At 62.4% G+C, this 457,341-nt stretch carries 418 protein-coding genes, 4 tRNA genes and 1 pseudogene (2 of these 423 running past the window's edge); 162 read left to right on the plus strand and 261 right to left on the minus strand.

The genetic code is table 11. From position 1 onward, the window contains the following. The 12 genes from rpsC to hutH all read right to left on the minus strand — a co-directional run. Positions 1–622 carry the 5' portion of a 30S ribosomal protein S3 gene (rpsC, locus tag ESZ53_RS07170; protein WP_129072200.1) on the minus strand. 209 nt of this gene lie to the left of the window's left edge, so the window shows 622 of its 831 coding nt (coding positions 1–622); it begins with the start codon at positions 620–622; the stop codon falls past the left edge of the window. Continuing rightward, positions 622–1,014: a 50S ribosomal protein L22 gene (gene rplV / locus ESZ53_RS07175; RefSeq protein ID WP_129072201.1), complete on the minus strand. Its 393-nt coding sequence runs from the start codon at positions 1,012–1,014 to the stop codon at positions 622–624. The genes rpsC and rplV overlap by 1 nt, the downstream gene beginning before the upstream one ends. 24 nt (positions 1,015–1,038) lie before the next feature. After that, a complete protein-coding gene (rpsS, locus tag ESZ53_RS07180) occupies positions 1,039–1,320 on the minus strand; it encodes a 30S ribosomal protein S19 (RefSeq protein WP_009773127.1) in 282 nt (93 codons plus the stop codon). Positions 1,321–1,335: 15 nt separating this feature from the next. After that, positions 1,336–2,175: a 50S ribosomal protein L2 gene (gene rplB, locus ESZ53_RS07185; protein ID WP_129072202.1), complete on the minus strand. Its 840-nt coding sequence runs from the start codon at positions 2,173–2,175 to the stop codon at positions 1,336–1,338. A gap of 17 nt (positions 2,176–2,192) precedes the next feature. Then, entirely contained in the window at positions 2,193–2,492 is a 300-nt protein-coding gene (gene rplW, locus ESZ53_RS07190; protein ID WP_010203832.1) for a 50S ribosomal protein L23, read from the minus strand. After that, positions 2,489–3,148, minus strand: coding sequence for a 50S ribosomal protein L4 (rplD, locus tag ESZ53_RS07195; RefSeq protein WP_129072203.1), 660 nt, complete (start codon positions 3,146–3,148; stop codon positions 2,489–2,491). Before rplD ends, rplW begins: the two co-directional genes overlap by 4 nt. 5 nt (positions 3,149–3,153) lie before the next feature. Then, complete coding sequence (gene rplC / locus ESZ53_RS07200) at positions 3,154–3,804, minus strand: 50S ribosomal protein L3 (protein WP_129072204.1); 651 nt, start codon at positions 3,802–3,804, stop codon at positions 3,154–3,156. 40 nt (positions 3,805–3,844) lie between these two features. Beyond that, positions 3,845–4,153, minus strand: a complete 309-nt coding sequence (gene rpsJ / locus ESZ53_RS07205; protein ID WP_009773132.1) for a 30S ribosomal protein S10 — start codon at positions 4,151–4,153, stop codon at positions 3,845–3,847. Positions 4,154–4,671: 518 nt separating this feature from the next. Then, positions 4,672–5,835: an imidazolonepropionase gene (gene hutI / locus ESZ53_RS07210; RefSeq protein ID WP_129072205.1), complete on the minus strand. Its 1,164-nt coding sequence runs from the start codon at positions 5,833–5,835 to the stop codon at positions 4,672–4,674. Continuing rightward, the gene (locus tag ESZ53_RS07215) at positions 5,832–6,689 is read right to left on the minus strand and encodes an arginase family protein (RefSeq protein ID WP_129072206.1); all 858 of its coding nucleotides are present in this window, start codon (positions 6,687–6,689) and stop codon (positions 5,832–5,834) included. Before ESZ53_RS07215 ends, hutI begins: the two co-directional genes overlap by 4 nt. Further along, positions 6,676–8,340, minus strand: a complete 1,665-nt coding sequence (gene hutU, locus ESZ53_RS07220) for a urocanate hydratase (RefSeq protein WP_129072207.1) — start codon at positions 8,338–8,340, stop codon at positions 6,676–6,678. The genes ESZ53_RS07215 and hutU overlap by 14 nt, the downstream gene beginning before the upstream one ends. A gap of 8 nt (positions 8,341–8,348) precedes the next feature. After that, the gene (gene hutH, locus ESZ53_RS07225; protein ID WP_129072208.1) at positions 8,349–9,893 is read right to left on the minus strand and encodes a histidine ammonia-lyase; all 1,545 of its coding nucleotides are present in this window, start codon (positions 9,891–9,893) and stop codon (positions 8,349–8,351) included. Here hutH and ESZ53_RS07230 point away from each other — a divergent pair. Further along, positions 9,892–10,740 carry an IclR family transcriptional regulator gene (locus ESZ53_RS07230; protein WP_246837244.1) on the plus strand — a complete coding sequence of 283 codons (849 nt, stop codon included), beginning with the start codon at positions 9,892–9,894 and terminating at the stop codon, positions 10,738–10,740. The two genes, hutH and ESZ53_RS07230, sit on opposite strands and share 2 nt — an antisense overlap. Before the next feature lie 109 nt (positions 10,741–10,849). On the opposite strand, the gene tuf is transcribed toward ESZ53_RS07230, so the two are convergent. The 17 genes from tuf to ESZ53_RS07315 all read right to left on the minus strand — a co-directional run bounded on the left by tuf (position 10,850) and on the right by ESZ53_RS07315 (position 30,178). Beyond that, positions 10,850–12,043, minus strand: a complete 1,194-nt coding sequence (gene tuf / locus ESZ53_RS07235) for an elongation factor Tu (RefSeq protein ID WP_129072209.1) — start codon at positions 12,041–12,043, stop codon at positions 10,850–10,852. Positions 12,044–12,152: 109 nt separating this feature from the next. After that, complete coding sequence (fusA, locus tag ESZ53_RS07240; RefSeq protein WP_129072210.1) at positions 12,153–14,267, minus strand: elongation factor G; 2,115 nt, start codon at positions 14,265–14,267, stop codon at positions 12,153–12,155. Positions 14,268–14,356: 89 nt separating this feature from the next. Next, positions 14,357–14,827 carry a 30S ribosomal protein S7 gene (rpsG, locus tag ESZ53_RS07245; RefSeq protein ID WP_100388182.1) on the minus strand — a complete coding sequence of 157 codons (471 nt, stop codon included), beginning with the start codon at positions 14,825–14,827 and terminating at the stop codon, positions 14,357–14,359. Beyond that, entirely contained in the window at positions 14,827–15,201 is a 375-nt protein-coding gene (gene rpsL / locus ESZ53_RS07250; protein ID WP_097060154.1) for a 30S ribosomal protein S12, read from the minus strand. Before rpsL ends, rpsG begins: the two co-directional genes overlap by 1 nt. Before the next feature lie 352 nt (positions 15,202–15,553). Beyond that, positions 15,554–16,453: a hypothetical protein gene (locus ESZ53_RS07255; protein WP_129072211.1), complete on the minus strand. Its 900-nt coding sequence runs from the start codon at positions 16,451–16,453 to the stop codon at positions 15,554–15,556. A gap of 123 nt (positions 16,454–16,576) precedes the next feature. Next, a complete protein-coding gene (locus tag ESZ53_RS07260; protein WP_129072212.1) occupies positions 16,577–17,278 on the minus strand; it encodes a hypothetical protein in 702 nt (233 codons plus the stop codon). Continuing rightward, the gene (locus ESZ53_RS07265) at positions 17,275–18,039 is read right to left on the minus strand and encodes a fimbrial assembly protein (RefSeq protein ID WP_168187197.1); all 765 of its coding nucleotides are present in this window, start codon (positions 18,037–18,039) and stop codon (positions 17,275–17,277) included. Before ESZ53_RS07265 ends, ESZ53_RS07260 begins: the two co-directional genes overlap by 4 nt. Next, entirely contained in the window at positions 18,036–19,076 is a 1,041-nt protein-coding gene (gene pilM, locus ESZ53_RS07270) for a type IV pilus assembly protein PilM (protein ID WP_129072213.1), read from the minus strand. The genes ESZ53_RS07265 and pilM overlap by 4 nt, the downstream gene beginning before the upstream one ends. Positions 19,077–19,095: 19 nt before the next feature. After that, a complete protein-coding gene (locus ESZ53_RS07275; protein WP_129072214.1) occupies positions 19,096–19,899 on the minus strand; it encodes an A24 family peptidase in 804 nt (267 codons plus the stop codon). Further along, complete coding sequence (locus tag ESZ53_RS07280; protein ID WP_129072215.1) at positions 19,896–21,650, minus strand: hypothetical protein; 1,755 nt, start codon at positions 21,648–21,650, stop codon at positions 19,896–19,898. The genes ESZ53_RS07275 and ESZ53_RS07280 overlap by 4 nt, the downstream gene beginning before the upstream one ends. Next, positions 21,647–22,360, minus strand: coding sequence for a Tfp pilus assembly protein FimT/FimU (locus ESZ53_RS07285; protein ID WP_129072216.1), 714 nt, complete (start codon positions 22,358–22,360; stop codon positions 21,647–21,649). The genes ESZ53_RS07280 and ESZ53_RS07285 overlap by 4 nt, the downstream gene beginning before the upstream one ends. Continuing rightward, a complete protein-coding gene (locus ESZ53_RS07290; protein ID WP_129072217.1) occupies positions 22,360–23,742 on the minus strand; it encodes a prepilin-type N-terminal cleavage/methylation domain-containing protein in 1,383 nt (460 codons plus the stop codon). The genes ESZ53_RS07285 and ESZ53_RS07290 overlap by 1 nt, the downstream gene beginning before the upstream one ends. Positions 23,743–23,879: 137 nt before the next feature. Continuing rightward, complete coding sequence (locus tag ESZ53_RS14555) at positions 23,880–24,317, minus strand: prepilin-type N-terminal cleavage/methylation domain-containing protein (RefSeq protein ID WP_129072218.1); 438 nt, start codon at positions 24,315–24,317, stop codon at positions 23,880–23,882. Positions 24,318–24,606: 289 nt separating this feature from the next. Next, positions 24,607–25,848: a type II secretion system F family protein gene (locus ESZ53_RS07300; RefSeq protein ID WP_129072219.1), complete on the minus strand. Its 1,242-nt coding sequence runs from the start codon at positions 25,846–25,848 to the stop codon at positions 24,607–24,609. After that, positions 25,848–27,944 (minus strand): PilT/PilU family type 4a pilus ATPase, encoded by a 2,097-nt coding sequence (locus tag ESZ53_RS14560; RefSeq protein WP_305794114.1) that lies wholly within the window; start codon positions 27,942–27,944, stop codon positions 25,848–25,850. The genes ESZ53_RS07300 and ESZ53_RS14560 overlap by 1 nt, the downstream gene beginning before the upstream one ends. A gap of 21 nt (positions 27,945–27,965) precedes the next feature. Then, positions 27,966–29,639: a GspE/PulE family protein gene (locus tag ESZ53_RS07310; protein ID WP_129072220.1), complete on the minus strand. Its 1,674-nt coding sequence runs from the start codon at positions 29,637–29,639 to the stop codon at positions 27,966–27,968. 92 nt (positions 29,640–29,731) lie between these two features. Next, positions 29,732–30,178 carry a hypothetical protein gene (locus ESZ53_RS07315; RefSeq protein WP_129072221.1) on the minus strand — a complete coding sequence of 149 codons (447 nt, stop codon included), beginning with the start codon at positions 30,176–30,178 and terminating at the stop codon, positions 29,732–29,734. Positions 30,179–30,405: 227 nt separating this feature from the next. Between ESZ53_RS07315 and ESZ53_RS07320 the strand changes: the two genes are divergently transcribed. From ESZ53_RS07320 to ESZ53_RS07330, 3 genes are read left to right on the plus strand one after another with little or no spacing between them, the layout of a single operon-like run. Then, a complete protein-coding gene (locus ESZ53_RS07320; protein ID WP_246837245.1) occupies positions 30,406–31,023 on the plus strand; it encodes a response regulator transcription factor in 618 nt (205 codons plus the stop codon). A gap of 14 nt (positions 31,024–31,037) precedes the next feature. Next, positions 31,038–32,237, plus strand: a complete 1,200-nt coding sequence (locus ESZ53_RS07325; protein ID WP_129072223.1) for a sensor histidine kinase — start codon at positions 31,038–31,040, stop codon at positions 32,235–32,237. Continuing rightward, positions 32,234–33,232 carry a hypothetical protein gene (locus ESZ53_RS07330; RefSeq protein ID WP_129072224.1) on the plus strand — a complete coding sequence of 333 codons (999 nt, stop codon included), beginning with the start codon at positions 32,234–32,236 and terminating at the stop codon, positions 33,230–33,232. The genes ESZ53_RS07325 and ESZ53_RS07330 overlap by 4 nt, the downstream gene beginning before the upstream one ends. 87 nt (positions 33,233–33,319) lie before the next feature. On the opposite strand, the gene ESZ53_RS07335 is transcribed toward ESZ53_RS07330, so the two are convergent. The 3 genes from ESZ53_RS07335 to speB (ESZ53_RS07345) all read right to left on the minus strand — a co-directional run bounded on the left by ESZ53_RS07335 (position 33,320) and on the right by speB (ESZ53_RS07345) (position 41,995). Beyond that, a complete protein-coding gene (locus ESZ53_RS07335) occupies positions 33,320–37,201 on the minus strand; it encodes a DNA-directed RNA polymerase subunit beta' (protein ID WP_129072225.1) in 3,882 nt (1,293 codons plus the stop codon). A gap of 44 nt (positions 37,202–37,245) precedes the next feature. Next, on the minus strand, positions 37,246–40,770 hold the full coding sequence (rpoB, locus tag ESZ53_RS07340; protein ID WP_129072226.1) for a DNA-directed RNA polymerase subunit beta: 3,525 nt from the start codon (positions 40,768–40,770) through the stop codon (positions 37,246–37,248). A gap of 211 nt (positions 40,771–40,981) precedes the next feature. Continuing rightward, positions 40,982–41,995: an agmatinase gene (gene speB, locus ESZ53_RS07345; protein ID WP_129072227.1), complete on the minus strand. Its 1,014-nt coding sequence runs from the start codon at positions 41,993–41,995 to the stop codon at positions 40,982–40,984. 79 nt (positions 41,996–42,074) lie between these two features. Here speB (ESZ53_RS07345) and ESZ53_RS07350 point away from each other — a divergent pair, with 79 nt between their 5' ends. From ESZ53_RS07350 to ESZ53_RS07385, 8 genes are all read left to right on the plus strand, one after another. Next, a complete protein-coding gene (locus tag ESZ53_RS07350) occupies positions 42,075–42,941 on the plus strand; it encodes a spermidine synthase (protein ID WP_129073536.1) in 867 nt (288 codons plus the stop codon). 347 nt (positions 42,942–43,288) lie between these two features. Further along, positions 43,289–43,831, plus strand: coding sequence for an alternate-type signal peptide domain-containing protein (locus ESZ53_RS07355; RefSeq protein WP_129072228.1), 543 nt, complete (start codon positions 43,289–43,291; stop codon positions 43,829–43,831). A 94-nt stretch (positions 43,832–43,925) separates the two neighbouring features. Continuing rightward, positions 43,926–44,507 (plus strand): TasA family protein, encoded by a 582-nt coding sequence (locus ESZ53_RS07360; RefSeq protein ID WP_129072229.1) that lies wholly within the window; start codon positions 43,926–43,928, stop codon positions 44,505–44,507. Between the two features lie 41 nt (positions 44,508–44,548). Further along, positions 44,549–45,457 (plus strand): hypothetical protein, encoded by a 909-nt coding sequence (locus ESZ53_RS07365; protein WP_210403776.1) that lies wholly within the window; start codon positions 44,549–44,551, stop codon positions 45,455–45,457. After that, positions 45,448–46,314 carry a hypothetical protein gene (locus ESZ53_RS07370; protein WP_129072231.1) on the plus strand — a complete coding sequence of 289 codons (867 nt, stop codon included), beginning with the start codon at positions 45,448–45,450 and terminating at the stop codon, positions 46,312–46,314. The genes ESZ53_RS07365 and ESZ53_RS07370 overlap by 10 nt, the downstream gene beginning before the upstream one ends. Next, positions 46,307–46,999, plus strand: a complete 693-nt coding sequence (locus tag ESZ53_RS07375; protein WP_129072232.1) for a signal peptidase I — start codon at positions 46,307–46,309, stop codon at positions 46,997–46,999. The genes ESZ53_RS07370 and ESZ53_RS07375 overlap by 8 nt, the downstream gene beginning before the upstream one ends. Before the next feature lie 24 nt (positions 47,000–47,023). Beyond that, positions 47,024–47,491 carry a SprT-like domain-containing protein gene (locus ESZ53_RS07380; protein WP_129072233.1) on the plus strand — a complete coding sequence of 156 codons (468 nt, stop codon included), beginning with the start codon at positions 47,024–47,026 and terminating at the stop codon, positions 47,489–47,491. 111 nt (positions 47,492–47,602) lie between these two features. Next, positions 47,603–48,265, plus strand: a complete 663-nt coding sequence (locus tag ESZ53_RS07385) for a CGNR zinc finger domain-containing protein (protein ID WP_129072234.1) — start codon at positions 47,603–47,605, stop codon at positions 48,263–48,265. 32 nt (positions 48,266–48,297) lie between these two features. Here ESZ53_RS07385 and ESZ53_RS07390 read toward each other — a convergent pair whose 3' ends face one another. Next, entirely contained in the window at positions 48,298–48,600 is a 303-nt protein-coding gene (locus tag ESZ53_RS07390) for a DUF427 domain-containing protein (protein ID WP_129072235.1), read from the minus strand. Between the two features lie 86 nt (positions 48,601–48,686). Beyond that, positions 48,687–49,229: a 2-phosphosulfolactate phosphatase gene (locus ESZ53_RS07395; protein ID WP_129072236.1), complete on the minus strand. Its 543-nt coding sequence runs from the start codon at positions 49,227–49,229 to the stop codon at positions 48,687–48,689. A gap of 71 nt (positions 49,230–49,300) precedes the next feature. On the opposite strand from ESZ53_RS07395, the gene ESZ53_RS07400 reads away from it, so the two are divergent. The 4 genes from ESZ53_RS07400 to ESZ53_RS07415 all read left to right on the plus strand — a co-directional run bounded on the left by ESZ53_RS07400 (position 49,301) and on the right by ESZ53_RS07415 (position 53,472). Further along, positions 49,301–49,801, plus strand: a complete 501-nt coding sequence (locus ESZ53_RS07400; protein ID WP_129072237.1) for a hypothetical protein — start codon at positions 49,301–49,303, stop codon at positions 49,799–49,801. Between the two features lie 64 nt (positions 49,802–49,865). Next, positions 49,866–50,861, plus strand: coding sequence for a DNA topoisomerase IB (locus ESZ53_RS07405; RefSeq protein WP_129072238.1), 996 nt, complete (start codon positions 49,866–49,868; stop codon positions 50,859–50,861). 34 nt (positions 50,862–50,895) lie between these two features. Then, the gene (locus ESZ53_RS07410; RefSeq protein WP_129072239.1) at positions 50,896–51,498 is read left to right on the plus strand and encodes a DUF1684 domain-containing protein; all 603 of its coding nucleotides are present in this window, start codon (positions 50,896–50,898) and stop codon (positions 51,496–51,498) included. A gap of 297 nt (positions 51,499–51,795) precedes the next feature. Further along, on the plus strand, positions 51,796–53,472 hold the full coding sequence (locus ESZ53_RS07415) for a DEAD/DEAH box helicase (RefSeq protein ID WP_129072240.1): 1,677 nt from the start codon (positions 51,796–51,798) through the stop codon (positions 53,470–53,472). 653 nt (positions 53,473–54,125) lie between these two features. On the opposite strand, the gene ESZ53_RS07420 is transcribed toward ESZ53_RS07415, so the two are convergent. Beyond that, positions 54,126–54,665: an NUDIX hydrolase family protein gene (locus tag ESZ53_RS07420; RefSeq protein WP_129072241.1), complete on the minus strand. Its 540-nt coding sequence runs from the start codon at positions 54,663–54,665 to the stop codon at positions 54,126–54,128. Positions 54,666–54,767: 102 nt separating this feature from the next. Between ESZ53_RS07420 and ESZ53_RS07425 the strand changes: the two genes are divergently transcribed. The 15 genes from ESZ53_RS07425 (at position 54,768) to ESZ53_RS07495 (ending at position 75,436) form a co-directional block, all read left to right on the plus strand. After that, the gene (locus tag ESZ53_RS07425) at positions 54,768–55,550 is read left to right on the plus strand and encodes a hypothetical protein (RefSeq protein ID WP_129072242.1); all 783 of its coding nucleotides are present in this window, start codon (positions 54,768–54,770) and stop codon (positions 55,548–55,550) included. A 119-nt stretch (positions 55,551–55,669) separates the two neighbouring features. After that, on the plus strand, positions 55,670–56,530 hold the full coding sequence (locus ESZ53_RS07430; protein ID WP_129072243.1) for a hypothetical protein: 861 nt from the start codon (positions 55,670–55,672) through the stop codon (positions 56,528–56,530). Between the two features lie 22 nt (positions 56,531–56,552). After that, positions 56,553–57,176: an alpha/beta hydrolase gene (locus ESZ53_RS07435; RefSeq protein WP_129072244.1), complete on the plus strand. Its 624-nt coding sequence runs from the start codon at positions 56,553–56,555 to the stop codon at positions 57,174–57,176. A 140-nt stretch (positions 57,177–57,316) separates the two neighbouring features. Continuing rightward, positions 57,317–62,050: an ATP-dependent helicase gene (locus ESZ53_RS07440; protein ID WP_129072245.1), complete on the plus strand. Its 4,734-nt coding sequence runs from the start codon at positions 57,317–57,319 to the stop codon at positions 62,048–62,050. After that, positions 62,043–62,903 (plus strand): DNA-formamidopyrimidine glycosylase family protein, encoded by an 861-nt coding sequence (locus ESZ53_RS07445; RefSeq protein ID WP_129072246.1) that lies wholly within the window; start codon positions 62,043–62,045, stop codon positions 62,901–62,903. Before ESZ53_RS07440 ends, ESZ53_RS07445 begins: the two co-directional genes overlap by 8 nt. Positions 62,904–63,503: 600 nt before the next feature. Next, a complete protein-coding gene (locus tag ESZ53_RS07450) occupies positions 63,504–63,902 on the plus strand; it encodes a (deoxy)nucleoside triphosphate pyrophosphohydrolase (protein ID WP_129072247.1) in 399 nt (132 codons plus the stop codon). Next, the gene (locus tag ESZ53_RS07455; RefSeq protein WP_168187198.1) at positions 63,902–66,814 is read left to right on the plus strand and encodes a DUF3427 domain-containing protein; all 2,913 of its coding nucleotides are present in this window, start codon (positions 63,902–63,904) and stop codon (positions 66,812–66,814) included. The genes ESZ53_RS07450 and ESZ53_RS07455 overlap by 1 nt, the downstream gene beginning before the upstream one ends. A gap of 68 nt (positions 66,815–66,882) precedes the next feature. Continuing rightward, complete coding sequence (locus ESZ53_RS07460; protein ID WP_129072248.1) at positions 66,883–69,084, plus strand: RecQ family ATP-dependent DNA helicase; 2,202 nt, start codon at positions 66,883–66,885, stop codon at positions 69,082–69,084. A 122-nt stretch (positions 69,085–69,206) separates the two neighbouring features. Further along, positions 69,207–70,052, plus strand: a complete 846-nt coding sequence (locus tag ESZ53_RS07465) for a hypothetical protein (RefSeq protein WP_210403777.1) — start codon at positions 69,207–69,209, stop codon at positions 70,050–70,052. 148 nt (positions 70,053–70,200) lie between these two features. Beyond that, complete coding sequence (locus ESZ53_RS07470; RefSeq protein WP_129072249.1) at positions 70,201–70,776, plus strand: hypothetical protein; 576 nt, start codon at positions 70,201–70,203, stop codon at positions 70,774–70,776. Between the two features lie 92 nt (positions 70,777–70,868). After that, positions 70,869–71,261 carry a hypothetical protein gene (locus tag ESZ53_RS07475; protein WP_129072250.1) on the plus strand — a complete coding sequence of 131 codons (393 nt, stop codon included), beginning with the start codon at positions 70,869–70,871 and terminating at the stop codon, positions 71,259–71,261. Between the two features lie 102 nt (positions 71,262–71,363). Beyond that, complete coding sequence (locus ESZ53_RS07480) at positions 71,364–71,645, plus strand: metal-sensitive transcriptional regulator (RefSeq protein WP_129072251.1); 282 nt, start codon at positions 71,364–71,366, stop codon at positions 71,643–71,645. A 60-nt stretch (positions 71,646–71,705) separates the two neighbouring features. After that, complete coding sequence (locus ESZ53_RS07485; protein WP_129072252.1) at positions 71,706–71,930, plus strand: heavy-metal-associated domain-containing protein; 225 nt, start codon at positions 71,706–71,708, stop codon at positions 71,928–71,930. After that, complete coding sequence (locus ESZ53_RS07490) at positions 71,930–74,248, plus strand: cation-translocating P-type ATPase (protein WP_246837246.1); 2,319 nt, start codon at positions 71,930–71,932, stop codon at positions 74,246–74,248. The genes ESZ53_RS07485 and ESZ53_RS07490 overlap by 1 nt, the downstream gene beginning before the upstream one ends. A 39-nt stretch (positions 74,249–74,287) precedes the next feature. Further along, the gene (locus ESZ53_RS07495; protein WP_129072253.1) at positions 74,288–75,436 is read left to right on the plus strand and encodes a sorbosone dehydrogenase family protein; all 1,149 of its coding nucleotides are present in this window, start codon (positions 74,288–74,290) and stop codon (positions 75,434–75,436) included. Here ESZ53_RS07495 and ESZ53_RS07500 read toward each other — a convergent pair. From ESZ53_RS07500 to ESZ53_RS07510, 3 genes are all read right to left on the minus strand, one after another. Next, positions 75,426–76,427, minus strand: a complete 1,002-nt coding sequence (locus ESZ53_RS07500) for a YihY/virulence factor BrkB family protein (protein WP_129072254.1) — start codon at positions 76,425–76,427, stop codon at positions 75,426–75,428. The two genes, ESZ53_RS07495 and ESZ53_RS07500, sit on opposite strands and share 11 nt — an antisense overlap. 94 nt (positions 76,428–76,521) lie before the next feature. Next, positions 76,522–77,163, minus strand: coding sequence for a GyrI-like domain-containing protein (locus ESZ53_RS07505; RefSeq protein ID WP_129072255.1), 642 nt, complete (start codon positions 77,161–77,163; stop codon positions 76,522–76,524). 44 nt (positions 77,164–77,207) lie between these two features. Then, the gene (locus tag ESZ53_RS07510) at positions 77,208–77,579 is read right to left on the minus strand and encodes a PH domain-containing protein (RefSeq protein WP_129072256.1); all 372 of its coding nucleotides are present in this window, start codon (positions 77,577–77,579) and stop codon (positions 77,208–77,210) included. 151 nt (positions 77,580–77,730) lie between these two features. On the opposite strand from ESZ53_RS07510, the gene ESZ53_RS07515 reads away from it, so the two are divergent. Together ESZ53_RS07515 and ESZ53_RS07520 are read left to right on the plus strand one after the other, a co-directional pair. Beyond that, positions 77,731–78,975 (plus strand): ThiF family adenylyltransferase, encoded by a 1,245-nt coding sequence (locus ESZ53_RS07515; protein ID WP_129072257.1) that lies wholly within the window; start codon positions 77,731–77,733, stop codon positions 78,973–78,975. Between the two features lie 2 nt (positions 78,976–78,977). Then, positions 78,978–79,403 (plus strand): molybdenum cofactor biosynthesis protein MoaE, encoded by a 426-nt coding sequence (locus ESZ53_RS07520; RefSeq protein WP_129072258.1) that lies wholly within the window; start codon positions 78,978–78,980, stop codon positions 79,401–79,403. Between the two features lie 130 nt (positions 79,404–79,533). On the opposite strand, the gene ESZ53_RS07525 is transcribed toward ESZ53_RS07520, so the two are convergent. From ESZ53_RS07525 to ESZ53_RS07560, 8 genes are all read right to left on the minus strand, one after another. Then, positions 79,534–79,779, minus strand: coding sequence for a MoaD/ThiS family protein (locus tag ESZ53_RS07525; protein ID WP_371683513.1), 246 nt, complete (start codon positions 79,777–79,779; stop codon positions 79,534–79,536). A 1-nt stretch (position 79,780) separates the two neighbouring features. Then, positions 79,781–80,887 (minus strand): GTP 3',8-cyclase MoaA, encoded by a 1,107-nt coding sequence (gene moaA / locus ESZ53_RS07530; RefSeq protein WP_129072260.1) that lies wholly within the window; start codon positions 80,885–80,887, stop codon positions 79,781–79,783. A 9-nt stretch (positions 80,888–80,896) separates the two neighbouring features. Next, positions 80,897–81,724, minus strand: coding sequence for an MOSC domain-containing protein (locus tag ESZ53_RS07535; RefSeq protein ID WP_129072261.1), 828 nt, complete (start codon positions 81,722–81,724; stop codon positions 80,897–80,899). Between the two features lie 99 nt (positions 81,725–81,823). After that, complete coding sequence (locus tag ESZ53_RS07540; RefSeq protein ID WP_129072262.1) at positions 81,824–83,104, minus strand: ABC transporter ATP-binding protein; 1,281 nt, start codon at positions 83,102–83,104, stop codon at positions 81,824–81,826. A gap of 3 nt (positions 83,105–83,107) precedes the next feature. Then, complete coding sequence (locus ESZ53_RS07545; RefSeq protein ID WP_129072263.1) at positions 83,108–83,932, minus strand: ABC transporter permease; 825 nt, start codon at positions 83,930–83,932, stop codon at positions 83,108–83,110. Next, on the minus strand, positions 83,929–84,705 hold the full coding sequence (modA, locus tag ESZ53_RS07550; protein WP_246837248.1) for a molybdate ABC transporter substrate-binding protein: 777 nt from the start codon (positions 84,703–84,705) through the stop codon (positions 83,929–83,931). The genes ESZ53_RS07545 and modA overlap by 4 nt, the downstream gene beginning before the upstream one ends. Positions 84,706–84,764: 59 nt before the next feature. Then, positions 84,765–85,178, minus strand: coding sequence for a molybdopterin-binding protein (locus ESZ53_RS07555; protein ID WP_129072264.1), 414 nt, complete (start codon positions 85,176–85,178; stop codon positions 84,765–84,767). Between the two features lie 224 nt (positions 85,179–85,402). Next, positions 85,403–86,797: an OFA family MFS transporter gene (locus ESZ53_RS07560; RefSeq protein WP_129072265.1), complete on the minus strand. Its 1,395-nt coding sequence runs from the start codon at positions 86,795–86,797 to the stop codon at positions 85,403–85,405. Between the two features lie 155 nt (positions 86,798–86,952). On the opposite strand from ESZ53_RS07560, the gene ESZ53_RS07565 reads away from it, so the two are divergent. Then, positions 86,953–89,268 (plus strand): FdhF/YdeP family oxidoreductase, encoded by a 2,316-nt coding sequence (locus ESZ53_RS07565; RefSeq protein ID WP_129072266.1) that lies wholly within the window; start codon positions 86,953–86,955, stop codon positions 89,266–89,268. A gap of 15 nt (positions 89,269–89,283) precedes the next feature. On the opposite strand, the gene fdhD is transcribed toward ESZ53_RS07565, so the two are convergent. Further along, a complete protein-coding gene (gene fdhD / locus ESZ53_RS07570) occupies positions 89,284–90,135 on the minus strand; it encodes a formate dehydrogenase accessory sulfurtransferase FdhD (RefSeq protein WP_129072267.1) in 852 nt (283 codons plus the stop codon). Positions 90,136–90,275: 140 nt separating this feature from the next. On the opposite strand from fdhD, the gene ESZ53_RS07575 reads away from it, so the two are divergent. Genes ESZ53_RS07575 through moaC form a run of 4 tightly spaced genes read left to right on the plus strand, consistent with a single transcriptional unit; the run spans position 90,276 to position 93,038 of the window. Next, positions 90,276–90,905, plus strand: a complete 630-nt coding sequence (locus ESZ53_RS07575) for a molybdenum cofactor guanylyltransferase (protein ID WP_129072268.1) — start codon at positions 90,276–90,278, stop codon at positions 90,903–90,905. Then, positions 90,902–91,318, plus strand: coding sequence for a DUF6457 domain-containing protein (locus tag ESZ53_RS07580; RefSeq protein WP_129072269.1), 417 nt, complete (start codon positions 90,902–90,904; stop codon positions 91,316–91,318). The genes ESZ53_RS07575 and ESZ53_RS07580 overlap by 4 nt, the downstream gene beginning before the upstream one ends. Further along, positions 91,318–92,562 carry a gephyrin-like molybdotransferase Glp gene (glp, locus tag ESZ53_RS07585; protein ID WP_129072270.1) on the plus strand — a complete coding sequence of 415 codons (1,245 nt, stop codon included), beginning with the start codon at positions 91,318–91,320 and terminating at the stop codon, positions 92,560–92,562. The genes ESZ53_RS07580 and glp overlap by 1 nt, the downstream gene beginning before the upstream one ends. Continuing rightward, positions 92,559–93,038 (plus strand): cyclic pyranopterin monophosphate synthase MoaC, encoded by a 480-nt coding sequence (moaC, locus tag ESZ53_RS07590; RefSeq protein ID WP_129072271.1) that lies wholly within the window; start codon positions 92,559–92,561, stop codon positions 93,036–93,038. The genes glp and moaC overlap by 4 nt, the downstream gene beginning before the upstream one ends. Positions 93,039–93,098: 60 nt before the next feature. On the opposite strand, the gene ESZ53_RS07595 is transcribed toward moaC, so the two are convergent. The 4 genes from ESZ53_RS07595 to ESZ53_RS07610 all read right to left on the minus strand — a co-directional run bounded on the left by ESZ53_RS07595 (position 93,099) and on the right by ESZ53_RS07610 (position 95,564). Then, entirely contained in the window at positions 93,099–93,581 is a 483-nt protein-coding gene (locus ESZ53_RS07595; RefSeq protein ID WP_129072272.1) for a molybdenum cofactor biosynthesis protein B, read from the minus strand. An 87-nt stretch (positions 93,582–93,668) separates the two neighbouring features. Continuing rightward, entirely contained in the window at positions 93,669–94,019 is a 351-nt protein-coding gene (locus ESZ53_RS07600) for a hypothetical protein (protein WP_129072273.1), read from the minus strand. Next, the gene (locus ESZ53_RS07605; protein ID WP_129072274.1) at positions 94,019–94,297 is read right to left on the minus strand and encodes a hypothetical protein; all 279 of its coding nucleotides are present in this window, start codon (positions 94,295–94,297) and stop codon (positions 94,019–94,021) included. Before ESZ53_RS07605 ends, ESZ53_RS07600 begins: the two co-directional genes overlap by 1 nt. Before the next feature lie 34 nt (positions 94,298–94,331). Beyond that, positions 94,332–95,564, minus strand: a complete 1,233-nt coding sequence (locus ESZ53_RS07610; RefSeq protein ID WP_168187199.1) for a M10 family metallopeptidase domain-containing protein — start codon at positions 95,562–95,564, stop codon at positions 94,332–94,334. A 183-nt stretch (positions 95,565–95,747) separates the two neighbouring features. On the opposite strand from ESZ53_RS07610, the gene ESZ53_RS07615 reads away from it, so the two are divergent. Then, positions 95,748–96,257: an N-acetyltransferase gene (locus ESZ53_RS07615; protein WP_129072276.1), complete on the plus strand. Its 510-nt coding sequence runs from the start codon at positions 95,748–95,750 to the stop codon at positions 96,255–96,257. A 71-nt stretch (positions 96,258–96,328) separates the two neighbouring features. Here ESZ53_RS07615 and ESZ53_RS07620 read toward each other — a convergent pair whose 3' ends face one another. Genes ESZ53_RS07620 through ESZ53_RS07630 form a run of 3 tightly spaced genes read right to left on the minus strand, consistent with a single transcriptional unit; the run spans position 96,329 to position 100,547 of the window. Then, complete coding sequence (locus ESZ53_RS07620; protein ID WP_129072277.1) at positions 96,329–98,107, minus strand: amidase; 1,779 nt, start codon at positions 98,105–98,107, stop codon at positions 96,329–96,331. Continuing rightward, on the minus strand, positions 98,104–99,183 hold the full coding sequence (locus tag ESZ53_RS07625; RefSeq protein WP_129072278.1) for an agmatine/peptidylarginine deiminase: 1,080 nt from the start codon (positions 99,181–99,183) through the stop codon (positions 98,104–98,106). Before ESZ53_RS07625 ends, ESZ53_RS07620 begins: the two co-directional genes overlap by 4 nt. A 2-nt stretch (positions 99,184–99,185) precedes the next feature. Continuing rightward, the gene (locus ESZ53_RS07630) at positions 99,186–100,547 is read right to left on the minus strand and encodes an NAD(P)/FAD-dependent oxidoreductase (RefSeq protein WP_129072279.1); all 1,362 of its coding nucleotides are present in this window, start codon (positions 100,545–100,547) and stop codon (positions 99,186–99,188) included. Positions 100,548–100,602: 55 nt separating this feature from the next. Between ESZ53_RS07630 and ESZ53_RS07635 the strand changes: the two genes are divergently transcribed. After that, on the plus strand, positions 100,603–101,205 hold the full coding sequence (locus ESZ53_RS07635; RefSeq protein WP_129072280.1) for a TetR/AcrR family transcriptional regulator: 603 nt from the start codon (positions 100,603–100,605) through the stop codon (positions 101,203–101,205). Between the two features lie 276 nt (positions 101,206–101,481). Continuing rightward, positions 101,482–102,501: a TerC family protein gene (locus tag ESZ53_RS07640; RefSeq protein WP_129072281.1), complete on the plus strand. Its 1,020-nt coding sequence runs from the start codon at positions 101,482–101,484 to the stop codon at positions 102,499–102,501. Positions 102,502–102,586: 85 nt separating this feature from the next. Here the strand turns inward: ESZ53_RS07640 and ESZ53_RS07645 are convergent, their stop codons facing one another. The 4 genes from ESZ53_RS07645 to ESZ53_RS07660 all read right to left on the minus strand — a co-directional run bounded on the left by ESZ53_RS07645 (position 102,587) and on the right by ESZ53_RS07660 (position 105,259). Further along, positions 102,587–103,996 carry a cell wall-binding repeat-containing protein gene (locus tag ESZ53_RS07645; RefSeq protein ID WP_168187200.1) on the minus strand — a complete coding sequence of 470 codons (1,410 nt, stop codon included), beginning with the start codon at positions 103,994–103,996 and terminating at the stop codon, positions 102,587–102,589. A 229-nt stretch (positions 103,997–104,225) separates the two neighbouring features. Beyond that, positions 104,226–104,681, minus strand: coding sequence for a nuclear transport factor 2 family protein (locus ESZ53_RS07650; protein WP_168187201.1), 456 nt, complete (start codon positions 104,679–104,681; stop codon positions 104,226–104,228). Between the two features lie 182 nt (positions 104,682–104,863). Further along, positions 104,864–104,953: transfer RNA gene (locus tag ESZ53_RS07655), tRNA-Ser, on the minus strand. 36 nt (positions 104,954–104,989) lie between these two features. Continuing rightward, positions 104,990–105,259: a hypothetical protein gene (locus tag ESZ53_RS07660; protein ID WP_129072284.1), complete on the minus strand. Its 270-nt coding sequence runs from the start codon at positions 105,257–105,259 to the stop codon at positions 104,990–104,992. Here ESZ53_RS07660 and ESZ53_RS07665 point away from each other — a divergent pair. The 5 genes from ESZ53_RS07665 (at position 105,237) to radA (ending at position 109,467) form a co-directional block, all read left to right on the plus strand. Continuing rightward, positions 105,237–105,536, plus strand: a complete 300-nt coding sequence (locus ESZ53_RS07665; RefSeq protein WP_129072285.1) for a hypothetical protein — start codon at positions 105,237–105,239, stop codon at positions 105,534–105,536. The two genes, ESZ53_RS07660 and ESZ53_RS07665, sit on opposite strands and share 23 nt — an antisense overlap. Before the next feature lie 191 nt (positions 105,537–105,727). Then, positions 105,728–107,383, plus strand: a complete 1,656-nt coding sequence (locus ESZ53_RS07670; protein WP_129072286.1) for an FAD-dependent oxidoreductase — start codon at positions 105,728–105,730, stop codon at positions 107,381–107,383. Between the two features lie 59 nt (positions 107,384–107,442). After that, a complete protein-coding gene (locus ESZ53_RS07675; RefSeq protein WP_129072287.1) occupies positions 107,443–107,745 on the plus strand; it encodes a rhodanese-like domain-containing protein in 303 nt (100 codons plus the stop codon). 2 nt (positions 107,746–107,747) lie between these two features. Beyond that, a complete protein-coding gene (locus ESZ53_RS07680; RefSeq protein ID WP_129073540.1) occupies positions 107,748–108,080 on the plus strand; it encodes a metal-sensitive transcriptional regulator in 333 nt (110 codons plus the stop codon). Between the two features lie 31 nt (positions 108,081–108,111). Then, positions 108,112–109,467, plus strand: a complete 1,356-nt coding sequence (gene radA, locus ESZ53_RS07685; RefSeq protein WP_129072288.1) for a DNA repair protein RadA — start codon at positions 108,112–108,114, stop codon at positions 109,465–109,467. Between the two features lie 165 nt (positions 109,468–109,632). On the opposite strand, the gene ESZ53_RS07690 is transcribed toward radA, so the two are convergent. The 7 genes from ESZ53_RS07690 to ESZ53_RS07720 form a co-directional block, all read right to left on the minus strand. Further along, positions 109,633–110,742: a DUF2510 domain-containing protein gene (locus ESZ53_RS07690; protein ID WP_129072289.1), complete on the minus strand. Its 1,110-nt coding sequence runs from the start codon at positions 110,740–110,742 to the stop codon at positions 109,633–109,635. A 206-nt stretch (positions 110,743–110,948) separates the two neighbouring features. Continuing rightward, positions 110,949–111,374: an SseB family protein gene (locus ESZ53_RS07695; protein ID WP_129072290.1), complete on the minus strand. Its 426-nt coding sequence runs from the start codon at positions 111,372–111,374 to the stop codon at positions 110,949–110,951. Between the two features lie 12 nt (positions 111,375–111,386). Then, the gene (locus ESZ53_RS07700) at positions 111,387–112,004 is read right to left on the minus strand and encodes a hypothetical protein (RefSeq protein ID WP_129072291.1); all 618 of its coding nucleotides are present in this window, start codon (positions 112,002–112,004) and stop codon (positions 111,387–111,389) included. 26 nt (positions 112,005–112,030) lie between these two features. Continuing rightward, positions 112,031–112,534 carry an amino-acid N-acetyltransferase gene (locus ESZ53_RS07705; RefSeq protein ID WP_129072292.1) on the minus strand — a complete coding sequence of 168 codons (504 nt, stop codon included), beginning with the start codon at positions 112,532–112,534 and terminating at the stop codon, positions 112,031–112,033. A gap of 165 nt (positions 112,535–112,699) precedes the next feature. After that, the gene (locus ESZ53_RS07710; protein ID WP_129072293.1) at positions 112,700–115,177 is read right to left on the minus strand and encodes an ATP-dependent Clp protease ATP-binding subunit; all 2,478 of its coding nucleotides are present in this window, start codon (positions 115,175–115,177) and stop codon (positions 112,700–112,702) included. Between the two features lie 106 nt (positions 115,178–115,283). Beyond that, positions 115,284–116,360: a hypothetical protein gene (locus tag ESZ53_RS07715; protein WP_129072294.1), complete on the minus strand. Its 1,077-nt coding sequence runs from the start codon at positions 116,358–116,360 to the stop codon at positions 115,284–115,286. A 54-nt stretch (positions 116,361–116,414) separates the two neighbouring features. Next, complete coding sequence (locus tag ESZ53_RS07720) at positions 116,415–117,539, minus strand: hypothetical protein (RefSeq protein ID WP_129072295.1); 1,125 nt, start codon at positions 117,537–117,539, stop codon at positions 116,415–116,417. A 126-nt stretch (positions 117,540–117,665) separates the two neighbouring features. Here ESZ53_RS07720 and ESZ53_RS07725 point away from each other — a divergent pair, with 126 nt between their 5' ends. The 8 genes from ESZ53_RS07725 (at position 117,666) to ESZ53_RS07760 (ending at position 126,884) form a co-directional block, all read left to right on the plus strand. After that, entirely contained in the window at positions 117,666–118,283 is a 618-nt protein-coding gene (locus ESZ53_RS07725; protein WP_129072296.1) for a hypothetical protein, read from the plus strand. Continuing rightward, positions 118,283–118,516: a helix-turn-helix transcriptional regulator gene (locus ESZ53_RS07730; protein WP_129072297.1), complete on the plus strand. Its 234-nt coding sequence runs from the start codon at positions 118,283–118,285 to the stop codon at positions 118,514–118,516. Before ESZ53_RS07725 ends, ESZ53_RS07730 begins: the two co-directional genes overlap by 1 nt. A 76-nt stretch (positions 118,517–118,592) precedes the next feature. Beyond that, a complete protein-coding gene (locus tag ESZ53_RS07735; RefSeq protein ID WP_129072298.1) occupies positions 118,593–121,265 on the plus strand; it encodes an ABC transporter substrate-binding protein in 2,673 nt (890 codons plus the stop codon). Between the two features lie 3 nt (positions 121,266–121,268). Next, the gene (locus ESZ53_RS07740) at positions 121,269–122,258 is read left to right on the plus strand and encodes an ABC transporter permease (protein WP_129072299.1); all 990 of its coding nucleotides are present in this window, start codon (positions 121,269–121,271) and stop codon (positions 122,256–122,258) included. Continuing rightward, entirely contained in the window at positions 122,255–123,112 is an 858-nt protein-coding gene (locus ESZ53_RS07745) for an ABC transporter permease (RefSeq protein ID WP_129072300.1), read from the plus strand. Before ESZ53_RS07740 ends, ESZ53_RS07745 begins: the two co-directional genes overlap by 4 nt. Next, positions 123,109–124,731 (plus strand): ABC transporter ATP-binding protein, encoded by a 1,623-nt coding sequence (locus tag ESZ53_RS07750; protein ID WP_129072301.1) that lies wholly within the window; start codon positions 123,109–123,111, stop codon positions 124,729–124,731. Before ESZ53_RS07745 ends, ESZ53_RS07750 begins: the two co-directional genes overlap by 4 nt. 41 nt (positions 124,732–124,772) lie before the next feature. After that, on the plus strand, positions 124,773–125,903 hold the full coding sequence (locus ESZ53_RS07755) for a peptidase C39 family protein (protein ID WP_246837249.1): 1,131 nt from the start codon (positions 124,773–124,775) through the stop codon (positions 125,901–125,903). Positions 125,904–125,927: 24 nt separating this feature from the next. Next, positions 125,928–126,884 (plus strand): pirin family protein, encoded by a 957-nt coding sequence (locus ESZ53_RS07760; protein WP_129072302.1) that lies wholly within the window; start codon positions 125,928–125,930, stop codon positions 126,882–126,884. Positions 126,885–126,891: 7 nt separating this feature from the next. On the opposite strand, the gene ESZ53_RS07765 is transcribed toward ESZ53_RS07760, so the two are convergent. The 5 genes from ESZ53_RS07765 to ESZ53_RS07785 form a co-directional block, all read right to left on the minus strand. After that, the gene (locus ESZ53_RS07765; RefSeq protein WP_129072303.1) at positions 126,892–129,099 is read right to left on the minus strand and encodes an alpha-galactosidase; all 2,208 of its coding nucleotides are present in this window, start codon (positions 129,097–129,099) and stop codon (positions 126,892–126,894) included. Further along, positions 129,083–130,417 carry an ABC transporter substrate-binding protein gene (locus ESZ53_RS07770; RefSeq protein ID WP_129072304.1) on the minus strand — a complete coding sequence of 445 codons (1,335 nt, stop codon included), beginning with the start codon at positions 130,415–130,417 and terminating at the stop codon, positions 129,083–129,085. The genes ESZ53_RS07765 and ESZ53_RS07770 overlap by 17 nt, the downstream gene beginning before the upstream one ends. A gap of 70 nt (positions 130,418–130,487) precedes the next feature. Next, positions 130,488–131,366: a carbohydrate ABC transporter permease gene (locus ESZ53_RS07775; RefSeq protein WP_197130328.1), complete on the minus strand. Its 879-nt coding sequence runs from the start codon at positions 131,364–131,366 to the stop codon at positions 130,488–130,490. After that, on the minus strand, positions 131,366–132,298 hold the full coding sequence (locus ESZ53_RS07780) for a carbohydrate ABC transporter permease (protein WP_129072305.1): 933 nt from the start codon (positions 132,296–132,298) through the stop codon (positions 131,366–131,368). The genes ESZ53_RS07775 and ESZ53_RS07780 overlap by 1 nt, the downstream gene beginning before the upstream one ends. Further along, complete coding sequence (locus ESZ53_RS07785) at positions 132,295–134,334, minus strand: beta-galactosidase (RefSeq protein ID WP_129072306.1); 2,040 nt, start codon at positions 134,332–134,334, stop codon at positions 132,295–132,297. Before ESZ53_RS07785 ends, ESZ53_RS07780 begins: the two co-directional genes overlap by 4 nt. Positions 134,335–134,568: 234 nt before the next feature. Here ESZ53_RS07785 and ESZ53_RS07790 point away from each other — a divergent pair, with 234 nt between their 5' ends. Next, positions 134,569–135,591 (plus strand): LacI family DNA-binding transcriptional regulator, encoded by a 1,023-nt coding sequence (locus tag ESZ53_RS07790; protein WP_129072307.1) that lies wholly within the window; start codon positions 134,569–134,571, stop codon positions 135,589–135,591. 48 nt (positions 135,592–135,639) lie between these two features. Here the strand turns inward: ESZ53_RS07790 and ESZ53_RS14330 are convergent, their stop codons facing one another. The 13 genes from ESZ53_RS14330 to ftsH all read right to left on the minus strand — a co-directional run bounded on the left by ESZ53_RS14330 (position 135,640) and on the right by ftsH (position 146,315). Next, positions 135,640–135,816 carry a hypothetical protein gene (locus ESZ53_RS14330; RefSeq protein ID WP_168187202.1) on the minus strand — a complete coding sequence of 59 codons (177 nt, stop codon included), beginning with the start codon at positions 135,814–135,816 and terminating at the stop codon, positions 135,640–135,642. A 98-nt stretch (positions 135,817–135,914) separates the two neighbouring features. Continuing rightward, positions 135,915–136,133 carry a hypothetical protein gene (locus tag ESZ53_RS07795; protein ID WP_129072308.1) on the minus strand — a complete coding sequence of 73 codons (219 nt, stop codon included), beginning with the start codon at positions 136,131–136,133 and terminating at the stop codon, positions 135,915–135,917. An 11-nt stretch (positions 136,134–136,144) separates the two neighbouring features. Beyond that, the gene (gene lysS, locus ESZ53_RS07800) at positions 136,145–137,644 is read right to left on the minus strand and encodes a lysine--tRNA ligase (protein ID WP_129072309.1); all 1,500 of its coding nucleotides are present in this window, start codon (positions 137,642–137,644) and stop codon (positions 136,145–136,147) included. Between the two features lie 58 nt (positions 137,645–137,702). Continuing rightward, positions 137,703–138,566, minus strand: a complete 864-nt coding sequence (gene panC / locus ESZ53_RS07805; RefSeq protein WP_129072310.1) for a pantoate--beta-alanine ligase — start codon at positions 138,564–138,566, stop codon at positions 137,703–137,705. Next, positions 138,563–139,312 carry a Rossmann-like and DUF2520 domain-containing protein gene (locus ESZ53_RS07810; RefSeq protein WP_129072311.1) on the minus strand — a complete coding sequence of 250 codons (750 nt, stop codon included), beginning with the start codon at positions 139,310–139,312 and terminating at the stop codon, positions 138,563–138,565. Before ESZ53_RS07810 ends, panC begins: the two co-directional genes overlap by 4 nt. Beyond that, entirely contained in the window at positions 139,312–141,000 is a 1,689-nt protein-coding gene (locus tag ESZ53_RS07815) for a PH domain-containing protein (protein WP_246837250.1), read from the minus strand. Before ESZ53_RS07815 ends, ESZ53_RS07810 begins: the two co-directional genes overlap by 1 nt. Next, on the minus strand, positions 140,997–141,482 hold the full coding sequence (locus ESZ53_RS07820; RefSeq protein ID WP_129072312.1) for a PH domain-containing protein: 486 nt from the start codon (positions 141,480–141,482) through the stop codon (positions 140,997–140,999). Before ESZ53_RS07820 ends, ESZ53_RS07815 begins: the two co-directional genes overlap by 4 nt. After that, the gene (locus ESZ53_RS07825; protein WP_129072313.1) at positions 141,479–141,967 is read right to left on the minus strand and encodes a DUF3180 domain-containing protein; all 489 of its coding nucleotides are present in this window, start codon (positions 141,965–141,967) and stop codon (positions 141,479–141,481) included. Before ESZ53_RS07825 ends, ESZ53_RS07820 begins: the two co-directional genes overlap by 4 nt. Beyond that, a complete protein-coding gene (gene folK, locus ESZ53_RS07830) occupies positions 141,961–142,488 on the minus strand; it encodes a 2-amino-4-hydroxy-6-hydroxymethyldihydropteridine diphosphokinase (protein WP_129072314.1) in 528 nt (175 codons plus the stop codon). The genes ESZ53_RS07825 and folK overlap by 7 nt, the downstream gene beginning before the upstream one ends. After that, positions 142,488–142,907, minus strand: a complete 420-nt coding sequence (gene folB / locus ESZ53_RS07835; RefSeq protein ID WP_129072315.1) for a dihydroneopterin aldolase — start codon at positions 142,905–142,907, stop codon at positions 142,488–142,490. Before folB ends, folK begins: the two co-directional genes overlap by 1 nt. After that, positions 142,904–143,713: a dihydropteroate synthase gene (gene folP, locus ESZ53_RS07840; protein ID WP_246837251.1), complete on the minus strand. Its 810-nt coding sequence runs from the start codon at positions 143,711–143,713 to the stop codon at positions 142,904–142,906. Before folP ends, folB begins: the two co-directional genes overlap by 4 nt. 10 nt (positions 143,714–143,723) lie before the next feature. Continuing rightward, on the minus strand, positions 143,724–144,308 hold the full coding sequence (gene folE / locus ESZ53_RS07845) for a GTP cyclohydrolase I FolE (RefSeq protein WP_129072316.1): 585 nt from the start codon (positions 144,306–144,308) through the stop codon (positions 143,724–143,726). Positions 144,309–144,314: 6 nt separating this feature from the next. After that, positions 144,315–146,315: an ATP-dependent zinc metalloprotease FtsH gene (gene ftsH / locus ESZ53_RS07850; RefSeq protein ID WP_129072317.1), complete on the minus strand. Its 2,001-nt coding sequence runs from the start codon at positions 146,313–146,315 to the stop codon at positions 144,315–144,317. Positions 146,316–146,435: 120 nt separating this feature from the next. Between ftsH and ESZ53_RS14335 the strand changes: the two genes are divergently transcribed. From ESZ53_RS14335 to ESZ53_RS14470, 4 genes are all read left to right on the plus strand, one after another. Beyond that, positions 146,436–146,696 (plus strand): hypothetical protein, encoded by a 261-nt coding sequence (locus ESZ53_RS14335; protein ID WP_129072318.1) that lies wholly within the window; start codon positions 146,436–146,438, stop codon positions 146,694–146,696. A gap of 401 nt (positions 146,697–147,097) precedes the next feature. Further along, a complete protein-coding gene (locus ESZ53_RS07860) occupies positions 147,098–148,291 on the plus strand; it encodes a tetratricopeptide repeat protein (protein ID WP_168187203.1) in 1,194 nt (397 codons plus the stop codon). Beyond that, positions 148,288–149,472 carry an MFS transporter gene (locus ESZ53_RS07865; protein WP_129072320.1) on the plus strand — a complete coding sequence of 395 codons (1,185 nt, stop codon included), beginning with the start codon at positions 148,288–148,290 and terminating at the stop codon, positions 149,470–149,472. Before ESZ53_RS07860 ends, ESZ53_RS07865 begins: the two co-directional genes overlap by 4 nt. Before the next feature lie 894 nt (positions 149,473–150,366). Next, the gene (locus ESZ53_RS14470) at positions 150,367–151,164 is read left to right on the plus strand and encodes a S9 family peptidase (RefSeq protein WP_246837430.1); all 798 of its coding nucleotides are present in this window, start codon (positions 150,367–150,369) and stop codon (positions 151,162–151,164) included. An 11-nt stretch (positions 151,165–151,175) separates the two neighbouring features. Here the strand turns inward: ESZ53_RS14470 and ESZ53_RS07875 are convergent, their stop codons facing one another. From ESZ53_RS07875 to tilS, 3 genes are read right to left on the minus strand one after another with little or no spacing between them, the layout of a single operon-like run. Further along, entirely contained in the window at positions 151,176–152,609 is a 1,434-nt protein-coding gene (locus tag ESZ53_RS07875) for a serine hydrolase (protein WP_129072322.1), read from the minus strand. 10 nt (positions 152,610–152,619) lie between these two features. After that, positions 152,620–153,171, minus strand: coding sequence for a hypoxanthine phosphoribosyltransferase (gene hpt, locus ESZ53_RS07880; RefSeq protein ID WP_129072323.1), 552 nt, complete (start codon positions 153,169–153,171; stop codon positions 152,620–152,622). After that, positions 153,161–154,183 carry a tRNA lysidine(34) synthetase TilS gene (tilS, locus tag ESZ53_RS07885; RefSeq protein ID WP_129072324.1) on the minus strand — a complete coding sequence of 341 codons (1,023 nt, stop codon included), beginning with the start codon at positions 154,181–154,183 and terminating at the stop codon, positions 153,161–153,163. The genes hpt and tilS overlap by 11 nt, the downstream gene beginning before the upstream one ends. A gap of 48 nt (positions 154,184–154,231) precedes the next feature. Between tilS and ESZ53_RS07890 the strand changes: the two genes are divergently transcribed. Beyond that, positions 154,232–154,723, plus strand: a complete 492-nt coding sequence (locus ESZ53_RS07890) for an inorganic diphosphatase (protein WP_129072325.1) — start codon at positions 154,232–154,234, stop codon at positions 154,721–154,723. Positions 154,724–154,827: 104 nt separating this feature from the next. Here ESZ53_RS07890 and ESZ53_RS07895 read toward each other — a convergent pair whose 3' ends face one another. The 3 genes from ESZ53_RS07895 to ESZ53_RS07905 all read right to left on the minus strand — a co-directional run bounded on the left by ESZ53_RS07895 (position 154,828) and on the right by ESZ53_RS07905 (position 158,472). Continuing rightward, positions 154,828–155,646, minus strand: coding sequence for an SDR family NAD(P)-dependent oxidoreductase (locus ESZ53_RS07895; RefSeq protein ID WP_129072326.1), 819 nt, complete (start codon positions 155,644–155,646; stop codon positions 154,828–154,830). A 51-nt stretch (positions 155,647–155,697) separates the two neighbouring features. Then, positions 155,698–156,975, minus strand: coding sequence for a M23 family metallopeptidase (locus ESZ53_RS07900; protein ID WP_246837252.1), 1,278 nt, complete (start codon positions 156,973–156,975; stop codon positions 155,698–155,700). A gap of 276 nt (positions 156,976–157,251) precedes the next feature. Beyond that, positions 157,252–158,472: a M23 family metallopeptidase gene (locus tag ESZ53_RS07905; protein WP_246837253.1), complete on the minus strand. Its 1,221-nt coding sequence runs from the start codon at positions 158,470–158,472 to the stop codon at positions 157,252–157,254. 310 nt (positions 158,473–158,782) lie between these two features. Here ESZ53_RS07905 and ESZ53_RS07910 point away from each other — a divergent pair. The 3 genes from ESZ53_RS07910 (at position 158,783) to ESZ53_RS07920 (ending at position 159,107) form a co-directional block, all read left to right on the plus strand. Then, positions 158,783–158,858, plus strand: a tRNA-Glu gene (locus ESZ53_RS07910). A 24-nt stretch (positions 158,859–158,882) separates the two neighbouring features. Then, a tRNA-Asp gene (locus ESZ53_RS07915) sits at positions 158,883–158,956 on the plus strand. Positions 158,957–159,034: 78 nt separating this feature from the next. Further along, positions 159,035–159,107, plus strand: a tRNA-Phe gene (locus ESZ53_RS07920). Between the two features lie 105 nt (positions 159,108–159,212). Here the strand turns inward: ESZ53_RS07920 and ESZ53_RS07925 are convergent. Next, positions 159,213–160,079, minus strand: a complete 867-nt coding sequence (locus ESZ53_RS07925) for a neutral zinc metallopeptidase (protein WP_129072329.1) — start codon at positions 160,077–160,079, stop codon at positions 159,213–159,215. 129 nt (positions 160,080–160,208) lie between these two features. On the opposite strand from ESZ53_RS07925, the gene ESZ53_RS07930 reads away from it, so the two are divergent. From ESZ53_RS07930 to ESZ53_RS07940, 4 genes are all read left to right on the plus strand, one after another. Then, positions 160,209–161,222, plus strand: coding sequence for a formylglycine-generating enzyme family protein (locus ESZ53_RS07930; RefSeq protein WP_246837254.1), 1,014 nt, complete (start codon positions 160,209–160,211; stop codon positions 161,220–161,222). Positions 161,223–161,250: 28 nt separating this feature from the next. Then, positions 161,251–161,382: a hypothetical protein gene (locus tag ESZ53_RS14530; protein ID WP_256386339.1), complete on the plus strand. Its 132-nt coding sequence runs from the start codon at positions 161,251–161,253 to the stop codon at positions 161,380–161,382. Positions 161,383–161,522: 140 nt separating this feature from the next. After that, complete coding sequence (locus ESZ53_RS07935) at positions 161,523–162,320, plus strand: tryptophan-rich sensory protein (RefSeq protein WP_129072330.1); 798 nt, start codon at positions 161,523–161,525, stop codon at positions 162,318–162,320. Next, complete coding sequence (locus ESZ53_RS07940) at positions 162,317–163,939, plus strand: DHA2 family efflux MFS transporter permease subunit (RefSeq protein WP_129072331.1); 1,623 nt, start codon at positions 162,317–162,319, stop codon at positions 163,937–163,939. The genes ESZ53_RS07935 and ESZ53_RS07940 overlap by 4 nt, the downstream gene beginning before the upstream one ends. A gap of 115 nt (positions 163,940–164,054) precedes the next feature. Here ESZ53_RS07940 and ESZ53_RS07945 read toward each other — a convergent pair whose 3' ends face one another. Further along, the gene (locus tag ESZ53_RS07945; RefSeq protein ID WP_129072332.1) at positions 164,055–166,178 is read right to left on the minus strand and encodes an acyl-CoA dehydrogenase; all 2,124 of its coding nucleotides are present in this window, start codon (positions 166,176–166,178) and stop codon (positions 164,055–164,057) included. Positions 166,179–166,408: 230 nt separating this feature from the next. Here ESZ53_RS07945 and trxA point away from each other — a divergent pair, with 230 nt between their 5' ends. Beyond that, on the plus strand, positions 166,409–166,810 hold the full coding sequence (gene trxA, locus ESZ53_RS07950) for a thioredoxin (protein ID WP_129072333.1): 402 nt from the start codon (positions 166,409–166,411) through the stop codon (positions 166,808–166,810). Between the two features lie 120 nt (positions 166,811–166,930). Here trxA and ESZ53_RS07955 read toward each other — a convergent pair whose 3' ends face one another. The 7 genes from ESZ53_RS07955 to ESZ53_RS07985 all read right to left on the minus strand — a co-directional run bounded on the left by ESZ53_RS07955 (position 166,931) and on the right by ESZ53_RS07985 (position 173,315). Further along, positions 166,931–167,941: an iron-siderophore ABC transporter substrate-binding protein gene (locus ESZ53_RS07955; protein ID WP_129072334.1), complete on the minus strand. Its 1,011-nt coding sequence runs from the start codon at positions 167,939–167,941 to the stop codon at positions 166,931–166,933. Between the two features lie 132 nt (positions 167,942–168,073). Further along, positions 168,074–168,871 (minus strand): ABC transporter ATP-binding protein, encoded by a 798-nt coding sequence (locus ESZ53_RS07960; RefSeq protein WP_129072335.1) that lies wholly within the window; start codon positions 168,869–168,871, stop codon positions 168,074–168,076. Beyond that, the gene (locus tag ESZ53_RS07965; protein ID WP_210403779.1) at positions 168,868–169,917 is read right to left on the minus strand and encodes an iron chelate uptake ABC transporter family permease subunit; all 1,050 of its coding nucleotides are present in this window, start codon (positions 169,915–169,917) and stop codon (positions 168,868–168,870) included. The genes ESZ53_RS07960 and ESZ53_RS07965 overlap by 4 nt, the downstream gene beginning before the upstream one ends. Then, entirely contained in the window at positions 169,914–170,951 is a 1,038-nt protein-coding gene (locus ESZ53_RS07970) for an iron ABC transporter permease (RefSeq protein WP_129072336.1), read from the minus strand. The genes ESZ53_RS07965 and ESZ53_RS07970 overlap by 4 nt, the downstream gene beginning before the upstream one ends. Positions 170,952–170,972: 21 nt before the next feature. Further along, a complete protein-coding gene (locus ESZ53_RS07975; protein ID WP_129072337.1) occupies positions 170,973–171,926 on the minus strand; it encodes a siderophore-interacting protein in 954 nt (317 codons plus the stop codon). A gap of 52 nt (positions 171,927–171,978) precedes the next feature. Continuing rightward, a complete protein-coding gene (locus tag ESZ53_RS07980) occupies positions 171,979–172,518 on the minus strand; it encodes a helix-turn-helix domain-containing protein (RefSeq protein WP_129072338.1) in 540 nt (179 codons plus the stop codon). Positions 172,519–172,625: 107 nt separating this feature from the next. Beyond that, on the minus strand, positions 172,626–173,315 hold the full coding sequence (locus tag ESZ53_RS07985; protein WP_168187204.1) for a DUF2202 domain-containing protein: 690 nt from the start codon (positions 173,313–173,315) through the stop codon (positions 172,626–172,628). 117 nt (positions 173,316–173,432) lie between these two features. Between ESZ53_RS07985 and ESZ53_RS07990 the strand changes: the two genes are divergently transcribed. Continuing rightward, a complete protein-coding gene (locus tag ESZ53_RS07990) occupies positions 173,433–174,125 on the plus strand; it encodes a response regulator transcription factor (RefSeq protein ID WP_129072340.1) in 693 nt (230 codons plus the stop codon). Beyond that, complete coding sequence (locus tag ESZ53_RS07995; RefSeq protein WP_129072341.1) at positions 174,122–175,483, plus strand: cell wall metabolism sensor histidine kinase WalK; 1,362 nt, start codon at positions 174,122–174,124, stop codon at positions 175,481–175,483. The genes ESZ53_RS07990 and ESZ53_RS07995 overlap by 4 nt, the downstream gene beginning before the upstream one ends. Here the strand turns inward: ESZ53_RS07995 and recQ are convergent. Further along, complete coding sequence (gene recQ, locus ESZ53_RS08000) at positions 175,480–177,576, minus strand: DNA helicase RecQ (protein ID WP_371683517.1); 2,097 nt, start codon at positions 177,574–177,576, stop codon at positions 175,480–175,482. The genes ESZ53_RS07995 and recQ overlap by 4 nt on opposite strands. 32 nt (positions 177,577–177,608) lie before the next feature. On the opposite strand from recQ, the gene ESZ53_RS08005 reads away from it, so the two are divergent. Beyond that, positions 177,609–178,487, plus strand: a complete 879-nt coding sequence (locus ESZ53_RS08005) for a DMT family transporter (RefSeq protein WP_129072342.1) — start codon at positions 177,609–177,611, stop codon at positions 178,485–178,487. Between the two features lie 18 nt (positions 178,488–178,505). Here ESZ53_RS08005 and ESZ53_RS08010 read toward each other — a convergent pair whose 3' ends face one another. The 3 genes from ESZ53_RS08010 to ESZ53_RS08020 form a co-directional block, all read right to left on the minus strand. Next, positions 178,506–179,474, minus strand: coding sequence for a carbohydrate ABC transporter permease (locus tag ESZ53_RS08010; RefSeq protein ID WP_129072343.1), 969 nt, complete (start codon positions 179,472–179,474; stop codon positions 178,506–178,508). After that, the gene (locus ESZ53_RS08015) at positions 179,471–180,604 is read right to left on the minus strand and encodes a carbohydrate ABC transporter permease (protein WP_129072344.1); all 1,134 of its coding nucleotides are present in this window, start codon (positions 180,602–180,604) and stop codon (positions 179,471–179,473) included. The genes ESZ53_RS08010 and ESZ53_RS08015 overlap by 4 nt, the downstream gene beginning before the upstream one ends. 64 nt (positions 180,605–180,668) lie before the next feature. Beyond that, positions 180,669–182,000, minus strand: coding sequence for an ABC transporter substrate-binding protein (locus ESZ53_RS08020; protein ID WP_129072345.1), 1,332 nt, complete (start codon positions 181,998–182,000; stop codon positions 180,669–180,671). Between the two features lie 262 nt (positions 182,001–182,262). Here ESZ53_RS08020 and ESZ53_RS08025 point away from each other — a divergent pair, with 262 nt between their 5' ends. Beyond that, complete coding sequence (locus tag ESZ53_RS08025) at positions 182,263–182,976, plus strand: DUF981 domain-containing protein (protein ID WP_231595129.1); 714 nt, start codon at positions 182,263–182,265, stop codon at positions 182,974–182,976. A gap of 20 nt (positions 182,977–182,996) precedes the next feature. Here ESZ53_RS08025 and ESZ53_RS08030 read toward each other — a convergent pair whose 3' ends face one another. The 5 genes from ESZ53_RS08030 to ESZ53_RS08050 all read right to left on the minus strand — a co-directional run bounded on the left by ESZ53_RS08030 (position 182,997) and on the right by ESZ53_RS08050 (position 191,018). Then, the gene (locus ESZ53_RS08030; RefSeq protein ID WP_129072346.1) at positions 182,997–184,055 is read right to left on the minus strand and encodes an ABC transporter permease; all 1,059 of its coding nucleotides are present in this window, start codon (positions 184,053–184,055) and stop codon (positions 182,997–182,999) included. After that, entirely contained in the window at positions 184,052–185,008 is a 957-nt protein-coding gene (locus ESZ53_RS08035) for an ABC transporter ATP-binding protein (protein ID WP_129072347.1), read from the minus strand. Before ESZ53_RS08035 ends, ESZ53_RS08030 begins: the two co-directional genes overlap by 4 nt. A 77-nt stretch (positions 185,009–185,085) precedes the next feature. Then, positions 185,086–185,655, minus strand: a complete 570-nt coding sequence (gene cysE / locus ESZ53_RS08040) for a serine O-acetyltransferase (RefSeq protein ID WP_129072348.1) — start codon at positions 185,653–185,655, stop codon at positions 185,086–185,088. A 54-nt stretch (positions 185,656–185,709) separates the two neighbouring features. After that, positions 185,710–186,648, minus strand: a complete 939-nt coding sequence (gene cysK, locus ESZ53_RS08045) for a cysteine synthase A (RefSeq protein ID WP_129072349.1) — start codon at positions 186,646–186,648, stop codon at positions 185,710–185,712. Positions 186,649–186,827: 179 nt separating this feature from the next. After that, positions 186,828–191,018: an ExeM/NucH family extracellular endonuclease gene (locus ESZ53_RS08050; protein WP_246837255.1), complete on the minus strand. Its 4,191-nt coding sequence runs from the start codon at positions 191,016–191,018 to the stop codon at positions 186,828–186,830. Positions 191,019–191,301: 283 nt separating this feature from the next. Here ESZ53_RS08050 and ESZ53_RS08055 point away from each other — a divergent pair, with 283 nt between their 5' ends. Both ESZ53_RS08055 and ESZ53_RS08060 read left to right on the plus strand, forming a co-directional pair. Beyond that, on the plus strand, positions 191,302–191,547 hold the full coding sequence (locus ESZ53_RS08055; protein ID WP_129072351.1) for a hypothetical protein: 246 nt from the start codon (positions 191,302–191,304) through the stop codon (positions 191,545–191,547). Then, positions 191,544–192,542, plus strand: a complete 999-nt coding sequence (locus tag ESZ53_RS08060) for an SRPBCC domain-containing protein (RefSeq protein ID WP_129072352.1) — start codon at positions 191,544–191,546, stop codon at positions 192,540–192,542. The genes ESZ53_RS08055 and ESZ53_RS08060 overlap by 4 nt, the downstream gene beginning before the upstream one ends. A 49-nt stretch (positions 192,543–192,591) precedes the next feature. On the opposite strand, the gene ESZ53_RS08065 is transcribed toward ESZ53_RS08060, so the two are convergent. The 5 genes from ESZ53_RS08065 to ESZ53_RS08085 all read right to left on the minus strand — a co-directional run bounded on the left by ESZ53_RS08065 (position 192,592) and on the right by ESZ53_RS08085 (position 197,012). After that, on the minus strand, positions 192,592–193,410 hold the full coding sequence (locus ESZ53_RS08065) for a PaaX family transcriptional regulator C-terminal domain-containing protein (RefSeq protein WP_129072353.1): 819 nt from the start codon (positions 193,408–193,410) through the stop codon (positions 192,592–192,594). A 6-nt stretch (positions 193,411–193,416) separates the two neighbouring features. Next, positions 193,417–194,652 (minus strand): kynureninase, encoded by a 1,236-nt coding sequence (locus ESZ53_RS08070; RefSeq protein WP_129072354.1) that lies wholly within the window; start codon positions 194,650–194,652, stop codon positions 193,417–193,419. Then, positions 194,649–195,797, minus strand: a complete 1,149-nt coding sequence (locus tag ESZ53_RS08075) for an amidohydrolase (RefSeq protein WP_129072355.1) — start codon at positions 195,795–195,797, stop codon at positions 194,649–194,651. Before ESZ53_RS08075 ends, ESZ53_RS08070 begins: the two co-directional genes overlap by 4 nt. Continuing rightward, positions 195,794–196,651: a tryptophan 2,3-dioxygenase gene (gene kynA, locus ESZ53_RS08080; protein ID WP_129072356.1), complete on the minus strand. Its 858-nt coding sequence runs from the start codon at positions 196,649–196,651 to the stop codon at positions 195,794–195,796. The genes ESZ53_RS08075 and kynA overlap by 4 nt, the downstream gene beginning before the upstream one ends. Before the next feature lie 136 nt (positions 196,652–196,787). Then, positions 196,788–197,012, minus strand: coding sequence for a hypothetical protein (locus ESZ53_RS08085; RefSeq protein ID WP_129072357.1), 225 nt, complete (start codon positions 197,010–197,012; stop codon positions 196,788–196,790). A gap of 87 nt (positions 197,013–197,099) precedes the next feature. On the opposite strand from ESZ53_RS08085, the gene ESZ53_RS08090 reads away from it, so the two are divergent. After that, positions 197,100–197,630: an NUDIX hydrolase gene (locus ESZ53_RS08090; protein WP_129072358.1), complete on the plus strand. Its 531-nt coding sequence runs from the start codon at positions 197,100–197,102 to the stop codon at positions 197,628–197,630. Between the two features lie 119 nt (positions 197,631–197,749). Here the strand turns inward: ESZ53_RS08090 and ESZ53_RS08095 are convergent, their stop codons facing one another. The 5 genes from ESZ53_RS08095 to ESZ53_RS08115 all read right to left on the minus strand — a co-directional run bounded on the left by ESZ53_RS08095 (position 197,750) and on the right by ESZ53_RS08115 (position 203,362). Then, the gene (locus tag ESZ53_RS08095; protein WP_129072359.1) at positions 197,750–199,015 is read right to left on the minus strand and encodes an allantoate amidohydrolase; all 1,266 of its coding nucleotides are present in this window, start codon (positions 199,013–199,015) and stop codon (positions 197,750–197,752) included. Between the two features lie 15 nt (positions 199,016–199,030). Beyond that, positions 199,031–200,149: an FAD-dependent oxidoreductase gene (locus ESZ53_RS08100; protein WP_129072360.1), complete on the minus strand. Its 1,119-nt coding sequence runs from the start codon at positions 200,147–200,149 to the stop codon at positions 199,031–199,033. Then, positions 200,146–200,724, minus strand: a complete 579-nt coding sequence (locus tag ESZ53_RS08105) for a HutD family protein (protein ID WP_129072361.1) — start codon at positions 200,722–200,724, stop codon at positions 200,146–200,148. The genes ESZ53_RS08100 and ESZ53_RS08105 overlap by 4 nt, the downstream gene beginning before the upstream one ends. Before the next feature lie 2 nt (positions 200,725–200,726). Then, positions 200,727–201,995, minus strand: coding sequence for an ammonium transporter (locus ESZ53_RS08110; protein ID WP_129072362.1), 1,269 nt, complete (start codon positions 201,993–201,995; stop codon positions 200,727–200,729). A gap of 200 nt (positions 201,996–202,195) precedes the next feature. Then, positions 202,196–203,362 carry a tyramine oxidase subunit B gene (locus tag ESZ53_RS08115; protein ID WP_246837256.1) on the minus strand — a complete coding sequence of 389 codons (1,167 nt, stop codon included), beginning with the start codon at positions 203,360–203,362 and terminating at the stop codon, positions 202,196–202,198. A 147-nt stretch (positions 203,363–203,509) separates the two neighbouring features. Here ESZ53_RS08115 and ESZ53_RS08120 point away from each other — a divergent pair, with 147 nt between their 5' ends. After that, entirely contained in the window at positions 203,510–204,418 is a 909-nt protein-coding gene (locus ESZ53_RS08120) for a LysR family transcriptional regulator (protein WP_168187205.1), read from the plus strand. A gap of 4 nt (positions 204,419–204,422) precedes the next feature. Here ESZ53_RS08120 and ESZ53_RS08125 read toward each other — a convergent pair whose 3' ends face one another. From ESZ53_RS08125 to ESZ53_RS08135, 3 genes are all read right to left on the minus strand, one after another. Beyond that, positions 204,423–204,887, minus strand: coding sequence for a PGPGW domain-containing protein (locus ESZ53_RS08125; protein WP_246837257.1), 465 nt, complete (start codon positions 204,885–204,887; stop codon positions 204,423–204,425). 144 nt (positions 204,888–205,031) lie between these two features. Next, positions 205,032–207,416, minus strand: a complete 2,385-nt coding sequence (locus ESZ53_RS08130) for a DEAD/DEAH box helicase (protein WP_129072365.1) — start codon at positions 207,414–207,416, stop codon at positions 205,032–205,034. 324 nt (positions 207,417–207,740) lie between these two features. Further along, complete coding sequence (locus ESZ53_RS08135; protein WP_246837258.1) at positions 207,741–208,748, minus strand: hypothetical protein; 1,008 nt, start codon at positions 208,746–208,748, stop codon at positions 207,741–207,743. Between ESZ53_RS08135 and ESZ53_RS14475 the strand changes: the two genes are divergently transcribed. Both ESZ53_RS14475 and ESZ53_RS08140 read left to right on the plus strand, forming a co-directional pair. After that, on the plus strand, positions 208,735–208,896 hold the full coding sequence (locus ESZ53_RS14475; protein ID WP_246837259.1) for a hypothetical protein: 162 nt from the start codon (positions 208,735–208,737) through the stop codon (positions 208,894–208,896). The genes ESZ53_RS08135 and ESZ53_RS14475 overlap by 14 nt on opposite strands. An 82-nt stretch (positions 208,897–208,978) precedes the next feature. Then, positions 208,979–209,452 carry an ASCH domain-containing protein gene (locus ESZ53_RS08140; RefSeq protein WP_129072367.1) on the plus strand — a complete coding sequence of 158 codons (474 nt, stop codon included), beginning with the start codon at positions 208,979–208,981 and terminating at the stop codon, positions 209,450–209,452. A gap of 80 nt (positions 209,453–209,532) precedes the next feature. Here ESZ53_RS08140 and ESZ53_RS08145 read toward each other — a convergent pair whose 3' ends face one another. Together ESZ53_RS08145 and ESZ53_RS08150 are read right to left on the minus strand one after the other, a co-directional pair. Then, complete coding sequence (locus ESZ53_RS08145; protein WP_129072368.1) at positions 209,533–212,688, minus strand: efflux RND transporter permease subunit; 3,156 nt, start codon at positions 212,686–212,688, stop codon at positions 209,533–209,535. Between the two features lie 179 nt (positions 212,689–212,867). Then, on the minus strand, positions 212,868–214,289 hold the full coding sequence (locus ESZ53_RS08150) for a PLP-dependent aminotransferase family protein (RefSeq protein WP_129072369.1): 1,422 nt from the start codon (positions 214,287–214,289) through the stop codon (positions 212,868–212,870). 61 nt (positions 214,290–214,350) lie between these two features. Here ESZ53_RS08150 and ESZ53_RS08155 point away from each other — a divergent pair, with 61 nt between their 5' ends. Further along, entirely contained in the window at positions 214,351–214,998 is a 648-nt protein-coding gene (locus ESZ53_RS08155; RefSeq protein ID WP_168187206.1) for a YitT family protein, read from the plus strand. A 100-nt stretch (positions 214,999–215,098) separates the two neighbouring features. Here the strand turns inward: ESZ53_RS08155 and ESZ53_RS08160 are convergent, their stop codons facing one another. Continuing rightward, positions 215,099–215,740, minus strand: a complete 642-nt coding sequence (locus ESZ53_RS08160) for a hypothetical protein (protein WP_129072370.1) — start codon at positions 215,738–215,740, stop codon at positions 215,099–215,101. Between the two features lie 125 nt (positions 215,741–215,865). Here ESZ53_RS08160 and ESZ53_RS08165 point away from each other — a divergent pair, with 125 nt between their 5' ends. After that, entirely contained in the window at positions 215,866–216,261 is a 396-nt protein-coding gene (locus ESZ53_RS08165) for a CrcB family protein (protein WP_129072371.1), read from the plus strand. After that, a complete protein-coding gene (locus ESZ53_RS08170; protein ID WP_129072372.1) occupies positions 216,258–216,635 on the plus strand; it encodes a CrcB family protein in 378 nt (125 codons plus the stop codon). The genes ESZ53_RS08165 and ESZ53_RS08170 overlap by 4 nt, the downstream gene beginning before the upstream one ends. Positions 216,636–216,677: 42 nt before the next feature. Here the strand turns inward: ESZ53_RS08170 and ESZ53_RS08175 are convergent, their stop codons facing one another. Genes ESZ53_RS08175 through ESZ53_RS08185 form a run of 3 tightly spaced genes read right to left on the minus strand, consistent with a single transcriptional unit; the run spans position 216,678 to position 219,113 of the window. After that, positions 216,678–217,295, minus strand: a complete 618-nt coding sequence (locus tag ESZ53_RS08175) for a phosphoribosylanthranilate isomerase (RefSeq protein ID WP_129072373.1) — start codon at positions 217,293–217,295, stop codon at positions 216,678–216,680. Continuing rightward, positions 217,295–218,284, minus strand: a complete 990-nt coding sequence (locus tag ESZ53_RS08180) for a carbohydrate kinase family protein (protein ID WP_246837260.1) — start codon at positions 218,282–218,284, stop codon at positions 217,295–217,297. The genes ESZ53_RS08175 and ESZ53_RS08180 overlap by 1 nt, the downstream gene beginning before the upstream one ends. Beyond that, the gene (locus tag ESZ53_RS08185) at positions 218,202–219,113 is read right to left on the minus strand and encodes a pseudouridine-5'-phosphate glycosidase (RefSeq protein WP_129072375.1); all 912 of its coding nucleotides are present in this window, start codon (positions 219,111–219,113) and stop codon (positions 218,202–218,204) included. The genes ESZ53_RS08180 and ESZ53_RS08185 overlap by 83 nt, the downstream gene beginning before the upstream one ends. Before the next feature lie 125 nt (positions 219,114–219,238). Between ESZ53_RS08185 and ESZ53_RS08190 the strand changes: the two genes are divergently transcribed. Beyond that, positions 219,239–220,132 carry a LysR family transcriptional regulator gene (locus ESZ53_RS08190; protein ID WP_129072376.1) on the plus strand — a complete coding sequence of 298 codons (894 nt, stop codon included), beginning with the start codon at positions 219,239–219,241 and terminating at the stop codon, positions 220,130–220,132. On the opposite strand, the gene ESZ53_RS08195 is transcribed toward ESZ53_RS08190, so the two are convergent. Then, complete coding sequence (locus ESZ53_RS08195; RefSeq protein ID WP_129072377.1) at positions 220,133–221,254, minus strand: NAD(P)-binding domain-containing protein; 1,122 nt, start codon at positions 221,252–221,254, stop codon at positions 220,133–220,135. It lies immediately after the preceding gene. Between the two features lie 155 nt (positions 221,255–221,409). On the opposite strand from ESZ53_RS08195, the gene ESZ53_RS08200 reads away from it, so the two are divergent. Next, positions 221,410–221,640, plus strand: coding sequence for a DUF3073 domain-containing protein (locus ESZ53_RS08200; protein ID WP_129072378.1), 231 nt, complete (start codon positions 221,410–221,412; stop codon positions 221,638–221,640). Positions 221,641–221,758: 118 nt separating this feature from the next. Here the strand turns inward: ESZ53_RS08200 and ESZ53_RS08205 are convergent, their stop codons facing one another. The 3 genes from ESZ53_RS08205 to purM form a co-directional block, all read right to left on the minus strand. Then, a complete protein-coding gene (locus ESZ53_RS08205; RefSeq protein ID WP_168187207.1) occupies positions 221,759–223,153 on the minus strand; it encodes an aminotransferase class V-fold PLP-dependent enzyme in 1,395 nt (464 codons plus the stop codon). A 71-nt stretch (positions 223,154–223,224) separates the two neighbouring features. Beyond that, entirely contained in the window at positions 223,225–224,133 is a 909-nt protein-coding gene (locus ESZ53_RS08210) for an EamA family transporter (RefSeq protein ID WP_129072380.1), read from the minus strand. A gap of 69 nt (positions 224,134–224,202) precedes the next feature. Further along, a complete protein-coding gene (gene purM / locus ESZ53_RS08215; protein WP_129072381.1) occupies positions 224,203–225,309 on the minus strand; it encodes a phosphoribosylformylglycinamidine cyclo-ligase in 1,107 nt (368 codons plus the stop codon). 198 nt (positions 225,310–225,507) lie between these two features. On the opposite strand from purM, the gene purF reads away from it, so the two are divergent. Next, positions 225,508–226,965 carry an amidophosphoribosyltransferase gene (purF, locus tag ESZ53_RS08220; RefSeq protein WP_129072382.1) on the plus strand — a complete coding sequence of 486 codons (1,458 nt, stop codon included), beginning with the start codon at positions 225,508–225,510 and terminating at the stop codon, positions 226,963–226,965. A gap of 74 nt (positions 226,966–227,039) precedes the next feature. On the opposite strand, the gene ESZ53_RS08225 is transcribed toward purF, so the two are convergent. Together ESZ53_RS08225 and ESZ53_RS08230 are read right to left on the minus strand one after the other, a co-directional pair. Further along, the gene (locus ESZ53_RS08225; protein WP_129072383.1) at positions 227,040–227,402 is read right to left on the minus strand and encodes a hypothetical protein; all 363 of its coding nucleotides are present in this window, start codon (positions 227,400–227,402) and stop codon (positions 227,040–227,042) included. Between the two features lie 14 nt (positions 227,403–227,416). Continuing rightward, entirely contained in the window at positions 227,417–227,770 is a 354-nt protein-coding gene (locus ESZ53_RS08230) for a sterol carrier family protein (RefSeq protein ID WP_129072384.1), read from the minus strand. A 67-nt stretch (positions 227,771–227,837) separates the two neighbouring features. Between ESZ53_RS08230 and purD the strand changes: the two genes are divergently transcribed. After that, positions 227,838–229,088, plus strand: coding sequence for a phosphoribosylamine--glycine ligase (gene purD, locus ESZ53_RS08235; protein WP_129072385.1), 1,251 nt, complete (start codon positions 227,838–227,840; stop codon positions 229,086–229,088). Next, on the plus strand, positions 229,085–229,960 hold the full coding sequence (locus ESZ53_RS08240; RefSeq protein WP_246837261.1) for a phosphoribosylaminoimidazolesuccinocarboxamide synthase: 876 nt from the start codon (positions 229,085–229,087) through the stop codon (positions 229,958–229,960). The genes purD and ESZ53_RS08240 overlap by 4 nt, the downstream gene beginning before the upstream one ends. 63 nt (positions 229,961–230,023) lie before the next feature. Here the strand turns inward: ESZ53_RS08240 and ESZ53_RS08245 are convergent, their stop codons facing one another. The 4 genes from ESZ53_RS08245 to ESZ53_RS08260 all read right to left on the minus strand — a co-directional run bounded on the left by ESZ53_RS08245 (position 230,024) and on the right by ESZ53_RS08260 (position 232,377). Continuing rightward, entirely contained in the window at positions 230,024–230,536 is a 513-nt protein-coding gene (locus tag ESZ53_RS08245; RefSeq protein ID WP_129072386.1) for a GNAT family N-acetyltransferase, read from the minus strand. Positions 230,537–230,594: 58 nt separating this feature from the next. Next, positions 230,595–231,425: a hypothetical protein gene (locus ESZ53_RS08250; RefSeq protein ID WP_129072387.1), complete on the minus strand. Its 831-nt coding sequence runs from the start codon at positions 231,423–231,425 to the stop codon at positions 230,595–230,597. A gap of 2 nt (positions 231,426–231,427) precedes the next feature. Then, positions 231,428–231,784, minus strand: a complete 357-nt coding sequence (locus tag ESZ53_RS08255; protein WP_168187208.1) for a PadR family transcriptional regulator — start codon at positions 231,782–231,784, stop codon at positions 231,428–231,430. Between the two features lie 119 nt (positions 231,785–231,903). After that, positions 231,904–232,377 carry a hypothetical protein gene (locus ESZ53_RS08260; protein ID WP_129072389.1) on the minus strand — a complete coding sequence of 158 codons (474 nt, stop codon included), beginning with the start codon at positions 232,375–232,377 and terminating at the stop codon, positions 231,904–231,906. A gap of 20 nt (positions 232,378–232,397) precedes the next feature. On the opposite strand from ESZ53_RS08260, the gene ESZ53_RS14535 reads away from it, so the two are divergent. From ESZ53_RS14535 to ESZ53_RS08270, 3 genes are read left to right on the plus strand one after another with little or no spacing between them, the layout of a single operon-like run. Then, positions 232,398–232,526 carry a hypothetical protein gene (locus ESZ53_RS14535; RefSeq protein ID WP_256386341.1) on the plus strand — a complete coding sequence of 43 codons (129 nt, stop codon included), beginning with the start codon at positions 232,398–232,400 and terminating at the stop codon, positions 232,524–232,526. Positions 232,527–232,554: 28 nt separating this feature from the next. Continuing rightward, positions 232,555–233,793, plus strand: a complete 1,239-nt coding sequence (locus ESZ53_RS08265; protein WP_129072390.1) for a sensor histidine kinase — start codon at positions 232,555–232,557, stop codon at positions 233,791–233,793. Continuing rightward, entirely contained in the window at positions 233,790–234,449 is a 660-nt protein-coding gene (locus ESZ53_RS08270; RefSeq protein WP_129072391.1) for a DNA-binding response regulator, read from the plus strand. Before ESZ53_RS08265 ends, ESZ53_RS08270 begins: the two co-directional genes overlap by 4 nt. Before the next feature lie 186 nt (positions 234,450–234,635). On the opposite strand, the gene ESZ53_RS08275 is transcribed toward ESZ53_RS08270, so the two are convergent. The 5 genes from ESZ53_RS08275 to ESZ53_RS08295 form a co-directional block, all read right to left on the minus strand. After that, positions 234,636–234,965, minus strand: a complete 330-nt coding sequence (locus ESZ53_RS08275; protein ID WP_168187209.1) for an HAD family hydrolase — start codon at positions 234,963–234,965, stop codon at positions 234,636–234,638. A gap of 21 nt (positions 234,966–234,986) precedes the next feature. After that, positions 234,987–235,274: a hypothetical protein gene (locus ESZ53_RS08280; protein ID WP_129072393.1), complete on the minus strand. Its 288-nt coding sequence runs from the start codon at positions 235,272–235,274 to the stop codon at positions 234,987–234,989. 36 nt (positions 235,275–235,310) lie between these two features. Further along, a complete protein-coding gene (locus tag ESZ53_RS08285) occupies positions 235,311–235,637 on the minus strand; it encodes a hypothetical protein (protein WP_129072394.1) in 327 nt (108 codons plus the stop codon). A 66-nt stretch (positions 235,638–235,703) separates the two neighbouring features. Then, positions 235,704–236,318, minus strand: a complete 615-nt coding sequence (locus ESZ53_RS08290; RefSeq protein ID WP_246837263.1) for a DUF4166 domain-containing protein — start codon at positions 236,316–236,318, stop codon at positions 235,704–235,706. Positions 236,319–236,358: 40 nt separating this feature from the next. Beyond that, positions 236,359–238,011 carry a molybdopterin-dependent oxidoreductase gene (locus tag ESZ53_RS08295; protein WP_129072395.1) on the minus strand — a complete coding sequence of 551 codons (1,653 nt, stop codon included), beginning with the start codon at positions 238,009–238,011 and terminating at the stop codon, positions 236,359–236,361. Between the two features lie 215 nt (positions 238,012–238,226). On the opposite strand from ESZ53_RS08295, the gene ESZ53_RS08300 reads away from it, so the two are divergent. The 6 genes from ESZ53_RS08300 (at position 238,227) to ESZ53_RS08325 (ending at position 241,705) form a co-directional block, all read left to right on the plus strand. Continuing rightward, complete coding sequence (locus tag ESZ53_RS08300; protein WP_129072396.1) at positions 238,227–238,445, plus strand: helix-turn-helix domain-containing protein; 219 nt, start codon at positions 238,227–238,229, stop codon at positions 238,443–238,445. Next, positions 238,435–238,899 carry a Clp protease N-terminal domain-containing protein gene (locus ESZ53_RS08305; protein ID WP_246837264.1) on the plus strand — a complete coding sequence of 155 codons (465 nt, stop codon included), beginning with the start codon at positions 238,435–238,437 and terminating at the stop codon, positions 238,897–238,899. The genes ESZ53_RS08300 and ESZ53_RS08305 overlap by 11 nt, the downstream gene beginning before the upstream one ends. A 125-nt stretch (positions 238,900–239,024) precedes the next feature. After that, positions 239,025–239,441: a hypothetical protein gene (locus ESZ53_RS08310; protein ID WP_129072397.1), complete on the plus strand. Its 417-nt coding sequence runs from the start codon at positions 239,025–239,027 to the stop codon at positions 239,439–239,441. Positions 239,442–239,491: 50 nt separating this feature from the next. Beyond that, complete coding sequence (locus tag ESZ53_RS08315; RefSeq protein ID WP_129072398.1) at positions 239,492–240,013, plus strand: hypothetical protein; 522 nt, start codon at positions 239,492–239,494, stop codon at positions 240,011–240,013. A 48-nt stretch (positions 240,014–240,061) separates the two neighbouring features. Further along, entirely contained in the window at positions 240,062–240,550 is a 489-nt protein-coding gene (locus ESZ53_RS08320) for an N-acetyltransferase (RefSeq protein WP_129072399.1), read from the plus strand. A gap of 78 nt (positions 240,551–240,628) precedes the next feature. Further along, the gene (locus ESZ53_RS08325) at positions 240,629–241,705 is read left to right on the plus strand and encodes an alkene reductase (RefSeq protein WP_129072400.1); all 1,077 of its coding nucleotides are present in this window, start codon (positions 240,629–240,631) and stop codon (positions 241,703–241,705) included. A gap of 35 nt (positions 241,706–241,740) precedes the next feature. Here the strand turns inward: ESZ53_RS08325 and ESZ53_RS08330 are convergent, their stop codons facing one another. Both ESZ53_RS08330 and ESZ53_RS08335 read right to left on the minus strand, forming a co-directional pair. Then, complete coding sequence (locus ESZ53_RS08330; RefSeq protein WP_129072401.1) at positions 241,741–242,724, minus strand: oxidoreductase; 984 nt, start codon at positions 242,722–242,724, stop codon at positions 241,741–241,743. Between the two features lie 181 nt (positions 242,725–242,905). Next, positions 242,906–244,516: an ABC transporter substrate-binding protein gene (locus ESZ53_RS08335; RefSeq protein WP_129072402.1), complete on the minus strand. Its 1,611-nt coding sequence runs from the start codon at positions 244,514–244,516 to the stop codon at positions 242,906–242,908. A gap of 253 nt (positions 244,517–244,769) precedes the next feature. Here ESZ53_RS08335 and ESZ53_RS08340 point away from each other — a divergent pair, with 253 nt between their 5' ends. From ESZ53_RS08340 to ESZ53_RS08360, 5 genes are all read left to right on the plus strand, one after another. Next, positions 244,770–245,930, plus strand: a complete 1,161-nt coding sequence (locus ESZ53_RS08340; RefSeq protein WP_129072403.1) for a Xaa-Pro peptidase family protein — start codon at positions 244,770–244,772, stop codon at positions 245,928–245,930. 2 nt (positions 245,931–245,932) lie between these two features. After that, a complete protein-coding gene (locus ESZ53_RS08345; protein WP_129072404.1) occupies positions 245,933–247,282 on the plus strand; it encodes a M20/M25/M40 family metallo-hydrolase in 1,350 nt (449 codons plus the stop codon). Continuing rightward, entirely contained in the window at positions 247,275–247,814 is a 540-nt protein-coding gene (locus ESZ53_RS08350) for an Lrp/AsnC family transcriptional regulator (protein ID WP_129072405.1), read from the plus strand. Before ESZ53_RS08345 ends, ESZ53_RS08350 begins: the two co-directional genes overlap by 8 nt. Positions 247,815–247,837: 23 nt before the next feature. Then, positions 247,838–249,040 (plus strand): pyridoxal phosphate-dependent aminotransferase, encoded by a 1,203-nt coding sequence (locus ESZ53_RS08355; protein WP_129072406.1) that lies wholly within the window; start codon positions 247,838–247,840, stop codon positions 249,038–249,040. Positions 249,041–249,126: 86 nt separating this feature from the next. Next, positions 249,127–249,987 carry a VOC family protein gene (locus ESZ53_RS08360; protein ID WP_129072407.1) on the plus strand — a complete coding sequence of 287 codons (861 nt, stop codon included), beginning with the start codon at positions 249,127–249,129 and terminating at the stop codon, positions 249,985–249,987. A gap of 30 nt (positions 249,988–250,017) precedes the next feature. On the opposite strand, the gene ESZ53_RS08365 is transcribed toward ESZ53_RS08360, so the two are convergent. Beyond that, positions 250,018–251,028 (minus strand): serine hydrolase, encoded by a 1,011-nt coding sequence (locus ESZ53_RS08365; protein WP_129072408.1) that lies wholly within the window; start codon positions 251,026–251,028, stop codon positions 250,018–250,020. A 71-nt stretch (positions 251,029–251,099) separates the two neighbouring features. On the opposite strand from ESZ53_RS08365, the gene ESZ53_RS08370 reads away from it, so the two are divergent. Then, a complete protein-coding gene (locus ESZ53_RS08370) occupies positions 251,100–251,657 on the plus strand; it encodes a YceI family protein (RefSeq protein ID WP_129072409.1) in 558 nt (185 codons plus the stop codon). Here the strand turns inward: ESZ53_RS08370 and ESZ53_RS08375 are convergent. The 4 genes from ESZ53_RS08375 to ESZ53_RS08390 are packed head-to-tail and all read right to left on the minus strand — an operon-like array spanning position 251,617 to position 255,967. Further along, on the minus strand, positions 251,617–252,882 hold the full coding sequence (locus tag ESZ53_RS08375; protein ID WP_246837265.1) for an MFS transporter: 1,266 nt from the start codon (positions 252,880–252,882) through the stop codon (positions 251,617–251,619). The two genes, ESZ53_RS08370 and ESZ53_RS08375, sit on opposite strands and share 41 nt — an antisense overlap. A 57-nt stretch (positions 252,883–252,939) precedes the next feature. Then, positions 252,940–253,905: a hypothetical protein gene (locus tag ESZ53_RS08380; RefSeq protein WP_129072410.1), complete on the minus strand. Its 966-nt coding sequence runs from the start codon at positions 253,903–253,905 to the stop codon at positions 252,940–252,942. Then, positions 253,895–254,572, minus strand: a complete 678-nt coding sequence (locus tag ESZ53_RS08385; protein ID WP_129072411.1) for a low molecular weight phosphatase family protein — start codon at positions 254,570–254,572, stop codon at positions 253,895–253,897. The genes ESZ53_RS08380 and ESZ53_RS08385 overlap by 11 nt, the downstream gene beginning before the upstream one ends. 3 nt (positions 254,573–254,575) lie before the next feature. Next, positions 254,576–255,967, minus strand: coding sequence for a polysaccharide biosynthesis tyrosine autokinase (locus ESZ53_RS08390; protein ID WP_129072412.1), 1,392 nt, complete (start codon positions 255,965–255,967; stop codon positions 254,576–254,578). A gap of 281 nt (positions 255,968–256,248) precedes the next feature. Here ESZ53_RS08390 and purS point away from each other — a divergent pair, with 281 nt between their 5' ends. From purS to ESZ53_RS08405, 3 genes are read left to right on the plus strand one after another with little or no spacing between them, the layout of a single operon-like run. Further along, the gene (gene purS / locus ESZ53_RS08395; protein ID WP_129072413.1) at positions 256,249–256,521 is read left to right on the plus strand and encodes a phosphoribosylformylglycinamidine synthase subunit PurS; all 273 of its coding nucleotides are present in this window, start codon (positions 256,249–256,251) and stop codon (positions 256,519–256,521) included. Further along, a complete protein-coding gene (purQ, locus tag ESZ53_RS08400; protein ID WP_129072414.1) occupies positions 256,521–257,219 on the plus strand; it encodes a phosphoribosylformylglycinamidine synthase subunit PurQ in 699 nt (232 codons plus the stop codon). Before purS ends, purQ begins: the two co-directional genes overlap by 1 nt. A gap of 18 nt (positions 257,220–257,237) precedes the next feature. Continuing rightward, positions 257,238–257,702 carry a DUF3817 domain-containing protein gene (locus ESZ53_RS08405; RefSeq protein WP_129072415.1) on the plus strand — a complete coding sequence of 155 codons (465 nt, stop codon included), beginning with the start codon at positions 257,238–257,240 and terminating at the stop codon, positions 257,700–257,702. Between the two features lie 63 nt (positions 257,703–257,765). Here the strand turns inward: ESZ53_RS08405 and ESZ53_RS08410 are convergent, their stop codons facing one another. Beyond that, the gene (locus ESZ53_RS08410; RefSeq protein ID WP_129072416.1) at positions 257,766–258,608 is read right to left on the minus strand and encodes a type II CAAX prenyl endopeptidase Rce1 family protein; all 843 of its coding nucleotides are present in this window, start codon (positions 258,606–258,608) and stop codon (positions 257,766–257,768) included. Between the two features lie 5 nt (positions 258,609–258,613). Further along, a complete protein-coding gene (locus ESZ53_RS08415) occupies positions 258,614–259,831 on the minus strand; it encodes a mechanosensitive ion channel family protein (protein ID WP_129072417.1) in 1,218 nt (405 codons plus the stop codon). Between the two features lie 96 nt (positions 259,832–259,927). Between ESZ53_RS08415 and ESZ53_RS08420 the strand changes: the two genes are divergently transcribed. Together ESZ53_RS08420 and ESZ53_RS08425 are read left to right on the plus strand one after the other, a co-directional pair. Next, a complete protein-coding gene (locus tag ESZ53_RS08420) occupies positions 259,928–261,310 on the plus strand; it encodes a DUF2254 domain-containing protein (RefSeq protein ID WP_129072418.1) in 1,383 nt (460 codons plus the stop codon). A 69-nt stretch (positions 261,311–261,379) separates the two neighbouring features. Further along, positions 261,380–262,843 carry a glycosyltransferase gene (locus ESZ53_RS08425; protein WP_129072419.1) on the plus strand — a complete coding sequence of 488 codons (1,464 nt, stop codon included), beginning with the start codon at positions 261,380–261,382 and terminating at the stop codon, positions 262,841–262,843. 31 nt (positions 262,844–262,874) lie between these two features. Here the strand turns inward: ESZ53_RS08425 and ESZ53_RS08430 are convergent, their stop codons facing one another. Beyond that, positions 262,875–265,028 (minus strand): beta-glucosidase, encoded by a 2,154-nt coding sequence (locus ESZ53_RS08430; RefSeq protein ID WP_129072420.1) that lies wholly within the window; start codon positions 265,026–265,028, stop codon positions 262,875–262,877. 195 nt (positions 265,029–265,223) lie between these two features. Here ESZ53_RS08430 and ESZ53_RS14565 point away from each other — a divergent pair, with 195 nt between their 5' ends. The 3 genes from ESZ53_RS14565 (at position 265,224) to ESZ53_RS08445 (ending at position 267,599) form a co-directional block, all read left to right on the plus strand. Beyond that, positions 265,224–266,237, plus strand: a complete 1,014-nt coding sequence (locus ESZ53_RS14565; protein ID WP_129072421.1) for a tail fiber protein — start codon at positions 265,224–265,226, stop codon at positions 266,235–266,237. Positions 266,238–266,301: 64 nt separating this feature from the next. After that, entirely contained in the window at positions 266,302–266,766 is a 465-nt protein-coding gene (locus ESZ53_RS08440) for a GNAT family N-acetyltransferase (protein ID WP_129072422.1), read from the plus strand. A gap of 92 nt (positions 266,767–266,858) precedes the next feature. Beyond that, positions 266,859–267,599: a sulfite exporter TauE/SafE family protein gene (locus ESZ53_RS08445; RefSeq protein ID WP_129072423.1), complete on the plus strand. Its 741-nt coding sequence runs from the start codon at positions 266,859–266,861 to the stop codon at positions 267,597–267,599. A gap of 171 nt (positions 267,600–267,770) precedes the next feature. On the opposite strand, the gene ESZ53_RS08450 is transcribed toward ESZ53_RS08445, so the two are convergent. Then, positions 267,771–269,270: a catalase gene (locus ESZ53_RS08450; RefSeq protein ID WP_129072424.1), complete on the minus strand. Its 1,500-nt coding sequence runs from the start codon at positions 269,268–269,270 to the stop codon at positions 267,771–267,773. A 77-nt stretch (positions 269,271–269,347) separates the two neighbouring features. Then, complete coding sequence (locus ESZ53_RS08455) at positions 269,348–269,797, minus strand: Fur family transcriptional regulator (RefSeq protein WP_129072425.1); 450 nt, start codon at positions 269,795–269,797, stop codon at positions 269,348–269,350. A gap of 133 nt (positions 269,798–269,930) precedes the next feature. Here ESZ53_RS08455 and ESZ53_RS08460 point away from each other — a divergent pair, with 133 nt between their 5' ends. From ESZ53_RS08460 to ESZ53_RS08495, 7 genes are all read left to right on the plus strand, one after another. Beyond that, complete coding sequence (locus ESZ53_RS08460) at positions 269,931–270,602, plus strand: FadR/GntR family transcriptional regulator (protein ID WP_129072426.1); 672 nt, start codon at positions 269,931–269,933, stop codon at positions 270,600–270,602. Next, positions 270,599–271,471, plus strand: coding sequence for an ABC transporter ATP-binding protein (locus ESZ53_RS08465; protein ID WP_210403780.1), 873 nt, complete (start codon positions 270,599–270,601; stop codon positions 271,469–271,471). The genes ESZ53_RS08460 and ESZ53_RS08465 overlap by 4 nt, the downstream gene beginning before the upstream one ends. A gap of 106 nt (positions 271,472–271,577) precedes the next feature. After that, positions 271,578–272,045, plus strand: a complete 468-nt coding sequence (locus ESZ53_RS08470; protein ID WP_129072427.1) for a hypothetical protein — start codon at positions 271,578–271,580, stop codon at positions 272,043–272,045. Further along, positions 272,035–272,340 carry a transcriptional regulator gene (locus ESZ53_RS08475; protein WP_129072428.1) on the plus strand — a complete coding sequence of 102 codons (306 nt, stop codon included), beginning with the start codon at positions 272,035–272,037 and terminating at the stop codon, positions 272,338–272,340. Before ESZ53_RS08470 ends, ESZ53_RS08475 begins: the two co-directional genes overlap by 11 nt. A gap of 254 nt (positions 272,341–272,594) precedes the next feature. After that, positions 272,595–272,996 (plus strand): hypothetical protein, encoded by a 402-nt coding sequence (locus ESZ53_RS08485; RefSeq protein WP_129072429.1) that lies wholly within the window; start codon positions 272,595–272,597, stop codon positions 272,994–272,996. A gap of 222 nt (positions 272,997–273,218) precedes the next feature. Then, positions 273,219–273,500 (plus strand): helix-turn-helix domain-containing protein, encoded by a 282-nt coding sequence (locus ESZ53_RS08490; RefSeq protein WP_129072430.1) that lies wholly within the window; start codon positions 273,219–273,221, stop codon positions 273,498–273,500. Then, a complete protein-coding gene (locus tag ESZ53_RS08495; RefSeq protein WP_129072431.1) occupies positions 273,490–274,764 on the plus strand; it encodes a type II toxin-antitoxin system HipA family toxin in 1,275 nt (424 codons plus the stop codon). Before ESZ53_RS08490 ends, ESZ53_RS08495 begins: the two co-directional genes overlap by 11 nt. 111 nt (positions 274,765–274,875) lie before the next feature. Here the strand turns inward: ESZ53_RS08495 and ESZ53_RS08500 are convergent, their stop codons facing one another. Genes ESZ53_RS08500 through ESZ53_RS08510 form a run of 3 tightly spaced genes read right to left on the minus strand, consistent with a single transcriptional unit; the run spans position 274,876 to position 277,074 of the window. Beyond that, positions 274,876–275,709, minus strand: a complete 834-nt coding sequence (locus tag ESZ53_RS08500) for a phosphotransferase family protein (protein ID WP_129072432.1) — start codon at positions 275,707–275,709, stop codon at positions 274,876–274,878. A 1-nt stretch (position 275,710) separates the two neighbouring features. Continuing rightward, positions 275,711–276,721 carry a hypothetical protein gene (locus tag ESZ53_RS08505; protein ID WP_129072433.1) on the minus strand — a complete coding sequence of 337 codons (1,011 nt, stop codon included), beginning with the start codon at positions 276,719–276,721 and terminating at the stop codon, positions 275,711–275,713. Beyond that, a complete protein-coding gene (locus ESZ53_RS08510) occupies positions 276,718–277,074 on the minus strand; it encodes a GntR family transcriptional regulator (RefSeq protein ID WP_129072434.1) in 357 nt (118 codons plus the stop codon). The genes ESZ53_RS08505 and ESZ53_RS08510 overlap by 4 nt, the downstream gene beginning before the upstream one ends. A gap of 192 nt (positions 277,075–277,266) precedes the next feature. Here ESZ53_RS08510 and ESZ53_RS08515 point away from each other — a divergent pair, with 192 nt between their 5' ends. After that, on the plus strand, positions 277,267–277,851 hold the full coding sequence (locus ESZ53_RS08515; RefSeq protein WP_246837266.1) for a GNAT family N-acetyltransferase: 585 nt from the start codon (positions 277,267–277,269) through the stop codon (positions 277,849–277,851). Between the two features lie 25 nt (positions 277,852–277,876). Continuing rightward, entirely contained in the window at positions 277,877–278,272 is a 396-nt protein-coding gene (locus ESZ53_RS08520; RefSeq protein ID WP_168187210.1) for a hypothetical protein, read from the plus strand. Between the two features lie 89 nt (positions 278,273–278,361). On the opposite strand, the gene ESZ53_RS08525 is transcribed toward ESZ53_RS08520, so the two are convergent. Both ESZ53_RS08525 and ESZ53_RS08530 read right to left on the minus strand, forming a co-directional pair. Next, a complete protein-coding gene (locus ESZ53_RS08525) occupies positions 278,362–279,012 on the minus strand; it encodes a hypothetical protein (protein WP_129072435.1) in 651 nt (216 codons plus the stop codon). Then, positions 279,005–279,343: a PadR family transcriptional regulator gene (locus tag ESZ53_RS08530; RefSeq protein ID WP_129072436.1), complete on the minus strand. Its 339-nt coding sequence runs from the start codon at positions 279,341–279,343 to the stop codon at positions 279,005–279,007. The genes ESZ53_RS08525 and ESZ53_RS08530 overlap by 8 nt, the downstream gene beginning before the upstream one ends. Before the next feature lie 210 nt (positions 279,344–279,553). Here ESZ53_RS08530 and purL point away from each other — a divergent pair, with 210 nt between their 5' ends. Then, positions 279,554–281,806, plus strand: a complete 2,253-nt coding sequence (gene purL / locus ESZ53_RS08535) for a phosphoribosylformylglycinamidine synthase subunit PurL (protein ID WP_210403884.1) — start codon at positions 279,554–279,556, stop codon at positions 281,804–281,806. Between the two features lies 1 nt (position 281,807). Next, positions 281,808–282,644: a redoxin domain-containing protein gene (locus ESZ53_RS08540; protein WP_129072437.1), complete on the plus strand. Its 837-nt coding sequence runs from the start codon at positions 281,808–281,810 to the stop codon at positions 282,642–282,644. 75 nt (positions 282,645–282,719) lie between these two features. Here ESZ53_RS08540 and ESZ53_RS08545 read toward each other — a convergent pair whose 3' ends face one another. Then, positions 282,720–283,064 carry a chorismate mutase gene (locus tag ESZ53_RS08545; RefSeq protein WP_210403781.1) on the minus strand — a complete coding sequence of 115 codons (345 nt, stop codon included), beginning with the start codon at positions 283,062–283,064 and terminating at the stop codon, positions 282,720–282,722. A gap of 82 nt (positions 283,065–283,146) precedes the next feature. Here ESZ53_RS08545 and pgm point away from each other — a divergent pair, with 82 nt between their 5' ends. Next, complete coding sequence (pgm, locus tag ESZ53_RS08550) at positions 283,147–284,805, plus strand: phosphoglucomutase (alpha-D-glucose-1,6-bisphosphate-dependent) (protein ID WP_129072438.1); 1,659 nt, start codon at positions 283,147–283,149, stop codon at positions 284,803–284,805. Positions 284,806–284,826: 21 nt separating this feature from the next. Here the strand turns inward: pgm and ESZ53_RS08555 are convergent, their stop codons facing one another. The 5 genes from ESZ53_RS08555 to ESZ53_RS08575 form a co-directional block, all read right to left on the minus strand. Continuing rightward, the gene (locus ESZ53_RS08555) at positions 284,827–285,729 is read right to left on the minus strand and encodes an amidase domain-containing protein (RefSeq protein ID WP_168187211.1); all 903 of its coding nucleotides are present in this window, start codon (positions 285,727–285,729) and stop codon (positions 284,827–284,829) included. 129 nt (positions 285,730–285,858) lie between these two features. Further along, positions 285,859–286,842, minus strand: coding sequence for a DMT family transporter (locus ESZ53_RS08560; protein ID WP_129072440.1), 984 nt, complete (start codon positions 286,840–286,842; stop codon positions 285,859–285,861). Then, entirely contained in the window at positions 286,839–287,459 is a 621-nt protein-coding gene (locus ESZ53_RS08565; protein WP_129072441.1) for a GNAT family N-acetyltransferase, read from the minus strand. The genes ESZ53_RS08560 and ESZ53_RS08565 overlap by 4 nt, the downstream gene beginning before the upstream one ends. Positions 287,460–287,554: 95 nt before the next feature. Further along, entirely contained in the window at positions 287,555–287,992 is a 438-nt protein-coding gene (locus ESZ53_RS08570) for a hypothetical protein (RefSeq protein WP_129072442.1), read from the minus strand. Between the two features lie 150 nt (positions 287,993–288,142). Then, positions 288,143–289,429 (minus strand): adenylosuccinate synthase, encoded by a 1,287-nt coding sequence (locus ESZ53_RS08575; RefSeq protein WP_129072443.1) that lies wholly within the window; start codon positions 289,427–289,429, stop codon positions 288,143–288,145. A 182-nt stretch (positions 289,430–289,611) separates the two neighbouring features. Here ESZ53_RS08575 and ESZ53_RS08580 point away from each other — a divergent pair, with 182 nt between their 5' ends. Together ESZ53_RS08580 and ESZ53_RS08585 are read left to right on the plus strand one after the other, a co-directional pair. Further along, positions 289,612–290,718, plus strand: a complete 1,107-nt coding sequence (locus tag ESZ53_RS08580) for a M4 family metallopeptidase (RefSeq protein ID WP_129072444.1) — start codon at positions 289,612–289,614, stop codon at positions 290,716–290,718. Positions 290,719–290,780: 62 nt separating this feature from the next. Further along, the gene (locus tag ESZ53_RS08585; RefSeq protein ID WP_210403782.1) at positions 290,781–291,194 is read left to right on the plus strand and encodes a protealysin inhibitor emfourin; all 414 of its coding nucleotides are present in this window, start codon (positions 290,781–290,783) and stop codon (positions 291,192–291,194) included. 18 nt (positions 291,195–291,212) lie between these two features. Here ESZ53_RS08585 and ESZ53_RS08590 read toward each other — a convergent pair whose 3' ends face one another. From ESZ53_RS08590 to ESZ53_RS08645, 12 genes and pseudogenes are all read right to left on the minus strand, one after another. Next, complete coding sequence (locus ESZ53_RS08590) at positions 291,213–292,103, minus strand: hypothetical protein (protein ID WP_129072445.1); 891 nt, start codon at positions 292,101–292,103, stop codon at positions 291,213–291,215. Continuing rightward, positions 292,100–292,759 carry a signal peptidase I gene (locus ESZ53_RS08595; protein ID WP_129072446.1) on the minus strand — a complete coding sequence of 220 codons (660 nt, stop codon included), beginning with the start codon at positions 292,757–292,759 and terminating at the stop codon, positions 292,100–292,102. Before ESZ53_RS08595 ends, ESZ53_RS08590 begins: the two co-directional genes overlap by 4 nt. 71 nt (positions 292,760–292,830) lie before the next feature. Continuing rightward, the gene (locus ESZ53_RS08600; protein WP_129072447.1) at positions 292,831–293,337 is read right to left on the minus strand and encodes a hypothetical protein; all 507 of its coding nucleotides are present in this window, start codon (positions 293,335–293,337) and stop codon (positions 292,831–292,833) included. Positions 293,338–293,464: 127 nt separating this feature from the next. After that, positions 293,465–294,712 carry an FAD-binding oxidoreductase gene (locus ESZ53_RS08605; RefSeq protein WP_129072448.1) on the minus strand — a complete coding sequence of 416 codons (1,248 nt, stop codon included), beginning with the start codon at positions 294,710–294,712 and terminating at the stop codon, positions 293,465–293,467. A 72-nt stretch (positions 294,713–294,784) separates the two neighbouring features. Continuing rightward, positions 294,785–295,843, minus strand: coding sequence for a D-2-hydroxyacid dehydrogenase (locus ESZ53_RS08610; RefSeq protein WP_246837267.1), 1,059 nt, complete (start codon positions 295,841–295,843; stop codon positions 294,785–294,787). 69 nt (positions 295,844–295,912) lie between these two features. Further along, complete coding sequence (locus tag ESZ53_RS08615; protein WP_129072449.1) at positions 295,913–296,392, minus strand: ribose-5-phosphate isomerase; 480 nt, start codon at positions 296,390–296,392, stop codon at positions 295,913–295,915. Beyond that, positions 296,389–298,104 carry a dihydroxyacetone kinase family protein gene (locus ESZ53_RS08620; RefSeq protein WP_129072450.1) on the minus strand — a complete coding sequence of 572 codons (1,716 nt, stop codon included), beginning with the start codon at positions 298,102–298,104 and terminating at the stop codon, positions 296,389–296,391. Before ESZ53_RS08620 ends, ESZ53_RS08615 begins: the two co-directional genes overlap by 4 nt. Next, positions 298,101–299,018, minus strand: a pseudogene (locus ESZ53_RS08625) (NAD(P)-dependent oxidoreductase); the annotation flags it as partial. The pseudogene ESZ53_RS08625 and the gene ESZ53_RS08620, both read right to left, overlap by 4 nt. Further along, positions 298,988–299,956 (minus strand): sugar phosphate isomerase/epimerase, encoded by a 969-nt coding sequence (locus ESZ53_RS08630; protein ID WP_129072452.1) that lies wholly within the window; start codon positions 299,954–299,956, stop codon positions 298,988–298,990. The pseudogene ESZ53_RS08625 and the gene ESZ53_RS08630, both read right to left, overlap by 31 nt. Further along, a complete protein-coding gene (locus ESZ53_RS08635) occupies positions 299,953–300,870 on the minus strand; it encodes a carbohydrate ABC transporter permease (RefSeq protein WP_210403783.1) in 918 nt (305 codons plus the stop codon). Before ESZ53_RS08635 ends, ESZ53_RS08630 begins: the two co-directional genes overlap by 4 nt. Next, positions 300,870–301,811, minus strand: a complete 942-nt coding sequence (locus tag ESZ53_RS08640) for a carbohydrate ABC transporter permease (protein ID WP_129072453.1) — start codon at positions 301,809–301,811, stop codon at positions 300,870–300,872. The genes ESZ53_RS08635 and ESZ53_RS08640 overlap by 1 nt, the downstream gene beginning before the upstream one ends. Then, positions 301,808–303,076, minus strand: coding sequence for an extracellular solute-binding protein (locus ESZ53_RS08645; protein ID WP_168187212.1), 1,269 nt, complete (start codon positions 303,074–303,076; stop codon positions 301,808–301,810). Before ESZ53_RS08645 ends, ESZ53_RS08640 begins: the two co-directional genes overlap by 4 nt. Positions 303,077–303,298: 222 nt before the next feature. On the opposite strand from ESZ53_RS08645, the gene ESZ53_RS08650 reads away from it, so the two are divergent. Beyond that, a complete protein-coding gene (locus ESZ53_RS08650) occupies positions 303,299–304,333 on the plus strand; it encodes a LacI family DNA-binding transcriptional regulator (RefSeq protein ID WP_129072455.1) in 1,035 nt (344 codons plus the stop codon). Continuing rightward, the gene (locus ESZ53_RS08655) at positions 304,330–306,663 is read left to right on the plus strand and encodes a glycoside hydrolase family 3 N-terminal domain-containing protein (RefSeq protein ID WP_129072456.1); all 2,334 of its coding nucleotides are present in this window, start codon (positions 304,330–304,332) and stop codon (positions 306,661–306,663) included. Before ESZ53_RS08650 ends, ESZ53_RS08655 begins: the two co-directional genes overlap by 4 nt. Positions 306,664–306,700: 37 nt before the next feature. Here ESZ53_RS08655 and ESZ53_RS08660 read toward each other — a convergent pair whose 3' ends face one another. The 3 genes from ESZ53_RS08660 to ESZ53_RS08670 form a co-directional block, all read right to left on the minus strand. Further along, positions 306,701–307,339: a TrmH family RNA methyltransferase gene (locus tag ESZ53_RS08660; RefSeq protein WP_129072457.1), complete on the minus strand. Its 639-nt coding sequence runs from the start codon at positions 307,337–307,339 to the stop codon at positions 306,701–306,703. Positions 307,340–307,427: 88 nt separating this feature from the next. Next, positions 307,428–307,880 carry a hypothetical protein gene (locus ESZ53_RS08665; protein WP_129072458.1) on the minus strand — a complete coding sequence of 151 codons (453 nt, stop codon included), beginning with the start codon at positions 307,878–307,880 and terminating at the stop codon, positions 307,428–307,430. Next, positions 307,877–326,119 carry a DUF11 domain-containing protein gene (locus tag ESZ53_RS08670; protein WP_210403784.1) on the minus strand — a complete coding sequence of 6,081 codons (18,243 nt, stop codon included), beginning with the start codon at positions 326,117–326,119 and terminating at the stop codon, positions 307,877–307,879. Before ESZ53_RS08670 ends, ESZ53_RS08665 begins: the two co-directional genes overlap by 4 nt. 229 nt (positions 326,120–326,348) lie before the next feature. Between ESZ53_RS08670 and ESZ53_RS08675 the strand changes: the two genes are divergently transcribed. Both ESZ53_RS08675 and ESZ53_RS08680 read left to right on the plus strand, forming a co-directional pair. Then, entirely contained in the window at positions 326,349–327,209 is an 861-nt protein-coding gene (locus ESZ53_RS08675) for a site-specific DNA-methyltransferase (protein WP_129072459.1), read from the plus strand. Then, the gene (locus ESZ53_RS08680) at positions 327,206–327,979 is read left to right on the plus strand and encodes an HAD-IIA family hydrolase (RefSeq protein WP_129072460.1); all 774 of its coding nucleotides are present in this window, start codon (positions 327,206–327,208) and stop codon (positions 327,977–327,979) included. Before ESZ53_RS08675 ends, ESZ53_RS08680 begins: the two co-directional genes overlap by 4 nt. A 76-nt stretch (positions 327,980–328,055) precedes the next feature. Here the strand turns inward: ESZ53_RS08680 and ESZ53_RS08685 are convergent, their stop codons facing one another. Genes ESZ53_RS08685 through ESZ53_RS14340 form a run of 3 tightly spaced genes read right to left on the minus strand, consistent with a single transcriptional unit; the run spans position 328,056 to position 330,364 of the window. Beyond that, positions 328,056–329,612 (minus strand): septum formation family protein, encoded by a 1,557-nt coding sequence (locus ESZ53_RS08685; protein ID WP_246837268.1) that lies wholly within the window; start codon positions 329,610–329,612, stop codon positions 328,056–328,058. Next, complete coding sequence (pyrE, locus tag ESZ53_RS08690) at positions 329,609–330,160, minus strand: orotate phosphoribosyltransferase (RefSeq protein ID WP_129072461.1); 552 nt, start codon at positions 330,158–330,160, stop codon at positions 329,609–329,611. The genes ESZ53_RS08685 and pyrE overlap by 4 nt, the downstream gene beginning before the upstream one ends. 30 nt (positions 330,161–330,190) lie before the next feature. Then, positions 330,191–330,364, minus strand: a complete 174-nt coding sequence (locus tag ESZ53_RS14340) for a hypothetical protein (protein WP_168187213.1) — start codon at positions 330,362–330,364, stop codon at positions 330,191–330,193. Between the two features lie 71 nt (positions 330,365–330,435). On the opposite strand from ESZ53_RS14340, the gene ESZ53_RS08695 reads away from it, so the two are divergent. Then, the gene (locus tag ESZ53_RS08695; protein ID WP_129072462.1) at positions 330,436–331,272 is read left to right on the plus strand and encodes an exodeoxyribonuclease III; all 837 of its coding nucleotides are present in this window, start codon (positions 330,436–330,438) and stop codon (positions 331,270–331,272) included. Between the two features lie 52 nt (positions 331,273–331,324). Here ESZ53_RS08695 and ESZ53_RS08700 read toward each other — a convergent pair whose 3' ends face one another. Next, positions 331,325–333,487: an ATP-dependent Clp protease ATP-binding subunit gene (locus ESZ53_RS08700; RefSeq protein WP_129072463.1), complete on the minus strand. Its 2,163-nt coding sequence runs from the start codon at positions 333,485–333,487 to the stop codon at positions 331,325–331,327. 118 nt (positions 333,488–333,605) lie between these two features. Between ESZ53_RS08700 and ESZ53_RS08705 the strand changes: the two genes are divergently transcribed. The 3 genes from ESZ53_RS08705 (at position 333,606) to ESZ53_RS08715 (ending at position 340,031) form a co-directional block, all read left to right on the plus strand. After that, the gene (locus ESZ53_RS08705) at positions 333,606–335,465 is read left to right on the plus strand and encodes an HSP90 family protein (RefSeq protein WP_129072464.1); all 1,860 of its coding nucleotides are present in this window, start codon (positions 333,606–333,608) and stop codon (positions 335,463–335,465) included. Continuing rightward, a complete protein-coding gene (locus ESZ53_RS08710) occupies positions 335,462–338,266 on the plus strand; it encodes a hypothetical protein (protein WP_129072465.1) in 2,805 nt (934 codons plus the stop codon). Before ESZ53_RS08705 ends, ESZ53_RS08710 begins: the two co-directional genes overlap by 4 nt. A 103-nt stretch (positions 338,267–338,369) precedes the next feature. Then, positions 338,370–340,031: a hypothetical protein gene (locus tag ESZ53_RS08715; protein ID WP_129072466.1), complete on the plus strand. Its 1,662-nt coding sequence runs from the start codon at positions 338,370–338,372 to the stop codon at positions 340,029–340,031. Positions 340,032–340,105: 74 nt separating this feature from the next. Here ESZ53_RS08715 and ESZ53_RS08720 read toward each other — a convergent pair whose 3' ends face one another. Both ESZ53_RS08720 and ESZ53_RS08725 read right to left on the minus strand, forming a co-directional pair. Beyond that, a complete protein-coding gene (locus ESZ53_RS08720; protein ID WP_129072467.1) occupies positions 340,106–341,470 on the minus strand; it encodes an NAD-dependent succinate-semialdehyde dehydrogenase in 1,365 nt (454 codons plus the stop codon). 85 nt (positions 341,471–341,555) lie between these two features. After that, a complete protein-coding gene (locus ESZ53_RS08725; RefSeq protein WP_129072468.1) occupies positions 341,556–343,124 on the minus strand; it encodes a PucR family transcriptional regulator in 1,569 nt (522 codons plus the stop codon). Positions 343,125–343,287: 163 nt separating this feature from the next. On the opposite strand from ESZ53_RS08725, the gene gabT reads away from it, so the two are divergent. The 3 genes from gabT (at position 343,288) to ESZ53_RS08740 (ending at position 347,594) form a co-directional block, all read left to right on the plus strand. Then, a complete protein-coding gene (gene gabT / locus ESZ53_RS08730) occupies positions 343,288–344,664 on the plus strand; it encodes a 4-aminobutyrate--2-oxoglutarate transaminase (protein WP_129072469.1) in 1,377 nt (458 codons plus the stop codon). 118 nt (positions 344,665–344,782) lie between these two features. Beyond that, positions 344,783–346,249 carry an NAD-dependent succinate-semialdehyde dehydrogenase gene (locus ESZ53_RS08735; RefSeq protein WP_129072470.1) on the plus strand — a complete coding sequence of 489 codons (1,467 nt, stop codon included), beginning with the start codon at positions 344,783–344,785 and terminating at the stop codon, positions 346,247–346,249. Between the two features lie 208 nt (positions 346,250–346,457). Continuing rightward, the gene (locus tag ESZ53_RS08740; RefSeq protein ID WP_129072471.1) at positions 346,458–347,594 is read left to right on the plus strand and encodes a class I SAM-dependent methyltransferase; all 1,137 of its coding nucleotides are present in this window, start codon (positions 346,458–346,460) and stop codon (positions 347,592–347,594) included. Between the two features lie 148 nt (positions 347,595–347,742). Here ESZ53_RS08740 and ESZ53_RS08745 read toward each other — a convergent pair whose 3' ends face one another. Next, positions 347,743–348,720 (minus strand): serine hydrolase, encoded by a 978-nt coding sequence (locus tag ESZ53_RS08745; protein WP_129072472.1) that lies wholly within the window; start codon positions 348,718–348,720, stop codon positions 347,743–347,745. A 263-nt stretch (positions 348,721–348,983) separates the two neighbouring features. Here ESZ53_RS08745 and ESZ53_RS08750 point away from each other — a divergent pair, with 263 nt between their 5' ends. The 6 genes from ESZ53_RS08750 (at position 348,984) to ESZ53_RS08775 (ending at position 353,371) form a co-directional block, all read left to right on the plus strand. Continuing rightward, a complete protein-coding gene (locus ESZ53_RS08750) occupies positions 348,984–350,204 on the plus strand; it encodes a Fic family protein (RefSeq protein ID WP_129072473.1) in 1,221 nt (406 codons plus the stop codon). 287 nt (positions 350,205–350,491) lie between these two features. Then, on the plus strand, positions 350,492–350,992 hold the full coding sequence (locus ESZ53_RS08755) for an RNA polymerase sigma factor (protein WP_246837269.1): 501 nt from the start codon (positions 350,492–350,494) through the stop codon (positions 350,990–350,992). A gap of 46 nt (positions 350,993–351,038) precedes the next feature. Beyond that, positions 351,039–352,139: a CU044_5270 family protein gene (locus ESZ53_RS08760; protein WP_129072474.1), complete on the plus strand. Its 1,101-nt coding sequence runs from the start codon at positions 351,039–351,041 to the stop codon at positions 352,137–352,139. Between the two features lie 59 nt (positions 352,140–352,198). Next, a complete protein-coding gene (locus ESZ53_RS08765; protein WP_129072475.1) occupies positions 352,199–352,789 on the plus strand; it encodes a GNAT family N-acetyltransferase in 591 nt (196 codons plus the stop codon). After that, positions 352,786–353,034, plus strand: coding sequence for a hypothetical protein (locus tag ESZ53_RS08770; RefSeq protein WP_129072476.1), 249 nt, complete (start codon positions 352,786–352,788; stop codon positions 353,032–353,034). Before ESZ53_RS08765 ends, ESZ53_RS08770 begins: the two co-directional genes overlap by 4 nt. Positions 353,035–353,107: 73 nt before the next feature. After that, positions 353,108–353,371 carry a hypothetical protein gene (locus ESZ53_RS08775; RefSeq protein ID WP_246837270.1) on the plus strand — a complete coding sequence of 88 codons (264 nt, stop codon included), beginning with the start codon at positions 353,108–353,110 and terminating at the stop codon, positions 353,369–353,371. Positions 353,372–353,413: 42 nt separating this feature from the next. Here the strand turns inward: ESZ53_RS08775 and ESZ53_RS08780 are convergent, their stop codons facing one another. Beyond that, positions 353,414–353,905 (minus strand): MarR family winged helix-turn-helix transcriptional regulator, encoded by a 492-nt coding sequence (locus tag ESZ53_RS08780; protein ID WP_129072477.1) that lies wholly within the window; start codon positions 353,903–353,905, stop codon positions 353,414–353,416. A gap of 105 nt (positions 353,906–354,010) precedes the next feature. Here ESZ53_RS08780 and ESZ53_RS08785 point away from each other — a divergent pair, with 105 nt between their 5' ends. The 4 genes from ESZ53_RS08785 (at position 354,011) to ESZ53_RS08800 (ending at position 357,134) form a co-directional block, all read left to right on the plus strand. Then, positions 354,011–354,592 carry an NADPH-dependent FMN reductase gene (locus tag ESZ53_RS08785; RefSeq protein ID WP_129072478.1) on the plus strand — a complete coding sequence of 194 codons (582 nt, stop codon included), beginning with the start codon at positions 354,011–354,013 and terminating at the stop codon, positions 354,590–354,592. Between the two features lie 137 nt (positions 354,593–354,729). Continuing rightward, positions 354,730–354,939, plus strand: a complete 210-nt coding sequence (locus ESZ53_RS08790; RefSeq protein ID WP_129072479.1) for a type II toxin-antitoxin system VapB family antitoxin — start codon at positions 354,730–354,732, stop codon at positions 354,937–354,939. Beyond that, on the plus strand, positions 354,939–355,343 hold the full coding sequence (locus tag ESZ53_RS08795) for a PIN domain-containing protein (RefSeq protein ID WP_129072480.1): 405 nt from the start codon (positions 354,939–354,941) through the stop codon (positions 355,341–355,343). Before ESZ53_RS08790 ends, ESZ53_RS08795 begins: the two co-directional genes overlap by 1 nt. Positions 355,344–355,736: 393 nt before the next feature. Continuing rightward, complete coding sequence (locus ESZ53_RS08800) at positions 355,737–357,134, plus strand: reverse transcriptase family protein (RefSeq protein ID WP_129072481.1); 1,398 nt, start codon at positions 355,737–355,739, stop codon at positions 357,132–357,134. A 44-nt stretch (positions 357,135–357,178) separates the two neighbouring features. Here ESZ53_RS08800 and ESZ53_RS08805 read toward each other — a convergent pair whose 3' ends face one another. From ESZ53_RS08805 to ESZ53_RS08875, 15 genes are all read right to left on the minus strand, one after another. Continuing rightward, complete coding sequence (locus ESZ53_RS08805) at positions 357,179–358,504, minus strand: aspartate aminotransferase family protein (protein ID WP_129072482.1); 1,326 nt, start codon at positions 358,502–358,504, stop codon at positions 357,179–357,181. 133 nt (positions 358,505–358,637) lie between these two features. After that, on the minus strand, positions 358,638–359,789 hold the full coding sequence (locus ESZ53_RS08810) for an ABC transporter substrate-binding protein (protein ID WP_129072483.1): 1,152 nt from the start codon (positions 359,787–359,789) through the stop codon (positions 358,638–358,640). Between the two features lie 114 nt (positions 359,790–359,903). Further along, on the minus strand, positions 359,904–360,755 hold the full coding sequence (locus ESZ53_RS08815; protein ID WP_129072484.1) for an ABC transporter permease: 852 nt from the start codon (positions 360,753–360,755) through the stop codon (positions 359,904–359,906). Further along, on the minus strand, positions 360,752–361,645 hold the full coding sequence (locus tag ESZ53_RS08820; RefSeq protein ID WP_129072485.1) for an ABC transporter ATP-binding protein: 894 nt from the start codon (positions 361,643–361,645) through the stop codon (positions 360,752–360,754). Before ESZ53_RS08820 ends, ESZ53_RS08815 begins: the two co-directional genes overlap by 4 nt. Further along, on the minus strand, positions 361,642–362,595 hold the full coding sequence (locus ESZ53_RS08825) for an ABC transporter permease (protein ID WP_129072486.1): 954 nt from the start codon (positions 362,593–362,595) through the stop codon (positions 361,642–361,644). Before ESZ53_RS08825 ends, ESZ53_RS08820 begins: the two co-directional genes overlap by 4 nt. 4 nt (positions 362,596–362,599) lie before the next feature. Next, positions 362,600–363,616: a TIGR03842 family LLM class F420-dependent oxidoreductase gene (locus ESZ53_RS08830; protein WP_129072487.1), complete on the minus strand. Its 1,017-nt coding sequence runs from the start codon at positions 363,614–363,616 to the stop codon at positions 362,600–362,602. Between the two features lie 82 nt (positions 363,617–363,698). Further along, complete coding sequence (hydA, locus tag ESZ53_RS08835; protein ID WP_129072488.1) at positions 363,699–365,162, minus strand: dihydropyrimidinase; 1,464 nt, start codon at positions 365,160–365,162, stop codon at positions 363,699–363,701. Positions 365,163–365,235: 73 nt separating this feature from the next. Next, a complete protein-coding gene (locus ESZ53_RS08840) occupies positions 365,236–366,081 on the minus strand; it encodes a nitrilase-related carbon-nitrogen hydrolase (protein ID WP_129072489.1) in 846 nt (281 codons plus the stop codon). 241 nt (positions 366,082–366,322) lie between these two features. Further along, positions 366,323–367,105, minus strand: a complete 783-nt coding sequence (locus ESZ53_RS08845) for a YqjF family protein (protein ID WP_129072490.1) — start codon at positions 367,103–367,105, stop codon at positions 366,323–366,325. Between the two features lie 49 nt (positions 367,106–367,154). Continuing rightward, positions 367,155–367,589, minus strand: coding sequence for a heat shock protein transcriptional repressor HspR (locus tag ESZ53_RS08850; RefSeq protein WP_129072491.1), 435 nt, complete (start codon positions 367,587–367,589; stop codon positions 367,155–367,157). A 5-nt stretch (positions 367,590–367,594) separates the two neighbouring features. Next, the gene (locus ESZ53_RS08855) at positions 367,595–368,593 is read right to left on the minus strand and encodes a DnaJ C-terminal domain-containing protein (RefSeq protein WP_129072492.1); all 999 of its coding nucleotides are present in this window, start codon (positions 368,591–368,593) and stop codon (positions 367,595–367,597) included. Between the two features lie 18 nt (positions 368,594–368,611). Continuing rightward, positions 368,612–369,262 (minus strand): nucleotide exchange factor GrpE, encoded by a 651-nt coding sequence (locus tag ESZ53_RS08860; RefSeq protein ID WP_246837271.1) that lies wholly within the window; start codon positions 369,260–369,262, stop codon positions 368,612–368,614. Continuing rightward, positions 369,262–371,130, minus strand: a complete 1,869-nt coding sequence (gene dnaK, locus ESZ53_RS08865) for a molecular chaperone DnaK (RefSeq protein ID WP_129072493.1) — start codon at positions 371,128–371,130, stop codon at positions 369,262–369,264. The genes ESZ53_RS08860 and dnaK overlap by 1 nt, the downstream gene beginning before the upstream one ends. 214 nt (positions 371,131–371,344) lie before the next feature. Then, positions 371,345–378,622, minus strand: a complete 7,278-nt coding sequence (locus ESZ53_RS08870; RefSeq protein ID WP_168187214.1) for an SdrD B-like domain-containing protein — start codon at positions 378,620–378,622, stop codon at positions 371,345–371,347. A gap of 328 nt (positions 378,623–378,950) precedes the next feature. Beyond that, a complete protein-coding gene (locus ESZ53_RS08875; RefSeq protein WP_129072495.1) occupies positions 378,951–386,219 on the minus strand; it encodes an SdrD B-like domain-containing protein in 7,269 nt (2,422 codons plus the stop codon). Positions 386,220–386,641: 422 nt separating this feature from the next. Between ESZ53_RS08875 and ESZ53_RS08880 the strand changes: the two genes are divergently transcribed. After that, positions 386,642–388,099: an MFS transporter gene (locus ESZ53_RS08880; RefSeq protein WP_129072496.1), complete on the plus strand. Its 1,458-nt coding sequence runs from the start codon at positions 386,642–386,644 to the stop codon at positions 388,097–388,099. A 69-nt stretch (positions 388,100–388,168) separates the two neighbouring features. Continuing rightward, the gene (locus ESZ53_RS08885; RefSeq protein WP_129072497.1) at positions 388,169–388,645 is read left to right on the plus strand and encodes a MarR family winged helix-turn-helix transcriptional regulator; all 477 of its coding nucleotides are present in this window, start codon (positions 388,169–388,171) and stop codon (positions 388,643–388,645) included. A 37-nt stretch (positions 388,646–388,682) separates the two neighbouring features. On the opposite strand, the gene ESZ53_RS08890 is transcribed toward ESZ53_RS08885, so the two are convergent. From ESZ53_RS08890 to ESZ53_RS08970, 17 genes are all read right to left on the minus strand, one after another. Next, positions 388,683–389,207, minus strand: coding sequence for a VanZ family protein (locus ESZ53_RS08890; RefSeq protein ID WP_129072498.1), 525 nt, complete (start codon positions 389,205–389,207; stop codon positions 388,683–388,685). 131 nt (positions 389,208–389,338) lie between these two features. Then, positions 389,339–390,721, minus strand: a complete 1,383-nt coding sequence (locus tag ESZ53_RS08895) for a hypothetical protein (RefSeq protein ID WP_145963170.1) — start codon at positions 390,719–390,721, stop codon at positions 389,339–389,341. Positions 390,722–390,768: 47 nt separating this feature from the next. Then, positions 390,769–392,007, minus strand: coding sequence for a glycosyltransferase family 4 protein (locus ESZ53_RS08900; protein WP_129072500.1), 1,239 nt, complete (start codon positions 392,005–392,007; stop codon positions 390,769–390,771). Continuing rightward, on the minus strand, positions 392,004–393,308 hold the full coding sequence (locus ESZ53_RS08905; RefSeq protein WP_129072501.1) for a lipopolysaccharide biosynthesis protein: 1,305 nt from the start codon (positions 393,306–393,308) through the stop codon (positions 392,004–392,006). The genes ESZ53_RS08900 and ESZ53_RS08905 overlap by 4 nt, the downstream gene beginning before the upstream one ends. Further along, a complete protein-coding gene (locus ESZ53_RS08910) occupies positions 393,305–394,432 on the minus strand; it encodes a glycosyltransferase (RefSeq protein ID WP_168187216.1) in 1,128 nt (375 codons plus the stop codon). The genes ESZ53_RS08905 and ESZ53_RS08910 overlap by 4 nt, the downstream gene beginning before the upstream one ends. Before the next feature lie 178 nt (positions 394,433–394,610). Next, positions 394,611–395,180: a GNAT family N-acetyltransferase gene (locus tag ESZ53_RS08915; RefSeq protein ID WP_129072503.1), complete on the minus strand. Its 570-nt coding sequence runs from the start codon at positions 395,178–395,180 to the stop codon at positions 394,611–394,613. Further along, positions 395,173–395,817 (minus strand): sugar transferase, encoded by a 645-nt coding sequence (locus ESZ53_RS08920; protein ID WP_129072504.1) that lies wholly within the window; start codon positions 395,815–395,817, stop codon positions 395,173–395,175. Before ESZ53_RS08920 ends, ESZ53_RS08915 begins: the two co-directional genes overlap by 8 nt. Then, entirely contained in the window at positions 395,814–396,845 is a 1,032-nt protein-coding gene (locus tag ESZ53_RS08925; RefSeq protein WP_129072505.1) for a GNAT family N-acetyltransferase, read from the minus strand. The genes ESZ53_RS08920 and ESZ53_RS08925 overlap by 4 nt, the downstream gene beginning before the upstream one ends. Further along, positions 396,842–397,888: a hypothetical protein gene (locus ESZ53_RS08930; protein WP_129072506.1), complete on the minus strand. Its 1,047-nt coding sequence runs from the start codon at positions 397,886–397,888 to the stop codon at positions 396,842–396,844. Before ESZ53_RS08930 ends, ESZ53_RS08925 begins: the two co-directional genes overlap by 4 nt. A gap of 120 nt (positions 397,889–398,008) precedes the next feature. Beyond that, entirely contained in the window at positions 398,009–399,160 is a 1,152-nt protein-coding gene (locus tag ESZ53_RS08935; RefSeq protein ID WP_246837272.1) for a DegT/DnrJ/EryC1/StrS aminotransferase family protein, read from the minus strand. After that, positions 399,157–401,004 carry a nucleoside-diphosphate sugar epimerase/dehydratase gene (locus ESZ53_RS08940; RefSeq protein ID WP_246837273.1) on the minus strand — a complete coding sequence of 616 codons (1,848 nt, stop codon included), beginning with the start codon at positions 401,002–401,004 and terminating at the stop codon, positions 399,157–399,159. The genes ESZ53_RS08935 and ESZ53_RS08940 overlap by 4 nt, the downstream gene beginning before the upstream one ends. A 249-nt stretch (positions 401,005–401,253) precedes the next feature. Then, positions 401,254–402,270, minus strand: a complete 1,017-nt coding sequence (locus ESZ53_RS08945; RefSeq protein WP_129072507.1) for an LCP family protein — start codon at positions 402,268–402,270, stop codon at positions 401,254–401,256. Between the two features lie 82 nt (positions 402,271–402,352). Continuing rightward, positions 402,353–403,210 carry a prenyltransferase gene (locus ESZ53_RS08950; protein ID WP_129072508.1) on the minus strand — a complete coding sequence of 286 codons (858 nt, stop codon included), beginning with the start codon at positions 403,208–403,210 and terminating at the stop codon, positions 402,353–402,355. Next, positions 403,203–403,514: a lycopene cyclase domain-containing protein gene (locus ESZ53_RS08955; protein WP_129072509.1), complete on the minus strand. Its 312-nt coding sequence runs from the start codon at positions 403,512–403,514 to the stop codon at positions 403,203–403,205. Before ESZ53_RS08955 ends, ESZ53_RS08950 begins: the two co-directional genes overlap by 8 nt. Then, positions 403,511–403,843 carry a lycopene cyclase domain-containing protein gene (locus ESZ53_RS08960; protein ID WP_129072510.1) on the minus strand — a complete coding sequence of 111 codons (333 nt, stop codon included), beginning with the start codon at positions 403,841–403,843 and terminating at the stop codon, positions 403,511–403,513. Before ESZ53_RS08960 ends, ESZ53_RS08955 begins: the two co-directional genes overlap by 4 nt. A 2-nt stretch (positions 403,844–403,845) precedes the next feature. After that, the gene (gene crtI / locus ESZ53_RS08965) at positions 403,846–405,435 is read right to left on the minus strand and encodes a phytoene desaturase family protein (RefSeq protein WP_129072511.1); all 1,590 of its coding nucleotides are present in this window, start codon (positions 405,433–405,435) and stop codon (positions 403,846–403,848) included. Next, positions 405,432–406,298, minus strand: coding sequence for a squalene/phytoene synthase family protein (locus ESZ53_RS08970; protein WP_129072512.1), 867 nt, complete (start codon positions 406,296–406,298; stop codon positions 405,432–405,434). The genes crtI and ESZ53_RS08970 overlap by 4 nt, the downstream gene beginning before the upstream one ends. Positions 406,299–406,404: 106 nt before the next feature. Between ESZ53_RS08970 and idi the strand changes: the two genes are divergently transcribed. Next, positions 406,405–406,944 carry an isopentenyl-diphosphate Delta-isomerase gene (gene idi, locus ESZ53_RS08975; RefSeq protein ID WP_129072513.1) on the plus strand — a complete coding sequence of 180 codons (540 nt, stop codon included), beginning with the start codon at positions 406,405–406,407 and terminating at the stop codon, positions 406,942–406,944. A 47-nt stretch (positions 406,945–406,991) separates the two neighbouring features. Here the strand turns inward: idi and ESZ53_RS08980 are convergent, their stop codons facing one another. The 4 genes from ESZ53_RS08980 to ESZ53_RS08995 all read right to left on the minus strand — a co-directional run bounded on the left by ESZ53_RS08980 (position 406,992) and on the right by ESZ53_RS08995 (position 409,424). Beyond that, on the minus strand, positions 406,992–407,660 hold the full coding sequence (locus ESZ53_RS08980; protein WP_129072514.1) for a hypothetical protein: 669 nt from the start codon (positions 407,658–407,660) through the stop codon (positions 406,992–406,994). Between the two features lie 88 nt (positions 407,661–407,748). Beyond that, entirely contained in the window at positions 407,749–408,354 is a 606-nt protein-coding gene (gene dcd / locus ESZ53_RS08985) for a dCTP deaminase (protein ID WP_129072515.1), read from the minus strand. Positions 408,355–408,419: 65 nt separating this feature from the next. Beyond that, complete coding sequence (locus tag ESZ53_RS08990) at positions 408,420–408,863, minus strand: riboflavin kinase (RefSeq protein ID WP_129072516.1); 444 nt, start codon at positions 408,861–408,863, stop codon at positions 408,420–408,422. Positions 408,864–408,929: 66 nt separating this feature from the next. Then, the gene (locus ESZ53_RS08995) at positions 408,930–409,424 is read right to left on the minus strand and encodes a flavin reductase family protein (protein ID WP_129072517.1); all 495 of its coding nucleotides are present in this window, start codon (positions 409,422–409,424) and stop codon (positions 408,930–408,932) included. A 141-nt stretch (positions 409,425–409,565) separates the two neighbouring features. Between ESZ53_RS08995 and ESZ53_RS09000 the strand changes: the two genes are divergently transcribed. Then, complete coding sequence (locus ESZ53_RS09000) at positions 409,566–410,165, plus strand: PadR family transcriptional regulator (protein ID WP_129072518.1); 600 nt, start codon at positions 409,566–409,568, stop codon at positions 410,163–410,165. On the opposite strand, the gene ESZ53_RS09005 is transcribed toward ESZ53_RS09000, so the two are convergent. The 9 genes from ESZ53_RS09005 to ESZ53_RS09045 all read right to left on the minus strand — a co-directional run bounded on the left by ESZ53_RS09005 (position 410,162) and on the right by ESZ53_RS09045 (position 418,480). After that, the gene (locus ESZ53_RS09005) at positions 410,162–411,529 is read right to left on the minus strand and encodes an NtaA/DmoA family FMN-dependent monooxygenase (RefSeq protein WP_129072519.1); all 1,368 of its coding nucleotides are present in this window, start codon (positions 411,527–411,529) and stop codon (positions 410,162–410,164) included. The genes ESZ53_RS09000 and ESZ53_RS09005 overlap by 4 nt on opposite strands. 82 nt (positions 411,530–411,611) lie before the next feature. Beyond that, positions 411,612–412,469, minus strand: coding sequence for an ABC transporter permease (locus ESZ53_RS09010; RefSeq protein ID WP_129072520.1), 858 nt, complete (start codon positions 412,467–412,469; stop codon positions 411,612–411,614). A 22-nt stretch (positions 412,470–412,491) separates the two neighbouring features. Further along, positions 412,492–413,292, minus strand: a complete 801-nt coding sequence (locus ESZ53_RS09015) for an ABC transporter ATP-binding protein (RefSeq protein WP_129072521.1) — start codon at positions 413,290–413,292, stop codon at positions 412,492–412,494. Positions 413,293–413,365: 73 nt separating this feature from the next. Further along, positions 413,366–414,469 carry an ABC transporter substrate-binding protein gene (locus tag ESZ53_RS09020; protein WP_129072522.1) on the minus strand — a complete coding sequence of 368 codons (1,104 nt, stop codon included), beginning with the start codon at positions 414,467–414,469 and terminating at the stop codon, positions 413,366–413,368. 213 nt (positions 414,470–414,682) lie between these two features. Beyond that, a complete protein-coding gene (locus tag ESZ53_RS09025; protein WP_129072523.1) occupies positions 414,683–415,336 on the minus strand; it encodes a hypothetical protein in 654 nt (217 codons plus the stop codon). Between the two features lie 114 nt (positions 415,337–415,450). Beyond that, positions 415,451–416,116 (minus strand): hypothetical protein, encoded by a 666-nt coding sequence (locus ESZ53_RS09030; protein ID WP_129072524.1) that lies wholly within the window; start codon positions 416,114–416,116, stop codon positions 415,451–415,453. A gap of 75 nt (positions 416,117–416,191) precedes the next feature. After that, positions 416,192–416,869: a hypothetical protein gene (locus ESZ53_RS09035; protein ID WP_129072525.1), complete on the minus strand. Its 678-nt coding sequence runs from the start codon at positions 416,867–416,869 to the stop codon at positions 416,192–416,194. 56 nt (positions 416,870–416,925) lie between these two features. After that, complete coding sequence (locus ESZ53_RS09040) at positions 416,926–417,774, minus strand: Crp/Fnr family transcriptional regulator (RefSeq protein ID WP_231595118.1); 849 nt, start codon at positions 417,772–417,774, stop codon at positions 416,926–416,928. After that, a complete protein-coding gene (locus ESZ53_RS09045; RefSeq protein ID WP_129072526.1) occupies positions 417,731–418,480 on the minus strand; it encodes a flavodoxin family protein in 750 nt (249 codons plus the stop codon). Before ESZ53_RS09045 ends, ESZ53_RS09040 begins: the two co-directional genes overlap by 44 nt. A gap of 118 nt (positions 418,481–418,598) precedes the next feature. Here ESZ53_RS09045 and ESZ53_RS09050 point away from each other — a divergent pair, with 118 nt between their 5' ends. Then, a complete protein-coding gene (locus ESZ53_RS09050) occupies positions 418,599–420,056 on the plus strand; it encodes an NAD(P)/FAD-dependent oxidoreductase (protein WP_129072527.1) in 1,458 nt (485 codons plus the stop codon). Positions 420,057–420,079: 23 nt separating this feature from the next. Here the strand turns inward: ESZ53_RS09050 and ESZ53_RS09055 are convergent, their stop codons facing one another. Continuing rightward, the gene (locus tag ESZ53_RS09055) at positions 420,080–420,724 is read right to left on the minus strand and encodes a CDP-alcohol phosphatidyltransferase family protein (RefSeq protein WP_129072528.1); all 645 of its coding nucleotides are present in this window, start codon (positions 420,722–420,724) and stop codon (positions 420,080–420,082) included. Between the two features lie 2 nt (positions 420,725–420,726). Continuing rightward, positions 420,727–421,533 carry a TVP38/TMEM64 family protein gene (locus tag ESZ53_RS09060; protein ID WP_129072529.1) on the minus strand — a complete coding sequence of 269 codons (807 nt, stop codon included), beginning with the start codon at positions 421,531–421,533 and terminating at the stop codon, positions 420,727–420,729. 146 nt (positions 421,534–421,679) lie between these two features. On the opposite strand from ESZ53_RS09060, the gene ESZ53_RS09065 reads away from it, so the two are divergent. The 5 genes from ESZ53_RS09065 to ESZ53_RS09085 all read left to right on the plus strand — a co-directional run bounded on the left by ESZ53_RS09065 (position 421,680) and on the right by ESZ53_RS09085 (position 426,784). Continuing rightward, entirely contained in the window at positions 421,680–422,969 is a 1,290-nt protein-coding gene (locus ESZ53_RS09065) for an ABC transporter substrate-binding protein (protein WP_129072530.1), read from the plus strand. Then, positions 422,966–423,895 (plus strand): ABC transporter permease, encoded by a 930-nt coding sequence (locus ESZ53_RS09070; RefSeq protein ID WP_246837274.1) that lies wholly within the window; start codon positions 422,966–422,968, stop codon positions 423,893–423,895. Before ESZ53_RS09065 ends, ESZ53_RS09070 begins: the two co-directional genes overlap by 4 nt. Then, positions 423,892–424,788 carry an ABC transporter permease gene (locus ESZ53_RS09075; protein WP_246837434.1) on the plus strand — a complete coding sequence of 299 codons (897 nt, stop codon included), beginning with the start codon at positions 423,892–423,894 and terminating at the stop codon, positions 424,786–424,788. Before ESZ53_RS09070 ends, ESZ53_RS09075 begins: the two co-directional genes overlap by 4 nt. Beyond that, positions 424,785–425,939, plus strand: a complete 1,155-nt coding sequence (locus ESZ53_RS09080) for an ABC transporter ATP-binding protein (protein WP_129072532.1) — start codon at positions 424,785–424,787, stop codon at positions 425,937–425,939. The genes ESZ53_RS09075 and ESZ53_RS09080 overlap by 4 nt, the downstream gene beginning before the upstream one ends. 71 nt (positions 425,940–426,010) lie before the next feature. Continuing rightward, complete coding sequence (locus tag ESZ53_RS09085) at positions 426,011–426,784, plus strand: 1-acyl-sn-glycerol-3-phosphate acyltransferase (RefSeq protein ID WP_129072533.1); 774 nt, start codon at positions 426,011–426,013, stop codon at positions 426,782–426,784. 17 nt (positions 426,785–426,801) lie between these two features. Here the strand turns inward: ESZ53_RS09085 and ESZ53_RS09090 are convergent, their stop codons facing one another. Continuing rightward, positions 426,802–427,326 (minus strand): hypothetical protein, encoded by a 525-nt coding sequence (locus ESZ53_RS09090; RefSeq protein ID WP_129072534.1) that lies wholly within the window; start codon positions 427,324–427,326, stop codon positions 426,802–426,804. 190 nt (positions 427,327–427,516) lie between these two features. On the opposite strand from ESZ53_RS09090, the gene mgrA reads away from it, so the two are divergent. Next, entirely contained in the window at positions 427,517–428,545 is a 1,029-nt protein-coding gene (mgrA, locus tag ESZ53_RS09095; RefSeq protein WP_129072535.1) for an L-glyceraldehyde 3-phosphate reductase, read from the plus strand. A 39-nt stretch (positions 428,546–428,584) separates the two neighbouring features. Here mgrA and ESZ53_RS09100 read toward each other — a convergent pair whose 3' ends face one another. Beyond that, positions 428,585–428,803, minus strand: coding sequence for a hypothetical protein (locus tag ESZ53_RS09100; protein ID WP_129072536.1), 219 nt, complete (start codon positions 428,801–428,803; stop codon positions 428,585–428,587). A gap of 362 nt (positions 428,804–429,165) precedes the next feature. Next, the gene (locus tag ESZ53_RS09105; protein WP_129072537.1) at positions 429,166–429,807 is read right to left on the minus strand and encodes a nucleotidyltransferase domain-containing protein; all 642 of its coding nucleotides are present in this window, start codon (positions 429,805–429,807) and stop codon (positions 429,166–429,168) included. Between the two features lie 219 nt (positions 429,808–430,026). On the opposite strand from ESZ53_RS09105, the gene ESZ53_RS09110 reads away from it, so the two are divergent. Further along, on the plus strand, positions 430,027–431,055 hold the full coding sequence (locus ESZ53_RS09110; protein ID WP_129072538.1) for a DUF3179 domain-containing protein: 1,029 nt from the start codon (positions 430,027–430,029) through the stop codon (positions 431,053–431,055). A 20-nt stretch (positions 431,056–431,075) separates the two neighbouring features. Here the strand turns inward: ESZ53_RS09110 and ESZ53_RS09115 are convergent, their stop codons facing one another. From ESZ53_RS09115 to speB (ESZ53_RS09130), 4 genes are read right to left on the minus strand one after another with little or no spacing between them, the layout of a single operon-like run. Continuing rightward, positions 431,076–432,062, minus strand: coding sequence for a carbon-nitrogen hydrolase family protein (locus tag ESZ53_RS09115; protein ID WP_129072539.1), 987 nt, complete (start codon positions 432,060–432,062; stop codon positions 431,076–431,078). Beyond that, complete coding sequence (locus ESZ53_RS09120; RefSeq protein ID WP_129072540.1) at positions 432,049–432,903, minus strand: nitrilase family protein; 855 nt, start codon at positions 432,901–432,903, stop codon at positions 432,049–432,051. The genes ESZ53_RS09115 and ESZ53_RS09120 overlap by 14 nt, the downstream gene beginning before the upstream one ends. Positions 432,904–432,931: 28 nt before the next feature. Continuing rightward, positions 432,932–434,386, minus strand: coding sequence for a cytosine permease (locus ESZ53_RS09125; RefSeq protein ID WP_246837275.1), 1,455 nt, complete (start codon positions 434,384–434,386; stop codon positions 432,932–432,934). Between the two features lie 32 nt (positions 434,387–434,418). Further along, positions 434,419–435,393: an agmatinase gene (gene speB, locus ESZ53_RS09130; protein WP_129072541.1), complete on the minus strand. Its 975-nt coding sequence runs from the start codon at positions 435,391–435,393 to the stop codon at positions 434,419–434,421. 146 nt (positions 435,394–435,539) lie between these two features. Between speB (ESZ53_RS09130) and ESZ53_RS09135 the strand changes: the two genes are divergently transcribed. After that, entirely contained in the window at positions 435,540–436,124 is a 585-nt protein-coding gene (locus ESZ53_RS09135; RefSeq protein WP_129072542.1) for a helix-turn-helix domain-containing protein, read from the plus strand. Here ESZ53_RS09135 and ESZ53_RS09140 read toward each other — a convergent pair. Further along, entirely contained in the window at positions 436,121–436,858 is a 738-nt protein-coding gene (locus ESZ53_RS09140) for an IclR family transcriptional regulator (protein ID WP_129072543.1), read from the minus strand. The genes ESZ53_RS09135 and ESZ53_RS09140 overlap by 4 nt on opposite strands. 89 nt (positions 436,859–436,947) lie before the next feature. Here ESZ53_RS09140 and ESZ53_RS09145 point away from each other — a divergent pair, with 89 nt between their 5' ends. Together ESZ53_RS09145 and ESZ53_RS09150 are read left to right on the plus strand one after the other, a co-directional pair. Continuing rightward, positions 436,948–437,868: a sugar kinase gene (locus tag ESZ53_RS09145; protein ID WP_129072544.1), complete on the plus strand. Its 921-nt coding sequence runs from the start codon at positions 436,948–436,950 to the stop codon at positions 437,866–437,868. Positions 437,869–437,910: 42 nt separating this feature from the next. Next, positions 437,911–438,528, plus strand: coding sequence for a bifunctional 4-hydroxy-2-oxoglutarate aldolase/2-dehydro-3-deoxy-phosphogluconate aldolase (locus ESZ53_RS09150; protein ID WP_129072545.1), 618 nt, complete (start codon positions 437,911–437,913; stop codon positions 438,526–438,528). A gap of 52 nt (positions 438,529–438,580) precedes the next feature. Here ESZ53_RS09150 and ESZ53_RS09155 read toward each other — a convergent pair whose 3' ends face one another. The 16 genes from ESZ53_RS09155 to ESZ53_RS09230 form a co-directional block, all read right to left on the minus strand. Then, positions 438,581–439,345: an SGNH/GDSL hydrolase family protein gene (locus ESZ53_RS09155; protein ID WP_129072546.1), complete on the minus strand. Its 765-nt coding sequence runs from the start codon at positions 439,343–439,345 to the stop codon at positions 438,581–438,583. A 61-nt stretch (positions 439,346–439,406) separates the two neighbouring features. After that, positions 439,407–440,279 (minus strand): SMP-30/gluconolactonase/LRE family protein, encoded by an 873-nt coding sequence (locus tag ESZ53_RS09160; protein ID WP_129072547.1) that lies wholly within the window; start codon positions 440,277–440,279, stop codon positions 439,407–439,409. A gap of 51 nt (positions 440,280–440,330) precedes the next feature. Next, on the minus strand, positions 440,331–440,975 hold the full coding sequence (locus ESZ53_RS09165; RefSeq protein ID WP_129072548.1) for a peroxiredoxin-like family protein: 645 nt from the start codon (positions 440,973–440,975) through the stop codon (positions 440,331–440,333). 169 nt (positions 440,976–441,144) lie between these two features. Further along, complete coding sequence (locus ESZ53_RS09170; protein WP_129072549.1) at positions 441,145–442,461, minus strand: L-fuconate dehydratase; 1,317 nt, start codon at positions 442,459–442,461, stop codon at positions 441,145–441,147. A gap of 96 nt (positions 442,462–442,557) precedes the next feature. After that, entirely contained in the window at positions 442,558–442,881 is a 324-nt protein-coding gene (locus ESZ53_RS09175; RefSeq protein WP_129072550.1) for an L-rhamnose mutarotase, read from the minus strand. 2 nt (positions 442,882–442,883) lie between these two features. Continuing rightward, a complete protein-coding gene (locus ESZ53_RS09180) occupies positions 442,884–443,813 on the minus strand; it encodes a carbohydrate ABC transporter permease (RefSeq protein ID WP_129072551.1) in 930 nt (309 codons plus the stop codon). Next, a complete protein-coding gene (locus tag ESZ53_RS09185; protein ID WP_246837276.1) occupies positions 443,810–444,673 on the minus strand; it encodes a carbohydrate ABC transporter permease in 864 nt (287 codons plus the stop codon). The genes ESZ53_RS09180 and ESZ53_RS09185 overlap by 4 nt, the downstream gene beginning before the upstream one ends. Positions 444,674–444,882: 209 nt before the next feature. Further along, complete coding sequence (locus tag ESZ53_RS14490) at positions 444,883–445,737, minus strand: hypothetical protein (protein WP_246837277.1); 855 nt, start codon at positions 445,735–445,737, stop codon at positions 444,883–444,885. A gap of 634 nt (positions 445,738–446,371) precedes the next feature. Further along, entirely contained in the window at positions 446,372–447,238 is an 867-nt protein-coding gene (locus ESZ53_RS09195; RefSeq protein WP_129072553.1) for an amidohydrolase, read from the minus strand. A 26-nt stretch (positions 447,239–447,264) separates the two neighbouring features. After that, positions 447,265–447,960, minus strand: a complete 696-nt coding sequence (locus ESZ53_RS09200) for an RraA family protein (protein ID WP_129072554.1) — start codon at positions 447,958–447,960, stop codon at positions 447,265–447,267. Further along, positions 447,947–449,116 (minus strand): mandelate racemase/muconate lactonizing enzyme family protein, encoded by a 1,170-nt coding sequence (locus ESZ53_RS09205; RefSeq protein ID WP_129072555.1) that lies wholly within the window; start codon positions 449,114–449,116, stop codon positions 447,947–447,949. The genes ESZ53_RS09200 and ESZ53_RS09205 overlap by 14 nt, the downstream gene beginning before the upstream one ends. A gap of 111 nt (positions 449,117–449,227) precedes the next feature. Beyond that, the gene (locus ESZ53_RS09210; RefSeq protein ID WP_129072556.1) at positions 449,228–450,199 is read right to left on the minus strand and encodes an aldo/keto reductase; all 972 of its coding nucleotides are present in this window, start codon (positions 450,197–450,199) and stop codon (positions 449,228–449,230) included. A 21-nt stretch (positions 450,200–450,220) separates the two neighbouring features. Further along, the gene (locus ESZ53_RS09215) at positions 450,221–451,234 is read right to left on the minus strand and encodes a LacI family DNA-binding transcriptional regulator (RefSeq protein WP_129072557.1); all 1,014 of its coding nucleotides are present in this window, start codon (positions 451,232–451,234) and stop codon (positions 450,221–450,223) included. Positions 451,235–451,256: 22 nt separating this feature from the next. Then, positions 451,257–451,727, minus strand: a complete 471-nt coding sequence (locus ESZ53_RS09220) for a MaoC/PaaZ C-terminal domain-containing protein (RefSeq protein WP_129072558.1) — start codon at positions 451,725–451,727, stop codon at positions 451,257–451,259. Beyond that, positions 451,712–452,845, minus strand: a complete 1,134-nt coding sequence (locus ESZ53_RS09225) for an extracellular solute-binding protein (RefSeq protein ID WP_129072559.1) — start codon at positions 452,843–452,845, stop codon at positions 451,712–451,714. Before ESZ53_RS09225 ends, ESZ53_RS09220 begins: the two co-directional genes overlap by 16 nt. After that, on the minus strand, positions 452,842–454,125 hold the full coding sequence (locus ESZ53_RS09230) for a CaiB/BaiF CoA-transferase family protein (protein ID WP_129072560.1): 1,284 nt from the start codon (positions 454,123–454,125) through the stop codon (positions 452,842–452,844). Before ESZ53_RS09230 ends, ESZ53_RS09225 begins: the two co-directional genes overlap by 4 nt. Before the next feature lie 159 nt (positions 454,126–454,284). On the opposite strand from ESZ53_RS09230, the gene ESZ53_RS09235 reads away from it, so the two are divergent. Together ESZ53_RS09235 and ESZ53_RS09240 are read left to right on the plus strand one after the other, a co-directional pair. Then, positions 454,285–455,307 carry a zinc-binding dehydrogenase gene (locus ESZ53_RS09235; protein ID WP_129072561.1) on the plus strand — a complete coding sequence of 341 codons (1,023 nt, stop codon included), beginning with the start codon at positions 454,285–454,287 and terminating at the stop codon, positions 455,305–455,307. 23 nt (positions 455,308–455,330) lie between these two features. Continuing rightward, positions 455,331–456,089 (plus strand): SDR family oxidoreductase, encoded by a 759-nt coding sequence (locus ESZ53_RS09240; RefSeq protein WP_129072562.1) that lies wholly within the window; start codon positions 455,331–455,333, stop codon positions 456,087–456,089. 141 nt (positions 456,090–456,230) lie between these two features. Here the strand turns inward: ESZ53_RS09240 and ESZ53_RS09245 are convergent, their stop codons facing one another. Both ESZ53_RS09245 and ESZ53_RS09250 read right to left on the minus strand, forming a co-directional pair. Further along, positions 456,231–456,497: a type II toxin-antitoxin system RelE/ParE family toxin gene (locus ESZ53_RS09245; protein WP_129072563.1), complete on the minus strand. Its 267-nt coding sequence runs from the start codon at positions 456,495–456,497 to the stop codon at positions 456,231–456,233. Next, a complete protein-coding gene (locus ESZ53_RS09250; RefSeq protein WP_010204458.1) occupies positions 456,494–456,712 on the minus strand; it encodes a TraY domain-containing protein in 219 nt (72 codons plus the stop codon). Before ESZ53_RS09250 ends, ESZ53_RS09245 begins: the two co-directional genes overlap by 4 nt. Positions 456,713–456,854: 142 nt before the next feature. Here ESZ53_RS09250 and ESZ53_RS09255 point away from each other — a divergent pair, with 142 nt between their 5' ends. Further along, a complete protein-coding gene (locus tag ESZ53_RS09255) occupies positions 456,855–457,130 on the plus strand; it encodes a hypothetical protein (RefSeq protein WP_010204459.1) in 276 nt (91 codons plus the stop codon). A 90-nt stretch (positions 457,131–457,220) separates the two neighbouring features. On the opposite strand, the gene ESZ53_RS09260 is transcribed toward ESZ53_RS09255, so the two are convergent. Beyond that, positions 457,221–457,341, minus strand: partial view of a MarR family winged helix-turn-helix transcriptional regulator gene (locus ESZ53_RS09260; RefSeq protein ID WP_129072564.1) — the 3' end only. It continues 362 nt past the right edge of the window; the window shows 121 of its 483 coding nt (coding positions 363–483); its start codon lies beyond the right edge, outside the window; its stop codon occupies positions 457,221–457,223.

Here is a 457,341-nt window from a genome sequence, read left to right on the forward strand (position 1 = left end):
AGACCCACACCTTGACACCGATACGACCGAACGTGGTCTTGGCCTCGTAGAAGCCGTAGTCGATGTTTGCACGCAGCGTGTGCAGCGGAACGCGACCTTCGCGGTAGTACTCCGAGCGGCTCATTTCTGCGCCACCCAAACGACCCGATACCTGGATGCGAACACCCTTGACCGAACCAACGCGCTGGGCGCCCTGAAGGCCCTTGCGCATTGCACGACGGAAAGCGACACGAGCAGCAAGCTGCTCTGCGATTCCCTGAGCAACGAGCTGAGCTTCAGCCTCGGGGTTCTTGACCTCGAGGATGTTGAGCTGAATCTGCTTGCCGGAGAGCTTTTCGAGCTCTCCACGGATGCGCTCTGCCTCGGCGCCGCGGCGGCCAATCACGATACCCGGACGGGCAGTGTGAATGTCTACGCGAACGCGGTCACGGGTGCGCTCGATTTCAATGCGAGCAACACCTGCGCGGTCGAGGTTCGACTTGAGCAGGTTACGGATTTTTACATCCTCTGCCACATAGTCGCTATAACGCTGACCCGGCTTGGTGCTGTCAGAGAACCAACGCGACACGTGGTCGGTGGTGATTCCCAAACGGAAACCGTAGGGGTTTACCTTCTGTCCCATTACTTCTTCCCTGCCTTGTCGGCCTCGGCTTCAACGACGTGGTCTGGCGTGGCCAGAACGACGGTGATGTGGCTAGTGCGCTTCAGGATCTGGAACGCGCGGCCCTGGGCACGCGGCTGGAAACGCTTGAGCGTTGCTCCATCGTCAACGAAAGCCTTCGAGATGATCAGGTCCTGCTCATCCAAGAAGCTGTTCGTCTTGTCTGCCTTGACTCGCGCATTAGCGATTGCGGATGCAACCAGCTTGTACACGGGCTCGCTTGCGCCCTGAGGTGCGAACTTCAGGATTGCAAGTGCCTCATGTGCCTGCTTGCCGCGGATCATGTTGACAACGCGACGAGCCTTCATAGGGGTCACGCGGATGTGACGCACACGTGCGATCGACTCCACCATTTCTCTACCTCCTACGCCACCGCGTTAGCGGCGACGACCCTTCTTGTCGTCCTTCACGTGTCCACGGAAGGTGCGAGTCGGCGAGAATTCGCCGAGCTTGTGACCAACCATGGTTTCGGTGATGAACACCGGAATGTGCTTGCGACCATCGTGAACCGCGATCGTGTGACCCAGCATTGCTGGAACGATCATTGAGCGGCGCGACCAGGTCTTGATTACGTTTTTGCTCTTGGCCTCATTCGCCTTGACAACCTTTTGTAGGAGGTGGTCGTCGACGAAGGGGCCCTTCTTCAGACTGCGTGGCATCTTCTGACTCTCCTACTACTTGCGCTTCTTGCCGACATTGCGGCGGCGAACGATGAGCTTGTCGCTGGGCAGTTTGCGCTTACGAGTGCGCCCCTCTGCCTGGCCCCAAGGGGAAACGGGGTGACGTCCACCGGACGTCTTACCTTCTCCACCACCGTGAGGGTGGTCGACAGGGTTCATGGCAACACCACGGACGGTCGGGCGAACGCCCTTCCAGCGCATGCGGCCGGCCTTACCCCAGTTGATGTTCGACTGCTCGGCATTGCCGACCTCGCCGATCGTTGCACGGCAACGAACGTCAACGTTGCGGATTTCTCCGGAGGGCAAACGCAGCTGGGCGTAAGGGCCTTCCTTTGCAACGAGTCGAACCGAGGCTCCAGCGGAACGGGCCATCTTGGCGCCGCCACCGGGGCGAAGCTCAATCATGTGGATAACCGTACCGACGGGGATGTTCTTCATCGGGAGGTTGTTACCGGGCTTGATGTCAGCACCGGCACCCGACTCGATGATGTCGCCCTGCTTGAGCTTGTTAGGAGCAACGATGTAGCGCTTGGTTCCATCAACGAAGTGAAGGAGAGCGATACGTGCGGTGCGGTTGGGGTCGTACTCGATCTCGGCAACGCGGGCGTTTACGCCATCTTTGTCGCTGCGCTTGAAGTCGATGACGCGGTACTGGCGCTTGTGGCCACCACCAACGTGACGGCTCGTGATGCGACCTGCGTTGTTGCGGCCACCAGTCTTGGGCAGAGGGCGCAAAAGCGACTTCTCTGGCGTCGAACGAGTGATCTCAGCAAAGTCTGCAACCGAGGAACCACGGCGACCAGGCGTCGTGGGCTTGTACTTGCGAATAGCCATTAGTTTCTCCTTGGTCCTTAGCCGACAGCGGTGAAGATGTCGATAGAACCGGACTTGAGCGTGACGATGGCGCGCTTGGTGTCCTTGCGCTTTCCCATGCCGAAACGAGTGCGACGGGTCTTGCCCGTGCGGTTCAACGTGTTGACCGAGTCGACCTTGACGCTGAAGATCTTCTCAATAGCGAGCTTGATCTCGGTCTTGTTCGCACGGGGGTCAACCTCGAAGGTGTACTTTCCCATGTCGATCAGGTTGTAGCTCTTCTCGGAAACCACGGGAGCGATGATGATGTCGCGTGGGTCCTTGTACGTGACGGTCATGCGCTGACCTCTTCCTTGTTCGAAGACTTGGTGTTGAACGCAACGAACGCGTCGAACGCGCCCTTGCTGAACACGATGTCGTCGCTGACGACAACGTCGTAGGCGTTGAGCTGGTCGTAGGTCAACACGTGAACGGTGTCGAGGTTACGGATGCTCTTGATGCTGGTTGCATCGTCACGCTGAAGAACAACGAGAACGTTCTTGCTCGGTGCGATGTTGTTCAGCAGCGCGAGAACACTCTTCGTCGACGGCTTGCCGTCTACAGCGAAAGCGTCGATGACGTGAATGCGCTCACCGCGGGCCCGGTCAGACAACGTACCGCGAAGGGCGGCAGCAATCATCTTCTTGGGGGTGCGCTGTGAGTAGTCACGCGGGTGTGGACCGTGAACGATTCCACCACCCTTCATCTGAGGAGCACGGATCGAGCCCTGACGAGCGCGACCGGTTCCCTTCTGCTTGAACGGCTTGCGACCGGCACCCGAAACTTCACCGCGGCGCAGGGTGTTGTGCGTACCCTGACGAGCAGCTGCACGCTGTGCAACTACAACCTGGTGGATGAGGGGAACGTTGGTCTGCACGTCGAAGATCTCGGCGGGAAGTTCGACAGAGTCAACCTTCTTGCCCTTGGCGTCGATGACGTCGATGGAGGTAGCCATGTGTACTACGCCCCCTTCACTGCGTTGCGGACGAAGACGATACGGCCACGAGCACCGGGAACAGCGCCCTTGATGAGCACGAGTCCCTTCTCGAGGTCGATCGAGTGGACAGCGAGGTTCATGACCGTTACACGGTCACCACCCATACGACCGGCCATGCGCATGCCCTTGAAGACACGGCTGGGGGTCGACGAGGCACCAATGGAACCAGGCTTACGGTGGTTACGGTGCGCACCGTGGCTTGCAGATACACCCTTGAAGTTGTGACGCTTCATAACACCGGCGAAACCTTTACCCTTGCTCGTGCCGACGACGTCGACCTTTGCACCGGGGGTGAAGATGTCGACAGCGAGTTCCTGGCCAACGGTGTACTCCGCGGCGTCGGGGGTGCGAATCTCAGTGAGGTGACGGCGAGGCGTAACGCCTGCCTTGTCGAAGTGACCGGCGAGGGGCTTGGTGACCTTACGAGGGTCAATCTGGCCGTACGCGATCTGAACAGCGCTGTATCCATCAACCTCGGGGGTACGCAGCTGCGTAACCACGTTCGGGGTGATTTCGACAACGGTCACGGGTACGAGCTTGTTGTTCTCGTCCCAAACCTGCGTCATGCCGAGCTTCTTGCCCAGCAGACCCTTGGTCGTCTTAGTTGTAGACATTATTTTCCTTATCGGCTCTGTCGCTCAATAACTGCGCGAGCTAAAGCTTGATCTCGATGTTGACGTCGGCCGGCAGGTCGAGACGCATGAGCGAGTCCACAGCCTTGGGCGTCGGGTCGATGATGTCGATGAGCCGCTTGTGGGTGCGCTTCTCGAAGTGCTCGCGGCTGTCCTTGTACTTGTGGGGAGAACGGATAACTGCAATCACGTTCTTCTCTGTGGGCAGCGGCACCGGGCCAACTACCGTGGCACCCGCGCGGGTAACCGTGTCAACAATTTTGCGTGCCGACGAGTCGATGACCTCGTGGTCGTACGACTTAAGTCGAATGCGGATTTTTTGTCCCGCCATGACTGGCTCTCTTCCCTTAGTACTTTGGCTGCACTGCGTGCACCTGGGCTGTTCGACGCCGGATGTTGCCACCCGAAGACGCTCAGCACTTTTGCTTTCGCACCACTATTTATCTGTCAAGTTCTTGCTGTCACTGCTTGTGATACCAACCCGCGAAGCCGCGAGGAGCACATACCAACGAACTGGCACGCGCGTCTCCCGCAGCACAAACTCTTTCGAGTTGATATTGGGGAGTTGGTTAAGCTTGGTTCTGCTCCCCGCGGCCTAGCTGCTACACGGTGTGTGATTCACGCTTTGCATGAGTCACACGATGTGGAACTAGGCACTGACTGGAAGTGATCCGCACGCACGTGGCGGCGAAATGTTGAACTAGAAGAGTTTGTCACATCGCGGCACTTACTGCAACCCGGGCGTGTCGGATTTGTGCGGCGTCGCGCCGGGGCACGAAACACTCCGCAATCTTGTGCGATTCGAGCATCCGCTGCCGCCTAACTACGGGAGTTTGGGCACGTTTCGGCCTACGCTCGCACTTGCTCGCGAATGCCATCCAGAAAGACGCTGGTGACCAACGGAACCCCTGGCCGGTACGCCAGATGACGGTAGTGCGGGGCATCCAGAATCTGGGCATTTGCTCTCGCACCGAGTCGCAAGTGGCCCACGTCATCGCGCTGCAACGACCGTGCTCCGCCGAGGGTCGCTGCAGTGACCGCTTCAGTCGACGTCATGCCCATCTCGCGCACGGCGAGAGCGATACAGAAGGGAAGGGACGACGTGAAACTGGAGCCGGGATTGCAGTCGCTGGCGAGAGCCACAGCGACTCCCGCGTCGAGCAGGCGCCGTGCATCCACGAAAGGATGTTTGGTCGAGAACTCGACGCCGGGCAAGAGGCCAACGCTCGTGGTGCTGCCGGCGAGCGCGTCTACGTCGTCATCGGAGAGATAGGTGCAGTGATCGACGCTTGCGGCACCGAGTTCGACGGCGAGCTGCACCGCACCCGATTCGCCCAGTTGCGCGCCGTGGAGGCGAGCGCCCAGGCCCTGGGCCTGCCCCGCCGTGATGATCGCGCGCGTCTCTGCCTCGGAGAAAGCACCGTCGTCGCAGAACACGTCGATCCAGCGCGCGTGCGGGGCACAGGCCTTGAGCATCTCCCCCATCACGAGGGAAACGTAGGCGGCGCGGTTATCGGCGTATTCGGTCGGCACCACATGGGCGCCCAAGAACGTGGTGTCGTCGGTGAGCGTGGAGGCGAGACGAAGCATCCGCGCCTCATCGCGCACGCTGAGCCCGTAGCCACTTTTGATCTCGATAGTGGTCGTGCCCTGCCGGCGCATCTCCGCGACTAACACCGTGGCATTTGCGAGCAACTCGTCGTCGCTCGCCTCCCGCGAGAGAGCGACGGTGCGACGGATGCCACCCGCCTCGTAGCGATGCCCTGCCATCCGAGCTTCGAACTCTTGCGAGCGGTCGCCCGCGAACAGCAGGTGACTGTGACTGTCGACGAAGCCCGGAAGCACGCAGCGACCAGCGGCATCGACATGGAGGTCGGCAGCGGGCGCTTCGGCGGTTGGGCCCCACCAGGCCACTAGGCCACCTTCGAAGACGATTGCGGCGTCCTCAATTTCGGGCCGCTCGTGGTCATGAGTGAGGAGCAGCCCGATGTTTGTGATGACCGTACTTGTCATCGCAGTGCCACTCCCGAGATCGCTTCGAGAACGCACAAGGCCACGAGGCGCACCGTGCGCTCGTCGTCGGCGTCAGCCGCGGCATCCACTTCGACAAGGTCAATTGAACAGACTGACGGGTGCGCAGCCGCAGCACGGGCGGCAACGCGCAGGTCTATCGCCGCAATGCCCCCCGGCACCGAGGCGGGGCAACCGGGGGTAACCGCGCGGTCGCAGACATCCACATCGAGATCGACATGGATCGGGCCCCCTGCAGCCCCGGCGATCTCGAGCGCCTGCGCCATGACATCGTCCATCGACCGCGAGCGCAGTTCGTCGCGAGTAATGACGGTGATACCCGCCTCGCGCGCGCGGTCAGCGTAGGCGAGTGAATTTGCCAGCGGCTCAATACCAATCTGCACCACACGGCTCCCATCGAGGCCGGCTTCGAGCAGGCGTCGCACCGGCGAACCGTTACTCGTACCGTCCCGCAAGTCGTAATGCGCATCGAGCGTGATGAGGCCGGCGGTGGCAATCTGCGTGCCCCAGCGACCGAGAGCCGTCGGCACCGTAGCCGCGTTATCGCCACCGAGGGCAATGACGATCTCAGCGCGCAGACCAGCGACCGCCTCGACGGCACCTTCTTCATTGAGGTCAGGCTCGCGCACGTTGCCGGCGTCGACGATCCGAAGATCGGACAGCGCGGCATAACGGCGCAAGGCCTCCCGCACCGCCTGGGGCGTCGTGTGCGCTTGGGTCGGCGAGAGCGAGGTACGCGAGGTTGGCAGACCGATGAGGGCGACATCCGCCCACTCGTCGGCGACCGGCGCGGGCCAGTCGCCCGCGCGCGGCCAGAGCGGATCAGCGTTGAGCATGGTCACCCTTCGTGAGCGGAGCCTCGTTCATGGGGATGCGAACGCCGAGATCATCAGCGACCGCGATGGCTTCATCGTAACCAGCATCGACGTGACGGATCACGCCCATTCCTGGATCGTTCGTGAGCACGCGCTCAAGTTTCTGGGCGGCGAGCTCGGTTCCATCGGCGACCGTCACCTGTCCGGCGTGGATCGAACGGCCGATGCCAACGCCGCCGCCATGATGGATCGACACCCACGTGGCACCCGACGAGGTATTGACGAGAGCGTTCAGCAACGGCCAGTCGGCGATCGCATCCGAACCATCTTTCATTGCTTCTGTCTCGCGGTAGGGAGACGCTACCGAGCCGCTATCAAGGTGATCGCGGCCGATCGCGAGCGGCGCTTCGAGTTCACCCGATGCGACCATCTCATTGAACTTGATACCGGCCTTGTCGCGCTCGCCATAGCCGAGCCAGCAGATGCGCGCGGGCAGACCTTGGAAGTGCACCCGCTCCCCTGCGAGCTTGATCCAGCGCGCGAGCGATTCGTTCTCGGGGAACAACTCGAGAATCGCCTTGTCTGTCTTGTGGATGTCGCTGGCTTCGCCACTGAGGGCGGCCCACCGGAACGGCCCCTTACCCTCCGCAAACAATGGACGGATGTAGGCCGGCACGAATCCCGGAAACGCGAAGGCATCCGCGTAGCCCGCCGCCCGCGCTTCGGTGCGCAGATTGTTGCCGTAGTCGAACACCTCGGCCCCCTGACGCTGAAAGCCCACCATCGCTTCAACGTGAATCGCCATCGACTCGCGAGCACGCTGGGCGAAGTCGGGGTGGGTGCGCGCGCTCTCCCACTCGTGAAAGTCCACGCCGAGGGGGAGGTACGCCAGCGGGTCATGTGCGCTGGTCTGGTCGGTGACGATATCAATGGGCGCACCCATCGCGAGTAGCTCAGGCACGGCCGCGGCCGCATTCGCGAGCACGCCGATCGAGAGCGCCTTCTTCGCGTCGCGTGCAGCCACCGCGAGCTCGACGGCATGCGCGAGCGACTTCGCCTCGACATCGAGGTAGCCGTGATCGATGCGCCGGGTGATGCGGCTCTGGTCAACATCGATGCAGATCGCAACACCGTCGTTCATGGTCACGGCGAGCGGCTGAGCGCCCCCCATGCCTCCGAGGCCGGCCGTGAGAGTGATGGTGCCCGCCAGGGTTCCGCCGAATCGTTTCGCCGCGACCGCAGAGAACGTTTCGTAGGTACCCTGCAGAATGCCCTGCGTGCCGATGTAGATCCACGATCCGGCCGTCATCTGGCCGTACATCGTGAGCCCCAGCTGCTCAAGCCGACGGAACTCATCCCAGTTCGCCCAATCCCCCACGAGGTTGGAGTTGGCGAGCAGTACGCGCGGCGCCCACTCATGCGTCTGCATCACACCAACAGGCTTGCCCGACTGCACGAGCAGCGTCTCGTCACCCTTGAGCGTCGTGAGCGAACGCACGATCGCGTGATAGCTCGGCCAGTCTCGGGCGGCCTTTCCTGTGCCACCGTAAACCACGAGATCTTCGGGGTGCTCCGCGACCTCCGGGTCGAGGTTGTTCTGCAGCATGCGCAGAGCGCCCTCTTGCTGCCAGCCGAGAGTGGTGAGGGTTGAACCGCGCTGTGCCTGAATCATGACTACTCCTAGTGAAGTTCGGTGACGGAACGTGCTGCTGAGACGAGGGCCCCCGACTGCACGAGCTCGACGCTCGCGGCAATGTCAGGGGCGAGATAGCGGTCGGGACCTGCCCCGGGTACGCGCTCCCGCAGAGTCGTGATGACGGCGGCCGATACTGGCGACGGCTTCTCACCGCGCATCTCAATGCCGCGCGCAGAGGTCAGCAGCTCGATCGCCAGAACGCGCGAGAGGCCGTCGATGCTGCGTCGCAGTTTCAGTCCGGCGCTCCAGCCCATCGACACGTGGTCTTCCTGCATGGCGCTGGTGGGGATCGAGTCGACGGATGCCGGAGCCGCCAACCGCTTCAACTCACTGACGATCCCGGCTTGGGTGTATTGCGCGATCATGTGCCCGGAGTCGACCCCGGGATCCGCGGCAAGGAACGCGTTCAAACCGCCGTTGCGGTTGCTGTCGAGGAACCGGTCAGTGCGACGTTCGCTCATGCTCGCGACGTCGGCCGCCACGATAGCGAGGAAGTCCAGGGCGTACCCCACGGGCGCTCCGTGGAAGTTGCCGTTCGACTCCAAACGGCCATCGAGGGTGACCACGGGATTGTCGATCGCGCTCTGCAGCTCTCGCTCGGCGACTCGTCTCGTATGGTCGACCGTGTCGCGCGCCGCACCGTGCACCTGCGGTGCGCAGCGCAAGGAATAGGCATCCTGCACCCGGGTGAAGCCGTTGGTGGCGTGCGCTGCGATCGCTCCCGAGTCGCGCAACACCGCGCGCATGTTGCCGGCGGACACTTGCTGGCCGGGGTGGGGTCGGAGGGCGTGGAGATCTTCAGCGAAGACACGATCTGTTCCCGCGAGACCCTCGACGCTGAGCGCCGCCGAGAGGTCGGCAGTGGTGAGCAACGCGCTCAGATCGGTGATGGCCATCGCCAGCATGCCGAGCATCCCATCCGTGCCATTGATGAGGGCGAGGCCCTCTTTTTCATGCAGCACGACTGGGTCGATGCCGGCCGCTTTCAGCGCGGTGGATGCCGGCATCAACTCTCCGGCGACACGCACGTCTCCTTCGCCCATGACCGCCAACGCGCAATGCGCCAGCGGAGCGAGGTCACCCGAGCAGCCCAAGCTGCCGTACTCCCCCACGATCGGAGTGATGTCGGCGTTGAGCAGCGCGGCGTAGGTTTCTGCAACGACCGGGCGCACTCCGGTGCGGCCGGTCGTCATCGTGGAGAGACGCAGCAGCATGGTTGCCCGCACGACCTCGGCGTCAATCTCGGCACCGGAGCTGGCAGCGTGGCTGCGAACCAGCGAGCGTTGCAACTGCACGCGTTGCTCGAGAGCGATGTGTTTTGTGGCGAGGGCACCGAAACCTGTAGACACCCCGTAATGCGGCCGAACGTCGTTCGCGAGAGCCTCAATAACTGCCCGTGATGCCTCTATTTCTGCGATGGCGTGGGGCGAGATCGAGACTCGCGCGTGATGGCGCGCAACCGCGACGACCTCGGCGATGCTGACGGGGCCAACGCCGAGAGAGACAGGCTTCGGGGTTTCGGGGTTCATGATCCCAGTGAACGCTGATCGCCCTTCTGCTGCGATAGTGATTCGCGATATGGTGTCTGAGATCTCAGACAGGGGAATCGTGCCGAGCATCCCAGCCGCGCGCAACACCATGGCGGTGCTGCGCCATCTCGCGTCCCGCAAAGGACCGGTCCCCGCCTCAGCCCTCGCCCGCGAACTCGGCCTGCCCCGGTCATCCGTCTATCAACTGCTCGCCGTCATGGTCGATGAGGGTTTCGTCGTGCATTACCCCGAGGATCGCACCTACGGCCTCAGCGCGCTTGTCGCCCAGATTGGCACCTCAGCGTTGCGCAGCGAGCGGCTCTCCGCTCTCGCCACGCCGCTCATGCGCACGCTTGCTCGCGAAGCGCCGATACCGGTCGTGGCCCACCTCGCCGTTTTGAGTGGGTCGGATGTCAGCTACGCCGCCCGAGTGCAAGGACCCCGGGCGCCCACGACCGTGTCGGCCGTCGGCGTGCGCCTGCCCGCGCACCTCACTGCTACCGGACGCGCCATACTTTCACACCTCACCCCACCTCAAGTGCGCGCGCTGTATCCGATGCGGGCTTCACTCACGCGTCGACAGTCCGCCGGACCCCAGACTCTCGCTGAACTGGATCGGATGCTGGATGCTGCCCGCACGCGCGGCTGGGCGAGCGAGATCGGCGACGTCACCGCCGACTATTCGTCGGTCGGAGCAGCGGCTCTCGATCGCAACGAGTACCCCACGGCCGCGATCGGACTCACCTTTCGCACGGATGCCGTGGGCGAGAACTGGGAGGACCTCGGCACCGCAACGGTGGCGGCCGCTCGCGCCCTCACGAGCCGACTTACCGGGCGGTCGAGCTGACCCAGCTCGCACGGGCGGGAGCGCGAGAACATGGCTGTGCGACTGTGGTCGTTAAACGACGAAGGGCCGAGCCTTTCGGCCCGACCCTCGTCGTAATTAGTTACTGAGCTTACGCCAGAACCTTGGTTACCTTACCGGCACCTACGGTACGTCCACCCTCACGGATGGCGAAGCCGAGGCCCTCTTCCATGGCGATGGGCTGAATAAGCTCAACGGTCATGTCAGTGGTGTCGCCAGGCATAACCATCTCGGTGCCCTCGGGCAACGTGATGACGCCGGTGACGTCGGTGGTGCGGAAGTAGAACTGCGGACGGTAGTTCGCGTAGAACGGGTTGTGACGCCCACCCTCATCCTTGGACAGGATGTATGCGGTTCCCTCGAAGTTCGTGTGAGGAGTAACGGAACCAGGCTTAACAACAACCTGTCCACGCTCTACATCTTCACGCTTGGTTCCACGAAGAAGCAGACCACAGTTCTCGCCAGCCCATGCTTCGTCGAGCTGCTTGTGGAACATCTCGATACCAGTGACCGTGGTCTTCTGGGTCGGGCGGATTCCAACAATCTCAACGTCAGAGTTGATCGAAAGCGTTCCACGCTCGGCGCGGCCCGTAACAACGGTTCCACGACCAGTGATCGTGAAGACGTCTTCAACCGGCATCAAGAACGGCTTGTCCTTGTCGCGGATGGGGTCCGGAACGCTTGCGTCAACAGCATCCATGAGGTCAAGGATGGACTGCTCCCACTTGGGGTCGCCCTCAAGTGCCTTGAGGCCTGAGACCTGGATAACGGGAGCGTTGTCGCCGTCGAAGCCCTGGCTGGAGAGGAGTTCGCGAACCTCGAGCTCAACGAGCTCAAGGATCTCTTCGTCATCAACCATGTCGGACTTGTTCAGTGCGACCATCAGGTAAGGAACACCAACCTGCTTCGCGAGCAGAACGTGCTCGCGAGTCTGGGCCATGGGGCCGTCGGTCGCTGCAACCACGAGGATTGCACCGTCCATCTGAGCAGCACCGGTGATCATGTTCTTGATGTAGTCAGCGTGGCCCGGAGCGTCTACGTGTGCGTAGTGGCGCTTGGGGGTCTCGTACTCAACGTGCGAGATGTTAATGGTGATGCCGCGCTGACGCTCTTCCGGAGCCGAGTCAATCGACGAGAAGTCACGCTGGACGTTGGTTGCCGAAGGGAACTTGTCTGCAAGTACCTTCGAGATCGCTGCCGTGAGCGTGGTCTTTCCGTGGTCAACGTGACCGATGGTTCCGATGTTTACGTGCGGCTTGGTCCGCTCGAACTTGGCCTTAGCCACTGTGGGTCCTCCTCAGGACTCGGTTGCTTCGCATCCGACGACTTACTACTGCCGAATGATCTGCAAGTTGGTGTGTATCTATGTTAGTTGCGCGCTGGTAGTGCAGCGATTACTCGCCCTTGTTCTTTGCAACAATCTCGTCAGCTACCGCGCGGGGAACCTCAGAGTAACTGTCGAACGTCATCGAGTACACCGCGCGACCGGAGGTCTTGGACCTCAAGTCACCGACATAGCCGAACATTTCCGACAGTGGTACGTGGGCACGAACGACCTTGACGCCGGTCGCGTCCTCCATGGACTGGATCTGTCCGCGGCGACTGTTAAGGTCACCGATGACGTCTCCCATGTACTCCTCTGGAGTACGAACCTCGACCGCCATGAGCGGCTCGAGGAGAACTGGGTCAGCCTTGCGTGCTGCTTCCTTGAATGCCATGGTTCCCGCGATCTTGAACGCCATTTCTGACGAGTCAACATCGTGAGCAGCACCATCGAGGATGATTCCCTTGACGCCGACCATCGGGAATCCAGCAAGGATTCCGACGTTCATCGAGGCCTGGAAACCCTGATCGATCGAGCCGATGTATTCACGAGGAATACGGCCACCGGTGACCTTATTTACGAATTCGTAAATCTTGTCGCCTTCGACCTCCATGGGCTCGAGCGAAATCTGGACCTTAGCGAACTGTCCCGATCCACCAGTCTGCTTCTTGTGGGTGTAGTCGTGCTTGTCCACAATGCGACGAATGGTCTCGCGGTACGCAACCTGCGGCTTACCAACGTTGGCTTCAACGTTGAATTCGCGCTTCATGCGGTCGACGAGGATATCGAGGTGAAGTTCACCCATTCCCTTGATTACCGTCTGGCCAGTTTCCTGGTTCTGTTCGGTACGGAACGTGGGGTCTTCTTCAGCAAGCTTCTGAATAGCAATACCAAGTTTTTCTTGGTCAGCCTTCGTCTTCGGCTCGATTGCAACCTCAATAACCGGCTCCGGGAACGTCATCGACTCGAGAACGACCTGGTCGTTCAAGTCGCACAGCGTGTCACCGGTAGTGGTGTCCTTGAGGCCGATTACGGCGTAGATGTGACCAGCGGTAACGCTGTCGACAGGGATTTCCTTGTTAGCAGCCATCTGGAAGATCTTTCCGATGCGCTCCTTCTTGCCCTTAGTGGAGTTAGCTACCGCTCCACCAGAGTCAAGGTGGCCCGAGTACACGCGAATGTACGTAAGGCGACCGAAGAAGGGGTGCACAGCAACCTTGAACGCGAGAGCCGAGAACGGCTCGTTAGCGTCAGGCTTGCGGATGATGATCTTCTCTTCATCGCGGGGGTCAGTTGCTTCCATAGGAGGCACGTCAACCGGCGAAGGAAGGTAGTCGATAACAGCATCGAGCATCGGCTGAACGCCACGGTTCTTGAAAGCAGAACCACAAAGGACCGGGTAGATCTCGCTGTTGACGGTGAGCTTACGAATCGCAGCCTTGATCTCTGCAACTGTGATCTCTTCGCCGCCGAAGTAACGCTCCATGATGGCGTCGTCAGTTTCAGCAACAACCTCGAGAAGAGCGGTGCGGTATTCCGCAGCCTTTTCCTTGAGGTCTTCAGGGATCTCTTCGATGGCGTATTTAGCGCCCATCTCGACGTCACCCTTGGAGTCTCCACGCCACGTGAGTGCACGCATCTCGACGAGGTCTACAACACCCTCAAACTCGGACTCGAGTCCGATCGGGAGCTGAAGAACCAACGGACGAGCGCCGAGGCGGTTAACAATGGTGTCTACCGTGTAGTAAAAGTCCGCGCCCATCTTGTCCATCTTGTTGACGAAGCAGATGCGGGGAACGTCGTACTTGTCGGCCTGGCGCCATACAGTCTCCGACTGCGGCTCCACACCCTCTTTACCGTCGAACACAGCGACAGCACCGTCGAGAACGCGGAGCGAACGCTCCACCTCAACCGTGAAGTCAACGTGGCCGGGGGTGTCGATGATGTTGATCTGGTTTTTGTTCCAGTAACAGGTCACAGCAGCGGACGTGATCGTGATGCCACGTTCTTGCTCCTGCTCCATCCAGTCAGTAGTCGACGCACCATCGTGAGTTTCACCAATTTTGTGGTTTACACCCGTGTAAAACAGGATGCGCTCAGTCGTAGTGGTCTTGCCGGCATCGATGTGAGCCATGATGCCAATGTTGCGGACCTTAGTCAGGTCGGTGAGCACGTCCTGTGCCACAGGTTCCTCCGAAGTATGTTGGTGAAGCGAAAATCTCACGAGTGAAGCGAGCCAGACAGCGCCTGACTCGCTTCACTGCGAGGTGCTGACTACCAGCGGTAGTGAGCGAATGCCTTGTTCGACTCGGCCATCTTGTGGGTGTCTTCACGACGCTTTACAGCGGCGCCAAGCCCATTCGATGCGTCCAAGATCTCGTTGGTGAGACGCTCAGTCATCGTCTTTTCACGACGACCCTTGGCGTAGCTCGTGAGCCAGCGCAGTGCGAGCGTGTTTGCTCGGTGCGACTTGACTTCAACAGGAACCTGGTAAGTCGATCCACCGACACGACGCGACTTGACCTCGAGGGTCGGGCGTACGTTGTCGAGAGCCTTCTTGAGAGTGACTACGGCGTCTTGGCCGGTCTTCTCTGCCACGCCGGCGAGTGCTCCGTAAACGATGCGCTCAGCGAGGCCCTTCTTGCCATCAAGAAGAATCTTGTTGACAAGCTGGCTGACGATGGGTGCGCCGTAAACCGGATCCGCGACTACGGGACGCTTTGGTGCTGGTCCTTTACGAGGCATTACTTCTTATCCTTCTTTGCGCCGTAGAGGCTACGAGCCTGCTTACGGTTCTTAACGGCCTGGGTGTCGAGCGCTCCACGAACGATCTTGTAGCGAACACCGGGGAGGTCCTTTACACGACCACCGCGGATGAGCACCATCGAGTGCTCCTGAAGGTTGTGACCTTCGCCGGGAATGTAGGCCGTGACCTCGGTACCGTTAGAAAGCTTGACACGAGCAACCTTACGAAGAGCCGAGTTCGGCTTCTTCGGAGTTGTTGTGTAAACACGCGTGCAAACGCCGCGCTGCTGCGGGTTGGACTTAAGGGCGGGAGCCTTGGTCTTGACGACCTTCGGCGAGCGTCCCTTACGCACCAACTGCTGAATGGTGGGCACTAAATTACTCCTTGTATTTGCTGCACGGTGACAGCGTCTTGATGGTTAGCATTCGCTGTTCTTTTCAGAACACCGAGTTCATCTGGACCCACGCCCCGGCCACACAACTCAAATGAACGAGCTCTGCGGATGGTTTATGGATATGCCGTGGGGGTCAACCAGAAGGTTGAACCCTGTGGTGCGGAGTTACATGCACCCGAACTCCGCTAACGCGGTGACCCTCAACAGGCATAGTTCAAGCGCACAGCAAAGCGCACACCTCAGAAAGAATAGCCCCCCGGGTGTACCGGGGTCAAATGATCACAGCGCACACGCAGGCTCCAGAACAGGGCACGCAACGGCGCATGTGCCGTTAGCGCTGAGCAGCAGTTTTCTCGGCGAGCTCGGCTTCCCACCGCGACCGCGAGTCGGCGTTGCGCAGCGTAACCTTGCGGCCCCGCTTAGCCACCAGCGCACCAGTCCACAGCGACACTTCACGGCCGAGCAACCCGGCAGCAATGATGAACGGATCGGCCAACGCGCCCGCGAACAACACTTGCGCTTGTTCAGGCGTGGTCTGGATGACGCCGTTGATGAGCAAGAGCGCGCCGATGGTGCCGAAGTACACCACGAGGCCAACAATAATGCTCGAGAACACGTGAGCGGCCCAACCGGCACGGTTCACGATCAGAGCGACAACGATCGCCCCCAGAGCGAAGAATGCCACCGGAACATAAAAGGAGGGGGCTTGAACGAACGCGAGAGCGATGCGGCCGGTTGCTGCCGCGCTAATGGTTGCGACAACGATGGCAAAAATAAGCGCGAACACGAGCGTCGAGGCAAGCGCAATGAACACGCCGAAGCCACGATTGCCTGAAACCTTGGGCGGGGTCGGTGCCGTGACGTAGACGACGCGTGGTTCACCGGATGCCATGCCAGCGGCGGCCGTGGCGACGGCCGGCTCTGGTTCAGGGTGGGGCTCTGGCTGAGGTTCTGCGTGAGTTTCTGGCTGTGGTTCAAAGTCGGACTCGGCGCTAATCTCAGGCGCGTCGACGACGACGGGGGTGGCCATCGGCTCAACTTCCGCCTCGAGCGTGGAGTCGTCGTGAACCAGGGTGGCCGCGGGAGCTGCAGGCTCCGCAACGGGCTCTACGAGGGGCGCGGCCGCAGGCGAAGCATCCGCTTCGGACGTCGTCTCGTCGACCACTACAGCATCCTCAATGTTGTCGTCGTTCTCGGTTGAAGAACCACGCTCTACAGATGGATCGGTCATGACTGTTGCCTCCTCGTGCCAGCGACTGATGCTCTCAGTGTACTGAAGCAATTCCCAGAAACGAGAAGAACGCCACGACCAAGAGGTCGTGGCGTTCTTCAGAGCTATTCGAAGCACTACACGCTAGTTGACTTCTCCGCCCGAAGTGCCGGTCGCTGCGAGCGGTCCACCGCTAGTTGACAATACGTACACAGCACCCTCGAGGTCGAGTTCGTAACCACCATCGTCTCCGCCAGCTTGCAAGTTCGTTGACGTAACGGAGAACGCTCGCTGGTAAAGCTGGACGCTATTGATGAACTTCAGAAGGTCCGATCGAGAGCCCGACGCCCTGATCGAGACTCCGACCGAGACGAGGCCGGGCACTGACTGGATCGCGGTTGGGCCAGCGGGGGCTTCAGCTTCTGCCACGGGTTCCGCCCCCTCAGCAGTTTCGCCACCGTCCTCAGGAGCTGCGCTTACAGCAACCTCGGCCTCGGGCGCCAATGCTTCAGTGACCGACGAGTAGGAGAGCTCCGTAAAAGTAGCGCCCGCCGAAGTCGCGAGATTACTGACTTGACGCGCAAACTCTGAAGAAAGCTGAGTTCCCGGAATGGCAATTTGAGCTTCTGCAAGATCCGCAAACAACTGGTCGGAATCCGCTGCCAGAGCTTTCAGCGCCGCAAGCTCATTTGTCTTCACCTGATTCTGCGCTTCGACTGCGACAAGTTCCTCATCGGCGATCACCGCGTCGGCGAGGGCGGGGGAAACTCCCACCACATAACCGAGCAACAGGATTAGCAGTACCGCCGCAACACCAATTACGTTCCACATTCGCGTCATGGTCATGAGCCGCTCTCCTCTTCACTCGTCTCGGAATCCGGTTCTGGGGACTCAGTTGGTGTCGGCTCAGCTTCTTCTGGGGCAGCTTCCTCGCCGTCTATCACTTCATCGAACCGATGGAGCAGAGCTTTGTCCCCGATAAGCACAACTACTGAACCCGAGAAGGTGCCTCCCTCTTCAACCGCAGTCGACAGCAGGGTGGACTGCACGACGCCATCTACGCTTGAGAGCTTGCGCACCCAGTCATCGATATCTCCCACTGAATTGGCGCCAATTTCGAGGGAAAATGCCGCCATGGACTGCTGATCCAGCGGTGATGAAGCCGGCGCAAAGCCCTGAAGCGGGTTTGCCGTGTCGAAGTTATAACCAGAGATCGTCATCCCGGAACTGAGCTTCGAGTTCATCTGGTCGATTAAGAACTTAAGGGACACCTCCGTGGAATAGGCGAACAAGCGAGCGGCTTGAGTCGTACTCAATAGTTGGTTTGCTGAGCGCACTTCGTTGTACTCGCCCTGTTGAGTCGTTAACGAGAGTGTCAAGGACCGCGCATTCTCGAGAGCTACCCCACGCTGCAATGAATAGACGTTCGCGCCCGCAGCAGCCAGAATCGCAATTCCAACCGCCACAAGGGCTACAAAGATCGCTCGACCTCGCGAACGGGCTGCGGACTTGCGCATTCCGACTTCTGGGGGCAACAAGTTGACCGAAGGCGGGTAAGCGATGGCAACTTTTACTTCGCGCCGTGCTGTGGGCTTTTTCTCACTCATGCGGATACTCCTGTTACCAATCCCAGAGCCACAGACATATCTTGCGCATCTCCCGTGCCCCGAAGTCCTCGCGCTGCCGTGGCGAGCGAGAACGGATCGGGCTGTGTCGTCGGTACCTTTGTAAACTCACCGACTGTCTCAGCGAGACCGAGAAGTCGAGACCCGCCACCGCTCATCACAATGCGGTCGATCGCACGATTGTTTCGCGCATTCTGGAAGTACTGAATAGTGGCGCGAATCGCCAAGAGCGTTTCGTTGACCAGCTCAAACGACACTTCAAGAGCGGGCCGTTGCTCGGCGGTTGCGCGAGCCGCAACGACTCCGACAGAACGCTTGATCGCTTCAGCATCCCTCATTGAGATATCGAGCCTCTGAGAGATTCCCTTGGTGATATCTGCGCCTCCGTTAGGTAAGAACCGAATGAAGTGGGGCACATGACCCTCCAACGCGACGAGAGTCGTCGTCGCAGCGCCGATGTGAACCAGGAGACTCGTGGTGTTCGCCGCCTCGCCTCCCGCGAATAAACGCGTAAGCGCGAAAGCCGAAAGATCGACGTTCGCAGGCTGAACGGAGGCTGCGCTTGCAGCGTTGACGTTAACCAGAAGCGGTGCTTTGATCGCAGCGACGAGCATGCCCTGGAGCATCGGCCCGGTCTCCCCCTCGAACTCGCTCGCAGGATAGAAATCGAGCAACGCATCCGACGCCGGAACTGGTAGCAGGTCCTGGACTTGAAAGGGAAGCGACTCCCGAACTTGGTTCAGAGGCAAGCGGGGCACCGTAATGTCTCGCGCAAGCACCTTCGAGTTGCCAACTCCCATCACGACATCGCGCGTTTTGAAGCCTCCGGCAGACCAGAGCTTACGAATCGCAGCCGTCACGGTAGCCGAGTCAACTACTTCACCCGCTTTGACGGCGCCCTCGGGCAGCGGAATTTCTCCGAATCGGAGAATTGTCGGTCGTTGTTGGTGCGGACTATCGACTTCCACAGCGCGTACCGCTGTGGAACCGATGTCCAACCCCACTAGTTTCTTTCCCATTTTTTCCCCCAGACGACGATCAGCTAAGACCGACAGCCACCAGATATCCATTCCACATTTGTGCGCCGAACGCTATGCCAATCCAGGCTCCAGCGATCATCCACGGACCGAACGGGATCGCCGACCGGCGACCCGCCTTTTTGAATACTAAAAGTGCAATTGCGAACAGCCCACCCAACAGGAACGCCGCAAAAGCCCCCACTGCCACCGTTCCCCAACCGAGCCAACCGAGATAAAGCCCGATCACAGCGGACAATTTGACGTCGCCCATCCCCATTCCGCGCGGGGAAACTACGGCCACGATGAAGTAGAAGATAAAAAGCGCGAGCGAGCCGAGCACTGCTCCCAGGAGCGCGTACCAGTTGCCCGTGCCAGCGCTTGCCATAGCTAGCAATGCGAGCCCCACGAGGATTGATGGGAGCACGATCTTGTTAGGCAGCGTCTGAGTATCCAGATCGATGAGCGTCAGGGCGATTGAAATCGCTGCGAAGTAGAGGAATGCTGGCAATGCCCACACCATGCTCGTTTCGGCGCCAATCACCGCAGCGATGATGCCGAACGATATCGCCGTCGCGGCTTCGACGACTGGATAACGAAGCGAGATCGGCTCTCCGCAGTCTCGACATTTTCCACGCAAGAATAACCAGCTGATCACAGGGACGTTGTCGTACGAGCGGATTGCGTGATCGCACTTCGGGCAGGCGCTCGGGGGCGTAGAAAGCTTTCCTCCATGCGGCACTCGCCACACCACAACGTTGAGAAATGATCCCACCGCTAAGCCCAGAAGGCTCGCGAAGATGGTCACGAGTAGTGTCGCGGTCATGGCGTGGGAGTGCCGTCCGCGCTGTATGCCGGCTTGACTTCAATCCACACGTTTACACCGTAGGTGGTTGTCACCGGGGACAAGAACTTCGGCGGGGCTGTGAACTTGAGCCGCTCGTCGTAGACGTAATCCTTGGCGTAACCACCACCGTTGCTGGACACAATTCCGCGGAACTTCTGCGCAATAGCGCCGTTGACCGTGAGCACAGCGTTTGAGGGCGCGTATGCAGGATTTTGGACCAGAAAAGTGTGCGAGACCGAGAGGATCGCCGCGTCGATTCGACGACTCTTGTCGCTGACGATGGGCTGGTAGCTACCGCCCCACCAACTCGACACATACTTCACAGGGTTCCAGACCCAGACCGCGTCGTTGCCGACTAGACCGAGCAAGTCAGCCTCGGGATCGTTGTAGGTGATGTCACCGATCACGTAAACGTAGTGCTCCGCGGAGAGCGTCGTTTGGCCATTGAGCGTCCCTTCAACAAAAAGATCGCCGACGCGGCATCCGTACGCTCCAGACGCTGCGCTTTCGAACTTGACAGGGTAACCGATCCCGTTTCCAGTACCTCCCGCCGCCCCTTCGCACTTCAGGCCGCTGGGGGTCTTGTTCCATGCCCAGTAGTTAGGGTCACTTGACACTGTGGGTACGTTCTGCACGTAAATCACATTATTGGCGGGAAGAGCAAATGGCGTGCCGGAAGCTAGTTGAGCAGGGGTGCCGCATTCTGTGTTCGGCGATGCAGCGGAAGCCGGAGAGCCCAGAGTTCTCGTTGCTTTGGTCCAAGGAGAAGTAACTGAGATTTTTCCATTCGCCATCAAGACTATTTCGGTGGGTCCGGTGTACAGGCAACCAGGGCGAGGAACCCCATCTGAAGTCAAGTCCGCGCGGGTCTCGCGGAGGTGCTCCGAGTTGGTCGCGGGCATTCCGATGTATTCCTTGAAGGACGGTCCCGCGTAATCCCCGAAGTTTTGATCGCCGCAAGCTTGGCCGTTGGATTTTTGCGCTGTGTAACGAATATCCGAGGGGTTTTCGGGCGCATATGCCGTTGTCAGTTCACCCAAAAAAGTAGCTTCGCAAATTCGGATGGTGTCGTTCGAGTGCGCAGGACCTTTAATAGTGTCGCCGCCGTCGAAAGCAATTTCTCCACAACTCACGCCGAACTTGTCGCGGCCGGCCCACCAGTGCTTCACGCAACTGTCTGACTTGCCGGTATACGCAGGATCTTGCATTTCATAGTCTGTGAAATAGAGAAAGTCGATAAAGCCGTCTTGACGCAAATCAGCAACGATCGATCGTGTTTCGCCGCCCACTTTTCCCGTTGACTGAATGCGAACATTTCCGGTGCCCGCGTAGTTGGAGTTGTCTACCTCGTATCGAAAGTAGGAATCCCCGACACCACCGGGCACAGCCTGCCAAGCGGCATCCACAGCCACGTTGAAAGCGTCGTTCTTTTGCGCTGCCGCTGGAAGCTTGACGCTGCTTCCCGTGGAGAGGGTGAACTTCGAAGCGGGATTGCCGTACTGCACGTACGAGGTGTCTTCCGAGAGTCTGCTCTGATAGTCCTCTACGCCGGCATAAGCCGCCGCGAGAGATGCGGACCACTCCTCCGTCGCCGCGGACTGACGGAATCCGCCCGTCGCGTATGTAACAGCTGTGGTCACGAGGAGTCCAAGGACGACCGTGATACCGATCACCATCGGTAACGCTGCGCCGCGTTCGCCAGCGATTCGGGTGCGCAAAAAACGGATCATGGTGTGAATCCAATTCTAGGAACGTCAAGGTTCGGGATACCGACGGTGTTTTGAAGAGTTGCAGTTTTCGCAGCGCCGGAGGGGTCGGTTTGGACGGTCATCGTCACCGTTACCGCAAGAATTTTCGAGTAAGGATCGCCGTCGTTCCAGACGATTTCAGTAGGAGCTCCGGGCTCTCGCACGGTCACCGCCTTTAGATACGAGAAGACGGGCTTCCCGCCGGCAGCGATCTGACGGACCACAGTGCGCTCAGAAGTCGGCGAGTCCAGATCGAAAGTGAACACCCCTTTACTCTCGCCCGTCGGTTCCCACCGAGTCTCGACCAGAGTGCGCTCAGGCGTGACCTCGAACATCACTCTCACTGGTTGGGGCGAAGCCGCTTCCGTGTCTAAATAGGCTGTGAGTACGACTCGCTCGGCGGTAGCCTCGCTAAAGACAGGGGTAAGTGCACCACTGGCCAACTTCAATTGGGTTCCGGAACGCAGCACGCGCGTTAGCTCATTCATCGCGACTGTGGCGGATGCCGTGTTGTTGGAAGCCGAACGGTCGCTCGTGAAGGAACGCGTGAAGCTGATGAAGATAGTCATCACCATTGCGAGCATCATCGTGAGCAGCGCGATCGTGACGATGAGCTCCGCGAGCGTAACACCGCGTTCATCTGCTCGAATACGCCGTATTCGAGTCGATAGCGTAATGCGCATACGGTTCATTACGACGCTACTCTCGGGTCGACGATCACTGTTTCTGACGCGACTGAGCCGCCGCCGAGTATCGGAGACAAGATACTTCCCAGCACCCCCCACTTCGACCCGGTCAGCTTTTCAATTTTCCAGGTGCCGTACGGCAATGCGATGTGAGTAGTACCCGATTCGACCTTTAGATAGGTCAAGATGTCACCTTGGGTGCAGCCAGGATCACCGCTGCCGTCCACCGCCGGCTGGGAGACCGCCCGAATATAAGAGCCGGAGAGACCAGAGATCGGCACGAGCCCCATAGGCACCACCGCATTGGCCGTGCCACCCGGCTCAGCGGCAGTGACTACATTGGGCGGAGAGCTGTAAGTAACTCCGGCTTGAACGACATCGGGCCAAGCTGCGGGGTTAGTCGACAGGCAGTACTTTTCGCCACTTGAGGTGTCTTGCGGCTGTGGGATATACCGACCCGCAAAAACCTCATATCCAGAACGCCAAGGGAAAAGCTCGACGCTGTTACGAAAAAATTCTGCCTTTGAATTCGCTGCTGGACTAATAAAAGGTCCGTAGGAACTCAGCATTGTCGTAGCCAAGTTCGAAGGCATTTGAACCTTCGAAGGCGCTGTCGCTGCCACATAGTCGAGACGGTAGTCAACGGCATCGTCGTAGTTAAAGGAAATCGAAACGGCTTTGCCAGCGGCCACGCTCGCCAACTTGTTCGGCGCCGAATTTTGACCATCGTCAGTGACGAAGCCGGATCGAGAAACCGTGACGTCGTAGTTACCCGGCACGACCTTAAGAATGAACGTGCAGCCCTGCACATTGGTATTTGCGATCGTTTTTGTCGGCGTTTGAGCGCCCGCAGCCGGCGATGACGGCTTAGCGCTGACGGACACGCCAGCGATGCCGTCGCCCGCGCCTCCGGTGACAGAGACAAGGATTGTGCCCAGCGCAGGATCGTTGATCCGGTTGTTCGGCGCGAGGAGAGTGTCGAAGCGAACCGGTTCCGTTCCAGGCCGCATGTTGGGCCACGTGACTTCGACGTTGATTCGTTTGTAGCGCAAAGCGCCGCCACCGGCGCTGCACGCAACGGTGTCATCACCAGCGGAAACCCAGCCGGTGGAGCGCACGACGGTGAAGTCGTCGCCGTTAAGAGTTTTGGTGTATGAGGCATCGAACAGCTGGAAGACATCTTCGGCGCTGCGGGCCAAGTCAATTTCTTGAGACGCAAGATTTGTAGCAACGACTCGTGCGCGGTTATCGCGTGTGACCGTAAGCACTGTTGTGAGTGACTGGAGCACTCCGAGCGAGACGATCGCAAAGATCATCATCGCAACGACGACTTCAAGGAGGCTCATGCCGGCGTCGGAGCTACGCAGTCGCTGCAAAACCTTGTGCATGATGAGCCCTTTCGTTCGGGTGTTAAGGGTTGTAGGTAGTGCAAGAGAGATGGGTTTCTCTCGGGAGAGCGATCACTCTCCCACCGGGAAAGGGGCGCCGCCGCGTGGCGACGCCCCTTCGTTAGAACTCAGTCAGACTATTCAGTCTTCTCGGTGGTTCCGTCTGAGCTGGTGTAGGTCCAGGTCGGGCCGTCGTAGTCCTCGTGGTTGAACACGAGAACGTAATCCGTGGCCGTCGGCGTGATAGAAGTCAGCGTAACGCGAGGTGTCGGCTTGTAGCCGTTGGCCTCAAGCTGGTTCGCCTCACCATCGGGACCAGCGAGTTCGAGTCCGGTGAACGAGCCGTTCTCACCAATCGCGTAAGTCTCAGCAGCGATCACTGCGTTCGCGATGTCCGACTTGACCTGTGATTCCCAAGCGCCCTGGCGCTGGTTCAGGAAGAAGGGGATAGCGATCGCGGCAAGGATGCCGATGATCAGTACGACAACGAGGAGCTCAACAAGGGTGAAGCCCTTCTGGTCGTTCTCGAGGTCGGAGCGCTTGCTGCGCAGTGCTTCATTCAAACGTGCAATCATTGTGGTTTTCCTGTCTAGTGTTCGGATCTTGGACAGGGGCCCCCAGAAAAAAATAGCTTCTCAGCCCCCCACAAAAAATAATGCCAACATGTGGGCAACCTGAGAATCCCACAAACGGGGGTGAACCGCCTGATTTCTGGCCCCAGTCTGAGGGGGAACAGGCGAGTCGCGGTGACTTTTGCGCCCAGTTTAGGGGTAGGTGCCGGCTCGTTAAATGCCAAACGGGGGCACCACGACTCGGGTCGCGATGCCCCCCGCCTGGGGCTGCTAGGTGCCTATTTCTCCGGGACTATTTGATCTGATCGAAGATGGCAAAGATGGGCATGTACAGGGCGATAACCATCACACCGACGATCGCACCGATCACGCCGATCATGAGCGGCTCAATGAGCGCGGTGAGCTGTTCTGTAGTCTTCAGCACCTCGTCGTCGTAGAAGTCAGCGATCTTCGAAAGCATGACCTCCATCGACCCCGAGTCTTCACCGACGGACACCATCTGCGTCACCATCGACGGAAACACTGGCTCCCGCATAAGTGGACCGGAGACAGACTGTCCTTGGCGCACAGAATCCGCTACCCGCCGCAAGGCTTCTTCGATGACGTAGTTGCCCGAGGTCTCTCCCACGATCGACAATGCCTGCAGGATCGGCACACCGGCGCCCAGCATCGTTCCGAAGTTGCGCGTGAAGCGCGAGATGGATACCTTGCGGAAGAGCGGGCCGAACACCGGCATCCGCAGTTTCCAGGGGTCCACGAATTTACGAACACGCTCGGTGTGCTTGTTCTTGCCCCACCACACGGAGAACGCGATTCCACCGACTACCAGCACGGGTGCGATGAACTTCATCGCGGAGGACGCCCACACGAGCATTTGGGTGAGCAGCGGAAGCTCTCCGCCGAGGTCTGCGAACATCTGCTCAAACACGGGAACGATGAACAGCAACATGCCGACCACCGCAGCGATCGCCATGATCAGCACCACGACCGGGTAGGTCAGCGCCGACTTGATCGTTCCGCGAAGCTTGACTTCGCTCTCAAAGTTGTTGGCGATCGACTCCAGCGCGTTGTCGAGGAATCCGCCCGTCTCACCCGCACGAACCAGGTGAATCATGATGGGCGGAAAGACGGTGCCATGCTTAGCGAACGCATCCGACAGCGTGCCACCGGTCTCGACCTCGACGCGAATTTGACTCAAAGCTTTCGCCAGAGTCGGGTTTTCGGTCTGCTCCGACAGGATCACGAGAGCCCGAATCAGCGACAGTCCCGAGGAGATCATCGTCGACATCTGACGGCTCATCACCGCGAGATCGTCGAGTCCCACCCCCTTCTGCAAGAAGGCGATGTTGATTTCCTTGTTGAGGCCTGTCCCAGAGCCACCCTCGGTCACCGAAATGGGGCTTACCCCCATCGACCGCAGTCGAGCCAGAACCTGATTCTCGTTGGCAGCGTCGATGCGCCCCTTGACGACCTTGCCGGCTTGATCGCGCGCCTTGTAGTCGTAGGACTTTGTCGCGGATGTTGTCGCAGCCATTAGTGCCCCGCTCCCGAGCTCTCGCCCATCAGTCGGTGCATGCCCTCAGGGTCGTGCGCCTTGGCCATTGCGGCCTCTTCAGTAATCGCACCCGACTTGGCGAGGCCAGCGAGGTGTTGGTCCATGGTGTGCATACCGATACCTCGACCGGCCTGCATCGCCGACGGAATTTGGTAGATCTTGCCCTCACGAATGAGGTTTCCGATAGCCGGCGTCATCGTGAGCACTTCAGTAGCGGCGACTCGCCCCTTACCGCTCGCGCGGCGAACCAGCGTCTGACACACGATGCCCTGCAGCACCGCCGCAAGCTGCGTGCGAACCTGGCCCTGCTGGTGCGGCGGGAAGACGTCAATGATGCGGTCAACGGTTTGCGCAGCATCCTGAGTGTGCAGGGTGGCAAAGACGAGGTGGCCAGTTTCAGCCGCCGTCAGCGCGATCGAGATGGTTTCGAGGTCTCGAAGCTCACCAATCAGGATGACGTCGGGGTCTTGACGCAGAACGTGCTTGAGCGCGTTCGTGAACGAGTGGGTATCGCGGCCAACCTCGCGCTGGTTGACCAGCGACTTCTGGTTGCCGTGAAGGAACTCAATCGGGTCTTCAACGGTCACGATGTGGTCCGCACGGGTGCGGTTCACAAGGTCGATGAGCGCCGCAAGAGTCGTCGACTTTCCCGAACCGGTTGGTCCGGTAACGAGCACGAGTCCACGCGGCAGAGTGGAGAAATTTCCCACCGATTCCTGAATACCAAGATCCTTGAGCTGCTTGATCTCGGTCGGAATGATTCGGAAAGCTGCGCCCATGTTGCCGCGGTCCATGTAGTAGTTCACACGGAAACGAGCGGCCTCAGACAGTTCGAACGCGAAGTCGAGCTCGAGAACTTCGAGAAACTGTTCCTCTTGCTTCTGGTCGAGGATGCTGAACAGCGCGTCGCGGGTGCGGTCTTTGTCCCACTCCCCCATGCCCTTGAGCGGCTGGAGGCCACCATCGACACGGATCATCGGCACGGCGCCAGAAGAAATGTGGAGGTCGGAGGCGCCGGTGTAGACAACCTCTTTGAGAGCGTCGAGCAGCTCGGGGTTAGAACCCTCGCGCGCCGTCAGCTCCATCTCGGGACGCATTTCGCGGTCCTCTTCGACAATCTTGGGCACAGAGAGAAGCTGCGATTCTTGGTTCAACGGTGAGTCGGGTGCGCCGAAACCACTCGTGAAGCTCAGTAGACCTTCGTCGGCTCCGGGAGGCGGGAAGTTCAAGTCGCCATCAGCGGCCGGCGCGATGTCGGGCAGGTCAAGTAGCCCGCCATCAGCCGCAGACTGCGCGGGGAACTTGACGGTCGGGGTGTCTGACGACACGGTGTCCATGATGCGGGTCGGAGCCTCGGGCTGCGGAGTCGCGGTGTCTTCGGTGAAATACGGGACTTCAGCAGCGGTCGGCGACGGAGTCGGAGCGGCTTCGCTGACGGGTGCGTCAGGCGCGGGCACAGATGCTGCGGCCGCGGGTGCGGCCGCTGCAGCAGGCACTGGTGCCGGAACCTCAGGCGCGGCGGCTTCTGGGACCGGAAGCGACGCCCCCGCAGCCGACGTTGCGGCCGAGGTCTGCGACATGGCGCCAGCGGCGGCCTGGCGGAAGAGTTCGTCGAGGGAATCGATCGAGGTGACAGGCTCGGTAGCCATGCGGCGCGCGCGGCGTCCACCTTCAGTGGCATCCGCCGCCGGCGTTGCGGCGTGCGCCTCAGCCGGGGCTGGCTCGGAGTGAGCGGCCGGAGCGTGAGCTGCCGAAACCGGCGGTGCCGGAGGCGCGGTCACACCAGCAGTGTCGGTGCTCTTGATCGAACCGGAAGGCGGCGGGATCGTCGGAAGCGGTGAGGCCGGAACGGTCGCAGCTGAGGCCGACGGTGCGGCCCCCGTCTGCGCCCACTCCGGGAACGGTGATGGAGCCGCCGCAGCCTGCGGGCTGTCAACACCGGGAACGCTTGTGCCCGGCATGGGCGGTGGTGCGTCGGTCGGGACGCTCTGCCCCGAAGGCGCGCTCTGCCCCTTCGGTGTGAACAAACTTTCGTCTACCGATTGCGACGGGATGTCATAAATCCGCTTAGCCATAATTCCCCCAGGTACTGCGTCTTAGGCGACGACGCGCAAAATCTCTTCGATGGATGTCAAGCCCAATTGAGCCTTCGCCCAACCGTCCATGCGCAGAGTGCGCATGCCCTGATCGATCGCGACGCGGTTAATTTCCGCGCTCGACGAACGAGCAACAGCAAGACGTTCAATCTCTTCAGTCACTGCCATCACTTCGTGCAGTGCAATACGACCGCGGTATCCCGTCTTGGAACACACGGTGCACCCGACGGGTGCGTACAAGGTCGGCATCGGGCCTTCTGGGTTGAAGCCGACCTTCAAGTTAACGAGGTCCTGCGGGTTATGAACCGCAGGCTGCTTGCAGCGGTCACAGAGGCGACGCGCGAGTCGCTGAGCGACTACACAGTCGATAGCGGACCCGACCAAGAAGGGTTCAATATCCATCTCGATCAGTCGCGTAATTGCGGCCGGTGCGCCGTTGGTGTGCAGAGTGCTCAGCACAAGGTGGCCGGTGAGCGCGGCTTCGATGGCGATTTGCGCCGTCTCTTGGTCTCGGATCTCACCGATGAGAACAACATCCGGGTCAGAACGCAGAATCGAGCGCAGAGCACTCGCGAACGTGAGGCCCGCCTTCGGGTTGACCTGAACCTGGTTGATGCCCGCCATGCGGTACTCCACCGGGTCTTCCACCGTAATGACGTTGATCTCCGGGCGAGCAACGGCATTGAGGGTGGTGTAGAGCGTGGTCGACTTACCGGAACCCGTAGGCCCGGTCACAAGGATCATGCCGTAGGGCTTGGAGTACGCCTCTTTGTAAATCTTGGCGTTGTGCTCGAGCAGGTAGAGCTGGCTCAGATCGAGAGTCGTGTTCGAGTTGTCGAGAATACGCATAACGACTTTTTCGCCGTACACGGTCGGCAGCGTGGCGACACGAAGGTCGATCTTTTTTTGACCGTGGATAACGGAGATACGGCCATCCTGAGGCTTACGACGCTCAGCGATGTCCATTTCGGCCATGATCTTGAGGCGAGAAATGACGCCGTTCTGAATCTGGCGCGGGGCACGCTGCATCTCGTGCAGCACACCGTCAATGCGGTAGCGAACACCGAGGTCGTGCTCACCGGGCTCGATGTGAATATCGGATGCCTTGTCCTGGATGCCCTGGCTGATGAGCAAGTTCACGAAGCGAACGATCGGTGCGTCGTCTTCGGTCGGTTCGTTGCTGTTTGTGGCGAGAGCGACATCCGTCGTCGTCGCTTCTTGCTCAAGTTCGTTGCTCAGGCTGGAAAGCTCACCGTCAGCGCGGTGGAAGCGGTCGAGTGCCGTTTGCAGGTCGCTGCGCTCAGCAACCACGACGCGAATCTGGCGGCCCGTAGCCGAGCGGATGTCATCGAGGGCAAAGATGTTGCCGGGGTCAACCATCGCCAAGACGAGGTAGCCCTCGCTGAAGGCGATCGGTAGAACCTCGTGACGGCGGCAAATTGCCGCGGGCGCGAGGGCGACAGCCTGGTTATCGACGGCGAAGTCGACGAGTTCGACGAACGGAACTCCCGCCTGTGCTGCACGCGCCGAAGCGAGCTGGGCCGGCGAGATCGTGCCGCTGTCGAGTAAGTTTCGGACGAGTGCTTCCTCGTCGGTGTGTGACGTTCCCACAGAATCAATGCTCTCAATCGGCATCATTCCGCGAAGAATCAGTACTTCAGCAAGTGTTGTCACGCGTGCCTCCCCCCAAGGTCTTAGCGAAGTCCAACGCTAATCGAGTCACATGAGCACCACTAGACCCACGTGTGAGGGGTAGTCAGGTCGTTTCAGGAAGCCCATTCGCCGCGAGTCGCAGCATTGAGTGCCAAATTGATGCTTTTTTCGATGTACGCCGCCAGTCGGGGCATCGCGCACTCCGAAATCACATCGGAGATGTCTTGAGCATGGCGTTGGGCGCACGCGTGAACCGTTGCGCGCGCGGTCGAGAAGCACCCGGAGCACGGCTTCGTCGAGCGCGCATCTTCGCCACGGCAATGACGTTCCTCATGAAGGGATACGGCCAGCTGAAAAGTGACGACGTCTAGAGTCTCCACAAAAGAGTGGATGAGGTCGTGCGGCCACTGCCCGGAATGATCGAACGCGGCGAAGGTTGAATCGCGGCACGACACGCAGCCGGCTTCGGTGCCCGAGACGGGCTGGCGCCACTCCGCAACAAGGCGATACCAGCGCTGAAGAGAACAGTCGACGAGATCGTTCACCGCATGACGATTCATACGTAATTCCCCCGCCCTCGATTGCTGACTTACCGATAGTCGCATCGCGCGAGGTTTTGCGGCAGTCGTCAGTATCAATGACACCCGTTTGGGGGACAGACAGAAAGTTCCGGTAGATTTGTGGTTGGCAACCCGAAATTAGTGCCACTCTCATGCTTACCCTGATCCGAACGGGGACACCCTTGTCAGAGCACGACCCACCGCCACGCACCTATCGAATAGGGCATGTGGACGATCACGAGACGGTGCAATTGGGCTTTGCGTCCCTGCTCTCCCACAGCCCCGACATCATCCTGCACAGTTCCGCCGCGAGCGTGCGTGACTTGGAGTCCGTCGCCTCCGAACTCGACCTCGTCGTTCTGGATGTCCGCCTCTCCGACGGCAGCACCGTCGACGAGAACGTGGCGTGGCTGCGCGAGCGCGGTCTCAACGTTCTCGTCTTCACCGCAGCAGACAACGCTACAGAAGTACGTGCAGCATCCCGGGCCGGAGTTCTCGGTATCGTGCGCAAGTCGGAATCCCGCGACGTCATTGTCGACGCTGTGCGGGAGGCCGCTCTCGGCAACCCCGTCGTCACTACAGATTGGGCCGCCGCGCTCGACTCCGACCCAGAACTCGCTGCCGCGGGGCTCAGCCCCAAAGAGCAAGAGGTACTCGCGCACTATGCGTCCGGAGATAAGTCGGTCGCTGTCGCGCACCGGGCGGGGCTCTCGGCAAGCACCGTCGCGGAATATGTGCGTCGCATCCGCCACAAGTACGCGATGGCTGGCAGGCCCGCCGCCACCAAAGTCGACCTCTACAAGCGTGCTGTCGAAGACGGCATCCTGCCTCCTCCCCACTCGTGAGTAGTACAGGCCGGGTGAACGACGCCGCGGTGACGCCCCGCGACGAGGGTGGGGCCGAACTCGCCGTCATACGGATCATGACGCTCATTTTCGCCGCCGCCGCGGTTATGTTTTTGGCTCTTTCTGCACCCTCGTTCTTTGAGCAGGCCGACTACCTCATTCCTCATTGGCAACTTGCCGCGGGCATTGCAATATTCGGAACGCCCTTAGTCATCGCCGCGGTCGCACCGTGGAGTTCACTGCGTCAACTTCGCATTCTGCATGGGGCATATGCCGCAATTTTCACGGTCACCGTGCTCAGCTGGATCCCCGCCTTCATCAACGGCCCCATGTCTCCCGAGGCAGCACCGTGGGTCGTGGGGTTGACCGCTCTGGGCACCACCCCCGCCGCAATCGCGTGGCGGCCGGTTGCCGCCTGGTTGTTTTTATTGGCGTCGTCAATGGTGATCGCTCCGATCCGGATCATCGCCGACGGTGGTGCGGATGTCTCACTCGCGATTCAGTTCGCCTTCTTTACGATCACCGTCTGCGCGGCCTTCACCGCGGTGGCCACCGTCGCGATAGCGGCCGGCCGAGAAGTGGATGCCGCAAGCGTTGCCGCCCGCGCCTCATCGATGCGCGCCGCCGCCCTCACCGCTCGCGGCGAAGAGCAGGCTCACCTTGATGCCCTTGTGCACGACGAAGTGATCGCCACGATCTTCGCTGCTGCGGGGGCCGGACGCAGCGAATCGGCGTCGACCCGTGCGCAAGCGGCGCGCACCATCGCACGCCTCAGCGAACTGAGCGACACCAGTGCGACCGTTCCCGAACTCATCCACATGGACTACTTCGTGCAGGGGCTCGCCTCGTCCGTCGCCGAGACTACGGATTCCGCGACGTTCACCGTGATCGGCGAGCGGTATGCCGCGCTCCCCTCGCCGATCGCAACCGCACTGATCGAAGCCACAGTCGAGGCGCTGCGCAACAGCGTCGTGCACGCCGGCGGAGAAGCAGCACCCGTCGTCCGAGAGGTGCGTTTCACGCTGCGCCCCGACGGAGTGGAAATTACGATCATCGACGATGGCAAAGGGTTCGACCCGGCAGCGGTACCTGCCAACAGACTGGGTATCGTCGTCAGCATCCTGGGTCGCGTCAACTCCCTGCCCTGCGGCCGCGCCTCAGTGTGGTCGCAGCCTGATAAGGGCACCCGAGTAACAGTGGGGTGGAGCGAATGACTCGAGAAACTACGCCACGAGGGCGGCTCGATCTGCCCCAGATCACCGGACTCGGCGCTCACCTTCTGATCTGGAACTACTTCGTCACCATCTCAGTGTTGGCACTTTTGTCGCTCGACGATGTGCACTCCGCTGTTCCCGTGTGGATTTCTATAGCCCTGTTCGGCTCAGTTTGGTTCGTTTTGACTCACGACGCTCAACCCCGCGTCGGTCTGGGTGTGAGCATCTACGTCAGCGTCGCCTGCGTGGTGTCCACCGCTATCTCGTCCAATAATTCCATCGTCGGCGGGTTCTCCCAGTGGTATGTCGGCGCCGGAGCGTTGGCAATGTTCTACCTCAGCCTGCGTCGACGCGATCTGGTCGCGTGGCTGGGATTTGTCGGCATCGCCATCACGGTTCTTCTCTGGGGGCTCTCGACAGACGGCCGCCTGCTCGAAGCGATATTGCTCGTCGCGCGCCAAGCACCCTACGTGCTCGTCGGTTCCCTGTTTTCCTTTGGCATGAGGCGCACGCGGCACCGTCTGGATGACATCCGCTCGATCGAAACGTCACGAGCAGCCGCCGAGGCAGCAGCGCTCGCACGCACGGCCGAGCGCTCCCGCAGGCTTGCGGGCCTCGACGCTGCCGTCGGCGCCCAGTTGCAGCGGATTGCCGATGGCGTTGAACTGACGGATGACGACCGCGCTGAACTTGTGATCGCCGAGGCCCGTCTGCGTGACAGCCTTCGTGCGCGTCAGCTCGATCTGCCTGAGATCGTCTCGGCGGTACAACGCGCGCGACGCCGTGGCGCCACGGTAGTGCTGCTCGACGACCGCTACCCGCTGCCGCTTCCTAGCGCTGCTCTCGCCGCCGTCACAGAGGCGGCCGTTCGTACTCTGGACGACGCCGTTACGGGGGCGGTGACTATCCGGCTCCTGCCCGCCGGCCGCGCACTCGTAGCGACAATGGTGACGGATGACGCTGGCTTCTCCCGCATCGAAATTCCTGCGCCGTAGCACCGCGCTATTCACCAACGACAAAGGGCCCCCGTCGCGATGACGGGGGCCCTTCGTGGTATCACCCGGAGGTGATGCCGAGACTACTTAGTTGTAGGTTCCCGGCGTGGAATCGTTCGAGCTGAAGCTGTCGAAGTCGACGAAGCTCAAGTCGCTCTCGGTGAGGCTTGCATCATCAGCGAAGATGCGGTTGGGGTAACGTTCGGCTTTCGCCTCTTCCGTTGCCTCGACCGACACATCGCGGTAGCGAGCCAATCCCGTACCAGCCGGGATGAGCTTACCGATGATGACGTTCTCCTTGAGTCCCATGAGCGGGTCAGACTTGCCTTCCATGGCCGCCTGCGTAAGAACGCGGGTGGTCTCCTGGAACGACGCGGCCGACAGCCACGACTCGGTCGCCAGCGAAGCCTTGGTGATACCCAAGATCTCCTGACGAGCGGATGCCGTTGCCTTGCCCTCGGTGAGAACACCGCGGTTGAGCTCGTTGTACTTCGAACGGTCGACCAGCTCACCCGGGAGGAGCCCGGTGTCACCGTGGTCAACAACAGTCACCTTGCGGAGCATCTGACGAACGATGACCTCAATGTGCTTATCGTGAATCGGTACACCCTGCGAGCGGTAAACGCCCTGGACACCATCAACGAGGTGCTGCTGCACGGCACGGACACCGCGGACACGAAGAACTTCCTTCGGGTCAACGTTTCCGACGTGAAGCTGCGTGCCGAGCTCAACGTGCTCGCCGTCCTCAATGAGGAGGGTTGCACGACGCAGTACCGGGTAAGCGATGGGCTCGTCGCCATTGTCAGGCGTGAGGATCAGCTTGCGGCTGCGGTCGGTGTCTTCGATCGTGACGCGACCAGCGGCTTCTGCGATGGGGCTTGCACCCTTAGGGGTACGAGCTTCGAAGAGTTCCGTAACGCGGGGAAGACCCTGCGTAATGTCGTCTGCCGAAGCAACACCACCGGTGTGGAAGGTACGCATGGTCAGCTGGGTACCGGGCTCACCGATCGACTGTGCGGCGATAATTCCGACAGCCTCACCGATGTCAACGAGAAGACCGGTTGCGAGCGAGCGGCCGTAGCAGACGGCACACACACCAACAGCGGACTCACACGTGAGTACCGAACGAACCTTGATGCTGTGAACACCGGCTGCAACGAGCTTCTCGAGCAGAACGTCTCCGACGTCTGCACCAGCAGCGGCGACGACATCGCCCTTCTCGTTGGTGGCATCCGCAGCAAGGCTGCGAGCGTAGACCGAGTTCTCAACGTTGTCGTCGAGGATCCACTTGCCATCAGCGTCCTGCGCTGCGATGGGCATGTCCAGTCCCTTGCGGGTGCCACAGTCGTTTTCACGAATGATGACATCCTGCGACACGTCAACGAGTCGACGCGTGAGGTATCCGGAGTCTGCAGTACGCAGTGCGGTGTCGGCCAGTCCCTTACGAGCACCGTGAGTCGAGATGAAGTACTCGGCTACGGTCAGGCCTTCCTTGTACGAGTGAACGATCGGGCGAGGGATGATCTCACCCTTCGGGTTCGATACCAGACCACGCATACCGGCGATCTGACGAACCTGCATCCAGTTACCACGAGCACCAGACGACACCATGCGGTTGATGTTGTTGTCAGTGCGGAAGTTGGACTGCATGGCAGTCGCTACTTCTGCGGTCGCCTTGTTCCAGATCTCGATGAGCTCCTGACGACGCTCGGCGTCGGTCGTGAGTCCCTTCTCGTACTGGCCCTGAACCTTCGCTGCGATCTTCTCGTAGCGGCCGATGATTTCCGGCTTGGTCGGCGGGGTCACAATGTCGGACAGCGCAACGGTTACACCGGAGCGAGTCGCCCAGTGGAATCCAGCGTCCTTGATCGCGTCAAGAGCCGAAGCAACATCCACCTTCACGTACCGCTCAGCGAGGTCGTTGACGATGGCCGAAATCTGGCCCTTGTCAGCGAGTGCCTCGATGTACGGGTAGTCCTTCGGGAGCGCCTCGTTGAAGAGAGCGCGACCGAGGGTCGTTTCCATGAGCTTGGACTGTCCCTGAACGAATCCCTCGGGAGCGTCTTCCTCAGCGAGGTGGACGCCGTCGAGACGGAGACGTACCTTCGCGTTGAGGTCGAGCGAGTGCTGGTCGAACGCGAAGATCGCTTCAGCGACCGACGAGAACGCACGGCCTTCGCCGACAGCACCCTCCGTGAGCGTGGTCAGGTGGTGCAGACCGATGATCATGTCCTGTGTGGGCAGGGTCACCGGGCGACCGTCAGACGGCTTGAGGATGTTGTTGCTGGCGAGCATCAGGATGCGAGCTTCAGCCTGTGCTTCAACCGACAACGGAAGGTGAACAGCCATCTGGTCACCATCGAAGTCAGCGTTGAACGCAGCACAGACGAGGGGGTGAAGCTGAATAGCCTTACCCTCAACGAGCTGAGGTTCGAATGCCTGGATGCCCAAACGGTGCAGTGTTGGTGCACGGTTCAGCAGCACGGGGCGCTCGCGAATGATCTCTTCGAGTACGTCCCAGACCTGCGGACGTGCACGCTCAACCATGCGCTTGGCGCTCTTGATGTTCTGCGCGTGGCTCAAGTCGATCAGGCGCTTGATAACAAACGGCTTGAACAGCTCGAGAGCCATCTGCTTGGGAAGACCACACTGGTGCAGTTTGAGCTGCGGTCCAACGATGATCACCGAACGACCGGAGTAGTCAACGCGCTTTCCGAGCAGGTTCTGGCGGAAACGACCCTGCTTACCCTTGAGCATGTCGCTCAAGGACTTGAGGGCACGGTTGCCAGTTCCCGTTACGGGGCGACCACGACGACCGTTGTCGAACAGTGCGTCAACGGCTTCCTGAAGCATGCGCTTCTCGTTGTTGACGATGATCTCGGGGGCACCGAGGTCAAGGAGTCGACGCAGACGGTTGTTGCGGTTGATCACACGACGGTAGAGGTCGTTGAGGTCGGAGGTCGCGAAGCGGCCACCATCCAGCTGAACCATCGGGCGAAGCTCCGGAGGAATAACCGGAACGACGTCGAGAACCATCGCGGCCGGCGAGTTGCCGGTCTGGAGGAACGAGTTCACTACACGCAGGCGCTTGATGGCGCGGATCTTCTTCTGACCCTTACCGTTAGCGATCTGGTCGTGCAGTTCAACGCTTTCGAGCGCCAGGTCGAAGGCTTCAAGACGCTTCTTGATTGCCTCGGCACCCATGAACGCCTCGAAGTAGCTACCGAAACGGTCCTGCAGTTCCTGGAAGACGGAGTCTTCAGGCTTCAGGTCACCGATCTTGAGGGTGCGGAAGTCTTCCCACACGCGCTCAAGCTGCGAGATCTGCTCATCGATCGACTTGCGCAGCTGAGACATTTCTTTCTCAGCAGCATCCTTGACGCGGCGCTTCTGGTCAGCCTTCGCACCCTCTTCTTCAAGAGCGGCGAGGTCTTCCTCGAACTTGGTCAAGCGGTCAGCGATGCGGGAATCGCGCTGGCCCTCAAGCGTCTTGATTTCGAGACGGATCTCGTTCTCAAGCGCAGGCAGGTCAGCGTGACGGCCTTCTTCGTCAACCGAAATGATCATGTATGCAGCGAAGTAGATGACCTTTTCGAGGTCCTTCGGTGCCATGTCAAGCAGGTAACCGAGACGGCTCGGAACACCCTTGAAGTACCAGATGTGGGTAACCGGAGCGGCGAGCTCGATGTGGCCCATGCGCTCACGGCGCACAGCCGACTTGGTTACTTCAACACCACAGCGCTCACAAACGATGCCCTTAAAGCGGACACGCTTGTACTTGCCACAGGAGCACTCCCAGTCGCGCGAAGGTCCGAAGATCTGTTCGCCGAACAGACCATCTTTCTCCGGCTTGAGTGTGCGGTAGTTAATGGTCTCTGGCTTTTTTACCTCACCGTGCGACCAGCGACGAATGTCGTCGGCGGTAGCGAGACCGATTTTGATTTCATCAAACGCGTGAACGTCGAGCAATTTATCTTCTCTCTTCGAAAGTTCTGCAGTCGTGGTCGGTCGAGTTAAATCTCGTCAACAGACGAGGACTCGAACCGCGCGGAAATGTTGATGCCCAACTCTTCGGCGGCACGGAACGCTTCATCGTCCGAGTCGCGCAAGTTGACCGTTGAACCGTCAGCCGAAAGAACTTCGACGTTGAGGCACAGCGACTGCATTTCCTTGATGAGAACCTTGAAGCTCTCGGGGATACCGGGCTCCTGAATGTTCTCGCCCTTAACGATGGCTTCGTATACCTTGACGCGACCGAGGATGTCGTCCGACTTGATCGTCAGAAGTTCCTGCAGAGCGTATGCGGCACCATAGGCCTCGAGCGCCCACACTTCCATCTCACCGAAGCGCTGTCCACCGAACTGAGCCTTACCACCGAGTGGCTGCTGAGTAATCATGGAGTACGGACCGGTTGAACGAGCGTGGATCTTGTCGTCAACGAGGTGGTGCAGCTTGAGGATGTACATGTAACCGACCGAAACGGGAGCCGGGAACGGCTCACCCGAACGACCATCGAACAACGGGGTCTTACCCGTGTGGTCGATGAGACGAACGCCATCACGAGTAGGAGTCGTGGAGTCAAGAAGACCCGCGATCTCCTCTTCGTACGCACCGTCGAATACAGGGGTAGCAACCTTGGTTCCGGGAGCAGCGCTGAACGCTTCCTCCGGAAGGTTCTTGGCCCACTCCGGCTTGCCTTCAACTTCCCAACCCTGCTTCGCAACCCAACCGAGGTGAGTTTCGAGAACCTGACCGAAGTTCATTCGACCGGGGATACCGAGCGGGTTCAGGATGATGTCGACCGGGGTTCCATCGGCCAAGAACGGCATGTCTTCGACAGGCAGAATCTTGGAGATAACACCCTTGTTGCCGTGACGACCAGCGAGCTTGTCACCTTCGGTGATCTTGCGCTTCTGGGCGATGTACACAACAACACGCTGGTTGACGCCCGAGCCAAGCTCGTCATCGTTGTCTGCGGAGAATTCCTTGACAGCGATGATCGTGCCCTGCTCACCGTGGGGAACCTTCAGCGAGGTGTCGCGAACTTCGCGGCTCTTCTCGTTGAAGATGGCACGGAGCAAACGCTCTTCAGCCGAAAGCTCAGTCTCACCCTTAGGCGTGACCTTGCCGACGAGGATGTCGCCGGGGCGAACCTCAGCACCGATACGGATGATTCCACGCTCGTCGAGGTCAGCCAAAAGTTCTGGGCTAACGTTCGGCAGATCGCGCGTGATCTCTTCTTTACCGAGCTTGGTGTCGCGAGCATCCACTTCGTATTCTTCGATGTGGATCGACGACAGTACGTCATCCTTGACCAGGTTCTGGCTCAGGATGATCGCGTCCTCGAAGTTGTGACCCTCCCACGGCATGAATGCCACGAGGAGGTTCTTTCCGAGGGCGAGCTCGCCGTTTTCGGTTGCCGGACCATCAGCGATGACCTGGCCAACTTCGACGCGCTCTCCGGCGCTGACGATGACACGGTGGTTGTAGCTCGTGCCCTGGTTAGAGCGGTTGAACTTGCGCAGGAAGTATTCCTGCGTTCCGCCCTCATCGAGCTGAACAACAACGACGTCTGCAGAAACCTCAGAGACGACACCGGCCTTGAGCGTGGTGACAACGTCACCAGAGTCAATAGCGGCGAAGGCTTCCATACCGGTTCCGACAAGCGGGCTCTCGCTGCGCAGCAGCGGGACAGCCTGACGCTGCATGTTGGCACCCATGAGTGCGCGGTTTGCATCGTCGTGCTCGAGGAAGGGGATGATCGAGGTCGCTACCGACACCATCTGGCGCGGCGAGACATCCATGTAGGCAATGTCTTCAACGGGAACGAGGTCAACCTCGCCACCCTTCTTACGGGCAAGAACGCGGGGCTCAGCGAACCGCATGTCCTTGGTAAGAGGCGCGTTTGCCTGCGCAACGATGAAGTCATCTTCATCGCTTGCAGTCAGGTAATCGATGGTTGTCGAAACAACGCCGTCGATCAAACGACGGTACGGGGTCTCGATGAAACCGAAGGCGTTAATACGGGCGAACGAAGCGAGCGAACCGATCAGACCAATGTTGGGGCCTTCAGGAGTCTCAATCGGGCACATACGGCCGTAGTGAGAGGGGTGAACGTCTCGAACTTCAACGCCAGCGCGCTCACGGCTCAAACCACCAGGGCCCAGCGCCGAAAGGCGACGCTTGTGGGTCAGTCCCGCGAGCGGGTTGTTCTGGTCCATGAACTGCGAGAGCTGCGACGTACCGAAGAACTCCTTGATCGCAGCGACGACGGGGCGCACGTTGATCAGAGTCTGCGGGGTGATCGCTTCGATGTCCTGCGTGGTCATGCGCTCGCGAACGACACGTTCCATACGGCTGAGGCCGGTACGAACCTGGTTCTGGATGAGCTCACCCACGGCACGGATACGACGGTTACCGAAGTGGTCGATGTCGTCGATGTCGATACGAAGGTCGACCTTCTTGCCGTCGCGAACACCCTTGACGCTGGCTACGCCGCTGTCACTGACAGAAACGTTGGGAGCAGAGGTGTCGTGGAGCGACACCATGTACTTGATGGTGGCGATGATGTCTTCAACGGTGAGGACCGACTCTTTAATGTCGGTGTCGAGGCCAAGCTTGCGGTTGATCTTGTAACGACCAACCTTCGCGAGGTCGTAACGCTTCGAGTTGAAGTAGAAGTTGTCGAGAAGCGCGCGTGCGGCTTCTGCAGCTACCTGCTCGCCCGGACGGAGCTTGCGGTAGATGTCCTTGAGCGCCTCTTCCTTGGTAAGGATGTTGTCCTTTTCCAAGGTGGCCTCGATCGACGGGAAGCCCTTGAACTCCTCGAGGATCTCTTCGCTGGACAGGCCGAGGGCCTTCAGGAAGACCGTGACCGACTGCTTGCGCTTGCGGTCGATGCGAACGCCGACCTGGTCGCGCTTGTCGATCTCGAACTCAAGCCAAGCACCGCGGCTCGGAATGATGCGAGCCGAGTAGATGTCTTTGTCGGAGAGCTTCTCGGGCTGGCGGTCGAAGTACACACCGGGCGAACGAACGAGCTGAGAAACAACAACACGCTCGGTTCCGTTGATGATGAAGGTACCGCGAGCCGTCATGAGCGGGAAGTCACCCATGAAGACGGTCTGAGTCTTGATCTCACCGGTGAGGTGGTTCATGAACTCAGCGTTGACGTACAGAGGCGCAGCGAAAGTCTTGCCGCGCTCTTTGCACTCATCAATGGAGTACTTCGGCTCTTCGAGCTCTGGATCGGTGAACGACAGTTGCATCGTCTCACCGAGGTCTTCAATCGGCGAGATCTCTTCAAAGATTTCGTCGAGACCACTGCGTGTGGGCAGATCGGTGCGGCCAGCGGCAACACCATCCGTTACACGAGTTTTCCAGCTGTCGTTGCCGACGAGCCAGTCAAAGCTCTCGGTCTGCAATGCAAGCAGATCGGGAACCGTGAGTGTGTCAGTAATTTTAGCGAAAGAAAGCCGCGAAGCTGCGCGGCCATTCTTGGGGGACTTATTGGTGGACGCATCGCGCGCAGCAGCCAAGGAACAACCTCCGTGAACCCCGTCGGGTTCGTCTGTCAAGATGATTGACGGTCGGTAATGAAATGCTCACCAGAAACGCCCCGCCGCTATACTCGGGGCACCCAGCTGTCCGCAATATGACCGCTTAATTTGTCTGGGAGCGCAAGGATCTACTATAAGCCGGTTTGGCACGCCGTGTCCACCCGATTCTTGACCTATCTGAGATTTTCCACTAGGGGTTTGCTGTGAGTCCCGTTGCTCGCTTCTTCGCCGCCATCGCCCCGAAGGCCTCCCAGATGAGCCGGTGGGCGTTGTTTACGGTGATGTCGGCGTGGTCATAGGCCGGCGCAACCTCCATGACGTCGAAGCCCACGACATCCGTTTCGAGCACAATTTGGCGCACAATGCGCAGCAAGTCAATGGGCGCGAAGCCGCCGGGCTCAGGGGTGCCGGTCGCCGGCGCGAAGCCCGGGTCGAGCACATCGATGTCGATCGAGATATAAACCTTGGATGCTCGCGCCTTCGCCGCCGCGATGATCTCGGGGATCATCTCCTTGACGCCGCGTTCCCAAAACTCTTGCATCATGAAGTGCTTGAGGCCGTTATCGCGCATCCACTTCTGGTCTTCTTCTCCTGGCCAGTAGCCGCGGAGGCCGACCTGCAAGAAATTGGGACCGGGGATCGCGCCCGACTCGATGAGACGGCGCATCGGGGTTCCGTGGCTGGCGAGGTTGCCCTCGAGAATGTTGGCAGTGTCAGCGTGCGCATCGAAATGGATCATGACGACGTTGCCGAAACCGTGGTGCTCGGCGACCGCCGTGGCTGCCGGCCAAGTGATCGAGTGGTCGCCACCAATGATGAACGGGACGATACCGCGACTGGCGACCTGCGAGACGCGCTCGTGAATCGCAGCCCGCGATAGCTCCCACATTCCGTGGCTAGTGATGGCATCCCCGTAGTCGACAACATCGAGGTGGTCGAAGATCTCGACACCGAGATCGAGGTGATAGGTGCCAGGGTCGTAGGCGCTGGCGCGCAACGCACGCGGGCCAAAGCGAGCGCCCGGGCGATTGGTGGTGCTGTCATCCCACGGAGCGCCGACGACCGCGACATCCGGCTTCCAGGAATCAAGCTGCTCGGGCTCGCTCAGCATCGGTCGCATTCCGAACGTCGCGGGCCCCACATAGGACTGCGCGTTCAATTGCGCCTGGAGGTGGGGAGGAAGTTCGCGGTTCGTATCGGCCATGCTTCACCGTAGCGCTCAGCAGTTCTGGAACCCGCGAGCGCGACTGCATGTCACGACGGAGTGTGGCAAAGTCAATGCCATGGCCGAGCATCCCAGCACCACCCTGAAATTGAGCGGCCACTTTGCCGAGATCGCCCCTGACCGTTGGCAGGACGGCGCGTTCACCCTCACAGTGGACGGCACTCCGCAATCGCACGTGAATATGGATGACCCGAGCCAGCTGTTCTTCGAATACGTGCAGCGCATGGGACACGTCATTGACCAGCTCTCTGAACCCGGCGCCCCCATCAGCGCGGTTCACCTCGGCGGTGGCGCCCTCACCCTGCCCCGCTACGTCGAAGCCACGCGCCCCGGCTCGCGCCAACAGGTTGTCGAGTTGGAATCGGATCTCGTGGACTTTGTTCGTGCGGAGCTTCCGTGGTCGAAACGGGCCTCCATCCGCGTTCGTCACGGCGATGCCCGCGAAGTACTAGCGAAGTTTCCGGCGGGAATGCGCGGAGCCGTGGACCTTCTCGTCGTGGATGTCTTCAGCGGCGCCCGCACTCCGGCCCACGTGACGAGTGTTGAGTTCTACGAGGAAGCGATGACACTGCTCGCTCCGGAAGGCGTTGTCGTCGTCAACGTTGCCGACGGCCCAGGGCTAGCCTTTGCGCGCAGCCAGGCCGCAACACTCAAGCACACGGTGGGACATGTGGCCGCTCTCGCCGAGACTCAGATTCTCAAAGGACGCCGTTTTGGCAACATCGTGCTCGTCGGTTCTCCGTCGGCACTCCCCCTGCACTGGATGCCGCGGCTTCTCGCCGGCGGTCCGCACCCCTCAAAAGTGGTTGCCGGTGTGGAACTTTTGGACTTTATTGGAAGCTCTCCGGTCGTCACAGACGCCACTGCGGTGAAATCTCCACCCCCATCCAAAAATATTTTTCAGGTCAAACCGGGTAGAGGATAGACAGATCTGTCCCTTTGTACCCCGGTTTTTCTGAGACTTTCGGGGTACAAGCGCTGTACCCTTTTCGCGGTTTTTGGGCGACAACCCCGTAAAAACGGGGTATTTCGTCCCCCAAATGAGTGTGTCTAGTCCCCCATGGTGCGGACATGGGGTGCCCCCCATTACTGGGGACTGTCCTCCTTAGTGAGGACATATAGATTCGTTTTTAGGAAGTTGAGAGCGAGGCCCGAACCTCGTTTCTACTCACCTGAGATGCAGGAACCCGAAACCGGCACACAGCTTCTTGAATCCCGATAACCCGAACCACATTCATCCCGGCCAGCCTTGCTGCGCCGCGAAAGGACATCATGAACAAGCTCGTCAAAGGCTCCATCGCAGGTGCAGCAGGAATCGCTCTTCTCCTCGGCGGAGCAGGAACGCTCGCCTCGTGGAACGCATCAGCAACGGTCGCTTCCGAATCAGCCATCACCGCCGGAACATTGAACATCAAGGCTGCCGACGCCGGCGTCTGGGTTTTCAACAACGAGAAGGTTGACCTCAAGGACATCAAGATCGTTCCGGGCGACAAGCTCACGTACACGAGCACCTTCGAGGTCACCGCCACCGGTGACAACCTCAAGGCCACCGCCGATATCGGCAAGGCTTCGATCTCCGCGCTTAACTTCGAGTCCGACGCGGACGTCAATCTCGCTACGAAGCTCGAAACCAGTGCAGCGTTCACCGTCAACGGCAAGGCGACCGACGCAATCGTCACCAACCAGGGAACTCAGAAAGTGGTCGTCACCGTCACGATCACCTTCCCGAACGAAGGCGCCGGCGACGAGAACAAGGCAATGACCGGATCGGTCAACCTTAACGACTTCACCGTCACGCTCTCGCAGAAGAACTAGTTTTACCCGGCGGGGTGTGCGGTCTGGGGGGACGCACACCCCGCAATCCTCTTCACAGTATGTAGATAGCAAGCTCATCGAAAGGCGGTGCACCATGAACTCGACAACAGTCCGAGGGTCGCACCGCCTTGACATGGTTAACGGCCGCCACCAGCGCCGTTCCGCATCACCACTCGCCACTCTCGGCAAGGGCACCTTCGGCGCCATCAAAGCACTGGCCATTGTGGCCATCGCCGTGTCAATCGGCCTCGTCGGCACCGGCGGCACGTACGCCTACCTCAATGCTTCGGCTACCGCGGCACCCGGCGCGACCGTCACGGCTGGCACTGCAGGTCTCAAGGTAAGCAGCCAGGCGTTGAACTGGTCGGCTCTTGCGCCGGGCAAGACAGTAACTGGCACTTTCACCGTGACGAACACCGGTGATGTGCCCCTCGTACTTTCCGCTGCGATTGCAGCGAAGATGACCCCGTCATCCGCCACCAATCCATTCACGATCACGGTCGCCAACGGCGCGTGCCCCACGTCTGGTGTTCCCTCCGGAACACTGAACAGCACCGTCGCCGCCGGAGCCAGCACGAGCGCCTGCCTCGTCGTCGCTCTGCCGGCGAACGCACCCGCGAGTGCGCAATCCGCGAGCGCCGCGATCACCGCGACCATCTCTGGGGTGCAGAAATAATGCACACAGCAAATCGCCGATCGCCTGTGGGCTACCAAGGAATGAAGTCATCCACTCGGATCTCTTTCATCGCTGGCTTCGTTGTTTTTCTTTCGCTCGTCTCGGGTGTCAGCTTCGCCGCGTGGAGCGCCTCGTCAACACAGACCGCTACCGCTTCAGCCGGTGCCGTCGCCCTGACGACAGCGACCGCTAGCGGCGCATCCACGATCTCCGCACTCGGACCGCACACCTACACCGCGAGCAATCAGTCGCTCACCAAGGCCATTACGGTTCGCAACACCGGAACGGTCGAAGCAACGGTCTCCACCATCGCTATTACGCGCTCCGGAACACTCGGCGGTGATCAGATTGCCGTGAAGTTCTGGGTTGGCACGAACTCCTCGTGCGCCGCAACAACTCCGGTTGTATCGGCGACACTGGCCGGCGGGACCGTATCGCTGAGCACCCTCAAGATGAAGCTGGCTTCGACCGGCAGCGCCATCCTGTGCACCTCGACCACTTTCACGGGCAGCCTCGTTAGCCAAGCAGGCAAGACGACCACCGCGACGTTCGCTATCAACTCGAGCGCTGGCACCAATTGGAATGCCACCGATGTTGTCGCCGAAGCAGGGCGCTCGTTCACTCAGTCGATCTTCCAGACCAAAGCACCCAACGCTCCCACAGGAACGATGTGCGTCAACGAACGCAGCGACTACACGGTCACCGTCTCGTGGAACGCTCCCGCCGGATTCACCACACCCAACGGCGGATACAACGTCTACTACGACGGCAGCCTGATCGGGAACTCTACGACTACCACCGCTTCCATCACAGGCAACGCCACCTGGGCAGATATTACAATCCGCGCTGTCGCGTCAGACGGAACAATGTCGGTCGACTCAGCAGATATCCCGGTTCGCCCTCGCGGTTACGAATACCGCTCCGGCTACTACGGAATCGCATGCAACTAGCACTTCGCCGCACTGTCGGCATCACCGCAGCAGCAGCATTGAGCCTCTTTCTCGGAGTGGCACCGGCAAGCGCCGCAACGGGCGGCGGCGACATTGAACTCAGCGCTGACGGCGTGAGCTTTGCCAGCACCTACCCGGGCGCAGTGTTCGACAGCGTCGCTTTGCTCAGCCCGGGCGATAGCCAGACCGAGACTATCTACGTGCGCAACACCGGCACCGCCGCGGGTTATTTGCGAGTCACGATGCGCGATGTTTCATTCTCCGATACGACCTACGCGGATGCCCTGACCGTGACCACGAGCGCGCCCAGCAGCGCTGGCTCCTCACACTCCCTCAGCGCAGCAGCACCGTGCCTCGTTACCCACGAAGGGACGGTCATTGCCGCTGGCCAGACCGTGCCCGTGACGGCGACGCTCGACCTTGGCGAACTGACTGGATTGCAGGGGCAGGGAGCCACGGCATCCGTTTCGCTTCGCTTCACGCTGTCGGACACCACACCCGGCAGCCTCCCGGCCACGCAGTGCGCGAACTCTGGTTCAACGGCTGTGCTCGTGCCGGCGTCGCCCAGCTCACCGAATACACCCAGCAGCCTTGACGGCACTGCGGTCGCCGGAAGCGTAACGGCCTTGACTCTCCCGACTCCGAGCCCGAGTCCGAGCCCCGCGCTTGCCGGCCCCGAAGTCGACTCGGCAAACGGACTTACCCCGACCTTCCCGAGTGGATTTACTCTCGACCCCAACTCATGGCGGCTCTACCAGGAGTACCTTGTACTCATCCTGTTCTTGGCCGCACTGGTCGGCGCCGGCATCTCGTGGATAGTCGGCCTACGCACACGAAAGGACGCTGACGATGTCTGACCTCTCGACTCGTGCAGCCGCCCGTGACACCGCCAACGCTGACGAAGAAAAGTCCCGCGGAATTCTTTACTACCTGGGCATGGGTATTAGTGGCGGCCTCTTCGCTCTGGTGCTGCTGGTGGGGGCGCTCGTCATCATCGTTCCCAACCTCGCGGGCGCATTGCCTCTGACAGTGCTGACAAGCTCGATGGAGCCGAACCTGCCGCCCGGCACGCTCATCGTCGTCAAGCCGCTCGAGACTGATGCGATCGTCGTGGGAGACGTCATCACCTACCAAATCGAATCTGGCAAGGCGGGCGTCATCACGCACCGCGTTACCGGAATCACCAACTCAAGCGACGGCAGCCGCACCTTCACTTTGAAGGGCGACAACAACGACGTCGCCGACGAGCTGCAAGTTTTGCCCGTTCAGGTGCAGGGCAAGCTCTGGTACAGCGTTCCGTGGATCGGTTACGTCAGCAATTTCGTCAACGGCAATGCGAAGAGCTGGCTCATACCCGTGATCGCCATCGGCCTCTTCGTCTACGCCGGGTTCATGATCGCCAGCGGAATCATTTCGGGCGCCCGCAAGCGCAAGCGTCGCCGGGCCCGCGCTCAGCGTGAAGCCGAGCGTGCAGCATCCATCGCAGCAGCAACCGAAGCGGATGCGGTCGAGCCAGCCGATAACCGCGTGCGGTTCGACTAGCCGCCCATCCATTAGCCTCGACAGGTGGCTGAACTTTCCCGAGTGCGCGTGTGGGCGGATGCTCTCATTCGATTGCACTTGGATGACAGTTGGCAGTTCACCTTCGACAACGCCAAAACGCGGGCCGGGCTCTGCAACTTCACGCACAAGCGCATTTCGGTGTCGCGATATTTGGCGGCGCGGTACGAGGATGACGAGATTCACCAGATTCTGCTGCACGAGATCGCGCACGCCATGGCTGGCTCCGGTGCCGGGCACGGAGCGCAATGGAAGGCCGTAGCGAAAGAGCTCGGCTACGAGGGCAAGCGACTGCACGGTGGAGCGATCGCCGATGAGTTTGCACCTTGGGTTGGCACCTGCCCGGCCGGTCACCAGCATCACCGCTATCGCAAACCGACCCGTGTTCTCGCGTGCGGGCTCTGCTCGCGCAAGTTCAGCACGGCCAATCGCATTGACTGGGTGCACCGGGTGGTGGCGCGGCCGCGCGGTTAGGCAATCCAGCTGAGACGCTGCCCGCAGAGTGGTGGCCGATGCCTGACGCGAGAGGCCAGCCGCGAGCGCGACCGGTCATCGGGGCATCCCGTAACCGGCGATAATGGTTAGGTGCCTCATCCCGAAACCACTGCTCCTACTGTCACGCCCGCAACTACGCCCGCCCCCACGCCCACCGCCGATAATGCCGGTGGCGCCACTGGCCAGTGGTTCACCTCGAGCACGTCACGGCAGTGGTGGTTTGACTCGGGTGCGCGTGCCCTCGACTTCGCCTACACCGGCGCGATGGGCAACAATCCCGCGTGGGAACGACTGAACACTCCTGCCGATCTGGCGACCTGGCTCGAGGGCCGCTTTGAGGCCTGCGATGGCACGGTGACCGATCGCGACCTCACTGACGCGAAGGGCTTGCGCGAAGCGATTGCCTCGATCGCCACCACGCTTAGCGTGAACGGCACTCCCGACTCTCGCCAGGTCGACATCATCAATCTTTTTGCTGCGACCCCGGATGTTCCGCCCCGGCTGACCGGCGGAAGCCTGCAGGCCGGCCGCACCCGCGTTCGCACCGGTCAGGCGCTCGCGACCCTGGCGCGCGAAGCGGTCTTTCTCTTTGGCGACGACCAGCTCGAACGCATCCGCGAATGTGCTGCTGACGACTGCGCCCTCGTCTTCTACGACGAATCACGCTCGAACAACCGCCGCTGGTGCTCGATGCAGCGCTGCGGTAACCGCGCAAAAGTGCGCAGCCACCGTGCTCGCAATGCGGCACGCTGACTGCGCACTAAAGGGGTGCTCTCAGCCGTCGATTAGTCGACGAACTGAACCTCTTTCCAGAAGGTGACGTAGTTCGAGAAGTCCTTGCCGACGCGCTCTGCGGCGCCCGGGAGGATGTTCGGGTAGCTGAACGCGCGGTCTTGGTACTTCTGGCCGTTGGCGCTGACTACGAAGTACTGGCAGTCACCCTTCCACGGGCAGTGGTACGGGGTGGGGCTCTTTTCGAGCAGTTCGTGGTTCACGCTGGCCGGTGGGAAGTACCAGTTGCCCTCAATCTTGAGGAGATCTTCCTTGGGTGCTTCTGCGATGACGGTGTCGCCGATTACTGCCTTCATACTGTCCTCCATTGAGTTGGTCGGGGTGAGTCAGTGACAGGTAACGCAGTCAGTGACCCTCCGGTTCAACGCTCACGGAGCAATGGTCATTCCCGAACGAGTTCCCGGCTGTGCTGAACGATGGCAAAACTGGCTGAAGCATTGCTGACAATGGCCGCATCGAGGGCGCCGCGTCCGGCATCCTGAATCAGCAGCTGACCCGCCGTGCTCGCGGACAACAAGTGGTTGTGGGCTGACTTGAGGCCAGTGAAAGCGGCGACAGCGGATGCCGCTTCCGGAGAAATGTAATCAATTCCGGCATCCGCGAGAGCATCCACAATCGCGCCTCCAGCCAGGAGGTCGTCGACGGTGAACCCGCCGTCCGCAGTTCCGGCAGCAATAACGGCGACGGTGAAGCGGTCACCTTTGAGCTCTTGTTGCGCGATAACCCATTCGGCGACGGCTGTGGCTGCCCCGGTGCCGGCGCTGAGAATCGCGAACGGTCCGGGCAGCTCGGGGGCGGGCGTGGAACCGTCGGCGAGAGCATCCGCCCACACGACAACATCGGCGCCGTCGCTCAACTCGTGCGCTTGCGCGCGACCGAAGCCAAAGCGGACTTGGTACTGGGGTTGGGTGCGCGGATCGTTCATTTCTCGAGGCTAAATGGTTTTGATTCGAGCCAACGCTGGATTACTGAATGTGACAAGAGGACACTAGAGGAATGCGCGTGCTCCTGAAGTTTGAACTCGATTGTGCCCCCGACGATGCGTGGCGCGCCATCCGCAGTCCTTCCGTATTTCAGGAGGTCTCGGCCCCGCTCTCGACTTTCACTTCGCTCGAGGTCGGTGGCTTTCCCGAACTGTGGGGCGCGGGCGAGCATCCGGTGCGGATGTCTGCTGCCGGGCAGTTCCCTGTTGGCCGACAGGTGATTGATGTGTCATTCCCGGATGCCCCTGACGGGGTTCGAATCATGCGTGACAGTGGCCGCGGGCTCAGTGGGCCTCTCGCTCTCGTCACGCAGTGGGAACACTCCATGGCGATCAGCGCCGCCCCCGGAGGAAAGACCCTCTACCGCGACCAACTCGTGTTCAGCGCAGGCATTCTCACTCCCCTGATGTGGCCGCTGTATTGGGCGTTCTGGCAGTGGCGCGGCATAGCACTCCGACGTCTTGCGCCGTCTTGGGGTTGGGGCACAACTAGGAGAAGTAATCTCAGCCTTTAGGTTGACCGTTCTGGCTTCAGCCGTCGGCTAGCGAGCCGAATCGTGGGCGCGAAAGGAACATGCGGTGCCTCGACTGCGGCGGAGCAATACAACAGGGCGCGGGTACTCGCGCAAGCGATCAGGTAAGGGATTTAGCTACAGCGACCCTGCGGGCGCAACGGTTACCGAATCAGAGCTGAAGACCCGGTTTGCCGCGCTCGGCATCCCGCCCGCCTGGACCGACGTGTGGATCTGCCCCTACGAAAACGGGCACGTTCTGGCCACCGGTTTCGATGAAGCGGGCCGCCGCCAGTACATCTACCACCCGGCCTGGCGCGAACGTCAAGATCGCGTGAAGTTTGACCGCGCCCTCGAGCTTGCCGCTGTACTGCCCGGTGCGCGCGGCGTCGTCACTCGCACGCTGCGTGCGAGCGAGGACCCTCGCGAACGCACCCTGGCCGCAGCCTTTCGGATGCTCGACACGGGCTCCCTGCGCGTCGGCAGCGAACGTTATGCCGAAGAGCACGGCAGTCACGGCCTTTCCACGCTGCTGTGCGATCACGTCACCGTGATCGGAGACCGCGTACAGCTCTGCTTCCCCGCCAAGAGCGGGCAACAGTGGGAAAGTGAAATTGTGGATGCCGACCTCGCCGAGTTCATCCGGCGTCGCCTTCGCAGCGCTCCCGATGCTTCGGTTCTCTCGTGGCGCGAAGGCCGCGAGCGCCGTGCCCTCACCGCGGTGGACATCAATGCCTACGTTCGCGAACGCACGGGCGGCGACTTTACGGCGAAAGACTTTCGCACGCTGCGTGGCACGATTGCGGCGGCGTCGAGTCTGGCGGTGAGCACGGCTGCTACCGACGTGGCCGTGAAGAAACTAAGCCAACGGGCGCGCGCGGGATTGATTCGGCAAGCGATGGAGGCCGCCGCCGAAGTGCTCGGCAATACTCCGGCTATCGCCAAGAAGAGCTACGTCGACCCTCGAATCGTTGACCTGTTCTCGGCGGGCGAGACTATCGATGCTCGGCGGCTCGCCTCCGCCGAGAGTGAAGTGCGGGCGCTGCTCTCCCGAGACAAGTAACGGCCTAGTCGGCGGCGCGGGTTAGCCTGAACCCATGACCGCTCTTCAGGTAGCCGACTGGCGCCGCCGCAACTTTGCTCTCTACGCCGCTATTCGTGAGAACCCGGATGCCGCGAGCGCCCACGCCGACTGGCGTGCGGGACGAGATGAGATGTTCGCCACGCATCCAGCCTCGCCGCTGTTGCCGGAGGACCTGCGCGATTTCACCGGGCTGCCGTTTGAGCCGTACGATTCCGCCTGGCGCTTCGAGGCATCCATTGTTCCGGGCGACGGTCGCCGTATGGACGTCGAGACGGGAACGGATGGCGTGGTGCCGTTCGACCTACTCGGTACGGTCGAAATTGAGTCGGTTGGCTCGCTCGATGTGTGGCGTCTGGCCTCGTATGGCGGCGGTATCTTCATCCCCGTGAAGGATGCTCTTTCTCGCGTGAAAGGCGGAACCTACGGTGGTGGCCGCTACCTTCTCGACACCGTGAAGGGTGCCGATCTGGGGCCGGGCAGCACGCCCGAGTCGCTCGTGCTCGACTTCAACTTTGCGTACAACCCGTCTTGCGCCTACGACCCCGCGTGGGCGTGCCCGCTCGCCCAAGCCGGCAATACTCTGGCTGGGCAAGTGCCGGTAGGCGAGCGTTACTAGGGGCGTTGCTGCTACGCTGGGGTTACTTGCGAAACAAATATGTTTCCCTGCGTCGTAGAACGCTTCCCTCTTCTCGCCCACGTCAATCAGAAACGTGTGGCTCGTAGAAAACTTTCTCCGGCGAACTGGAGTAATCCGCGCCGAACGTAAGTTCGAGATCTGACCTGTGTGCCGCATCCGTGCGAAACGCCTGATTGGGTCGGTGTAGATCAGCACTGCCACGTTCAATTCGAACTGTGCGTGTGCGCCTCCGGTGTAACGCCCATCTGTTACTTATGCCCGAAAGGCACCACCGTTTTGACTGAACAAACTTTTAGCTCGCTTGGCGTACCCGCCCCTCTCGTTGCTGCTCTTGCAGCCGATGGCAAGACCACGCCGTTCCCCATCCAGCTCGACACCCTTCCCGACACCCTCAACGGCCGCGACGTACTCGGCCGCGGTAAGACGGGCTCGGGCAAGACCCTCGCCTTCTCGCTTCCCATGGTTGCTCGCCTCGGCGGCAAGCTTTCGGGTGGCAAGCGCCGCCCGGGTCGCCCGCTGGGACTCGTACTCGCCCCGACCCGTGAACTCGCCACGCAGATCTCTGCTGTGATCGAACCTCTCGCTGCCGCGTATGGCCTCAACACCACCACGATCTTCGGTGGCGTCAGCCAGAACCGCCAGGTTGCGGCTCTCAAGGCCGGCGTCGACATCGTCGTTGCCTGCCCCGGTCGCCTCGAAGACCTCATGAAGCAGGGCTTCGTGAGCCTCGACGCGATCGAGATCACCGTGCTTGACGAGGCCGACCACATGGCCGACCTCGGCTTCTTGCCCGTCGTCACCCGCATCCTCGACAAGACCCCGAGCAATGGACAGCGCATGCTGTTCAGCGCCACCCTCGACAACGGTGTAGACAAGCTGGTTCGCCGCTTCCTGCACAACGAGGTTCTGCACTCGGTCGACGAAGCAAACTCGCACGTCTCCGCCATGACCCACCACGTCTTCGAGACCGAAAGCGTTGAATCGAAGCGCGTTCTCATCGAAAAGCTTGCTTCGGGCACCGGCCGCCGCATCCTCTTCATGCGCACCAAGCACCACGCCAAGAAGCTGGCACGCCAGTTGACGGACGCCGGAATCCCCGCCGTCGACCTCCACGGAAACCTCTCGCAGGTTGCCCGTGACCGCAACCTCGCCGCGTTCTCCGCTGGCGACGTGAAGGTGCTTGTTGCTACGGACGTCGCAGCGCGCGGCGTGCACGTGGACAACATTGAGCTGGTCATCCACGTTGACCCGCCGGCCGAACACAAGGCGTACCTGCACCGCAGTGGCCGTACCGCTCGTGCCGGAGAAGAGGGCGACGTCGTGACGATCGTTCTTCCAACCCAGCGCAAAGACACTGCAGCACTGTTGCGTAAGGCCGCCATCACGGTGACCCCGCAGCACGTCAACGCCAAGTCAGAAGCCGTTGTGGCCCTGACCGGTGAGGTCGCCGAATACGTGAAGCCTGAGCCTCGCGCCGCAGCTCCCGCCCGTGGCCAGTCGCAGGGTGGACGCTCGCAGGGTGCCAACGCCCAGCGCAAGCGTTCGCGCCGCGGTGGCGAAGGTGCCGGATTCTACGAAGGCGAACGCGATGGTGGCCGTGAGGGTGGCCGTGGTGGCGCCGGTGGTCGTGGCGGCAACGGTGGCGGTGGCGCTCGTGGCGGCCGTAACGGTGCAGCACGCGATGGTGCTCGTGAGGGTGCTCGTGAGGGTGGCCGCGACGGTGCTCGCGGTGGCCAGCAGCGTAACGATCGTCAAGGCTCCGGCCGTGGCGCAGTCGTTGCCGGTTCGGGTTCGAGCGAACAGCGTTCGACTCACCAGCCTCGCCAGCAGCAGTCCGAAGCCCCCTCGCGTCCGCGCGGTGGCAAGGGTCGCGCTCAGGCCGGCAACGGTGGACCGGTTCGCGTCGGCCAGGTCGTACGACCCAACCGTCGTGCCTCGAGCAGCGGGCGCTAAGCCTTAGCTCTTTCTGGTGCGCGTGAGCGCGCTGCCGGGCACGCGTGAGCGCGTCGGGCACGCGTAAGTGTGTCCGCGAGCACGCGTAAGCGTGCCACAGTTTCACCGTCGAGGGCGGCGAATCCCCTCCAGCAGCGCTGGAGGTGGGGTTCGTCGCCCTTCCGCGTTTAAGGGCGCTCTCTCTGACTGGGTCGCTGGGTGCTGGGCGGCTAGCTTGGCAGCTCGCTGTTCGGGTGACCTGCCGGCCAGACAGCCCGCCTGATCAACCTTTGGAAATTCAGGAAATTCTGTTTCGACGCACGTTCACGGGCGCCAGCGCGCCCGGATTTCGGGGCATCCAAGCTGGCAGCCCAGGCGCGCGCATCAGATTTCCTGAATTTCCAACGTTGCACAGCTCCAGTACGAGCGGCGGGCGCGCAATGCGCAGCACAGCGCCCAACGGCTGCCGGCCGGCGCACAACGACTCTCCGGCCGCAACCGCGGTCACGCTGGTCTACGGAAACTCAGGAAACTCTGTTGAACCGACCGCGTGCACGGCATTACTCCCGCAGAGTTCTGCGCTTTTTGCGTGACCGAGCGCGAACGCGCGAACGGATTTCCTGAATTTCCAAAGCCTGCCCTCAGCAGACTGACGGGCAGGAGCTAGCGGGCAGTTACGGCAGAACGCCGACGGAGGCGAGGGCGGCGCGCAGCAGTGCTCCGCGGCCGCCTTCCATATCGGCGGTCACGTCGTCGGCTACCGCCGCGGCGGGGCTCAACCAGGTGAGCTCGAGCGCATCCTGACGCGGTTCGCACGTGCCGGTGACGGGAACGACGTAGGCCATCGAGACGGCGTGCTGGCGGGGATCCGTGAACTGGCTTTCGCCGGGCCACGGAAAGTATTCGGCGACCATGAACGGGGTCGGGCTCGCGGGCAAAAGCGGGAAGGCCATCGGGCCCAGATCCTTTTCCAAATGACGGAACAGAGCGTCGCGCAACGTCTCGCCAAACATGACACGGCCCGAGACGAGCGTGCGAGTGATCTCACCATCGTTGCCGCGCACCAGGGTGCCGACCTCGGTGACGCGACCCAGCCCATCCACGCGTACCGGAACGGCCTCAACGTAGAGAAGCGGTAAGCGTCTGCGTGTCTCAGCGAGCTCTTCGTCTGATAGCCACGAGGAGTTGGGGTCTGGTGTGCCGACGGAGCTCATGCTCCATTGTCACCCATCACGGAACGTTTAGTGCGCGCCAACGTCGCGCCGATTCGCTAACATTCCTCAGATGGGCATGCGCCCTTTCGTTGAGAGGGCACCATGACTGATGAGACACCGCACGGTTCGGCACCCGAAGAGGTACCGGTGAACACTGCCGACAACACGGCTGCCAAGTCGGGCCTGCCCGGCTGGGCCTGGGCTCTGATCATCGCCGGCGCACTGTTCGTCATCGGGATTATTGTCACCGTTGTAATCGTTGCCGTCGTCATCGTCGGTGTCGCGAACAAAGAGGATTGCAGCCTTCCCGGTAGCTGCGGGCAAGGCCTGCCGCCTATCTCCGCCGAAGAACCAGCGGAGCCCGCTAGCGGCGACCGCATCACCCTCGACGGCAACGCCAACTTCGGTGAGCCGCCCGTCTGGGGCGTACCGTTGGATGCCGACTGGGAGATCAAGGTTTTCGACGAGGATGGCATCAATAGTTTTGGAGATCCCACCACGGGCTGCAACATCGTCACCTCCCAACGTCAGACTGCGGTGAGCACTCCCGCCGGAGGCGATCTCGCAGCATCCCAAGCAGCGATGCAGGAAGAACTCGACGCCCTCATGTTGAACGGCGTTTCGATGCAAGAGCTGGATTCGGGCGTAGTCGACATCGCGGTGGCATCCGAGTCCAGCGGCGTCAGCATTGAATTCTTGACCACAGCCCAGTACCAGGAATCTTCTGAAGGAACTTCTCGGGTCTCAGAGCTTCTGGTGCGGGGTATGCCCGCGTCGGGCAGCATCATGGCTGCGCTGGTTTTGTGCGAAACATCGGTCTACGAAGCTGGGGAGTCACCGTTCAACGACCTCGTCAGCGGGCTCGCTGTGACGGCCAGTTACTAGTCGTCCACACCCTGACATGCGCCGCCGCAGTGCACAATTCTCGCGGTTCCGGGTGGCGGTAGCTACCCCCATAACTAGCGTTCCTTTGCGGGCACTCGCCTGCAGTGCGAAAGGGAACCATGACCGAGAACGCCTCCACTTCTGCCGAGCCCTCAAGCCCGGCGCCGCCAGACGCTGAGCACCCAGCTCACACACCGCCTATTACCGCTGGGCAGGAGCATCCCGATCACGCGAGCACCGTTGTGATCTCAACCGTTCGGCGTCGTTGGCCCTGGTGGGCATGGGCGTTACTCATCGGCATTCCCGTGATGATCGTGTCAGGTATCGCCAATACGCTTATTGCCAACGTTGTTCTCGACCGCGCACTACAGACCGTAATTTGTTACGCCGATGGATACTGTGGGGTCGACAATGATGCTTCTGCGGGTTCTGCCGAAGATCCGAGTGGCGAGGTATCGGCAACGAATCACGTCCCCATCGACGGCAGCGCGATCTTCGAGGGCAACCCGGTGTGGGCGTTGACCCTCGACCCGACCTGGCAGCCCCTTGACCTCGATCTGGTCGGCCTCGCGGCGTATCGAGACGATGCCACCGGGTGCGAGCTGATCGCTTCGCAGAGCTTCGCTGCACCAAACGCCGAGGATGCTGGGGATGCCGTGCTCTCCGCTGATCTGCTTTCTCAGGAGCTCGACGCACTGACGGCCGGCAATTCTGAGGCGTTGGTGATCAATGCCGGCGCAGCGACCAGCATTCCCGTCGTCGCTGCCGAAAGCGGGTCAACGATCGACTTCCTGTCGGCGACTATCAGCCAAAGAAACGCTGACGATGTCGCCATGAGCACTGAAATCGTCGCGCGGTCAATGCCAAATTCTGGCGGCGCTCTTGTCGCAATGCTGACGTGCGAGACCGCTACGATCCCGACGTTCGGCGAGAAGTTCAACTTCTTCTCTACGGCACTTGCCGTCACAGTCGGCCCCTAGCCGCGCCGCGTAGGCTTTGGGCATGCAGATCGATTCCTCCGCAGTGCTCTGGTCGGCCCCTGAACGCGAACGGGCCGGCCGCCCGCTCATCGTGCTGTTGCATGGGTACGGCTCCCACGAGGGCGATCTGTTCTCGCTCGCTCCCGCCCTGCCACTCGGCCCCGTGATTGCTTCACTGCGAGCACCGATCCCCGAAAGCGGCGGGTTCTCGTGGTTCCCCATCGATCTGAGCGGCGGCGGACTCCCCCAGGTTTCTGGCGTGGATGACGCAGCTAACGCCGTGCTCGAATGGCTCGATACCCAGCAGTACACGAGTGTGAGCCTCCTCGGTTTCTCGCAAGGGGCCGCCATGTCGCTCCAACTCTTGCGGCTCGCCCCGGAACGCTTCGCGAGTGCCGTCGCACTCTCCGGGTTCGTGGCCAGCGCCGAGCACCCGGGAGATGCGGCGCTCACGAGCATCCGCCCGCCCGTATTTTGGGGTCGAGGTACCGATGACCCGGTGATTCCCGCGGCGGCAATCGCGCGCACCGAAGAGTGGCTCGTCGACCACACACGCGCCGAGACCCGCATTTATGAGGGGCTCGCGCACGCAATCTCTACCGATGAGCTCAACGACTTTGTGAGCTTTATGCACGGGCACGCGTAGCGTTTCATGGTGCGGTTCGCTGTGCGGCCGCGAGTGAACGGCGGTTGCGGTGGTGCGTCGTTACCGCCGTTGGCAGTCGCGCTGCACGCCTACGGCGAAATCCGTAGGGCACTGTCAGGGGTTGCGACGAAGATAGAGATATGAGCGACGTGCTCGGCAAATTTTCGCCCGCCACCCGAGAGTGGTTCGAGGGCGCGTTCGATGCTGCCACCCCGGCCCAGCTCGGGGCATGGGATGCAATCTCTACCGGAGCCCATGCGCTCGTCGTTGCCCCGACCGGTTCGGGCAAGACGCTTGCCGCTTTCTTGTGGGCGATCGACCAGCTGGCCTCGAGTCCACCGCCCGCGAACCCCAAGCAGCGTACGCGCGTGCTGTACATTTCTCCGCTCAAAGCCCTCGGCGTTGACGTCGAGCGCAACCTTCGTGCTCCTCTCGTCGGCGTCACCCAAACCGCACGCCGGCTCGGGCTTGGTGAGACGGACATCACCGTGGGCGTGCGATCGGGAGACACGACCCAGCAAGACCGGCGTCTGCTTGCCCGACTGCCTCCCGACATCCTGATCACGACTCCTGAGTCGCTGTATTTGATGCTCACTTCGGCGGCCCGCGAGACCCTCAAGAATGTCGACACGGTAATCATCGACGAGGTGCACGCCGTCGCCGCTACTAAACGTGGTGCGCATCTGGCGTTGTCGCTCGAACGGTTGGATGCTCTGCTCGCGAAACCCGTGCAGCGCATCGGCCTCTCCGCGACCGTGCGCCCGATCGAAGAAGTTGCGCGATTCTTGGGCGGCCGCTCCCCCGTGACGATCGTGCATCCGCCGTCGACCAAGACGTTCGAGTTGAGCGTCGTCGTTCCCGTGCCCGACATGACGATTCCCGGCACGGTTGCTTCCGCGCGCGGCAAAGCCAGCGGCGGCGACGGCAGTGACGATGAAGCAACGCCCGAGTCGGCGGCATCCCTGTGGCCGCACGTCGAAGAGCGCATTGTCGATGCGATTCTCGAGCACCGCTCCACCATCGTGTTCGCGAACTCTCGGCGCCTCGCCGAACGGCTGACGGCACGCCTCAACGAGATTTACGACGAGCGAATGAACGACGGCAGCGTCGACGGCGACGCAGCCCGAGCCCGCAGCCAAGCCAGTGCGGATGCCACCGCCTACGCCGCCCCGCAACAACCGTGGAAGCCACCCTCCGACATGATGGCGCAGGGCGGATCCACGATGGGCGCCGCCCCGCTGCTCGCCCGCGCGCACCACGGTTCCGTGAGCAAGGACCAACGCGCGATCATCGAAGACGACCTCAAAACCGGAGTGCTTCGTTGCGTCGTCGCGACCAGCTCGCTCGAACTTGGCATCGATATGGGTGCCGTGGACTTGGTGATTCAGGTCGAGTCGCCGCCGTCGGTCGCGAGCGGGCTTCAGCGCATTGGGCGAGCCGGGCATCAGGTCGGAGAAATCTCCAAAGGCATGCTGTTCCCGAAGCACCGCACCGACCTCATCCACACCTCTGTTGCTGTTGAGCGGATGCGCAGCGGACAGATCGAAGCGCTCTCGGTGCCGACGAATCCGCTCGATGTGCTCGCGCAACAGACCGTCGCGGCCGTCGCCCTCGACGAGATTGAGATCGAGGACTGGTTCGACACCGTGCGCCGCAGTGCGCCGTTCTCGACCCTGCCCCGCAGTGCATTCGACGCCACCCTCGACCTGCTGAGCGGCCTCTACCCGAGCGATGAATTCTCGGAGCTGCGCCCTCGCGTGGTGTGGGATCGCGTGGCCGGCACCATCAGCGGCCGCCCCGGCTCGCAGCGCTTGGCCGTCACCTCGGGCGGCACGATCCCCGACCGCGGCCTCTTCGGCGTGTTCATGATCGGCGGCGAAGCCGGCGCTCCCGGCCGTCGCGTGGGCGAACTCGACGAAGAGATGGTCTACGAATCGCGCGTCGGCGACGTCTTCGCGCTCGGTACCACCAGCTGGCGCATCGAAGACATCACCCACGATCAAGTGCTCGTCTCGCCCGCCTTCGGGCAGCCCGGTCGCGTGCCGTTCTGGAAGGGCGATGGCCTCGGCCGCCCGGCCGAGCTGGGCGAAGCTATCGGGGCGTTCACTAAGGAAATCGCTACGGCATCCGCTGACGATGCTCGCGCTCGGGCTGAATCAATCGGGCTCGACGAGCATGCCGTGAGCAACCTCCTCGCGCTGGTTACCGAGCAGAAGGCAGCGACGGGGCACGTTCCGAGCGACACGACTCTGGTGGTGGAGCGATTCCGCGACGAGCTGGGCGACTGGCGCGTGATCTTGCATTCCCCGTACGGCATGCCCGTGCACGCACCGTGGGCCTTGGCGATTACGGCGCGCATCCGCGAACAGCTGGGAGTGGATGGCGCCGCCATGGCCGGAGACGATGGCATCGTCGTGCGCATTCCCGACACCGATGCCGCGCCGCCCGGTGCCGACCTCTTTGTGTTCGACGCTGACGAGCTCGAACAGATTGTCACGGAAGAAGTGGGCGGTTCAGCCCTCTTTGCCGCGCGCTTTAGGGAGTGCGCTGCTCGCGCCCTGCTGCTGCCGCGTCGCGACCCCGGCAAGCGTTCGCCGCTGTGGCAACAACGCCAGCGGGCCTCGCAACTGCTGGATGTGGCGCGCAAGTATCCGAGCTTTCCGATCGTGCTCGAGACCGTGCGCGAAGTGTTGCAAGACGTGTACGACCTGCCGGCGCTCACGGCGCTGACGAAGCGGATCGCGAGCCGCGGCATCCGCGTCATGGAGACCGAGACGGACGTGCCGTCGCCGTTCGCGCGCAGCCTGCTGTTCGGCTATATGGCCGCTTTCGTATACGAGGGCGATTCGCCGCTGGCCGAGCGTCGCGCGGCCGCGCTCTCGCTCGACCCGGCACTACTCGCCGAGCTTCTGGGCCGTGCCGAACTGCGCGAGCTGCTCGACCCCGATGTGATCGCCCAGACCGAGAACGAGCTGCAGCGACTGGTGCCAGAGCGTCATGCTCGGGATGCCGAGGGCATCGTCGATCTGCTGCGCGTGCTTGGCCCGCAGACCGTTGCCGAGATCGAGGCGCGCTCGCTCGTGATCGGCACTGCCCTCGCCACCGACTTGGCCGGGCTCGCGAAAGCGAACCGCGTGCTCGAAGTGACCATTGCGGGCGAACGCCGCTGGGCCGGCATCGAAGACTCCGCGCGACTGCGGGATGCGCTTGGGGTTCCGCTGCCCATTGGTGTGCCCGCCGCGTTCATCGAACCCGTTGACGATCCCGTCGGCGATCTCGTGAGTCGCTACGCCCGCACCCACGGTCCCTTCACACTCGCGGATGCCGCCGCCCGCTTCGGTCTCGGAACCGCCGTCGTGCAGGACACCCTGCGTCGCCTCGCAGCTGACCGCCGTGTCGTCGATGGGGAGTTTCGCCCCGGAGCGAGTGGCACCGAGTGGTGCTCGGTGGATGTGCTGCGACGCCTGCGCAGCCGCTCCCTTGCGGCACTACGGCAAGAGGTCGAGCCGGTGTCGCACGCGACGCTGGGACGGTTCCTGCCCGCCTGGCAACACGTTTCCGCTGCCGGTGACTCCCTGCGCGGTATTGATGGCTTGGCGCAGACCATCGACCAACTTGCTGGGTACTCGGCCCCGGCATCCGCGTGGGAGAACTTCATTCTGAGCGCGCGCGTACGCGACTACTCGCCCGCGTGGCTCGACGAACTGACGACCTCGGGTGAGGTGGTCTGGGCCGGGCAGGGTGCGCTGGCGGGTAGCGATGGCTGGATTAGTTTGCACCCGGCGGCGACCGCAGCGCTGACGTTGCCCGAGCCGGATCGCGACGGGCTAAGCGAACTGCAGCAGAACATTCTCGAGGCTCTAGCCGGTGGCGGTGCGTTCTTCTTTAGGCAGCTCTCGAACCAGGTCGGCAGCACCGATGACAAGGTGCTGCTGAAGGAGCTGTGGGATTTGGTGTGGCGTTCGCTCATCACCAATGACAGTTTTGCGCCGTTGCGCGCGCATCTCGGTGGGACGCAGCGGGCAACGCGGGCTCCTCGTCCGGCGCGGGCTCGGGCCTATCGCGGTCGCGTTTCGACGGTGGCGCAGGCCGGGCCGCCGAGCGCGTCCGGGCGCTGGGCGCTGCTCGAAACGGCCGAAGGTGACACGACGGTGCGGGCCAAGTCGACCGCCGAATTGATGCTCGAACGGCACGCTGTCGTCACGCGCGGCGCTGTCGTCAGCGAAGGCATCCGCGGTGGCTTCGCCCTGACGTACCGCGTGCTGAGCGGCTTCGAGGAAACCGGCCGGGCACGCCGCGGCTACTTCATCGACGGTCTCGGCGCCGCGCAGTTCGCGACCGGCGCGACCGTGGACCGCTTGCGTGGTTTCACTCGGGATCCGGATGCTGCGCCCGAACTTCGCGCGATCACGCTCGCCGCGACTGACCCGGCGAACCCGTACGGGGCTGCGCTGGGGTGGCCGGTGGTTGGCGGCGAGGATGCTGGGGCTGGCTCGGCGACAGGTACTCCCGCAGGGAGCGACTCGGACGCCCCCTCGTCGCCAGACGAAGGCTGGGCGACAGCCGCAAAGTCCGCCGCGGATGCTCCCAAGAAGCACCGCCCGGGCCGCAAGGCCGGCGCCGTCGTCGTGATGGTCGATGGCCACCTCGCCCTCTACTTGGAGCGCGGCGGCAAGTCCCTGCTCGCCTTCGATCTCGAGCCTGCCGTCGTGGATGCCGCGACGCGTTCACTCACGAGCACCCTCCGCGGCACCCTGCCCAAGCTGCGCATCGAGAAGGTCAACGGTGATTTCGCCGTCGGTACTCCCGTGGGCAAAGCCCTCGTAGAGGCCGGGTTCGTGGCAACACCGCAGGGGTTGAGACTTCGTGCCTGAGGGTGATTCCGTCTATAAGGCGGCCGCCAAACTGCGGGCGGCTCTCGACGGCCAGATTCTCACCCGCACCGACTTTCGGGTGCCCGCCTTCGCGACGCTCGACCTCAGCGGCCAGGTCGTCACGAGCATCGTGCCGCGCGGCAAGCACCTGCTGATTCGGGTTGCGCCGGCCGCCGACTCCGTCGCTTCAGCAGCCTCGGGCGCAGTCACCGGCTCAGGCACAGGCGCAGCCGTCGAACCCGGCGGCGGCCTCACCATCCACAGCCACCTCAAGATGGAGGGCGTGTGGCAGATTTACGGCGCCGGGGAACGGTGGCGCAAGCCCTCCTACCTGGCTCGCGGGGTGCTGAGTACCGCATCGAAAGTGGCGGTAGGTTTTGAACTGGGGCTGCTTGAGGTGGTGCCCACGGCATCCGAAGACAGCATTGTGGGGCACTTGGGCCCTGACCTTCTCGGGCCGGACTGGGATGCCGAACTCGCTTTGGCGAACCTGCTGTCAGACCCAGCGCGTCCGGTTGCGCTCGCGCTGCTCGATCAGCGGAACCTCGCCGGCCTCGGCAACGTATTCGCGAACGAGTTGAGCTTTCTGCGCGGTGTGCGCCCCCACACTCCCATCGGCGAGATCGCGGACCCGAAGCGCCTCGTCGCGCTCGGCTACAAGGCGATCATGGTGAACAAGGACCGCCCGATCCGCAATCTCACGGGCCTGCCGCGCGGCAAGCCCCGCTACTGGGTGCACGGGCGGCGCGGCGAAGCGTGCCTGCGCTGCGGCACCCGCATCGAGTCGGATCAGCTCGGCACTGGCCCCACCGACACCCGCTACATGTGGTGGTGCCCGAGCTGCCAGAAGTAGGGCTCACGCAGTAACAGGCAGTGTCGCGCTCCGCGCAGCCTGGGCTCGCCAATGCTCTGGAGCAATCCAAGCGCGTGTTTTCGACCCAGACGATTCAGCTAATCGTCGTTCCTTTGCTGCGACGAACGAAAGACCACGAACTCATCGCCCTCATACATCCTCGTACTCCGGCCATCAAAGAAAACAATGTCAACGCAATCCGACCCGTCTGGAACTAGCTCGACGATCGCTGAATCAAATTGTTCACTCCAATCGCCTTCCTCCAGCTCGAACGGGAGCGTAATCACCATCCGCCGCCCACCGGGATCGGAATCATCGAAGTCAGCGAGAACGGGTGTCATACGAGCAAGAATGCCATCGAATGGTGCGCGTTTTGCCAAGGCCTGCCGTAGCGGATTTCACTAAGCCGAGCCCAATCGCTGCATCCGACTGATATTCGACACATGTGCTGGCGCCGCAGTTGACTCAGACAGCGTTCGCTCGGGACCTGGCAGTGTCGCGCGCCGCCGCATCCCGACTCGCCCATAGGCTGAAGAACGAACAGTGCGCTGGGGCGAAGCCCCGACGCGCGCGCCTCGAGAAGCCCGAGAGAGATCATCAGTGAAGAAACAGATCAACGTCGTCGGTGCCGTCATCGTTCGCGAAGGCCTCATTCTCTGCGCCCAGCGCGGACCCCATGGGGCATTGCCCGGCATGTGGGAGTTCCCCGGCGGCAAGATCGAAGCCGGCGAGACTCCCCGCGATGCACTCGCACGGGAGATCACCGAAGAACTCGAGTGCGAGGTGGCCGTAGGCGAGCTGATCACCACCACTACTCACGAGTACGAATTCGGGATCGTCGTACTGACCACGTTCTACTGCGAGCTGCTGTCCGGCACGCCAGTGCTGACTGAACACGCTGAAGTTGTTTGGCTCTCGCCCGCAGAACTGAGCTCGCTTGAGTGGGCGCCTGCCGACATCCCGGCGGTCGAGCTGGTCCAGAAGGCGGCGAGCGCCTAGTGGTAACCGACCTTCGCGAACTCGAGCCTTTCGGCCGTGATGTCGAATTTGGGTACGTCGACAAGACCGTTCACGCTCCGCGAAGACTTCATCCTCATCTGGTTCTCAACACAGAGAACGATTCGATGCTGCGTGCGCTGCGAACTGAGCTGCAGCGAGCCACCTCTTTCACGTTTTCGGTGGCGTTCGTCTCGCCTCGTGCAATCGCATTACTCAAGCAGGAACTGATCGATTTCGAAGGTGTCGGGCGAATCATCACCTCCGACTATCTCGGCTTCAACTCGCCTGCCGCATTCTCGGAACTGCTCAATCTCAGAGAACTCGGGATAGATGTTCGCATCCACAACGAGACTGCATTTCATCCGAAGGGCTATGTCTTTCAACAGCCGAGAGGCGTCACTGCAATTCTCGGTAGCTCGAACCTGACTGAGACCGCTCTAGCGAAGAACCACGAATGGAACCTCCGAGTCTCAGCAACCCGCGATAGCGACCTCGCCGAACAATTCACCAACCTTCTTGACGATGAGCTATTCAACTCGACGCCTCTCACTCAAGACTGGATCGACGACTATGCCGCCCACTACCAACCTCCGGCGCTTCGCCCACGAGGCGGACGACGGTCGACCCCAGCACTCGATGAGCCAGAGACAGTCGGGTCGATCACTCCGAATGTCATGCAGGTCGATGCCCTTAGCGCGATAGCTACAGTCCGTGCGGCTCAGAAGGACCGAGCCCTCGTGATCTCCGCGACCGGCACAGGAAAGACAATTCTTTCTGCTTTGGATGTTCGCGCTGTCAATCCGCAACGCCTACTCTTCGTCGCCCACCGGGAGCAGATCCTCGACCGAGCCATCACCGAGTTCCAGAAAGTGCTCGGTGCGCCCAGAGCAGACTTTGGAAAGATCACCGGCAACGAGCGTGAGCCCGACAAGCGCTATGTTTTCGCCACTGTGCAAACTCTCTCGCAGCAGCACGTACTCGACAGCTTGGACCCCACCACCTTCGACTACATCCTGATCGACGAAGTACATCGTGCCGGCGCCAAGAGCTTCACGAGAGTCCTCGACCACTTTCAAGCGAAGTTCCTTCTGGGGATGACGGCTACGCCCGAGCGTACTGACGGCGAGAACATCTTTGAGTTGTTCGACTACAACGTCCCGTACGAAATCAGATTGAACACCGCTCTCGAACTGGAGATGCTCGCCCCGTTCCACTACTACGGGGTCGCTGACATCACATTTGACGACGGCTTCACCACGACCGAAACAACTTCGCTTTCACGGCTTGTAACTCGAGAACGAATCGACCTGATCCTGAAGTCCATCGAGACCTACGGTCAAGCAGGAGCAAGCCCGCGCGGCCTGATCTTCTGCAGCCGCAAAGAGGAAGCGCACGCCCTCTCTGGTGAGCTCAACAAACGGCAACTTCGCGGAAAGCAGCTGCGCACAGTCGCGCTCACCGGCCAAGATTCGATCGAAGCGCGCGAGGCTGTAGTTGAACGCCTTGAGGCGGGTGAACTCGATTACGTGCTCACAGTAGACATCTTCAACGAGGGTGTCGACATCCCCACCGTGAACCAGATCATCATGCTGCGCCACACTCAGTCGAGCATCGTGTTTGTTCAGCAGCTCGGTCGGGGCCTTAGAAAGGTCGACGGCAAGGATTACCTCGTCGTCATCGACTTCATCGGAAACTACGCGAACAACTTCCTCATCCCGATCGCGTTATTTGGTGATGACTCACTCAACAAGGAGTCGATTCGCAAGAACCTCATCGCGGCCGAGGAGGTCGGAGTTCTCGCTGGCCTTTCTAGTGTGCGCTTTGACCGCATCTCTCAGAAGCGCGTTCTTGAATCGCTTGCAACCGTCAAATTGGATAGCTTTCAGAACCTCAAGAGCGCGATCGAAAGTGTGCGGAGACGCGTCGGTCGAGTTCCGCTGCTCTCGGACTTTTTGAAGTTCGAGTCAGTCGACCCTGTTGTTCTCGCGACAAAGATGGGGAACTATCCGGCGCTACTCGCCAAGGTCAAGGTAGCCGAGAACGAGCTTTCCGAGCAGGAATCACGAGCGCTCACGGTGGTCTCGAAAGAATTACTGACGGCCAAACGACCGCATGAGCTACTGCTACTGCGCGCGCTGCTCTCCAGCGGGCGCTTAGACGAAGAGTCCGCGGCGGCGACGCTCGCGTCCGCGGGGCTATCCGTCGACAACACCACTGTCAAAGCTGTCCTCCGCAGCCTCACTCTTGAGTTCAATACTGCATCCGAAGTCGCCATGTTCAAGACGTCGGGCCCGGCGATCAGGAACGACCATGGAGTTGCGGAGCTAAGCCCAGAATTCGCAGACGCGTACCGGACACAGGCCCCGTTTCGAGCCCACCTTGACGATGTGATCGACAGCGGCCTGCAACTCACGGCAGACCGCTACTCGCTCGCTGGCCCGTTCACTCCGGGCAGTCAGTATTCACGCAAGGATGCGAGCCGCCTTCTCAACTGGCGAAGCAACATGTACTCGACTATCTACGGATACAAGGTCGATACCGACACGAGCACCTGTCCTATTTTCGTGACGCTTCACAAGTCCGAAGAAGTCTCGGAGAGCACTGCCTACGAGGATGAGCTGCTCGACTCCCACACCATGCTTTGGTACACGCGCAGCAGAACAACACTGGACACTAAAGAGGTACGCCAGATTTTGGACAACGCTGTCGACATCCACGTGTTCTCGAAGAAGAGCGACGCCGATGGCCCTGGCCACTATTACCTCGGCCAGGCAACCGCACAAAAAGCGGAGCAGACCACGATGCCGAATGGCTCAGGCAAAGAACTCTCAGTCGTTCGGATGCACTTGCGCTTCGAGAAGCCAATCCCCGCTGGCCTCTTCGACTACTTCCACACGAACTTGACTGATTAGGAGCGTTTCGGCGCGAGCGCGCTACCGCCGAGCACCGAAAAGTCAGCACCCCCTGACACACTAGCCACGTGACAGATACCCGCACTGAGGCCCTGACCGTTCTTCGCACGCTTGTCGGCAATGAGACTGCCGATTTTCATGAGGGGCAGTTTGAGGCGATCGAGACGCTCGTCGATGGGCGCCGCCGGGCGCTCGTGGTGCAGCGCACCGGGTGGGGAAAGTCCGCCGTCTACTTCGTTTCCACGCTGCTCATGCGCCGGCGAGGTGCGGGGCCTACCGTGCTTGTGTCGCCACTGCTGGCGCTGATGCGCGACCAGATTGCCGCGGCATCCCGCGCCGGAGTTCGGGCCGTCGCCATCAACTCCACCAACCCGCACGAATGGGCTGAAGTTCAGCAGCAGCTCGCCAACGACGAAGTTGATGTGCTGCTCGTCTCGCCCGAACGCCTCAACAACCCCAGCTTTCGAGACAACCAACTGCCCGCACTGATCAACCGCATCGGGATGCTCGTCGTCGACGAAGCGCACTGCATCAGCGACTGGGGCCACGACTTTCGCCCCGACTACCGCCGCCTGCGCGAACTCATCGCCACCATGCCCGCCGGCGTACCCGTGCTCGCCACCACCGCCACCGCCAACTCTCGCGTCGTCGCCGACATCGCCGCGCAGCTCGAAGGCGGGGCAAGCGGCGGTGCAGACGGCACCGCTGGCGTCGAAAACCCCGTAGGCACCACAGGTGCCGCCGAAAACACAGCCGCGGCAGGCACCGAAGTCGTCACCATCCGCGGACCGCTCGCGCGAGCATCCCTGCGGCTGGGCGTACTGAAATTGCCGGATGCCCGCGCCCGCCTCGGCTGGCTACTGAGCCACCTCGCCGAACTTCCCGGCAGCGGTATCATCTACACGCTCACAGTGTCGGCCGCCGAAGACACCGCGCGACTGCTGCGCGATAGCGGCATGGATGTGCGCGCCTACACCGGCAAAACCGACCCGCAAGAACGCGAAGAGTCCGAGCAGGCGCTCAAGAACAACACCGTCAAAGCGCTCGTGGCCACCAGTGCCCTCGGCATGGGATTCGACAAGCCCGACCTGGGCTTCGTCATCCACCTCGGTGCGCCTTCTTCTCCCGTCGCCTACTACCAACAGGTGGGCCGTGCCGGGCGTGCCACCGACAACGCCGACGTGCTGCTGATGCCCGGGCCCGAAGACCGCGACATCTGGGAATACTTCGCCACCTCATCCATGCCCGACCAAGCCAATGCCGAACTCGTGATCTCCGAGCTTACCGCCGCCGCTGACTCTGGCGCCGGGCCCATCTCCACGCCCGCGCTCGAAGCGCGCGTGAACCTGCGCCGCAGTCCCCTCGAACTGCTGCTCAAAGTGTTGGATGTCGACGGTGCCGTCGCCCGCGTGCAAGGCGGCTGGACCGCCACCGGCCAGCCCTGGAGCTACGACGCCGAACGCTACGCCGGAGTCACCGCCGCCCGCCGCGCCGAACAACAGAACATGCTCGACTACGAACAACTCCCCGCCGGCACCGAAGGCTGCCGCATGGAGTTTCTGCAACGCGCCCTCGACGACGACACCGCCACCCCCTGCGGCCGCTGCGACAACTGCGCCGGCATCTGGTACCCCACCGATATCACCACGGATGCCACCAGCCGCGCCACCGCCACCCTCGACAAAGTCGGCGTCCCCATCGAACCCCGCGCCCAATGGCCCACCGGAGCCGACAAAGTCGGCGTGCCCGTGCGCGGACGCATCAACCCCGACCAACGCTCCCTCGAAGGCCGCGCCCTCGCCCGCCTCACCGACCTCGGCTGGGGCGGCACCTTGCGCACCCTCTTCGCCCCCGGCACCCCCGACGCTGCCGCGAGCCCCGCGCTCGTTGCCGCCTGCGTGCGCGTACTCGCCGACTGGGGCTGGGATGAGCGACCCGTCGCCGTGGTCTCCATGCCGTCGCGCCGCCGCCCACAACTCGTGGCATCCGTCGCCGAAGCCCTCGCCAGCGCCGGCAAGCTCCCCTACCTCGGGTCGCTCTCGCTCACCGGTGACGGACCACAGGGTGAGCCCGGCGGCAATAGCGCCTACCGGCTCGCGAGTGTGTGGGGGCAATTCGAGTGGGCTGGTGGCAGCGAACTCCCCCGCGGCCCGATCTTGCTCGTCGATGACCTCGTCGACTCCCGCTGGACCCTCACAATCGCGGCGAAAGCGCTCCGCGACGCCGGGGCGGATGCCGTGCTGCCGTTCGCGCTTGCCCTGCGTGGGTAATCCGAAACGACTAACCCTCACCCGCCAGCAATTTCGCACTCTCCCTGCCGCTTCACCGGCAAGAAAGCTACTCTGGTAACTCGAACAACGTAGCCGTTGCGGTGCGATCGGAGGTCGCGATCATGTCAGGTCTCTCCACGAATCAGAGCCCCACCAAGCACGCGCGCTCGCTCGAACGTCACTCCGGCACCATGATCTCCGCCACCAACATCAACGGTGGCACCCTTCCCGCCGGCACCACGCCCACCGACACCACGCCCTACAACTTCGCCCTCGGAGCATTCCTCTCCCTGTTCGCGATTCCCCTCGCCCTCGCGGCTGCGATCCTTGTTGGCCTGCTGGGCTTTGGAATCGGAGCCATCTTCGGAGCGGTCGGGATGCTCACCGCCTTTCAACTTTTTGCTGTGGGCTCGCGCCAGACCGTCACACGCGGCCGTGATTTTCTGTTCGCCCTCATTGTGGGATCGATCGCCACCGCTCTCGGAGCCATCGCCGGACTGCTCTCCGGGCTCTTCAACACCTATGTATCTAACGGCGGCACGACCGGCATCATTGAAGACATCCTCACGGGGCGCACCGAGTTCCCTTTCCCCACACGGGCCGAGCAAATCACCGTTCCGTTCATCGTCACCGCTGTACTTGCCATCCTCGTCGTGGTTATGTACGCCGCCAAAGCAGTTGCGGCGCACCGCGACAGCCTGATGGCGAAAGCCAATGCTGCTGCAACTACCGCGACCACCCGATTCGAAACGTCGCGCCAAGCGCTGTCGTCCTCCGCCGCCAACTCGGCGAATGCAGCCAACAAGTTCGCCAATCACGTGATGACCATCAATGCGTCATCCCCCGGCATCATCCTCAACGGCAAACCACTCGGCGAACAAGAAACCCCGACGGGGTTCGCGTCGCGGTTGAGCGATCTCGCTCGCAAGGCAGTCACCGCGTGGTCGGGTCTCCGCACCGGACGATAGGCATTACCGTGGAATACGTCCGCGACCGTTGCGTCGCCATCATCCACGAGCCACAGGGCTCACTTTGAGAGAAATACTTAGCTATCCTGAGAGTTAGCAAGCTGGTGCCTGGCGAGAAAATCCCGCCGCACCGCGCGAGGTGATGACCATGTCAGAGATGTACCAAAACCCCGGCCCTGGCAACTATGCCCACGCTCAGGGGCGCGTATTCGAAGTCGAAGCGCAAATCGCCGCGGCTGAGCACGGCCGCGGCAACATCATCCAGCAGCCTGACGAGCCCTACCGGTACCGCCGCGGCATCCTCGTCGCCCTCCTCACTATCCCTATCGCCGCCATCCTCGCGGCCGTCTTCGGGCTCAACTCTCCGACCACGGGCGCCGCTACCTCACCGTTCGCCATCCTCATTGCGTTCGACCTCTTCGCTCGCGGATCAGGGCGATTGCCCGTCGCCGGCCGAGGATTCGCTGCCGCAACCGGTATCGGCATCGTCACCATGATCATCGCCGCCGCCATCAGCTACCCGTACAGCCTGTTCCTGACCTACCTCTACGACGGCGGCACCGGCGGCATCCTCGGCTCAGGCTTCGCGCGCTTCTTCTCGACCTGGATCGACGCCAATGTGACACTCATCCTCGTCACCATTGCCGTCGTGGCAGTAATCTCTGTCGTGATCGTGTGGAGAAAAGCACGAGCAGCCCGAGCCCACACCATCGCCGAACAGTAGTCGCGGCCCGGGACTGATCCGCCTGCTCGATCGCACCCATCCGCGATGCCCGTCGTCTCCGAATAACTCTGCACAGAGGGAAAATCGGCACCGTGCCGAGCAAAGGGGACACCATGGCGATCATCCGCTACACCGGTATCTACAACGCTGACGGCGGCGTCTGGGGAGAAACGCGCTACGTCATCGGTCACATGCTCGGCACGGCCGCCTGCTCGCTGTGCGACATCACGCACTCGCCGGTTCGCCGCAAACCCGAATGGGATGCCATGGTCCGCCGGCTCGGAGTGCCCCTCGACGTGCGCCACCGCAACGAAATCACTCGGGCCGAAATTAAGCACGTCGTTAGGACGGGGCTCCCCGTCGTGATCGCCCATCACGACGACGGCAGCATCAGCACCGTTCTGCACAGCACTGAGTTGGATGCCGTGGGCGGCTCCGTCTCAGAGTTCGAGTCGGCACTGGTCCGGCCTTCGCTCGCGGCCTAGGCACGCACACCGCTCGCGGCCGCGGTTGACTTCTCTCCGCGACAGGCGTCTAATGGAGATACCCCCAAGGGGTATCATCTGAACGCACACGCGGAGGTCTTCATGCCCGGCTACGACGACAATAAAGAGCAGCTGCTCAAGCGTCTGCGTCGCGCGGAAGGTCAGGTTCGCGGCATCCACCGCATGATCGAAGAAGACACGTACTGCATCGACGTTCTCACGCAGGTGTCGGCCGCGACGAAGGCACTCGAGTCCGTCGCGCTTGCCCTGCTCGATGATCACCTCAGCCACTGCGTTGCCGAAGCCGCGCGCGAAGGCGGCCCCGTTGCCGACGAGAAACTGCGCGAAGCGAGTGCCGCGATCGCGCGCCTCGTGCGTTCCTAGACTCGCTTTTCACTACAACTTCCGCCCGCGCCGAGCGCCTGCGGCCACAGAAGGAGAATCATGACTCACACCGCCGATTACCTGGTCGAAGGAATGACCTGCAGCCACTGCGTGAGCAGTGTCACCGAAGAACTCAGCGAAGTGGATGGCGTGACCGCCGTCACCGTTGACCTCGCCTCGGGCCTGCCCTCCACCGTTTCTGTCACGTCGGAATCACCCCTCGACGACGCCACCGTCAGCGCCGCAATCGAGGAGGCCGGCTACACGCTCGTCACGAGCCTCTGATGCCCGCCGAACCTCTCGCCGCCGGCGACATCAACCTGCTGGATGTCGAGCTCGACATCACGGGAATGACCTGCGCCTCCTGCGCGGGCCGCATCGAGCGCAAGCTCAACAAGCTCCCCGGTGTGGAGGCGACCGTGAACTACGCCACCGAGAAGGCTCGCGTTCGCGCGCCCGAGGGCACCGATACCGAGCAGTTTCTGGAAACCGTGAAGGCTGCCGGGTATAGCGCCGTCATCCCGACACCGGTGTACGAACGCGACGAAGCCGACGGCAGCGACACCGGCAGCAACAGCGCGAAAAGCAGCGATGACGACTGGGCGTCGCAGTTGCTGCGTCGCCTGCAGATCTCCACCGCGCTGGCCGTTCCGGTCGTACTCATGTCGATGATCCCGGCACTGCAGTTCACCTACTGGCAGTGGCTGGCTCTCACTCTCACGGCACCGGTTGTGGTGTGGGGCGCGTGGCCGTTCCACCGTGCCGCCGCCACCAACGCGCGCCACGGTGCCGCGACGATGGACACGCTCATTAGCCTCGGCATCACGGCTGCCTTCGGCTGGTCGCTTTACGCTCTCTTCTTCGGTGGCGCTGGGGAGCCCGGCATGCACATGACGATGACATTCTTCGGAACCCCTCACGGCGGCGCGAGCGAAATCTATCTCGAGGTCGCTGCTGCCGTCACCGTCTTCATCTTGCTCGGCAAGTACATCGAGGCGCGCGCCAGCCGCGAGTCCGGTGCGGCCCTTCGCGCCCTGCTTGAACTCGGCGCGAAGGATGCAACCGTGCTGCACGGCAGCAACGAACAGCGCGTTGCCGTCTCCTCGCTCGTCGTCGGCGATCGCGTTGTCGTTCGCCCGGGCGAGAAGATCGCCAGCGACGGCCTCGTCATCGAAGGCAACTCTGCCGTCGATGCGAGCATGCTCACGGGCGAATCGGTGCCCGTCGAAGTCGGCCCCGACGACCGCGTCACCGGTGCCACCCTCAACGTGGGCGGACGCCTCGTCATCGAAATCACCCGCGTCGGCCGCGACACCGAACTGGCCCGCCTCGGCCGCATGGTCGAAGACGCGCAGACCGGCAAAGCCGACATCCAACGTCTCGCCGATCGCGTTTCGGCGATCTTCGTTCCGGTCGTGCTCGTGCTCGCCGTGGTTGCCTTCGTCGGGTGGATGATCGCCGGCGGGCCCATCGAACTCGCTTTCACGGCCGCCGTCACCACGCTCGTCATCGCGTGCCCCTGTGCCCTCGGACTCGCAACGCCCACCGCCCTGCTCGTGGGCACCGGCCGCGGATCGCAGCTCGGCATCCTCATCAGCGGACCCCAAGTTCTTGAACAGACCCGCTCGGTTGACACCATCGTGCTCGACAAGACCGGCACCGTCACGACCGGCGAAATGCGCCTCAGCTCGATCGAGGTGCTCGCGGGCGAAAACGAGGAGCTCGTGCTGGCTCGCGCCGCCGCCGTCGAGGCTGGCTCCGAGCATCCGGTCGGCCGGGCCGTTGTTGCAGCAGCTGAAGATCGCGCGCTCGAACTGCCAGCCGTCACCGATTTCGCCGCCCACGCGGGCACCGGCGTTCAGGCCACGATTGATGGCACCGTCGTGTTCGTCGGCAAGCCGTCATGGCTCACCGCCGACCACAAACAAACGGTGTCGGATGCCGCCCTCACCCTGGTCGAGAAAGCCGAAGCTGCCGGGTCGACCGCGATGGTCATCGCGTGGGCCGGCCACGCGCGAGGCGTGCTGGTTGTCGGCGACACCGTAAAGGCAAGCAGTGCGGACGCCATTGCCGAGTTCGTCCGCCTCGGCTTGCGCCCCGTGTTGCTCACCGGCGACAACGCCGGAGCGGCAGCCTCCGTCGCTGGTGTGGTCGGAATCACCGATGTGCACGCCGGGATTACTCCGCAGGGAAAGCTCGACGTCATCCGCCAGTTGCAGGCCGAAGGCCGCGTCGTCGCAATGGTCGGTGACGGAGTGAACGACTCTGCTGCCCTCGCCGCCGCCGACCTCGGCATTGCCATGGGCGGTGGAACGGATGCCGCGATCGCCGCCAGCGACATCACCGTCGTGAGCGGAGACCTCATGGTCGTCGCGGACGCAGTTCGCCTCGCCAAGCGCACCCTCGGCATCATCCGCGGCAACCTGTTCTGGGCCTTCGCCTACAACGTGGCGGCCCTACCCATCGCGATGCTCGGGCTCCTCAACCCGCTCATCGCGGGCGCGGCAATGGCGTTCTCGTCGGTCTTCGTCGTGACGAACAGCCTGCGGTTGCGCAGCTTCAAGGGCAGCGTCCGCGTGCCGGTGCGCGGCGATCCGGCCTAAGCCCTTTCGCCCGCACCGATTGTGGGGTGGGATGGACGCATGCTTCTTCACCAGCGTGCTCGCACCCCGCGCTCGATCCCTCTGCATCTAACGGTTCTCGCCCCGCTAGCAGCCCTCGCCCTGCTCGCAGGCTGCACTCAGGCCCCGCAGTCGAATCCGCTCCCCGCCGCGACGACGGATGTTCCGCCCCAGTCGCTTTCGTCGGTAACCGTCGACGCCGAAGCGCCAACAGAAACGATCGTCACCGGCCTCGAAGCCCCCTGGTCGATGGTGCGCTTGGAGTCAGGCTCGACGCTGATCAGCGAGCGAGACACTCGGCTGGTGAAAGAACTCACCGCCGACGGCAACCTGCGAGAGGTCGGGGTGATCGGCGATGCTGCCCCCGATGGCGAAGGCGGCCTGCTCGGGCTCGCGACCCTCGATGGCGCGACGCTGTATGCCTATCTCACCACCGCGACTGACAACCGCATCCTCCGTTTCGACCTCACAGGCGAGGCCAGCAGCTACGCGCTGGGAGCCAGCACCGAAATCCTTACCGGCCTTCAGAAATCGCGGGTGCACAATGGTGGCCGCATCGCGTTCGGACCCGACGGGATGCTCTACGCCACGGTCGGCGACGCGAGCGAACCCGAGCTGGCGCAAGACCCCGACAGTCTCAATGGCAAGATTCTGCGGATGACGCCTGACGGCTCGGTTCCCGCCGATAACCCGTTCCCCGATTCGTTGGTCTACTCTCTCGGCCATCGCAATCCCCAAGGACTGGCCTGGGATGCCGACGGACAGTTGTGGGCATCCGAGTTCGGTCAAGATACCTGGGATGAGTTGAACGTCATCACTGCGGGCGCCAACTATGGCTGGCCGGTGGTGGAGGGAGATTCCGCCGACTCGCGCTTCACTGCCCCCGCGTATCAATGGGCCACCGACGATGCGAGCCCCAGCGGCCTCACCGCCGTCGAAGGCACGCTCTTCATGGCTGGTCTCGGCGGCGAACGGCTCTGGGAAATTCATCCGAACGACCCGACAGTGCCATCGAAAGGCTGGTTCACCGACGATGTGGGGCGCCTTCGCGATGTCATTCCCGGCCCCGACGGCAACCTCTGGATGCTCACCAACAACACGGATGGCCGCGGTGACCCTCGCGAAGGAGACGACCGCATCGTGCAAGTCGAGTTGCTGACTACTCCGTAGAGCGATTGCGAATCGCGATCCCCCGCGTTTCGTCCGCCGCCTGGCGACGGGCGAGCACGAGATTGCGGTAGGTGTCACGCAGCGGCAGCTGCACGGTATTTTCGGCGGGAACACCGGCTAGCAACTGACGCAGGCGCGTGAACTCGGCATCCACTTCGATACCGGCCACGAGCGCGAGGTTGCTGATGTACAACCAGATGAGAACGGCGAGTGCTCCGCCGAGCCAACCGTAGACCCGGTCGTAATTGGCGATCGTCGACACGTAAAAACCAAAGCCTGTGGTGGCGAGACCCCAGGCAATGATCGCGAACAGGGCCCCGGTGCTGACCCACCGCATCCGATCGTGGCGCACGTTGGGCGTGTAGTAGTAGAGCACCGCGATGATCATGGTGAGGATGGCGGCGAGTACTGGCCAGCGACCGTAGGCCCAGATCGTGATCCAGGGTTCGCCAAAGCCGAGGGCTTCCGCGATCGCGGTCGCGACCCGAGTAGTGGTGAGCAGCAGGGTGACGACGGCAGCGAATGCAATCAGCAAGAAGGCGGAGAGAACCAGCATCAGCCCACGGAACTTCACGAACCGGCGACCCTCTTGGATTTCGTACACACTGTTGGCGGCCCGACCGAAAGCGGTCGCATAGCTCGACAGCGACCACACGCTCAGGGCTACGCCGATGATCAACGCAAGGACAGGGCTGCCGACGGAAAACAGTTGAGTGAGCGGTTCGGTGAAGAGATCAAGCGTGGCCGGTTTCAAAATCTCATCGGCAAGATCAAGCACCGTATCGGCGGCCTGCTCTTTGCCCTGCGCGATGGCGAAAGCCGAGACGATGCTGAGCGCGGCCGGCAAAATAGTGAGCGCAGCAAAGAACGCGAGTGTGGCGGCAGAGTCGATTCCGCGGTGCAACATGAAGCCGTGGTACGCGCGGCGAAACGCATAAGCCCACTCGCGCCGCGGCGTGAGGAACGCGCCTTGCGGCTCAGAATTCTCCATCGGATCAGCCTAAACGACCGGCCGTTGCTTGGTTCGCGCGACGCGGTTGCGCGGGCCCGCTTGCTCACGCCCGCGATCGAACAGGCTCGCGTGTTTAGGCCCGCTCTACCGGCTGCCGCAGCAGGGTGCGAAGTTTGGATGCCTCGACCTTGCGAAAGTCGTTGAAGTAGATCTCGTGGTGCTTGCCGGTCATCCGCAACCCCTGCTCGGGGATGAATTCGTCGTGCAGCTGCGCCAGAATCTCGGCCTCATCGTCGTAGGGGCCGAGATGGAGTGTTTGCACGCACAGCCCCTCGGCGAGGGTCTCGAGACGAACTTTGCCGAGGTCGGCGGGCAGGCTGTCGGGAGTCTTGCTGCTGCCCGTCTTGCTCTTGGCAGCGACCACCGTCACGGCATCCTGAAACATCTGCTCGGTGATCCACTCGGGAGTCAGCAGCATCACCGTCCAGCCCCACTGCGATTTGTCGCGCCCGGTCGTGAACGCGGCCATATCCTCGGCCCACCAGAGCGCCTCGAGCGGCGGCACCACATAGTCGCGGTCGAGCGCCTCGCTCGCGAACTTCAGCGTGTAGGCCACGGGATACAGCGCGGCGATCGCGGTCGTGTATTCGCTGCCCTCACCGGGCGCCCCGTGACCGTCAACCATCAGGTATTGCTGGGGTGGGACATCCAGAATTCTGAATTCGTTGTGGCGCGCTTTATACGCGTCGAGCGTCTTCTTGAAGTCTGTTTTCATTGCCCCACCCCGTCGTATGCGCGTGCCTGTGCGTGTGCGCGGTGTTAGCTCGCGCCGATGACCACGTTGGCGATGAGCATATCGAGCTTGCGCACGTCGATGGCCTTGCCAACCTTGATCTTGATGTGGCCGGCGCGGGTCCACAGTTCGAGCTCAGCGTTGAAGTCGAGCGTTCCCGCGTTCTCAGAGGACCACATGAGCACGTTCGAGTAGGGCAGCGAGTAGAGCTCCACCTTCTTGCCCGTGATGCCTTGAGCGTCACGAACGATAAGGCGCTTGTTGGTGAACACGGCGCTGTCGCGGAACGTCTTGTACGCGGCGATGGGCTGTTCGCCCGGCAGGAGCATAGGCATGACGTCTTCGGGAATCGGCGCTTCAGAAACAAACGTCCAGGCGGCGATTACGGCGGCTTCCATGGGGTACTCCTTCTATCGGGTGGTGGGCCGAGATCTCCGGCCCGCACACACCCTATCGGTCGGCAGCGACGCTGCGATTAAGCCCGACTTCGCAGCATCCGAAACGGTAGAATCGTGGTTGTGCCGCTTTCGGCGCGGTAAGGATCGCCTCGTGACATTGCCTGCTCAGACTGACCGCCAGCCGCTCGTCGAGCCGGGCGCACCGCTCAGCTCCGAACGTCTGATTCGTTACTCACGCCAGCTGGCCAATCCTGACTTTGGTGAGATCGCCCAGCGTCGCCTTGCTCACGCGCGAGTGCTTGTCGTCGGCGCGGGTGGCCTCGGCAGCGCCACCATCCCTGCCCTCGCCGCGATGGGCGTCGGCACCATTGGTGTGATCGATACGGATGCCGTTGAGCTCTCCAATCTGCACCGCCAGCTCGCCCACGGGGTCGCCGACATCGGGCGCAGCAAACTCGATTCCATGGCGGACACGGTCGCGCAAGTCGATCCCGAGATTGGGTTCGTTGCCCATAACGTGTGGCTCGATTCCAGCAATGCTCTCGAACTTTTCGCCACCTACGACCTCGTGCTCGATGGCAGCGACAACTTCGTCACGCGCTACCTCGTCAACGACGCCGCGGCGCTTTCGGGAATACCGCTCGTGTGGGGTGCGATCCTGCGCTACGGCGGCCAAGCCGGTGTGGCGTGGGCGGGCCTAGGCCCCACCTACCGCGACCTCTTTCCTGTTCCCCCCGCGCCGGGCACCGTGCCGTCGTGCGCCGAAGGCGGAGTGCTGCCGACCGTGTGCGCGATCATCGGCGGCATCATGTGCTCCGAAACCGTGAAGCTCCTCACCGGAATCGGCGAACCACTTCTGGGCCGAGTCACTACCTACGACGCGCTCAGCGGGCGCTTTCGCGAACTTGAATACGCCGTGAGCGACGAAGTGGATGCCGTGACCGAGTTGATTGATTACGAACTGTTCTGCGGTCTGACGCCTGCTGCCATTGGTTCGAGCGGGGCCGGCGACACGAGCGCCACCGGCGCGACCGGCGCGCTTGGCGCGACGAGCGGAAGCGACGCTGCCGGCGGCGTGAGCGACGAGATCGATTCGCGCGAACTCGCGGCCCTGCTCTCCACGGAGGCTGCGCTGCAGCTGATCGATATTCGGGAGCCCTTCGAGTTTGCGATTGCCGCGATTGAGACGGCGGAGCTGATTCCGCTTGGTGGCCTTGAGGGCCGGCTTGCCGACATCCGCGCCGATATTCCAGTCGTCGTATATTGTCATCACGGAATCCGCAGCGAACGCGCTCTGCGCCTATTGCAGGGCGCCGGTTTCACCAACATCCGCCACTTGGTTGGCGGCATCGACGACTACTCGCAGGTCATTGATCCTGCGCTCGCGAGGTACTAAAAGTGAACGATCAGACCCCGGCCAGCTTCGCCCTCATCTCGGATGCCGCCATCGATGAAGCCGCGATCCGTCGCGCTGTGGAGTCCCCCGCGTCGGGCGCGGTCGTCGTGTTCTCGGGTGTGGTGCGCAATCACGACGGCGGCAATGAAGTGTGGTCGCTGGAGTACCAGGCGCATCCCGAAGCCGAGGCGCTGCTCGCTCGGTGCTGCGCTGAAGTGGCGGCCGAAACGGGCCTCGCGATTGCGGCGGCGCACCGCGTCGGGCTGCTCCAGATTGGGGACATCGCCCTCTCGGCAGCGGTCTCTGCCGCGCATCGCCGCGAAGCCTTCGAGGCGTGCGAACTGCTCGTGGAGCGCATTAAGAAGACGGTGCCGATCTGGAAACGTCAGCAGCTCGCCGGCGGCGCGACCGAATGGGTCGGGCTGTAGCGAGTCGCTCCGCGCGGACGTAGGTCGCTGAGTCACGCACAGCTGAGTCGCGTTTCCCAAGCGGCGCTGCGGGTCGTGCGTCGCTGGGTCGCGTTGCCGAAGCGGCACCGCGGGTCGGTCGCGTCTGGCCTTAGCCGCCGGCGAACGGCGGCAGCACGTCGACGCGGGCACCCACCGCGTGCGCGGGGTCGCGGCGAACAACGCCGTCGATCAGGAACGACCCCGACTCCACGACGCGCTGCATGAGGGCGCCGTAGCGTTCGATGAGCAGGGCCTTGAGCGTGCTTAGGGTGGCTCCGGCCTCGATCTCGAGGTGCTCTTCATCGCGCCCGGCAGCCTCGGCGGCAGCGGCGAAATAGCGGATGTGCAGGGTCATGTCAGCCACCAATGTACGACATTTCAATTCTCTTGGCGCCGGGCTTGGTGCCATCGGCTCCGGCTGGGCGCGGAGTGTTGAGCGAACGCAACTCTGAATAGCGGTCGGTGCGCTCTCGCCACAGGCTCGCCATGGCATCCGACAGCTGGTCGTCGGTGCAACCGTCGCGCATGAGCGCGCGCAGATCGTGGCCCGAACTCGCGAACAGGCAGGTGTAGAGCTTGCCGTCGACCGAGATACGGGCACGGGAGCACGTGTGACAGAACGACTGCGTGACGCTCGAGATCACACCGATTTCGTTGCCGCCATCGCGGTATCGCCAGCGCTGCGACGTTTCGCCGCTGTAGTTGGGGGCGACTTCTTCGAGGGGAAGCTCCGCGTTGATGCGAGCGACAACCTCAGCCGACGGCACAACCTCGCCGAGCTGCCAGCCGTTGGTGGTGCCGACATCCATGTACTCGATGAAGCGCAGGATGAACGGGGTGTCTTTGAAGTGGCGCGCCATCGCGACGATGTCTTTGTCGTTGTGCCCTTTCTTCACGACCATGTTGATCTTGATGGGGCCGAGCCCGGCGGCGTGGGCGGCATCGAGACCAGCCAAAATCTTCGCGACGGGAAACTTCACGTCGTTCATGGCTTGGAAGGTCGCGTCGTCGAGGGAGTCGAGCGATACCGTGACGCGCTTGAGCCCGGCTTCCTTCAGCGCGACCGCAAGGTGGCCGAGCGCGGAGCCATTGGTCGTGACCGCGAGGTCGAGGGGCTTGCCCGCCGGAGTCGTGAGTTTCGACAGCATTCCGACCAGCTCTGGAAGCCCTTTGCGTAGTAGCGGTTCGCCGCCAGTGAGACGAATCTTCTCCACACCGTGCAGCGCGGCAATGCGCGCCAGCCGCGTGATCTCTTCAAAACTCAGAAGCTCGTCGCGCGGCATGAACGCGTAGTCAGCCCCGAAAACTTCCTTGGGCATGCAGTACACACACCGAAAATTGCACCGGTCGGTGACCGAAAAACGGATGTCGTGCAGCGGCCGGCCGAGGGTATCCACGAGGGCGTTCGCCGCCACATCTGCGAGCGCGTTCGCAGAAGGAGGCACTACCGCGGAGGAACTCATTCCGTCACACTATCCCGCTGCGGGCTGCGAAACCTCCGAGGTCGTCGCCTCGACCGCATCGCCCACGTGAATGCGACCGCCATCAAGCGGAGCCAGGCGGATGCCGAACCACGTTTTGTGGTCGCGCTGGCGATGCTGCGCCAGGGTTCGAATCGGTTCCTTGCCGCGCTCGAGCGTGGTGGGTTCGATCGTGGTCATCACGCAGCGGTCGCAGATCATGGTGACGCGAAAGCGCACGTCGCCGATCGTGACGTGCGTCCAACTTTCTTCGACGAAGGGTTCGAGATCGTCGATGATCACGTTGGGGCGGAATCGGATCATGTCGAGCGGTTCGTCGTTCTCATCCGTCCACTCGTCGAGCTGTCGAAGCGACGCTTCGGAAGCGAGCAGCAGCGGGCCACCGTCGGCGAGCGAGACAACTTCTCCGGGCTGGCCGCCGTCTTCGGGGTCGATCGCGCGCACGGTCGGGTCGGACTGCCAGACGAGTCGTGCGTCGAGGCCGACACGTTCGCTCAACCAACGGTTGACGTCTCCGTGAGCGGCAAGCGCGGTGCCCTGCCCGTCGTGGCTCACTTCAATCGTGTCGCCGCCATCCGCCATGTCGACGGTCACGCTGGAGCCCTCGCGGTCAGAGAGCTGAACTGCCGTCTCGCTCAGGGCGTGCGCCGAGAGGCCAAGCAGCTGGTTGTGGCGGCGAGCGGTGAGAGTGTCGCCCGCGCTATCGACGATGGCCCAGCGGCGATCCTGGTCAAGACCCCACGGATTCACCGCGGCAGATTCGACGTCTTCGCCGGCAAACGACTTCACTGGATACACTCTGAGTTTCGTCACGCGCATGAGCAAATCTTAGCAACGCGCATCCCAAGAGCGACGGGACTGTTCAGAGGATTAAAAGTTCCGCTGTGTGGTGCAGATTACCCTCGCGGGGAGCGCCGATTAGCGGCGCAGATAGGCCGTGATCTGAGACGGATCGACGGACGCCACGACGCGGTCCCCCGGCGCGATGTCGCGCGCGAGCAGATCGGCGGCCGACGCCTCAGCCACGACGGTGTTGCCTAGGAGCGTGACGCGGATCCCCTTGAGTCCGGGCTCGAGCAGATCGACGGTGGCGAGCCATTCATGCGGCAGAGGCGGGGCGGATGCGGCGGGCTCGACACGTGCGGAGTCCGCGACTCCGGGCGCTGCAGTCGCAGCACCGTCGGCCCGAGCGGCACCCCGCGACTCCCGGCGCAGCGTCACCGCGGACGGCGGGAACGCGACCGAAACTTCCGTACCGACCGCCGGCACGATGCTGTCGACGGCGAGAGCACGCCCATCCGCGAGCCGCACGAGCTGGCTGGTTTCGACAATGCCGTGCAGCACGGTGAGGCCGACGAGCGCGGCCGCGAACTGGTTCACGGGCTCGCCCAGAACCCGAGCGACGTCGCCACTGTCGATGATGCGGCCAGCATCCATGATGGCGACGCGGTCGGCCAGCACCATGGCATCCACCACATCGTGCGTAACGACGATCGTGGCAGGCGCCGTCGGCGGGCGGCCACCGATTCCGATGTGGGCGGCGAAGACGCGGGCCGACAGACACTCGCGCAGCAGGGTTCGCACGAGCGAGGCGTTCTGCACATCGAGGGCAGCCATCGGCTCGTCGAAGAGCAGCACATCCGGCTCGATCGCCAGCACGCGGGCGATTGCCACACGCTGTTGCTGGCCGCCCGAGAGCTCGGCAGGTGTGCGGGCTGCGTAGTCGCTCATCCCCACGGCGTCGAGCCATTCGGATGCTCGGTCCCGCGCTTCGTCCGTTCTCATGCCGTGTGCGCGCAGCCCGAAAGCCACATTCTCGAGAGCACTCAGGTGCGGGAACAATAGCGGGTCTTGCCCGAGCAACCCGATGCGACGACGATGAGCCGGCACCACGGTCATCCGCCGACTACCAGCGTGCTCGTCACCGACGCGACCGCGACGAGCGCGCCCACGGCCAGCCCGATCGGCGGCCCGCCCAGAGGTGTGGTCAGGGGCGCTCGCAACCTCGGTCAGTACTCGACCGTCGACCGACACCGTGCCGAGCTCAGGGACGAGCAACCCCGCAATCACCGCGAGCAGCGTCGACTTTCCGGAGCCGTTCGGGCCCAGCAGAGCGAGCGTCTCGCCGGGCGCGACGGTGACGCTCGCGTCGAGGGTGAACGATCCGCGGCTCACCTGCATGGTGGCATCCAGCGTCATGGCTCAGAGCTCCGGGGTTGTGCGCCAGCTGCGCAGCAGAAGGAGGATGACGATGCCAACAACCACGAGCAGCAGCGACAGAGCGATGGCCGAATCTTGGCTCACGCCGGCGCCGTTGAACGCCGTGTAGATGGCCAGCGGCATGGTGCGGGTCGTTCCGGCAGCGTTGCCGGCGAAGAGGGCGGTGGCCCCAAATTCACCGAGGGCACGAGCGAAGCACAGCACGGTTCCGGCAATGACGCCCGGCATGATGAGCGGCAGCGTGACCCGCCGAAATACTGTCCAGCGCCCGGCGCCGAGCGTGGCCGCGACCAACTCGTAGCGGGTACCCGCGGTGCGCAGCGCGCCCTCGACGGAGATCACCAGGAACGGCAGCGCCACGAAGGATTGCGCGATCACGACCGCTCCCGTCGTGAACGGAATGCTGATGCCGAACCACAGTTCGAGCACGCTGCCGACGAGCCCGTTGCGTCCGAGAAGGTACAGCAGCGCGATGCCTCCGACTAACGGGGGCATCACGAGCGGGAGCGTGGTGAGCGCGCGCAACAGCCCCGCCAAGCGGTTGCCCGAGCGAGCGATCACGAGCGCGAGCGGAATGCCGACGATGAGACACAGCACCGTTGCGGCGAGCGCCGTCTGCAACGACAACCAGAGCGCCGACTGCGCTTCGTCCGAGACAATCGCGGCCGGAACGCTCGGCCAGTCGGCACGCAGAAACAGCCCAATGAGGGGCAAGATCAACAGGGCGAAACCGAGAGCTGCGGGCAGGTACAGCAGGCGCGGGATGCCGGAGCCGGCGGTTGCAGTCGTGCGCGAGACGGCACTCATGGCTTCACGAATCCGTAGCTCGCGAGGATGCTCTGCCCCGGCGCCGAGAGCACGAAGTCCACGAATGCCTCCGCGATGGCCGGCTGCGCAGCCTCGTTCAGCACGGCGATCGGGTAGTTGTTGCGAGCCGTTGCCGCGTCGGCGATCGCGACACCGTCGACCGCACCCGCCGCATCCTGCACATCGGTGACATAGACGAGCCCCGCATCCACTTCGCCGAGCTCAACCTTGGTGAGCACCGCTTTGACGTTCTGTTCTTCGGTCACCGGTGTGAGGTCGACCGCGGCGGCGTCGAGCAGGATGCGGGCTGCCGCACCACACGGCACCGCGGGCGCGCACAGGGCAACCTGCACGCCGGGCTCCGCCAAATCGCCCAGGGTTGTGATGTCCAGCGGGTTGCCGGGCTGCACCGCAATCTGCAATTCGTTAGTGGCGAACGCAACAGGGGCAGAAGCTAGTTCGTCACCGATCTGCTGCATCGTGGCGTCATCCGCGGAGGCGAAGACATCGGCCGGCGCACCCTCGCTGATCTGGGTGGCCAGAGTAGAGGAGCCGTCGAAGGAGATCGGCGCGATGGTGACGCCGGGATTCTCCGCGCTGAATGCCTCGGCCAGCTCGGTGAACGACGCGGTCAACGAGGCCGCCGCAAAAATCGTGAGCTCACCCTGCAGTGCGCCGTCAGAAGACGTGGATGCCGGTGCCGGGTCGGCTGCCGAGCATCCGGAAAGCCCCACCAAGCCTGCAATCGCGACGGCGGCGACCGCCGTCAGCACGCCAACTCGGCGTCGTGCCCGCCTGCCCCGTTGCCGCGGCTGTCGCGCACCCCACATCACTACGAGCCGTCTTTCGGCGCCTCAACCACGACCATCGTCGCCTTCACGACGGCGACTGCGAGCGAACCAATTTCGAGCTTCAAGTCGCGCACCGCTTCCGTCGACATGAGCGACACAATGCGATGCGGGCCGCACTGCAGCTCGACCTGAGACATCACGGTGTCGCTGAGGATGCCCGTGACGAGCCCGACCATCCGGTTGCGAGCGCTGCTCGTTGACTCGGATGCCGCTGCCGCCAGTTGGGCCTGCTGCGCACGCTCTTGAGCGCGGTGAGCAAGGTGCGCACCGTCGACCACTTGGCGACCGGCGTCGTCGAGCGCGACGGGTAGATCGTCGGTCGCGATCCAGCGCCGCACGGTGTCGTCGCTTACTCCGAGGAGCCCTGCAGCCTCACTAATCCGATATTGCGCCATAATTTACAGCGTAACACCGCAACTGCGGAGCTTTCAGGGCGTTTGCCCCGCATCTTCGATATGAGTGCTCGGCTATTCGACAGCTCACCCGCCGCTCGACCCTCGCTCGCCCGCCGCTTGCTCAGCCGAACAGCGCCGAAGCCTTCGTCATGGTCTGAAATACTCCGTAGAGCAGCGGAATACCGACCAACGCCCAGACGATCGCGAGTTGTGCTTTCTTCATGTCAGGCCTCCGCGGAGATCGTGAGGTCTTTCGACCCCACTGTGGACGGTTCATGGAAGGTGGAATTCACGGGCCGCACCATGAGGTTGGCGATGAAGCCCACGACGAGCAGTCCCACCATGGTCAGCAGCGCGGGCTGGTACGCCGCAGCGGTCAGCTCGCCAGGCGCACCCTGGGCATCCAAGAACGAGTTCACGATCAGCGGGCCAGCGATGCCAGCTGCTGACCAGGCAGTGAGCAGTCGACCGTGGATGGCGCCCACCTGGAACGTGCCGAAAAGGTCACGCAAGTACGCCGGCGCCGTGGCGAAACCGCCGCCGTAGAACGAGATGATCACAAAAGCGAGCGCCACGTACAGCGCCGTCGTGTTGGATCCCACCAGAGCCAGCAGCACGTACAGCACCGCCCCCACGCCCAAATAGATCATGTAAATGTTCTTGCGCCCGGTGATATCGGACGTGGACGACCAGACGAACCGGCCACCCATGTTGGCGATCGACAGCAAACCGACGAAACCACCGGCCACGGCGGCTGTGACCAACGATTGCCCGTCGGCCTGTCGGAAGAAGTCTTGGATCATGGGAGCCGCCTGCTCGAGGATGCCGATCCCCGCCGTGACGTTACAGAAGAGCACGATCCATACGAGCCAGAATTGGCGTGTCTTGATCGCGTTGCTCGCCGAGACGTGATTGCTAGTGACCAATGACTTTGCCTTGACCTTCGTCGGGTCGAATCCGGCCGGAGTCCAGTCGTCGGCGGGCACCCGGATCGTGAACGCGCCAAACATCATGTACGCGAGGTAGATGAGCCCGAGCGTGAGGAACAACTTGCCAACGGCATCACCGCTGGCCACCCAGCCCTCGGTTCCCGCGTTGGGATCGTAGAGCGCAAGCAATGCCGTAGAAACGGGGCTGGCGATCAGCGCGCCACCACCAAACCCCATAATGGCCATGCCGGTTGCGAGGCCCGGACGGTCCGGAAACCACTTAATCAAGGTCGACACCGGCGAGATATAGCCGATCCCGAGTCCGATACCGCCGATGAAGCCGTAGCCGACGTAGACCAACCACAACTGGTTGGAGAAGATACCGAGCGAACCGATCACAAAGCCGCTCGACCAGAACAGCGCGGCGACAAACATGGCCTTGCGCGGACCGCTGCGGTCAACCCACGTTCCCATAATCGCGGCCGATAACCCGAGCATGACGATGGCGATCGAAAAGATGACACCGATCTGAGTGAGACTCGCGTCGAAGTGATCAACGAGCGCGGTTTTATAGACGCTCGTGGCGTAGGCCTGACCGATGCTCAAGTGCACCGCCAATGCGGCCGGCGGAACAAACCAGCGATTGAAGCCGGGAGGGGCAATGGTGTGTTCTCGATCAAGCCAGCTCATGGACATTCTCCTCGGTACAAATAAGCGTGCAGGACAGCAACGTTGCTGTCGGCAAATCGGCCGCGAATCACAGGCTAACCGTTAACCTGATCAATTCTTAGATGTTTGGTCAAGATTGTCTACGAATTTCCATCGATTGGGGGCAGTATGGGGAGATGAAACGTGGAGCACCGGTTGACGACATCAATGAAGACGACCTGCTCGTCAAGAAGCCGAAAAAGTCGGCGGCCGGCGTTGAAGCCGTGCTCGTGGCCTTGGATCGGGGAATCGCGCAGGCAGGTGTGACCCGCACCGCACGCTCACTGTTGCGGCTGAACCAACGTGACGGCACGGACTGCCCCGGCTGCGCCTGGCCGGAATCGCAAGGCCATCGCAAGGTTGCGGAGTTCTGCGAAAACGGCGCCAAGGCCGTCGCCGAAGAAAGCACGCTGCGCACTGTCACTCCGGACTTCTGGGCGCAGCATTCCATCGCCGAGCTGTCGGAGAAGACCGAATACTGGCTGGGCAACCAGGGCCGCATCACGCATCCGGTCGTCATCCGCCCCGGCGACACTCACTACTCGCAGATCTCCTGGAACGACGCCTTCGAGCTCATCGGCGAGAAGATCCGCGCCACCACTCCCGAGCGCACGGTCTTCTATACCTCCGGCCGCACGGCCAATGAGTCGGCGTTTCTGTACCAACTCTTCGCGCGCTCGATCGGCACCAACAACCTGCCGGACTGCTCGAACATGTGCCACGAATCATCCGGTTCCGCTCTGAACCCCACGATTGGTATCGGTAAAGGCACCGTCTCGCTCGAAGACATCCATGAGGCTGAACTCATCTTTGTCATTGGCCAGAACCCCGGCACGAACCACCCGCGGATGCTGTCGGCGCTGGCCGAATGTAAAGACCGCGGTGGCAAGATCGTCGCCGTCAATCCGCTCCCCGAAGCCGGGCTGTTCAACTTCAAGGATCCACAAACCCCCAAGGGAGTCGTCGGGGGCGGCACCAACCTGGCCGACGAATTCCTGCAGATCAAGGTCGGTGCCGACCTCGCGCTGTTCCAGGCGCTCGGCCACTTGCTTCTGGAGGAAGAGGAGCGGGTTCCCGGCTCCGTTGTTGACCACGAGTTCATCGCAGCGAACACCGACGGCATCGATGCCTACCGGGCCGCGCGCAAGACGATCGACTGGGATGAGACCGAAGCAGCGACAGGCCTCTCTCGCCTCCAGATCGCCAAGGTTGCTCAGATGATGGTCGAGTCGAAGGCCACGATCATCTGCTGGGCACTCGGTCTCACGCAACAGCCTCATTCCGTGAACACGCTCAAGGAGATCATCAACCTGCTCCTGCTGCAGGGCAACTTCGGCAAGCCCGGCGCCGGTGCGTGCCCCGTGCGCGGCCACTCGAATGTGCAGGGCGACCGCACGATGGGTGTGTGGGAGAAGCCACACGAGTGGATGCTGGATGCCCTCGACAAGGAATTCGGAATCACTTCGCCCCGCGAGCACGGCTTCGATTCGGTCGACACCGTCGAAGCGTTCGAGAACGACAACGTCGACGTGTTCGTCTCGATGGGCGGAAACTTCGCGCTCGCCGCCTCGGACACCGAAGCGCTCGGTAACGCACTTCAGCGGGTGGGCCTAACCGTTCACGTGTCGACCAAGCCGAATCGCTCTCATGTGGTGCACGGACTCACCTCGTTGATTTTGCCCACGCTAGGTCGCACCGATACCGACGACAAGCATCCGAGCGGCCGTCAGGTGCTGTCGGTCGAAGACTCCATGTCGGTCGTGCGCAGCACCCAGGGTCGGTTGTCGCCGGTGTCAGATCACCTGCTCGCGGAACCCGTCATCATCGCCCGCATGGCCATCGCCACTCTGGGCGAGGATCACCCGGTGGATTGGAAAGCGATGGCCGAGGACTACGACGTTATCCGCGACCACATCGCACGCGTGCTGCCGGGCTTCGCCGATTTCAATGCACGGTTGAGGACCAAGAACGGGTTCGTGCTGCCTAACCCGCCCCGCGACTCCCGCAGCTTCGCCACCGACATCGGTCTGGCCCGCTTTACGGTGAGCCCGCTCGAGTATCTGACGCCGCCTCCCGGGCACTTGATTCTGCAGACGATGCGCAGCCACGACCAGTACAACACCACGTTCTACGGTCTGGATGACCGCTACCGAGGAATCTCGGGTGGTCGTCGCGTCATCCTCATCAACAAGGACGATGCCGCCGACATGGGGTTCGCCGACCGCGACCTCGTGGATGTCATCAGCACGTTCCAAGGGCAGGAGCGCCGGGCAGACAAGTTCCGCCTCGTCTTCTACCCGACCCCGCGGGGCTGCGCGGCAGCGTACTTCCCCGAAGCGAACAACCTCGTGCACCGCGAGCTCGTTGCGCGCGAATCGAATACGCCCGGCTATAAGGCGATGGCGGTGCGATTCATCCCCGCGGTGGAAGACGATGCCCCGCAGATGAGCTAGCGCGGGGCCGTACGCTCAGTTCGCGTCGACAGACTCATTCTGCACAATGCGTTCTTGCCCGGCGTAGAGCACCATCGACTGTCCGCGCAGGAAGCCGACGAGCGTCATTCCAACCTCTTCGGCAAATTCTGCGGCCAGCGAGGATGGTGCAGAGACGGCGGCCAGAACCGGGATCCCCGCCATCATGGCCTTCTGCGCGAGTTCGAAGCTCGCCCGGCTCGACACCATGAGCACGGTTCCCGACAGGGGCAGCAGATTCTGTTTAACGGCCCAGCCGATGACCTTGTCGACGGCGTTGTGCCGCCCGACGTCTTCGCGCGCCACCAGCATCTCGCCCGTCACTCCATCGAACAGCGCCGCCGCGTGCAATCCACCCGTCTTCTCGAACACGTCTTGCGCTTCGCGCAGCTTCTCGGGGAACGTCGTCAGCAGCTCAGCGTCGATTCGCGCGGCATCCTCGGCGACAGAGAACGCCGATTTGGTGCGCACGGCATCGATGCTCGCCTTGCCGCACAGTCCGCAGGAACTGGTCGTGAGGAACGATCGCTCCAGGCTGGGATCGGGGGCCGGCACGCCCGGCGCCAGGGTGACGTCAACGACGTTGTAGGTGTTCACTCCGTCGACGGTGGCACCAGCGCAGTACCGTGCGGCGAAAAAGTGCTCGCCCGAGGTAATGATTCCCTCGGAAACCAGAAAGCCCGCGACGAGGTCAAAGTCGTCACCGGGGGTGCGCATTGTGACGGCAAGCGAGCGCCCGTTGACGCGCATCTCGAGCGGCTCCTCCACCGCGAGAACATCCTCCCGGGATGCCGGAGGCGAACCGATAGTCACTCGGGTGATCTTGCGTCGTGCGGTGATTCTGCTCACGCTGCCTGCCTCCTCGGGAGCGCCGCGGATTCTGCGCCGCCCCGCAATCGAGACTATCTCGGTGGTGGCAGCTACGGCAGCAGCGACCACAACTCGCGCCGGATAGTGACGCCGATTGCACCGTCGCTTAGAGTGGCTGCATGCTGATCGATGCGGCGGTGCTCGCCGGAGGTCGCTCGTCCCGATTGGGATCTGTGGCGAAAGCAACGCTCCGCGTGCAAGGCCGCAGCCTGCTCGAGCACGCGCTCTCGGCGGCATCCAGTGTGGCGCGCACCTGCATCGTTGTCGGCCCCATTGATCCCGACCTCGTGGACACTACGGTGTTCATCACGCGCGAGAATCCGCCCTTTTCGGGGCCCGCTGCTGCGCTTGCCGCCGGCGTTCACCACCTCGCGACCAACGGCACCAGCGAGAGCGACGCCATCCTTGTTCTTGCCTGTGACATGCCGGGCATTGCTGCCCAGGTGCCAGCGCTCGTAGATGCCCTCGCTGCCGCTCCCGCCGACGTGGATGGCGTGATTTCCGTCGATGCGACTGGTCACCGTCAGCCGCTTGCCTGCCTGTATCGCCGCCGCGCCCTCCAGAGCGCCCTCGCGCGGTTCGACGCCGACGGCCTGACCGGGCTCTCGATGAGAAAACTGATTGAACCGCTGAGGCTGGAGCCCGTGGTGGCTCTGCCCGGAGCCACCGATGATGTTGATACGTGGGAAGACGCAGCTCGCCTCGGCGCCACTGAACCGACCACAGAAACGAAAGAAGCCGCACAATGAACTCCGAAGAACGCCAACGCCTCGACGACTGGGCCGCGCACCTCAGCAGCGAGCTGGGCATCGCCAGCGATGAGTTTCGTGCCGCGATGGATGTCGATGGAATTCTGGATCTCGCCGGGGTCGCTGCGCATTCAGTGATCCGGCCCGCGGCTCCCGTGACGACATTCCTTGTCGGCTACGCCGCTGGTCTGGCCGCCGCGGCCGGAACCGACCCGTCCTCGGCCATTCGAAGCGCGGATGCTCTCTCGAGAGCTGCGCTCGCCGCCGCGAGCGATGCCACCCAGCCCGCTGCTGCTGCCGCTGCGTCGGACTTGGCACCGGAGTCTGCAGCATCATCCGGCTCGGCAACATCCAGCGCAGAGCCATCGGGATCGGCGTCATCCGGTCCGGCACCGTTCGGCACGGCAGAATAATGGCGGCCTCCCCCGCATCGATCAGCATCCCGGAGCACCTCGCCCGCGTTCTGGCGAACGTCGCACCATTGCCGGTCGTCAGCGTTCCGATCGCGCAGGCGCTGGGGCTCACCCTCGCCGCCGACGTGCACGCCACGGTCGATGTTCCCAGTTTCGATAACTCCGCGATGGACGGTTATGCGCTCCGACGCGCGGATGCCGTCTCCGCCACAGCAGAGACACCGATAGCGCTCCGGGTGGTCGCTGACCTTCCCGCGGGCTCCGCCGAGAACCCGTCATTGCAGCCCGGTCAAGCTGCCCGGATCATGACTGGTGCCGCGGTGCCTACTGACGCGGACTGCATCGTGCCCATCGAAGACACCGATGAGGGCACCGACACCGTTCTTATTTTTAGCGCCCCGAATCCCGCCGCCCACATCCGCCGCACGGGTACCGATGTGCGCATGGGCGATCCCGTGCTGACGGAAGGGCGCGTTCTCGGCGCCCGTGATCTGGCGGCCGCCGCGGCATCCGGAGTCAGCATCCTGACGGTTCACCCCGCACCGCGCATCGGCGTGCTCTCGACCGGCACTGAACTGCGCAAGCCCGGAGAGCCGCTGGAGCGTGGCCAGATTCACGACTCGAACTCGCTGCTCTTGGCGGCGATGATTACCGAGTGTGGCGGCATTCCCGTTCAGCTCGGCTCGGTTGCCGATGACGATGATGCTCTGCGCGAGATGCTCGAGGAACATGCGCCCGAGGTCGATGCATTTGTCACTTCGGGCGGCGTGAGCGTCGGCGCCTACGACGTGGTGAAAGCTGTGCTCGCCCCGCTCGGCGTCTGGTTCGGACCGGTGCGGATGCAGCCCGGCAAGCCCCAAGGGTTCGGCCGGTTCCCGGTGGGCGACACCACGGGCCCCCTGATCTTCGCCCTCCCCGGCAATCCCGTGAGCGTCTTCGTGTCGTTCGAGACCTTCGTGCGCCCCGCGCTGCTCACGATGGCGGGCCGGTCAGCGGTCCACCGCCGCACTCTCACCGCCACCGTCGCGACGGGCTGGCGCAGCCCTGCGGGGCGGGCGCAAGCTATGCCGGCCGTCGTCGAACAGGATGAGGCGGGGGCTGCATCCGTTCGTCCCGCAAGCGCGGGCGGCGCCGGTTCCTATCTCGTTGCGAGCTTGGCTGGCGCCAACGCGTTGGCCTTCGTGCCCGAGGATGTGACCGAGGTACGCGAAGGCGACCTGCTGGCTGTCACACTGGTGTCATGAGCGATCAGCCTTTCACGCACCTCAATTCCGCTGGCCAAGCCCGGATGGTGGACGTCACCGCCAAGACCCCGACCGTGCGCGAAGCGACGGCGGAGGGTTTCGTTCGCTGCTCCCCCGTGATCATCGAGGCGCTGCGCTCGGGCAACGCTCCCAAGGGTGACGTTCTCGCGGTCGCTCGCATCGCTGGCATCCAAGCCGCTAAGCGCACCGCCGAACTGCTGCCGCTCGCCCACATCATCGGCGTGCACGGCGCGACCGTCGACCTTGAAGTGACGGATGACGGTGTCGCCGTCACCGCGACCGTGCGCACCGCCGACCGCACGGGCGTCGAAATGGAAGCCATGACCGCGGTGTCGGTCGCGGCTCTCGCGATCGTCGACATGGTCAAGGGCATGGACAAGACCGTGCAGATTGAGACCGTGCGGTTACTCGCGAAATCCGGTGGCCGTTCGGGCGATTGGCGTCGCCCGGAGTAGGTCGCCCGAGCGCGCTCGCACCCGGCGTTCTGTATCCGGCTCCCGAATGAAACTCGTTAGCTAGTGGTCTCCGCCATCAAGCTGCTCGAGGATGTGGCCGATTAGCGGCGCCACCACGGCGAGCCCCTCTTCGACCGCCTTGGTGGAACCGGGCAGGTTCACCACGAGAGCATTGCCCGCGATGCCGACAAGGCCACGACTCAGCACCGCCATTTTTGTGTGGCGAGCACCTTCGCGCCGCAACTCTTCGGCGATGCCGGGAATCTCTCGCGTGAGCACGGGCCGGGTTCCTTCGGGCGTGAGATCTCGAGGTGCCACTCCGGTTCCGCCGCTCGTGATGACGATGCGGGCACCGGCGGCGAGCGCGGCTCGGATGCCGGCAGTGACAGATTCCGCGCCATCCGGAATCACTGTCAACGACGCTGCATAGCCCTGCGCCGTGAGCAGCTCGACCGCGCGCGGCCCCGAAGTGTCGGCTCGCTCGCCGCGAAAGCTGCGGTCAGACACGGTGATGACGGCGGCGGGGATGAGCGCGTGATCCATACCCGCTACGGTACGCCAGCTGCGCCGAACAACGGCGCCGGCGCCGGCGCCGACGAAGTGTGCGTAAAGCAGTGGCCCTTGGGGGCCCTAGTCGAAGACCAGCACGCACCCAACAGCGTAGTTTTCTAAATCTGAAACATGAAACGTGCGCAGTCGAAAAGTGATCCGCTGACCGGAGCCACGGAACGCGCCCGGGCGAAGGTTCGACGTGGAACCCGAGCTGCCCAAATGCGCACCCCCACTGCCGACCGAGCCCAGAGTGCTGCCATCAATTTGGAACACCTCCATCGCAACACCGTTGTCGCGGTCGTAGTCAGTCAGGGGGTCGGTAAATGTGACGCTTCCCCAAGCGAGAAAACTGCGCCGACGCCCAAGATTGATTTCCGCTGTCGTCGAGCCTGAACCAAAATTCCACAGGTTCACTTGATGCGCGTCCATTATTTGGCCTTCTTCCCGGTCTTCGGCTTGCGATCAGTGACTGAGCAGACGCCTTTAGCGGGATTGACGGAGAGGGTTTTCGTGCGGTCGCTGGGGTCGAATGTCTCCGGTGCCCTCGCGACGGCTAGCTCGGAAAGTTTGCGCCCCGATTCATGGTGTGCGAGTGCGAGCACGTCAGATTCCGGTGCCGCGACCGGATCATCGTTTCCCAACTCGTAGTAGCTGGCGGTGTGCACGACCTCGCCAGTTTTCTTGTCGTAGACGATGTATATGTTCATGCTTTCGCTCCAATGATGATGGGCCCTGATGGATTCAGTCGTCGAGCACCACTATGCATCCGACTCCGTACGCTTCGAGATCCGAAGAATGGAAAGTGCTCAGCCGAAACTGCACCCGACGCCCCCGGCCCACGATTGCGCCGGGGAAGAGATTGCTTGGTGCTCCTGGTGCGCCAAGATGCTCGCCGCCGGTGCCCACCGCGGCTGGGGAAGTGCCGTCGACCGTGAAAATGTCCATGGCAATGCCGTTGTCGCGGTCGTAGTCGGTGAGGGGGTCAACGAACGTTGTCTCGCCCCATGCCAAGAACCGGCGCTCGCGCCCCAGATCGACAACCGCTGAGTGGCTTCCGCCGGCAAAAGCGTGCAGGTGCGCGACAGCAGCACGGTCTCGGAACCCCACGCGGAACGGATACAGGCTGAGGATGCCGCGAATATCTTCCTCGGCCAGAGTGTGGTCGCCATTATTGACGTACGGATACATCGACGCGCTTCCTTCGCGCGAATGTCCCAGCCCAAGTGCGTGGCCGATCTCGTGGATCGCTGTGTTGCGAAGGTCTTGCGACGAGAGAAATCTAAGCAACTCAATCGAGGGTCCGGGCCACGTAAAAGGAGGGAGGTGAGCCCAGTCCCGCCACGTCTCAGCCTCGTCAAAATGGACTCGCCCATCCTCGGGAAAGAACCCATGTGCGACCACATCACCGCGGCCGTCGAATGCAGATCCGTCACCGTGGTCTCCGGTCTCCCAACCCAACTGCATGTCGGCGCTAAGCCCACCCGTTCGCTCAAAGGTGAGCGGCGACACCGCAGCCCACACGTCGAAGGCCGCATCGATCGCATCCACCTCGCCCGCCATATCGGGGGTGGAGTTGTAGACGTTGTAGGTCAAGTCATAACGAGGCCATGGTTGTGAGTTGAACTGGATCGTGAACGGGTCGGTCTCGGGATCTCCCGCAGAACTGAGGTCTTCTGCGCGCACCACCTCAGCGGGAACGTCAGGGCACGCACAACGAATCTGTGACATCAGCTTCAACGTCTGCACGTCGATTCGACCAGACAGCGGCAGTCGAAAGAACTTCTGGTAAAGGAATACGGCTTTCTGCACGTGCTCGCAATACGACTCTTCGGGGCACTGGCACTGCTCGTCGAGAATGTAGCCCGATCGTCGCAGTCGCAACCTCAGGTCGCCAACGTGGGCGTTGAAATCCCCACGGCTGTAGACGACACGAGACTTTTCTCGTGCAACTTCTTCGTTCCAAACTGCGTTCATCAGCGCGACCCTTTGAGATTCGAGTAGAAACGCGAGACAGCTTGCAATCCGTGACATCAAACTGTCAGAGGGGGTGGAACGCTTAGTCTGCTCCTGAATACGCTCACTGTCAAGGCTCCCGCTGTCGTGCGGGCTCAGCCGCTTCAGCGTCCGCGGTCGCGCCCCGCAACTAGACTCCAGATCATGCGCACGCCAGAGTTCACGATCCGACGAACGGATGCCGACGACTGGCGCGAAGTTCGCACGCTGCGGCTTGAGATGCTCGCGGACACCCCGATGGGCTTTGCCGAGCGACTCGATAGCGCCCGCAGCGCCACCGAAGCAGACTGGCGTTTTCGAGCGGTTCGCGGTCAGAATCCGCGCGGCATCGCGATTGCGGCGATCACGACCGACGGGCGTTGGATTGGCACGATGGGGGGCTACGTCCCTGACGCCACCACGGGCCCACTCCTGGTTGGTGTGTATGTCACGCCCGACTTCCGCGGCCGCAAGGCTGGCGTGACGGATGCCCTGCTCTCGACTATCGAAGAGTGGGCAGCCACCTACGGCAGCACCCTCACGCTCGGCGTGCACGAAGACAACGCGCGGGCTCGCGCCGCCTATGAGGGTCGTGGCTACGTGCTCACGCGGCACTCGGTCCCTTACATACTCGACAAGTCCCGGCGCGAACTCGAGATGATCAAGCAGCTGTAGCGTGCAGCGTGGCAGCGGGTTCAGCTACCGGCGCGCGCAAGAGTCAATGTTTGCTAGCGCGCCGCGACTGCCTAGTCAGTCAGCGGCGGAGTACGCGGCGGCGCCACCCGACGCTGCGACACCGCTTCATACGCGACGCCGATGCGCAGCAGGTCGAGATCGGAATACGCGGCACCCGCGAAGGTGATTCCCACAGGCATCCGGATGTCGTCCATGAGCCCCATGGGAACAGTGACGGTCGGAATACCCAGGTGCCGAATCGCGAGGTTTCCGTTAGCGACCCAGACACCGTTTCGCCATCCTGCTGCTGCCGTGGCGGGGTTGGTGCCCATATCGGCGGCGCCCACATCGGCGACCGCGGGGAAGGCTACGGCGTCGAGCTGGAGCTCGCGCATCCACTCTTCAAGGTCGATGCGACGAGTTTCTTCGAGGCCGCGCACGCCCGCTTCCAACTCTGGGATGTCGGTGAATGCCGCATACGGGTGGTCGCGCACCTGCGTCGGGTACACCGCGATGTCGTCTTCGAAGCCGTCATAGTGATCGTGCGGAGTGCCCGGCGTCACCGGGAAAATCGTGCTGCCGTCGACCCCGACGATGGTGTCGAAGTTCGGGTCGCCGTTGGCCTGCAGAAAGTCTTCCCACGCCCACGCCGAGAGATCGACGATTTCGCGCTTCAAGAATTCGGGGCTCACGAGACCGCGGGTCGCGATCGTGGGGGCGCCGGCGCGGTCAGCCTCGTAGTTCGAAACGGCGGGAAAGTCGACCTCGACCACGGTGACGCCAGCGGCTTCGAGATCGCGACGCGCTTGGTCGAACAGGGTCAGGATGCTCGGGCGGGTGTCAATCGCGGTTCCTGTCGGGCCGCCGACTCCGCGCGTGCCCGAGCCCGCCTCGGTGTCGCGGTTGATATACATCCGGGGAACGCCGAAGCGCTTGCCCGCCAACGGCAGCGCGGCAGCAGCGGCATCCGCGTCATCCGCGTCAGCCGCCTCAGCCGGCGCAGCATCGCCAGCGTCAACTCCCGCATCCGAAAGCAGCGACAGATACGTCTCCGGTCGACCACTCGATGCCGCCGGAATCTCCACCCACGGCTGCGAGCGCCAAAAGTCGCCCCGAGTATCCGCATCGTCGAACACGATCACGTCGAGCACGGCGAGCAGGTCGGCCATGGTGCGGGTGTGCGGCACGACGACATCCATTGTGGGCACGAGAGGCCAGTTGCCGCGCACCGAAATCACGCCGCGCGAGGGCGTGTAAGCGCACAGGGCGTTGTTGGAGGCCGGGGCCCGGCCGCTCGACCAGGTCTCTTCACCGAGGCCGAAGGCGGCGAAACTTGCGGCCGTTGCGGTGCCCGATCCGTTCGACGATCCCGAACCATAGGCGGCGGTGAGGTACTCGGCGTTGTACGGGCTCTCGGCACGGCCGTAGACGCCGGGCTGCATTCCGCCGTTGGCCATCGGGGGCATGTTGGTGAGGCCGAGGCAGATCGCTCCGCCGTCGCGCAGGGCACCGATCGTGGCGGCATCCCGCATCGCCATCAGATCGGCGAAGGCGGGGCTGCCCGCCGCAGCGGTGAGCCCCCGGTGCAGATAGCTGTCCTTTGCCGAATACGGGATGCCGTCGAGTGACCCCCGCAGCTGACCAGCGGCCCGGCGCGCATCCGATTCGCGCGCTTCGGCGAGCGCCTCGGCGTTGGGCACCACGACGGCGTTGAGCTTGGGCCCGCTGCGGTCATAGCGATCGATCCGCTCGAGGTACGCGGTGACGAGCGCTTCACTTGTGAGGGTGCCCGCGGCGAGCGTGGCCTGCAATTCGGCGATGGACGCTTCTACGACGTTGAAGGTGCTCATACGATCGCTCCCGGTTCTTGCGCAGCAGCAGCACCGTCGCTGAGGCCGGGCCGTTGAGGTTGTTGTTGGGTGATGCAGTGGATGCCGCCACCGCGCGCAAAGATCTCGCGGGAGTCAACCATGCGCACCTCGCGGCCGGGATACGCATCGCCCAGAATTTCGGCGGCGCGAGCATCCGCCAGCTCATCGTTGAAGCCACACCCAATGACTCCCCCGTTGACGACGAGGTGGTTGACGTAGCTGTAGTCGACGAAACCGTGATCGTCGCGCAGCACAGCGGGCGCGGGCAAGTCGACGATCTCGAAGACGCGCCCGGCGGCATCCCGCTGGCTTTCGAGGCTGGCCCGAATCTCGGCCATGACCTGGTGGTCCGGATGCTCGGGGTTCGGTTGAGCGTGCAACAACACGCGCCCCGGCGACGCGATCGTCGCGACGATATCGACGTGACCGTTGGTACCGAAGTCGTCGTAGTCACGGGTGAGACCGCGCGGCAGCCAAACCGCATGAGTCGCGCCGATCGTGCGCAGCATATCGCTTTCGACGCGGGAGCGGTCGGCGAGCGGATTGCGGCGCGGGTCGAGCTGAACGGTATCGGTCAGCAGAACAGTACCTTCGCCATCAACGTGAAGTCCGCCACCCTCGGCAACGAGGAGCGAACTCACGAGTTCGGCACCAGAAGCCTCAGCCACAACACGACCGATCGCAGCCGACTTCTCCCACTCGGCCCACTCGGGCGCACCCCAGCCGTTGAAGATCCAGTCAACGGCTCCGAGAACGCCGGGACGCTCATCGTCGAGCACGAAGGTGGGCCCGATGTCGCGCATCCAAAACTCGTCAAGGGGTGCTTCGAGCAGCTCGATGCTGCTGGCGAGCATCCGCCGAGCACGAACCATTTCGGTGGGGTCAACGACCATCGAGACGGGTTCGAATTCGGCGACGACATTGGCGACGTCAGCCCAGGCCGCATAGCCGAGTTCGCGTTCAGCGTCGGTCGCGCCAAGGGTCTCCCCGATGCGGGGGAACGCCATCCAGGTGCGCTCGTGGGCGGCAGTTTCGGATGGCATTCTCCAGCTCATGGCTAGCCCTTCGGCGCGTCGATAATGGTGGATGCCAACCGGTGGCCCACCCGAATGGCGCCATCAACGTGTTGGTACCCTTCGGCCGCGAGGTCGCTGGAGCCGAACTGAATCGGGCCAACGGGCTCAAGCTGCAGCGCGCCGTAGCGGGTAAGCCCACCGAGGTCGAAGCTGGCGGCGTAGGCACCGCGCGTCCACTCTTCGGCCGCCCAGTCGCTTTCGTAGTACACGGCCGGGGTGAGTGCTTCGTCGCCGTAATAGGTGGCGAGTGATTCGAGGATGCGCTGCTTGCGGTCAGCCGGATCGAGCGCGAACAGTTCGTCGGCTTTCTCTCCCGAGACGAAGCCCACGAGGGTGCCGCGCTCTTCGCCGTGGTTGGTGTTGTCGTAGGCCTCGTGCACCATTTGGTAGGGGCTGAAGGCCGTGCCCGAAAGCCCAGCCGCTCGCCAGAACGGGGTCGCATAGGTCGCGTGCACCTTGATCACGAGCCCGAGCGACGAGTGTTGCTGCATCTGCTGACGCATGCGCGGCAGGGCCGGAACGTAGTCGATGCGGTCGTACAGGTTCGGCGGCACGGCCACGATCACGTGCTGCGACGTGACCGTAAGTCCGTCACTCGTAACGGTCGCGCCCGTGGCGTTCCACTGGATCTCACGCACCGGTTGCGACTGTCGCACGACGTCTTCGCCCAAGGCGGCAGCCATCACGAGCGGCACCTGCTGCAGGCCGCCCACGACGCGCTTGTCGAGGATAAAGTCGGCGTCGACGAGGTTGCTGAAGCTGCCGGCACTGGCCGCCATGAGCAACGCTTGCAGCAGCGAGAAGGCGTGAGCGGGCTTCGTGAGCATCGCCTCGGCAACGTAGAGGGCAATGTTGTCGATCGCTTCGACATCCGCGCTCTGGCTTTCGAGCCACGCGCGGTACGAGATGCGGTCGAATTCTGCGGCCCGCGGATGCTCCCACGGGGCCTGCAGGTCGAGCTCAGCTACGAGTTCGTCGAGTACGGCAATGAGCCGAGTGATTTCCGCTTCGGTCTCCGCCCCCGCCGGAAAGATGTCTCCTGTGAAGCGGCGAGCCACACCATCCTGCGATACGTAGATACTCTCGCCGTCGCGGTAGCGCGAGTAGGTTTCGAGGCCCAACTCGGCGAGCGTGTCGATGAGAGCGGTCTGGTCGGGGGATACCCACTGACCACCGATTTCATACATTTGACCGTCGATGGAGTTCGTCCACAGGCGTCCGCCGATGCGGTCACGCGCTTCAAGCACGATCACGGTCTTGCCGGCGGCGACAAGATCGCGTGCTGCGGTGAGGCCGGTGGCGCCGGCTCCGACAATGACGACGTCACAGTTAATGGTGTTCATCCCTCCATTATTTACCACCTGTTCAATAAGAGTCAATAGCAGCTACACTGCGAGGATGGCAGCAGGCACAACTCGACGACGAAACGCCACCGAGCGGGCATCCGAAATTCGTGACGCAGCGCAGGAGATCGCCCTGACTCGTGGCCTCGCCGCCATCTCACTGCGCAGCCTTGCCGCGCACTGCGGAGTCAGCGCGCCCCTCATCACCCACTATGAACCGAGCATGGAAACCCTCGTGGCTTCCACCTTCGCGTCGATCGCCGAGAAAGAGATCGCCGAGGTCGCACGGCACGCCCACGCCCCCGCCGACCCGCTCGACCAGCTTCGCGCTCTTCTCGAAGCTCTCGCTGATCCGACCCGCGACAACGTCGGCGAAGTCTGGGCAGACGCGTGGAGCCTCGGCCGTCGCAACGACCTCCTCGCCGCAGCCGCCCGCCAGTCAATGGACTCGTGGCACGCGCTCGCCATCGGCATCATGCGTGCGGGTCAGGATGCCGGCCAGTTCGCCCCCGTGAGCCCCGAGCGCGTCGCCCTCGTTCTTTTCGCACTCGTGGATGCCACGTCTGCCTACCAACTCGTCAACTTTCGAAGCCGCGACACCCGCGACTCTCTCGTGCGCGAGACCCTCGAAGACATGCTCGACGTCTCGTTGAAGTAGCCGCGCGAACAGCGCCCCTGCGAGCAGCGCAATCAGCGATCAGCGATCAGCCCTCTCGAAGAGCCGCACGGTCACCGGCGCAAGCTGAGAAAACACCTCATCCGGGCGCTGACCCGTTGAGCGGCATCCGGAACTATGTTTTAGTGGTGAGCACGGAGGGGAGTAGTCCCCGCGAAGCTCATCGTCATTACGGTCGTGTCATCATGGCCCGGTGCAGCTAGGGCCTGAAAAGGCTCGACGAGACCTCCAGAATTTCTAACATTCTGGAGTTGTTTCATGAACGTTCCCCTGTGGGCTTGGCTCGCTGTCGTCGGTGTCATTCTCGTGATGCTCGCGATCGACCTGATCGCACATCGCACCGCCCATGTCATCAGCGTGCGTGAAGCCGCAGCGTGGTCGGTCGTCTGGGTCGCTTCCGGCGTGACCTTCGGTGGCATCATTTGGTGGCTGTTCGGCGCAGAGTTCGGCCAGCAATACTTCGCCGGCTTCGTGATCGAGAAGTCACTCGCGGTCGACAACGTGTTCGTCTGGGCCATCATTTTCTCGGCCTTCGCCGTACCGCCGCAGTTTCAACACCGGGTGCTGTTTCTCGGCGTCATCGGCGCTCTCGTGTTCCGCGGCATCTTTATCGCCGCCGGTGCAGCGCTGCTCAGCAGCTTCGCCTGGGTGCTTTACGTGTTCGGTGCCTTCTTGGTGTTCACGGGCATCCAGATGCTTCGCAAGCGCAACGAGCATTACAACCCCGAGAAGTCGGTGGTGCTCAAGATCTTCCGTCGCCGCGTGCCAATGACGGATGCCTTCTACGACCAGAAGTTCGTCGTGCGCAAAGCGGGCGTGCTGCTTGCCACCCCGCTGCTGGCCGTCTTGGTACTCGTCGAAATCACGGACATCGTGTTTGCGGTCGACTCGATCCCAGCAATCTTCGCGGTCACCGATGAAGCCTTCCTTGTCTTCACCGCGAACGCCTTCGCGATCCTGGGCCTGCGCGCAATGTACTTTCTGCTCGCTGACCTCATGCACCGCTTCATCTACCTGAAGATTGGGCTCGCCCTCTTGCTCGTCTGGGTCGGAATCAAGATGCTCCTCCTCGACGTGTACTACATCTCCACCACGCTGTCGCTCGGTGTGATCTTCCTCATCCTCGCCACTTCCATCGGCGCGAGCCTGTGGGCAACTCGAGGGCAACCGCGTCACGCTATCGAGACGCCAGCGAGCGGCGGATTCCGGATGGCGACCGAGCTCGAAATCGCAGAGCTCGACGCGCCACAGCAGCGCGAACACTCGATTGAACGCTAAACGCTAGGCCGCAGACATTGAGAGGCAGCGGGCAACGCAAGAGCCCCGCACTCCTTGCGGAGTACGGGGCTCTTGTCAGTCGCGATTAGCGGCAGGGAGTCATGTTGGCCACTCCGTTACCGAGAGCTCCCGTTCCACCGAGCAGTACCCGGTTTGAGGTGTCGAAGTCTTTCAGGTTTCCGACGACGCTCTTCGGCACGCAGTTGCCTGGCACTACGTAGAGCGGAGCCGACGTGTTGCCCGCAAGAGCAGCTCCGGCGAGCGCATCCGCGTATCCAGTACCGACGGCGAAGAAGGCGCGCGGTGCAGTATCGAAGCTGGCGCTATTGATCGCCTGCGATGTCGCATAGCGGTCACTACCGGAATAGCGGGTGGTCGAGTCGATGCCGGGCTGGGCATCCAGAGCCTTCATGACCTTTGATGACACAACTCCGGTTCCGCCGGCAATCATGATGTCCGAGATATCGAGGCGGTCGATCAGTTTGGCTGTCGCACTGTCGATTCCCTTAGCTTTGCCATCGATGAGGATGACGGGGCTTTCCGTGCTGCCGGCTGCGGCGCTCGCACTCAGCGCATCGGGGTAGTTGGCGCCCGTCGCGAAGAATGCGGTGTCCGCGCCTTGCGGGAATGCCCGCTGGACCACGATTCGCGAGGTTTCGTAGCGGCTCGCTCCCCCGTCGCGGCGAATCTTCGGGGCGAGTTTAGAGAGCTGCGAGTAGATGGATTTCGACAGCACACCTTCACCACCGACGACGACGATGAGTGCCGGCTTGAGACGTTTGATTTCGTTCTTGACGACCGTGGGAAGCCCTGTCGGTGGCGTCAAGAGAAGAGGCCCGCCCTGCATCGCGGCGGCAGGCGCAGCGCTCAGCGCATCCGGGTAGTTGTCGCCGGTTGCGACATAGATGACGTCTACGCCGGGCTTGTATTCCTGCGAGATTGCAACCGCGGTCGAGTAGCGGTCAGCACCAGAGAGGCGCTCGACGCCACTCGGCGCAACGGCCGGTGCGGGAACGCTCTTGCCGTACTTAGCGAAGTTCTGAACGGCCCAGGTCGTGCCATTGATGGTGAGGAACGAGATACCAATGTGGGTGTAATCGCCCATGATGTTGGCGCGATGCCCGGAGGAGTCCATCCACGCATCGTGCACGGCGGTCGGTGATGTCCAGCCACGGGCAACGTTCTCAGCTGCACGAGTCCAGCCGCTCTTGATCTGCGACGAGTACTTCGGATTGTGCGCCATCACCCCGTTGGCCGCCATCTGCTTTGCCCACGCGCTCGATACCGAGCTCAGCGACGAGTCCAACTTCAACGGGCCAAGGCCCTCAGCTGCCCGTGCGTTGTTGACCAGCGAGAGGATAGTGCCCTCTCCCGATGCCGCTGCTGGCGTCGGCGAAGAGAACGCTAAGCCTGAAGCCAATACCCCCACGATCGCAAACATTCCCAATGCGCGTACGACTGTGCGTCGCGCTCGAAACCCCCCGGTTTTTCCCACGAAGTGAACGCTACGCGAGCCCTCAGCGCGCGTATAGTCCCCTCTTCCGGGGACTGGGCGTACCCAAAACGGGGCACACGGAGTGCCTAAACTAGCGGCTCTTTGGGGATTCAACCCGGCCATTCGGGGGGCAAAACCGGTTTTCCCGACCGAGCTGAAAAACCACCGGCCTCACGGCGGTCGCTGGGGCGCCTAGGTCGCCCAGGTCGCCTAGAACGCCTAAAACGCGTTAGGTCGCCGAAGGAATGATCTGGTGCACGAAGCGCGCTTCAGTGAGGATGCGTCGTCGAGAAAAAACCCAACGCCCCTCTTCGCGCACATACTCATCCTCGTACCGAATAAGAAAGTTGTGCGCGAGGTCGAACGGCAGCCGCTCGTTCTGATGAAAATCTTCATAGAGGTGATGCGCAATGCAGTAGACCTCACCCGTCGCGGTGTCGCCGTCAACCCGGATCTGCTGGGTGGTGACAGAGTGCAGGGTCTTGGCGTAGCGCTTCAGCTGGTCCCCCGGGATGCGCACCACATCGTCATATCCGCGGGGCGCCGAGGAGCCGCTCTCGAAAACCACATCGCGCGAAAACAGTGACCGCCAGATCTCGACATCATTCTTATCGAGAGCCATTGCGTAACGGTGGGAGAGGTCTCGAACGGCGAGTTCGTCGAGCAGAGTGTCAAGAGGGTTCACGGCACCACTTTCGTTCGGTTCAGAAAAGCGACTAATCGATCTGGCGATTGCACCATATCAGCCGCCTTTTCTCCGCTGAAGCCTCCCAGCCGCCGCGAGCGCTAGCGCCACCGCTCAGCCCGACCTGCCCTCCCGCGCGAACAAAAAAGCCCCAGATTCTAAAAGAATCTGGGGCTTTTCTTTGGCGGTACCGGTGGGATTTGAACCCACGGTGCGCTTTCACACACACAACTTTTCGAGAGTTGCACCTTCGGCCGCTCGGACACGGTACCGGGAGAGAGTTTAGTACAGATATCAGCGACGTGCGTTCACGAGTTCTGGCGCATCCAACTGAGACCGTGCAGGAGCAGCGCGCCGACCAGAGAAAGGGAGCCGAACGAGAACCCGATGGGCGCTACCGACTGCACTGTTGCGACCATTTCGTAACTCGCCACATCGATGTTTCCCACGCCATAAAGGATGCTGTTGGCCCACCATAAAGCGGTCGAAGCGGCCGCGAGCCCGGCGACACCGAGGGCCCACAGCGCATAGAGCCATGGGTTGCGAGCGAGGCTAGTGGGTTCGGCCGGCGCCGCCACCTCCGTCGGCTCTCCCGAGTCATCTACATATTGCGATTGCCCTGCCTGCTGGCCAGGAGAGTTCGCCGTTTCCGGTGCGAGCGACGGCGACTGGGCAGGCGACGAAGACGGTACTGGTCGCGCTGGCGGTACTGGTGGCGCTGATGGCGAAGATGGCGAAGATGGAGGCGTAGTCGTAGTCGTAGTCGTCGGCGTCGGCGTCGGCGTCGGCATCAGCGGAGCGAAGATGTCGGTCCCCGCGGCGTCGGCCTGCTCGCCAGGCTCCCCCGTTGCGTAGCCACGCTGGAATGCAGCATCGAACCGAGGATCGAAATTGTTGCTGGCCACGTGGAAGCTCCCTTGTTCGTCGCTCCATCGTAAACACGATCGGCGCAAAATCGCGCATTCCTCAGCAATCTGACAACCGCCCCGTTTCGCCCGACGAGAACACGCAGTAGGCTGCCATACCCCTAGGGGTATGCTCGACTGATGAGCACCGCCAGCACCCCACGCCCCCGCCGCATTCTCGTCATTGGTGGCGTCGCGGCCGGAATGTCCTTCGCCACCCGCATGCGTCGCCGCGATGAGCGCGCCGAAATCGTGATCTTCGAACGCAGCGGTCACGTCTCGTTCGCCAATTGCGGCCTCGCCTATTACTTGGGCGGCGTCATCACCGAGCGAGACGAGCTCCTGCTCCAAACGCCCGCCAGCCTCGGCAGCCGCTTCGGTCTCGACGTTCGTGTCAACCACGAAGTCACCACGATCAACCCGGCGGGCCACACCATCACGGTGCACAACCGCGACGACGACACCACGAACACCGAGCACTTCGACGAGCTCGTCATTGCTACCGGCGCGAGTGCGGCCATCCCGGCCATCCCCGGCAGCGAACGGATGCTCGTGCTTCGCAACATCGAAGACGTCGACGCCCTCCACTCTTCCCTCGGCGACCTCGACCCAACGACCGCGAACGTAGTCGTGCTTGGCGCTGGCTACATCGGCGTCGAAATGGCCGAGAACCTGGCCAAGCGCGGCCTCAACGTCACCCTTGTGCAGCGCCCCGCCCACATTCTGGGCACTCTCGATGCCGAGATGGTCACGCCCGTCGAAGCCCATTTGCGCGCCAACGGCATCGACTTACGCCTCGGAACAGAAGCGGTAGCGGTGGATGCCTCCTCCGTGCGCCTCAGCGATGGCACAAGCGTCGAGGCAGACGTCGTTGTCGCGGCCATCGGAGTTCGCCCCGACAATGCCCTCGCCGTACACGCTGGCCTCGCCACTGGAGCCGCGGGCGGCATCCGTGTGGGAGCCGGCTACAAGACCAGCGAGCCACACATCTATGCCGTCGGCGATGTCGCCGAAAAGGTCGGCGCGATCAGTGGCGAACACGAGCTCGTCGCCCTCGCCGGTCCGGCCAACCGCGACGGCCGCTACCTTGCCGACACCCTCGCGGGCGACGATGTGGCCTCGAAGCCCGCCCTCGGCACAGCGATCGTGGGAGTCTTCGATCTGACCGTCGCAAGCCTCGGCTCGACTGAGCGCGCGCTGCGGGCCGCCGGCCGCGACATCCGCGTCATTCACACCCACCCCGTGTCTCACGCTGGCTACTACCCCGGCGCTCAGTCGCTCTCCCTCAAGCTCATTGTCGACGCCGCGACCGACCTCATTTTGGGGGCTCAGGCCGTGGGCCAAGAGGGCGTCGACAAACGCATGGACGTTCTTGCCACCGCCACGAGCTTCGGCATTACCGCGAGCGCTCTCGCGGACCTCGAACTCGCCTACGCGCCCCAGTACGGCTCCGCCAAAGACCCCATCAACCACCTCGGTTATGTTGCGAAGAACCTTCGCGACGACCTCAGCGCCTCGGTTCAGTGGCACGAAATCGACGCTGAACTCGCGGCAGGAACGCTGCTGGTGGATGTTCGCACTGCCGCCGAATTCGAACGCGGCGCCATCCCGCACGCCGTCAACATTCCGCTGGACGAGCTTCGCGGCCGCCTCGACGAACTCGGTGACCGCCGCGTCATCGTGCACTGCCAGGTGGGCCAGCGCGGCCACACCGCCGTACGCATTCTCGCCCAGAATGGTTTCGATGCCGTGAACCTCGACGGTGGCTACCGCACGTGGAGTGCGGCCACGGCCTAGACCAGCGGCTTCGCCCTCCACCAATCGCTCACGCACCTCATTCACCCCTAAGGAACCACATGATCACCATCACCCCCAAGACACTCTCTGAACTCACCAACCCCGTCATCGTTGATGTGCGCGAACCGGTCGAATACGTTTCGGGGCATGCGCCCGCGGCGGCCAGCATTCCACTCGGTGAACTTGTCGCCCGCGTCGAAGAGATCGACCGCGATGACACCGTCTACGTCATTTGCGAAAGTGGCGGACGCAGCGCTCAGGCCGTCGAATGGCTCAGCACTCAAGGCTTCGACGCCGTCAACGTCGAAGGTGGCACGTCGGCGTGGCGCAACGCTGGCCTGCCTGTCACGAAGGGCAACTGATCATGGCGACGGATGCTGCAGCTACCGCCACCGCGGAAACCACGGCAGTTGCTGCCGATGCTGGCCACGATCCCGAAGCGATGCGCAAGGTGATGAATCGCCTCAAGCGCGCCGAGGGACAGCTTCGCGCCCTCATCGAATCGATGGGCGCGGACTCGAATTGCAAGGATGTTGTGACGCAGCTTTCGGCTGTGAGCAAGGCCCTCGATCGCGCTGGCTTCATGATCATCGCCAACGCCTTGCAGTCGTGCTCGACCGAAGACGCTGATGGTCAGGGTAGCCACGATGGGATGACGAAAGACGACATCGAGAAGCTGTTCCTCACCCTCGCGTAGCGGTGTCAGTCGTGCCGCCTACTCTTGAACCATGGCCCGAGCTGTAAGTAATTTTCGCTGCACTGAGTGCGGCTGGACCTCCATTAAATGGGTAGGCCGCTGCGGCGAATGTCAGCAGTGGGGCACTGTGACCGACGCGGGTACTGCCACCGGCATCACGAAGCGCGTCTCCACCGTCGCAGTCTCTGAGGCACGCGGCGCACGCTCGATCACCGAGATCGGCGCTGAGTCGGTCGCACACTGGCCGAGCGGCATCGCCGAGTTCGACCGGGTACTTGGCGGCGGCGTTGTTCCCGGAGCCGCCATTCTGTTGAGTGGCGAGCCCGGCGTGGGCAAATCGACGCTACTTCTTGAGGTCGCGTCGCGCGCAGCGGCATCCGGCCAGCGCGTGTTGTACGTCACAGCCGAAGAGTCAGTCAGTCAGGTGCGGCTGCGCGCCGAGCGCACCAACGCCCTGCACCCCTCGCTCTTCTTGGCGGCCGAAACCGATCTCGGCACCATCCTCGGCCAAATCGACCACGTCAAACCCCAGCTCGTCATCGTCGACTCGGTGCAGACCGTTGCCTCCGCCGCGACTGAGGGCATTGCCGGCGGGCCGTCGCAAGTGCGCGAAGTCGCCTCCACGCTCATCCGTGTCAGCAAAGACCAAAATCTGCCCATTCTGCTCGTCGGTCACGTCACTAAAGACGGCAGCATCGCGGGGCCCCGCCTGCTCGAACACCTGGTGGATGTCGTGCTGCAGTTCGAGGGCGATCGCCAGACCGCGCTGCGCTTTGTGCGCGCACACAAGAACCGTTTCGGCTCCACCGAAGAAGTTGGATGCTTTGAGATGACCGGCGAAGGCATCGCCGAAGTCTCCGACCCCAGTGGCCTGTTCCTCTCCCACGCGCGTCAGCCCGTCAGCGGCACGTGCGTGACTATCGCTCTAGAAGGCAGACGTGCCCTCCCGGTAGAGGTTCAGGCGCTCATCGTGAAATCCCAAGCTCCCCAGCCGCGACGCGTCGTGAACGGCGTTGACGCCTCGCGCGTGGCCATGCTGCTGGCGGTGCTCGAGCGGCGCGCGGGAATTCCGCTGTCTACCTTCGACGTGTATGTCTCGACGGTGGGCGGCATCCGCGTCACTGAGCCCGGCGCCGACTTGGCGATCGCTCTCGCCATTGCCAGCGCCTACAAAGACAAAGCTTTCTCGGCCACCATGGCTGTCGTCGGCGAGATCAGCCTCGCAGGCGAAATTCGCCCCGCCTCTTCGTCGAAGCAGCGGCGCGCCGAAGCAACTCGTCTCGGGTTTGGCACCGTGATCGATTCAGAGGCTGCTCATGTTCGCGAAGCGCTGCGCCTCGCCTTCGCCGGCGCCACTGACGAGCGCGTTCAGATTCCCGAGTTCTAGGCCCCGGCCTCACTTAGCTTTCACGCAGCCCCGTGGTTCGCCGCTGCAGCTGCCGTGGTCAAGCGAAGCGTTCGCCGCAACACCGTCGCCCCCCCCCTAACGCAACAACGGCGACCCGTCTGAAGACGAGTCGCCGTTGCAACTGAAACTGTGGAAGCCGAGTGGCTAGCCGAACAGGGTCCAGAGACCCCAGTCCTCTACGCGCCAGCTGATCCAGCCGTTTTCGCGCTGCAAGCTCACCAGAATCGAGTCGCTCTGCCCATTTGCGGGCTTCACTGCGCGACACGTAAAGGTGTCACCGATCAGCACCGGCGGTGTCGCCGGGCAGTCGAGTTCAATGTTTGCACCGAGCGCTGACGCCTGCGCCTGAATCGAATCTTCGATCTGACCGCTAAACGTCTGCGGGATGAGCGAAATGATGAGCCCCGGAAGAATCAGCATGCCGATTACGAGCGAGACGAGAGTTGCTGACCAAGTGGCGATCGGGGCGATGCCCTTACCGGTCTCGCGCATAGTGCGGATACCGCGCATGACCAGGTAGACCGGTGCGGTCAAGAATGCCCACGCAGCATTTGCGGGGTTCTCGTGACCCCAGACCTGCAGAAGCAGGTTGTCGTACGCGGCAAGGCCGAGAACCACAATGTAGGGAGCGATCCAGACAACGAGCAGCAGCGGCAGGTTCGCACCGAGCCCCGCACCCGCGATGAGGAACATGCTGGTCAGGAGTTGCACGAGCGGCAAAATGGCGATGAGCCACACTGCTGCGTTGTAAGTACGGTGTTGGCGGATCTCGCGCTCAGGCGCTGCCTCTTCTTCGGCATAGGAACTCAGCGTGGATGCGCCGGGCATAGTGTTCGCGTGAGCGGCGGCAGCCTTAGGCAGCAGCAGAGGTTCGTCGACTTCGCGCGTCTCGTCGGCCGGAGCTTCGAGTTCACGCAGTGTCATCGCCAGTAGAGGCTGAGCGCTGAGTTCATCATGAACGGGCGCCGTCTCTGGCTCCGGTTCGCTCAGAGTCTCGGTGGTCAGGAAGCCTTCGGCACCATCGCGATCGCTATCGCGCTGCGAGCGACGTGACGGGTACCCGCCGATGTCATCCTCGAAGTCGTCATCGTCATCCGCAAAGGCCAGCTTGGTCGCTGACGGCTGCACAACGATAGGGGCACGGGCGTCTGAGGTGTGCTCAGTCCACGCTTGGGCATCCCACCAACGCAACTGGGGCAAACCTAGAGGGTCTGGGTACCATCCCGCTGGCACACCGAAACTGTTGTCTTCCACGTGGAACAGAGTAACTGGCTCAGACAGGGGATAGAAAGGCCTGTTTATAACATTGATGGCGGCGTGAGTCTGGATGTAACCCTAAAGAGTGCCGAAATTGGCTGTAAATGGTCTATTTTGACCCATTTGTCCCCTGAACTGGGTCAGCGGTTGAACCAAACTAGTTCGGTCCCGCGGGAAGAAAAAATCAGGCGCGGCGACGCCCGTCACGAAAGTGTGAGGGCATCCAGAATGTCGTCGGCCGATGCCTGCATCGCGTGGGGACCGGCCACGTCAAACCAGACGGACTCCAGCACTCCCTTATTGGTCTCCAGAAAAGCCTGAAGGTCCTCCGCGCGGTATGCCACGACTTGGTGATCTGACTCTTCAGGAAGCATCGCCACATAGGTGTCAACAGACGAGAACAGCAACAGCATGTACTTGTCAGCATCCCCGCGCCGGAAGACCCGCACCTGAGGCTCGGCAGCATCCGCCGCACTGTCGCCGTTACCGATTTCTACCAGCATGGGAACCATCACTCGATCGTTGCGCAGTGCGAGCGCCACCGATGTCGGGTCGCCTGCTTCAAGCGCCTGCGCGAGCATGGGGGAACTAAATTCGGCGCTTTGCGCCGCAGAGGTTGAAGAAGACATGGCCTATCCGGGTTAGTTCAACAAGAACTGTTTAGTGCTTTCAGAGCTAATGTCGCCGACCGTGACCTCAAGGTGGTAACTGGCGCCCCCCGCCGATACGGCCGGTCGATCTGACTCACAGGTGTCTGTCGCGGAGCGGGTGCGATCCCACTCGATCGTGCTCGACTTCACCTCGACGCCTGGCTGCAGTTCGATGGTGCGCGGCTCGCCCTCCGTCTGGCAGTGCGTCGAATTCCAAATCTCGTCGTCACCGCTGGTGATCACGAACTCTTGAATGTCGCTGCCGGCCTCAATAGCGCACGGCTCCGTCATTGTGCTCGTTATGGAGAACGACAACTGGGGGTTCTGATTCTCGTCGTACGTTGTTTCGTCCGTTGCGGCGTCGAGCGTGAGTTTCGCGGGATCACAAATAACTGCACCCGATGCATTCGTTGCCGCGGGAGCGCTTGAAGCAACTGCCGAAGGTTCCGCGCTGGGCGAGGTCGAGGCGGGGCCAGACGAGGCCTTGGGGCCAAACACAATCAAGAGGATGATTGCGATCACAGCAACGAGCCCTAACCCGACGATCAAGCGCCGGCGCCAATAGACGCTGCTTGACTGCGGGCCGACTGGATTCCTGAACGTCGACATACCGCAAGGCTAAACGTCTGAGGCCGCTAAAGACGCTTCAGCATGCGCGTGTTGCCGAGGGTATTGGGTTTTACACGGGAAAGATCCAGAAATTCGGCCACACCCTCGTCGGGAGAGAGCGCTAACTGGGCAAAAACGGTCGGATCGACAATTTCTTCCTCGACAGGCTCGAAGCCGTGGCGTTCAAAGAATGCCGTCTCGAAGGTAAGACAAAATAGGCGGTCGAGACCCAGCGTGCGCGCATCCGCCTCGATGCGATCCATGAGCGCATGCCCGACGCCCTTGCCTAACCAGTCGGAGGCGACAGCAAGGGTGCGCACCTCAGCCAGGTCGTGCCACATCACATGCAGGGCCCCGCATCCGATCACAGAGCCGTCGGGAGCGACGGCAACACGAAACTCTTGCACCGCTTCATAAAACACGACGAGGTCTTTGCCGAGCAGGATGCGCTCGTTTACCAGAGGCTCGATGAGGCTCTGAATGGCCGGCACGTCGTGCGTTCGTGCCGGGCGGATGCTGAAGCTGGTCACGAAGCAACGGTACCGCTGGCGGAGCCCCCAGCGTCGCACCGCGCTGCGGGTTTCTCCGACACGTTGACGCTCGCAGTGCTGCTCCCCTGCCGCACATGACGAAACGGCTGGGCAAGCACCCAAAGGTGTCGCCCAGCCGTTGTCGTCTGGAGTGAGGGTTGAGGCTTAGGCCTCGACCTCGGCCGGCTCCTTTTCGGGGAGACCGGGCTGGCGGCTCGTGACGAACACGAACTTGTTGTCAACGAAGTCAACGTGCACGTGGTCACCGGCGTTGAGCTCGCCGTGGAGAATCTTCTCGCTTAGCGCGTCTTCCACTTCGTGCTGCACTGCGCGGCGAAGCGGTCGGGCACCGAGGGCGGGGTCGAACCCGACTTCGATGAGGCGCTCCTTGGCGGGGGCAGTGATCTCGACGGTGAGGTCGCGATCCATCATGCGCTCAGAGAGACGCTTGATGAAGAGGTCAACGATCTGCAGCAATTCAGGCTTGTTGAGCTGCGGGAAGACGATGGTCTCGTCAACACGGTTGAGAAACTCAGGCTTGAAGTGCTTCTTGAGTTCTTCAACGACCTTGCCGCGCATGCGGTCGTAGCTCGTTGCCGAGTCACCTTCCACTTGGAAGCCCATGGGGCCAGCGGTGATGTCCTTGGTTCCCAAGTTGGTGGTCATGATGATGACGGTGTTCTTGAAGTCCACCACGCGACCCTGGCCGTCGGTCAAGCGACCCTCTTCGAGGATCTGCAGGAGCGAGTTGAAGATGTCGGGGTGAGCCTTCTCGATTTCGTCGAAAAGCACAACGCTGAACGGCTTGCGGCGCACCTTCTCGGTGAGCTGGCCACCCTCTTCGAATCCTACGAATCCGGGAGGGGCACCAAACAGGCGCGACACGGTGTGCTTTTCGCCGTACTCACTCATGTCGAGCGAAATGAGGGCGTTCTCGTCATCAAAGAGGAACTCCGCGAGCGCCTTGGCAAGCTCGGTCTTTCCGACACCGGTCGGACCGGCAAAAATGAACGAACCACTGGGACGGTTGGGGTCCTTGAGGCCTGCACGCGTGCGACGGATGGTCTTGGAGAGAACCGAGACGGCTTCCTCCTGACCAATGACGCGCATGTGGAGTGCCTTCTCCATGAAGATAAGGCGGCTGGACTCTTCTTCGGTGAGCTTGAAGACGGGGATGCCGGTTGCTGCTGCCAAAACTTCGGCAATCAGACCTTCATCCACGATTCCGCTCGCGCCGACGTCGCCCGACTTCCACTGCTTCTCGAGGCGAAGACGCTCTCCGAGCAGCTTCTTCTCTTCGTCGCGCAGGCTAGCGGCCTTCTCGAAGTCTTGGTCTTCGATGGCGCCTTCCTTGCGCGAGCGAACGTCGGCGATCTTGTCGTCGAATTCGCGCAGCTCGGGAGGTGCCGACAGGATCGACAGTCGCAGGCGTGCGCCGGCTTCGTCGAGCAGGTCGATGGCCTTGTCGGGCAGGAAGCGGTCGGCGACGTATCGGTCGGCGAGGTTTGCTGCGGCAACGATGGCACCGTCGGTGATGGATACCTTGTGGAACGACTCGTACTTGTCGCGCAGTCCCTTGAGGATGTTGATGGTGTGCGGCAGGTTAGGTTCGTGCACCTGCACGGACTGGAAGCGGCGCTCAAGCGCGGCATCCTTCTCAAAGTGCTTGCGGTACTCGTCGAGGGTCGTTGCACCAATGGTCTGCAGCTCGCCACGAGCCAGAAGCGGCTTGAGGATGGAGGCTGCGTCGATGGCACCTTCAGCAGCGCCGGCACCGACGAGGCTGTGGATCTCGTCGATGAAGACGATGATGTCGCCGCGGGTACGGATCTCCTTGGTGACCTTCTTGAGGCGCTCTTCGAAGTCACCGCGGTAGCGGCTACCGGCAATGAGGCTTCCGAGGTCGAGCGAGTAGAGCTGCTTGTCTTTCAGCGTTTCAGGAACGTCGCCAGCAACGATCGCGTTGGCGAGGCCTTCAACAACAGCAGTCTTACCGACACCGGGTTCACCGATGAGGACGGGGTTGTTCTTGGTGCGGCGGGAGAGGATCTGCATAACGCGTTCCATCTCCTTCTCGCGACCAATTACGGGGTCGAGCTTGCCATCGCGAGCCGCCTGAGTGAGGTTGCGGCCGAACTGGTCAAGAACCTGCGATCCCTTGTCGGGCGCAGCATCGTTGCCACCAACGGCAACGGCTTCCTTGCCCTGGAAGCTACCGAGCAGCTGGATGACCTGCTGGCGCACCTTGTTGAGGTCAGCGCCGAGCTTCACGAGAACCTGAGCGGCAACGCCTTCACCCTCGCGGATGAGGCCAAGCAGAATGTGCTCGGTGCCGATGTAGTTGTGACCGAGCTGCAGCGCTTCGCGCAAGCTCAGTTCAAGTACCTTCTTGGCACGCGGCGTAAAGGGGATGTGGCCGGTCGGCTGCTGCTGACCCTGGCCAATAATGTCTTGCACTTGCTCGCGCACGGAGTCGAGCGAAATACCCAAAGACTCAAGCGCCTTAGCGGCAACGCCTTCACCCTCGTGGATGAGGCCCAGCAAAATGTGCTCAGTGCCGATGTAGTTGTGGTTGAGCATCTTGGCCTCTTCTTGGGCCAAAACGACTACACGACGGGCGCGGTCGGTAAATCTCTCAAACATCTCTTCACTCCTTAGATACCGCTACAGATTCGGTACCGATGTAAAGAGACTAACCAGAGAAATCGCGAAATAGTCCGCTGTTCGCCCTAGGCGTGACTGGGCTGGGTTACTGCTCAGGAATGCACGCGCCCGGGCCTGCGCCGGGCAGAAATTCAGCACCGCTGGCGAGTACCGCATCGAATAGTTGCCGATCCTGACTCGACTCCGCGGACGTCACGGTACAGGCGGAGGTATGAATGAGGAACTGTCTTCCTTTTTCGGTGTAGCTGAAGTTGAGATCTGGCACCCTGCTGGCGAGCACACCAGCAGCAACAACGTTTTGCCAGTCAGCCTCGCGGTATTCGTTGTGGTTGACAGCTATCGACGCCTGCGTCAGAACGGTGCCCTCACGCATCGTCGCCTGCAGCTGCAACTGCACGCCTTCGGGATACTCTTCGCCCATTCCTGAGGAGTCGGCGGAGAAATCAGCAAGGGGGATAGTGCCTCGAATCTCATCGAGCAGTGCCACCGTATCGGCGGCCGGCAGGCTCGGATAGGCCCACATTCCCGAGAAGTTCCACATCGTGGGACTGCTGGTGTCGTCAGGAACCGCGGCAAGGGCGGTAAAGTTCGCGATGACTGAGTCGGCAGTGGCAAGAGCATCCTCCCCGTCAGGCCACGTAATGGTGCGGTCGTAGAGCGCACCACTCATCGAGGCGGTAAGCGCCATCGACAGGTCCGCCTCGACGGCGCTCTCGGCGGCACGCCAGTAGGCAACGTCATCAGCAAAATTCTCATCGGAAAATTCAAAACTGCTGCGGCTGAGGACGCCAGCACCGTCGTGCGCAGCGCTCAGCGTGAGCAGCGGGGCCGCAGTTTCAAAATCGACGCTCGTGAACGTCTCCCTAGCGACAGCAGCAATTCTCCGCACTTGATCGCGCGAGAGATTATCGGCCACTACGACGTGCAATTCTGCGGCGGCGCTCTCCGGAGTATCTGAGGCAAAACGAGCGGATGCCGACCGCACTCCTGCGATACTCTCCAGCTCAACCGCAGCCGCGTCGAGCGCGCGTTGGTGAGAAAGATCCGACGCCGCGGCATCCCATAATTGCCCAGCACCCCCCACGAGCGCACAACCGCTGAGAGAAACGGAGAGCGCGAAGATCACCGCGATCGAGGCCGCATTTTGTCGAGAAGACGTCATGATCCGACCGTAGTTCGATCCCTAGTCGCGCGCTCGCCCCAGAGGGGGGGCGAATCAGTACCCATCGTCAAAGTCAGGGATGCACTGCCCCGGTGCTGCGCCATCCAGCAACGCGACGCCACTCGCCTGCACCGCGTCGAAGAGGGCTTGATCGTCGTCGGTCTTCTGGATTGTTCCCTCGCACGTCGAGGTATGAAAGGAAAAGTCTCTGTCGAAAGAGAAGTACTCGAAGCTGAACCCTGGCAGTCGAGAAGTTGCTGCGGCAGCAGCCACCAGCGCCGGCCAGTCCTCCTCTCGGTATTCCGGGAAGAGAAGATCTACTTGGCGGCTCTGCTGCAGCATCGAGTCGCTCGCCCAACGAACACTGACTCCCTCGGGGAAGCTCTCGCCGCCTTCCGGCTCCGCGGTGAGCGAGGCATTGGTTCGTAGCGGGAATAAGCTGCCGAGCCTCTCAGCCAGGTTCAACACTTCGAGGGGTGGAAGCGAACCTGATGACTGCAGACCCGGGATAGACCAGAACTCAAAAACTCCGTTGTCGGCCGTGGAGAGCGCGCCAACAGGACTATCTTCCGGTGGTGAAAGAGCCGCAAGAGCGTCATAGTTATCAATAATCTGGCGAAGCGGTTGCCGCGGGTCAGCCTCAGCGGGAGCCGAAATAGCACGCATATGTTCGTCCCGAACAAAGACGGTTGAGTGAAGATTCATCGTCATGGTGAGTTGCGTCGCGGCGGTAATTTCACGCCAGTACCGGTAGTTCTCGACGACTTCGGTGCGAGGGAGGCCTAGGCCCGACACCGTGAACTCCGCCTCGTCATCGCCAGAAAGCCTGATGCTGAACGAGATTGGCAAGCCCGCACCTTCACCGTTGCCGTCGTATCGACTCATCGTTGACGCGACGACCGCCAATTGCTGCTCCGCGAAAGCTTCGCTCACCGCAACCTCGATCGTTGCGAAACTCTCCCAGTACGAATCGGGCGTCGCGATCCACGACACTTCGCTCACTCCTGGAATCCGCCGAAGCTGCACGAGGCTTTCAGAGAAGTCGCGCTGCTCTGCCGGCGAAAACCCTTCAACGAGAAGTTCGGATGCTTCGCCGCCACCCGGAGTACAGCCTCCGAGGGCCACCGTGAGCGCGATGGCGGCCGCAACCGCCCCCAGGACCCGCCGAGGAAAATTCATGACTCAAGCTTACGTTTCGCCCACCTGCACAGAGCGCAGGTCGAGGGAACCATCTGAGGCGCACAATTGGCCCTTGCACGCCATATCGATAAGCATTATGTTAACGATTATCGTTAGGAAGCAATAATGTCCACAACCTCCCCCGCGACAGCAGCGTCTCGAAGTGACCGCTACGGCTTCTTCGTCGTCATCGCCTTCGGGCTAGCAGCGGCAGTGGTCCTGCTTGTCTTGTTGATCCAGCGCATGATCGAAATTGTTCCCAACGTCGAAGTTCCGGTCGTCGCCCCATTCGCCAGAGAAATGGCAAGCTTGCCGATCGGCCCCGATGGAGCCGAAGTCCTTGTCGACGTCGATTCCGCCATCATCCTTGTGACCGGGATGCCGCCCATCACGCTCATCTCGCTCATGCTGGCCGATGCTATCCCCGCGCTTGCCACGATCACCATGATCGTTCTCGGGTGTTTTATGGTTCGAAACTTGCTGACGGGCCGGGTGTTCAGCGCGCACAACCTCCGCCTGCTCAACGGCTTTTTCGCCGCCGCCATTACCGGGTGGGCCCTAGGGCTGCTGTTCCGCACGATGGGCACCAACGGTGCTTTCGCGACCCTCAGCGATTACAGCTACAACAACGTGCTCGCCGTATTCGCACCCGCTCCGTGGCTCGCAATCTTGGGACTCAGTGTCCTTGTTTACTTCTTCCAAGTCGGCGCACGCCTGCAGCGTGAAACCGACGGCCTCGTCTGATGGCGCCGGCAGACGAGAACGACGTCACCGGCATCCACTGTCGGCTCGATGAACTGCTTGAGCAACGGGGGATGACGCTCACGCGGTTGAGCGAAATTGTGGGGGTGAGCGTCGTGAACCTGTCGATTCTCAAGAACGACCGGGCCCGCGCCATCCGCTTCTCAACGCTGTTTGCGGTGTGCGAAGCGCTTGAGTGCGAGGTCGGTGACCTTCTCGTGACCGCCGAACGCTAGCGGCAGCGATCGCTCATAGCCAAAGTTAATCATTCCGTAACGTTATGCCGGTGGTGTTTGGCCATAAGGTGTCGTTATGCAGGACGCACCGCACGACACCGCCACCCTTGACGAACTGACGCGCGCTCTCGACCTTCACATGCTGCGCATTCTCGTTGCCATTCAAGAAACGGGCAGCGTCTCCGCGGCCGCTCGGCGACTCGGTTTCAGCCAGCCCGCCATCACCCAGCACCTCAAGCGCAGCGAAGCCCGACTGAGTATCGCCCTCGTCGCCCGCACACCACGAGGCATGGAACTCACCGAAGCCGGCACCCTGCTCGCCCGCCACGCTCCCCGCATCGACGCCGCCGTCACCGCCGCAGCGAGCGATCTCACCGCTCACCTCGGGCTCGACCGCGGCTCTGTGCGTCTCGCCGCTTTCCCCGCCGCCGTCGCCAGCATCATCGCGCCACTGCTCTCGCGCCTCGCTCGCGAGTTTCCGGGCATCCACGTCGAATTCAGCGAAGCCGAACCGGATGCCGCCCTCAGCGCCGTCGCCGATGGCCGTGCCGATATCGCCCTCGACTATCGCTACACGAGCGATCACTCGGTGGCATCGAGCTCGCACACGAGCGCCGATGGCCTTCGCTCGCGCTTCTTGCTCTCTGAAAATGTGCTCGCGATCGTTCCCCGTGCCGTTGCCGACCAGCTCGGCGCCACGGCGAGCGTCAGTGCTCTGCTCCCCTTCACGTGGGTCGGTGGCCCCGCTACCTGCACCGAGCAGCTCGTCGCCGTCGCGACCGGGCTGGGCGAAAAACCCACCCTGCGGCACGACGTGACGACCACCGGCGCAGCACTCGCGCTTGTGGCATCCGGAATCGGCGTGACGTTTTTGTCCGAACTCGCCATTGCCACCACTACCCTCCCCGACGGCGTTGTCGCCCTCGAGTTGCAGCCCAAACTTCGTCGACGCATCTATGCGACAACGCTCGACGACTCCGCCGACACTCCGAGCATCGCCGTAGCCCTCCGGCTGCTCGCCATGCGCGAGGTGGCCCGGAAAACCAGCAGTGATCGCGCGGCACTGTCACAGCACTCGCACCTCCAACGCGCGAAATTTGCATCCTCTCCTTTTACACCTCCTGTAACGCTCACCGAAAGGCACGAACTTCGCATGAGATCGACTAACTCCACCCTGGCTAAGGGGGCTCGAGCGTCAACCGTCGCCGTGGCCGCCTCCGCCCTGCTGCTCGCTGGCTGCGCCACGTCGAGCACTCCGACCGGCGACGGCAACATCGACACCATCACGGTTGCACTGCCCGGCTCCCTCTCGAGCCTCTATGTGGGCGCGGAGAGCGGCATCCTGAACTATTACATCGCCTCCATCACTCAAGAAGGCCTCGTCTCAATCGATGCCGACGGCGCCCTGCAGCCCGGCCTCGCCGAGTCGTGGGACCAGCCGGATGACGTGACTTACGTCTACGAACTGCGCGACGATGCTCAGTTCCAAGACGGCACCCCGGTCACCGCCGACGACGTCGTGTTCAGCCTCGAGCAGGCGCGCGACGAGACCAGCTCGCCCGGCCTCTCGTACTACTTGGGTGGCGTCGACACGGTAGAGAAGACCGGTGACCTTGAGGTCACCATCACGCTCTCCGCTCCCGACTCGGCCTTCGCGGCCAACATGAGCACGGGTGGCGCCGCCTTCATCACGTCGCAGAAATTCTGGGAAGAGAACGACGGCGAAGTCGGCACCAGCAGCGCGCTGCTGCTCGGTTCAGGCCCCTACAAGGTCACCGAGTTCGTTCCCGACTCGCACGTGAACTTTGAACGCGTCGACACCTGGTGGGGCGACCTTCCCGAGGTGAAGAACATCAACGTGAAGTTCATTCCGGATGAGGGCACTCGCCTTCTTGCCGCCCAGTCTGGCGACATCGACGTGGCCTTCAACGTTCCCCTCGCGCAGTCGACCCAGTGGGAAGACCTCGACAACATGCGTGTCGACTACGTCAACGACCTCTCTTACGTCGGCATGTACTTCAACACCGCCCTCGAGCCGTTCAACGACCCGAAGGTGCGCGAGGCCTTCGCCCACAGTGTTGACCGCACCACGATCGTCGACAAGCTGCTGCGCGGCCACGGCGAAGTAGCCACCGCTATCGCCACCCCCGAATCGCTCGGCAGCGTCTACAGCGCCGACGACGCTCGTGACCTGCTCGCGAGCATCCCGCAGTACGACTTCGACCTTGACGCCGCAGCGGCAGCACTGGCAGCCTCCGATCACCCGGATGGCTTCGAAACCGACATCCTGTTCCCCTCCACGGGACCGCAGCTCGGTACCGCCGCTCAGTCGCTCGCCGAGAACCTCTCCAAGATCGGCATCACGCTGAACGTTCGTGAAGTTCCCATCGAGGAATGGCTCGCCAGCCTCGAGCAAGACAGCAGCTACGGCGTTGGCCTCATGTGGTACTTCTCCACGCTGGGTGACCCCGCCGAAGTTTCGACCTACATGCTCGGTGACTACAACATCTCGAACTACGAGAACCCCGAAGTTCTCTCGCTGTTCGAACGTGTGGGCGCCGAGACCGACCCGAGCGCCCGCATCGACCTCCTCATCGAGGCCGAAACGCTGCAGGCAGAAGACGTCATCAGCGTTCCGCTCTGGTGGGGACAATCCGCCACCGCGTTCTCGAAGGACATCGACATGAGCAGCTACAGCTCATTCGCGTTCATCTCCGCGTGGCCGACCCTGCTCACCCCCGCTGGATAATCTGTGACAACCACCCCGATTGCACGCGCATCACAAGCTCGGTCCCTGGGCCGCATGCTTGTGGTGCGCGTGCTCGGCACCCTCGCAATTCTGTTGGTGCTCTCCATCATCGTGTTCTCGATGCTGCATCTCGCCCCCGGCGACATCGTCAAGAACCTGCTCGGCAACCGAGCATCCTCGCCCGAAGCGATCGCCGCCATCCGCGCGCAATACAACCTCGATCAACCGCTGTATATGCAGTACCTGATCTGGTTGGGCAACGCCCTCACCGGTGACTTCGGGCAGTCGATTCGCCTGCAAGATTCGGTCTCGAATGTGATCGGCTCGCGCCTCGGAATCACCGCCGCGCTCAGCGGACTCGCGTTTCTGCTCGCGCTCGTCGTGGCTGTTCCCCTTGGCGTTCAGAGCGCCGTTCGTTCGGGAAGCTGGATCGACCGCTTCGCTACTGGATTCGGCATCGTCGGTCTCAGTGCGCCCACCTTCGCCGTCGGCCTCCTCCTTCTCTACGTCTTCGCGTTCTACGTGCCGATCTTTCCGGTCTACGGAGCGGGCGATGGCGGCCTCGACACCCTCTGGCATCTCGTGCTGCCCGCCATTACTCTGGCGCTCGGGCTCGGCGCGATCATCCTCAAACTCACTCGCACGGCGATGCTGCGCGAACTCGAGACCGACTACGTGACCTTTGGTCGCGCGCGCGGCCTACCCGACCGCCAAGTGCATCTGATCGCTCTGCGCAACGCCGCCATTCCGATCGTCACCGGCGCCAGCCTTGTGCTGACCTTCCTCGTCGGCGGCACCGTGCTCGCCGAAACGACGTTCGCGCTGCCCGGCCTCGGCACCCTGCTGCAGGGCTCCGTGCTGTTCAAGGACATCGCGGTCGTGCAAGCGCTCACCCTGCTGGTCGCCGTGACGATTGCGATCATCGCGCTGCTGGCCGACCTCGCCTACATCTTCCTCGACCCCCGCATCCGCGCGAAGGAGAGTGCTCAGTGAGCAGCACCGAAGCTATCGTTCTCGCTAAACTTCCCCGCTCGCGCCGCCGGCATCCGGCGGCCGTCTGGTTGTCGCTCGCCCTGCTCGGCATCGTCGCCTTTTTGGTGCTCTTCGGCAACCTGATTGCCCCGGATGCAACAGCCCAGTCGATTCTCGATTCTTTGCTGCCCCCGGGCAGTCCAGGTCACCTTCTCGGCACCGACGAACTCGGTCGCGACGTGCTGGCTCTGACGATCGCGGGAGCGGCATCCGCCCTCGTTGGTCCGGTGTGTGTTGCGCTCGGATCGATGGTGCTCGGGATTCTGCTCGGCACGGTCTCTGGCTACCTTCGTGGGCCGATCGACTTCATCATTGGCCGCTGGACCGACCTGCTGTTCTCGCTGCCGCTGCTGCTAGCCGCGATCGTGGTCGCCGGCGTCTTTGGCGCTGGCTACTGGATGACCGTGCTGCTGCTCATTCTGCTGTTCTCGCCCTCGGACATCCGCATTGTGCGCGCCGGAGTCATGGAGCAGGCCGCACGGCCGTTCGTAGAGGCAGCCCAAATGCTGTCGCTTTCGAAGACGCGCATCATGTTCACGCAGGTGCTGCCGAACGTCTCGTCACTCATCATTACCAACTCGATGCTCAACGTGGCCTTCGCGCTCGTCGCCTTCTCGTCGCTCTCGTTCTTGGGTGTCGGCGTCGCTCCGGGAACTGCCGACTGGGGGCGCCAGCTCACCGACGGTCGCGCAATCATGATCGACAATCCTGCTGCTGTGCTCGTGCCAGCACTGCTCATCATCGGTGTCGCCTCGGCGGCAAACCTTGTGGGCGACTGGCTCGGCCAACGCTTGACCCGGACGGGACGCTCATGACCCAGACCCACGTGACGAACGGCGCTGCCGCCGGCACCTCCGCGACCGCGCAAGTGACCGTGACCGGCCTCTCCATCGATGGGCCAGCCGGCGTCGTTGTCGAACCGTTCGACTTTTCGATAGCGCCCGGCGAAACCCTCGCCCTCATCGGCGAATCGGGTTCGGGCAAGACGCTCTCGGCCAAAGCAATCGCCGGGCTGTTGCCTGCCGGGTTCACGGCTCGCGGAACCATCGAGCTCACGAGCGCCACGATCGAGCTGCCGGCCACGGATGCCATCTGGCGTGCCACCCGCGGTCGCCGCATCTCGCTACTGCTGCAGGATCCCTTCACGAGCCTGAGCCCCGTGCACCGCTGCGGCGCCCAAATCGCGATGACGATTCAGGCTGCGAGCGCGACTCGCCTCAGCAAGGCGGAGTGCGCCGCACTGGTCACGCAGAGTCTTGCCGAAGTGAATCTGCCCGCGGATGTCGCCCGCGCCTACCCGCACGAACTCTCCGGCGGAATGCGTCAACGGGTTGCCATCGCGGCGGCCCTCGCCACCGACCCCGAACTGCTTATCGCTGACGAGCCGACTACGGCCCTCGACGCGAGCAACCAGGGCGAGATTCTCGACCTGCTTCGCGGGCTGCAAGAAAAGCGCGGCATGGCCGCCCTGCTCATCTCGCACGACCTCGGCATGGTGCGCGGGCGCGCCGAGCACGTGCTCGTGATGCGCCACGGCGAGATTGTGGAGCGCGGGGTGACGAGCTCCGTGCTCAATGCCCCAAGCCACCCGTACACTCGGGCGCTGATCGAAGCCGACCCCTCGCTCACCGATCGCTCAGCTCGGAACGGACGTACGACATCCGGGGCAAGCGCCTCCGCTGACCCCTCGGGCGTCGGCGACCTCGTTGTCGCGACCGACGTCACCAAGAGCTTCGGCGACAAGACCGTGCTGCACGGTGTGAGCGTCACCGTCGGCCGCGGCGAAACCGTCGGCATTGTCGGCGAGAGCGGCTCGGGCAAAACCACGATCGCGCGGTGCATCGCCGGGCTTGAGCACGAGTCGAGCGGCGTGATCGCGTTCGACGGTGTCGCCCTCGCTCCGGGCCGCGCTTCTCGCGCACCCCAGCAGATGCAGATCGTGTTCCAGGATCCGTACTCCTCGCTGAACCCGATGATCAATATCGGGCGTTCGCTGAAGTTGGCGCTGCGGGTGGCCGGGCGTCCGGCATCCGACCTCAATGGCCTGCTGAAGCTCGTGGAGTTGCCGCCCGAGTTCGCTCGCAAGCGACCGGCCGAGCTCTCGGGCGGCCAGCGTCAGCGCGTGGCGATAGCTCGAGCCCTGGCAGTGCAACCCGAATTGTTGATTTGCGACGAATCAGTGTCTGCACTCGATGTGTCGGTGCAGAAACAGATTCTCGATCTGCTCGCGAAACTGCGTGTCGATCTCGGCCTCTCGATCCTGTTCATCTCCCACGACCTCGCGGTGGTGCGCCAGCTTGCCGACCGCGTCTACGTGCTGCGTCACGGCGAGGTCGTCGAGTCCGGCGAGTGCCACGACGTGCTCACCGCCCCAACACATCCCTACACCCAGGCGCTCGTCGCAGCGTCGATTCACGAAGCACCCACTCACTAAGCTCGGCGCCATAAGCGCCCGACTCGCCCCGAAAGGACCCCGTGGACACCTCCACTGCTGCTGACTCTGCCGCCGCACGCTCGACCAACGCGAGCGCGACCATTGGCACTGCTCTCGTTCAGCTCACTCCAGCCGAGCTTCCCGCCCATCTCCTCGAGGCGCTCGGCGCCGAGCGTGCGGCCCAATGGCAACGCGACCGCCAGCCGTACAACCCCCGCGTGTGGATGCTCGGCTCCCCCGCCGGCAGTGCAGCAGCTCTCACCTCCGGTCGCCCCAATACCCGCTACACGAAGCTCGTTGACCTCTGGGCCGACAGCGATGCTGCCGCCCAGAGCCTTCTCGGCGAACTGATCGCGGCTTCCGCGGAGCGAGGCGACGCCGCCCTCAAATGGCAACTCCCGCTCGACGCCGAGCTGCCGGCCTTCGCTGCCGACCTCTGTTTCGCCGAACTCCGCACCCCCATCTCCTCGGCCGACGGCACGCAGGGTGTGCGCGGCTTCGTGCTGTGGCACGGCGGTTGGCCACACGAGCAGCTGCGCTACTACGGCCAAACCACGCTGTTCACGTGTGGTGCGGTTGCCGCAATGACGGCTCTCAGCCACTTGGGCCTCGAACCCTTCGCCGACACCGAAGACGAGGATGCCCGCGAGCGCGAACTCGCCTTCTGGCGTTCGGCCACCAACTTTCCAGCCTGCGAACCCCTCGGTCTCGCCGTCGCTGTTCACGATGTGATCGCGCAGTCGGCATCCGCCATCAGTCTCGAACTGCACCTCGACACGACCGAGCCGACACTCCTCGAAACGTACGAGGGCGAAGAGCGCACGTTCCGTGAGCAGCTGCAGCAGCAGTCGCGGGCCGAAGCGGCGAGCCGCGGCATCCAGCAGCACACGGCCCCCCTGTCGATTGAGCAGATCGCCGAGCGCGTTGCCGGCGGCGAACTCGCGATCCTCTTGATCGAAGAAGAACCCATGCACGATGCCTCCACGCCGCACTGGGTCGTAGCGCACTCGGTGAAGGGCGACATCGTTCTACTAAACGACCCGTGGATCACGGCTGAGCAGGGCGAGACCTGGGTTGACTCCCACGATCTGCCCGTCTCGATCGCGGTGCTCGACCAGATGGTGGCGTTCGGCGACCCCACTTATCGCGGCGTCATTTTTGTGGCACGCTAGCTCTCACTGAGGTGAGGAGCCGCCGTGAGTAACACCGAGAAGAACCCGGCCGAAGTGTTGTGTGAAAGCGAGCAGGGCGCTGGCGTGCAGTTGCTCACGCCGCGCGAGGTTCCCCTCGGTGGCCCGCGCGCGATGAATGTGCGGCGCACTCTGCCGCAGCGTTCCCGCTCCCTCATCGGCGGATGGTGCTTCGTCGATCACTACGGACCTGAGACGACCCGGATGCACGTGCCGCCGCATCCGCATACCGGCTTGCAGACCGTGAGCTGGCTCTTCGCCGGTGACATCGAGCACCGCGATAGCGTCGGCAGTCTCGCAACCGTGCGGCCCGGAGAGCTGAATCTCATGACGGCCGGGCGTGGCATTTCGCACTCCGAGGTCTCCCCCGCCGAGCCGACGCTGCTCCATGGTGCGCAGCTCTGGGTGGCCCTGCCGAACGCGCACCGCGACACCGCGCCCGCCTTCGAGAACTACGTGCCGACGCCGTTCGAACATCAGGGCGCGACCGTGAGCGTCTTTATCGGTGAACTCGCTGGCGTCTCGTCGCCCGCCCGAGTTTTCACACCGCTTCTCGGCGCCCAGCTCGACGTGCCGGCCGGCACCAGCATCACGCTCACTCTCGACGCCCGCTTCGAACACGGCGCGCTCGTGGATGCCGGTGACGTGACCATCGCTAATGTCGAGACGCCTGAAGATCACCTCGCGTATCTCGCTCCCGGCCTCACCGAACTCACGATCACGGCGACGACGGATGCCCGGCTCCTGCTTCTCGGCGGCGAACCGCTCGGCGAAGCCATCGTCATGTGGTGGAACTTTATTGGGCGCAGTCACGACGAGATCGTGATGTTCCGCGCGCAGTGGCAGGCCGACGTGATTGAGGCCGGCAATCCCTCTGGCCGCTTCGGAACCGTGGCCAACTTTGATGGACATCCGCTGCCCGCCCCGGAACTACCCACGATCAGGCTGAAGCCGCGCCTGTGAACCGTCGTTAGACCGCGGTCACCCGCAGCACGAGTGCTTCATCAGGATGCAGAATCGGCAGCTGGAGCCCCACCGACCCGAGCACTGCGCCCGACAGCGTGAGTTCGCCCTCGTGCCACCACGCTGGCGCCGTGCCCGGATAGGTTGCCGCTTCCGCCCCCACATCGACGGGGCTGACGCGGTAATCGCGGTGCGGGTCTAAACCCGGCAATCGCCGGGAAGTCGGTACAGCATCCGACGGAGTATCGAGACAGGTCACCCAGAAGACGGCGTCGACAACGCCGGTAGCGTCATCCGCCACAATGCCGGTGACAACCGGCTGAGCAGTCTCGAGCTCGCCGCGCACGACACGTCCTGAATGAATGAGGCCGCGCAGCGAACGGTACGCCGCCGCCCACACGGGCAGAGCAGCGCGCTCCTCGGCAGTCGTTGCCGTGAGATCCCACTCGATCCCCGAATGACCCATGAGCGCGGTCGCGAGCCGGAAGCCGAGTGATAGCGAACGCCCCGACGTGTGCGCTGGCGACGATCCGACGTGCGAGCCCAGATATTCGAAGGGCACGAGCAGGTTGGTCCAGCGCATGATCGAGAAACGGTCATGAGCATCGTTGGTGTCGGATGGCCACACTCGCTGCACACGCTCGAGCACTCCGGCATCCACCCGGGCACCGCCCGAGGCGCACGACTCGATCTCCACGTGCGGGTACCGCACACGCAGTTCGTCCATCAGGCGATAGGTCGCAGCAACGTGCCGGTGCACCGAGCCACCGAGCAGGTCGCGATTCATGTCCCACTTCAGGTAGCTGATCGCATACTCGTCGAGCAGGGCGCTGATCGCATCGAGCACGTGCGCAAAAGCAGCAGGGTTGTCGAGGTCGAGCACGAACTGGTTGCGCCACGACTTCGGCAACGGCCGATCATCGTCGCGAAGAATCCAGTCCGGATGCTCGCGCGCAAGATCCGAGTCGAGAGACACCATCTCGGGCTCGACCCACAGGCCAAACTGCATCCCTCTGACGGTCACGCGATCAACGAGTGGAGTCAGACCTTCGGGCCACGACTGCTCGTCCACGGTCCAGTCGCCGAGAGCCCGCTCGTCGTCTGTGCGGTTTTTCATCCAGCCGTCATCGAGCACGAAGCGTTCGACGCCGGCATCGGCGGCCGCGTCGGCGAGCGCCGCCAGCTGCTCGAAGTTGTGGTCGAAATAGACGGCTTCCCACGTGTTGAGGGTCAGCGGGCGCGGTGTCGACGGGTGCGCGGGCAGGCCACGGAACCAGGAATGGAAACGGTCGCTCACGCCGTCGAGGCCGGCATCCGACCACGCAGCGTAGGCCCACGGTGTTTCGTACGAATCGCCCGTAGCGAGACGAATCTCACCGGGTGCGAGAAGCTCAGCGGCACCGACGGTCGTGATGCCCAAGGCCGAGCGGTCAATCCAGACCCGGGTGTCGCCACTCGTGCCGAGGTGCATCGCCCAGACCTCACCGTGGCGAAAGCCAAAGCCGGGTGTGCCCGCCACGGTGAGGTAGGAATCGTCGTGACCGCGGCGACCGTGACGAGACTCGCGCAGCCAGGTTCCGTAGTCGATAGCGGAGCGCTGGGGCTGGCGTTCGGCCGCCCAGATTCCGCTGAAGTCGAGTCGCTCGCGCGCTACGGGCGCAAGCGGAAGAACGGTAGCCAGCGACGAGAGCTCGAAGATCTCGGTGGCAGTGTTCGTGAGCTGCGAGCGGCTGCGCAGCACTCCGGCAGCAGTCAGCTCGAAAGTAATCGTGAGGCGAAGCGCGACAGCGGCGTCCGCGTCATCCGGTGTGACGCCAGCGGCATCAACCAGCGTGATGCGTACAACGCCGGGCTCCGGATGATCGATGCTCTCGGTTCGCAGTGCGGGGCGGCGCACGCGCCCACCACTGGCACCGCCAGCAGCAACGCCAGCACCAGCGGGCTGATCGTGGCGCCCCTCAAGACCGGGCAGGCCACTCCAGCCCTCGGCGAGCAAAGGAACGATGCTCAGCCGGAAGGGTTCGTCGATGGAACTCGGCCCGAGAGCCCGCTCGCGTGAATCCGCGAGCGCCGCCAATTGCGTGGCGGAGAGTTCTCCGAGGTCTGCACCCCAGTGCGTGATCGACGGCACGCCCGTGCCGCGAGCATCCAGCACGAAGCTGGTGCCCGCGGCACGGAGGTGAACGATGTCGTTCGTGTTATTCGTTGACAGCAATCGCGGCAGCCTTCATGGCGTCGATTGTCTTCTGCTGACCATCGGTCAGAGCATCCGTGAGGGTGCCTGAGCCGGAGATCGCGCCGGAGAATCCGTCTGCAACGTCGGTGTAAACCTGCGTCATAGTCGGGCCCCATGTGAAGTCAGGGTTGACCTCAGCGCCGGCAGCAGCGAACACGTCGTAAATGTTCTGTCCACCGAAGAAGTCAAGACCTTCGGAGAATGCTGGCAGGTCGCCACCCGTCTTTGTCGCCGGGTAGATGTTTGCCGTCTTGTTCATGCTGGCAAGGGCCTCAGGGTCAGTGTTCAACCAGAGTGCGAACTGTGCAGCTTCGTAGGGGTGTTCGCTTCCCTTGAGAACTGCCGTGCTCGATCCGCCCCAGTTGCCGGCGGCGGAGTCGCCTTCGTTCCACTGCGGCATCGGTGCGACAGCCCAGTTGCCTGCGGTGTCAGGTGCGCCACTCGTGATGGAGTTTGCACCCCACACTGCGGAAACCCAGCTCCAGACCTCACCAGAGTTGTAGCCGTTGTTCCACTCATCGGTCCACGCCGGAAGCGTAGCGACGAGGTCGTCGTCAAGCAGGCCCTGCCAGTAGTCAGCAACCATGATCGACTCGGGCGAGTCGAGGGTTACGTCCCATGCTTCGCCATCGTTCTTGAACCATTGGCCGTCAGCCTGCCACACGAGACCGGCGAAGGCGTTGATGTCGCTCTGCGAGAAGTTGGTGATGTAGCCACCCTCTTCACGGATCTGCTTTGCTGCCTCAGCGTATTCGTCCCAGGTCGTCGGGATGGCGATGCCAGCCTTTTCGAACAGGTCAGCACGGTAGAACAGTGCCTCGGGGCCGGTGTCCTGCGGCACTGCGTATACAGCGTCGTCTTCACCAAACGTGACCTGGCTCCAGGTCCAGTCGATGAACTGGTCCTGAGCATCCATGACTCCGGCACAGTCGGCGATGTTAACAACGCCGTCCTGAACGCGGAAGTTCGGCAGGGCGTCGTACTCAATCTGGCCGAGGTCGGGAGCGTTGCCGGCCTCGATCTGGTTGAAGAAGTTCTTGTACGTTCCACCAAGACCGTTAGGACCGGTCTGAACCTTGACCTGGATGTCGGGGTTCTTTTCGTTCCAGATTGCTGCGGCGTCTTCCATGCCGGGCAGCCACGTCGTGAAGTCGAGTGTTACGGGACCGTCTGACGGGGTGCAGGCGCCAGCGGCGTCAGTGCCGCCATCTGTGCCGGCGCCGGTTGAGCATGCTGAGAGTGCGAGCGCGGAGACGAGCACCAATGCTCCTCCAGCGCGAGCTATGCGATTAGCCATGCGATTACCTTCCTTGATTGTGATTGTGGTGCGGGATTCCCTCGGGGCAAGCCGAGTGGTCGAGAGGCGACTATTTGAGTGCGCCGGTTCCTAGCCCACTGCGCCAGAAGCGCTGCAGGCTGAGGAAAGCAATGATGAGCGGGATGATCGACAGCAGTGCGCCGATGATCACGTAGGCCCGAATTTCGGGGATCTGGTTGACCTGGCTGTTCCAGATGTACAGACCGAGGGTCACGGGGAATAGCTTCTCGTCGCGCAGCATGATCAGCGGCAAGAAGAAGTTGTTCCAAATGGTGACGAACTGGAAGAGGAAGATCGTGACCATCGCCGGGGTCATGAGTCGGGTCGCAACCGTGAAGAAGGTACGCACCTCACCTGAACCGTCGATGCGGGCAGCCTCGACGAGCTCATCCGGAACACTCGAGGTCGCGTAGATCCGAGCGAGATAGACACCAAACGGGCTCACGATGCTCGGCAGGAACACCGACCAGAAGGTGTTGGTCGCGCCGACCTGGCTGAAGACCAGGAACAACGGAAGGGCCAACGCCGTAGCCGGAACGAGCACGCCACCGAGCACAACGTTGAAGAGAGTTTCGCGACCGCGGAAATCATACTTCGCGAGGGCATAACCCATCATCGTCGCGAAAAGCGTAGCGACGGCGGCGCCAGCTCCCGCGTAAAGAATGCTGTTGAGCATCCAGCGGAAGAAAAGACCGTCGCGGTACGTGGCCAGGTTGCCGATGTTTTCGAACAGGTTGAAGTCGGCGAACCAGAGCGGTGCGCTCGTCGTAAAGTCGCTGCGATCCTTCGTCGCCGCCACGAACAACCACCAGATCGGAACCAGGAAGTAGAACGTGCAGATGGCCATGACGAGCATGGCACCGGAGCGAGAGAACAGGCTTTCGCGAGGGCCGTGGTGCTTCTTTGCGGCAGTCTTCGTGGCACTCATCAGTCAGCCTTTCGCTGGGTGAACTTGAGCACGGTGAACGAGAGCGCGAAGGTGAAGAGCGCCAGCACGACCGAGAAAGCGGCGGCCAGGTTCACGTTCGGCACCGACGCTGTCGAGTAAATGAGCAAGTTGGGGGTGAAGGTGCTGGTCACTGCCGACGTGAAGCTCTTGAAGACTTGAGGCTCAGCGAGCAATTGCAGCGTTCCGATAATCGAGAAAATAGCGGTGAGCGTGATGGCGGGGGTGATCAACGGAATCTTGATCGACCACGCGATGCGCGCCTGCGATGCTCCGTCGAGACGAGCAGCCTCGTAGATCTCGCTCGGGATAGCCAGCAGCGCCGAGTAAATGATGATCATGTTGTAGCCCACGAATACCCAGGTGACCACGTTGGCGATCGACCACAGCACGAGATCGGCACCCAAGAAGTTGATCTCCTTGGTGATCGCGGTGAACGGCGACAGGTTCGGTGAGTACAGGAAGCCCCACATGACCGCCGCGATAACACCCGGGACCGCATACGGCGCGAAGAAAGCGAGACGGAAGAAGCGCTTGCCCTTCACGAGCGGCGAGTCAAGCAACAACGCCAAGAGCAAAGCGAGCCCAAGCATCACCGGCACTTGCACGACACCAAAGCTGAGAACCCGAAGAATGGATGACCAGAAAGCCTCATCCTGGAAGACGCGCGCGTACTGCACGAAGCCGCCGAAGACCTCCGTTGGCTTGCCAAACGTGCCTTCTCGTTCGACCGTCAGCAGCGACTGATAGATCGCCACCAGAATCGGCACAATGTAGAACAGCGCGAAGAGAATCGAGAACGGCGCGATGAAGAACATCACCGCTCCCCGGTTGTTCGTGGCCTTGGTGGCACGGCGAACCTTCTTCGTCACCGCCTTCGGGGGTGTAGCGGGCTTAGCAATGTTCGAAGTCATCGCGTTGCTCCTTCTTCGACAGTCAGGCGGATGACGCGAACGCCACCAGCAGGAACAGTCACTGAACCGGTGACTGTAGTTTCCGTCAACAATTCTGCGCCGTCGGCGGGGAAAGAAATCTCATGCGCGCTGTGATTGATCACGAAGCGGAAACGATCTGTCTCGTTCGACCGCGTCACGACCTCAACGCCCTCCGGCAATTCGAGAGCATCGACTCCGGCTTCGTTGAGCGCACGACCCATCAGGTCAGCGAAACTGGCGGCGTCGAGCGCGGTAGCCACGTACCACGCGGCTCCCGAACCGAAGCGGTTGCGCGTGACGGCCGGCCCACCGGGCATGGGGCCGTTCGCGAACTCGGCTACGACATCCGCTGTGGTGGGGCGTACATGTTCGGCCCAGATGCTGGCTTGGCCGCCATCGTTGAGCAGCAGGCGAGTTTCGGGCTTCACGGGCATGAACTCTTCGGTCCACACTCCCAGCATGTCGCTGAAGGCACCGGGAGGGGTCTCGCCCGTGGAATCGAGGCGGATGCCGTCTGTCTCGTCCACAATTCCGGAGAAGAAAGTGACAACAGCGTTGCCTCCGCCCGCAACGAAGTTGCTGATGACGGCCGCGCTCGCGTCATCCACGAGGTAGAGGCTAGGAACAATGACGAGCTTGTAGTCGTCGAGCGAGGCGCCGGGAGCGACAATGTCGACCGTGACCCCGTTGGCACTCGCGGCGGCATAGGCGGCGTGAACCTGCTCGAGGTAGCGCACGGCCGACGACGGCTGGGAGTCACCTTCGGCTGCCCACCAGGATTCCCAGCTGAAGACGAGAGCGACGGACGCCTCGACCCGGGTGCCCGCGAGAGGCTCGAGGGAGTGGAGTTTCACACCCAGGTCGAGGGTCTCTCGCCACACAGCAGTGTCAGTACCGGCGTGAGGAAGCAGGGCCGAATGGAACTTCTCGGCACCCTGTCGCGACGCGCGCCACTGGAAGAAGCAGATCGTGTCTGCACCCCGAGCAACGTGCGTCAACGAGTTGCGAAGCATTTCACCCGGCTGCTTGGCCAGGTTGTGGGGCTGCCAGCTGACGGCGCTGCTGGCCTGCTCCATGAGCACCCACGGCGCACCCTGTGCGAGACCGCGTGTGAGGTCGGCTGCGAACGACAATTCGCTGTTCGGATGCGGCAGGCGGTGATCGAGGTAGTGATCGTTGGCGATGACATCCATTTCGCTCGCCCACTGCCAATAGTTCTGGCTGCGAATGTGGGCGGTGACCATGAAGTTCGTCGTGACCGGGATCGGGCTGACTTTGCGCAGCAGTTCTGCTTCGGCGCGGTAGTAGCCAAGAAGCTCGTCGGAGCTGAACCGGTTGAAGTCGAGGCGCTGCGCGGGGTTGGCCGAGGAGAGCGTGGCGCGGGGCGGCAGAATTTCGTTCCACTCGCTGTAGCGCTGGCTCCAGAAGGTAGTACCCCAGGCGGCGTTGAGGGCGTCGACGGTGCCGTAGCGCGCTTCGAGCCAGGTGCGGAAGGCGGCAGCCGACGTGTCGCAGTAGCAGTGCGCGTTGTGGCATCCGAGTTCGTTGGACACGTGCCACATCGCGAGGGCGGGGTGCTCGCTGTAGCGCTCGGCGACTGTAGCGACGAGGCCGAGAGCCGCAGTACGGAACTCAGGCGAGCTCGGGCACCATGCTTGGCGACCGCCCTGCCAGCGGCGGGTGCCGTCGGCGGCGGTAGGAAGAATGTCGGGGTGGGCGGTCGTGAGCCACGCGGGCGGCGACGAGGTGCCGGTTCCGAGGTTCACGCGGATGCCGGCAGAGTGCAACAGATCCATGATGGCGTCGAGACGATCGAAGGCGTACTGCCCCGCTCGCGGCTCGATCTCTGCCCAGCCGAAGATGTTGATGGCGACGAGGGTGACCCCGGCCTCACGCATGAGGGCGACATCCTGCTGCCACACATCCTCTGACCACTGCTCGGGGTTGTAGTCACAACCGAGAACGAGGGAATCGGGTGACCAGCTCGCGACGCGATCTGCGCGGGGTGTGGTCACGCGTGCCTCCTTTGGCAATGGATGGGGCTGTCGAGCAGCAATTCTGCCCGCCTACGTCCCGTTTCTGTGAACGTGCACAGATCGTGGTCGACAAAAACCTCGGGAGGTTTCTGGGAGCGTTCACACACTAAGCGAGCTTGTTTGGTCGTGTCAAGTATCCGGCGTGTCTGTGAACGCGCACAGCCCCACAAACGCGGGGACGTGCGCGGCCAAGGAGAGCGCTAGCATGGGGGCATGGCAATCCCTGGAGCACGGCCGCGCCGCGCGACAATCTTCGACGTCGCCGCGGAAGCGAACGTGTCTCGCGGCACCGTTTCCCGCATGCTGAACGGCGAACCTTACGTCTCCGATTCCGCCCGCGAAGCCATCGAGAAGGCCATCGCCAAAGTCGGTTACGTGCGCAACATGGCGGCCCGCAACCTCGCGACTCAACGGTCGAAGGCGATCGCCCTCATCGTGCACGAACCTCACTCCGTCTTTCTCGAGGATCCCAACATTGGCGCCATTCTGCTCGGCACCAATGAGCGTCTCTCCGAAGCCGATTACCAGCTGGTGTGCCTCATCATCGGTTCCGACCGCGACAGCAGTCGCATCGCCGAATACCTCCAGGGCGGCTTCGTGGATGGAGCCGTCATCGTCTCCGCCCGCGAGCACGACCCGATTGCCGATGCCATCGCCCACATCGGCCTGCCCGCCGTGTTCGTCGGTCACCCGATGAGCGCTCCGGATATGCCCTACGTCGGCATCGACAACCGCGGTGCCGCCCGCGACATTACCCGTGAACTTCTGGCCACCGGCCGCAAGAAAATCGGCATGATTGCCGCTGCCCTCGACCGTGACTCCGGTAGCGAACGCCTAGCCGGCTTTCGGGATGCCCTGGGCGACCAGTTCGACGAGAACCTGGTTGTCGACTTTCCGCTCTACTCACGCGAGAGCGGCGCCGAGGGAATGAAGGCGCTGCTCGAACGCGCTGGCGACCTCGACGGAGTCTTCGCGGCATCCGATGCTGTGGCTGCCGGCGCTATGGATGTGCTTCGCGAGAGCGGTCGCTCGGTCCCCGGCGACGTCGGCATCGTGGGCTTCGACGATAGCGATTGGGCACAGCGGTGCCAGCCCCAACTCTCGACAGTGCGTCAACCGGCCGACCTGCTGGGACGCGAAGCAGCATCGATGGTGCTGGAACTCGTCAACGGCATCGTGCCCGAAACTCGCGGCCGTATTCTCCCGACGGAGCTCAAACTGCGGGGCTCTGCCTAGCTAGCAAGTTCAGCCCAGCTGGCGGTTCAGCCCAGCTAGCGGTTCAGCCTAGAGTTCTGAATTTGCGGCCATCTTGGCGCGCTCTTCAGCCTCGATCTTGGCGTAGCTGCTGCGCTCGGTGCGGTCGGAGCGAATAATCGCTGCCATGACGAACCAAAAAATAGCGCCCACTGCGATCGTCGGGATGACGGAGAAGATCGCGTTAGACCAGAATTCTTGAGGCACGTCTCTAGCCTAACCGTTGACCAGGGTGACAATGGCGATGAGAACGACAAGTCCCACGAGAGTCACAGTCATGATGAGGCGTGATGATTTGCGATCCACTACTGAGCCTTCACTAATACGCCAACGAGGCCGGTCAGCACCATAAACAATCCGGCGCCAGCCACGAGAACCCAGAGCGCGATGCGCATGGGCGTAATCGTCGACTTCTTCGGCGTCTCGGCAGCAGCAGCAGCAGCAGCAGCAGCGGCATCCGGAGTCGCAGCGCCGCCTGCAGTCGCAGCGCCATCAGAAGTGTTCTCGGGCATGGGGTCGGCCATCGTCGAGCTACTTACTTGACCAGAGGGAAGAGGATGGTTTCGCGGATGCCGAGGCCCGTGATGGCCATCAGCAAACGGTCGACACCGACACCGATTCCACCGGTCGGCGGCATGCCGTGCTCGAGAGCGCGGATGAAGTCTTCGTCGAGGCGCATTGCTTCAACGTCGCCCTGACTAGCCAGGAGTGCTTGCTCCACGAAACGTTCGCGCTGAATCACGGGGTCAACAAGCTCGGAGTAGCCGGTAGCCAGTTCGAATCCACGAATGTAGAGGTCCCACTTTTCGACAACACCTTCGATGGTGCGGTGGTCGCGCACCAGTGGGCTCGTATCGACGGGAAAGTCCATGACGAAGGTCGGGAGGTCGAGGCCCGGCTTCACGTAGTGCTCCCACAGCTCTTCCACGTACTTGCCGTGGGTGGGCTGAGTGACCTCGATGCCGACAGCATCCGCCAGCACCTTCAGTTCCTCAGCGGACGTCTGCGGCGTGACGCTGAGGCCGGCCGCTTCGTTGAGGGAGTCGTACATCGAGATGCGCGCCCACTGGCCACCGAGGTCATACTCGGTGCCGTCAGCGAGTGTGACGAGCATCGATCCGGTGACAGCAACGGCGGAGTTCTGGACGAGCTCCTGCGTGAGGTCAGCCATCTGGTTGTAGTCGCCATAAGCCTGGTACGCCTCGACCATCGCGAACTCGGGCGAGTGCGTGGAGTCAGCACCCTCGTTGCGGAAGTTGCGGTTGATCTCGAACGCGCGCTCGATGCCACCGACAACGGCACGCTTCAAGAACAACTCGGGCGCAATGCGCAGGTACAGCTCGGTATCGAACGCGTTGGAGTGCGTGACGAAGGGGCGAGCGGATGCTCCACCGTGCATCGTCTGCAGCATCGGCGTTTCGACTTCGAGGTAGTCGTGCGCGGCGAACGTGGCGCGCAGGCTCGCGTTGACCTTGGCGCGAGCGCGCACCGTGAACCGGGCCTGGTCGCGAACGATGAGGTCGAGGTAGCGGCTGCGAACGCGCTGTTCGTCGCTCAATTCGGAGTGCAGGTTGGGAAGGGGAAGAACGGCCTTGGACGCGATCTTCCAGTCCTTGACCATGACGGAAAGCTCGCCGCGGCGGCTCGAAATGACCTCGCCACTCACGAACAGGTGGTCACCGAGGTCAACGAGTTCTTTCCACAGAGCGAGCGACTCGTCGCCCACTTCGCCGAGCGAAACCATGACTTGGATGCGCTGGCCGTCACCGGACTGCAGCGAGGCGAAGCACAGCTTGCCGGTGTTGCGGAGGTGCACGATGCGACCCGCGAGACCGACGACATCGCCCGTGGTCTCATCCGCTTCAAGCGACGGGTACTTCGCGCGCACGGCCGGAATGCTCGTGGTGATGGCGACGCCGACCGGGTACGCCTCAGCGCCCGAATCGATGAGTCGCTGACGCTTCTCTAACCGAACGGCTTTTTGCTCAGAAACTTCAGCTTCGGTGGGCTCGGGGGCGTTAGCAGCGTCATTCACGCCCTCAATCGTAGCCGGGATAGCCGCGCACTGCCGCGCCTCAAACTGCAGACGAAAACTAGCCGACGTAGAGGGTCGCGTTGTCGATCAAACGGGTCTCCCCCACGCGTGCGGCGACGAGCGCGACAGCTGGTCCACGGTAACCATCGGGCACCGGCATGAAGGTGTCGGTATCGACGACGGTGAAATAGTCGAGCTCGACGCCTGACGCTCCCATGAGCGCGCCCTGGGCTGCGGCGATCACGGCATCGAGGCCGCTGTCGGCGGCCGAGGTCGCCGCGTTGAGAGCGGTCGACAGGATGGAGGCGGCTTCGCGCTGGTGGTCATCCAAGAACTGGTTGCGGCTCGAGAGGGCGAGACCGTCTTCTTCGCGCACGGTTTCGATGATCTCAAGCTGCACCGGGATGTTGAGGTCGGTAATCATGCGGCGAACGAGAAAAAGTTGCTGGCCATCTTTCTGGCCGAAGGTGACGAACTGCGGGCTCGTGATCGCGAGTAGCTTGGCGACGACGGTGAGCACACCGTCGAAGTGACCGGGGCGCGTTTTGCCTTCGAACATCGTGCCGATCTGGCCGGCGGAAATTGTGGTCGAGGTCGGCCCCTTCGGATACATCTCCTCCACACTCGGAGCGAAAACGTAGGGAACACCCATCGCGCCCAGCATGTCGAGATCCTCGTCCATGGTGCGCGGATACTTGTCGAGATCTTCGCTGGCCCCGAACTGCGTGGGGTTGACGAAGATCGAGACGATGCGCACATCGGCGAGTTCGGCAGCACGCTCGACGTGAGCGAGGTGACCCTGGTGAAGCGCGCCCAGCGTGGGCGTCAAAGCAATAGTGCGGCCAGCGGCGCGCTCGTGCGCGACCACATCGCGCATACCCGCGACGGTCTCAATAACTTGCGGGCGGGGGTGTGAACTCACGAGGGGTCCTCCTGTGAATGGGGCCTCGGCTCGGGGTCGAGCAAGGAAACATCGATGCTAGTCGCTGTGGCACGCGCGAGCGCACTCTCGACCGAGGAGCGCAACAGGGGTCCTAAAACACGCGCGGGGGCATCCACCCCGACGCTGCCAAGCAAATCTAAAGATTGACGGACGATCGCGGCCGAAAAACTAGTGGCGGTACTGACCGCTTCGGCCCACGCAGCACGCTCGTCTTCGGAGATCACGATCGGCTCGGCGCCCATCTCCACGACGAGAGCTTGCGCAATCGGCAATACCGGAGTGGGCGCGCTGACGGCGCAATAGGTTTCGTGCAGGCGCGTGAGGTCAAGGCTTGTTCCCGTGAACACCATGGCCGGGTGCACGGCGAGCGGAATCGCGCCAACAGCAAGTGCCGGCGCCAAGGCCTGATAGCCGAGCCCCGGCGCGGTGTGCAGCACGAGTTGCCCCGGTTGCCACACTCCAGCATCGGCGAGACCCTTCGCGAACGACTCAATCTCGCTCTCCGGAATCGCCAGAATCACGAGCTCGCTGCGTTCAACCAGAGTCGGGATGTCGAGAACGGGAACGTCGGGAAGGATCGCGCTTGCGCGCTCAAGGTTGCGCTCTGACGTCGCCGCAATTCCCACGATTGCATGGCCTGCGCCTGCGAGGGCTGCGCCAAGAATCGGGCCGACCTTTCCCGCACCAATGATGCCGATTCCGAGCCGCCCAGCTGCCTGCGCCATTACGCGTCGTCCTCAGGGGGTATTGGTGCCGAGGACTCGGTGTTCACACCTGCACTGCGCCAGCGGTGACTCGTGTCGACGCCTGCGGCGTGCACGGCCGCGTGCTCAACCTCATCGAAGAAGCGCACAACATCGTTGCGGTCGAGCGCACCGATGGTGGCCGAAATTGGCCCTGCAACAGTGTGAATTCGCAGCTCAGCAAGACCCATGCGGCGCAGCAGCGGACCCTCGTTCATGCTGACGCTCTGCATGCGGGCTTGAGGCACAAGCACGAGGGAACGCCAGATGGCTCCCTTGCGCAGCGCGACGGCATCCGAAATCAGCACGAAACCATTGCGGCGCCAGGAGAACCAGCGCAGCCAGGCCGCCCGCTTGGGCGAGGTGACGTAGTCGTCATCGTGGGCTCCAGCGGCTAGACCGCACTCGAGCAGTTCCCGCGACTTGGCGTCAGCGAGGCTCGGCAGAATGAGTTGCAGCACGCGGTGCACATCGGCCATATCTCCGACCGGGAGCAGCGTTGTCTTGGCGGTTGCGCCGCTTGAGCTTGTTGCTTGCGAGGCCGTGTTGATCTTGATTTCCCACCAGCCGGCAGCGCGCCATAACAGCGGCTGCGATACCTCAACCGCGTGAATGCGGCCGGGCGGGAGCGTCTCATTGGTCGTCGACAACAGGCCATAACCGACACGGATGCCGTCATCCGTTGCCGCGATCGAGTACCGAAGCGAGCGCGTCAGTCTGGATGCCAAATAACCGCCGAGACCGAGAAAGCCCGGGAGGAGCGCAAAGATCCAGCCGTAGTCGCCAGTAACGATGATCGTCGTGATGATGCCGATGCCCACCAGAATCGCGATGATGGTCGCTTCGCTGAGCACGAGAGAACCGATGAGCCGCGGGATGCTGATGCGCACGATCGACTCTGGCGGCGCGGCATGGGGGTCGAGCTCTGGGGCCAAGAATTCGTTGACGCGCGACTCCACCACACCCGTGACACCGGTCGGGGCTTGTGCGGCTGCATCGGCCGCTGCTTCAGCCGCGCGAGTGCCCGAGGCGAGCTGCAAGATCGCGACTCGTAAATCGTCGGCGCCAGCGGAGCCGAGATAGGCCAGCTCAACGTTGGCGTCTTGACCTGCCACATTCACTTCGAGCTTGGCGGCCCCAAACAGGCGTGCCAAGAATGGCCGCGAAATATTGATGCCCTGGATGCGATCAAGTCGTCCACGACGGTTGGTGCGGAACAGGATGCCGCTGCGCACCTCAACAAGCTCGTCCGTGATGCGGAAGGTGTGCATCCGCCACGACAGATAAAAACCACCGACGCTCAGAATCAGGATGACGAGCACGGCGAGAATCGCCAAAATGATCAGGCTTGACTCGGCAAAACGCTCCAAGAAACGCAGTTCTCGGCTGCCGCCGCCAAAAATGGTGTCGAGAAAGACGTCGCGGGCGTTGACGATGATGACACCGATGATTGCCACGAACGCGATGCCGCCGCGCAAGAACGGCGTTGCCGGGTGCAGTCGATGCCACTCACCAAGGCGACGAGCGCTCTCGGGCACCGTGAGCGCCACGGCGGGAGCAGCAGGCTCGGCAGTGTTCAGGTTCGCAGGTTCAGTTGCGTTCACGGACTCCAGCGGTTCTCGAGGCTCCTGCGGCTCGGCGGGCTCGGCGGGCTCGCGCGGGTCGCTCACAGTCCGGCCCTGCGGCTCTCGGCCAGGGCGACGAGCGTGTCTCTCAACTCCTCAGCATCCTGCTCAGGAAGGCCAGGAATCACCACACCGGTGGATGCCGCGGCCGTCACAAACTTGAGTTCACTGAGGCCAACGGCGCGATCGAGGGGTCCGCGGTTGATGTCGACGAGCTGCATGCGGCCATAGGGCACAGCAACCACGCGGCGGAACATCAGTCCGCGACGAAAGACCAAGTCATCCTCGCGCAGCATGTAGCCGATCGCCCGCACTCGCCGCGGGGTGAGCGCGATGTTGATGACGAAGATGATGCCGAGCGAAATCGGAATTACGGCAAGCCACTGGATGCCGGTGATGAAGGTCGGGATTGACGTTCCCACCGTGAGGATAATGCCCGTAATGAGCAGCCCGACCGCTTCTACGATGGTGTACTTGCGGGAGACGCCGCGCCACTCGGCGTCGGGGAGATCAAGTCGCTCGGTCACGCTGCTCCTTGGGGGTCCATCGGGTTCTGCGACGACGGGTCGTCATCATCAGGCGGGATGGTGCACAAATATTCAGCGACCAATCCTGCGATCAGCAACACTATCGCGCCAGCCGAAACGACGAAGCTCGTGCCGATAGCGCCGGTTTCGGGAGAAACGGTGCGACTCAGCAGGTAGACCGCGATGCCGAGGGCGGTTCCGCCAAGGAGAGCCCCGGCGAAGCTCGATGCTTTCGCGAGCACGACAACGCGCAGCGCGAAGAAGGGATTCACGCGTTCTTTGCGCAGCCCGCGTGATGAGCGGTAGATGGGCACTGCCAGCACGACCACGATCACGGCGATCAAGAAGAGCGAGACCGCCAAGGCGACCGAGGGGGTCACAATCGGGTTTCCGGATGCCGTCAACAACACTTCGAGCAACCAGCCGACGGCTGCTCCCGCCGCGGCAATGGTGACCAAGTGCACGGCCGACGTGCGGGCTACCACAGGGGTTCCGCCTCACACTCGGTAGCGTCGTTCTCGATGCCCGCAAGGGCGTCAGCCGCGCTTCCGATTCCGGCGAGGTGCGCGTGGGGGTCGAGCTGCAGCAGCGGCACGAGCACGAACGATCGTTCGGCGGCCCGAGGATGCGGGATCGTCAGAAGTTCGTCATCCACTTGCAGGTGCGCGAAAGAAATGATGTCGATGTCGAGCGTGCGATCGCCCCAGCGTTCGTCGCGCACGCGACCATGCTCAGCCTCGACGCGCTGCAGCTCAGCGAGGAGAGCGTGGGGCTCCAGCGAACTGCGCGCTAACACGACCGCGTTGAGATACGCGGGAGCAGAGTGGTCGATGCCGGAGAGTTTCAGGGCCGGAGTCTGCACAATGCTGGAGGCGGCATCCACGGTCACACCGTCGATGCGGTTGATGGCGTGCACGGCGTCGCGCAGGGTGGATTCGCGGTCGCCGAGATTGCTGCCGATGGCAAGCATCACCGGCAACTCGACGTGCAGTCGTTGCTGTCGCATCACGGCAGCGGCTGCGGTTCTGCACTGAAGCCAGCAGTCTGGGCACGGGCTGCACGCTGACGAGTGATGGTGACCGAGACATCGGTGAACGGCACAGTGATGGGTGCTTCTGGTTTGTGGAGCGTGATCTTGGTGCTCACGGCGGCCTCGTGTGCAAGCACCACAGTGGCGATGCGTTCGGCAACCGTCTCGATGAGATCAACCGGGTTGCTCTCGACGGCGGCGACGATCTCTTCGGCCAAGACGCCGTAGTGGATGGTGCGGTCAAGGTCGTCGGTGCGGGCAGCGGCCGCGAAGTCGAGATACACGGTCGCGTCGATCACGAAGACTTGACCATCGCGACGCTCGTGGTCGAAGACGCCATGAAAGGCGGTGGCGCGCAAGCCAGTGAGGGTGATTTCGTCCAGTGCGGGATTCATCGTTTCTTGCCCTTCTGCATAGCTCGATACACGGAAAGTGCAATGTGCGTTGACGGAACATCGTGCACCCGAACGGCCCACACGCCCGCCTCGGCGGCGACATTGCTGATCACTGCGGTAGCCAGGTCGCGCTCGGCTGGCGGCGCATCGGCCGGAAGCATTTTTGCGAGAAAGCGTTTGCGTGACGCCCCGATGAGCACCGGATGCCCGAGCGACGCAATCTCGTCGATGCGCGCCAACAGCGCCCAGTTGTGGCGGGCGTCTTTGGCAAAGCCCAAGCCCGGATCGAGCACAACGCGGTTGGGCTTCACACCCCACACCATCATTTCTGCCAAACGCGCCTTCAGCTCGCTGCGCACGTCGTCAACCACATCGTCGTAGTGCGCGAGTTGCCCCATCGTGGTGCTGTGCCCACGCCAGTGCATCGCAATATAAAGCAGATCTGTTTCGGCAACCGTGCGGTACATCTCGGGGTCAGCAAGCCCTCCAGAGACATCATTGATGATGGATGCTCCCGCATTCGCCGCGGCCAGTGCCGTCTCGGCATTCATGGTGTCGATGCTCACGGTCACGCCTTCAGCCGTGAGCGCCTTGATCACCGGGATTACCCGCTGCTGCTCCGCCGCGGCAGAGACTCGTTCGGCACCGGGGCGAGTCGATTCGCCACCGACATCGACGACATCCGCGCCCTGGTTGCGCAGTTCGATGCCTCGCGCAATGGCGGCGTCCACATGTTCGAACTGGCCTCCGTCGCTAAAAGAATCAGGCGTGACATTGAGGATGCCCATGATTTGGGGAACCGCCACGCGAGGGTTTCTACGCATCGCCACCTCGGCCGATGAGCGCCATCACTTCAGCGCGTTCCACTGGATCGCTAAGAACCCCACGAGACGCCAAGGTCACCGTGGAGCTGGCGGTCTGGCGGGGGCCGCGAGCCGAAACGCAGCCGTGAACAGCATCAACAACAACGAGCACTCCACGCGGCGACAGCCCCGTGTTGATCGCGTCGGTGATCTCTTCGGTCAGTCGCTCCTGCAGTTGCGCGCGCGCGGCAATCGTCTCGACGACCCGCGCAATATTGCCCAGGCCGATGATGCGTTCGTCTGGAACGTAGGCAACATGGGCGACGCCCAAGAACGGCAACAGGTGATGCTCACACATGGACCGAAATTCGATGTCACGCACGAGAACCAGCTCGCCCGTCTGATCCGCCTTAGCGGTGAACTCGATGCTGTCGGAGAGGTGCACGAGAGGGTCGATCGTGTTGCCTGCGAAGAACTCGGAGTACGCCTCGGCGACCCGACGCGGGGTGGCGGTGAGGCCTGCCCGCTTCGGGTCTTCGCCGACGGCATCAAGAATCTCGGCTACCGCAGCTTCAATGCGTGCGAGGTCGATCGACATGGTGCCCTAGGCCGTTGCTACCCCGGGCGACTTGCGTGGCCGTGGGGTGCGTGCCGGCTTCGAAGGGGTGCTTTCGTCGCTGTCGCTTGCGTCAGCCTTCGGCACCTTCTTCTTGGGAACCTTGATGGGAGGCAACTGCGACACCGGGCGCGCGTCGCTCGAGAGCCACTGGGGACGCTCGGGAAGCTTGGCGATTCCCTTGAAGATCTTGTCGAGCTCCACGTGGTCGAGAGTCTCTTTCTCCATCAACTCGAGGGCGATCTTGTCGAGCACCTTGCGGTTCTCGTTGAGCATCTGCCATGCCTCGTCGTGAGCCTTATCGATCAGCAGTCGAACTTCTTCGTCAATGATCTTGGCGAGCTCGTCGGAGTATTCGCGGCTCGAGCTCATGTCGCGACCCATGAAGGGTTCGCTCGAGGCGCTGCCCAACTTCACGGAACCGACTCGGGCACTCATGCCGTATTCGGTGACCATGCGGCGCGCAATCGAGGTGGCCTTTTCGATGTCGTTGGATGCCCCGGTCGTCGGGTCGTGGAACACGATTTCTTCCGCAACCCGGCCACCCATCGCGTAGGCGAGCTGATCGAGCAGCTCGTTGCGCGACACGGAGTACTTGTCTTCGAGCGGCATCACCATCGTGTAGCCGAGGGCACGTCCGCGAGGAAGAATGGTGATCTTCGTGACGGGGTCGCTGTTGCGCATGGAGGCAGCAGCCACCGCGTGACCACCCTCGTGGTACGCCGTGACCAGCTTCTCTTTGTCGTTCATGAGGCGCGAACGGCGCTGCGGGCCGGCCATGACACGGTCAACCGCCTCGTCGAGGGCACGGTTGTCGATGAGCTGCGCGTTGGAGCGCGCGGTCAGCAACGCTGCTTCGTTGAGCACGTTCGCCAGGTCAGCACCGGTGAAGCCGGGTGTCTTGCGAGCGAGCACTTCGAGGTCAACGCCCTCGGCCATGGGCTTGCCCTTGGCGTGCACTTCGAGAATCTGCTTGCGACCGATCTTGTCGGGAGCATCCACACCAATTTGACGGTCGAAACGACCAGGGCGCAGAAGCGCGGGGTCGAGAACGTCAGGGCGGTTCGTTGCGGCGATGAGGATTACGTTGGCGTTCACGTCGAAGCCATCCATCTCGACCAGCAACTGGTTGAGAGTCTGCTCGCGCTCATCGTTACCGCCACCGATTCCGGCACCACGGTGACGACCAACAGCATCGATCTCGTCGATGAAGATGATTGCGGGAGCATTCTGCTTGGCCTGCTCGAAGAGGTCGCGAACACGGCTTGCACCGACACCCACGAACATTTCAACGAAGTCTGAACCAGAGATTGTGTAGAACGGCACTCCAGCTTCACCCGCGGTGGCCTTGGCCAGCAGGGTCTTACCGGTTCCGGGAGGGCCGTACAGCAGTACGCCCTTCGGGATGCGGGCGCCAACAGCCAAGAACTTGGCCGGTTCTTTCAGGAAGTCTTTGATTTCTTCGAGCTCTTCGATGGCCTCGTCAGCACCAGCGACATCCGCAAAAGTGGCCTGCGGGGTGTCTTTACCCACGAGCTTGGCCTTCGACTTGCCGAACTGCATAACCTTGCCACCGCCACCCTGCATGCGGCTGAAGATGAAGAAGAAGATGATGCCGATGATGAGGAACGGCAGCATGATCGAGAGGAAGGAAACGAAGAAGTTCTCCTGCGGAACCTGGTCGTTGAACTCCTTGACGTCGGCGCCGTTGACAGCAGAAACGATCTCGGTGCCACGCGGTGCTACGTAGTAGAACTGCACCTTCGTGCCGTTGTCGCCGTCGGCTTTGGAGAGCTCGAGGTCAACACGCTGCTCACCGTCAATGATGGTGGCTGATGACACCGTCGATCCCTGAAGAAGGTCGAGGCCCTCTTGAGTGGTGATCTCTTTGTAGCCCTCGCCGAGGAGAAGGCTCGCGGCGATCGAGACGGCGGCGATACCGATGATGATGTACGGAACGGGGCCGCGGAAAATGCGCTTAAAATCCATGATGTTCCGGGTCGGGTGACCCAGTGCCTCTCTCTGAAGAAACGTGCTGCAAGGTTACCGGTATCGCGCTGCAAGCGGACTGCGTGTTTTCCCTCGGCGTAATGCCTGCTGGGCTCCGCTGTGGTTGTCGCGGTTGCGGCGACCACAGTGATCGCACAGACGCACCCTCGCGAACCAAAACAAAGCCGTTCCCGCGAAGCATCTGAATTGTGGAAAACTCAAAACACTTCGCGCTCGGTTGTCTACTTTAAATTCAGGCCAGCAAACCGCTGTCCAATTCGGATAAACGACAAGGAGCCTGAAATGGAACTCAAGGTTGAAGAACCCCAAGAAGAAAAGATCGACTTCGCTGTTCTCTACGGTGGCAAAGTAGCCCTTTAAAGTGATCCTGAGCGGGCGCGGGCGATCCGTTCGCGCCCGCTCTGAAAGGCAGCGTTAGTTTGCTTACAATTTCAGCTCACAACCGAACTCCGATCTCCTACAGCGTGGTGAAAGTTATTCTGACCCACTACGGAATCAGCGGAGATAGCACCGATTGGCTAATGCAACACGGTCTTCGAGTGTTAAGACCTCTAGACCAGGAACTAGCCGAGCGAGTTCGCTCAGGAGCAGCGAGCCTCACCGACGCGGCCACGCCTGATCACCAGATCAGATTCTTTCAACAGCAGCGAGCGACAAGAAGCTATTTCAAGATCGCCGAACGGATATCACGGGATTCAGGCCATATCTCTGTGCGCGTTTCTAGCGCGCTCGAGCTCGACGACGGAAGCCGCGAGTTTCTAATGACAGCCAGCAAAGTTGCTGGCTGGTCGGTTCAACTTGAAGTCGGAGTCGTTGATGGTGCACTTAGCCATGTGCCGAGCAGAGAGGAGCAAGAGCTCCTTGAGGCCCTGAAACTTCCCAAAGTTTCGGAAAACGCAGACTACGTGTACCAGCAGGCATTCGAATACATCAACGCTGGAGACGCTTGGACTGCGCAGAAGTTGGGAACATCCCTTCAAGAAGTCGAACAATCGTCGCGCGTCTGGAATTTACTCGCCCTAGCCAATGCGATGCTAGGGCAGACGCTCAATGCAGAGCACTATTACGATAGATGGAGCCGGTCAGGCGACGTTATGGATTTCGTCCGCGCAAAGTATGGAACTGCCATGCTTTACGCACGGCATCACCCCTCAGGTCTGAGAGATCTCGAAACCAGCGCCACTCTGCTCGACGAGGCATATGACGCTCTTCACCAGCTGAATTCTGGGCGGCGAAATGGCGACGACGTAATCTTTGATGAGGTATTCAACCGAAACGGCTACGCGCTAATCCTATTCCGACGGGGGAAAGTCGAAGAGTCGATCCGGTTGTTGCGTTGGGGCATCGATACGCTTAGCGGGACAACTGAAAACATCGCGATCCACCGAACTGTGCTGATCTACAATCTCGCACAATGCTTCACCCAGCTCGAGGACTTCGACTCGGCGCTACGAACATACGAAGAACTGATCGGCGTCGACCCCCACATGCCCGAGTACCGGCTGGAAATGGCGAAGTGCTTCGCGCGAATAGGAGATCTTGACGCTGCAATATTCCAATGCAACACGGCAGTAGAATCCGACGAGACTCTCGCTGCAGCATGGGCCCAGTTAGGTGTATATGAAGGCCGAAAGGGTGAGCACGATAAAGCCGTGCTGGCGTTTCGAAGAGCCCACTCTATAAATCCAGAATCGCCGGTGCATCTAACCAACGTGGTGTACAACCTCATTCTGGCCGGCGAGCACGAGAAAGCGCTGAGCGAAATAGTGTCGTGGGACATCCACTCGCTCGCCCAGCCTGAGGTTGAGCGGCGCGTATCCCTCGCCGCGGAGGTCTTTTTGAGTAAAAACAATGTTACGAAAGCGCTCGCAATACTTACGCAGGGGCTCAAATTGTTCCCCAATTCTATTTACCTCGCGCAAAATTACGACATAATCGTGAGCACTAAGCCGTGAACGTCGACCTGCGCGTGCAGTTGAGCTTTTTCACTGCACTTTTCGCCGCCGGCATGTGGATGTCGAAGGTCGCGCAACCGCTCTATTTTGAACGCCTGGATTCGCTTCTAGCGTTTGGGGTCGGGTACGCGGTTATGGCGGTTGTTGGCGGACTGTCATTCGCGTGGGGTGCGCTAGCCGATCGAATTGGGGGGTTACGCGCTGTCAAGATAGGCACACTTATCTACGGGGTGGGCATCGCTGGGCGGCTTCTCACCGACCTTGTGCCCGTAGTCATCTTCTCCGCCATAGCTGGTTTGGGGGCTTCGCTAGTTCTGGTCGCGATCAGACCCTGGGTTCGAAGCAACGCTACCGATGATGAGCTTCCTCGGATAGTCGGGGCGCGAAACCTTGGGAATCAAATCGGCGTGGTGACGGGAACAGCCGGGGCTGCCGTTATCTTCAGCATGATCGACAGCCGCATTGACGGGCCTGCGACAGCGCTGTGGGTCGCGCCTGGACTCATCGCGCTCGCGCTGTTGTGGCTCACTTTAATGCCGCAGACAAGACTTAACCCACCCCGCCTGAGTACCCGGGGCGTCAGGGATGCACCACGAATTTCGAGCTTCCGCTCAATCGGATTCCGTCTCGCCATAATCGGGCTCATCTCTGGTTTCTATGTAAGTCTGGTGGCCCCCTATGCGCCTCTAATCCTGACGGAAGGTGGAGCCTCAGCAGCTCAAGCCGCTATCGTTCTAGCGCTTCTTAGCGGGGCGCAAATATTAGTCTCGTGGGCACTTTCACGATGGGGCTCACACAGCCGACCGTTCAGACTGTTTGCGCTTGCGGAGGTAAGCGCAGGAGCATTGGCGATTCTCTTAGGACTGAGTTTCGGACTTGGACTCTTCTGGGTCGCCCTTGTTTTTGTGCTCCGTGCAGCATTGATAGCGCTCGCGGTCGCATGCGAAGAAACGATCCAGTATGCAGTGATCCCCGCACACGCCACAGGGTTAATTTTCGGAATCTCTCAGGCTGCTTTTCTTGTCGGCGATGCGGTCGGAGGGGCGCTCGGGGCGCCTCTCTGGCTGGCAACAGGCCCAGAAGGGCTCTTGCTGACTGCGGGTTGCGCAACCCTTCTTAACGCGGTCCTGCTCCCCGTTCTGTTGAGCAAGCTCAAGACGCCTCAAGCGCCGTCGAAATAACCGATGCCTGTCGAATCGATCTTCGAAGAGGACCATCTTCGCCCGGTATTCGCTGATGAGAGTGGCTTTGTCTTTTTCAGCTCCCTCGATGGAAAGCTGTACCGAGCATCCCGCTCGACTTCTATGCGCGCTCGCTACTTTGAGTTCAAGCTTACGCCGGGGCTCGCACACTACTGCGTTCCAGGTACACCTTTCGTATACGGGGTTTTGCATACGAGGACCGCTATAACGATCACCAAGAGTGTTCTCGCCGCTTCGACGATCAGGAATGTCGACACGTGGGCTCACCAAGGTTTTCCGTCGACGGAGTTCGATATAAGAGCGTTTGTCCCAGATGCCTCAACGCAGACCATTCAGATTTTGCTCAAGCCCATCTCAGACCCTAATCAGTGCGTCTTCGTCGATCTGAACTCAGGGCAGGGAAAATCTCTACAGATGGGCGAGGCCATCCCAAAGTGTGTCCTGTCCGACGGAACGTTTATCTGCGAGTTGCCCAACAACCGATGGGCTGCCTTCGACTCTGCTGGTGGTTACCTCCATGGAGGGGACGGAAAGGTAAGTCACCCAACGACAAGCTTCGCAGTCATTAGGCAGTCTTCAAAGCAGGGTAGCCAGTTTTTCCTAGCTCGAGCTGAGGGCACCTTGAAGCTGTCTCTTCCCTCGTCGTGGTCAATAGTTGATGTTGGCGCGTCTGATCTTGAAGTATTCGCGTACGCCATACACGCGCGACTTGGCCAGTCCGTATTTCGCGCTAAGCCCGATACGTTGGATTTTGATCACTGGATCTCTCCTTGTGGTACAGCGCAGATCTTCTCCATTGGTGCCACCCAAACTCCAGTTCTGCGGCTTACTGGACTGAACATTGGATCGAGCTGGATTAGCGGCCCGCAGAAAATGTGCGGAGTCGCCGCGCCTAGATCCGACATCAAGGTCGAGTACATATCAATCGCAGGCGTCCCCTGCGTACGGGTCAGCAGGTCAGGGGTGAGATGCAAAAACCTAGTTGTGTCATTCCATGGTGGCCCTGACAGCCATGAGCTCGACGACTTAAGGTACAGCGGCGCGTATAGGGAGTGGCTTGACCGAAACGTCGATGTGCTAATTATCAACTATCCGGGATCACTAGGTTTCGGGGACGCATTTCAGACGTCCGCATGGGGTTCGTGGAGGCAGTCCGTCGAGACTGTCTCCCGCGCTATTCGTCATGCAATTGCGCGGCACCGCTATGAATCTGTCGTGGCGTTCGGCGTTAGCTTTGGTGCTTGGGTTGCAGCACAGCTAGGCGACCTCGAGGCTGTGAAGCGAGTGGTAGTCATGTCCCCGATTCTCAGCCTGACCGAGCACATCGAGCGTCACAGCCCGCACAATGAAGAGTTTTCTACGTGGGCATCCGAAAGATTCGGAGCCGACGATCTGGGTATCTCCTTGCCGTCGAATCGCTCGCACAAAGGCGCAGCACCGGTGTTCGTTTTGGCGGCAACGAATGACGAGATCGTGTCCCCCGGTTCGACGAAATCGGTCGCGGATCGAGCAACGGATCGTGGCCACCAATGGCAAATGACCGAGGTTCCAGGTAGGCACTACCCAGCAAGTACCGCTGATGCCGCGAAACGTTGGATGGTTTTGAAAGAACTAATGACTCAAATTCCGACCAAAACGGCTCAATCTAGAAGACCAATCAGCGACGTCTGACGCTCGCTGAGTTAGTGATTTTCTGTCGTGACCGTGAAGGTCTGAATGCGCGGTGGAAGCTCCGGGCTCATCAAGATGTGGCACTTGATGCGACCGCGTTCGCCGTCGATCGTCCAGTTGGTCACGGCAGGAGTGTCGCTGAGCGTGCGCGGTACTTCGGTCAGAGGCGCACCGGTGAGCGGCCCCACCTCAGCAATCGCTTTCGCAATGCCAGCGATGCGCTCTTCCCACGGAACATCGAGCGCGAGGTTGACGGCGGCAAGCGCATCCGCGGTGGGGGTATCCCACTCGCGAACGAGGCCATCAAACACGTCGCGAGCGGCCAGAGTTTCGGGCCAAGCCGGAGCTGGCGTCATCAGCTCGCCGTACGCATTCAACGCAGCCTGCAAAGCCTGAGTTGCCGGGATCGAGGATGCCGCAAACGTGCCATTCTCGAACGCCACAATGCCGAGGCCGGTTGGGGCGTGCCAGCGCATGTGGGCACTCACTCCGGGGTACCCGCCCGAGTGCGACACGATCTTCGTCGTGCCCTCATCGATGAACAGGCCGTAGCCATAACCGTGGGCTGTCGGTTCGGAAAACTCGGCAGCCTTCGACATGCCCTCGGGCACGGCGCGCTGAATCTGTTGGAGTTCGCGGCGGCTGGCAGCAGACAAGGGGCCGTCGGAGGTGTCTTCGGGGTCGAGGGCACCGGCGAGCCACAGCGACCAGCGCACCAGGTCGGTCGCGCTGGAAAACAAACCGCCCATGGAAGAAAAGACTCCGGGCCCGGTGAACGGCTGAACCTGCCACTGCCCATTGGCGAGCCGGTAGCCGAGGGCGACATCGGCATCCGGGTCCTCCTCGAAGCGGGTCGAGGTGAGGCCAAGGGGTTCGAGAATTTCGGCAGCAACGGCCTCGATGTAGGGGCGGCCCGTAATCTCGGCGATGACTTCACCCAGCAGGGCATAGCCGAGGTTCGAGTACTCAAAGCGAGTGCCTGGCGTACTCGAATAGCGGATGCCCGTCGCCATGAACTCGTCGAGTTCGGCCCGCGTCATTTCCTCGACGCGGTCGCCCCACGGGTTATCGGTCGGGAACCCCGCCGACATCGTCATGAGCTGACGGATGCTGGGCGTCACGGGAGCAGCCGCTGGCTCAAGCGGCGTGAACGCCGGAACAAAGTCAGTGATCGGCGCATCAAGGGTGAGCTGACCGCGGTCGCGCAGCATGAGCAACATCGTGCACGTGAAGCTCTTGGTGCACGACGCAATGCGGAACACCGTGTCGCGGTCGGGAGCGTTGCCCTCGCCGAGGACCTTCTCGCCGTAGCCGCCCTCCAGCACGATGCCATCGGGTCCAAAGACCGCGAAGAATGATGCTGGAGCCTTCTGTTCCGCTACTCGATTCTCAAAAAGACCAACGATCTCGTCGGTCGCCTGATCAATGGCTGCCTGCGCCCGCATTCAGCCGGCCCTACGCGTAAACGTGGGGAGCGAGCACTGCGATTCCGCGAAGGTTGCGGTACTTCTCGGCGAAGTCGAGGCCATAGCCGACCACGAAGGCGTTGGGGATGTCGAAACCGACGTACTTGACGTCAACCTCGACCTTGGCGGCATCCGGCTTGCGCAGCAGGGTGCAGATCTCTACCGAGGCAGCGCCGCGGCTGCGCAGGTTGCCGAGCAACCAGGAGAGCGTAAGGCCCGAATCGATGATGTCTTCGACGATAAGAACCTTGCGGCCTTCGAGGTCACTGTCGAGGTCTTTGAGGATGCGAACGACACCCGAGGACTGCGTGCCGGCACCGTACGAGGAGACGGCCATCCAGTCCATCTCGATCGGTAGAGCCAATTCGCGAGCCAGGTCGGCCATCACCATGACAGCACCGCGAAGCACGCCAACCAGCAGCACCTTCTCGCCGGCGTAGTCGATCTCGATCTGACGCGCCATCACGGCGATCTTCTCGTGGATCTCTTCCTGGGTCAGAAGGACCTCGCTGAGGTCTCCTTCGACATCGCTAAACTGCATCGCGTTCCTCACTGTGGGCCGAAAAGTGGAGAAGGTTCTCTCGTCGTTCAACCCTAACGCCGGGAACGTCGATCGGTCCCTGCCCCCTCCAGTCGGTGACCAGCCTCGCGATCTCCAGAGTGTGCGTTCGGCTCAGCGATACATGGAACTCGCTGGCCACCGCCAACCTAATCAAACGCTGGCGAAGAGCGGCAGGATTAGCGGCAAGCGCGCGCACCGGCAACGAGATTCCGGCCTCCGAAATCTCGGCCAAATCTTCGGCCATTTCTTCCGCAAAATGATCGAGAGCCTCGGCATCTTCGCGCGCTTGGTCGGCCGTGCGCACCAAAGCGTCGCGGATGCCGGGCCCCAGTTCACGTTCGAGCAGCGGCAATACGGTCTGCCGCACCCGCACTCGCGTGTACGAGGTGTCGAGGTTGTGCGGGTCATTCCACGCCACGATTCCGGAGTCTTCGCAGCACTGAACGGTCGTGGTTCGCGCGATGGCGAGTAGCGGCCGCAAGTATTGGCCGGTATCAGCTGCCATCCCCTTGAGGCTGCCCGCTCCGCTGCCGCGGGCAAGACCGAGCAACACTGTTTCGGCCTGATCGTCGAGGGTGTGGCCGAGCAGCACGCGGATGGCGCCGTGCTCGGCGGCGGCAGCGGCAAGCGCCGCGTAGCGCGCGTCGCGGGCAGCGGACTCGGGGCCTCCGGCGTCACCAACGAGTACCGAGCGGATGTCGACGGGATCGAGCCCAAGGTCGCGCGACTTCTGCGCGGCGGCGGCTGCGACATCCGCTGACCCGTCTTGAAGGTTGTGATTCACGATCACGGCCCCCGCTCGCATCCCCGCCCTGGACGCTTCAAAAGCCGTTGCCGCCGCCAGAGCCAGCGAATCGGGGCCACCGCTGAGGGCGACAAGAACGAGAGGTTCTGAGTCTGCGGGCACCGGCAGCGAGCCCAGCGCGGTGCGCACTGCACGCCGAACATCAGCAATTGCGGGCGTAAGACGGGGGCGCCGTTCGGAGTGCATCCAGTAACGTTATTGCAGCAACCCCATAATTTTCTTAGGAGCAGCTCTATGGCCGCATACGACGTTGTCGTTGAGATTCCGCGCGGAAGCCGGAACAAGTACGAAGTTGACCACGAAACTGGTCGCGTATTTCTCGACCGTTTTCTCTTCACGACCTTCGCTTATCCCACCGACTACGGTTTCTTCGAGAACACTCTCGGCCTCGACGGCGACCCCGTTGACGCGCTGATTCTGCTCGATGCCCCCACCTTCCCCGGTGTTGGCATCTCGGTTCGCCCGGTTGCCGTACTCAACATGAGCGACGACGGCGGCATCGACTCCAAGGTCATCTGCGTTCAGGCCAAGGACCCGCGCTGGTCGCACATTCAGGACATCAACGATGTTCCCGAATTCACGCGCAAAGAGATCGAGCACTTCTTCGAGCACTACAAAGACCTCGAGCCCGGCAAGTGGGTCAAGATCGACGGTTGGGGCGACGCCGCCGAAGCAGAGGCCATCGTTCAGGCCGGCTTCGAGAAGCTCAAGGCCGAAGGCCACTAAGCAGCACTCAACACTCCTCGCGCGCGCTGCTCACGTACCGCACGCGTCACCCCGATGGCGGATGCTCAGGCATTCGCCATCGGCGTTTAACCGGGCTGAGCGGCTCAGCGCCCGGTGAACTCATCCATTGAGTTGTAGACCTTGAAGACTCGGCCGGCCACGAAGTCCCACGCCCGAGTGGGCAGGAGGCCTTTGAGCCCGCGAGCGAGCCCTACCGTCCACGGCTTCATAAGCAGGGGCTTGCCGCGCAGCATGGCCGCCCACGCCGCCGAGGTTGCAATTTCGGGAGTCATGATCGGGGTCCAGAGCGGTCCTCGGACTCCGGCGAACATTCCGGTGCTGATGTAGCTGGGCGCAAACGTGGTCACCGCGATCTGCGCATGCCCCGCTTTGATGAGCTCAAGCCGTAGCGAATCGCTCCAGCCGATCATGGCCCACTTGGATGCCGCGTAGACGCTCATGTTCGGATTCGAGAGAGTTCCCGCCGCTGACGCAATGTTCAGGATGCGGCTGGGCGCTCCGCCCTCGATCATCGCTGGCAGCAACTCGCGCGAGAGGTACATGGCCGCAAGCGTGTTGATCTGCATGGTCGCTTCGATGTCGCGTACAGCGTCGTGCTGCCAGAAGTAGCCGCTGCGCACGATGCCCGCGTTGTTGATGAGCACGTGCGGGGTCCCGACTTCAGCGCGGATGCGTTCGGCGACAGTCTCGATCGCGGTGCGAGACGAGAGATCGACGACGTAGCTCGTGATTGAGCCGCCCGCAGCGCTCAGAGCGGCGGCTGCGACATCCAGAGCCGTAGCGTCGACGTCGAGCAACACGACCTTAGCCGCACCCTCAGCAACCGCTCGCTGAGCATAGATCTCGCCCATGCCGCGGGCAGCACCCGTGATCACGACAACGAGTCCGGCAACTGAGTGCATGGCGTGCTCCCTCTGCCCGAGACTCCGTTGCCTCAAGCGTGTGCTCAGACTTTAGCCGAGGCCAACGCCCTTACCTGACATGAATGACACGGGGTTCGTGGTGTCCCACCCGTTGGGGCGAACCTCAAAGTGCAAGTGGCAGCCGGTGGAGTTTCCGGTGGTTCCAACCTCGGCGATCTTGGCTCCCGCTGACACACTTTGGCCATACGAAACCTTGATGCCGCCGGGGGCGATGTGACCGTAGGCGGTACGAACGCCGCCAGCGTGCTCGAGGATGATGTAGTTTCCGTAGCCGCCGTTCCAGCCATAACCGGCGTACACAACTTTGCCGCTGGATGCCGCGTAAATGTTCGCGTAGCAGCCTGCGCCGATGTCCGTGCCCTTGTGGAAGCTGGAACCGTAGTTCGAGCTGTAGCCGTAGACCGACGTGATGTAGCCGTAAGCCGGCTTAGTCCAGCCATTGGAGCTCGAGGATCCGGAACCTGAACTCGAGCCTCCGCTTGAGCCGCTGCTTGAGCCACTGCTTGAGCCACTGCTTGAGCTAGCAGCCGCCGCGGCAGCCGCCGCAGCCCGATCAGCTTTAGCCTGTGCGGCGGCCTTAGCCGCGGCAGCCTTTTCGGCTGCGATGCGCTCTTCTTCACGCTTCTTCACACCGGCCTGGTAGTCGGCTTCGGTGGTCACCCGCTCTGAGGTGAGAGCGGCGAGTTGGGCGTCAAATTCAATCTTGCGTTCTTGTTGTTCGGCGACGGCAACTTCAGCTGCAGCTGCGGCCGCTTGCGCTTCTTCGAATGCCTTTTCGGCGGCAATCTTCAAAACTTCGAGCTCTGCCCGTGCCACTTCTGCGGCATCCGACAGCGACTGAGCCGTGTTTCGCGCCTGCACTGCACGATCGAACAGTGCCGAGGTCTGCTGTGAGATTTTGGATGACATGCCCAAGTTGTAGAGCAGAGCGTCTGCATCTTGAGAATTAGCAAGCAGGTTGGTCGTGACGTCTCCGCCGCCCGCACGAACGAGTCGCGAAGCTAGCTCGCCGATCCGTTTCTCAGCTTCTTCGGCTTCTGTATCGGCCTCATCCGCCTGATCTTGCAGGGTATCGGTCTGAGCAGACTTGGCTTGGTACTTGGTGTCGGCCTCTTGCCAAACGTTGCCCTTGTCTTCGGCATCTTTTTGAGCAGCAGCGGCCTGCGATTCGAGCTCGATCAGTGCCGCTTTGATGCGGTTGACAACTTCCTGAGTCGCCGCTTCGTTATTGCGAGCTTCGGTGACATCGCTCCAGGTGGGGTAGTCATCGGCGAAGGCAGCTTGGCTGGTTCCGGCAACGACACTCACGCCTACGACGAGGCTAAGCGCGGCGGTAAAACCGATTAAACGAAAAGTAAGTGAGCGAAGCGTGAGCTTTGCTGCGGTCCCCCGACGCGCATGCATGACCTTCAATTGTTCCCCTAAGGCTTGTTCAGTGCGGACCAATGGCCATTAGTCACACGAATAACATTGACCACACTAACAACACGCGGCCCAAAAGTCTCAACCTTTTGATGAACCTAGTGGTCACCTATGACCCGCCTATGGCCCGCCTGCGGCCCACCTCAACGCCCGGGCCCCAATTTAGCCGAGACGAATGCCTTCATTCGACATGAACGGTACGGGGTTGGTGGTGTTCCAACTTTGCGGGCGAACCTCGAAGTGAAGATGGCATCCGGTGGAATTTCCGGTGGTACCCACGTTGGCGATCTTGGTTCCGACCGCCACGCTTTGGCCGTAGGACACGTGGATGCCGCCATCGACGATGTGACCGTACGCTGTTCGAACGCCGCCAGCGTGCTCCAAAATGATGTAGTTTCCGTAGCCGCCGTTCCAGCCGTAGCCGGCGTAAACGACCGTTCCGCTCGAAGCTGCGTAAATACCAGCGCCACAACCAGCACCAATATCGGTTCCCTTATGAAAGCTGGAACCGTAGTTCGAGCTATAGCCGTAGACCGACGTGATGTATCCCGCGGCGGGGCGAGCCCAACCGCTCAAGCTAATTTCACCAGCGTCAAGGTTAGGAACGTTAGCCGCTGCCGCAGCTTTTGCGCGGGCGGCCTCACGCTTGCGCACGCCCTCCAAATAGCTAGCTTCGGTCGCCTCGCGAGCAGAAGTCAGCGCGGCGAGCTGAGCCTCGAACTCAATCTCGCGCTCTTGTTGCTCCGCCAGAGCGGTGGCCGCGGCCTGAGCTGCGGCCTGGGCTTCAATGAAGGCCTCCTCCGCAGCGATCTTGAGAACTTCAAGTTCAGCGCGAGCAACTTCAGTGGCGTCGCTCAGCGACTGAGCCGTATTGCGTGCCTGAACGGCCCGGTCGAAGAGAGAGGACGTCTGCTGCGAAATCTTTGACGACATCCCCAAGTTGTAGAGCAGCGTCTCTGCGTCTTGAGCGTTGGTCAAGAGATTGGTCGTCACGTCGCCACCGCCGGCACGCACGAGGCGCACGGCGATCTCGCCGATGCGCGTCTCTGCTTCGTCGGCTTCGATGCTGGCGGCATCCGCCTGTTCTTGCAGGGTTTCAGTTTGAGATGCTTTGGCCTGATATTTCGTATCGGCCTCTTGCCAGATGTTGCCTTTTTCTTCGGCCACCTTCTGGGCAGCCGCGGCATCGGCTTCGAGCTTGACGAGAGCAGCCTTTATGCGCTCCACAATCTTTTTAGTGGCGGCCTCGTCGTCACGAGCCTCGGTGACATCACCCCACGTGGGGTAGTCATCGGCGAACGCTGCCTGGCTAGTGCCCGCGACAACGCTCACGCCTATGACAAGGCTGAGCGCGGCAGTGAACCCGAAAATCCGGAGAACCACGGAACGAAGACTGCGTTGGGCGGCGATCCCTCGACTCGAATGCATGACCTTCATCAGTCCTCTCAGGGGTGGCGGGCTTCGGTGAAACGCGATCAGCCGCGCGGAGAAAATACCTCACGGTGACCTCAGCCGACCCTCAAACCTCAACCTCTCATCGAACGTAGTATCCGGCGCCTCAAAAGTCGGGTACATTTAAGCCTGTTGGAAAAAGCGCTTCGAGAAATATCAGGCAGTTTGCTTCTCAGTTTGGTAAATCACGAAACGCACCGTATGCTTTTCCCTCGGTAGCTAAGAAGTTCTGTGACTTCGAGGCCCCATCGTTTAGTGGCCTAGGACACCGCCCTTTCACGGCGGCAGCACGGGTTCGAATCCCGTTGGGGTCACCAGACACACACAGAATTTAATAGCTTGGCCCTGTAGCGCAGTTGGTTAGCGCGCCGCCCTGTCACGGCGGAGGTCGCCGGTTCAAGTCCGGTCAGGGTCGCAAACAGAAAGCCTCTTCGCAAGGAGGGGCTTTTTCTGTAGCAAGGGGAAGCTCTTGCGAGTAGGAGGAAACTCTTACGGCTCTGTAGCTCAGTTGGTAGAGCGCACGACTGAAAATCGTGAGGTCACGGGATCGACGCCCGTCGGAGCCACTTGACCCTTTCCCGGGCTTCTACCGGGCGAGGGTCATTTTTTTGCCCTCGTGCTTGCAGCCAGTTCCGACGGGGAAGCCTGCACTGCACTCCCCCGGCCGAAACTTACGGCGTCGCGACCTCGAAGAGGTTGCAGGCGCGCGGCCCACCCTCGAGTCCGGTCGTGAACCACTGCTGGCGCTTATCGCTCGAGCCGTGCGTCCACGTTTCCGGAGTTACTTGCCCCTGCGTTGACTCCTGGATGCGATCGTCGCCGATCGCCGACGCAGCGCTGAGAGCATCCGCAATTTGGGCATCCGTCACCGGATCGAGAAAGACAACCCCGTCGTCATTCTTAATCGTGGATGCCGCCCCCACCCACGCACCGGCGAAGCAGTCAGCCTGCAGTTCGAGGCGAACCGAATCAGACGAGGGGCCGGTCGCTTGACGATCAATCCCCTCCATGATTCCAGTGGAGTTCTGGATGTGGTGCGCCCACTCGTGCGCGACTACGTACATTTCGGCGAGGGGACCGCCGGTCGCGCCGAAACGGGTGCGTAGGTCATCGTAAAACGCGGTGTCGAGGTAGATTTTCTCGTCAGGCGGGCAATAGAACGGGCCGCTCGCGCTCGTCGCACTGCCGCATCCGGTGGTCGTCTGGTCGGTGAACAGCACGACATTGGTGGTGCGGTAACCGTCAACTTCACCGGCCCAGTAGGTGTCGAGCGAATCCGTGGCCCCCGCGATGCGGCAATCGATGCTGTCGTTTGCCGCCCCGGCAGTCTCGCACTCCGAAAGCGATTGCCCCTGTTGCTGCTCGCTGCCGGTGCTACCGCCACCAGCGAGGCCCGTGAGGTCGATCCCGAGAAACTGGGACGCGATGAATAGTCCCACCACGAGGAGGGCGCTGCCGCCACCGATTGCGACGCCCTTGCCCGGGCCACGGCGAGAGACTCGGTCGGAATTGATGCGAGCGTTGTCGTTGAAAGTCACAGGCTGATTTTACTCCCGGCGCCGACATCCGGCATCAGGTGCTGGGCACCAACATTAGAGGTCCACCCCAACCGCACTGCGGCTGAGCTACTCAACTACGCAGCCACCTCGCGGGCGTAGGCTGGAACGATGGATGACGTGACGACAGGGGGCTGCGGCGATAACTGCGCCTGCACACCTCAGCGCAACGCGGCGGCGCCGCTCGGCATGCCGCTCTCCGCCCCTCCCGCAGCTTCTGCCGATAGTGGATCGGCGACATTAACGGCAGCGTCCGGTGATCACCGCGTCGAGCAGGCCACGATTCCCGCGGGCACCTTCGTGATGGGCGACTCCTCGGGCGACCGCAACGCCGCCGACGGCGAAGTGCCGCAGCATCCGATCTCTCTCGAAGCTTTTTCGATCGACGTCACGACCGTGACTAACGACGACTTTGCACGCTTCGTGGATGCCACGGGCTACCTCACCGAGGCAGAAACCTTTGGCTATTCGGCGGTATTCCATCTCGCTGTTGCCGCCCCCGACGAGGACATCGTCGGTCGCGCAGCGGGAGCGCCGTGGTGGTTTGGCGTGAACGGGGCCGACTGGAAGCGCCCGGGCGGGCGCAACTCTTCGGTCGAGGGCTTGGGCGATCATCCGGCCGTGCACATCAGTTTCACCGATGCCGAAGCGTATTGCGCGTGGGCGGGGCGACGGCTACCCACCGAAGCTGAGTGGGAGTACGCCTCGCGCGGTGGCCTCGACCAGACCAAATATCCGTGGGGCGACGAAGAGATGGATGCCGGCGGCTGGCGCACCAATATCTTTCAGGGTGACTTTCCGCGCACCAACACCCTCGATGACGGATACCTCACTACTGCGCCCGTGCGCACCTTCGAACCCAACGGCTACGGACTCTTCCAAACGGTGGGCAACGTGTGGGAGTGGTGCTCTGACTGGTACGACGCGAACTATTACGCGACGCTCACCACCGACTCCCCCACCCTCAATCCCGCCGGCCCCAGCAACGGCTCCGTTCGCGTTCTCCGCGGCGGCAGCTATCTCTGCCACATCTCGTATTGCAATCGCTACCGCAACTCGGCTCGCTCACAGAACACGCCTGACTCGTCGATGGGCAACGCGGGGTTCCGCACCGTATCGCTCTAGCCAGAGGGCACTGCGGTAGCATCGAAGCATGAACTTCATCTCCGTCGTCACCGTTCTGGGCAAGGCTGTTCTCGTTGTTATCGGCGTGATCGTCATCGTTACCGGCGCCGTTTTGCTCGTGAACCTTGCGGTGCCCAGCTTGCTTGGCGGCTTCGCGTAACAATCGCGTCGGGTCGCACGGCCCACTGTCACGATTCGTGCCGTCGCACATAGCTTTTGAGCGCCGTGCCTATTTCAGCGATTCTTCGGTTAACTCCGCTTCAAGAGTTCTAGGCTGGCAGCAAGCCTAAGGAGAACGTCATGCGCGAATCTAAAGATGTAGTCCGCCAGATCACGGTTGCGGCGAGCGCGACCTTTGCCCTCATCGGGGCCTTCGTGGGCTCCGGCGCTTATGGCGGCACCCCTGTTGAAGAAGTTGCGGGCGGTGCACTGAGCGCCGACGCCACCGTCATCGCCCCGGCCGGCTCCGCGTTCACCATCTGGAGCATCATCTACCTCGGTCTCGTTGCGTACGCCGTTTGGCAGATGCTGCCGAAACAGACCAACACCGAACTGCACCGTCGCGTGGGGTACTGGGTTGCTGCCTCTCTGGTGTTGAATGCGGCCTGGATTCTCTCTATCCAGTTCGACATGCTCGCCCTCAGCGTTCCCGTGATTATCCTTCTGCTCGTTGTGCTCGTCCGGGCATACCTGATCACCGTCAAGCTGCCCGCCGCCGGAGCGATCGACGCCATCATCACAGACGGCACCATCGGTCTCTACCTTGGCTGGGTCTGCGTCGCGACCGCAGCCAACATCGCCGCGTGGCTCACCGCCATCGGGTTTACTGGCTTCGGCGTCTCGCAAGACGTGTGGGGCGTCGCTGTTGTCTTCGTCGCCGGCGCCGTCGGTATCGCCCTCGCCGCCCGTGGCCGCGCGCACTTTGCGCCATCTCTTTCGCTGAGCTGGGGGCTCGCGTGGGTTGCCGTCGGACGCCTCACCGGAGACCTCATCTCGCAGCCAACCGCGGTCGCCGCTATCGTCGCTCTCGTCGCGGTGCTCGCCAGTGCCGCGGTATTCACCGCCGCACGCCTTAAGGCTGAACAGACCGTCCGATGAACGAGCGTCGCGCCTCCCGCAAGCGCTGGCTAGGGCTTCTGTTCATCAGCATTGCGGTGGCGTTGATCATCGTCGACTCGACAATCGTCAACGTGGCGATCCCGTCGGTCGTCGAAGATCTCGATCTCAATTCCACGCAGGTGCAGTGGGTGCAGGAGAGCTACACGCTCGTCTTCGCCGCTCTGCTGCTCGTGTTCGGCACGCTGGCTGATCGCTATGGCCGCCGTCGCGTTCTCCTCATTGGCGTTATCGTCTTTGCTCTCTCCTCGATCCTGGCGGCCAACGCTGCCAGCGGAGAACTGCTGATCGCTTCGCGACTCGTGCAGGGCATCGGTGGGGCGATGATCCTCCCCTCGTCGCTCTCGATCATCAACGCCACTTTCCGCGGTCGGGAACGTGCCATCGCCTTCGCCGTCTGGGGTTCCACGATCGGCGGAATGGCGGCCGTTGGCCCTCTACTGGGCGGCTGGCTCACGACCTATTACTCGTGGCGCTGGGCGTTCGGCATCAACGTGCCCCTCGGCATCATCATCGTCATCGGCGTGCTGATCTATGCGACCGAGTCGAAAGAGCCTTCCGCCCAGCGACGAGTGGATGTCGTGGGCGCGGTTCTCTCCGTCGTTCTGTTCGCGTCGCTCGTCTTCGCTCTCATTGAGGGCCGCAGCTACGGCTGGTTCCTCAGCGATACCCCTCCCGACTTCTGGACGCTGGATGTCTCCCCCATCCCATTCGCATTCGCTCTCGCTCTCGTGAGCGGTGTGGTGTTTGTGCGCTGGGGATTCGCTCGCGAACGTGCCGGCAAATCGACCATGCTGGCTTTCGGTTTGCTCAAGATTCCGTCGTTCCGCAACGGAAACATCGCTGCGATGATTGTCGCCCTCGGAGAATTCGGCATCATCCTCTCGCTGCCACTGTGGCTGCAAAACGTGCTCGGCTACGACGCTCTGCAGACAGGTCTCGTCATCCTCGCTCTGGCTATCGGCTCATTTGTCGCGAGCGGTTTCGCAGGAGCCTTCGGCAACAAGGTCACTCCCGTGACGATTGTTCGGTTCGGAATCGGTGCCGAAATCATCGGCATCCTGCTCGTGGCACTTGTTCTGAGCCCCGACGCCGTCTGGTGGCACATAGCCCCCGGCCTGTTCATCTACGGCTTTGGTGTCGGGCTCGCCACCGCCCAGCTCACGAGCGTGGTGCTCAAGGATGTTCCGCTCAGCCAGTCCGGTCAAGGTTCGGGAACCCAAAGCACCGCCCGCCAGATCGGCTCCGCACTGGGCATCGCGATTCTCGGCACCGTGCTCTTCTCGAGCCTCGGCACCGGGCTCGATGCCAAGCTCGCCGAGCGCGCCGATATTCCCGCAGAGGCACGTAGCCAGATCGTCGACCTCGTCGTCGACTCCGCGGGCACCGGCATCAGTGCCCTCGATGCTCAGTCTCCGGATGCCGCAGCCGACGCTCGTCAGGCCTTCACCGACTCGACACGGTACTCCGCGCTCGCGGCTGCCGGATTCCTGGCGTTCGGGTTCCTCGCCAGTCTGCGCCTCGACAGCGGACGTCGCGGCGACGACGACGCCGAAGGCACGGCAGCAGACGAGAGTTCAGCGACCACGAGCGACGCCTAGCAACTGGCTCGCACCAGCAACCGACTCACCCAGCAACTAGCTCGGCGTGTAGCGCGCGCAGAAAAGGCTGGTTGCCCGCACGATGCGGGCAACCAGCCTTTTTTAGTGCAGGCGCTTAGCGGCGCTTCTTCTGCTTCAAATCTTTCTCGTGCACGGGCTCTTCGCCAGACGCGCGGCGCGCGGCGTAGTAGTCGCGAGCCTCGTTCTGGCGCTTGGCTTCGATGCCGGAGGCAATCGGTGCGCGCACCAGCTCGTCGGTCAGACCGAACGCGGCTACGAGATCCAGAGCCTGCGGACGCAGACGCGGCAGCAGACGGTCATCGATGTAGTCGGTGATGGCTTGAGCGCGGTTCGTGGAGATGCGACCGTGCATGAGGTACCACGAAAGGTTTTTCTCGATGAGAGTGAAGCCGAAGAGGTCACGCAACCAGGTCATGACCTGAGCGGTGTCCTTGTCTTCGATCTTCTCGATGGCGCGAGTGAACGCCTCCCACTGCAGCAGCTCGCCATGCGCGTACGCGGTCAAGATGAGCTGGTTCTGGTGACTATTGAAGAGAGCGGCAGCCTCGGCCTTCGGAAGCTTGCTGGCCGGACGCAACTTGCCCGCGACATCCGCGACCATCGTTTCGACACGATCGGTGAGCAGCTGGCGCTGCGAGTCGGTATCGCGAACGTAGCCGATCGAGCGGGCGGTGGAACCGAAGTCCACCACGTTCTGCGCAAAGCGGCGAAGACCTGTGCGGTTGACGGCGGCCTCGTTGACCTGGTCGGCAACGTAGTGGGCCATCGCGCCAGCATCCGCCCCCGCAAACTTGCGCGAGTAATCGGTGAGCAGGCGCTTAGCAACGAGCTGAAGCAGCACGTTGTTGTCGCCCTCGAAGGTGGCATAAACGTCGAGGTCGGCGCGCATCTGCGTGAGTCGGTTTTCGGCCATGAAGCCCGAACCGCCGCAGGCCTCGCGGGCCTCTTGCAGGGTATCGAGCGCAGCCCACGTGCTGAGCGGCTTGAGCGCCGCCGCGATCGTTTCGAGGTCTTGACGATCGGCATCGGTGTCGGAGCGACCCGAGAAAACGCCATCGAACTTGTCGAGGAACTCCTCGTGCGCGAACGACATCGCGTAGGTCTGCGCCAGGCGCGGCAACAGGCGACGCTGGTGACGCTGGTAGTCCAGAATCACTTCTTCGTTCGTGTTGCTGGATGCCGTGAACTGGCGGCGCTCCGAACCGTATTTGATGGCGATGTTCAGGGCCAGCTTGCTCGCGAGCACTGCGGCACCATCGAGCGAAACGCGGCCCTGAACGAGCGTGCCGAGCATCGTGAAGAAGCGACGGCCGGGGCTGTCGATGTCGGAGGTGTAGTCACCGTTCTCGTCGACATTGCCGTAGCGGTTGAGGAGGTTGGTGCGGGGAACGCGAACGTGATCGAAGTGGAGGCGACCATTGTCGATCCCGTTCAGGCCGCCCTTGAGACCGTCATCTTCAGTCGAGATTCCGGGAAGCGTGCCGTTGTCATCGCGCAGCGGAACATAGAACGCATGCACGCCGTGGTTGACGTCCTTGGTAATGAGCTGGGCGAAGACAGTTGCTGCCTTGCCATGAAGCGCTGCGTTACCGAGATATTCCTTCCACGCCGCGCGGAACGGAGTGTTGATGACGAACTCATCAGTGTCGGCGTCGTAGGTCGCCGTCGTGGCGATGCTCGCGACATCCGAACCGTGACCGATCTCGGTCATCGCGAAGGCGCCGGGAGTCTTGAGGCTCATGATGTCGGGCAGCCACTTGTCGTGGTGTTCCTTCGTGCCGAGGTGAACGACGGCGGAGCCAAAGAGCCCCCATTGCACGCCCGACTTGATCTGCAGCGACGGGTCAGCAAGAACGGTCTCTTCGAACGCGGCGATGTTGCCGCCGTGGTTGTCGTTGCCGCCTAGTTCAACCGGGAACGCCCGGTGAACCGCTTTGTTATCGACAAGCAGCGAAAGCTGGTGCAGAACACGCTCGCGGTGGTCTTGCATCGAGAGGCCATCGACGCGATGGAACTCAGGCTTCGACATCAGTGCGCGGGACTCTTTACGTTCCTTCGCCCACTTGCCGAGGAGGTACTCACCCAGCCATTCGACGTTGATGGCGGGAACGGCAGCGGCGTTTGCGGCAGCCGCAGTGCTGGAGGTCGCGGCGTCGTCGGCGGGGGTGGATGACTCCGGCGCCGACTCGGTCGCCGTGTGGTTGTGAACCTGGGTCATGGCTATCTCGATTCGTGAAAGTGCGGTAACCACAACGTACGACCGGTCTGCGCGCGCGCAAAGTGTCTCGTGCACCGTCAACCAAGGGGATGCCGGACCCACCGCATCCGTTTGTGCGAAACCGCAAAACAGTCGCCGTAGCGTTGTGGGATGTCGTGCGAATCCAGTGACCATTGGCCCGGGAATCTTTGTTCAGCCGCCGTTGTTGGGGTGCATGAAAGGATGTAACTATGTCGACAATCACACTCACCTCAGAAGACTTTGGCCAGGCGATCACTAAAGAGGGAATCACGCTTGTTGATTTCTGGGCTGAATGGTGTGGCCCCTGTAAGCAGTTCGGGCCCATCTTTGAAGCCGCAAGCGAAGCCCACCCGGACATCACGTTCGGCAAGGTAGACACCGAAGACCAGCAGGAACTCGCTGGCGCGGCCGGAATCACCTCAATTCCGACGCTCATGGTGTTCCGCGAAGGCGTACTCGTCTTCTCGCAGCCTGGCGCCCTTCCCGCTCCTGCTCTCGAGCAGGTCATCGAAGGCGCCAAGAATCTCGACATGGTCGAGGTTCACAAGCAGGTTGCTGAACAGCAGGCTGCTGCAGAAGCTGGCGAAGCGCCGGCCGAGCACTCCCACTAGCTACTAGCTACTAGCTACTAGCCACTAGCCACTAGCCACTAGCCACTAGCCACACCGCAGACCACAAAGGCCCCGCCGACGCAATGTCGGCGGGGCCTTTTCTGTGGACGAGCACGTGCGTTAGTTCAGAGCGCCAGCAATCGCGTCTACGAAACTATCGATCCCCCAGGGCAGCGAGAGCGCCGTGGGAGGCGACACTGACGCGACGAGCGATGCGCCATTGACGGCAACGAGGCCACCGTTCGCGACAGCGGGGATGCTCTGCGCATACGGCTGCGCGGCGAAGGTGTCGCCGACTTCTTCAGTCTCGGCGTACGCGATCAGCAGGTCGCTGTCGAGCTCGTCAAGCTTTTCGTAGCTGAGCGTGTAGAAGAAGGTGGAGTCGCCATTCGACAGAGCATCAACGGCGGGTGCATTCTCGAGACCGAGGTCGAGCAAGAACTCGACGCGGGGATCGGCGGGCTTGTAGACGTAGAAGGTGCCGCCCACGTCGAAGGTCGCAGCGACAGTCTTACCCTCGAACTCAGGATTCTCGGCCGCCTTCTCCGCGACGAGAGCGTCGATGTTTGCCAGAACCTCATCCGCTGCAGCTGACTGGCCGAGGGCGGTACCTGTGATGCTGATGACATCGCGCCACGGAGTCGACCACGGCAGTTCGGGGTAGGCGACAACGGGCGCGATCTCGCTGAGCAGGTCGTACTGCTCTTCAGTGATTCCCGAGTAGGTGGCGAGGATGAGGTCGGGAGCGGCTTCCGCGATCTGCTCATAAGCGGGAGCATCCGCGGTGGCAGGGAAGATCAGCGGGGTCTCGGCACCCATCTCGGTGAGAGCATCCACCGCCCATGGCAAAACGCCATTCTCGTCGCCGCCGTAGTTCTGAGCTTCCATGCCGACAGGTACAACCCCGAGGGCGAGAACGGCGTCGCCGCTACCCCAGCCCAGGGTGAGGACGCGCTGCGGTTCGCTCTCAATGACGGTCTCGCCGAACGCGTGCTCGATCGTGACCGGGAACGCGTCGGATGCTGCCGGCGCTTCGGTGTCGGACTCGGAAGTGGACGCGGCGCATCCACTCAACGCAATGAGGGCAGCGGTGGCCGCAGCGAATGCTGCGAGGCGGGGTCGGCGTGACATTGATCTCCTCGATCGGACTATGGGTGCAGAGTAAGGATAGGCTTGCCTTAGTGAATAGTGCAAGCGGAGTTGCTGTCGCCAACAGCGCCGAGGCGAGCTAATGACGAGGTGCGCGGGTAACCGCGTAACGCGCTAACGCCGCCTCAGCGGAATCACCATCGGCGAATGCGAGACCGGGTCTTCGATGATCCGGGCTTCAAGGCCGAAGGCCTCCAGCATCCGTTCGGCAGTCACCACCTCAGCGGGAGTGCCCTGCGCGATGACGCGCCCTTCGCACATGAGGATCATGTGGTCGGCGTAGCGGGCGGCGAGGCTGAGTTCGTGCAGCACCATGACGATCGTTGTGCCACGTTCGCGATTGAGATCGGCGAGCACGTCGAGAGCATCAAGTTGGTGGCGCACATCCAAGAACGTTGTGGGCTCGTCGAGCAGCAAGATGTCGGGATCCTGACTCAGGGCCATCGCGATCCAGACCCGCTGGCGCTGCCCACCCGAGAGCTCCTCGATGCGGCGCGATGCTAACTGGGCCGTGTCAGTCGCTTCGAGTGCGTTCTCGACGGCTGCCTCATCCGCTGCTGACCACTGCTGAAACCAGCCCTGATGCGGGTAACGCCCGCGAGCCACGAGGTCGCGAACCGTAATGCCCTCTGGCGCGATCGGGGACTGCGGCAAGATACCTACGACCTGCGCGATCTCTTTCGAGGGCACCGAATGGATGTCACGTCCGTCGAGCGTGACGTGACCCGACGCCGGTCGCAGCAACCGTGACAGACCCCGCAGTAGCGTCGACTTGCCACAGGCATTGGCGCCCACAATCACCGTGACCTTGCCGTCAGGAATCTCGACGCTCAAGTCGGACACGATGTCGCGGCCACCGTAGTTGAGGGTTATGTTCTCGGCGCGGAGCGTGTGCGCCTGTTTCTGCTTCACGATGCACGTCCTTCGCGGTTGGTGGTGGAGATGAGCCACAGCAAGTAGGGGGCGCCCACAATGCCGGTGACGATCCCCGTGGGCACTTGAGTGCCAGTGGAGAGCAGGTGTTGAGCAACGAAGTCGGCACCGAGCACGAGAACGATGGCGACGAGCGCGCTCGGCACGAGCGCGAGGCCTCCCCCGCGCACCAGCCGTCGAGCGATCGGGGCGGAGACGAACGCGACGAAGGCGAGTGGCCCTACTAGTGCTGTCGCGATCGCGACGAGAGCGACGGCTACGACGATGAGGGCGAGCCGCGATCGCTGCACAGAGACCCCCAGACCTGCTGCAAGATCATCGCCGAGCTGCAGCATCCGCAGCTTAGATGCGAGCAAAAAGACGGCGGGCAACAGGATGGCGAGACTGACAACCATGATGAGGATGTCGTCCCAGCTGGCACCGCCGAGACCGCCGACCATCCACACGAGGGCCTGTTGCGCGTCGCGCACGTCGCCGCGCGTGATGAGGTAGCCGATCACCGATTGCGCCATGAATGCGATGCCAACGCCGATCAAAACGAAGCGCATGCCGTTCATGCCGGAGCGCCACGACAGCAGGTAGATCGTGAACGCGACGAGGAGGGCTCCGCCGAGCGCGGAGAGGGAGACAACGATGCCGGTCGCGCCGAAGACGAGCAGGCTGAGGACGGCCGCAACGCTCGCGCCGCCGCTGATACCGATGATGTCGGGGCTCGCCAGGGGGTTGCGAAGCAGGGTTTGGAAGAGGGCTCCCGCGAGGCCAAAACCTACTGCCACCAGAATCGCGAGCAGCACTCGCGGCAGCCGCAGCTTGAACACGATGAACTGGTCGGAGGAGGTGCCACCACCGAACAGGGTCACGAGCAGATCGGGCAGCGTGAGCGTATATGCCCCAACCGCAATACTGACGAGAGCGAGTGCTACGGCGACGACGCTCAGCCCGACGACTATTCGTACCGTGCGAGCCGCCAGCGGGTTTCGGGAGGCTGGACTTGCCCCCACGTTCGCACCCTGCACGGCGGTCACAGCCCGGCCAACTTCACTCGGCGCACGAGCGCGATCATGACCGGAGCACCGATGACGGCAACAACGAGCCCCGCCTCGAGTTCGGACGGCGCGACGATAAGGCGACCCACGATGTCAGCGATGAGCAGCAGGCTTGGGCCGACGATGGCGGAGACGGCGATGATCCAGCGGTAGTCGGGGCCCGTGAAAGGGCGCACGATGTGCGGCACCACGAGGCCGACGAAGACGATCGGTCCGGCGAGCGCAGTGGCAGATCCGCAGAGCAGTACGACAGCTGCGGCGGCGACTGCACGTGCAACGTAGACCCGCTGACCGAGGCCGCGAGCGAGGTCATCTCCGAGGGCGACGAGGTTGAGCATCCGCCCCGAAATGATCGCAAGGACGGCACCGGCGATGACGAACCCGATCGTGAGGCGCACGGCCTCGAGGTCACGGCTGGCGAGCGAGCCCACCGACCAGAAACGGAAAGTGTTGAGGGTGTAGGTGTCGGAGATGAGTACGAGCGAGATGACGGAGGTGATGCCGGCGGTCACGGCGGTTCCCGCGAGCACGAGCTTGACCGGGGTTGCGCCTTCTCTGCCGAGGGAGCCGATCGCGTAGACGATGGTGGCCGCCGCGGCAGCTCCGGCAAAGGCGAACCAGATGTAGCCGGTGGGGTTCGTGATCGAGAGCACGCTGATCGCAAACACGACCGCGAGCGAGGCACCAGCATTGACTCCGAGCAGCCCGGGATCGGCGAGTGGGTTACGCGTGACGCCCTGCATGACAGCTCCGGCAACGCCGAGCGAGAGCCCGGCGAGGAGCCCGACGACCGTGCGCGGCAGCCGCAGTTCGCGAATCACGAGCTGATCGTTGTTGCCTGCTTCGGGGGCAAAGAGCGCTTGCCAGATCTGAGAAAACTCAACGCCGCGAGCGCCGAGCGCCAGACTCAGCACGAGCACAATCGCGAGCAGCCCAAGGGCAGAACCGAGAGTGACCCAGCGTTGGGTGCGCAGGCTCAGCCGTGCGCGCGAAGCCGGAGCAGTCTGGGTCATGGTCGGGTGCGGTGGTGCGAGCTACTGCGCTTCGGACTTGCCAAGACGCCAGTACCCCATGAATGCCACTTGCTTGCGGTCAACGCCGGTCTCGCTCACGAGAAAGCGACGCAGAAGCTTGATGACGCAGGCCTCGGCGGCAAGCCAGGCATAGAAGTGCGTTCCGGATGCTTCGCCCGGCGAATCCCAGAGAAGCTCGGTGTCCACGTCGATGTCACCGAGGGGTTGAGCTGCCGGCGAGAGTGCGGGCAACACGAGTGAGGCGTTAGCTTTCGTCCACGCCCGAACGGCGGGGTCGAGCGCGGAACCTGCGGGCTGCTCGCCGCGCGAAAGCCACGTGACGTGGCAGTTACTCGCAAGGTTCAGCGGCGGCTGGTCTGCGGCATCCGGAATCTCGATGAACGCGTGCGCCTGCACGCTGGGGTCGAGGCGTTCAAGGATGCTGCAGATAGCGGGGGCGGAGGTTTCGTCGCCAGCGAGAAGCACGGTGCGAGCGGGGCCTGGGTGCCAGTCGATGCCGATACCGGAGTGGATGCTTGCCGCGTCGGGCCCGACAATGACTACCTCGTCGCCGACCGCCGCGTTGTCGAGCCACCGGCCAGCGGGACCGTTAGCGCCGTGAAAGACCATGTCGACGTCGATCTCGCGAAGCTCGGGGCGCACGGCACGAATCGTGTACGTGCGGAACGGGTTGCGGACGTCGTCGGGCAGTGCACGCCAGCGGGCGTACCACGTGCCCTCGGCGATGGTCTGCGGATCGTGCGCGCCAATGTCACTCAGACCGATGCCCGGCAACGGGAAAACGATCTTGATGCGCTGGTCGAAGCCGTCAGTTCCGAAGGTCTCGAACTCGGCGCCTGTGAAGGTGACGCGTCTAAAATGAGGCGAGAGTACCCGGATGTTTTCGACCCGCGCAGCGAACGGCCGATAGCCCGGACGGGCATCTTTCGCAATCTCGCGCTCCAAGGTAAGCATTGCCTAAGTATGGCATACCTAACCTGAGACAAAAAGGGAGTTTCACCGAATGCTACAGCTTCGACGGCGCCCCTGCTGCACGCTGCCGGACAGCCTCGGTCTTGCTCTCGATGCGCTTGCGACGACGCCGATCACGCTTGCTCCGCGAAAGTGGAAACTTCGCATCCAAGTGCGAGCTGAGGTAAAGCCGGTCAGCGGCGATGAGGATAAGAAGTCCACCGCCCCAATACGCCGGAATGACCACGGAACCCATCCGACCGTCCATCGCGCCCAGCAGCGTGACCACCACCCCAACGCCGACGAAGAGGATAAACCAGCCTCCCCGAACTCTGTCGCGCGCGGCCTGCTGGTCGCCCGCGCGCGATTCAAAGGAGTCAACCCGCCCGCTCAATTCATCGCTCTCGATCGCGGCGAAGAGATCCCGAACGGGCACCCCAAGCGCATCGGCCACGAGCGAGAGCGTCTCTAGGCTGGCGTCATTACCCGCTTCCAATCGTTGGATGGTGCGGATGCCAACGCCACATTCGGTGGCGAGCTTCTCTTGGGTCCAGCCGCGCTCTCGGCGCAGGTCAACTATGCGTGTTTCGTTCATGTGACCAATACTCCACGATGCGGCGGATGCGGGCCACGCCAGCCCGACGCCAGCCACCCGTCAGTGGCGCGCCACCTTGCCGCCGGTGGCCCGCCAGCCTTCCGGCTTCAACCGCCAAACGCCGTCAGGTGCTTTTCGGATGCCGCGAGCAGTCGTTCGTAGACGACGATTACGTCAGGCGCCGTTGCGTCATCCGCTGCGGCTGCAAGGTCTCGGATATCGGTCTTTTCGACGGTGCGGGCTGCTTCGTAGGCACCGTCTCGACTCTCGGAGCCTTGCGCGAGGAGGGAATCGTAAAGCTCCTGCATGCTCTCCGAATCAAATTCGCCTACGGCTTGCCCGACGGTGGGATCGGTCAGCTCATAGCGTTCGAGCAGCGTCTGCACTGCCGACAGGTGGTTGCTCTCAGCATTAGCGATGTTACCGAAGACCTTGTCGCCATAGAGATCGCCAAACTCGATGTACAGATCGTGGGCGACCTTCTCTTCCTCGGCCATCAGCGAAAGCGTCGCTTCTTGTTCGCCCGTCAGCGTGCCACCGTCGAGACCGCTAATCTCGCCCGTCTCGGAGTGGTCCGAGCCGTGGCCGCCGCGACCGTCACGATCTGTTTTCCACGACGGGGACTCATCGCCCATCGTGCGATCGGATTGTTCCAAAGAATGACCGCTCTGGCTGAATCCGGCGGTGTTCGCGATGTGGCCGACCTTTGCTCCGACAGCGAAGCTAGACCCGGCGATGAGAGCGACCGCGACGACGCCGCCGACGATCGAAGTGGTGATGATGGTTGCCTTGCGCATGTGGTTCTCCTTTTTCTTGGTGTAGCTCCACAGTGCTCGTGCGGTGTGGAGGACAGGACGCATCCGTGTGGAGATGGTGTGGAGACTGCATTTTCGCGTCGTGGAATAAGGTGAGGTATGCCAACCGTGCTGGTCGTCGAAGATGAGCGAGACATCCGCGAGGTGCTTCGCCGCTATCTTGAGCGCGCCAAATTTTCCGTGCTGACCACGGGATCGGGGGCCGAAGCCCTCACACTGTTTGCCTCGGCAGATCTCGTACTGCTCGATCTCGGCCTGCCGGACATCGAAGGCACCGACCTGCTTCGTGAGATCAAAGCTCTGGGCAGCCTCCCGGTCATTGTTTTGACCGCGCGAAGCTCGACGGAGGAACGTATTCGAGGGCTCGAACTCGGGGCCGATGACTACGTTACGAAGCCCTTCAGCCCTCACGAAGTGGTCCTGCGCGTTCAGGCGGTACTCAATCGCCACGGAGGCTCCGCAGCCGAAAGTGAGATCGCGACCTACGGCGGCGGGCGGCTCCGAATCGATGACAATTCCCACCGGGCCTGGTTGGATGACGCGGAGCTCGACCTCACCCCCACCGAGTGGGGGCTGCTGTCTGCCATCGCCGCTGCCGCCGGGCGGGTCTATTCACGCTACGAGTTAGTGAATCGGGTTCGCGGCTACGAATACGAAGGCTACGAGCGCACGATCGACTCCCACATCAAGAACCTGCGCCGCAAACTGGGCGCCGAGGGATCTCAGGTCATCGAAACAGTACTGGGTGTCGGCTATCGCCTCGGACTCAGCAGAGACGAGGAACAGCGATGACGCGCTCCTCCGGCCTCAACCTGTTCAGACTCGGTGCGCTCGGGACCCGCATTCTCCTGGCCTTCGTTGCCGTCGCCCTCTCCACGGTAGTGGTACTAGCGGGGGCCGCCCTCACCGGCGTTGACCGCGGGGTGCAAGCTGGCGAACAAGCAGACCGCCAAGAGGTCGCCGACTCCGTCGCCGCCGCTGCTGCTGAGGACTACCAGCGTGCGGGAAACTGGGATGACGCCAACCTGTCCCGTGCTGTGCGGATCGGGGAGGCGGCATCCGCTCGCTTGGTCATCCTCGACGCTTCGGGAACAACAGTGACTTCGAGCGGAATCCCCAACGATAATTCTCCCGGCGGAGGCGGAGTTCTCGGTTCCTCCGCCAGCGTTGCCGAGATCACCGTCGACGGTTCATCGGTAGGCTCCGTGCGCGTCGCACTATCGGCCTCAACATCGTCGCCAGTGGTCGATATCGCGTGGAAGTGGATCGTGATCGCCGCCTTCGTCGCTCTCGCGATCGCCTTCGCAGCGAGTTGGATTGTCACGCGTTTTCTCGTCGGGCCGCTGCACATGGTGACGGCTGCCGCCCGCTCTTTCGCCGCCGGCGATCGTGCCTCACGGGTGGCTGGCCAAGCGCCGGGCGAACTCGGAGAGCTCGCCGTGGCGTTCAATGCGATGGCCGATGACGTTGCTCGCTCCGAGCGCGACCGTCGCCAACTCACGGCCGATGTTGCCCATGAACTACGCACTCCCCTTGCCGCCCTCCAAGCAGGCCTGGAAGAGCTTCGCGACGGTCTGATCGCCCCCGATGCTGAACGCCTTGCGGCGCTGCACGATCAATCGCTCCGGCTCGGACGCATAGTCGCGGATCTCGCCGAGCTGTCTGCCGCCGAAACCGCCGGGGCTCTTCCCCACGAGAACCGTGTCGATTTGGCTCAGATCGCCCAGGAAGAGCTAGCGCTTCACGCCGCCCAGCTTCGCGCGGCTGGGCTGCGCGTCGTCGCTGAGTTGCCCGCGCCGGTGTTCGTGCAGGGCGACGCCGACCGCCTTCATCAAGCGATCGGCAACGTTATCGCCAACGCTGTGCGCTATTGCCGCGACCAAGACTCACTGACGATCGCGGTAGCCGCACAGGAGAACGAAGCCGTACTCACAATTTCGGACACCGGACCCGGCATCCCTGCTGACGATCTGCCCTACGTTTTCGATCGGCTCTGGCGGGGAGCCACCGCTCGCGACATCGTGGGTTCCGGTATTGGCCTCGCCGTGGTGCGCGAAATTGTTACCCAGCACGGCGGTAGCGCAGAAGTCGAGTCCGCTGTCGGAGAAGGCACCCGGATCATCATCCGGCTTCCCCTCGCAGCGGGCTAGAACTCCGGCGGTCCGTCGTAGGGAGCGTCGTCATCCGAGTAGAACGGGATGTCGTCTTCGTCACCGGGAACTGGGGTCGCTTTGGTCGGAGCAGGGCGTGACGCGGCCGGGCGCGATGCCGGCCTCGAAGCCGCTGGCCGTGATGCTGCTGCGGGCCGCGACTGACGCGCCGGAGCGCCGGGAGCCGCTGCGGCGAACGCGGGCACAGCTGCCGAGACAGCACCGCTTCCGGCTTCGGCCTCACCTGATCCCCCGGCCACAACCGCGAGCACAGCGGCGCCGTACGTCTCAAGCTTCTTCTCGCCAACACCGCTGATCTCCGAGAGCTCGGCGAGAGACTCGGGCTTGGTCACGGCGATACCGCGCAGGGTGGCATCCGCAAACACGACATAGGCGGGAACACCGTTGTCGCGAGCCACACCGGAACGCCACGAGCGCAGGTTCTCGAACAGGTCGGTCGCCGAAGCGGGCAGATCGGTCATGACCTTGCGCTTGGCGGCACCGCCGCTGGCACCCGAACCGCGAGCCTTGCGCGGTGCTTCCTTGCGCAGCTTCACGGTGCGGTCGCCGCTCAGCACCGACCCACTTTCGGGAGTGATCGCGAGCGTGCCGTACTCCCCTTGCACCGTGAGCAGCGATTGCGCGAGCAGTTGCCGCACGACGGAGCGCCAGTCTTGCTCCGACACATCCGAACCGATACCGAAGGTCGCGAGATCGTCGTGACGTTGCTGCGTCACCCGCGGTGTGGTCTTGCCGATGAGGATGTCGACCAGGTGACCCGCGCCAAATTTCTGGTTGCGCTCGCGCTCCAGTCGCACGATGGTCGACATCAGTTTCTGGGCCGCGACAGTGCCATCCCACGACTCGGGAGGAGACAGGCAAGTATCGCAATTGCCGCACGCCGTGGACTCTTGGCCGAAGTAGCCGAGAAGCTGCACACGGCGGCACTCCACGGTTTCGCACAGCGCGAGCATCGCATCGAGGTGTGCGCTGAGGTTGCGACGGTGGGCCAGGTCGCCACCCGACTGATCGATCATGCGGCGCTGCTGCATGACATCCTGCAGGCCGTAAGCCAACCACGCGGTCGCGGGCAGGCCGTCACGACCGGCACGACCCGTCTCTTGGTAGTAGCCCTCGACGCTCTTGGGCAAGTCGAGGTGCGCCACGAAGCGCACGTCGGGCTTGTCGATGCCCATGCCGAAAGCGATCGTTGCGACCATGACCATGCCCTCTTCGCGCAAGAAGCGGCTCTGGTTGCTGGCGCGAATCTTGGAGTCGAGACCCGCGTGATACGGCAGCGCGGGGATACCGTTCTCGACCAAGAACTGCGCGGTCTTCTCAACCGAGGCCCGCGACAGGCAGTACACGATGCCGGCGTCGCCCGAGTGCTCGGTGTTCAGCAGCGTAAGCAGTTGCTGCAGCGGCTGCGCCTTCGCTTCGATGCGGTACTGGATGTTGGGCCGGTCAAAACTAGAAACGAACGGAGTAGCGCTATCGAGCTTCAGCCGCTGCGCGATCTCTTTGCGAGTGGCTTCGGTCGCGGTGGCCGTGAGCGCAATGCGCGGGACGCTCGGCCACAGGTCGTGCAGCACATCGAGCTGCAGGTAGTCGGGGCGAAAGTCGTGGCCCCATTGGGCCACACAGTGCGCTTCGTCAATAGCGAATAGCCCGATCTGGCCCTGCTTGAGCAGAGAGACGGTGGAGGAAACACGGAGGCGCTCGGGCGCGAGGTAGAGCAGATCCAGCTCACCAGCCCGGAACGCGTTTTCGACGCGAGTGCGCTCGTCGGCGGACTGGGTGGAGTTGAGAAACTCGGCACGCGCGCCCACGGCGGCGAGAGCATCCACTTGGTCTTGCATCAATGCAATCAGGGGCGAGATGACAACGCCGGTGCCGTCTCGAACGAGCGCGGGAATCTGGTAGCACAGCGACTTGCCGCCACCGGTGGGCATGAGCACGAGCGCGTCACCGCCGCGCACGATCGTGTCGATAATCTCGCCCTGTTGCCCCCGGAACGAGTCGTAACCGAACGTGGACTCAAGAACAGACTGGGCAGACACCATGCCGAGAAGTCTAGGCGCAGCCACTACCATTGGCTTGATTCGTCCCCATAGCGACAGGCGCCATGTTCACCGTATTTCTCGGACTCTCGGGTGCGCTCACTTTCGGTGCTGCTGACTTCTTCGGCGGCATAGCGGCGAAGCGAATCAGCGCCATTCTGGCCACTGCAGTCGGAGCCGTCACCGGCCTTGCTGTGTTGCTGCTGATCTTCCCGTTCGTTCCCGCCGTGTGGTCGACAGAAGCGGTGCTCTACGGTGCTCTCGCGGGCGTGAACAGCGCGTTCGCGATCGGGTTGCTCTACGCGTGCCTTGCGATCGGCCCGATGAGCATCCTCTCCCCCGTGACCGCTGTGATGTCGGCCATCGTGCCAGTGACCGTGGGTCTGTTGCGCGGAGAATCACTCGGTGCGTTCGGCCTCATCGCTATCCCTGTCGCGCTCATCGCTGTCGTGCTTGTGGGATTCGTTCCCGAAAAGGGTGCCGTGCGCCCGAGCGCCAAAGCCCTGCTGATGGCGGTGGGCGCTGGCGTCTCAATTGGCCTATTTTTTGTGATTCTGGATGCCGCCCCCGACGATTCCGGCATCATCCCGGTCGTCGGAAACCGTGTCGTGAATGCGCTGCTCATGTTTGGCACGTTCTTCGCGGTGACCGCGCTGGCTAAGCGAAAACGATCCGGAGCGCCAGCCCCCGCCCGATCGCCCCTCTGGCGTCGCGGAATCTACTTTGCTATGGCCGGAGGCACGCTCGACGTGCTCGCCAACATGGCCATCATCACGGGCGTGCGCACGGGCGACCTTTCGGTTATTGCTGTGCTCACCGCGCTCTACCCGGCCGGCACCGTTCTGCTGGCCGCGATCGTGCTGCGGGAGCGGATCGCGCCCGTGCAGTATGTGGGCATTGTGCTCGGCATCGCCGCGAGCGTACTACTCGTGGTTGGCGGCTAGCGCGCGGCCTTCGACTTGCTACCCCTTCGTCGAACCCGCGAGCAGTCCGCGCACGAAGTAGCGCTGCAGTGCGAAGAACACGAGCAGCGGCACAAGGATCGAGATGAAGGCACCGGCGGTCAGCAGGTTCCAGTCTTGACCCCGGCTACCGGTGATCTCCGCCAGGAGTTTCGTCATCGGAGCGACGCGTCCGTCGGCGAAGACTAGTGCGACTAAGAGGTCGTTCCATACCCACAGGAACTGGAAGATCGCGAACGAGGCGATCGCCGGCATTGTCAGCGGAAGCACGATGCGGAAGAAGACTTGGCCGTGACCAGCGCCATCCACTCGTGCCGCTTCGATGAGCTCGGAGGGGATCTCGGAGACGAAGTTGTGCAGCAAGAAGATCGCGAGCGGAAGCGCGAAGATCGTGTGCGCGATCCACACTTGAGAGTAGGAGTTGGAGGCATTCAGGCTGGAGAAGAGCTCGATGTCGCCGATCGAGAGCCCGCGAGAGAACAGGCTCAGCAGCGGAACGAGCGCCATTTGCAGTGGAACGATCTGCAGCGCGAAGACCCCGATGAAGATCCAATTGCGTCCCGGGAACTTAATCCACGCGAACGCGTAGGCCGCGAGGCTGGCGATCACGAGAGGGAAGATCGTGGCCGGCAGTGTGATGGCGATCGAGTTGATGAACGCCCCGGCAAGGTTCAGCGTGCTGTTTCCGGCCGCCAGAACTTCCGTGTAGTTATTGAGCGTGAACCCGGGGTTTTGGAAGATCGTCCACCAGCCGTTGCGCAGAATCTCTTCCGGCGGGCGAAGGGATGACACGAAGAGTCCGAACGTCGGCGTCGTCCAGAGCACCGCGATAACGAGCGCGGCGATAGTCGCCCCACGGCTCGTGAGGCGCTTCTTCGTGCGCTTGGCGGCTCCGTTTTTCTCGCCGCGCGCCAGTTGTTTTTTCGCGTTCTTGTCGAGCGGAAGCTTGGCGGGCACTGTCGCGGTCATCGGATCTCCCTCTGCTTAGCGATCTGTCTCGCGTTGTACACGACAATCGGCAACACCATTACGAACAGCACCACAGCGAAGGCGGCAGACCGCCCGACCTCGAAGCCCTGCCACTGCGAATACATCTCGTTCGCAATAACGCTGGTCTCGTTCGCCCCGGCCGTCATTGTGCGCACGATGTCGAAGACCTTCAGCGAGGCAATGGAGATCGTCGTGAGCACGACCACCAATGAGCTCCGGATGCCCGGCACGGTCACATTGATAAAGCGCTGCCAGGCGTTGGTGCCGTCAAGCTCCGCGGCCTCCAGTTGCTCGGCGGGAACGCCCTTGATCGCTGCCGACAAGATCACCATGGCGAAACCGGTCTGAATCCAGATCAGCACCACGATGAGAAAAAACGTGTTCCACGGGGAATTGGAGATCCAGTCGACCGGTTGCCCGCCCATCCAGACCACAATCTGGTTGAGCAAACCAATCTGCTCTTGCCCTTCGGGGCGCACGGCGTAGACGAAGCGCCAAATGATGCTGGCACCCACGAACGAGATTGCCATCGGCATGAAGACCAGAATCTTGAAGATCTTCTCGCCGCGCGACTTATCGATGAAGACGGCGTAAGCGAGACCGAAGATCGTGGACACCGTCGGCACGATCAATACCCACACGACGGTGTTGAGAACGGTGCGGATGCCGGTGTCTTGAGTGAAGATCCAGATGAAGTTCTCGAGGCCAACGAATCGCGTTCCGCGGCTGTTCATGAACGCTTGAATGGTGGTCTGAATCGTGGGGTAAATGAGGCCGATCGCCAGCAGAAATACCGCGGGGCTCATGAACCCAACGAGCTGGAACAAGTAGCCAGCGCCCTGCTTGGAGCGGTAATCGAGGAGGAAGAAGAGGCCGCCGAATACAGCCGCTGCGGCGGCAGCCCACAATACGGAGCCGAGGGCTAGAAAGATAAGCGCGGGGAATAAGACGCAGGCCGCTGCACGAATGATCGTGTATTTACGGCCGCTGCGTGGAGCGATCTCGATGAAGAAGATCAGCAGCGCGATCACCGCAAAGAACGCCAGAAGCACAAGCGGAATCTGGGCCAGCGAAGGGAGAGTGGCTATCCACGAGAGAAAAGCTGACATGAGCGACCTTTCGAGTGTGGGCTGGAGCATCGCTGCTCCAGCCCACGTTCAGTTATGAACAGTTCTACTCAGAGGGCCACGAAGCGTCAATGGTCGAGAGCACTTCTTCTGTTGACTTGCCATTGACCCAGTCGACCATTCCGGTCCAGAACGAACCAGCGCCTACAACACCCGGCATGAGGTCGGAAGCGTCGAAGCGGAACGTCGTGTCCGGGTTCTGCAGAATCTCGATAGCCTGCTGCAGGATGGGGCTGCTTGCGTTAGCGGGGTCGAGGCCGTTGTTGGCGCTGATAACTCCACCGAGAGCTACGCGAGAGTTCGCCCACTCGGCGCTCGACAGGTATTCCTGCACGGCGATGGTCTCTTCATCGTTGGAGAAAGCTCCGACGATTTCGCCACCACCGGTGACGGCGTTGCCGCCAGCTTCAACGGACGGGGTCACGAAGGCCCAGATGTCAGCATCCGGGCCCACCGTGGCATTTCCGTTCTTGGGGTCCTGGATGAACCCGTCGAAGAAGGATGCCTGGTGGTGGAGCGCACAGGTTCCGTCGCCGAGGGCGCGGGCCGGGTCACCGAACGGCGTGGAGTTGATCGACTTCACATCACCGAAGCCGGCATTCACGAAGTCGGGGTTGAGAAGAATGTCTCCGACCGAATCAAAGGCCGAGACGATCGCGGGATCGCTGAACGGAATTTCATGCGAGACCCACTTGTCGTAGGTGTCAGCGCCAGCTTCGCGCAGCACGAGGTCTTCGACCCAGTCAGTGCCGGGCCAGCCGGTAGCGGCATCCGAACCGAATCCAGCGCACCACGGTGCGGTTCCGGTTTCGTCGGCGATGGTCTGCGTGAGAGCCAGTAGGTCGTCCCAGGTTTCAGGAACGTCAACACCCCACTCGGCGAATTGCGATGGCGAATACCACACGAAGCCCTTAACGCTGGCCATGAGGGGCGCACCGTAGAGGGTGTCTCCGGTGGTGCCGTACGCGGCCCAGTCTTCTGACCAGTACTCAGCGACATTGGCGGCGACACCCTCGGGTGCTGGCTGGATGTAATCGCGCGAAGCGAGGTCGCCGAGAAGGCCGGGCTGCGGGAAGATCGCGATGTCAGGGGCATTGCCACCCTGAGCGCGGATGCTGATCTGCGCTTCGAACTCTTTGCTCGATTCGTACTGGATGTCGATGTCGTTCGCTTCTTCCCAGTCGGCCCAGGATTCTTCGAGAAGCTCAGCTTCAGTGTCGGCGATGGTGCCGTAGATGGTGACTACGCCATCCGCTTCACCCGCATCGCCGGGGCCACCGGTGCCACTGGTTCCGGAGGCGCAGCCCGTGAGAACCATGCTGGCCACGCCGAGAGTTGCGATGGGCACTAGGGCCCGCCGAAAGTTATGGGAAATCATACAAATCCTCCTCGTCGAGGTTTGCCCGCAGACCGAGCAGCGTGCGGGGGAACAACTGCAGCTCTGAACTCACCCGCTTGTGGAGATCAAGAGAGCGTGTTCATGACTCACGCTAGGTCACGCGCGCACCGTTATGCAAGCGCTTGCGCTACAGAGTTGTCTACCGCAACCGGAATGAGACCTGAGGCCTGCGACCGCGTCGCACTTAACGGCAGAATGGGCAACTTTGACTAGTACCGAGGTGAGGTGTTAACTGGCGATTATGGATCAAGGATTAGTAATCGACTGGACGCAAATGCCGACCTACAACACGATCATGGCGGTGGCTGCCGGTGCAGGCCTGCTCAGTCTCGTGTTGTTTGCTCGCAAACTCATGGCCGGAACCGACGTGGAGTTCCGAGGGTATGCCGTGAACTTCGGAGTCTTGGGCGTCATTCTCACCGTGACTGGCGCACACATGACGTTGACGTGGCCCTTCGCGGCCTACTTCCCCTTCGACAACATCATCTTCGGCGAGCCCAGCCTCGCGTTCGGCGTGCTGCTTCTCGCCGCAAGCTTTGTACTCTGGCGTCGCGCATCCGTGCTCGAAGAATCCAAGGATGCCGCCCGCGCGATCGCTCGCACCGCTGAGCCTCTCGGCGTTCTTATCTTCGGTCTCGGCCTTGCCCTCGTAGCAATCGCGTTCGCCGGAGTGATCTTCCAACTCTTCGCCGCCCCGCCCGAGGAGCCCATTTCTGGTGCATTCGCCGAGTGGCCCTGGGTTGAAGCGATCTTCATGTCGGGCCTCTTCGCGCTCGTCGGCCTCGGAGCACTGCTGTTCCCGTTTGCCACCCGCAGCTTCGCCGTCCGCAGCGCTCCCACCAAGGTTCAGTGGGTTACGGCTATCGCCCTTGCTCTCGGCGGAGTCGCATTCCTGCTGTTCGGCGCGCTCAACTTCTTCACCCACATCGGCCTCATCGTTAACACGATGGGCTAACCCCGCGAGGGCCGCGTCGTCTAGGCGATGCGGCTACCGCGGCTCAGCTTTGCCGCCGGAGTCTTGGTACGAGCCCAGGCGCCGATCAGCAGCGCCCCAGCGAGCACGAGATGGGTTGCGAGCCCCACGGCCCAACTCGGAGTTGTGGACTCCATTACGCTACGTGCGGTCGGGGAATCGGGATACTGATCGAACTCTCCGACGACGCAGGTGTTGGCGTAACCGTAGTCCTGCGGAATTTGAGCCATGCGGGTGGTCAACTTGAAATAGCCGAAAAGGTCTGTCGGCTGATCGTTCGAGTCGAACGTGGTCGGCACGGCATCCGCCAAGATCACGTAGGGGTTTGCAGCGAGCGCACCCCAAAACAGGTCGAACCGGGGCGTTTGGTAGTCATATTCTTCGGGCTCCGAACACGAAATTATCTTGCCGGAGCTGTCGTATTCCATGCCATAGCTCGCGGTCTGAGTCGCGGTAGTTTGCAGTGCCAGCCCGCCAAGGGTGAAGGCGATAATCGTGCCAACGCTCAGCGCCGCTACGACCAGATACGTCACAACGATGGAGAACAGCGGGCGCGACATAAGCCCCGAAAGCCCCACTCCGACCGCGGCAACGACGCCCAGTTCAACCGCGAGCACAACGATAGACACGAGGATGGTGCTCGCGCGAAGCTGGCCAGCAAGAGCTGCGTAGACGAGGAACGGGATGGCGGCCGCCAAAAACGCGAGCGCCGTGATCCAGGCTGAAAGAAACTTGCCCACGATCAGTTGGCCGGTGGTGATGAGCGTCACTTGAGTGGTGGCGAGAGTACCGGCATCCCGATCGCCATTAATCGCGTTGCCACTCAAGGCAGGTGCCACGAGCGTGCCCAACAGCAGAACGAAATAGATGACGGTGGAGTAGACCCCCGCGGCGCCGTTGTCTGCACTGCCGAATCCGTACAGAGCGAATGACAGCAGCACCGTCACGATCAAGATGAGCGCGACGAAGACGGCAAGAAGGATGTACCAGCTCGTCGTGCGCACGCGCTGGCGCAGCTCGAGTGACAGAATCACTCCGACGCCGGAGATGAAGGGGCTCATTTGCTCTCCTCCGAGCTCAAGTCGATAAAGGCATGTTCGAGATCGCCCACAGCTGGCGCAAACGTGCTGATCGCAACGCCTGCCCCGACCAGTCGAGCAAGAAGTTCGGATGCTGCCGCTTCGCCGTCGAGCGCCACGAGCAGTTCAGTGCGGTCGGTCGCAATCGCTTCCTCCGCGATGCCGTCCGCAATGAGTGCCGCCCGCAGTGCCGCCACGTCGCTCGAGCGGATGCGCCAGGGTCGAGCCGTGGCGCGACTGCGCGCCAACGCCTCCGCCGATGCTGTGACGCCCTTCGAGAGGTAAACGGCGCCATCCGCCATTTCATCGAGTTCGGAAAGAACATGACTGGAGACGAGAAGGGTCTTGCCCTCGGAGGCAAGCCGACGAACGAGGGTGCGTAGGTGCGCGCGCGCCACGGGGTCTAAGCCCGAAGCAGGCTCATCGAGCAACAGCACTGCAGGGTCATGCACGAGTGCTCGGCCAAGACTGAGCCGCTGCTTTTGCCCTCGCGAGAGAACGCGGGTCGGGCTGTCGGCGAGATCGCCCAGATCAACAAGCGTGAGAATTTCCGCTGCTCGAGCCGCCGCCGTGGCTTTGTCCATCGCGTACATGCGCGCCGCGTAAGTCAAGGTGTCGCGCACGCTAATCGTCGCCCACGATCCCAGCACGTCGGGCATCCACCCCAACCGCGAACGGACCTCGGCCGTCTCACCGAAGGGGTCGTAACCGGCGATGCGGATGCTGCCGGCATCCGGCTTAAGCAACGATGCCAGCATGAGCATGAGCGTGGTCTTGCCCGAACCATTGGGACCGATGAGGCCAGTAACCGTTCCGGGCACGGCGACGAAACTTGCATCTCTAACCGCATGAACATCACCGAAGGAGCGAGCAACATTCGTGACGACGATGCCGCCAACGTCGGGATCAGCGGGCAGCAGCTCTGTAGTCACCATAACGCTGAGCATAACTTACTGTTGCGCCAGATCGTGAGTACCTTGGTCGCCTCCGTCGATGACGGACTAGGGGGCTGCTAGATGTAGATCGCGGGGTCGGTGTAGCCGAAATCGTCGACGGGGGCCTTGGTTCCGCGCTTGGGGCGCGCGACGGCGGGGGCACCGACGAGGAGAGAGTCGGCGGGAGCATCCGCAACGACAACGGCGCCAGCACCCACGACGGACCCGGAACCGATCGTGATGTTGCCCAGGATCGCGGCACCCGCACCCACGACGATGTCATTGCCGAGCGTGGGGTGGCGCTTGCCGCCTTCGGCGCTCGTGCCGCCGAGAGTGACGCCGTGATAGATGAGAACGTCGTCGCCGACGATGGCCGTCTCACCGATTACGACACCGGAGCCGTGATCGATGATCACGCGGCGGCCGAGCTGGGCCGCGGGGTGAATCTCTACGCCCGTCAAGAAACGAACGTACTGGGAGACCACGCGGGCAAGGAAGAATGCCCGCGCAGTCCACAACCAGTGCGCAAACCGATAACCCCACACGGCGTGCATTCCCGAATAGGTCAGCCAGATCTCGAAGGAGCCGCGGGCTGCCGGATCACGCCGGCGCACAGCAGCAATGTCTTCACGAGTTCGAGCAAACAATAGGGAGATCCGTCGTTAGTGGTGGTTAGCGATCAGCGGTTGAGGCGAAACGTCTTAGTCGACGAGGTCTTCGTACAGAAGCGTCGAGAGGTAACGCTCACCGAAGCTCGCGATGATGACGACGATGGTCTTGCCGGCGTTCTCGGGGCGCTTGGCCAGTTCGAGAGCGGCGTGAACCGTGGCTCCCGAGGAGATACCGGCGAGGATGCCCTCTTCGGCAGCAAGGCGGCGGGCCATGGTGACGGACTGCGTGATGTTGACGTCGAGAACCTCGTCGTAGACATCGCGGTCAAGAATCTCGGGCACGAAGTTGGCGCCGATTCCCTGGATCTTGTGCGGGCCGGGGGCTCCTCCGTTGAGGATAGCGGACTCTTCAGGCTCAACCGCGACGACCTTGATCCCGGGGTTCTGCTCCTTGAGGAAGCTGCCCGCGCCCGTGATTGTTCCACCGGTTCCGATGCCGGCAACGAAGATGTCGACCGTTCCGTCGGTGTCGTTCCAGATTTCGGGGCCCGTGGTGGCGTGGTGAATGGCGGGGTTCGCAGCGTTGGCGAACTGCTGAGCCGCTACAGCGCCCTCCGTGTTGGCAACGATCTCGGCAGCCTTCTCAACTGCGCCGCGCATACCTTCGCCGGCGGGGGTCAGAACCAGCTCGGCACCGAAGGCGCGCAGCAACATGCGGCGTTCCTTGCTCATGCTCTCGGGCATCGTGAGTACAACGCGGTAACCGCGAGCAGCGCCGACCATGGCGAGCGCGATACCCGTGTTACCACTGGTGCCCTCAACGATGGTGCCGCCGGGCTTCAACGCACCGGCCTTCTCGGCGGCGTCGATGATCGCAACACCGATGCGGTCCTTGACGCTGGCCGAAGGGTTCTGGAATTCAAGCTTCGCGAGAACCGTAGCGCCAGCACCATCCGTTACTGAGTTCAGCTGAACCAGAGGAGTGTTGCCGACAAGTTCGGTGACGTTCTTATAGATACGACTAGCCATGATTCAGGGGTTCCTTCGCAGGTTGGAGATCGATGGGAGCTTGCTCACCATAGTTAGTAGCAATCAGCGGGCCAACTTTATTTCATCAATCTGGAAAATTCTGCAACAGGCGCAACGCGAAAGAGGGCCCCGCAGCGCGGGACCCTCTTCGCATTGTGTGGCTAGCTGCCGGGCGTTATCTAGAAGACGAACACCAGTCGCGGGAAGCTAGAGCTCGACTCCACCGTGTCGTTACCGGAGTATTCGACCGTAATGAAGTGGATGCCACGGCTGAGCTTCGGCAGCTTCAGCGAGGCATTGCCGCGCTTGTCTACCGTGCTCGTGCCGACGGCGGTGCGACCGTCGTAGAAGGTCACCTCGCCCGCGGTCGTGCCATCCTTGCCAACCTTGACGCTCGCATCCGCCGTGACGGAGCGGTTGCCCCAGACGAACCAGGAGGAGAGGCTCGAACGGACACTCGAGGAGATCTTCTCCACCGATTGTGCGTCGGACTCAGCTACGCCATCCGAGTAACCGTCCTTGCTGGCCGTGACCTGCACGCTCAGTTCGGTTCCGATGTCGTCGGTCGTGATGCGGTAACGGCTGTCGGTCGCGTCAGCGATCGGCTCACCATCGCGCAGCCACTGGTAGCTGTAGTCCGGTGACTTTACGCTCCAGTTGCCGTTCGTGGCCTTCACCGTCTTGCCCACCTGCACGTTGCCCCGGATGCCCGGAGCCTTCGTGTTCTCGACGGCTTCAGCCGTGGTCGCAACCTCGATCGGAACCACGACAGCGGTATCCGTTCCCGGAACCGTGACGGTCAGCGCAAGCGTGCCCGAAGGTACGCCGGCGGGGATCGTAACGGTCACGCTAGCGCGGCCCTGCTCATCCGTGGTGTCGACGATGGTGCGGTCGATCGTTGCCGAACCGAGCACGTCGCCATCAACCGAAACCTCGACCGTGGTGGCGTCAGAGCCGCCGCGGCTGAAGGTGAGCGACGAGAGGTCGAGTGTGACATCGTCTCCGGGGTTGTAGCCGTCAGCATCCGGAGCCGAAACAACAGCACCAATCGCGCGCTGTTCGAGCGGCGGGTCAGCAATTGTGTTCTCTTCGAACCACTCGACCATGGACTGCAGGTCGACGCGGCCACTGTCGGCGCGATCCGTGCCCTCAGCGAGAGTGGCGAAGTTGTCACCACCGGCCGCGAGGAAGGAGTTAGCAACCACCGTGTAGCTGGCTGCAACATCCACTGCGACACCGTTGAGGTACATCGCGGTCACTCGCTCACCCTGCGCTGCGGCGGGGTTGTACGAATACGTGAGCCCCTCCGAAACACCGAGCTTGAGGAACGGACGCTGGGCACCCTCGGGCTGCCACTGCTCTTCGAGCACCGACTTGATCTGAGCACCCGTCAGCGACATCGTCGTGAGCGTGTTGCCGAAGGGCTGCACATTCGCAGCCTCGCGGTACGTGACGTTGCCGTCGGGGTCATTCTCATTCGAGGACTCGTACACGAGGTCGGTGCGCAAACCACCGGGGTTCATGAACGCGATCTCGGCACCTGAATCGGATGCTGCCCAGAGCTGAACGTCAGCAACAAAGTTGCCGATGGTCGACTCTCCACCGCGGTTCTCGGGGAACGGCGCTGCCTCCGTCGGAGTCTGCACCGCACGGTACATGCTGTCGGAGATTTCACCGACTGAAGCGTTGCCGAGTTCGGCAGCGGCGGCGGTTGCTTCGTCAACAATGGCCTGCACTGCAGCATCCGGCTCGAAGCCCTCAATCGGCAGAACCTCAGCGTCAAAGTCGATGATCTCCTTCGTTGCCGGGTCGACGTTGAGGTCGAAGTGACCGTAGTACGAACCGTACTGGCCGGCAGAAATCACCAGACGTGGGTCGTCCATGCCATCGACCGCAATCTCGTGGTCGTAGGCGAGGTGGGTGTGGCCCGAAACGATGGCCTGAATCTCCGGGCTCACGTCGGTGACGATCTGACCAAATGCCGAGTCATCCATCGAAGCGGCGATATCAGTGGATGCCGCACCTTCGTGAATCAGGAGAACGAGAACGTCGGCTTCACCGTTGGCGTCGTTTCCGTCGGTGAGGTAGTCCGCTACGCGGTCAACTTCTTCGACCACTCCGCGAACTTCGAGCGACGCGATTCCCTCGGGGCTAACCAATTCGTTGAGGTCTTCGGTGATAGCACCGATGAAGCCAACGGTGACGCCTTCAAACTCCTGCAGGAAGTACTCGTCGTACGCGGGAGCGTTGGTCTCGCGGTCGTAAATGTTCGCCGCAAGGTAAGGCCAGTCGGCGGCATCCAAGATGCGGTCGTCGACATCGGCACGGCCCTGGTCGAACTCGTGGTTACCGAACGAACTCGTGTCGAGCCCGATTTCGTTCAACACGTCGATCGTGGGCTGGTCGTTCTGGATGAACGAGGTAAACGTCGTGGCTCCGACGAAGTCACCGGCACCGACGAACGTGGTGTTGGGGTTCTGTGATTCCCAAGACCGAACCATTCCGGCGAGCATTGCTGCTCCCGGGATGCCGCGGTCAACTTCGATGCGACCGTGGAAGTCGTTCGTGGTGAGAATCTCGATCTCGACCGGCGCAGCCTCAGTGCTGAGGCCAATGCTGATCGGGTCGTGGTCGCTCGAACGGAAGACCGTTCCCGCTTCGGCCGCACCAAAGGCGTAGCCGCGGTCAGACCACTCGGGCGAGTTGATGTTCCAGACAGCAGCATCGGTCACGTGCTCAGCGAGCGACGGCGAGACGATGATGTGGTCGAGTGACCCCAGTTCACCATCGAAGCTGTAGGTGTACTCGTTGTCGCCTTCAGCGGCGAGAGTGTCAACAAAGCCGGCCTCGGTGAAGACCTGGATAGGGTCTTCTTCGGAGTAAGCGTTGAAGTCACCGAGAAGAACGACATTCTCGCTCTTGGTCTCGTCTGCAGAGATCGAGTCAACGAGGTCCTTGACGGCATTCGCTTGTTCAACGCGTTCCACGTTGAAGTAGCCCTGGCCGTCGGTCGGCTCGGTTCCCGAGCCACCCTTTGACTTGAAGTGGTTAGCAATCACCGTGATGAGCTCGCCGTTCGACTCAAAGGTTTGAGCGATCGGCTCGCGCGCGATGTCCCAGACGGTCTCGTCAACCTGCGTGAAGCTGTCGCCCGCAGGGGTGACCGCAGCAGGCTTGAAGATGATCGCGTTCGTGATGAAGTCGGTGATCGCAGCATCGTTGAGCGCTGCAGGCGTGCGAACGTAGTCCCACGTTCCCGCCCCGGCAGCAGCATTGAGCGCACCGACGAGATCCCTGAGCGCTTCGTCGAGGTTTCCGCCCAGCTTGATGGAGTTTTCGATCTCCATCAGGCCGACGACATCCGCGTCGAGCGAGTTGATAGCCGCGACGATCTTCGACTGCTGGATAGCGAACTCTTCAGCAGTGGCAGCGCCACGAGCATCCGAATCTTCACTCTTCAGCGTGGTGAAGTAGTTGTAGACGTTGAAGGCCGAAACCTTGAAGTCTCCACCAACGACAGGGGCCGATTCTTCACGCGGGTTCGTGGACTCGAACGTGGGGCGGTATTCCGCCGGGCTCGCATCGTTGATCGCTACGGTCGGCTGCAAACGCCAGTCGTCGAAGCCGTAGCTCAGAACGTACGGGTTCGCCGGGAACGCAACGGTGTCACCGTTGCGCACGACAGTGTCGGCCGAGAAGTACGGCTGCTCACCGGGGTGCGAGCTAGACGAGATCTGGCTGCTGTAGCCGTCATCGAGGAAGATGCGGCTGGCACGGTTAGCGGCGGCGATCGCGGCGGCGTCGGCTCCGGCATCCGTAGTCTCGGTGCTCTTGACAGCGAGCTCTTCTGGGCTGAGCCAGAGGGTGCCGTAGTTGTACAGCTGGTGGCTGGAGCTCACGAGGTAGTCGCCGGTGGGAGTGACGAGCATCGACTCAAGGGACTCGCGGTCGGCGCCAACAACACTGGCGTCGAGGGCAGAGGCCTGAACGAGGTCTGCCGGGTCGAGGTCAGCCGCGGCCGTGACCAGTTCGACTGCAGAGACCGAACCGAGCTGAGTCAGCCCGAAGTACTCATCGACGGCACCGGTAACGGTGACCTTGTCTCCGAGAGAGACGGCGGGGTTGGCGCTGCCGAGATAGACAAAGATTCCATCGGAGGCGCCCGGCGTGGCATCGGTTTCGCCACCCGATCCCGGAGTCTGGATGACGATCCCGCGGTAGCCAGAAGCCCCACGGTAGTCAGCGGTGACAACGCCCTCGACGGTGACGGTGTTGCCGACCATGGTGCTCGCGGCAGAAGTGCCTTGAACGTCGGCGATAGTTGCTGTTACTTCGGCGGCTAGGGCGGCCGGAGCTGTGATTGTGGTCAATGCGATAGCGCACGACGTGGCAAGAGCCCCGATCGTGAATCGCAGTGGCCGGCTACTTCGTGGATGCATAGCGGGCAGTCCCCTTATGAATTAGGAAATCGGCGGTCTACCCCATTACAGGGGTATTTGAGACGATAGCCCCGCCCACAGCTCATTCCAAGGTTTTAAACGGATTGCTCATGTGCGCGTAACCCATTGTTATTGTGCGCGGTTGAGATGGACTACTGAATTGCCTGAGCAACCTTGGTTGACACCGCGACGATTAGCAACGTAGGTTGACAGCATGGAATCTTCCCAGATCGCAGCGGTTGCCTCCGACACCCGTGACCCCAGGTCGGGGCTTCGCGCAGTGGCCTCACTGCGCATGCTGGCTGACACCCTAGAACTGCGCCAGGTCGAGGCCGCACTGCGCTCCGGCATGACGTGGCAGGACGTCGCTGACGCTCTTGGAGTATCCCGACAAGCCGCCCACAAGAAGCATGCCAAACGGGTCGACCCGACGATCCCGATGCCGAGGAAGAACGCATGAACAAGTTCGTTCGCAGTGCCCAGACCTCTCAATCCCTCTCCCTTGTCGCCATGGAAGAAGCGTCCCGGCTGGGGCTTCGCCAAGCCGATCTCGAACATCTGCTCCTCGCGCTCATCGTCAACGAACAGTCCGGCGGGCAGGCGCTGCGCAGCCTAGGCCTCACTATGGACGCCGCCCGCCGTGCAGTCGAAGATCAGCATGAGACTCAGTTGGCCTCCCTCGGCATCGAGGCCGCGTTCCCCGAAGCGGGAAGGATCGTGTTCCACGAAACGAACGGGTATGAGTGGAGCACCCGCGCCACCGACCTCATTGCTCGCGCTAGCTCCCGAGGCAACAAGGGCGACGCCTCAGCGGTGCTCCGCGAGCTCGCAGCAGAGCCCAGTGGGCTGATCACCAATATTCTTGATCGTCTTGGCACGACGGCCGATGCCGTGTTGGAACGTCTCGATCAGTACGACATGCCAGAGGCATCGACCACGCCCCCCGCGGCACCCACGCCAGCGGTGAAGGGCCGTGTCTCTGGAACAAGACAGACATTCGTCCCGGCATCTCTCGACGCAGTGTGGGAGTTTCTTACAGACCCGACAAAGATCCCCGAGTGGGAGATGGGCGTCGGCTCCATTGATCACGACCAGCGGGAGCCAGAGATTGGCGATGTCTGGCAAGGCCAAACACCCACAAGGCGGCCGGACGGCAAGCCGCTCAAGACGAAGCCCCAGTTTCGTCGCCGCAGTATCGAATTCGTGGCAGCGGACCGCCCCGACTACAGCGCCTGGCGCTTCGCCTACCCCGACTCTCCTCACAGCGTTTCTGTGCTGACAGAGTTCTCGCTGGAGCCCGCGGCCGGCGGCACCCAGATCACGATCACCACCTCGTGGACTCGCCACCCTGGATGGCGCAGGCTCGTCGGATTACCGTTTCGCCCTGCCCAAAAGTTTCTGGTGTGGTTCACCCTCTTCCAGATGGGCAGCGCGATCAGCCGCGCATTCCGATGACACAGGACTGCTCCGGCTCACGCCCTCTCCTCGCGGAGTGAATGCACCCTCAGCGTGCGCTGGAGCGGGCGAAAGCGTGGGCACGCGCCGCGAGCGAGCGCGAAAGGCGGCCGAAGAGATCGAGGCTCGCTTGCCCCGGCCAGTCCGCGGGCAGCGCCGAATTCGGCAGCCCGGGGTCGAGGTACGGGATGACCCTCCACTGATCCAGCGCGTGGATGTAACACGCAAAGGCTTCGGCGTCGCTCGACGCGGGGCCGACTAGAGCGGAGTGCTGCGCGAGAAAGCGGTCGTGTAGTTCACGCAAGCGGTCTAAGTCCCACCACTCGGCTGCGGCATCCGCAAACGAGCGATTTGCATCGGGGCGGCCGGCGATAAAGAGCGTCGCGCAGTCGCTGAGATCAAGGTCGTTGAGGATGCCCAAGACCTCTGTTTTTAGGTGAACGGGGCAGATCCACAGCCCGGTCGCGACGGTGCCACAGCCGATCCAGCCGAGACGACGCCGCAACTGGTGGCGGGCATCCCGGCGCGACTCCGGGATGGAAAACGAGATGAGACACCATTGGTCAGCTTCGCGCTGCTGGCGAAAGTTGAAAATGCGGCGATCGCCACTCTCAAGCATCGGCACGGCTTCGAGGTTCACCCGATAGCCCTGCTGGCCGTGCGCCATTTCTGGCACAAGGAGCCCCTTGGATTTCACTCGTGCGATGGCGCTGCGAGCGCCATTGGCCGGTACTCCCAGCGCCTCGAGGATGCGCACGAGATGCGCCGACGAGATCCAGCCCCCGAGCTGACGCAGTTGCGAGCCCACAAAGGTGCGCAGTAGCGAGGTCGCACTCCCCGGGCGGGAGTCGAAGTCATCCAGAATCACGGGCGATTACTGGGTGAGCTGCTCGTGAATGGCGGCGATGCCCAACTGAACTTCGGCGAAGGTTGTCGAGAGCGGCGATAATCCGAGACGGATGCCGTGGGGTCGACGGAAGTCAGGGATGATCCCCTGCTTCCAGAGTTCGGCGTTCACTGCGGCGAAGCTCTCGTGGTCGATCGTGACGTGGCTGCCGCGTTCGGCGGCATCCCGGGGCGAGCTGAGGGTAACGCCGAGCGGCACGAGCAGTTCGTCGATGAGCGCCAGCGCGTATTCGGTGAGGGCGATGGACTTGGCACGGATCGCGGGGATACCGGCCTCTTCGATGAGCCCGAGCATGTCTTGCATCGCGAGCGAGCCGACGATCGAGGGCGTGCCACTGATGAAGCGACGAATGCCGTCGTGGGGCGCATAACCGGGGCCCATTTCGAAGGGGGTGTTGCTGCCCATCCACCCCTGGATCGGCTGGGTCATGGCCTCGATGTGCTCGGCACGTACGTAGCCGAAGGCTGGGGAGCCCGGGCCTCCGTTGAGGTATTTGTACGTGCATCCGGCAGCAAGGTCGACGCCCCAGTCATCGAGCTGAGTCTCGACGACTCCGGCGGAGTGGCAGAGATCCCAGAGCACGAGAGCGCCCGCTTCGTGGACAAGCGCGGTGATGCCGGGCATGTCGGCGAGATGGCCCGAACGGTAGGCAACGTGGCTGATCACGACAAGCGCGGTGTTCTCGTTGAGGGCGGCCTTCATCTCGTCAGCGGTGACTCCCCCGTCGCTCGCGGGGTCGATCCAGCGCAAGGTCTTACCGAGTTCGGCCGCAATGCCCTCGACGAGGTAGCGGTCAGTCGGAAAGTTGCCGGTGTCGATGACGATTTCGCTGCGGTCGGGGCGAGCGCTGAGACCAGCGCGAATCAGCTTGTAGAGCACGACGGTCGTCGAGTCGCCGATGAAGGTTTGGCCGGGAGCTGCGCCGAGCGTTGCAGCACCGAGGCGGTCGCCGAGGGTCAAGGGCAGTTCGTACCAGGACTCGTCCCAGCCGCGGATGAGGCGGCCGCCCCACTGCTCGTCAACGAACTCCGCCAGGCGGGCGGCACTCGCAGTGGTGGGTCGCCCGAGCGAGTTGCCGTCGAGGTACGCCTGCACTTCGGCGGAGCGCACGAACTTGGCCGGGTACTGCTTGAGCGGATCGGCGGCATCGAAGGCTGCCGCCGCTTCGGCGCTTGTGTCAAAAGGTGCGGTCGTGTCGGTCATAGGTCGATCCTCCAGGCGGTCGGGATGGGAGTTGTGGCGGCAGAAACGGCCTCGTCGCCGCCGTAGTTCGTGGCGGCCACCCGTGCTGCGCTGGCAGCAAACTCGGGGTGCAGCAATTCGCGCGCGGTCACGACGGTGGCGGTCATCAGCCACGACGCGAGATTCGCATCCGCCCGCGGCACGGTTGGCAGGTAGCTCACGGTGCTGCCGAATCCGGGCAAGCAGAGAGCCCGCAAGAGAGCGTCGTAGCGCACGCCCGCATCCTGCAGCGCGGTCAGCTCGCGCTCGTTGAGCCCCGGAGGAAGGTCACCGTTGCCGAGATCAGTACCGTAGCGAACGGCGCCGCCGGCGGTATGGAAGCGGCTCAGGTTGTCGCTCGCCCGAGCAAAATCGCGACCACGCTGCCCATAGCCGTGGATGTCGAGGGTGCTGATCCACGAGTGGCGGCCAGCAAGAAAACGGGAATTCGGTTGCACCATCTCGGCGATCAGAGCGTCGCTAAGCTTCTCGGTCCACGGCGTATGGGCGAGGCGATCCGCTCCGGCGACAAATGCACGCTGCGCCTGGCCGACACCCTGCACGTGGGCCACCACTTCGGCGCCGCGGCTGTGCGCGTGCTCAACGAGAGCGCTCAGGGTGTCATCGTCGATGACCGGGCCATCGTCAGAATTGAGGGCGACCTTGATGAATGTGGCTCCGGCAGCAAGCTGCTCCGCGACCGCCGCCATTGCCTGCTCGCCGGTTTCGACCTCAGCCACCGCGAGCGTCGTCGCCCAGGCCCGATTGCTCGGATACCCGCCCGGCGCGGTGATGAACGCCGCGGCGTAGCGCACGGCCGGCACCGCATCATCGCCAGCCCACTCTCGAAGGCGATCCGGGTGCCCACCCAAGTCGTCGACGGCGGCGAGACCGCCAGCCACGAGAGCGCGCGGCTCCGTCAGCCCGAGGTGCACGTGCGCGTCGCGAAAGCCCGGAAGTAGCACTCCCGGGAGACGCACTGCGGTGGGGGTGGCGGCATCCGAAATCGGTCGGATGCCGTGAGGGCTCACCCGCACCGTGGCGGGGCCATGCCACTCCCGCAGCCAGTAGCCGTCGACGGCGTAGTCGACGCTGAGGGCAGGTTCGGAGGCTGGGTCGGCGCTCACGAGCGGCCAATCTCGGTGCGCACGGAGAACAGCTCGGGGAAGAAGGTGAGGTCGAGCGCTTTCTGCAGAAAGCCGACGCCGCTGGAGCCGCCGGTGCCGCGCTTCATGCCGATGATGCGCATGACGGTTTTCATGTGTCGGAACCGCCAGAGTTGGAAGTTGTCTTCGAGGTCGACGAACTCTTCGCACGCTTCGTAGGCGAGCCAGTGTTCGCTTTCGTTGTCGTAAATGTGGCGGAAGGTCTCGATGAGGTCGTCGTTTTGCTCGTAGCCTCGCGTGACATCGCGAGTGAGCACGGCCTCAGGCACTTCGTAGCCGTGGCGGCTGAGGTAGCGCAAGAACTCGTCGTAAACGCTCGGCTCGGCCAACAGCTTGCTCAACAGGGCGTGAGCTTCGGGATGCGCTTCGAAGACCTTGAGCATCCCCGCGTTCTTATTGCCGAGCAGAAACTCGACCGCGCGGTATTGGTACGACTGGAATCCGGATGAACTACCGAGGTAGTCGCGAAACTGCGAATACTCACTCGGCGTCAGCGTCGCGAGCACCGACCACTGCTCGGTGAGGGTGCGCTGGATGTGCTTGACGCGGGCGATGTGCTTGAGCGCCATCGACAGGTTGTCGGTCGCGATCAGTTCGCGGGCCGACAGAAGTTCGTGAATCACGAGCTTGAGCCACAACTCCGTGGTCTGATGCTGGATGATGAACAACATCTCATCGTGATGCTCGGGCTTGCTTTGCGGAGTCTGCGCGCTCAGCAACGTGTCGAGTTCTAGATACGAGCCGTACGACATCCGCTTACTGAAGTCGGTAACGATGTCATCTTCGAGGGCACGTTCGTTGTGAGTATCCGACATGCCGATACCCTATTGCACTATTGCGACGACCGCCACATTTCTGTTCAATTAGAGACGCGCTAGCATCTCTCCCGCGCACACGGGCATGCGCGAACGGTCACATGAGCAACGCGCACCTGACCGCTATACGCGGGCTCTACTCACCGTCTGCGCTTTCTGCGGTCCGATCTTCGCCGACCGCACGAACGCTGCGCACACTGTCTTCAAGCGCGGCATCTTCGAGAGCGCTATCTTCGAGCGCGCCGTTCCGCACTGCATCAGACTCCATCTGGTCTTTCTTGCCCTGCTGCTTGTCGCTCGCGGAAGCTTCGGTAGCACCATCCATCATCGGCTGGTCTTGAGTTTCATCATGAGAAGTCATGCTTGAACAGTACGGTCGTACCCTGACAAAACTCCGCGACGCAGTACTGGCAAAGAGGCCCCCGGGGTGACGACGGATAATGGCTGAGTGATCGCCGATGACTTCCTGACCAGCCTTGCGGCCCTTCCTGCGTCTCCCGTCCGCGAGCGCTACCTCGCTTTCGTCGCTGCCGGAGGAGCGGATGCCCTCAAGCGAGACGGCGGTCCCGAACACGTCACCGCCTCCTGCTTCGTGTTCTCCCCCGACTATGAGAACGTGCTGTTGTGCTTTCACCGCAAGGGGCAGTTCTGGGTGCAGTTCGGCGGCCACCTCGAACCCCAGGATGCGTCAGTCGCGGATGCCGCCCTGCGTGAAGCACGGGAGGAGTCCGGCATCGCCGACCTCACCCTGCGCTCGGACGCCATCGTCGATCTCGACCGCCACGAGTTGCACGGCGGCTTCGCGTGCGCCGCCCACTGGGATGTCGGTTTCGTCGCCCTTGCCGCCCCGGATGTTGCTGTCGCGGTCAGCGACGAGAGCGAAGACGTGCGCTGGTTCCCCACCAATGCGCTGCCCGCCGCGGTACCCGACAACTTTCCAGCGCGGATGGCCGCTGTGCTCGGTGCGATTGCACGCTGAGTCTGCGCCGGTCCCACTGGAGTAGCGAGCGGGCAACAGTGCGCCGGCAGCCGCCAGCAGCAGCCAGCAGCAGCAGCAGCAGCAGCAGCAGCAGCAGCAGCAGCCGAGTCGTGCAACTTTTACGCCACGAGCAACCCCTGCAGCACATCGGCGAGCTTCTCGGCGCCCAGTTGAGCGTCGAGGTCGGTGGTGTATTCCTCTGGGGAGTGAGAGATGCCGGTGGGATTGCGCACGAAAAGCATCGCCGTCGGGATGAGAGAAGCGAGAACTCCTGCGTCATGACCCGCACCGGTGTCGAGCACCGGCGCATCCGGGAGCAACGATTCGAGCGTGCCGCGCAGCGCGGTATCGAAGTGAGTGGTCGCACTGAAGGACTCCTCGGTGAGTTCTGCCTCGCATCCTTCTTCCGCCGCGATCAGCGCTAGAGCATTCCGAATCGACTCCACGAGCGCAGCGGTGACCCCATCATCCGGATGGCGAACATCGATCCAGAAGTCGACCCGCGACGCAATCACATTCGTGCCGCCCGGCACCGGTTGCAGCCGACCAACGGTAGCGCGTGCATCCGGTGTCGTTCGCGCAGCATCCCGAATGGTCTGGATAGCGCGCGCGGCAGCAACCATGGGGTCTCGCCGATCGCTCATCAGCGTGGTTCCCGCGTGGTTGCCTTCACCACGGATGCTGGCACGCCACCGACCGTGGCCCAGAATGCTGGAGCCGATTGCGACAGCCGCATCATGATCAACCAGCGCCCGCCCCTGCTCGACGTGGAGTTCAACGAAAGAGTCGAAGGCACGCACGCCGTCGACATCGGGGCCGACGAATTCGGGGCTGAACCCGTTGCGGGTGAGCACCTCAGCGAAGGTATCGCCGTCATTATCGCGAAGAGCGAGCGCGCGCTCCGGAGTGATGGCCCCGGTCAGCAGCCGTGAGCCTAAGCACGCGACGCCGAACCGGGAACCCTCCTCTTCAGGGAAGGCCGCAACGACCAGAGGCTTCTCAGGAACGAAACCGCGAGCGCGGAGAAGATCGACCGCGACCAGTGCCGACGCGATTCCGAGCGGACCGTCGAAGGCTCCACCGCCGGGAACGGAATCGAGATGACTGCCGGTCAGCACAGCACCCGTCGTCGACCGAGAGGGCGTATGCCACCAGGCGCGAATGGTACCGACCTGATCGATCTCGACGTCGAGGCCACGCTTGGTAGCGTGCGCGATAAACCACTCACGCAGCTCAAGTTCCGCTGCCGAAAAGACGGGACGCGAATAACCGCCGCGCAGACGATCGGCTCCGATTGCTTCAATCTCAGCGAGGAGGCTGGGAACCGTGTCGGCTCGTGCTGCGTGCGGTGCGGCGACGTGGGAAACTGCGTCGATATCATTCATAAAAATCTCGCTTTGTTAGATTGCGGCACGGAGGCCGGGGCGAAAACGGTCAGGCACGGACTCCCCCGCGACGAGCGCGGCCGCGAGTTCACCGATCAGCGGGGCGAACTTGGCGCCATGGCCGGAGCACGGCGAGAGGATCGTGATGCCGTCGACCCGATCGATGACAAAGTCCTCGTTGGGGGTGTTCGTGAACAGGCACGTCGTTTCGGCATACGGTTCGGGCACGAGCCCGGGAAGGTACCGCTCGACGTACTCAACCACTCGCCGACGATTCGCCGGATCCACCTGTCGATCGTGCTGAGCTGCCGAGCGGATGCTCTTGCCCCCGTTGTACTCGGCAACCTTCTGACCGCGGAAGTCGGCGTCACGCCCGCCCGGTAGCCCGTAGACCTGGATCTCATCCGTCTTGTGAATGAAGGTCGGCCATTCGACTTCGCGGTCTCGGTACTCAAAGTGGAAGGCCTGCTCTTGGCGCACTTCGAGCGCGGGGAACGCCTGCAGAAAGCTGCTGGGCAGCGCAAGATCGCCCAGCAGATCAGGCAGCCAGCCGCCGGCGGCGATCACTACCTGTTCGGCCTCGAAGAACTCCCCCGTCGCCGTGGCGACCCGGTAGCCAGAGTTGGTAGCGAGAACCTGGGTGACCGTGGTGTCACCGCGCACTTCAGCCCCCAGCATTTGCGCCTGAGCGAGCATCGCCTCCACGGACTGTTCCGCATCGATCACGCCGGCGCCGGGCTGCCACAGCACTGCGGTGTCGAACGCGAAGTTCCAGCGTTGACGGGCCTCGCTCGCTGTGAGCAGCTCATGGCTGACTCCTGACGCTGCCAGAATCTCGGCAAGCTTTTCAGGATTGCGGCTGCTGCCGTAGTCGACCGCGCCCGTACTCGTGATGAGCGGGGAGCCATGCGCGGCTTCCAACTCGCTCCACCCACTCGCCGACTTCACCACTAGCTCGGTGTAGAAACGCTCGGGGTAGGCGAAACGGAAGATCCGCGCCGATCCGTGGGAGCTGCCGTATTCGTTGGCGGGAGACGTGCGCTCGAGAACGGTGACGTCGTGACCGCCCTGAGCGAGTCGCCAGGCCGCAGCCGACCCGGCAAGGCCGGCGCCGACGACAATAATCCGAGTCATGAGAGGTGCCCCTGTCTGTAGGAAGAGTCTGTGGTAGTCGAACAAATGTGGATCTCCAGAAACCGTGCTCGAGTGCACTGCACGAAACTGCCGGGCTCGATCACTGCCGGCGCTGAGACCTTTACGCCGTCCAAGGTCGCGACAGCGCCGCCAGCAAGAATCACCGCACGAATACTGGGGTCATCGTTGACGAAGTCACCGGTGACGGTGCGCCAGCGCGAACACTCGTGAAGGCCCGTGCGAGCCATCACATTCACCGCCAGCGACGCCCCTCCGCGAACCCGCGCGGAGATGGCGACGCCTCCGTCGAAGCGCACAGCGCCGTCGGCATCCGGTGATAGCTCAACGCCGCCCTGCAGCAAGGAGATTCGACCGGCGGCGAGCGGCGTGAATGCTCTGCCGTAACCGGAGAAGGTGGAGAACGCGGTGCCGTCAGTGACCGTCGCGATACTGATGCGCCAGTCGGGTTGTTCGCTGCCAGACGAGGAGGCCACCTGTCGGGTCATCCCGAGCCCGTTCCGCCAGCGCGTCGCCGGCAGCTCTCTGACGGGGCGAATTGCGGCACCGCGTTCCATGGTCAGACGGTCCGAGCTGAGGTAACAACCTCATCATCGTCGTAGGCCCGCTCGGCGTGGTGGTGCTCATCGATGCCGGTGATTTCGTGCTCTTCAGAAATGCGCAGTCCGATCGTTTTCTGGATCAGTTTCGCAATTAGCCAGGTCACAGCGAAGGAGTAGACCAGCACGGCTATGGTAGCCACGCTCTGCACTCCCAGGAGTTCGAAGCCGCCGCCATAGAAGAGTCCAGCGCGACCGTTCGGCGCTGCTGAAGTTGCGAAGAAACCGATGAGAAGGGTTCCGATGATGCCGCCCACGAGGTGAACTCCGACGACGTCAAGCGAATCGTCGAACCCGAGACGGAACTTCCACTCGATAGCTAAGCAGCAGACCACACCAGCGATCGCACCGATCGCGATCGCACCGAGCGGTGACACCGCGCCACAGGCCGGGGTGATCGCGACGAGAGCCGCAATCAGTCCAGACGCGCTACCGAGGCTGGTTACTGCTCCATGACGAAGACGGTCAACAGCGGCCCAGCCGAGCAGACCGGCACAGGCAGCAACCGTTGTGTTGAGGAAGACGACACTGGCGGCGTTACCGGCAGCAAGGGCGGATCCGGCGTTGAAGCCGTACCAGCCGATCCACAGCAGACCCGCTCCAATGAGAACGAGCGGCCGGTTATGCGGTCGAACCGGGCTGCCCCAGTCCTTGCTCTTTCCCAAGACGATCGCCAGCGCCAGCGCTGCAACACCGGCGTTCATGTGTACGGCCGTGCCACCAGCGAAGTCGACGGCACCGAGAGCGTTGGCAATCCAGCCGCCCAGCGCAGTATCGCTATCGAAAGCGAAAACCCAGTGCGCGATCGGAAAGTACACAAAGGTTGCCCAGAGGCCGGCGAAGAGGAGCCAGGCTCCGTACTTCATCCGGCCTGCTGCAGCGCCCGCCACGAGCGCCGTCGTCACCCCAGCGAACAGCAGCTGGAATGCAGCGAAGAGGGCGAGCGGGATGCCGGCATCCGGATCATCAGTAAGGGCTGCGTCGAGTCCGGCGAACTCGAGCGGATCACCGAGCAGACCAAGGCCACCGAGGGAGTCCCCGAAGACTGCGGAGTACCCAAACGCGACCCACAGCACGGCGACGAGCGCTGCACCGCCGAAACACATCATCATCATGTTGAGAATGCGACGGGAGGAGACCATCCCGCCATAGAACAGGGCTAGGCCCGGGATCATCAGCGCAACGAGTGCTGCACTGGTCAATATCCAGGCGACGTTTCCAGAATCCACTTTTCACTCCACAGGGTTGGGGCGCACCAGGACGGTGGGCCATAGAGGGGTGGTGCAGGTGATGCAGGTGATGCAGGTGATGCAGGTCATGCAGGTGTCACGGGCCTTACGGGTGACGCAGGTCGTGCGGGTCGTGCGGGTGATACGGCCGTGGTGCTGACGAGGCAGAGCGAGAGACGCCGCGCTCTGCCGTTTCGTGGCTACGAAAGGTTGGGCGAATCCCAGAGGTTGAGCTTCGTACCGATGCCAAGCTCGAGCGCGTTCTCGTAGACGGTCTTTGCCCACGCGACGTCTTCGACGCCCATCCCGCCGACGCTGAACAGCACCGGCTGTTCGTCGAATTCGCGACCCGCAACACTGTCGTCAAAGACATCGCCGATGTTCACGACTCGAGATTCGTCAAGGTCGCCGGCGTCGATGAGGTCTTGCCAGTAGAGCCCGATCATGCCAAACGCCGTCTCATGAGACGGGGCCGGATATTCCTCTGCCCACGCCTCGTAGATCGGCTTTGCGTCAGCGATGAGGCGAGCTTTGCCGGAGAGGGTGTATTCCTTGTCCATCTTGAGGTTCGCGGGCAGGCTCAGAAATGCTCCGGGCTTGATCCAGTCGCCGTCGATGTAGGGGTAGTTTTCCGAACCGACGAGACCGGTAACAGCCTCTGAGACGATGTCGGAATCCCGAACGGCAGCCTCGATCGTTTCGGCGATCTCGATGGTGGTGAACTGCGGGTAGTTCTGCGAAACGTAGGCCGCGAAAGCTTCCGAAGTCGAACGTCGACGACCATTGATACGGATCGTGTCGAGCGTCGGACGCGCGGTGGTCATCGCGTGCAGCGCACTCTTGTTCATGGCGCCAGGACCGATGATGCCGAGCGACTTCGCGTTGACCGGGGCCAGCTTCTTCGCCGCTGCTCCGGGCACGGCCGCCGTGCGGTAGGCACTCTCAAGGTTGCCAGACATGATCGCGAACGGCGCCCCCGTCACCTTGTCGTTCAAAACAATGAGGTGAATGGATCGGGGCAGCCCCTGCTCCCGGTTCTCGATGTTCGAGCCGTACCACTTGACTCCGGCGGTATCGAAGCGGCCACCCAGATAGGCCGGCATGGCCATGAAGCGGCGGTCGGCCGCATCCAACGGCATCCCGGGGAAGGGTGAGGATTCGGGGAAGCTGATCTGGGCACCGTGGGAGTTCGCTGAGCTGCCGGCCATTCGGTAGTCACCCTTAGCGACCAAGACGAGCACTTCTTCCATCACTTCCATGCAGCGCGCCATGTCTTTGACTCCAGCGGCAATCACTTCTGGCTCGCTCAGGTACAACATGTCGATTCGCGTGCTGGGTACGGTCTCGGTCGGCTCGGAAGATGTCACGGAATGTCCTTTGGATCGGGGTGCGTTAGGGAAAGTATCCATAGATATTGCGTGCACCTCCAATACCGTTTTTGACCCGGATTGATAGCGAAACGCTCGTAATATTGCCGAAATATGCCGGTAATACTGTCCGCCTATTATTCGGAGATGGAACTTCGTCAGCTGCGCTATTTCCTCGCCGTAGCCGACGAGCTCCACTTCGGACGAGCGGCCGAACGACTGCACATGTCGCAGCCTCCGCTGAGCGTTCAAGTGAGTCGCCTCGAAGAAGAACTCGGCACAACGCTGTTCGAGCGCAGCACTCGATCGGTGAGGCTCACCCCGGCCGGTGTTCATCTGCAAGCGAGCGCGCGGTCGATTATGAGCAGCGTGAACACGGTTCAGGATGAGATGCGGGAGTATGCAGAAGGGCTATCCGGCAGAGTCACCGTCGGATTCGTCAGCTCCGCAAACTACACCGTGCTGCCCGGGGTGGTTCAGCTGTTTCGCGCCCGTCGCCCCCACGTCACCCTTGATCTTCGGCCGCTCACCTCGGGGGAACAGATCGCGGGCCTCCTCGCGGGAACGCTCGACGTCGCCATCGTTCGCGATGAGCTACCTACCAGCACTGACCCGTCGACCGAGTTGATCGCCGAAGTCGTCTTCGAGGAACTCTTAGTAGCCTGCCTCCCGGCCGATCATCCGCTCTCGCATCGCAGCGAAGTGTCCGCCGACGAGATTGTCGAAATTCCGATGGTCACGTATCCGCGAGCGCTGATGCCGGGCTACGTCGACCGGGTTTCTGCCGTATTCAATGCCACCGCCGGCGTTATCAACGTCGTCGAAGAGGTCGTGCATCAGGAGACGGCACTAGGTTTCGTGGCGGCGGGAGTCGGCACGAGCATCCTGCCAGAATCGGTGCGCCATCTGCTGCCGCCGTCGATTGTGGCGATTCCGCTCACCGGATCACCGACATCTCGCCTTATCGCGGTTCGCGCCGCCCGTCATGACGACAGAGTCACAGGCGCCTTTGTCGAATGCCTGCATGATGCGGCTCAGGCCTTGGCCCGGCGATGACGCCTTAGGCGTCGGCCCGGTGAGTGGCTGCGGCTTCAGCCTCAGCTGCCCCTGCCTCTGCCCCGGCCTCCGCCTCGGCGGCGGCATCGGCGGCGGCATCGGCGGCGGCATCGGCGGCGGCATCGGCGGCGGCTCGCCGAGCCGCTCGTCGCTTGCGCTTCTCATTCGCTGCGACAAGCGCCTTGCGGGCGACAGCATTTGCTTTGGCGCTGGCCTTCTTCGCTGGCTCAAATTCGGTACCGAGAAGCGCCAACCCGCCAATGGCCACAAGGGAACCGGGGCCAGGTAGTGGAATGAGCACCACACCGAGCGCAACGGTCGTTCCGCCCACGACACCGACGGTGGTGCGATAAACGCGGTTCGCCTTGGGGTTCTTACGGATCGCTTCGCGCGTTCCGTGCGCTGCGGAGCTAGTGGCGTGCCCCAGCGCTGAACCCGCACGTGCTGCCAGTGATGGCTTCTCGTTCATGCTGCGATTCTACGAGACAGCGGTGGCTCACGAAATGAGACGGCTCGCAGCAAGGCGATTGAGTGAGACGCAGAAAGCCCCGGCTGCCGACCACGCGAGTGGGGCATCCGGGGCTTTCTTGTGCTCGAGTGAGCGGGGTGCTTGTTACAGCGCAGCCAGCGTGTCGATGAACTTGTCACCGGGCGCTACGTCGACCGACTCTGCATCGATCTCGGCGCGGCCGAGGAGTTCTTCCATCTTGCGACGACGGTTGCGCGGGATGAGGGTGACAACGGTTCCGACCTTGCCGGCACGACCGGTACGGCCGGCGCGGTGCAGGTACGTCTTGTACTCCTCGGGAGCGTCAGCCTGAATAACGAGGCTGATGTCATCCACGTGGATGCCGCGGGCTGCAACGTCGGTCGCGACGAGCACGTTGACCTTGCCGCTCGTGAGCATCTGCAGGTTGCGGGTACGACGCGCCTGGTTGAGGTCACCGTGAAGGCTCGTGGCGGGGGTGCCGCCCATGCTCAAGAACTCAGCCATTTCTTCAGCGAACGCACGCGTGCGGGTGAAGACGAGGGTCTTGCCCGTGCCTGCAGAGAGCTGCTTGATGATGGCGCGCTTGTCGCGCTGTTCGATGAGCAGAACCTTGTGGTCGATCGTGGAAGAAGCCTGGTCTTCACCAGCAACCTCGTGCACGGCCGGGTCAACAAGGAACTCCTTGACGAGCGTGGCAACACCCTTGTCGAGAGTTGCGGAGAACAGCAGCTTTTGTCCGCCCTCGCTGGTCTCGCGCAGGATGCGCTGAACGGGCTCGAGGAACCCGAGGTCGCACATGTGGTCAGCTTCGTCGAGAACAGTGACCTTCACGTGGCTGAGGTCGAGACGACCCTGCTCAACGAGGTCTTCCACACGGCCGGGGGTCGCGATGATGACATCGACACCACGGGTGAGCGCAGCAACCTGCTTGTACTGGGGAACGCCGCCGACGATGGTCGTCGTGAACAGACCAACGCTACGAGCGATGGGCTGAATGGTGCGGTCGATTTGCTGAGCAAGCTCGCGGGTCGGAGCCAGGATGAGGGCGCGCGGCTTGCGGCCCATCTGACGGTCCTTGCCACCATTGTTTTCCATGAGGCGCTCAACGAGGGGCGCACCGAAGGCAATGGTCTTGCCCGATCCGGTCTTTCCGCGACCAAGAACATCCTTGCCGGCGAGAACGTCGGGGATGGTTGCTGCCTGAATGGGGAACGGCGACTCTGCACCCATGGATGCGAGCTGACGCGAAATGTTCGAACCGATACCCAAGTCGAGGAAGGACTTGCCTTCAACATCGCTGGCAGTAACAGCCTTCGCTACGAGACGATCAAGAACAACATCTTCTTGCATTCCGTGCGCCGACTTCTCGTCACGGTTGGGGTAGTACGAGCTTTCGCGACGCTCGCTGTGCTGCGGGCGATCGTTGCGGTCGCTGTATGACGGACGGCTGCCACGGTCGGGGCGGTCGCCGTACGCGGGACGCTCAGTGCGCTGCGCACGGTCGTTGTAGGCAGGGCGTTCCGTGCGCTGGGCACGGTCGTTGTAGGCGGGACGTTCCGTGCGCTGGGCGCGATCGTTGTACGACGGACGCTCGGTGCGACCAGCGGATGCTCCGCGGTCACCGTACGAGGGACGCTCGGTGCGCTGAGCACGATCGTTGTACGAGGGGCGCTCTGAACGCTCGGGGCGCGAGCCACGGTCGTTGCGGTCGCTGTACGAGGGACGCTCGGTGCGCTGCGGGCGCTCGTTCCGGTCTGCGTACGAGGGACGGCCACCACGGTCAGGGCGGTCACCGTACGAGGGACGCTCGCTACGACCAGCCGAAGCACCACGATCGTTGCGGTCATTACGGTCGTTGTACGACGGACGCTCTGAACGACCGGCGTAACCACCACGCTCGGGACGGCCACCACGGTCAGGACGATCTCCGTACGAGGGTCGCTCGCCGCGACCAGCGGATGCACCACGGTCGTTGCGATCGTTGCGGTCGTTGTACGACGGACGCTCTGAACGACCGGCGTAACCACCACGCTCGGGACGGCCACCACGGTCAGGACGATCTCCGTACGAGGGACGCTCGCCGCGACCAGCGGATGCACCGCGGTCGTTGCGGTCGGGACGGTCGCCATAGGAGGGACGGCCGCCACGCTCGGGGCGCGAGTCGCGCTGCGGGCGGTCGCCGTAGGCACCGCGTTCGTTGCGCTGGGGACGGTCGCCATACGAAGGGCGGTCGTTGCGGTCGCCGTGCTCGGGGCGTGCACCACGGGCAGGCTTTTCGCGAGGAGTCCAGTCGGGACGGCTGTCGCCACGGCCGCCACGAGCGGCGCCGGAGCGGTTGTCGCCGGTACGAGCGGCACGGTCATCCGCGCTCCACCGGCGCTTGGGGGCTTCGCCCTGGTCAGGGCGGAATCCGCGGTGACCTTCGCTGCGTGAACCGCCGCGCTTGGGAGCACCAGAGTTGAAGTCGCTATTGCCACGTCCGGTGGCAGGCTTATTGAATTTAGGCATTGTTCTTTCCGGGTTGTTCTTAGATGGAACACATCTAGTGCGTGGAGCACGCGCGCACGCCAACACTCGCCGATGTAATTAGCTAAAGGTTGACTAGCTAGCCATCAATTGATTTGAGTGTTCGTACGCTGCACTACTGAACCCGGGCAGTCTTTGACCGAGGCCGTCACATACATTCGTGTGATTGTCACCAGTTGGATGGACTGGCAAACCGGCCCGCAAGACTTACAAACCCATACGCGAGATTTCGCGCTGTCTTGAGCCGACTCAGCCACTTTAGTGCATGAGCCGCTAGATAGCGAGAGCGCTCCGGATGCCCGCGCTCTACTTGAGGCGGGAGTTGACCGCGAACTGCAGCGCGAAGACATCAAGCTGCTCTCCAACGGGAGCAAGCCACTCGCCCACTTCGCGCAGCAGCTCCTCGGGCGTGACAAGCCGCACGGCATTGTTGGGCTCGCACGCAATCGTGAGCGGAGCATCCGCCAGCCGGTGCACGACAGCCCACGACTTGGTCACCAATTGAGGCCGATCGGCCGCAAGACGCTGTTCAGCGATCGCGGTAGTGACATTAATGTGTTCGTCGATCTTGCCGTCGCGCACCACGCGGCCCCAGGCATCCAACACGTAGTCCCCCGGCGCCCACAGCAGGGAATCGATGAACGCGATCTGGTTGCCGGCCACGACAGCATGCCCGACGTGTGCCGTGCGCGACCCCGGCACTTCGAGGCCCTGAACGACCGTCACGGCCGGCATGCGGATGAGGTGCTCGAGCAGTGGCGCCGTGAGCCGCTCAGCGACAGCGAGGCGGCGTTCGAGCTCCCCCGAGTTCGCGTCGACCATGACGGGCGCGCTGGCAAAGTGGCGCTCGCGTTGCCCGTGAGGAAAAACGGCTCCCATCGCAGTAAGTACGGTCGAACGCCAGCGAGTGAAGCTGCTGACCTGGCTGGTTATTTTTACCCAGACCACGATCGAGAGCGCGACGAAAACTGCGGCGACGACGAGGGATGGCAGGTTGGCTAGCTGCGGAATTGTCGAGAAAGCGAAGGCCAACTCGGGATCGAACAGGATAGCGAGCACCGAAGTGATTGCCGCTAACACTGCAGAAACGACAAAGAAGAGGAAGAACAAGCGTGCAGCACCCACGGCGAGATTGAAGCGAGCCATCGTTACTGCCGCGACAGCGATCACGAGTTGAGCGGCAATCACGCCAACAACGAGCTGACGATTCAACTCGGTAGCGCTCGTCGCCAAGTACTCGAAGAAGTACGTGGTGGCACCCACCAGCGCCACCGCTAGGAACAGCGCAAAAAGCACGTGCGTGGCGACCGTCAAGGGCGCGACTTTCGGGGGAATTGTCGGCCAGATAGTGGAGCTTGATGCCCACGATTTCTGCGCCCAACTGAGCGTTTCTGTGCGTACCATCGGCACCGGAATCTGCTGTCCCAGTGCGCTGCTTCCCCCAGCATCGATCATGAAGTAATCCCCATTTCCCCCAGACCAGACTAGAACATACGACGAGCAGGGCGGGGCGGGGACGATCGGCACCGATTCAAGATGAGCAGATGGGCACACCCCTTCTAGTCGAAGATTTCTGGCGCGAATGCCGCTTGGCGCTTCACGGCCTCCCCGAGGCGGTCCCGGAAGCGTGGGCGTTTGGAGCGACGCCTGCCCACGCAGATGGACTTCTCAGCCTGGTACTTAAAGGCACGAAGACCGCAACCGCATCCTCCCTCTGGGACCATGAACATACTGGCGAACCCGTGCCTGAGGCGGGCTGGCTGAACATCATTCTCGACGGGCGCGGAAGCCCCCGCGCCCTGTTGGAAACCACCGCGATCGTTGTCGTTCCGTTCGATGAGGTTCCCGAGTCTCACGCGTTTGCCGAGGGTGAAGGAGACCAAAGTCTTAAGCATTGGCGTGAAGTCCACGAACGATACTGGCGTGAACACTCGGAGAGTCCCCGCGGCTTCGAACCGCACATGCCCGTTGTGTGCGAACAACTTCGGCTGCTCTACGTTGGATCACGCTCGGCCTAGAGCTTTACCCGACTGGTTCAGAAAGTCTGAATCCCGGCAACGATCAACGTCGGAGCCGGGATTCACCATCACAGAGGGGGTTACTCGGCGGGAGCCGCTACCGAAGTCTCGCGACCGGCCTTCTTGGCGGCACGCCGGCTCTTGCGATCCGTTCCCGCTGCCCTCTTGTCTTCGCGACGCTCCTTGGCGCCTTCGACGACGTAGTAAAGAACCGGAAGCACCACGAGCGTAAGTACGGTCGAGGAGAGCAGTCCGCCGATCACGATGATGGCGAGCGGCTGCGAAATGAAGCCGCCCTGGCCGGTGACACCGATACCGAGCGGAAGAAGCGCGAAGATGGTGGCTGCAGCCGTCATCAGAATCGGGCGGAGTCGACGTGACGCGCCCTCAATGATGGCGTCGTGCGCGCGCATTCCCTTAACCCGGTACTGATTGATCAAGTCGACAAGCACGATCGCGTTCGTGACGACGATACCGATCAGCATCAGCACACCGATGAGCGACGCAACACCGAGCGGGATGCCCGAGATCACCTGAAGCGCAATAGCTCCCGTGGCCGCGAACGGAACCGATACGAGCAAGAGCAGCGGCTGGCGCAGGCTCTTGAAGGTCGCGACCATTACGACGTAGACGATGAGGATTGCGACGAGAAGAGCAAGACCGAGCTGTTGGAACGCATCCGTCTGCTCGGTGGCAACACCACCGAGTTCAGCCGATGCACCGGCGGGCAGTTCTGCTTCGTCAACAGCGGTAGCGACCAGGGCGGATGCCGTACCCACGTCATCGCTACTTGGCGTCACGCTCAGGGTTGCGCTGCGCACGCCCTTCACCGAGGTGATGCTCGCGGGGCCGTCTTGGACGGAGACCGTTGCGACGTCCGTCAGTGGCACGAGTCCCGTGGCACCGGGGATCTCGAAGTCTTGTAACTCCTCGATCGTGGTGGGGGCGAGGTCGTTGAGAATGTAAATCGAGAGCGTCGATTCGTCGATGACGGCGCTACCGACCGCGTTCGGGTTCATCGCGCCCGTGACAATGCCGCCCACCGCGATCTCGCTGAGGCCGAGCTTTGCGGCCTTGTCGCGATCGACAACGATCGAGATAAAGGGCTGCTGCTCTGAGAGGTTGCTGGTGGCCTCGGCGACGACATCGAGGTCGCGCACCTGCTCGAGCAGGGCATCCGATGCTTCACGCAGTTCAGAGTCACTGGTGGCGGTGACGTTGATCTCAATGTCGCTCGAAGCGAAACCACTGGATGCTGCCGCAAGGGTGATCTCGCCGGCATCGTCGATGCCAGCGACGGCCTCGCGCACATCTTCTTGCAGCTGAGTTTGATCGAGATCGGGGTCTGTCGTGAGCGAGAACGCGTTGGCTCCGCTGCCCGAGAATGCGGCCCGGAGCGAGCCGCCGCTTGAGCCGATGGAGAGCTGCACGGTTTCGATGCCGTCGAGGTCCATCAGAACCTCTTCGACCTTCATAGCGGCTTCGTCACGCGCTTCGAGGCTGGCGCCGAGCGGCAAGGCTTGGTTGACGGTCAACGTGTTCTGGCCGCTGTCGCCGATGAAGTTCGTCTTCATGAACGGGATGAGAGCGACGGTTCCGCCGAGCAGCAGAACGGCAGCGAGCAGCGTAGCCAGCGGGCGCTTGAGCGTCCACTTGATCACGGGCAGGTAGCCGCGCTGCAAGGCGTTGGTCTTCTCTTCCTGCGGCAGGCCGGCAGCGTGGGCGTGCTCGACGGCAGCCTCTGTGTGACGCGGCGCGACCTTGTTGCCGAGGAACCAGTAGGCCAGTACCGGAACGATTGTGAGGGATACGAAGAGCGACGCGGCAAGCGCGATGGCGGTCGTCAGCGCGAACGGGCGGAACAGCTCTCCGGTGATGTCGCCGACAAGGGCGAGGGGCAGGAACACCGCAATGGTCGTCACGGTGGATGCCGTGATGGCTCCCGCAACTTCCTTCACCGCGTTCTGAATGGCCTGCAGCTTCGGCTCTCCCATGGAGACGTGGCGCTTGATGTTCTCGATAACAACAATCGAGTCATCCACCACTCGACCAATCGAGATCGTGAGTGCTCCGAGGGTGATGATGTTGAGCGTGTAACCCGAGACCTGCATACCGATGAAGGTGATGAGCACGGATGCCGGAATCGAGATCGCCGTGACGAGCGTCGAACGAATCGACAGCAAGAACACCAGAATCACGATCACGGCGAAGACGAGGCCGAGCAGACCTTCGGTCGTGAGGCTATCGATGGACTCTTGGATGAAGGGCGCTTGGTCGAACACGACGGTGAACTGAGTGTTGCTGCCGAGGGCGTCTTCGAGCTCGGGGATCGCTTCGAGAACGGCTTCGGAGACAGAAACTGTATTGCCGGCGGGGCTCTTGGTAATCGCGATTGTCAGTGCGGGTTCGCCGTTGACGCGCGAGATGCCGGTCGCGGGGTCGTCGATGACCTCGACGGTAGCGACGTCAGAGATCGTGACGACATCGGTGTTCGAGCCACCGAGCAGCGGCAGTTCGGCAACGCCGTCCGCTGTCGTGATGCGCTGGCCGGCCTGCACCGTGAGGGTCTGACCGTCTTCGGTAATTTCACCAGCGGGCAGCAGCACGCCATTGTCATCGAGAGCCGAGAGGATGTCTTGGTTGCTCAGACCGTTGATGAAGAGTTCGTCTTGGTCGGGAGTGATAACCAGGCGCTGAGTGGCGGTTCCGAGCAGGCTAGCGTCGCTGACGCCATCCAACTTATTGAGCTCAACAAGGGTGGAGGCTTCGAGCTTGTTCGAGAGTTCGAGAGGGTCGAGGTCGCTCGATACGGCGATCTGCACGACCGGCAGGTCGGTGAAGTTGAAAGTGAAGACTTGGGTATCTGCCGAATCGGGCAGCTGGCCCGAGATGCGGTTGATGGCGAGCTGAATCTTTTGCTCGGCGGTGGCAATGTTGGTGCCGTACTCGAACGAAGCCGAGATGTTGGCGAAGTTCGAGTTTGAGGTTGCGGTCGTGGACTCGAGCCCTTCGACGCCCTGAATGGCGGCTTCGAGCGGCCCCGCGAGGTCCTTATCGACCACCTCGGGTGATGCGCCCGGGTAGGTCGAGACGATGAAGATTTGCGGCAACGACAGCGACGGGATCAGTTCCTGCTTGAGCGACGTGAGAGCCACGCCACCAAAAATTCCGATGACGATCGTGACGAGCGCGATCAGAGCGCGGTTACGCAAGGAGAAAACGGAGAGCAGATGCACGAGAGGACTTTCGTTGCTGTTAAACGCGGGCGCGGTCGTAAAACCACTTCTTGGTTAAATCAATTCTCTCAGCACGCTCAGTATTCCGCGTACTCTCGCGAGATTACATCTGCGTAAAACCTGCCGGAGGTTGACGGCCTCGCAGGCCGGCGAATGCCCGCCCTCTGGTTCGCTGAGCGTTAGACGACGTTCGCGAACTCGCTGCTGGCCGGCGAGAACGGATGCCGCATCACGGTCGACCAGGCTGCGGCGAGCGCCGAGACGCCCTGTTCCAATTCGGCGGACCCCATGCTGAACGGAATGCGCAGGAATCGCTCGAACGCGCCATCCATCCCGAAGCGCGGACCGGCAGCGATCACGAGTCCTTCATTGCGTGCAGCAAGTACGAGTTGTGAACTCACGGGTTGGCCGAGGTTGATCCACGCGGTCATTCCGCCCGGCGTGTGGGGCACTTGCCAGGACGGCAGTTGCTCGGCGAGGAGGGAGGAGAGGTGCTCGCGGCCGGCCCGGAGTGACGTGCGCCGAGCATCCAGAATCGCCGGATAGCTCTCGAGAATGTTGGTGACGACGAGTTGTTCGAGCAGCGGAGTACCGAGGTCACCGGCAGAGCGGGCGCGCACGAGTTGGCGAATCGTGGCGTGGTCGGCGCGAATCCAGCCGGTGCGCAGTCCACCCCAGATTGTCTTGCCGACCGAGCCCACCGAGATGGCATTGCCGTGCGCGGCGAAGGGTAAACGGCTACCGGAGCCATCAAGGTCGAGTTCAGCCATCGTCTCGTCTGCGATGACCGCAGTGCCGTGCCGGGCAGCGAGCGACAGCACCTTTTCGCGCAGCTCATCGGGCATCGATTGGCCCGTCGGGTTGTGAAAGTCGGGCATGAGATAGGCGAGCGAAGGGCTCGTGCGCTGGATGGCCTGCTCGACGGCGATGGCATCCCAGCCGGTCTCGGTCGAGACTCCGACGGGAACGAGGCGAGCGCCAGCGGCACGCAGCGCATCGAGGGCGTGCGGGTAACTCGGGTTCTCCATGAGGGCACGGTCGCCACGCGACATCAGCGTGCGAGAGATGAGCGCGATGGCGTGCTGGGCGCCGAGCGTCACCATGATCTGGTCGGGGCTCGTGGGCAGACCGCGGTCGGCATACCGCTGGGCAATCGCCTCGCGCAGCACCGGGATACCCACCGGATCGAAGCCCGACTCCCCCAGATACGCCGGCAGTTGTTCGGCTGCTCGGCGAGAGGCCTCGATTACTTCGGGAGCCGCCGCGATCGTCGACTTACTGAAGTCGAGCATCTGTGGGGCTGCGGGGTCGGGAATCAGGCTGGCGCGATGAGGCAACTGGGCAACACTGCCCGAGCCGCGCGTACTCTCGACATACCCGCCCTCGCGGAGAGCCGAATACGCGGCTGTCACCGTGGTGCGGCTCACGCCGAGAGCGAGCGCCAACTCCCGTTCGGCCGGCAGGCGCGTTGAGGTCAGGATGCGGCCATCCATGATGAGAAGTCGGATGCGGTCGGAGACGGCCAGATAGGCAGCATTGGCTCCGGCGGCACGCCACTCGCCCATCATGACGACCAATGCACGGGCCGAAAGGCTATTCATGAGGCCACACTAGCCCGATTGGCCTCTTGCTCCGAGTCCAATTTCGTAATTGGATGCTTTTATGACTCCCCGCCTCACCATGACGCGACGCATCGCGCAGCTCGGCTTCGGCCTGTTCTTCTACGGCTTCGCCATTGCGCTCATGATTCGTGCGGAAATCGGAGTGGCCCCCTGGGATGTTCTTGGCCAGGGCGTCTCGCTCAGCACGGGCATCCCCTTTGGCTTCGTCACCAACATCATTGGCTTGATCGTGCTGCTGCTGTGGATCCCGATCCGCCAGAAGCCCGGCATCGGCACCGTGTTCAACGTCGCCCTCGTCGGGCCCAGCGCCCAGCTCGGGTTGTGGATGCTCCCCGAAATCGAAGGACTCGCCCTGCGCATCCTCGTCTTCGTCGCTGGCCTACTGCTCCTCGGCATCGCCACGGGGCTCTACCTCGGCGCGCGCTTCGGGCCAGGCCCCCGCGATGGCCTCATGACGGGCATCCACCACCGCTACGGCGGCAAAATCTGGATCGTGCGCAGCAGCATCGAACTCGTCGTACTGACCATCGGCGCAATCCTCGGCGGAAACCTCGGCTGGGGCACCCTCGCGTTCGCACTGCTCATCGGCCCGATCGTGCACTTCACGATTCCGCGCCTCATGGTGCCCGCTGCCGTCTCGACCGAGACAGCAGTTCCGGAGCAAACCCCCGACGTCGCCGTCAGCTAGCCACTCTTGCTAGCCACTCTTGCTAGCCGCTGTCGCTAGCTCCGAGCGCTCTCACCGGCGCAGCAGGTTGTGCCGCAACGTTATTCGACGCAGCAGCGCTTTACTCGGTGAACTTCACCGGAACGTAGACATCCTGAACACGGTCATTGAGCGCCGTGTGGTCGTTGCGCGTGAAGATGCCGCACTCGTTGGTGATGCAGTCGGCGTCTTCGCCGAGCGGGTCTCCCAGTTCGAGATAGGCGGTGAAGGTGCCCGTAGCAGCGTCGTCGTAACTGCGAGCGCCGAAGAGTCGCCACGCCCAGTCAGCGTTGATCCAGTTACTGGGAGCCCACTGCACCGTGCCCTCCGCAACGTTCTCTTGCTGCTGGCTCGGTACGCCGCCGATGCAGGGCCCCGGCTTGTCAGCAGGCGTTTCGGGGATGACGCACACGGCAACGTAGACACCTTGAGTGCCGTCGTACCCGGTTCCGGTCACGACCACCCGCTCATCGCGAACGAGCGCCTCGGTGTCGATCGGTTCGCCATTTTCTCCAGCAAGAGTCAACGTGCGGGTACGACCGTCATCGCCCTCGGCAGTGACCGACAGCGGCCATTCTCCGTCGACGAGCTGCTGGCTCGATTGACCCGCGCTCTCGTGCGTCAGAATCGGCACGACGATGATCGCAATGGGCACGAGGAGCGCCACGACAACAGCAAGCACAATCCACGGCCAACGACGGCGGCGCGCAGCAGTTCGGGTCATGGCTTCAGTCTAGGACTGTGCGGGGCATCGCCGAGCGGGATGGATGACGCGGAGCATCCGCCAATTGCCCTAAGGTGATCGTGTAGACAGCACCCGCTTGAGTATTGGCACACGAAAGGCAGCCCATGATTCGTGAAATAGCTGCTGTCGCGGTCGGCGGTGCACTCGGCACTGGGTTGCGCTTCTCCCTTGACTTGGCGTTCGCCACGAACGACGGGCTCTTCCCTGTCTCCACCCTGATCGCCAACATTCTGGGCAGTTTCGTTCTCGCCCTTGTCGTGGCCGAACTCTGGGCGCCGTCGCCGGCCTGGGCTCGTGCCGGTCTGGGGGCTGGGCTCCTCGGCTCGTTCACCACATTCTCGGCTCTCGCTGTGGCGGCCGTTCACCTCATCGGTGCAGATCAGTGGCTACCCGCGCTCATCTACGTCGCCGCCACTCTCGTTCTTGGTCTCGCCGCTGCTGCTTTCGGACTCTATCTGGGACGCGCTCGACAGAGCCGCCCCGACCTGGTGAACGAATGACGGCCGGCGTGGTTTTTGCGATCCTCGGTGCGGGTGCCATCGGGGCAGTGCTGCGCTATCTGACGGCGCGCGCGTTCGCGTCGCACAAGAGATTTCCCTGGGCCGTTCTTGTCGTGAACGTTGTCGGTTCAGCGCTCGGGGGCACCCTCGCCGGGCTGGCGCACCTCGGCACTATCGACGCGAACCTCGAAATCATTCTGCTCACCGGGCTGTGTGGTGGTCTTACGACCTTCAGCACGCTCAGCGTAGAGACGATGCAAAACGTGTCGCTGAAGCGGATGCGGGTGGCCGTGATCAGCGTGCTCGCGAATCTGGTCGGCGGCATTGGCGTCGCGGCCGCAACCTACTTCGGGTTGATCGCGCTCGCTTCCTAAGCCGAGCGGCTAGCGCCGTTGATCCCCCGCACCGAGCGGTCGCTAAGCCGAACGAGCAGCAGCAACAAAGTCGCGGATGCGCGCCACATCTTTCACACCGCGACTCGCCTCGACGCCGCTGGAGACATCCACCCCACCGGGCTGCAGCGTGCGCACGAGTTCGGCGACGTTGTCGGGCGTGAGCCCACCGGCGAGAATCCAGGACTCCGGCAGAGCAGTGCCCTCGAGAAGCGCGGGATCGAAGGTTGCCCCGGCACCGGGTTCGACGGCGTCGATGAGGAGCCGGTCATCCGCTCGCAACTCCCCGGCGAGACTGCGGCGGCGATAGTCCTCTACTGAGATAGCCCGAATAGTGCCGAAGCCCTCGGCGCGCAGCCGGTCGAAGTCAGCATCGCTTTCATCGCCATGCAATTGCACCGTCGCGACGCCGGCACGGCGAGCGGTAGCGAGCACCTCGTCAATCGGCTGGTTGCGAAAAACGCCGACGGTCTCGATCCGCGACGGCAACCCCTGCGTGAGCGCGAGCGCCTGTTCGTGAGTCACGAGACGCGGGCTGCCGGGAGCGAAGACAAACCCGATCGCATCGGCGCCCGCCTCGGCTACCGCCAGGGCGGCATCCGGCGTACTGATGCCACAGATTTTCACAAAGAGAGAAGTCATTACTCGTCGATTTTAGACGCTGCTCCGGATGACGCTCCCGGCGAGGCCAACACGAGGGCTGCGGAAGCGTGACCGCCCACGCACGCCTTCTGCAGGTCTCGGCTGGCCAAATACGAGGTCAAGAACCCGGCGGCGAAGGCATCGCCAGCGCCCGTGAGATCACGCACTTCAGGAACCGGCGGCACGGCTACCTCCATCACCGTCTGCCCCGGCTCATGCACGATCGTGGGCGCCGCTCCCGCTTTGGTGACGATGATCGTGTTCGCTAGGCGCGCGGCCACAGCTCCGGTGTGACCATCGACAACCATGCCGAGGCAGGCCATCTCGCTTTCGTTGCCGATCAAGAAGTCGGGATTGAGATCGACCATGAGATCAAGAAAACGGTCGACACCAAACTGCGCCAGCATGCCAGTCGAGGAAACATCGATCGACACCAGAATCCCCCGCTGCTTTGCACGCCGAATTACATCGATCACGGTTTCACCGACAGGCGCTCCGTTGAAGGAGTACGCCGAAACGTGCAGCAGCTCGAGGCCGTCGAGCCACTCATCCGGAACCTCGTCGAGCATGGTCGACGCAGCACGATTCGGAATCATGCTCCGTTCACCATCGTGATCGATCAGGATGATGACGGTGCCGGTGACGTGTTTGCGCTGTACCCGAACATCAACGCCCTGAGCCTCGAGCCCTTTCACGAGCGAGGTGCCGAGGTTATCGTCTCCCACACAGCCGATGAATCTCGTCGGGCCAAGACCGCCCGCGAAACTTGCGACGTTCGCGCCGCTACCGCCGCGGGTGTGAAAAATTTCGGCCGCCGTATCGGTGCCATGCCTCAGCGGTTCCGCCAGCCAGACGACAACGTCTTCAACGAGGTCGCCGATGATTCCGAGCACGAGGGGATCGCCGCTAGCGGGTGAGCGCCGTGGCGATGAGTCCGCCGAGAGCAACGTTGCCGCGGTAGACCTCAACGTTGACGTCGAGGCTGACACCCTTGGTGTCTTTCTGGATGAAGTCGAGAAGGAACGGCGTCGCAGCGTTTCCGCTGACTCCCTGCTTGTCGGCTTCGGCCCAGGCACGGGCGAGGATGTCGTCGAGCTGATCCGGCGGCAGCTGCTTGTCGGCGGCAACCGGGTTGGCCAGCAATACCGACTGCGGCAGACCGAGCTCGTCGCGGGCATTCACGACCGCGGCTACTTCTTCGGGGGTGTCTACCGAGTAGCCGATGCTAAATCCCGAGTCAGTGACGTAGAAGCCCGGGTACTGGGTGGTGCCATAACCAATGACGGGAATGTTGAGGGTTTCGAAGCGCTCGAGAGTGGCGGGGATGTCGAGAATCGACTTCACCCCGGCGCTGATGACGAGGATCGGGATCTGCGCGAGCGTGGTCATGTCGGCCGACTCGTCAAAGGTTTCGGAGGCTCCGTGGTGCACGCCGCCAAGGCCGCCGGTCGAGAAGACCTTCACCCCAGCGTGGTGGGCGAGGAAGGCGGTGGCAGCAACTGTGGTGCCACCGTGGATGCCGAGCGCCCGAACGACGGGAAGGTCGCGCAGGCTGGCCTTGGCGATCTTGTCGGTGTTCGAGAGTTCCGTGATTTGTTCGGTGCTGAGACCGACCGTCGCTACGCCATTGAAGACACCGACGGTGGCGGGTGTCACGCCTCGGGCGCGCAGCCCGGCTTCTGCTTCGAGAGCAACATCGAGGTTGCGCGGGCGAGGGAGACCGTGCGTGAAGATGGTCGATTCGAGGGCGACCACGGGGCGGTTCTCGCGAACCGCATCCTGAACTTCCTGGGAAACGTGAATGACGGGAGTAGACATAGTCCATCGCTTTCTTCGCAGTGCACTTCGCTGTGCGTCGCCTATGGCGTGCGGTTGCCTCCACCGTAGCGACTGCATTCGAAAGAATCCAGAAAGAGTGGAGGCGGTTTAGATAGCCTTAGCCTATGAAACTCACGTTGCGTCAGGTGGAGATTTTCGTTGCCGTGGCCGACGCCGGGCACTTCGGGCGGGCCGCGGATGCACTGGAGATCTCGCAGCCGACCGTGAGTCAAGAAGTGAGTCGCCTCGAACGCGCTCTCGGGGTTGCTCTCCTCGACCGCTCGGGCCGCTCTGCCACCCTCACTGACGCCGGTGAAGCAATGGCGACCGAGGGCCGCCAGCTGCTCACGCACGCGAATCACGTTGTTCGCACCGTGCAGTTATACGAACCCAGCCGCGTTCGCACAGCCCGTATCGTCGCGTCGCCGAGCGTGGTTAACCGCCTCCTCCCCGCCGTGATCAGTCGGGCCGAGCAGAGTCTTTCTTCTGTGCGCATCGAAGACGTTCTCGTCGACACGGGCGGCGTCTCCACCCGCCTCGAGAGCGAACACGCCGACATCGGCCTCGGTCGTTTTCTGGATGCCACCGAGGGCTACGAGACCGAGGTGATTGTGCGCGAACAGGTCTTCGTCGCTCTCAGCCGCAAGCACCCACTAGCGGATTCCGCCCAGCTTGAGCTCCCCGAACTCGGTGATCTGCCCCTGCTGCTGTGGCCGCGCGAGCAGAACCCCGCCTACTTCGACTACTTGCTCGAGATCTGCACCTCGCGAGGGCTTACTCCACTGCTTCTCGTGAGCCCGCCCCGCATCGTCGGATCGCGACTGTACCTTCTGTCAGAAGCCCGCGCCTTCTCGCTCGTCTCCGCTGCGCTCGTTGGCCATTTGCCCGAAGACCTTGTCGCAATTCCACTCGCGCAGCCGGCAACACTGGCACTCGAAATGCAGTGGCGCGCGAGCGACAACCGGCCCCAACTCAGCGAGCTGCGCGACCTCATTCGCGAGGTGGCATCCGCGGGCTAGCTAACGCCCGTTCTTCATGGCTTGAATCTTGCTGAGCGTGGCAATGGCCTGACGGGCGATCATCCGCCCCGCTCGGTTGGCACCGATGGTGGATGCCTGCGGACCGTACCCGGCGAAGAAGACGCGCGGGTCCTTCCACGCAACACCCTGACCGACAGCAATGCCGCCCTCTTTTTCGCGCAGCTTCAGAGGAGCAAGGTGGCGCAACTCTGGCCGGAAGCCGGTCGACCAGATGATGGCATCTGCCTGCTGGAAGGCGCCGTCTTTCCAACGCACTCCGCTCGGCTCGATACTCGAGAACATGGGGCGCGGCGTGAGAACGCCACGTTCAATGCCGGCTTGGATACGGCGGGTGCGCGGAACACCCGTGCCGCTGACGATGCTGGGCAGCACACGCCCGGCCCGCGCTGCTTCATCCTGCACGAGCACCGCTTCTTTGCGCGCTTCAAGATTGAGGGGGCCGTCTTCGAGGAAGTCGATCGGGCGACGACTGACCCAGGTGAGGTTCGAGGCAAGGTTCTCGAGTTCGAGCAAGAAGCCGATCGCCGATGTTCCGCCGCCCACGACGACCACACTCTGATCGGTGAATTCGCGAGCGCTGCGGTATTCACTCGTGTGAAGGTGACGGCCGTCGAACGATTTGAGGCCGGGGTACCAGGGAATGAACGGAGCACCCCACGTGCCGGTCGCATTGATGACGAGCATCGTGCTGACCGTTTTGGTCTCTTCGCCGTCGAGCGAGAACGTGACGTTCAGGTGCTCGCCGAAGTTATCGACGGCAAGGACATCCGCATTACGAACGACCTGCAGCCCGTAGTGATCTTCGTAGGCCCGGTAGTAGTCGGCAACAACTTTTTTGGCGGGCATGTGACGGTCTGCGGTTTCAAAGCTCAACCCGAGCTCGTCAAGGCCCGGCAGATCATTGATGCGATGGGCCGAGCCAATGCGCAAAGCTTCCCAGCGATGCTGCCACGCTCCACCCGCTCCAGGACCGCGGTCGAGCAGCACAAAGTCGTTGCCGGGGTCGAGACCGAGTCGCCGTAAGTAGAAGGCAACAGAGAGGCCCGCTTGGCCAGCACCGATCACGACAACGGAGGTGTCAGTTTCAGTGGTGGATGTCACGCGCTAACGTTACCCGCCCAAACGCTCCGTGTGCACCGTGAACCCAGACCTTTCTTTCTTGCGTGCTAAACTTCAGGTTAGTTTTCATCCATCCCTGTTCGCTCGTTCGCTGGCCACCGTCAGCGCACCGGGACAGACGTATGAGGGGGTCTCGCATGGGACGCGGCCGTCAAAAGGCAAAGCACACCAAGGTTGCTCGGGATTTGAAGTACTTCAGCCCTGACACCAACTACGGCGCGCTCGCTCGAGAGTTGGGCGGTTCAGAAAGCACTGTCCCGGTTTCCGAAGACAGTGAGAAATGGCCGGAGTACTCCGCTGGTGATTCGTACAGCGATAAGTACGACACCGAAGACGATGAAGACGACGACGAAAGCCGTAGCGCCTAATAGGCCATCTTCACCGCAACGTTTTATAGCAAAGGCGAGCATCTACCCCCTCGGGGCCGGATGCTCGCCTTTGTCGTTAAGGCCTGATCGTGAGAAGCACTGAGCGTGCTTCGCGCCGCTAGCTCTCGCGACTCCAGCTCACCAAAGCCGGAACAGCATCTTCCGCAAATCGTTCGTAGTCATCTGCCGTGTTGTAGGCGTGAGCGGAGAGACGAAGGTAACCGGTGTCACGGAACGACGTGATTTGGGTTTCGAATCCCAGCTCGTCGGTGATGCGTTGACGAAGGTTCAGTGCATCTGCATGGTTGGTCGCCATGGTGCCGGGCAGCCGCAACAGGCGCATTCCGGGCGCTGGCGCTCCAACATCGACGCACGACTCTTCGCCTGACGCGGCGTCGAGCGCATCGGCAACGACATCGGTCGAGTATTCGAGAAGCGACTCGATGTACGTGCGGATGGCATCCCAGCCGATGCGAGCTTCGAGACCCGTGATCGCGTCCACACTTGCGAGGTAGGGCGTGTAATCGAGCGTGCCTTGGCGGTCGAAGCGTGCGGGGAACGGCTCATCCATGCCCCACGAGTCGATAACCGGATACAGCTCTTTCGCGAACTTCTTCTCGGCGACGAGCACGGCAGCGCCACGAAAACCACACGCAAACTTATGCAGGTTTCCGACCCACGCGGATGCCGTGACGCCTTCTGCAGGCCGGCTCTGTACGCCCGGCGCATGGGCTGCATCCACGAGCAGGGGAACTCCGTGCTTCTTGGCCAGCTCCGCGAGCGCCGCGACCGGAAACTCGCGCGCCGTAGCGGAGGTGGAAGCGTCGATGATGAGGCCGGCAGGCTTTTTGGCGAGCGCCTTGCCGAGCACGGTCACGATCTGCTCCGGCGAAGCATCCAACTCGATGGGCACCGTGCGCACCTTGGCCCCACGCTGGCGGGCTTCACGCTTGGCCGAGAATGCGACCGCTCCGTAGGCGTGGTCGGTGATGACAACCTCGTCGCCCGGCTGCAGCTGCAGTGCGCGAATGGATGCCGTCATGCCGGCACTGGCGTTGGGCACGAAAGCGAAGCGGTCGGCCTCCACTCCGATGAAATCGGCGAGGGCGGCCCGGGCATTCGCCACTCGTTCGGGCGCAGCGCCGAACCAGCGTTGGGGTGCGGCCTCAGTTTCTTGCAGGTACGCAAGACGACGTAATTGAGCGAAGACGGGGACGGCGCCGTAGGAGCCGTGGTTGATGTGACGCCAGCGCGAGTTGAGGCTCCAGAGCGCGGCGGCAGGTGAGCCGTCTCGCGTGAGGAGGGGGTCCGGGCGCGAGTTGTCGCCCTCGGCTTCGGTGCCCTCGGCGGCATCCTCGGAGTCACTCTCGTGCACAGCGTCTTCGGCTGCGGAGTGATCCTGCTGGTCATCTCCCGCAGGATGCTGCTCGTCGAGTTCTACGGGGTGCACGTCGGCAGCATTGTGGGCGTCGCGTGCGTTGTCAGCCGAGGGTTCGGGCTTCTGAGTTGCCATAGCGCCCATTCAAGCGCACGGCACCGCCATTCGCCTTCGTGGCACCCGGGGACTCGCGAAATGCGGCCTCGCTACGGCGATTGTTGGCGGCGTTTTCGCAGGCTTCGACCGAGCACGCCCGTGGTGATAGCGACACCCAGAAGCAGCATCACTCCGCCGATTACTTCGATCACCGTCGGAACCTCACCGAGCGCCAACCACGCGGTCGTCATGCCAATCGGCGGAACGAGCATCGTGAACGGCACGACGGCGGATGCTGCGTGCCGGGCGAGCAACGTGTTCCAGATGCCGTACCCGACCAGGCTGGCGAGCCACGCGGTGTAGGCAGTGGAGAGCAGCTGCGGAACGGTGAGGTGAGTGAGGGCGAAGCCGACGGCATCCGCCCCGTTGATAACGAAAGCGAGCGCAAGCATCGGAATGGGCACGACGAGGGCCGACCAGACCGTGAGCGAGAGCCCAGCCAGTGGCGAGGACGTCGCGCCGCTTCGCCCGACCCGACGCGCAATCACGTTGCCGATCGCCCAGGACGCTGCGGCGGCCACGGTCACGAAGAAGGCGAGAACGGGTGTCTCGACGCCGCGACCGCTCCCCACAACAACAAGGCCGGCTGCCCCGAGGGCGACGCCAACGAGTTGACTGCGCGTGGGAGTTTCTCGCAGGGCGAGGGCTGCGAAGACAACGGTGAGGACGACCTGCGCTTGCAACACGAGCGAGGCGAGGCCCGCCGGCATCCCGATCGCGAGCGCCGTGTAGAGCAGACCGAACTGCCCCAAACTCATGAATGACCCGATGAGCACGACATCGCGAAAGCGAGACTTGGGGCGCGGCACGAAGAAGATCGTGGGAACGATTACGACCAGGAAGCGCAGGGCCAGAAACAGCGTCGGCGGCATGCCTTCGAGGCCGACGTCGATGACGACGAAGTTGAGCCCCCAAATGATGGCGACGAGCACTGCGGCGAGGATAGAACGAAGGGGCATGGCTTCAACGCCTCAGAACAACGTCGGGATCATCAGTAGCGGGCGCCGCGGCACCCACCGAAGGTAGCGCTAGTTCGCGTACGAACCACTCAAGCGCACAGCGCCGCCGTTGACACCCTTGGCGCCCTGTTCGAAGCCGGTGAAATCGCGAGCAGCCATTGAGACGCGACCGACTTCCCACGAGGGGATGCCGTCGGCCGTGAGGGCGGCGATGGTTGCGTCGGCAGCATCCGCGGCCACAATCGCGATCATGCCGATGCCGAGGTTCCAGGTTCCTTCGGCGCTTTCGAGGCTGGAACCAGCCAGGTCAGAGAGCACGCGGAATACGGTTGGCGGCGACCAGGTCGCCCGCTCAACTTCAACCCACGAACCGACAGGCAACACGCGCGCAAGGTTCGCGGCGATACCGCCACCGGTGACGTGGCTAAGCGAGTGCACGGCGCCGGGCTGCGCATCGAGAAGGTTCAGCAGTGGCGTCGTGTAGAGACGTGTCGGCTCGAGGAGCACTTCGCCGACGACTCCACCGAGTTCGTTGAGGTGGTCGCTGTAACCCACCTTGTTGTTGGCCAGAATGTGGCGAACAAGCGAGAAACCGTTCGAGTGGATGCCCGAGGATTCCATCGCGATCACCACATCGCCATCGGCCACGAGGTGCGGGCCGAGCTGAGATCCGGCTTCAACCACGCCGGTTGCCGCACCGGCAACGTCGTAGTCGTCGGGACCGAGAAGACCGGGGTGTTCTGCCGTTTCGCCGCCGACCAGCGCAGTGCCGGTAGCCGAGCATCCACGAGCAATACCGGCAACGATGTCGGCGATACGCGAGGGAACGACTTTGCCGCACGCGATGTAGTCGGTCATGAAGAGGGGCTTGGCGCCCACGACGATGATGTCGTCAACAACCATGCCGACGAGGTCTTGACCGATGGTGTCGTGCTTGTCGAGAGCCTGAGCGATCGCGACCTTCGTGCCCACGCCATCCGTCGATGTAGCCATGAGCGGGTGCGTGTAGTCCTTGAGGAACGAGGCGTCATAGAGGCCAGCGAAGCCGCCGAACCCTCCCACAACGTTGGGCCCATGAGTGGCACTGACGGCCGCCTTCATGAGTTCGACGGCACGGTCGCCAGCGGCGGTGTCAACACCGGCTGCGGCATAGCTGGAAGAAGAGTTCTCGGTCACGGCTCCAGCGTACCGGTCTGCGCGTTGCCGCACGCAGCCGGGGCGGATGCCGCAGGCCGCTGCCCGAGCCGTTGCCGCACCCCATCCGCGACGCATCCGCAGCCCTCACAGCGCAGCAGCAGAACGGCCGGATGTGAGAAGCTAGACCGTACTCACACCGGGTACGCGCTCTACGACCTCAGGGAGCCACGCGAAAGCATGTGCGGCATTGTCGGTATCGTCTCTTCTCAGCCCGTCAACCAGCAGGTTTATGACGCTCTGCTGCTTCTGCAGCACCGCGGTCAAGACTCCACGGGTATCGCCACTTCCGACGGCAGCACCCTGCACTTGCAGAAGGCCAACGGCCAAGTCCGTGAGGCATACCGCACGCGCGATATGCGCAACCTCGTCGGCACCTCGGGCCTCGGCCACGTGCGTTACGCCACCAAGGGCAACGCCTTCAACGAGAACGAAGCGCAGCCGTTCTATGTGAACGCGCCCTACGGCATCATCCTGGTTCACAACGGCAACCTCACGAACACGCAGCAGCTCACCGACGAACTGTTCCGCATCGACCGCCGTCACCTCAACACCACGAGCGACACCGAACTGCTCGTCAACGTGTTGGCCAACGAACTCCAAGAGCAGGTCTCGGGTCTCGACCTCGACCCCGAGCAGGTCTTCACCGCGATCTCGCGCGTGCACGACCGCGTTGAGGGCTCCTACGCCGCGATCGCGCTGATTGCTGGGCACGGTCTGCTTGCCTTCCGCGACCCCTACGGCATCCGCCCGCTCGTATTGGGCCGCCGCCAGACTGGTCTCGTCGGCAACGAATGGATCGTGGCATCCGAATCTCTCGTACTCGAAAGTGCCGGCTACGAACTGGTGCGGGATGTTGAGCCCGGCGAAGCAATCTTCATTACGCCCGATGGTGAGATGTTTTCCAAGCAGTGCGCCAAGGCACCGGTGCTGATTCCGTGCTCGTTCGAATACGTGTACTTGGCTCGCCCGGACTCGATCATGAACGGCATCTCCGTTTACGAAGCTCGCCTGCGTTTGGGCGACAAGCTCGCCGACACCATCTCGAAGTACACCCCGATGGGCGACATCGACGTGGTCATGCCTATCCCCGACTCCGCCCGCCCCGCTGCCATGCAGGTCGCGCAGAAGCTCGGCGTTGAATACCGCGAAGGGTTCTACAAGAACCGCTACGTGGGCCGAACGTTCATCATGCCCGGCCAGGCCGAGCGCAAGAAGAGCGTGAAGCAGAAGCTGAACGCGATGGGTAGCGAGTTCAAGGGCAAGAACATCCTGATTGTGGATGACTCGATCGTGCGCGGAACGACCTCGAAAGAAATCGTTCAGATGGCGCGCGAAGCCGGCGCCAACAAGGTCACCTTCACCTCAGCCGCACCGCCCGTGCGGTACCCGCACGTGTATGGCATTAACATGCCCACCCGCGCGGAGCTCATCGGTCACGGTCGCAAGATCCCCGAAATCGCCATGGAGCTCGGCGCCGACGCCCTCATCTATCAAGAGGTCGCCGACATGCAAGCCGCGATCGTGGAGGGCTCGAACGTTTCCGAGCTCGAGATGAGTTGCTTCACAGGCGAGTACGTCTCCGGCAGTATCACGCCCGACTACCTCGACTGCCTCGAAAAGACGCAACTGAGCTAGCGGTCGCGCTAGCACCGGCGTCGGCTTTCGTCGCCAGCAGCAGTTATCGCAGTAGTGGGCTGAGCTAGCGCTCGCTATTCGAGCGTGCCCTCGTACGCTTCGGGCTCTGAGATCTCGTGCTCGGCAGTTCCGGCCGTGGCGCGACGACGCGAAGAACGGTCGGCGATCAGCGCGACGAGAGCGCCGACGGCAACACCGGCCGGAATGCCAAAGAGACTCAAGTAGCCAAAGAGAGCACCGAATCCGACGGACGGATCAACGGGAAACGCCATCGTGAGAATGAACGCGGCGATGGCGCCGAGGCCGCCACCGACGATCATGAACGCGCCATATTTGGGCGCACGACGAATGCTGACGCCCATCGATTCGACCGTGGTCTTCATCGCAGGCTGCTGCGGGGCGGATGCCGCGGGCTCGTTCTCTGGCGTAATACTCACGGCACTATTCTCTCTCACACAACTGGCAAGTAGCCGCTGAGGTCGGCACGCGACCCCGAGGCACTGATGTCGCCGGAGTCGAGGGCCTCGGCCCACTCTCGCGTTCCCGTGGCGAGCGCAATCCAGGTGGCGGCATCCATCTCGACCACATTGGGCGGGGTACCGCGGGTGTGGTTGGGGCCTTCGATGGCTTGAACGGCGCCGAAGGGTGGCACGCGAACCTCGACCGAATTGCCTTCGGCGTTCGTCGCCAACACCTGCAAGAGGTAGCGAACCGCTGTGGCTGTAGCGTCGCGATCGGCACGACCATCACGCACCAGCCGGATGCTCGCCTCGCCTGCGATGGGGGCTATTTTCAGCTTTGCCATGCCTGAACGCTAGCAAGTTGGGCTGAACGCTAACAACTGTGGCGGTGGGCTTCGTTAGGCTGGGGTCGTGCGAATTCTTGTTCTTGGATCCGGTGCCCGCGAGCACGCCGTTGTCACGTCACTTCTCAGTGAGGAGGAGACGCACGAAATCACGGCTGCCCCCGGTAATGCCGGTATCGCGTCGGTCGTAGAAACGGTCGCGCTCGACCCCACGCGTGGTGATGTCGTCACGGCGTACGCGCTCGACAACAACATCGAGTTGGTCATCATTGGGCCAGAAGCCCCCTTGGTTGCTGGCGTCGCCGACGATCTGCGCCGCCGCGGCATCGCCGTTTTCGGCCCGGGCAAGGCTGCCGCCGCGCTCGAAGGCAGCAAGACTTTCGCCAAACGCATCATGGACGCCGCGAACGTACCCACCGGGCGCGCCCACCGCGCTGGCTCGCTCGAAGAAGCGCTGGAGGCACTCGACGAGTTCGGCGCCCCCTATGTCGTGAAGGCTGACGGCCTCGCTGCTGGCAAGGGCGTTCTCGTGACGGGCGACCGCAACGCCGCCGTCGATCACGCCACGTTCTGGCTCGGCCAGGGCAGCGTGCTCATCGAGGAGTACCTTGCGGGCGAAGAGGTCTCCCTCTTCTTGCTCAGCGACGGCCATAACGTTGTTCCGCTCTCGCCCGCCCAGGACTACAAACTCGCCTACGACGGCGATAACGGCCCGAACACCGGCGGCATGGGTGCCTACTCGCCCCTCAATTGGTTGCCCGCCAACTTCGTGGAAGAAGTGATCGACACGATCGCGATCCCCACGATCCGTCAGCTCGCCGACGAGCAGACACCGTTTATCGGTCTGCTCTACTGTGGCCTCATTGTCACAAAGGACGGCATCCGCGTTATCGAGTTCAACGCCCGTTTCGGTGACCCCGAGACGCAGGTTGTGCTCCCCCGTTTGGTTACACCGCTGAGCTCGCTGCTTTATGCCGCGGCCACCGGCGGTCTGCCCGACCATGCGACTCCCGTCTTCACCGACGACGTGACCGTCACGGTCGTGCTCGCCAGCGAGGGCTACCCCGAGAACCCCAAGATCGGTCGCCCGATTACGGGGTTGGATGCGGCACTCGCCGTTCCCGGAATCACCATCGCCCATGCGGCAACCGCCAAAAAGGGTGACGAGTATCTCGCCACCGGCGGACGCGTGCTGAGCGTCGTCGCGACTGGAGCTACGTTTGCGGTCGCCCGCGAGCGCGCCTACGAAGCGCTCGGCCACATCCACCTTGAAGGTGCGCACTTCCGCACCGATATCGCGTTGCGCGTCGCCCAGTGAGTGACGCTGTGAACGATGCTGCGGCGAGCGCCTGGACGCTGACGTATTCCGGCAAGGTTCGTGACCTGTATGTGCGCGCCGACGAGCCACAGCTTGTGCTCATGGTTGCCAGTGATCGGGTGAGTGCGTTCGACCATGTGCTCGAGCCGGGCATCCCGAGCAAAGGTGCCCTGCTGACGCAACTGAGCAAGTGGTGGTTCGCGCAGTTGCCTGACGTTCCGAATCATTTGGCGGATGCCGCTGGTGTCGACGCGCCCCCAGAGCTGGCGGACCGATCGATGGTCGTGAAGCGGCTGGACATGTATCCGGTGGAGTGTGTCGTTCGCGGCTACCTGTCGGGCAGCGGTTGGCTCGAATATCAGGAATCGCAGAGCGTGTGCGGCATTGCGCTGCCCGCCGGTTTGAGCGACGGCGACCGACTGCCCGAACCGATTTACACGCCGGCGTGGAAAGCCCCATTGGGTGAGCACGACGAGAACATCAGCTTTGAGCGCACCGTCGAACTCGTCGGCGCTGAGGTTGCAACTGCGCTTCGGGATGCTTCGCTCGACATCTTCGCGCGGGCCTCGGCCATCGCGGAAACCCGTGGCGTGATTCTCGCGGACACCAAGTTCGAGTTCGGCGCCGACCCCGAGACCGGCGCTCTTGTGCTGGCCGACGAAGTTCTGACGAGCGACTCGAGCCGCTACTGGGATGCCGAACTCTACGCCGCCGGCGGCCCCGGCCGCCTCGCCAGCTTCGACAAGCAGATCGTGCGCAACTGGCTCTCCGCCAACTGGGACAAGCAGGGCGTTCCGCCCGAGCTTCCCGCCGACATCGTGGAGCAGACCGCGGCGCGGTATCGCGAGCTGATCGAGCGGCTTACGGCGTAGTTGAGTGTTAGCTTGAATGAATCACGATCAGCCCGCTCGCCTCACGGCTCGGGCTGATTTTCTTTAAGGCTGCGACTTCGTCGACGCCGTTCGCGGCAATCGCAGCAATCGCAGCAGCATCGTGTCGGAGTCGCCCGAGCGGCCGACCACCTGAGACCCGAGCCGCAAGTACAGCGAGCGGGCGTGGTTGCCATCTTCCACGCTCAGGCTGATGCCTGGTACGCCTCTCGCTGCCGCTTCCGCGAGGAGTTGCTCAAGAAGCGCCGAGCCGACGCCTTGGCCGCGAAAACCATCGAACGTCGTGATGCTCAACTCGGGGAAGGCCTCGTCGACGAAACCGTAGCCGGGGTGCTCTGCGGAAAAGAAAACCAGCCAGGCGACTGCGCGGGCAACACCGTCAGCTTCGTCCAGTATCCCGAAGTCGCTTCCGCTCGGGAAGCCGGAATAGTAATGCGCGAGTTCTGCTGACTGGTCGAGGTCGTCGAAGCTGAAACGCGGCCCGCACCAGTTCATGTTCGCCAGCGTTGCCTCTCTCAGAAGCGACCGGTCAGCTTCAGTCAGGAGTCGGGTCGGCATTCGCCCAGTGTAGAGCGAAGGCTAGACACAGCGGACGACACAAGAACCCGCAGAGCACCTACGGAGCAGTGACGTTGAGGATGCCCGCCTGCGAGCAGGTCTGCGGCAAGTCCTTCTGCAGGCCCGCCACATCACCGAAACTCAACGGTTCGAGAACGCTCGTCGCCCAGCCGCCATCGAGGTCTGCGACGAAACCGTAGCTCGGCCACTGCGTGAGCATGGTCTCGGCAGCGACTTGGCGTTCGGCATCGTCAGCGGCGGCGGCGTTCAAGTATTCGGCTTCCCACGCGCACAACCAGCTGAAGTGGGCGACGGTTGCGCCCGCACCAGACTGCAGCAGTCCGTCATCCGTTTGTCCGGAATCCAAACCCGCTGGCACCCCAGTGGGGTAGGCCGCACCGGCGGGCAGCGGCTCGGGCATGGCTTCGATGGCGGCGAGATATTCGAAATAGGCGGTGCCCTCGGTGACTCGCTCGGGCCCCGTCGGGTTTTCGTTTACGACCGAGGCAGGCCCGGCCGCAGGTTGGGTGGGTTCACCGTCTGGACCTTCGCCGAGCAGCGCCGACGGCGAGAGGAACATCCAGGCCGCGAGCCCGGCGGCCACGATGACGAGCGCACCAAGAACGAGTGCTGTGCGGCGTGGGGGCGTTTGAGGTTCGCCGGCGCGTTCCGTGACGCCCTCCTGCCCCAGAATCTCGGCAGGCGAGCCGAAGGCGGCGATCGAATGCATAGCCTCGAGATCAGATGACTCCGGCGGAACCGTCTCGCGCAGATGGTTCGCAATTTCTTCGCGAAGCTCGAGACGACGAGGTGCAGGCAGGGGCGCGGAGGAGACATCGAACTCGCGAAGGTAGGCCGTGACCAGCGGGTGCTCGGCTGCAGAATTCATAACTACTCGCTTTCAGTGGATGCGGAAGGGATGGTCTGCAGAAGCGTTCCGACAGAGCCCGAAAATTGGCGCCAATCTTCACGGAAGAGTTCGAGGTCGCGACGGCCGACATCCGTAAGGCTGTAATAGCGGCGCGGTCGCTCGCTGTCACTCACTTCCCAGTGGCTGCTCACCTGCCCGGCCTCTTGCAACCGGCTGAGCAGCGGGTAGACGGTGCCCTGACTGGTGAGCAACTGACCGACGTCGTTCAGTTCGCGAACGATTTGGAGCCCGAAGCGTGGGCCCGTCGAGAGCAGGGCGAGAATGCAGGGGCCAACGACTCCGCGTCGGAGTTGCGTGCTTGCTGCGCTTTCAACCATGCGGTTGAACATACCTTGTGTCACAAGAGTTAAACAAGAGAAAGCGTCGAATTGTCCGGCAGCATGCGGGCGCCGTTGGGCAACCACACCCGCACGCACACCGCATCGCGTCGCGTCGCTCAGCGCAGAGCAGTGATCCCGAACGTCGCGAGCACGCCGAAGGCGACACCCCAGATGATGATCGAGATGATTTGCCACTGGATCACGGCGTTGCGCGACGCACCGAACGACACCATCGCGGCCGAGGTGATCTGGCTGGGTAGCAGGGTCTGGCCGAGAAGGCTGACTCCGACAACCCCGTAGCGGTCGAAGCGTTCGCGCAGCTTCTGGCGACGCGGCGTTTCTGGCTTAGGCTCCCGACCCGCCGCTACTTTGGCGCGAACCCCGTGGGCGGCGAACACGAAGATCAGCATCGAGATCACGTTTCCGACGATCGCAGCGATGATCGCCACGACGGGATTTACGCCGGCGACAATCCCGATCACCGAACCGCCATACGACTCCACGTACGGGATCGCCGCGATCACCATCACGCCCACCCACTGCAGCAGTTCGGGGAGTCCAGAAGTGAAAGAGGTGAAAGCGTCGTACATGGGGTGCCTTTCATGAGGTGATGACAGAAATCGCCCGGCTCGTCATCGGCTGGGGTGCCGGGGATGATTCAATCCTCGCCGCGGATGACGCGGCCCGGCAGTGCCGCCGTGTCACGGCATCCGCAGCACTTTCGCACCCGCGACCGTGACAAATGTCACTGCTCTACGCTGGAGGCCATGCCCGCCTCGACTGCCCTTTCTGCCGCGTCAGCCCACGACGGCGAACACGCCCGTGGTGTGCGCGGCGTGCGCGTCACGTGGAACTACACCCTCGGCTCCATCGTGTTTTTCTACATCGTGCTGAACGCGGTCGTGATCCTCAATATGTTGGCGATCTTCGGCGCATCCCGCTCGCCCGTCGATGCGCTGCTCGTCGCGCTGAGCCTTATTGCGGCGGCGGCTCAGATACGCGGATGCTGGTTCCTGCGCACCGAGCGTGGGCGTGGCATCCCGAGCACTCTGTGGGTGATCGCGCTTGTAGCGCCGGCCGCTGCGGTCTGGGTGATCGGCCTCTTCCGACCCGAGGTCGGTTTCTTGGCCGCGGTTCCGCTCTGGATGGCTGTCTGCGTTGCCGCACCCCTCTTTTCGCGCCGCCGACTCTGGAGCCTGCTCGCGGGCGGACTGGCAATCTCGATCGCGCAGCCCTTCATAGCAGCAATAATTTTGGGGAGTCCGGTCAGCGCCGGGGTGACCGGCGACTTCTGGCTCGTGATTTTCTACAGCCTCCTCCTGCCGCTCATGGTGCTTTCGGGCCTCTGGTGGTGGGATGTCGTTGTCACCCTCGACCGCTTGCGCACGAGTGCCGCCGCCCTTGCGGTCGCCGAAGAACGCCTGCGTTTCGCCTCTGACCTGCACGACATTCAGGGTCATCATTTGCAAGTGATTGCCCTCAAATCTGAGCTGGCCGAACGGATGCTCGCCATCGACCCCGAAGCCGCCCGCGAACACATTCATGAGACGCGGATGATCGCCAAACAAGCCATGGAAGAAACTCGGTCACTCGTGGCCGGGTATCGAGAAGTCGAGCTCGGCGACGAGCTGGAGAACGCGCGCGAAGTGCTGACGGCGGCCGGCGCCGCGTGTGAGCTCGTTGTCGGCACGATGCCGGCGCAGGCCGACGCTCGCCGCGTGCTCGGGCTCGTCGTGCGAGAAGCAACCACGAACATCCTCCGTCACAGCGAAGCCACTCAGGTGTCGATTCACCTCAACGCCACTGACGCCGAAAACACTCTCGTGATCAGCAACGACGCCGTGCAGACCGGTGTCTCGTCGAGTGGCACTCCCGGGAGCGGGCTCGCCGGCTTGCGGGATCGGGTCGCCGCGCTTGAGGGCGAACTTGTGGCTGCGGTTGACCCCAGCGGGGAGCGCTTCGAGTTGAGCGTGCGGATTCCGGTCCGGGCGGGAGCCAAGGCATGAGCGAGACTGGCGTGCACGAGACTGGCGTGACTACACCTGCGGCACCGGCCCGCGTCATCCGCTTACTCATCGCCGACGACGAACATTTCATTCGCGGCGCCCTCAGCGCGCTGCTGAATCTCGAGCCCGACATCGAGGTCGTCGCGAGCGTCGACAACGGTGTTGCGGCGGCCGAGCAAGCGCTCGTGCTTCAACCGGATGTCTGCCTGCTCGATCTCGAAATGCCCCAGGCCGACGGGATCGAGGCGGCCACGCGCATCCTCTCGACCGTCGCGACAAAGGTCGTGATCGTGACACGCCACGCGCGGCCCGGAGTGCTGCGTCGCGCTCTCGCCGCCCGCGTCTCGGGCTTCGTTCCCAAGTCGACGCCCGCCGAAGATTTGGCCACCGTGATCCGGGATGTCGTGGCCGGCAAACGCTACATCGATGCCGAAATTGCGGCGACGGCCCTCACTGCCGAACGCTGCCCCCTCACCGACCGCGAGTTGGACGCGCTGCGGTTCAGCCGCTCCACGATGAGCGTGCAAGAAATCGCCGACGCTCTGCACCTGGCAGCAGGGACTGTGCGCAACTACCTGTCCTCGGCGATGACGAAGCTCGACGCGCAGTCGCGGCACGACGCCGCCGACAAGGCCTGGCAGCAGGGGTGGATTTAGCGGAGCTCTATCCGCTCCCTACCCGGCCGCGGAAACTTATTTCACGACGTGATGCAGCTACGTGAACAACCCTGGTGCCCTCGGCGAGATCTGCTAAATTTGTGCCAACACGACCGGTTCCGCCCCTTGGGGTCCAGGGCCGGTCTTTACTTTGTCCAGACAGGTCTCCGAGGAGTCGCAGAATACTCAGCGGCCGAGATGAATCTCTTCCAAGACTCGCACGGTGGTGGGCTGAATGATCGTCGGCGAGTCCGTACCTTCCCACGATTTTTCGTGACTCACCCAGCCTGTCGAGAGGCCGAGCTTCTGAGCACCGCGGATGTCGGCGTCGGCATTGGCGCCGACCATCCAGACCGTAGAATTGTCTGCTCTGTACTCGAGCGCTTGCCGAAAGATCTCGGGCTCAGGCTTCTTGGCACCGGCAGATTCCGAGATCACGATGCCATCGACGAGATTATCTAACCCCGTGAATCGCATCTTCCGCGACTGTTGCGCGCGAGTGCCGTTGGTAACCACAACCAGGCGATCCCCTGCAGCTCACTGCCGCACGAGACCGTCTTTGATTCCCGAATAGCACGCTATCGACTCGACATGATCGAACAATAGCCGGTGAACGAGGTCGGGAATCGACGTGCCCAGCGCGAATCGTTCCTGGATACCAGCCGCCAGTTTCTCCCGCGAAGCGTACCCATTTGCGTCAGCGGCCATAAGCCATTCTCGATCAGCGCTGTTTCCTCCGAGGTCTGCCACAAAGCCCGAGACCCACTCTCTGAAAGCGAGGTCACGGTCGACAAGAGTGTTGTCAAGATCGAGCAATAGGAGCATGGCGCGAGTATAGAGGGCGCTGTTTCGGGCCTCCGACTAAGCGGACTCTGCTCGCGCGAACGTGAGCGCCCACGACTGCTCGCCCTTCGCGGTCTCGACCCAGCCATCCTCTTCGATCTCGTGGCGAAGCTTGGCCAAGGTCTCGGCCATGCGGGGCGCGTAAGCCTCATCCGGGTTCATCGGATCGAACATGTGGCTCGACGAGAAGGAGCCGCTTTTGAAGCGGGTTTCGCCGCCCACGCGACCGACGAAGCGCAGCGTTTGATTCAAAATACCCGTATTGAGCATGTTGAGCATCCGCACTACACCGGAGATCTCGACTTCTTCGATTTCGACCTGAAGCAACTCGCGCTGTGGGCTCATGCGTCCCATAGTGCGCCTGAAGCGCACCTTTGTAAACGGGCGTTGCGGGGACCCCCCGCAACCGATCTACTGGTAGCCGTAGGTAAAGTGCCCGCTGTAGCGGAACCAATCACCGAGCAGCGGTGTGGCGAGCCGAACATCCACGTGCTGCTGGCCGTCTGCCCATGATTCGTCGACCGTGACGGTGGCGAGAGCGGGGATGCGGAGTCGCCGGCCAGCGAGGTGCAGCCACTGGCGGCCGGAGCGCAACTGCATGCGGCCATCCGTGACGGTGAGCACCATGCGCACTTCGAACCCACCTTGCCGACCAAGAAAGTCGTGCAGGTGACCGTCAACGACGCGCATTTCGTCCTGGAGAACACGGTCACGACCCGCAAAGTGGAAGGTGCGCACGGCGCCAAGGGCGCCATCCGCAGTAGGCGAATTGACGACGTCGAAGGGTACATCGCGGGCATATTCCGGAAATAGGATGCGTTGCCACGCCATGAGCACCAGCACGGGTTTCAGGATGCGCAGCGGTGAGCCGGCAACCTCAAATACTCCGCTGCCGACGCCCACGCGCTGGCCGCCATCGAAGTAGGGGCGAAGCTCCGGCGCTAGCTCGTCGAGTTCGGCACCGAGCACGCGCCGGTAGACCGAGGCACTCACTTCAGAATCACCTGACGACTCGGGTTCGATCACCCGTCCATCCTGACATGGGAGAACGGATTCAGCGCCACCGTTACGAGACCTGCACCCCAACGCGGTGCCAACCCTCGGCACCGTCGGGCACGACGGGAACGGGGTCTCCCGATTGGGTGGTGCCGCCGGCATCCGTCGCGCGTGATTCGATGATGTGGTTGCCGCTAGTGGCTTCCCACGGGTACACCCACTGCACCCAGGTGTCGGCGGAGATCGCGGTTGCCAGTTCGGCGGCCTGCCACTCGCCGCCGTCGATGCGAACTTCGACGCCGGTGATTCCCGTGTGCGGAGCCCAGGCGACACCCGCGACAGCGACGGTGCCTGCCGTGACCGTGGCGCTCGCGCTCGGCACATCGATGCGTGACTGAGTCTTGACGGGGCCCTTGGCCGACCATCCGCGATCGGTCCAGTACGCGGTCGCGTCAGCAAAGCGCGTGACTTGCATTTCGACAACCCACTTGGTCGCCGACACGTAGCCATAGAGGCCGGGGACGACCATCCGCACCGGAAAGCCGTGCTGTTGCGGAAGTGGTTCGCCGTTCATCCCGACCGCCAAAATGCTCTCGCGGTTCTCGTCTTGCAGCGCTTCGAGCGGCGTGCTCGCGGTGAACCCGTCGATGCTGCGGGAGAGCACCATGTCGGCGCCAGCCAGCGGCTTCGCCTTCGCCAGCAGATCCCGGATGGGGTAGCCGAGCCACATAGCGTTGCCCACGAGGTTGCCGCCGACCACATTCGATACGCACGAAAGCGTTGCGGCGGTCTCGACGAGGGGAAGCTCGAGCAGTTCAGCGAACGAAATTTCGATCTCGTTCTCGACCATTCCCGTGATGCGCAGGCGCCACTCATCCGCATCGACGTTAGGAACGACGAGGGCGGTATCGATGCGGTAGAAGTTGGAGTTCGGGGTGATGAGCGACGAGATGCCGGGCACGTCGAGACTCGCGCTGGCCGGGATAGCGGGGGCCGCAACCGCGGGGGCCGGCAGCTTGAGAGCAGTGCGCACGGCATCCACGACGGTGGCACTGGCGTTGACGACGCGGGCGCCGACTCCCACGAGCACCGCGCCAACGGAGGCGACGCCGACGATGCGCAGAAAGTCACGTCGTGAGGCGGCCGGCACACGAGTAGGAGTGGCAGATGACCGTTGAGCGCTGGCGGCACGCGCGGCCGCTGCGGTACCGGCGGGCGTCGTGGCCGGAGCGACCGGGGCAGAACTCACCCAGCGGCGCAACCGAATCATCGTGATGCGCAACACGAGCACTCCAGCAACCACTCCGAGAACGGTGGGCATCGGCCAGCTTGCGGACGCTTGGGCGCGGGTCGTGACCGCGATCGTCGCGACGACGCCGATGAAGACGAGCAGAATGACGCCCCAGCTGGGCCGCGCATACTCCACGAGGCCAACCGCCACAGCGAGAATGAGCACCAAGAGCCCCACGCAGAGCAGCAGCACGATCTTGTCGTTGGTGCCGAACAGCGCGATGGTGAGATCTTTCAACCACGACGGCGCGAGGTCGATCACGAGCGAGCCGACGGCGAGCACCGGGCTGCTGGCGGGCGAGATAAAGACGGCGAAGAACTCGGCAACGGCGAGCACGACGGCGGCGCTGAGCACGCCCAAAAGCGCCGACCAGCTGCGGATGCGTTTCACGCTGAGAGCGGCGGGCGGGGCGGTCTTCGTCGCGGAGGTCACAGGCGAATCGCTTCTTCCTTAGTAAGACGAGAGACCGTAGGTCTAGACGCCGGGCTGGAGTTCACCCCTCCACTTTCAGAACGGTGCAAGCGGGAGGTCTAACCCAGAGTAGACGCGGCTCCTGTGCGCACGGCGGCGGGGCTTGAAATGAGTCAAACACGTAAGGTTTGTCAGTTTTACTTGACAACATCGCATCGTCAAGTGAAACTGACACTATGGATTCAGTGAACTTGGGCGAACAGCTCCGCACCGCCACCCCCGCAACCGGGTTGCGTGCGGTCGGGGCACTACACCGCCTCGCGGAGCACGTCGAAGCGACCCATGTTGCGCAGGCTCGCCGCGATGGCTGGTCGTGGGAGCAGATCGGCGACGCGCTGGGTGTCACACGACAGTCCGTTCACCTCAAATATGGAAAGCAGGGAAATGATGTTTGAGACGTTGACACAATCTGCGAGAACCACCGTCGAGGATGCCCGGCACGAGGCAGCGCGGCGGGGCGACCGGCGCCTCGGCACCGACCACCTTCTGCTGGCTCTGCTGCACGAAGAGGAGCTCGCTCGAGCCGTTGGAGTCGACGCTACGAGTGCCGCGGAAGCCGCCGACCAACTCGACCGAGATGCCTTGACGGCGATCGGGCTCGATGTCGGCACGTTCTGCCCAACCGCCCACGCCGCCGCCTCGAAACGAGTTCCCCTGACGGCCGGCGCCAAGGCCGCTCTTCAACAGACTCTGGTCAGCGCTGCCGCCGAAAAGGCGCGAACAGTGACGTCGCGCCACATCTTGCTCGCGCTCCTCGACCGCCGCGAGCCCGACTCAGCCGCAACCCTCCTCACCGCGCTTGCAGTTGACCGGCACGCAGCGCGCGACCGGCTGATCGCCCTCGCTTAGAATCGGTGCTCAGATTGTTCTCGAAGAAACGACCCGTGCGCTGCGCGCGATCCAGGCACCTAACCGCAGCGACAACCAGACAATGAACGAGCGACAAGTTCGACAAGTTGAGCTACATTCGATTTATGAATGTCGCGCAGCGTTCTCGTTTATCCGCAGCTTTCGTGACCTTGAGCATGGCTTCGCTCGCGCTTTCTGCGTGCAGCGCCGCTGAACCGGATGTCGCACTCAACGCTGTACCCCCATCCCGCTCTCCGACAAACGAATTCGACTGGCAGCAGCAGCAACTGCAGGATAAGGCGGATGAGCTGTGGAATGCGGTCGAACGACAGTTTCCGGACGCCGTGAGGCCCGAAGCGAAGTTCGTAGAGTGGAGCACCGCTCCAGCGCTCGGCGGCTCTGAACAGTTACGCGACTGCCTCAACGAGACCTCATCTTCGGAGTTCTCCACCGAGGAGCGCGAGGTAGGGCACTACGTATGCTTCGTGCAGTATCCCGTGGAGCCGGAGGATTCGACGGAAGATGCTGACACCACGCCGTGACCGACCACGCTGAACACGTCCCTCACCTGACACCACTGCGGAGAGTCGCGGTGATTTGGGTTGCGCTTCTCTCCTGCGTGGCGCTCAGCCTGGGCTCGAGCATCGCCATGTTTCCCGCCGTCGACCGCTGGAATGATTGCGGGCGCGTCGCCTCTGAACTCGATCTTGCCGCCGTGGCCTCTCCGTTGCTCGCCGCCGCCGCTATCGGTGCGTGGTTTTGGCTGCGACGCCTTATTCACGCGGCACGCCCCGAGCTGTTGCCCTTGACCACCGCCGCTATCGTCGCGCTGCTTCTCATCGCGGTCGTTCCGCTTCAATTCCTCGGCGCAGGCTCGTGGGACGAGTCCGCGCAGACTTTTCGCGTCGCGTGTGGCCTTAGCGAGTGGATCGCTCTTGCCCGGGGGATGTCGCTGCACCTTCCCGCAGTATCGGTCATCATTCTTGCGACCGCCAACCCTCGCGCCCGGCCCCTGACCACGCCGCGAGTGATCACGAGCATCGCAATCATCACCGCGCTGTGGGTCACCTACATAGTGGCTGCGTCGCCGTTTGCGACCTCCACCCCGGCCTAAGCCCGCGCGATCGGCGCGAAGTAGGTCTCCTGCTGCAAGGATTGCTTTATGACCACAGTGACCGTCCGCCCCATGACCACCAGTGAGTTCGATGCGTGGCAGCGCGCCACGACGGCGGAGTTCGCCGCCGAGCAAGTCGCGATCGGGCGCTGGCCACTCGAGGGCTCGGTTGAGCGGGCTGTCTCCGACAACGCCTCCCTGCTGCCGCACGGCATCGACACTCCCCGCATGCTGCTCCTGCAGGGAACGGATGCCGCCGGCGCGACCGTCGGGCACGCGTGGGTCAGCCTCGACCACCCGCAGGGGTCACCCGACCTCGCCTATCTGTTCGACATCCAAGTGGTCGAAGAGCGCAGAGGTAGCGGACTCGGTCGCGCGCTTCTCGCAGCAGTCGAAGCTGCGGTGCTGGATGCCGGCGTGCCAGCCCTCGAGCTGAACGTGTTCGGGCACAACACTCCCGCCGTCTCGCTCTACGGCTCCTCGGGCTACACCGTCACGACTCAGCAGATGCGCAAAACTCTCAGCCCGGACTCCTAGTCGGAGCAACTTCTCAGGGAGGAATAGTGCGGGCCGGTCAATGTTGAATTTGATACGACCGACAGAAAGAGAACCGCTGTGAACTTGTTTTCCCCCACGACCTTCGGCGAGCTGAACCTGACCAACCGCTTGGTGATGGCACCGCTTACTCGCACCCGTTCAGGCAAAGACGGCATTCCCGGTCCGATGGTCGCCGAGCACTACGCGCAGCGCGCCTCGCTCGGTCTGATTGTGTCCGAGGGCACCTACCCGAGCCATGCTGGGCGGGGTTTCCCGGGCCAGCCCGGATTGGTCGAGCCCGAGCAGCTCGAAGGCTGGAAGAACGTGACTGACGCAGTGCACGCGGCGGGCGGGCAGATCGTTGCGCAGGTCATGCATGCCGGGCGCGTGAGCCACGAAGCGACCAACGGCGGACACACTCCGGTCGCCCCCAGCGCGATCGCGATCGACGGCGAAACTCGAACCTACGAGGGCAAGAAGCCCTTCCAAGTTCCCCATGCACTCACCGACGGCGAGCTCGTCGGCGTGATTGATGAGTTTGTCACGGCCTCGCGCAACGCTGTTGCGGCAGGATTCGACGGCGTCGAACTGCACTCCGCCAACGGCTACCTGCTGCACGAGTTTCTCTCCCCCGCCTCCAACCAGCGCGAGGGCCAGTACGGCGGCTCCCCCGAAAACCGTGCGCGCTTCGTGATCGAAGTTGCGACCGCAGTCGCTGAGGCGATTGGCGCTGGCCGCGTGGGGCTCCGCATTTCACCAGCACACAACATCCAGGGTGCGCTAGAGACAGACAGCGCCGACGTACTCGCGACCTACGGCGCTCTCGTCGACGGTCTCGCCCCGCTCGGCCTCGCCTACCTCAGCATTCTGCACGCCGAACCCGCCGGCGCCTTCGTGCAAGAACTGCGCACTCGCTTCGGCGGACCAGTGCTGCTTAACAGTGGCTTCGCGCGGATCACGACTCGGGATGAGGCTCTTAGCCTGGTGAGTGACGGTTACGCCGAGGGTGTTGTTGTGGGCCGTCCGGCCATCGCAAACCCCGACCTCGTGTATCGCTGGCAAGAAAACCTGCCGCTGAACACCCCCGACGCCGCCACCTTCTACGGAGACGGCCCCGAGGGCTACACCGACTACCCCACCTTCGAGCCGAGCTAGCGCGTCGCGAGGGTGACCGGCTCGTTGCCACTGGCTCAGCTAGTGAACGGATCCAAGCCGGTCGCCTTCACCGCGACAGCCCACAGCTTTTCAGCAGCTTCGGGGTCGATCGCCCACTCTTTAGCGCCACCGGAAGTCATGTCGGCGAAGTCGGCCGCAACGACGCCCTTAATGGAGCAGTCTTCGCAGTACGCCCCGCCGCGCTCAGCCAGCTCGGGAGCGGTCGCTGCCCAGAGGCCTGTTGACGCACCTTCGGCGGGAGTCTTGAACAGCGGATTCGGGTTGCCGTCTTCGTCGATCCACTGCCGGGCAAGAAGTTCTTCGCGCGGCATGTTGCGCTGCAGGTCGGTCATGATTCCGCCGGGGTGCACCGAGAACGCGTGGATGCCGCGGCCGGCCAGGCGAGCATCCAGAGCAACAGCGAACAGGGCATCCGCCGTCTTCGACTGGCCGTAGGCAACCCAGGGCTCGTAGTCGGTGGTATCGAAGTTGATGTCGTCGAAGTTTACGGGCGAACGCCAGTGGCCAACGGACGAGTACGACACGATTCGCGCGCCATCCTGCAGCAGAGTTTCGAGGCCCGCGACGAGCGCGAAGTGGCCGAGAAGGTTGGTGCCGAACTGCATTTCCCAGCCCTGGGGTGTGCGCTGTTCGGGGGTCGCCATGACCCCGGCGGCGTTGATCATGAGATCGACAGGGGTGCCGGCTTCGCGCATCCCCGCGGTGAACGCAGCGACAGAGTCGAGGTCGCCGAGATCCATCTTCTCGACGCGAACGTTCGCCAGACCTTCGAGCGCTTCGGTCGCCTTCTCCGGTCGACGGGCAGGAACGATCACGGTAACGCGCGCTTCAGCGAGCGCCTTCACCGTTTCGAAGCCAAGGCCCGAGTAGCCGCCGGTGACGACGGCGGTCTTGCCGGCGAGGTCGAAGCCGGCGATCACTTCGGATGCCGTACTGCGGTAGCCGAACCTCGATTCGAGGGGTTGTTGGCGGGCTGTCATTTCTGCGGAGGAGATCATGCTTGTGACTCTAAGAGTTGGAGTGCACTCTAGGTCAAGCCCGCCAGCACACTCCCAGCAACAGCGTCATCCCGGCAGCCCCGCTCAGTGCAGCGCCGCGCACCGCATCCGCACACCAGAAAGCCCGAGCCGACCGAAGTCGACCCGGGCTCGATCCCTGGTTTAGTTCACGCGAGGGCTATTAGCCCTTGGTGACCTCGTAGTACAGCGGAACAGAGTCCCAACCGAACTCAACGTTGTCGACGGTGTCTGCCGATACGCCAGTGGCGTTCGAGTACCACAGCGGGATGCTGGGGAGATCCTTCAGCAGAACTTCCTGAGCGTCCTGGTAGAGCGCGGTCGCGTCATCAACGGTCTGAGCTGCGGCACCCTCCTTCAGGAGTCCATCGAACTCAGCGCTGGTGTAGCCCTCATAGTTCGAGCCAGCACCGGTCTGGTACAGCGGTGCGAGGAAGTTGTAGAGCGACGGGTAGTCGGCCTGCCATCCAGCGCGGGTTGCACCGGTCAGCGTGCCAGCAACACGGTCTTCGAGCGACGACTTGAAGTCGGGGTACGACTTGCCGATCGCTTCAATGCCGAGCGTGTTCTTGATGCTGTTCGCTACGGCATCAACCCAGCCTTGGTGGCCACCGTCTGCGTTGTAGGCGATGTCGAACGTGCTGTCACCGAAGGGTGAAATCGCGTCGGCTTCAGCCCAGAGCTTCTGAGCTTCTTCCGGGTTGAAGTCGAGAACTTCAGCACCGGCAAGATCGCTCGAGTAACCGTCGACTACGGGCGACGTGAAGTCGGTTGCCGGCGTGCGGGTTCCCTGGAAGATTACGTCGGTGATCTCAGTACGGTCGATCGACATGGAGATAGCAGCACGACGCAGCTTTCCTTCCTCGCCACTGAAGTGATCGAGGTAGTAAGGAATGTTGAAGGCCTGGAAGATGGCTGCCGGCTGGTTGATAGCGCGGTCGCCGAACTCGTCCTCGAAAATGCCGAAGGCACTGTCGGGAACAGCATCGAGAACGTCAAGGTTTCCCCCCAGAACATCGGCGTAAGCCGCATCCTGCGAAGTGTAGAACTTGAAGGTCACGCCGCCGTTAGCGGGTGTGCGCGTTCCGTCGTAGTCAGGATTGGTGACGAGCGCAATCTGCACATCGTGCTCCCACGCGTCGTCGCCATCCATCATGTACGGACCGTTGCCGACGGGGTTCTCGCCGTACGCTTCCATGTCCTCGAAAGCGATCGTCGGCAGGGGCATGAATGCCGTGTAGCCAAGTCGCAGAGGCCAGTCGGCCTCGGGGGCGACGAGAGTCACGTCGAACGTGAGGTCGTCGACCACCGAGAGTCCGGTGAGTTCGGAGTCTTCTTCGTAGCTGAAGCCTTCGATGTCATCGAAGAAGTACGACGACGACTGAGCGTTGCTGAAGGTTGCGCCGAAGCTCCAGGCGTCGACGAACGACTGAGCGGTGACCGCTTCACCGTTGGTGAAGGTCCAGCCGTCTTTGAGTGTGACGGTCCAGTTCTGGCCATCTTCGGACTCGATCGAGTCAGCGACGTCGTTCTGGATGCTGCCGTCGGCTGCGTACGAAACCAACCCCGCGTAGATGGAGGTCAGAATCTTGCCGCCACCCACTTCAGTGGTTCCGGTGGTGATGAGCGGGCCCAGGGGCTCGCTTCCGTTGGTGGTGATGGTCTGGTTGACGTCACCCGAATCTCCACCGTCGCTGCTAGCGCAGCCGGCGAGAGTGAGCGAGACCGCCGAGGCGAGCGCAACAGCGCCCAGCCCGAAACGTGATGCCTTCATGCTTCCTCCTGTGCAATGAGCGCCTACGGTGCGAGCTGTGGGCCGCGCCGGGCGTTGGACTTACTTTAGGCCTCGAAATCCGCGACCTAAAGCGAAGTGTCACAATGTTACCTCGTTGTTAGGTTGAGGCGCGCTCAAGCCTTACAAAAGTTTACAAAACGGACACATGACCTATCATTGGGTTTACAGGGATGCCGTAAGGTTTCGCCATGACGGCATTCAGCCGCACTGAGCAACTAAGAAAGTAGAGACGATGACGAGCGCACCAGTCCTCATGTTTTCGAGCACGATGTCCGCAGACATGCGACACGTAATCACCCACGAGGTCCACGACCCGTTCCTCTACATCGAGGTCGACGGCAAGCGGTATACCGCCATCAAGTCGCTCGAAGCAGCTCGGATGCGCGACGTCGAGAACATGACCGTGTTCCCGCTTGAGGAACTCGGCTTCGACGACTTCCGCGCCTCCGGCCAGGGCCCCGACCTCGCCGAGCTCAACTGCTTGGTCGAGGCGTGCCTCCGCACCGGAGTGAAGAGCGCCAGCGTTCCTTCCACCTTCCCCCTCGGCGTTGCCGACCACCTGCGCGAAGCCGGCATCGAACTCAACGTCGACAACGAGCTCTTCGAAATGCGCCGCCGCGTGAAGTCGCCGGCCGAGCTTGCCGGCATGCGCCGCGCGCAGATCGCCGCTGAAGCGGGCGTCGCCCACGTCGCCACCCAGATGGAAGCCGCAACGGTTGGCGCCGATGGCGGACTGCTCATCGACGGCAAGCCCCTCACGTGTGAAGACTTGAAGACGGGCATCCGCGCCGCCTTCTTGCGCAATGGTTGCGAAGACGCGGGCCTCATCGTGGCTCACGGCGAGCAGACCTGCATCGGCCACCACGCTGGCTCGGGCCAGATCTTCGAGGGCGAGCCCGTCACCGTTGACATCTGCCCCCGCGACACCGAGTCCGGTGGAAACTCTGACATGACCCGCACCTTCGTCAAGGGCGAGATCAACGAAGAGCTCGAAACGTACTGGCGCATCGTCAAGGAAGCATTCGACAACACGCTCGCCGCCATCCGCCCCGGTCTTCCGGTTGCCGAGCTGCACCGCATCTCGTGCGAGCCGATCAGCAACGCCGGCTACCCCACGCAGCTCACCAAGAAGCCGGGTGAGGTTCTGAACGAAGGCTACTTCCACAGCCTCGGCCACGGAATCGGCCTCGAAGTTCACGAAGCTCCCGGCCTTGGCCAGAACGACGCCGTGCTTGTGGCCGGTGACGTCATCGCCATCGAGCCCGGCTGCTACCGCCAGGGCTTCGGCGGCGTGCGCCTCGAAGACATCGTTCTCGTCACCGAAGACGGCGCCGAGCTCATCACGGACTACCCGTACGAGCTCACCCCCGTCGCCATTTCCCGAGGAGTCTAATCGTGCGCGACCCCCGTATTGATGCCGAGCGTGAGCAGAGCATCCGCGAATGGCAGGAATTCTGTCGCTTCCCCTCCGTGGCGGGCGATCGCGTTGCGATCGAGGCTGCCGCTGACTGGTTGGAGCAGAAGCTCCGCCGGCTCAGTGAGCGCGTCGAGCGCATCGAGATTCCTGAATACGGGCCGGTCGTCGTCGCCTACTTCCCCGGAGCGAGCGACAAAACGCTCATGCTCTACAACCACTACGACGTGCAGCCTGTCGGCGACCTGGACCAGTGGATCTCGGGCCCCTTCGAATCAGAAATCCGCGACGGCGCCATGTGGGCCCGCGGTGCCTGTGACGACAAGGCCGATGTCACGAGCCGCCTGCGCGCGCTCGAACTGTTCATCGAGGATCACCCGAACGGCTTGCCGTACAGCATGATCTACCTCGCCGACCCGTGTGAAGAGATCGGTAGCCCCGGCCTCGAAACCGTGCTGGCCGAGAACTCCGAACGCCTCAGCTCCGATGCCGTGCTGTGGGAGAGCTACCTTCGTGAAGACGACGGTCGCCCCGCAGTCGGCTTCGGATGCCGTGGCGGCATGGAGATCAGCCTGAGCCTGAACATCCTGGCCTCCAATCAGCACCCCTCGTATTCGCAGATTCTGCGTTCCGCACCGCTCGAGTTGATGCGAGCGATCACGTCTCTCACGACGGAGGACGGCCTCATCGCCGTTCCCGGTTTCACGGATTCGGCGTTGCGACCGGATGCCGCGGCCAAGGCGCGCACGCAAGAGCTCTCGCTCCCCGGCGACGCCATCAGCCTGCCGGGCGTCAACCCCCTGAAGGATCTGCCAGCCGCAGAACTGAAGGAACGTTTCATCTTCACCCCGTCGATGAGCCTCTCCGGCTTCGACATAGACCCGAGCGTCAGCCACAGCGTTCCAGCGAAGGGCACCGCGAAAGTTCGCTTCGGGCTCGTTCCCGGCATGGACCCGCACGCCTGCTTCGAGACCGTGAAGTCGTTCCTGGGCGACACCGCCCCCGACATTCAAGTCGAGCTCATCCGTACGATGCAGCCCGCGTTCTCGCCGGTAGACACTCCATTCGCCGTCTCCGTTCTTGACGCTGCCGCCAAAGCCTTCGAGGCAGAACCGGTCGTCTACGATGTGATGACGGGTTCCGGACCGGGAGCATTCTTCCTGGAGCATCTGGGGGCTCCCCTGATTTCGCCCACCGGAACGCTGCGACCGGAGGGAAACATGCACGGCTACAACGAACACGGCTACCTCGAGGACTACCTCACCCACATCCAGTTCACGCTCGACCTGCTCAATAACCTCGAGGCCAACGGGTTCGCGAACAATGACTGATCCGGTAGCCGCCACTGAGGCTTCGAAGATCATTGATCTGCTCGAGCAGAGCACCCCGAAGGTCGAACTCGACACGATTGACCTTCAGCTGATCCGTCACCTGCACGAAGACGCCAGTGTCTCGCTGCGCAGCCTCGGCACGCTGGTCGGGATGTCGGCGCCCAGCGTCGGCGAGCGTGTCGCCCGCCTCGAACGCACGGGTGTCATTCGCCGCCGCAGCATTGAGATGGACTGGTCGGCCATGGGCCGCCCGATGCTCGTCGTGATCCCCATCAAGATCACGTCGGATGCCAAGATGCTGACGGTCATTGAGGCTCTGCAAGCGATTCCCTCTCTCACGGAGATCCTGATTCTGAGCGGCACCTACGACATGATGGCCCGCTTCCGGCTCAAGGATCACGCAGAACTGCAGACGCTGCTGCTCGAGAAGCTCGGGGCTGTCTCCGGTCTTCAGCGAGTGGAAGCCATGATCAGTCTTGGCCGCGTCGATGACACATCGCCGCTCACCCACATCCTCGATCTCGACGACTAACCACTCCAACAGAAAGTAGCCCCGTGCGCATCGATGATTCGTGGCGAGACCTCGCCGCTCCCGACTTTTCCCTCTACGCCGGGCTTGATCCTGAGCGTCGAATCATGATGATGGGTGCGGACCCGTTCGCGCCCGACAAGTGCCTGCCCGACCACGTCATCGATGCCACCAAGCAGGCGCTCGACGACGGCAAGACCCACTACTCGCTCGACAACGGCTACGCCGAACCTCGCCTCAAGACCGCGCTCGTCAACAAGCTGCGCGACTTCAATGGCATGGAGATCGACCCTGAGACCGAGTTGATGGTGGGCCCCAGCTCGGCCTTCACGCTGTTCCTCTCAATTCGCATCTGCATCCGCCCCGGCCAGGGTGATGAAGTTCTCGTGACGAACCCCGGGTTCGCCGAGAACATCAACGATGTTCACCAGATGGGCGCGGTCTGCGTTGAGGTTCCGACCTACGAAGAAGACGGCTTCGCCCTGCGGATGGATGAATTCCGCTCGCGCATCACGGACCGCACCCGCGCCATCGTGATCACCAACCCCAACAACCCCACCGGCACCGTCTACACGCGCGAGAACTTGTTGGAGCTGGCTGCTCTCGCGGAGGAATTCGACCTCGGGGTCATCGTCGACCAAGACTTCGAGCGCCAGATCTACGACGGAGCGGAATACGTGAACTTCGCGACGCTGCCCGGCATGCGCGAACGCACCCTAACGGTCTTCGGAACCTCAAAGGACCTCGGTCTCACTGGCTTCCGCGTGGGCTACCTCGTCGCTCCGGCCGAGATCATGCCGATGCTCAAGATCGCGACCTTCAACTACGTGGGCCCCACGAACACCTTCGCTCAGTACGGTGTTGCCGCTGCCTACGAGAACCCCGCCTACACCGACGAGTGGTTCACGATCTACAACAAGCGTCGCCACGACATCTACGATGCACTCCAGGGCATCCCCGGTGTTGGCGCGTCCATGCCGGCTGGTGGCTTCTACCACTGGGTGAACATCGCCGAGCTCGGCACCTCGCTCGAAGTCGTCAAACACCTCGTCGACACTCAGCAGCTCGGTGTCTCGCCTGGCAACTGGTTCGGATCGGCCGGCGAAGGCTACATCCGCGTGATGTACGGCTCGAACGGCCGCGACGAGATCTTCCAGGAGGGCGTTGCTCGCTTGGCTGCTGGGCTGCGCGCGTTCGCTGAGCTCAAGGGCGTGAGCGCCGCCGCGTAGGCTCGCGCGCTCTCCGCGTTCGTCTCGACAGCCCGCCACAGGGCGGCTTTCGGAATAGCGCCGTTGGCGGCAAGGTTGTAGCTATCATGAACGACCTCCTTGCCGCCGACACCGCCATGGGCGCCGTGACGCTCAGCGTTGCGAACCTCGACGCGCTCACCGCGTACTACCGGGATGCCGTCGCGCTGAGCGTGCTGAGCGAGTCTTCCGACACGGTCGTTCTCGGTCGCGGCACCACGCCCGTCGTGATCCTCAAGCATTCACCCGCGCTCAAGCATGCGAGCCCGCGCGATGCCGGGCTGTTCCACACCGCCATCCTGTTCGATACCGAAGAGGCGCTGGCGGCATCCGTTTATTCGGTCGCCACTCGCTACCCGAAGACCTTCACCGGCAGCGCCGACCACCTCGTGAGCAAGGCCTTCTACTTCACTGACCCCGAGGGCAACGGCGTCGAACTGTATTGGGATCGCGATCGCACCCAGTGGAGTTGGACTCACGGCGCCGTCGAGATGGCCACGCTCTTTCTCGACCCCAACGCATTCCTGCAAGAGAACCTCACCGAAGCCGCCGTGGAGCAACCCGCGATTGGGGGCGCCCGCGTCGGTCATGTGCACCTGCAGGTCGGCGACGTCACCACCGCGCGCGAGTTCTACGTGAACCAGCTCGGCTTCGCCGCCACCACCGAAATTCCCGGCAGCGCCGTGTTCGTGAGCGCCGGCGGCTACCACCACCACATGGCCATGAACACGTGGAACTCGAGCGGCGCTGGTCCGCGCCTGCCGGCACTCGGTCTCGCCCAAATCGACATCACGGTGCCGAACGCCGACGACCTCGGAGCGCTCGGCGAACGGATGACGCACCACGGCATCCCGCTGCGTCACGATGGCCAGACCCTCAGCTTCGATGACCCCTGGGCCAACCAGATTCGTGTGAGCACCGCGCCGTAGCGCGAGCTAGCAAGCTAGCGAACGAACGGGCTACCCGCCGAGGCGTTCGTCAAGTTCGCGGATGACCGGCCACGCGCCCTCTTCGGAGTTCGACAGCACCACAACGTCGAGACCTGCCTCGAGGTAGTGGCGCACGATTCCGGAGGCGCCGGGACTCACACCGTCGGCGAAGTAGCTGCGAACGCTGCCGTCTTCGTTCATGTCGAACTCGAGCCCGAAGCCGTACCAGGTCTCGTCGTCGTACTGAACTTGCGGGGTGAGAAACTCTTCCGTGAACTCGGTGTCGAGCAACTCACCGTTGCGAACCGCCTGGATGAAGCGCACGAGATCGGCGGCAGTGACGTGGGCTCCGCCATCGGGCAGGCCAATGGGTGGGGCGCTGTAGATGTTGGAGACCCAGCGGCCGTCGATGTAGTCCCAACCCTCGGCAACGCGCGGGGCGGCATCCCGACGGTCATAGAAGCCAGAGTCCACCATGCCCGCGGGCGTGAAAACCTCGTCGAAGATGTATTGGCGGTAGTCGGTCTTGGTGACCTTCTCAAGCGCCAGACCGGCGAGCACGTAGCCCGCGTTGGTGTAGACGCACTCGACGCCGGGCTCCGCCAGTGACTCCTTATTCACAAAGGTGGGGAGCTGGTCGGCGGGCTCAAGAATTGTGTAGGTGGGGAATTCTGCCCACAGGTCGGCGTAGCTTTCGCCCTCTTCTTCATCCACGTCATCCGCAATGCCACTCGTGTGAGTGAGCACGTGCAACAGCGTGACGGCGGGGTCGATCTCGGTGTCGGCGAGGTCAACATAATGGTGAATGGATGTCTCGAGGTCGAGGTCATTCTTCGAGACCTGCTGCAGCGCCGCCACACTCGTGAAGAGCTTGGTGATCGAGCTGGAATCGAAGCGGGTATCTGCCGTGTTCGGCACATCCCAACGCTGGCTGGCCTTACCGGCGACAGCCTCGTAAACGGTGGCATTGCCGCGCTTGATCAGCACCGTGCCCGAGAAGTCGTTCTGCTCAAGAAAATCGTCGAGTCCCGTGGTGTCCATAGTGCGAGCCTACCGAGAATTGATGACCGAATCGTGGAATAAGAAGACACCGGTCACAGTTCTCCGTAGGCATGACTACTTCTCTTGACACCCACATCAACTTCGCTGTCGGAACCTGGCAGCTCGACCCCACGCACTCCACCGTTGCGTTCACGGTCAAGCACCTCATGATCAGCAAGGTTCGCGGAACCTTCGACGGTTTTTCGGGCACCATCGTCACCTCAGAAGTGCCTGCCGAGAACTCGATCACCGCCACCATCGACATGGCAACGATCAACACCAACCAGCCTGACCGCGACGGTCACCTGCGCACCAACGACTTCTTCAACGTGGAGGAGTTCCCCACCGCCACGTTCACCTCGACTTCGATGGACATCGACGGCGACGACCTCACCATTGAAGGTGACCTCACACTTCGTGGCGTTACCAAGCCCGTCACGCTGAAGGGCGAATTTGGCGGCATCGCCACCAACCCATACGGCCAGACTGTTGCCGCGGCAAGCGCCACCACCGTCATCAACCGCACCGAGTTCGGTATCAACTACAACGCTGCGCTCGAAACCGGTGGTGTTCTCCTTGGCGAGAACATCACTCTGACGTTTGACCTGCAGGCTGTACTTCAGAAGTAGCATCACGCGGTGCGGATGGTGTGGCGGGCTTGGCTCGCCACACCACGAGCGCTGCCGCGGTAACAACGAGCACCAGTACGCCAGCTCCCCAGGCGAGCCCGGCGTAGCCGATCATGATCAGGATGGGACCGGCGAAACCACCGCCCACCGCCCCGGCAAGGCTCATGATGGTGTCACTTCGACCCTGAATGCGTAGCCGCATCGCTCCCGTCGAGAGGTCAGCAACGAGTGCCGAACCAGCGACCGTAGAGGCGCTCCAGCCGAGACCGAGCAAGACGAGACCCACGGTGACGGCCGTATTGCTGAGCTCACCCAAAGCAACGACCAGCACGGATGCCGCAAAGAGCGCCTGCCCGATAAGGATTGTCGGGATGCGACCGAAACGGTCACTCGCCCAACCGAAGACCGGCGACAGCGAGTACATTCCGGCAATGTGCAAGCTGATGGTGAAGCCGATGATCGTGAGGCTCGCTCCGTGATGGAGCAAGTGCACGGGTGTCATCGCCATGATCGACACCATGACCGCGTGGCTGATCGCGATGGCGGCAATCGCGAAAACCAATGGGCCACGACCGCGGACGATTCCGGCATCCGCGGCAGCTGCCGGCTCGACAGGTTTATTGCCAGCCAGAACGAGAGGATCGGGGCGCAGCGCCACGAGGTAGAGCGCGACAGCGCCGAGTTGTGCCGCAATCGCGAAAACGAATGAGCCCGTATTGGTCGGCAGCGACAGCCATTGCGCTATCGCTTCACCAGGACCTACGAGGTTCGGGCCGGCGACAGCGCCAATCGTTGTCGACCAGACCACCAGTGAGAGGTCACGCCCTCGATGCTGGGGGGCCGCAACATCCGTCGCGGCAAAGCGCGCCTGAAGGCCAACCGCCGTGCCGACGCCCAGCATCGCAAACCCCAGGATCAGGAGTGGGAAGAATCCAATACCGACAGCAATGACAGTGATCAACGAGCCCGCGGCGGCAACGCCAGCCCCGAGCGCCAACGCGGGGCGACGACCCCAGCGAGCCGCCAACCGCGCCAGAGGAATAGAGACGAGCGCAGCACCGAGCGTGCTGGATGTCGCCGCCGCACCCGAGAGCGCCTCGCCGCCAAGATCGGCGGCCAAAATCGCCCCCACCGCAACAGTTGCTCCGAGGCCCAGCCCGGCGAGCACTTGCCCCGCAACGAGCGTGCGGACGATGCGGGATTGCACGGCGCGGTCGATGTCCATGGGTACAGTCTGGCTTACCACCAGCGCGTGTGCGCGCTAGCGCTTACCGCGCGGTGATTACCACGTAGCTCCGGCATCGGTAGACACCGAGACGCTAGAACCAGACCAGAGCCACACAGCGTCACCGGCTTGGGCGATCGAGACTGCCTGCGGCGCACTTTCCGCCGTGAAACAGCCAACCTTTTGCGCCTCGGCCGAGCTCGCTTCGAGAGACAAGATTGAGATTCCGGCACAGTCCTCTCCGCCAGCGGCGGCGATGACAAAGCCGGAGTCATTGGCCGCGATTGCCAGCGCACCGGGAATGCTAACTTCGCGCCAGCCGTCGTCGGCATCTAGAACGTGCACCTGATTGGTGCACAGCACTGCGACAGAATCTCCCTCAGCGAGCTGCAGCGGAGCACACGGAGCAGCGACATCGCGGTCGGGAAACTGCACGGTCGCGGGCTCTGCCGAGTCGATGAAAGCGGCGGCGCCATCTCCGGCCTCGTAGTCGGCCCAGAAGGCACCCGCTGTAAAGCTGCGGAACTCGCTGACTTCGCACCCATCTCCGACGGCCGCGACAATCGTTACGACGCTTTCGCTGTCAGCCCTAATAGCCAGCACTTGTCTGATGTCAAAAGCTTCGAGATCGACGCTCGAAAAGGTCTCACCGCCGTCGTCACTGCGTTCAAACACGGCGGGTGCATCGCTGCACACGGCCGCGTTTGCACGCCACGCGCTCGTACCATTTGCTGCGGCAAAAACCCGAGGGGCGGCAGCAATAGCGGGGGTGGTGGCCGTCGGCGTTGATGTCGGAGTCGCGGCGGGGCTGGCCGGAGCGTCAATTACATAGGTGGGCGCGCTAGAAGGAGCGGTGTCATCGCTGTCGTTTACCCCGAGGGCAACAACGACCAGGATGATGTCCGCGATCAAGAAAATCGATACGCCGACGATCGCCAAGGTTCGCCAATTGCGCCGCAACCTGCTGCGCCATGATGGTGTCGACGGGCGAGGCTTCTCGCGCTCCGGAAGACTAGACGTCATGAGGGGGCACCGGCCCCTTCATCGCGCGAACGAATGCCGCAACGATCTGGGACACAGCCTGGTCAATCACCGTTCCCGACTCGTCGTACACATCCTGCGACTGCCGATACGGGTCGACTACGTCATCATCGTCAGGATTCTCGGGAGGCGGAACGAAGCCTCTCTGCGCCGCGACCACTGCGACGAGCGCTTGCGGAGAGTCGATGGCAGCGAAATCATCATCAGTGAGAGCGGAAGCTATCCGGGCAAATTGTCGGAGCGTGAAGCTATAGCGAAGTGCGCGCACCGATTGCTGCACGACGTCGGCGCGGTGCTCGCGCGCTGCGGTGAGCACAAGATCTGCGTGATCGATGAGGTTTTCGTCAATCTGACGAGCACGATGCCCTGCGGGCGTGCCGCCGTAGGTGGCCGACAGCTCTGCAGCAGGTTCGGGCATCGAACGACCGACCAGCGCTGAGGTGCCCGCGCTCAACACTGTTGCCTCGACCCCTGCTGCTGCGAGCCGAACAGCGAGCAACTGCTGCGCTAACGGTGACCGGCAAATATTTCCCGTGCAGACCGAGAGGATCGTGAAGGTGTGACTCGAATCAACCTTGGCGGACGCTGACTCGCCCGGCCGACCGCCGGGCTCGAGCATGTCGAAGGAAAAGTCGCTGATGTCAGTCATGAGCTATTTCTTGGCTTCGTCTATTTCGTACCCGTAGCCATAGGAATGACCGTAGTGCCCGTAGCCGTAGGCGTCGGGGCCCTTCGTAGGAAGCATCGTCAGCACCAGTCCGGAGATCGGCGCATCGACGTTCGCGAGCGCCGCTACGGCACCCTGCACTTGGCCCTTGTGAGTTTTTCCGGCCGCGATTACCAAAATCGCTCCGCCGACGCGTTTTGCGAGGATCGCCGCGTCTGTAACGGGCAATAGTGGGGGCGCATCGAAAATGACGTAGTCGAATTCCCTATTGAATACCTCGATCAGCTTGGCCATCGCTATGGAGCCAAGAAGTTCGCTGGGGTTCGGCGGGATTCGTCCAGCGGGGAGCACGAACAGTTTGTTGCGGCCCCACGGCTGCATCACATCTTTGAGGTCTGCTTTACCGATGAGCACGTCAGTAAGGCCCACTGCACCTTCGAGCCCCATGTATTCGCCAACCTTTGGCCTGCGCAGGTCAGCGTCGACGAGGAGAACACGCACACCACTATCCGAGAGCGAGATTGCAAGGTTCGCCGCGGTGGTGCTCTTGCCCTCTGAAGCGACCGAACTCGTGATCACGAAGGCCCGGTCACGCTCACCGAAGTCGATGAACGACAGGTTGGTGCGAAGCGTGCGGAACGATTCCGCTCGAGGACTGCGCGGGTCGGACTGCACGATCAGGGGACGTTCTGCCGCCTTGGGGTCATAAGCGATGCCGCCGATGATGGGCGCATCAGAGATGAGTTCCAGATCCCGCTCGTTGCGAACGCGCGTATCTAGGACCTCGCGAAGAACTGCGATTCCGACACCAAGAGCGAGTCCCACAAGGAACCCGAGGGCGATATTGAGGGGAACGCGTGGGCTCACTGGGGCCGACGGCGCTTCAGCGATTTGCACGGTTGTGAGCTTCACCGGGCTCACGGCACCCTCGGTTTCGGGGGTTTCGATGAGTTGCACAACGGTCGTCAAGCTCTCTGCGATGCCGTTGGCGATTTCAGCAGCGTTCGCCGGGTCGGCGTCGACCACGGAAACTTCGAGAACGGCGGAATCGAGAACGGCGGACACCGAGACATTCGCAGCAAGAGCATCGACTTCGGTATCCAAGTTGAGGCTGTCAATGACGGGTTGAAGCACGATGGGCGTGATCGCCAACTGTGAATAAGTTTTGACCCGCTGCACGGTGAACGAGTTACCTTGCTGAAGGTCAGAAACAGACCCTCCATCGCTCGCCGTGGAGACGAAAACCTTCGAGGATGCACTGTATTTCGGAGTCTGAAGGATGGAGAACGTCGCGGAACTAGCGACCCCCACCAGCATCAGCACCACGATCAGTAGCCAGCTTTTGCGCAAAATGCGTATGTAGTCGCGAAGCTCCATACAGCGGCCTTTCGTTAGACGATCTCGGAAGACACCCCTGCGCCCCCGTTACATGCTCCCACAGACCACCAAAATTCTAGCCATCCTCACGTGTGATCTGCGTACCGTGGACCATTGTTGGGGCGGAAGCTCGGCCTGGGGTTGGGCCGGAGGCTCGGGCCGCGGTGTGATCGCACGGGGTAGTTTCCCCGGCTTCGGAGCAACTCGGAGCAGAGTCCATCGCACCGCTGCGCTCCGCTAGACTGAGGGCATCTTCCCGCGCGAAATCATGGAGTGATTCGGTGCCAATAATCGTCGTCGAGGTAATGCCCAAGGCTGAAATCCTCGATCCTCAGGGCAAGGCCGTAGCCGGCGCCCTCGTCCGTCTCGACAAGAGCGAGTTCAGCGCGGTGCGCATCGGTAAGCGTTTTGAGCTCACCGTTGACGGCCCCATCACTGACGAGCTGCTGGCTGAGGCTCGCGAGATCGCGAACGATCTTCTCGCCAACACGGTGATCGAAGACGTCATTTACGTTGGCGAGGCTCGCCCCGCCGACGACGCTCAGGGCGCATAGTGCGCGTCGGAGTCATCACCTTTCCGGGTTCGCTCGACGACCGTGACGCTCAGCGTGCGGTCAAGCTGGGTGGCGGTGAGCCGGTAGCCCTGTGGCACGGCGACCACGACCTCAAGAACGTGGATGCAATAGTTCTGCCCGGCGGTTTCAGCTACGGCGACTACCTTCGTGCCGGCGCCATCGCAGCGCACTCGCCCATCATGAGCGAAGTCATTGCAGCCGCGAACGGCGGAATGCCCGTTCTGGGCATCTGCAACGGCTTCCAGATTTTGGTGGAATCCCACCTTCTTCCCGGCGGCCTCGTGCGCAACGACCACGGAGACTTTGTCTGCCGCGACCAGAAGCTTCGCGTCGAGAATGTCGACACTGCCTGGAGCAATGGCTTCAAAGAAGACGAAGAGATCATCATCCCGTTGAAGAACGGTGAGGGCGGCTACATTGCTGACCAAGAGACGCTCGATCGTCTCGAGGGTGAAAACCAGGTTGTGTTCCGCTACCTCGAGGTCAACCCCAACGGGTCGGCGAACGACATTGCCGGCATCTCGAATGCTCGCGGCAACGTCGTGGGTCTTATGCCTCATCCCGAGCACGCGACCGAAGAAGGCTTTGGCCCAGACACTCGCGCTGCGATGCGTTCGGGCACTGACGGCCTCACGTTCTTCACGAGCGCGATCAGCTCGCTGATGGCCAACGCCTAATACTGAAAGTTCAGCCCCATGTTTGCGACTCCCAAGTCACTGTTCCGCGTTCTTGCATTTGCTGAAGCGGTCACCTGGACGCTGCTGATCACCGGCCTCATCCTGCGCGCTACAGCGGGGCTGGATGTCGCAGTGTCGATCGGTGGGGCCATTCACGGTTTCGTCTTCCTGGCTTACGGCGCCACTGCCGTGCTGTTAACGGTGAACCAACGGTGGAGCGTCGGCACCGCCGTTCTCACCATCGGTAGCGCGGTCATCCCCTACGCGACGATTCCGGTGGAATTGTGGCTAGCACGCTCGGGACGCCTGAAGGGCGACTGGCGCAAAGAAGCATCCGATCATCCGCGGGATGCGGGCTGGATCGACCGAACGATGCGCTGGTTCTTGAACCACCCGTACATGTTGGTGGCCCTCATCGCTGGCGCCGTCATTCTGCTCTACGTTGTGCTTCTCATCGCGGGCCCTCCCGGCGGCAAAGAGTAACCTCGCGGCATGGCTGCGGCCGCGCCTGAGGCGCTCCCACGAGGTGGGCTCGCCGCGCATCCGCTACAGCAGGAAGAACGGGATGACACCCGGGTTGCGCGCGTGCACAATGACGAGGAACACGACCGCGTCAAACAGTAGGTGCACGCTCAGCACGTAGACGAGGGACTTCGTGGTCGAGTAGATCCAGCCCTGCAAGAGTGCGAACGGGATCGTGAGCAGCGGGCCCCACGACTGGTAGCCGAGTTCCCACAGGAACGCCACGAAGATCACCATCTGTAGCAGGTTCGCCTGCCACACCGGGAAGTGACGGCGAAAGAGCACGAATACGGTGAGGATGAAGAAGAGCTCATCCCACGTACCCACGGCGTTCACGCCGACGAACAGGCGCCCAATCTCATCGGGCGTCGTGACGATGGGCCAGTTGAGATAGACCCCACTCGTGATGAAGTAGAACGGCAGAATGAGCCAGCCGAGAAAGAGCACGAGAACCAGGTAGCCCCACTGAACCCGGTTCCACGGCCAGCCGCCCCGCCACGGAAAGCGGATGAGGCGATCCTTGAACACGAAGCGCGAGATGGCATACGGCACGGCTACCGCCGCGGCTAGCACGAACCCGAGCAAGAAGAAGTTGCCCCAGCTGATGTCAGCTTCGACCGACACCGTCGAGACGATGATCATTCCGACCGCGATCAGCAACAGGTCTTTCGCGAGCCCTTCAGTGAACTTGCGGCTATCCGTGAACCAGGCCCCGGCGAGCGCGACTGCCACGACGACGTAGCCGAGCAGCGGCAGTCGGAGCGAGAACATCAGTACGGCCGAGCCGCTCAATAGCGCTGCAGGAACAAGGCCCCAACTGCGTGCGCTGAGGATGCGATCGGAGACAACACTGTCGACGGACGGCATGCGTATTAGTCCTTTGTGGGGGCGCGATCTGGCGCGTGGTCTGGCCCTTCAGCGGGCATGTTCTCGGGAACATTATCTTGCACCGGGATGGCGCCGGTGAATTCTTGACGGCGAGCATCCGCTTCGGCGCTACCGCTGAAGAGGCCGCGGTTCTGCGGTGCCGCCGACGATTTGGTGCGCACTGCAGCTTCGTTCTCGACCATGAGCACGCGCGTGCGAGGAAGCGCTGCAGGGTTCTTGGCCTGCAACCAGGTGACCATTTCTTCGCGAACGTGAGTGCGTAGATCCCACAGCGCTCCGGAGTCGGCAGCGCTGATCAGCACGCGAACGCGCACGAAGCCGCCCTTGGCATCCACGACTTGGATGTTGGCGGTGCGGCCGTCCCACAGCTCAGTGCGCTCGACGACTTTGCTGAGACGTTCACGCATCTGGTCGATGTTGACGCGCCAGTCGAGGTCGAAGTTCACTTCGCCGAGGAGCTCAGTGGCGTTTCGGGTCCAGTTCTGGAACGGTGTGGTCGTGAAGTAGGTGGAGGGCAGCACGAGGCGGCGCTGGTCCCAGATGCTCACGACGATGTAAGTGAGGGTGATCTCTTCGATACGGCCCCACTCGCCGTCGGCGATCACGACGTCATCCACTCGGATGGCGTCGCTGAAGGCGAGCTGCATTCCCGCGAACACGTTGGCGAGCGCCGACTGCGCGGCAATACCGGCAACGACGGAAACAAGACCGGCGGAGGCGAGAACACTCGCGCCGAGGGCTTCGGCACCGGGGAGAGTGAGGAGAATGGCACCGATCGTGACGATCACAATGACGGCGGCGAGAACGCGGCGGATCAGGAGAACTTGGGTGCGCACCCGGCGCGCGGCGCGATTGTCAGGAACATCGGTCGGGTAACGAGCGAGAGTGCGATTGAGCAGCAGGTTGATGATCGCGATCAGCAGCCAGCCACCGGCCGCGATGACCGCGATGAGGAAAACCGTATCGATGACGTCGCGAAGGTCTGCGACCGGGAGCGTGATCGAAATCGCTGCCCACACGGCAAGCAAGGCCATCAGCACTCGTAAGCGCTGACGTGTTTGAGCGAGGGTTTGGTAGACCCCGGGGCGCACGCGCGAGATTCCCCGCACAACGAGCGAGATCACTCCGATGCCAATGACGACCGCGACAAGCGCAATCAGTACGGCTACGGCGAGACCCAGCCACGATACCCATTCAAACAATCGAGTGATTTCCTTTCATTCGCGTTGTTCCACCCTAGGGGCAGGCACCACAACAAAGCCTGACGTGATTAACTAGGGCGATTCGAGAGGGATGTCATGAGCGAGCTAGCAACACAGAGTGCGCGTCGTAATTCCCTGCGCCGCTGGATCGCCACCCTGCGCGAGGGCATCGCAGCTGAGCTCTGGCCGCTGCCTACGATGTCCATCATTCTCGCGGTGATCTTGGGCATCGTGATCCCCTTGATCGACCGCGCCGTGGATGACTCGCTTCCGGCCGCGTTCGAACGCATCCTGTTCGCCGGTGGCCCGGAAAGCGCGCGCGCTGTGCTCTCGGCCATCTCGGGTTCGCTGATCACGGCGACCTCCCTTACCTTCTCTCTCACCGTTGTTGCGCTGCAACTGGCCAGCAGCCAAGCCTCGCCGCGTGTGCTGCGCACCTTCCTCAAAGACCAGACGGTGCACTGGACCCTCTCGGTCTTCGTTGGCACCTTCGCCTACGCCCTCACGGTGTTGCGCACAGTTCAGGATGGCGACGACAGCATCGATCCGATCGTGCCGCGCCTTGCGGTGACGCTGGCATCGCTGCTGACCCTGGCGAGCGTTGTCATGCTCACGCTGTTCCTGGCGCACCTCGCCCGGCAGCTGCGCATCGAGACGACGATGCGGCAGGTTTACCTCGAAACCAGCAAGACCATCGAGCTGGTGGCATCCACGATGGCTACCGGTGAAACGGAACTGCCCGAGTGGCCACCTGCCGAACGAATCGAACTTGCTTTAGCTAAACGTTCGGGGTTCATCCGTTCGAGCGACCGCTCGCGCTTACTGACCATCGCGATCAAGAACGACATCGTGGCGCGCGAAGAACACACGGTTGGGCACCATGTCGTGAGCGGAACCCCGGTGCTGCGCTGGTGGCCGCGTGACCCCCTGCGCCATCTGGATGACGACGACCGCGCCTACATCAACAGTGCGCTGGTCGGTGCCGTCAGTCTCGCTTACGAGCGCACGGCCAGCCAAGATATCGGTTTTGGCATCCGCCAGCTCGTCGACATCACGGCCCGCGCACTCTCCCCCGGAGTCAACGACCCCACGACCGCCGTGCACACGCTCGGGCATATTTCAGCGACGCTGTGCTCGCTCGCGGACCTAGAGATTCAGTCTCGCGGGCTCACCGATGATGATGACATCGTGCGCGTGATCATCAAGCCCCACAATTTCATCAACCTGCTCGACGTCGCCCTGACTCAGCCACGGCGCTATGGCGCGAGCGACCCCGGAGTGGTGGAGCGTTTGTACCAACTGCTGCAAGAAGTGGGCTACCGCGCGCAACGCACCGAGCAGTCCGAAGCGGTGGCGGCGCAGATCGACCGGCTCGAAGCATCCGTGGCGGCAGAAACGTACGACGCAGTGGAGCGCGAACGATTCGCCCATTTCGCCGAAGCCGCCCGGGTGGCGACCACCGAGCACCGCTGGCTCTAAGAAATTCGCCGGAGGATCTACGCCACGCACTCCGGGCGCGGCCGCACCGAGCTCGACTATCATTTCCCCATGCCAGACACCCACCCCACTCATTCCCCCACTGCTGGCGGAGAGCGGGTTCTGATCTTGTCTGCCGGGGTCGGATCCGGTCACAACAGCGCCGCCGCGGCAGTGCGCCAAGCGTGTGACGCCCGCTCCGATGTCGCCGAGGTGCAAGTGCTCGACGTATTGCAGGTCAGCAGCACGCTGTACCGCGACGTGCTGGGCAAGGGCTATTTCGTGCTCGCCAAAGGTTTGCCCTGGTTGCTCGAGTGGGCGTACGACGTTAGTGATGCCCCGTTTTGGCGTCGCGGCCCCATCGACCCGTGGACGCAAGCTAACTCTCTCCCCGTGATTCGAGCCATCAAACGCTTTCAGCCGACCGCCATCGTGAGTACCCATTTCCTCCCGGCTCAGCTCATGGCGACCCTTCTGATGCGCGGGGTGATTGACGCCAAAACAGCGGTAGTCACGACCGACTACGATCCTCAAGGCCTCTGGCTCACCAGCGCCTTCCACTCGTTCAACGTGGCGCGTGAGGAGGGCAAGGTCGAGCTGATGGCGCTCGGCTTCCCGGCCGATCGCGTGGCTGCTACCGGCATCCCCATCAGTACACCGTCGGATGTTGCACCCGATCGCGTCACCAACGACATCCCGCACATCCTGATTTCTGCAGGCGCTGCGGGCGGGGATTACGCCACCGCTGTCGTGCGACAGACGCTGCATATGCGCTCGGCGTTCACGGCAACTGTTGTGTGCGGGCACAACGTCGAGACTCGCGCGGACATTGAGAAACTTGTCGGGGCTGACGACCGTTTTCAGGTTCTGGGGTTCACGACTGAGATGCCGGCGCTACTGAGAAGCGCCGATCTGTTCGTGGGCAAACCTGGTGGGTTGTCGGCGTCCGAATGCATGGCGGCGGGATTGCCCATGGTGCTGGTGAACCCCATCCCGGGTCAAGAAGTTCGTAACGGTGACTACCTGATGGAGCAGGGCGCTGCTGTTCGCTGCAACAACGTCACCACCCTCGGGTGGAAAATCGACCAGATCTTGCAAGAACCGGGGCGGATCCACCGGATGCAGGTGGCGGCGAAACAGACCGGCCGCCCGGATGCCGCAGCCGACGTTCTCACCGGACTTCTCGACGGCCCGCGCCGCCCGATCGTCGTAACTCGTGACGCTCAAAAAGCCATTCTTGCCGCCAGTGAAAAGCGATTGGTGGCGAGCGATCTGCGGGGAGATTCTGCTCTGGTGCGGCTGACGGATCCCACCGATAACAGCACGGTGGCACTTCTGAAAGCGGATGAGTTGAAAGACCTGCAGAAGCGGTACGCGTCGGCCGAGGGAGAGTTAGTGCTCCGCCCCGACCAGACGCTCGCGTCGCTTCGGTGGGAGGGCCGCCGCCTGATTCGGGCCGTGCTGCGCAACGATGATTCGCTGCGCGTTCGCATCGACGCGCTTCCGCACGCACAGCCGTCGCCGCGAGCGCAGTAGCAGTTCTAGCGCTCGTCGCAGCCCGCATCCGCTAGTCAGCGGTAGGGCGAAACGGCACCGCTCCGGCCCAGTCGGAGGGGCTGCACTGAGCCGCGAGTAGCGCCCACTCACCTGACCGCGCGCTCCACTGCCGAGTATTCGGATCCCGCTGCAACGTCGGCCCCGCATCGAGTGTTATTTGCACGGTCGCGCTCGCCCCACTCGGCACCGTGACTTTCTGAAAGCCGACTAGCTGGGCGACCGGATGCTCGGCCGCCACGTCGGCGGCATAGAGCTGCACGACCGTGGAGCCGGCGCGGTTGCCCGTATTGGTGACGAGAACGCGAGCGGTGCCGCCGGTGTCGGCGAACGTGTGGTCGAGCAGTTCATGAGTCATCGTGGTGTAGCCCAAGCCGAATCCGAACGGGAAGGCGGGAGCGACGCCGGTGGCATCGAGGTGGCGCTGACCCCACTTGTCGTCGTACACGACCGCTTTAGCCGCGCTATCAAACGGGGGCAGGTGCGCTGCGTCGCGCGGGATGACGAACGGCAACCGGCCTCCGGGCTCGGTGTCTCCCGTGAGCATGCTCGCGAGCGCGTGCCCGCCTTCCATACCGCCGTACCAGGCCAGAACCAGCGCCGGGATACGATCGCGCCAGGCGTCGGTCACGATCGCACTGCCGCCGACCAGCACCACCACCGTGCGCGGATTGGCCGCAGCAACGGCTCTGATGAGGCTCGCGTCGGATGGCCGCAGTTCGAGCGAGCTCCGATCGCCGCCACGAACGAAGCGTGCGGCAAGGTGTGCCAGTCCGATGAAAATGCGGCGAGATAACCCTGAATTGAACGCGCGACCGAGGATGCCGACGTCGACTCCCCCGGTGACCACCGACTCGCCTTCGTCATGCTGATCGAGCCCCACGACGACGATGGCGGTCTCAGCCTGTGCGGCAAGCGCGGCCGCAGCGCTCTCGTTCTTGCCCGAATCGGTCGTGATGTGTGCCGCGGGGAACGCTTCGCGTATCCCCTGCAGCGGAGAAACGGTAGACGGCGGCCGCACCCGCGATGAGCCGTGATCGCCCAGATTGTCTCCGTCGGCAAGCCGCCCGACGACTGCTAGCCGGCGCGTGGTGCGCGGCAACGGCAGCAATGGCGTCTCACCGATGGCGTCATTCTTGAGCAGCACGATGGACTCGGCGGCGGCCTGAAGGGCAAGGGCCCGGTGCGCGGGAGAGGCGATGACGGTCGCGCTTGGCTCCTGCTGCTCGCGTGTGGCGGCATGAAGAATACTGGTACTCAGGATGCGGTGGGCCGACTGCAGCACCGTCGCGCGGTCGAGCTCGCCGCTACGAAGCGCCGCCGGCAGGGCACGAGCTCGCAGCATCCGCAGCGGCATTTCGATATCCATCCCGGCTTTGAGGCTCGCGACCGCATCGTGGGTGCCGAACACCCAGTCGCTCGTGACGAAGCCGGTGAAACCCCACTCGTGTCGCAGCACATCGGTGAGCAGGGCGCGATTAACATCCATATATTCACCGCGCACCCGGTTGTAGGCACTCATGATCGAGTCGGCTCCGGCATCCACCGTGGCTTTGAAATGGGGCAAATACACCTCGTGCAGCGCGTGGTCGTCGACGGCTACATCCACTTCGAAGCGTTCGTTCTCCATCGAGTTGAGCGCGAAATGCTTGACGCACGCCATCGTGTGCACCCGAACGCCGCGCGTGAGGGCCGAGCCCATCTGCCCGACGAGTACCGGATCTTCGCCGTAGCATTCCTGCGCGCGACCCCAGGCCGGATGCCGCAGCAAGTTCACGCACACCGACGCCGAATAATTGGCACCCTGCGCGCGGGTCTCGGCACCGATCGCCACCCCGACGCGCTGCTCGAGCTCTGGATCCCACGTCGCCGCCCGCGCCATCGTCACGGGGAACGCCGTAGCCGCTCCGATAACGACACCGCGAGCACCATCACTGAAGCGGATGCCCGGAATTCCGAGCCGCGCAACGGCTCCGGCCACGAACGGTTGCCGCCCGAGAAGGACAGGGATGAAGGGCAATAGTCGCCGAGGAGAGTCGCCGTCGAGCAAGCCGAGCAGTTCCTTGTCAGTCAGCAGAGTGATGAGCTGGGTGGCGGATTCATCTGCATCACGTGCGCCGTCGCGAACAGCGCGCACCGCGTCGTTGAAGGCGTTCGCTTTCTCCATAGTTCAAAGTCTGCACCCTCCCACTGTGCTCACGCACAACGGAGTTAGTTTGACCACGAAACCAGCACAATCATCACGATGGCGGGGTCGACGATGGCAACCTCTCTGCGAATGTCGTGGTGGCGCGCGAACGCACCCCTACTAATGGGGGTCGAGACCTCTCGTAGTCCACTTGTCGCGCATCGATAGATTGGCATGAACCACTGGCGCATCTTGGCGCCACCTCAATTGACTGGATCATTCTTGCCTTCACCGCTTCGCGCTCCCTCACGTTCGCTTCGATTGCTTGCGGGGGCAGCGATTGCCGCCGTGATGCTCGCCGGCTGCACAAGCCAGGGCAGTTCTGCGGATGCACTGCAGAAGGCTTGCGTTGACACCACCGCCTCAGCAATCAAGCTCATTGACGCCGGCGACTCGTGCGGTGCCGGTTTCGTCGAAGCAGTTTTCATGACCGATGCTGCCGCGGCCGGCGCCGACGGCGAAGACGGGCAGAACGGCGCTGATGGAATCGACGGCACAGATGGCGTTGATGGCACCGACGGTCTCAATGGCGCGACAGGCGCAACAGGACTCACCGGGGCGAACGGGGGCACCGCGCTCAGCGGACCGACGGGAGCCACTGGCCCGGCGGGTGCAGACGGCACTAATGGCGCAGACGGCGCGGCGGGTGCAGACGGCACTAGCGGCGCAGACGGCGCTGCAGGACCCACCGGTCCCATCGGACTCACCGGAGCGACCGGCCCCATCGGCCTCACCGGCGCCACAGGCCCCACCGGCGCAACGGGCACCAACGGCGCTGACGGCCCGGCCGGCCCGCAGGGGCCTCAGGGCGACGCGGGCCCAACAGGCGAAACGGGAGCTGCCGGCGCAACTGGGGCAACAGGAGCTGCCGGCGCAACAGGCGCAACCGGTAATTCCGCTCTCTCCGACAGCTTCGGAAGTAGCGTTAATCGCGCGGGTGACGGCGGAACCTACGAGTGCTATCTGGGCACCCTCTCATTGACAGCATCAAGCTACGCCGGTGAAGGCATCGTGGCCGATGGGCGTGAACTGTCAATTGCGAACAACACTGCACTCTTCTCGCTTCTAGGGACCACCTACGGCGGTAATGGTCGCACCACCTTCAACATTCCCGACATGAGCGCGGTCACACCTAACAACATGACGTGGACACTCTGCCACCTAGGAGTCTTCCCGAGTCGCAACTAATCACCGCTAACAGCGTCGTCGACACTTGGCGAGCTCCGTGTGACACGCAGACTAGAATTCTGACGTGGAAGACACTTACGAACTCGAACTCCGCAGCGTTCCCTTCGAGCATGCCGACTCGGTCATGCTGCGTGCGGCACAGCGCGCCGAGCTCACCGCACGGTACGGAACAGAAGACAGCGAACCCGGCGTCAAGCCGAACGCTGACTCGGTTGTCGTCTTCTTGATCGCCTACGTTGATGGCGTTCCGGCTGGGTGCGGCGGGCTCCGTGAGCTCAGCGAAGAGGTCTTTGAAGTGAAGCGGATGTACGTCACGCCCGCTCAGCGCGGCACCGGAATTGCGGTTGCAGTGCTCAAGGGGCTTGAAGAGTGGGCGCGCGCACAGTCGGCAACGACGTTGGCGCTCGAAACAGGCACGGCCCAGCCTGACGCGATGCGCTTCTACGAGCGCGAGGGCTACACCCGCATCGAGAACTTCGGCGACTACGTGGGCGAGCCGCTGAGCGTCTGCTACGCCAAGACGCTCTAGCCAGCACTATTGACTGCACGCGCTCGCACCCGCGGCATTAGCTTGGCGTTGCTGTGGCGCAGCGGGAGCCTGCCGCGCTCTACGCTTGAGACGTGCTTGCTTTCGTCGCCCTCTCCATCCTGATCGGCGCGCTGTCGCAACGCATAACGGGCATGGGCTTTGCGCTGGTGTGTTCACCGATCGTCGTTATCTTGCTTGGCCCTTTCGATGGCGTGCTCGTCGTCAACTTCAGCGCCGTCATTTTGTCGCTATTGATCCTGCCCCGCGTGTGGAAGCGTATCGAGTGGCGCGCCTTTGCGTGGCTGGTGATTCCCGCAGTGCTCACTATCGTTCCGGGGTCTCTGCTCGCGGCACACCTCCCCGGCCCGGTTTTGCAACTCGGCGTCGGCATCCTAGTGTTGCTCGCCCTCACCGCGACTCTGCTCATTACCCGCGCAAACCATGTCGTGGCTGCACGACCGGCAGCGATTATGGCGGGCGCGGCATCCGGTTTCATGAATACCGCCGCTGGCGTTGGCGGGCCTGCCCTGAGCATTTATGCGGTCCTGACCCGGTGGCCGCAAGCGAAATTCGCGGCGACGCTGCAGCCCTATTTCATCGTGATCGGCAGCGTTTCCCTAGTCAGCAAGATCGTCTTTTCGGGTGGGGAGCTTCCGCAATTGGATGTCGTGAGCTGGGTGGTAATCATTGGCGCGTTAGTCAGTGGTTTCATTTTGGGCGAAGTGCTCAACCGGCACATTAGCCACAGCGTTGCGCGGACAGCGGTCATCATCGTCGCGTATATCGGAGGCGCTGTTGCGGTGATCGAGGGTGCCCTTCACCTGCAGCTCTAGGCACCGGCAGATGCCTGCACGCCAACGAGATCTACCCCGAGTGAATGGATGCCCGGCAACTTAACGCACGGATGCCCGGCCCCACGTTCGGGACCGGGCATCCGGTACTTCAGTTCTGTTGCGAACTAGCTACTTTCGCGAGTGCCGCTCAGTCTGCTGAGTAAGCTCACGCTAGTTAGCGGGGCCGACTCCGACGGGGTCAGCTTCTTCGTTCGCGGTGTCGCCATTGCCGGGAACCGTCTTGCGGAGCGTGGCGCCGAGTTCGGCATCCACACTGCCCCAGTACCAGTAGAAACGCTCGAGGATCTCGGGGATCGTGATGCCACGGCCCTGCCCGGTGAGGGTTTCGATGAAGCGAGCCTTCGACTCTGCCGAGAAGACGTCGCGGTAGAGCGTTCCAGCCTGGCCGAAGTCGTCGTCCTCGGAGTGCAGGGTTGCTGCTGCGCGAAGCAGTTCGCCGTCGGTTGCCCAGCCACCTTCGCCGGCGAGCTCGGGCTGAGCTGCGGGTCCACCGAACGAGTTCGGTGCGTACGTGCGAGCGGCCGCGTCACCGATCTTGTAATTCATGGAACCTTCGTGCTGGTAGTTGCGCGCTTCGGAGGCGTGCGGCTGGTTCACCGGCAGCTGGTTGTAGTTGGTTCCGATGCGGTTGCGCTGGGCATCCGGGTAGGAGAACACCCGCGCCATCAGCATCTTGTCTGGGCTGATGTCGGTGCCGGGAACCATGTTCGACGGCGAGAACGCTGACTGCTCGATCTGCGCGAAGAAGTTCTCCGGGTTGCGGTTGAGCGTGAAGTGGCCAACCGGAATCAGCGGGTAGTCCTTGTGCGACCACGTCTTGGTGAGGTCGAAGGGGTTGAAGCGGTAGGTCTTGGCTTCTTCGTACGGCATGACCTGCACCGAAACGTCCCAGGTGGGGTAGTCGCCGTCGGCGATGGCGTTGAAGAGGTCGCGACGGTAGTAGTCAGCGTCTTCGCCGGCGATGCGCTCGGCTTCGGCAGCTTCCATGAGCTCGACACCCTGGCGGGACTTGAAGTGGTACTGCACCCAGAAGCGTTCGCCTTCGGCGTTGATCCACTGGTAGGTGTGCGAGCTGTAGCCGTTGACGTGACGCCATGACTTGCTGAGACCGCGGTCACCCATGAGGTACGTGACTTGGTGGGCACTTTCGGGCGAGAGGGTCCAGAAGTCCCACTGCATGTCGCCGTCGCGAAGGCCAGAGTCGCCGAGGCGCTTCTGCGAGTGGATGAAGTCGGGGAACTTCATGCCATCACGAATGAAGAAGACGGGGGTGTTGTTTCCGACGATGTCGAGGTTTCCCTCGGTGGTGTAGAAACGCAGTGCGAAGCCGCGCACGTCGCGCCAAGTGTCGGGCGAACCCTGCTCTCCGGCTACGGACGAGAAACGCAGAATGGTTTCGCTCGTTGCGCCCTTCTGGAAGACGGCAGCCTTGGTGAACTGAGAGACGTCTTCTGTGACGACGAACTCACCAAATGCTCCACCACCCTTGGCGTGGGGGTTGCGCTCCGGCACCCGCTCGCGGTTGAACGCGGCGAGCTTCTCGACCAGAAAACGATCGTGCAGCGCGATTACGCCATCAGGACCTGTTGTGAGCGAATGTTCGTCGCTCGCAATGGGTGCGCCGGCCTGGGTTGTCGTGGGTTCTGTCACGATGTCTCCTTTATGTGGGGGTGATTAGTGGCGAATTGAAGATGGGGCGACAGCGTAGACAGCTCTGTCTGTGTTGTTCAGTCTGCGCTCTTTTGGGTGAGAGCGTTCTGGCAATCGGGGCAAATGCCCCAGAAGTTCACTTCGGCGGTGTGCACGGTGAACCCGCCAGCATCGGATGGCGTGAGGCACGGCGCGTGACCAACGACACAGTCCACGTCGCGCACAGCACCACATTCGGTGCACACGATGTGGTGATGGTTGTCGCCAGTGCGGCGTTCATAGAGCGCGGATGACCCTGCCGGTTCGATCTTGCGCAGCAAGCCCGCCGTCGTCAACGCCGCCAGCACTCCGTAGACGGCTTGGAGGGAGGTGCCGGGCACACTCGGCAGCACGGCCCCGAAAATCGTGTCGGCATCCGAGTGCGGGATCTCGGTGAGGGCGGTCAGCACAGCAACGCGGGGCTCGGTCACTTTGAGACCGGCCTCCCGCAGGGTGTCGGCGAGCGCCGCATCCGTCACTGTTTCCATGGGTACGACCGTATCAGTTGTTTTGAATAACTCAAGACAACTTGTGGCGCTTCTCGGATATGCACAGCGAGTTCGCAACTTGTCTGAGGTGTAGAGTTGCGAGGCATACAAACACAGCGATCGGAGCACCTGCATGACACTAGCAGTGCAGCACGGTCGGCTCGCCGCACAGGCAGCCGAAGTGCTTCTCGGGCGCATTCGGGCTGGCGAGTGGCCTTTGGGCCACAAGCTGCCGGGCGAGACGACGCTGGCCGCGGAAATCGGGGTCGGGCGCTCTACGTTGCGGGAGGCCATCCGTGAACTCGCCGGCAAAGGCGTGCTCGAAAGCCGTCAGGGCTCCGGCGTCTTCGTGATGTCGACCGACATCGCTGAGGACTGGGACGTCGTGCTGCGCCGAGTGTCCGTCGCCTCCGTCCTCGAAGCTCGGGTTGCCATCGAGGCCGAAGCCGCCGCCCTCGCGGCACATAGGCGCACGCCCTCAGACTTGCGAGCGATGCGCCGAGCGCTCGCCCGCCGCTCGGGCTCGCACCACTCCGTCGAAGACTTCGCTGACCTCGACATGGCACTTCACCGCGAAGTTGTCGCGGCATCCCACAATGAAGTGCTGCTGGAACTGTTCGACGGCTTCGTGCCGCGAGTGCGCGTAGCGATGATCGAGATGCTGAAGCTGCGCCCCATCCTCGACTACGAGGCAGACCAAGCCGCGCACGCCGCTCTCATCGAAGCGATCGCCGAACGGAACCCGGCCGCAGCGGCCGAGTGCAGCCGGGCGCACCTCACCGGCGTGCATCGAGCCCTCTCATGAACAACAGCACCCTGATCAGCGAAAGCATCCTCATGAACGAAAGCACCCCCGTGACCAGCAACCCCATCGTCGTCGAGCTGCGCGGCGTCACCTTCCGCCGCGGCGAGCGCACCATCCTCCACGAGGTCGACCTCACCGTGCGCGCGGGCGAACACTGGGCGCTCCTCGGGCCCAACGGCGCCGGCAAGAGCACCATCCTCGGTTTCGTTGGCGCTTCAACGCATCCGACGTCCGGGACCGTGGACATCCTCGGGCAACGCCTCGGGCGGGTCGAACTGCAGGCGCTGCGTCGCTCCATCGGGCACGTCAACCCGCGCCATCCGCTTCACGCACCCCTCACGATTCGGGATGTCGTACTCACCGGCCTCACCGGGTCTCTCGAGATTCCCGCGCGCTGGGATCCTTCCGCGCAGCAGGCAAACCGCGCGACAGAACTAATCGAACAGATGGGCCTGGCGGGCAAAGAAGCCCACCGCTGGCCAACCCTGTCACAAGGAGAACGCGGCCGAGCCCTCATCGCGCGTGCCCTGATCGCCGAACCCGACCTGCTGCTGCTCGACGAACCCAGTACCGGTTTGGATGTCGCGGCGCGCGAGCAACTCCTCGAAACCGTCGATGGGCTCACCGCCAATTTTCCGCGCCTTGCCTCGATTCTGGTGACGCATCACCTCGAAGAACTGCCCTCTACAACCTCCCATGCCGCCTTGATTGCAGACGGCCGGATCTCGCAGGCCGGGCCAGCAGAACAGGTACTGACCACCGAGAACGTCACGACCGCCTTCGCGCATCCGATTCGCGTCGGCCAACACGACGGCCGCTGGTTCGCACTGCCGGGTCGCACGCGCTCGCTCGATCTCGCCGCGGTCTAATCCCGGCGACCGCTTCCTAGACGCACTGCCGCGTGCAGAACCCAGCGCGGTGATGAATCTTCATTACTGCTTACTTTCCGAGATGGAAAGCAATACACTCAACCCCATGGAAAGCGAAGACGGCAGCACCGAGCGTGATGACGCACGAGCGCAGCTAGATCTCATCACCGAAGACCGACAGGCGCTCGCCCAGCGCGTAGCCCAGCATCCGTGGTGGCACACCCTCGCCTCCGCCGCGATCACCGCGGTGATCGTTGCCGCACCGTTGTCGGGCAGCATGTGGATCGTGACCCTCATTAGCGTCCTGTTGATCAGCGCCTCCGCTGCGCTCGACAAAGAGTGCGACAAGAGGATGGGCGTTTCGATCATGAAGCCCGTGGGGCGCAGGAGCCTAGCGATCGTGATCACGCTCGTGACGGTCGAAGTCGCGCTATTCGCCGCATCCGTCGGCATCATGTTCGCCGAGCTCTCCGGATCGATCGCCGTGAACTCAGCGCTAGCTGCGGTCCTCATGATCGTCGGGCTCCGGATGCTCAGCCACACCATGGCGCAGGAAATCCGTCATGGCCGCTGAACCCCGGTTCGACGAGTCAATTCACGCGTCCACCCGACTTCGCTTGTGCGCGGTTCTTCGCCCGCTGGACTCCGCCGAGTTTCGCGTCCTCATCAACATCTTGGGGATGAGCGAAGCGAGTCTCTCCAAGACAATCCGCATCCTGGTGGAGCTCGGCTACGCCACGACCTCAAAACAACCCTCGCCGCAGCGCGACGATAGTCGGCTGACGACAACCGTGCAGCTCACCCCCACCGGCAAAATGGCGTTCGACGGTCACCTCGCTGCGATCTCGGCGCTGGCCGACTTGGGCTGAATGGATCTCCCTGTTCCTCGGCTGGCACGAGGATGGCCGCGCCGGCGAGGAAGTGTTCTTCCCCGCGAAGGGCTACAAGTGAAACGACCTCAAGCAATACAACGCCGTCATCCGCGCACAGCAAGCCGACCCCGGGTGGGCCGAAGCAGCAGGCCCCAGCCACTTCAGGTCGGCAGCGAAATACATTCGCGCGCGACTGCGCGCCCCGACCACACTGACAGCCGACCGCAACGCGTGACGATTATGGTGGCCCCATGAGGACGCGAACGCTACTGCCGATCGCTGGCGTGATCATTGCGGTCGTGGCTTTGGCCGTCCTTTCGGGGCGCTGGATCGACACCGCCATCTGGGGCGCCGACGGTGCTCGTGTCATCGACACGACGAGGCAGCTCATCCGCGCTGCATCCTCGGGTGACCAAGCTGCACTCGCGTGCGAACACTTTGCAACGGACTTTGGCGACCCGCAAGCCTGGAACGGGTTGCGGGCCGGTGAGCCCGAAAAGTTCGATGCGGCCACGTCTCTCGACCGATCGTCGCTCGACGCCTCCTGGAGCATCAACCTCGAAGGATCGAGCGAGACTAGCGACGTCAGCCCAAGTCTCGTCTTCTACCGCGAGATCGAAGACGGTCTGTGTGTCGCGGACGTCAGATGGTGAACGACGGGCCTGAAAGTGGCTAGCTGAGGGGCCCCGTTATTGTCGCGCACCGGATTTCTGAGCGGACTCTCGAGGCCGCGACGCATCCCCTCTTCCGCGCCAGATAATGAATGTTTATCCGTGCATTGCGCAATGCTAGGATAAACGTGCATTGTGGGATGCACGGTTATGCGCGCATCGCTGCTTTTAGGCCAGGCAACACAAGAATGAAGGGAGCCTCCGATGCCCACCATTGGAATCACCAACTTCAAGGACCTCGGAGCCGTCGTAAAAGTCGCGCGACAAGCCCAGGGCATCCGCCAAGAGGACATCGCAGAAACGCTGGGATTCTCGCGCAACTATCTGCGCGAAATCGAATCCGGCAAACCGAATCTCTTTGCGTCCCGGCTCTTCCGCACTCTCAACAAGCTCGGCATCCGCGTCACTGTCACGTACGAACTCCCTCGTCACGGCTCAGAGATCGACGAGGGCCAGAGCGAGTCGGGGGCACGCCGTGGCGAGTGAGCTGGCAGTCTTCCTGCACGAACAGCGCATCGGAACACTCACTCGGGCTGCACGAGGTTCCACCGAGCAAGTGCAACTCACGTGGGCCGCCGACTACCAGCCAGGTGCTGTGCGTGTGACCGAAAGCTTCACCACCATCCCGGGCGCGCGCACCGACGTGAACCTTGTGTCACGGTTCCTCGGAGGTTACGGCCCCGAGGGCAACCAGCGCGAAGCGATGGCGTCGGAGCGCGGGATAGCCCCCAACGACCTTTTTGGTATCCTGCGCGAATTCGGCGGATCAATCGCCGGTGCCCTCACCTTTCTCCCGGCCGAAGATATCCCCGCAAGCTCGCCCTCCTACGAGCCACTCAGTGACTCCGAACTGAACCGGATGCTGAAGAGGGCAGTTGAGGATCATGACCTCGGGCAGCGAGATGACAGCCGCTCGATGATCCCCGGCTTTCAACCCAAACTTCTGTTGGCGAACTTCGGAGCCGGATGGCTGCAGCCGCACGGTAGCGCGCACTCTACCCACATCATCAAGCCCCTCGTGCCCTCGCGCCCCCACCTGATCGCGGACGAATACTTCAGCCATGAGCTCACCCGCGCCATGGGATTGTCCCGTTTCGGTAGCGAACTCCACACCGTCGGCCAAACTCCCTATCTGGCGATCGAACGCTTCGACCGCACAGTCACCGGAGAAACGGTCACCCTCGTTCACCAGGAGGACTGCGCGCAGGCCCTCGGCCTCGACTGGGTGAACGCGAGCTCAAAGTTTCAAGACAAGATTTGGCCCGCGAATCCGCAACGGCCCAGCGCAGCCAGGATCGCTGAAGCCGCGGCAAGCTTGAACGGAGAGAACCCGCTATCGGAGTGGTTGCGTCAACTCACCTACCGGGTGCTCGTAGGCGACAACGATGGCCACGCAAAAAACACCGGAATCCTTCACCTCCCCGGCGAAGACACCCTCACCCAGGTCTACGACTCCGTGCCTAACCTCTACCAGTCTGGGCGGATCGACTGGACCATGGCCTTAGCGATCGATGGGCAATTCGACCACCGCCACATCAGCGCCGAAAGACTCATCAACGAAGCCACACGTTGGGGAGTCATGACGCCGAGATCGATCGAAAAGACGGTGTCAGAAACCTTCGCCGCGTTTGACTCAGCGCTCAACAGCACTCGGCCACCCGTCGGCATTTCGCCCGGGCTTCTCGACGGAATGGAATGGAACCTGAGCCGCCTGCTAGCCGGAGATGAGATCAGCGAACCGCGCCGTTAGGGGATCTCTCTGCTGGCATCCGCGCAGGCAGCTTATGTCGGTCGGGATCACCCAGGGTCGTGCTTATCACTACATCCGAGGTGACGTCGAGCGGATGCCGCCAAGACGGTGTCAGTTGGCGCAGAGCCGTGTGGTCCAGTCATCCATTCGCGCGCGGAGGGCGCTCTCAGTGAGGTCGCTGTACCCGACACCGAGATAGTTGGGGGCCCAGGTTTCAACGCGCGAGGCTGACCGCGCGGCAGCCACCAGATCCCACGAATGGATGTCGGGCAGGGAGTACCCCGATTCGCGCTCGTACTCAGCGAGAAAATGATCTGCGGCGTCGCTAGATCCGAGGAGCACGAGGTCGAGGCGGCACCATGACACATCCAAGCCGCGTGGAGCGCTGCGAGCGCCCGACCAGTCGACGACACCGGTGAGCACGTCACCCTCCCACAGAGCATTTCCGCACCAGAAATCGTAGTGAGTGAGAACGTGGTTGGCCAGGTCGAGCTGCTGCCACGCTGTGCGTCCGCGAGTCTCTATCTCACTGTCGCCGTGCGGGGTTTCCCACGACAGGGTTCGGAGGCCGACGTTGTCGAGTTGGTGAATCTGCGCCAACGCGGCCGCCATTTGTTCGGCGACCCTGCGCAGCGGCACATCGGGCGAGGGCGGGCCGCCGGCGACCACTGACGTGACGAGGAACGGGCGAGCGCCAAACTGCCCCGCAGCGACGAGCCGCGGCACACGATCGCCTAGCGGGGCGACCCGGTCGAGAATCTGCGGCTCGTGCGCGACCGCATCATCCAGTGGCGGGAACACTCTGACGACATACTCGGTGGTCGAGTCCGCGACCACAAGGGTCGTCGCGTGCTGTCCGCCAGCCAGCTGTCGGACGAGCGTGATCGTCCGGCCCAGCACATCTGACACCGCGGCGATAACGCCATCCAACTCCACGACCGTCACGTTATTCCTGTTCGATTTCCGAGCTGGGGGCAGAGAGTGCGGAGGCCCGGCGCTGGTCGCGGAGCGTTGCCAGAAGAGCGGCCGGCACGCCGGGATCATCCACGGTGATAGCGAACTGTTTTCCGCCGATGGTGGTCACGACCAAGCCGGGACCCGTGCGGAGGATGAGCGCAGACTTTCCGGGCAAGACTCGGTACCCCCATCCGCCCCACTCTTTCGGCGTGATCTCGGCAGCATCAACGGCGTCGATCTCGTCAAGACGGATGCGTTTCAGCGGCACCCGAAGTAGCTCGGAAACGACTCGCAAGCCTCGCCAATCTGCGGTCACTCGGTAGCGGCTCAACGAAAGCAGCACCACAGCGGTGACGGCGATTGTAACGAGCACGACCGCCGAGTCGGCGACGTCATTGGCGGCTGCCGCGATCCAGAAGAAAACGATTCCCGCCGCGGCCAGCGCTACCGCGACCCACAAGAAGAGCCGTGCGGTGACAACGCGTGACCATGCACCACCCTCGTCGGGGCCCAGCGTTGTCCGCTCCTCCACGTCGCTCGAGGTGAGGCGCGACTTGGGGAGGACCAAGAAAGGGAGGAGGCCGTAGGCGTAAGACACGAAGCCGAGAACCAGCCACGGTCCCTGTACCACCTCGTACGGGTCGCCGGCTTGCATCGTGAGGTAGGCGGAGACCAACCACGTTTGCGCTCCGATGCCTGCGGGGAGTCCGGCGATCAAGAAACCATAGCGCCGCGTGGAGGCCAGAAGGCTGGGCCAGACGCCAATGACCACGCTGGCTACTGCCGCGGAGCCGGTCAGCGCCACTGCCAGCGTGAGGAATTGCATCGCACCCATCACGCCATCGGCGGGGCCTGTGCCCGACCAATGAGAGGCAAGCTCGGGTGGCAGCTGATTTCGCCACAGGGCAAACGAACCGAGAACAGCCGCGAGAGGAACGAACATAATGACAACAGCGGCGGCTCTGCGCGCGGTTGAACGTGGAGCGGTTATCTCGGTCATTGTGGTTCCGATCGGTTGATCAAGTGGATGACTTCGGCCCGGGTCATTCCCAGATTGCGCGCTTCTGTCATGAGCTGCTCGGCGAGTTCAGTGACGCGCGACAAACCGGTCAGGGCATCCTTTCGAATGAAGGCGCCTCTGCCCTGACGCATCTCGAGAAGGCCTTCGTTTCGCAACTCCGTATAGGCGCGCAACACGGTGTGCATGTTCACTTGAAGCGCCTTGGCGAGGTCTCGCGCTGGAGGCAAGCGTTCGCCGGGAGCCAACTCGCCAGCGTCGACGCTCGAACGGACCTGTTGCGCAATCTGCTGAGTCAACGGCAGCGGCGATGCGCGGTCGACTCGGAACAACATAGGAACATTGTAATAGAACAATGTGCTCGATCGCACGTGTCTTCAGAGAACGAGGCACGGCGGATGCGGACGGGATCACCGAAGGAGTCCTCGCAGGATCGAACGATGCCAGTCGCTCTCTCATGGTTTGCTTGCCTATCGCAGCCGCCCAGCCGCAAGCCACGTCGCGAGCCCGAGTGAGATGCTAGTCGCGTGAGTGCATCCGCGAATCGTGAGCACACTGCGATTGCGGTGCGCCCTTATACCGAGCTGGATGCCGCCAACACGTTGGCGATTTTCATCGCCGCGGTGACTGAAACGGCATCCGCGGACTACACCGCCGAGCAGACGGAAGTCTGGGCGGATATCAATGCGCGGGACCTGCGCTCCTGGGGCCGCGCGACGGCGGCGCGGAACAGTTTCGTCGCCACCATCGATGACGAGGTCGCAGGGTTCTCCGATGTGGGCACCACCGGCTACATCGACATGATGTTCGTCGCACCACGCTTTCTGCGACGCGGGGTTGCGCGGCAGCTTCTCGAACACGGAGAGGCCTTGGCGCGCAAAGCCGGAGCACGCGCCTTGACAGCCGACGTGAGCATCACGGCCCGGCCGTTCTTCGAACGTTTCGGATTCGTCGTCACTGCAGAGCAGCATCCAGTGAAACGCGGCGTTGAGCTGACGAACTTCGCGATGCTCAAACCCCTGCCCCAATCAGCGCTCACAGTTAGTGAAGTGACCGCAGGTTCGGCGGTAACAGGCCGGAGAAATCCGCTCTTTGCAGCCCGCGATTCTTGAGCAGCGCAGCCGATAATATTGCAGAATGACCGAACCTGAAGGCGCGTGGGGAGCGGTGCTCGAAACGATGTCCTGGGTCGGACTCGTTCCCGGCATCCCGCTGCTCATCTTCGGGTGGATTCTCGCTCTGCGGGCGTGCAAGTGGATCGCGACCACTGCCGAGGTTTTCGAAGCCGGAGGCTTTCAGGGCTTCCGCTGGTCCGATAGCGATGGCAGGCAGCACTCCGTCCTTCACGAGCCGTCTGAAGCTCCCATCATGGATGTCGGCACCCACGTGACTCTGCACTACGACCAGTGCCATCCCTCGCGATGGAGTCTCGCGCGGCCGCGCCGCACGAACGGCGCGATCCTCATCGGTTCAATCCTCACCGGAATCGGCCTCCTGAGCGTCGTTGCGGGATTCACTCTGATGGCTTTCTGAGCCAGCGATCCCTCCGAAACCGGGGTCCGGCTGATTAATCCTTGGAACGACCGCTGATCGCCCCTGAACCAAACGATCGGGCGCGAGAATCACACAGTAACGAGGCGCTGAGCATCCCGCACATGATGACGTCGAAGGGAGATCAGCAGCCACGTTCCGACCGCGAGCTGACCCACGATGGCGACGAGGAGCCCAAACGCGATGAAGTCCACACCGCCAGGGAGTAGAGGGTTCACCGGTTCGCCCCCGCTGCCCTGACTGCCGTTGACGATATAACCCGAAACCGCTATCGCCACGGCTACGGTGACCGCCACGATCGCGAGCGGCACGAGGGTCGCGATCCACTTCTGTCGGCGCGTCCACACCCGCGAGAACCACACCATCACGACACCGGCAACCGCGCCGACCACGGGGATAACCATGCCGCCGACCATGACGAGTACGGCTGCAACAATCTCAAACCAGGGCGCCCGTCGCGACGATTCCTGCGCCTTGGGCGAAGCTGCGGGCGGAGCTGCGGGCGGAGCCGAGGGCGATTGGTCGCGCGCTTCGGCCGCGATGAACTGGGGATCACCGAGGGCCCGAATCCGCGTCGCCGCATCCGCAGCACTGAGGCCTTCCAGCTCCTCAGCAACCTCGCCCAGAATGGCGTCGCCGACCTCAGCGGGAACACCCGTCAGCGCAGATTTCAACTCGGCGAGATACTTGTGGGCGACCTCAGTCGTATGCGAATCAGGCATGGTGCGGATCCTCTCCAATGATGTCGTGAACGGTTTGAGCAAATGGTGCCCACTGGCTTCGAAAGGTATTCAGAACCTCGACCCCCAGCGGAGTCAGTTCGTAGTATTTGCGCACCGGGCCAGCATCCGAAGCTTCGTCGTACGTGCTCACCACACCCTGCGCCCGCATGCGAGTCAACATTGGATACAGCGTGCCAATGCTGGCGATGAGGTTGTGCGCGATCAGCTTTTCGGACAGCTGCCAGCCATACATCGGCTGCTGCGCCAGAATGCCCAGGATGCACGCTTCTGCCACGCCTTTGCGGAGCTGAGATCCCACATCCACTTTCATAAAACGACGGTACCTTGCTAGGCAAGTTACCGCAATGCCCACGCCCTTCGGCTGCGGCTCCTCAGGGCTCAACCGCGACGCCTACGCCTAGGTAGACTGGAGGCGGCCGGCGTGAGCACCCCGGCATCCACAATCTTCTGGGAGAAGCCCCTCGTGACTGACGTCTCAACCAATTCCCGCCAGCATGTTGCCGACACGGTATCGAACGCGATGGCTACGCCCGAGAAAGAGCAGCCCTACGGCGCCCTCGGCCTCAAGCCAGACGAGTACGCGAAGATTCGCGAGATTCTGGGCCGCCGCCCCACGAGCGGTGAGCTCGCCATGTACTCCGTGATGTGGAGCGAGCACTGCTCCTACAAGTCCTCCAAGAATTACCTTCGCCAGTTTGGCAAGAAGGTCAGCGAGAACATGACCAAGAACCTCATGGTCGGCATGGGCGAAAACGCCGGCGTCATTGACGTTGGCGAGGGTTGGGCTGTGACCTTCAAGATCGAAAGCCACAACCACCCCAGCTACATCGAGCCCTTCCAGGGCGCTGCAACCGGTGTCGGTGGAATTGTTCGCGACATCATCTCGATGGGTGCTCGCCCCGTTGCTGTGATGGATGCGCTCCGCTTCGGCGCCATCGACAATCCAGACACCGCTCGCGTTGCCAAGGGTGTCGTTTCGGGCATCAGCTTCTACGGCAACTGCCTCGGCCTGCCCAACATCGGCGGCGAAACGTACTTCGACTCCGTCTACCAGGCCAACCCGCTGGTCAACGCTCTCGCCGTTGGAGTGCTGCGCCACGAAGACCTGCACCTGGCCAACGCTCGCGGCGTGGGCAACAAGGTCGTGCTGTTCGGTGCTCGCACCGGTGGCGATGGCATCGGCGGAGCATCCATCCTCGCCTCCGACTCCTTCTCAGAGGGCGGCCCGACCAAGCGCCCCGCCGTTCAGGTCGGCGACCCCTTCGCCGAGAAGGTGCTCATCGAGTGCTGCCTCGAACTCTTCCAGGGTGACCTCGTTGAGGGCATCCAAGACCTCGGCGCCGCCGGCATCAGCTGTGCCACGAGCGAGCTTGCCTCCAACGGTGACGGTGGCATGTTCATCGAACTCGAGAAGGTACTGCTGCGCGACCCCACCCTCACGGCAGAAGAAATCCTGATGTCCGAGAGCCAAGAACGCATGATGGCGATCGTGAAGCCCGAGAAGCTCGAAGGCTTCCTCAAGGTCGTTGAGAAGTGGGATGTCGAAACCAGCGTGCTCGGTGAAGTCACCGACACCGGCCGCCTCATCATCAACTGGCACGACGAAGAAATCGTGAACGTCGAGCCGCGCACCGTCGCCATCGATGGCCCCGTCTACGACCGCCCCGTCGCCTACCCCAAGTGGATCGACAAGCTTCAGGCCGACAGCGCCTCGGGCCTCGCTCGCCCCAAGGACGGCATCGAGCTGCGCGACCAGATGCTGCAGCTGCTCGCGAGCCCCAACCTCGCCGACAAGAGCTGGATCACCGACCAGTACGACCGCTACGTGCTCGGCAACACCGCCTTGAGCTTCCCGGATGACGCCGGCATGGTGCGCATCGACGAAGAGAGTGGCCTCGGCTTCTCTGTCGCGACCGACGCCAATGGTCGCTTCTGCCAGCTCGACCCCTACGCCGGAGCCCAGATCGCTCTGGCCGAAGCGTTCCGCAACGTTGCCGCCACCGGCGCCAACCCCGTTGCCGTCAGTGACTGCCTCAACTTCGGCAGCCCCGAGAACCCCGAAGTGATGTGGCAGTTCAGCCGCGCCGTTGAAGGCCTCGCCGACGGTTGCCTCGAGATGGAAATCCCCGTGACCGGCGGAAATGTCTCGTTCTACAACCAGACCGGCGATGTGCCCATCCACCCGACCCCCGTGGTCGCGGTGCTCGGCCTGATCCGTGACGTTGCTGAGCGCATCCCGAGCGGCTGGCAAGACGAGGGCAACAACATCTACCTGCTCGGCACCACCGCGCTTGAGCTCGACGGTTCGGCGTGGGCCGGCACTATCCACGACCACCTCGGCGGCCTGCCGCCCAAGGTTGACCTCGCTGCCGAGCGTCGCCTCGCTGACCTCATCAAGGCCGGCAACGAGCAGAACATCATCGCCAGCGCGCACGACCTCGCCGACGGTGGACTCGCCCAGACTCTTGCAGAATCTGTCATGCGCTTCGGCGTTGGCGCCCGCGTGTGGCTCGGCGAACTTCTCGAGCGCGACGGAATCGACGCCGCCACGGCCCTCTTTAGCGAATCGACCGGTCGCATGATCGTGTCGATCCCCCGCGAAGACGACGTGAAGTTCCGCGGACTCTGCGAAGGCCGCGGCTACCCCGCCGTGCGCATCGGAGTCACGGATGCCGCCTCCCCCTCGCTCGAAATCCAGGATCAGTTCACGCTGACCCTCGAAGAGCTGCTCACGGCTCACCGCGGAACGCTCGCGAAGGCCTTCGGCGCCTAGCGTGCAGACCATCAAGAGGGTTTACGGAGAAGTCACCGCCGCGCTCGCCCTCGGGGTGATCACGCTCGTCATCCTGCGCGCCATCACGGAAGCACAACCGTGGTGGCTCGCCGCCGCCCTGCCGTGGGTTGCGTACGCGCTCTATTTGGCGTTGCTGATGACGCGCGTCGTCGTTGTGCAGCGCCGGCATCCATGGGTTCAGCTTGCTGTCGCAGTGGTCGGCATTGTCGCGTCGATCGTTGCCGGGCCGCTCGCCGTGCTCGTGGCCGTTCTCGGCCTGGCCGTGATCATCGGTTACAACTACTGGTACTCCGTTCAGCACGTCTCCGCGGGGCCCGTGAGCGTCGACGAGCCCCTGCCGCTGTTCCCGCTCACCACCGTGGATGGCGCTGCCGTCGACAGCAGCGTCTTCACCCAGCAACCGCACGTGCTCATGTTCATTCGCGGTAACTGGTGCCCGTTCTGCATGGCTCAGGTCGCCCAGATCGCCGACCAGTATCGCGAGCTCGATCGCCGCGGAGTCGCCGTCGCGATCATCAGCCCCCAAAAGCCCGCCGACACCGTTGAGCTCTCGCAACGCTTCGACATCCCCGTCAACTTCTACATCGATACGGATGGCGCAGCCGCCGCCGCTCTCGACCTCGTGCAACCCGGCGGAACGCCCGTCATCTTCAGCGCCGGAGCACCCGCAGGCGGCGATACCGTCGTGCCGACCGTGATCATCACCGACGCCAGTGGAACCGTGCTCTGGGCCGAACAGACCGACAACCACCGGGTGCGGCCCGAGCCGACAACGTTCCTCGACGTGCTCGATCAGCACGGCATCCGCGCGCGCTAGCCTGCTGCTAGTGGCGGGCTAGTTCGGTGCGGCCGCTGCGCCGAGCGTGCTGCACGTTGCGCGACGTGACGTGCGCTACTTGGCGGAATCGGGCTCGCTGCCCGACGCGATCTGCTCGTGGTGGTGAATGACCTCGGCGACGACGAAGTTGAACCACTTCTCGGCGAAGGCCGGGTCGAGGTGCGACTCTTCGGCGAGCGACTTGAGGCGTGCGATCTGGTCGCGCTCACGGTTGGGATCAGACGCGGGCAGGCCCTTGGTGGCCTTGAGACGACCAACCTGCTGCGTGTATTTGAAGCGTTCGGCAAGCAAATGGATGAGGGCCGCATCAATGTTGTCAATGCTGCGGCGAGCGCCCAAAAGTTGCTCGCGCACTTCGGGGTCGACGTTGTCGTTGTGGGCCTGATCTCCTGCTGCCATATAACGACTTTAGGGGTTCTGAAGGCTGCGTGTTTGCCACATGACGCGCGCACCGCCGAGTGAAGGTGAAAGACTGGAGCGCATGAACGATCGCGCAGGCACGACAGCCCAGGCATCCGACCTCATTGATGTGACCGAGTTGGTGGCGGCGTATTACGCGCTGGTTCCGGATGTTTCGGTGCCCGAGCAGCGGGTGGTGTTCGGTACGAGCGGCCATCGTGGTTCCGCGCTCGACACCGCGTTCAACGAAGTGCACATCGCCGCCATCACGCAGGCGATCGTGGAATATCGCGCGGCGCAGGGCATCACGGGCCCCCTGTTCATTGGCCGAGACACCCATGCGCTCTCGCAGCCCGCCGAGACCACCGCTCTCGAGGTGCTCGCCGCCAACGGCGTGCTGGCGCTGAAGGATGAGTTCGACGACTACGTACCGACGCCCGCCCTGAGCCACGCGATCATTTCCTACAACGCAGCCGGCAACGACGACGTGGCCGACGACGTGGCCGACGACGTGGCCGACGGCATCATCATCACGCCCAGCCACAACCCGCCCCGCGATGGTGGTTTCAAGTACAACCCGCCGCACGGTGGCCCTGCCGACAGCGATGCGACCGGCTGGATTGCTGACCGTGCGAATGCGATCATCGCTGACGGCAACACGGCCGTAAAGCACATCGGCGACGCCGGGGCTGAGAACACGACGGCGGGCAGCTACGACTTCCGCGGGCGCTACGTTGACGACCTCGAGAACATCATCGACATTGATGCGATCCGTACGGCTGGCATCCGCATCGGTGCAGACCCGCTGGGTGGTGCGAGCGTCAACTATTGGAAGTTGATCGCCGAAAAGTACGACCTCAACCTCACCGTCGTGAATCCGGACGTCGATCCGACCTGGGCATTCATGACGCTCGACTGGGACGGCAAGATTCGCATGGACCCGTCATCGAAGTCGGCCATGGCCTCTGTCGTCGCCCGCCGCGACGAGTTCGACATCCTCACCGGCAACGACGCTGACGCCGACCGCCACGGCATCGTCACGCCCGACGCCGGCCTCATGAACCCGAACCACTACTTGGCCGTCGCGATCCAATACCTCTACACGCACCGCGAGGGCTGGAACCCGGATGCCGCCATCGGCAAGACGCTCGTCTCCAGTTCCATGATCGACCGGGTTGCTGCCGCCATGGGACGCGACCTTATCGAGGTGCCTGTCGGTTTCAAGTGGTTCGTACCGGGACTCGTCGATGGCTCGGTCGCCTTCGGCGGCGAGGAGAGCGCGGGCGCAAGCTTCTTGCGCAAAGACGGCTCCGTGTGGACAACAGACAAAGACGGCATCCTGCTCGCCCTGTTGGCCGCCGAGATTCTGGCGGTCACCGGCAAGACGCCATCCGTCTTGTACGCCGAGCTCGTAGAAGAGTTCGGCGACCCTGCCTACGAGCGTGTGGATGCCGTGGCCAGCAAAGAGCAGAAGGCCAAGCTGGGCAAGTTGAGTGGGGCTGCAATCACGGCCACCGAACTCGCGGGTGACCCGATCACGGCGAAGCTCTCGGAGGCTCCCGGAAACGGCGCCGCGATCGGCGGCGTGAAGGTGACCACGGAGTTTGCGTGGTTTGCTGCGCGCCCCAGTGGCACCGAAGACGTGTACAAGATCTACGCCGAGTCGTTTAAGGGCGCCGAGCACTTGCGTCTCGTGCAGGCCGAGGCGAAGGCGATCGTCGACGCTGCTCTCAACGGCTAGCGCTTCAGCGCCCGCGGCTCACTACGGAATGCTCCAGAAGTGTCCGGTGGCGTCTGGGTGATCAACGGTGATGGTGTCGTCGAGGTCACGGTAGTTGGTGTCGAGGTTGTGGCCGACCATCTTGATGACGATTTCGCCGTCGACGGTCTCTACTGAGGAGACGACCTGAATGTGGTCGAGGTAGTCGTTGTCATTCCAGTCGAAGACAACGAGGTCGCCGACCTTCACTTGGTCGCGCTCGTCGAAGCTGAGCTGCGTGGCCCCGAGTTCGGGGTTGGCGGTGAGCCAGTTTTCGAAGGCAGGCACATAGCCCCACGCGCCGCTCCAGTCAGAACCGGCGTCGTAGTTGAACCACTCGTCGGTCATCTCCCATCCGCGCAACAGCAGTGATTGGCTCGCAAAGTTGGCGCAGTCGCCGCCGACCGAGTTAAGGTCGCCGTACTCGTCGACGTTGTAGTCGTTCCAGTGGGTCAGGAGGTATTCCATCTGGCGGTCTACCGCGGTAGATGTTTCGTACGTGTAGTCGAGATCGGCTGCGGCCGCTACAGGGGCCTCATCCGCTACTACTTCAATGGCAACGGTCGCCGGTTGAAAGTCGACGGCGGCGGGCACGACGGCGGTGAGCGTTCCGCTGTCGGCAATGACGATATCTGCGGCAGAAACGCCTCCGAATGTGACATCCGTGACGGCATCGAGCGAAGCACCGGTGATGGTGATCGCTTCGCCACCAACAAGAGTGCCGGTGGTGGCGCTGAGCGCGTGCACCTCGGGCGTTCCGGAGGCGACAGCCGCGGCATCCGCATTACCGTGCGACGAGGAGTCGGGAACGGAGGCGATCGCGACAATGAGTGCCGTCACGCCGGCGAGGACACCGAGCGCGGCAGCGCCCACGCCAATGCGACGCACAAGATAGGGGGAGGACATTCGAGAAGTGTCACAGACCGGCATGAGCCGAACGCCACGAACCGGCGCGCTCACGCCGGATTCATAGGAATCTTCACCTCAACGAGTGCTCAGCGGGCGCATTAGGTCAGTGAGCTCCCGCCTGCGACGCTACGACCCGGAAGATCCCGGTGCAGTGCCGCCCTGCGAGCGCGCCCGAGCCCCGGGCAGTGTGAGCCGCCCCTGCGCCAGCAGCACTCCGACAAGAACAATCACCGCGCCGACGGGTTCGTGCCACGACATGGTCTCTTTCAGGATGACGAAGCCGAGGATGACGCCGATCACGGGGGTGATGTACGTGACGGTCGAGGTGCGGGTGGGGCCCCATTCGGCGAGCACTCGGTAGTTCCAGACGTAGGCCATACCGGTGCCGAGCACTCCGAGCGCGAGCAGGCTGGCGACGACCGGGAGGGTGAGATTTACCGGTCCGGTCGCGATGATCGGGGTGAGCATCAGGTAGATGACGGCGGCGATGCCGATGTTCATGGTGGCCGAAGTGACGCCAGGAACCTTGTACGGCGCCACGAACTTGCGTTGGTAGCTCATGGCGGCGCCGTAGCAGAGCGCGGCGCCGAGGCAGGCGAGTTGCCCGAGCAGACTGCCGCTGATGTCGCCGGCTTGCCACGGCGCGATGATCACGAGCACGCCGAAGATGCCGAGCGTCACGCCCGCGATCTGCGAGCGCGTGAGCTTCTCGACCCGAAACACGAGAGTGGCGAAGATGGCCGTCATGATGGGCGTTGTGGCGTTGTAGATGCTCGCTAGGCCCGAGCTCACGTACTGCTCCGCCCACGCAAACAGTAGGTACGGGAACACTGCGAAGAGAAACGCGAGCACGGTGAAGTGGGCCCACACGATCGGTTGGCGCGGCAGCTTGCGGCGACTGACCGCAAACACGACGACAAGCGCGAGAGCGCCGAGCACCGCCCGACTCCAGGCGACTTGGCCAAAGCTCACGCCATCCAGCGCCACCTTGATGAAGAGAAAACTAGAGCCCCAGACGAGGCCCGCGGCCGCGAAGCGCAGCGTCGTGCCGAGATTGGATGCTGTGTCATGCTTTTCGACTCGGCCAGCGGAAGCAGCGGGCCGGCTCACGCGCGCGGCTCCTGCTCGAGGCGCGCGAGCAACTCAGCCTTCACCCTCGGCCAATCGCTGTCGATCACCGAGTACACGGCAGTATCGCGCCACGAACCGTCGGCCCGCAGCAGGTGTTGGCGCTGGATGCCTTCGAAGGTCGCGCCGAGCTTGAGAATCGCGGCGCGCGAACGCTCGTTGATGGAGTCCGCTTGGAGTCGCACGCGGTTGTAGCCGTTGTCGAACGCGAAGCCGAGCAGCAGGAGTTTCGTTTCGGGGTTCACCGCGGTGCCCCAGACGCTCGGCGCATAGGCAGTCCAGCCGATGTGCGCATTAGCGTTCGCGTCGTCGAGATCACCGAGGGTGCTGACGCCCACGATGCGGCCGGCATCGGGGCCAGAGTTCAAGCGGATGGCGAACGGCATCCGGTCGGCGTAACCGAGGTAGCCGGCGCGCATCCACTCAATGAAGGATGCTTCGTCGGCGGGCAACCCGGCCGGGCCACGACCGTAGCCGCCGGCGAACACTTCGGGCACACCGAGGGCAGGCCAGAGGTCGGCAAGGTGCGCTTCGGTCAGGGGCTCAACACTGACAAAAGTTCCCTGAAGGATGCGGGGCTGCGGGCGCGTTACGGTCACTCACAAATACTCCCACCCCGCGAGCGCCACACACCCGCGGTTTTCGGACTTTCACCCACCAATTACGGCCGTTCAGTCCAGCAATCCCCGATTGGCTACCGAAGTTCGGAGGGTTCGCCCGCGGAAGGAGTCGACTCGTGAGGCTCCGATTGACTAGGCCGAGAGCCGACCACGACCAGAATCACTCCGGTCAGGGCGAGACTGATGTTCACGAGGAAGTAGATGAACCCTTCTGTTCCGCCAGCGATAACTACAGAGTATGAAACGACCGTGCCCGCGAGCGCGACAAAGACGGCGACGAGCCCGACTACCGTCATGGCGCCCAGGCCCTTGTCGGGTTTCATGGAACGCAGCCCGATCGCGAGGGTGAAGGCCGCGAACCCGATCAACGCCAGAGGGAGAAGAACCAGCGCAAGCGAATCGCTGATGATGCCATCGCGACGCCACGAAAGAGAGAGAAAGAGCAGGACCAGCATCGCGGCAGAGCCGTATTTGAGATACTTGATGATTACTCCGTTCGGTGGAGCTACCAACGGTACCAGCCCCTCCCGAGCTGGCGCCACCACATATTCGATCGGCTGCACGCTCGCACCGCCAACGGCGAAGTGCCGTTAACGCAGAAGCGGCACGCCCCGGATCTCTCCGGTGCGTGCCGCTTGGCTGCTAGCTAACTACAGAAGTGCTTAGTCGACGAGGTCGTGACGAACGATGATTTCGTCGCGGCCGGGGCCGACGCCGATTGCTGACATGCGGGCGCCGCTCATCTTTTCGATGGCGAGCACGTAGTCTTGCGCGTTCTTCGGGAGGTCCTCGAAGGTGCGAGCACCGGTGATGTCTTCGGTCCAGCCGGGGAACTCTTCGTAGATCGGCACCGCGTGGTGAAAGTCGGACTGCGAGACGGGCATTTCGTCGAAGCGCACACCGTCAACGTCGTACGCAACGCAGACGGGGATCGTCTTGAGACCGGTCAGCACGTCGAGCTTGGTGAGTACGAAGTCAGTGACACCGTTGACGCGCGCCGTGTAGCGGGCGATGGAGGCGTCGTACCAACCACAGCGACGCGGGCGCCCGGTGGTGGTTCCGAATTCGAAACCGTTGGAGCGCAAGAACTCGCCCGACTCATCGTGCAGTTCGGTCGGGAACGGGCCAGCACCCACACGCGTTGTGTAGGCCTTGACGATTCCGATGATGCGCTCGAGGCGGTTGGGGGCAACGCCCGAACCGGTCGCCGCGCCACCCGAGGTGGAGTTGGAGGACGTGACGAACGGGTACGTACCGTGGTCGACATCCAACATCGTTGCCTGGCCACCCTCAAAGAGCACGATCTCGCCCTTGTCGAGTGCCTGGTTCAGCAGCAGCCCGGTGTCGGCGACCATGGGGCGCAAACGGTCGGCATAGCTGAGCAGCTCGGTAACGATCTCTTCAACCTCGATCGCGCGACGGTTGTAGACCTTCACGAGCAAGTGGTTCTTCTGGTCGAGAGCGCCCTCAACCTTTTGGCGAAGAATGTTCTCGTCAAAGAGGTCTTGAACTCGGATGCCGACGCGGTTGATCTTGTCGGCATACGCCGGACCAATGCCGCGGCCGGTCGTACCGATTTGGCGCTTGCCGAGGAAGCGTTCCGTCACCTTGTCGAGGGTGCGGTGGTAGTTGGTGATGATGTGCGCGTTGGCACTCACCAGCAGTTTGGAGACGTCGACTCCGCGGGCGATCAGGGCATCCAGTTCTTCAAAGAGAACTTCGGGGTCGATGACGACACCGTTGGAGATGATCGGGGTGACGCCCTCTGTGAGGATGCCCGACGGCAGGAGGTGAAGCGCGTACTTTTCGCTGCCGATCACGACCGTGTGACCGGCGTTGTTGCCGCCGTTGAATTTCACGACATAGTCGATGCGGCTACCGAGGAGGTCGGTTGCTTTTCCCTTGCCCTCGTCGCCCCATTGGGCGCCGATGATGACGATTGCTGGCATGGTGGATCCCTTCGAAGAAGTGGGGGGATTACACCTCAGTCTACCCGAGAGCAGAGTTTTGCTTGTCGTAGCGATTTCTTGCGTGGCGGGGTTGCTGGGCGGGCCTTGCTGGGGACTCCGTGAGAATCGTGAGCCATCGTCGCCAAGGTCAGTGGTCCGTGTCAGCATGAAGCATGTTCCGGATGCCGAACTCCCCCGTTTCCCCCGCTGAATCGCCCCGCGCCCTGTGCGCGATCGTGCCCCCGTTTTTGCTGTCGCGAATCGCGACGCTGGAGGACCCTCGCTTCGAGCGCGCCGCTCATGCCGCGCGCCGATCGCTCACCGACATCGGGCATGATCATCTCGATCATGGGCGGCACGAACACACGCTGCCGCCGCGATCGCTGCGTCCCGACGAGACCGTCGTTGCGCGCGGCACTGTCAGCCGGGCAATCTCGGATGCGCAAACGGGCGAGACACTGCCGGGCGTGCTCGTGCGGTCAGAGGGCGAACCCGAGACCGCAGACGCCTCGGTGTCAGAAGCGTACGACGGCCTCGGCCACACCTTCGCCCTGTTCTGGGAGGTGTTCGAGCGCGATTCGATCGACGACCGTTCGTCGCCGCTCGAAGCGACCGTGCACTTTGGCCGAGAGTACGACAATGCATTCTGGGATGGCAGCCGTATGGTTTTCGGCGACGGTGACGGTGAGATCTTCACCGGCTTCACTCGCTCGCTGAGCGTCATCGGCCACGAGCTCGCGCACGGAGTCACGGAGTTCGCCGCCGGCCTCGTCTACCGCGGCCAGAGCGGTGCCCTCAACGAGCACGTCTCCGACGTTTTTGGTGCGCTCGTCGAGCAGTACGCGTGGGGTCAGACCGCGGGCGAAGCCTCCTGGCTCGTCGGCGAAGGAATCTTTACCGACGAGGTCGAAGGAAACGCGCTGCGTTCCCTTCGAGCACCGGGCACCGCCTACGACGACGACGTGCTCGGCAAAGACCCGCAGCCTGCGCACTGGGATGACTTCATCGTCACGCAAGAAGACAATGGCGGAGTGCACTTGAACTCGGGCATCCCCAACCGCGCCTTCTGGAGCACTGCTGACAGCTTGGGTGGTTTTGCCTGGGAGCGTGCCGGTCAGATCTGGTTCGACACCCTCACCAACGGATCGCTCACTCCCCGCAGCGAGTTCTCGGAGTTCGCTGCCGCCACGATTGCGGCAGCAGTAGCCCGCTTTGGCGATGGCTCTGATGAACAGCGCGCGGTCGAAGCAGGCTGGACGCTGGTGGGAGTGGTTCCGGCAGCGAGCTGAACCGTTGCGCCCTCCGGGGCTCCACCCTGTTCACCCGCACGGCGACGGGATAGCATGCACCTGTGAAGGTACAGGTGTGGCGAAGCGGAGGCCTGCTCGGTCGACGCGTGGAGTGGGCTGTCGTTGTCGACGAGCAGCCGGACCCCGACCAGTGGTACCTGCTCATCTATGAAATACCGTGGAACGAGCATCCGGCCGAGAACACGATGCCCGACCGCTACACCTACGAGATCCACTGCGAACCGCACGAAGCGGTCATCCCCGAGCAGCAGCTCGTGGGTCCCTGGCGCGAACTCGTTGATCGGGTGCGTGAGGCCGACCCAAACCCGCAACGGCCCCGCCCCGAGTCACAGCCCGCGCCGAAGCTAGAGCCAGAGTCGGCCCCAACGCCAGAATCTGACCAAGAGTCTCGCACCCCGCCAGAGTCCCCGCGCGACCCTCAACCCCAGCCCGAAGCCGAAATCGAGTGCGATTAGCACTCGACAGTGCGCCGACTAGTAGCCGTGCACGCAGGCCGTGATTGTGCTCGACTGAGTGCCCTTGATTGCCGTCGCCCGACCGGTTGTTATGGCGTAGCTATCGGCGGGTGGGTTGTACACCGTCGGCACCGTAGTGAATTGGTACCCGGAGCCCGGTGACGGCGACCAACCAACATAGTTAACCGTCTTACCCGCGCTCAGGATGCGGTTTTTTGCGGCGGTGAGGTTCACGGTTGCTTGCCACCCAAAGAAGAATGGATTGGCTTGCAGATCGGTGACCGTTCCGGTCGCGGTGGTCACGATGCACGCCTGGGTGTCAGTCCAGGTCGTACGAGTTTGGGACACCGAGTAGTAGCTGGTGGAGCCGGGGGCAGCAATCGGCGGGTTGCTCACGCAGATAGTAATGGTGATCTGTTGCGTTTCGGTGAGGAGGCGATTGTTGTACGACGCGTTCCAATTCGAACCGCCCGAACCAGACCCGCTGATCACCAAGGCACTCGGTGCCGTTGTGGAGAAGGAAGCTTGCGTCGAACCGCTGTAATAGATGCCACCAGTCCCCGTCTGACCGTTGAACGGGGGCAACGTCATGTCGGCATTTAGCTGCCAGGCGCGAGGCGTGGCATCCGTTCCGCGCACTGTCACATCGACGCAGAAGCCGGCACTCGTCGGCGAAGCGGGAATATCCCACACCGTGGAATCGAGCACGGTCGCTGTGTTACCGGGCACGATCACGATAGAACTTGGCGTCGGAGCGGTAGAGGCCCAGGTGCCCGTTGTTGCTTCTGCAACGAACACAGCGGGGTCAGTCCACGCAGCGACAGTTTTCTGAGGAGCGGCGGCCGTCGCTCCGGCAAGCAGCAGCGCTACCGCCGCGAGAGCGATAGAGGCTAGGAGAACTCTCTTCATGAGCGCAACCGTTCCGCCGCATCAGCATCGGCATCAGCATCAGCATCAGCATCAGCATCAGCATCAGCATCAGCATCAGCATCAGCATCAGCATCAGCATCAGCATCGGCATCGGCATCGGCATCGGCATCGGCATCGGCAGCGATATTTGCCTGGCGTGAGCTCGCCGGCAACAGGGTCAAGACAAGGGAGGCGATGATCGCAACGGCCAGCGGAATACCAATCAGAGGAGAACCGAGCCCGGCGAGCACTGTTCCCGCCCGCGGAATTGTGAGCATCGGATGCAGCACACTGTCACCCGCGGCATAGACGTACGTTTCCGCATCCGGAGCATCATTGTCGTCGCCCTGCATTTCGAAAGCCACAGTGTCTCCCTCAGCGGTGACCGCGATGACGCGATGCGTAATCAGATTGCCGGTGATCGTGGAAGGCAAGCTCGCAACATCCCCCACCTTGACGTCGCCAACAGGAACAGGGAACGCGACCAACAGGTCGCCCGTCCGGATGCTGGGCTGCATCGAATCGGAGACGACAATCAGTGGCTGAATCGCGCCGACAGCGTTAGCGATCCAGAGAATTCCGGTGACGGCGCCGATCACTGCCAATACCCACAACAGTCCGTCGCCGGCGGAGCGAAGCATTTGTGCCGCGCGCACTAGGGCACATCCGTCGTGCCGCTGAAAGCGATTTGCACGGAGCCAGAGGAGAGCCCTTGGTACGACGTTGGCTAATTAGCCGGAGTCGTCACCACGACGTTCAGCGGCAGGGTCGAATTTGCCGCGAGAACCGCCGAGGTAAACGCGGCACTAGTCGTGCGCACTTCCAGGACGGCCGGGGCTGTTCCGCCGAAGACACTGTTGCCGCTCACTGCGAGGGGCTGAAGCGATACGTTCAAGGGCAGATCGCCGCCGTTGCGCAAGCAGATGGCAACGGTGCGCTTCTGGTCGGGCTTGAGGGCAGCGAACTCTCCCGAGGCGAGAGTGATGGCGACGGCGCCCGCGGCGGTATCTGCCTCGACATACGGCGATCCTGGAGCTGTCGGGCAGGCGCCGTTAACCGCCAATGCGCCATACAGCTCGATGGATGCCGCTTTCGCGCTCGCGGAAAGTGTCGTCTGGGCTGTCCACGCTGCGCTCGTGGCGGCAGCACCAATACCGACCAGAGCCACACTGGCAAGCGCCAGTCGGATGATCGTTGAGGCCTTTCGAGCGTTCGGCTCAAGAGACGGAGACATGACTTTCCTTAGGGAATTCTAACGTCCACGGTTCGGGTGTGTGGACGCTTTAGTCACGTTATCCGCACCGGGCGGGAACCGACATACTTTCAGTTGCTTCTGCCACGAACTGGGGGTGGAAGAGCACTCAGCGCAGTGGGTCGAAAGCCGTCAGCAGCGGGTGCTTGTCACCACCGGTGATCGATTCGGCGAGCATCCGCCCCGTCAACGGCCCAAGGGTGACGCCCCACATACCGTGACCGCCGGCAACGTGAACGCGCGGCGAGCGCGTTCCACCGACGAGCGGCAGACCGTCGGGAGTGCAGGGCCGTGAGCCGACCCATTCTTCTTCGCGGGCATCCCAGTCGACGCCGTCGAACATGGGCCTGGCCGCGTTGACGATGGTCTGGATGCGGCGAGAGTCGGCGGGAGCATCCACTGACCGAAATTCCATCATCCCTCCCACGCGCAGCCGATCACCGAGGGGTGTGCAGGCTACGCGCTGGGCGGGCAGGTAGATCGGGTGCGTCGGAATCACGGGCGGCTTCACGCTGAAGCTGTAGCCGCGACCTGATTGCACGACCTGGCGCACACCGAACTGGCGGGCAAGGTCGCCGAGCCAGGTTCCGGTCGCAATAACGACTTCGTTGCTAAGCACCGCATCGCGGCCCTCGACATCAACGGCAACACCGGCAGCACCGAGGTCGCGGATGCCGGTCGCTTTCGCGCCCTCCACAATCGTGGCTCCGCGAGCTCGCACGGATGCCGCGAGCACCTGCATGAACGAGGGCGGGTTGATGAAGCGCTGGCCATCCACGCGCAGCCCATGGGTCACAAGCTTCGAGACACTCGGCTCGAACTCACGCAGCTCGTCACCCGTGATTTTCTCAAAGCTCACGTGACCACCACCGGCGGCGACCTCATCAAACTCGTGGGTGATGACCTGGCGATGGGCATCACTCGTGAAAGCGGCGAGGAAGGGTTCGGCATGCTGGAGCGCCGCGGAGACTCCGCCCTCTTCCATGCGGTCGAAGGAGTCGAGGCTCCACTTGTTGATCTCGGCGAACGTGACCATGTTGCGACGCCACATCTTAGGTGTCGAGTGACGCGCGAAGCCCGCGAGGAACCGCAGCAGGGTCGAGTTAGCGGCGAGAGGAACGTACACCGGCGAGGTGGGATCGATAACCGCCTTGATGCCGACTTTGAAGATCGAAGGCTCCGGCAGCGGAAGCGTCAGGGCAGGAGCAACCCAGCCAGCGTTTCCGAGAGAGGCGCCCGCGGCGACGCCCGTGCGGTCGAGAACCGTGACCTCAACGCCACGCTCCTGCAGAAACCAGGCCGTGCACAGCCCCACGATTCCGGCGCCAATAATGATGACTTTCGCGGGCTGAGTCATAGTTCCCTACTTCGTGAAGCGCCGGTGCTGAGTACTCCATTGTGCCTCGCGACGGCCGCAGCGAGCGCAGCGTTAGTAGAAATGCACCGTGTCGACGACGTTGCGCAGGGCACGACCATCCAGAAAAGCGCTGGCGTTTCGAGCAAAGAGTCGCGCAATTTGCTCTTCTTGCGCGTAGCTCAGCGCTGCAGTGTGCGGGCTCAACAGCACGTTGTCCATCTCCCAGAGCGGGCTCGACTCCACCAGAGGCTCTGTTTCTACGACGTCGAGGGCCGCGAAGCCGACACGACCGTCTTCGAGCGCAGCAATCAGAGCCTGTTCGTCGATCACGCTGCCGCGCCCCACGTTGACCACGGTGACACCGGGCTTGACCATCGTGAGAAATTCGGCGTCGACAAGCTTTTCGGTGTGGGGAGTCCCCGGCAGCGACACCACGATTCCATCGGCGCGTTGAATTGCCGCGGGCAGGTTGTGCGGTTCGATGATCTCGGCGACTCCGGGAACGGTCTCGCCGCGGCGGCTCATACCGATGACATGAACGCCGAGCGCACTCAATTTTTCGGCCAGCGCCGACCCAATCCCGCCGAGTCCGAGGAGCAGTATCGTTTGGTCGCTGAGCTGCGCCATCGGCCACCGCTCACTCCACTCGTGTGCCTGGCTCTGCCGAAGCAGCCGAGGGAGCGACTTGCTCGCGGCCAGCAACCCAAATAATGCGAATTCCGCCAGCGGCCCGCCATGCACTCCCGCGGAGGTGGTGAACGCCACCCGATCGAGCTCGTGCCGTGTGAAGCCTGCTTCTCGAATCTGAGCTCCACCGCCCGCCGCCATGGTCTGAACCCAGCGAAGACCGTCATTCTGCTGCACAACCTCTTTCAGCAGCGGCGTCGACAGATCGGGGATTCCGTAGAGGGCGTCGGCAGAGTTGAGCAGTTGCATAAACTGCGATTGCTGCTGTGGTGAGCGACGAAAGTCGGGATCGCCCGCGTAGTCCGCCGTAAATCGCATCGGCGGCAACAACGACTGGTCGCGAATCAGTTGCACGCGCGGTTCCAACGATTCGATCAGCGCACACAGTTCTTCGCTGAGGGGCGTGGCTACCCCGACCGTTAATGTCTCTGCTGCGATTCCCACTCGAACCGACTCCTTTGGTTATGCCGCTGAGCCCGGGAGGCGAGTGGCGGATGTGCGGGAAACCGCTAATCAGACAGAGGGACGCAGTTCGTAGCGTTCGATCTCTGCGACCTTTTCGGCGGAGGCACTCGACGAGTCGAAGGTGTATCCAAGCCACTCCCGCGCAAGGCGTCGCGCAAGCTCGAGCCCGACGACGCGCTGACCGAAGCACAGCACTTGGGCGTTATTCGACAACACGCTTCGCTCCACGGAGTAGGAATCGTGGGCTGTCACCGCACGGATTCCTTCCACTTTGTTGGCGGCGATCGCAACGCCAAGACCAGTGCCGCACACGAGGAGAGCGCGATCGGCTTCGCCAGCGGCGACTAGGCGAGCGGCATCCACTGCAATGTGCGGATACGCCGTCGATTCACTTTCGGAGACTCCGACGTCGACGACGGAGGCTACACGCGGATCGGCTTCGAGATCCGCCTTCAATATTTCTTTGTAGTCGAATCCGGCATCGTCGCTACCGATAACGACACGGATCAGCGGGGTCGTAGTGCTCATGAATCTGCCTTCCAGGCTGTGCGGGGTTGAGCGAGTGCTCCAACGATCAACGCAAATGAGGTTGCGCCAGCGTCGGGTGTTCCGATGCTGCGCTCGGCGAGTGGTCGAGCCCGGCCCTTCTTGGGCGTCAGGCTCTCTGTCGCTGCTGCCGCTAGTGCTGCAGCAGCGGCCGCGTTACTCCAGGCAACGCTGAGCTTCTCACCGCGGTCTACTTCGCGCTTGAGAGTGTGGATGAACGGCACGAGCGCGTCGACGAATGTCTTGTCGCCCACCTCAGCTCCGCCTAACTGCTGAATAGCCTCGAGGAATGCCTCGGCAGCGTCCGTTACGACAGTGGCGTCGTACTCAAGACGGTCATCGCGAATCGCTTCCGCTGCGGCTTCAAGGCCGGCACCCCAGAGAACTCCGGAGGTTCCGCCGGCGCGGGTGGCCCACTCGCGCCCGGCTTGGCGGAGGTTCCACGCAACGCCACCCGACGTTGAGTTATCGACGATTCCTGCAGCGGCGTCAATACCCTTGACCATTCCGCGGCCGTGATCCCCGTCACCTGCGACCGCATCGATGTCGCCCAACTCGACGGCGTTGTCGTGCAGGACAGCGCGAACGGTCGAGACTGCGGCCACCAGCAGGGGCATCAGCGCCCGCGATGCTTCCGTAGATTCTGGGGCGGAGGCCTGAGCGATCGATGCCGCTCCCGGTTCAACAGGGGCGAGCGTGTCGAGGCCCGCGCTGATCTTTCGATAGGCCGGAGTGTAAGCATCAGCTGTCCAGGTGCGCTCAAGTTCTTCATCGAGCCACATCAGCGTGAGCGAACAGCCGCCCATGTCGAGGCTCGTTACGAGTTCTCCGACCTCAACTCCCACTGCCGCTAAACCAGCATCCTTCAGCAATCGCGAAAGCGCCTTCCACACGACGAAGAGTTCTTCATACTTCGTCGTTCCCAACCCGTTGAGGATGACAGCGACGCGGGTCGAGTCTCCGACAGGCCGTTCGCTCAGAACACCATCGAGAAGCAATCGAGCAAGTTCATCGGCGGTGAGCCGCGGAACGTCGCGCACCCCTGGTTCGCCATGGATTCCGAGCCCAACGCTCATCGAGCCGGACGGGATGGAGAACAGCGGCTCGGCTGAACCCGGCATCGTGCATCCAGAGAATGCAACACCGAGTGAGCGAGTTGAGCCGTTCGCAGCCCGGCCAAGACGCTCAACCTCGTCGAGCGAGAGACCTTCCGCTGCTGCGGCACCCATCACCTTGAAGACGGTAAAGTCGCCGGCAATTCCGCGGCGTTGATCTGCTTCGGGCGAGGAACCCACATCATCGGTGACAAGCACAACGCGCGTATCGATGCCTTCGCTGCGCAGACGATCAGCCGCGATTCCGAAGTTCATGACGTCTCCGGCGTAGTTGCCGAAGCTCAGAACCACACCACGGCCCTCATTCGCAGCCTTAGCTACTGAATACACCTGTGCGGCCGACGGGGAGGTGAAAATGTTGCCCACAACGGCGCCGGTGGCGAAACCGGGACCGACGAGGCCAGCGAATGCTGGGTAGTGGCCCGATCCGCCACCGATGACAACAGCGACCTTGGGCTCACCGCGACGATGGGCGACCACACCACCGGGTACTCCTGACAGGCGATCGGCGTAGAGCTCTACAAAGCCGTCGAGAGCATCCTCGGCAAAGTCTGAAGGGTCGTTGAAGAGAACGGTCATTTGTCGCTCGCAGCAAAGAGCGTGCTGATGATCGAGTCGTCTTCTGCAGCAAGTCCCGCTGCTTCGCCCATGCGATACAACTGTTCCGCCGCGCTCGCCAGCGGAACGCTGACTTTCCGCTCGCGGGCAACGTCGCCGACAATACCCATGTCTTTGCCGATCACGTCGAGTCGCGAACGAAGCGGTGGGGTTTCCCCGCGCAACTGCTGCGCGATACGAGGACCACGGTCAGCGAACATGAACGAGGCGGCAGCGCCCGCGCCGAGAACGTCAATAACCATGTCGAGGTCAAGACCGAGCTGATGCGCCAGCGCAAGTGCTTCAGCAGCCGCTGCAGTGTGGATGCCGCACAGAAGCTGATTGACCGCCTTAAGCTGCTGGCCTTGGCCAACTTTGTCGCCCACGACGCACACGGTAGAACCGAGCGCATCGAGTACCGGCTGCGTTGCAGACCGCGCCTCAGGCGAGCCGCCGACCATGATGAGAAGATCGCCGGTTTCCGCGCGAACCGGTCCGCCAGAAAGGGCGGCGTCCACACAGAGAATGCCCCGAGTGGCAAGGAGATCGGCGGAGCGCACCAGGGCGGTCTCACCAACGGTCGACGTGATGACGACAACTGACCCTGGCTGAAGCGCATCAGCGACGCCGCCCGCTGCGAAGAGCGCCGTGTCGAGCTGCGCGGCATCGCGAACGATCAGAACGACGACGTCGGCACCATCCGCTGCCTGTTCGAGCGACGACGCCGGCATAGCCCCGGCCTCTGCGGCTTTCTCAAGCGCAACGGGGTTGATGTCGTACACCTTCACGTCGAAGGATTTCGTCAAGTGGGTCGCCATGGGCAGGCCCATCGCGCCGAGGCCGATTACCGTCACATTTGTCATTTTCAGCTCTCCAGTCCGCGCACGGCGGTGCGTGCTTCTCCGAGTGCGACCGCAATCATGCGTCGCACGTAGTCCGCGTTGCGTGCCGCGACGGAGAGACCGTCGCCGCCGTAGTGTTCGACACAGAACGGTGCCGCGAACCCTGCTGCGATCGCGGAAGTGATGGCGGCCCGGTAGTTCATCGAACCAAACTCCATGGGAGCCGGCACCGTCGTAACGAAGCCGCGCTCGCGGTCCTCATCACGGAAGTAGTTCTTGACGTGCCAGTAGTTCGACACCGGCGCACAGCGCGCACTTGCTTCGAGAAAGTCCTCGATATCGCGATGCAGTCGGTACATGTTGCCGAGGTCGGGGTTGAGGCCGACGTTGGAAAGCCCTACCGACTCGACGAGTCGAAGGCCGCCATCGACAGTGCCGATCAGCGTGTCTTCATACATCTCCAGTGAGACCGCGATTCCGAGGTCGGCGGCGTGCGAGCCGAGTTCGCGGATGCGCGTGGTCGCGAGATCCCAGGTCGCGTCGTCTTGATCGTCGACTGGCCCGGGTTCGGTCCAGAACCACTGCGAAGTCTTTTGTCCTGGCAAGAGTGGTCGGTGCAGCCCGAAACTCACCAGCGGGATGCCAAGCTTGGCAGCCGCGTCGAGGGTGCGATGGCTGTAGGCGAGGTTGTCGTCGCCAACCACCGGGTCGATCACGCTTCGGCGTATTGCTGAGATTGCAATCGGTCGAAGGTGAGCTTCTGCAATAACGGCCGACAGTTCCTCGAGTCGTGCCGACGAAAGATCGCCCGCCTGCACCCAGTTGTCGGTGACATCGACGCTATCGATACCTTCGAATGCGACCTGCGCGAGCTGATCAAACCACGCCTCGGGGCTAGCATCCTGGCTCGCCGCGAAGGGAAGCATCGCAGCGGCAATGGGCCACGATGCGCTCGAGGCATACGTTGAATCTGCTGCTGAATTGTCGCTCATTTTCCGAATCCTGCCGTCAAGCCTGCAACGAGCTGTCGACGCCCGAAGATGTACAAGGTCAAAATCGGGATCATCGACATGACCACTGCGGCCATAATCCCGGGAACGTCCACCGTGAGTTCACTCTGAAAGCTCCACAGCGCAAGCGGAAGAACCCGCACGGATGGGCTTTGAGTGAGCACCAGCGGAAAGAGAAATCCGTTCCAGACGCCCAGAGCGTTATAGATGCCGACCGTGATCAAGGCCGGACGCGACAGCGGAAGCACAAGCTTCCACAGCATCATCCAGTCCGTAGCACCTTCGAGACGCATCGACTCGAAAAGCTCGCCCGGGATGTCCCGGAGAAAGTTCACCAAAATGACAATGGTGATCGGAATCGCGAAGGCGGCTGACGGAATGATCAGGGCCAGCAAAGTGTCGTAAAGCCCCATCTGAGAAAGCATGTAGAAGATAGGGATGATTGCCGCTTGGAGCGGAACGGCGAGGCCGAGCAACACCAGCGAAAATGCAGTCCGCGACACGACGTGGGTGTTCCGTGCAATCGTGTACGCCGCCAACAGGGAGACAAATACCGCGATGATGACGGCCGCAATCGTCACAATGACCGAGTTGGTGAAGTAGCCGAAGAAGCCCGAGTCGAAGACCTTGACATAGTTGGCGAGCGTCGGCTCGGAGGGAAGCGACAACGGTGCGTCGGAGAAGAAGGTAGTGCTGCTGCGGAAACTGGTGGTCAGAACCCAATAGAGAGGGATGACAACGATAAGCAGCCAGAGCGCGCCACCCAGACCGCCAGGAATGTTGGTGTGCTTACTGAAGAGCGATGGCCACCGGCGCACGGGCGCAGACTTAGTCGGCGGTGCAGTAACGGGTGGTGCAGTGACCCGCACGGGATCCACTGAAGTGGTGGTACTCATTACATTCCCTCCTGTTGACTCTTCATTTTCGAGAACCCGCTCCAGCGCGTCAGCGCAAGCGAAAGCACGAGCCCAATCAGCACGAGAACCGTGGCAATCACGCTTGCCTTGCCCATCTCTGCCGAGCGGAACCCGGTGAGGTACATGTGGAGCGGCAGCACGCGTGTCGCGTATCCCGGCCCACCGGCTGTCATCACGAAGATGAGGTCGAAGTAGGTCAAAGATCCCACCATAATCAGCGTGGATGACGTCACGATGGTGTACTTCAACTGCGGAACGGTGATCGTGAAGAACTGCATGATTTTGCCAGCACCGTCGATCGATGCCGCCTCATAAAGCGAAGCGGGGATCTGACGCACACCGCCCTGGTACAGCAGCGTGTGAAGGGGAACGAAGTGCCACGCGATCACCAGAATGACCATGATGAGCACCGTGTTCTTATCGCCGAGCCAGTTATGCGCGAGCCATCCGAAGCCGTCTTGTGTGGAGAGTCCGAAGTTCGGGTCGAGCAAGTTCTTGTAGGCAAGTGCTACCGCCGCCGACGAGAGCAGAAGCGGAACAAAGAAGATGAGTCCGGCGAAGGATCGGAACCCTCCCGAGCGCGCGATCCACACTCCAAGGAGCATGCTGATCGGGCCTTGAACGAGCAGGCTTCCGAACATCACGGCGAACGTGATGCCGAGCGTCGTGTAGGTCACGGGGTCGGTGACGAACCAGAGCCAGTTGTCGGCTCCCAGCCACTGCGGCGTGCCGAGCCCGCTCCACTGCGTGAACGACAGAACTACTGCCCCGAGCAACGGCAGGATGGCGAAGCCACCGAACAAGAGCGCTGCGGGAAGCAAGAACCAGAGTGACGGCCCGCCTGACCGTTGTCTAGCAGCGAGCGCCGACCCACGACGGGGAGCACGGATGCTCCCCGTCGTCGTTGTTACGGTCGTCACTTGATTGTCGCGTTCATGAGCTGCATGAACTCGTCGGCGTCGATTTCCTGCAGGAACACTCGGTCGAGCTGAACCGTGAGTTCGGCGCCCTGAGCGGGTGATAGTGCCTGATCCCAGGAGAGCTGGAAGTTCGCGGCGTCATCCGACAGATCGAAGACGAACGACTGGAAGTCGGCGTCGTCGCGCTGGTCAATTAGATCTTTCGCGTCGCTTACCCCGGGAACGGCAGAGCGCTCGAGGACCTCGCCAATGTAGGCGTCATTCATCACTTCGGTCGCCAGGAAGTCGGTGACAATCGCTTTATGAGCGTCTGTCGCCGCTGATGCTACCGACCAGTAGTTCGACGGGTTGCCGACGAGGTCGGTGGTGTCTCCCGAGCCTGAGCCAACCGTGGGGAAGGTGACGTAGCCCAGATCGCCGCTGGCGACGAAATCAGGAGCCTTGGTCTGGATGTTGGAGTAGGCCTGAGAAAGAGCGACCATCATTGCAGCCTTGCCGGTGTAGAGCAGTGCATCCGCAGCTCCACTTCCGTAGTCGAGTGCAGCAAAGTCTGAGTTGAAGCCATCAGCCTTGACGAGGTCCTGAATCATGTCGATCGATTCTGCGATAGCGGGATCTGACCAGGCGTCGGGCTCATTGGCGACAATCGCGTCGAAGACCTCGGGGCCACCGATTCGATCGACCAGGTACGAGATGTACGGCAGCTGCGGCCATTTGCTCGCTCCAGCCAACGCGATCGGCGCGACGCCGGCGTCGTTGAAGACCGGAACGAGATCCATGAGGTCGTCCCACGATTCAGGAGGAGTAGCTCCCACTTCCTCGAACACGGACTTGTTGTACAGGATGACAACGGGCTGGATGTTGTTGATGGCGGCGCCGTACACCGCACCATCGAAGGTGGCGTTGTCGTTCACTGCATCGAGATAGCGGTCGGTGATCTCGGGATCTTCGATGGGATCGATGTAGCCGGCGTCGACGTAGCCTTCGAGTACTCCGCCGCCCCAGCCGAACATCAAGTCGGGCCCTTGACCTGCTCCGAGAGCGATGCGGAGCTTGTCGGAGTAGCCGTCGTTTCCGAACATCTGAAGTTCGATAGGCCTGTCGGGGTTGGTTTCGTTCCAACGATCAACCGCTGCTTCGTAGGAGGCTGACTGCCCGCCCTCTACGCCCCAGACGACTGCCGTCGAAGAGCCGCCGTCGCTACCGGAGCCGCTGCATCCGGTGAGCGCGAGAACTCCCGCTGTTAGCACCGCAACGCCAGTCATAAATCTTTGTTTTTTGGCCCGCAACATATGTGTCCCACTTCTCTTCGTTGAGTTGTTTCTCGAAAATGTTTCGAAGCACTTTCGGTGTCTCGTGAGTCACACTATGGCGAAAACGCGGGCACTGTCAAATATTTGTTGCGGAATGCAGCAAACTGATGTGAACGAGTCATTGAAAGTTTTCGAGTTCTTGGATAGTCTTTCGATCTCGACACTAGGAGCACCATGGAAAGCACGAAAGCACAGCGGCCGACGCTGAACGACGTCGCCCAACATGCCGGCGTTTCTATCGCTACCGCCTCAAAAGCGCTCAACGGCCGCAGCGACGTCGCGGCATCCACACGCGCTCGAATCGAAGTCGCTATTGAAGCAACCGGGTACGGCGCCGGTCGCCCCCGCGGCGCTGCCGCAGCACCGACGATTGAATTTCTTGTCGACAAACTCACCAGTCCGTACGCCATGGAAATTTTGCGCGGCGTCACCCTCGCTGCCGAAGACGCTGGAATCGACGTAGTCGTCGGCCGTTTTCGCCCCAGCCCCCACAAATCCGATCAGGAGGTGATTCGCCGACTCAATCGATCGGGGCGCGTGGGGGCCATCATCCTCACAGTCGATATGTCAGAGGCCACCCATCAAGCAATCTCTCGGTCAGCTCTGCCGATCGTGCTCATCGACCCTCTCCGCATGGACGGTTCGTCGGTCGCTTCGGTCGGCTCCACCAACTGGATCGGGGGCCGCAGCGCGACGGAGCACCTCATTGGCCTCGGCCACCGAAACATTGCGATCATTGGCGGCCCGGCTGAATCACTCAGCGCTCGTGCCCGCGTCGATGGCTTTCGGTCCGCAGCGGATGCCGCAGGCATAGCTGTCCCGGATGATTTCATCAGCCACACGGGCTTCGACCACGATGCGGCTGAACGCATTGCCCACGAGCTGCTCAGTCGCGACGATCGCCCCACCGCCATTGTTGCCTCAAGCGATGCGCAAGCAATGGGTGTGCTGGAAGCTGCGCGCCAGCTAGACATTCGCGTTCCCGAGCACCTGAGCCTTGTTGGCTATGACGACACCTATGTTGCGTCGTGGGCAAATCCCCCGCTGACCTGTGTCTATCAGCCGTTGCAAGACATCGGCCGGGTGGCTCTTCGCACCGTTCAGCAGCTCTCCGCCGGTGAGCATCTCGACTCCCACCACATCGAACTCGCTACCCGCCTCGTCGTCCGTGAATCAACGGCACCGCCTTCAGACAGGAACCACTCTTGACGACCTCTCCCCTTTCTTCCCCCCTCGCTGCCGCCTGGCATGACACGTCGCTCTCTGACGAGCAGCGCGCAACTGCGGCGCTGGAGGAAATGACGCTCGAAGAAAAGGTCGCGCAACTCGTCGGCTATTGGTTTGACAAGCGTGGCGCTGGTGAAGTCGTAGCGCCCATGCAGGACACTCTCGGCGCCACCCGTCCGCCGTTCGATCAGGTTGCCCCTCTCGGGCTCGGTCACTTCACCCGCGTCATCGGCACTGAACCCGGCACTGTTTCTGAAGTCACGGAACGGCTGAAAGAAAAGCAGCAACTGGTCGTGGATGCTTCGCGACTCGGCATCCCCGTTATTGCCCACGAAGAATGCCTCACTGGCGTCAACTCATTGGGGGCGACGGTATATCCCGCCCCTCTTGCATGGGGTGCAACCTTCGATCCCGCTCTTGCCAGGAAGGTGGGCGAAACGATCGGCGCCGACCTTCGGTCTCTCGGGATACATCAGGGCCTCTCACCGGTATTGGATGTCGTGCGCGACTACCGCTGGGGCCGCGTTGAGGAAACGATCGGCGAAGACCCGGTGCTCGTGGCCGCCGTCGGTTCCGCTTACACCAGCGGTTTGGAAGCCAGTGGCCTCATCGCTACGCTGAAGCACTTCGTGGCCTACTCCGCGTCTGCCTCGGGGCGTAATCATGCCCCCGTCTCGGCTGGTCCACGCGAGATCGCTGACGTGATGTTGGTGCCGTTCGAGGTTGCCGTGCGTGACAGCGGCGTGCGCTCGGTCATGAACTCCTACAGCGACATCGACGGCGTTCCCATTGCCGCCGATCGGGCGCTCCTCACCGGGCTCCTTCGCGACGAGTGGGGCTTCACCGGAACGGTCATCTCTGACTACTGGGCCATCGCCTTCCTCGCCAGCGCCCACGGGGTTGCCGCTGACGCCGCTTCTGCTGGCGCGCTGTCGCTCGCGGCCGGCATGGATGTCGAACTCCCCAACGGCATGTGCTTTCCCCCGCTCGTCGAAGCGGTGCGCTCCGGAGAGATGGACGAAGCTCTTGTCGATCGCGCGGTTCATCGTGTGCTGCTGCAGAAAGCCCAGCTGGGTCTCCTCGACGAGAACCCCGAAACGCACGGTCGAGTAATCGAACTCGACTCCGCTGATAACCGCGCCCTCGCTCGCACAGTGGCGGAAGCATCCATCGTGCTGCTGCGCAACGATGACGATCTTCTGCCCCTCGCTCCCGAATTCTCGGGTCGCATCGCCGTACTCGGCCCGATGGCCGCTGATCCACGAACGCTGCTTGGTTGCTACTCGTACCCCGTGCACGTGCTGCCGCGCTACCCGCAATTCGGACTGGGCATCGAGGTGCCGTCGTTCCTCGACGCACTGAGCGCCGAGTTCCCCGACGCGACCGTCACCCACGAGGCTGGCGCAAGCATTCTCGGGCCGGAGACGGGCAACCTCGAGCGAGCTGTCGAACTGGCCAAAGACGCCGACCTGGTCATCCTGACCGTGGGCGACCTGCCCGGAATGTTCGGCCGCGGAACCTCTGGCGAAGGATGCGACGCCGTCGATCTCGCGCTGCCGGGTTCGCAGGCTGCACTCGTGAATGCTGTGCTCGACACCGGAGCGTCAGTGATTCTGGTCACCAACAGCGGACGCCCCTACGCCTTCACCTATGGTGACCGCGTGCGCGCTGCTGTTCAGTCCTTCATCCCGGGCGAGGAAGGCGCTGGCGCTATCGTCGGCGTACTCAGCGGCCGAGTGAATCCCGGGGGAAAGCTTCCCGTACAGATTCCCCTCACGACGGGCGGCGGACAACACCTCTACTTGGGAGCGCCGCTCACCCGCACGATCGACAAGATCTCGAACCAGTCCACCTCACCGGCGTTCGCCTTCGGCCACGGACTCAGCTACACCACGTTCTCCCTCTCACCGGCTGCCCTTGCCACAGAAACGCTTGACGTCGACGGCACGACAACGCTGTCAGTCGAGGTGAAGAATACTGGTGCGGTCACCGGCTCCGAGACAGTGCAGGTCTACCTTTCCGACCCCGTTGCCAGCGTGGCACGACCCGTTCAGAAGCTCGTCGGTTTCTCGCGCGTTTCCCTCGAACCGGGCCAAGCTGCGCACGTCTCGTTCACGATCAGCCCCGAGCTCAGTGCCTACACCGGCATCGAGATGAAGCGCGTCGTCGAGCCAGGCGAGCTGATCTTCAGCGTCGGAACGTCAAGCGCCACAGCAACGGACGGGCTATCGCTCACGGTGACCGGCGAATCACGTATCGCCGGACACCACCGAATGATCATCGCCCCCGTCGACGTAGTCGTCGGAGGCTAACAGCAGAGCGCGGTGGGCCCGATCGAGCGGCGCGGGCCTACTTCGTGAAGCTCACGTGCTGAGTGATCCAGTTGTGCATCGCTACGGCGGCCGCGGCGGAAGCGTTGATCGAACGGGTCGAACCGAACTGGCTGATCTCCACGATATCCGTCGCGGCGTCGATGGCTTCGGGCGACAGCCCGGGGCCCTCCTGACCGAAGAGCAGCACGCAGCGCTGGGGCATGTCGTAGGTCTCGATGATGACGCTGCCGGGCACGTTGTCGATCGCAATGATCGGCAGGTCGTTGGCTTGAGTCCACTCCACAAAGGCTGCGACATCCGGATGATGCAGCACGTGCTGGTAGCGGTCGGTGACCATGGCACCGCGTTTGTTCCAGCGCCGCCGCCCAATGATGTGCACGGTGTCGGCACCGAACGCATTGGCACTGCGCACGATCGAACCGATGTTCATGTCGTGTTGCCAGTTCTCGATGGCAACGTGGAAAGGATGACGCGTCACGTCGAGATCGGCAACAATCGCTTCCATGTTCCAGTAGCGATACCGGTCGATAACGTTGCGGGTGTCGCCGCGTTCGAGCAGCACGGGATCGAAGTGGGGTTCGGTGGGCAATTCGCCCTGCCAGGGCCCCACGCCGTAGGTCGACAGCTCGACGCTGGGGTTCGGTTCAGTCACCATTCCACGATAGTCGTCGGCGGCCCAGCCTCAGTACCGCCTCTCGGCAGCAACGCCTATGACAGCACTGAGGGGCTGGGCGCCCGAAAGACTAGCTTTCGTAGCGCTCGACGCGCAGCACGCAGGTGAGCTCGTCTTCAGCAACAGGAATGACGGCCTCCCAGTCGGAGGTATCTCCCGGCTCAGTCGCATCGACATCCACCTGGGTGAGAGCGCGAGTGTCATTGGCACCGTTGAGCAGCGACACGTAAATGCGATACGTGACACTGGCATCGGTCGAGTTCGTTACGACGCCCGACACGGTCCACTCGTCGCCCGTGCGCTCGCACTCATTGACGGTGGAGTCGGTGAGAGCACCTTCAAGGTCCTCACCGGTACCGGGGGCATCCGAGATGTCCGTTACTCCCGGAGTCTGTTCAGCCGAGCTCGAGGTCTCTTCGGGTTCAGGCTGACCATCGGTGCCATCGTTCGTGCACCCCGCCAAAGTGAAGGCGAGAATTGCGAAAGGAACAGCGGTAACGGTCAAGCGTGTGGGGAGCTTCATGATTCTTCCTGTCGTTGTCTTCTGCGTGCGAGCAGGATCAGCGCGAGCCCGGCGAGCAGTGTGCCCAACCCGGTCGCGAGGGTTCCTCGGGGGTCTGATCCAGTGTAAGAGAGTGCCTTGAAAGGTAGCTGCAGACTTGTCTGGGCTGTAGCCACTACCGGGTCGCCCGAATCGAGCTCGGTGCTCGTCACGGTCGCTGTTTCGTACAGCGTCGTTCCGGCATCGCGTTCACGGATGACGTAGGTAGCCGTAGCCGTAACCGACTGACCCGGCAGGAGTACACCGACCGCGCCCGGCCAGCGGCCATAGTTAATTGGTGAGAGCCCGACGCGGGGGTCGCTGATCGAGACGTTGGTCAGCGGCTTCGTTCCCGTGTTGGTCGCAACGTAGGTGAACGTCACCACGTCTCCGGGGAAGCCCTGTTGGCCTGTGCCGAGAACGCCAGAGATCGTGAGACCAATCGAGGCCACGTTCGGGATCGGCAGCACATTCGTCGCTTCCTGCGCTTCAATCGCGCCGGCGGGAGCGTTGGCGTCGACAGTGGCCACGTTAGTGGTCTGTTCGACATCAACATCGGCCTGAGCGATCACGTAGGTGGCGGTAGCCACAACCTTCTGCCCCGGCGCCAACTCGCCCGGCGTGGCCGGCCAGTTGTAGCTCAGTGCCGAAAGGCCCGGCTTCGGGTCAGTGACCGTCACCGCGGTGAGCGTCACGTTACCCGTGTTGACGACCTCGATGACGTAATTCACGGTCGCGCCCTGTTGAGCGAGAGTCGCGAACGAGCTCGTCTTCGTGATGGACATCGACGGGTCTGCGTCGATCGGTGTCGAGCCAGTGGCCGCATCGGTCACCACATCGCCCACTACCGGCGTTCCGGCCGTTGATGCTTCGGAATTGATCGAGCCAGCATCCACGTCATCCTGAGTGAGAACGTACGTTGCGGTTGCCGTTGCCGACTGGCCCGGAGCGAGAACGCCCGGAGCGCCCGGCCAGGTGATCGTCAGCGTACTGAGATCAATCTGGTCGTCAGCAATCGTGACGCCATTGAGCGTGACATCGCCGTCGTTAGTGACCTCGAAGGTGAACTCCACGGTGTCGCCAGCGATACCGGTCGAACCAGCAGCCAGCTCCTGCGTTTTCGTGATGCTGATTTCTGGGGCGCCCAGTGCGGTGGGCACGACGACGGTGTTCGACGTGTCGACGATGTCGTCGCCCGCCGGGTTCGTCGAGGTCACGTTCGCGATGTTCGACGCCGAACCGGCATCGAACTCAGCCTGGGTGACCTGGTAGCTCGCGGTTGCCGTAATCGACTCCCCCGGAGCCAAGACGCCGTCAGCCGCCGGCCACGTGCCGTAGACGACCGCAGTCGTTCCGACCTTCGGATCAGCCACAGTGACACCGCTCAAGGTGGTTTCACCAGTGTTCTGCACCGTGAAGGTGTAGTCGATCCACGAACCTACAACGACAGGGTCACCCGCATCACGCGGTTCGCCAGCCTTGGCAATGTCAATGCTCGACAGCGCCTGGATGAGCGGCACGATGGTGACGGCCGAGTCCGAGTCAACGGCGGTCGCCGACGGTGAATCGCCCTCGCCGGTAGCAACGTTGCGTACTTCACCCGCGTCGACATCCGCCTGGTCAACCAGACGGGTCGCCGTCACGGTGACACTTTCGCCCGGCGCGAGAACGCCCGGAGCGGCCGGGTTCGGCCAGGTGTAGACGAAGTCGGTGAGACCCGGAATCGTGTTCGAGAGCGTTACGCCGTTGAGCGTGACGTTGCCGTCGTTGCTGATGCGGAAGCTGTAGTTCATGCCGTCGCCGAGCACTCCGGTGGCTCCGGCCGCAAGCGCCGCAGTGTGCGTCGTCACGATAGAAGGCTCGGCGTCCTCGGTGGGGTTGAACACAGTGTTCGAGACGCCGGTTACTTCAGTGCCGTCAGGCGCCGTTCCGATCGCGGTTGCCGTGTTTTCGACGGTTCCGTTATCGACATCGGCCTGCGTCACCGTGTACACCACAGAGCCGATGGCCTGCTCGTTCGGGCCGAGAATACCGGTCGCCGACGGGAACGTGAGGTCAGAGGGAACAACATCGATCAGCGGGTCAAGCACGCCAACCAGGCGCAACGTGACATTTCCGGTGTTCGTGACGATGAAGCTGTAGGTGATCTCCGAACCAGCTTCACCCGATCCCGAAGTCATCACTCCCGACTTCTCGGCGGTGATGCTGGGGTCGGATTCCGCCGTCAGTTCACGATCAACGTTCGAGTTCGCCGTTACCGCGTCGCCGCCCGGAGTGAGCCCCCGAACGGATGCCGTGTTGTCGACATAACCGCGATCAACGTCACCCTGTTCGAGAACGTACGTCGCACTAGCCGTCGCAGATTCACCCGGAGCGAGCACGCCACTGTTAGCGGGCCAGACGATCGAGTCGATTGAGACGTTCTCGATGCTGTCGGCAATCGTCACCGTGCGAAGCGTGACGTTTCCGGTGTTGGTGACAACGATCGTGTAATCGATCGTGTCGCCGGGGCCATTCGCGCCGGCCACGGCCAACTCGCTCGACTTCGTCACCTGCAGCAGGCCATCAGCCGCGAGAGCGACGGTCGCCGGTGCTGTGGCTGTCGCCGCAGCGCCAACCGTTGGCGTTCCCTCACCGGTGACAACACTCGAGACAGCGCCCGAGTCGATGTCGGCCTGCGTCAGCGTTTGCACGCGAATTGCCGTGACCGTGGCGCCGGGAATAAGAACGCCCACGTCTCCGGGCCAGGTGTAATCGCCTGCGGGCAACGAGCCGATGAAGTCGCTCAGCTCAACGCCCGAGAGCGTCACGTTGCTCGTACTCGTGAAGCTGTAACTCCACGTCACGGTGTCGCCTTCTTCAGGCGGGCCCGGGTTCGTCAGCGCACCGGTGTTGGTGACAGAAACCACAACGCTCGGAGCCTCCGTGGGAACTTCGACCGTGTTCGAGGTGGCTGCGATCGGATCGCCGCGCACCGGAGTTGCCGTGGCACTCGCCGTGTTTTCTACGAAACCGCGGTCGACATCCGACTGGCGGATCTCGTAACTAGCCGTGGCGGTTACGGTTTCGTTCGGAGCCAGAGTCTCCACAGCGGTCGGCCACTGCACAGTTGGCGTGGTCATTCCGGGCAGCGGATCGGTGACAACGATCGAACCAATCGTCACGTTACCGGTGTTGCGAACCTCGAACTCGAACTCGACGGTGTCGCCAACGCCGTTCTCGCCCGTCACAGCGATTGCGCCCGATTTTACGACCGTCATGCTCGGCTGCGGCTGAACCGTGTAGACGTACACCGTGTTCGATTGCGCCTCGACGGGGACACCCGACGGGTCGTTCGCCGAAATGTCAGCGGTATTCGGAATGAATCCGCGGTCGATATCGGCCTGCGTCAGCTGCACAGAGGCTTCGCCAATGGCTTGTTCCCCGGGGCGCAACGTTCCTTCGTCGGCGGCGTCTGGCCACTGGATCACGGGGTCCGTAAGCCCCACGAGCGCATCGATGAGTTCGCCGTCGAAGAGAGTGACATTTCCAGTGTTGGTGGCCTCAAGGCGGTAGTCGACCCAGTCGCCGACCTGGCCGATTCCCCCAGCACGCAAGACTCCCCACTTTTTAGCCTCTAGCTCGCCATTCGCGGCGATCGCCACGGCAGCCGGAGCCTGTTCGGCGAAGGCAACCCCGGATGGCGGCGTTGCGCTACCGGTCACGACGTTGGCCACCGAGCCAGAGTCGATATCGGCCTGAGTGAGTTCGTGCGTTGCGGTAGCTGTAACAACCGCACCGGGTGCCAGTGTTCCTGCCGTAGCGGTAGGCCACGAGTACACCAGAGCAGACAGGCCCGGAAGCGGGTCAGCCAGCGAGACTGCGGTGAGCGTCTGGTTACCGGTGTTCGTCAGCGAGAACTCGTATTCCACGAGGTCGCCTTCGAAGCCGGTGGAACCAGGAGCGAGAGCAGCACTCTTCGTTACGAGGATGTCAGGAGCAGCAGCATCCGTCGGCGTCTGCGTTGCGGCTGGATTACTTGCCACCGCAACGTCAGTCGGCGAAGTGCCGTTGGCGGTCGCGGTGTTGTCGACCGTTCCCGCATCCACATCAGTTTGGGTGATCGCGTATGTTGCCGTCGCGGTCGCCGTCTCACCAGGAGCGAGAACTCCGTTGTCGCCGGGCCAGTTGACGACGGGCGTGCTGAGGCCGGGCAGGGGATCGGCGAGCACGATCTCATCAACAGTCACGTTTCCGGTGTTTTTCACCTCGAATGTGTACGTAATGATGTCGTTCACGCCGGCGCTGGCACCGGTGCTCGATGACTTCGTCAATAGAAGCGCTGGAGCCGCCGGGGCAACCGTCGTCTCGGTGACTGAGGTGCTGACGGTGATCGTGTCACCGATCGGAGGCTTGCCGCTCGCGGTGGCAATGTTGGAAACACTGCCGCGATCGACGTCCGCCTGCGTGATTGTGTAGTTCGCCGTCGCCGTAACCGTCTCGCCTGGTTCCAGTTCTCCTGTGGTTCCCGGCCAGATGAAGACGGGGCTGCTGACGCCAACGAGCGCGTCGACAAGGTCGACGAGCGTCAAGGTGACGTTACCCGTGTTGGTGATGCTGAAGTCGTAATCGATCGTGTTGCCAGCGTTACCGGAGTCTCCCTCAAGGTCAACAACCAGAGTTCCGTCTTTGGTGACCGCCAGGCTGGCCTGTGAGGCGAGCACGACTGCTGCCGTCGCGGGGTCACTCACGGCGTCGCCGCGCGGAGGGGTGCCTGAACCGACAGCGTCATTCGCTACGGTTCCCGCGTCGACCTGCGCCTGTGTCAGCGCGGATGTGGCCGTTGCGGTGACCGATTCGCCCACCTCGAGCGTTCCGTCGATGCCGGGCCACGTGTAGGTCAGCGTCGAGATACCCGCGAGGGTGTCGACGATTTCTACGCCGGTGAGCGTGACGTTTCCGGTGTTGCTCAGTTCGAACGACCAGTTGACGGTGTCGCCCTCGTCGGCGCGAGCCGGGTCAGCGAGTACGCCGCTCTTGGTGAGCTCGACCTCAGCACGGATCGTCTCAGTCGGAATGGTGTTCGCAGCCGAATCGTCCGTGACGTCAGTGTCGTTGGGGTCAACGCCGTCAGCGGTCGCGATGTTGAGAACGGCGCCAGCATCCACGTCATCCTGCGTGATCTCGTAGTCGGCCATAGCCGTAGCGATCTCGCCCGGAGCGAGCACGCCCGGGGTCGCCGGAGTGGGCCACGTGATCGTGATCGCGGAAAGGTCCGGCAAGGGGTCGGTCAGCGTCACGGAATCAAGCGTGACGTTGCCCGAGTTGAGAATCTCGAACGAGTAATCGATCGTGTCGCCGAGGTCGGCAGTGCCCTGGGGCGCGCCCGACTTCGTCACAGTGATGTTCGGTGCAGGCAAAACAGTCGGAACGATGACCTCGTTCGATGCTTCGATAAGGACTTCCCCTGCAGGAGTCTCTGCCGACATGTCAGCCTCGTTCGGAACGAAGCCGCGGTCGACGTCCTCCTGCGTGAGCTGATAAGTGGCAACGCCAAGCACGGTTTCACCCGGCGGGATTTCTCCGGGCTTGGCCTCATCAGGCCAAGTGATGACCGGAATAGACAGGCCTGGGAGAGCGTCAAGCAACTGGCCATCGTAGAGCGTAACGTTTCCGTTGTTGGTCACCGTGAGACGGTACTCGACTGTGTCGCCGACAGCACCGATACCGCCATCGATCACGCGTCCCGACTTGAACGGAGTGAGCACTGGTGCCGGAGTGATCGTGACGGTCTCGTCAGCCGTGTCGTCCACCGTGTCGGCGTCAGGCGTTGTGCCCTCTGCTGTCACCGTGTTGTCTACCTTGCCGGCGTCAACATCCGCCTGAGTCAGCGTGTACGTTGCAACCGCGGTGGCGCTCTGGCCGGGAGCCAATTCGCCATCGGTTGCGGTCGGCCACGTGTAGGTCAGGGCGCTGAGATCTTCCAGCGGGTCGTCCAAGGTCACACCCGTGAGCGTGACGTTGCCGCTATTGCGAACGGTGAAGGCATAGTCGACGGTGTCGCCGGCGAATCCTGTTGCACCGGCCTCGAGCGCGCCGTTCTTGGTGGTCTCAATCGCAGCAGCGGCGGTGACGGTCGGCACATCGATCGGGCCGACGGAATCATCGACCGCACCGAGCGGTGAGGTGGCGTCAACATCCGCCGAGTTGCGCACGTAACCGAGGTCAATGTCGGCCTGAGTGATCGCGTACGTCGCGGTGGCGGTCGCAGTCTCAGCGGGCGCGAGCACACCGGCTGCTCCGGGCCACGAGTAGACGATGGTCGAGAGTCCGACGAGTGGGTCGTCGATCGCGACGCCCGTTAGCGTCGTGTTGCCCGTGTTCTCCACTGTGAAGTCGTACTGCACGAGGTCGCCGAGGGCCGCGCCGTCCGGAGTGGTTCCCACCTTGTCGATGGTCACCGAATCGGTGCGGTCGATCGTCGGGTTCACCGCAGGATCAGAGAACTCGAAGTACTCCGTACCAGCGGGCGTAGAACCGAGTGCTTCAGCGGTGTTCGAAACGGAGCCCGCATCGACATCTTCTTGAGTAATCGTGTACGTCGCCGTAGCGGTCGCGATTTCACCAGGAGCGAGCACGCGGTCGTCTCCGGGCCAAACGATTACCGGCGCGCTGAGGCCGGGCTTGGAGTCAACAAGTACGACACCGGTGAGCGTGACGTTTCCGGAGTTGGTGATGCTGAAGCTGTAGTCGATGACATCGCCTACTTCTCCCAGCTGGGTTCCCAAGTCACCCGTCTTCGTAATGGTGAAGTCGGGTGCTGCCGTGAGCGGAAGCGTCGCGGAAGCGGGCTGCGTTACGGCGGAACCTGTGGGAGGCACACCCGAAGCGTTGACGCTGTTCGCCAGCGAGCCAGCGTCGATGTCGCTCTGAAGCAGCGTGTAGGTAGCGGTAGCGGTGACAGCGTCACCCGGGTTGAGCAGCCCGTCGGTCGCTGTCGGCCACGCGCCGAAGGTCACGCCAGTGAGCCCCGGAAGCTGGTCGATGAGGTCGACGGATGTCAGCGAAACGTTTCCGTCGTTGGCCACAGTGAAGCTGAATTCCACGGTGTCGCCCGCGACGCCGGTAGCGCCAGCCGCGAGTGCCGCGCTCTTGGTCGCGCTGAGCGACGGAGCAGCTTCATCGACTGGGGTGACGACCTCTGGGGAAGAGCCGGTAACCGGGGTGTTTTGCGCGCCGGTTCCGCTCGCGGTTGCCGTGTTGCGGACTTCTCCCGCGTTAACGTCGTCCTGAGTGATTGTGTAGGTCGCCGTGGCATCGACGCTTTCGCCGGGCGCGAGCGTCTGCGTCGTGTTGGCGGCGGGCCAGTTGACCGTCAGGCCGACGAGGTCCGGCAACGGGTCCGCGAGAGTGATGCCGTCGATCGTGACGTTTCCGTCATTCGTGATCGTGAACGAGTACGCGATCGTGTCGTCGAGTTCGCCGTCACCGGCGACAACGGCGGTCTTGTCGACCGTCAGGAGCGGAGCAGGGCGAACGGTGGGGATGATGACGGTGTTCGTATTCGCTTCCACAGCCACGCCGTTGGGCGAATTGGCCGTGACGCCGGCAGTGTTGTTACGGAATCCGTTATCGACGTCTTCTTGCGTGATGACGTACGACGCGGTTCCGACTACCGATTCCCCCACGAGTAAGACGCCCACGTTGTCGGTGTCTGGCCAGCTGATCACAACATCGTAGATGCGGGGAAGACGGTCGATCAGAGCGCCGCCACTGAGCGTGACATTACCCGTGTTGGTGGCGGTCACGGAGTAGTAAATGACATCGCCGACTTCACCGATCCCACCGGGCTCCAGCTCGCCGGTCTTGATGGCGCTGAGACCAGGTTTGCGCTCGACGTTGACTGATGCACTCACTTGCGCCCCAGGCACAGCCGCTCCGCTGGGGTTTTTCGCGGATGGTGTCGCGGCGTTTACAACGGAACCGGAGTCCACGTCGGTCTGCTTGAGCACGTAGGTCGCTACAGCCGTTGCTGTCGCCCCCGGAGCGAGGACACCGTCGGTCGCCGTAGGCCACGTGTACGTGATGGCCGAGAGGCCGGGGAGGGTATCCGCCAAGGTGACGCCATTCAGTGTCACATTTCCATCGTTTTTGATACTGAAGGACCACTCAACAGTGTCACCCGCTTCACCCTCAGCACCAGACTCGAGAACACCGGTCTTCGTTGCTGAGATGAGAGCGGACTGGGTAACGAGAGGCGTGACCGCGGCAGGAGAGATATCCGAAATGGCAGCGTCGTCGCGCGCAGACTTGGCGTCGCCGGTCGCGATGTTGCTGACGGAGCCAGCATCTACATCCGCCTGAGTGATCGTGTAGTTCGCGGTAGCCGCGACGGACTCGCCGGGAGCGAGCTCGCCGTCGACGCCGGAGACCCATTCGCCGTACACGAGTTCGCTGAGGCCCGCGAGGGAGTCGGTGATCGCCGCATCCGTCAGCGTGACGTTTCCGTCATTGAGCAGCGTGATTGTGTAGCTGATGGTGTCGCCGACGACACCGGTGCCGTTGCGCGTCGCGTCCTTCGTAGTGACGAGTAAGGGCGTCGCTGCGTCGGTCGTCACGGTGACAGTGTTCGAGTCCTCATCGAGGATGTCGCCAGCAGGTGTCGAGGCGAGCACGCTTGAGTCGTTGTCGACGAAGCCGCGGTCGATGTCTGCCTGCGTGAGGATGTACGTGGCAGTCGCAGTGAGCACGCCGTTGGGAGCGAGCGTCTGAGAGGGGTTGCCCGTCCAGTCATAGTTGATCGCCGAAATACCATCGAGCGGATCCACAATGCTGATCGAGCCGAGCGTCACGTTTCCGGTGTTGGTGACGGTGAAGGTGAACGTGACGGTGTCGTCGACGCCGTCTTCGCCGGGTTCAATAGCTGCCGTCTTGACGATCGTGACACCAGCGTCAGGAGTCAAGGGCACAGTCGCTGCGGTGGTCGCGTTAGCGACGGCACCGCGAGCGGGAGTACCGGATGCGGTCACGGTGTTCACGACGGAACCCGAGTCGACATCCGCCTGCGTCACAACGTAGTCATCGGCGGTTGCCAACACGCTGTCGCCGGGATTTAGCTGGCCGGACACACCGCTGGGGAACGTGCCGAAGACGGGAGTGACCCCAGTCAAGGCATCGTTGAGGGTCACTCCGCTGAGGGTGACGTTACCGGTATTGGTAACGGTGAAGCTCCAGTCGATCAGGTCGCCCGCATCTTGCGCGGCGGTGCCCGTCTTCGTGACTGAGATACCGGGGGCTGCTGGTGCTGTCGGAGTGGTCACCGACGAGACCAGGCTTTCGACACTTACGGGGGTACCGCCAGTGGTGTCACCGACCGCCTTCGCGGTGTTCGTCACCGAACCGGCATCGACATCCGCCTGGGTGATCGTGTAGGTCGCCGTTGCCGTGGCCGGCGGGTCGCCGGGCGCCAAGGTAGACGTTGAGAGAGCGGGTGTTGAAATGCCCAGTAACGGATCTACTAGACCGATGTTCTCGACAGTGACGTTACCGGTGTTTTCCACCGCAAACTCGTACGTGATGACGGCACCGAGCTCGTACACAACGGGTGGGTCCTGAACAACGACGGTCTTGGTCGTTGTGAGTTCCGGACGAACATCAGCGGTGGATACCGTGACGGTTTCAGATGTGTCATCTACCTCGACACCCTGCGGAGATTGTCCTGTTACTGAGGCCGTGTTTTGAACACCACCAGCATCAATATCCGCTTGAAGAATGGTGTAGTCGGCCGTAGCGACCACTTGCTGACCCGGGGCGAGCACGAAATCAGTGCCGGGCCACGGAGAGTACGAAACCGCGCCAAGACCCACCAAGCTGTCGTCGAGATCGATCGCCGTGAGAGTTTGGTTACCGGTGTTACGAATAGTCATCGTGAAGGTGATGACGTCGCCGACTTCGCGGTCGGTCACGGTTGCGGCCTTGTCGACTTGGATGCTCGGGGCGGGCGTGATCGACACCGTCTCGGGATCAGTCTCAGTGAAGGGCGTTCCGGAGGGCGGGGTCGCCGTGAGCGTTGCGGTGTTGCTGACCGAGCCAGCATCCACATCGGACTGCTTCACCGTGTAGTTCGCGGTAGCCGTGACGGTCTGGCCTGGGGTGAGTACACCGTCGGCGGCGGGCCACGAGTACGAGATCGTGCCGAGACCACTCAGCGGGTCAGCGACGACGACGCCCGTCAGCGTCACGTTTCCAGTGTTCTTCGCCGTGAAGGTATACGTGATCACGTCGTTAGCAGCGCCGACAGCACCGGGCGCGAGTGCGCCGGTCTTCGAGAACGTCGCCACGGGGTTCGCCGCGGCGGTCGGCGTAACGACCTCATCTGAGGGATCCGTGATGACGCCGGCGGAGGGTGACGTGCCCTGACCGGTCGCCGTGTTTGTGACTGCGCCAGCATTCACATCGGACTGCTTGATCGTGTACTTCGCGGTGGCCACAACCTGCGTGTTGGGCTGCAGCGTTCCCGTGACTCCGCCGGGCCACGCACCGTAGGTGAGCGTGCTGAGGCCAGAGAGCGGGTCACTTGCCGACACCGATGTGAGAGTGGTGTTTCCCGTATTGCGCACGGTGATCGTGTACGTGATGACATCGCCGACGGCACCGGTTCCGGCGACGCTTGAGGTCTTAGTGGTGAGGATGCCGGGAACGCGCGTTGCGGTCGGAGTAGCTACCGCCGCAGAAGATGCCGTGGTGTTCGGGCCAGCGGGCGGCTTGCCCGAAACAGATGCCGTGTTGTTCACAACGCCAGCGTTCTGGTCAGCTTGGCGGATTACGTAGTCAGCCGTCGCGGTAACCGTCTGGCCGGGAGCAAGACGGCCAACAGTGCCGCTCGTCCAGGTGCCGTAGGTGAGGGCGCTCAGACCCGGACGCGGATCGGCGATGATCACGTTGGTCAACGTGACGTTGCCAGTGTTCTCGGCCGTAAAGGTGTAGCGGATGGTGTCGCCCACGACGCCCGTGCCGGGAGCAACAATGGCCGCGGTCTTGGCGAGCGTCATCGTGGAGTTCGAGGCAAGGGGAAGGGTTGACGGAGCAGTTGCCGTAGCCGGTGAACCCCGCGGCGGAGTACCCGAACCATTAGCGGTGTTCGAGACGGCACCGGCATCGATGTCAGCCTGCTTAAGGACGTAGGTTGCCGTCGCTGAGACGCTCTGGCCCGGAGCCAAGATTCCGGTCGCCGAGGGCCACGTGCCGTACGTCACGGCCGAGATGTTGGGCAGCGTATCGGTGACAGTGACGCCCTCGAGCGTCACATTGCCGGAGTTCGTGAGCGAGAGGCTCCACGTGACAACGTCACCCGCAACACCCTGCGCGCCCGGCGCGAGAGCGCCTGACTTGGTCACAGCGATCTTCGGTGCTGACGCAATCGTCGGCGTGACGACCTGCGGCGACGGAGCGGTCACGACAGCGCCGGTCGGAGGGGTTCCCGTGGCGGTCGCAATGTTCTTGACCGAACCGGCGTCGACATTCTCCTGCGTGATTGTGTAGGTCGCGGTTCCGGTGACGGTTCCGTTGGGGTTGAGCTGGCCACTAACACCACCCGACCACACATACGTGGGAGTGGAGAGTCCGGTGATCGGGTCGGTCAGAGTGACTCCGGTGAGCGTGACGTTACCGGTGTTCTTGGCCGTGAAGGTGTAGGTGATCGTGTCGCCGACAATGCCGGTTCCGGTGCCGCCCACAACAGCGCTCTTGGTGGTGACGAGTGCGGGTGAAGCAGCAACCGTAGGCACAACAGCCTGCGTTGAGTTTGCCGTAGCGACGGGGCCCGACGGCGGCGTTCCGGATGCCGTAGCCGTGTTCTTCACGGAGCCCGCGTTCACGTCGGACTGCTTGATTGTGTAGGTCGCCGTAGCGGTTACCTGCGCGTTGGGAGCCAGTACTCCCGTCGTGCCGCCCGGCCACGTGCCGAAGCTGACAGCCGAGAGGTCCGTGAGAGTGTCGGTGATACCGACGCTCGAGAGCGTGACGTTACCGGTGTTCTTGACGACGAACGAGAAGGTGACGGTATCGCCAACCTTGTTCGCACCCGCAGCCGTTGAACCGGTCTTGGAGACGGTGAGCTTCGCCGAGGTAGCGAGAGGAACCGTGGCGCTACTCGTGACCGCAGTCGCGGCGCCGCCGCTGACTCCCGTGCCGTTAGCGGTCGCCGTGTTCGCGATCGAGCCCGCGTCGACATCCGTCTGCTTCACCGTGTAGGTCGCGGTGGCGACGACTTGAGTGTTCGGCGCTAGCGTTCCGGTAGTTCCCGAAGGCCACGTGCCGTAGGTGATGGTCGAGAGACCCGAGAGCGGGTCGGTGACCGCAGCGCCCGTAATGGTGACGTTTCCGGTGTTTCGGATGACAAAGCTGTAGGTCACTACTTCGCCAGCAATCGACGTGGAACCAGCGGGCAGCGCGCCCGACTTCACGAGGGAGAGCGTCGGCGCCGGAGCGACCGTAGTGGTGACCACAGGGTTGGAGTCATCGTCAACGGGAGTCGCGCCGGGAGCTGTTCCTGCTGCCGACGCGGTGTTGGCGATGGAGCCAGCATCAACATCCGACTGCTTCACGGTGTAGCTCGCGAGGGCTGTTGCGGTCTGACCAGGAGCGAGGGTTCCCGCGACGCCGGGCCACGTGACAACCGGCGTAGAGAGACCCGCGAGCGAGTCGGTCAGCGTGACGCCGGTGATGGTCTGGTTTCCCGTGTTCGCGATCGCGATCGAGTACGTGATCGAGTCGCCAACCTTGGCACCAGAAGTAACGTTGGCCGACTTCGTGGTGGTGAGCTGAGGTGCACCGGTGATCGTGGGAACGGTGGCGGTCGACTGCGCAGAGGTGACCGTGGCGTTGCTCGGAGTCTTGCCCGAGACCGTTGCCGTGTTCGCTACCGAGCCGACGTTTACGTCAGCCTGCTTCACCGTGTAGGTGGCAGTGGCGGTGGCCGTTTCACCCGGAGCGAGGCGTCCTGCGGTAGCAGTCGGCCAGGTGTAGACCGGTGCTGAGAGCCCTACGAGCGAGTCAGCAATCGCGACTCCCGTCATCGTCAGGTTTCCGGGGTTCGTGATCGAGAACGAGAAGGTCATCGTGCTTCCGACGCCGCCGGTGCCCGAGGTCACTGCACCGGTCTTGGTCACGGCGAGAGCGCCGTTGGCAGCGACGAGAACAGTGGCTGGGGCGGTGGCTGAAACGGCAGAACCGGAGGGGGGCGTGCCGCGTGTGGTTGCCGTGTTGGCGACCGAACCGGCATCGACATCCGATTGCTTCAAAACGTACGTTGCCGTGGCCGTTACCTGAGTGTTGGGGAGCAGGCGACCAGCGGTACCGCTGGGCCACGTGCCGAACGTAATCGCGGAGAGTCCGGGAAGCGGGTCGGTGACGCCGACGCTTGTCATCGTGACGTTGCCCGTGTTGCGCACGACGAAGGTGTAGTTGACGGTGTCGCCAGCGACGCCCGTTCCGCCGGGAGCAAGTACACCGGTTTTGGCGAGCGAGATAGTGCGCACCGATGCGACAGTGGGCGTCGTGATCTGTGGAGACGGGTCAGTGACGGTGGTTGCACCGAAAGTACCGGTGGAGGTTGCCGTGTTCTTGATAGACCCGGCATCGACATCCGACTGCACGATTGTGTACGTCGCGGTGGCGGTGACCTGCGCGTTGGGGGCAAGAGTGCCCGCCACGCCGCCGGGCCAGGTGCCGTAAGTTAGCGCCGAAAGTCCCGTGAGGGGGTCGGCAATTGAGACGCCAGTGAGCGTGACGTTTCCGGTGTTCTTAGCGGTGAAGGTGTACGTGATGACGTCACCCACAGCGCCGGTGCCGGCCACGCTCGCCGACTTCTGGGTATCGATCGCGGGCGACGATGCCACCGTCGGCACGACAGCCTGCGGCGAGGTCGCTGACACGGTTGCGCCCGACGGCGTGCTGCCGGATGCCGTAGCGGTGTTCTTGACAGAGCCTGCGTTCACATCCGCCTGCTTGATCGTGTAGGTCGCTAGCGCGGTGACCTGAGTGTTGGGAGCCAATGTGCCGGCTGTGCCGCTCGGCCACGTGCCGAAGGTAACGGCGGAGAGACCGGCGAGGGTGTCGGTAATACCGACGCCGGTGGCGGTGACATTACCGGTGTTGCGAACGACGAACGAGAAGGTGATGATGTCGCCGACGGAACCGTTGCCCGTGGTGACCGCACCCGACTTGGAGACGGTCAGGGCAGGGCCCGCAGTGATCGGGACCGTGGCGGGGCTGGTGCTCGTGACGGCGGCACCAGTCGGCGGTGTTCCCGAGCCGGTGGCGGTGTTCGAAACAGAGCCGGCATCCACATCGCTCTGCTTGAGCGTGTAGGTTGCCGTCGCGGTGACGGACTGGCCCGGAGCAAGCGTTCCCGCAATACCTGAGGGCCACGTTCCGTAGGCGAGCGCCGAAAGACCGGGGAGCGTGTCGGTGGCCGAGACCGAGGTCAGGGTGACGTTGCCCGAGTTCGTGAGCTTGATCGAGAAGTTAACGGTGTCACCGGCGCGACCGGTCGAACCGGCGGCGAGCGCCCCCGACTTGAGCGTCGTGATGACGGGGTTAGCGGCCACTGTCGGAACGCTCACCTGGTCAGACGGATCGGTCACGGTCGTGCCGCCGTGGGTGCCGCTACCGGTTGCCGTGTTCTTGACCGAGCCGGTATTAACATCGGACTGCTTGATTGTGTAGGTCGCTACTGCGGTGACGGTTTGACCCGGGGCGAGCACCCCTGTGGCTCCTGGCCACGAGTAGGTGAGCACCGAAAGTCCCGTTAGCGGGTCAGCAATGGTCACACCCGAGAGAGTGACGTTTCCGTCGTTCTTCGCGCTGAACGAGTAGTTGATGACGTCGCCGACCTTGCCGGTGGCACCACCGGCGATGACGGCAGACTTCGTGGTGGTGATAACCCGGCTGGGCGTGACCGTAGGCACCACAGACTGCGCAGAGGGCTGGGTCACAGTGCCGCCGGATGGAGTCTTAGCGGTAGCGGTTGCCGTGTTCTTGACCGAGCCGGCATCCACATCGGATTGCTTCACCGTGTAGGTCGCGGTTCCGGTGGCCGTTTGGCCTGGGGTGAGCACTCCGGATGCACCGGGCCACGTTACCGAGATCGGGCTGAGACCCGAGAGTGGGTCGGCGAGAACGACCTGGCTGAGGGTGACGTTTCCGTCATTCTTGACGCTGAACGTGTAGGTGACGACCGAGCCGACTGCGCCGGATCCCGTCGTGTAGGCGCCCGACTTGGTCACGATCATCTTGGCATCGGCCGTGATCGGAACGGTAGCGGGCGTTGTGCGGGTGACGTCAGCACCGGTCGGAGGCGTGCCCTTTGCGGTCGCGCTGTTGGCGATCGCGCCGGCATCGACATCCGACTGCTTCACCGTGTAGGTGGCGGTCGCGGTGACGGACTGACCAGGAGCAAGGGTGCCGGTGGTTCCGGGCCACGTGCCATAGGTGATGGCCGAGAGACCGGAGAGCGGGTCAGTGATTCCCGCGTTGGTGAGCGTCACGTTGCCCGAGTTGGTCAGAACGAACGAGTAGTTCACGGTGCTGCCGGCGGTCGAGCCGCCCGCAAGCGCACCCGACTTTGTCAGCGAGATGGCGGGCGTGCGAGTCTGCAGCGCAACATCAACGCGAGGGGACGCCGCAGTCACGGTCGTGCCGCCAGGCGACTTTCCCGAGCTGGTGGCCGTGTTGCGCACGAGACCGGCATCCACATCGGACTGTTTTACGGTGTACGTCGCGGTGGCGGTCACGGTCTGGCCCGGAGCCAGGGTTCCGGCGGTTCCCGGCCACGAGTAGGTCAGAGCGGAAAGTCCGGCGAGCGGGTCGGTGATGGCGACGCCCGTGAGCGTGACGTTTCCGGTGTTCTTGGCGCTGAAGCTGTAGGTGACGACACTGCCGACAGCCTTAGGGTTCGGCACCGTTCCCGACTTCGTCGTCACGAGAGCAGGGGCGGCAGGCGTCGTGGCCAAAGTCACTTCGTTGCTGGTTCCGGTAACCGCAACGTTCTTGGGCGTTCGCCCCGCGCTGGTCGCCTGGTTCACGATCTTGCCGGCGTCAACGTCAGCTTGCTTCACCGTGTAGGTCGCAGTTCCGGTGGCAGTCTGACCCGGTGCGAGACGTCCCGAGGTTCCCGGCCAGGTGACCGCGATCGCCGACAGCCCGGTGAGCGGGTCGGCCAGGGTGACCGAAGTGAGCGTGACGTTACCGGTGTTCTTGACCGAGAAAGAGTAGTTGACGGTGTCGCCGACGTTGCCGACTCCGGCTCCCGCATACGCGGCAGTCTTCTTAGTCTCGAGAACGGCATTCACCGGGATGGGGGTGGTGCGGTTGGCTGTCGCAACGGGCTTGACTCCACCGTCGGCATCCGTACCGGTGGCGGTCGCGGTGTTCGCGATGGAACCGGCATCCACGTTGGCTTGAGTCAGCGTGTAAGTCGCTGTTCCCGTGGCAGAAGCGCCGGGTGCGAGCGCTCCCGCAGTGCCCGTCGGCCAGGAGTAAGTGATGGCCGACAAACCAGACATCGGGTCAGTGACGGCGACGCCGGTGAGAGGTGAGTCACCGTTGTTCTTGACGGTGAATGTGTAGTTCAGCGTGTCGCCGGCACGACCGGTTGCTCCAGCGGCGAGCGCGCTCGTCTTGGCAAGCGTGAGGGAGGACAGAAGAACCCGCGTGGAGTCGCTTCCTGTGGCGCTGTTGTTCCCTACAACTGTGCTTGCTGTCGCCGTGGCCGTTGAGTCATAGCTTGCGGTGGTGGGGCCGTTCGCCGTGCAGGTATAGGTGTAGGACTGAAGCGGGGCGAGCGTTACACCGGTGAGTGCACGTGCGCAGTTGGTCTGGTCATCGGCGATCACGATGTTCTGCAGAATTCCCACACCGGAGTTCGTCACGGTGACGGTGAACGTTGCGGCCTCGGTGGCAGTCCGCGACTGTTGGTCGAGCGTTCCGTTATAGGTCTTAGAGACGTTGATACCCGCGCTCGGCACCGAAAGAATGGCGTTCTGCAGCAAATAGGAGTCACCGCTGGTGCTCATCCGAAGGTTCACCGAGGTGTCGCCGGTTTGCACATTGGGCAAATCGACGGTGGCGACATCCACACTCTGGTTAGTGAACGGCCCAGTGTCGGTAAGGGCGGTGTAGCGAACGGAGCCCTCGCCTCGACCAATACCGATATTGCCGGTATTGCCCGCGCTGTTGGGCAATTGGGTGAAGCCGCCGTTGCCACGAGAGTACTCAGCAATGTCGCCCTGAATGATGCGGTCGCCCTCATAGAGCGAGAAACCGGCGCGGGTTCCGGTGTCAACGGCGCTGAAACCGTTGAAAGCTACCGTGAGGGGAGCCTCAGCGGCGGTCATGCGAACGTGACCTTCGTAGAAGATGATGCGGTGCGGAGCCGAGTTCAGGTTGCTCGGAATGTAGATGCCGTAGTCATAGACGACCGTGAGACTCCAGCCGGCGTAGCAGCCGGCGCCCTGAGGTGCCCAGATATCTCCGGCGGAAACCGTGAGTGGCGTACCGGTGGTCGCGCCCGCAAATGCGGTTGTCACGTCGGCACTTGCGCTGTAGTAGGTGGCTGACGTAGTGCCAGTGGGGTCTTCGAGAACGCTGGCGGGAGCGACAGACGTTACCGGCCCAGCACCCACCTTTATCTTTGCCGGTTGACTGCGGTATCCCGTTGCGGAGCCGGACGGCATGAGTGCTGTGCCGCGGCCCGAGTTGGGAACCGTGCAGGAGGCCACGTTCGAGCCAGTGTAAACACCCGTGTTAGCACTCCAACTCAAGAACGCTTTCTTTACTGAGGCTCCGGCGGGGATGGTTACTGCAGCGGAACTCGAGTTAGTCGAGAAACCGGCAACAGTATTTGAGTTCTGGAGGTAGAAGTTGTCGTTGGCAGTGCTGTTATTGCCATCGGAGGCAGAGTGAAGATCGGTACAGTCTCCGATGCCGTTGAAGTAGGCGCCTAAACAGGCCAAAACACCGTTACCGGCCATGACAAAGTCACCATTGACGGTGGTTTGGTAGCTGGGCGACGTACCGGCGTTAGTACCCCACTGCACGACGGCAGCTTCGGCAGATGTCGTCGGCATGACGGTGAGACCGGTAACGAGAAGGCCAAAGGCAACGAGGGAGGCGACAGCCCGCATCAGCGGAGTTCGAGTGCTGCGCTGCGTGCGCTCCTCGTTGATCCTGTTGTGCCGCAATTCTCTCTCCCCCGGGTTTAAATTCGTTGACATTGCGGGTCGCCGCGTTGTCGTCGAATTGCCCTTCGGGTGAGCGCATCTCCTTCAACCATAAACCAGTGATTGAGAATTCACACCAAAAAGACAGGTTTTTCTCGTGTCTTCGTAGTGCGATTGTGATGAACTCTCGGAGGCATTCTGTAAACCACACTCGCTATTAATTCTGCTCGGTGGCTGTTAACCTCAGAGCATGCCCCTGCCTTGGACCCCCGAAGGCCCCGACTTTGTCATGCACGGCGACAATCTCCCGGCCATCAGAGCTTTGCCCGATGAGAGCTTTCGGCTGATTTACATCGACCCCCCGTTCAATACCGGGCGCACGCAACGCCGTCAGGCGATCAGCACGCAGCGTTCCGCCGAAGGTAGCCGCACCGGATTCGGCGGCAATAGCTACGACACCATCAAGGGTGTCCTCTACTCGTACGACGACACCTTCGCCGACTACTGGGAGTTTCTCGAACCTCGACTTCAGGAGGCCTGGCGCCTCCTCGACGACCGCGGCACGTTGTATCTGCACCTTGACTATCGAGAAGTGCACTACGCCAAGGTCGCCCTCGATGCCCTCTTTGGTCGCGACAGCTTTCTCAACGAGATTATTTGGGCCTACGACTACGGCGCCCGCGCCACCAAAAAGTGGCCGTCAAAGCACGACACGATTCTCGTCTACGTCAAAAATCCCAAGAACTACTACTTCAACAACGAGGAAGTCGACCGCGAGCCCTACATGGCTCCCGGACTCGTCACCCCTGAGAAAGCAGCACGCGGCAAACTTCCGACGGATGTGTGGTGGCACACCATCGTCTCCCCCACCGGCAAAGAAAAGACTGGCTATGCCACCCAGAAGCCGGAAGGTATTCTGCGGCGCATCATTCAGGCATCCAGCGAACCCGGCGATTGGGTATTGGACTTTTTCGCCGGCAGCGGCACCACCGGTGCTGTCGCTCAATCGCTGGGGCGCCGCGTTGTACTCGTGGAACAGAACCCCGACGCGATCGCGATCATCACGAAACGGCTCTCAGAGCAGACGGTGTTCGCTAACATGAGCGCATGAGGAATCGTGACGAAATTGAATGCTGGCTCACCGACATGGATGGCGTTCTCGTTCATGAGAACCACCCCGTACCTGGCGCCTCCGAGCTGCTGCAGCAATGGCGCGACGAAGAAAAGCCGTACCTGGTACTCACCAACAACTCGATCTTCACCCCCCGCGATCTGAGTGCCCGCCTCAAGGCGTCAGGCCTCGACGTTCCGGAATCAGCGATCTGGACATCGGCACTCGCCACAGCAGACTTCCTGAAGCAGCAGATCCCCGGCGGCAGTGCTTTCGTCATCGGCGAGGCTGGCATCACGACCGCTCTCCACGAGGCCGGGTTCATCATGACCGAAACGAACCCCGACTACGTCGTGATTGGCGAGACCCGCAACTATTCGTTCGAAGCCATCACCAAGGCCATCCGCCTCATCGGCAATGGCAGCCGCTTCATTGTGACCAACCCGGATGCCACAGGCCCCAGTGCAGACGGCCCCCTGCCCGCGACGGGCGCGGTTGCCGCTCTCATCACCAAGGCCACCGGCCGGGAGCCGTACATCGTCGGCAAGCCCAACCCCATGATGTTCCGCTCGGCGCTCAACCGAATCGGTGCCCACAGTGAGACCACCGGCATGATTGGTGACCGCATGGACACCGACATCGTCGCCGGCATCGAGGCCGGACTTCATACCGTCTTGGTGCTCACCGGAATCAGCGATCAAAAAGAGATTGACCTCTACCCGTTCCGCCCGACTGAGGTTCTCGACAGCGTCGCAGACCTGTTGCGCTAGCGCCTCGAGCGCGTGGCTGACGGCCGCGCGCTCGGCGAGCGAAGTGCGGTGGAGGTGCTCCCTCCACTACGGCGGGCTAGTTTTCGGGCGTTTGCGGTTGAGCTACGGATGCCGTGAGGGCATCGTCTCCCGCTCGCGTCGCGAAGCAGTAGTAGTCGCGGTTTCCGGCATCCCACTCGGACGCCGTCGCAGCGAAGCTTGCCGTAATCTCCAGATCAGCAAACGACTCTGCCGCGGCGAAGTCGATCACGGCATCAGTGGAACAGGCTCGCGCGGTGCGCGCCGCGAGCTCGCCCTCATCCGGATAAGGATCGGATGCGGCATCCTCAAACGTCCCGACCGTCAAGAGCTGCGCGGCGTGCGGCTGAGCACAGTCAATAACCGTGTACTCCTGTTCCCACGCCGAGGCGAAGGGTTCGAGGCACTCGCCCCCCGCAATCTCGTTCCATTGGTAGGTTCCGGGAGGCACGGGCCCGACGACGGGAAGAGTTTCTGTGGGGACAGCGGTCGGACTGGCCGACACCGCAACTGCGGGTTCAGCATTCTCCCCGATGCGCGTACCGAGCAGGAACAGTGCCACCAGCGCCAGTGCCGCAACGAGCCCACCGCCGACCGCTATCGCGATCAATTGGCCGCGCGGAATCGGGGGGCGAGGAGGTGGAGGAACCCGCTGTCGCACGACGACAGCCGACGGCTGAGGCGTGAGGAGTTGGTCTTCGTACTCGACAAATTTGTCTTCGCCGAAAAGGTCACCCACGGCATCGTGCTCTACGGACTCTGCATCGGCTGAGATTCCGGCGAGTGATTGAGCACTCAGAATTTCGGTGGCGCCCTCGAGGGCGGGATCAACGCCGGGAGGGAAATGGCTCTGACGCCGGGTGGGAGCATCCATTGCTGCCGTGGGCAGGTCAGCGACATCCATTGCGCCGGTGGGGAGATCGCTGATGTCCATTGCACCGGTGGGCAGGTCTGCGACATCCATTGCGCCCGTGGGCAAGTCGCTGAGGTTCATTGCGCTCGTCGGCAACTCCGCGATGTTCATCGCTTCGGTTGCGGGCGGCTCAACGAGCGGCGCCGGCTGCGCAGTGGGCGCGGGCTCGGGCTCGGGAGTGGGCGCGGGCTCGGGCTCGGGCTCGGGCTCGGGAGTGGGCGCGGGCCGGTTCTCGTCGTCGAGGGGAGGCAGCCTGAGTAGCCCAGTCACTTCTGGAACGGCCAGGGGCGCCGCGGCCGCGGACGTTGCCGGAGCGGGAGTTAGCGGAGGCAGCGGGACTTGGAGCGCGTTTGCGGCAGGGGCGACCGGTGCTGCCGGTGCGACCGGTGTTGCGGGTGCGGCGGGTGCGGCTGGCAGCACGGGAGGAATCGGAGGTGCCGCCGAAGCTCGTGGCGTGGGCGCCTCCGCCGCCCCGGCATCCACGTCAAATTGGCGAGGCAGCGCGCGGGTGGGCTCCTCTGTCTGGCGAGGCAGCACGCGGGTGGGCTCCTCGGGCTCGCTCGGGTCCACAGCATCGCCGGGCGGTGACGCCGGAGTCTCCGGAGTCGCCTCGGGGTCACTCGGAGTCAGCCCCCAGTTGAAGAAGGACTGTCGAGGCTCGTTGCCGTCGCCGGCTCCCGAGGAATTCTCTCCGGATGTCACGGAGTCAGCCCCAGTTCACCCAGCCCAATCGCGGAGTAGTAGGGGTAGCCAGCGGCCTCGATGCGCTCCTTGGCGCCCGTATCCCGATCCACAACCACGGCAACGCCGGCAATAATCGCACCGACCTTTTCGAGAGCTTCGATCGCGGCGAGCGGCGAGCCACCCGTGGTGGAGGTGTCTTCGAGAACGATGACGCGCTTGCCCTCAAGCTCGGGGCCTTCGACCTGACGGCCGCGGCCGTGATCCTTGGGCTCCTTGCGAACAACGAAGGCATGGTAATTGAGGCCGCGAGCGGCACCCTGGTGAAGAATGGCGGAAGCGATCGGGTCGGCGCCCATCGTCATCCCGCCGACAGCGAAGATGTCGGGAACGTCGGCGATGAGGTCAATCATGACCTGACCGATCAGCGGGGCGACGCGGTGGTCGAGGCTCACGCGACGCATGTCGACGTAGTAGGAGGCCTTCTTTCCGCTCGTCAGAGTGAAGTCGCCGTGGAACACGGCATCGGCGGAAATGTGCTCAATGAGCTGCTGCTTGGCGTCGGTCACGAGTACAGAATACCCATTGCGGGCAATCCCTTAAAGGCTGCCCTGGCCCAGGATCAGCAAAGCGCCCGAGAAAACGACGCCGATAAAGCCCAAGATGGCCACGATGATGGCGTTGCGCCGGTCAAGGCGATCGGCCTGTTCCGCCTGCTTGGCCTGTTCGAGACACTGCTCCGCTTCGGCGTCGGCGAGACTCAGCGGGTTCATGTTCTGACTGTACGCGGTGGCTCCGACACTGTCGTCGCCCAATTCAGGGGTAGACCTATTAACGTTGAAGCATGCGCATCGCCACCTGGAACGTGAACTCCATCAGAACCCGAGTTGGTCGCGTCGTCGACTGGCTTCTTCGCGAAGATATTGACGTTCTTGCGATGCAAGAGATCAAGTGCAAGCCGGAACAGTTTCCGATGGAAGCGTTCACTGAGGCGGGCTACGAGGTCGAGCTTCACGGGCTGAGCCAGTGGAACGGCGTCGCTTTCGCGAGCCGCCTTCCCATGGATGACGTGACGATCGGCTTCGATACCCAGCCCGGTTTCGGCAAGGCTCTCGATGACGGCACCGTGCCCATCGAAGCCCGCGCCATTGGCGTTACGGTCGAAGGCGCACGCCTCTGGAGCTTGTATGTGCCGAACGGCCGCGAGCTCGACAACCCGCACTACCCCTACAAGTTGGAGTGGCTCGCGAACCTTAAGACGCAGGCCGCCCAGTGGATGAGCGAGAACCCTGAGCAGCCTCTGGCGCTGATGGGTGACTTCAACATCGCGCCCTTCGATCACGATGTCTGGGACATCGCCGCGTTCGAGGGCAAGACTCACGTGAGCGACGCCGAGCGCGCGGCTTTTCGCGCTTTCGAAGAGGCCGGGATGATCGATGCACTGCGCAGCCGCAACATCGAGGGCTACACCTACTGGGATTACCAGCGCCTACGTTTTCCTCGCAACGAGGGCATGCGCATCGACTTCGTGATGGGCTCGCCCGCGTTCGACGAGCTCGTCACCGAGGCATCCATCGACCGCGAAGAGCGCAAGGGCGATGGCCCGAGCGATCACGTTCCCGTCGTCGTCGATCTCGCGATTGATACCGAGAACGACGACGATCGGCCGATGTTTCTTTAGGAGCGCACCTTAGGCGCGCGCTCCGGGCACGCGCCTAGCTGGCACAAGTAACTCAGCCAGCGTCTGGTTCGGAACGAGACACGCGGAGACCTTCACCGTTGTCGGCGACGCCGACCAGCACGGTGTCACCATCGCGAATGTCGCCGGCGAGCAACGCCTTAGCGAGCTTGTCGTCGATTTCGCGCTGCATGAGACGGCGCAGCGGACGCGCACCGTAGATCGGGTCGTAGCCACGCTCCGAAAGCCACGTGCGCGCATCCGGGGTCACCGCCAACTGCAGGCGACGATCGGTGAGGCGCTTGCCGAGACGGTCGATATCGAGCTCGACGATCTGGCTGAGGTCGTCGGTCGACAGCGGCTGGAAGACCACGATGTCGTCAAGACGGTTGATGAACTCGGGCTTAAACGACTTGCGCACGAGATCGTCAACGGCGGCCTTGCGGGCATCCCACGGCAACTCCTGGTCAGTAATGAACTGGCTGCCCAAGTTGCTGGTGAGAATCAGGATCACGTTGCGGAAGTCGACGGTGCGGCCCTGGCCGTCGGTCAGTCGACCGTCGTCAAGAACCTGCAGCAGGATGTCGAAGACCTCGGGGTGGGCCTTCTCTACTTCGTCGAGCAGGATCACCGAGTAGGGGCGACGGCGCACGGCCTCGGTCAGCTGACCGCCCTGCTCGAATCCGACGTAGCCGGGAGGGGCACCAACGAGTCGCGACACGGAGAACTTCTCGCCATATTCGCTCATGTCGATGCGAACAAGAGCTTTCTCGTCGTTGAAGAGGTATTGCGCGAGGGCCTTGGCCAGCTCGGTCTTTCCGACACCGGTGGGGCCGAGGAAGAGGAACGAACCGGTCGGGCGATCGGGGTCAGAAATTCCAGCGCGCGTGCGGCGCACAGCTTCGGAGACCGCTTGCACAGCTTCCTTTTGGCCGATGAGGCGCTTGCCAAGCTCCGCTTCGAGGTGAAGCAGCTTCTCGGTCTCGCCCTCGGTGAGGCGGTCGACGGGAATGCCTGTCCAGGCAGCGACGACGGCAGCAATGTCCTCCTCGGTCACCTGGTCATTGACCATGCGGGGGCCGGTGGGCTCGTTGCTCTCGGCCGTAGCGATTGCGTCTTCGATTTCTGGGATTGTCTCGTAGTTGAGCTTGGAGGCCTTCTGATATTCGCCGTCACGCATGGCGCGGTCGAGCCTGATGCGGGCGTCGTTGAGGCGAGTCTTGAGGTCGCCAACACCGGTGAGGCTCGACTTTTCGATCTTCCAGCGCGCTTCGAGTTCGCTCAATTCTTTGCTTTGCACCACGAGGTCTTCGCGAAGCTTGGCTAGGCGAGCCTTGGAGGCCTCGTCCTTTTCTTTCTTGAGGGCGAGTTCTTCGATGCGCAGCCGGTCGACGGCACGCTTGAGTTGATCGATCTCAACAGGAGAGGAGTCGATCTCCATCTTGAGGTGGCTCGCGGCCTCGTCGATCAGGTCGATGGCCTTGTCGGGAAGCTTGCGGCCCGAGATGTAACGGTTGCTGAGGGTTGCTGCAGCGACGAGTGCCGAGTCAGCGATCGCGACTTTGTGGTGGGCTTCGTACCGCTCTTTGAGGCCACGCAGAATTGCCACGGTGTCCTCGACCGACGGCTCACCGACGAAGACTTGCTGAAAGCGTCGCTCGAGGGCGGCATCCTTCTCGATGTATTGACGGTATTCGTCGAGCGTCGTGGCGCCAATCAGGCGCAATTCACCACGGGCCAGCATGGGCTTGAGCATGTTGGAGGCCGCGACCGACCCTTCGCCGCCGCCCGCCCCCATGAGGGTGTGGAGTTCGTCGATGAAAGTGATGATCTCGCCATCGGAGTCTTTGATCTCCTTGAGCACAGCCTTGAGGCGCTCTTCGAACTCTCCGCGGTACTTCGCGCCGGCCACAAGAGCGGCGAGGTCGAGGGAGATGAGCTGCTTGCCTTTGAGGGAGTCGGCGACGTCGCCCGCGATGATGCGCTGAGCGAGGCCTTCAACGACTGCCGTCTTGCCCACGCCGGGTTCTCCGATGAGAACAGGGTTGTTCTTAGTGCGACGCGTGAGAACTTGGCTGACGCGCCGAATTTCTGAGTCACGCCCGATGACGGGGTCGAGTTTGCCGCTGCGCGCGATCTCAGTGAGATTGACGCCGTACTTCTCAAGAGCACTTTCTTGCTCTTCGTCAGTACCCGGGGCACCCTGCATGTTCGCCATTTAAAACCCTCCACAAACTTGAGTTGGTATGACTCAACTTTATACCCGCGCGACCGTTCGTGGCTAGACGAACGCTGAGTACTTCGAGAGATTCTTTATCAAGTGAGAGACTCTTCTAGTGAACGCCGATTCCCGAGACGATCTCCAGTCCTTTCAAGTGAATCTCACGGGGGTTGTCGACCTCCTGAGCAAGCACATTTACTCCAGTCCGCGCGTATATTTGCGTGAGCTACTGCAGAACGGGCGCGACGCCCTCGCGGCGCGAGCCGAGCTCGACGGAGCTGACGCGAGCCGCGGCATCCGCATCACTCCCCTGAGCGAACACAACGACACCTTCCAGTTTCAGGATGACGGTGTCGGGCTCACTGCCGACGAGATGACCGAGCTGTTGTCGACCGTGGGCCGATCATCCAAGCGCGACATCTTTGATCTGCCCCGCAGCGACTACCTCGGCCAGTTCGGTATCGGATTGCTCAGCTGCTTCATGGTGGCCGACCAGATCGTGATTCAGTCACGCTCCGCTCGCGGCTCAGCCCCGGTCGAATGGATCGGCAACAGCGACGGCACCTTCAGCGTGCGTGAGTTGGAGGGCGACCTGCCCATCGGCACCACCGTCTCGCTCAAGCCGCGCTTCGATCAGCACGACCTGTTGAGTACCCCCACTGTGTTGTCGCTCGCGCGCACCTTCGCCGAGTTCTTGCCCGTAGGCGTGCGCGTTGACTTGCCCGGCGGCGGCAGCGAGACGGTCACGCACGAGGCTCCGTTTCTCGAGGCGCACACGGCGTCGGCATCCGACCTGCTTCGGTACGGCAGCGAGCTGTTGGGCGTTGAGCCCTTTGCCGCGATCCCGCTGAGCGTGCCCGGCACGAACACCACCGGCGTTGCGTACGTGCTGCCGAGTTCGCCACCGCCCGGCGCCCGGCAGGCGAACCGCGTCTACCTCGGCCGCATGTTGCTGAGTGAAAACGTGGATGCGCTCGTTCCCGACTGGGCGTTCTTCGTGCGCGTCGTGCTGAACAGCACCGCGCTCACTCCCACGGCCAGCCGCGAATCGCTCGTCGACGACGACATCCTGGAGCACACGCGCACCGCCATCGGCACCGTACTGCGACAGTGGGTGCTGGAGATGGCGGCCCGGCATCCGGCCCAGCTGAACGACTTTGTGCAGATTCATGCGCTCGCCCTCAAGTCGCTCGTGATTTACGACGAAGAGCTCGCGAAGTTCATCACGCCCTGGCTCAGCGTCGAAACAACTCTCGGGCGCATGACCATCGAGAGTCTCACGCGCGATCACACGCAGTTGCGCTACGCCGAAACGGTGGACGAATTTCGCCAGATCGCCAGCATCGCGAGCCCCGACCGCCCGGTGATCAACGGTGGCTACATCTACGACACCGAGATAGCGCGGATGCTGCCCACGATTGTGGACGGCCTCACCGTCGACCGCGTGAGTGTGCTTGACGAGCTCGATTTTCTCGAAGTGCCGCCGCTGGAGGTGCGCAGCGTCGTCGCGAAACTCGAAGACCGCGCCAGTGCCGTGCTCGCCGATGCTGACTGCGCCGTGATCGTGCGCGGAGTGCCCGCCGCCGACGTCACCGGCCTCTACTTGGCTGACCCTGAAGTGCTGCGCTCCATCGACCGCCGCAGTGCCCGCGAGATCAGCCGCCCGGGGCTGTGGAAGAACGTGCTCGGCAAAATGGATGCCTTCGCCGAAGATCGCCTCGCGAGCGACGGCACCAGCAAGAGTCTCGCGCGCCTCTGCCTCAACTGGAACAATCCCGTTGTCGTCACCCTCTCCACCCTGCGCGATGACGCCGTCTTCTCTCGCACCATCGAGCTGCTTTACGTTCAAGCACTACTCACGAGCCAACGCCCCCTCAGCGTGCGCGACCGCGCCATGATGACCAATTCCATGTCCGATCTGATTGCCATGAGTGTCGCACTCGGTGATTCCCTCCCAGAAAGTTCTCCCCTATGAGCGCCGACCGCATCAACGAACTGTTCCGCGAAATTGACTCCATCGCGTACGGGCCCGAGGAACGCGCCCGCGTCGAAGAAGCGATCGCGCTGGCGGTCGAAATCGGGGACGAAGAACTCGAATACCGCGCCCGGGTTCGACTGACGGCATCCGCCAATATGGGCGGCGATACCGAGGTGCTGCTGTCATCGTTCGCGTGGTGCCTGGCAAAACACGACGAAGACCCGGTGCGTTTTCCGGATGACATCGGGCACGAAGGTGCTGGCCTCATGTGGCAGTTCAAATGGATTGCCAGCGCGCTTGCAAGCTCTCCCATCTTCGACACAGCCGACATCGATGGTGCGCTCGCCGATATGGCGACGCACTACCGCGCGGCGGGCATCGGCCAGAGTGGAGTCTTGACGTCACAGTTTTCAACAGCGTGGCGCCTTGGCGAACTTGAGCGGGCCGAGGCTCTCCGCACCCAACTAATTGCGACCCCGCGCGACGAATACAGCCACTGCGATGCCTGCGTGCGCAGCGACTCGAGCGGGTTCCTCACCGAAACCGGTCGCGATGCTGAAGCGATCGTGCTGTTCGATGAACTCATCGCTGGCGGTTACAGCTGCGGCGACGAGCCAGAGGCGGCACTCTCGCGGGCCCTCCTGCCCTACCTTCGCGTCGGTCGCTTTGACGACGCCAAGGCCGCCCACTTTCGCAGCTACACCCTCGCCCGCGACAACGCCGACAACCTCGGAATCATCGCCAACCACTTCATCTTCTGCGCCGTCACCGGCAACGAAGCTCGCGGCTTGGCCATGCTCGAACGCCACCTCTCGTGGTTCGTGCACGACCAGCTCAACGCCGACAACCAGTTCTCGGGTCTCGTTGCTGCCGGAGTGCTGCTCGACGCTGTGACCCGCGCTGGATTCGGCAGCCAAACCGTTCGCGGTGCCGAAAACCGTGAACTCGTGGGGCTCTTCGGAGAACACGACGGCGCGTGGACGGCCGAAGAACTCGGCGCTGTCATGTGGGCTGCTGCGGCAAAGATCGGCGACCAGTTCGACGAGCGCGCGGGCAACGACTACCGCGCCCGCCGCATCCAGAAAGCACACGAACTCGCTAACGAACGCTTCGACCTGCCTCTCACGAGCGAAACTCTCGGCCTCACCACCCCCGCAGATGACGAACCGACGGATGGCGCTGGCTGGTTGCTGCGCGCCCAAGAACTGCTCGCGATCGGCTGGCTTGCTCCCGCACTGCCCGCCGCGCGCACGGCAGTCCAGCTCACGACGGGCCAGGAGCACACGGCCGCGCTCAGTTCCCTGATTGCGCGACTCGTCGCCTCCGGCGATCTGGCAGAAGCTGAGACGTTGCTCGCCACTCGCATCCCTGCCCTGCGCGAGCATGGCGATGACGCTCAAGCGACGCTCGAAGAACTTCTCGGCCTCTCTCTGTTTGGCCGCGCCGAGCAGGACGACCTCGATGCCCTCCGTATCGCGGTCGATGCGTCGAGCGCCCTTGCTCCTGCTCAGCGGGCTGACCTCGAAGTGTCACTGTTGAGCGTGCTGCTGCGCGGCGAAGAGCCCAACCTCGAGGCGGCGACCGAGCTCGCGACGAGCGCCCTCACCCACGCCAAAGAAGGAGAGGCGCCCCTGCTGCGCGACCACGCACTGCGGTATCTCTCCGACCTCGCGGCGAGCGCGGGCGACACCGATGGCGCACTCGCGTATGTCGCCGAACTGCTGGAGTCGACATCCAATCGCGGCGTTCTGGCGCATGCCCACGCTCTGCGGGCTCGTATCTTGGGCGGCAGCGGTGAGTTTGCTGAGGCTGCCGCGAGCGCTGATGCCGCCGCTGAGTGTGCTCACGCGATCGACGCGGTCGGTCCCCTGCACGACATGACCATTCTCGCCGGTCGGCTCTACGACGAGGCAGAAGCGTTCTCGGATGCCGCCAGCCGGTTCCGCCTCGGAGTTCGCTACGCCGAACGCCTCGAGATCGACACCGTGGGGGCGCGCTACGCCCTCGGCCGCTCTCTGGTTCGCGCCGGCGAGTCATCCGAAGGCATTGACCTGCTGCTGTCGCTCTACGAAGAAGAGACTGCCGCCGAGGCTCCCCCGGGAAGCCGCGGTGAGACCCTCTACTGGCTTGGCCATGGCTTCGCGGATGCCGGCGAACCCGGCTCTGCTGTGGGCACGTGGGAGACCGCGACCGAGCTCTACCTCGAGGCCGAAGACACCCAGAGCGCGGCACGCACGCTCGCCGACAACGCTGGCCTGCACGCCCAATACGGCGATCACGACAGTGCTGCGGCGTTGCTTGAACAGGCAGTAACCCACGCCCGAGCCACCCCCGAGAACCTCAACCTTCTCGTGCGGGTGCTTCACCAGTCGGGCCGCGCGCACGCTGAAGCGGGCAAGAAGGAAGGCCTCAAGCAGCTCGATGAGGTGCTTGCCCTCGCGGCTGAACACGGCGCCGACTGGTTGCACGCCGACGTCACCGATTCGAAGGCGCGAGCTCTCGCCAGCTTGGGCAAGCCCAAGAAAGCTGTCAGCCTCGCCCTCACCGCCGCCGATGAATACCGTGCTGCTGGAGATCCCATCGCCGGCGCTAACTGCGAACGCTTCGTCGCGAGTATTCTCGCCGGCGAAGGCCGTCACGATGAAGCCGTTGCCGTGCTGAACTCAGTGATGGAGCAGACTGCCGAGCATCCCCAGCTGCACCAGATCACCGCGTTCGACCTCGCGGAGAGCCTCGAGAAGCTGGGACGGACCTCGGATGCTGCTGCCGCGCGCGCGATTGCGGAGGGCGCCAACTAACGGGTTTTTTGTTCGCCGCGGTGCCGCACTGGCACCGCGGCGAGCTGCTCTACCCCGCGAAGGCGGGGAGTGCGCTTTCAGTAGAGGTCGCGATAATTGAAAGATGGCCTTCGCTCTTTCTGACATCGACGCTCCCACTGAGGGCCAACAGTGGTTGCTTCGCGCTGAAGAGCTGTTCGCCGCTGAGGCTTTCGCCCCGGCCCTGAGTGCCGCCCTTCAAGCGGCGCACCTCACCACGGGAGCAGTGCGAGTCGTCGCGCTCGGGATCGTTGCCACCTGCTGCGTGCGCTTGGGCCAGCTGGAGACCGCAGAAGCAGTCGCACTCCAACGTCACACGCTATTGCTTGAGCTGGGCAAGCCCCTCGAAGCCGCAAGCCAGGCCCGCACGGGGTTGGCTTTCTTCGGCAGCGCCGAGCCGTACGACCTTGCCGCCCTCGAACGCGAAACGATGAACGGCGACGAGTTGCCGCCCCGACTTCACGCGCTGGCCCTGCTCGCTCTCGCCGATGTACTGACCCGCCAGCCCTCAGCCGAGAAGGAGCGCCTCCACTCGACCGCCGGGCTTGCGTACCTCCAAGCGAACGCCGCCGACGACCCCGGCTCGACCCAATTCTTCGCCGCCCGCCATCTCATGAAGATTGCCTTCGCCGACGGCAATGCCGAGCGGATGCTGGAGTACAGCACCATGCTCCTCGCGACCGCACGCAATCGCACCGCCCACGCCGAGGCCAACAGTTTCTCCGCGATGGCGCTCGCGGGTGTCGGCCGGGCGAGCGAGGCCCTTCTGGCGGTGAACCAGGCCATCGACCTCTACGACGCCATCGACCTTCCCGACCGGCTCTACCACACGACCATTCTTGGGGGTCGGATGGCGGTGGATGCTCAGGAGCGCGCGATCGCTCTCGGGCGCTTCCGCGACGCCATCGAACTGGCCCACGAGCTCAACCTCGACGACACGGAAGCCCGCAAAGCGGTCGCAAACCTGCTCGTGATGACCGACAGCCACCCCGAAGCCATCGCGATGCTCACGGAGATCTACAACCACGAGACCACCAGCGGCGCTCCGGCAGAAGCTCGCGCAGAGAGCCTCGAGTTCATGGCGCACTCGCTGGCAGCGACGAAACAACTGGATTCCGCTATCCAGGTCTGGACGATGGCCGCCAGTCTGTACACCGAGGTCGGCGCTCTCGATGACGCCGCCCGCGTCACCCGCAGCGTGGCCGGCATCCACACCGCCCGCGACGACCATGCTGCCGCGCGCTCGGCCTTGCTGACCGCTGCCGCCGCTGTGCGTGAATCGCAGGGTGACGGGGTAATTTACCTCGGCGTGCTGCACGACCTCGGCACCACTCAAGCACGTCTGGGCGATCGTGACGCACTCACCACCTTCGCCGAAGTCGAGGCCGACACCCTCGCCAATCAGGCACCGTGGATGTGGGCGGCAACGCTCGCCGCCAAGGCCCGCGCTCTGCACATTCTGGGCGACAATCAGGATGCCGTCGCCCAGGCCACGAAGGCCGCCGCCGCGTTGCGGACCGCCAATGATCCAAGCGGTGCGCTGCACATCGAACGCTTTGCCGCTGGAGTTCTTACTGAAATGGGCCGCCCCAAAGACGCGATCAAGCTGCTCAAGACAGTCGTGAAGAACGCCCGCGGCGACGCCGACATGCTCGCCGGAGCGAACCGCGAACTCGCGGACTGCTACGACGCTCTGGGAAAGAAAAGACGAGCCACGGGCACGCGATCCCTTGCGGGAGACGCGTAGCCGTAGCTCGTCTGTTCGGCTCTGGATTGCTGGCGCTCAGCGGCAGTGAGTCTGCCGCCGAGCGCGCAACCCGGTTACGGGCGCTTGACCAGCTTGCGGTTCATGAACTCGTCGATGCCGTGGGCACCGAGTTCGCGACCGGTGCCGGAGTTCTTGACTCCACCGAAGGGCAACTCGGGAGCATCCGCCCCGACCTCGTTGATGTAAACCATGCCAGCGTCGATGCCGTCAGCGAGGCGGTCGGCCTGGTCGGCATCCGTCGTGAAGACGTACGAGCCGAGCCCGAACGGCGTTGCGTTGGCGAGCGTGATGGCTTCTTCTTCGCTGCTGACGCGGTGCAGTTGAGCGACCGGTCCGAAGAACTCCGTGATGTACGCGGGGTTCTCGGGGCTGATGTTTTCGAGCACGGCGGGGGCGAACTTGGTGCCGTCGCGCTTGCCGGTTCCGACGCGCAAGGTAGCGCCAGCGGCAACCGCTTCGGCTACCTGCTCTTCAAGCCCCTTGGCTGCGGCGACTGAACACAGCGGGCCGAGCTCGGTGCTTGCGTCCATGGGGTCGCCCACGGTGATGGCTCCCATTGCGGCGCTGAACTTCTTGGCGAATTCTTCGTAGAGTGAGTCGATGATGACGAAGCGCTTCGCGCCGTTGCAGGCCTGACCGTTGTTGTCGATGCGGGCCGCGACGGCAGCCTCAACGGTGGCGTCCATGTCGTCGGTCGACATGAGGATGAACGGGTCTGAGCCCCCCAGTTCGAGCACGCTCTTCTTGAGGTTGGTTCCGGCCGCAGCACCCACGATCGCGCCGGCACGCTCGGAGCCCGTGAGCGAGACGCCCTGAATGCGGGGGTCGTCGATCATCGCGGCGATTTGGTCGTTGTCGGCGAGCACATTTTGGTAGCCACCGATCGGCAAACCGGCCTCATGAATGAGAGCTTCAAGTGCTGCCGATGACTCGGGGCACTGCTGGGCTGGCTTCACCAAAACGGGGTTGCCGAGGATGATGCTCGGGCCAGCAAATCGGGCGATCTGGTAGATCGGAAAGTTCCACGGCATGATGCCAAGAACTGGGCCGATGGGGCTCTTGCGAATCCACGCTGTGCCGGCTCCGGCAGGAATTTGCTCGTCGGCGAGAAACTCTTCGGCGTTGTCGGCGAAGTAGCGGAAAATGTCAGCCGAGAACTCCACTTCGCCCACCGCTTGCGCCAGTGGCTTGCCCATTTCGCGCACGATAATTTCGCCAAATTGAGCCGAACGTTCGGTGAGGAGATCCGCGATTCGAGTGACGATCGCTGCACGCTCTTTTACCTGATCACGGTTCATTCCACCGTTGTACTCAGAGTGGGCTGCGGCGACGATTTGCTCAATCACTTCGTCGCTCACGGCGGGGTGCGCTGTGCCCTCTTCGCCGGTGTAGGGATTGATCACTTGAAAAGTCTTCATGAGAGGTTCCTCGCTGCTCGAAAAGGACCGGCGACGCCGCCGAGAATTGTTCGTAGGCTACATCCGAAATCCTGAAAATTGGAAGTTAGGGTTTTTCGCCGAGGTCGATCGCGGCCAACATCGCCCACAATTCGGCCCGCCCCTGGAAGGTGTCGAGACTCAGATTGGTGAGCTCGGAGAGCCGCTGCATCCGCGACTTCAAACCGTGCCGATGAATGCCCAACTCGCGCGCCGCGGGATCCCACTGCCCGTTGTGCCGCAGCCACACTTGCGCGAACCGCAGCAGCCCGAGACCCTCGGTGGATTCGATGACGCTCGCGAGCCTGGCGTGAGCGATATCGGCGACCGAACTCGACGCCAGCAGGCCGAAGAAACTCTCGCCAACGAGACTCGCGAATTCGGTGACCGTGGCCGGCGGTGATGCTTCGAGCGAGCGAACGGCCTGAGTGATCGCGACCGTGAGTTCGGGCCAGCCGACCTCGGCCGAGAGCCCGACCGTGAGATCGCTCGCGGCAAAGAACCGACGCTCGGCCGCGAGTTGCTTCGCGTCGATCAGCACGAGCAAGTGGCGACCATCCGCCACCGCGAAAATGCGACTGTCTGAACGCGCCGCCCGCCGCTCGAGCACGTCGCGCACACTCGCACTCGTCTCGCTGAGATCGAGCGCCGCGACCGCAAACCGGTCGGCCGGCAACTCGATGCCCGCCACCCGCACTGCCCGCCGCACGCTGTCGACCCGGCCGTCCTTGAGCAACTGGAACAACTGCTCCAGAATCGCCCGATGCCCCACCCGCAAGTTCTCGGTCTGCTCGAGCGACACCTCGGCGAGCGCCGCCAACACTGTCATGACCGAACGATCGAGCGCCCCAAATTCGGAGTCGCGAACCCACGCGATGGCCCCGCACAGCCTCCCGGTGGAGCCGAGAGTCTGCACGACGCGATGCTCGTCCACTGCGTCATCAGCGACGCGCGCGCGACGAGCCCGACCCAGCAGATCAGTGACGGATTTGTGGATGCCGGGGGCGGCATCCGCGGATCGTGTCGGCTTGCGGCTGTCGCCGGGTTCGCTCACGAGCTCGCCGTCGGCGTCGAAAATCCACACGCGGCAGCCGAGTCGTTCAGCGGCGACAGCGGCAGCAGCGGCGAGGCGGCCTTTGCCGACGGCGGCGCGAGCGATGTCGTTTTGGGCGGCGAGCGCGCGGTCGAATCCGGCGCGGGTTTGTTCGGCTTCGTTGTCGGCGACGAGGCGGCTGATGGCGATGAACGGGATGCGGTACGGCACTTCGAAGAGCGGCAAACCGGCGGAGGCGCACGCGGCGACGAGCCCGGCGGGCACTCCGTGGGTGATCACCTCGGTGCCGAAACCGATGGCTGCAACCCCGGCGGCCACGAGCCGAGCGACGTAGGAATCGAAGTCGGCCCCGGCGGTCGGATCGGCGGCGGGCTCGGCGGGCGGTACGGTGCTCTGGGCGGCGTTATCGACGAACTGGCGCCCGGTTGTGAGCAGCAACTGACCCTCGGAAACGAACGGCGTCGGGTCGTTGAGGTCGGAGTTGTGCACCCACGTGACCGAGCGCTCGAAGGTCGTCGAATCGGTGAGCGGACGCAGCGCGAGACGCTCGGTCGCGATGATCTCGCTGAGGGGTGTGGGCATGGCAATCCTCCTGCTGCCATTCTGTCAGCAATCGCCGCCCAAGCTGCCACTCTGGGACTGTTGCTCCAGGCATCCGCGAACTAGGTTGAACCAAACGTTTTTGTACGATGCCGCTCGCCTGCGGAGCTCACGCGTCGTCTTCACAGATTGGATCCCGGTGGCCATGTCTACTTCTTCTTCCAGCACCACGACTAGTGCACCCACCGTTCCGGTCGGCGGCCCCTCGCTTCCGCAGAAGCGCGACCTCGTCACCGCGATCCCCGGACCCCGCTCGCTCGAACTGCTCGAGCGCAAGAAGCAGTCCGTCGCCGCCGCGATCGGCATCACTCTTCCCGTCTTCGTCGAAGCTGCCGGTGGTGGCGTGCTTCGCGACGTTGACGGCAACACCCTCATCGACTTCGGTTCCGGCATCGCCGTGACCGGCGTCGGCAACTCGGCCCCCGCCGTTGTCGAAGCCGTCACCGCTCAGGTCGCCCAGTTCACCCACACCTGCTTCATGATCAACGGCTACGAGAGCTACATCGAGGTCGCCGAGAAGCTCAACGAGATCACCCCCGGCACGCACGAGAAGCGCACCGCGCTGTTCAACTCGGGCGCCGAAGCCGTCGAGAACGCAATCAAGATCGCCCGCTACTTCACCGGCAAGCAGGCCGTTGTTGCCTTCGATCACGCGTACCACGGTCGCACCAACCTCACGATGGGCCTCACCGCCAAGTCGATGCCCTACAAGAGCGGCTTCGGTCCGTTCGCGTCGGAGATCTACCGCGCCCCGATGTCATACCCGTTCCGCGATGGCGGAATCAGTGGTGAGGATGCCGCCGCCCGCGCCATCCTGCAGATCGAGAAGCAGGTCGGCGCCAGCAACCTCGCCGCGATCATCATCGAGCCCATCCAGGGCGAGGGTGGCTTCATTGAGCCCGCTCCCGGATTCCTCCCGGCACTCGCCGAGTGGGCCACGGCCAACAACGTGATCTTCATCGCTGACGAAGTGCAGACCGGCTTCGCTCGCACGGGAGACCTCTTCGCCTCCAACCACGAGAACCTTGTTCCCGACATCATGGTGACCGCCAAGGGCATCGCCGGCGGCCTTCCGCTTTCGGCTGTCACCGGCCGTGCCGACGTCATGGATGCCGCCCACGTCGGCGGACTCGGCGGAACGTACGGTGGAAACCCCATCGCCTGTGCCGCAGCGCTCGCCACCATCCGCACCTTCGAAGAGTCGGGCGCCATCGAGCGTGCCCGCGAAATCGGAACCATCTTCCGCGGCCGCCTCAACGGCCTCCGTGCCGGCGACCCCCGCATCGGAGATGTTCGTGGCCGCGGCGCGATGATCGCCATGGAACTCGTCGACCCCACCACGAAAGAGCCCGACGCCGCCCTTACATCGAAGGTCGCGGCTGCAGCGCACGCCGCCGGCGTTGTCGTGCTGACCTGTGGAACCTATGGCAACGTCATCCGCTTCCTGCCGCCGCTGTCGATCTCTGGCGAGCTCATCGCTGACGGCCTCGACGTCGTGCGCGACGCTCTCGCCAACGCCTGATTCACCGCAGCGGGTACTGAGCGCGCGCTCAGTGCCCGCCCATGCGGCGCCAAGCCGAAGTTCAGCTAGCGCTGTTTGACTGACTCGCAGATTTCCCACCACGAAAGGTGCTCACCGCATGACGAACTCCACCGAAACCCAGCTTCTCGAAGCCGTGCCGAACCAGCTCTTCATCGGCGGTGAGTGGGTTGCCGCAACGGGCAGCAAAACTCTCGACGTGACCGACCCCGCTACGGGCAAGGTCATCCGCACCATTTCGGATGCCTCGGCCGAAGACGGCATGCGGGCGCTCGACGCGGCCGTTGCTGCGCAGGATGCCTGGGCCGCGACGCCCGCTCGCGAGCGTGGCGAGATTCTGCGCCGCACTTTCGACCTCGTGCAGAAGCACCGCGATGACATCGCCCTGCTGATGACGCTCGAGATGGGCAAGCCGCTCGCGGAGGCCAACGGTGAAGTCACTTATGGCGGCGAGTTCTTGCGCTGGTTCAGCGAAGAGGCCGTGCGCATCTCGGGTCGCTTCGGCAACACCCCCGAGGGCACCGGTCGCATGATCGTCTCGCAGCGCCCGGTTGGCCCCTGCTTCCTTATTACGCCGTGGAACTTCCCGCTCGCGATGGCGACCCGTAAGATCGCGCCCGCTCTCGCCGCCGGTTGCACGGTCGTCGTGAAGCCCGCCGCGCTCACCCCACTCAGCACTTTGTTCTTGGCGAAGCTCTTCGAAGAGGCTGGGCTGCCCGCTGGCGTGCTCAACGTCGTCACGACCTCGAGCTCGTCTGAAGTCTCCGAGCCGATCATCGCGGACTCGCGCCTGCGCAAGCTCTCGTTCACCGGCTCCACCCCCGTCGGCAAGGCGCTCATCAAGCAGGCCTCCGAAAACGTTCTGCGCACCTCGATGGAACTCGGCGGCAACGCCCCGTTCGTAGTCTTCGACGACGCTGACCTCGACAAGGCTGTAGACGGCGCGATCGCGGCCAAGTTCCGCAACATCGGCCAGGCCTGCACCGCCGCCAACCGCTTCATCGTGCACAGCTCGGTTGCCGCCGAGTTCGCCGAGAAGATTGCCGCTCGCGTCGCCGACATGAAGATCGGTCGCGGCACCGAAGACGGCGTCAACATCGGCCCGCTCATCAACGACAAGGCCGTCGATAAGGCCGACGAGTTGGTTCAGGATGCCGTGAAGCGCGGCGCAACTCTCGTCTCCGGCGGCAAGCGCGTCGAAGGCGATGGAAGCTTCTATGAGCCCACGATCGTTTCCCACGTGCCCGCCGACAGCGACATCCTGCGCGAAGAAATCTTCGGACCGGTTGTCTCGATCGTGGAGTTCACCGACGAAGCCGAAGGCGTGCGCCTTGCGAACGACACCGAATATGGCCTCGTCTCGTATGTGTTCACCGAAAGCCTTGCTCGCGGAAATCGGATGATCGACGACCTCGACACCGGAATGATGGGCCTCAACGTGGGCGTGCTCTCCAACGCGGCAGCACCCTTCGGCGGAGTCAAGCAGTCCGGCATCGGTCGCGAAGGCGGCTCGGAAGGCATCCACGAGTACCTCTCTACTAAGTACACGCTCGTTCCCAACAGCTGATGTGCAACTGCATCCCGTCAGCGCACCTCGAGGAATGTCCTCTGTGCGTTGACGAGCCGAACATCACACGCGGCTACAACTAGATTCCCGTGAGCGAGTGGCCCCACCTGGTGGGGGGCCGCTCGCTTTCTGGGTTAAGGGGCTCGGCTACGCTGGGGGCACCGCTGCACCTGCTGGTGGCGGTGTCGCGCCACTGAAAGAGTTCCCCATGTCTGAGCACTTGTTTGCCACTCTGCGACGTTGGCCCGACGTGGAAGCTCCCAACCTTTTTGCGGTGGATGCCAGCGACCGGCTCATTCTTGATGAGGCCGCTCCGCAGTTGGCCGACATCCAACCCGGTGAGCTCGTCGTGATAGGTGACAACTATGGGGCGCTCACACTGGGCGCTGTTTCGTTGCACGACTGCCGCGGCATCCGCGTGTTTCAGGATTCGTTGGTTTCGGAGTTGGCCCTGGCCGAGAACGCGGGCGACCTTGCCCCGCACTACACGTCACACACCTTGGGCGCAGAGCTGCTGTCGGGCGCCCGCTTGGTGCTGATGCAATTGCCGCGCAGTCTGGCTGAGTTGGATGAGTGGGCTCAGGCCATTGCCCGCTTCGCGTCGCCTGACGTGGTCGTGATTGCGGGCGGCCGCATCAAGCACATGACCTTGGCAATGAACGAGGTACTCGGCCGTTCCTTCGATGACGTGAACGCCGGTCGCGCCCGCCAGAAGTCACGCACGCTCACGTCGCTCGGCCCGCGACGTGACGGTACCGAAGCTCGCTACCCGACGACGTCGGTGCTGCGCGAACCCGAACTTCCCGTCGACGAGCTGACGGTGAGCGCCCACGGTGGCGCTTTCGCCGGGGCCACCCTCGACATCGGCACCCGCTTTCTCATGACGTTCCTGCCCGAGATGAAGCCGGATGCCGCCACCGCCGTCGACCTCGGCAGCGGCACCGGAGTGCTCGCCGTTTCGCTTGCTCTGGCCCGCCCCGACCTGCACGTGGTTGCCGTTGACCAGTCCATCGCCGCCGTCGCATCGACCCGCGAGACGGCCGACGCGAACGGTGTCGGAGCCCGCGTTGAGGCCGCGCGCGAAGACGCCCTCACCGAACGGCCGACGGCCAGTGCTGATCTGATTGTGTGCAATCCGCCGTTCCACACCGGCGCCACCGTGCATGCGGGCGTTGCGTTGCGGATGCTGGCTGACGCCCGCCGCGTGCTGAAGCCCGGCGGCGAACTGTGGGTCGTCTTCAACACCCACCTCGGGTATCGCGACTATCTGAACCGCACCGTCGGCCCCACCCGCCAGGCCGGTCGCAACAGCAAGTTCACGGTGACGGTTTCGGTGCGCGAATAGTTGCTCAATCGCAGTGGAGGCTTGCCGCTCAGGAGCGATGTGGATACTCCGGCGGCGAAGAGCACTGGAGTGGCAGGATCGTTAACAGCAGAACCCCGGCCCAGAACCAATTTCCCGGCAGTCTGCTGGAGAATTCCCATGCGCCCCATCACACGCCAGAAACCACCGCGTTATCCAGCTCATCCAGTTCAACGGTCGGGCAATTCACGCGATTCGTGAGGAACACGAACGCGACACCGGCCGACGGATGAATCCAGAATTGGGCACCCGACCAGCCGCCGTGGCCATACACATCACGGTCGATGAGTCCCGGGGCACGAGTGCGCAGGTTCCACGTGAAACCCCAATCCTGGCCGCGCGATGCCGGGTACGGCTCGAGACGGGGAATGTCGCCCGTGAGCGGCCGACGCATCATCGCCAAAGTCGCTGGTTTCACGATCTCACCGGTGTTGCGCAGCAATGCGGCTCCGATATTCAGCAGATCTTCGGCCCGCCCGATCAACCCGGCACCCGGATGTTGCAGCGCCGTGAAGCGTTGCAGATCCAGTCCGGATGCTTCCGCGTCATCCACAAAATGAGGGTTCGACGACTCGTCGAGAGTGAGGCCAGACGCATCGATCGAGGAGAGTGCATCGGCAACCGCTTCACTCCAAGTACGCCCGGTGCGCTTCTGGATCATCCGGGCAATACCCTCGTAGGCGACCGTCGAGTAGCGGGATGCACTGCCGGCAGCGAAGTCGCGCGAACCGAGCAGGCCCGCGGTGAGGCCCTCGGCCGCATCCATCGCAGGCTCAGTAATGCCAGAGGTGTGGCTTGCGAGGTGGCTCAGCCGCACAACATCATCGCGGTTATTGCCAAACTCGGGCACGTCAGCCTGCAGCGGAGTGTCGGGCGTGACGAGCCCGGCCTCGATCATCCGTGCGGCGGCGAGACCGACGAGCGGCTTGGTGACCGAGAACAGCCGGTAGTGATCGTCCACTTGCGCCTTGCGCGCGCCCGTCGAACCAAAGGCATCAAGAACTTGGATGCCGTCGGCGGTAGCAACACCAAGAACTGCGGTCGGCAGAGCCCCCGAGTCGACATGGCGGCGCGCCCAGTCAAAGGCGTGCGCGAAGGGTGCAGACATCTCAACTCCTGTGTTTGGGGTGCTCCCGCTCATGCGCGGCGCGTGGCCAGCATCCGCTCGAGCGATGGATCTGCTTTAGCCTAACGAGCGTTCACGCTACCAAGGCAACGAGGTGTCTACGACTCGATTACCGAACAGCTCCGCAGCGTGACGATGAGCCGCCACGCCTTCACCGCAGCTAGAGCTTCACCCGCACGCCATAAGCCACCAGCAGTCTTCTCCATACCCAAGGCTATTGCCTTAGCCTCGGATACAATAGCCCCATGGCGCATAACGAACACGAGGTGAACCACACTGAACCGGCCTGGCCCGCCGTCACGTACGAGTCCCGACCGTGGTCACGCTCGGGTGACGAGGTCGGATCACGCCGACAAGTCCGTGCCGCGCACGGCCCCTACACCGCGGCCGTGCCAGCGTTCATCGCGCAATTGTCCCCCAATCTCCCGTTGGCTCTGATCGCACTGGCGGATGACGTCGGCCGTGAACTGACCCGGTTCGACACCCAAGTCGGAACATTAGCGGCGCCGTTCTCCTCGATTCTGTTGCGCTCAGAGAGCGCCTCGAGCTCTGAAATGGAGGACCTCACCTCCAGCGCCAAGCAGGTCGCTATGGCCGAAATCGGCGATTCTTCATCCGGGAACGCCGAGTTGGTCGTGAGTAACGTTGCGGCGATGAAGGCTGCAATCGATCTGGCAGATGACCTCGATCCAGCGGCAATTCTCACGATGCACCGGGCCCTGCTCGAGAAATCGAACCCCGACATCGTCGGATCGTGGCGAAGCGATCAAGTCTGGATCGGTGGCGGCTCACTCTCGCCCCACAACGCAGATTTCGTTCCGCCTCACCATGATCGCGTGCCTGCGCTCATGGACGACGTCATGCACTTTTCGCGACGCACCGATCTTCCAGCGATTGCGCAGCTTGCCATCGCTCACGCCCAGTTCGAGACCATTCATCCGTTCCCTGACGGCAACGGCCGAACTGGCCGCGCCCTCATCCAGGGAATGCTTCGGGCCGGCGGCGTCACCACCAACATCACCGTCCCCGTCTCCGCTGGACTGCTCGGAGACACCGAAGGATACTTTCGCGCGTTGAGCGCGTATCGCCGCGGTGATATCGCAACCATTGTCGAGACCATGTGCGAAGCCGCATTTGCCGCGATCAACAATGGCCGCCTGCTCGAACGCCAGATCGTCGACATCGCTGCCCGCTGGGATCACGCCATTCAAGCCCGCAGCGATTCCTCAGTGCACCGAGTAAAAAACCTGCTCCTGCGCCAACCAGTAATCACGGTTGCAATAGTGGCGCGCGAGCTAGGCGTCAGCGAGTCAGCCGCCGACACTTCGATTGCCAAACTGGTCGAAGCGGGCATCCTGCTGCAATCAACCACTGGCCGCCGCAACAGACACTGGCAAGCCACAGAAGTGTTGAACGCTCTGGATGAGTTTGGCGCTCGCGCCCGTCGCAAACGAGCAGGGCGTTGAGCTTTGTGCGCCAGAACGTGACGTGCCACGGTGTTCGAAGCTAGCCGACCCATGGGAGCGAAGGTTGAGTCACGCAACACCGAATGTCACAACGCTCTGCCCGATCTCGCCAACGGCAAAATTGTCATTCTCGTCAATGACAATGCCTGAGCGCACCATGCCACTAAGCGTCACTCACGTGTCCTCAAGCCGTGCGTCGAGAAACGTCCCGCAGAAAAGCTGGCTGCGCTACGCTCGCGTGAAAAGCCAATCGTGAACTTAATTCAAGCAATCGGGCAATACCTAGTGTGACTAGCGATAACGAGATCATCCGGAGGTCGTGGGATAACCCTGCGGTCTTCGCCGAGATGTACGACCGCCATGCGACATCCGTCTATCGGTATGCGGCACGGCGAGCGGGCGTCGACACTGCGGATGACATCATGGCCGAGACTTTCTTGGTCGCTTTTGAGCGGCGCAACCGCTTCGATAGCGCCTTCGAGAGTGCTCTGCCGTGGTTGCTCGGGATCGCAACAGTGCTGATCCGCAAACAGCGGGGTTCTGAAGCGCGGTTCTTGCGTGCGGTCGTGGCCTCGGGGCCTCCGGCGACGGTCGTCGAGAATCACGATGATCGACTCGACGCCGACCTCTCGATTCGGGCTCTGGCCGGAGCAATTCGCAAGCTACCTGCTCGCGACCGGGATGCACTGCTGCTGTATGCGTGGGGCGACCTCGACTATGAGGGCGTCGCACTCGCCTTGAACATTCCCGTCGGGACTGTTCGGTCACGTCTCAATCGCGCGCGGTGAGTGCTGCGCCAATCTGCTGGCGTCGCGCCGGCACAGGAGGTGGATCGTGGACGAACTTCAACTGCTCCGATCGTTCGGTAAGGACGTCGCGGATCCGTCTGCCGAGGCCCTGAGCCGCGGTCGACGAGGTCTGGTCGAACACATCGGGCAACAACCGGCAATCGCCAGACCGAACCCTAAGAAGCGCATCGCTTTGTTCAGTGGCACCAGCGCTCTCGCCGCTGGCGCCCTCGTCGCGACCTTGGTTTTCACTGACGTTCTAGGGCTCGCTGGCTGGCGAGGTGGAGCGGATGCTGCTGCCGCCTCTGCCTTGGGCAACGCCGCGGCCGCCGCAATCGAGAACTCCGATCCGGTGGTGGGCCCGGGCCAGTATTTGAAGGTCGACACCGAGGCGGTATTTAGCGCGGGGGCACAGACCGCGGATTGGGAACATTTTGCGTATCTCGAAACCCAAAACTCCCAAATGTATATTCCTGCCGATCACTCAGACGAGTGGGTTCTCGTAACCGAACCGCGAGCAGCGATCAAGGTCTTCGGTGAGGGTTTCGAAGAGGAAGCGCAGGAGTCTGCCCGGGCAGGCTTCGAGGAAGAGCAGATCAGTCGGGCACCGTACGGCGGATTCGACAATTCGAAACCACGCGACTGGCGACTGGATGAATTACCGCGCGACCCCCAGCGACTGCTCAACTACATTTATCGGGTCACGGCCGGCCACGGCGTGAGCGCGGATGGTCAAGCGTTCGACTTCATCTCCACGACGCTGCGCACCGGTGTGGTTCCAGCGGAGTTTCGTGCCGCGCTCTATGGGGCTGTGGCGGGGATTCCTGGGGTTGAAATCACCGATGAGGCAGCCACGCTCAACGGTCGAACTGGAGTCGCCTTCGGCCGCGAGGAGAAAGACGGATTTCTCCATGAAATCATCATCGATCCGGATACAGGGCTCCTCATTGGTGAGCGCACTGTCCAGCTTTTCGACAGCAAGCTCGACCCAATATTGGCGGGAGAAGTTGTCGGGTGGACAGCTGTCACCACAACTGTGGTGGATGCGGCCCCAACAGGCGGATCCCTGTGCGGAAACGGGGGCGAGCCGGTGAACGGCCTCGGCAGCGGTCAGTGCAGTGACCCCAACAGGCCGCGCACCGACTGACTCTTCGCTGCGATCGGCACCGCAAGCTCGGCGACCATGATCGCACTTAGGATGCTGGGATGAGTACCCTGAACTTTCGCACGGCTACCCGTGACGACATCCCGGCGCTGCTGACGCTCGTCACTGCGGCGTACCGCGGCGAAGAGAGCCGGGCCGGCTGGACGAGCGAAGCCGATCTCATCGTGGGGGCCCGTCTGGATGCCGCAGCCCTGGAAGCCGACCTTGCTCGACCGCGGTCAAGCATTCTGCTCGCCGAGCGTGACGACCAGCTCGTGGCCTGCGCGCACGTTACCGACGACCACGGAAAAGGGTACTTCGGGATGTTCTCCGTCGACCCGAATCAGCAAGGCGGCGGGGTCGGCAAGCTGGTGCTCGCGGAGGCTGAAGCGTACGCGGCCCGCGAGTGGAGTGTGTCGGTGATGCAGATGACCGTGATCGATGTGCGCGAAGAGCTCATCGCGTTCTACGAACGCCGCGGATACGTACGCACCGGCATCACGAAGCCTTTTCCTTACGGCGAAGAGCGGTTCGGGATCCCCCAGCGTGACGACCTGCAGTTCGAGGTTCTGAAGAAGACACTCGAGTCGGCCGGGCAGCATCGGGAGTCGAACGACGCGACGACTTTAGCTCCTGAGGGTGTCACTCGGTGAAGCGCGCCATCGTCTGGTTTTCCGTGGTGGGTGGCCTCGGACTCATCACCGCGGTCGCGCTCACCGTGATCGAAGGCGTGAACTATCGGCTTCGCGAAGAGCAAGGACTGGACCCGATCAGGGCTGCGGACTGGGTCGCCGGTGCGACCGTTGCGGGATTCGCTGTCTTCGCCATTTCAGCGGTTGCGCTCGTAGCCCTGGCCGTTAGCGCTGGCCAGAGACCGCCCGACGAGATCCCCGAATAGCCGCGCTGGCCACCCTGGCCGCGCGGGCATTAATTTTCGAGACATTTTCATCATTGCGCCGTAGGGTGAGGTGGTGAAGATCAAACGACGAGGGCTGAGGCTCTTCCTGACGGGAATCGCGATCATCGTGATCGGCTCGATCACATCCGTGATTTATCTGCTCCAGCCGTGGCGCACTTGCGACTATGACGATACTCCGACAGCGTGCGCAATGCTGCCCGCCGACGCCGCGGTGCTCACAGTCGCGATGCTCGCCGTCGGCATTGCAGTGTTCGTAACCCTTGCCGGCGTCGTGCAGATGAACGCTCAGAAGCCCGCTGAAAAAACGATCGAGTAGCGGAACCGGCCGCATTGACCGCGCTTCGTTGCGAGCCCTGCGCTACGAAGCGGCGGCCGCCGAATCGCACTGCGGCTCGAGCGTGGACTTGATCTTGCCACTGACCGAGGCCAGGGCATCCTGCTCCTCGCGGGTCAACAGGTCGAAGAAGTGCGTGCGCACAAACGCGAGGTAACCGGATGATGCCTGCCGCACCGCTTCGAGACCGTCGGCGGTGATCTGCACGTCGAGACCGCGAGCATCCGAGGGGCAGCTCTTACGTTCCAGCAGCCCGCGGGTCTCCATGCGCTTGAGCAGGTGAGAGAGGCGACTGCGGTCCCAGCCGAGCGAAAATCCCAGGTCACGGGCGCGAAGGAGAGTGTCGGACTGCTCGGCGTGGTCGGTGAGCGCCGTGAGCACCGCGTGTTCCGGGCCGGAGAGCTGAGCATCCTGAACTAGCTGCTTGTCGAGAGACGACGCCAGCTGTTGCGTTGCGCTGACGAACCCGCGCCAGAGGGCGTTTTCGCGGTCATCCATTTCGCGTGCGTTCGTCATCACAGCCTCTTTTCCTTACTCGCAAGAATTAGTTTGACACCTTATTGTTGATATGACAACATCTTTAGTGACACGTCAACAAACTTCGTCCTAAGGGGATACAGCATGACCAAGATTGCGATCATTACGGGCGCCAGCCGCCCGGGCAGCGTCAACCAGTCCGTCGCCGAGTGGGTTCTCGCCCAGGTTTCGACCCGTGACGACGCCGAGTTCGAAATCGTCAACATCGCCGACTTCGACCTCCCGATGCTCGACGAGCCCTACCCCGCCGCGTACCAGAACTACCAAAATGACCACACCAAGGCGTGGTCAGCCAAGATTAGCGAATTCGACGGCTTCATCTTCGTGGCCCACGAATACAACCACAGCGCGGGCCCGGTTCTGGTCAACGCCCTCTCGTACCTGAACGCTGAGTTCAACAACAAGGCTGCTGGCTTCGTCTCCTACGGCTCCATGGGCGGCGTTCGCGCCGTCGAGCACCTGCGCGGAATCCTCTCCGAACTGCAGGTAGCGCACGTGCAGCGCTCCGTCATGTTCTCGCTGTTCACCGACTTCGAGAACTTCAGCGTCTTCGCTCCGACCGAGCAGAACGCCGGCACGCTCGCGCCGATGGTCGACCAGCTCACCGCGTGGACCCGCGGAATGGCAGCCGTTCGCACCGAGCAGTTGGCCACCGTCGCCGCTTAAACAAGCGCACACCCCCTCAAACGGCTTTCCGGCATTGGCCGGGAGGCCGTTTGTGCGTTCGGGCGCCGGAACACTCCACAGCCCCGTATTCTCAGCCCCCAGTACTATATATTCAAATATATAGAGAGGGGCCACTCATGACCGTGACATCCATCGACATCGATCCCACCGAGCTGCGTACCGCCCGAGACCTCACCGGCTCACGCAGCAACCGAGAGACGGTCGATTTAGCCCTGCGCACTCTTATCGCGCTGCGCCGCCAACCGGCTGCCGTTGAGCGCATCATCGGTCGCACGTTTGATGACGATCAGATCGACGCTCCCACATCGCGACCAACCGCCGAGTAGTGGCCACCTACCTCGTCGACAACAGCATCTGGCAGAAAGCCGCTCGAAGCGCGACCATAGCCGCACGACTGCGAGCGCTTTCACCTCAGCACCTCATCATCACGTGCCCGCCCCAAGTGCTGGAGTACCGCCATTCAGCGCGAACGGATGCCGAGTACGCGGAGCTGCGTGAAGACATGGAGCATTTGCTCCCCGCGCTCGAACACCCCTCGACCAGCCAAGCCCTCGACATTCAGCACGCCCTGTGGGCTACCGGTCGCATACGCGCGGCCGGCGCCTTTGATTGCCTGATCGCCGCTTATGCCCTGGCTAACGACGCCATCATCCTGAATAGCGACCACGACTTCGGTTATATCGAGAGCGCAACCAACGGTGCTGTGCGTCAGGAGTTCGTGCCCGAATAGAGCGACTTGACGCCGACACCCAGCCTGTTGGCGCTCACCCGCGTAGCCGAGGCTCGCGAATCGCTCGGCTGGGATGCCGCCCCGAACCCGGGCCCTTACCCTGGCTGGTAATGCGCCCGAATCGACGCCCGACTGAAGTTTCCTCTGTTAATCACGATTGGCGTTGTTAGCATGGCAGCGTGCAATGGGTTGAGGTCGAGGCGGATGGAGCGCGAGCCGTTCTATCCTCTTCGGGGATACCCCGAGGTACGCAGACTGAGTTACGACACACGCCGCGGGCGCGCCACTGCGCTTCGCGCAGCAATGCGCCCGCAGTGACAGACAGGTCGATCTCAGCCCATTGCTTCACCCTTCGAAGAGCCCTAAGAAGAGTTAGCCTTCTCGCGGATCACGATGACTGATGCACCGCCACAGACGACCGGCTCACCGATTAGCGGTGTGCCTCGGGTTCGCCGCGTTCCGCACCCCACACCTGCAGCAATCGCGGGCGCACTGTCGTACGCGTTTCTTGCTGCCGATCAGTGGGCGACCAACTCACTAATCGACGCAGGCGCCCGCGTGCTCGGAGCACGACGCCGTTGGCTGCGGACGGTGGTCGCCGATGTCGTAGCCGTCTACCACCGTCCGCCAGCCGATTCATCTCGCGAGTTAGCTTCGTTCGTTGTGCAATTGCCCGCATTCGTGGAGGCGATCGCTAAAGCGAAGCAACAACGCCGTCCCATTGGCCTGCACCATTTTCCTGCAGCTCCGTCGCAGGCCCGTGATCGGGGCGACCCCGTCCCCGTGGTCGACACTGTTGGCGAGCTCGCGACGCTGCTCGGGGTGACGGTTGGCCACCTTGAGTGGTGCGCCGACACTAAGAATTGGAACCGCCGCGCACCCGCTGGGCGACTTCAGCACTACAGGTATGAGTGGCGCCAACGACCGGGCCGCACGCCTCGCCTGCTCGAGGTGCCTGAGGAACGAATTCGCCGCGTTCAACGCACCTTGCTCGATACTGTTATCGGTCTGATCCCCACCAACGTTGCGGCCCACGGTTTCGTGGCGAGCCGCAGCGCAGCAACAGGGGCGGCTCTCCACACTGCCCGTGAAATTGTGGTGACTCTCGACCTGACAACATTCTTTACCCGGGTGACAGCAGCGCGTATCTATGGCGTGTTTCGTCAATCAGGTTTTCCTGAGTCAGTTGCCCACATACTGACGGGTCTGTGCACGAACTCTGTTCCGCCACGGGTGATCGCCGCGATGCCACCAGGAGGCAGTGCGGATGAACGGTTCGCCCTGCGGCAAGCGTTGGCGGGCAATCATCTCCCGCAAGGAGCGCCGTCGTCGCCCATGCTGGCAAATCTAGCCATTCGCCGCCTTGATTCGAGACTCACAGGTTGGGCCAACGCAATCGGTGCCACGTACACTCGCTACGCCGATGACCTAGCCTTCAGCGGCGATCGCGACCTCGCGCGCCGACCCGATGCGTTCATCCGGGGTGTGCACCGCATCGTTCTCGACGAGGGCCACAACGTCAACCCCCGAAAGACGAGAGTACGGCGTTCAGGCACGAAACAAACAGTCACCGGAATCGTCGTCAACGAACGCACCAACATCTCCCGCCACGACTACGACGCGCTCAAAGCACTGCTTCACAACTGCGCACAGCACGGACCAGATTCGCAAAACCTTAGCCACCACGTCGATCTTCGCGCCCATTTAATGGGGCGCATTGCGTGGGTCACGGCTCTCAACCCGCACAAAGGTGAAGTTCTGCACACAAAGTTCGCCCTTATCCGCTGGTAGCGCCTAGCATCGCTGCCTCCGCCGACCCCCAACGTCGCTGACAGCTAGCCCAGTTCGGCCGTCAGCACCGCATCGTAAATCTCCATCGCCTCGGCGATTTCGGCGGGCGTGACAACGCACGGCGGCAGCACCTGGATGCGGTTTTCGGTCACGAAGGGCAGCAAGCCACGCTCCACCAGGCCAGCGCGAATGCGCCCCATCGTTGCAGCCGGCACTGGTTCACGAGTGCCCCGGTCGGTCACAAGTTCGATCGCCCAGAACACTCCACGACCGCGCACTTCACCGATCGACGGATGGCGTTCGGCGAGCGCGTTCAAGGCCGGCCCAATGTGGTTCTCGCCGATGTCGCGCACGTGCTCAAGCACGCCTTCGGAGGCGATCGTGTCGAGCGACGCCACAACGGTGGCGGCGGCCAGCGGATGCCCCGAATACGTCAAGCCGCCGGGGAACACCCGGTCGTTGAAGAACGCTGAAATCGGGTCGTCGATGATCACGCCGCCGACCGGGACGTAGCCCGAGTTCACTCCCTTGGCGAAGGTGATGAGGTCAGGCCGCACGTCGAAGGCATCGAACGCGAACCACTCGCCAGTGCGCCCGAAACCGCACATCACTTCGTCGAAGATCAGCAGGATGCCGTGCTGATCACACAGTTCACGGACGCCAGCGAGGTAGCCAGCCGGCGGCATCAGAATGCCCGGAGTTCCCGGGATCGGCTCCAGCAGCACGGCCGCGATTGTCTCCGCGCCTTCCGCTTCGATCACGCGCCGCAAGTGCTGCAGTGCACGTTCGCTCTCTTGCTCGGGCGTCGTCGCCCAGAACTCGGAGCGGTACAGGTAGGGCCCGAAGAAGTGCACGTGCCCGCGCGCGAACTCGTTCGGGATGCGGCGCGGGTCGCCCGTGGCCACAATGCTGCTGCCGGTGTTGCCGTGGTACGAGCGGTACGCCGAAAGAATTTTGTCGCGCCCGGTGTAGAGCCGCGCCATCCGCATGGCATTTTCGTTGGCGTCCGAGCCGCCGTTCGTGAAGAACACGCGATTGAAGCCCTCGGGAGCGATCGCCGCCAAACGCTTCGCGGCCTCACCACGGGTCACGTTGGCAGTGGGCGGTGAGATCGTCGCGAGCAGTTGAGACTGCACCCGGATTGCTTCAAGCAGGGCCGGATGCTGGTGCCCCAGATTCACATTGACGTGCTGGCTAGAAAAGTCGAGATATTCATTTCCGGCGTGATCCCACACGCGGGTGCCGAGCCCACTCTTGATGCTCACGGCGGCGGCATGGGCGGGAGTCTGCGCCGACCACGAATGAAAAATGTGCGCCTGATCGAGTTCGAGCGCATACGCGTCGAGGTCTCGGGAGTCGTGCTCGGTCATGGCGCTGGCCCTTCAACGTAAATAAGCGGTGCTGGCATGAAACTGGTGCTGCGCGCGAAGCTGTGCCGCAAGAAAACGAATGCCGCCCTCACGAGCGTAAGGGCGGCATCCGTCTAGCGGTTATTCAGTGCGACTAGTTGCCGCCCTCGAGGAGGGTGACGTCGATCGGGCTGAAGCTGGAACCGGTGGTGTCGACACCATCGGCTTCGAGTTCTTCAAGTGCCTTCATGATCCAGTCGTTCGACCATGCCGTTGCCGGCGGGGCCGTGGTGATGGGGCTCGCGCCCGACTCGTTGACGGCGCTGATGGCGCCCTCTACCGTGCGGTCCCAGGCAGCTTCGTCGATGACGCCGATGCCGTTCTCGGCCGGCCAGATCAGCTTGTTGGTCTCGTTGGTCATCCACAGTTCGTGGCTGGGGCCCCAACCGGAACCGGCAGCAACGGTGCCTTCGGCAGCAGACTCGGGGTTCTCAGCCGAGTAGATCCAACCCTTGACGACGGCCTTGAGGAACTTGACGGTCGTCTCTTGGTAGTCCTCGTCGCTGTCGAGACGCTCGGTGTCAGCCCAGATTGCATCCTGGAGCATGGCACCAACGGTGTCTTCGTAGCTGATGACGTTGAAGTCAGAGGGCTGGTAGAGCTCTCCGGTGTCGGGGTCGGTCGATTCGAGCAGCTGGGCGTACTCGTTGTACGTCATGGCCTGCGCGGCGTCGATGTCACCCTGCAGGAAGGCGTTCATATTGAAGTCCTGCGTGATGATCTGCACGGTGGAGGAGTCGAGGCCTTCCGCAGCCATCGCTGCGAAAATTTCCCACTCGTTTCCGAAGCCCCACGAACCGATCTTCTTGCCCTCAAAGTCGGCGACCGAGTCAATACCCGAGTCAGCCCACGACACCTGAAGGGTGCCCGACTTCTGGAAGATCTGAGCGATATCGGTGAGGTTGGCGCCCTGTTCGATGGAACCCAGAACCTTGGGAACCCAGGCTACGGCGTAGTCAACGTCGCCGTTAGCGAGAGCGTCTTGCGGAACGATGTCGCCGCCCGACGGGATGATTTCTACGTCAAGGCCCTCTTCTTCAAAGAAGCCCTGATCAGCGGCGGCAAAGTACCCAGCGAACTGCCCCTGAGGCAGCCACTGCAGTTGGAGCTTCACTTCGGTGAGGCCGTCAGCAGACTCCGAAGAACCGCTGTCACCCCCATCGCCGGTGGAGCATGCTGCGAGGAGGACCGCTGCCGTTACGGCAAACGCTCCGGCCGCTAATGAGCGGCGTTTGGTGAACTTCATGTCAGACCTTTCAGATTCACGGTGCAAGTGGATACTGCGGGTACTGCTGTGTTGCGGTACTGCTGTACTGCGGGTGGAGCGGTTATCTCCCCTTCTTTTCTCTGCGGGGCGTTGTCATCGGGAGCCCCCGGTCGGAACGCGACGCAGCACAAGTCGTTCGAGTGCGAGCGTCGCAAGATAAAAGAGCAGCCCCAGACCAATGGATGCCACGACATACGCCCAAGCGCGGCCATACGCGCTTGAGGCTGCCGAGGTTGCAATCAGGCTGCCAAGACCGCCGCGTGGCCCGCCGAAGTATTCCGCGACGAGGGCGGAGATCACGGCGAGCGAGGAGGCGATCCGGATGCCGGTCAAGATGAACGGACGAGCGGTGGGCAACGTGAGCTTCATCAGCATCTGCCCGGAGTTCGTCGCGTAGGCCTTCATCAGGTCGCGGTGCACGGGCTTCGTCTGGCGGAACCCCCGCAGCGTATTGATGAAGATCGGCACGAACGAGGCAATGGCCGCAATTGCTTGACGGCCAAACTGGCTGTCGGCTCCGAACATCGAGTTGAGCACGGGTGCAAGCGCAACGATCGGTACGACGGCGAGCGCCGCCACGATCGGAGCGCTCATCTGATCGGCAATGCGCCAGCGAGCGGCAACCGCGGCGAAAACGATTCCCACGAGCGAGCCGACCAGCAGGCCGAGCAGGCTGTTGGTGCCGGTGAGGGCGGTGGCCGAAACGACGGAAGGCCAGAACTCCACGAGCTCCGTCACGATCGAGATCGGGCTGGGAAGCAGGTAATCCGAAACGCCACCGACGGTCACGAGCAGTTGCCAGATCACGAGCACGATCAGCCCGAAGCTGATCGGTGCCACGATGCGCAGCGTCGCTTCCGTGCGCGGGGTCCAGCCTTTCGAGCGGCGCGCGCCAACGCCGCGACCGACGATCGCGTTCGCCGTAGTGCTGGTATCCGCACTCATCGGGTGTCCACTCCCCGCGCTGTTCCCGCTCCGTCGCCGGCCGAGTGGTCCGCGCCGCCGTGCAGCGCTTCCCGCACTTCGGTGACCATTTCGAAGAAGGAGGATGCTTCGCGCAGGTCGTCGTCGCGTTCTTCGCGGCCCTCGGCGGCATCCAGTCGCATTTCGACGATCTGGCTGATGCGACCCGGTCGCGGCGACATGACGACAACGCGGTCCGAGAGAAAGACGGCCTCGGGAATCGAGTGCGTCACGAACACGACGGCGGCACCGGTATCGGCGGCGATGCGCACGAGGTCGGTCTGCATCTTCTCGCGAGTCATCTCGTCGAGCGCACCGAAGGGCTCATCCATCAGCAGCAGTCGCGGCTGTTCAGCGAGCGAGCGCGCAATGGCGACGCGCTGCTGCATGCCGCCCGAGAGCTGATCGGGAAAGCGGTCGGCAAACTCGGTGAGGCCCACCATGTCGAGAAGATCCGCGACGCGAGTGCGACGAGCAGCGGCTGCGACGCCGTGCAGTTCGAGCGGAAGCGCCACGTTTGCCGCGACCGAGCGCCACGGCAAAAGCCCGGCCTGCTGAAACGCGATGCCGTAATCCTGATCGAGGCGAGCCTGAGTGGCCGTCTTGCCAAAGACCGTCAGCTCGCCCGAGGTTGGGTCGTCGAGGTCGGCGATCAGGCGCATGAGCGTCGACTTGCCACAGCCCGAGGGACCGATGAGGGAAACGAACTCGCCGGCCTGAACCGTGAGGTCGATGTTCTCGAGCGCGTGCACGATGCCGGTCGCGGTCTGAAACTGCTTGTTCACTCCGCGCACTCGCACGGCAGCGGCATCCGCTGTCATGGTCGCGCCGAGATTGATGGCAGAAGTGGTGGTCGGGATCTGGTCGCTCATGCGGCCTCCTCGGTTCGTCTGTAGTCCTTGAGAATCACGCCGAGCAAGGCGACCGAACCGGCCGCGACAAGCCCGAGAACGATCGCGCCGAAGATGGGGCCCCACGCCTTCGAGGGGTCACCCGATGCTTGACCGGCGAATTGAATAAGTAGGCGACCGATGCCGCCCTGAAGTCCCGTTGACACTTCGGCCACGACCGCACCGATCACGGCGTTGGCCGCGCCGAGGCGAAGTGCCGGCAGAAGATAGGGAACGGATGCCGGCAGTCGCAAGCGCAGCAGCGTCGGCCAGTAGCCCGAAGCGTAGGTCTCGAATAGCTCGACGTGGATGCGGTCCGGAGACTGCAGCCCCTTGAGCGCGCCGACCGTGATCGGGAAGAACGCGAGGTAGCTCGCGATGAGCGCGACCGACATCCAGTCTTGCCACTCGAACGAACCGATTTCGACGCGCGAGCCCCAGCTCTTCACCACGGGGGCGAAGGCGATGAGGGGCACGGTCTGGCTGATGACGATCCACGGCAGCAGCCCGAACTCGGCCAGACGCCAGCGCTGCATGAGCAGCGCGAAGGCGATGCCCACGATCACTCCCACAGCCCACCCCGCTGCGGCGATGCCGAGCGTGGTGAGGGCAGCAAGGGCAACGACGGCCCAGAGCGGGAGCGCACCATCGGCGCGCGTGACCGGCTCGGCCAACCGCACCATCATGTCCCAGAGGTGCGGCATGGCCAGGTCGGTCGTGCGCGGAAGAACGCGGAGTTCACCAATCAGCACGCCGTTGTCGGGGCCGAAGAACTTGTAGCCCTCCCAGAGCAGCGCGATGAGCACTACGCCGGCGATGCCCCAGCCGAAGCCGCCGAGCAGCCGAGCGCGCGCGGGGTTAGCCAGCGCACCCGGCGAACTCGCGGGGCGGACGGCAACCTCCCCACGCTTATCGTTTTGGGTTGCCGTCATCGGGTTAGGCCTTCGCCGTCACTGTTTCGGTGAGAGCCGGAATAACCGTCTCGCCGTAGACGCGCAGCGTCTCCTCTTTGTTGTCGTGCTGCAGGTAGCCAGCGAACTGGTGGACCCCCAGCTCGCGCAGCTTCTCGAGCTTCTCGATGTGCTGCTCGGCGGTGCCCATGAGGCAGAACCGGTCAACGATCTCGTCGGGCACGAAGTCGGCGTGAGTGTTACCCGCCTGACCGTGCTGGTTGTAGTCGTAGCCTTCACGCTTCTCGATGTAGTCGGTGAGAGCCTTCGGCACGTCACCGTCACTGCCGTACTTTTTGACGATGTCGGCGACGTGGTTTCCCACCATTCCCCCGAACCAGCGGCACTGGTCGCGCATGTGCTCCCAGTCATCACCGATGTACATCGGGGCGGCAACACAGAACTTGATCGACATCGGGTCGCGCCCGACAGCCTCAGCGGCGTCGCGCACCTTCTTGATCATCCAGGCAGCAATGTCGAGGTCGGCAAGCTGCAGGATGAAGCCGTCGCCGACCTCACCGGTGAGCTTGAGCGCGAGGGGGCCATAGGCCGCGACCCACATCTCGAGCTCGGAACCCTTGCTCCACGGCAGCTGCAACTGGGCGCCGCCATATTCGACCGAACGCGAGTTGGCGAGTTCACGGATGACGTGAATCGACTCGCGAAGATCCTTCAGCGTCGTGGGCTTGCCGTTGGTCACGCGCACAGCCGAGTCGCCGCGGCCAATGCCACACACGGTGCGGTTGCCGTACATCTCGTTGAGCGTGGCATAGGTAGATGCCGTGACGGTCCAGTCGCGGGTGGCCGGGTTCGTGACCATCGGACCGACTTTAATTTTGCGGGTCTCGGCCAGAATCTGGCTGTAGATCACATAGGGCTCTTGCCACAGAATGTGGGAATCGAACGTCCAGACGTAGTCAAAGCCATGCGCCTCTGCAAGCTTCGCTAGTTGGACCGTGCGTGCCGACGGCGGGTTGGTCTGAAGTACTGCTCCGAATTCCATGGTGCTCCTGGTTCGTGGTGGAAGGTAGGCCAAGGCAGCATCCGCTGGCCTGAGCCACTCGGATGCTGCCTGCGAGCCTGATTTAGGTGAGGTACTGGGTGAGGCCACGCTTCATGAAGCGGCCGTCACCCTTCGAACCGAGGTACTGATCGTCGTGAACAATGACCTTGCCACGGGAGAGAACGGTGTCGACGTGGCCGTCGATCTCGAAACCCTCCCAGGCAGCGTGGTCCATGTTCATGTGGTGCTTTTTGCCGGTGGGGTTACCGTTCTCATCAATCGGCATACCGATCGAGGTGTGCCCGTTGGGGTCGTACACCACGATGTCGGCGTCGGCACCGGGCTGGATGACGCCCTTACGGCCATAGATTCCGAACATACGAGCGGGGGTAGTGCTCGTCAGTTCAACCCAGCGTTCGAGAGTGATTTCTCCCGTGACAACGCCCTGGTACATGAGGTCCATCCGGTGTTCGACCGAACCGATGCCGTTAGGGATTTTGCGGAAGTCCGCGAGGCCCAGCTCTTTTTGGTCCTTCATGCAGAACGGGCAGTGGTCGGTCGAGACCATCTGCACATCGTTCGTACGCAGCGACTGCCACATGGCATCCTGATGTCCCTCTTCGCGCGAGCGAATCGGAGTCGAGCACACCCACTTGGCGCCTTCGAAATGACCGTATTGCTCGCTCTGAGCACCGAGTTGTTCCTCGAGGCTCAGGTAGAGGTACTGCGGGCAGGTTTCGGCGAACACGTTCTGGCCACGGTCACGAGCGCCGGCGATCTGTTCGACCGCCTGCTTCGCGCTGACGTGAACGATGTACAGGGGAGCACCGGTGAGCTTCGCGAGCATGATCGCTCGGTGCGTCGCTTCTTCTTCCATCTCCCAGGCACGAGCGACACCGTGATAGTACGGGTCAGTCTTGCCCTGCTCCACGAGCTGTTCGGCGAGAACGTCGATAACCGGGCCGTTCTCGGCGTGCATCATCGTCATGAGACCGGTGTCGCGTGACACCTGCATGGCCTTGAGAATCTGCGCGTCATCCGAATAGAAAACGCCCGGGTACGCCATGAACATCTTGAAGCTCGAGATTCCTTCGTCGGGCAGCTTGGCCATGGCCTTGAGCGACTCGGGCGTGACGTCGCCGACGATCTGGTGAAAGCCGTAGTCGATCGCGCAGTTGCCGCCAGCCTTGCCGTGCCACGCAGCGAGAGAATCCTCAATGCGCTCGCCAAAGGTCTGCACCGCAAAGTCGATGATCGAGGTCGTGCCGCCCCACGCCGCAGCGCGAGTGCCCGTCTCGAAGGTATCGATTGCCGCGGTGCCGCCGAAGGGCAGCTCCATGTGCGTGTGCGCGTCGATGCCGCCGGGAATGACGTACTTTCCCGTGGCATCAATAACGGTGTCGACGGATGCCGCAACATCCGTTCCAAACAGGGTGCTGCCTGGTGACAGCACTGCCTTGATTACTTCGCCGTCGATCAGGACGTCAGCGGGGGCGCGCCCCGTTGAACTGACGACCGTACCGCCGGAAATGAGAGTGGTGGCCATGATTCGCTCCTCTGCGATGTCGTGTGCCTACTGTTCCCCAGGCGCCAAGACAACCTAGGGCTGACGTGGTGGCTTACTTAGGGATCGACAGGTAGGCGTCGGGGCGACGGTCGCGGTAGAACTGCCAGTCATCGCGCATCTCCTGCACGAGGTCCATGTCGAGGTCACGAATCATGATCTCTTCATCGGTGCCCGAGCCACGCTCGCCGACGAAGTTTCCGCGGGGGTCGATGACCTGGCTGGTGCCGTAGAAGTCAACGGCTTCGTCGCCGTACTCGTTGTCTTCGAGGCCGACACGGTTGGGCTGGAGAACGAAGTAGCCGTTGGCCACTGCTGCTGCGGGGCCTTCGACCTCCCAGAGACGGTTGGAAAGTCCGGGCTTAGTGGCGTTCGGGTTGAACACGATCTCGGCACCGTTGAGGCCGAGCTCACGCCATCCCTCGGGGAAGTGGCGGTCGTAACAAATGTGAACGCCGACCTTGCCGACGGCGGTGTTGAACATCGGGAAGCCCAAGTTGCCGGGGGTGAAGTAGAACTTCTCCCAGAACTTGTCGAGGTGCGGGATGTGGTGCTTGCGGTACGAACCGAGGTTGGTGCCGTCCGAGTCGACGACAACGGCGGTGTTGTAATAAACACCGGTCATCGCTTCTTCGTAGATCGGCAGAATCATGACCATGTCGAGCTCTTTAGCCAGGGCCTGGAACCGCGTGACGATCGGGCCATCAACCGGCTCGGCGTAGCGGTAATACTTCTTGTCCTGGGTGATCCCGAAATACGGGCCGTAGAAGAGCTCTTGGAAGCAGATGATCTGAGCGCCTTGCGCTTTGGCATCCCGGGCGAATTGCTCGTGCTTGTCGAGCATTGACTCCTTATCGCCTGTCCAAGTGGTCTGAGTGATTGCTGCGCGAACTGTCGTCATGGTGCCTCCTGCGTTATTCGGCGTCGTTGCCTGTGGCGATTAACCAAGCAAATGATGCGCGAACGGGAACTTTCCCCGTGCGTTCATTCTCCGGGTCAATCGTTTCAATCGTGTTGTGCCTATATGACGTTGTGGTTACTCATCATGGCCCCGACCGACCCAAGAGGCAATGCTCATTTGTGCTGGTGAGACCATATTGCACAAAATTGTCTATACAAGGTAGGCATATTGCTCTCAGAACCTAAGAAGAACGCTGAGATGTCCACACTGGCCGCGATTGCGGCATTCGAATCTGGAGCGGCCGCTGAAGTGCCGCAAACACCGTCGTAACATCGCTGGCGTAGAGAACGGAGTCGGGGGCGCGGTCTGCTAGCCCCTCGAACCCTGCTGCGGCAAGCAGGCCATCATCGAGGTAGACCAATTCGGCCGGCTGCAGAGGCCAGGGCTCGTGGTGGTTGCGAGCGTAGATCGTGCGTCCACGGTGAGTTTCGTGAAACGCCCAGCGCGCGGTGAGAAAGGTGGCCTCGGGGTCGGCCGCGAGTGAGACGCTGGCCGCCTGGTCGTCGATCGGTCGCACAATGATGTGGGATGCCGCATCCGGCTGGCCATGCCGCCGAGTTTTGTAGGCAATCTGCCCGTCACGCTGCCCGATCTTCATCGAGGCCCACTGGTAGGGCAAGCCAAAAGCGACCCTCGCGGTGAGAACGGGAATCAGGTGCGAGGCCTCGAGCGAGAGAAACACGACGCCACGCCGCCCCTTCTCGTCGACAGAGTAGAGCCGCACATTCACTTCGGGAAAGTCGCCTAGCCACGGGATGCGGGGGCCGCCGAAGAATGAGCTTTGTGACATCTGAAACGCGATGAGCCCTACCCAGGAGCTGCCGTTGAGGGTGTCGGGGCGACAGCCTTCGGGCATGAAAGGTGCCACCACGGCGGGGTCGACTTTCCAGTGCAGAAAGGAGACTTCACTCCAGCGCTGCCGCAGAATTGCGCGCGTGCCGAGGGGCGGTGCTTCGCGGAACATCACATCTCCCACCGTAGTGGCGAGTGCTGAGGGTGTGCCGCGCCCATCATCAGCGCGGAAGCTGGTTATCGCGGCGCACGAAGGGGCGCCACAGCACGACTTGGTCGGTGCGTTCAGCGCGGGTTCCTGCCCGCAGCGAGATCACTTCGCCGGCTTGACCCGCCGCAAACACGCGGCGGCCCGGGCGAGAGAGCATCTCATCAGCGAGCGCCGCTTCAAGTTCGCGCACGCGAGCCGTGAGCCCCGTGACCTGGTTTTCAAGGTCGAGAATTCTTTTGATGCCTTCGAGGTTGAGGCCCTCGGCGCTGAGCGCCGCGATCTCACGCAACTGCATCACGTCGTGCATGGAGTAACGCCGCGACCGACCGCTGGTTCTCGTGGGAGACACGAGACCCAGACGGTCGTACTGTCGCAGCGTCTGCGGATGCATTCCCGCCAGCTCCGCCGCAACGGCGATCGCAAACGCGGGAGTTAGCTCATCCATAGTTCTTAGCTCCTGGCTCGGGCAATCAGGTCGTCCCGCGGGTTCTCTGCGGGCATCGCGTCAGCAAAGGCTTCGAGGTGCTTGAGTGCAGCATCCGGAAGGTGGCTTGGCACCGCCACTTGCACTTCGGCAAGCAGATCTCCGGTCGCTTTTGCTGTCGCTACTCCGCGGCCCTTGACCCGCAGTACTCGCCCGCTCGGGGTTCCCGGTGCAACCTTCAGTTTCACCGGAGCACCGCCGAGCGTGGGCACCTCGATCGTGGCACCGCGTACGGCCTCCACAAACGTGATTGGCACCACAACACGAATGTTGTTGCCGTCACGTTCGAATACTGGATGCTTGCGCACGGTCACCGTCAATACGAGGTCGCCAGCCGGGCCACCATTCGGGCTCGGCTCGCCTTTGCCCTTGAGGCGGATCTTCTGACCGTCGCTGACTCCCGCAGGAACCTTGACGTTCATCGGTCGCCCGCCCGCCGGCTGGAGCTTGATTGTTTCGCCGTTGATCGCAGTCGCGAAGTCGAGCGTCGTGTTCGCGGCTAGATCGCGACCCTTAGCGGGGCCGCCCCGAAAGCCGGGACCGCCGCCGGGGCCAGCCTGACCGCCGAACATGCCACCGAGGAGGTCTTCGAAGCTTGCGCCCGATTGCCCTCCGCCGTAGCTCTGACCGCCGCCATAACTTTGGCCACCGCCACCGAACATGCCACCAAAGACATCTTCGAAGCCGCCAGCCTGACCGCCTTGGCCGCCCGCTTGAAAGCGAGCGCCCGAGCCCATGGCACGAACCTGATCGTATTCTTTGCGCGTCTCGGGATCAGAGAGCACGGAGTGCGCTTCGCTGATCTCTTTGAAGCGCGCTTCAGCTTTCGGATCTCCCGGGTTCGAATCCGGGTGGAATTGACGCGCGAGTTTGCGATAGGTCTTCTTTAGCTCGGCCTCAGAAATGTCTTTCGACACCCCGAGCACCTTGTAAAAGTCCTTATCGAACCAATCTTGGCTAGCCACTACACGCCACCCCCGGCCCTAGTCAGCGGGGCCAGAGACAGCAACCTTCGCGGCACGCACTACGCGCTCACCAAGAATGTAGCCCGGCTCGATGACATCAGCGATCGTGTTCTGCGTTGCCTCGGGGTCGTTCAAGTGAACAACGGCCTCGTGAAAAGCGGGGTCAAAGGCTTCGCCCTTTTCGCCGATCTTGCGCAGGCCAAACCGCTCAAAGCTCGCGTTGATCTTCTGAGCAACGAGCGCGATGGGGGTTCCCTCCCTGATGTCGCCGTGCTTGTCAGCACGATCGAGGTCATCAAGCGCGGGCAACATCGAACGAACGACGTCGGCGATTACAGCTTCGCGGTTCGACACCCGATCCCGCTCAACGCGGGTACGGAAGTTCACCAACTCAGCTTGCGCACGCATCATCTGATCACGCATCTCGGCAACGAGGTCCCGGCTTGCTTCGTCGAGAAGACGCTGGTCTTCTTCGCTCAGCTCGTCGGGGGCCTTATCGGCGCCCGCGGCAGCGTCCTCAGCAGAGGAGGGCTGCCCCTCGGCTGCCGCAGATTCCTCTGCGGCAGCCGAGTCAGACGCACTCACGTTGCCGGTCTCCGAATCACTCTGACTTGCGTCATTGATCACCGGATCCTGGTTCTCGTCGTGGTCGCGATTCTTGGGAGACATTACTTCTTGTCCGTGTCAGCTTCGTCTTCGTCAACAACTTCAGCGTCAACGATGTCTTCGTCTGAGCTCTCACCAGCGGGTGCGTCGTCGCCTTCTGCAGCGGCCTCAGGGTTTTCTTCCTGGTGCTTGTAGATTGCTTCGCCGATCTTCTGCTGGCTTTCGGTGAGCTTGTCGAAGGCGGTCTTTACAGCCGCTTCGTCATCGCTAGCGAGTGCCGAGTTGAGCGCGTCGACGTCGGCCTGAACCTCGGTCTTGACGTCTTCTGGCAGCTTCTCAGCGTTGTCGGTGATGAGCTTTCCGGTTGAGTACGCGAGCTGCTCAGCGTTGTTGCGAACCTCAGCGGCCTCACGGCGTGCCTTGTCTTCTGCAGCGTGCTCTTCGCCCTCGCGGACCATGCGCTCAATGTCATCCTTCGACAGGCTTGAACCGCCGGTGATAACCATCGACTGCTCCTTGCCGGTGCCCTTGTCCTTGGCGGACACGTGCACGATGCCGTTGGCGTCGATGTCGAAAGTAACTTCAACCTGCGGGATGCCACGAGGCGCCGGCGCGATGCCGGTGAGCTCGAACGTTCCGAGGTTCTTGTTGTCGCGAGTGAACTCACGCTCACCCTGGAAGACCTGGATGGAGACGGAAGGCTGGTTGTCATCCGCCGTGGTGAAGGTTTCGCTTCGCTTGGTGGGGATAGCCGTGTTGCGGTCGATGAGCTTGGTCATCATTCCGCCCTTGGTCTCGATACCGAGGCTCAACGGGGTGACGTCGATGAGCAGAACGTCCTTGCGCTCGCCCTTCAAGACACCAGCCTGAAGTGCGGCACCAACGGCGACGACCTCATCGGGGTTAACGCCCTTGTTGGGCTCCTTGCCACCCGTGAGCTTCTTGACGAGCTCAACAACAGCGGGCATACGGGTCGATCCACCCACGAGAACAACGTGCGATACGTCGGCAAGCTTGACGCCGGCCTCCTTGATGACATCGTTGAAGGGCTTCGCTACCCGTGCGAGCAGGTCGGCGGTCAGTTCTTCGAACTTGGCGCGCGAGAGGCTCTCGTCGAGGTTGGCAGGGCCGTTCTCGGTGAGCGAGAGGTACGGAAGCTGGATGCTCGTCGACATCTGCGACGACAGCTCCTTCTTGGCCTGCTCAGCAGCTTCCTTGAGGCGCTGCTTAGCGATCTTGTCGCCCGAGACGTCGACACCGGTCGAGTCCTTGAAGCGCTGGATCAGGTAGTCAACGACACGGGCATCCCAGTCGTCTCCACCGAGGCGGTTGTCACCCGAGGTCGACTTGACCTGAATGGTCGAGAAGTCGTCGTCCTTGCCCACTTCGAGCAGCGAAACGTCGAACGTTCCACCACCGAGGTCGAAGACCAGAATGAGTTCGTCTTCCTTGCCCTTGTCGAGGCCGTACGCGAGTGCTGCAGCGGTGGGCTCGTTGATGATGCGCAGAACGTTGAGGCCCGCGATCTCACCGGCTTCCTTCGTTGCTTGGCGCTCAGCGTCGTTGAAGTACGCGGGAACGGTGATTACTGCGTCAGTGACGTCTTCACCCAGGTACTGCTCGGCGTCGCGCTTGAGCTTGGCAAGCGTGCGAGCGGAGATCTCCTGCGGGGTGTACTTCTTGTCGTCAATGGCAACGGTCCAGTCAGTACCGATGTGGCGCTTGACGGATGCGATGGTGCGGTCAACGTTAGTGACGGCCTGACGCTTGGCGGTTTCACCGACGAGGACTTCGCCATCCTTGGTGAATGCGACGACGGATGGCGTGGTGCGCATTCCTTCGGCGTTTGCGATGACGGTGGGTTCTCCACCTTCGAGAACGGAAACTACGGAGTTCGTGGTTCCGAGGTCAATACCTACTGCTCGAGCCATGTGCTCTTACTCCTTTAAGCGTTGGGTTGTGCGAACTTGAGTCGCGCTGTATCAAGTTTGCTCCTCCCCGCACCGAGAGTCAAGCCGGGTAGCTGAAAGTTGAGTGGGAGTGACTCAAGGTACTGCTCCGAGCACCACGACGAAAGGCGCGATGAGTACACCGGGCCCGACGCCCGGTGCGCTCATCGCGCCTTCTCGCTTGCTGCTGTTGTTGCTACTTCTCGATAGCGAGGAGTTGCTTACCTTCGCCGCGCACCCGACGTGACGGCAGCAGGAACAGCAATCCACTCAACAAGAGCAATCCAGCAAGCAGGCCTCCCATGGCAATGTTCGAACCCGTGAAGGCGAGCATCACAGTGGTGAGTCCCTGGATGACCGAGCGCTCGCCAAAGGCGGGCAGCTCGACCGTTGAAGTAGTACCCGTGGAGGGGCGGTATTCAGCATCGACCGACGCAAGGTCGACAGCGGCTGTGTACGTTCCGGCCGGAAGGTTCGTGAGTTCCCACGCACCCTTCTCGTCGGTGATCACGGTGATCGTTACCGGACCGTTCGGGCCTTCCCAGACCACGTTGACGGTCGCGTTAGCGATTCCCTTATCTCCACTGTCGCGAACGCCGTTGCCGTTCGGGTCATCGAACACCACGCCATTGAGCGTTGCGCTACCGATAACGACGAAGTCAACGTCGAGCAGCGTCTCCCCCGAGATCAACGTTGCCGTTGTCTCGAAGAGCACATCGCCGTCAAGGTCAGAGCTTGGCACGAAGCCTTCGGTCAACGTCGTGGGGTCGTACGAGACCTTCACGTCGCCAGCCGGCAGCCCCTCAACGAGGTAGTTGCCATTCTCATCCGTGGTCGTGGTGATGATGATGTCGTCGTCGCTGCCGAAGATTCCGTCAGCGCCGGGGCTCGTCACTGTCAGCACGATTCCGGAGAGACCGGGCTCGTTCTCGCCCTGCACGCCGTCGTTGTCGACATCGAGCCAGACCAGGTCGCCGACTCCCGCGTCGCCGCGGTAACCGAAGTCCTGAACGAGGTTCGCTTCAGCGCCAGCCAGGGTGAGCTGCGACGTGTTGTCGTCGCCCGAATCCGGGTCAGCGGTTGCCGTGAGACCGGCAGGCAGGTTGGCGAGTTCAACCGTGAAGAGTCCCGAGGGGAGATCTTCGAAGAGGTACTTGCCGTTCGCATCGGTCGTCGTGGTCGAGACCACGTCGTCGTCAGTGCCCAATTCGCCATCGAGGCCAGCCCAGGTGAGCGTGACGTCGACTTCGGCGATTCCTGACTCGGAGTCATCCACAATGCCGTCACCGTTCTGGTCAAGCCACACGGTGTCGCCGATCGAGCCAGTACCGACGTAACCGAAGTCGATGTTGTCGAGGTCGGTCGCTGCCGGCAGAGCCACAGCGGTCGTCGAGTTGGGGCCGACAGTCGATGCCGTCGTCGCGGCGGTGGGCTGGTTAGGGCCAGCATCCGCATCGAAGGTAGCGGTGACGCCGGTCGGCAACGTGTCGGTGTTCACCGTCACGGAGTAGTCGCCCTCAGGCAGTCCGCCGAAGAGGTACTTGCCGTTGGAGTCGGTGGTCTTCACGAAGGTGACATCGTCATCGCCGCCGGCCACGCCATCCGGTCCAAACCAGACGAGCGTAACTTCAGCACCGGGCAGGCCAGGCTCGCCGTTGTTCTGCGTGCCGTCCTTGTCGAGGTCGAGCCAGACGGTGTCTGAAATGCTCGAGTCGCCAACGTAGCCGAAGTCCTGCTCAAGGTTCGAACCCTCCAAGACAATTTCAGACTTCTGGTCGGGGTTCGTGGTGAGGCTGTCGCTGTCCCAGGTCGGGAAGAAGCCAGCAGGAACGCCGCCCACTACCTCGATGATGTAGCTGCCATCAGGAATCTCGGTGACAGTCCAGTCGCCGTCGGCATCAGTGGTCGCCGTGAAGATGAGGTCGCCAGCAGCGTCCTCTCCCCCCAGAACACCATCGGTGCCGAGGTAGGTGACGCGGATGTCGACGTTGGGGATGCCCGGCTCGCCGTCGTCTTGAACGCCGTCGCTGTTGAGATCCCACCACACGCGGTCTCCGATAACGGAGGTCACGTCGTAGCCGAAGTCGACATCGTCAATCTTCTGGCCTGCAGTGAGCGTGACCGGGGTCACAGAATCCTTGTCGCCGTCACGGTCGTAGCTCGCAACTGCGGCATCCGGAAGCCCGCCCGTTACTGCGACCGAGTAGTCACCCGGCAGCAGGTTCGGGAAGAGGTACTTGCCGTCAGCGTCGGTCGTGGTCGTGAAGACCGCGTCGTCGCCGCCGCCCAGTTCGCCGTCAGCACCGAGCCAAGCCAGCTCGACAGTGGCGCCGTAGATTCCGGGCTCGGTGTCGTCTTGCTTGCCGTCGCCATTGCGGTCGAGCCACACGAAGTCACCGATCGAACCGGTTCCGGCGTAGCCGAAGTCCTGCTCCTCGTTGTCTTCGCCGGCGGTCAGCGTGAGCGTCGAAGTTGCGTCAACGACATCATCGGGGTCGGAGACCACGGTGAAGCCGGTCGGCAGCTTCGAGACGGTAACGGAGTAGGGCCCTGCGGGAAGCAGGCCTACCGTGTAGGCGCCTTCGGCATCCGTCGTCGTCGTGTAGGTGATGTTGTCACCCGTCGTCGAGAGGTCGCCATCGAGGCCACCGAAGACAACAGTCACGGTTGCACCCGGCAGGCCAGGCTCGTTGGAATCCTGAACGCCGTCCTTGTTCTGATCGAACCAGACGTAGTCACCGATCGAGCCGGTTCCGGTGTAACCGAAGTCGACGTCGCGCTTCTCAGCATCGGCGGCGAGAGAGCCTTGCCAGACGCCGTTCGGCACGTCGATGCCATTGTCGAGGTCGAACGTCGGAGTCATTCCCGCAGGAAGCGTCGTGGCATCCACCGTCACCCGGTATTGCCCGCCCGGCAGATTGGAGACGAGGTAGCCGCCCGTGGCGTTAGTAACTGCCGAGAACGTCTCGTTGTCGCCAGTTGTCGCAAAGTTGCCATCGGGGCCAGCCCAGATCACGTCGACGGTGACTCCGGCGATGCCAGGTTCAGCCGTCACACCGGCAGCCGCAGCATTCTGTGTTCCGTCGTTGTTGATGTCGAACCAGATGACGTCTCCCAGCGATGCAACATCGAGGGTGACGCGAACGGTGTCGTCGGTGACGTCGGTGTACTTCTTGAAGTCATCGGCGACAGTGCGCTTGGCCTTGGGAACACCGAAGTATTCCGTGACGTCTGCGGTGTTGGCGACGACAGGCTTTTCGAGTGTCGACGTGCTGAGCAGCGGCATGGCTGCCGTGTACGTGATCGTGACTGAGCCGTCCACGGGGATTTCCGCGATCGTCCACTCAAGGCTTCCGGCAGCAACCGGGCTAGACACAGCCGGGCTGATGCCAGAGATCGTGGTGCGGATGTCAGGGGTGTCGGTGACCACTACGTCGTACGCGGGCGACGTGCCCGTGTTGCGCACGACGATCGTGTACTTGAGTTCCTGGCCTGGCTTGGCTCGGCGAGCATCGCTGTCGCCGTCTTGGCCCTCAACGGCCTTGTCGATCGTGATCTTCGGCTCAACGGCCTTGGCGTCAGCGCTTGATGCTGGGCCGGAGGTGTCGAACGAGGTCGGGACACTCGTGGGCTCGTCGTCGACCTTGCTCTCGAAGTTCCAGCGCGGGATAGCGGTGTTGCGAAGCACATCACCGTCTTCAGCTGCCGTCGTGACCACTCCGGTGTACTTCAGAGTCACAGTGCGGTCAGCGGTAGCTGCGACGATGTCACCGAGAAAATAGCCGATCTGGCGATCCGTTGCCGCCGGAGTGACGCCGATAACGGAGTCCTTCAGCGCGGGCAGTCCCACACACTCTTCGCCGGCTTGATCGCAGGTAGCGCTCGTGAAGGAACCGAATCGTACGTCGGTCGGCATGCTGTCGATGATCGTGGTGTCGTACGCGACGACATCCTTCGGGATAGTCACGACGACGGTGTAGTCGATGACTTCACCAATGGTGCGCGTTGACGGCGTGGCGGTCTTGACCAAACTGATGGCGGGCGCCTGCAGCGTGACCTTCGCGGTCGCCTTGTAGCCAGTCTTGCCGGAGGTCGAGGTGCGCTCTCCCGTGGCGGTTCCCGCGAGCGAGGTCGTTGTAGCGACAACGGTGTTGGTGAGCGCTGAATTGCTCACCAAGGGGTTGACGACCTTGGCGTTGTACGTGAGCGTGATGGACGCACCGCGTTTGATGTCACCCAGCGTGAAGACGACCTCCCGATCTGATTCGTTCCACACGCCGTACGTTCCGACGGCATCGCCGTCGTCAAGCGGCTCTCCAGCTGCATCGACGAGCTCAATAGTGTCAGGGATCTTGTCGACCGCAACGGTGTCGTGCGCTGTCGACACATTTGGAGCACTGTTGTTGCTGACCTTCACCGTGTAAGTGACGGGCTGCCCGGGTTCAACGATGCCGTCGGGGTCGTTGCTCTTCTTCGTCACCGCAATGCGGGGTTCAACGATGAGCGTGCTGACTTCATTGCTGGAGACGGAAGTTGCTTGCGTTCCGTTTGCGTGTTCCCACGCGAAGATGGCCGAATTTTTGACCGTGTTCGACATCGAGGGACCACTGGCGTCAAGAACGCGAGCCGTGATCGTGATCGTGATCGTGTCGTCGCCGCTGTCGGGCAGGTTCTCGTACGGCGTCGGCAGCGCGACCGTCACTAGCTGGTTAGCGCCCACCGTTGCGGTTCCGTTGGTCACCCCGTCGTCGTTCCGAAGAACGTAAGTCGGGGTGCCGATGAGCAACAGTCGCGCATCCACCTTGTCAGTGATGATTGCCTTGTTGTACACGCTCGAACCCTGCGGAATCGTCGTGGTCACCGTGTACGTGATGAGCTCGCCGATGGTGGCTTCCGCCGCCAGGTTGTCGGCATAGACGACCGACGTGGTGGCGCTCTTGACGATGGTTGGGTCGGGGATGCTTACCGTCGCGACATCCTTCGCTTCGTCGCTGTTAGCGAGCTTTTCTACCGTCGGGTCGATGTTCTTGACCGGGTAATAGTCGGCGGGGGTTCCCGTGTTGGCTTCGCCTTGGTAGGTGCGTACGCCGGCGGTGTTCGTGTAGTCGAAGCCCGCGGACGCATTTGCCGGGATCGTGAGGTTGTAGCTGAGGGTTGCGCTTTCGTCTTCCGCGAGATCATCAATCGTCCAGGTGATGATTCCGGCCTCGCACTCGCCGCCAGCGAGTGAGCTGGCGACAACGTCGCTGCAGGCCAAGCCTGAAGGCAGTCTGTCCCACACCTCGACCTTGGCGGCATCCTGCCCACCATCGTTAGTGACGACGATTTCATACGTGACAACTTCGGTGGCCTGGAGGGTCACTTTGTTGCTCGGCGCACCGGTCACGGCTTCGCCGTCGACCTTTGTGATTCCCTTCGTGAGAGCAACGATGGGCTTCTCGACGATAGTGTCCGCGGCATCACGTAGCTGGAAGACATCGCCAGCCGTGTTCTTGTACGTCATCTTCATGAGGTTCGACGTGATGTCGCCATCGGTGATGGCGGCGGGGTCGGTGATCTCGGCGGTGACCAGCACCTGGAATGTGGTTCCCTTGTCGACGTTTCCGACGTTCCAGGTGAGCAGGCGTGAGGGGTCCTCGGGGTCTACCTCGACGAATGTCGAATCGACATCATTGAGCGCAGTTTCGGCGTAGCTAACAAAAGTGAAACCAGCGGGCAGAAAGTCATTTACGACGTTGTCGAGGGTGTCGAGCTTGCCGGGGAATTCCACGGTCAGTTCGTAGCAAACCCAATCGCCCGGGTGGAAGACGCCCGCAGCTTGCTTGTCCTTGAAGTCGAGACCGTCGATGGTGTCGCAGGCACCATCCATCTGGGCAACAGGCTCAGCAACTTTCTTCGTGAGCGTGATGCCCTTGGCTTCTTGGCTGGCGCTTGAGGTATCGAGAATCTCGATCTCTGAGGTCTCGATACCGTCTTCACCAATGATGGTGGTGGCTGTCGCCAGCTCGACGGTGTTCGTCCAAGAGTCGTTCGAGCTCACCGGGCGCTCTACCCCGCCAGTACCCTTGACGCGGTATGCCGGGAGCGCGGTTGTGACGAGGGTGATCTCTCCGCTGTCGGATGCCTCGGCGAATGCCGCAGCATCCCACGACACCGTGATCGTTCCGTCGTCGTTGTAGGTGGGGCCGGAGTCCGGCGCGGGTGTGCTGCTGGTGAATTCGAGCCCGTCGGGGATCGTATCGATGATCAGAATTTTTCCGGTCTCGAGGGCGTATTCGGACGACTGGTAGTTGAGCGTCCAGGTGCTCACCGCACCCTGCGTGATTTCCGAGTCGCTTACAGTTTTCTGAATCGAGACATCTTCGGCGTAAACGGTATCGGTGTCGTCGTCGCTGTAGCTTTTTCCGTCACCGGAGTAGGTGCCGTCGGTGACGGCGTAGTTGGTGAGTGGCTGCTCGTCGTACGTGACGTCACCCATGTTGTTGTCGAGGTTCGCGGTAGCTTCTCCGTCGAAGGCAACGTTCTCGCGCAGGGGGATGCCGGCGGCGTAACGGATGGTGATGATGCCATCGGTAGCGAGCTGGCCGTCAATCGTCCAGACAACCTTCGTGTACACGTCTTCAGGGAGGGGACCATCGCCGTCGGGGTCGACGACCACGGTGCTGGTGACGGGGGAGAAGTTTCCGCAGTTGTCGTTGGTCACAGCGCTCGGGAAGTTGACGATGCGCCCGGAGCCCTCATAATCTTCGGTGTCGTCTGAGCTGTTGTCAGCGGCGGAGCATCCGAGAAATTCAAGGCCAGCCGGAAGGAAGTCGGTGACAGTGAAGTCAGAGCTGGGGTTGACGCCGTTATTGGTGACAGTGAGTTCGTAGACCGTCTGGTGGTCGTGCACGCCGCGCAGCAGTTCGTCTTCGGGGCTGTTCAGCTCCGTCTTCTCAAGGATGAAGGGAACGAGTTTGGTGCTCGACTCTGCCGAACCACCCACCGTGCGCGATGACTCAACGACGTCGCCGTCTTTGTCGAACTTCACCAGCGCGCGCGCGTTGGTGTTGGCAAGCGCTTCAGCAACGCCTGGCAAGGTGTCGCCGACCACGTAGGGAGGCGTGTCGTAACTGAATGAGTAGGTGAGCGAAACAACGGCGCCCGACGAGAGGTCGGCAACGTTGTTCCAGATGAGCTTCGTGGCGCCACCGTCGAGAGCGATCATCTCGGGTGCGCCGTAGATGGAGTTCGTCACCAACGTTGCCCCCGCAGGCAAGATGTCGGTGAACGTGAGGTTGTACGCGTTGGTGCCGGAGGTCTGCTGGGCAGTGAGCGTCACGGAGACATCATCGCCGTACAACGTAGCTGCGGTCACCTCACGGTCGACGCTGACGGCGATGTCCGCTTCAGCGGCCGTCGCGATCGTCGCGGGAACAGTGATACTCGCCGCCATCAGGGCAGCAACGAGCAATGGGCGCAGCAAAAACTTCACGGGTAAGACCTTCGGGATTGGCCTCCGACCTACCAAATTATCGGGTGTAGGTCGCAAGCAACTCGGGTGTTCTCGGGTATGTAGCGCTGCAGTCGAGTCCCCCATAGAGAGGACCCAGTTGTAACACTGCTACCCAAGGTACGCGACACCCGATGATCCCTGCAGCCCTAGTAAGCGGGTGAAATGGGTTGTCTATGTCCCCCGAAAAGTCCCCCAAACCGCTGACTCCTGAAAAAACAGCGGTTAACAGGCCCACCCATGACACAAACGCGGCGAGAGTGCAGGCAACTAGCCCCGCACTCTCGCCGCGCTCAGGCGCGAATTTGTACTACTTACCTGTCGTTAGCGCAGCCACTGCAGGCGCCGTGGCAGTGCCCGCTCGCCGACGCGGGCGAGTGAGCGCGAACCCCAGCAGCAGAAGCAGAACCGCGAGCCCGCCTCCGAGAGCAATGTTGGATCCGGTGAACGCCAACATGAGGTTCGTCAGCCCCTGAACGACCGACCGCGAGCCGAACGCCGGCAGCTCGACCGTTGATGAGGTTCCGGTCGACGGACGGTAGTCCGAACTCACCGAGCTCAGATCGACCGTTGCGGTGTAGGTTCCCGCCGGCAGATTCGTGAGAACCCACGCGCCGTCGGCGTCAGTGACCACGGTGATAGTGACGGGACCGTTTGGCCCGGCCCACACCACATCAACCGTGGCGTTCGGGATGCCCAACTCGCCCGTGTCGCGAACTCCGTCACCATCAGCATCATCGAACACAGCACCGATCAAGGTGGCACTTCCGATGACGATGAAGTCGACATCGAGCAGAGTCTCTCCGGAGACCAACGTTGCCGTTGTGTCGAAGAAGTCGCCACCATCAAGATCAGCGCTGGGCACGTATCCCTCGGGGAGCGTCGTGGGATCGTACGAGACCTGCACTTCTCCGGCCGGCAGCCCCTCTTCGAGGTAGTTGCCGTTCTCATCTGTTGTCGTCGTAATGACGATGTCATCAGCCGTGCCGAACACTCCATCGGTGCCGGGGCTGGTGATGGTGATCACGATTCCCGGAAGGCCGGGCTCGTTCGCACCCTGAACGCCATCATTGTCGACGTCGAGCCAGAGCAGATCGCCTACTCCCGCGTCGCCGGCGTAACCGAAGTCCTGCTCCAGGTTGGCTTCGCCCGCCGAAAGCACCAGCTGCGACGCATCATCGTCGCCACCATCGGGATCGGCGGTCGCTGCCACTCCAGCAGGCAAGTTCGTCAGCTCCACCGTGAAGGTTCCTGTCGGAAGGTGCTCGAAGAGGTAGTTGCCACTCGCATCCGTCGTTGTCGTGAACACAACGTCGTCGGGGGTACCGAGCAGACCGTCGAGGCCAGCCCACGTCAGCGTCACCCCAACCTCGGGGATTCCCACTTCGTCAGCGTCAACGACGCCGTCACTGTTCTGGTCGAGCCACACCGTGTCACCGAGCGAACCAGTCGCGGCGTAACCGAAGTCGATGGTGTCGAGATCGGTGTCAGCCGGCAGCGATACTGCCGTAGTCGAGTTCGCTGCGACTCCTGAAGCTGGCGTGCCCGGCGTGGGCGTGTTCGTGCCAGCATCCGCGTCGAACGATGGGAGAAGTCCCGCCGGCAGCGTTGCTGTGTCTACCGTCACCGAGTAGTTGCCCTCAGGAAGACCGCCGAAGAAATACTCTCCGTTGTCGTCGGTGGTTTCGACGAACGTCACGTCATCGCCACCGCCAGCAACGCCGTCTGCGCCAAACCAGACCAGAGTCACGTCGACACCGGCAAGACCTGGCTCACCGGCATCCTGCACACCGTCGTTATTCAGATCGAGCCATACGAGATCTGAAATGCTCGAGTCGCCGTTGTAGCCGAAGTCCTGGTTGAGGTCGGAGGCGTCGAGGGTGGTCTGCGATTGGCCGCCTAATCCTTCGGTTGCCGCATCGTCGTCATAGGTTTGAGCGAATCCCGAAGGGATTCCCGCCGTTACCTCCACGAGGTACTCGCCGTCAGGAATGTTGATGATGATCCAGTCACCATCAGCATCGGTCTGAGCTGTGTACACGACGTCGGTGTTGGTGCCAGTTCCGCCCGCGACGCCGTCGGCACCGAAGTAGGTGACACTGATGTCGACGTTTCCGAGGCCAGGCTCTCCCACGTTCTGAACACCGTCAGAGTTACGGTCCCACCACACACGGTCTCCAATTACAGAGTCTGCGAAGTAACCGAAGTCAACGCTCGTCACCGCATCTCCAACAGAGATAGAGACCGGAGTCTGCGAGTTGTTGTTTCCGTCGCTGTCGAAGCTGTTGACAACACCGTCAGGCAACCCGCCCAAAACCTCGACCGAGTAGTCACCCGGAAGCAAGTTGGGGAAGGTGTAGGCGCCCAGCGCATCCGTGGTCGTGAGGAACACGCCGTCGTCGCCGTTGCCTTCAATGCCGTCGTTACCGAACCACGTCAACTGCAGTTGAGCGCCGTTGATGCCGCGCTCGGTGGGGTCTTGAACACCATCGTTATCGCGGTCGAGCCACACGTAGTCACCGATGGATGCGGTGCCGTTGTATCCGAAGTCCTGATCAGTACGGTCCTCGCCGGCTGTCAATGCGGTTGTCGACGTTTCGCTCGTTCCCCCATTGGGGTCAGAAACGACGGCGTATCCGGCGGGCAGGTCGCTCACCGTGACGGAGTAGGGACCAGCGGGCAAATTGTTGACCGTGTAGTTTCCGTCGGCATCCGTGGTGGTCGTGATGGTTGCGTTGTCTGCGGTCGTTGCGAGGTCGCCATCCTGCCCGCCGAAGACGACCGTGACAGTCGCATCGGGAAGGCCTGGCTCATTCGAATCTTGGATGCCATCCGAGTTCTGATCGAACCAGATGTAGTCGCCGATGGAGCCGGTACCGGTGTAACCGAAGTCGACATCGCGTTCCTCGCCATTTTCGGCGAGCGCACCCTGCCACACCCCGTTCGGCGTGACCGTGGTGCCATCGAAGTCGTAGCTTGCTGTCATTCCCGCGGGGAGCGTTGCGGCGTCTACCGTGACGCGGTAGATGCCACTGGGCAGGCTTTGTACAAGGTATTCACCTTCGCTGTCGGTGACGGTGTTGTACGTCTTATCGTCGGGAGTGCCGAACGTGCCGTCGGCACCCAATCCGACCACCGTGACACCGACGTTCGCGAGCCCCGGCTCAGTGGGATCTTGCACACCGTCGTTGTTGACGTCGTACCAGATGTAGTTTCCGATCGAGGCGAGATCGAGTTCGATGCTCACCACATCGGCGGTTACATCGTCGTATTCGTTGTAGTCGATCGCGGGATCTCGGTCTGCAGCTGGCACACCGAAGTATCCGGAGATATCCGCGGTATTGACGATCTCTGCACCGGTCAGCACTGCGTCGCTCCCGCTGAGGAGAGGCATCGTCACCGTGTAAGTGATCTCCACAGAATCGCCGACAGCGATGGGGCCTGAGATGCTCCAGCTCAGGGTTCCGTCGGAGGGGTCAGAGTCGGTGTTCGTGACACCGGCCGGGGCTACCGAGGTGAAATCGGTAACGCGGTCATCCGGAGCATCCGTGACAGTGACGTCATAGGCGGGCGCGGTACCCGTGTTGGTCACGATGACCGTGTACTCAAGGGCATCACCGGGCTTGGCGCGGCGAGTGTCGGAGTCGGCCGTCTGATCTTCGACAGCCTTGTCAATCGTGAGCGTCGGCTCGACAATCTGCGTGTTCGCGGTCGACGGGGTTCCGTCGTTGGCAAAGTCTGCCGGGGCCGGCACTGTCGTCGGCGTTCCATCGACGAGGTTTTCGTCATTCCAGTACGGACGAACCGTGTTCACGAGCGTGCTGCCATCTGTCGCAGCCGTCGTCACGATGCCGGTGTAGCTGAACGTGATGACACGATCTTCAGCCACAGCCGGGTCGAAGTCACCAATGGAAAAACCAATGGTGCGGTCACTCGTGCTCGGAGCACCAATGAGGTCAACTTCCTCACTGCACGCGGAGCCATCCTGATCGCAGACAGCGTCATCGTTGAAGGCGCCGAACCGCACGTTGGCCGGCATCGTGTCGATGATGGTGACGTCGTCTGCGAGGACGCCCGACGGGATAGTCACGTCGACGGTGTAGGTCACGGCCTCGCCGATCGTGCGCGTCTCCGGAGTTGCCGTCTTGTTGACGCCCACGCCCGGTGTCTGCAGCGTGACAATGCTGGAGTCTTGGTACCCGCCCTCTTCTGTTCCGAGGGCAGATTCTGACGTGCGCTCGTCGGGAACTTCTCCGGCGATCGAAGTGGTGGTCGCATCCGCCGTGTTTACGATGGCGGCACCACCGCGCAAGGGGTTAACGACCTCGACGCTGTAGGTGAAATCGGGGCCTGCGCCCGGCGCGATGCTCGCGACGGTGAAGGTGATCGTGCGCTCGCTTTGATCCCACACTCCGCCGCCGGGGAGCGTCGCATCAGCCGTGACGGGGTCGCCGGTGCCGTTGAGAGGCTGGACCGTATCCGGCAGAGTGTCGACGATGACCGTGTCGTGAGCAGTCGACACATTGGATGCGCTGCTGTTGCGCAGTGCGAGCGTGTATTCGATGACGTCACCCGCTGCGACCATGCCGTCTACGGCATTACTGCTCTTCTGCAGGCTGATGTCCGGCTCCACGATGGTTGTCGTGACGCTGTCGCTCACCCCGGAATCGCTCGAGCCATCAATGTGATCCCACGCGAGGGTGGCGTTATTGGAGACGGCGTCGGCGCGGACAGGGCCGCTGGCATCCAGCACCCGGACGACGATCGTGAGCACGATGAGGTCGTCACCGCTATTGGGCTCGTTTGTGTACGTCGCCCCCAACGGCGCCGTGACGAGTTGGCCGCTTACCGTCGCGTTCTGCGAGGCGCCGCCATCCACCGTAAAGGTGGGGGTTCCCACGATTTCTAGGTCATCGCTGATGATGTCGGTTACCGCAGGGTTTTCGTAAGCGCTTCCGCCCTCAGGAATGGTGGTGGTCACCGTGTAGGTGATGAGTTCGCCGATCGTTGCTTCGGAGGCAGCGTTATTTCCACCCTCGTCGATCGAAGTTGTCGCCGTCTTGACGACGGTGGGACGTTCGACACTAGCGGTCGCCGTGTCGGTCGCCTCATCGCTGTTGGCGTCGTCTTCGAGAGTCGGATCGATATTGTTCTCGGGAACGTAGACCTGCGGGCCACCGTTGTTGGTGTCGCCTTCGTAGTTGCGAACACCGGTGGTGTTGAGGAACACATCGCCCAGCGACGAGTCGTCGGGGGTGATCACGTCGTAGGTCACGGTATAGCTATCACCGGCAGCGACGGGGCCAGGGACAGTCCACTCAATGGAGCGCACGGGTGCCGGAGAACCACAGGCACCGGCGTCGCTGATGTTCTCAATGTCGGAGCATTCCAGAAGCGCGGGCAGGTTATCTCGGATCGAGATGTTCTCGGCCGCTTGGCTTCCGTCGTTGGTCACGGTGATGGAGTAGGTCACGCGATCAGTCGCCTGCACCGTGAGGGTGTCGACGGGCGCGCCGCTGATCGGATTCGTGTTGAGTTCTGTGATGCCTTTGGCCACAGTGACGATCGGCTTTTCGACAAGCGTGTCGGCCTGATCGCGCAGCTGGAACACATCGCCGGCGGTGTTCTCGTACGTCATTTTCATGATGTTCGCGGTAATCGAACCATCAGTGATCGCGGCAGGGTCGCTGATCCGGGCGGAAATAAGAACCTGGAATTCGGCTGAAGCATCGACGTCGCCCACGTTCCAGCTGAGCAGAGGTGAGCCCGCGTCATTGGAGAAGACGATGCCATCGGCTGCCGTCAAGGTGCTGGCCGAGGTGTACTCGAAAGTTTCATACGTAAAACCGGCGGGAAGGAAGTCGGCCACGTTAACTTCGAGAGAGTCGAGAATCCCGGGGAAGTCAACGGTCAATTCGTAGCAAACGAGGTCGCCAGGATGGAACGGGCCAGTGACGGTCTCGCTGAAGGCCAGACCAGATTCAGCCCCACAGGTAGTCGCGATATCCGCAGGCTGGGCGACGCGTTTGTTGATGTCGATGCCCTGCCCCGTTTGGCTGGCGCTTGAGTCATCGACGATAGGGAGAGTTGAAGTGTTCGCTCCGCTGTCGGTGATAATTTCCGCGGTGCCTCCAAGAGTCACGGTATTTACCCACTCGTCGTTGGAACTCACCGGGCCACCACCGTTGCGGTAGTCGGTGCGGGCCTCTGTCGTCACCGTGATCGTTCGAGATTCTGACGCGGCCACAAAACCGGGGAAATCCCACGACAGAGTGATGGTGCCGTCGGCATTCGTCACCGCTGAATCAGCAGCCGGCGCGCTGGACTTGTAGTCAAGGCCATCCGGAATCGTATCGATGATCGTGAAGTTGCTCGTCGAGAGCGCGTACTCGGATGCCTGGAATGTGAGCGACCAGATGCTCGTGTCGCCCTGCTCGATCCCTGGATCGTCAACGGTCTTCTGGAGCGAAACGTCTTCAGCGGTCACCGTTGCGGTGTCGTCATCCGTGTATTCCGTCGTGCCATAGGTGCCAGTAGCGACCGCGTAGTTCGTGAGCTCTTGCTCGTCTGAGGTCAGCGCTCCCGTGTTGTTGTCAAGGTTGGCGGTGGCGTTGCCGGCCGAGGCCTCGTTTTCCCGCAACGGGATTGCAGCAGCGTAAGAAATTTCGAGCGTGTCGCCGGCGGCGATAGTGCCGAGGGAGGTCCACTCCACCTTTGTGTAAACAGCGTCAGGGAGAGGGCCCGCTCCGTCGGGGTCAACAGTCACCGTTGAGGTCGTGGGGACGAAACCGTTGCAATCAACAGCAGCCGGCAACGGGGTGTCGTCGATGCGGCCGGAACCGGTGTACTCCTCGTCGGTTCCCGCAGTGTTGTCTTGGCTGGAGCATCCGAGGAATTCAAGACCCGCAGGCAAGTAGTCGACGATCGAAAAATTGGTGCTGTCATTAACGCTGTTGTTGGTGATTTCGAGGGTGTAGACGGTCTTGTTGTCGTGAACACCACGCAGCAGCTCGCCCTCGGGGCTCGGTTCACTCTTCTCAAGTTCGAAGGGCACCAACGTGGTGGTGGAAGTCGCCGTGTCCCACCCGGTGCGAGTGTCTTCGTCAACCTCGCCGGTTTCAGGATCGAACTCAACGACAATGCGCGGGTTGGAGTTAACAAACGCTTCCGCGTCGTTTGTGAACGTGGCATCCACGTCATAAGTGAGAAGGTCATACGCAAACGAATAGGTCAGCGGCAGCACGATGCCTGCTGAAAGGTCAGCGACGTTGCTCCAAATTACCTTGGTCGTTCCATCCGACAACAGGATCTGTTCGCTCACGGGGTAGGTCGAGTCGGTGAGCGTAGCGCCCACCGGCAGGATGTCAGTGAAAGTCAGGTTGTAGGCGTTGATCGCTGGCACCGATGACTGCTGCACCGAGAGCGTGACCGACACGTCACTGCCATACAGAGTGGAGGCGCTCACCTCGCTCGTGAGCTGCACATCGGGATTGCCCGCCGCGGTCGCAACGGCGGCGGGAACAGTGATGCTCGCCACCACAAGGGCTACGGCGAGCAGAGAGTGCGTAAAAAACTTCACAGGTGTGGCCTTAAATCGCGGGTGAGGCGGTCGGATCGGGTCAGCGAATGAAAAGAGACCATTCGGGAGACATCGAAGACAGGTATACGTATACGTCTACGTCTCTGAAAGTACCCCGATTTGTCCCCCACCGCAGCAATTCGTTACCAAACGATACAAACTATGCGCACGCCACCATGACAAAAAATCCCCGTAAACATAGGGCTGCCACGGCGATGACAGCCACGAGCACCCGGCGTTCGCCGAGATCGGATCTCCGTTCGTGCCACGTTCGACTGGGCTTGCTCCCTAGGCCATGGATCAGTCTTTCAGCGAAAAAGTGGTCTAGTTCAGGCCGCTGATCATGGCATGCTGCTCACCGCTCAACCGGCGCGCTGCGGCGTGAGCCCCCATTGTTTACTGCACACCACTAGCCTGTTCGCATGAAGGACAACACTGGCGACAACGACGCCCCCAGCACTCCGGCTGTTCCGCGCGTCTCGAACACGCGCGCGATTGGCACGGTCGGGCAAGGCCTCATCACGGAATCCGCGATTCCGAAGAGTCGCGTGCGCGCGTGGGCGCTCTGGGATTGGGGCTCCGCAGCGTTCAACGCGGTTGTCACAACCTTCGTGTTCAGCACCTACCTCGCGAGTGGACTGTTCATCGATCCCGAGATCGTGGCCGCAGCGGCAGGCGACGACAAGAACCCGGCGCTCGTTCTTGCCCAGGCAAGCAACACGACCGTGATCTCTGGGGCCCTGACCATTGCCGGAATTCTCGTTGCCCTTTTGGCGCCCATCTTGGGGCAGCGCTCTGACGGCTCCGGTCGCCGCAAGCTGTGGCTCGCGATCAACACGGGCTTAGTCGTGGTGGCGATGGGGGCAATGTTCTTCGTCGTACCGATCCCCTCCTATATCTACCTGGGCGCCGCGCTGTTGGCGGCCGGCAACATCTTCTTCGAGTTCGCGAGCGTCAACTACAACGCAATGCTCGTGCAGGTCTCTACCCCTAAGACGGTGGGCCGCGTCTCGGGCTTCGGCTGGGGTATGGGTTACATCGGCGGCATCGTGCTGCTGATCATCCTGCTCGTGTTGTTCATTCAGAACTTCGGCAGCGATACGGGCAACGGCCTGCTCAACGTGCCGTTTGGTTCGGATGGCGGAGCCCTCGACATCCGCTTTGCCATTCTGGCGTCGGCGGCCTGGTTCGCCATCTTCGCGATCCCAGTGTTGATTGCTGTGCCGGAGATTCCCGCCGGTGCCCGCGAAAACCGGGTGAGTTTCTTCGCCAGCTACGCCAAGCTTTTTGGCACCATCAAGACTCTCGCCAAGAAGAGCCCTCAGGTGCTCATGTTCTTGCTCGCGAGCGCGGTGTTCCGTGATGGCCTCGCCGCCGTCTTCACGTTCGGCGCGATCATTGCCGCGCAAGTGTTCGGCTTCAGCCCCAGCGAGGTCATCTACTTCGCGGTCGCCGCCAACCTCGTGGCCGGTATTGGAACCTTTATTGGCGGATGGCTCGACGACAAGTTGGGCGCCAAGAACGTGATCATCGGCTCACTGATCGGTCTCGTGCTCGCCGGTCTCGCTGTGCTCTTCGTCGGCGACGCCAAAACCGGGTTCTGGATCGCTGGCCTGTTCTTGACGCTCTTCGTCGGGCCCGTGCAGGCAGCAAGCCGCAGCTTCCTTGCGCGCATCACACCGGTCGGGCGCGAGGGCGAGATCTTTGGTCTCTATGCCACCACGGGTCGCGCCGTGAGCTTCTTGGCTCCCGGCCTCTTCACCCTGTTTGTGGCCATGACGGGAGACACTCGTTTCGGCATCATCGGAATCGTGATCGTGCTGCTCGCGGGCCTCGTGCTGATGCTGCCGGTAAAGGCCAAGCAGTCGGTGATCGACTAGTTCGCGATCGTCGTTTGTAGTTCTGGGCTGGTTGGCTTCGTGTACTGAGAACAGGAGTAATCTCAGATTATGGACACGCAACAACCCATCAGTTATTGGGTGAAGGTCGTTGACCGCATCATCGACGACCTCTTCGCCCTCACCCTCGAAGAGCACGGCATCACTCGCCGCCAGTGGCAACTTCTTGTCGTGCTGGCCAAGGGACCGGCCGGTATCGATCGACTGGATATCGAGATCGCGCCCTTCTTGCTACCGAAGAGCGCCGTGACCCCGCTGGCACCCGCGACTGATCCGCACACCACATCGCGGGAGTCGCTGGATGAGCTGGTGGAAAGCGACTGGCTCACGACGGACGGCTCGCTGTTTGATCTCACCGAGCGCGGTCGTGGTGTGGTGGAGCGTCTCGCGGCGGTAATCGCGGGCGAACGCACTAAGGCGACTGCGGGCGTTACCGACGAGCAGTACCGAACGACGGTGACCGTGCTCGAGACGATGGCCAAGAACTTGCACGCGCAGCTTCAGGGAGCGGCCTCGCCCACACCTTAGCCTCGCGGCCCGCGGCCCAATACTGCTGGCGTAGCGCCTAGTAGGGACCACTGCCGCGTCGCGCTAAATAGCGGCGGCGAGATCGTTCGGCGTGCTGACGGTCGCGCTCAACAAGGGTGTCGCGGTGCGCGACGAGCAGCCGGATGAGGATGGCAGCGAGCGCTCCGAGAAGAAAGCCGGTGGTGTTAGAGATCAGGTCTCGCACCTCGGGGTAGCGCGAGGGCAGAAAGAGCAGCTGGCTGAGCTCAATGGCGGCTGACATCAGGGTGCCGGCGAAGAGCAGCATCCACCAGTGGCGGCGAGCCAGAAGCATGGCAAGCAGGATGCCGAGCGGCACGAACATCAGGACGTTGCCGATGAATTCGATGGTGAGGTAGTTGACGCTGAGCGGCACCCCACGGCTGTGAAGCGCTTCAAGCAGGCGATAGGCCACGCGTGACACCGTGCCGGTGCCCGGCATCTGCGGTGTCAGCGTAATCGCGGCCACAAACAGCGCGTACCCCACGAACAGCACTCCCGTAATGCGGCGCCGAAAACGCGTAGCGCGGGGCCCTTCGTGCACGTGCTTACCCCCAAATTGTGAATGCCAAGCCTATCTCGCGCTGCGGGGTTCGACTTCTGGGGCATGCCGCCGCTACCGCTCTACGAGGACCGGTTCGGGGAGCGACGCGAAGTTATCGCCTTCACCAAAAGTTACTTTCTGTAGTCGCCGATTCGGGGTTGGTCAGCAAGATCTGGCGCTGGGCGAAATTTAGGTTTCGCCCAAAGATCTCTCGGTGCAACCGCGAGCAAAAGGATCGCGACAAAAAGACCATGCGACAACATCGACGTCAAGATTCCAGAGTTTGATAAAGCGATAGTAGGCATCAACATCACTAGAGACCCGACCGCCACCGGCAAACCGTGCGCAGCCCGGTCGAGTACTCGCAAATAAACGAGCAGGACAACAGCAGCACCTGCCATGCCCGCATAACCATAGTTCGCGAAACCGTCTGCAAAAAGGTTCGCGTTCATCGCCGTGCTTGACGAACCGACTGTCGCCAAGCCGATCACGCGCGGGACGCTCAATTCGTACGGATAATCGAGCCATGAGCCAAATATTGATCCGCTCAAATGCACTTGTGGGTTCGCAGTGAAGAAGCCGACGTAGACGCTCAAAAGAAGACCCGGCGTAAACAGAAAACGTCGAGAAAAGAGGGAAGTCCATAGGTTGCTGTCGGAAATCTCATCGAGAGCAGCAGCCACGAGCATCATGATGGTTGCTCCGGCAATAATGATGAGCGGACTGGGCCAGACCTTCTTCCGGAAAACGAACGCCACCAGAAGCAGGGCAGGAACCGAGAAAAGAATTGTCTTGAAACCGGTTCCGCTGAAAAGAAGCGCTTGCCCCAATACGCCGAGCAGCACCACGTCCCACCGCTTCGTGTAGAGGCCACGGGCAATGATTAGCGGATTGATTACGTTCCCTTGCGTGCTCACCAGATACCCGAGAGCCCCGGCACCGGAGAGACCGGCCGCGTACTCGGACCGAACGTCGTACACATCCAATATCGATACGAACTGCAAGCTGAGGCCAACGGTGAACGCCATCAGGGCGTAAGTGAGCGCCGATACCAACCCGATGACGATCCAAAACGAGGTCGCGGATAGCCGAAACGGAAGGGGCTTCACCGGAGATCGACGTCTAGCCCCGAATACCGCGATCAGAAAACTGCCCCCCACGGCCAAGCTGGCGGTTAGAGCTTGTTCGGGAGAGAGGAAGCCTACATACGGGGCCATAAGCATTCCGGGCGCAACCGCGATTGCAAATAGCATCCACAGCGTAAAGCTCGAAGGCCGTTCGATCCTGCGCGGCAAGCAAAGCGCTACGAGGGTAGCCGCGAAAGTTGTTATGACGATTATCTGGGGAACAGGTGCTTCGTAGCGATACCCAAGGTAGCTGAACGTCGGAGTCACGAGCGTGAAATACACATAGTGCAGGACTACTGCATACCCGACAACAGATAGCGGCAATAGAACGACGTCCCGTATGAGTACCTTTGGCGTCGCTAGGCCAACCGGCCGCTGAAAGCGCATAGTTTGAAGCCTAACGCTGCGATTATTTTCTGGACCCGGGCTCGAGGTCACGATGTCGTGCCTTCATCGACGACTTCTCGCATAAGCGAGTCGAGTCGGTCCCCTAATACGCGGTAGTCGTAGTGCTCCGAGACATAATCACTCGCCTTTTTCGACCAGTCTTCGCGCTCCGCCGAGCTGGAATCAAGAACCCTCAGCAGCCCACCCGCAATAGCGTCAGCATCGTTTCCCGCGACGCACACGCCGCCGCCTGAATCTCTCACCGGGTTATTTCTAGAGTTGCTAGCCATGACTATGGGGCGCCCTGCAGCCATGTAATCAAACAGTTTATTGAGGCTGATGCCGTAGCGGTAGATCTTCAAATCAAGCAGATTGAGAACCAAGCTATCGGCCGCAGCTGCCACCTTCGGAATCTCGTCTTTTGGTACCGCCTGCCTGAATTCCATCAAGTCGCCCAGCCCCAATTGGCTGCGAAGCCTCAGCAATTCCGCTTTCTCGGGGCCGTTGCCGACGAAGACCAACCGCATATTCGCGTCCGGCCGCAAAGCGATCGCGCGCGCAAAACCAGTCATGATTGCCGGTAGACCGTTTGCGAACCCGATCGAGCCGAAATATAGGAACGTGAACTCGGGCGACAGTCGGTCTGACGCGGGGCTCGGGTCGAACTCATCGACGTTCGTTCCGTTCGAGATCCACACTACTTTTTCTGGATCGACACCGATCGTCGCTAGATACTCCCCTGCAAACGGGAGTGGACTGATTATTCGCGCGGCTCTGGCGGAAAGATGGCGTTCTAACTGCCGCATGGCACGGGCGATGAATCCCTTTTGAGAGAGCTTCCCCATGTCGATGAGCGTCTGCGGCCAAAGATCTCTAATCTCGAACACGAACGGGACCTTGAGTCGTTTTGCCAAGCGACTCGCGGCCCACGCCGCCAGCGGGTGAACAGTGCTGCCGATGATGACGTCAGGCCGCTCGAGGCCCTCCAGCGAACGCCGCCTGAGCAAGGCCAGAGTGAACTCAACCATGTTTATGATTCTGGCGGGCCCATTGCCAACATATGACCGCGTTCGGAGCCAACGAAAGGCGACGCCTCCATTGGAGGTGTCACTGAATTTCTCATCCGATTGCAAGCGCTGCTTGGAGGAGTTGTGCTCAACGCTCGCCCCGATGATGGTCGGCTCCCACCCCAGCTGGTGCAGACGATGGGCGAGGGAGTAGTGCCGGGAGCCCGAAGCGGACTCTTTAGGGTCGCTGGCATAGTGGTTGATCAGCCAAACTCTCATAGCCCATTCTCTCTGTTGTACTTAGCCTTGCGCTCGGTGGCTATAGCAGCCGAGCGACATAAGAAGAAAAGCACCGCGTACCAGAGCGTCTGAACCGAGGCGAGCGCGACCGCACAAACGACGAAGTTGTCGCTTGCGACCCAGCTGAGCAACACCGCGGCAGAGGTCGCTGCGAGACGTGACGCATCCCACGCAAGCTGGGTGCCTTGATACTCCAGGATCACCAATGCCCGGGATATAGGTGAGACCACAAATTGAGCGAAGTAGGAGATGACGAGGAGCTGCGCATAGAAGCCCGCAGTGGCCCACTCAGCTCCGAACACCAGCTGGAATAGCAGAGGTCCAGCGACCGCGACGGTGACAGCCGGCAACGCCGCCACCGCTAGGAGCCGAAAAGCAAACGTCGACAGCATGTGTCGAAGGCCGAGCCCACCTTCCCTGTTCTGGCTGGCGAAGGATCCCTCAAAATACTGGCTCACTGCATCCGCAACGATGCCAACTGGTGCTGCCAGCACACGCAACGTGAGCGCGTAAAGTCCAGCTTCCACGGAACCGTACAAAGCGACTATCAAGATCACCGGAAGTTGTAGCCCCAAGGAGTTGAGCACCCGCGACCACATGTTTACGAGTGGGAATCGTTTATATCGAAGCGCCGCTACTTTCAGCTCTCGGCGCCGAGATGACGGCATTTTTTGAAACCGTACCATTCCGACAAGAGCAGCGATTCTTCCGACTGCAACGCTCGATATAAGTCCGAGCGAGCCCACACCGCTCAGCCCCAAGATAATGCTCGAGCTAGCTTGGCTCACTCCCTGGACCGCGTTCCTTATCGCGAGAGACGGATATTCCTGGCGTCGCACGAGCCACGATGAGGCAATGGTGTAAAAGCCAAGCGCCCCGACCGTAACCGGAACGAGCCACCAGTAAATTAGGAACACTTCAGAGTCAAAAAGGTGTGACAGTGTTTCTTGGGTCAGGTAGGCGACGAGCGCTAGTGCCGAAACTAAAAACGACACAGAAATGACACCGAGCAGAACAATATCCTTAGCCCGGTTATCGTCTTCGGGCAAGACAATTGCGCGCTCCCAACTCAGGGTTACTACGTTGCCCAGCACTGCTGAGATAGCAGTTACGACAGCTAGTGCACCGAAGTCGGCAGGACTGTAGAGCCGAGTCAAGAAGGGCGACACGAGCAGAATCGCGCCTTGGCCCACCAAGCTTCCGAGGAGTATACGAGATACCCCACCCATCATCAGCAATCTGATTCGCGACGGTCGCGACGCTTCAGGGCCACTCCTCATGCCGACAAGACCCGCTGATAGACCGCTTCCAAGGTGGGCACCTCTTGCGTCCAATTGAATACATCGGTCGCGGCTTTTCGCGCGTTTCGAGAGTGCTGCTCGAGCAGCACAGGGTTTGCAGCGTAAGCCGCAACTGCATCCGCTATCTCGACTGGCGAGTTTTCATTGACCAGCAGCCCACATTCGTATCTCTCAATGATCGAGCGCCAAAGGGGAAAGTCCGAGGCAATAACAGGAACGCCCGCCGCGAAATATTCGAACATTTTTGTGGGCAATGACTCCCTGTACGCTCTGGAGCCCTGCAACACCACAAGACCTACTCGTGCCGAAAGAATGATGTTCCTCGCCTCGTCGGGCGGTACTGGGCCGTGAAAGTTAACCCGAGACCAGCCAGGCGCAGCGCCCAATTCGTCCGCCAGAGCGGGGGCCATAGATCCAGCGAGCTCTAATCTCCAGTCCGCAGGGAAACTTGGCGAATTCAATGTATCGACCATTTGAGCTGCGCCGCGTGTAGCCCCCATCGCTCCGACATAAACAAGGAGCTTTTCACGCTCCGCAACCGGTGTGGCTGCTGACTCCACAGCACGTAGTGGCGGGTAGTTATGGACAACCGAGACACGATCCTCTGGAAAACGCCCCGCGATTGTCTCGGTTGCCGCAATAACATGGTTGCTCATTTTCATAAGGCCGACGGCAGCGTAAGCGGCTGCTTTCATCAGGGTCCGCGACCACGGAGCTAAGTACTCCTTACTGAGGACCTGAATTGGGAGGTCCTCATGCGCATCGAATATGACCTTTTTCCCCAAAAGCCGCAGCAGGGGAACCGCCCACACTAGTTCCGGGTCATGGAGGTGGAATATCGACGCACGCGTTTTCAATCCATGGCGTACAGCACGCACTGATCCAAACACAACTCGCTTCAGCCGCGGCAGGCGCGGCAAAGCGACAACGTGCACCGCGGTCTTTGGCGCCTCCACCGCACTTTCTATCGCAATGAGATGGACGTCGTAACCCGTCTTTTGCAGGCTCACGCACTCGCGATAATGAATGCGGTTGTCGGTCCAGGGGTGAGCTGAGCTGACATGAACTACGCAGACCCGTTCGCCGCCATCAGTCGGTTTCAATTTGAGCGTTCCTGTTCTAAATAGCTGAGTTATGGAACTGAACGACGTACAGCCCAAGCACTATGCCTAATCGTGTAAATCTGAGCGAAAGAACCGCTGAGATCTGAGGATACGGGCCCGACAACCTTGCTCGATAGATCGGAGCCTCGCATGCCGGGGCGTAGTTGAGACGTCGCCCCTACCCGCCCACCGACGAATCTTTTCCGACGTCATCCTGAGCAAGCCCCGCACTCGCGAACTCGGACGCGAGGATACCGATCTGGATCGCATCGAGGAACTTGCCGTCTCGCCACACGTGCTGCCGAAGGCGCCCTTCCTCGCTCCAACCCGATTTACGAATGTAGACGACGAGTGACGGGAGGTTTGTTTCTAAGATCGTGCTGTGCAATCGATTCAGGCCAACATCATTGAAAGCAAATCGCATCAATGCTTGCACCGCCTCAGCGCCGTAACCCTTGCCTCGATTGCCGGGATCGCCGCCAAGCTTCAACGCCGTCAATGCGCTCCGGTTATGCCAGTCGATATCCCACAACCCAGTTAGCCCCAACCGGTCCCCAGAGGTGCTCTCCACTACAAATCGGCGGGTAGTGCTCGTATTGGCACCCGAGACGAACCATCTCTCTTGGTCCGCCATCGACACAGGCCAGTCCCAGCCAACCACTCGCTCACGCACAACCGTGTCATTCGCGAGACTTTGGAGAAAAGGGAGGTCCTCATGTTCAATCGGCCGCAGTCGAATTCTACTCATTTTTCTCCTCCGTCTTTGGTGACGAGCTTAGGTCGTCGACGTCCTGTCGCGTTTGGTTGAGAAGTACGCCTTCAGCGCGCATTACGCGCCCGACGGTCTTGAGAAGGATGCGGATGTCGAGACCAGGGCTCACTGACTGGACATACTCAACATCCGCCTCGATCCTCTTCGACCATGGCGCAGAATTTCGAAATCGAACTTGAGCAAGGCCCGTCACCCCCTGCGGAACCTCGAGCCGACGTTTTTGTGCCGCAGAGTACCTCTCGTATTGCTCGACAAGCGCTGGTCTAGGGCCGACGAAAGCCATATCTCCCGCGAATATATTGAGCAATTGAGGCAGTTCATCCAAACTCGTCGTTCTCAAAAATTGACCTAGCGGCGGCACGAGGTTTAGCTCGGGCGGCATGTAGCCGCCGCCCTTGACTTCGGCACCAACGATCATCGTCCGAAATTTAACGATCTCGAATTTCTTCCCGAACCGGCCAACTCTCGTCTGACGGAACATGATCGGCGTTCCCATCTTCGCGCGAATCGTTATCGCGATGAGGAGCAACACTGGGGAAGAAAGCACCAGAAGTATCGCCGCGAACACACGATCGCTAGCTGCCCGGATTAATAAGTACCGTTGAGACATCATGCAGATCCTGCCCGATAGGCGGGAAAATAGCCCGCTTCTTTCAGAGTGGCCACCCCGCACCCAATTTCACGCGCGCGCGCTGTCACCAGTTCTTCATATTCAGAAGGCAGGATCACAAATTTCCCGACTTCGAACGGGAGCACTCGCCCCCCGAAAGATAACTTGAATCTGAAGAGCGAATCAGTTGGCCCGGTGCCACCACCGAGATGGGCTGAACGGCGATCGTTATGAGCCGCCCACTCTAAAATTTTCCAGACCAAAAGATTGTTCGAGCCGTTTCTGGCCTGAACAGGGTCGGAGCCGGACAGGTGGTAGTGAACCACTTCATCGTCCACCATGACCAGCGCAGCAGCGACAATCTGACCTAAGCCGTCTGCAACTGTCGCGAGCAGGAGCCGATCCCCTAGCCCCTCGGCCAACCTCCGATAATAGGAGTTCGGATACTTGTGGTGCGTCGCCGCCCCGACCCTCTCCATGGTGCTCTCGTAGAGTCGCCGAAAGTCACTTCCCGTTTCTAGGTCACGTGAATCTACTCTTCGAATCGCGCCAACCAGCCCCGATTTTTCTGCCTTTCGCACGGCAGTTCTGGAGCGCCCTTGCATCGACGCCCACACCGTCGCGGCGTCGATCGTCTCCACGCTAATAGTGTCGGAAATGTGTTCGACCGTCGGCATAGCCGTATCGGGAAGAAACGTGAGCTGCTTGCCCCCAAAAGGAGAGAGCCGGAGAAAGAGCGAGACCACGTTCGCTGCTTTGAGCACCTCGATAGCTTCCTCCCACAACTCACGACTCTTGTCCGCAGAGACCGTTGGGTGAGTGAACACACCGGCGTAGCCGTAAGGGCTTGCTGCTTCGACGAGGGATCCACCCACTGATGATAGAACCAGAGGCATCTGCCATGAACCGTCTTTGAGGGACAGATTGACCCATCGTTGCCCCGTGCCCAGCACGAGTGCTTCACCGTAAGCCTGAGAGAAGTAGACACTAGGCGCTTGGCTTGGCGAGATATTTCTCAGTGCAAGATTCATGACTTTGTCACCGACAACAAGGCGCGCCCCACATCTGTCATTTGCTCGGGCGTATAGCGATGATCAATAGGAATCGAAAGAATGTTGGATTGCCAAGGAATCTCTGGCTCGAGCATCGACGGGCGCGGCCAGTGAATCGGGCAGAACACTCCGCTGGCCGCCATCGACTCTTGCATGAGCTGCGGGTCGTGGACTTCCACAACAAGGTGAGACGGGACACTTCCGGGCGTCGGTTTATTGACAATTCGAATGGATTTTTCTCCATCGAGGATCCGCGCCAAGACCGCAGCGTTCCGCACGCGGGCCTGGGCGAGCTGCTCGTAATCGAATGTCCTCAACGATTCCAGCGTCCGCATATCTGGTGCGTGGGCGGTCCTCGACGCGTCAAGCACGCTATTGGCATCACGAAAAAAAGCTTTGGACGCGGCAGAATCGCCACCCACCATTGAGTCTGATTTCGCGCGCATCGCTTCCCAGCGCCCGTTCTGGCGAGCCGGGAACACCCGCGACGCTAGGTCGCCGATCTTGCCGCGAAGGTAGGCTCCGTCGCCGACTGGGAGAGTCTTCCGGAGACTCGCGATCGAGATATCGGCGCGGGAACGCCCCGGCGAGAGCACACGATGCGTCTCGTCATCGATCACGACTCCGCCCAAGGACTGGAGCTCCAAAATCGCCTGCACAAACTCGCTGTCTGGGACGCGCCCGAAATATAACGCGACTAATGCCACAAAGTTGCCGTCGACCGCCGCGGCAATGGCTCGCAGAGAATCGAGTGAAAGCGTGAGGTCTGGATTCATCTCGACAAATTGAAAATCCCAATCCCGCCCCTGAAAAGGGGAAAGCATGCTTTCACACAGGAACGAAGGAAGAAGAAGAGTCCTTTGCCCGCTGTCCCAAAGCAAATCACTGATTAGTTGCAGAGCCTGACGCCCGGTTTCAACATAAGCGATCTTGGAACCATCTTCCCAAGGCGGACTCGCTGCGGTCTTCAGCAGAAAGTTCGTCGCGATGAGTTCCATATCTGAACCGATTTCGCTATTCATCGGAGCCATCCACCAGGTGAAAGGCGTCTTTCTTTACGCGGAATGAGATCGAAGCACCCGACCGCGTGGTCGAAAGACGCTTACAGGCGCACGCTGTGAACGGCCTCCAGAAAAAGACCTTCAACTGGCGACCCTCAAAGCCACTTTGCCCAGGTAAACGACGATCGCCTTTTTGATTCGTTCGACTTCGTCGACGCTGAGCGCAGAACCGCTCGGCAACGTGAGGCCGTGTCTGAAGAGAGACTGCGAGCTTCCGTTCACCGCACGTCTAGATTCGGCGAAGATCGGCTGCAAGTGCATGGGCTTCCAGAGCGGTCGGCTTTCGATGTTGTCTTTCAGGAGAGCAGCGCTCAAATCGGCCGCCGACCATCCCGTGAGGCTCTCGTCAACAACGATCGAGGTTAACCAGAAGTTGTCTTCTTCGTCGTTCGCGCCGCCAAAAATCTCGACTCCTTCGATCTGAGAAAAAAGCTCTCGGTACCGCTCGCGCATCGTGCGCCGGCGTGCGATCATCTCGTCGAGACGAGTGAGTTGAGCCCGCCCGAGCGCTGCGAGCAAATTACTGAGCCGGTAGTTATAGCCAATGTCCGTGTGCTCGTAATGAGCGACGGGCTGCCGAGCTTGGGTAGCGAGGTAGCGGGCTCGCTGCGCGAGCTCGGCGTCATCGGTGAGCAGCATTCCGCCACCAGACGTCGTCATGATCTTGTTTCCGTTGAACGAAACTATCGATGCTCGCCCGAACGAACCGGCCGGCTTTCCTCTATGAGTCGCGCCCAACGACTCCGCGGCGTCAGCGACAACAGGGATGCCATACTCGTCCGCAATTGCGCAGATCTCGGTGTAATTCACCGCCTTGCCCAGAAGGTCGACCGCAACAATCGCGGCCACAGCCTCACCATCACGAGTGAGTTGTTCGAGCGTTTTCCGCAGCAATGCAGGATCCATATTGCCGGTGTCGATCTCGCAATCGATAAAGAAGGGCTGAGCGCCTGTGTAGACAATCGCATTGGCCGTGGCAGCGAATGTCATCGTAGAAGTCAGGACGAGGTCGCCGGGTTTCACCCCAACACCAAGCAAGGCCAGATGCAGCGCGGCCGTACCCGAACTCAACGCCACCGCGTGCTCGACTCCGACACGTGCGGCTAGCTCGCTCTCGAAAGCATCGACGTCGGGGCCTAGCGGCGCAATCCAGCCCGAGCGCATCGCAGCCACGACGTATTGTTCCTCGAGTTCGCCCACATCGGGAGACGACATATGAATTCTGCTGCTCACGCAATCTCCTTGGCTACCGCGAAAGGCACGCCAGCCTTCCCGTTCTCGAATTTCTCCACGCCACAGCGCACGATCCACTGATCGAAATCGAGATCGGCGGGGTCGAGTTCGCTCACCCGCGAGTGCGAGATCTTGGGGTGAACTCGACGGTCATCTGACTCGTTGGTTCCCACCAAAATCTCGTGCAGCTTCTCGCCCGCGCGCAAGCCGGTATAGACAATCTCGATGTCTTTGCCCGACATCTCGATCATGCGCTCGGCAACCTCGCGAATCTTCACCGGCTCCCCCATGTCGAGAATCAGCACCTCGGCGCCCTCGCCAATACCGCCGGCCTGCACCACTAGCTGGCACGCCTCCGGAATGGTCATGAAGTACCGAGTGACATCGGGATGCGTAACCGTGAGCGGCCCGCCCGCTTCGATCAGTGCCGTAAATGTGGGCAGCATCGAACCGCGACTGCCGATCACGTTGCCAAAGCGGACCGAAAGATACTTCTTGCCCGTCTCTTTCGCTGCCCAGGCGGTGAGCTTTTCAGCGATGCGCTTTGAGTGCCCCAGAACGCTCGTGGGGTTCGCAGCCTTGTCGGTAGAGATGTTCACGAACGTGGTGACCCCCACCGAGCGCGCCGCGCTCAGCACATTGAGCGTGCCCAGAACATTCGACTTCCACGCCTCCATCGGATACTGCTCTAACATCGGCAGGTGCTTGAGCGCCGCCGCGTGGAACACCACCTGGGGGCGTCGTTCATCAAAAACTGACTGCAGTGCATCCGCATCTCGAATGCTCGCCAACACCACATCCTTAGTGTCTAGGAGGCCGTGCCCCAGAATCGAAAGCTGCGTCGACTGCAGACCCGTCTCGTCGTGATCGACCATGATCAACTCGGCGGGACTAAAGCGAGAAATCTGACGGCACAGCTCTGAGCCGATCGACCCTCCCGCGCCCGTCACCAAGACGCGCGCACCCGTCAAATAACCAGCGATCGACCCGACGTCAGTATCGACAGGATGCCGGCCGATGAGATCTTCAATCGAGATGTCTCTCAAGTCACGCAGTTGAGTTCGCCCGGCCAGCACTTCGACCAACGAAGGTAAGACCATTACACGCAGCCCTGCCGCTGCCGCTGCGTCGCTGACTCGCGTTAATAACTCGGCGTCAGCCCGCGCTACGGCTATAACAAGCACTGTCGCCCCAGTATCGGCGGCAACTCGAGCCAACTCAGCGCCCGTACCCGCAACACGAATTCCGTGATGCCAAGCGAAGCGGCGTGACGGCGCATCGTCGATCATCGCAACAGGCCTATACGGCGACGCGCTGTCGGTGACCATGCGGCGAATAGTCACTGCGCCTAAGTAACCCGCACCATAAATCAACGCGGGCTCTGCATCTGAAGGCGGTGCCATCGAGCGCTCCACCAAAAGTCGCTTGAGATAGCGTGCTGAGCCCATCAACACGAAAGCAACCGGAATCGCGATGAACATCGTGCTGCGCGGAATCATCCACTCCGTGCCCCACAAGACAACCGGAAGACCGAAGGACAACCCAACGATGAGCACCACACCCAGCAGCGCGCGGACTTCGGCAAAGCTCCCATAGGGATGGCGCCCACGGTAGAGGAAGAGCACCCAGCCAACAAGAAATTGCGCACTCCACGTGACAAAGATTAAGGAGAGCAGAGGCAGCCACGTGATGCGGGTCACATCGAAGTCGTAACGCAGCACTACAGCTGCCAGAATTGCGCAGAACCACGCGAACGCATCCACGAGGTACTGCGTCGTGATGCGTGCGACTGCGCCACGCCGATAAACGGCGGTGAGGAACCGGTCGAGCGTGTCAGCTAACACACGGCGCCTCGCTGGAGAGATGTCGACTGCGGCGCGGCTTCACCTGTAACTGCAAGCGGCTCGAAAACAGCGGGCCGCACTTTGACCCACGAGCTATAGGAAATGCCTTTTTTCACGTTAGATCCTCGGAACGATAGTCGCCGGCCTGAGGTTTGTCGACCGGCACATTCGCAAGCAGTTTTCACGAACAATAAACTCTGCTCAATTACTCACTTTAGCTCCGCGCAGACAACCGTGTCTACTTAGGGGCTACTCAGGCGGGGGAACGTACTCGCCGAGAAGATCGTTCTTGAAGGCCTGCTGAATCTTGGGTACTTCATCCCAGTTGACGTTGACGACCGACTGGTCGCCCTGAGTGCCCGTGCCGAGCGTGGGCATCGTGAAGAAGTTGACGTCGCTCACTCGAACCTCATTCAGCTCGAACCCCAACGATGCGGCGTAGCGAGAATCGAACTCGTTATCGACGGCAACATACGGCGCCAACGCGCTCACCAGGTTGCTGATCTTGGCCGGGCTCGTGAGAGTGTCTTTGCTCAGCACCTTGGCCAATACCGCTTTGATGAACAGCTGCTGGTTGGCTACCCGGGTGTAATCGCCGTCGACGAACGAGTAGCGCTCGCGCACGAACGGCAACGCCTGCTCACCGTTGAGCTCGATCTCGCCTTGGGCGTAAGAGTTATTGCCGGTGGTGAACGCGGTCGGATTGTTGATCGTCACGCCGCCCAGCGCATCCGTGACTCCCTTGAATCCCTCAAAGTCGACCATCATGACGTGATCGATGCGCGAGTCGATGATGCCCTCGATGGTTTGCACAGCGAGCGGAACGCCGCCGTACGACATCGCCGCGTTCAACTTGGCAGAACCGTGGCCCGGGATCTCGACCCAGAAGTCGCGCATGAGCGACATCACTTGAACACTCTCGCGGTCCGCTGGAATGTGCACGATCATCATGGTGTCTGACCGCGTGCCCTCGGTGTCAGAGAGGTCGTTGCCGATCGATCCACGAGTATCAGACCCCAGTAGAAGAATATTTTGGGCGGCCGAGTTGCCATCGACAGGCTCTGCCGCCGGCGGACGCAAAGACTCCTCAGGAAACGCCTGTTCGATCTTGTCGACGTTGTCGATCGTCGAGGAGAGCGACAGAACGAAGGCACCGGCGGCAGCGACTATGAGCACCAGGATCGACACCAGCGCGATTGCAGCAATGCGCACACGACGCCATCGCGTTGAGGGAGCACGCCCGTGACGCACTTCAGATTCAGTCATAGGCGCTATTCAATCAGAAGAATAGTGAGGAATTGCCTCACATTGCTGCGGTCGTTTCTGCGCCGGCGCCAGATGCGCTCTTCTAGCGGATGAACACCCACCAGATGAGCAGCATCGTCACGAAGAATCCCGTGACGAAGTTGAGGGCCAGAAAGTTCTTCCAGCCACGGTTTGCCGACTCGGCGGTGGCATCCGTGATGTTCCAGAAGGGCGCACACATCGCCGCATAGGGCAGCACAAGAATGGCGGCGAGCGGGCCCGGCCAGTCAGAGAACAGCAGCAGGATGCCGCCAGCAAGGTACGCCACAACGGCGAAGCGGGTGGTTGCTCGCGCCCCAATCACCGTGGCGATGGACGAAATGTCTGCGGCGCGATCGGCCACCACATCTTGCACAGCACCAAAAGCTTGCGACGCCACGCCCCACAAGAAGAACGCGCCAAGGATGGCCCAGAGCTGCGGCGTAAACACAGCGCCCACAAGCACAAGCGCGTAGATCGCGGGTGACACGAAGTGGGTGCTCGAGGTGACGGAGTCGAGGAAGGGGCGCTCCTTGAAGCGCAGGCCCTTGGCCGAATAGGCCACGACGGCGAACATGCTGATTGCCAGCACCAGCCACGAGAGGGGGTTGCCGACGATCACGAGATAGATCAGGAACGGGATAGTCGTGACGGCGGAGGCGATGAGCGTTGGCCGGTGCATCCGCGGAGCAAGAAGGGCACCCTCGACCCCACCCTTGCGCGGGTTGCGCAGGTCAGACTCGTAGTCGAAAACATCGTTGATGCCATACATCGCCAAGTTATACGGCACGAGAAAGAAGACCGTGCCGATCACAAACGTGAGGTCGATCACGCCGGCGGTCAAGTAATACGCCGCCGCAAAAGGGAAGGCTGTATTGACCCAGCTGAGGGGGCGCGAGGAGAGGAAGAGATCCTTAAGCATTGGTGTCCTTTCGACGTGACCCCAGCAGCGACCACAGGCACGGCAGCGCCACGACGGCCGCGACCGCGTAGGCGAAGTCTTCCAAGGGGGCGACGCCGATGAAGGCGCCGCTGATGGCATCCGCACTGTACCCAACGAGTCCAACCGAGATCATCACGTTGTCGAACACCGCCGTCATCACCAGCAGAATAGCCATCGTGATTGCAATAGGCCGCCACTGCGGCGAGCGCTGGCGCACCATGACAGCAATCACGAGCGCCACGACAAGGGCAAGGAAAACGGCATTGAGGAGCCAGTACGTCATGCGGCACCCGCCTTCGCTGTCGACGAGCGCTCACGACTGAGCGCGCCGTAGACATTCATCGTCAGGTAGCAGAGCAGCGTGAGAAAGAAGACTTCTTCGAGCGGAACCTCGGGGGCCACCAGCAGCCCCGTCATGAACTCGGTTTCACCGCGAAAGAAGATACCAAGGCCGACGCCGAACAGATCCCAGACGAGGAAGAACAGCACCCCGACAGGCAACACGATGCGCGCCCGGCGAGCATCCCGCCAAAAAAACAGCCCAAACCGACGATCGAGCACCACCATGCCGGTGAGCGAAATCAGCAGTGCAAGAAGGTAGAGAACGATCATTGCTAGCCCTGCGGCGAGCGAACGACCGACGGCGTCAGCGGCTCAGCGAGTGGCCCGGCAGAGGTGTCGCCGCGCAGGCGCTTCACGAGCACTTCGGCGCTGATCAAGCACATCGGCAAACCGATACCCGGGATCGTCGACCCACCCACGTAGTACAGACCCTTGACCTTCTTGCTCACGTTGCCCGCGCGGAAGAACGCGCTCTGCTTCAGCGTGTGAGCCGGGCCCAGGGCGGTACCGCGCCAGGCGTTCAGGTCGTCAGCGAAGTCACCGGGAGCAAGAGTGCGGCGCACGGTGATGCGTTCGGCGAGGTCGGGTACACCCGTCCACTCGCTGATCTGGGCGATGACCTTGTCGGCAAGCTTCTCGATGCGGGGATCGCTCTCGCCGGCGGTGTCACCGTCAATGTGGCCGTGGCCGATCGACGGGTCGGCCGGAATCGGTACCAGCACGAACACGTTCTCGTGCCCCTCAGGAGCAACATTCGGGTCAACACCACTCGGCTTGCAGATGTAGAGCGATGCGGGCTCGGGCACGCTCGGCTCCTTGCCAAAGATTGCTTCGAAGCCCTCTTGCCAATCCTTCATGAACAACAGTGTGTGGTGCTCGAGCTCGGGCAGTTCACCCTTGACGCCCAGGTACAACAGCAGCGCGCTGGGGCCAGGAATCTTCTTCGCCCAATACGAGGCCGGGTACGTCTGCTCGCTCGGGGCCAACATCGTGGTCTCGGTGTGGTGGAGATCGGCGGCGGAAACAACGGTGTCAGCATTCAGCGTGTGCTTCGTGCCCGCGGCATCCGTGTATTCAACACCTCGCGCCACGCCCGCCACGGTCACGATGCGAGTGACCTTCGAGCTGGTGCGGATGTCGACGCCAGCCGAGCGCGCAACGTCGGCGATGCTTTCGATCACCCGGGTGAACCCGCCCATGGGGTAGAGCACGCCATCCGAAAGATCGAGGTGGCTCATGAGGTGGTACATGCTCGGAGTGAGATACGGCGATGAGCCCAGGAAGACGGCGGGGTAACCGAGAACCTTGCGCAGGCGATCGTCTTTGACGGTGCGTGCCACGAGCTTCGACAGCGGCTCAATGAGCAACCGGATGAAGCGGGCCGCCTTAGCGAGCACCTCTTTCGTTGCACTCGTGCGCAGGTCGGCAAAGCTCGTGTAGAGAAAGTACTTCTTGGCGAGCTCGTACGTTTCTTGAGCCGACACCAAGTACTGGCGCATGCGAGCGCCCGAACCGGGCTCGATGCTCTCGAACAACGCGAGGTTCTCTTCGAGCTCGGTCGAGATGTCGAGCGCCTCTTTCTCGCCCTCGAAATACACCCGGTAACCGGGGTCAAGGGTTACCAGCGAAAGCTGCTCATCAGCGCTCGTGCCCATGAGCTTGTAGAAGTGGTCAAACACCTCGGGCATCAAGTACCACGACGGGCCCGTGTCGAAACGGAACCCCTCGTGCTCCCACGAACCAGCGCGGCCGCCCACCTCGGGAAGACCCTCTAACAGAGTGACCGAATGGCCCTCTTTTGCGAGCAGTGCTGCACTCGCCAGACCGGCAATACCGCCACCAATTACAACAACATCACTCATGGTCGAGGGGTCACTCCCATCGCGGCCGCCGCAGCCAACCGCACTTTAACAACATCTGGAACACGCACCCGGGTCTTCACCAATTGGCTGGCCGGAGTAGCCCGGATGCGCTTGGAGAGCTGGGCAAACAGGGAATGGGCGAGCGCAACCGCTTTGCGGCTACTCGCCGGCAGCTCGGCACCGATGGCGGCATCCCGCAGATCGGCGTCGAGGTCGTCAAGAAGACGAATCTTCTCGGCCTCGGTGAACGTCGCAACATCGATACCGGGAAAGTAGCTACGGCCGAGCGTTTCAAAGTCGTCGGCGAGGTCACGCAAAAAGTTGACCTTCTGAAAAGCTGCACCGAGGGCGCGAGCGCCGTGCACGAACTTGGCGCGCTGTTCATCACTGACCTCGTGGCCGTGCAAGAAAGCACACAGGCACATGAGCCCCACCACCTCGGCAGAGCCGTACACATAGCGGTCGAAGCTCTCTTGGTCGTGCTCTTTCTCGCTGAGATCCATGCGCATCGACTCAAAGAAGGGGGCGGTGAGTTCTGCACCGAACGACACCTCCCGAGCGGTGAGCGCGAAAGCATGAACGATGAGGTTCGAACTGAAACCCACCTCCATGGCCAGTTCGGTCTCGCGCTCAAGTTCGTTCAGCTGACGAGTGACAGCAAGCAGGTCGAGACCGGCCTCTTCGGCACCGCCATCGACGATCTCGTCGGCGACCCGAACGAGCGCATAAATGTTCTCAACGTGCTGACGGATGTCTTTGCCGAGCAGGCGGGATGCCGCCGAAAATGATGTGGAGTAGCTGCGGATTACGATACTGGCCGCGTCTTCGGCGACCCGGTCGTAGAGCGTGAGACGAGCACTCACGCGCGCCAGCTCCCCGCGGGCTCAATCGCATTGGTTAGGCTGGGTGAGAGCCGACACATCAGGTGCGGCAATTCGTTTCGTTCCACCTAGGCAGACTATCGCGATCATGAGTGAAATCCCTGAGCAGGTTGTACTTCTCTCCGATACCGGCGAGCACATTGGCGTTGCCGACAAAGCTCTCGTACACACGACAGACACGGCGCTGCACCTCGCGTTCTCGTGCCACGTGTACAACGCCGAGGGCAAAGTGCTGGTCACGCGTCGCGCGCTCTCCAAACTCACCTGGCCTGGCGTCTGGACGAACTCGTTCTGCGGGCATCCGGCCCCCGGCGAAGACATGGCAGCGGCGATCATCCGCCGCGCTCAGCATGAACTGGGAATCACCATCAGCGACGTACAACTCGTGCTGCCCGACTTTCGCTACCGCGCCGTCGACTCCTCCGGCATCGTCGAGAACGAGATCTGCCCTGTTTACCGCGCAGTGACGACGGATGCCGCAGCCCCGAACCCCGACGAAGTTGACGAATTCGACTGGGTTGACCCCCAAGCGCTGCACGCCGCCGTGGCCGGAACCCCGTTCGCGTTTAGCCCGTGGCTCGGCTGGCAGTTGGAGCAGCTGGAACAGCTGGAACAGCTCGCCGACTAGAGCACCTAGCCGGCTCACGCAGTTCGCCGGCTCAAGCAGCTCGCGAGCTAGTAGCCGCGCGTGGGGTTGAGCGTGCGAACTTCGTCGAGCATGGCGTTGAGTACCCGCAGGCTGTCTTCGGGCTCGGTCAACTCGGCGAAGAGCCACAGGTCATTGACTACAGCGATGGTCGGGTAGTCGTAGCCGTCTGACGTCTCTTCTTGCAGCACGTACGTTTCTACGTCGCCATTCGGCGTGCTTTCGTAACCTGCTACGTCAATCTGAGCCTCGAGTGCCGCGATATCGAGGCTCGAGGTGTCGGCGACCATGATCGTGAAGAACGAGTGAAAATCGTCGGAGAAACCCCAGATGCACTCGTTGCGCTGCGCGACGGCATCGAGAAGCGGGTCGAAGCCCTGTGCGTACAGAGCCCACGGCACTTCTTCTGGCCCCTCGTCGCCCTCGGTGGGGAGTAGTTCACCGTCGGCGCCGAGGTATTCCAACGCGATGCTCTCGGGCAGCATCTGCTCGCAGGTGGGAATCACCAGCGGCTCAGCAGCCGGGGCCGCAGTGGTGACACCAGGAGTGGTGGTCGGCTCGCTCGTAGCGTTGCCACCCTCGACCGGCGTCGTGCACCCCGCCAACGACAGAGCAATGAGAGCCGCGGATGCTGCAGTGAGAATTCCCCGTGCCGAACGTCGTGCGGCACGCGATTCTGTAACCCCGAAAGTGTTCATAAGGATGACATTAGGCGAGGGTGAGAATTAAACAACTATTGATCGTGAGATCGTGATCCAACGTTCATTCTTGCCCTTCGGCCGGCGACTATCCCCCGAGCGAACCAGCGTCATTCGCGCGCACGTCAGTGCGGTGAAAGTTCTGAAAACTGCGGCTCGCTGTGGGGCCACGCTGGCCCTGGTAACGCGAGCCATACTGGCCCGAGCCATAGGGCGATTCCACCGGCGAGGTGGTCTTGATGAAGCAGAGTTGCCCAATCTTCATGCCGGGCCAGAGCTTGATCGGCAGCGTGGCGACGTTGCTGAGCTCGAGAGTGACGTGACCCGAGAAGCCGGGGTCAACGAAGCCGGCCGTGGAGTGCGTGAGCAAACCGAGGCGCCCCAGCGAGCTCTTGCCCTCGAGTCGCGCCGCCACGTCGTTGGGCAGAGTCACGAGCTCGAAGGTGGAACCGAGCACGAACTCGCCGGGGTGAAGGATGAACGGCTGGTCGGCATCCACCTCCATGAGGTGAGTGAGGTCGGGCTGATCGACCGCCGGGTCGATGAAGGGGTACTTGTGGTTATCGAAGAGACGGAAGAAGCGGTCGAGCCGCACGTCAACACTCGAGGGTTGCACCATGTCGAGATCGAGCGGGTCGAGGCCGATACGGCCAGTGGAGAGTTCGGCCCGGATGTCGCGATCGCTGAGAAGCATGCGCTAAGACTAACGAAACAGCGGCCCCGAAATGCTCAGATGAGCAAATTGGGGAGCCGCGCTAGTTACGGGAGCTGGGCGGGACCAGCCAGAGCGATGCGCGAGGCCGCGACATCCGCCGCCGTCTTCTCAATGAGCGCGTCGAGGCTCTCGTAACGGAACATTCCGCGCAACCACGCGTGCACCGTGAATTCGACCTCGGCGCCGTACAGGTCGCCATCGAAATCGTGGATGAACGCTTCGACGCGACGCTCGGTTACGTCGTCGAAGGTGGGGTTGTCACCGATGCTGATCGTGGCACCGTGCCGCTCGGTGGCGGGCGGAAAAGTGACCCAGCAGGCGTAGACGCCATCGACCGGAAGCGCGTGGGAGCCGGCATGCTCAGCGCGCTCAGGGTGCTCAGCCTGCTCAGCGACCGCAATGTTCGCGGTCGGAAAGCCGAGCTCGCGGCCACGCTTGTCGCCGTGAACAACGGTGCCGCGAAAACTCAGCGTCGGTGGATGCTCCATTACGCCAACCCTAGCGGCGAGCCCGCGAGCGGGCGTCGAGTAGAGCGCAGCGAGCACTCTGCCGACCTACAGCCCGCGGAACTGGCTGAGGTGGAAGACAAGAGGAGTGACCTCGGGGAAGGCCTCGGAGTGGGTGACCTCGAGGGTCACGATCTCGTGGTCACCGCCATCGAAGCTGTTGCGAATCTCGCACTCCAGCCACAGAGCCGCACCATCCATGTGGATAGCCCCGCCCTCGGTGGCCCGCCAGTCAATGCCCGCGAAGCGATCGCCCGTGCGGGAGGCGAGGCTGCGCGCAGTCTGCTCTTGATCGGCGCCGAGAACACTCAGCCCGATGCGGGTTGCCCGAGCGAGTACTGGCCAGGTAGTGGAGGTGCGCGCGGGGCAGACGGCGACCAGGGGCGGATCGAGCGACACCGAGGTGAACGAGTTCACGGCGATGCCGGTGGGCACACCATCGACGACAGCGGCGAGCGCCACGACACCGGTGGGAAAGAGGGAGAGTGCTCGACGAAGAGCAACCTGTGGAGAAACTTCTTCCGCAGTGGTCTTGTGGGACATGGGCGGACTCCTTTATTCGTGATGTTCAACCAGCTACTGCTAGTCAAGTTTGAACATGTGACTACATGTTAGTCATTTTTGATCATGTAAACAAATGACTTTCATCCCTGCCAACGGAAGCCGTGCCCTACGATTGGGGGCATGTCGACTACAACTCGCTTGGTCGTGCTGGGAGCTGTGAATCAGTTTCAGCCAGTTCACGGCTACTTTCTCCGCCGCGAACTCATGACCTGGCACATCGACGAGTGGGCCAACATTCAGCCCGGATCGATCTACAACGCCCTTCGCTCGCTCAAGAACGATGGCTACCTCGCCGAGAACGGCACCGAATCTGCCGGTAACCGCCCCGAGCGCACCACCTACAGCGTGACCGAAGCCGGCGAAGTTGAACTGCTCCGGATGCTGCGCGACACCCTCTGGACCGTCGAAGTTTTCGACACCAAACCCGTCATGGTCCTGACCTCGTTCATGTACGCCCTGCAGCGCGAAGAAGTGCTCGCCGGGCTCGAACATCGCGTCACCGAAATCGACGCCCGCATTGCCAGCAATACGTACCACATTGGTGATGTCGCAGCCTCGGCATCGACCCCCGCCTACGTGCGCGAGATCTTCGAACTCGCGACCGCACGCCTGCGCGGCGAGCAGCAGTGGGCTCGAGACGTGATCGGTCGCATCCGTGCCGGCGACTACGTCTTTGCCGGTGAAAATGGCGACCGCCCCGCTCGAGCCACTACGAGCTAGCTCGTCGCTTCGACCGCGGCAGTGGCGCGGTACGCCGCTCCCGGGTGGTCATCGCGCAAGATCGAGTCGTCGGTTCCGAGCAGGCGCTCACGCAGCGTCGGGGCGTCATAGCCTTCGCCCGCCACTCCGCGTTCGCGCAGAATCGGCAGCACCTTCTCGATGAACTCGACCGTCGAGCTGGGCTGAATCATCGGCGTCAGCAAGAAGCCGTCGAGGTCAGCGCCCTCAGCGAGAGCGATCATTTCGTCCGCGATCTGCTCCGCGGTGCCCACGAAGGGCTTGCTGCGCACGCCGTTGCCGGCCCACTGCTTGAGAACGTCGCCCACGGTCTGGTCGCCGAAGCGAGTGACCTGGGTTTGCGAGAGCTCGGTGTGCAGCTCCTTCATCGGCGTCGCCGGGTCGAAGGACGAGAGATCGAGGCCCGTGAACCACGCGTAGGAGGCGACAGCAACGTCGGGGCTCTCGGCATCCAGCACCGTTTGCAGCTTGGCCTTGGCTTCGTCTTCGGTGTCGCCGATCACGCACGTGAAGGCCGACATGATCTTGACCGAATCGGCAGCGCGACCGTTCTTGACGGCTTCTTCACGAATGGATGCCACCTGCTCGGCGACCTTCTCGACAGCGCCGCCGCCGAGGAAGACGGCCTCGCCGTGCTTGCCGCCGAACTCGCGACCGCGCGGAGACGTGCCTGCCTGGAAGAGCACCGGGGTGCCCTGCGGCGAGTACGAGGAGTTTCCGTAACCGTGCGACTTAAAGTACGGGCCGTCGTGCTCGATGCGGTGCACCTTGGCGGGGTCGGCGAAGCGACCATTCTTGTCGCGCTCGAGCGCGTCACGCTCCCAGGCGCCCTCCCACAGCTTGTAGACGACCTCCATGAAGTCATCGGCCATGTCGTAGCGCTCATCGTGCGCCACCATCGGAACCCCGAACGCCTGCGATGCCGTCTCGGCGGTACCCGTCGTCACAACGTTCCAACCAATGCGACCGCCCGAGAGGTGGTCGAGGCTCGCAATGCGACGAGCAAAGGCGTAGGGCTGTTCAAGAAGAGTGGATCCCGTGAGCACGAGTCCGAGGTTCGTGGTCGTCGAGATGAGGGCAGCAGCCAGAATCGCGGGGTCGAGGCGCGGCAGGTCGAGGCCCTCGACCGAGCAGATCTCGGGACGCTCGCCGTTGACGTCGGCCCAGCCCCAGGCATCCGCCAAGAACATGAAGTCGAAGCCGGCCTCTTCGCAGATGGTCGTGATTTCACGCCAGTAGTCGAGGCGATCGAACATGTCGCGCTTGTTGTCGGGGTGACGCCACGTGGACGTTCCCGAGTCGTTGGCCTGGGGGTTTTCGAATAGACCGAAGCGAAGCTTCTTCATGGTGAAACCTTTCGTGGTGGGGAGAAAGTCTGGGGCGGAAGAGGGCAGAGTGGTGGCGGGAAAAGGTGCCGAAGGTGGGAATTTAGCGGCCCACGGCGGCTCCATCGCTCCACCAGAGCACTCGCTTGCGAACGAGAGCGAGGAGAGAAATCAGGATGACTCCCATGAGGCAGAGCAGCGCGATGCTGGCCCAGGTCACGGGCAGGTTTGCTTGCGCGGCAGCGATGGTCACGAGGGATCCGAGCCCGGCCTGCTGACCGGCCGCAACGAACTCGGCAACGGCCGCACCGACGATTGCGAGCGGAAGCGCAATGCGCAACCCCGCGAAGACGTAGGGCATCGAACCGGTGAAACGCAGGTCGCGAAAGATCTCCCAGCGGCTGGCATGCAGTGTCTTCATCACATCGAGAGCACGGTCATCCACATCTCGCAGCCCGGCGAGCGAGTTGACGAGCATGGGGAAGAACACGACCAGCGCGGTCACGATGAACTTCGGGGTCATGCCGAAACCGAAGGCCACAACGAGCGCGGGGGCAATTGCCACAATCGGCGTGACCATCACGACCACGACGAGCGGCATGACGGCGCGCTCCATGACCTGGAACTCGGCCATGATGATTGCCAGAATGAACCCGGCGATGATGCCTGAACTGGCACCCACGGCAACCTCAAGACCCGTCACGAGCATGTTGGCCCAGTACGTGTCGGCGTCTTTGATGAGGCTCATCCAGACCTGGTCGATCGTGGGAATCACGTACGGATTCGCGATCGCCGTGATCTGCCAGAGCGCGGCCGCGATCACGAAAGTGATGACGGCGGGAGCCCAATTGGTCCAGCGCAGGTTCTGCTTGAACTTGGCGGTAGCGAGCGGCGAGATGCGGCGGCCCGTTGCACTCGTCGCGGCCTGAACCGCGAGAGTCGACGTATCGGTTGCTGACATGCTGTCCTCGTTCTTGCGTGACTTAGGCACTCTTTTGTCCCATCACTTCGCGCAGTGTTTCGCGTACGTGGCCTTCGAGGTGGCGAAACTCCTCGGTCTCGTACACGTCGATCGTGCGGGGGCGGGGCAAGTGAACATCGATGATTTCGGCGATGTGACCGGGGTGGGCCCCCATCACCACAATGCGGTCAGAGAGCATGATCGCCTCGGGCACCGAGTGAGTCACAAACATGACGGCCTTGCGGTTGGACTGCCAGAAATCGAGCAAGCCAAGTCGCTGAGCGTCACGGTTCATCTCGTCGAGCGCCGAGAAGGGCTCATCCATGAGCAGCACGCTCGGGTCGAACACGAAAGCGCGGGCAATAGCGACGCGCTGCTGCATTCCGCCGGAGAGCTGGCCAGGGTACTTGTCGAGCGCGGCGCCCAATCCGAAGGACTCCAAAATCTCGCGGGGGTCACGCAGGTTGCGGTTCGCGTTCGCTTTCGGATTCACCGTCATCGGCAGGCGCACATTGTCGAGCACGGTGCGCCACGGGAGCAGCGCCGGAGACTGAGGAACAAGACCAATCATCTTGTTCTTCGTGGCAGCTTTCACCGTCATCCCGTCGACCATGACCGTGCCGCTATCGGCATCGATGAGGCCGGCAACAGTTTTGAGCAGGGTCGACTTTCCGCAGCCACTCGGGCCAATCACGGAAACGAACTCGCCCATCTTGATCGAGAGGCTCACATGGTTGAGCACGAGCGTGCGCGCCCCCTCGGGGCCGAAGCTCTTGGAGACGTTCTCAATATGAACGCCGGCGTGTGGCTGTGCGGTTTCCACAGTTACTCCCTGGATTGTGATGCCGGATGCCGCACCGGGTGGGGTGGTGCGGCATCCGAGTGGGGTGGTCGGGTTAGTTTCCCGGCCAAATCAGTTCGCCGTCTGCATAGAGATCGGCGACAAGCGTTTCATCCATCATGTCGGTGATGGCAGGCAGGGTGTCGACGTTGCCGAACTGCTCGACGAGTTTGTACTCGGCCTCCCAGTCAGCGGCAGTTTGGGTTCCGGGGAGCCCACTGTTGCTGTCCTTGACCCACTGCGACTCCACGTTCCAGGTGCGCTCGAGCTGATCGCGCGGGAAGGCGGAACCTTGACCGTTGTCTTCGGCGAGCTGCGCGATCATGTCGATGCATTCGTCGGAGCTGTCGAGGCAGAACTGCAGGGCGTGGAGTGAGGCGCGCATAAAGTCAGCGGCGACTTCACGGTTGTCGGCGAGGAACTCGGAGTTAACCTCCATGACGTTATACGTGCCCTCAACACCAACGTCAGAGGGGAAGAACTCGCTGAACGGTAGGCCCTGAGCGCGAAGGTTCTCGGGCTGGTTCGAGGCGTAGCCGACGATCGCGTCAACCTGGCCGCGAGTAACCACGGTGGGGTCGTAGTTGGTCATCTTGATCAGTTCGACCTTGCTGACATCGACGTCAGCGGCATCCAGCATGGCGGAGGCAATCGGAGTGAGGTTGATGAAGTAACCGAGCGAACCACCTTCGAGGTCCTTGAGGCTCTTAATCTTCTCGTTGGCGAAGATCGAGAACGGCGGGGTGTTGCCGTAGGTCGCGACCGCGGTGAGGTTCTTGCTGTTCGCCGCGGCGAGCATGACATCGGATGCCGAACCAAGGGCTGTGAATTCGGCCTGGCCTGACGAGACGAGCTGTTGCCCGTTCGCGCCGGACGCGTTGATCTCTACGTCGAGGCACAGGTCCTTGAAGTAGCCGAGCTCTTCGGCGAGGAAGACATCGAGTTGGCCGGCGCTGGCCGAGTAGCCGTAGCCGGAGATATAGGTGATAGTGCCGACCGCGGCGTTGCGGTCGCAGGCTTCCTGAGAGATCAGGAGGTCACCGGCGTCGGGCGTGGATTCTTCTGCTGGTGCTGTGCAGGCGGAGAGCGTGAGTGCTGTTACCAAGAGCGATGCGATGCCGAGGCCTCGCAGTTTCTTGGAATCAAGAGTTGTGTTCACTTGGATCCAGGTTCCTTCCTAGGCCTTATCCGTCATTGGATGGCTAGACAAAACGTACATGATCAAGATTGACTGTGCAAACTTGATTTACGGTCGCTTTGGTTGCCACCCCACATCGGCCATCCGCGGTTATTCATGCGCTGCGGGTAGACGGATCGTGCGCCCGGGAGCGCATGAGTGGTTGCTACTGACGTTAGCGGAGGAAGGCCGGCGTCAGTAGGCGCGCGTGGGATTCGCTACGCGAATCTGCTCGAGGGCAGCATCCGCAAGCTGCGTAGACAGCCGGTCATTATTGGCGGTGCCGTGAATCCACACGTCGTCGACGAAATAGTGAGTGTCATAGATGTCGTTCAACCCACTCAAAGTCAACACGTTCAATACAGTCACGCTCCCTAACACTGTCTCTACTGCCCCTTCGTCGAGCAGGGCGGAAGCTAGCGTCGCGCGGTGGGTGGAGTCAATATCGATGACCGCGAGCCCAAAGAACCCATCGCCGCGGGGCACTCCCCACCAGCAGTCCTTCGCGACCGATGCATTCGAGATCGCAGCAGCCTCTTCGGGCATAGACCACTCGTTCACGTCCACAAAATCCTCCTCCGCTAAAAGGACCGTGGATTCAGAGAAGGAGCTCTTAGCGACCTCGAGGGGCACCATCGTCGAGCACTCGGGAATCACGAGCGGCTCCACAACGGGAGTTGGTTCAGCGGTGGGTTCGCTCGGCTCGCTTGACGGCGCCAGTGACGGTTCCGTCGCGCTGTCTATCGCGGCATCCGTCTCAGACTGCACGCAGCCGGTCAACGCCAGCACGATCAGGGCAGCGGATGCCGCCGCGATCGAAACGTGGACAGGTCGTAGTTGCTCATTCATGGGGCTCTCCTCGCATCCGTCGTTATGCCAGAAGGGTAGACCCACCTGTCTGCCAGTTACAGGGTTGTGGCCAAAATGTGAGAGTTGCTACGAAATGGTCTAGTCGAGCGTCGGTCAGTAGGTGCGCGTGGGGTTGGCGAGGCGCACCTGATCAAGCATGGCCATCGCGACCGGGGTGGTGAGGTCAACTGAGGGCCCGGTTACGAGAATCCAGAGGTCCCCGGTGAGCACGTGGGTGGTCGCCGTCGTTCCGACTTCGTTCTCGGAGGTGAACTCGAGCGTGGCGATGTTGTTGTCAGTCGCCCCCTGATATCCGGCGGAAACCAGAGCGTCTGTCAGCGCTGTGATGTCGGCTTCAGAAATGTCACCAAGGGAAGCGGAGAAGACCCCGTCGGAATTCGGCACGCCCCAGATGCAGTTCTTCGCGATGCTGGCATCCGACTTCGCCGCGGCAATCTCGGGGATCTCTTCACCCGTAATCGCCAGAGAGTCTTGCTCGTCTAGCTTTTCGGTGCTCGTCGAGAAGAAGCTCTTCGCGTCGGTCAACGGCAACAACGTGTCGCAGCCAGGGATGATCAGCGGGTCCGGCGTGGGCAGCGGCGTAGAGCTCGGCGACGCGGTCGCTGACGGCGCACTCGTCGTGGGTATCGCTGTTTTAGTGGCGGTCGGCACGCAGCCAGCGAGGGCGATGCTCAGCATCATGACGGATGCCGCCACCGCCGAGATGCGTCCCCGAGTCGCTGCAGCATTGCCCGAGCAACCTTCGCGTTCACTGTTCATGACTGAAGAGTAACCCCGTATTGCTCCCGCAGGAAGGAAGCACCTCTGACTCCCGCGAGCACCGCTCTCAGTGTCCTAATACTCGCGGGTCGGGTTGGCGGCACGAACCTGTTCGAGAGCAGCATTTGCCACGGGGACCGAGACGCTAAACCGCGTACCCCCGGCATAAACCCAGAGATCATCGATGAGGTAGTGAGTGCGTCCGCTGGGCGCTATTGGGCCCTCTGCCTCGAGCATTAGCGATGTTGCTCCTCGGCTCTCGAAGCTGAAATAGCCCTCGCCAATCAGGGCGGCTGTCAGCAAGTCGGCGTCTGCTGGCGTCACGTCGGCTACGGTGAGCCCGAAGATCGCACCCGAGTTGGGGATGCCCCAGAGGCATGTGCGCCCCATCGTCGCGTTTGCGCCGAGAGTGTCTATAGCCGCGATCGGCTCTGAGGTGTAGTGACCAACATCGGTCGCATCTCCCTCAAAATACAGCTCTGTGTTGTCGCCCCACAGAGCCCGCGCATCAGCGATCGGGTACAGGGCGTCACACTCCGGAATGGTGAGCGCCTCAGCTTCTGGTTCCGGAGCAGACGTCGGCTCCGGCTCGGACGTCGCTGCCGGCTCCGATGGCAGCGGGGCTCCCCCATCAGGAGTCGCAGGGGTGCAGCCGCCGAGCGTCAACGCCACCAGAACGGTGCCGGCAATCGCGACCGAGCGACGAATGGGTGAACTAGCCACCCCTTTCTTGGGGCTCTGTAAGGCATCCATGCCTGCACGGTAGACCCATCGCTCTACTGCGCACGAGAGTAGTTACTACTCTCCCGCTAGCTGGACTGGCGAGCTAGCTGACCCAGAGCATCCGCATCGAGAATGACAACGCGAGCGCGTCCCTGTCGAATGATGCCGCGGCTGGCCAGCTCAGACATGGTTTTGCTTGTCGATTCGCGGGTGGCGCCAAGCAGCCCGGCGAGCTGGTCGTGGCTCAGGCGGATGGTCGGATGCGTGAAGCGCGGAGTGCGCGCCGATTCCGCCAGGCGAAGCAGAGTGCTGCACACCCGCGACTGCAGCGGCCGCAGCGCGAGATCGGTGAGCCGCTCTTCGAGGCGAACCACTTGCTCGCCCAGGTGGCGCGAAATACGAATCGCGATGCGCGGATCCGCAATGAGGTAGCGCTCCACATCTGCCGTGTTCATGAGGCAGATTTCTACGTCATCAATCGCTTCGGCGTAGTTGTCGTACATGCGCTGGCCGACCATCATCATTTCGCCGAAGACTGCTCCCGGTTCGAGGATCGCCATCGTGAGCGCTTTGCCGTCTTCGGTCACCCGAAAGATGCGGATGCGGCCCTTCTTCAAAATGAAAAGTGCGGTCACCGGCTGACTCTGGCTGAACACCATTTCACCGAGCGAGTACGAGCGGGAAGGCGCCATGCGATCCATCGCTTCGATCTCGTCAGGAGACAAGTCGGAGAAGAGATCAACCTCGCTCAGGCAACTAAAGGAACCGTTGTCGATCGGCATCAGAGGTTCATGGTCCCTTCGCTGCGGCGACCACGGACGATCGCTCGCCAGCGGTGCTGACGCGATTTGCGCGCCGCACGAGACCATCGTTACACGATCAGGCTGGTGATCAGCGGTACTCGGGGTTGGCGTCGAAGCCGAAGCGTTCGCCATCGTTCCACTCTTTTCGCGAGTTACCATAGGCCGGCACACCGCCGGCATTCTTGAGAATCGACGCCAGATGCATGAGGTTCCACGACATGAAGGTCGTGTTGCGGTTGGTGAAGTCGTTCTCCGGGCCGCCCGAACCCTCGTCTAGGTAGCTGGGGCCGGGGCCGATCTCGCCGAGCCAGCCGGCATCCGCTGCGGGTGGGATGACGTAGCCAATGTGCTGGAGGCTGTACAGCAGCGACATGGCGGAGTGCTTCACGCCATCCTCGTTACCGGTGAAGAGTGCGCCGCCGACCTTGCCGTAAAACACGTACTGGCCCTTGTCGTTGAACTCGCCACTCATTGCGTAGAGACGCTCGATGAGCATCCGCGTCACTGACGAGTTATCGCCGAGCCAGATCGGTCCGCCGATGACGAGGATGTCGGCCGCTTCGATGAGGGGCCAGACTTCGTCCATCCAAGCATCCTTCTCCCAGCCGTGCTCGCGCATGTCGGGGTAGACGCCGATCGCGATGTCGTGGTCGACAAATCGCAGGCTGTCGACGTGCACTCCGGCGCTGCGCATGAGGTCGATGCTCTTATCCATGAGCCCCTGCGTGTGGCTCATCTCGGGGCTCTTCTTCAACGTGCAGTTGATGAAGACAGCCTTGAGACCGTCGTAGCGAGGAGCCTCAGCGGCAGTGGACTGTGCAGAAGTTTCGGTAGCCATATGCCGAGACTACGCCCGGGGTATCCCTCGGAACTGTGATCTAGCGTACGGTTCGCTGAACAGCACGCTGCTAGAAAGTAGGAGGGCAATTGCCCCCTTGGTTCAGGAAAGAGATCGCATGTCCCCGCAGCACAGCACGCCCACCCACTGGGACCTCATTGTCATCGGTTCGGGGAGCGCAGGCATCGTCGCCGCTAAAACTGCGGGTCGCTTCGGCGCGCGAGTGCTGCTCGTGGAACGTCACCGCCTCGGTGGAGACTGCCTCTGGACCGGCTGCGTTCCGTCGAAGTCTCTTATCGCGGCCGCCCATGCTGCGCATGTCGCGCGCAGCTCTGAGCGATTCGGAGTCACAACCGACAATGTCACAGTCGACTTTGCCCGCGTGATGGGCCATGTGCAGAGCGCCGTCGCCACGATCGAACCCCACGACTCTGCCGAGGCGTTCGCCGAATTTGGCATCGAAGTCGCCCACGGCACTGCTCAATTCACTGGCCGTCATGCTCTCGAGATCGACGGTGTTCCGCACACGTTCGCGCAGGCCGTGATCGCGACCGGCACCGTGCCGCGCGTTCCGACCTTCACCGGCACTGACAGCATCCAAATGCTCACGAGCGACAGCATGTGGGAACTCGACGAACTCCCCGCGCGCCTTGTCGTACTGGGCGGCGGCGCGATCGGCAGCGAACTCGGCCAAGCGATGGCCCGCCTCGGATCTGACGTCACCATCGTCAACCGCAGCGCCCGCATTCTGCCCGCTGAAGAAGAGCGTGCGAGCGCCGTGCTGCAGGCGACGTTCGACCGCGACGGCATCACTGTGCTGCACGGCCGCAGTGCCGTTGAAGTCGTCTCGAGCGATGGCCTCAGTGGCGAAGTTGTTCTTGATGACGGCAGCCGTGTTCCCTTCGATCGCGTGCTCGCCGCGATCGGTCGCACCCCCAACCTCGGCACTCTCTCCCCCGAAACCGCTGGCGTTGCCCTCACCGAACAGGGCTACGTTGACGTGGATGCCTCGCTGCGCACCGCAAATAAGCACATCTGGTCGGCCGGTGACGTTGCCGGGCTGCCGAAGTTCAGCCACATCGCGGGCGTCAGCGGCGGCATTGCCGGCACCAACGCCATCTTGGGACTGCGCCGCAAGTTCAACGAGGCCGTCGTGCCTCGGGTGACCTTCACCTCCCCCGAAATCGCCGCCGTTGGCCTCACTGCCTCGGATGCTGTCGACGGCAAGCACCGCGTCTTCACCGGCGAGCACAGCGCCACCGATCGCGCCATCGCTGAGGGCGAAGAAGATGGATTTGCCCAGATCGTCGTCAGCTCAAGCGGCCGCGTTCTCGGCGGAACCATCGTCGGCCCGCGCGCCGGGGAAAGCCTGGGCGAACTGACCGTTGCCGTGAGCGCCAAGCTCTCGACCAGTACTCTGGCCGGAGCCACTCACGCCTACCCGACCTTTAGCGATGCGCTCTGGACCGCTGCGATCGCCGACGTGCAATACCGGTTGAAGAGCGGAATCGTGGCGTCGGCCATCCAACTGCTCGTGCGGGTGCGCCGCGCGATTGTGGGCAAGCCGCGCGACTAGAAGGTAGCGGTTCGCGGATCGCGCTAGCGCAGCAGGCGGTAGCCGACGATCATGCGCTGGGCGGCGCTGACCAGTACGACGATGCTCCAGACGATCGCGATCTGCCACGCGAAGAACGGCAGCACAAGCCACAGGGTGTGAACGAACACCGTCTCGCCACCCTCGGCGATACGACCGAGGAAGAACAGTGAACGGTTGTCGTCATCCGAGAGCGTGCGGCCCGTGCGTTCGGCGATCGACGAGAACGCCAGAAACGCGGCCCCGTTGATGTAATAGGCAAACAAGACGACCAAGAACGGCCACCACGGCGCAGCGAATGCAGTCGTGGCACCGATCGCGACTCCCACGACAGTCGCGCCATAAACCACAAAGTCGGCGACGATATCGAGAAAGCCGCCCGCTTCGCTCGCGGTGGCCGAACGAGGGGCGGATGCCGCAACAAGCCGGCGCCGAGCCAGCGTTCCGTCGAGCCCGTCGAGCACTCGCGAGAGCAGCCATGCGACCGCCGCCAGAGCCCAGAGCTGGGTGGCGGCGAGCGCCGCACTGCTCAGCCCGATAACGAGCCCGGCCACCGTGAGCCGGTCAGGCGTGATCCAGGGCACGTCGAGAGCCGAAGCCAGGGCGTTCAGAGGCTTGCTGACTGCTCGACGCAGCTGGACATCCAGCATCGTTAGATTTTCTCCGCGGTGATGTCGCCAGCGCTGTCGCCGCTAGCAGTGTCGCCAGCAGCAGCGCTGTCGCCACCGACAGCGTCGCCAGCGGCGCCGTCGGCGGAAGCGGTATCGGCATCCGGGGCAAGCGCTGAGGTCTCCCCTGCAGCCGCCGCAGCAGCAGCATCCTTCTTGCGAATACGGCCAGCGACGACGCCACCGCCAATGGTCAGCAAGGCGAGCGCGCCGAGGGCAATGTAGAAACCACCGTTGAGCTCGGCGCCGTAGGCACCGACGGCCACGAACGCCATCGTGCCGGGGATGATTCCTATGGTGGTGCCGATCATGTAATCGCGCACGCGCACGGCGGTGAGGCCCGCGGCGTAGTTGATGACGGTGAAGGGAACGAGCGGAATGAGGCGCAGGACGATCATCGAGAGCAACCCGCGCTTCTGCAGCATGTCATCGACGGCGCGCACCCGCCCACCGGTGTACTGCTCCACGGCGTCGCGGCCGAGCATCCGACCGATCCAGAACGACGCGGCCGCTCCCGCAACGGCGCCGACGAGAACCAGTAGCGTGCCGATCCAGAGTCCCCAGGCAAGGCCCGCGGCGATACTGATCACAGCCTTGGGTGCCGGTGTGAGCGTGAGGATCGCGTAGGCGAGGATGAAAATTCCCACGCCGAGCAGCCCGGTGCTTTCGGCCCACGCCTGAATCTCTTCGACCGACGGGACGTCAATCGTGAACGCCACAACGACGATCGCGATAAGGAAGACGACGAACGCGCCAGCTTTCCACAGGGCAGAGGCGCGTTTCTTGTTCATGCGGCCAATGCTATGTCGCAGCTATGAACTCGGTATGTGATGTGGCTTACTGAAGGGAGATGTTGTTCACACTTAATGTGGGGGTGCGCTGCGTCGGGCAACTGGGCAGCAATTTCGTACGCCCTCATTATCTAAGGAGCACCGTCGTGCACACCTGGTCATTTTCTCGCCGTACGACACCTCCGAACGCAACGACCCCACGACGTCGCGCGCTTTCCGTTCTCGCGACCACCGCCGTTACGGCACTCGCTCTCACTGCGTGCTCGGCACCGACCACAACCCCGAGCGGCCCAGAGTTCTTCGACTGGTCTGATGTTCAGGTGGCTGCTGACGGCCAAACCGTGAAGTTGTGGATGTGGGGCGGCGACGATCAGGGCAACGCCTACGTTGATGACGTGTTGGCTCCGGCCGCGGCGGCGCAGGGTGTGACGCTCGAACGCGTGCCGATCGCGGACACGAAGGATGCGCTCAACCGCGTCTTCACCGAGTTGCAGGCTGGCCGCAACGACGATGGTGCTGTCGACCTCGTCTGGATCAACGGCGACAACTTTCGCACCGGCAAGCAGGCCGATGCGTGGTTCTGTGACTGGACAGGACTGCTGCCGAACATGAGCCTCGTCTCCGACAGCGACCCGCTTCTCACGGAAGACTTTGGAACCCCCGTCGATGGCTGCGAAGCTCCCTGGCACAAAGCCCAATTCTCCTTCGTCTACAACTCAGCCACGGTCGAGAACCCGCCGACCACGATCGACGGCATTCTCGACTGGGCCGAAGCCAACCCCGGTCGCTTCACCTACCCGGCCGCTCCCGACTTCACCGGTTCCGCATTCTTGCGGTCAGTGCTCTACAGCGAATCCGGTGGCTACGAGAACGTGCCCTCCACCTACAGCGATGAAGCGTTCGACGAACTCACTCCGGCGCTGCTCGACCGACTCGAAGCCCTCGCGCCGTCACTGTGGCGTGAAGGCAGCACCTACCCCGCAACATCCGAACAACTCACGAAGCTCTTTGCCGACGGCGAGATCGACATGATGATGACCTACGGCCCTGCCACTCTCACCGCGCTGGTCGAGAACGGCACGCTTCCCGACACGACGCGAGTGCTGACTGTGGATGACGGCACGCTCGGCAACGCCAGCTTCTTCGGCATCCCGAGCAACTCGGGCAACATCGCCGGCGCCATGGTTGTCGCCAACGAAGCGCTCTCGGTTGAACAGCAAGTCGCCAAGGCAGACCCGGCCGTGTGGGGCCAGTTCACGGTTCTTGATCTGGATGCTCTCTCCGCCGCCGATCGCGAGCTCTTCGATGCGCTGCCGCAGTCGCCGGTAGTGCCGAGCTTCGACATCCTGTCGCGCAACGCGAGCCCCGAGCTCTCGGCCGAGTGGGTTCCGGCCATCGACGAAGCGTGGCGCACTCGGATCGCCGCCGGCCAATGACGGGAGTCTCGGCGGCAGAGCCGCGGGCACCCGCCAGCACCGCGGCAGCCGCAGAAGCAGGCGGAGCTGCACCGCGTGCCCTCAGAAACCGTCGACGCTGGTTACGACCGACTCTGCTGGTGCTACCCGCCGTTATCCCGGTCGCGTTCGTCGTGATCGGTGGAGTGGGCACGACGCTGCTGCAGAGCCTCGGCCTCATGCCGCTGGTCGGCGCGGCCGAACTCAGCACTGCCGCGTTCGACGACACCGACGAGCTGCTCACCTCCGCACTGCTGTCGCTCTCAATAGCTGTGGTCTCCACGGCGATCGCCGCTGTTGTCGGCTTCTTCACCGCGGTGCTGATCATTTCGGGCAACGTGGGCGGTCGCATCGTGGGCGCTCTCGGCGCTGCCGCGGTCACCGTTCCGCATCTCGTTGGGGCGGCAACAGTGGGGCTGCTGCTCTCCGACTCCGGCGTGCTCGCCCGTATCTTCGGAGTCTCGCCCGAGGCCTGGCCCGCGCTCGTCGCCGGCCCCACCTGGTTCGCCGTGATCGCCGAATACGCGTGGAAAGAATCAGCTTTCGTCGCCCTCATCATCGTTGGCACCCTCGCCACCCGCATCACTTCCTACGACGAAACCGCCGCCGTTCTCGGCGCGCACCGCTCGGCGCGATTGAGGCTCGTACTCTTCCCGCTGGCGGCACCGTCACTGCTGGTGGCATCCGCAATCGCTTTCGCCTACACGCTTGGCTCCTATGAAGTGGCGTGGATGCTCGGCCAGACCTACCCCGAACCCCTCTCGGTCATGGCGCTGCGCCTCTTCAACTCCGCGAGCCTCACCGCTCGACCGGAGGCAGCAGCCATCGGCGTCATCACGGTCGCACTGACGGCCGCCGTGATTGCCGTCGCCATGCTCGGCCTGCGACGAATGCGAGCGTGGCGATGACGCTCTCCACCAGCAACGTTGACGTCGATCGCGCGCAACGCCATCAACGAGAACGCCGCGAGCGCCGGATGCCGGGCGACGCGGGCAGACCGCTCTCGCAATCTCGCGGAGTGATGCGCACCGCGCGGCTCGTCTCGACCACGCTCGTGGCGCTCTGGTTCGCGCTCCCCTTCTTGCCGCTTGTGCTGTGGTCGTTCGCGAACTCGTGGTCGGCGCCCGCTGTGTTGCCAATGACGCTGGGGACGGATGGCCTCACCGCCGCCCTCGCGAACGGTGCTGTGGCTGCCTTTGGTGACTCCCTGCTGCTCTCGCTCATCGTCGCCGCCATTGCCACTCCTCTCGGAGCAATGGCCGCCCGCGCGCTTTCCCGCCGCACCCTGCCGTTCGGTCGACTCGTGAGCGTGCTGCTCTTTTCCCCCGTGCTGCTTCCCCCGTTCGCCGCCGTTCTCGGCATCAACGTGGTGCTGTTGCGGGCGTGGGTGCCACCGGAGCTCGGGGTAATTCTCGTGCTCGTGGTGGTCGCGATTCCGTACACGACGTTCTCGATGCGGGTGGCGTATGCCGCCTACGACGACGGCTTCGATGAGGCTGCGCGCACGCTCGGGGCGACCTCCCGGTTCACCCTGTGGCGGGTTCACCTGCCTCTCATTGCGCCCGCGCTGGCCCGCTCGGCCTTCTTGGCGTTCTTGGTCGGCTGGAGCGACTATCTCGTCACACTGGTAATCGGTGGCGGGCAGCTCGTGACCTTGCCGCTGATTATCGCGTCGAGCGCGGCAGGCATCGGCAACGAATCGAGTGTGGCCGTGTTGTCGCTCTCCGCGGTGATCCCGCCCCTTATTCTTCTTGCGCTCGTCTCGCGCGCCCGCAACCTCGATCCAGGGAAGCAATCATGACCCCCACCCCGCCAGTCGCCGCTTCGATCGCTGCGGAGGCGGCACCATCGGCGATCACGCTCACGGGCGTGACGAAAACCTATTCAGCCACTTCTCCGGCTGCACTGCACGGCGTGAATCTCGATATTCTCCCTGGCACGAGCACGGCCATCGTCGGGCCCAGTGGCTCCGGCAAGAGCACGATCCTGCGGATCATTGCCGGCCTTGAGGATGCCAACGGCGGCCAAGTGCGCTTGGCCGGCCGAGACGTCACGGCCCTGCTTCCGGAAGACCGGGGCATCGCGATGGTCTTTCAGAACCCGCTGCTCTTCCCCCACCTCACGGTACTCGACAACGTCGCGTTCGCCGATCGAGCGGCGGGCGTGAACCGTCGAGAGGCTCGTGAACGTGCGCGGGAACATCTCGAACTCGTCCACATGACGGAGTTCGGCGGGCGCTCGCCTCATTCGCTCTCGGGCGGTCAGCAGCAGCGCGTTGCTGTAGCGCGAGCGCTGGCCGCGAAGCCCTCTGTGCTGCTGCTCGATGAACCATTCAGCGCTCTCGACCCTGGCCTCAAAGACGACATGCACGCGATGATCGCCGAGATTCGTGCCGCTCTCAACCCCACCATTCTGTTCGTCACTCACGACCGCGACGAAGCCAGCGCGATGGCGGAGCGCATCGTCGTGCTCGACAACGGCGAACTACTGCAGCACGACACCGTCGATCACGTTTTTCACCGGCCCGCTTCTCTCGCAGTCGCCCGGCTGCTCGGCGGCAAGAACGCGTTCGCGGGCACGATTGAGAATGGCGTGCATCGTTCTGCGCTCGGCGACGTCGCTCTCCACGGCGACGTTGCCTCCGGGCCCGCGACACTCGTCTTTCGCCACGAAGCTGTCACCTCCACCCTGCGTCAACCCGCGAGCGGGGCGGATGCTGCCGCTCCCGCCACCCGTCACGCCGACGCTGCAGCGTGCCAGCGGTTCGGCCCGCGCGAACTGCTCGGCATCGTCACGTCTAGCGTTCAGCGGGGCCCTCGCCGCGAGGTGATCGTGCGGGTCGCGGATGCCGACGTGCACACCGAGGCAGCCCCCGGGCATCCGCTCGCCCTCGGCGATCTCGTCACGGTGAGTTTGCCGTGTGAAGCGCTCTGGGCTGTACCCCAGCGTTGACCCACCCCACGATCAGCCGTTGTCACAATCACGAGCGGCAAACTCCCATCGAGTTCTCATAAAGTAGAACCATGAAGTACCGCAACGAGCCGATCTACACGGCAGCGATCGCTACGGGGCGCGCCATGTTCGGCGCTCTTCGCGTGCGCCGAACCATAATCGGTGCAGAGAATTTGCCCGCTTCCGGCGGCGCCGTCATCGCCATGACCCACTTCGGGTATCTGGAATTTGCGCTCGTGGAGTGGGCGTTGTGGCTACACAACCGCCGTCGCATCCGCTTCATGGCAAAGAAGAACGTGTTCGATAAGCCCATCGTCGGCTCATTCATGCGCAACATGAAACACATCCCCGTCGATATGAAGGCGGGCGCCACGGCCTACGTTGCCGCCGTGAAGGCACTGAAGTCGGGCGAGCTCATTGGAGTCTTTCCCGAAGCCGGCGTGAGTGCGTCGTACACGATTCGCGATTTCAAGACCGGCGCAGCGCGGCTTGCGGCCGAAGCCGGCGTTCCCCTTGTTCCCCTCGTTCTCTGGGGCGGTCAACGTCTTCTCACCAAGAATCGAAAGATCACCTTGAGCGAGCGCACCAATGTCCCGGTCGTCATGGTTGTGGGCGACCCGATCACGGTGGCACCAACGGATGACGCCATCGAGGCGACCGCGAAACTCAAAACCACGATGGAAGGTCTGCTCGAAACCGCGCAGAAGGCGTATCCCGTCGAGGGAACCGGCCAGTGGTGGTTCCCGCGTCATCTGGGTGGCACCGCGCCCACTCCCGAAGAAGCGGCAGCGGCGGATGCCGCCCGCGATCTGCGCCGAGCCGAGGCTGCGCGCAAAGACAAGTAGCGACGACGTTTGGCCAGCTAACCGCAGCCTCCTTCTCCCCCGGTCAGTTGAATGCCCGAGCGAGCGCTGAATTTCGCGCCGTTCGCGGTGTAGCGAATGAGGAGTCCGTCAAGGTTCGCGCGTGCGTGCTCGCCGGTAGAACGCAGCTCAGTGACTAAGGACGCATCAACCGTTCCGCTGAAAGTAAACCCGATGCCGTCTTCCCGGTTCTCCCACGCATCGGTCCACCGATCAGCGGGCGGATACGGAGCCAGCCCGAACTTCTCGGGGTCGCCGCCGTACGGCATTGCATTCACGCTCAGAATCTCGACTCCGACCGGGTTGATCGGCTCAACAGCCGTAATGACGATGGTTTTGTTACCGGTGTAGTCGATCGTCGTCCCCAACGCCGTGGGGGCGGAACCAAAATCAGTGCACAGGCCGACGGTCATCTGTTCATCGAAAGCAACCGGTCCGGACGTGGCTAATACTGTCGTCGAGACCAGGAGGGCCAGCGCCGCCGCGAGCGCCGCGGGGATGATCGTGAACATTCGAGGCTTCATAGCGGGCACCGCATCCGTTCTCACAGCACGTCACACAATCGAGGGCGAGCACCGTAGGCGAACTGCGGTGGCTTCTTCGCTCAGAGTAACCCGAGCGGTGCGCAGACTCTAGCAAAATCTGAGGATTAAACGAGAATGCTCTGGCGTGCAGATTGCTGTGGCGTGCAGATTGCTATGGCAGCATGAGCAGATGGTTTATGTCGCTGATGATGCCCGTTACGAACCGATGCCCTACCGCCGCGTCGGGCGCAGTGGCCTGAAACTGCCCGCAGTCTCGCTGGGGTTGTGGCAAAACTTTGGGGACGACAAGCCGCTCGCCAACCAGCGCGCGATTCTGCGCCGCGCTTTCGATCTTGGCGTCACGCACTTTGACCTCGCCAACAACTACGGCCCTCCCGCCGGATCGGCGGAGTCGAACTTCGGCCAGATCTTGCGTGAAGACTTCCGTCCGTACCGCGACGAGATGATCATCTCGAGCAAGGCTGGCTACGACATGTGGCCGGGCCCCTATGGCGAAATGGGCTCGCGCAAGTACATGCTTGCGAGCCTCGACCAGTCGCTGGGCCGCCTGGGGCTCGACTACGTCGACATCTTCTACTCCCACCGCGCCGACCCTGATACTCCTCTCGAGGAGACGATGGGCGCCCTGCACACTGCGGTCACCTCGGGCCGGGCGCTGTACGCCGGCATCTCCAGCTATTCGCCCGAGCTCACTCGTGAAGCCGTGCGGATCATGAATGACCTCGGAACACCTTTGGTCATCCACCAGCCCTCCTATTCGATGTTCAACCGTTGGATTGAGGACTCGCTGCTCGACACGGTTGAGGAACTCGGTCTGGGCGTTATCGCCTTCTCCCCGCTCGCTCAGGGACTGCTCACTGACCGCTATCTCGGCGAGATTCCCGCCGATTCGCGCGCCGCTAAAGGCGGCTCGCTCAAATCGGGAATGCTCAACGACGAGACCCTCAGCCGCGTGAAGGCACTCAACGACATCGCTTCCGGCCGTGGCCAGTCACTCGCGCAGCTCGCCATCTCGTGGGCGCTGCGCAACGACCGCGTGACCTCGGCCCTCATCGGTGCTTCGAGCGTGACGCAACTCGAACAGAACCTTGCTGCGGTTCAGAACCTCTCGTTCGAGGATGCTGAGTTGGCTGCAATCGACGAGCACGCCAAGGATGCCGGTATCAACCTGTGGGCAGCATCGAGCGCGGTTTCCTAAACTACACACACAGTGAATGACGGATGCGCCGCTGCTGCCTTAGGGCCGGCCGCGCTTTCGTTTGCTCTTCGCGCCTGAGTTCTTGGTGCCCGACTTCTTCGCGCCCGAGTTCTTGCCGGCCGCTTTCTTACGGCGCGCTGCCGTGTCGTCAAGACGCATCGGGTCGCCGTTGCCGCCACCGGATACTTGCAGAATCGACTGCGCAACGTCAGCGACTGCAGCCCCCGCGCGATATAAAAACATGGTTATCTTCGACATGAGTGCAACTCTAGTTCCTTGCGTTGTTCCGCCGCCCGCACGAGAAGAGCACGTTACCGAATCTGATGAATCGACGTCATAGAAGCGATGAGGTCCCGAGCAGTCGTGTCGCCGAGTTATGGTCTTGTCCAGCCGGCCGCATTCCAAGAGTCTTGCCACAGATCGCATCGGAGGCAGCTATCGCCGCAAGGACAGAGTTCGCAGCCGATGCCTGCGCGTCGGCAGACGGGCCCGCACTCACGGTGGCCAACAGGAAGCTCTCTTCTGCGATCTGAAGGTGTGCACGAGCTGCGCCCGCGCGTTGGGCAACGTCCGTGGCAGCCATGCTCTGGGTTCTTGTCATGCGTCACTTTCCCACGGAGCTACGACAACGATGTGAGCTGTTCACGCAATTCTGGCCCGCTAAAGGTAATGGCGTCTCGCACCCAGGACTCGATCATGGGGTCTTCTTGGCCGACCATAACTCGCAGCAGCTCCCGCTGCGCTACGAAGACGTTGCACTGATTGCCAGTCCACCGGAAGACACTTTCAATGACGAGGTCAACCACGGCCTGACCACGCGTCTCCTCGACCGAGTCAGCGAAGACAACGACGAGGTCGACGTCACTGGATGCCGTGCTTGTTCTGCGGGCTACGGATCCGAAGAGCGCGATCGTCGTACCCTTCACCTGTTGCCGATCAAGATTCGACGACAGGACGCCGACGATCCGCTCTTTCAGTGTCTCAACTGTCGACTCCGCCGAGTGAAGTAACGGCTCCACGGCAGCCCACAGCATGTGGTCGCGGTTCGCCCGGTAAAGCATCGACCTGCCCGCGCTTTCGGTGAGAACTAGTCCCTGCTCCTCGAGCCGGATAAGTGCCAACCGCACTCCCGACTGAGAACCGCGGTGAGCGAGCCCCGCGACCTGACGGCCCGTCAGCGGTCGAACCGTTCGCGCCAGGACGGTCAACACATCGCCGTCGAGGGAAGGGAATAGCGTCGCTATGGGATTACTGAGATCCATGGCCACTCCGATCTATCGACCGCGCCTACGGCGCGTGTAAACTCATAATACTACTCATAGCGTTAGTTTTCTACTCATAAGGCTCCTTTTCTGCGTGCACGATGCTCGCACCACGAACCCTCGCCGACAGCGCACCCCACTGTGCTCCACGTCACAGACGGCGGCGCCTGCAGCGGCCTATTCTTGGCACACCGCACACGCCAGGACGGGAGTCAGCCCATGAAGAAGCGAACAGCTGCCATCGTGATTGGCGCCGCCGCGGTGGCCGCAGTCGCTGTCTTTGTCGCCGCCCTTGCCCTGGGTGCGATCACTGCGCCCGGCCCCGCTAGCTCGCCCCCGGCATCCGGCACCACAGCGGGTTCGGTGGAGATTCCTGCATTCCTGCACGAGGGGTTTCCCCACACTGACTGGTCCAAGGCCGACGCGGCGATAGCCCAGGCGCTCAGCGGCGGACCACCCAAAGATGGCATCCCGGCGATCGATGAACCCCGGTTTGAGCCGGTGGCCGATTTCGAGCATCCGGATGACGTCCTCGCGATTCTGGTGCAGGGCGACACCGAAACTAAGGCCTACCCGTACAACATCCTGGTCTGGCACGAAATCGTCAATGACACCATTGACGGGTCGCCCATCGCGGTGACCTTCTGCCCGCTGTGCGGAAGCGCTGCCGTGTTCGACCGTGTGCTCCCGAGCGGAACCGCCACAACATTCGGGGTCAGCGGCGGGTTGCTCGAAAGCAACATGATCATGTTCGACCGCGCCACCGAAACCCTGTGGCAGCAGAGCACCGGCACGGCACTCGCCGGCGAGCACTACCCCCACCAGCTTCAGCTGCACAACTTTCAACTGCTCAACGTCGGCGAAATCAAGGATCGCTACCCCGAAACCATGATCGTCAGCGAAGACACCGGACACTCCCGCGACTACGCCAACAACCCTTATGCCGGCTACGACGAAAGTGCCGACTTCTACTTCGTGCCCAGTCGAGTCGATGACCGCTACCCCGCTAAAGAAATCTTCGTGGCGTTCAGCGTTGGCAACACCCACGTTGCGGCCCCCTGGCTGCGGCTAGAAGACGGCCGCCGCTACGAAACGACCGTCGACGACCAACAGATCACTCTCCAGAAGACCGATGGCGAGTTACAGATTGCCGGGCCGGATGCCGTCACGATCCCGTTCTATTTCGAAATGTGGTTCAGCTGGGCAGTGCAGAACGACGACGGCCAGCTGTTCGACCCCACAACCTAATAGCAGTATCGGCGCCGCAACTAATCAGTGAACTTAACCCCACCCGGCTGGCGACGGCGATCAACAGTGAGTGTCAGTACATCGGGGCGCGAATAGTGGCCGGCAACGTCAAGGTCGTGGCTGTGGGCATTCCGTGCCCCTAAATCGAGCGTCGCCATGATGGTGCGCGCTTCCCCCACAACGGGCTCAACGACCCATGATCCGTCGGGGCCAGCCACGCCAGAACCGCCATCGAAAAGAACACCATTCTCAGGAGCATCCGGCCCGACACCCTGTCGATAAGCATCGAGAAGTTCGGCGGGCACATCGTCGGTCGTCAAATATTGCCCCGCGCAGACCACAAAGCACCGGCCCTCGAATGCATAGGTGCGCGACGCCAAGTGGTGCATCTCCGGAACATCCGGCCACGCTGCAACATGGATCTGCTCATCCTGCGCGTGCAATGCCTGACGCGCCAACGGGTTCCAGTGTTCCCAACAGACCAGCCCGCCCACCCGACCGGCCGGGGTCTCCACGACCCTTAGACCAGCGCCATCCCCCGCGCCCCACACGATTCGTTCGGTATGAGTCGGGGTCAGTTTGCGGTGCACATTCAGAGTGCTGCCATCGGTGCCAATGGTGATGAGTGAGTTGTAGAGCGTGCCCGACTCTCGGCCAGCCCGCTCGTTGAGGCCCATCACCACGGTCACTGCGTTACTGCGGGCAGCCTCACGCAATGGCTCCAAATCGTCGTCAGTCGAACCGGGCTCCCCGACCACGGGGCTCTGTTCCAATAATTTCGCATACCAACCGCGTGCAACCTCATCGCGCCAACCGGCCAATCCAAACACCCATGCGGGATAACAGGTCAACCACGTCTCGGGAAAAACCACCAACTGGGCGCCCTTCGCCGCGGCATCCGCAATGTGCAGTGCAGCACGACGGAACGATTCCTCAAGGTCAAGAACAGCAGGAGGGTGCTGGATGATCGCAACGGTCGTCTCGGTTGCAGAACTATGCGCTGCCATTGGTTTGCCTTTCAGCTTCGAAATAGAGTTCTGGGCGGCGATCGGTGTGAACATTGTTACGCTCGCTGATCGTCTTGTTGCGGGCATCACTCAGGTCAAGCTGCGCAATATGCACCCCGGCGGCGCCAAGCCCGAGCGTGGTGAGAGGGAAGCCGTCGGCATCCACAATCACACTGCCGCCAAGCCAGTCCTGCCCCCGTTCACGCCCGGCACGGTCGGCAGCAACCACAAACATGCGGTTGGTTGCCGCGGCGGCCTGAACCTTCACGACCTCGATGGGCCGCTCGCCCTCTGGTGCGGGATAAAGCGGCCAGTTCACGGGGCAACACAGCAGTTCTGCGCCCTCTAACGCGGCTGCGCGCACCCACTCGGGGAACTCAAGGTCGTAACAGACCATCACTCCGATGCGACCAAGCGCTGTATCGACCACTGGTGGCGCACCCGAGCCGGGCGTAAACAAATCAGCTTTCTCGGTGTTCCAGAGGTGGGCTTTGCGGTAGCACGCTCGCACCCCGGTCGAATCGATGAGCACCGCAGAGTTGTAAACCGCGCCAGAGTCGGCAGCCTCAGCAAAACCGCCGATGATGATCAGGCCATGCTCTGCCGCAAGCGCCACCCACTCGCTCACCGTGGGGCCGTCAACCGGTTCGGCGACGGACCGCAACTCGGCAAGATCGGCAAACATGTAGCCCGTGTTTGCAAGTTCAGGAAGAACAATAATCTGAGCCCCCGCATCCAACGCCCGAAGCAGGGCAGAGCGCAATGACTGACGATTCGCCTCGACATCGCCGACCGCCAAAGATACTTGGCAGCTCGCGACGATCACAGTGTTGTCAGTCATTGCGCTCCCCTTACTTAGCCGTCGGCGCCTAGTGGCCGGTACCTTCGAGCGTACGCTCGCTGGCTTCGCGAGCAGTATCCTCCGCCGTGAGGTCGAGGTTGCGTGAGAAAACGTAATACAGGATGCCCGAGACGAGCAGCCCTACGACGAATGAGAGATCAGCACCGCCCAGAGCAACAGCAACCGGGCCCGAGAAGAACGAAGTGGAGAAGAACGGGATCATTGCCACAAACCCAATGAGGTAAGCGGTGACTCCCCTCCACGCCCAGTTGCCGTAGATCCCCTTCGGCGAGAACATCTCAGCGATCGCGTATTTGCCGTGACGAATAAGGTAGAAGTCCACAAGGTTCACCGCGGTCCACGGCACGAGAAAGTACAGCATCATGATCACGAAGTCAGTGAAGCTGCCCAGGTAGGCGTCGGGAATGAGCAACGCGATGAGCAAGGTCAGCAGTCCAACCGCGCTGAGCCCAATAACTCGCAAACGCTGAGTCGGGCGAACCTTCTTGAAGCCGTCAACTGCACTCGTTCCGGTAAGCATCGCGCCGTACGCATTCACTCCCATGATCGAGAGCAGGGCAACGGTAGACACGAGAACGGCGAAGGTGCCGAAGCCGGGGAAGAGGGTGTCTCCCACTTCCTTGATAGCACCGATGGCATCCGCGTTCGGGATGTTTGCCGCAAGCAGCGCACCGAGTGACATCAACCAGATCGCCGAGCCCGCGGCGCCCACATAAACCCAGGTGATGAGCTTCGGGGCTGAGACGTTCTGCGGCAGGTAGCGCGTGTAGTCAGAGACATAAACCGAGTAGCTGATGTTGTAACCGGCGGCGAGTGAGAACTGAATCAAGAACGCAGTTGTATTCCACCCCAGAGCAGTCTCATCAGTCGCGAGAGCAGCGCCGACACCGGAATAGTTGACGATTGCCAAGACCGTGATGATGGCGAAGACCGCCACCAGCAGGCCAGTAAGCCAGCGCTGGATGAAGTGCAGCAGGTCGTGGCCGACGACCGCGATCACAATCGAGACGATGATCAGGATCGGGTACCAGACGAGCTTTCCGCCCGGCAGCACCAACTGCAATCCCTGAGTCGCAAGAATCACGTCGAAGACGAGGAAGCCAACATAGACGAACACTGTCGCCGTGAAGGGAACGATCACGCCACGACGCCCAAACTGAGCGCGAGACTGAATCATCTGCGGCAGACCCATCCGCGGGCCTTGGTTTGCGTGGAAGGCCATGAAGAACGTGCCGATTCCAGCACCAAGAACAACGGCGAGGATGCTCCAAGCCACGCTGAGCCCCAAGACCGGGCCGATGAATCCGGTGACCAAGGTGGGCAGCACAAAGTTGCCGGCAAACCAGAATGGCCCCTGGTGCCACACTTTGCCGTGCCTCTCAGCGCGGGGAACATAGTCGATTGAACGAGTTTCTAGAACAGACTCTCGCTGCATCGGCGATACAGGTGCGGTTGACATCATTGTCCTTTCGGCGGTTCGTTGATTTCGGGTATTCACACGGTTGTGCTCGGCGTCATGGCCGAGATGATTTCGTACGCCACATGGGATGCGGCTACGGCAGTGATCTGCGCGTGGTCGTAGGCGGGAGCAACTTCGACAACGTCGGCCCCCACAATGTTCACGTTGCGCAGCGCGCGCAGCATCGCGAGCAGCTCCCGGCTGGTCATTCCGCCAGCTTCGGGAGTTCCGGTGCCAGGCGCGTGGGCCGGGTCGAGTACATCGATGTCGACCGAAACGTAGACTGGGCGATCACCGAGGCGGGCAAGCATCCGCTCAATTGCGCTCTGCAGCCCTTCGGTTTCGAGTTCGGCGCTGGAAATGATTGCGAACCCTAGGCGTTCGTCGTCGCGCAGGTCATCCCGTGAATAGAGCGGACCGCGGATGCCGACGTGCATGCTCGCCTGCATATCGATGAGGCCCTCTTCTGAGGCGCGGCGGAAGGGCGTGCCGTGCGTGATGGGGGCGCCAAAGTAGGTGTCCCAGGTGTCGAGGTGGGCGTCGAAGTGCAGCACTGCGATGGGGCCGTGCTTCTCTGCAACCACCCGCAGCAGGGGAAGTGCGATGGTGTGGTCGCCACCGATCGTGACGAGCCGTTTGCCGTCGGCGCTCAGTTCGGTAGCGGCGTGCTGAATCTGAGCCACCGCTTCGTCAAGGTTGAACGGGTTTGCAGAAATATCTCCGGCATCCACGACCTGTTGGGTGCTGAACGGCGTGACATCTTGCTCAGGGTTGTAGGGGCGCAGCAGTCGTGAAGCTTCGCGCACGTGGGCAGGACCGAATCGCGCTCCGGGGCGGTAGCTGACGCCGCTATCGAAGGGAACTCCCACCACAGCAATGTCGGCACGCGGCACGTCTTCGATGCGAGGCAAGCGGGCGAAGGTGGCGATACCGGCGTAGCGAGGCGCGATGCTCGCGTCGGCGGGGCCGATCGGTTCGTTCTGGTCAGGCTGATCGGTCTGGTTGGTCATGGATGCCGCTTCCCCTCGTTGGGCCGGAAAAATTACTTATGCGAAACATAAAATGCATATTAGGCAACAAAGTGTGTGGTCGAGTCTGGCGGTATCCGCCGCGCCTGTCAAGATAGACAAGAAATCATCTCCAGCAAAGGAGCTCCATGCGCCCCGTGCATCCCACGCCATCAGAGAACCGCGTTCGAGTTGGCGCACGCCTCCGTGCGAGCCGCCGGGCACAGGGCCTCACTATCGAACAGCTGGCCAGCGCAACGAGTCTGACCAAGGGTTTCATCAGCCGAGTGGAGCGCGATGAAACGTCACCAAGCGTCGCCACGCTGCTGACAATTTGCGAAGTTTTGTCGCTGCCGATCGGCACCCTCTTCGAGGCCTCTGAGACCAAACTCGTCACTCTCGCCGATGCACCACTCATCAACATGGGCGGCCGCGGCGCTCTAGAGCGGATGGTGACACCCCGCGGCGAATCAAAGATTCAGATGCTGCGCTCGACATTGCAACCGGAGGCCAACGGCGGAGACAAGCTCTACACCGTCAACTGCGACGTCGAAGTCGTGCACCTCATCAGCGGAGCTTTCGAGATTCAGTTCACCGACCGGACGGTCACCCTCGCCGCCGGCGACACCATCACGTTCCCCGGCCGCGAACTCCACAATTGGAAAAACCCCAGAACAGTGGATGCCGAAGTTCTGTGGACACTCGTTCCCGCGGCCTGGAGCGGCGCGGTTTAGACGCCGCCAAGCTCCGCCGAGATTTCACGCGCCACGCTCTGCAGCAGCGGCAGGTGAGCTCTGAGAGCATTCAGGTCGGCCGCCATCCGAATCGCTGTGTTCGAGAGAGCGCCAATGACGCCGGTGGGCCCGTAGATCGGCACAGCGATGCAGTTCACGAAGTCTTCGAACTCGCCGTCGTCTACCGCCCAACCGCGTGCGGCGACGCGTTCGAGTTCAGCGTCGAGCTCGGGGCGCGTGGTGAGAGTCTTGGCGGTGAACGGCTCCCAGATCGTATCTCGCAGCACGGCATCCCGATCGCTCGCCGACAGTTCAGCGAGGATCGCCTTGCCGACGCCGCTGCAATAGGGCCGTGCCGGGCTGCCAATGCGCGAGTACATGCGCACGCCGCTGGTGTCTTCGACCTTGTCGACGTAGACGATGCTGTGGTCAACGAGGGCAGCGAGGTGGAGCGTATTGCCGACCGTGCGATGCAGTTTCACAAGGCGATCGTGGGCGATCTCGCGCAGATCGAGGCTGTCGGATGCCTGGTGGGCGAGAGCGATGAGGTGCAGGCCGAGCACGTACTCGCCATTCTTTCGCTTGCGCAGATAACCAACTTCTTCGAGAGACTGCACTTCGCGGAACATCGTGGAGCGGTGCACGCCGAACTCTTCCGCGAGCTCGCTGACGCTGGCCGGGCGAAGGGCTATTGAATCGACAATGCGTGCGGCACGACGAACGCTCTGCGACATCCGGACTCCCTCTCCTTGCTGCGCACGCGAAGTTCGGACCCGCTCGCGCCTGTTGCACTATATGCAACAGTGTTGCACAGATTGCTCACATGGTCGATAGTGGAGCTGTGGAACAGACCGCGCAGACGACGACGCAACCAGAGATCATCTCCATTGGCGAGACGATGGTGCTCATCACGCCCACCGTTGCCGAGCCTCTCGAAACAGCCGAGCTGTTCCGCCTTGAGACCGGTGGCGCTGAATCCAACTTGGCCGTGCACCTCTCCGCCCTCGGCCACCATGCGGCGTGGGTGAGCCACCTGGGAGCGGATGCTTTCGGTCGCCGCGTCGAACGCCAACTCCGCGAGCGCGGAGTCGACACGAGCCTCGTGAAGTTCAGCGACGACGCCCCCACCGGTTTCTACTTCAAAGATCCCGGTAACGGCGTGATCTACCACCGCGCTGGTTCTGCCGCGTCGGCGATGACCCCGAATGACCTCACGGATGTCCCCTTCGAGCAGGCAGCCCTCACCCACATTTCCGGCATCACCCCCTCGTTGTCGGTCAGCTGCAACGCCCTCATCGAGTCGGTAATCGACCGCGCGAAACACAGCACCACGACCCTCAGCTTCGACGTGAACTACCGCGCCGCGCTCTGGCCTGTGTCCGAAGCCGGCCCCACCCTTCTCGCTCTCGCCCAGCAGTGCGACATCGTGCTCGTGGGCCTCGATGAAGCCGAAGTGCTGTGGGGGACCACGACCCCGGATGCCGTGCGGGCCCTGCTGCCCGACCCCCGCATCCTCGTCATCAAAGACGGTGATGTCGGCGCCACCGAATTCAGCGGCGATGACCGCGTCTTCGTCCCCGCCCACAAGGTCGACGTCGTTGAAGCCGTCGGTGCTGGGGATGCCTTCGCGGCTGGCTACCTCTCCGGCTACCTTGCCGGCAGCACCGCCGAACAGCGCCTCAGCCTCGGCCACGATCGTGCGGCGCTCGTGTTGCAGTCCACGACCGACCTCCCCACTCTCTAGTTCCTCACCGCAACTCTCGATCGCTCCTGAAAGGCACTTCCCATGACTCAGATCTCTAACGCCTCGCTCGACCAGCTCTTCGACGGCCAGCCGCTCATGGCGATCCTGCGCGGCTTCGGCGTCGAGCGCAGTGTTGCTCTGGCGCGCACCGCGTGGGATCTCGGCATCGACTCCGTTGAGGTCCCCATTCAGACCGACGAAGACATCGCGGCACTGCGCGCGGTCGTCGCCGCGGGCAAGGAACTCGGCAAGTCCGTCGGCGCCGGAACCGTCGTCACCCTCGAGCACGTACGCCAAGCGGCGGATGCCGGAGCGGCGTTCACGGTGAGCCCCGGCTTCGACCTCGATGTCGTCCGAGCCTCGTTCGAGGCGGGCATGCCCCCGCTACCCGGCGTCGCGAGCGCGACCGAAGTTCAGACGGCACAAAGCGCTGGCCTCACCTGGGTGAAGGCTTTCCCCGCCTCCCTCTTGGGCACGAGCTGGTTTGGCGCCATGCGCGGCCCGTTCCCCACGATGCGGTTCGTCGCGACTGGCGGAATGGATGCCGGCAACGCCGGCGAATACCTCAACGCAGGCGCCAAGGTCGTTGCGGTCGGTTCGGCACTCGCCGATGAGACCCAGTTGCCGCGCCTGGCTGAACTGCTCGCGGCGCGCTCCTAGCGCGCTGCTTTCGGTCCCGACTCAGCCGCAGCTCACCTAAGCGAGCCGAGCACTAGCGCCCCGCGATCTCCACCGGCTGCAGGGTGGCACTCTTCGGTTCACGGTTGTCGCCCGAGGAGCGCCCCGTGAGACGGCGGCCGATCCACGGGAGCACGTACTCACGCCAGTAGGCCGCGGTGCGGGGGCGGGCGTCATCCGCTGGCCCCTCATCGGCGGCGAAGTCGGGCACCGGAATCTCAAGCGCCGACAACACGTTGCTCGCCACTCGGGCATGCCCGCGCGCATTAAGGTGCAGCTTGTCGACCGACCAGTACTGCAGTTTCGTAAGCTCTTGGTCGGCCCAGTTGTTGACGAAAGTCACGTTGTCCTTCGACGCCCGCGCCATGACTTCTCGCGCCAGGTTGTCGCCGCGCGTGGCCATCACCGAGCCGAACGGCAAGTGCTTGCTCGGGTTGCCACCGCTGAGCAAGAGAACGTGGATGCCGCTGGCCGTGGCCGTGTCGACGGCAGCGAGCAACTGGTCGGTGATCGATTCCAGCGAAACTTTGGGGCGCATGATGTCGTTTCCACCGCCGTTGAGGCTCATCAGCTGAGGCCGGAGGGCAACCGCCGCCTGCAACTGCTCCCCCGCGATGGGCGCCAGAAGGCGACCGCGAATCGCGAGGTTGGCGTAGGTGACCGGCTCGGGCGAGGCTAGTGCGAGCCCGAGAGCCACTTGGTCGGCCCAGCCGCGCACGCGACCATCCGGCAGCTCGTCTCCGACGCCTTCAGTGAAGCTGTCGCCGATGGCAACATAGCTGGAGAACTGGTGAGTCATGCGGTGTTACCTTCCGAAGGGCAATGTGATGCTCTCCACACTACGACGAGTGCCGCTGCGTTCAGTCAGAGACGCCATCACTCGGCAGCGCCATCCTGATCGAATAGAGACTCGTCGAGGCAGTGAGAAACAGTGTTGCCCCGTCGGTTCCGCCGAACGTGAAGTTCGCGCATCCCTCGGGCACGTCAATTCTTCCCAACCATGAGGCGGACGCGTCGAAGACGTGCACTCCGCCTGGCCCGGTGCAGTACACGTTGCCGCGGCTGTCGCACTTCAGCCCGTCGGGGGCGCCGTCGCCCTCACCCGCCACCGTCGCCCAGACTTCGCCTCCTGTTACGGCGTCAGGTTGCGATACATCGAAGCGCCGGATGTGGAATCGTTCGGTGTCACAGACGAGCAGCGCTCCGTCGGGGGTGAAGCAGAGGCCATTCGGTTGGTCAAAGTCGCTCGCGAGGAGACTCAGCCCCCCATCGGTGCCCAGCCGATAGAGGCCTCGGTAGTCCAGTTGGGTTTCGCGCGCAACCCCGTAGTACTCAAGGCGCCCGTACGACGGGTCCGTGAAATAGATCGCACCGTCGGCGCCGACAATCACATCGTTGGGGCTGTTCAATTCGAACCCCTCATAGTGCGATGCGATCGTAGCGATCGTGCCATCCGACTCTGTGCGCGTCACGCTGCTGGTGGCATGGTGGCAGCTAATCAGGCGTCCACTCGAATCGAACGTGTTGCCGTTCGCTTTGTCGCTGGGTGCCCGAAAGACGGCAACGCCGCTGTCGGGCGACCACGAATACATCACACTGGCGGGGATGTCGCTGAAAATAAGTCGATCGTTGTCGGCATCCCACGCGGGGCCTTCGAGAAACATATACCCCGTGAGGAGCCGCTCAAGTTCAGCGTTCGGGGCAACAATTCCGTGATCAACAAGCGAAGTCATCTATTCTCCTTGGGGCGTCGCGCATGAGCATAGCCGCACGACGCGAGAGAGCTAGATCGCCTTGATCGCCTCAACGACGTCGGCAGGCTCAGCGCGCAGTTTGTAGTCGGCATTCACGAAAGCGAAGCGGATGCTGCGGTCGGGCGCGATGACGTAGGTTGCGGGCAGCGGCAGTTGCCATCCGGCCGCACCGTTGGCCTTCACGAGGTCAAAGCCTGCCTTCTCGTAGTACACCTTGGTGCGGTCGTCGACGGGGTGGATCAGGCCGAAGCCGTTGATCGCTTCGAGATCACTATCAGAAAGCACCGGGAATTCAAGGTTGTGCTTCTCTTCGGTGGAGAGAGATTCGTCTGGCGTCTGCGGCGAGATGGCCACGAGAGTTGCGCCGGCTGCGCGGAATTCGGGCAGCAGTTCCTGCAGTGCCTTGAGTTCGAGGTTGCAGTAGGGGCACCAGGCTCCGCGGTAGAACGCGATCGCAACGGGGCCCTTCTCCAACAGTTCGCTCAATCGCACCGTGTTGCCTTCGGCATCCGCGAGAGCAAAGTCGGGGGCGGTATCGCCGACCTTCAATGCGTTGTTCACGATGCCCGCATTTTCGACTTCCGTCACCGAGTTCGTGAGTGTGGCGAGATCTTCGGCTGACTTGGTAGTGGCGGTGGCGTCGGCACGTTCTTTGAGCTGCTGAGTGAGATTCATGGCGCTCCAATGATCGAGGAAAGGTCGTCGCAGGGGTGAACCTGCTGCATCGCCACGTTATTCCGTGCGCCTGAGCACGAGCAGCGTGCCCCCGCCTCGAATCGGGCACGCGCCCTGGCCCCGATTATGAACCGGATGCTAGGCAGCGCAGCCCCGCACTCTCACGTCCCTACGACGCGACAGCCGCAGCGACACCCGCCCAGTAGCTGCCGGCGGGGAACGAGAACTCGGCAAGCGACGACTCGTGCATTTGCGCCGAGTAGCCGGGCGCCATCGGCACCCGGTAGGCGCCGTTTTCGACGATGCAGGGGTCAACGAAGTGTTCGTGCAGGTGGTCGACGAACTCGGTTACCCGGTTCTCTAGCGTGCCCGACACGGCGACGTAGTCGAAGATCGAGAGGTGCTGCACGAGTTCGCAGAGGCCAACGCCACCCGCGTGCGGGCACACCGGAACGCCAAACTTCTTGGCCATCAGGTACACGGCGATGATCTCGTTCGGGCCGGCGAGACGGGCGGAGTCGAGCTGGCAGAAATCGATGGCTTCAGCCTGGAACATCTGCTTGAAGAGCACCCGGTTCATGCCGTGCTCTCCCGTGGCGACACCAATCGGGGCAACGGCCTTGCGGATCGTGGCGTGGCCGAGCACGTCATCCGGGCTCGTTGGCTCTTCGATCCACAGCGGCTTGAACTCGGCGAGCGCCTTCACCCAGTCGATGGCCTCATCGACATCCCACACCTGGTTAGCGTCGATCATGAGCTTGGCGTCGTCACCGATCACTTCGCGGGCGATGCGGCAGCGGCGGATGTCTTCGTCGAGGTTCGCACCGACCTTCAGTTTGATGTGGCGGTAGCCAGCATCCACGGCCTCCTGGCAGAGACGACGAAGCTTCTCGTCGGAGTATCCCAACCAACCGGCACTCGTCGTGTAGCAAGGGTAGCCCGACTCGGTGAGCTCGGCGATGCGCTGCTCTTTGGTGGGAGCGAGCTCGCGCAGCATCGTGACGGCTTCCTCCTTAGTGAGGGCGTCGGTGAGGTACTGGAAGTCGGCAGTGTCGACAAGTTGCTCGGGGGTCATGTCGGTGAGTAGACGCCACAGCGGCTTGTTCGCCCGGCGAGCAGCTAGATCCCACACGGCGTTCATCACGGCAGCCATCGCCAGGTGCTCGACACCCTTTTCTGGCCCGAGCCAGCGCAGTTGCGAGTCAGACTTCAGCTCACGGTAGATACCGCCAAGGTCGCCAACGATCTCGTCAACATCCCGGCCCACGAGCGGTGCAGCGCGCTGCTCGGCAGCGAGCGCACAGATGTCGTTTCCTCGACCAATGGTGAAGGTGAAGCCGTAGCCCGCGACGCCCTTTTCGTCAGTGCGGAGTACAACATAGGCGGCCGAGTAGTCGCCATCCTTGTTCATGGCGTCTGAGCCGTCGGCGGTGAGCGACGTCGGAAAACGCACGTCATAGACGTCAACGCTGGTGATAGTAGTCATGCTGAAGAGTTCTCCTTGCTCAAAACCGGTAAAAGGTATGTGCGCTGGTGAGGCGCGTCTGGTGCGCTGCGATGCGCGGGCTGCGTAGTTAGCTAGTTAGTCAAGGTGGAAGACCTCGGGTAGTTCTTTCCACCACTCGCCCTCGGCCCGGTCATCCAGCGGCCGCTGCAGTGGTTCTTGCAGAGCCCACCAGCGCTGAGTCTCAGGGTCAGCCGCGATGGCCGCCTGATCGGCTTCATAGTCATCACCCGTGTACTCGAAGTACGAGAACAACAGGTCGCCGTGGCGATAGATCGAATAGTTGTGGATGTTGCTCGCCGCGAGCCGTTCGAGAACCGTTGGCCAGACGGCGGCATGGTACCGCTCGTACTCTTCGCGGTTCTCGGGAGGCATCCCGATCACTTGGGCTACTCGTTTCATTGTTATCCCTTCACCGCACCAACGGTTTGTCCACGGATGAGGAAGCGCTGCGCTGTGAGGAACACGATCAGCAGCGGGATCATCGAGAGGAATGTCGCGAGCGCGAGCTGCGGCATGTAGAGCTTCACGTCGAGGCCGGCTGCCACTGTGGCGTTGAACAGCGGGCTGGCACCGATGAGCTCCTGGATGCCAATCGAGATCGTCTTGTTTTCCTGGCTCGAGGTGAGCAGCGCCAGCGGGAGGAAGAAGTTCGTCCAGTTGGCCACGAAGGAGAAGAAGGCAACGAGGGCGATGACCTGCTTGGAAATGGGCAGTGCCACGTAGAAGAAGGTGGCGATCTCGCTGAGGCCGTCAATGCGGGCTGCTTCGACCAGCTCTTGCGGCATCGTCGTCATGAAGTGGATATAGACGAGGTAGGTGCCGAAGGGGAAGAAGCCCATGATGACCGCGACGGGCCACAGCTCGCCAACCGCACCGATCGCGTTCACTTCGAGGAACAGCGGGATGACGAGAACCGTGTTGGGCATCACCATCGCGAGCAGTGTTGCGAAGAGCATGACCTTGCGGCCACGGAATCGCAACCGTGCCAGAGCGTAGCCGGCCGGAAGGGCCGCGACGAGGGCGAGCACTCCACCGATGACGGCGACGACGAGCGAGTTGCCGACCCAGCGCGTGAAGAGACCTCCGTCACCAGGACCGAAGCCGTTGATCTGACTCCAGCTGAACACGACGTTGTCCCACGACATTCCCCCGAGACCGAGGAACCCGTCGGTGCCGGCCAACACGCCTTCTTGACTGCGGAAGGCCATGGCGATGAAGCCGATGATGGGCAGGATGAACGCGGCAGCGATGATCACCATGACGGTGATGCGGGCAATGCGACCTACGGTCCAGTGTTTGGCACCTACGACATTGGGAGCGCTGTTGCTCATCGCTTCTTCTCCTTCTCGTCGCCGAAGAGTCCGCTCTTCATCACGATGACGACTCCAATGCTCAGGGTGATCACGAGCAGGATGATTGATAGTGCGGCCGCGGCCGGGAAGTTTCGGTTAGTGAACGCAAAGGCGTAACCCAACTGGGTCGGCGCCCATTCACCGGCTATCGCTCCCGACGAGATCTGTCGCAGCAGGTACGGCTCAAGGAAGAGCTGAAAGCCGTAGGCCAGGTTCATGAGAGCCGTGTAGCCGATCCACGGGCGGATGAGCGGCAGCTTTATGTGCCAGGCGAGGTCCCAGGCGTTGGCGCCGTCAATCTTGGCGGCTTCGAAGATCTCATCGGGGATGCCGTTGAGGCCACCGTTGACGACGATGATCCATGTTCCGACGCCCTGGAAAAACAGCATTCCGGTGAGGATCATCGGCATGTTGCCGTCGGTGACGATTTCTTTGAGCGAGCCGAATCCTACTTCTTGCCAGAGCGGCGCGAGGGGCGACTGCGTGGGGTGGAGCAGGTAAACCCAGAGCACGAAGTTAGCGATTCCGCTCAACGCACCAGGGATGAAGTAGAAGAAGCGCATCGTGGCACCGAAGCGGCCGGGGCTGGCGTGAACCAGCAGGGCCAAACCGACGATGCCGATCATCATGAGCGGCAACCACACGATCATGACGGAGAAGATGTTGATGAACGTTCCGGAGAACCGATAGTCGGTGATTACCGTGATGAACGATTCAATACCGCCGAACCCGCTGGCCGGGTTGACGAGAGTTGGTGCTTTTTGCAGGGCGATCCAAAAGGCGTAGCCGATGGGGATTGCCGCTGCAACGAGAAAAAGCGCGAGGTACGGGGCGAGCAAGATCCAAGCGCCGCGTGATTCTGCGTGGCGTGTGCGATGACGCCGGGGTGTAGTGGATACACGGGGGCCGGAAGCCGGTGGCTCCGTGCGTTTCGTGGCTAGCGTTGAGCTGCTCATGTTGTCCTCGCCTGTGAGTTCGGGAGTGGAACAGAGTGTGGGGGTTTCAAGGATCTGAAACCCCCACACATGCTGTGCCTAGCTGGGTACTTCTATTCGGCGGTGACCGTGTAGCCGACCGAGTCGGCGCGGTTCACGAGTTCTGTACCGAAGGTGCTGAGTGCGTCGCTCATGGAGCCGTCAGCGATCAGCGTGGGGCTGACCGTTTCGGTCCACGCAGCACCGGTGTCGTAGAGCATGTACGAGTACGGTGCTACTGCTGCCGCTGCGTCCTTGAATGCTTGCTGCACTGCGGGAACGTCGGCGAAGTAGGCGTCATCCGCGAGCTTGTCGAGCCAAGCATCCTGGATCGGGCCATAACCGGGGAGACCGGTCGAAAGCTCGACCTGCCACGCCGGGTCAGTCGCAACGAAGGTTGCGAAGGTCAGCGTGTTCTCGAGCTGCTTTCCGGTGATGTGTGAGGAGACGCCCCAGAGGCCACCACCTTCGTTACCGGCGGTCGGGCTTGATTCGCCTTCCCAGGTCAACGGAGCGCTTGCGCTCATCTGTTCGGCCGGAATCTTCCAGGTGTCGCGGAAGAGGTAGTTACCCCACCAGACAGCACCCGGGCTCATGACCATGTTGACACCAGCTGCTGCGGCGTCACCATCGAAGATGCCCTGCGTGGTGAGTGCGCCACCCTCATACATCTGCGTGAGCAGTTCGTTGGCACGAACACAGTTCGGGTCATCGAGGTTGATGTGAACTTCCGACTCTGAGAGACGGTCATTCGTGGGGCAGTCTGCAGCCTGCAGGTAGCGGTTCACAGCGTAGGCGTCGCCGAGGAATCCGCTGATCTTGTCAGGGTGCTCGTCGGCGATCTGTACTGCGAGGTCGCCGTAGCCTTCCCACGTGGTGGGTAGCGTGTAGCCGTTCTCGTCGAAGAACGCCTTGTTGTACCAGAACACGTCGGGGCAGCATCGTTACGCAGGCAACGGATCTGACCATCGATGTCGCAGAACGAGAGCACTGCGGGGTCGTAACCATCGATGACATCGGGAAGCAGATCGGTGAGGTCGGCTGCGTAGTTGCTGGCTGCGCCAGTTGCCCACGCGATGTCGTCGTTGGAGGGGAAGAAGATGGCGTCAGGCCATCCGGATCCGGCGGAGTCGAAGTTAGCGAATGCCTGCTTGACCGTCTGGCCACCAACAGTGCCGTCGATCTGAACGACGTCGATTTCGATCTCGGGGTGAGCTTCTTGGAAAGCTTCGGCGGCGGGAACACGGGGCGGGTCAACCCATACCGTGATTTTTCCACCCGAGTCAGTCTGCTCGGGGGCGGCATCGCCACCACCTGCTGAACAGCCGGATAGAACGAGTGCAGCGGCGGAAATAATCGCCACTCCTGCACTGGCGGAAAGGAACCTCTTCGTCTTCATTGACACTCCTTGGTGAGGGTTACTACTGCTTCGTAGTGGAGAGCTGCGGGCCGCTGGAACGGCTCGGTTTCTCCGGTGCTCAAACGTTATACCAACCGTGGAAGTTGTGCAAACGTTTGATCAAAGGTTTTTCAACTGTTATCTAACGGTTCGCGCGCAGCGCTTCAGTAGCCAATGCGCGCGGGGTCGATGCGATAGAACTCCGCGGCGGTACGGCCAAGCAACTGCTCACGGTCCGCGGCATCCACACTGTCAAAGAGGGGCTGAAGGCCCTGCCAGACGCGCGTATAGCCGCCGGCGAGCACCGAAATGGGCCAGTCGCCGCCGTACATCAGGCGGGACGGGCCGAAAACCTCGAGGGCACGGTCGAAGAACGGCCGCACATACTCGGTCGTCCACTGCTGCGGGTCACCAGCCGCCGAATACAGGCCGCTGACCTTGGCGTAGACGTTGGGGTTTTCTGCCGCGGCCTCAATCGCTGACCACCAGGGCTCGCGCTCCTGGAGCCCGATCGGCGGCTTGGCCAAGTGGTCAATCACCATGCGCAATTCCGGATGCCGCCGCGACAGTTCCGGAATGATCGCCAAGTGTTCGGGCAGCACCGCGACCACGTCGAAGGTGAGCCCGGCGCGCTCCAGCACCGTGAGCCCCTCGTCGACGTTGGGTCGCAGCAACCACTCCGGATCTTCTTGATTGTGAATGAGAGTGCGCACCCCGACCATGCGGGTGTCGCCCTCCCACGCCTCAATCGTGCGCGCCGCCTGCTCGGGGCGGTCGAGGGGCGCGTAGCCCACGATCGCCGCGACCTCATGATTCGCGGCCGCGCACTCCGTCATCAAGCGCGTGTCATCGAAGTTATCGGCGGACTGCACTTGAACCGTGTAGTCGATGCCGGCATCCCGCAATTCGGGGCGGAGCTGATCGAAGGTCATCACCTGATTGATCGGTGCGAGTGATGCGTCGAGCCAGTCATAGTGAGCCCGGTTGGGATCCCAAATGTGCTGGTGAGCGTCGATGATCGGAAAAGCCACGGTTTGTCCCTTCGCAGGTGGCCAGTTTAGAGAATGCCGTGACGTTCCCACACCGTGCGCAGCGAGTCGCCGGCCAGCAGTTCTGCCAAGACCGTCGATTCGTTGGCCGCGCGGGTGCGGGCGCGAGTCAGCACCTCTTCTTCGTGCGCCTGCGGGATCACGACGGCACCGTCATCATCGGCCATCACAAGATCACCGGGCGCAATCAGCACCCCGGCCAACTCGACAACAACATCCGAGGCGATCACGCGCATCCGGGCACGGAAGTCGATCGGGCGACGCGAGCGCGAGAACGACGGAAAGCCGAGTTCGGCGATCTTGTCGGTGTCGCGCAGGTTGCCGTCGGTGATGACGCCGGAAGCTTTCGCGCCCAGGGCCGCCGCACTAAACAGCTCGCCCCAGAAACCGGAGTCGTTGCTGTTGTCGGTGGCGATGACAATCATCTGGCCAGCACCGATGCCGTCGATGAAGTCAATCGACTCCTTATACGGATCGTCGAGATCTGACTCGAGCGCCGGAGCGAACCGCACGGTGCGGGCACGCCCGAAGGCACGCGAACCGGGCGTGATCGGAGCGAAGCGCTGGTTGAGCACCTGGTTACGCAGCCCGGATTCGTCACACGAGTCGCTCAGAATCGCGGTCGTGAGGCGCTCATCGCCGGGCAGCGGCGTGAAACCAGCGTTGCCGGTTGCTGCGGATGCGGCGGCGTTAGCGGATGACATGTCCACCTCCGGGACTGAAGGGGAACTGCGCTTCGATTTCGGGAGTCAGCTGGATGCCGAGGCCGGGAGCCTTCGGAGCCACAATTCCGCCATCCTTGAAGTCGACCTCCTCCACCCGCATTGCTTCGCGCAACGGGTTGGGCAGGGTGCAGTACTCGAAGAGCTCCACGTATGGGTTCGCGAGCACGGTGTGCAGGTTGGCGGCGAACGTAACGCCGCTGCCCCACACGTGAGGCACGGTCTTCACGCCGGTGGCGTGAGCAAGCTCGGCGACCTGAGCAAAGGCCTTCGGGCCACCCACGAAGGTGACGTCGGGCTGAGCAACGTCGAGCGCGTTGGCGTCGAGCAGTTGCGCGAAGTCCCGCACGGTTCCGTTGGATTCGACCCCGGAGATCGGCACGTTCACGGCGGCACGCACGGCGGCGTAGCCCGCCACGTCATCCGCCTGGCACGGCTCTTCGTACCAGCGGGCACCGAGTTCGGCAGCCTTGTGGCCGACGCGAATTGCTTCGTCGACGGGCCACGGGTCAGAGGCACAGGCCTGCACGGCGTCGATGACGAACTGCACGCCCTCGGGCAGCAGCGCGGTCACGTGGTCGAGCAGCTTGATGGTGGTGTCGGGATCGGTCATGGCGCGGAACTTCACAGTGCCAAAGCCGGCTTCGATCTGAGCCGCGGCCCAGTCGGAAACCTCGCCAAACGTGGTGCCGAGGCCGCCACTGGCGTACGACTCGATCCAGTCGCGCTTGAGGCCACCGAGCACCTCATAGGCGGGCACGCCGAGTCGCTTGCCGACGGCATCCACGGCCGCGGTTTCGATTGCTCCGGCAACACCGTTGAGCATTCCGCCCCGTGCCCAGAAGGCGGTGTAGGCGCGCAGGTGGTCGGCGACTTCGAGGGGGTGAGCGAACTCGTGGTCGAGAACGTAGGGGCGGAACGCATCGACAATTCCGGGCACGGCGGCGGCGGCCATGATGCCCGCTCCCGCTTCCCCGACTCCGGTGGTTCCATCAGAGAGGGTTACCTCGACGAGGGCGGCATCCCACGACCAAATGGTGCCACCTACCCACGTGAGTTCTTCCCCGGGCTGGTACCGGTGCGAAAGCAACACTGCGCGCACGGCGGTAATGGTTAGGGCTGTGTCGGTGAGTCCCATGGAGGGGCGCCTCGTTTCTACTGGCGAGCGATAATGGTTACGGTAGCTGATCAAACGTTTGATCACAAGCGCGTGAGACCGCATCCGCGAAGGAGCGGTCGTCACGCGAAGTTAGAGCGCTGCGACCAACCCGGCAGCTTCGAGGTCGGCCCAGAGTCCCTCAGGCATCGCCGTTTCGTACCGCTCGATGTTTGAACGCACCTGGTCGCCACCGCGAGCGCCGACCACCACCGAGACGACTGCAGGATGCCGCAGCACGTAAGCGATAGCCGCTTCGGGCAGCGTGACACCGTGGGCTTCACACGCGTCGGCCACCCGATTGGCGTTCTCGAGAATTGCCGGCGGCACGGGTTCGTAGTCGAAAGTGGCGTCGGGGCTGGGGCGATTGCGCCCCAAGAGGCCGGAGTTGTAGACCCCGGCGACGACGACGCCGACGTTGCGCTCAAGTGCGAGGGGCATCAGGTCGGCGAGCGCCGAATCGTCGATGAGAGTGAAGCGTCCAGCACACATCACGAGGTCGACGTCGGCGCGACGGATCAGCTCAGCCAGATACGCGGAGCTGTTCATGCCGGCGCCCACCGCCTTCACGACGCCCTGCTCGCGAAGCTCGATGAGTGCGGCGATGCCCTCGGTGGAGGCCTGCTCAAAGTGGTCGTCGGGGTCGTGCATGTAGAGCACATCGAAGTGGTCAAGGCCGGTGCGCGTGAGAGATGCTTCGACCGAGCGGAGGATGCCGTCGCGACTGAAATCCCACTGTCGTTTGGTGACGGCGGGCACGGCGAAGCCCTGGTCATCCATCCGATCTTCTCCGCCGGGGTTGGGCACAAGAAGCTTGCCGACCTTGCTGGAGATTACGTATTCGTCGCGTGGGTGGGTGCGCAGTTGTTCGCCCAGGCGACGCTCGGAGAGCCCCAGCCCGTAGTGCGGAGCGGTGTCAAAGTAGCGAACGCCAGCATCCCAGGCCGCCGCCACGCCCTCTTCGACTTCGGCGTCGGTGGTTTCGCGATACAGGTTGCCGAGCTGGGCGGCACCGAGGCCGATTTCGGTCAGTTCAAGTCCACGCTGAGTTGATCTGGTCTTCACTAGTGGTTTCTCCAGGGAGTGTTAGCGCGCGGGTGGCGCAGTTGATTCGCGCACGATCAGCTCCGGTGCTGGATCGGCGATAACGCGGTCTTCGGCGGTGCCGGAGTTGATGTTGTCCCACAGGCTTGCCATGGCGGCGCGGCCCAGTTCGTAGAGCGGCAAGCGAACACAGGTGAGGGGCGGCCACGCAATTTCGGCTGTCCAGGTGTCGTGCATCGCGACGATCGACATGTCTTCGGGAACGCGGATGCCCAACCGTCGTGCCTCGGAAAGCACACCGTGCGCGGCGTTGATGTTCGCCACCACCACCGCGGTGGGAGGTGTCGAGAGCTCGGCCATGGCATCCAGAGCCTGAGCACCCTGCTTGGGGTAGTAACCAAAGTCGGTGACGAGCTCGGGCTCAACGGTGAGTTTCGCGGTCGCCATCGCTTCCATGAATCCGGCGAGACGACGCTGGCCCGACTCCGATGTCGGCACACCGCCGGCGTAGCCGATGCGGGTGTGACCGAGTTCAATGAGGTGCTCGGTCGCGAGGCGCATCCCTGCCTCATCTTCAACGCGAACGGAACCACCCTTGCCGGGGTTGATCGTGTTGATCGAGATCACGGGCAGACCGCTGTCGGTCACGGTGCGCAGATCATCACCACTCAAGTGGTCGCCGAACTGCACGAGAACACCGTCGACTCGGCCCTCGCCCATGAGGCGCGGGATGGACTCTTCGCCCTCGGGCAACCGTTCGGTGCTCGCGATCAGCACCATGTAATCCTTGGTGCGGGCTTCCTCTTCGACACCGCGCATGAGCTCGGCGAAGATGGCGTTCGTGACGCCGGGCACCACAAGTCCCACCGCGTGCGTACGCGATGACTTGAGCGCCCGCGCCGTGAAGTTGGGCCGGTAGTTGAGCTCTTTCGCGGCATCGTGAATGCGCTGCCGGGTTGCCACGCTCACCCGCACGCCCGGCTTTTCGCTCAGCACACGCGAGACCGCCGACACCGAGACTCCGGCGCGGGTTGCAACATCACTCAAGGTAGCCATGGTTGCCAGTGTATTCGGGCAACTACTCGCTGGTACGTCGATTGACCAAATACAGGTGGGTCAGCACCATCACGGTGTCACCATGTTGGTTGGTTACCGTCACCAGCTCGTGCAGGTAGCCCGCCTCCTCCGATCGCTTCGCATGCAACGACATCTCGTTGATCTCCGCCGTCACCCGAATGGTGTCGCCGATAAAGACGGGGCGGATGAAGCGGATGCGGTCATACCCATAACTCATGGCCTGCGGGTTGATGTCGCCGGCCGTCATTCCCACCGCGACGGAAAGGATGAGCGTGCCGTGGGCGATGCGCTGACCGGCCGGCTGCGTTGCCATCCATTCGGCATCCATGTGGTGCGGAAAGAAGTCGCCGGTCTGGCCAGCGTGCAGCACGATGTCGGCTTCGGTGATGGTGCGGCCGACGGTTTCGCGACGCTCCCCTACCTCGTGGTCTTCATACCAGCGGTCTTTCGTGAGCATCAGCGCACCAGCCATTCTGCGACGCCCGCATCGAGGCGTTCGCGTAGTTCAGCGATTGTGATTTCGCCCAGAAGGGCTGAGGTCACGAGCGGGGAGACCGCATTCTGCAGTTCGATGTAGGTCGCGAAGCGAGGGCGCATGTAGGCGCCTTCGAGCGTTGCGCGCGTGCCGGTGAAGAAGTCGAGGCTATCGGCGTTGGTGCGGGCGCTTTCCCACGCGACCGCATTGCCGGGCTGGCCGCCACCGTCGTAGTACGAGCTCTCTTGCACGTCGCCCGAGGCGAGCCAGAAGGCGTGCGCGATCGCGGCATCCATGACCTGGCTGCGCGACGAGACAGCGATTCCAGCGCCACCGAGCAGCGAACCGGCGAGGCCCCGCGTCGAGCTCGGGATGTCGATGTACTGAACGCGATTCAACCGGTAGCCGGCACGCGAATAGTTCGTGTAACCAAAGAGCAACGGCGAGTACGCGAAGGTGTCGCTCTCGGCGAGCACATCAGCGACCTGAATCGGGTTGAAGCCGGCGTTGTCAGCGGGCACCAAGCGGGCCAGGCGCGTGAGCAACTCCATCGAACGGGTCAGCACGTCTTCGGAGAGGAAAACACCGGGCGTCGCCATCGGGTCTTCGCCGAGTCCTGCGGCAATCGTGATGAGGCTCGAGTACGCATCAACCGGCTTGAACGGCCACAGCACCCGGCCCTCTTCGGCGAGCGCGATCACCTCGGGCCAGGTGCGCGGCGGTGCCTCGAGAAGGTCGGGGCGGTACGCGGCGACCTGCGCGGCAGCATCGAGCGCGAGGCCCCACTGCTGGCCGAGGTGTTGGTACGACTCGTGCGAACGGCCCACCGACTGCGTTGCCAGCGTGGCCAACTCAATGTCAAAGCCGCGCCCGTTCAGCGGAGTGAAGAGGTTGTCTTCCGCCGCAACCGGAATGTGCGGATGATCGATCACGAGCAGGTCGTACTGCTCAACCAGACTCTCCAGATCTTGGTCGGCAAAAGCCTGCAGTGAGCGGTACTCCCACTGCACCTCAACATCGGGAGCAACCGAGCGATACGCTTCAGCCGCCTTCACGACGCTGCCGTAGCCGCGCTCGTGTTCCCAGGTCATTCCGCGGATGACGGTCGGGCTCATGCGGAGGCCTCCTGGGTTGCGGTTGCGGAAGCTGTTGCGGTTGCGGCGGGAGCGGTGCCGGCAGCGCTGGCGGGAGCGGCACCGGCGGCAGCAGCAGCGCGCGACGGGAACTCGGCCCGCACGCTGTCGTTGTCTTCTCCGAGAGTCGGGGCCGCTTTAGTGCTCGTGAGAATTTGGCCGTCAACGCGGATGGGACTGCGGGTGGTCAGCAGGTCGTTGCCTCCACGGCTGACGGGCTGCGTCATCCGAATCGCTTCGAAGCCGCCCGAGGCCAGCAGTTCGTCGAGCGTGAGTACGGGAGCGCACCACACGTCGCCGGCATCGAGAATGTCGAGCCACTGCTGGGTGGTGCCGGTCGCGAAGTGCGCGGCAAGAACCTCTTCGACATACTCTTGGCGATCCCAGGCGAGCTGCGGGTCGAGCATGGCGCTGAGTTCTGCAATGCCGAGCAGGTCGCCCAGTTTCGGCAGCGGATTCATGGCCATCGCGATGTAACCATCAGTGGTGGGATAGGTGCCGTACGGCGCGGCGAGAAAAGCATGAGCCGAGTGTTCACCGTGGCGCTGCACCGTGATGCTGTCGTCGTTGAGCTTGGTGCTCAGCAGCTCGAACTGTAGATCGAGCATCGCTTCGAGCAGGCTGGTCTGCACGAGGCCGCCCTTGCCGGTGCGGAACTTGCGCACGAGAAGCGCGGTGACTCCCTGGGCGATGTGGCAGCTCATCAGGTGGTCGGCGATCGAGAGCCCGACCGGCACGGGGCCGTCGGTCTTCGAGCCGTTGAGCCACGGGATGCCCGACATCGACTGAGCGAGCAGGTCTTGCCCGGGGCGATCCTTCCACGGGCCCTCTTCGCCGTAGCCGGTCGCGCTGGCGTAGACGATGCCGGGGTTGATGGCGCGCACGGATTCAAAGTCGAGCCCGATGCGCTCCATTACGCCGGGGCGGAAATTCTGGATGATCACGTCGGCACGTTCGACGAGCTCTTTCACGTAGGCGAGGTCGTCGGCGACCTTGAGGTCAGCGGTGATCGACTCCTTGTTGCGGTTCATCGCGTGGAACGAAACAGTGTCGCCGTCGAACTCGCGACCGGCGAAAGCGAGGGTGCGACCGATGTCTCCCGTGCCGGGGCGTTCGATCTTGATGACGCGGGCACCGAGGTCGGCGAGACGCATCGCTGCGACCGGTCCGGCCAAGAATTGGCTGAAGTCCAGAACAAGGATTCCCTCGAGGGGGCGGTCCAGTGGCGCAGACTCCGTTGGTGCGCCGTGGTGGTCAGTCATTGCTGTTCAGCCTTCTGTAGATACTCGTGAACAATCGTTTGATCATGCTAGTATGACGCAGAAATAGGCGCAAGGGAAACAGTGCTTCAGACGGGCCGCATTCCGGCATCCGGCTCCCACTCGACCCGAGCGCACCACTAATCGCAAAGGAGCGCACCAGTGCTGAGCGTGAGTTATGTAGGCGAGCAACGCCTTGAGGTCAAAGAGTACGAACCGAAGCCTCCGGCCGCCGGTGAAGTTCAAATTGCGGTCGCCTACAACGGTCTGTGCGGCACCGATATGCACATCCTGCACGGCAATATGGATGCCCGCGTGCAGTTGCCTTTGACCTTTGGTCACGAGATGAGTGGCACCATTTCCGCTCTCGGCAACGGCGTTGACGGCTGGAACGTCGGCGACCACGTCACGGTCATGCCGCTCTGGTGGGACAACACCTGCCCCGCCTGCCTCGCCGGTAACCAGCACATCTGCCAGAACCTCGACTTCATCGGCATCGACTCCCCCGGCGCCCTGCAGGGCAAGTGGAACGTTCCCGCCGAAACGCTGGTTGCGTTGCCGCCCGAGCTGCGCCTCGATCACGCTGCGCTCGTCGAACCCACCGCTGTTGCCGTGCACGATGTTCGCCGTTCGGGCGTGAAGCCCGGCGACAAGGCCGTGATTATCGGTGGCGGCCCCATCGGTGTTCTCATCGCCTCCGTCGCGCGCGAGTTTGGCGCCGAAGTTGCCGTAATCGAAATCGATGCTGCCCGCCGTGCCCAGATCGACGCCCTCGGCTTCACGACCCTCAGCCCGCTCGAGGTCGACCAGGTCGCCTGGGTCAACGAGTGGACCGCGGATGCCGGTGCCGACGTGGTCTTCGAAGTTTCCGGTGCGGCGGCTGCTGTGCTCGGCGCCACCGACCTCGCGAAGGTGCGCGGAACCCTCGTGGTTGTCGCCATCCACCCCACGCCTCGCGAGATCAACCTGCAGCGCGTCTTCTGGCGCGAACTCACGATTATGGGAGCGCGCGTCTACCAGCGCACCGACTTCGAAAAGGCCATTGAACTGCTTGATGGCGGCGTCATCCCGGCCGATCTGCTCATCACGCGCATTGTGCCGCTCTCGCAGACGAGCGAAGCTTTCGCTGACCTTGCCGCCGGCAAAGCGATGAAGATTCTCGTGGATGTCGCGGGCCAAAAGTGAGCACGACAGAGAAAGGTAACCCCATGAACGGCATGTTTGACCTCACCGGAACCACCGCGGTCGTCACCGGCGCACGCCGTGGAATCGGCTTCGCCATGGCCGAGGCACTCGCCGCCGCCGGCGCGAACATCATTGGCGTCAGCGCCACGATCGAAGCTTCGGGCAGCGACATCGAGAAGGCGGTCACCTCGTATGGCCGCACTTTCGAGGGCATCGCGTGTGACTTCGCCGACCCGGATGCCGTCGCCGCGCTGGGCGAGACTCTCTCGACCCGCAACGTCGACATCCTCGTCAACAATGCCGGAACCATCGAGCGAGCCCCCGCCGTCGACCACCCCACCGAGCTGTGGGATCGGGTCATCCAGGTGAACCTGTCGAGCCAGTTCACGCTCACGCAGGCCATCGCCCGCTCGATGATTGAGCGCGGCCGCGGCAAAATCATCTTCACGGCATCGCTACTCAGCTTCCAGGGAGGCATCAACGTGCCCGGCTACACGGCAGCGAAGTCGGGCATCGCCGGCCTCACGAAGGCACTCTCGAATGAGTGGGCGGGCAAGGGCATCACCGTGAACGCGATCGCCCCCGGCTACATCGCGACCGACAACACCCAGGCCCTGCAAGACGACCCCGACCGCTCGAAGGCAATCCTCGACCGCATCCCCGCCGGTCGCTGGGGCGTCGGCAGCGACCTCGCGGGTGCCACCGTGTTCCTCGCCTCGCGCTCCTCCGACTACGTCTCGGGCGCCATCCTCAACGTGGATGGCGGCTGGCTCGGCCGCTAGTTCTCCCCCAGCAGACTGTTGGCATCCATCCTCGTCGGTGGGTGCCAACAGTTGTTTTTGGGTACGCCTAAAACGTGCGGTGATGCACCCCTCGCGCGACCGAACTCTTCGTCTAGGCGTCTTCGTAGAGTGCTTCTGTGTTCAGAGCTTGTTATAGATCTCGCGACGGTGTGCAACCTCAACGATGAGGATGAGAATCTGATCGTCGTCGATAGTTGTGAGGATGCGGTAGTCACCGACTCGGTAACGCCAGAACTCCTCGTTCACGAGCTTTTTGCCGAGCAACCGCGGGTTGTCGAGGCGCGCAAGTTTTTGTTCAAGAAAGCCACGGATGCGCTTCGCTGCCGTGGGATCAAGTTTTGTAACCTGCTTCGCTGCCTTCGGAGTGAATCTGATCGCGTAGCTCACGCAGGCCAGACCACGTCAGCAAGGTCGATCGCATCGTCATTGGACTGAGTGAATTCCTCTAGCGCATCTTTCGCCAGGAGGTAGTCTTCGTTCTCGTCCAGGTATTGCGTCAATGCCTCGGTCGCATAAAAAGTTTTCGACCGGCCAGTGCGCGCAGACAAGTTCTGCAGGCGATGCTCCGTCTCATCGTCAACGCGGAGATTGATTTGCGGCATGGAATCCTCCTCTGGATGCTATACAAATATAGCATTATCTAGTGCAATGAGTACCGCTTCAGCAGGTCACCGGCCGTTAATCGCAACGGCGTTCGCGTGGCTGCCGGGTCGAGCTCGCGCTTATCGAGCCTAGAATCGCGTAATGGATTCATTCGAAGTCGAGATTCGGGGTGAGTTGTTCCGAATCAGCGAGCGAATTCAACCGGGCGGAGCAATGAGTTACGACTTAAATTGGCTCAACGGTCCAGCCGGAGGAACGTACGGTTTCACTGTGGCTCGATCTTCTGCTCAGATCACCGCAAGCGAACTGGTCGCTGAAGCGCGTGGGTTTATTGAAGCTTTCTACGGACCCGGCGGCATCGGAGAGACAGACTTCCCGACCCACACACCGGCCAATGCGGAGCAGAACGACGGATAAGACTGCGACATCGATGTCCGGCTGCTCTGTCGACTCAACATCAGAAAGAGCAGAACTCCAGCTGACAATCACTTGAACTGGCGCGCCTCATCATGGCTGCCAGCTACCATCGGCGCGGATAGCTGAGGTGATTCGTAGGCTGATGTTGTGCAGCTGCCGGGTTTGCGTCGGCGTCAGGGTGTCGAAGACGAGGCGGCTCACGAGGTCGACG

This window comes from Salinibacterium sp. UTAS2018 (assembly GCF_004118935.1).
Classification (GTDB): domain Bacteria; phylum Actinomycetota; class Actinomycetes; order Actinomycetales; family Microbacteriaceae; genus Rhodoglobus.

What these genes read in the sequence shown, in the direction of transcription:
- rplV (WP_129072201.1), bottom strand. Translation starts at nt 1,014, where the DNA reads ATGGTGGAGTCGATCGCACGTGTGCGTCACATCCGCGTGACCCCTATG.
- rpsS (WP_009773127.1), bottom strand. Translation starts at nt 1,320, where the DNA reads ATGCCACGCAGTCTGAAGAAGGGCCCCTTCGTCGACGACCACCTCCTA.
- rplB (WP_129072202.1), bottom strand. Translation starts at nt 2,175, where the DNA reads ATGGCTATTCGCAAGTACAAGCCCACGACGCCTGGTCGCCGTGGTTCC.
- rplW (WP_010203832.1), bottom strand. Translation starts at nt 2,492, where the DNA reads ATGACCGTCACGTACAAGGACCCACGCGACATCATCATCGCTCCCGTG.
- rplD (WP_129072203.1), bottom strand. Translation starts at nt 3,148, where the DNA reads ATGGCTACCTCCATCGACGTCATCGACGCCAAGGGCAAGAAGGTTGAC.
- rplC (WP_129072204.1), bottom strand. Translation starts at nt 3,804, where the DNA reads ATGTCTACAACTAAGACGACCAAGGGTCTGCTGGGCAAGAAGCTCGGC.
- rpsJ (WP_009773132.1), bottom strand. Translation starts at nt 4,153, where the DNA reads ATGGCGGGACAAAAAATCCGCATTCGACTTAAGTCGTACGACCACGAG.
- hutI (WP_129072205.1), bottom strand. Translation starts at nt 5,835, where the DNA reads ATGACAAGTACGGTCATCACAAACATCGGGCTGCTCCTCACTCATGAC.
- ESZ53_RS07215 (WP_129072206.1), bottom strand. Translation starts at nt 6,689, where the DNA reads ATGCTCAACGCTGATCCGCTCTGGCCGCGCGCGGGCGACTGGCCCGCG.
- hutU (WP_129072207.1), bottom strand. Translation starts at nt 8,340, where the DNA reads ATGATTCAGGCACAGCGCGGTTCAACCCTCACCACTCTCGGCTGGCAG.
- ESZ53_RS07230 (WP_246837244.1), top strand. Translation starts at nt 9,892, where the DNA reads ATGATCCCAGTGAACGCTGATCGCCCTTCTGCTGCGATAGTGATTCGC.
- hutH (WP_129072208.1), bottom strand. Translation starts at nt 9,893, where the DNA reads ATGAACCCCGAAACCCCGAAGCCTGTCTCTCTCGGCGTTGGCCCCGTC.
- rpsG (WP_100388182.1), bottom strand. Translation starts at nt 14,827, where the DNA reads ATGCCTCGTAAAGGACCAGCACCAAAGCGTCCCGTAGTCGCGGATCCG.
- ESZ53_RS07255 (WP_129072211.1), bottom strand. Translation starts at nt 16,453, where the DNA reads ATGACCGATCCATCTGTAGAGCGTGGTTCTTCAACCGAGAACGACGAC.
- ESZ53_RS07260 (WP_129072212.1), bottom strand. Translation starts at nt 17,278, where the DNA reads ATGACCATGACGCGAATGTGGAACGTAATTGGTGTTGCGGCGGTACTG.
- ESZ53_RS07265 (WP_168187197.1), bottom strand. Translation starts at nt 18,039, where the DNA reads ATGAGTGAGAAAAAGCCCACAGCACGGCGCGAAGTAAAAGTTGCCATC.
- pilM (WP_129072213.1), bottom strand. Translation starts at nt 19,076, where the DNA reads ATGGGAAAGAAACTAGTGGGGTTGGACATCGGTTCCACAGCGGTACGC.
- ESZ53_RS07275 (WP_129072214.1), bottom strand. Translation starts at nt 19,899, where the DNA reads ATGACCGCGACACTACTCGTGACCATCTTCGCGAGCCTTCTGGGCTTA.
- ESZ53_RS07280 (WP_129072215.1), bottom strand. Translation starts at nt 21,650, where the DNA reads ATGATCCGTTTTTTGCGCACCCGAATCGCTGGCGAACGCGGCGCAGCG.
- ESZ53_RS07285 (WP_129072216.1), bottom strand. Translation starts at nt 22,360, where the DNA reads ATGAACCGTATGCGCATTACGCTATCGACTCGAATACGGCGTATTCGA.
- ESZ53_RS07290 (WP_129072217.1), bottom strand. Translation starts at nt 23,742, where the DNA reads ATGCACAAGGTTTTGCAGCGACTGCGTAGCTCCGACGCCGGCATGAGC.
- ESZ53_RS14555 (WP_129072218.1), bottom strand. Translation starts at nt 24,317, where the DNA reads ATGATTGCACGTTTGAATGAAGCACTGCGCAGCAAGCGCTCCGACCTC.
- ESZ53_RS07300 (WP_129072219.1), bottom strand. Translation starts at nt 25,848, where the DNA reads ATGGCTGCGACAACATCCGCGACAAAGTCCTACGACTACAAGGCGCGC.
- ESZ53_RS14560 (WP_305794114.1), bottom strand. Translation starts at nt 27,944, where the DNA reads ATGGCTAAGCGGATTTATGACATCCCGTCGCAATCGGTAGACGAAAGT.
- ESZ53_RS07315 (WP_129072221.1), bottom strand. Translation starts at nt 30,178, where the DNA reads ATGAATCGTCATGCGGTGAACGATCTCGTCGACTGTTCTCTTCAGCGC.
- ESZ53_RS07330 (WP_129072224.1), top strand. Translation starts at nt 32,234, where the DNA reads ATGACTCGAGAAACTACGCCACGAGGGCGGCTCGATCTGCCCCAGATC.
- speB (WP_129072227.1), bottom strand. Translation starts at nt 41,995, where the DNA reads ATGGCCGATACGAACCGCGAACTTCCTCCCCACCTCCAGGCGCAATTG.
- ESZ53_RS07350 (WP_129073536.1), top strand. Translation starts at nt 42,075, where the DNA reads ATGGCCGAGCATCCCAGCACCACCCTGAAATTGAGCGGCCACTTTGCC.
- ESZ53_RS07355 (WP_129072228.1), top strand. Translation starts at nt 43,289, where the DNA reads ATGAACAAGCTCGTCAAAGGCTCCATCGCAGGTGCAGCAGGAATCGCT.
- ESZ53_RS07360 (WP_129072229.1), top strand. Translation starts at nt 43,926, where the DNA reads ATGAACTCGACAACAGTCCGAGGGTCGCACCGCCTTGACATGGTTAAC.
- ESZ53_RS07365 (WP_210403776.1), top strand. Translation starts at nt 44,549, where the DNA reads ATGAAGTCATCCACTCGGATCTCTTTCATCGCTGGCTTCGTTGTTTTT.
- ESZ53_RS07370 (WP_129072231.1), top strand. Translation starts at nt 45,448, where the DNA reads ATGCAACTAGCACTTCGCCGCACTGTCGGCATCACCGCAGCAGCAGCA.
- ESZ53_RS07375 (WP_129072232.1), top strand. Translation starts at nt 46,307, where the DNA reads ATGTCTGACCTCTCGACTCGTGCAGCCGCCCGTGACACCGCCAACGCT.
- ESZ53_RS07390 (WP_129072235.1), bottom strand. Translation starts at nt 48,600, where the DNA reads ATGAAGGCAGTAATCGGCGACACCGTCATCGCAGAAGCACCCAAGGAA.
- ESZ53_RS07395 (WP_129072236.1), bottom strand. Translation starts at nt 49,229, where the DNA reads ATGAACGATCCGCGCACCCAACCCCAGTACCAAGTCCGCTTTGGCTTC.
- ESZ53_RS07400 (WP_129072237.1), top strand. Translation starts at nt 49,301, where the DNA reads ATGCGCGTGCTCCTGAAGTTTGAACTCGATTGTGCCCCCGACGATGCG.
- ESZ53_RS07410 (WP_129072239.1), top strand. Translation starts at nt 50,896, where the DNA reads ATGACCGCTCTTCAGGTAGCCGACTGGCGCCGCCGCAACTTTGCTCTC.
- ESZ53_RS07420 (WP_129072241.1), bottom strand. Translation starts at nt 54,665, where the DNA reads ATGAGCTCCGTCGGCACACCAGACCCCAACTCCTCGTGGCTATCAGAC.
- ESZ53_RS07425 (WP_129072242.1), top strand. Translation starts at nt 54,768, where the DNA reads ATGACTGATGAGACACCGCACGGTTCGGCACCCGAAGAGGTACCGGTG.
- ESZ53_RS07430 (WP_129072243.1), top strand. Translation starts at nt 55,670, where the DNA reads ATGACCGAGAACGCCTCCACTTCTGCCGAGCCCTCAAGCCCGGCGCCG.
- ESZ53_RS07435 (WP_129072244.1), top strand. Translation starts at nt 56,553, where the DNA reads ATGCAGATCGATTCCTCCGCAGTGCTCTGGTCGGCCCCTGAACGCGAA.
- ESZ53_RS07440 (WP_129072245.1), top strand. Translation starts at nt 57,317, where the DNA reads ATGAGCGACGTGCTCGGCAAATTTTCGCCCGCCACCCGAGAGTGGTTC.
- ESZ53_RS07465 (WP_210403777.1), top strand. Translation starts at nt 69,207, where the DNA reads ATGTCAGGTCTCTCCACGAATCAGAGCCCCACCAAGCACGCGCGCTCG.
- ESZ53_RS07470 (WP_129072249.1), top strand. Translation starts at nt 70,201, where the DNA reads ATGTCAGAGATGTACCAAAACCCCGGCCCTGGCAACTATGCCCACGCT.
- ESZ53_RS07480 (WP_129072251.1), top strand. Translation starts at nt 71,364, where the DNA reads ATGCCCGGCTACGACGACAATAAAGAGCAGCTGCTCAAGCGTCTGCGT.
- ESZ53_RS07485 (WP_129072252.1), top strand. Translation starts at nt 71,706, where the DNA reads ATGACTCACACCGCCGATTACCTGGTCGAAGGAATGACCTGCAGCCAC.
- ESZ53_RS07490 (WP_246837246.1), top strand. Translation starts at nt 71,930, where the DNA reads ATGCCCGCCGAACCTCTCGCCGCCGGCGACATCAACCTGCTGGATGTC.
- ESZ53_RS07495 (WP_129072253.1), top strand. Translation starts at nt 74,288, where the DNA reads ATGCTTCTTCACCAGCGTGCTCGCACCCCGCGCTCGATCCCTCTGCAT.
- ESZ53_RS07500 (WP_129072254.1), bottom strand. Translation starts at nt 76,427, where the DNA reads ATGGAGAATTCTGAGCCGCAAGGCGCGTTCCTCACGCCGCGGCGCGAG.
- ESZ53_RS07505 (WP_129072255.1), bottom strand. Translation starts at nt 77,163, where the DNA reads ATGAAAACAGACTTCAAGAAGACGCTCGACGCGTATAAAGCGCGCCAC.
- ESZ53_RS07510 (WP_129072256.1), bottom strand. Translation starts at nt 77,579, where the DNA reads ATGGAAGCCGCCGTAATCGCCGCCTGGACGTTTGTTTCTGAAGCGCCG.
- ESZ53_RS07525 (WP_371683513.1), bottom strand. Translation starts at nt 79,779, where the DNA reads ATGACCCTGCACATCCGCTATTTCGCCGCTGCCGCCGAGGCTGCCGGG.
- moaA (WP_129072260.1), bottom strand. Translation starts at nt 80,887, where the DNA reads ATGAGTTCCTCCGCGGTAGTGCCTCCTTCTGCGAACGCGCTCGCAGAT.
- ESZ53_RS07535 (WP_129072261.1), bottom strand. Translation starts at nt 81,724, where the DNA reads ATGCGCGTGACGAAACTCAGAGTGTATCCAGTGAAGTCGTTTGCCGGC.
- ESZ53_RS07540 (WP_129072262.1), bottom strand. Translation starts at nt 83,104, where the DNA reads ATGACGCTGGATGCCACCATGCAGGTGAGCCGCGGATCGTTCACCCTC.
- ESZ53_RS07545 (WP_129072263.1), bottom strand. Translation starts at nt 83,932, where the DNA reads ATGAGTGCCGTCTCGCGCACGACTGCAACCGCCGGCTCCGGCATCCCG.
- ESZ53_RS07555 (WP_129072264.1), bottom strand. Translation starts at nt 85,178, where the DNA reads ATGGCGCAATATCGGATTAGTGAGGCTGCAGGGCTCCTCGGAGTAAGC.
- ESZ53_RS07560 (WP_129072265.1), bottom strand. Translation starts at nt 86,797, where the DNA reads ATGAGCTGGCTTGATCGAGAACACACCATTGCCCCTCCCGGCTTCAAT.
- ESZ53_RS07565 (WP_129072266.1), top strand. Translation starts at nt 86,953, where the DNA reads ATGAAACGTGGAGCACCGGTTGACGACATCAATGAAGACGACCTGCTC.
- ESZ53_RS07575 (WP_129072268.1), top strand. Translation starts at nt 90,276, where the DNA reads ATGCTGATCGATGCGGCGGTGCTCGCCGGAGGTCGCTCGTCCCGATTG.
- ESZ53_RS07580 (WP_129072269.1), top strand. Translation starts at nt 90,902, where the DNA reads ATGAACTCCGAAGAACGCCAACGCCTCGACGACTGGGCCGCGCACCTC.
- glp (WP_129072270.1), top strand. Translation starts at nt 91,318, where the DNA reads ATGGCGGCCTCCCCCGCATCGATCAGCATCCCGGAGCACCTCGCCCGC.
- moaC (WP_129072271.1), top strand. Translation starts at nt 92,559, where the DNA reads ATGAGCGATCAGCCTTTCACGCACCTCAATTCCGCTGGCCAAGCCCGG.
- ESZ53_RS07595 (WP_129072272.1), bottom strand. Translation starts at nt 93,581, where the DNA reads ATGGATCACGCGCTCATCCCCGCCGCCGTCATCACCGTGTCTGACCGC.
- ESZ53_RS07600 (WP_129072273.1), bottom strand. Translation starts at nt 94,019, where the DNA reads ATGGACGCGCATCAAGTGAACCTGTGGAATTTTGGTTCAGGCTCGACG.
- ESZ53_RS07605 (WP_129072274.1), bottom strand. Translation starts at nt 94,297, where the DNA reads ATGAACATATACATCGTCTACGACAAGAAAACTGGCGAGGTCGTGCAC.
- ESZ53_RS07610 (WP_168187199.1), bottom strand. Translation starts at nt 95,564, where the DNA reads ATGAACGCAGTTTGGAACGAAGAAGTTGCACGAGAAAAGTCTCGTGTC.
- ESZ53_RS07615 (WP_129072276.1), top strand. Translation starts at nt 95,748, where the DNA reads ATGCGCACGCCAGAGTTCACGATCCGACGAACGGATGCCGACGACTGG.
- ESZ53_RS07620 (WP_129072277.1), bottom strand. Translation starts at nt 98,107, where the DNA reads ATGAGCACCTTCAACGTCGTAGAAGCGTCCATCGCCGAATTGCAGGCC.
- ESZ53_RS07625 (WP_129072278.1), bottom strand. Translation starts at nt 99,183, where the DNA reads ATGAGCTGGAGAATGCCATCCGAAACTGCCGCCCACGAGCGCACCTGG.
- ESZ53_RS07630 (WP_129072279.1), bottom strand. Translation starts at nt 100,547, where the DNA reads ATGAACACCATTAACTGTGACGTCGTCATTGTCGGAGCCGGCGCCACC.
- ESZ53_RS07635 (WP_129072280.1), top strand. Translation starts at nt 100,603, where the DNA reads ATGGCAGCAGGCACAACTCGACGACGAAACGCCACCGAGCGGGCATCC.
- ESZ53_RS07640 (WP_129072281.1), top strand. Translation starts at nt 101,482, where the DNA reads ATGAACGTTCCCCTGTGGGCTTGGCTCGCTGTCGTCGGTGTCATTCTC.
- ESZ53_RS07670 (WP_129072286.1), top strand. Translation starts at nt 105,728, where the DNA reads ATGAGCACCGCCAGCACCCCACGCCCCCGCCGCATTCTCGTCATTGGT.
- ESZ53_RS07675 (WP_129072287.1), top strand. Translation starts at nt 107,443, where the DNA reads ATGATCACCATCACCCCCAAGACACTCTCTGAACTCACCAACCCCGTC.
- ESZ53_RS07680 (WP_129073540.1), top strand. Translation starts at nt 107,748, where the DNA reads ATGGCGACGGATGCTGCAGCTACCGCCACCGCGGAAACCACGGCAGTT.
- radA (WP_129072288.1), top strand. Translation starts at nt 108,112, where the DNA reads ATGGCCCGAGCTGTAAGTAATTTTCGCTGCACTGAGTGCGGCTGGACC.
- ESZ53_RS07695 (WP_129072290.1), bottom strand. Translation starts at nt 111,374, where the DNA reads ATGTCTTCTTCAACCTCTGCGGCGCAAAGCGCCGAATTTAGTTCCCCC.
- ESZ53_RS07700 (WP_129072291.1), bottom strand. Translation starts at nt 112,004, where the DNA reads ATGTCGACGTTCAGGAATCCAGTCGGCCCGCAGTCAAGCAGCGTCTAT.
- ESZ53_RS07710 (WP_129072293.1), bottom strand. Translation starts at nt 115,177, where the DNA reads ATGTTTGAGAGATTTACCGACCGCGCCCGTCGTGTAGTCGTTTTGGCC.
- ESZ53_RS07715 (WP_129072294.1), bottom strand. Translation starts at nt 116,360, where the DNA reads ATGACGTCTTCTCGACAAAATGCGGCCTCGATCGCGGTGATCTTCGCG.
- ESZ53_RS07720 (WP_129072295.1), bottom strand. Translation starts at nt 117,539, where the DNA reads ATGAATTTTCCTCGGCGGGTCCTGGGGGCGGTTGCGGCCGCCATCGCG.
- ESZ53_RS07725 (WP_129072296.1), top strand. Translation starts at nt 117,666, where the DNA reads ATGTCCACAACCTCCCCCGCGACAGCAGCGTCTCGAAGTGACCGCTAC.
- ESZ53_RS07730 (WP_129072297.1), top strand. Translation starts at nt 118,283, where the DNA reads ATGGCGCCGGCAGACGAGAACGACGTCACCGGCATCCACTGTCGGCTC.
- ESZ53_RS07735 (WP_129072298.1), top strand. Translation starts at nt 118,593, where the DNA reads ATGCAGGACGCACCGCACGACACCGCCACCCTTGACGAACTGACGCGC.
- ESZ53_RS07750 (WP_129072301.1), top strand. Translation starts at nt 123,109, where the DNA reads ATGACCCAGACCCACGTGACGAACGGCGCTGCCGCCGGCACCTCCGCG.
- ESZ53_RS07770 (WP_129072304.1), bottom strand. Translation starts at nt 130,417, where the DNA reads ATGGCTAATCGCATAGCTCGCGCTGGAGGAGCATTGGTGCTCGTCTCC.
- ESZ53_RS07775 (WP_197130328.1), bottom strand. Translation starts at nt 131,366, where the DNA reads ATGAGTGCCACGAAGACTGCCGCAAAGAAGCACCACGGCCCTCGCGAA.
- ESZ53_RS07780 (WP_129072305.1), bottom strand. Translation starts at nt 132,298, where the DNA reads ATGACTTCGAACATTGCTAAGCCCGCTACACCCCCGAAGGCGGTGACG.
- ESZ53_RS07790 (WP_129072307.1), top strand. Translation starts at nt 134,569, where the DNA reads ATGGCAATCCCTGGAGCACGGCCGCGCCGCGCGACAATCTTCGACGTC.
- ESZ53_RS07795 (WP_129072308.1), bottom strand. Translation starts at nt 136,133, where the DNA reads ATGGCCGACCCCATGCCCGAGAACACTTCTGATGGCGCTGCGACTGCA.
- ESZ53_RS07810 (WP_129072311.1), bottom strand. Translation starts at nt 139,312, where the DNA reads ATGGCGCAGGCAGCTGGGCGGCTCGGAATCGGCATCATTGGTGCGGGA.
- folK (WP_129072314.1), bottom strand. Translation starts at nt 142,488, where the DNA reads ATGCGACAGCAACGACTGCACGTCGAGTTGCCGGTGATGCTTGCCATC.
- folB (WP_129072315.1), bottom strand. Translation starts at nt 142,907, where the DNA reads ATGAATCCCGCACTGGACGAAATCACCCTCACTGGCTTGCGCGCCACC.
- folE (WP_129072316.1), bottom strand. Translation starts at nt 144,308, where the DNA reads ATGTCGATCGACCTCGCACGCATTGAAGCTGCGGTAGCCGAGATTCTT.
- ftsH (WP_129072317.1), bottom strand. Translation starts at nt 146,315, where the DNA reads ATGGATTTTAAGCGCATTTTCCGCGGCCCCGTTCCGTACATCATCATC.
- ESZ53_RS07860 (WP_168187203.1), top strand. Translation starts at nt 147,098, where the DNA reads ATGACAGCCAGCAAAGTTGCTGGCTGGTCGGTTCAACTTGAAGTCGGA.
- ESZ53_RS14470 (WP_246837430.1), top strand. Translation starts at nt 150,367, where the DNA reads ATGTGCGGAGTCGCCGCGCCTAGATCCGACATCAAGGTCGAGTACATA.
- ESZ53_RS07875 (WP_129072322.1), bottom strand. Translation starts at nt 152,609, where the DNA reads ATGCGGGCGCAGGCAGCCATTGATCAGGCGACCGACGAGATCGTTGGT.
- hpt (WP_129072323.1), bottom strand. Translation starts at nt 153,171, where the DNA reads ATGCAGTTTAGCGATGTCGAAGGAGACCTCAGCGAGGTCCTTCTGACC.
- tilS (WP_129072324.1), bottom strand. Translation starts at nt 154,183, where the DNA reads ATGCACTCCGAACGGCGCCCCCGTCTTACGCCCGCAATTGCTGATGTT.
- ESZ53_RS07890 (WP_129072325.1), top strand. Translation starts at nt 154,232, where the DNA reads ATGGCCGCATACGACGTTGTCGTTGAGATTCCGCGCGGAAGCCGGAAC.
- ESZ53_RS07895 (WP_129072326.1), bottom strand. Translation starts at nt 155,646, where the DNA reads ATGCACTCAGTTGCCGGACTCGTTGTCGTGATCACGGGTGCTGCCCGC.
- ESZ53_RS07930 (WP_246837254.1), top strand. Translation starts at nt 160,209, where the DNA reads ATGGATGACGTGACGACAGGGGGCTGCGGCGATAACTGCGCCTGCACA.
- ESZ53_RS14530 (WP_256386339.1), top strand. Translation starts at nt 161,251, where the DNA reads ATGAACTTCATCTCCGTCGTCACCGTTCTGGGCAAGGCTGTTCTCGTT.
- ESZ53_RS07935 (WP_129072330.1), top strand. Translation starts at nt 161,523, where the DNA reads ATGCGCGAATCTAAAGATGTAGTCCGCCAGATCACGGTTGCGGCGAGC.
- ESZ53_RS07940 (WP_129072331.1), top strand. Translation starts at nt 162,317, where the DNA reads ATGAACGAGCGTCGCGCCTCCCGCAAGCGCTGGCTAGGGCTTCTGTTC.
- ESZ53_RS07945 (WP_129072332.1), bottom strand. Translation starts at nt 166,178, where the DNA reads ATGACCCAGGTTCACAACCACACGGCGACCGAGTCGGCGCCGGAGTCA.
- trxA (WP_129072333.1), top strand. Translation starts at nt 166,409, where the DNA reads ATGTCGACAATCACACTCACCTCAGAAGACTTTGGCCAGGCGATCACT.
- ESZ53_RS07955 (WP_129072334.1), bottom strand. Translation starts at nt 167,941, where the DNA reads ATGTCACGCCGACCCCGCCTCGCAGCATTCGCTGCGGCCACCGCTGCC.
- ESZ53_RS07970 (WP_129072336.1), bottom strand. Translation starts at nt 170,951, where the DNA reads ATGACCCAGACTGCTCCGGCTTCGCGCGCACGGCTGAGCCTGCGCACC.
- ESZ53_RS07975 (WP_129072337.1), bottom strand. Translation starts at nt 171,926, where the DNA reads ATGCTTACCTTGGAGCGCGAGATTGCGAAAGATGCCCGTCCGGGCTAT.
- ESZ53_RS07980 (WP_129072338.1), bottom strand. Translation starts at nt 172,518, where the DNA reads ATGAACGAAACACGCATAGTTGACCTGCGCCGAGAGCGCGGCTGGACC.
- ESZ53_RS07985 (WP_168187204.1), bottom strand. Translation starts at nt 173,315, where the DNA reads ATGCGCAAGGCAACCATCATCACCACTTCGATCGTCGGCGGCGTCGTC.
- ESZ53_RS07990 (WP_129072340.1), top strand. Translation starts at nt 173,433, where the DNA reads ATGCCAACCGTGCTGGTCGTCGAAGATGAGCGAGACATCCGCGAGGTG.
- ESZ53_RS07995 (WP_129072341.1), top strand. Translation starts at nt 174,122, where the DNA reads ATGACGCGCTCCTCCGGCCTCAACCTGTTCAGACTCGGTGCGCTCGGG.
- recQ (WP_371683517.1), bottom strand. Translation starts at nt 177,576, where the DNA reads ATGGTAGTGGCTGCGCCTAGACTTCTCGGCATGGTGTCTGCCCAGTCT.
- ESZ53_RS08005 (WP_129072342.1), top strand. Translation starts at nt 177,609, where the DNA reads ATGTTCACCGTATTTCTCGGACTCTCGGGTGCGCTCACTTTCGGTGCT.
- ESZ53_RS08010 (WP_129072343.1), bottom strand. Translation starts at nt 179,474, where the DNA reads ATGACCGCGACAGTGCCCGCCAAGCTTCCGCTCGACAAGAACGCGAAA.
- ESZ53_RS08015 (WP_129072344.1), bottom strand. Translation starts at nt 180,604, where the DNA reads ATGTCAGCTTTTCTCTCGTGGATAGCCACTCTCCCTTCGCTGGCCCAG.
- ESZ53_RS08020 (WP_129072345.1), bottom strand. Translation starts at nt 182,000, where the DNA reads ATGATTTCCCATAACTTTCGGCGGGCCCTAGTGCCCATCGCAACTCTC.
- ESZ53_RS08025 (WP_231595129.1), top strand. Translation starts at nt 182,263, where the DNA reads ATGGATCAAGGATTAGTAATCGACTGGACGCAAATGCCGACCTACAAC.
- ESZ53_RS08030 (WP_129072346.1), bottom strand. Translation starts at nt 184,055, where the DNA reads ATGAGCCCCTTCATCTCCGGCGTCGGAGTGATTCTGTCACTCGAGCTG.
- ESZ53_RS08035 (WP_129072347.1), bottom strand. Translation starts at nt 185,008, where the DNA reads ATGGTGACTACAGAGCTGCTGCCCGCTGATCCCGACGTTGGCGGCATC.
- cysK (WP_129072349.1), bottom strand. Translation starts at nt 186,648, where the DNA reads ATGGCTAGTCGTATCTATAAGAACGTCACCGAACTTGTCGGCAACACT.
- ESZ53_RS08055 (WP_129072351.1), top strand. Translation starts at nt 191,302, where the DNA reads ATGGAATCTTCCCAGATCGCAGCGGTTGCCTCCGACACCCGTGACCCC.
- ESZ53_RS08060 (WP_129072352.1), top strand. Translation starts at nt 191,544, where the DNA reads ATGAACAAGTTCGTTCGCAGTGCCCAGACCTCTCAATCCCTCTCCCTT.
- ESZ53_RS08070 (WP_129072354.1), bottom strand. Translation starts at nt 194,652, where the DNA reads ATGACCGACACGACCGCACCTTTTGACACAAGCGCCGAAGCGGCGGCA.
- kynA (WP_129072356.1), bottom strand. Translation starts at nt 196,651, where the DNA reads ATGTCGGATACTCACAACGAACGTGCCCTCGAAGATGACATCGTTACC.
- ESZ53_RS08085 (WP_129072357.1), bottom strand. Translation starts at nt 197,012, where the DNA reads ATGACTTCTCATGATGAAACTCAAGACCAGCCGATGATGGATGGTGCT.
- ESZ53_RS08095 (WP_129072359.1), bottom strand. Translation starts at nt 199,015, where the DNA reads ATGAATGATATCGACGCAGTTTCCCACGTCGCCGCACCGCACGCAGCA.
- ESZ53_RS08100 (WP_129072360.1), bottom strand. Translation starts at nt 200,149, where the DNA reads ATGACTCGGATTATTGTCGTCGGCGCCGGCCTTGCCGGGTCGGCTGCG.
- ESZ53_RS08105 (WP_129072361.1), bottom strand. Translation starts at nt 200,724, where the DNA reads ATGGAACGCGGTGCCGCAATTCGCCCCGTCAGAGAGCTGCCGGCGACG.
- ESZ53_RS08120 (WP_168187205.1), top strand. Translation starts at nt 203,510, where the DNA reads ATGGAACTTCGTCAGCTGCGCTATTTCCTCGCCGTAGCCGACGAGCTC.
- ESZ53_RS08125 (WP_246837257.1), bottom strand. Translation starts at nt 204,887, where the DNA reads ATGAACGAGAAGCCATCACTGGCAGCACGTGCGGGTTCAGCGCTGGGG.
- ESZ53_RS08130 (WP_129072365.1), bottom strand. Translation starts at nt 207,416, where the DNA reads ATGCCTAAATTCAATAAGCCTGCCACCGGACGTGGCAATAGCGACTTC.
- ESZ53_RS08140 (WP_129072367.1), top strand. Translation starts at nt 208,979, where the DNA reads ATGGGCACACCCCTTCTAGTCGAAGATTTCTGGCGCGAATGCCGCTTG.
- ESZ53_RS08150 (WP_129072369.1), bottom strand. Translation starts at nt 214,289, where the DNA reads ATGAATAGCCTTTCGGCCCGTGCATTGGTCGTCATGATGGGCGAGTGG.
- ESZ53_RS08155 (WP_168187206.1), top strand. Translation starts at nt 214,351, where the DNA reads ATGACTCCCCGCCTCACCATGACGCGACGCATCGCGCAGCTCGGCTTC.
- ESZ53_RS08160 (WP_129072370.1), bottom strand. Translation starts at nt 215,740, where the DNA reads ATGACCCGAACTGCTGCGCGCCGCCGTCGTTGGCCGTGGATTGTGCTT.
- ESZ53_RS08165 (WP_129072371.1), top strand. Translation starts at nt 215,866, where the DNA reads ATGATTCGTGAAATAGCTGCTGTCGCGGTCGGCGGTGCACTCGGCACT.
- ESZ53_RS08170 (WP_129072372.1), top strand. Translation starts at nt 216,258, where the DNA reads ATGACGGCCGGCGTGGTTTTTGCGATCCTCGGTGCGGGTGCCATCGGG.
- ESZ53_RS08175 (WP_129072373.1), bottom strand. Translation starts at nt 217,295, where the DNA reads ATGACTTCTCTCTTTGTGAAAATCTGTGGCATCAGTACGCCGGATGCC.
- ESZ53_RS08185 (WP_129072375.1), bottom strand. Translation starts at nt 219,113, where the DNA reads ATGTCTACTCCCGTCATTCACGTTTCCCAGGAAGTTCAGGATGCGGTT.
- ESZ53_RS08190 (WP_129072376.1), top strand. Translation starts at nt 219,239, where the DNA reads ATGAAACTCACGTTGCGTCAGGTGGAGATTTTCGTTGCCGTGGCCGAC.
- ESZ53_RS08200 (WP_129072378.1), top strand. Translation starts at nt 221,410, where the DNA reads ATGGGACGCGGCCGTCAAAAGGCAAAGCACACCAAGGTTGCTCGGGAT.
- ESZ53_RS08205 (WP_168187207.1), bottom strand. Translation starts at nt 223,153, where the DNA reads ATGGCAACTCAGAAGCCCGAACCCTCGGCTGACAACGCACGCGACGCC.
- ESZ53_RS08210 (WP_129072380.1), bottom strand. Translation starts at nt 224,133, where the DNA reads ATGCCCCTTCGTTCTATCCTCGCCGCAGTGCTCGTCGCCATCATTTGG.
- purF (WP_129072382.1), top strand. Translation starts at nt 225,508, where the DNA reads ATGTGCGGCATTGTCGGTATCGTCTCTTCTCAGCCCGTCAACCAGCAG.
- ESZ53_RS08230 (WP_129072384.1), bottom strand. Translation starts at nt 227,770, where the DNA reads ATGGCAAAGCTGAAAATAGCCCCCATCGCAGGCGAGGCGAGCATCCGG.
- ESZ53_RS08245 (WP_129072386.1), bottom strand. Translation starts at nt 230,536, where the DNA reads ATGCCGACCCGACTCCTGACTGAAGCTGACCGGTCGCTTCTGAGAGAG.
- ESZ53_RS08250 (WP_129072387.1), bottom strand. Translation starts at nt 231,425, where the DNA reads ATGAATTCTGCAGCCGAGCACCCGCTGGTCACGGCCTACCTTCGCGAG.
- ESZ53_RS08255 (WP_168187208.1), bottom strand. Translation starts at nt 231,784, where the DNA reads ATGGTTGAAAGCGCAGCAAGCACGCAACTCCGACGCGGAGTCGTTGGC.
- ESZ53_RS08260 (WP_129072389.1), bottom strand. Translation starts at nt 232,377, where the DNA reads ATGTACGACGCTTTCACCTCTTTCACTTCTGGACTCCCCGAACTGCTG.
- ESZ53_RS14535 (WP_256386341.1), top strand. Translation starts at nt 232,398, where the DNA reads ATGACAGAAATCGCCCGGCTCGTCATCGGCTGGGGTGCCGGGGATGAT.
- ESZ53_RS08265 (WP_129072390.1), top strand. Translation starts at nt 232,555, where the DNA reads ATGCCCGCCTCGACTGCCCTTTCTGCCGCGTCAGCCCACGACGGCGAA.
- ESZ53_RS08270 (WP_129072391.1), top strand. Translation starts at nt 233,790, where the DNA reads ATGAGCGAGACTGGCGTGCACGAGACTGGCGTGACTACACCTGCGGCA.
- ESZ53_RS08280 (WP_129072393.1), bottom strand. Translation starts at nt 235,274, where the DNA reads ATGCTCCTATTGCTCGATCTTGACAACACTCTTGTCGACCGTGACCTC.
- ESZ53_RS08285 (WP_129072394.1), bottom strand. Translation starts at nt 235,637, where the DNA reads ATGAGCCCACAGCGCGAGTTGCTTCAGGTCGAAATCGAAGAAGTCGAG.
- ESZ53_RS08300 (WP_129072396.1), top strand. Translation starts at nt 238,227, where the DNA reads ATGGATTCAGTGAACTTGGGCGAACAGCTCCGCACCGCCACCCCCGCA.
- ESZ53_RS08305 (WP_246837264.1), top strand. Translation starts at nt 238,435, where the DNA reads ATGATGTTTGAGACGTTGACACAATCTGCGAGAACCACCGTCGAGGAT.
- ESZ53_RS08310 (WP_129072397.1), top strand. Translation starts at nt 239,025, where the DNA reads ATGAATGTCGCGCAGCGTTCTCGTTTATCCGCAGCTTTCGTGACCTTG.
- ESZ53_RS08320 (WP_129072399.1), top strand. Translation starts at nt 240,062, where the DNA reads ATGACCACAGTGACCGTCCGCCCCATGACCACCAGTGAGTTCGATGCG.
- ESZ53_RS08330 (WP_129072401.1), bottom strand. Translation starts at nt 242,724, where the DNA reads ATGATCTCCTCCGCAGAAATGACAGCCCGCCAACAACCCCTCGAATCG.
- ESZ53_RS08335 (WP_129072402.1), bottom strand. Translation starts at nt 244,516, where the DNA reads ATGAAGGCATCACGTTTCGGGCTGGGCGCTGTTGCGCTCGCCTCGGCG.
- ESZ53_RS08340 (WP_129072403.1), top strand. Translation starts at nt 244,770, where the DNA reads ATGACGAGCGCACCAGTCCTCATGTTTTCGAGCACGATGTCCGCAGAC.
- ESZ53_RS08350 (WP_129072405.1), top strand. Translation starts at nt 247,275, where the DNA reads ATGACTGATCCGGTAGCCGCCACTGAGGCTTCGAAGATCATTGATCTG.
- ESZ53_RS08360 (WP_129072407.1), top strand. Translation starts at nt 249,127, where the DNA reads ATGAACGACCTCCTTGCCGCCGACACCGCCATGGGCGCCGTGACGCTC.
- ESZ53_RS08365 (WP_129072408.1), bottom strand. Translation starts at nt 251,028, where the DNA reads ATGGACACCACGGGACTCGACGATTTTCTTGAGCAGAACGACTTCTCG.
- ESZ53_RS08370 (WP_129072409.1), top strand. Translation starts at nt 251,100, where the DNA reads ATGACTACTTCTCTTGACACCCACATCAACTTCGCTGTCGGAACCTGG.
- ESZ53_RS08375 (WP_246837265.1), bottom strand. Translation starts at nt 252,882, where the DNA reads ATGGACATCGACCGCGCCGTGCAATCCCGCATCGTCCGCACGCTCGTT.
- ESZ53_RS08380 (WP_129072410.1), bottom strand. Translation starts at nt 253,905, where the DNA reads ATGACGTCTAGTCTTCCGGAGCGCGAGAAGCCTCGCCCGTCGACACCA.
- ESZ53_RS08385 (WP_129072411.1), bottom strand. Translation starts at nt 254,572, where the DNA reads ATGACTGACATCAGCGACTTTTCCTTCGACATGCTCGAGCCCGGCGGT.
- ESZ53_RS08390 (WP_129072412.1), bottom strand. Translation starts at nt 255,967, where the DNA reads ATGGAGCTTCGCGACTACATACGCATTTTGCGCAAAAGCTGGCTACTG.
- ESZ53_RS08405 (WP_129072415.1), top strand. Translation starts at nt 257,238, where the DNA reads ATGTTTGCGACTCCCAAGTCACTGTTCCGCGTTCTTGCATTTGCTGAA.
- ESZ53_RS08410 (WP_129072416.1), bottom strand. Translation starts at nt 258,608, where the DNA reads ATGCCGTCCGTCGACAGTGTTGTCTCCGATCGCATCCTCAGCGCACGC.
- ESZ53_RS08420 (WP_129072418.1), top strand. Translation starts at nt 259,928, where the DNA reads ATGAGCGAGCTAGCAACACAGAGTGCGCGTCGTAATTCCCTGCGCCGC.
- ESZ53_RS08425 (WP_129072419.1), top strand. Translation starts at nt 261,380, where the DNA reads ATGCCAGACACCCACCCCACTCATTCCCCCACTGCTGGCGGAGAGCGG.
- ESZ53_RS08430 (WP_129072420.1), bottom strand. Translation starts at nt 265,028, where the DNA reads ATGGAGAAAGCGAACGCCTTCAACGACGCGGTGCGCGCTGTTCGCGAC.
- ESZ53_RS14565 (WP_129072421.1), top strand. Translation starts at nt 265,224, where the DNA reads ATGAACCACTGGCGCATCTTGGCGCCACCTCAATTGACTGGATCATTC.
- ESZ53_RS08455 (WP_129072425.1), bottom strand. Translation starts at nt 269,797, where the DNA reads ATGGAAACAGTGACGGATGCGGCGCTCGCCGACACCCTGCGGGAGGCC.
- ESZ53_RS08460 (WP_129072426.1), top strand. Translation starts at nt 269,931, where the DNA reads ATGACACTAGCAGTGCAGCACGGTCGGCTCGCCGCACAGGCAGCCGAA.
- ESZ53_RS08465 (WP_210403780.1), top strand. Translation starts at nt 270,599, where the DNA reads ATGAACAACAGCACCCTGATCAGCGAAAGCATCCTCATGAACGAAAGC.
- ESZ53_RS08470 (WP_129072427.1), top strand. Translation starts at nt 271,578, where the DNA reads ATGGAAAGCGAAGACGGCAGCACCGAGCGTGATGACGCACGAGCGCAG.
- ESZ53_RS08475 (WP_129072428.1), top strand. Translation starts at nt 272,035, where the DNA reads ATGGCCGCTGAACCCCGGTTCGACGAGTCAATTCACGCGTCCACCCGA.
- ESZ53_RS08485 (WP_129072429.1), top strand. Translation starts at nt 272,595, where the DNA reads ATGAGGACGCGAACGCTACTGCCGATCGCTGGCGTGATCATTGCGGTC.
- ESZ53_RS08490 (WP_129072430.1), top strand. Translation starts at nt 273,219, where the DNA reads ATGCCCACCATTGGAATCACCAACTTCAAGGACCTCGGAGCCGTCGTA.
- ESZ53_RS08505 (WP_129072433.1), bottom strand. Translation starts at nt 276,721, where the DNA reads ATGACCGAGATAACCGCTCCACGTTCAACCGCGCGCAGAGCCGCCGCT.
- ESZ53_RS08510 (WP_129072434.1), bottom strand. Translation starts at nt 277,074, where the DNA reads ATGTTGTTCCGAGTCGACCGCGCATCGCCGCTGCCGTTGACTCAGCAG.
- ESZ53_RS08520 (WP_168187210.1), top strand. Translation starts at nt 277,877, where the DNA reads ATGACCGAACCTGAAGGCGCGTGGGGAGCGGTGCTCGAAACGATGTCC.
- ESZ53_RS08525 (WP_129072435.1), bottom strand. Translation starts at nt 279,012, where the DNA reads ATGCCTGATTCGCATACGACTGAGGTCGCCCACAAGTATCTCGCCGAG.
- ESZ53_RS08530 (WP_129072436.1), bottom strand. Translation starts at nt 279,343, where the DNA reads ATGAAAGTGGATGTGGGATCTCAGCTCCGCAAAGGCGTGGCAGAAGCG.
- purL (WP_210403884.1), top strand. Translation starts at nt 279,554, where the DNA reads ATGGCTACGCCCGAGAAAGAGCAGCCCTACGGCGCCCTCGGCCTCAAG.
- ESZ53_RS08545 (WP_210403781.1), bottom strand. Translation starts at nt 283,064, where the DNA reads ATGGCAGCAGGAGATCAGGCCCACAACGACAACGTCGACCCCGAAGTG.
- pgm (WP_129072438.1), top strand. Translation starts at nt 283,147, where the DNA reads ATGAACGATCGCGCAGGCACGACAGCCCAGGCATCCGACCTCATTGAT.
- ESZ53_RS08555 (WP_168187211.1), bottom strand. Translation starts at nt 285,729, where the DNA reads ATGTCCTCCCCCTATCTTGTGCGTCGCATTGGCGTGGGCGCTGCCGCG.
- ESZ53_RS08575 (WP_129072443.1), bottom strand. Translation starts at nt 289,429, where the DNA reads ATGCCAGCAATCGTCATCATCGGCGCCCAATGGGGCGACGAGGGCAAG.
- ESZ53_RS08580 (WP_129072444.1), top strand. Translation starts at nt 289,612, where the DNA reads ATGCCGAACTCCCCCGTTTCCCCCGCTGAATCGCCCCGCGCCCTGTGC.
- ESZ53_RS08590 (WP_129072445.1), bottom strand. Translation starts at nt 292,103, where the DNA reads ATGAAGAGAGTTCTCCTAGCCTCTATCGCTCTCGCGGCGGTAGCGCTG.
- ESZ53_RS08600 (WP_129072447.1), bottom strand. Translation starts at nt 293,337, where the DNA reads ATGTCTCCGTCTCTTGAGCCGAACGCTCGAAAGGCCTCAACGATCATC.
- ESZ53_RS08605 (WP_129072448.1), bottom strand. Translation starts at nt 294,712, where the DNA reads ATGACTCAGCCCGCGAAAGTCATCATTATTGGCGCCGGAATCGTGGGG.
- ESZ53_RS08615 (WP_129072449.1), bottom strand. Translation starts at nt 296,392, where the DNA reads ATGAGCACTACGACCCCGCTGATCCGTGTCGTTATCGGTAGCGACGAT.
- ESZ53_RS08620 (WP_129072450.1), bottom strand. Translation starts at nt 298,104, where the DNA reads ATGACCGTTCTCTTCAACGACCCTTCAGACTTTGCCGAGGATGCTCTC.
- ESZ53_RS08630 (WP_129072452.1), bottom strand. Translation starts at nt 299,956, where the DNA reads ATGAGCGACAATTCAGCAGCAGATTCAACGTATGCCTCGAGCGCATCG.
- ESZ53_RS08635 (WP_210403783.1), bottom strand. Translation starts at nt 300,870, where the DNA reads ATGAGTACCACCACTTCAGTGGATCCCGTGCGGGTCACTGCACCACCC.
- ESZ53_RS08645 (WP_168187212.1), bottom strand. Translation starts at nt 303,076, where the DNA reads ATGACTGGCGTTGCGGTGCTAACAGCGGGAGTTCTCGCGCTCACCGGA.
- ESZ53_RS08650 (WP_129072455.1), top strand. Translation starts at nt 303,299, where the DNA reads ATGGAAAGCACGAAAGCACAGCGGCCGACGCTGAACGACGTCGCCCAA.
- ESZ53_RS08660 (WP_129072457.1), bottom strand. Translation starts at nt 307,339, where the DNA reads ATGGTGACTGAACCGAACCCCAGCGTCGAGCTGTCGACCTACGGCGTG.
- ESZ53_RS08665 (WP_129072458.1), bottom strand. Translation starts at nt 307,880, where the DNA reads ATGAAGCTCCCCACACGCTTGACCGTTACCGCTGTTCCTTTCGCAATT.
- ESZ53_RS08675 (WP_129072459.1), top strand. Translation starts at nt 326,349, where the DNA reads ATGCCCCTGCCTTGGACCCCCGAAGGCCCCGACTTTGTCATGCACGGC.
- ESZ53_RS08680 (WP_129072460.1), top strand. Translation starts at nt 327,206, where the DNA reads ATGAGGAATCGTGACGAAATTGAATGCTGGCTCACCGACATGGATGGC.
- ESZ53_RS14340 (WP_168187213.1), bottom strand. Translation starts at nt 330,364, where the DNA reads ATGAACCCGCTGAGTCTCGCCGACGCCGAAGCGGAGCAGTGTCTCGAA.
- ESZ53_RS08695 (WP_129072462.1), top strand. Translation starts at nt 330,436, where the DNA reads ATGCGCATCGCCACCTGGAACGTGAACTCCATCAGAACCCGAGTTGGT.
- ESZ53_RS08700 (WP_129072463.1), bottom strand. Translation starts at nt 333,487, where the DNA reads ATGGCGAACATGCAGGGTGCCCCGGGTACTGACGAAGAGCAAGAAAGT.
- ESZ53_RS08710 (WP_129072465.1), top strand. Translation starts at nt 335,462, where the DNA reads ATGAGCGCCGACCGCATCAACGAACTGTTCCGCGAAATTGACTCCATC.
- ESZ53_RS08715 (WP_129072466.1), top strand. Translation starts at nt 338,370, where the DNA reads ATGGCCTTCGCTCTTTCTGACATCGACGCTCCCACTGAGGGCCAACAG.
- ESZ53_RS08720 (WP_129072467.1), bottom strand. Translation starts at nt 341,470, where the DNA reads ATGAAGACTTTTCAAGTGATCAATCCCTACACCGGCGAAGAGGGCACA.
- ESZ53_RS08725 (WP_129072468.1), bottom strand. Translation starts at nt 343,124, where the DNA reads ATGCCCACACCCCTCAGCGAGATCATCGCGACCGAGCGTCTCGCGCTG.
- gabT (WP_129072469.1), top strand. Translation starts at nt 343,288, where the DNA reads ATGTCTACTTCTTCTTCCAGCACCACGACTAGTGCACCCACCGTTCCG.
- ESZ53_RS08735 (WP_129072470.1), top strand. Translation starts at nt 344,783, where the DNA reads ATGACGAACTCCACCGAAACCCAGCTTCTCGAAGCCGTGCCGAACCAG.
- ESZ53_RS08740 (WP_129072471.1), top strand. Translation starts at nt 346,458, where the DNA reads ATGTCTGAGCACTTGTTTGCCACTCTGCGACGTTGGCCCGACGTGGAA.
- ESZ53_RS08745 (WP_129072472.1), bottom strand. Translation starts at nt 348,720, where the DNA reads ATGTCTGCACCCTTCGCGCACGCCTTTGACTGGGCGCGCCGCCATGTC.
- ESZ53_RS08750 (WP_129072473.1), top strand. Translation starts at nt 348,984, where the DNA reads ATGGCGCATAACGAACACGAGGTGAACCACACTGAACCGGCCTGGCCC.
- ESZ53_RS08765 (WP_129072475.1), top strand. Translation starts at nt 352,199, where the DNA reads ATGAGTACCCTGAACTTTCGCACGGCTACCCGTGACGACATCCCGGCG.
- ESZ53_RS08780 (WP_129072477.1), bottom strand. Translation starts at nt 353,905, where the DNA reads ATGACGAACGCACGCGAAATGGATGACCGCGAAAACGCCCTCTGGCGC.
- ESZ53_RS08785 (WP_129072478.1), top strand. Translation starts at nt 354,011, where the DNA reads ATGACCAAGATTGCGATCATTACGGGCGCCAGCCGCCCGGGCAGCGTC.
- ESZ53_RS08790 (WP_129072479.1), top strand. Translation starts at nt 354,730, where the DNA reads ATGACCGTGACATCCATCGACATCGATCCCACCGAGCTGCGTACCGCC.
- ESZ53_RS08800 (WP_129072481.1), top strand. Translation starts at nt 355,737, where the DNA reads ATGACTGATGCACCGCCACAGACGACCGGCTCACCGATTAGCGGTGTG.
- ESZ53_RS08805 (WP_129072482.1), bottom strand. Translation starts at nt 358,504, where the DNA reads ATGACCGAGCACGACTCCCGAGACCTCGACGCGTATGCGCTCGAACTC.
- ESZ53_RS08810 (WP_129072483.1), bottom strand. Translation starts at nt 359,789, where the DNA reads ATGAAGTTCACCAAACGCCGCTCATTAGCGGCCGGAGCGTTTGCCGTA.
- ESZ53_RS08815 (WP_129072484.1), bottom strand. Translation starts at nt 360,755, where the DNA reads ATGAGTGCGGATACCAGCACTACGGCGAACGCGATCGTCGGTCGCGGC.
- ESZ53_RS08820 (WP_129072485.1), bottom strand. Translation starts at nt 361,645, where the DNA reads ATGAGCGACCAGATCCCGACCACCACTTCTGCCATCAATCTCGGCGCG.
- ESZ53_RS08825 (WP_129072486.1), bottom strand. Translation starts at nt 362,595, where the DNA reads ATGACGGCAACCCAAAACGATAAGCGTGGGGAGGTTGCCGTCCGCCCC.
- ESZ53_RS08830 (WP_129072487.1), bottom strand. Translation starts at nt 363,616, where the DNA reads ATGGAATTCGGAGCAGTACTTCAGACCAACCCGCCGTCGGCACGCACG.
- hydA (WP_129072488.1), bottom strand. Translation starts at nt 365,162, where the DNA reads ATGGCCACCACTCTCATTTCCGGCGGTACGGTCGTCAGTTCAACGGGG.
- ESZ53_RS08840 (WP_129072489.1), bottom strand. Translation starts at nt 366,081, where the DNA reads ATGACGACAGTTCGCGCAGCAATCACTCAGACCACTTGGACAGGCGAT.
- ESZ53_RS08845 (WP_129072490.1), bottom strand. Translation starts at nt 367,105, where the DNA reads ATGTTCCGCGAAGCACCGCCCCTCGGCACGCGCGCAATTCTGCGGCAG.
- ESZ53_RS08850 (WP_129072491.1), bottom strand. Translation starts at nt 367,589, where the DNA reads ATGGATGAGCTAACTCCCGCGTTTGCGATCGCCGTTGCGGCGGAGCTG.
- ESZ53_RS08860 (WP_246837271.1), bottom strand. Translation starts at nt 369,262, where the DNA reads ATGTCTCCCAAGAATCGCGACCACGACGAGAACCAGGATCCGGTGATC.
- dnaK (WP_129072493.1), bottom strand. Translation starts at nt 371,130, where the DNA reads ATGGCTCGAGCAGTAGGTATTGACCTCGGAACCACGAACTCCGTAGTT.
- ESZ53_RS08880 (WP_129072496.1), top strand. Translation starts at nt 386,642, where the DNA reads ATGAAGGACAACACTGGCGACAACGACGCCCCCAGCACTCCGGCTGTT.
- ESZ53_RS08885 (WP_129072497.1), top strand. Translation starts at nt 388,169, where the DNA reads ATGGACACGCAACAACCCATCAGTTATTGGGTGAAGGTCGTTGACCGC.
- ESZ53_RS08895 (WP_145963170.1), bottom strand. Translation starts at nt 390,721, where the DNA reads ATGCGCTTTCAGCGGCCGGTTGGCCTAGCGACGCCAAAGGTACTCATA.
- ESZ53_RS08900 (WP_129072500.1), bottom strand. Translation starts at nt 392,007, where the DNA reads ATGAGAGTTTGGCTGATCAACCACTATGCCAGCGACCCTAAAGAGTCC.
- ESZ53_RS08905 (WP_129072501.1), bottom strand. Translation starts at nt 393,308, where the DNA reads ATGAGGAGTGGCCCTGAAGCGTCGCGACCGTCGCGAATCAGATTGCTG.
- ESZ53_RS08915 (WP_129072503.1), bottom strand. Translation starts at nt 395,180, where the DNA reads ATGAGTAGAATTCGACTGCGGCCGATTGAACATGAGGACCTCCCTTTT.
- ESZ53_RS08920 (WP_129072504.1), bottom strand. Translation starts at nt 395,817, where the DNA reads ATGATGTCTCAACGGTACTTATTAATCCGGGCAGCTAGCGATCGTGTG.
- ESZ53_RS08925 (WP_129072505.1), bottom strand. Translation starts at nt 396,845, where the DNA reads ATGAATCTTGCACTGAGAAATATCTCGCCAAGCCAAGCGCCTAGTGTC.
- ESZ53_RS08930 (WP_129072506.1), bottom strand. Translation starts at nt 397,888, where the DNA reads ATGAATAGCGAAATCGGTTCAGATATGGAACTCATCGCGACGAACTTT.
- ESZ53_RS08945 (WP_129072507.1), bottom strand. Translation starts at nt 402,270, where the DNA reads ATGACTGAATCTGAAGTGCGTCACGGGCGTGCTCCCTCAACGCGATGG.
- ESZ53_RS08950 (WP_129072508.1), bottom strand. Translation starts at nt 403,210, where the DNA reads ATGCTTAAGGATCTCTTCCTCTCCTCGCGCCCCCTCAGCTGGGTCAAT.
- ESZ53_RS08955 (WP_129072509.1), bottom strand. Translation starts at nt 403,514, where the DNA reads ATGACGTACTGGCTCCTCAATGCCGTTTTCCTTGCCCTTGTCGTGGCG.
- ESZ53_RS08960 (WP_129072510.1), bottom strand. Translation starts at nt 403,843, where the DNA reads ATGATCGTTCTCTACCTTCTTGCACTGCTGATTTCGCTCACCGGCATG.
- crtI (WP_129072511.1), bottom strand. Translation starts at nt 405,435, where the DNA reads ATGAGTGATGTTGTTGTAATTGGTGGCGGTATTGCCGGTCTGGCGAGT.
- idi (WP_129072513.1), top strand. Translation starts at nt 406,405, where the DNA reads ATGAGTGAAATCCCTGAGCAGGTTGTACTTCTCTCCGATACCGGCGAG.
- ESZ53_RS08980 (WP_129072514.1), bottom strand. Translation starts at nt 407,660, where the DNA reads ATGAACACTTTCGGGGTTACAGAATCGCGTGCCGCACGACGTTCGGCA.
- dcd (WP_129072515.1), bottom strand. Translation starts at nt 408,354, where the DNA reads ATGCTTCTCAGCGATCGCGACATCCGGGCCGAACTCTCCACTGGCCGT.
- ESZ53_RS08990 (WP_129072516.1), bottom strand. Translation starts at nt 408,863, where the DNA reads ATGGAGCATCCACCGACGCTGAGTTTTCGCGGCACCGTTGTTCACGGC.
- ESZ53_RS08995 (WP_129072517.1), bottom strand. Translation starts at nt 409,424, where the DNA reads ATGTCCCACAAGACCACTGCGGAAGAAGTTTCTCCACAGGTTGCTCTT.
- ESZ53_RS09000 (WP_129072518.1), top strand. Translation starts at nt 409,566, where the DNA reads ATGTCGACTACAACTCGCTTGGTCGTGCTGGGAGCTGTGAATCAGTTT.
- ESZ53_RS09005 (WP_129072519.1), bottom strand. Translation starts at nt 411,529, where the DNA reads ATGAAGAAGCTTCGCTTCGGTCTATTCGAAAACCCCCAGGCCAACGAC.
- ESZ53_RS09010 (WP_129072520.1), bottom strand. Translation starts at nt 412,469, where the DNA reads ATGTCAGCAACCGATACGTCGACTCTCGCGGTTCAGGCCGCGACGAGT.
- ESZ53_RS09025 (WP_129072523.1), bottom strand. Translation starts at nt 415,336, where the DNA reads ATGAATGAGCAACTACGACCTGTCCACGTTTCGATCGCGGCGGCATCC.
- ESZ53_RS09030 (WP_129072524.1), bottom strand. Translation starts at nt 416,116, where the DNA reads ATGAACAGTGAACGCGAAGGTTGCTCGGGCAATGCTGCAGCGACTCGG.
- ESZ53_RS09035 (WP_129072525.1), bottom strand. Translation starts at nt 416,869, where the DNA reads ATGGATGCCTTACAGAGCCCCAAGAAAGGGGTGGCTAGTTCACCCATT.
- ESZ53_RS09040 (WP_231595118.1), bottom strand. Translation starts at nt 417,774, where the DNA reads ATGGCGAACGCTTCGGCTTCGACGCCAACCCCGAGTACCGCTGATCAC.
- ESZ53_RS09045 (WP_129072526.1), bottom strand. Translation starts at nt 418,480, where the DNA reads ATGGCTACCGAAACTTCTGCACAGTCCACTGCCGCTGAGGCTCCTCGC.
- ESZ53_RS09050 (WP_129072527.1), top strand. Translation starts at nt 418,599, where the DNA reads ATGTCCCCGCAGCACAGCACGCCCACCCACTGGGACCTCATTGTCATC.
- ESZ53_RS09055 (WP_129072528.1), bottom strand. Translation starts at nt 420,724, where the DNA reads ATGCTGGATGTCCAGCTGCGTCGAGCAGTCAGCAAGCCTCTGAACGCC.
- ESZ53_RS09060 (WP_129072529.1), bottom strand. Translation starts at nt 421,533, where the DNA reads ATGAACAAGAAACGCGCCTCTGCCCTGTGGAAAGCTGGCGCGTTCGTC.
- ESZ53_RS09070 (WP_246837274.1), top strand. Translation starts at nt 422,966, where the DNA reads ATGACGGGAGTCTCGGCGGCAGAGCCGCGGGCACCCGCCAGCACCGCG.
- ESZ53_RS09075 (WP_246837434.1), top strand. Translation starts at nt 423,892, where the DNA reads ATGACGCTCTCCACCAGCAACGTTGACGTCGATCGCGCGCAACGCCAT.
- ESZ53_RS09080 (WP_129072532.1), top strand. Translation starts at nt 424,785, where the DNA reads ATGACCCCCACCCCGCCAGTCGCCGCTTCGATCGCTGCGGAGGCGGCA.
- ESZ53_RS09085 (WP_129072533.1), top strand. Translation starts at nt 426,011, where the DNA reads ATGAAGTACCGCAACGAGCCGATCTACACGGCAGCGATCGCTACGGGG.
- ESZ53_RS09090 (WP_129072534.1), bottom strand. Translation starts at nt 427,326, where the DNA reads ATGAAGCCTCGAATGTTCACGATCATCCCCGCGGCGCTCGCGGCGGCG.
- mgrA (WP_129072535.1), top strand. Translation starts at nt 427,517, where the DNA reads ATGGTTTATGTCGCTGATGATGCCCGTTACGAACCGATGCCCTACCGC.
- ESZ53_RS09100 (WP_129072536.1), bottom strand. Translation starts at nt 428,803, where the DNA reads ATGTCGAAGATAACCATGTTTTTATATCGCGCGGGGGCTGCAGTCGCT.
- ESZ53_RS09105 (WP_129072537.1), bottom strand. Translation starts at nt 429,807, where the DNA reads ATGGATCTCAGTAATCCCATAGCGACGCTATTCCCTTCCCTCGACGGC.
- ESZ53_RS09110 (WP_129072538.1), top strand. Translation starts at nt 430,027, where the DNA reads ATGAAGAAGCGAACAGCTGCCATCGTGATTGGCGCCGCCGCGGTGGCC.
- ESZ53_RS09115 (WP_129072539.1), bottom strand. Translation starts at nt 432,062, where the DNA reads ATGGCAGCGCATAGTTCTGCAACCGAGACGACCGTTGCGATCATCCAG.
- ESZ53_RS09120 (WP_129072540.1), bottom strand. Translation starts at nt 432,903, where the DNA reads ATGACTGACAACACTGTGATCGTCGCGAGCTGCCAAGTATCTTTGGCG.
- ESZ53_RS09125 (WP_246837275.1), bottom strand. Translation starts at nt 434,386, where the DNA reads ATGATGTCAACCGCACCTGTATCGCCGATGCAGCGAGAGTCTGTTCTA.
- speB (WP_129072541.1), bottom strand. Translation starts at nt 435,393, where the DNA reads ATGACCAACCAGACCGATCAGCCTGACCAGAACGAACCGATCGGCCCC.
- ESZ53_RS09135 (WP_129072542.1), top strand. Translation starts at nt 435,540, where the DNA reads ATGCGCCCCGTGCATCCCACGCCATCAGAGAACCGCGTTCGAGTTGGC.
- ESZ53_RS09140 (WP_129072543.1), bottom strand. Translation starts at nt 436,858, where the DNA reads ATGTCGCAGAGCGTTCGTCGTGCCGCACGCATTGTCGATTCAATAGCC.
- ESZ53_RS09145 (WP_129072544.1), top strand. Translation starts at nt 436,948, where the DNA reads ATGGTCGATAGTGGAGCTGTGGAACAGACCGCGCAGACGACGACGCAA.
- ESZ53_RS09150 (WP_129072545.1), top strand. Translation starts at nt 437,911, where the DNA reads ATGACTCAGATCTCTAACGCCTCGCTCGACCAGCTCTTCGACGGCCAG.
- ESZ53_RS09155 (WP_129072546.1), bottom strand. Translation starts at nt 439,345, where the DNA reads ATGACTCACCAGTTCTCCAGCTATGTTGCCATCGGCGACAGCTTCACT.
- ESZ53_RS09160 (WP_129072547.1), bottom strand. Translation starts at nt 440,279, where the DNA reads ATGACTTCGCTTGTTGATCACGGAATTGTTGCCCCGAACGCTGAACTT.
- ESZ53_RS09165 (WP_129072548.1), bottom strand. Translation starts at nt 440,975, where the DNA reads ATGAATCTCACTCAGCAGCTCAAAGAACGTGCCGACGCCACCGCCACT.
- ESZ53_RS09170 (WP_129072549.1), bottom strand. Translation starts at nt 442,461, where the DNA reads ATGACTACTATCACCAGCGTTGACGTCTATGACGTGCGTTTTCCGACG.
- ESZ53_RS09175 (WP_129072550.1), bottom strand. Translation starts at nt 442,881, where the DNA reads ATGAAACGAGTAGCCCAAGTGATCGGGATGCCTCCCGAGAACCGCGAA.
- ESZ53_RS09180 (WP_129072551.1), bottom strand. Translation starts at nt 443,813, where the DNA reads ATGAGCAACAGCGCTCCCAATGTCGTAGGTGCCAAACACTGGACCGTA.
- ESZ53_RS09200 (WP_129072554.1), bottom strand. Translation starts at nt 447,960, where the DNA reads ATGTCATCCGCTAACGCCGCCGCATCCGCAGCAACCGGCAACGCTGGT.
- ESZ53_RS09205 (WP_129072555.1), bottom strand. Translation starts at nt 449,116, where the DNA reads ATGGGACTCACCGACACAGCCCTAACCATTACCGCCGTGCGCGCAGTG.
- ESZ53_RS09215 (WP_129072557.1), bottom strand. Translation starts at nt 451,234, where the DNA reads ATGGCTACCTTGAGTGATGTTGCAACCCGCGCCGGAGTCTCGGTGTCG.
- ESZ53_RS09220 (WP_129072558.1), bottom strand. Translation starts at nt 451,727, where the DNA reads ATGGCTGGTGCGCTGATGCTCACGAAAGACCGCTGGTATGAAGACCAC.
- ESZ53_RS09225 (WP_129072559.1), bottom strand. Translation starts at nt 452,845, where the DNA reads ATGAGCCCGACCGTCATCCGCGGAATGACCTGGGAACACGAGCGCGGC.
- ESZ53_RS09230 (WP_129072560.1), bottom strand. Translation starts at nt 454,125, where the DNA reads ATGACTGACCACCACGGCGCACCAACGGAGTCTGCGCCACTGGACCGC.
- ESZ53_RS09240 (WP_129072562.1), top strand. Translation starts at nt 455,331, where the DNA reads ATGAACGGCATGTTTGACCTCACCGGAACCACCGCGGTCGTCACCGGC.
- ESZ53_RS09250 (WP_010204458.1), bottom strand. Translation starts at nt 456,712, where the DNA reads ATGCCGCAAATCAATCTCCGCGTTGACGATGAGACGGAGCATCGCCTG.
- ESZ53_RS09255 (WP_010204459.1), top strand. Translation starts at nt 456,855, where the DNA reads ATGGATTCATTCGAAGTCGAGATTCGGGGTGAGTTGTTCCGAATCAGC.